Source organism: Streptomyces chartreusis (assembly GCF_008704715.1).
In the GTDB taxonomy this organism is placed as follows: domain Bacteria; phylum Actinomycetota; class Actinomycetes; order Streptomycetales; family Streptomycetaceae; genus Streptomyces; species Streptomyces chartreusis.
Window position 1 is genome coordinate 3,493,832 of the sequence record NZ_CP023689.1, and the last position, 457,526, is coordinate 3,951,357.

Below are 457,526 nucleotides of genomic sequence, written 5' to 3' on the forward strand. Positions count from 1 at the left end.
GCATGGGCCTGTCGGACTTCGCGGACGCCTACCCGGCGGCCCTCTCCGGCGGGATGCGCCAGCGCGTGGCGATCGCCCGAGCTCTCGCCGTGGAGCCCGAGATCCTGCTGATGGACGAGCCCTTCGCCGCGCTCGACGCCCAGCTGCGGACGATCCTCCAGGACGAACTCCTGGACATCACCCAGTCCTTGAGGACGACCACCCTCTTCATCACGCACAGCCTGGAGGAGGCCATCGTCCTCGGCGACCGTGTCCTGGTCATGTCGGCCCGGCCGGGCCGGATCATCGCCGAGCACCGCCCGCCCTTCCCGCGCCCGCGCACCGGCGAGATCCGCGCGACGCCCGAGTTCACCGCCCTGAAGAGCGAACTGTGGGACCTGCTGCGGAAGGAGGCCGTGCCGGCATGACGACGCTCACGAAGCCGCCCGCCGAGTCGGTCCTGATCCGCCGCCCGGGCCCGCGCGAACTCCACCCCACCCGCACCCACCGCCGCAGGCGCGCACTGGAGCTGTCGCTGGCGCTCGCCGTGCCCGTCGCGCTGCTCCTGCTGTGGCAACTGGCCGCCACCCGGGCCTGGATCGACGACCGTGTCTACCCGGCCCCGTCCACGATCCTCGCCGACGGCTGGGACCGGGCCGCGGCCGGCGAGCTGTGGCCGGACGTGTGGGCCACCCTGAAGCGGGTCCTCGCCGGATACGCGGTCGGCACGGCGGCGGGCTACGCCCTGGGCCTGCTCATGGGCTCCCTGTCCCTGGTACGCGCAGCGCTGGAGCCGCTGCTGGACGCCCTGTACGTCGTACCGAAGCTGGCCCTGCTGCCGGTCTTCCTGAACATGTTCGGCCTCGGCGAGGGCCCGCAGGTGGCCCTGGTGGCGGCGACGGTGTTCTTCTTCGTGTGGATCTCGACCATGTCGGCGGTGATGTCCATCCCGCCCGGCCACCGTGACGCCGGCCAGGTCTTCGGCGCCTCGCGATGGCAGATGTTCCGCCATGTCCTGCTGCCCGCCTCGCTCCCCTCCGTCCTGGTGGGCGCGCGCATCGCGGCAGGTGTGGCGGTGCTGGTCATCGTCGCGTCGGAGCAGATCGCCGCGACGAACGGCCTGGGCCATCTGATCTTCGACTCGCGCGCGCTGTTCCAGAACGACGTCATGTTCGTCGGCATCGTCTGCGTCGCGATCCTCGGAGTCCTGTTCTCCGAACTGATCCGCTTCGCCGGCCGCCTGCTCACCCCCTGGGCACCGAGGGACCGAGGAAGGGGCCAGTCATGAGAAGAAGGCCACATGTGTACGGCGTCCTCCTCGCCGCGGGGGCCCTGCTGGCGTCGGGGGCGTGCTCGTCGCCGTACGAGTCGGACTCCTCGTCGAAGGCGGCCGCCGGCGACCGCACGATCCGCCCGGTCGAGGGCTGCGGCACGAAGGCGTGGACGGACCCCGAGGACCTCTCCCCCACCCGCACACCGGCCCGCTGTCTGCCCGGCGCGCCTTCCCCGCAGCCGCTGTCCGAGCCCCGCAAGCTGACGATCGCGACGGGGACGCTGAGCGCGGAGTACGTGGCTCCGCTCCAAGTGGCGCTCGACAAGGGAGAGTTCAAGAAAGAGGGCCTCGACGTCACGCTGAAGGTCCTGCCGACCCCGGACGCGCTGCCCCTCCTGGCGAAGGGCGACATCGACGCGCTGTGGGCGGCCCCGGAGGCGGCCGTCATGAACGGCGTCAAGGGCGGCTTCGACATCAAGTGGGTCGCCGGGAACTTCTCACCGGCGCCGAAGTCGAAGAGCGGTCTGTGGGTGCGCCTGAAGGAGGGCGAGAGCGCAAGCCAGGTGGCGATGGCCGGCCGCAGGATGGGCACGATGATCGGCAAGGGCTCGGTCATCGCGTACCCGATGGAGAAGGCGCTGGAGAAGCACGGCGGCGGCCTCGCCGACATCCAGTACCAGCAACTCGGCTCGGCCGACGTCCTCACGGCCCTCCAGAACGGCGGCGTCGACTCCGCGTGGCTCCTGGACCCGGTCTGGCGCAAGGTCGACGGCGAGCAGGGGTACGCCTTCCTCGGCGGCCAGCCGCGGGGCGAGCCACTGGGAGGCATGCTCTACGGCCCCGCCCTCCTCCAGGACGACGTGGACGCCGGGGTGGCCCTCCTCAGGGCCTACATCCGCACGCTGAACTCGTACTTCGCCTCGGACTACAAACAGGATGCGAGCTTCGTCACATACCTGGCGAAACTCCTCAAGGCGGACGAGTCCGTGCTCGAATCCACCCCGTCCCTGCTCATGGACTGGGAGATTCGCTCCGCCACGACGACCCGCCTCCAGTCGGCGTACAAGGCCCAGGGCGTAGCAGAGGGCTCTCCCCTGCCGGAGTCCCGAACGGTGAACCGAGCCCTGTACGAGGAGGCGGTAGGCCACCTCCCCTGACACACCTGGCCTGCAAAACCACCTAGGGCCGGGATCCATATGGATCCCGGCCCTAGGCCTTCAGTAGCGGGGACAGGATTTGAACCTGCGACCTCTGGGTTATGAGCCCAGCGAGCTACCGAGCTGCTCCACCCCGCGTCGGTGAACGCAACATTACGTCAACACCGCGAGCAGAGGCAAATCGCTTGGCGGCCGACGGTGACGAGGGGCTGACCAGCACCTTTCAGTACCGAGCCAGGTCCCCCTCCCAGCGCCTCCGGCGTTTGAGTCGGCACCGGCCGGCTCCCCTCTCAGCCCGTCCGGCGTTTGAGGACGAGGCCGTTCAGGCCGAAGCGGGGGCCTGGGGGCGGCAGCCCCCAGAGACGCCGGCCAGCCGTCAGCCCCCGCTCACGCAGACAGCTCCTCCCGCAGAGCGTCCCGCAACCGCGCCGCCCGCTCGGCAACCTCCGCCGGCCCCAGGCTCACCGCCCGATCGGCCCACCGCTGCCCCTCCGCGAGCTCACCGCGACGCGCGTAGACCAGGGCGAGCCGCAAAGCCGACCGCCCGTGCCCGGCGTCAGCCGCCCGCGTCCACCACACCGCAGCCTCGGGCTCACTGCCCTCCCTGGCCAGCAGCAGCCCCAGATTGAACGCACCGTTGCGCGACCCGGCCTCCGCGGCCGCCCGGTACCACCGGGCCGCCTCCACCACGTCCCCCCGAGCCGCGGCCAGCATCCCGACCCGCACCTGCGCCCGCCGATGCCCCTGCGATGCGGCCCGCTCGTACCACTCCTCGCACTCGGCCTTCTCACGCACCGGCTCGCCCAGCTCATGCGCCGGCTCCGGCGGCCGCCGGGCATCCAGCACGGTCGCCAGCCGATAGGCACCCTCCGCACTGCCACCCCCGGCCGCGCACCGCAGATGCCGCTCCGCGCCCGGCTCGTCGCCGTCCCGCAGCCGCGCGATCCCGACCTGGAGCGCCGCCTCGGTGTGCCCGGCGGCAGCCGCCCGCTCGTACCACCGCAGCGCGGCCCGCTCCTCACCCCGACCGGCGTACAGGATTCCCAGGTTGAACGCGGCGTCCACGCTCCCCGCCTCCGCGGCCTTGGAGAACCACGGCTCGGCACCCGTCGTGTCGCCGACCTGGAGCAGCAGGATCGCCAGCGCGTTCGCCGCCTCGCGATGCCCTGCGTAAGCCGCCCGCCGGTACCACTGCTCGGCCTGCGCGGTACGCGTCTGCTCGGCGCAGAGCAGCCCGAGGTTGTACGCGCCGTTGACGTCACCGGCGTCCATCGCGGCCCGGTACCACCGCTCGGCGGTCTGCGTCTCGCCGCGCTCGGCGTGCAGCGCGCCCAGTGCGTTCGCGGCGTTGCCGTCGCCGTCCTGCGCGGCCCGCAGCCACCACACGGCGGCGCTCTCGGTGTCCCCGGCGTCCCTCAGCAGGAACCCGAGCGCGCAGGCGGCCCGCGCCTCACCGTCCTTGGCGGACGTCAGGTACCAGCGCCCGGCCTCCTTGAGCTCCCCGCGCTTCTCCAGGATCGCCCCGAGGTGCAGCGCGGCCCTGCGGTGCCCGCGCGCGGCGGCCTGCCGGTACCACTGCTCGACCTCGTCCAGCACGGCCTCGTCCGGCTCGACACCGTTGTCGCCGCCGTCCTCGCCCGTCCGCGTCACCTGCCGGTCGAGCGCGCGCGCCAGCCGGTACGCCGCCTCCCGGTGCCCGCGCTCCGCGGCGACCCGCATCCACTGCTCGGCCCGCGCGTCGCTGCGGTGCTCCAGCAGATCGGCGAGCGCGTACGCGCCCAGCGTGTGTCCCTGCTCGGCGGACTGCCGCAGCCAGTACTCGGCGGCGGGCTCGTCGCCCCGCTCACGGTGGTGGCGCCCCAGCGCGTGCGCGGCCGCGGCCGACCCGGCGACGGCGGCGATCCGCCACCACCCGGCGGCCTCGTCGGCGTAGCCGCGCTGGTGCAGCAGCACTCCCAGATTGTTCGCGGCCGCCCGGTCCCCCGCCGCGGTCGCGGCCCGCAGATGCGGCTCGGCTCCGTCGAGGTCACCGCGACGCAGCAGCATGGCCCCGAGTACGCTCATCGCCTCGACGTCACCGGTCTCCGCGGCGAGCAGCTGCCGAGCCTCCTCGGCGGCCTCCCCCGTCTCGTCCTGGTCCGCCGGCCGGTCGACGGCGAAGTCGGCCTCCGGTCGCACGAGTTCGGCCACCGGCTGCGAGACACCGTCCGTCGGACGCGAGGCATCGTGCTCCGGCTGCACCAATTCGCCCGCCGACTGCACAAAGTCGGCAGGCTGCACAAACCGCCCTGTCTCCAACAGAGTTGCCTTGTCCCCCATAACGTCCATCGTCGCACCACCTGCAACCCGGGTACACCTGGTATACCGCAGCCCGTGAGGTCACTTCAGCGTTTTGTCGACATGCCCACAGAGAGACAAGTCAAACACAGTTCGGCCAACTCCCCACGGCGGCACGAGCGTCCCGGCCCCCGGCACATGCGTTCGCACACCACGAAGGCCCGGATCCTTGGAGGATCCGGGCCTTCGCTGTCGTACGAAATGTTCGCCGACTTCAGTAGCGGGGACAGGATTTGAACCTGCGACCTCTGGGTTATGAGCCCAGCGAGCTACCGAGCTGCTCCACCCCGCGCCGTTGTGAAGCAACCGTATCACGGCGCGGGGTGGGCTATTCGATCAACCTGGCGTCCCTAGGTGCCGGTGGGACTGCCGCTCGGTTTGGGACTCGAACTCGGGCTCGCGCTCTCGCCGCCGCTGCCCGCACCGCCGCCGGTCTTGTCCGGCTGCGACTGCGCGTCCTCGGCCCGCCTGAGCGCGTCCTCCAGGTCCTTCTGCGCCTTGCCGTACGCCTCCCAGTCACCCTTCTTCAGGGCGTCCTGGCCGGACTCGAAGGCCTTCTGGGCGTCGTCGAGCGCTTCCTGGACCGTCGGGTTGCTGGACGTCGGCGGAGGTGTCGTACCGCCGCCGTCCTCGTCACCCTCGTCCGGTGGCTGGGTGGTCGCGCCCTCCGCTCCGAAGACCTTGCTCAGGGCCTCGTCGAGCGTGTCCTCGAAGGCGGTGTTGCCGCCGTAGGACACCAGCACCTTCCGCAGCAGCGGGTACTTGAGCCCGCCACCGCGTACGTAGACCGGCTCCACGTACAGCAGTCCGCCGTCCAGTGGCACCGCGAGCAGGTTGCCGTACTCGACCTCGGAGTCGCCGCCTCTGAGCAGCCTGATGGTCTCGGCGATGTCCTGTTCGGAGTTGAACTGGCTCTGGACCTGACTTGGGCCGTTGACCGTGGTGTTGGTCGGCAGTTTCAGAATTCTGATCTTGCCGTAGTCACTGGTGCCCGCTTCGGCGTCGACCGCCATGAAGCCACTGAGGTTGTCCCGGCCGTTCGGTGTGAACGTCGTCGTCAGCGAGAACGCCTGCGCCGCCTGGTCGGGCATCTTCATGCTCAGGTAGTACGGCGGCGTGGCACTGCCCGACTTGTTGGTCGGGTCGTCGGGCACCTGCCAGACCTCGCTGCCGCTGAGGAACGTCGTGGCGTCCTTCACGTGGTAGCGGGTGAGCAGCTCGCGCTGGACCTTGAACAGGTCCTGCGGGTAGCGCAGATGATCCATCAGCGACTTGGAGATCTCGCTCTTGGGCTCCACCGTGTTCGGGAAGGCCTTCATCCAGGTCTTCAGGACCGGGTCCTTGGTGTCCCACTGGAAGAGCTTGACCTCACCGGTGTAGGCGTCGACGGTCGCCTTCACCGAGTTGCGGATGTAGTTGACCTGGTTCTGCTGGGCCACCACCGCGCGGTTGTCGTTGGTCGCGGTCAGCGAGTCGGCCGTGGTGTCACCGAGGGTCGTACGGGACGAGTACGGGTAGCCGTTCGTCGTCGTGTACGCGTCGACGATCCACTGGATACGGCCGTCCACGACCGCCGGGTAGGCGTCGCCGTCGATGGTCAGCCACGGGGCGACCGCCTCGACGCGCTCCTTGGGGGTGCGGTTGTACAGGATGCGCGAACCGTCGCCGATCGCGCCCGAGTACAGGATCTGCGGCTCGCCGAACGCCACCGCGTACGCGGCCCGGTTGACCGGGTTGGAGAGGCTCACGCCGCTGTCGGCCTTGTAGCTGTAGGTCTTCTCGCCGCTGTCGTCGGAGTAGTCGATCTCCTTCTGGGGACCGCCGACGATCGAGTACATCGTGGTCTTCTCGCCGTAGTAGACCCGCTGCTCGTACGTCCCGAGGTCGCCCTTGGACGGCAGGTCGGACTCGGTGAAGTCCGGTCGGCCCTGGGAGTCGGCGCTGGTGCCCTCGGCGGCGACCACGCCGTAGCCGTGGGTGTAACGGAAGTGGTCGTTGATCCAGTTCCGCTTCGGGATGCCGTTGAGGTTGATCTCACGCAGGCCGATGACGGTGTCCTGGTCCTTGCCGTCCTTGGCGTACCGGTCGACGTCCAGGTTGGTCGGGAACGCGTAGTAGTTCCTGATCTGCTGGAGCTGCTGGAACGTGGGCGAGACGATGTTCGGGTCCAGGATGCGGATGCTCGCCGTGGCGTCGACCTCGTCGCGCAGCTTGGTCTTGTCCTCGGTCTTGCTCGTGCCGGGGTACTCGGTGACCTGGGTGCCGTCGATGCCGTACGCGTCGCGCGTCGCCTTGAGGTTCTTCTCGACGTACGGCGCTTCCTTGGCCTGCTCGTTGGGCTGGACCTGGAACTTCTGCACGATCGCCGGGTACAGGCCGCCGATGAGGATCGCGGAGAGCACCATCAGGCCGAAGCCGATCACGGGCAGCTGCCAGGTGCGCCGCCACAGAGTGGCGAAGAACAGCAGCGCGCAGATCACGGCGATGCAGAACAGGATCGTCTTGGCCGGCAGATAGGCGTTGGCGTCGACGTACCTGAGGCCGGTCCAGTTGTCGGTCGCCTTGAAGTCGCTGGACTTCACGGCGAGTCCGTACCGGTCGAGCCAGTACGCGACGGCCTTCAGGGCGACGAAGATGCCGATGAGGACCGACAGATGACCGGTCGCGGCGGCCGTGGCGCGCGCGCCGGGGCTGGTGATCCGCAGCCCGCCGTACAGGTAGTGGGTGAGCGCGGCGGCGATCACGGAGAGAATCGCGGCGGCGAAGCCGAAGCCGAGCAGGAACCGGTACCAGGGCAGGTCGAAGGCATAGAAGCCGACGTCCAGGTGGAACTGGGGGTCCTTCTCACCGAAGGGGACGCCGTTGACCCACATCAGCCAGGTCCGCCACTGGCTGGAGGCGGAGGCGCCGGCGATCAGGCCGACCAGGGCGGTGATCGCGAGCAGCAGCCACTTCTTGTACGGCGCGATGCCCATGCGGTAGCGGTCGAGGCTCTGCTGCTCCATCGACATGGCGCTCAGCGGCGGGCGCAGCCGGTGCGCGAGCCAGATGTTGAAGCCGACCGCGAGGGCCATCAGCAGACCGAAGACGAAGAAGAGTCCGATCTTCGTCCACAGCGTGGTGGTGAACACCGAGGAGTAGTTCACCGACCGGTACCAGAGCCAGTCAGTCCAGAAGCCCGCGAACATGGTGAAGGCCATGCCGAGGACGGCGAGCACGCCCAGTGTCATGAGCAGGGTCCGGACACGCCGGGACGGTCGGCCCACTCTGATCCGTGGCCCGGTCGGGCCTCCGCCGCGGTCCGGCATCTGGAAAGCCAAGGTTCGCACCCCGAAGTTCGCTGTAGGTCTGGGTCAGGCCCGCGTCTTCGTGGACCCTCCGTGGCCCCCCGTGATCGTGGGCCCACATCTATGCAACTTACTCACCGTTTACTCGGTTCCCGATTCCGGCCAGGAACGAGAGAGGATTGTGACCATGTCCAACACTCCCATGGCTGCGAACCCGCTCACCCGGGCCGTTCTCGAGATCGACGAGTACGCCTCCGGCCTCGGCTGGGACCAGCCCGCCCGCCTTTTCGCCCTCGTCGACACCGCACGGCTGCGAGTCCAGGAACCCGGCCTCGCCGCCCAGCTCGGCCTGGGGGACGAGCAGGAGTCCTCCGGCCTGACCCCGATCGAGCAGGACGAAATGCCAACGGGCAAGCAGCTCGACGAGTTCCTCGGCACGATCGCCTGGCCCGACGCGGTGGCCGGCTGCGCGCTCACCGTTGAGCGGCTGATGCTGCCGCCGTCCGCCGAGGCGCAGGTTCCGCAGGGCCTGAGCGACGCCAAGCTCGCGAAGTGGGTGGCGGACCACCCGGACCGTCAGGAGGTCCGTATGACGGTCGCGGTCCTGCGTGACGGCACCCGCGAGGCGGCCCTGCGTCTGCGCGAGAAGGACACCCCGACCGAGGTGCTCACCGGCCCGGACCTGGTGCCGGGCCTCGCGGACGCGTTGAGGTCGACCTTCGAGGACTGAGGTCCTCCGGTACGACGAAGGGGGCGCCCCTCGGTGTGAGGGGCGCCCCCTTCGTCGTACGGATGCCTGACGCTCAGCTCTTCGTCGTGCACTTCGGCAGGTCGGCGGTGTCTCCGGAGCGGATGTCCTTCATGGCGCCGAGGGCGTCGTCGATGGTGTCGACCTTGACCAGGGTGAGCCCGCCGGGGACGTCCCTGGAGGCGGTCGCACAATTGTCGGCGGGCGTCAGGAAGTACTGGGCGCCCTTCTCGCGCGCGGCGATGGTCTTCATCTCGATGCCGCCGATGGGGCCGACCTTCCCGGCGTCGTCGATGGTGCCGGTGCCGGCGACGAACTTGCCGCCGGTGAGGCTGCCCGGGGTCAGCTTGTCGTAGAGGCCGAGCGAGAACATCAGGCCCGCGCTGGGGCCGCCGACGTCGGCGAGCTTGATGTCGATGCTGAACGGGAAGGTGTGGTCGGTCCCGGCGGAGATCCCGACGATGGCGCGCTTGTCGCCGGTGTCGGTGGACTCGGCGGTCCTGATGGTGATCTTCTCGGTCTTCGTCGGCGTCCGGCGCTCCTTCTCCGCGGCGGCCTGCTCCTTGGCCGGCACGATCGTGAAGACAACGTCCTGTCCGGGCTTGTGCTTGGTCACCAGCTCGGCGACGTCCCCGGGCTCCTTGACGGTCGTACCGTCGACGGCCTTGATCACGTCACCGGCGTGCAGCTTGCCCTCGGCCGGGGTGCCCTTGACGACGGTCGAGACGATCACCCAGCTCTGCACCGGGATGTCCAGCGCCTTCAGGGCGGCGACCTTGGCGCTCTCCTGGGACTGGCTGAACTCCTCGGCGTTCTCCTGGGTGGACTGCTCCTCGGTCTTGCCGTCCGGGTAGAGCGTGTCGTGCGGGACGACCTTGTTGTCGTGCGCAAGCCAGCCGTAGACCGCCTCGACCAGGTTCATCTTGTAGTCGGCGCTGGTGACGCGGACGGTGGTCATGTTGAGGTGACCGCTCGTCGGGTAGGTCTTACGCCCGGAGATCTGAAGCACCGGCTCACCGTCGTGATCGCCGAGGGTGTTGACGGTCGGCCCCGGGGACATCTCCGCGTACGGCACGGGAATGAACACTCCCGCGCACAGGAGCGCGATCAGCATCAGAGTGGAGGCGAGCATCGTCGCGGTGCGGCGTGGCATGCCAAGACAGTACGTGACAGTCCTGTCAGAGCCCCGTCAGGGCCGCGAACCCGACTCCGTGATCATGCGCCGGCGATCATGCGCGGGGCGAGGACTTCTCCATGGCCGCGCGGAAGCGGGCGTAACCGTCCAGCTCGGGGCCGTCGCCCCGCGCCTTGCGGGTCCGATTGGCCCAACTGCCCCACAGGCCGGCGATGACCGCAGCCACGAGCGGAATCAGCAACCAGGCGAGTGCCGCCATGCCGTCCTCCCATCCCCAATGAGTGACCGCAACTGACTGATCAGCAGATTAACCACTGGCACTGACAACGCTCACGCCAGGGGTGCGGTTACGCAAGCCGAGTGGGGTGGACGGGGCCGGCGGGTGCTCGGGAGGGGTCCCTCAGCAGGCGCCGACCCACTCCTCCGTACCGTCCGAGAACTTCTGGTGCTTCCAGATCGGCACCTCGTGCTTGAGGTCGTCGATCAGCTTGCGGCACGCCTCGAAGGCCTCGCCGCGATGGGGGCAGGAGACGGCGACGACGACCGCAAGATCGCCGACCCCGAGGTCGCCGACCCGGTGGACCGCGGCGAGCGCCCGCACCGGGTACTCGGCGACGACCTTCTCGGCGATCCGTCGCATCTCGGCCTCGGCGCTGGGGTGGCACGAGTACCCGAGCTCGTCGACGTCGGCACCGCTGTCGTGGTTGCGCACGGTGCCCACGAAGAGCGCGGTCCCACCGGCGGCGTCGTCCCCGACGGCACGGAAGACCTCGTCCAGGGAGAGGGCCGTCTCGCGAATGGCGATGAGCTTGACGGGATCCTGAGCGCCCTGCTCACCGGGGTGATCGTTGGTAGGTGCCATGGCCCCATCGTGCCCCACGCGCGTGAGGACGGGGAATAGCGTTATCGCCCGGCACCCGCGCGTGCGGCTTTGGAGCCTCCTACAGCCCGGCCCGCTCCATGCCGTGGTGCCGGCCCGCGATCAGATCCGCCGCCTGGCCTTCCGCGCCCGCCGTACGACCGCCGCCGCGCCCAGCAGGGCCACCGTCGCGCCCGCCGCGCCCGCCGCCGTGGCGTCCTTGCGGCCGAGCCGCCGCCCGGCGACCGTGTGCCTGCCGGAGACCTCTTCCAGCAGCTCGGCGAGGACTTCCTCGTTGGTCCACTGCGGCCGCCACCCGGCGTCGTGCAGCCGGCTGCCGCTGACCACCCACGGATACATCGTGTAGGCCAGGTCCCCGGCCGGGGACGGAGTCAGCCCGATGCGGTGCAGGCGGGCCGCCGCTCCGAGCGCGACCGCGGAGGGCAGCTCCATACGGCGGATCCCGCTGAGCTCCTCGACCTCCTCCTGCTCCAGCCAGCCGTCGCATCCGACGGCGAGTTCCCCCTCGACCTTCTCCAGGACGGCGTACTCGAGCGCGCTGCACAGGTCCTCGACGTGGCAGAACTGCCAGGCGGGCCGGGATCCGGCGACGACGAGCAGCCGGGGCGACTCGAAGTACCTGGTCAGCGCGGTGTCGGTGCCGCCGACCAGCACGGCGGGGCGTACGACTGTGACATTGAGTCCCGGGTGGGCCCTGGGGGCCCGGCGCGCGAGCCGCTCGATCTCCAGGAGGTCCCCGACGCCGGTGGCCTCGGCCGTTGCCCGCAGCTCGGCGTCCTCGGACAGCGGCAGCTCGTTGTCGTCGAGCGCTCCGTAGACCATCGCCGAGGTGCACAGCACCACCCGGTGGACGCCGGCCGCCGCGGCGGCCGTCAGGACGGTCTGCGTCCCCCGAACGTTGTATGCCGTCCGCGCGGCCGAATCCGTCTCCAGATCCAGGTCGAGCGCCAGGTGCACGACCACGTCGGCGCCGCGCAGCTTCTCGGCGATGGCGGGGTCCCGTACGTCCAGGATGTGCCACTGCGCCGCGGCGCAGTCGCCGCGCCGCTCGTCGATGGCGATGACCTGCTTGACCTCGTCGGACGCGACCAGCCGCTCGGTGAGCAGCGCGCCGATCCCGGACGCGGCACCGGTCACCGCGACGACGGGTCCGCGCACGCCGCGCGCGGCGTGCGGGGTTGACTCGTTTCGCGCTGCGCGAACCTGCGGATCAGGGGAACTCACCGGGCGTCTCCAGCGGTTGTCTTTAGTACGAACGCGAGTGACGCGTACGTACCAGGTGGCATCCATCCTGCCGCAGGCCGAGAGTCGGCGAAGCACCGAGGCCCGATCGGCTCGCGGTGTCTACGCTGGGTGGTGTTATCAGGCAGTCGTGCCGCCGGCGCCAGCCGGTGGCCTTACAAGCCGAGGAATCCCGTGAGTGACACCCCATTCGGATTCGGCCTTCCGCCGGAGGAGCCGGAAGACGGCGACGAGGGCAAGAAGAAGGACCAGCAGAGCGGTGGTGGTCAGGGACCGGCCAACCCGTTCGGTTTCGGCGGGCTGCCGGGTGCCGGGGGCTTTGGCAGCCCTGGCGCGGACAATCCGTTCGCTGCCATGTTCGGCTCGCTGAACCCCACCGACCTCGGGGCCGCGTTCCAGCAGCTCGGGCAGATGCTCTCGTACGAGGGCGGCCCGGTGAACTGGGACATGGCCAAGCAGATCGCCCGCCAGACGGTCTCCCAGGGCACCGCGGACGGCACCAAGGACGCGAGCGTGGGCGCCTCCGAGCGCACCGCCGTCCAGGAGGCCGTGCGCCTGGCGGACCTGTGGCTGGACGACGCGACGTCCCTGCCGTCCGGCGCGAACACCGCCGTCGCGTGGAGCCGCGCGGAGTGGGTCGAGGCGACCCTGCCCGCGTGGCAGGAGCTCGTCGACCCGGTCGCGGAGCGCGTCGGCACCGCGATGGGCGACGTCCTGCCGGAGGAGATGCAGGCCATGGCGGGCCCGCTGATCGGCATGATGCGTTCGATGGGCGGCGCCATGTTCGGCACGCAGATCGGGCAGGCCGTCGGCGTGCTCGCGGGCGAGGTCGTCGGGTCAACCGACATCGGCCTGCCGCTCGGCCCGGCAGGCAAGGCCGCGCTGCTGCCGGTGAACATCGAGACGTTCGGCAAGGACCTGGGCGTGCCGAAGGAGGAGGTGCGGCTGTATCTCGCCCTGCGCGAGGCCGCCCACCAGCGCCTCTTCGCGCACGTGCCGTGGCTGCGCTCGCACCTGTTCGGCGCTGTCGACGGCTACGCGCGCGGGATCAAGGTCGACACCGCCAAGCTCGAGGACGTGGTCGGCCAGTTCGACCCGCAGAACCCCGAACAGCTTCAGGACGCTCTCCAGCAGGGCATGTTCCAGCCGGAGGACACCCCGGAGCAGAAGGCGGCTCTGGCCCGTCTGGAGACGGCTCTGGCGCTCGTCGAGGGCTGGGTCGACGCGGTGGTCCACGCCGCCGCCAAGCCCCGTCTGTCGTCCGCCGACGCGCTGCGTGAGACGCTGCGCCGCCGGCGTGCCTCGGGCGGCCCGGCCGAGCAGACGTTCGCCACGCTGATCGGTCTGGAGCTGCGTCCGCGGCGCCTGCGTGACGCCTCCCGCCTGTGGGCCTCGCTCACGGACGCGCGCGGTGTCGACGGCCGTGACGCCCTGTGGGCGCACCCGGACATGCTGCCGACGGCCGGTGACCTGGACGACCCGGACGGGTTCGTGCACCGCGAGCACCTCGACTTCTCCGAGCTGGACAAGATGCTCGGCGAGGCCGCGAGCGGCGGCGGCGAGAAGCCGAACCTGAAGAAGGAAGACGACTCCGAGGGCGGCGACGCAAAGGGCGACGGCACCGAGTGAGCCTGTACGACGACGCGGTCCTCGTGCTGAAGGAGTACGAGGACCAGGAAGAGCTGCGCCGGACGTATCTGGAGCATCTGGAGACGCACCCGGACGGCATGTGGAAGGCCTGCGGCGACGGGCACATCACGGCGAGCGCACTGGTGATCGACCCCTCACGCGGGCGGGTGCTGCTCACCCTCCACAAGAAGCTGCGCATGTGGCTGCAGATGGGCGGCCACTGCGAACCGGCCGACGAGACGCTGGCGGCGGCCGCCCTGCGCGAGGCCGCCGAGGAGTCCGGCGTCGCGGGGCTGTCCCTGCTGCCGGGCGGCCCGGTCCGCCTGGACCGGCATCACACGCCGTGCGCCTGGCACCTCGACGTCCAGTACGCGGCGCTCGCCCCGGCCGGCGCCGTGGAGGCGATCAGCGACGAGTCGCTGGACCTGCGCTGGTTCGCCTACGACGAGGTGGCGGACGTCGCGGACGAGTCGGTCCTGCGACTGCTGGAAGCGACCCGCGCGCGCCTGTGAAAGCGCAGGGGCGACCGATCCAGGCGGTCGCCCCTCAACACAGGCCGCCGGTCGCGCCCCGCAAGGGGCGCGGGGAACTGCGCGACCAGCCACACACGACGCGCGCCCAAAAGACGCGCAGCCCCCGAACCTCTCGGCCCGACCCCGCGGAGCGATCAGCTCCAGACGTTGCCCTGGTTCTGACCCCGCGCTCCCTGCTGTCCCATGCCGTACTGGGCGGCGAGGCCCGAGCCGATCTGGGCGTTCTGCGGAGGCAGCAGTTCGCTCGGCTGGACCAGCGCGAAGCCGGCGCCCATGAAGCTGAGCTCCCAGCCCTCGCCGGTGCTGCCGCGGCGCCGCCACACCCCGGAGGAGTGCGTCTGGGCCTGCATCTGCACCCGCAGCGCGGTGGACCAGGCGACGATCGCGTCGGCGTCGCAGTTGACGTACTTGTCGGGCGTCACCTGCATCAGCAGCGGCATGCCGGAGGTCATGAGGGCGACCTTGCCGCGGCCGGTGATGTTGAGCTGGTACTTACCCGAGCCGGAGATGCCGTAGAGGCTGTCCACGGCGATGACCTCGTGGTGCAGCGAGGACTCCATCGCCAGCACATAGCTGCTGTCGACGGTCAGCCCGTCCTGGTCGACATCCATGACATGGATGTGCTGCTTGAGATTGGCGAGGTAGACCGTGCCCTGTCCGTGACAGCGCATGAGGTCGAGGCCCTCACCGGTGTGCGCACGCGAGCGTGACTGCTGGTTGCTCTGGTACTCGGCGTCGAACTCGACGAGTCCCTGGTAGGCGACCATCGTGCCCTTGCGGGCGAGGATGTCGTCGTGACCCTCCAGGTTGACGCGGAGCATCTGCTTGTTCTGGAGGCTCCAGCGGTCCTGGGTCTGCTGGTCGTTGAAGGCGAAAATCGGGCTCTGCATGGCGTTCTCTCGCTCCCCCTCAGCCCCGGACCCGGAGACGGTCGGTGCTGTCCTCACTGGGCTGTACGACGACGATGCCCTGGCCTGAGAAGGCCATCTGGTAGGCCTCGCCGCTGCCCCGGCCGATGAGCGACTGCGCCTTGAAGCTGCGCTTGCCCTTCACCTTGAGGTTCGGGGACCAGGCGACGAGCGCGTCCGGGTCGACGTACGTCTCGTCCTCGCCACCGCCGCAGTCGACGACGATCGGCTTGCCCCGGGAGGTCAGCGCGACCCAGCCCTGCCCGGAGATCTTGGTGTTCCACAGGCCCTGCCCGGCGAACTTCGCCAGGCCCTTGACCCGCTCGACGCCCCACGTCAGATGCGCGTCGAAGGCGAGCAGGTTGGTGGCGTTGACGGAGATGCCGTCGCCGTTGAGGTTGATCACGACGACGTTGGCGCCGTAGTCGGCGAGGTAGAGCAGTCCGTCGCCGGAGCACTTCATCAGGGGCGCGCCCTCGCCGGTCATCCAGTCCTTGGCGATCTGGCGCACGGCCGGCGGGTTGGGCTCGTACTGGACGAACCCTTCGTAGGCGACCATCGAGCCCACGCGCGCGAGGAGGTCGTTCCCGGTCTGCATGGCGACCTTCAGCATGTGGTTGCCGTGGTTCTCCATGCGGGCGGTGACAGGTGCGGGGGCGTAGCCCGCGAGTGGCTGGTTCATGACGGGCTCCCTCAGATCTCGTACGGCTGGACGACGATGAAGTTGCCGGGAGCGGCCCGGAACTGGAGGTTGACGCTCTCTCCGGTGTCGCCGGGGTAGGCGTTGCGGCGCATGCGGACCTGGCTGGAGACGACCACCTGGGCGGCGGACGACCAGGCGACGACGGCGTTGCAGTCGGCGAACGTCGTGGGCGTCACCGGGAGCACCACGGGCGTGCCGTGCGTCTTGACGACGATGGTGCCGGTGCCCGTGAACTGCATCGTGAACAGCGCGCCACCGGGGATGCCGTGCCCTTCGATGCGGCGGACCTCGTACTGGAGGCTCTCGTCGAAGGCGAGGACGTTCTCGGCGGAGACGCAGATGCCGTCGCCCTGGAGCTCGATGGGGTGCACCATCGAGTTGTTCTCGGCGAGGAAGACCTGGCCCTGACCGGTGCAGCGCATCAGCTGCATCTCCTGGCCGGTGGCGTTGCCCACGATCCGGCCGGCGAATCCGGCGCCCTTGTAGCTGAAGTCGACCTTGCCCTGGTAGAGCACCATGCTGCCCTGGCGGGCGAGCACCGGCTGGCCGCCCATGCCGAGGTCGACGCGGACCATCTTCTTGTTCTGCTGCGTCCAGCGCTGACCGGTCGGCGTCTCCTTGAACTGCTGGAGAGCGGCGGCCACACCGGGACCCTGGGGCGCGCCTTGCGGGGCACCCTGGGGGGCTCCGTACGGCGCCGGCTGGCCCGGGACCTGCCCGTAGGGGGGCTGCTGGCCGTAGCCGGGAGGCGGGGCCGGCTGGCCGTAACCGGGCGGCGGGGCCGGGGCCTGCGGCGCCTGAGGTGCCGCGGGTGCCTGGGGGTAGCCGTAGCCGGGAGGCGGCGGCGCCGAGGGCTGGCCGTACGGCTGCTGTCCCGGCTGGCCGTAGGGCGCGGGCGCCGGGGCGGGCGGCGGCGGGGTGCCTCCGGGCGGCGTCATGGGCGCGATGATCGTCGGCTGCGCGTGCACCGAGGGCGCCGGGCTCGGCGGCGGCGGGGTGGATCCCGGCGGGGGTGCGAAACCCTGTGCGGCCGGGGCCGGCGCGGGCGCCGGAGGGGCCGGCTGCGGGGCCGGCGCGGGAACTCCGGCCGGGGCTCCGAACGCGGGCGGTGCCGCGGCCTGGGCGGGCGGCGCGAAGCTGGGAGTCGCACCGGCCTGGGGCTGCTGCGGGGCGGCGGGCGGTTCCTCCTCGGCGACCTCGCCGCCGAAGTTCTTCAGCAGCGCATCGAGACCGCCGTCGAAGCCCTGGCCGACGGCGGCGAACCGCCAGACGTCCTTCAGGTAGAAGTCGCCCAGCATCACGGCGCGTTCGGTGGTGAACTCCGAGCCGTTGAAGGCGTACCGGGCCACCTCCTCGCCACCTGCGACGATGCGGATGTATCCGGGGCTGATCTGCGACATCTGTCCGGCGCCGTCGATCGTCGCCGTGAAGGACAGCTTCTGGATCTGCGGGGGGATCCTGTCGAGCGTGACCCGGAAGGACTCCGTGTCACCGGCCTGGGTGCCAAGGAGCTGGATGGACTCCTCGGGGGACTTCGGCTGGTTGAAGAAGACGAAATAGCGGTCGTCCGAGAGCCGTTCGTCGGCGTCGAGACCGAAGCAGCTGATGTCGAAGCTCAGCCCTGGGGCGGCGATCTGTACCCCTACGTACAGATCCGTGCCCGCGGTGAGGTCACTGATCTTGGCCTTGTGGCCGCGTTGGAATTCCCTGGCCATGCGTAACGACCGTCCCCCATCCCGAATGTAAGTGCGTCGCGCCAGGCTAACGGCAAACTCGGACATCGGACGAAGCCGGTACAGACCCGGTACACAACCCGCGCCCGGCCGAACCGGAAGCACCACGCGCGGGCCGCCTCACGGCCTGCCCCATGGGCCGCCTCACGGGCTCCTTCGGAGAACGGAGCGGCGCCGCAGCGGGACCCGGATCCTATTCGCCGCGCGCGCCGGGCAGATGGGGCAACCGCTCGGCGGCGACGACGCCTTCGAGGTAGCCCTTCGCCCGCTCGGTGCGGGGATACGCCTCCAGCAGCTGCCAGAAGCGGGGACCGTGGCCGGGCACCAGGAGGTGCGCGAGCTCGTGCAGGAGGACGTAGTCGACGACGTATTCGGGCATTCCCTGCAACCGGTGCGAAAGCCGGATGCTGCCCTCGGCCGGGGTGCACGAGCCCCAGCGGGTGTTCTGGTTGGTGACCCAGCGCACCGAGTTGGGCCGCGCACGGCCTTCCAGGTACTGGCCCGACAATCGCTCGGCACGCTCCGCCAGCTCCGCGTCGCCGATGACCCGTTTGCTCTCCTGGGCGGCCAGCTTGTCCAGCATGACGTTCACCCAGCGCTGTTCCTCGGCCTCGGACATCCGGGCAGGGATGAGCACGACGGTGCGATCGCCCTCGCGGTACGCCGAGACCGTCCGGCGACGCCGGGCGCTCCTGCGGACCTCGATCGCGTTCGCCCCCGAGCCGCTCGGCGGCGGGCTCGTCGTACTGCGCTGTGGTGTTCCGGCGCGGTGCAGTGGGTCGGCGGACACGCCCCGACGTTACCCGTTGCGCATAGGGGAAGTCCCGACTCCGGGACGGTTCGATCCCGATCCCCCACCATGCGTTTGATTTGTACGACGAATATCCACTGCCTGTGGACAACTTTCGGCGCCGGTCGCCGTATCGGGGCATGCTGACAGGCGTCGGGGAAGCTGTGACCGAGCTTCTTCGGCGCGCACGGGGATGTTCCACGATGGCTACGGGGGCCAGTTCATGCATGCAACGAATTCCATCAATTCAGGCATTTCGGCTGAGCAGTCGAGGCCGGCGGTGGCTCCGTTGGTGAAGCCGTCCCTCAGGCGGGGCTGGCGCGATCTCAACACCGTGCAATTTGGGATGACTCCGGCACATGCGCTGACCCTGGGTCCGATGGACACCGCGACGGGCAGCTTCCTCGATCTGCTCAACGGCACGCGCGGGCTGGAGCTGTTGCGCGAGGAAGGCCGCCGCATGGACCTGCCGGACGGCCATGTCGACGCTCTGGTGCGACGCCTGGCAGGAGCGGGACTGCTCGACGACGCGAAGGGCGGCGGCCCGGCCGGCGACACCCTTCGCCGCAAGAAAGAGGTACTGGACCGCCTGCGGCCCGATCTGGCCTCAATGTCCCTGACCACATCCGAGCCGGGTGAGGCGATGAGCCGCCTGACCGCGCGCCGCTCACTGCGCGTGCAGGTACGGGGCGCCGGCCGGGTGGGCTCGATGATCGCCTCGCTGCTGTCGGCAGCCGGGGTGGGCGACGTCGACGTACGCGACGTCGGCCGCGTCGAGCCCTGGGACGTGGCGCCGGGCGGACTCCCCGCGGAGACGGTCGGCGACCGCAGGGACGAGGCCGCGCGACGCTCCGCCCGCCGCTGCGCACCGGACCGCCCACCACGCCGCGGTCCCCACTCGCCCCCGGGAGAGGAGACCACCGGCCACTCCCTGGTGATCATCGCGCCCCGGGACGACGTCGCCGTGCACGCCCCCTCCCCTTCCGCCGCCGAACCCCTCGTCGCCTCCGGTACGCCCCATCTGTACGCCGGTGTCGTGGAGGGAACCGGTGTGGTCGGCCCACTCGTGCTGCCCGGCGAGACCGGCTGCGCCGGCTGTCTCAACGAAGGGCGCACGGATCGGGACCCTGCGTGGCCCCGGCTGGTCGCACAGTGGCGCTCGGGTTCGAGAAGGGCGCGTGAGGTGCGACCCTGCGACCTCACTTTGGCCACTACGGTCGCCGGTCTGGCCGCCGCGCACGCCCTAACGTTTCTGGACGGCCGGGTTCCGTCCAGCGCGGGTGCACGCTGGGAAGTGTCACTACCCGGTCTGACCTGGCACGCCCGTCCGGTGTGGGCGCATCCGGCATGCTCGTGCGGCGCCACGGAGAAAGGTGAGGGAGAACACCCCTCCGAGGAGGGGGAGCGGCACGAGACAATGGCGGAGCAGCGGCCGTCGAAGGAGTTACGCCGTAGGGCAGACGCGGAGCGGCTGGCTGGGACCTGGAGGGCGCATGTCTGATCTTCCCCGCAAGGCGGTCACCCGCACCGCCAAGCTCGCCGCGCTCCCGCTCGGCTTCGCCGGACGGGCCACCTGGGGACTCGGCAAGCGGATCGTCGGCGAATCCGCAGAGCTCGTCGGCCGCGAGCTGCAGCAGCGCACCGCGGAGCAGATGTTCAAGGTGCTCGGCGAGCTCAAGGGCGGCGCCATGAAGTTCGGGCAGGCCCTGTCCGTCTTCGAGTCGGCGCTGCCCGAGGAGATCGCCGGCCCATATCGCGCGGCGCTCACCAAGCTCCAGGAGGCAGCGCCTCCGATGCCGACGCGAACCGTGCACTCGGTGCTGGCGGAGCGGCTCGGCGAGGACTGGCAGGACCTGTTCGAGGAATTCGAGGACAAGCCGGCCGCGGCCGCCTCGATCGGCCAGGTGCATCGCGGGGTGTGGCACGACGGCCGCGAGGTGGCGGTCAAGGTGCAGTACCCGGGAGCCGGCGAGGCCCTGCTCTCCGACCTGAACCAGTTGAGCCGCTTCGCCCGGCTCCTGGGCCCGCTGATCCCCGGCATGGACATCAAGCCACTGATCGCCGAGCTGAAGGACCGGGTCTCGGAAGAACTGGACTACGCCTTGGAGGCACAGGCCCAGCAGGCCCACGCGGACGAGTTCGCCGACGATCCGGACGTCGTCGTCCCCGCGGTGGTCCATCAGTGCGAGCAGGTACTGATCACCGAGTGGATCGACGGCATCCCGCTCTCGGAGGTGATCTCCGACGGCACAGAGGAGCAGCGCAACCGCGCCGGCCAGCTCCTGGCCCGCTTCCTCTTCTCCGGCCCGGCCCGCACCGGCCTGCTGCACGCCGACCCGCACCCCGGGAACTTCCGCCTCCTGCCGGGCGCCCCGGACGGCGAGGGCGAGTGGCGGCTGGGTGTCCTGGACTTCGGCACGGTCGACCGTCTCCCGGGCGGCCTGCCGACACCCATCGGTGACTCCCTGCGTATGACGCTGGACGGCGACGCGGACGCGGTCTACGAGCTTCTCTGCGAGGAGGGCTTCGTCAAGGAGTCCATCGACCTGGAACCGGACGCCGTCCTGGACTACCTGCTGCCGATCATCGAACCGGCCCAGGTCGACGAGTTCACGTTCACCCGCGGCTGGATGCGCAGCCAGGCCGGACGCGTGGCCGACCCCCGCTCCCCCGCCTACCAACTGGGCAAACAGCTCAACCTCCCGCCGGCGTACCTCCTCATCCACCGGGTGACCCTGAGCACGATCGGCGTCCTGTGCCAGCTGGGCGCGACGGTACGACTCCGCGAGGAACTGGAGGAATGGCTACCGGGCTTCGTCCTGGAGGAGCCGATCACCGAGGAGGGTTCGGCGGCGGAGGCGTGAGCTGACGCTGCCTGCTTGAAGAGACTGAGGGCCGGGGGGAGGGAGGGGGGCGGGGGGGGAAGCCCCCAGGGGTGAGACAGCCGCTGCCGCCCTACCACCAAGCCGAATCCAGCCGCCCCTCGATCGCCCTCAGGTTCTCCCGTGAGCACTTGTCGCAGAAGTAGCGTCGGGTGCCGTTCTCCACGGAGCAGGTCCAGGTGGGCTGGGGGGACCGGGCCTCGGTGCCGCATCGGGCGCACACGAGGGTCTGGGGCTCGGGGGCGGAGCCGCCGTTGTCACTGCCTCCGGAAAGACTCGTCACTCGGCGACGATAACTCCGCCTGATCCGATCGCCGGAACAACGCACCGCGGGGGCCGGTCCGTTCGTACGGACCGGCCCCCGCGGGGTGTAGTCACCGCCTCCCCCGATCGGGAGGCAACCGCTCGGCGGTGGGGTCGATTACTGCATGACCGCCATGGCGAGCGCGCGACGGGCACGCATCGAGGCGCGCTCGGCACGGCGCTGCATCCGCCGCGCGGACGCCAGGCGCACGGCCTGGCGTTCCCGCGCGGCCTCGTGCTGTCGCTCGTGCATATGCGCACGAGCCAGGGCTTCTTGGATGAGTTGCATCTCTCGGTTCCTGTTCTGACGCGAGTCGTTCGCGCCACTGGTGGTGAAGTCTTCAGGCGCGGAGCCTGCGAGTTCGCTGGTGGACGGCTTCATCGGGGCCTGCTTCTGGGGGTCGTGCGTGAGGGGACGGTCGATCGTGCCTGCGGTGTTCATGCCGTGACCGGGTTCTTGCGCGGGCGACCACGCGGCCGCTTCCGGGCGACGACAACACCCTGGACGAACAGCTCGCCACCCCAGACGCCCCAGGGCTCACGCCGCTCCTTGGCGCCGGCGAGGCAGGCCTCGATCAGCGGGCAGGTGCGGCAGAGGGACTTGGCGTACTCGACGTCCGCCGGCGACTCGGCGAAGAAGACCTCCGGGTCGTAGGAACGGCAGGGGACGGGTACGCCGAGGTTCTCGATGGCGTCGTCGAGCGCGGTGAGCGCAGTGAGCGGGGTCAAGGTCGTGTCCTCCGTGGGGCCGGGCTTGGGGATCGCTTCTGAGGGCGGTACTGACGGGGCGTGCGCTTCGAGTTGCACGGTTGGTCTTCCTCGTCTTTTCGTTCCGGCCCTGTTGGGCCGGGTGGCGGCTGGTACCGGGTTTTCCTTTGTCCCGAGGCCCCTTCGCCCTGTCATCCCCGTTCGAGGACAAACAGAAGGGCCGCGGATCCCGGATGGGGTTCCGCGGCCCTGAAGGCGCCGGCCTGATCGACTGTCAGGCTGGATCACTCCAGGGTTCTGGCCCACGGAAGGCCCACATCTGGTGGTGCTGCGTCGTCTGCTTCCGGAATCCGGCACCGGTCGCTGCAAAGGCATAGGCATGCGCCCTTGCCTCTACTGCCGCTTCCAGTGCCTTGGTCGGTCGCTCATTGCGCTCACGGATGGGAAGACCCGCGAGAGACACGGAGGACGCCAGCCGGACGGCACGGATGCCGGACAGACCGGTGCCCTGGTTCGAGGCGCCGAGCATGCACAGGGAAGCGACGACCGAGCGATCGGTCATTTTGACGTTGCTGATGGAGCTGGCGTTGATGCTGATCACTGGACTCGCCTCCTCTCGGCGTCTAGGGGGACTGGGGTCAACCAGTCCGACGGGTATGCAAGTACAACACGGAATTGGGGCCTCCGAGAAGGCCTCCGTTCCCGTGGCTAAGAACCTATGGGGATTGCTGGGGCATGCGCAAACTATTTTTTCGACGAGTTCGCATCATTCCCCGTCCGGACCCTGCTCAAGCTCCTGGCCTGCGCAGATGGTCAGCACATCGTCTCCGTAGCGGTCGAGCTTGCGCTTGAGGACGCCTGGGATGCGGGACAGCTCATCCGGAGTCGTCGGCTCCGTCTCGGCGATGGCCATCAGGGTCTTGTCCGTGAAGACGCAGAAGTCGGGCTGTCCGCTGAGCCGTGCCTGGACGCCCCGCCATTCGCGGAGGCGTTCGTAGAGGCCCTCGTCCATGTCGGACGGGCAGTCCTCGCAGCGCATCAGCTTCATCTCGCCGGCGTCGGTGAGCGTGCGCCCGCAGACGCGGCAGCGGGCGGGGCTGCGCTGTGTCCTTCTGGGGGCGGCGTCCGGTCTGCTGGTGAATCCGCGCTCGACGCCGCCGGAGCCGCGGGCGGCAGCGCGTCCCACGGTGGCGGTCGAGCCGGGCCGCAGTCCGTCGAGGAAGCGGCTGGGCCGGCGATTGGGGCGGCCGCCGGGTGCGCGGGTGAGTGACCAAGACACGTGGAGGTGACGGCGGGCGCGGGTGACGCCGACGTAGAGGAGGCGGCGTTCCTCCTCGACCTGCTCGTCGGTCTTTGCGTAGGTGATCGGCATCATGCCCTCGGCGACGCCGACCAGGAAGACGACGTCCCACTCCAGACCCTTGGCCGAGTGCAGGGAGGCGAGGGTGACGCCCTGGACGGTCGGGGCGTGCTGGGCGTTGGCGCGTTCGTCGAGTTCCGCGACGAGGTCGGCGAGGGTGGCGCCGGTTTTGGCGGCGGCGAAGTCCTGGGCGAGGTTCACCAGGGCCGCCAGTGACTCCCAGCGCTCCCTGACGGCGCCGGAGCCGGCCGGCGGCTGGGTCGTCCAGCCCTCCCCCGAGAGGACGGCACGCACCTGGGAGGGCAGGTCGACGGCGTCGTCGAGGAGGGTGTCGTTGCCGCCGAAGCGGGCCGCGCCGCGCAGGGCGATGCCGGCCTTGCGCACTTCGGGGCGGTCGAAGAAGCGCTCGGCGCCGCGCAGCTGGTAGGGGACGCCCGCGTCGGCGAGGGCCTGCTCGTAGGACTCGGACTGGGAGTTCGTGCGGAACAGGATGGCGATCTCGCTGGCCGGGACCCCGGAGGCCATGAGTTCCCGGATGCGGCGGGCGGCGCCTTCGGCCTCGGCGGGTTCGTCCGTGTACTCGGTGTAGACGGGTTCGGGGCCGGCGTCGCGCTGGGAGATCAGTTCCAGGCGGTGGTCGGCGGCGCGTCCGCTGGCCTGGGCGAGCAGGCCGTTGGCGAGGTGGACGACCTGGGGGGTGGAGCGGTAGTCGCGGACGAGTTTGACGACGGTGGCGCCGGGGTGGCGGGTGCGGAAGTCGAGCAGGTGGTCAGGGGTTGCGCCTGTGAACGAGTAGATCGTCTGGCTGGCGTCGCCGACCACGCAGAGGTTGTCCCGCTCGCCCAGCCACAGCTCCAGCAGGCGTTGCTGGAGGGGGCTGACGTCCTGGTACTCGTCGACGACGAAGTGCTGGTACTGGGAGCGGACCTGGTCGGCGATGTCGTGCCGGTCCTGGAGGATGGCGACGGTGAGGAGGAGGACGTCCTCGAAGTCCATGACGGAGCGGTCGCGCTTGAGGTCCTCGTAGACGTTGTAGATCTGGGCGATCTCGGCCGGGTCGCGGGGGGCTTCGCGGCCCGCTTTGGCGGCGGCGGGGGCGTAGTCGGCGGGGACGGTCTGGGTGACCTTGGACCACTCGATCTCAGCGGTGACGTCGCGCAGCTCGTTCCGGTCGAGGCGGATGCGGCAGGCGGCGGCCGCGTCGGCGACGAGCTGGATCTTGCGGTCGACGAGTCGGGGCATGGAGCCACCGATCGCTTTCGGCCAGAAGTACTGGAGCTGGCGCAGGGCGGCCGAGTGGAACGTACGGGCCTGGACCCCGGCGGCGCCGAGCTGGCGGAGCCGGCCGCGCATCTCTCCGGCGGCGCGGTTGGTGAAGGTGACGGCGAGCACGCTGGAGGGCTGGAGGATGCCGGCGCGGACCCCGTAGGCGATGCGGTGGGTGATCGCCCTTGTCTTGCCGGTTCCGGCGCCCGCGAGTACGCACACCGGTCCGTGCAGGGCGGTGGCGACCTCGCGCTGCTCGGGGTCGAGCCCGTCGAGCACCGCGTCGGCCGTGTCCGGTGCCTGCGGGAAGAGGGTGGAGTGCGTTGCTGCTGTCACATGGCCATGCTGCCAGGTCGCCGGAGACGGCTGTGCCGGTTGTCCACAGGCAGGCATTGATAGTCGTACTAATGCGGCAGGCGTCACGTGGCGGGCATACCCCGGGTGGGAATGGTGGCCCGGTCGCGTACGTTCCCCCTCTGGACGACCTGTTCCCCCGAGCTATCAGAGGAGCGCGCGAGACATGCAGGGCACTGTGACGATGTACAGCACCACCTGGTGCGGCTACTGCCAGCGGCTGAAGAAGCAGCTGGACCGCGAGGGCATCGCGTACACGGAGATCAACATCGAGCAGGACCCCGAGTCCGCGTCTTTCGTCGAGAAGGCGAATGGCGGAAACCAGACGGTCCCGACCGTGCTTTTCGCGGACGGTTCGACGATGACGAACCCGTCGCTGGCTCAGGTCAAGCAGAAGATCAGCGCCTGACCGCACCCTCGGTGCGGTCCTCGGAAGGCGGTCCCTGAGGCGCTTCAGGGGCCGCCTTCGTGCTGTCCGCGTGGCGCTGACGAGGGTCGTCTCAGACGAAGCTCCTCGTCGGCAGTGGCTTGCCGTACCAGAGCTCGATCAGTCGGGCCGCGATGGAGATGCCGTAGGGCGGCAGGACCTCGCCGGCCTCGAAGGCGACGCGCAGTTCCTCGCGGGAGAACCAGCGGGCCTCGTGGATCTCCTCGCCGTCGACCTCGACGTCGGTGGAGGTGGCGCGGGCCATGAAGCCGAGCATGAGGCTGGACGGGAAGGGCCAGGGCTGGCTGGCGACGTACTCGACCTGGCCGACGGTGATGCCGGCCTCTTCGAAGACCTCGCGCCGCACGGTCTGCTCGATGGACTCGCCCGGTTCGACGAAGCCGGCGAGCGTGGAGAAGCGGCCCTCGGGCCAGTGAACCTGGCGGCCGAGGAGGATGCGGTCGTCCTCGTCGGTGACGGCCATGATCACGGCGGGGTCGGTGCGGGGGTAGTGCTCGGCGCCGCAGGCGGGGCAGCGGCGGATGTGGCCGGCCGCGGCGATCACGGTGCGCTCTCCGCAGCGGGAGCAGAAGCGGTGGGTGCGTTGCCAGTTCTCCAGGCCGACGGCGTGCACCATCAGGCCCGTGTCGCGCGGTGACAGCAGCAGGCCCGCCTCGCGCAGGCCGGCCGCGCGCGCCGACTGGTCGATGCGGCCGGGCAGGGCGTCCTTCTGGAGGGCGAAATAGCTGACGCCGTCCTCGTCGATGCCGAGGAAGTAGCGGTGCGCCTCGGTGAGGGGGGCCTCGAAGGAGGGGGTCATGACGAGTTCGGTGCGCCCGTCCGGCGTCTCGTCGATGAGGACCTGGCCGCCGGAGACCACGAAGCAGCGGGTTGTGGGGTGGCTCCACGCTGCCGCGAGCCAGGCCTCGTCGAGCCGGTGGTGGGCGGCTCGGTCGACGCCGCTCGGGGCGGTGAGCGAGATGGGTCGATCGGCGGTGTGGTCGGTCCAGGTGGTCACGGGTGCTTCCAACTCCCCCAGTGGAACGGTGTGCTTCGGTGGGCGGATCGGCGGGACGTGGGACAGGAGGTGACCGGTCGCGGCAGGGCGGGGCGGTGCGGGGCGGCGTCTCCAGTGTGCCCCGCGCCCGATGCCTCTCCGGACGGGCCCGGTGGCTCAGGGCTCATGGCGCCAGTTGGCCGCGAGGTCGCCCCACAGGTAGGCGGTGGTCTCGACGCCCTTGAGGAGCAGGTCCAGCTCGACCTTCTCGTTCGGGGCGTGCCAGCCGTCGGAGGGGACGGAGATGCCGAGGAAGAGCACGGGTGCCGCGAGGACGTCCTGGAGGTCGGCGGCCGGTCCCGAGCCGCCTTCGCGGGTGAAGCGGACGGGGCCTTCGAAGGCGCGCCCCATGGCGCGTACGACGGACTGCAGGGCCGGGTGGTCCAGCGGCGTCAGGCACGGGCGGGTGGCGCCGGTGAACGTGATCTCGCTGCGGACGCCGGCGGGCACCTGGTCGGTGGCCCAGGCTCGGACGGCCTTCTCGATGTGCTCGGGGTCCTGTCCGGCGACCAGCCGGAAGGAGATCTTCACCATCGCGGAGGACGGGATGATCGTCTTGCTGCCGGGGCCCTGGTAGCCGCCGCCGATGCCGTTGACCTCGGCGGTCGGGCGGGCCCAGATGCGCTCCAGGGTCGTGAGGCCCGCTTCGCCGTGGGTGGCGTGGGACTTGGCCGTGCGCAGCCAGCGCGCCTCGTCGAAGGGCAGCTCGGCGAAGAGTTCGCGCTCGCGGTCGGTCAGCTCGACGACGCCGTCGTAGAAGCCGGGGACCGCCACGCGTGCGTGCTCGTCGTGCAGGGCGGCGACCAGGCGGGCGGCGGCGGTCGCCGGGTTGGGGACGGCGCCGCCGAAGGAGCCCGAGTGGATGTCCTGGTCGGGGCCGTAGAGTCGGATCTCGCACTCGGCGAGGCCGCGCATGCCGGTGCACACCGTGGGGGTGTCCTCGGCCCACATGCCGGTGTCGGACACGATCACGGCGTCGGCCGCGAGCCGCTCGGCGTGCTCTTCGACGAGGGCGCGGAAGTGCGGGGAGCCGGACTCCTCCTCACCCTCGATGAGCAGCTTGAGGTTGACGGCGGGGGTGCTGCGGCCGGTGGTGGCGAGGTGGGTGCGGACGCCGAGTGTGTGGAAGAACACCTGGCCCTTGTCGTCGGCTGCCCCGCGCGCGTAGAGGCGTCCTTCGCGGACGACGGGCTCGAAGGGCTCGCTGTCCCAGCCGTCCTCGCGGGCGGCGGGCTGCACGTCGTGGTGGCCGTAGACCAGGACCGTGGGCGCTTCGGGGTCGTGGGAGGGCCACTCGGCGAAGACGGCGGGGGCTCCCGGTGTGGGCCAGACCTCGGTGGTCGGGAAGCCGGTCTCCTTGAGCTTGGCGGCGAGCCAGTCGGCGCTGCGGCGTACGTCGGGCGCGTGGTCGGGCTGGGCCGACACGGAGGGGATGCGCAGCCATTCGGCGAGGTCGTCGAGGAAGGCGGCACGGTGCTGCTCGATGTACGTGCGGACGGCGCTGTCCGGGGTCTGGCTCATGGTCACGAGCCTATCGGCCCGCACCGACATCCTGGTTGGGCGGTTCCTCACACTTCACCTCGGCGACGGGCTCTTCGCCGAGCAGTCGCTCCAGGGCCTCACGGCCCGGGAGGTCGTCCGGGCGTACGACCTCGCCGGTGCGGACGTACAGGAACGCGGCGTCGACGGACTCCAGGGGTACGCCCTGCTGCTCGGCCCAGGCGAGCCGGTACAGGGCGAGCTGGAGCGGGTCGGCGGTGCGGGTGCGGTTGGTCTTCCAGTCGACGATCTCGTACGTCGCCTCCTCGCCCTCGCCGGTCCGGTAGACGGCGTCGATGCGGCCCCGTACGACGCGGCCGGCGATCGCGAGCTGGAAGGGGGCCTCGACGCGGTAGGGCGTGCGGTGGGCGTACTCGGTGCGTTCGAAGGCGTCCTTGAGGGCTTCCAGGTCACGCTCGTCGGCGATCTCGGCCTCGGTGCCGGGGAGGTCGTCGGGCTCCAGCATGGGCAGCGTCAGTTCCTCGAAGCGGGCTTCGACCCAGGCGTGGAATCGGGTGCCCCGACGTGCGGCGGGTTGTGGGGGGCGCGGCATGGGGCGCGCGAGTTCCTGCGCGAACCCGTCCGGGTCGGCGGCCAGGCGCAGCAGCTGGGACGCGGTCAGTGACGCGGGCACGGGTACGTCCGTGACGCTCGTGCGGGCGCGCAGGAGCTCGCCGGTGAGGGCGTCGAGGTCGCGGTCCCAGGAGGCGAGGGTGCGGGCCTCCTCAGGGGTGAGGGGGGCCGGCTGTGCGGGCTGGGGGCGGCCGGCGGCGGGCTCCGGGGGTTGCGCCTGGTGCGGGATGGCCGGGGTGGGGCGGTCCGTGGTCCAGGAGTCCCAGTCCTCGGGGTCCTCGTCCTGCGGATCGTCGGCGAACTGCGGATCGTCGGCGAACGCCTCGTCGTCGTCCGGCGGCGGGGGCCAGTCCGGGTCGTCGTAGGCGTCGGGGTCGTGGGTCGCGGCGGGGTGGTCGTCCTCGTGGGACGCCAGGTTCTCCAGGTGGGCCAGGACCGTCTCGGCGGCCGCGCGGCGGCGGGTCAGGGCGGCCGTGTCGAGGGGCAGGGGCCACAGCTGGTCGGCGCTCTCCCGGTGCAGGGCCGGGTTCTCCTCGTCCTCGGCAGGTTCGTCCGCCCACGCCTCGATCTCGCCGTGGCCCGCGACGCAGTGGTCGTACAGGGCTTGCAGGAAGTCGGAGGGGCCGCGGGGCTTCTTCTGGGTGGGGCCCCACCAGTGGCCGGAGCCGAGGAGCAGCGAGCGGGGGCGGGTGAAGGTGACGTAGCCGAGGCGGAGTTCCTCGGTGTGCTGGTGGTCCTTCATGGCCTCCTGGAAGGCCTTCAGGCCGCGGGAGTCCCAGGAGGCGACATCGGGGAGGGTGTCGGTGTCGCCGCGCAGTTCGTGCGGGAGCACCTTGGCCTGTGCGGTCCACTTCTCGCGGCCCTGGGTGCTGGGGAAGGTGCCGGTGACCAGGCCCGGGACGGCGACGACGTCCCATTCCAGGCCCTTGGACTTGTGCGCGGTGAGCACCTTGACGGTGTTCTCGCCGCCGGGGAGGGCGTTGTCGAGGCCCTTCTCGTACTGGGCGGCGGTGCGCAGGAAGCCGAGGAAGGCGAGCAGGCTCGCCTCGTTGTCGCCGGCCGCGAAGGAGGCGGCGATGTCGAGGAAGTTGGACAGGGTCTCGCGGCGGCGGGCGGCCAGCGCGTGCGGGGAGGCCGACAGCTCGACCTCCAGGCCGGTGACGGCGAGGACGCGGTGCAGGACGTCCATGAGCGGGTCGGACAGGGAGCGGCGCAGGTCGCGCAGTTCGGTGGCGAGGCGGGCGAACCGCACGCGCGCGTCCGGTGAGAAGGGCAGCCCGTCGTCGTCCCCGTCGCCGTCGAGCGGCGTCTCCAGGAACGTGTCGAGGGCGTCCGCGAGCGAGATGACCTCGGCGGGGTCGACCCCCTCGACGGCCTCGGCGAGCCGGCGGTCGGGGTCGTCGCCGTCCACGCGCGCGTGCGACACCAGCGTGCGCGCCCGGCGCCCCAGCAGCGCGAGGTCGCGGGGGCCGATGCGCCAGCGGGGGCCGCTGAGCAGGCGGACCAGGGAGGCGTTGGCGCCCGGGTCCTGGAGGACCTCGCAGACGGCGACCAGGTCGGCGATCTCGGGCAGGTGGAGCAGCCCGGACAGGCCGACCACCTCGACGGGGACGTCGCGGGCGACGAGCGCGCCCTGGATCTCGGCGAAGTCGGTCGCCGTACGGCACAGGACGGCGATCTCGCCGGGTGCCTTGCCGGTGTTCACGAGGTGGGCGACGGAGTCGGCGATCCAGTCGATCTCCTCGGCGTGGGTGGGCAGGAGGGCGCAGCGGACGATGCCGTCGCGTTCGGCGCCGGGTGCCGGGCGCAGGGCCTCCACGCCCGCGTGCATGGCGCGCAGGGGCTCCGCGAGGCCGTTGGCGAGGTCGAGGAGGCGGCCGCCGCTGCGGCGGTTCTCGCTGAGGGCCTGGCGGGCGGCGAGGTGGCCGTCGGCGTGGGCGAAGTGCTCGGGGAAGTCGTCGAGGTTGGCGACGGAGGCGCCGCGCCAGCCGTAGATCGCCTGGCAGGGGTCGCCGACGGCCGTCACGGGGTGGCCGGTGCCGTCGCCGAACAGGCCCGCCAGGAGGACGCGTTGGGCGACGGAGGTGTCCTGGTACTCGTCCAGGAGGACCACGCGGAACTCGTCGCGCAGGACGCGGCCCACTTCGGGGGTGGCGGAGAGCTGTGCCGACAGGGCGATCTGGTCGCCGAAGTCGAGCAGGTCGCGTTCGCGTTTGGCGGCGCGGTAGCGGACCACGAGGTCGGCGAGTTCGCGGCGTGCCGCGGCGACTTCGGGGACCTTGCGCAGGTCGGCGTTGGTGAGCTTGGCGGACTGGAGGGTGAGCAGCAGTCCGGCGTCGTGCGCGCGCAGCTTCTCGGGGCGTACGAGGTGCTCGGCGAGTTCGGCGTCGAGGTTGAGGAGGTCGCTGACGAGGTCGGCGAAGGAGCGGGTGAGGGCCGGGTAGGGGCCCGGGGCTTCGCGCAGCACGCGCGCGGCGAGCTGGTAGCGGGTGGCGTCGGCGAGCAGCCGGGAGGTCGGTTCGAGGCCGATGCGCAGGCCGTGGTCGGTCAGCAGGCGGCCGGCGAAGGCGTGGTAGGTGGAGATCACCGGCTCGCCGGGCGGATTGTCGGGGTCGATGACGTCCGGGTCGGTGACGCCTGCCTTGACGAGTGCCTTGCGGACGCGCTCGGCGAGTTCACCGGCGGCCTTGTTGGTGAAGGTCAGGCCGAGGACCTGCTCGGGGGCGACCTGGCCGGTGCCGACCAGCCACACCACGCGGGCCGCCATCACCGTCGTCTTGCCCGACCCGGCTCCGGCCACGATCACCTGCGGGGCGGGCGGCGCGGTGATGCAGGCCGTCTGCTCCGGGGTGAACGGGATGCCGAGGAGCTCTTTGAGCTGATCGGGATCGGTGATACGGGCGGACACTCCAGGAAGGCTAGCGGCGAGCACTGACACTCGATGCCGGACCGGCCTCCGGGCCGAAAGAAGCCCAGGTCAGCACAGGTGGTGTCATCGATCACTCCGGGTGCTGACGATGCGTCACTCCACCACGTGCCGCCCTTCGGGCCGCGCGCTGCACGACGCCCGGAACGCGCAGTGTGTGCAGTGTTGCCCCGTGTTGGGTGCGAACCGTTCGTCGAGGACCTTGCCCGCCGCGGTGGCGAGCAGGTCGCCGACCCACTCCCCCTCCGGGCCGTCCAGGGGCTGTTGTCCCTGCACCTTGGGCAGGGTCTCGCCGCCGTCGCGCTTGGCGGCGCCCTGACGCAGCTGGACGAGTTCGGCGCCGCCCGGCTCGGGGCGCTCGCCGTCGAAGGCGTCGTCGACGGCGCCCTCGCGGACGGCGAGCTGGTAGACGGCGAGCTGCGGGTGCCGGGCCACCTCGGCCGCGCTGGGGGCCTGCTTGCCGGTCTTGAAGTCGACCACGTAGGCGCGTCCGTCGCCGTCGGCCTCGACGCGGTCCATCTGGCCGCGGATACGCACCTCGAAATCCCCGGCCTCCAGGGTCACGTCGAAGTCGTGCTCGCTCGCCACCGGGGTGCGGCCCGCGCGGTCCATCACGTGCCACTGCAGGAAGCGTTCGAGCGCCACGCGCGCGTTGCCCTTCTCCTGGGCCGACTTCCACGGCGCGTCGAAGGCCAGCGCGTTCCACACGGAGTCGAGGCGCTCCATGAGGACGTCGAGGTCGGCCGGCGTGTGGCCGGAGGCGACCTCGTCGGCGAGGACGTGCACGACGTTGCCGAAGCCCTGGGCGACGGTGGCGGGCGCGTCGGCCTTCACCTCGCGGCCCAGGAACCACTGGAGGGCGCAGGTGTTGGCGAGCTGGTCGAGGGCGCTGCCCGAGAGCACGACGGGCTGGTCCCGGTTGCGCAGCGGCACCTTGGACTCGGTCGGCTCGAACATGCCCCACCAGCGGTACGGGTGGGCGGCGGGGACCAGTGGGCGGCCGTCCTCGTCGGCGAGCGCCGCCAGCCTGGCCAGTCGGTGCGCGGCGGCCTCCCTGAGGGCGTCGGAGGCGCGCGGGTCGACCGTCGTCGCCCTCAGTTCGGCGACGAGCGCAGCGACGGACAGCGGGCGGCGGGGGCGGCCCGTGACGTCCCTCGGTTCCACGCCGAGTTCGGTCAGGAAGCGGGAGGGCTGGTCGCCGTCGTCGGCCGCGCCCTTCACCGCCGTGACGACCAGGCGCTCACGCGCGCGTGTGGCGGCGACGTAGAACAAGCGGCGTTCCTCCGCGAGCAGCGCTCCCGGGGTGAGCGGCTCGGCGAGTCCGTCGCGGCCGATGCGGTCGGCCTCCAGGAGGGAGCCGCGGCGGCGCAGGTCCGGCCACAGACCCTCCTGGACGCCCGCGACGACGACCAGGCGCCATTCGAGGCCCTTGGAGCGGTGCGCGGTCATCAGGCGTACGGCGTCGGGGCGTACGGCACGCCGCGTGAGGGTGTCGGCGGCGATGTCCTCGGCGTCGATCTCCTCCAGGAAGTTCAGGGCACCGCGGCCGCCGGTGCGCTCCTCCGCGCGGGCGGCTGTCGCGAACAGTGCACACATGGCGTCCAGGTCACGGTCGGCGTTGCGACCGGCGGCGCCGCCGCGGCGGGCGGTGCGCTCCAGTCGCGCGGGCCACGGCGTGCCCTCCCACAGGTCCCACAGCGCCTCCTCGGCCGTACCGCCGCCCGCGAGCCGTTCACGGGCCTTGCGCAGCAGCGCGCCGAGCCGCTGGGCGCCACGCGCGTACGTGGGGTCGTGCACCGCCAGCCGCTCCGGCTCGGCCAGCGCCCGGGCGAGCAGGTCGTCCGAGGGCGGCGGCAGGGCGTTGCCCGCGGCCCGCTCCTCCTCACGCAGGGCACGGCCGAGCCGCCGGAGGTCGGCGGCGTCCATGCCGGCGAGCGGGGAGGCGAGCAGGCTGAGGGCGGTCTCGGTGTCGAGCCAGCAGGTGTCCCGGGCAGGCTCTTCGGGAGCCTGTGCCGAGGAACCATCCCTGTCCGCCACCCCTCCGGGGGAGTGTGTCGCAGAGCTGTCCGTGGCCGCCGTCTCACCGGCCGGCGCTACAGATCCGCCCGCGTCCCCCTCCCCGTCGGAGCCCGCGGCTTCGGCGCCGGTCTCCCCCGTCGCGCCCCCCGACGCCTCCGCCCTTGCCACCGCCCGCAACGCCGTCAACAGCGGCGCCACCGCGGGCTCGTGCCGCAACGGCAGGTCGTCGCCGTCGATGTCCAGGGGCACCCCGGCGGCCGTGAGCGCCCGGCGCACCGTCGGGATGGTGCGCGACCCCGCGCGCACCAGTACGGCCATCTCGCCCCAGGGCACGCCGTCCTCAAGGTGGGCGCGGCGCAGGATGTCGGCGATGTTGTCGAGCTCGGTGCCGGGCGTCGGGTAGGTGAAGACCTCGACGCGGCCGCCCTCGCGGACCGGGGTGAGTTCGCGGTGGGCGCGTACCTTCTCCGCCGGGAGGCGGGTCAGCGGCATGCGCTGGGTCAGCAGCCGGGTCGCGGCCAGCAGGTCGGCGCCGGAGCGGCGGGAGGTGCGTAGGACCTCGACGGGCGCGGGGCGGCCGTCCGCGCGCGGGAAGGCGTGCGGGAAGTCCAGGATGCCGTTCACGTCGGCGCCGCGGAACGTGTAGATCGACTGGTCGGGGTCGCCGAACGCGACCAGGTTGCGGCCGTCGCCAGCGAGCGCGTGCAGCAGCCGTACCTGCGCCGGATCGGTGTCCTGGTACTCGTCGACGTACACGGCGTCGTACTGCGCGGACAGTCGTGCCGCGGTCTCGGGCCGGCGGGCGAGGAGCACCGCGCGGTGGACCAGTTCGGCGTAGTCGAGCACGCCCTGCATGTCGAGCACGTCGAGGTACTCGGCGAGGAAGGCGGCCGCGGCGCGCCAGTCGGGGCGGCCGATGCGGCGGGCGAAGGCGTCCAGGGCGTCGGGTGCGAGGCCCAGCTCGCGGCTGCGGGCGAGGACCGCGCGGACCTCGTCGGCGAAGCCACGGGTGGTCAGGCAGGCGCGCAGGTCGTCCGGCCAGCGCACATGGGCGAGTCCGAGCCGCTCCAGGTCGGGCTGGCCCGCGAGCAGCCCTCGTACGGTCACGTCCTGCTCGGGGCCGGACAGCAGCCGCAGCGGTTCCGTGAACAGGTCGCTGTCCTGGTGGGCGCGGACGAGGGCGTAGCAGAACGAGTGGAAGGTGGTCGCCTGCGGTGCGCGGGCCGCCCCTATGCGCAGTGCCATGCGGTCGCGCAGTTCGACCGCGGCCTTGCGGCTGAACGTCAACACCAGGATGCGCTCGGGGTCCCCGCCGCGGGCGATGCGTGCCGCCACCGACTCGACGAGCGTGGTGGTCTTGCCGGTGCCCGGACCTGCGAGGACGAGCATCGGGCCGGTGCCGTGGTCAACCACGGCGCGCTGTGCGGCGTCAAGACGAGGGGGAGCCACGCGGACCGCAGGGGTACGTACCAGCCGGTAAGCGCCACGGGTCCCCTGTCGCACCTGGGGGTGCGACAGGCGCCTGGTGGAGAAAGAGGAGCTCACGTGGTTCGCCGGTCCTGGTGGGAGTGCAGGTTGTCACCGCCGGCGCGGAGCGCCGTCGTCGGGGGCTGGTGGTCGGGTGCCGGGTGGGCCGCCCCGCGCGTGTGCAGGGCGGTGGCTGCGGGGTGAGGGGGACACGCGCAGCCGACGCTACGCCGCGGGATGGTGCGGAAGCAGGGCTTCCGATTCATCCCTCAGGCCACTCGTGTCACGTGTGTCCCTCGCCTCACGAACGTACGTCATGTCACGGGCGTGCCCTGTTTCCCCCTTACGGATCACGGGTCACACGGCGGGCGCCGCGATGTCGGAAGCTGTCAGGTGTGACCCTGTGCGCGTTCGCCGCCGTCCCACCGCGCCCGCTTCATGTCCAGGCGCGGCAGGTGGCCCTCGGCGGCTCTGCTCGCCTCCTTGAGGGGAGTGCCCTCCGCGCGGTACTGCTCCAGGGCTCTGAGCTCGTGGCCGGGCAGCAGGGCGCCGTCCGAGCGGACCACGCGCCACCACGGCACGGCTCCGCCGTAGAGGGCCATCACCCGGCCGACCTGCCGGGGACCGCCCTCTTCCAGCCATTCGGCGACGTCTCCGTACGTCATGACGCGCCCCGGCGGGATCAGCTCGCTGACCTCGAGGACCCGCTCGGCGTACTCCGGCAGCTCAGCGGCGTGCTCCGGGCCGGCATCGGTGTACTCCGGACGGGCGTCATCTTGGGCCGGGCGGGCGTCGTCCGGAAGGCTCTCCTCGCTCATCCGCCCCATCCTGCCCCACGGCACCGACAATGTGACTCGCTCGCCACTGTGCGTATCCCTCGCCCTGCGGCGGCGCTTCGGGCAGACTGTGCGCCCCCGCATTTGCACCCTGATGCCCCCGTGTGTCGGTGGAGCATGCCACCATCGTGCGGGCGGTGACTGGTGATACGAGATCAAGAAGAGACGATGAAGCAGCAGGGTGTGCACCCGGAGGGCGCGGAGAGCACCTCTGACGCTTCGTCGCGCCCGGACACCGTGAACGCCGACGAGAAGGACGCCGACGGCGGCACGAAGCACGAGGCGGGCAAGGGCACCGACCCGACCGAGGCCGGCCGCAAGGCCGTCGAGGGCAAGGCCGCCTACGACGTGGAACTCGACGAGGTGCACGCAGACGAGGTCGAGGGCGACGAACCGCTGCTCCCCGCGCGCGTGCACCGCCCGTCGGACCTGATGCGGCTCCTGGTGGGCGTGCTCGGCATCGCGTTGCTCCTCGCGATCGCGGCGTTCGCACATGGCACGACCTCGGGACTCGAGCAGGACATCAACAAGGGCACCGGACAGGCGCCCGACGTCTTCAGCAAGATGGCCGGGCTGGTCTCCAGCATCGCGATCCTGCTGGTGCCGGTCGCCTTCGCGATCGAGCGGCTGATCAAGCGGGACGGGCTGCGCATCGCAGACGGCGTCCTCGCCGCGGTCCTCGCCCACGGAGTGACACTCGCCACGGACCTGTGGGTCGCGCGGGCCGCCCCTGACTCCATCCGGGACGCCCTCACCCAGCCCTCGCCCGGCGACGTCGGCTCCCTCACCGACCCGGTGCACGGCTATCTCGCCCCGGTCATCGCGTACATGACGGCCGTGGGCATGTCCCGCAGACCCCGCTGGCGTGCGGTCCTGTGGGCGGTCCTGGTCCTGTACGCCTTCTCCATGCTGGTCACCGGCTACACCACGCCGTTCTCGATCCTCCTGACGCTGCTGATCGGCTGGACCGTCGCCTACGGCACGCTGTACGCCGTCGGCTCGCCCAACGTCCGCCCCACCGGCCGGACGCTGATGGCGGGCCTCAGGCACGTCGGCTTCCGGCCCGTGAGCGCGGCCCGCGAGGAGATCTCCGAGACCCAGGAGACCACCGACCGCGGCCGGCGCTACTTCGTCACGCTCGAGGACGGCCCGCCGCTCGACGTGACGGTCGTCGACCGGGAGCAGCAGGCCCAGGGCTTCTTCTATCGCGCGTGGCGCAATCTGACGCTGCGCGGCTTCGCCACCCGCAGCAGCCTCCAGTCGCTGCGCCAGGCGCTGGAGCAGGAGGCCCTGCTCGCCTACGCGGCCATCGCGGCCGGCGCGAACGCGCCCAAGCTGATCGCCACCTCCGAGCTCGGCCCGGACGCCGTGATGCTGGTCTACGAGCACACCGGCGGACACACACTGGACTCACTGTCGGACGAGGAGATCACCGACGATCTGCTGCAGGGCACCTGGCGCCAGGTCAAGGCGTTGCAGTCGCGGCGGATCGCGCATCGCAGGCTCGTCGGCGACGCGATTCTGGTGGATCGTTCCGGCAAAGTGATCATCACAGATCTGCGGATCGGTGAGATCGCGACGAACACTCTGCTGCTGCGCATGGACATCTCCCAGCTGCTGGTCACGCTCGGCCTGCGCGTCGGCGCCGAGCGCGCGGTGTCCTCGGCGGTGAGCGTGCTCGGCCCCGACGCCGTCGCCGACTGTCTGCCGATGCTCCAGCCCATCGCGCTGAGCCGCTCCACGCGCGCGACGCTGCGCCGGCTCGCCCGTGAGCGGGCACAGCGCGAGCGCGAGGCGGTGCTGGAGGCGTCCCGGCAGGCCAAGCACGCCCGTAGCGAGGAGGCGGCGGGCGGCAGCGAGGTCGTACTCGACAAGGCGGACGCGAAGCTCGACAAGCCGGACAAGAAGGCCGTGCGGGCGGAGGCGCGGGCCGAGAAGCGGGCCATCGACGATGCCGTGGAGGAGGCGCGCGAGGAGGATCTCCTCACGCAGATCCGGCACGAGGTGCTGCGCATCAGGCCGCAGGCGCCGGTAGAGCCGGCCCGCCTGGAGCGGGTGCGCCCGCGCACGCTGATCAGCGTCATCGCCGGTGCCATCGGCGCGTACTTCCTGCTGACGCAGCTCACGCACATCGAGTTCGGCCCGCTCGTCGCCAACGCCCAGTGGGGCTGGGTGGCCGCGGCGGTGCTGTTCTCGGCGGCCAGCTACTTCGCGGCGGCCATGGCGCTGCTGGGGTTCGTGCCCGAGCGGGTGCCGTTCCGGCAGACCGTGGCGGCGCAGGTCGCCGGGTCGTTCGTGAAGATCGTCGCGCCGGCCGCGGTCGGTGGCGTCGCCCTGAACACGCGCTTCCTCCAGCGCTCGGGAGTGCGGCCGGGGCTCGCGGTGGCGAGTGTCGGCGCCTCGCAGCTGTTCGGGCTCGGCTGCCACATCCTGATGCTGCTGTCCTTCGGCTATCTGACCGGTACCGAGAAGACGCCGTCGCTGTCGCCGTCCCGGACCGTCATCGCGGGTCTGCTGACGGTCGCGGTGCTGGTGCTCGTGGTGACCTCGGTGCCGTTCCTGCGGAAGTTCGTCGTCACGCGCGTGAGGTCGCTCTTCGCGGGTGTCGTACCGCGCATGCTCGACGTGCTCCAGCGGCCGCAGAAGCTGGTCACCGGCATCGGCGGCATGCTGCTGCTGACGGCCTGCTTCGTGATGTGCCTGGATGCTTCGATCCGGGCGTTCGGCAGCGAGGGGACCTCGCTCAGCATCGCCAGCGTCGCGGTCGTCTTCCTCGCGGGCAACGCGCTCGGCTCCGCCGCCCCGACCCCGGGCGGTGTGGGCGCGGTGGAGGCGACCCTGACCGTCGGTCTGATCGCCGTGGGCCTGCCCAGCGAGGTCGCCGCGCCCGCGGTGCTGCTGTTCCGTCTGCTGACCCTGTGGCTGCCGGTCCTGCCGGGCTGGCTGGCCTTCAACCACCTGAGCCGTAAGGGCGCGCTGTAGCGCGAGTGGGGCGCGGACGAGTCCGCGCAGGCCGGGCACGGCGACGGGAGACGCCCTGGGGCCTTGCCGTACGAGGACCCGGTCGCCGTACGTTGTAAGGGCCCGGAAGGTGAGGCGCCGCCGTACCTCGTACGGCCCGTGCCCCGAGCGCCCCACCACGTACGACCTCAGGATGGGAGCATGCCGAAGCCTCCCCGGATGCGCGCCGCTGCCCTGACCGCCACCGCTCTGCTGCTCTCCTCCCTGCTGGCCGGTTGCAGCGGCGACGACTCCGGGAACGACGAGGACCTGACGGCTCAGGACCTGGACTGGAAGGCCTGCCCGGCCCCCTCCCAGGCGCAGGGCGGCGGAGGCAGTCCGTCTCCGCTGCCGGCCGACGGCACCTGGGAGTGCGCCACGATGAAGGCACCCCGGGACTGGGACGACCCCGAGGGCGACACGATCGGCATCGATCTGATCCGGGTGAAGTCCAGCGGCGCCGAGAACCGGCGCATCGGCTCGCTGATCTTCAACTTCGGCGGCCCCGGCGGCTCCGGAGTCACCACGCTGCCCGCCTTCGGCGACCTGTACGAGAAGCTGCGCACCCGCTACGACCTGGTGAGCTTCGACCCGCGCGGGGTCGGCCGCAGCGCTCCGGTGCTGTGCGAGGACGACCAGCAACTCGACGCCTACTTCCAGCAGGACACCACACCGGACGACACAGCCGAGAAGACCGAACTCGTGGACAGCACCAAGAGGTTCAACGCGGCCTGCGAGAAGAACTCCGGGGAGATGCTGCCGCACGTGGCCACCACCGAGGCGGCGCGCGACATGGACCTGATGCGCCAGGTGCTCGGCGACGACAAACTGCACTACTTCGGCATCTCCTACGGCACCGAACTCGGCGGTGTCTACGCCCATCTGTTCCCCAAGAAGGTGGGCCGCGCGGTCTTCGACGCGGTGGTCGACCCGACGCAGAACGCCGAGCAGGGGACGCTCGGGCAGGCCGAGGGCTTCCAGCTCGCGCTCGACAACTTCGCCGCGGACTGCACCTCCCAGGTCGAGGACTGCCCGATCGGGGACACCGCCCAGGACGTGAAGGACCGCATCGCGAAGCTGCTGAAGGACCTCGACAGGAAGCCGATCGAGGGGATCTTCCCACGCCAGCTGACCGAGTCCGCCGCGACCAACGGCATCCTCCAGGCGCTGTACTCGAAGGACTTCTGGCCCTATCTCACCCAGGGTCTCGAGGAGGCGTACGACGGCAACGGCATGACCCTGATGCTGCTGTCGGACTCGCTGAACGGGCGCAGCGACAACGGCGAGTACAGCAACATCACCGCCGCCAACATCTCGATCAACTGCGCCGACGACAAACCGCGGTACACGCCCCAGTACGTGGAGGGGAAGCTGCCCGAATTCCGGTCCGCCTCGCCCCTGTTCGGCGAGCCCCTCGCCTGGTCCATGCTCAGCTGCACCGACTGGGCGGTGGAAGGGGCCGCCGAGCATCCCGACGTCAGCGCGCCCGGTTCGGCGCCGATCCTCGTCGTCGGCAACACGGGCGACCCGGCCACGCCGTACGAGGGCGCGCAGAAGATGGCGCAGGCACTCGGGAAGGGCGTCGGTGTCGAGCTGACGTACAAGGGACAGGGGCACGGCGCCTACGACAGCAAGAACAAGTGCGTGCAGGACGCGGTGAACGGCTATCTGCTGGACGGGAGGGTCCCGAAGGCCGGCACGGTGTGCTCCTGAGACTGCCCCAGCGAGCCCGAATGCGTGGGAATCCGAGCCGCAACCCTCACGAATGCGCAGGTCAGAGAGTTATCCACAGGCTGCGACGGCCAGTTCGTGATCCGCCTACTATGGCCTGACCGCCATCCGCGGCACAGCGCGGACGGCCTGCGAGGGGGGAAGCGACATGACGCGTTTCGTACGGTGGGCGGCCGTGGCAGCCGCCTCCGCGCTCTTGGCGACGGGGTGCAGCGGCAGCTCGTCCGACGGCGCGCAGACCGGTGACAGAACGAGCGACGCGGATTCTTCGGCGCCCTCCACCGGCTCGTCCGCAACCGCGTTGCCGTCCTCCCTGACCGCGCAGAAGCTCGACTGGGGCGACTGCAAGGCGACCGGGGACTCCCCCGCGCCCGGCGACGAGTGGCGGTGCGCGACGCTGAAGACACCATTGGACTGGGCGAAGCCGGAAGGCAGGACGATCGACGTCGCCCTGATCCGCACCAAGGCCACGGGCGAGGACCGCATCGGCTCGCTCCTGTTCAACTTCGGCGGCCCCGGCAGCTCGGGGGTTTCCACGATGCCGTGGTACGCCGACAGCGCCTCCGAACTGGGCAAGCGGTACGACCTGGTGAGCTTCGACCCGCGCGGGGTCGGCGCCAGCGAGGGCGTGCGCTGCCGCAGCGACAAGGAGATCCAGGCCTCCGAGTCGGTGGACATCACACCGGACACCCCGGCCGAGGAGACCGCGTACTTCCAGGACGCCATCGCGTTCGGCAAGGGCTGCCAGAAGGCCGAGGGGCAGCTGATGGCACATGTGTCGACCACCGACACCGCTCGCGACATGGACCTGATCCGCCAGGTCCTCGGCGACAGGAAGATGCACTACTTCGGCATCTCCTACGGCACCGAACTGGGCGGCGTGTACGCCCACTTGTTCCCCGGCACCGTCGGACGGATGATCCTGGACGCGGTCGTCGACCCGAGCGCCGACTCGGAGGGGCACACCGAGAACCAGGCCAGGGGCTTCCAGCGCGCGTTGAACAACTACCTGAAGTCCACCGGCCAGGGCGCGGAAGCCGGCACCCAGAAGATCGTGGACCTGCTGAAGCGGATCGACGCGAACCCGATGCCGACGTCCTCCGACCGCAAGCTCACGGAGTCGCTCGCGCTCACCGGCATCATCAGGCCGCTGTACAGCGAGGCGAGCTGGCCGACACTGACGAGCGCCCTGGAGGCGGCCGAGCGGGGCGACGGCTCGGAACTGCTGGCGCTCGGCGACGACTACAACGACCGTGACGCGTCGGGCCGCTACGGCACGGGGACGCACTCGCAACGGGTCATATCGTGCCTGGACGACAAGCAGCGGCCGACGGTCGAGGAGACGAAGAAGCTGCTGCCGCGGTTCGAGAAGGTCTCACCGGTGTTCGGTCCCATGCTCGGCTGGGACACGGGCGGCTGGTGCCACGACTGGCCGGTGGCCGGGCAGTACGACACTCCGGAGGTCAGCGCGCCGGGTGCGGCGCCGATCCTGCTGGTCGGCAACACGGGCGACCCGGCGACGCCCTACGAGGGCACCCGCAGGATGGCCGACGAACTCGGCAAGGGCGTCGGTGTGATGCTCACCTGGCAGGGCGAGGGCCACTCCGCGTACGGCAAGGGCAGCGGCTGCGTCGACTCCACGGTGAACGCGTATCTGCTCAAGGGGACGGTGCCGAAGGACGGCAAGGTCTGCTCATGACGACGGCGGGGGCTCCGGGCACCCATGGTGCGCGAAGCCCCCGCCGCTGGAGCAGTGCTCGCCCTGCGGGCGAGGCAGTCCGCTCAGTAGACCGGCTTGTCCGGCTCGATCTGGTTGACCCAGCCGATCACGCCGCCGCCCACATGGACGGCGTCGGCGAAGCCCGCGGACTTCAGGACCGCGAGAACTTCCGCACTGCGGACACCCGTCTTGCAGTGCAGGACGATCTTCTTGTCCTGCGGGAGGCTCTCCAGGGCGGTGCCCATGAGGAACTCGTTCTTCGGGATCAGTCGGGCGCCGGGGATCGAGACGATCTCGTACTCGTTGATCTCGCGGACGTCGATGATGTCGATGTTCTCGCCGTCGTCGATCCACTCCTTGAGCTGCTTCGGAGTGATCGTCGAGCCGGCGGCGGCCTCCTGGGCCTCCTCGGAGACGACGCCGCAGAAGGCCTCGTAGTCGATGAGCTCGGTGACGGTGGGGTTCTCGCCGCAGACGGCGCAGTTCGGGTCCTTGCGGACCTTGACCTGGCGGTACTGCATCTCCAGGGCGTCGTAGATCATCAGGCGGCCGACCAGCGGCTCGCCGATGCCCGCGAGCAGCTTGATGGCCTCGTTGACCTGGATGGAGCCGATGGACGCGCACAGCACGCCCAGCACGCCGCCCTCGGCGCAGGAGGGGACCATGCCCGGCGGCGGGGGCTCCGGGTAGAGGCAGCGGTAGCAGGGGCCGTGCTCGGACCAGAAGACGGAGGCCTGGCCGTCGAAGCGGTAGATCGAGCCCCACACGTACGGCTTGTTCAGCAGCACGCAGGCGTCGTTGACCAGGTAGCGGGTCGCGAAGTTGTCCGTGCCGTCGACGATCAGGTCGTACTGGCTGAAGATGTCCATCACGTTGTCGGCCTCGAGCCGCTCTTCGTGGAGGATCACGTTCACGTACGGGTTGATGCCCTTGACGCTGTCACGGGCGGACTCGGCCTTGGAGCGGCCGATGTCGGACTGGCTGTGGATGATCTGGCGCTGGAGGTTCGACTCGTCGACCTCGTCGAACTCCACGATGCCGAGCGTGCCGACGCCCGCGGCGGCCAGGTACATCAGCGCCGGCGAGCCCAGGCCGCCGGCGCCCACACAGAGCACCTTGGCGTTCTTCAGCCGCTTCTGCCCGTCCATCCCGACATCGGGGATGATCAGGTGGCGGGAGTACCTGCGAACCTCGTCTACGGTGAGCTCGGGGGCCGGCTCGACCAGGGGTGGCAGCGACACGGGGACTCCGTTGGTCGGTCGATCACTACGATTGTTCTCCTGGTAACAGTGCCATGGCCTTTTTCATTCCGAGACACCTGTTCCGATCCGCGAGACGATTTCGTCCCAGTAGCCGGGCATGGTCTCCCATGGATCGGTGCGCCCGCCCCGGTCCGTGTGGTCGGTGAACCAGATCGTCGCGGCGCCCTGCCAGCGCGCGATGCGCAGTGCCTCGTCGAGGTGGCCGAGGGGCACTCCATGGACGAAATGGCAGAAACGGTCAGGGGGATAGTCCGCCGTCCACTCCGCGACCTGCGACCAGCGGTAGTCGCGCCACGGGCCGGAGAAGGTGACGAGCTGGTCGGCGCACTCGGCGTAGCCGGGGTGGGGGTGGGTCCCGTGACCCAGGACTATGTGGGCCTTGTCACGCAGCCCTCGCAGGGCGGTGATGGTGCGCAGGACCTCGGGCAGTGCGGTGCCGTCGGTCGGGCAGCGGTCCAGGAGGAAGCCGTCGACTCGGTACCAGTCCAGGTAGCGGTGCGCCTTGGAGATCACTTCGCCGAAGACGCGGGCGCCGTGGGTGGTGCCGAGGTGGATCCGGTCGAGGTGGGCGGTGTCGAGATTGCCCAGGACACGGATCCCCGCGTTGCGGAGCCGGCCGGCGGCTTCGAGGCAGTGCGGGTCGGGGCGGGCGCCGGGGCCGTCGGCGACGTTGAGGACGACCCAGTCCAAGGGGGTGCCGGGGCGGGCGAGTTCGGCCCATTCGGTGGGGGCGAGGAGGGGGTGGGCATAGCCCGGCACGCCGAGACCGGTGCGCAGACCGGTGCTCGGCGTGGTCCGTTTCATGCCGGTCAGATACGGCATGCCGCCTCCATCCAGATGTCGCCCAGGGATTCCTCGAGGTTGATCCGGGGGCGCCAGCCGAGCCGGTCGCGTGCGGTGCGTACGTCGGCCTGCTGCCAGCTGCCGCAGCCGTCGGGGTAGGCGACGGGGGCGGCGTGAGCCGCGTGCGTCGAGTGGACCGCGTGTGCGGTGTGCGCGGACGCGTGGGCCGCATGGGTCGCGTGGTCCGGGTCGGACCGTGGGTGGCCGATGGTCGGACGCAGCGGGCCGGGCGGGCCGTCGAGTTCGTGGAGGGCGCCGCCGTAGCCGGCCACGCGGGCGAGGATGGCGGCGGCGTCGCGGAGCCGGACGGCGCGGCCGGAGCCGATGTTGATGACGCCCTGGGCGGCGGAGAGCGAGGCGGCGTGCACGGCGCGGGCCACGTCGCGGACGTCGACGAAGTCGCGTTGGGCGCCGAGGCCGGTCAGTTTGAGCTCGCCGTCGCCGGACTGCATCGCGCGGCGCATGGCCTCGGCGAGTCGGCCGAGAGGAGAGCCGGCGGGGGTGCCGGGGCCCGCGGGTGAGAAGACGCGCAGGACGACGGCGTCCAGGCCGGAGCCCAGGACCAGTTCGGTGGCGGCGAGTTTGCTGACGCCGTACGGGCCGCCGGGGCGGGGGACGGCGTCCTCGGCCGTGGAGGAGCCGGGCTGGCTCGGGCCGTATTCGGCGCCGCAGCCGATCTGGACGAGGCGGGCGCCGCAGCCGCTGCGCCGCAGGGCCTCGCAGACGGTGGCCACGGCGACGGTGTTGTGGCGGGTGAGATCGCGGGCACCGCCCCTCGTGGCGCCGGCGCAGTTGATGACGACGCCGGGGTGTACCGCGTCGAGGAAGCGGGTGAGGGCGCCGGGGCTGCCGGACGCGAGGTCGAAACGGACGTCGGCGTCGTCGCCGCGGCCCAGCGCGGTGAGTTGGACCGCGGGGTCGGCGAGGAGGCGGTCGGCCACGAAGCGGCCCAGATAGCCGTTGGCTCCGATCAGCAGAACTCTCATCGCGCGGCTCCCGGGGCCGAGGGGAGGTCGGATCGGGAGGTGATCATTTGGGGGTCTCCTTCGAGTACTTCGGGCAGGAGGGTTACGGCGGTTCTGTGGGGGGCGTTGCCGGCGGTGACGCGCGCGGCTCGGTGGGGGTGCGCTTGTCGTGGCCTGCGGGGGTGCCGGGCGGATGGGGCCGCGCCGGGGGTGTGCGTGCTCGGTGCGGTGGCGGTTCGGGGCCACCGGACGGGCCGAGCGGGTCGGGCTGCACCGGGGCCTCCGTGCCGGGTCCGGTGCTGTCGGACAGGCCGGGCGGATGGGGCCGCGCCGGGGGTGTGCGTGCTCGGTGCGGTGGCGGTTCGGGGCCACCGGACGTGCCGAGCGGGTCGGGCTGCACCGGGGCCTCCGTGCCGGGTCCGGTGCTGTCGGACGGGCCGGGCGAGTGGGGCCGCGCCGGGAGTGTCCGAGTTCGGGTCGGTGACGGTTCGGGGCCACCGGACGTACCGGGTGGATCGGGCCGCGCCGGGGGTGTCCGTGCCGGGTCCGGTGGTGGCTGGGGACCGTCGGACATGCGGCGGTGTGGGGGCGGGCCGCCGTGGGTGGACACGCCCCGGCGCTTCCGCTTCCCGCCGTACACGGGTGCGGCGGGTCGTCATGGGGTGGTGGTGCGTCAGCATGCGTCGTCCGCCCTCGTGTGCGCGGACGCCCTGGTCAGGGTGCGCATCGCGTGCAGCAGCAGCGTCAGGGCTCCTGCCCCGCAGGCCATCGTGGGGATGGCGGCCGGGCCCCATACGTCGAGGAGCGTCTGTACGGGGGTCCCCAGCCAGTCGCAGCCGGGGAGGCGGGCGGCGAAGACGGTCGCCAGGGCGGTCACCTCGGCCGAGGCCGCCGCGGTGAGTACCAGGGCGGGAGCGTGGGTGAAGCCGTGGGTGGTGAGGAGACGGGACAGGAACAGGAGGGCGCCCAGCGTGAGGGTCTGGGCGTAGGCGGCGGGCTCGTCGAGGGCGGTGGCGGTCACCGCGAGCAGGGCCGTCAGGGCGCCGAGGTAGAGGGCGAGGGTGGCCAGGAGCAGGGGCTTCGCCGAGGTGGCGAAGTCCTTCAGGGCGCGGCTGGCCGAGAGTTTGTGGCGGGCCCGTACGGCGAGGAGGTGGGCGCACCAGGCGGCGGGCGCGCAGGAGAGGGCGAGGGCCAGGACGGGGGCGACCGTGAGGGGCCAGGGGCCGTCGGGCGTACCGGCGGGGAGGTGATCGGGGCCGCCGGCGACGGCTGCCTGGAGGAGGCCGTCGCCCAGGAGGGCGTAGCCGAGGAGCCAGCAGATCCGGGTGGCCGTGGGGCGGGCGGCGTGCTCGCCGGCCAGGGGGCCACGGGCGACGGCCGCGCGCAGGGCGAGGATCACGGCGAGGACTCCCACGGCGGCCGCGATCAGGCGGTTCTGGCCATCGGTGAGGTGCATGCCGGTCACGGCCGCCGCGCAGAGGGCGCCGGGGAGGAGGGTGAGGACCATCCAGTCGGCTCGTGCGCGGGGGGTGGTGAGGGGCTGGGCATCCTGGGGAGTTTCCGCGTCCCGGGACGTCCGGGCGTACATCTCCTCCGCCAGGGAGAAGACGTCCCGGTGCAGGAAGCGGGCGGCCGTGCGGTCGGTGACGCCGTGGGCTTCGAGGCCGGCGGCGATCTCCAGGGGGTCCACCGCGCGTTCGCACAGCTCGCGGTGGCGGTGCATCAGGGCCTTGACCGGATCGGCGCCGCCTCGACGGTTGGGGCGCGGGGCAGAGGCCGATCCCTCGGCGGGGGCTACGGAGGAAGCGCCGGTCGCCTGGTCATCCCGTACGCTCTCGCCCGCCCCGAGCCACTCCTCCGACCGCTCGTCCCACGCCCCGGGACTGCTCGGAGCGGCGGGCCGATCGAGACCACCCGGGCCGCTCAGGAGACGGTCGCCGCCATCCAATCCACTCATCACACCCCCGGCCCCGTCCACCGAGCGCCACCCCTCCCCCCGCCCGCTCATCGCGCCCCCTCCGGCGTAGGCATGGCCGTGGCGCGTACGGGGGTGCCCGGAGGGCGGGGTGGGCCGTTGCGGGGGGTCGGGCGTGCGGGGCGTTCGGTCCAGCGGCCGGGGACGTGGGCCTCGGCCGGGACGGCGAACGGGAGGGGTTCACCGGTGTCGTCGAGGACCACGCGGCGGACCGGGGTGCGCGAGACGATCTCCAGGTAAATGCCGTGAAATGCCGCGACGTTCTGCTCGACGGTGAACAGTTCGAGCGCACGCGCGCGTGCGGCCGCGCCCAGGCGTTCACGGCGCTCGGGGTCCCGCAACAACGCCACGCACGCCTCCGCGAGCGCCCGCGGATTGCGCGGCGGTACGACGAGCCCGGTGCCGCCGATGACCTCCACCACCGCGCCGACGTCCGTGGACACCGTCGCGCGACCGCAGAACATGGCCTCGACCAGGCCGATGGGGAAGCCCTCGACGACGCTGGACAGGACGGTCACCGCGCCGGAGGCGTACGCGGCGGCCAGGTTCGGGATGTCCGGGGCGCCGATCTCCTCGAAGGAGACGGGGTTGTCGCCGACCCGGTGCGGCCCCTCCGCCTCGTCGGGGAAGAGCTGCGCGGCAAGCGCCCGGCAGTGGCCGAGATAGGCGGCCCCCTCGGGGCCGGCCGGCGTGCCGACGATCCGCAGCCGGGTCTTCGGCTCCTCCTTGCGCACCTCGGCGAAGGCGTGCAGCAACGACACCAGGTCCTTGGCGGGTTCGACGCGGCCGACCCACACCAGCGAGTCCGGGTCGGCGCACGCCGCGCTCTCGCCGACCTCCGCGAAGCGGCCGGCGTCCATGCCGGGGTACACCGTGCGGAGCTTGGCGCGGTCGGCGCCGCACCGCTCCTGCCAGCGGCGGGCGTGACCGTTGCCCGGCGTGACGAGGGCGGCCCGCGCGTAGGTCTCGGCGGCGAGCGCGCCGTGGAAGGCGGCGAGCAGGGAGCGCACGGCCGGCGAGGAGTCGGGGGCGGCCAGATAGTGCGTACGGAGCCGGACGCCGTACTCGGTCAGAAGCAGCGGTACGCCGCAGAAGTGGTGCGCGAGCAGGCCGGGCAGGGCCGCGGAGCCGCCGGAGGTGGCGTGGCACAGGTCGACGGCGCCCAGGCCGTCGTCCTCGTACCAGTCGAGGGAGAGCGGGCGCAGGGCGCGCTCCAGGTGCGCGGCGACGGCCAGCAGATCGGGCACACGCGCCTCGCGCGCCGTCCGCAGGGCGCCCCGGGACCGGCAGGCGTGCTCCAGAGCGCGTACGGCGGCCTCGGAGCGGAGCGCTCCCACGAGACCGCCCTCGTCGCGGGCGAGTTCGGCGAGGCCGTACAGCGCACTGCCGAAACGGTCCGCCTCAGTGGCCGACGCCTCCCCGGAGGCATCATCCGCGCCGCCCCCCGCGCAGAGTACGGCCGCCAACTCGGCGTAGTGCTCGGCGAACCGGCGGCGCGCCCGACGGCCGTACACCACTCCGTCCTCGTCGGCGGACCACATCGGCGCGGTGCGGACCCGGCTGACCTGGGCCGGCAGCGGGACCCAGCCCTCGTCCTCCTGGCGCTCGCTGCGGCTGAGCGCGTAGATGTCGAACTCGTGCCGGTCGAGCCCGCGCACGAGCCGGTCGCACCAGAGCCTGGCGTCACCGCTCACATACGGATAGCCGCCCTCCGCAATCAGTCCGATGCGCACGAGTACACCCCCGATCTCCCGTAAGGGGAGCCGCCGTTCCCGTGACGGCTCGCAGCGGGACGAACGTATGCGGACAAGGCGGTGGCGCGACGGACGGTTGTCCATCGCGCCACCAAAAGGGGTGAACGGTCGTAACTTTCCCGTGCGGGTCGCGTTCCGTCGCGCTAGGAGATCAAATGCGCACGGATCGTCACACCCGAACTGCCCGGCCGCACGGGGCCATCGGAGCCGTCGGAGCCGTCGGAGCCGTCGGGACGATCACACCGCGGCCAACTCCCTTCGCGCGGCTCGCCGCTGGGCCGCGATCCGCGGATCGAGTGCCGGTACGGCGGCCAGGAGCTGCTTGGTGTACGGGTCCTGCGGATTGTCGTAGACCTCGTCGGCGGGGCCCTCTTCGACGATTCGCCCGCGCCGCATCACCGCCACCCGGTCGCTGACCTGGCGTACGACGGCGAGGTCGTGGGCGACGAAGACGAGCGCCAGGCCGAGTTCGCGCTGCAACTCGCCCAGCAGCGCGACGACCTGGGCCTGCGTGGTGACGTCCAGAGCGGAGACGGGCTCGTCGCAGACGATGACACGCGGGTCGGCCGCGAGCGCCCGGGCGATGCCGACGCGCTGGCGCTGGCCGCCGCTGAACTCGTGCGGGTAGCGGTCGTAGTGCGCCCCTTCGAGCCCCACGCGCTCCAGCAGTTCGCGCACCCGCCCCCGGACGCGCCCCTCGTCCCGCTCACCCCGTGCGCGAAGCGGGTCGGCGATCGACTCGCCCACCGTTCGGCGGGGGTTGAGGGAGGACACGGGGTCCTGGAACACCATCTGTACGGCCGGATCCACGCCCACGCGCGCGTGCCCTTCATGGCGCACCTCCCCCGCCGTCGGCTCCAGAAGCCCGACCAGCATCCGCCCGAGCGTCGTCTTGCCGCTGCCGCTCTCCCCGACGATGCCGAGGGTCTCGCCGCGGCGGACGGTCAGCGACACGTCGTTGACCGCCGTGAACGCCCGCTTCCCGCGCCCGAATTCACGCCGCAGCCCGGTCGCCGCAAGCACGACCTCGGAGCCCGCGCCGCCGGGGCCCACGCTGCCGGGGCCCGCGCCGCCAGAGCCCGCGCCGCCAGAGCCCGTGCCGCCAGGGGCTGCCTGCCCTTCCGAGGCGACCCCCACGTCCAGACCGGCCTTCGCTCCGCCGACCTCACGCGGCACGTCCACCCGCGGCACGTCCACCCGCGGCACCGCGCCCAGCAGTTCACGCGTGTACGACCGCGCGGGCGCTCCCAGCACCTCCGCGACCGGCCCGTGTTCGACCGCTCGCCCGTGCCGCATGACCAGCACCTCGTCGACACTCTCGGCGGCGACTCCGACGTCATGGGTGACCAGGAGCAGCCCCATGCCGGTCTCCTCGCGGAGCGTGTGCAGGAGGTCGAGGATCTGGGCCTGGACGGTCACGTCGAGGGCCGTCGTCGGCTCGTCGGCGATCAGCAGGTCGGGCTCGCAGGCCAGCGCCATGGCGATGAGCGCGCGCTGGCGCATGCCGCCGCTGAACTCGTGCGGGCGGGACCGGGATCGCCGAGCCGCGTCCGGGATGCCGACCCGGTCCAGCACATCGACGGCACGCGCGCGTGCCGCTCGTCGCGAGGCACGCGTGTGCACGCGGTACACCTCGGCGATCTGGTCGCCGATCGCGTAGTACGGGTCCAGGGAGGACAGCGGGTCCTGGAACACCATCGCGGCCTTGGCGCCCCGCAGCCGTCGGAGTTCGTCGTCGGACGCCCGCTGTACGTCGACCCCGGCGACGTCGATCGAGCCGCCGACCCGCGCGCCCGTGCCGCGGTGCAGCCCGAGCAGGGCCGAGGCGACCGTGGACTTGCCGGAGCCGGACTCACCGACCAGGGCGAGAGCGGCGCCGCGCGCCAGCCGGAAGCCGAGGCCGTCGACGGCACGCAGGTCACCGAAGTCGACCGTCAGGCCGCTCACTTCGACGAGCCCGCCCACCGAAGTCTTGTCGATGTCGCTCATGCCAGCACCACCCGTCGGTCGGCCACCGCGTACAGCACGTCCGCGACGGCGTTGGCGACGACCACGAAGAACCCGATGACCAGGACCATGCCGACGACGACCGGAAGGTCGACCACCTTGACGGCGTGGACCAGTTCCTGTCCGATGCCCGGCAGGCCGAAGAGCGTCTCGGTGAGCACCGCGCCGCCGACCGCGCCGCCGAAGTTGTTGGCGTTCAGGGCGATGACCGGCGCGAGGGCCCCGCGCAGCGCGTGCCGCCCGATGACCGACCGCTCGCCGACGCCGTACGCCCGGAAGGTGCGGATGTGGTCCTCGGCCAGCGTCTCCAGCATCGCCGCCCGGGTCAGCCGGGCGAACGCGGCGGCCTCGATCAGGGCGAGCGAGAGCCAGGGCAGCAGCAGGTTCCACGCCCACTGTTCGGGGTCGTCGGTGAAGGCGACGTACTGCGGGAACGGCAGCAGTTGGAGCTGCCCGCACACGACGATCATCAGGACCAGGCCGATGACGAAGACCGGCGTGGCCACGCCCGCGAGCGTGACGCCGGTCAGCAGCCGCTCGGTGAGACGGCCGCGTCGCCATGCGGACAGGACGCCGGTGCCGACGCCGAGGATCAGCCACAGCACCATGGCGCCGAACACCAGCGACAGGCTGACCGGCAGCTTCGCCAGGATCAGCGCGGTGACCTGCTGGTCGCTCTGGTACGACAGCCCGAGGCAGGGCGCCGAGCAGTGCTGCACGGACGTGCCCGTCGAGTAGTCCTGGCCGGCGACCAGGCCCTGGAGGAAGTCCCAGTAGCGCGCGTACAGCGGGTCGTTCAGGTGCAGTTGCTCGGCGACCTGCTGCACCTGGGCGGGCGAGCAGCGCGGGCCGCAGGTGATCTGGGCGACGTTGCCGGGGGTGACGTAGAAGACGACGTAGACGATCACCGAGATGGCGAACAGGGTGACGACGGCGCCCAGGACCCGGCGCAGGAGGAAGCCGCTCATGCCTTGGCCTCCCTCTTGCGGCCGGTGCCGATGCGCAGCCGGGACGCGGCGCGGGGGTCGAGCGCCGTGCGCACGCCGTCGCCGAGGACGGTCAGGGCGAGGACGGTCACGAAGAGCGCGCCGGCGGGCAGCAGCAGATACTGCGGGGCGGCCTGGTACCAGACGTCGGCCGCGGTGAGCATCTGCCCCCAGGACGGCGTCGGGGGCTTCACGCCGACGCCCAGGAAGGACAGGGCGGCCTCGACGGTGATGTTGGAGGGGACGAGCAGCGCCGCGTAGGTGATGACCGGCGCGGCGATGCCGGGCAGCAGCTCACGCCGGGCGATCCGCCAGGTGCCCCAGCCGCTGAGCCGGGCTGCGGCGACGTAGTCGAGCCCCTTGAGGGTGAGCGTCTGGGCGCGCACGATCTTCGCGATGTTGCCCCATGCGATCAGGCCGATGACCAGGGCGACCAGCACGGGCCGCGGGAAGCTCGACGGCACGATCGCGAGCAGCGCGAGCGCCATGATCATCAGCGGCATCGCGACGATGACGTCGGTGAACCGGCTCAGCACCTGATCGACCCAGCGGCTGCCGAGCGCGGCGGCGACACCCACCACGACACCGATGGCGACCTGGACGACGGTCGCGGCCAGCGCGACACCGAGGGAGACCCGGGCGCCGTACACCAGCCGCGCGAACAGGTCCCGCCCGGTCTGCGGTTCGACGCCGAGCCAGTGCTCGGCGCTCGCTCCCCCGAACGACCCGATGGGCACACCGCCGCGCGCGGAGTCCACCAGGGAGGGGTGATACGTGGTCGGGTCCTGGCCCTCGATGGCGGTGAGCAGGGGTGCGGCGAGCGCGACCAGGACGAGCAGCGCGACGACGACCGCCGCGACGAGGGCGGCGCGCTGCGTCCGCAGCCGCCGCCAGAACTGACGGGCCCCCGAGGCCCCCGGGGCGGACACCCCGGGAGCCTCGACGGCGAGAACTGCCTCGCTCACGGCGCTACTTCACCGCGACCTGGGAGATGTCCAGGACACCGGTCCAGTCGCTGATCACGACGTTCTTGATGTCCTTGCCGTACAGCCGCTTGTAGACGGGGTGGAACAGCGGCACGGTCAGCGCCTGTTCGCCGATCTTCGCGTCCAGCGCGCCCCACCGCTTGGCGGCGGCGTCGAGGTCGGTCAGCTTGTTGATCGCGTCGATCTCGGTGTTGACCGACTTGTCGTCGAGCAGGCCCGTGTTGAAGTTCGCGCCGTCCTTGACGATCTGCCGGCCGTCGAAGATCGGGGCGAGGAAGGGACCACCGGAGGGCCAGTCGGCACCCCAGTGCGCCAGGAAGAACCCGGGCTCGGTCTGCACGCTGTGGATCTTGTCGGAGTAGTCGTTCTCCTCCAGGCCCTGGAGCTTGACCGTGATGCCGGCCTTCTTGAGCGCGTCCTGGATCGCGGTCGCGATCTCGGGGCTGGTCTCGAAGTCCTTGGCGTTGGAGTGCGTCAGGGTGACGGTCAGGCCCTTCGCGTACCCGGCCTCCTTCAGCAGCTCCTTGGCCTTGGCCGCGTCACCGGCGTCGCCCGCCGGGAAGTGGTCGTACTCGGTGTAGCCGAAGGACTTCTGGTCCGGCAGGAAGGTGGTGGCGGGCTCGGCCAGCGCCGAGCCGCCGGCGGCGTTGACGACCGAGGAGCGGTCGATGGCGTGCGAGATCGCCTGGCGCACCTTGGCGTTGTCGAACGGCTTGATCTTCGGGTTGAAGGCGATGTAGTTCGTGTAACCGAAGTGACCGGTACCGACCCGGGCGGCCAGTTCCTTGTCGCCGCTCACCTTGGCGAGCTCGGCCGGGCCGAGGTTGGTGTCCGTGGTCACCGCGGCGGCGTCCGTCCCCTGCGACGCGGACAGCCGCTGGTTGATCACGGAGGAGTCGAGCCCGGACCGTACGTCGATCTTGTCGGGGTAGCCCTTGCGCTCGGCGTCCGTCGAGGCGGACCAGTGCGTGTTGCGCTCCAGGACGAGCCGCTCACCGTCGTTCTCGTTGGTCACGACCTTGTACGGCCCCGACGAGACAGGGTGCTCCTCGTACTTCGTGCCGGTGTCCTTGGCCTTGGGGACCGGCGTGAACTGGGTCTGCGTGGCGAGGTAGGGGAACTCGCCCTCGGGCTTGTTCAGATGGAAGACGATCGTCCGCGCGTCCGGCGTCTCGATCGCCGCGAGGCCCTTCTTGTCCTTGTACGGCCCCTGGTAGTCGGCGGCGTCGACCAGCCAGTCCCGCAGGTAGGGGGCACCGCCGGACAGCTCGGGCGCGAAGGAGCGCTCGATGCCGTACTTGATGTCGGCCGTGGTGATCGGGCTGCCGTCCTCGTACTTCAGGCCCTCCTTGAGGGTGTACGTCCACACGGTGGCGTCCTTGTTGGGGCGCCCGGTGTCGGTGGCGAGGTCGGGGACGACCTTCGCGCCGGCCTCGCCGTTCTCACGGTTGCGGGTGGTGAGGGTGCGGAAGACCAGGGAGGGGACGTTGCCGCCGCCGGAGGTGTACAGGCGGGCGGGGTCGAAGTCCTGCTGGGGGTTCGAGTTCAGGACCGTGAGCGTGCCGCCCTTGTGGGGCGTGGAGTCGCCGCCGGCGCTCTTGGCATCGTTGTCCTCAGGGCCGCAGGCGGCGGCGCCCGCTGCCACGACCAGGCTGACGGATGCCGCGGCCACGCGGCGCGCTATGACGGACGGTTGACGCATCGGAGACGACCTCTCGGATTGACGGATCCCGCGATCCCGCCCTTCGTATCGAATGGCGAGACACGGTGACGCGGAGTGAGACAGAAGTGAGCAGACGTCTGCCCCGGCGTCGGACCATCGGGTCGTCAGGCACCCGCGAGCACATCACGGGACAAAAGAGTCACGTGATCACGGGAGGGAAAGAGATCGCGACGCGAACGCCAAGGGCGAGCGTCAGCGACAGTGGATGTCGGCCACGCACAGAGCGGTCACGCCGATGAGCGCCAGCTCGATGGCTGCGCGAGTGGAGGCGTGACGGGACGACATGTGCAGAAATATGGATGATCTCGCTGCACATGTCAATGTGACGTCCGAGTCACCTGTCAACTCCCGGGGTATGCCCAGGCGTTGGCCCGGCAGTGGATCCCGTCGTGGTCGAGGAACTTGGTCTGCTGCTGCATGACCGGGGCGAGCTCGCCGTCCTTGTCGCAGGTCACATGGCCGAAGCCGAGCCGGTGGCCGACCTCGTGATTGATCAGCATCTGCCGGTATTCGAGGATGCGGTCGTCGCCGTACGTCTTCGAGCCCTGGGCCCACCGGTAGGCGTTGATCATGACGCGCTCGGTGGAGGCCGAGTCGCACGAGACGTTGTCCTCGGTGGTGTCGAGTCCGGACTTGGCGCACCAGTCGGCGGTGGTGCCGGGGCTGGCCAGTGTGATCACGAAGTCCGGCTTGCCGGTGTAGATGCGCTCGAAGGTGCGGGCGCCGCCGTGGGCCCAGCTCCGCTCGTCGTTGAGCGTCTTCTGCACGGCCTCGGCGAACAGCTCGCCGTCCAGCCCGAGCCCCTTCTCGACGTCCACGCGATAGGTGAACTTCTGCCCCTTGCCCGGCGCCTTGGCGACTCCCGGTATCGCGTCGAACTTGCCCGGACCCCTGAGGGTCGCGCCGAGCGGGTAGGTCACGGCCATCTTCTGGCCGTACGTCAGCGGCGCCACGGCCTCGGAGCCGGACTGCGTCGGCCGCCCGTCGCCGCGCGAGGCGGAGTCCCGGGCGTCGCGCGCCTGGTCGGTGGCGGACTGCGACTGCGTCTCGCCGTCGTCCCGCCCCTTGGCGACCTGGCCGGCGACGACGACCGCCAGCACGGTGACGACGGCGGCCGCGGCTATCCCGGTGAAGGTCCGCCCCTTGCCGCCCTCCGCGGAGGCGGGCTCGCCGGTCGGCGGAGCGTCGTCGTCGACGTCGGCACCGCTCCTGGTGTCCCAGTCGGTGACGGAGGCGTACGGGTCGGAGGCGTGCGCGGTCTCGGCCGTCCGGGGCGCGAAGACGTCGACGTCCTCGCCGAAGGCGTCGACGTAGTCCTGCCGGGGCCCTTCGGAGCGCGGCGCCCGCCGGGGGCGCGGGAGGGGGACGCCGGGCGCGGGCGGCGCACCGGCCGCCCCCGGAGCGCCATACGTTACTCCGGTACGGCCCCTCAACTCACCCCAGCCACCACCGGGTTCACGCTGCTCGGGGTGACTGCCGCGGGCCTGGGGGACGCCGTGCGCGGGGGTCCCGTCCGCGAACCGGGGCACGCCCTGGGCGGGGGTCCCGTCGGGGAACCGGGGCACACCACGGGCAGGGGTGCCGTCGGAGAACCGGGGCACACCACCGGCAGGGGTCCCGTCGGGGAACCGGGGCACACCCCGCGCGGGCGTGCCGTCGGGCAGCCTCGGGAAACCGTGGGCCGGGGTGCCGTCCGGCAGCCTCGGGACGCCGTGCGCGGGCGTGCCGTCCGGGAACCCCGGGAAACCGTGGGCGGGTGTGCCGCCGGGGAAGCCCTGCGCGCCGTACGGCGGCGTCGGCGTCCCCTGTCGTCCGGGAGCCGGTCCGGGGCGAGGCCCGGGAACCCGCGCGGGCCCGGCTGCCGGCCCCGCGCCGGGTGCGGACGGGCCCCGCTGGGCCGCGCCCGGGTCCGGCTGTGCCCCCCGGGAGCCCTGTCGTGCGGTTGTGTCCGCGGTGTCGCGTTTCGCGCCCGACCCACGGCGGCTGTGGCGTCCCACGTCGCGCCTCAGCCCCCAGCCTTCTCGGTCGCCCCGTCACCGTCACCGGCGACGGCGGCCCGCTCCCGCGGGTCCACGGCCTGCGCCTGTCCCGTCTCCTCCAGGAGTCCGCGGAACGCCCGGGCGACGACCTCCGGGTACTCCATCATCGCCACGTGGCCGGCGTCCGGCAGGCTCAGCAGCCGGGAGTCACGGAAGCTCCGCGCGGCCTTGCGGCTCATGCGGTGGCCGACGAGCTGGTCCCGGGCGCCGTAGATCAGCAGCGTCGGCGCCAGCACCCGCTCGGCCTGGCGCCACAGCGCGTGCTGGCCGCCCAGTGTGTAGGCGTTGACCAGCCCGCGCGCGGAACGCGTCATCGCGTCCCAGAAGTACGGCAGCTGGAGCCGGCGCTCCATCTCCTCGACCGCGTTGCGGAATCCTTCCGGCGTGGCCCGCCCGGGGTCGCCGTAGCAGAGGTGCATCACGCCGCGGACCCGCTGCTCCGCCGTCCATCCCCGGGTCAGGCGGGTGAAGAGCGCGGTCACCCCGGGCACCGAGAGCAGGGCGGTCGGCACGGCGGTGCGCTGGACCCGGAGCTCCGGCAGCGCGGGCGACACGAGGGTCAGGGTGCGGACCAGATCGGGACGCACCGCGGCCACCCGGGTGGTCACGGCGCCGCCGAGCGAGTTGCCGAAGAGGTGCACGGGGCCGCGGTCGGAGGCGTCCAGATAGCGGATCACCGCGCGTGCGTGCGCGGTGATCGAGTAGTCGCCGTCGTCCGGTGGTGGCGAGTCGCCGAAGCCCGGCAGGTCGACGGCCTCGCAGTCGACCTCGCCCTCGAGCTGCTCCATCAGCGCCGACCAGTTCTGTGAGGAACCGCCGAGTCCATGGACGTAGAGCGCGGGCGCCAGCCCTTCGCGCGCGGGCGGTCTCGACCGCACCGTCAGCGTGATCCCCGGCAGTCCGACCGAACGCAGCCGCTCGCCCTCCGCGACCCGGACGGTCGCGACCTTGGGGAGCACGCTGGCGGCCGGCGCGGACGGGAGCTCGGTCGAAGACATGCGGCAATGTTACGAGACGATCACGCAGTGGTTCATGTGTTCGCCGTCACAAGTCGTCACGTACATGGCATCCGCAGGTGCGAGACGCCGGCGCAGATCCCCGCGCGGATCGCATAGCGTCCGAAACCGGTGTCTCCTAGGCTCGTACGCAGGGCACCCGGATGTGGACCCCTGCTTCGCCCAGGGACGCTGTCCCCCCGGGGACGTTCTAGGAAGGGAGCCCGCCATGGCCGTCGATCCGACCGACCCCGACACGTTCGTGGACGAGGACACCGACGAGTCCGAGGAGTTCGACGTCGAGGCCCCCGCGGCCGACGCGGCCGAGCAGCAGGCCGATGTCCGGCGCGACCGCGACGACACGCTGACCGGCGCGGACCGGGACCGGGCGAACGAGGCCGATCTGATCGAGCAGGCACGCGTCGTCTCGATCGACGAGGACGACTACCGGTGACAGGGAACCGACCACCGGTGACAGAGAACGACCGCGGGTGACACCGGACGACCACCCGTGAGAGTGCCGCTGAGCAGGAGAGAGGCCGTTTGCTGCCCGCTCTGCCCAGGTTTCAAACTTTGTGCGCGACTTTCGCCACCGTCCGGTCCGTGAAATTCTGCGCTCGCACCGCGCACACCAGGGTTACCGAAAAGTACGATGGCGGCGCGGCGCACACCGCATGTGGACGACATTGGGAGGCGGCGTGACAGCCATCGAGCAGACAGAGGCGGCACGCCCGCGAGGCACGCGCCTGCCGCGCCGTGCCCGACGGAACCAGCTGCTGGGCGCCGCCCAGGAGGTCTTCGTCGCGCAGGGCTACCACGCCGCCGCGATGGACGACATCGCCGAGCGCGCCGGCGTCAGCAAGCCGGTGCTCTACCAGCACTTCCCGGGCAAGCTCGACCTCTATCTCGCGCTGCTGGACCAGCACTGCGAGTCCCTGATCCAGGCCGTACGCAACGCGCTCGCGTCGACGACCGACAACAAGCAGCGCGTACGGGCGACCATGGACGCGTACTTCGCGTACGTCGAGGACGACGGCGGTGCCTTCCGCCTGGTCTTCGAGTCGGACCTGACCAACGAGCCCGCCGTGCGCGAGCGCGTCGACAAGGTCACGAACGAGTGCGCCGAGGCGATCTGCGAGGTCATCGCCGAGGACACCGGTCTCTCGCGCGCCGAGTCGATGCTGCTGGCCTCCGGCCTCGGCGGCCTCGCGCAGGTCGTCGCCCGCTCCTGGCTGCACAGCGACCGCAGCGTCCCGCGCGACCAGGCGGTGCAGCTGCTGACGTCCCTCGCGTGGCGCGGCATCGCCGGCTTCCCGCTGCACGGCATCGAGCACCACTGACGCCCGCTCGCCCCCGGGCACGTTTGTTCCCGCCTCCTGTTCGCTGTTGGCGTTCTTGGTCGGAGCGTGTACGTCCCCTCACCGGGCTAATGTGTGCTGGGTACGGCGCGGAAGGTCGCGCACTTCACTGACCGTCGGAGGGACATAGCCGTGGAGGTCAAGATCGGCGTGCAGCACGCGCCCCGCGAGATCGTTCTGGAGAGCGGTCAGAGTGCCGATGAGGTCGAGCGGGCGGTGTCCGAGGCGCTGGCCGGGAAGACGCAGCTGCTCAGCCTCGTGGATGAGCACGGCCGCAAGGTCCTCGTCCCGGCCGACCGCCTCGCCTACGTGGAGCTCGGCGAGCCGGCTCCGCGCAAGGTGGGCTTCGGCGCCCTGTAACAAGGCGCCCACGCGGCAGACATCACGGGAGGGCCCGGCGACACAGGTCGCCGGGCCCTCCTGTTTTCCCGTCCGTCGTGTCTCCACGAATGGCGCACAGCCCTCTCACAGAGGAGGATTGCATTCCGCAGGTCAGGGGTATGACGGGCTACGACCGTTTCGAGCCGGCCGGCCATGTGGGAGGGACCCCAACATGCTCTTGGAAGCGATCAGCTCCGCGATCCTCGGCCTTGCCCTGGCGTGGGCTGCCGCGCGCCGTCTGCCGCACCGGCTGCCCGCCCGCTCGCTGGTCCTCCCGACGGGTGTCGCAGGCGGCCTCTTCGGCGCCTTCATCACGCACACCGCGCTCGACTTCGGCAACCTCTTCGTGATCCTGATCGGCGCGGCGGTCGTCTCCGCCGCCTCGCTCTCCCTGCTGGTCCGCCCCGCGGGAAGACTGCGCCGCCACTCGGCGACCGCGTAGACCCCGAGGACCGGCCGCCCGACCGCTGACGCCACCGACCGGCGACCACCGGGGCCGATCACCGGCCCCGGGGCCCGTGGGAGCTACGCCGCGAGGCCCAGCGCGGCCATCCGCTTCGTGTGGGCCTCGGTGATCCGCGAGAACATCTTCCCGACCTCGGCGAGATCGAAGCCGTCCGCGACCCCGCCCACCAGCATCGTGGAGAGCGCGTCGCGGTCGGCGACCACCCGCTGGGACTGCGACAGGGCCTCGCCCATCAGCCGCCGCGCCCACAGGGCGAGCCGCCCGCCGACGCGCGGATCGGCGTCGATCGCGGCCCGCACCTTCTCGACGGCGAACGACGCGTGCCCGGTGTCGTCGAGCACGGAGAGCACCAGCCCGCGGGTGTCGGAGTCCAGGCGTGCCGCGACCTCCCGGTAGAAGTCACTGGCGATCGAGTCGCCTACGTACGCCTTGACGAGCCCCTCCAGCCAGTCCGAGGGCGCCGTCTGCTTGTGGAACCCGTCCAGCGCGGCGACGAACGGCTCCATCGCCTGCGTCGGCTCGGCACCGATCTCGGTCAGCCGGTCCCGCAGCTTCTCGTAGTGGTGGAACTCGGCCGACGCCATCTTCGCCAGCTCCGCCTTGTCCGCCAGCGTCGGCGCCAGCTTGGCGTCCTCGGCGAGACGCTCGAACGCCGCCAGCTCCCCGTAGGCCAGCGCGCCGAGCAGGTCCACGACAGCGGCCCGGTACTGCGGATCGGCGGAGGCCCGCGCCCAGTCCTGGGCGGCGACCCCGGTGTGTTCGACGGCGGTCTCGGAGGCGTCAGAGGTGTTGTCAGGCGTCGTCATGAAGCGCACAATAGCCCGCTCATCGCGTCACGGAAGTCCCTGGTCAATCACTGTGACGCCGACTACGTGACCAATTCGGCCATCGCATGTGCGCGTTTCCGGGGTATGGTGGTAATGCGCCCGCTGAGTACTTAGACGTATCTCGACGGGCCGCACGTTATGAGGATGCCCGGTCGGTGGCCCGATCGGCTCCGACCCGACAGCCCTCCCCGGCCGTACGGCACTGTGCGTACGGCGACCGGAGGGACACCCTCAGCGGTACGAGCGCTAGAGCGTCGGCAGTGGTCCCGTGCCCTACGGCCAGCCCGTAAGGCAGCCGACGTCCCCGGCACGGTCCGTCAAAGACCCCCCGCGCTCGCCTCGCACCGCGCACACAGAAGAGGCAGCACCCTGACTACGACTTTCCGAGAGCTCGGAATCCTTCCCGAGACCGCTGAGGCCCTTGAGGCCGTCGGCATCATCAACCCCTTCCCCATCCAGGAGATGACCCTCCCCGTCGCCCTCTCCGGCACGGACGTCATCGGCCAGGCCAAGACCGGTACCGGCAAGACGCTGGGCTTTGGTCTCCCGCTCCTGGAGCGCGTCACCGTCCCCGCCGACGTCGAGGCCGGCCGCGCCGAGCCCGAGGCGCTCACCGACGCCCCGCAGGCGCTCGTCGTCGTCCCCACGCGCGAGCTGTGCACGCAGGTCACCAACGACCTGCTGACCGCCGGCAAGGTGCGTAACGTCCGCGTCCTCGCGATCTACGGCGGCCGCGCCTACGAGCCGCAGGTCGAGGCCCTGAAGAAGGGCGTCGACGTCATCGTCGGCACCCCGGGCCGGCTGCTGGACCTCGCGGGCCAGAAGAAGCTCAACCTCAAGCACATCAAGGCGCTCGTCCTCGACGAGGCCGACGAGATGCTCGACCTGGGCTTCCTGCCCGACGTCGAGAAGATCATCAACATGCTGCCGGCCCGCCGCCAGACCATGCTGTTCTCGGCGACCATGCCGGGCGCGGTCATCGGCCTCGCGCGCCGCTACATGTCGCAGCCCACCCACATCCGCGCCACCGCGCCGGACGACGAGGGCGTGACGGTCGCGAACATCGCGCAGCACGTCTACCGCGCGCACAACATGGACAAGCCGGAGATGGTCGCGCGCATACTGCAGGCCGACGGCCGGGGACTGGCCATGGTCTTCTGCCGTACGAAGCGCACGGCGGCCGACCTCGCCGACCAGCTCCAGCAGCGCGGCTTCGCCTCCGGCGCGGTCCACGGTGACCTCGGCCAGGGCGCCCGCGAGCAGGCGCTGCGCGCCTTCCGCAACGGCAAGGTGGACGTCCTCGTCTGCACCGACGTCGCCGCGCGCGGCATCGACGTCGAGGGTGTCACGCACGTCATCAACTACCAGTCGCCGGAAGAGGAGAAGACGTACCTGCACCGCATCGGCCGTACCGGCCGCGCGGGCAACACGGGTACGGCGATCACGCTGGTCGACTGGGACGACATCCCGCGCTGGCAGCTCATCAACAAGGCGCTGGAGCTCAACTTCAACGACCCGCCGGAGACTTACTCCACGTCCCCGCACCTCTTCGAGGAACTGAAGATCCCCGCGGGCACGAAGGGCGTTCTGCCCCGCTCGGAGCGCACCCGCGCCGGGCTGGCGGCGGAGGAGGTCGAGGACCTCGGCGAGACCGGCGGACGCGGTGCGCGCGGTCGCGGTGGCCGGGGCGGCCGGGACGAGTCCCGTTCGTCCTCGCCGGACCGTGAGCGCTCGGCACGTACGCCGCGTCGCCGTCGCCGTACGCGCAGCGGTTCCCCGCTTGACGCGACGTCCGCGCCGGCCAACGGCTCCGCGACCGTCGAGGAGAGCACCGAGGCCGGCCCGGCCGAGTCGCGCACCCCGCGCCGCCGTCGCCGCACCCGTGGCGGAGCGGTGTCGGAGGCTGCCCCGGCGACGACCGCCGCCGAGGCCGCGGTCGAGACGGCCGAGGGCCCGTCGCTGGACACCGCCGACGAGACCCCGGCCAAGCCGCGCCGCCGCCGCACCCGCAAGTCGGCGGAGCCGCAGGCGACTTCGGCCCAGGTCGTGGCTCCCGAGGCGGAGGCCGTGCAGGTTTCCGAGCCCGCCGTGGCGCAGGTCGCGGAGGCCGAGGAGGCGCCCGCCACCAAGCCGCGCCGCCGCACCCGCAAGGCGACGGCTGCGGCCGAGGCCGCCGTCGACACCGTCGAGGCCGTGCAGGAGGCCCCGGAGGCTGCGGAGACCAAGCCGCGCCGCCGGACCCGTAAGGCGACGGCCGAGGCCGCCGTCGACACGGCCGAGGCCGTCGAGGCCAAGCCGAAGGCACGCCGCACCCGCAAGACCGCGGCCGCTGTCGAGGCCCCCGAGTCCGCCGACATCCCGGCCCAGACGGCCCAGGAGCCGGAGGCCGCCGAGGCCAAGCCGCGCCGCACGCGCAAGGCGACGGCCGCCGCGGAGACCGCGGTCGACACCGCCGAGGCCGTCGAGGCCAAGCCCAAGGCACGCCGTACGCGGAAGGCCGCGGCCACCGCCGAGGCCGCCGTGGACACGGCCGAGGGCACGGAGGCCAAGCCGCGCCGCACCCGCAAGGCCGCCGCCACGACCGTGGCCGAGCCGGAGGCCGCCGAGGCCAAGCCGCGCCGGACCCGCAAGGCGACGGCCGCCGCGGAGACCGCCGCCGACACGGCCGAGGCCGCGGAGGCCAAGCCCAAGGCACGCCGCACCCGCAAGACCGCGGCGTCCACCGCGGCCGGCGAGGTCGCCGACATCCCGGCCCAGGCCACGCAGGAGCCGACGGCCACGGACGCGCCGGCCCCGCGCCGCCGCACCCGCAAGGCCGCCGCCACCGCGGAGTCCGCGACCGGCACGGCCGAGGCCACGGAGGCCAAGCCCAAGGCACGCCGCACCCGCAAGGCGACGGCTGCCGCGGAGCCGACGGAGAGCTGATCTCCCGTACGACGGCCCGGTCCCACCTCGTGTGGGGCCGGGCCGTCGGCGTCTCATCGGTCGGTTGGGGCAGGGCGAGCGTCGGTCGGCCGGTGCAGGTCGCCCCTGCCGACAGCCTCGGTCGGCCGAGGCAGGGCGCTCCTGTCGGCACGGCTCGGCAAGTTCGAGCCACCCGCCACCCCGGCCCCCGCACGCGGCGCTCAGGCAGTTCAAGGACACCCGCTACCCTCCCCCTCGTGACCTCCCAACCCGCCTTCACCCCGCCGCCGAACGCCCGCGCCTACTTCCTCGACACCTCCCGCGGCGCCTTCGCCGTCGTCGACCACCCCGTCGCGCCCGGTGTCGAATCCCGCGGTACCGCCCTCCTGCTCCCCGGATTCACCGGCAGCAAGGAGGACTTCACGCTGATGCAGGAGCCGTTGGCGGCACGCGGTTACCGCACGATCGCCGTGGACGGACGCGGGCAGCACGAGTCGGACGGCCCGGAGGACGACGAATCCGCCTACGCGCGGGGTGAGTTGGCGAAGGACGTGCTGGCGCAGGCGGAGGCACTCGGCGCCCGCGACACCCCGCTCCACCTCTTCGGCCACTCCCTGGGCGGCCAGATCGCCCGCGCGGCCGTCCTCATCGACCACACTCCGTTCCGGTCACTCACCCTCATGGCATCGGGCCCCGCGCAGATCTCCGACTCCCAGCAGCAGCGCGTGAAGCTCCTGCGGGACGCGCTCGCGGTGATGACGATGGCCGAGACCTGGGAGGCGATCCGCGCCATGGGCCCGCCCGAGGAGGTCGGAGGCCCGGCCAAGGGCATCGGCGGCCAGGACCTGCTGCGGCGCCGCTGGCTGGGCACGAAGCCCGCCCAACTCCTCGCCACCGGAGGTCAGTTGACCACGGAACCGGATCGCGTCGACGAACTCGCCGCCCTCCCGCTGCCGTTCCACGTCCTGTCGGGCGCCAGCGACGACACCTGGCCGGTCCCGGTGCTCGACGACATGGCCGCCCGCCTGAAGGCCCGCCGCACGATCATCCCCGGCGCCGAGCACTCCCCCAACGCCGACCAGCCCCTGCCCACGGCCGAAGCGGTCGCCGACTTCTGGGACAGCGTGCGGGAGACCGGGAGCGACGAAGGGTCCGACGCCTAGTACTGCGCCTGAAGGTGCTCCCAGAACCCGTCCCGCAGTGCCCTGCGCAGGTCCGCCTGCCCGCGCAGCGAGTACTGGAGCAGGCCCTCCGCCTCCACCAGCAGGTCCTGGTCCACCGATCCGGGCAGGTAGGGGTGCCCGGGGAGCAGTTCCACGAGTGACTCCCGGCCGCGTGCGGCGAGCCACTTCGCCGCGATCTGCGCGCCGACGAACCGCACGTCCTCCCGCGTGGGCCGGGTCCCCACGGCCTCGTAGGCGGCCGTGCGCCGGGAGACGTACGGCTTGAAGAAGTCGAGGTCGAAGGTGCGCTGGCTGTCGACCTCCCAGAGCAGCGGCTCGGCCTGGTTGCGGCCCTCCGGCGCCTCGATCCCCCACAGGTGCACCCGCGCCCCGTACCCCTGCGCCGCCTCGACCGCCGACACCAGGTCCTCGTCACCGCCGAGCAGGGCCGCGTCGCTGATGGCGCGGTGCCTGGCGAGGGACTCCAGGTCGGTCCGGATCAGGGAATCGACGCCTTTCTGCTGGTTGTTGGCGTTGAGGTTGCCCAGCCGCACCTTCACGTCGGGGAGTTCGGCGATCGACTGCTGCTCGGCGGTGTGGATGCGGCGCCGGGCGCCGTCGTACCAGTAGACGCGCAGCAGCCGGCTGTCCGCGAAGATCGTGCGGGCCCGGTCGATGAGCGCCTCGATCAGCCCCTCGGCGTCCAGGTCGAAGGCGCGGCGGTCCTCGGTCCCGGCGACCAGCCGTCCCGCGGCCGCGTAGAGGTAGCCCGCGTCGACGAAGATCGCATGGGTGGAGGGCGTCTTCGCCACCTCGGCGAGCATGCGTTGCAGCAGCTCGTTGGTGCGGTCGATGCGGGCGGAGAGTGCGCCGGGGTCGTCGTTCATCGCCTCCATTGTCCCGGCGGTCACGCTGCGAACACAACCGGTCCCGGTCAGTCTCCTCTTGATCGTCGGGCAACCCCTTACCGGTCAGTAGTTAGTCGTTCGAAAAATTTCTTTAGCGTAGGGAATGTTTGTAACGTGAAGCACGTTGTCTAGGTCTGTAACCGAGTAGTTCTCCGCAGGAGGATGACCAGACGAAGGGAGAAGCCATGCGCTTCGAAATCATGCGACTCGACGAGTTCGACGGGACCCCCGTGGACAGCACCGTCGTGGACGCCGCCTCCGTCAACCGGATCGTTCAGCAGGCCGCCGCGACGGGGCAGCGGCTGTGGATCCGACCCGCCGAGACCACGGCCTCGTAACAGCCGCGGATCACTTCAGAAGCTTCGAAGCCCCCGTACGCCACTGACGGCGTACGGGGGCTTCGCGCATGCGGGCCCGCACACGGACCCGAGCGCCACGCGTCCGCGGCTCAGGCGCCCTGGATCACCTGGGTCACGCCGTTGATGATCTGCTGCACGGCGATCGCCGACAGCATCATGCCCGCGAGCCGGGTCACGAGGACCACGCCGCCGTCCTTGATGACACGGATGATCAGCAGCGAGTACCGCATCACGAGCCACAGCACGACATGGATGGCGACGATCGCCGCCCACACCGACACCTGCGTGGCGGCGCTGTCGGCCTTCTGCACGGCGAGGATGACCGACACGATCGCACCGGGCCCGGCCAGCAGCGGCATGCCCAGCGGGACGAGGGCGACGTTGACGTCCTTGGTCTGCTTCGGCTCGTCCGTCTTGCCGGTGAGCAGGTCGAGCGCGATCAGCAGGAGCAGCAGCCCGCCCGCGATCATCAGCGCGGGGACGGAGACATGCAGGTAGTTGAGGATCTGGTGGCCGAGGAGCCCGAACACCGCGATCACCCCGCCGGCGACACAGACGGCCTGGAAGGCCATCCGCTTCTGCACCTTGGCCGGCCGGCCGGCGGTGAGCGCGAGGAAGATCGGGGTGATCCCGGGGGGATCCATGATGACGAACAGGGTCAGGAACAGGGAGCCGAAGACGGCGACGTCGAACATGCGTGTGGGGCCTTGCGAGGTGAGTGTGAACGCGCGGCGGGCAGCGCGGAGCATGCCGCTACCGCTGTGGGCAGTTGTTCCGCGGATGGGAACGGACGGGCACGACCGGCGGCGCCGGGTGCCCCGAAACGAACGTGAAGGTGATCGACCTGGGCGTCAGGACCTAGATCCCGCCGGCTCCCGGCACGGGGAACGCCCCGGTCGCCCGTCGCGTGATCTCGCCGTACACCTCGGGATCCGTCGTGTACTCACCGAGCACGCAGGTCTTGCGGCTGCCGTGGTAGTCGCTGGATCCGGTCGGCAGCAGGCCGAGCTCCTTGGCGAGCCCGCGCAGCCGGGCGCGGGTGTCGGGTTCGTGGTCCATGTGGTCGACCTCGATGCCGTCGAGGCCGGCCGCGGCCAGCTCGGCGATCGCGGACTCCGGAACCGTACGGCCGCGCTTGCTCGCGGCGGGATGCGCGAACACGGTCACCCCGCCCGCGGCCTTGACCAGCCGGATCGCCTCGAACGGGTCGGTCTCGTGCTTCGCCACGTAGGCCCGCCCGCCGTCGGCGAGCCAGTCCTCGGTGAAGGCGTCGCTCACGCTCGGGACGACCCCGAGCTCGACCAGCGCGGAGGCGACGTGCGGCCGCCCGACCGAGCCGTCACCGGCGATCCGCAGCACCTGCTCCCAGGTGACGGGCACGCCCAGTGCGTTGAGCTTGGCGACCATGCCCTGGGCCCGGGGCACCCGGTCGTCCCGCACGAGCTCCCGCTCGGCGAGCAGCGCGGGCTCCTCGGGGTCGAAGAGGTAGGCCAGCATGTGCATGCTGATGCCGTCGATACGACAGGACAGCTCGGCGCCGGTGACGAGCGTGAGCCCGTCCGGTAGCGCGGCGATCGCCTCGGCGTACCCACGGGTGGTGTCGTGATCGGTGAGCGCCACGACGTCCAGCCCGGCCGCGGCGGCATTGCGTACCAGCTCACCGGGCGTGTCCGTGCCGTCGGAAGCGGTGGAGTGGGTGTGCAGATCGATACGCACGCGAACTCCAGACGGGGACGGCAGGAAGTGGACGCTCAAGGATAACCAGATTTTCAACGACTACTGTCACACCCGTACGGGCGAGCACCCCTTACAACGACCTACCCAGGGGCGCGGGGAACTGCGCGACCAGCCACACACAACCCGCAGCCGCCCGACAAGCGGCACCCCCCACCCCCGTGGGCCCTACGGCTCCAGCAAGCGCGGCGACAACGCCCCGCAGGGCACCAGCTCCAGCTCGGCCCCCGCGTCCCGCAGGTCCGTCAGCACGAGCTCGTCGTACATCAACAGCCCCGACTGCTCCGGCCACATGACCGCCCACAGCCACATCCCCAGCGCCTCACCGGCGAACACGGCACGGTCGTCGGGCGTACCCGACACATGCCACAGCGGCGTGGGGCGCCCGGCGGCGAGGACCTTGGCCTGGGGCGGCTTCTCGACGTTCATGTAGGACCCCGGGTCCGGGCCGTCGATGCCCGCGTAGCGCGCACCGAGACCGACGCCCAGCTCCTCCGCGACCAGGATCATCTCGCCCATGCCACCGAGCGGTCCGGGCCCGGAGCAGGCCACGACGCTTCCTCTGCCCCCGCTGCGGTCGTCACCCGCGCTGGCGACTCCGGTGAACAGCCAGCCGATCGGGAGCGGCCACGGCATCCACACCGGCACCTGCGTGCGATGCACCACCACACCGAGGGCCTCGACGCTGGGCGGGATCACGGGCTGCACCGGATGCACGGTGCCGTGCACATCGCATTGCCAGGTGTCGGCGAAGAGTCCGGGAGCCCTGACCCGGCCACCACACTTCGGGCAACTGGGTTCGCCCCTCATAGGCCCCCACGGTCCTACCCCTTGTGCGCCACGTCAAGGACGATCACCCATCCGGACCGAACGGCACAGGAAACCCGGATCCCGCCAAGATAGATGTAGCTTGCATTAATTAGCATGGCTAACTTATTCTGTGTATCGACCAACCACCTCAGTCCGGATTGGAGAACGGTATGGATCCCTTCGACGCGGGAGCGGGCGGCCTACTGCGACAGCCGCGGGCCGTGTGGGCGACCGCCGGCGCGTCCGTCGTCGCCTTCATGGGCATCGGACTCGTCGACCCGATCCTGCCGTCCATCGCGGGCGGCCTGAACGCCACGCCCGGCCAGGTCTCCCTGCTCTTCACCTCGTACTTCCTCATCACCGCCGTCGCGATGCTGCTCACCGGCTTCGTCTCCAGCCGGATCGGCGGCCGCAGGACACTGCTGCTCGGCCTCGCGTTCGTCGTGGTCTTCGCCGGGCTCGCGGGCACGTCCGGATCGGTCGGCGAACTGGTCGGGTTCCGGGCCGGCTGGGGGCTCGGCAACGCGCTCTTCGTCTCCACCGCCCTCGCGGTCATCGTCGGCGCGGCGGCCGGCGGCAGCTCGGCGGCGATCCTGCTCTACGAGTCCGCCCTCGGCCTCGGCATGGCGTGCGGGCCGCTCCTGGGCGCCCTGCTCGGCGACGCCAGCTGGCGCTACCCGTTCTTCGGCACGGCCTTCCTGATGGCCGTCGGCTTCCTGTGCATCGCGGCGTTCCTCAAGGAGCAGCCGAAGCCGGCCCGCAAGACCTCGCTGCTGGACCCGCTCAAGGCGCTCGGCCACGGCGGTCTGGCGTCCGCGGCGGTCTCGGCGTTCTTCTACAACTACACGTTCTTCACCGTGCTGGCCTTCACGCCGTTCGTGCTGAACATGAGCCCGTACCGGTCGGGCGCGGTGTTCTTCGCCTGGGGTGTGCTGCTGGCGGTGTTCTCGGTCGTCGTGGCGCCGCGCATGCAGAGGCGGTTCGGTTCACTGAAGGTGCTCGGCGGGTCGCTGGTGCTGCTCGCGGCGGACGTGCTGGTCCTCGGCTACGGCGACCACGCCACCGCCGTCGTCTGCACGATCCTGTCCGGCGCGTTCATCGGCGTGAACAACACCGTCTACACGGAGCTGGCGCTCGGCGTCTCGGACGCGCCGCGCCCGGTGGCGAGCGCCGGCTACAACTTCGTGCGGTGGTTCGCCGCGGCGGCGGCGCCCTACTTCGCGCCCCGGATCGAGGAGTGGACCGGCAGCCCGCGCGTCCCGTTCGTCGTGGCCGCGGTCACCGCCGTGGCGGGCGCGCTCGTGGTCGTCGTACGGCGCAGGGCACTCACCGGCGAGGCCGAGGAACTGGAGACGAAGCACGCGACGGAGGACAGCGTCACCGTCTTCGCCAACTGACGCTTTTCAGCCACCGGTTGGTGAGGTTCCTCACTCCAGCGGTACGGACCTGCGGGCGGGATCCCTCAGGTCCGTGCCGTTCGTGAGCCAGCGCTCCTGGAGGGCCTGGGCGCCGTGCACCCGCTTCCAGGCCGCCTCGTTCGGCGTCATGGGGAGCAGCGGCAGAAAGCGCACGGGGTCGAGGGGCTCGTCGAGCTCCAGGTCCTCGACCAGGCCGCCCGGCTCGGCGACCAGGACCGAGGTGAACGGGGCGCCGGGCCACAGCGGTTCACCGACGTCCAGCGAGGCGCCCGGGGCCACGATCAGGCCCTCCACCTGCGGGGAAGCGGCGAGCACGGCGAGCGGGCGGAGCACCTTGTCGGTGTCGGCGATTCCGGCGCGCACCGAGAGGACCAGCTCGGCGCGGGCGCCCTTGACGGGGTCGGCGACCACCGCGGTGGGGTCGTTCATGGGCTGCGCGGACATGCCGAGCGTGGCGTAGCGGACGATGTCGCCCGCCTGGAAACGGAGCACCTCGACGCGGTCCGTACCGAGGAAGGTGACCGCCGCACGGGCGCCCGGTTCGCCCAGCGCGGTGCGCAACCGGGCCTCGACCAGAGGAAGAACATCAGCCATGCCGCGAGCATAGAACTCGTCAGTACCCGGCAAAGCAGCGCCTTGACACTTCAGTCGGCTGATACTCTTGCCCGGTGTTCGGGACAGCACGCAGAAGCGTCGCGATCGAGTCCCGACGCCGCTGAAAACTCCCCTACGGGGAACCCCGAAAGGGGTATGGAACGTCCCTCACGAGGGACCGGCCGGAGGAGGTGGGGCTGTCATGGATCGAAGTCGACCGTGCAGTACCACTCGCTCTTCCCGCCGCTGATGTAGCTGATCCGGCTGTTCCGCTCCGGCTGACCGCCGTCCTTTCACGCTCGCGTCCTCCCACGGAAGAGCACTTCGTTTCGCTTTGCCTGATCGGTCTGATCTGAATCAGCAACGAAGCCCACCACCGCAACGGTGCGGTGCTCCCCGCTTTGTGGACGTGCCAAACATCCTGAGGTCAGGACGTCCCCATTCCGGGCAGTTCCAGCCGTGCTGCGGCCCTCCGAGCTTCGTTGCCCGTTGCGAAGGAGCCTGCTCATGTCGATGATTCGAGACCTGCGCGCCGTGGTCCGTCCGGCCCGTACGTCGCTGCGCAAGGACAGCGGGGCCTACGACACCACCCGCGACCCCGCGACCCCCTCGGCCGTCGTCGACTGCGCCGTCTACCGTGACGGCCGCCGTCTGGAGACCGACAAGCCGCTCACCCCGCACGAGGCGATGCGCCGGGTGCGGCGCGACGGCGGCTTCGTCTGGATCGGGCTGCACGAGCCCACCGAGGCCGAATTCTCCGGTATCGCGGGCGAGTTCGGGCTGCACCCGCTGGCCGTCGAGGACGCGGTGCAGGCGCACCAGCGGCCCAAGCTGGAGCGCTACGACGACTCCCTGTTCACCGTCTTCAAGACCATCCACTACGTCGAGCACGACGAGCTCACCGCCAACAGCGAGGTCGTCGAGACCGGCGAGGTCATGTGCTTCACCGGCCGGGACTTCTTCATCACCGTCCGGCACGGCGGACAGGGCTCGCTGCGGGCGCTCAGGCACCGCCTCCAGGACGACCCCGAGCTGCTCGCCAAGGGCCCGTCGGCCGTGCTGCACGCCATCGCCGACCATGTCGTCGACGGGTACATCGCCGTCGCCGACGCGGTGCAGGACGACATCGACGAGGTGGAGACCGAGGTGTTCTCGCCGGGGCGCAAGGGCAGCCCGCGCGGCACGGACGCCGGCCGGATCTACCAACTCAAGCGTGAGGTGCTGGAGTTCAAGCGGGCCGTGTCGCCGCTGCTGCGGCCCATGCAGCTGCTGAGCGAGCGTCCGATGCGGCTGATCGACCCCGACATCCAGAAGTACTTCCGGGACGTCGCCGACCATGTCGCCCGTGTGCACGAGCAGGTCATCGGCTTCGACGAGCTCCTCAACTCGATCCTCCAGGCCAACCTCGCCCAGGCGTCCGTCGCGCAGAACGAGGACATGCGGAAGATCACGTCGTGGGCCGCGATCATCGCCGTACCGACGATGGTGTGCGGTGTGTACGGCATGAACTTCGACTACATGCCGGAGACGCACTGGAAGTACGGCTACCCGGTGATCCTCAGCGTCACGGTGGCGATCTGTCTCGGCATCCACCGCACGCTGAAGCGCAACGGCTGGCTCTGAGCGGTCCCGGCCGGTCCGGCGGCGCTGGATAGTCTTGGGGGCATGACAAGCGAGCTGCTCGACCAGGCCCTCGTCGAGGAGGCCACCAAGAAGTCCGGCCTCATCTGGGTCAGGGGACCCGGTTCCCCGGCGCGGGCGCTGTGGCACGCGTGGCACGAGGGTGCGGCGTGTGTCGTCGGCGACGGTCCCGGTGAGCAGCCGCTGCCGGGGCTGGCCGACGGGGCCGTGGCCGAGGTGACGGTCCGCAGCAAGGACAAGGGCGGCCGGCTGGTCTCCTGGACGGCGAAGGTCGTCGAGCTCGGGGCGGGCTCCGAGCAGTGGGAGGCGACCGTCGCCGAGCTCAAGGGCAAGCGCCTGAACGCGCCCGACGGCGAGGCGATGCCCGGGCGCTGGGCGCGCGAGTGCCGGGTGCTGCGGCTGGAGCCGACGGGGGCCCTCGGAGCGCTGCCGGACGGCTCCCTGGCCGAGGCACCGCTGCCGTCGGCGGCGACGACGCGCAGGCCGATCCCGGCGGGGCTGCCGCGGCTGCTGCTGAAGAGGAAACGGAGCTCTTCGCGATAGGCCGTCGATCGTCTGCCGCGCCATCGTGGCTGGTCGCGCGCACGCGGCGGAGCCGCATATCGATACAGCCCCGCGCCCCTATGGGGCGCGACTACGACGTCGGCAGTTGCCTGCCGTAGTCCACCGTGTCGCCCTTCTTCGGCTTCTCCAGGGCGAAGTCCTTGCCCCAGTCGGAGAAGGTCAGGGTGCCTCCGTCGCCCGCCCGGGTCAGCAGCAGGGGGTACGGGTCGCCCTCCAGGGAGACGTCGAGGGTGCCGCCCGAGCCCTTGTCGCCGGCGATGCGGATGGTGCGGACGCCCGCCTGCTCGTGCCGGCCGTCGGCGGCCACCTTGCCGTGCAGCGTCAGCAGGCCCTCGAGGAGCACGTCCTTGTCCGTGAAGCCGCTGAACTTCTTGTACGCCGGGTCGCCCTGCGGCACCCGCACGTACTTGCCGTTCAGCTTGTCCACGGCCCCGGCGTCCGCCTTGCCGTCGTTGCCCGCGTCGCTCCAGAAGCCGGAGTCGGCCTTCAGATACAGCTGCTCGCCGATCCGCAGCAGCTGGAAGGTGGACCCCTGCGCGGTGAGCGACCCCGTCGCCCCGTCGGACTTCAGCTGCATGTCGAGCTTGTAGGTGCGCCCGCTGGTGACCAGGTTCCCCGACAGGTGCACCGCTTCGGCGGTGTCCGCCGCCGTACGGGCCTTGCGCTGGATCTCGGCGACCGGCAGCTTGCCGACCCCGTTGGTGCCCTCGTCCGGGTCCTCACTGCATCCCGTCAGTCCCGTTCCCGACACGACCAGGGCGCAGATGGCGGTCACCAGCGCGGCCCGGCGAGTACGACCCTGGGGAATCGCAGTCACAGGTGGGGCTGCCTTTCTGTCGTGGGACCTGAGCGGCGTACGGCAGCGTACCCGCACGTCACCCCCCGGGCGGAGCCGGTCCGTCCGGACCTCTCACCAGGGCGTATCGGATCCGGACGGGCTAGCCTGAAGCCCACCCGAGCGGGCAATTCGACAAAAGGCGGCACGGCAGCGCAGCCTCGACAGCAACACGCACACCCGGCACGAAAAGGAGCCTCAGCCATGGCAGCCGGCGCTCCCCGGATCTTCGTCTCGCATCTCGCCGGTATCGCCGTCTTCGACCCGAACGGTGACCAGGTGGGCCGCGTCCGCGATCTGGTCGTCATGCTCCGGGTCGGCCGGCGTCCCCCGCGGCTGCTCGGCCTCGTCGTCGAACTCTCCACCCGGCGCCGAATCTTCCTGCCCATGACCCGCGTGACCGGCATCGAGTCCGGCCAGGTCATCACCACCGGCGTGCTCAACGTCCGGCGCTTCGAGCAGCGCCCCACCGAGCGCCTCGTCTTCGGCGAGCTCCTCGACCGGCGCGTCACCCTCGTCGAGACCGGCGAGGAGGTCACCGTCCTCGATCTGTCGGTCGGACAGCTCCCGGCCCGCCGGGACTGGGAGATCGACAAGGTCTTCGTGCGCAAGGGCGGCCGGAGCGGTCCGCTGCGGCGCGCGAAGGGCGAGTCGCTGACCGTGGAGTGGTCCGCCGTCACCGGCTTCTCCCTGGAGGAGCAGGGCCAGGGCGCGGAGAGCCTCCTGGCCACCTTCGAGCAGCTGCGGCCCGCCGACCTCGCCAACGTCCTGCACCACCTCTCCCCCAAGCGCCGCGCCGAGGTCGCCGCCGCCCTCGACGACGACCGACTGGCCGACGTCCTGGAGGAGCTCCCCGAGGACGACCAGATCGAGATCCTCGGCAAGCTGAAGCAGGAACGCGCCGCCGACGTCCTGGAGGCCATGGACCCGGACGACGCGGCCGACCTGCTCGGCGAGCTCCCGACGGACGAGCAGGAGCGGCTGCTGAGCCTGATGCAGCCCGCCGACGCGGCCGACATGCGCCGGCTGATGGCGTACGAGGAGCACACGGCCGGCGGTCTGATGACGACCGAGCCGATCATCCTGCGCCCGGACGCCACCGTCGCCGACGCCCTCGCCCGGGTCCGCAACCCCGACCTGTCCCCGGCCCTCGCCGCCCAGGTCTACGTCTGCCGCCCGCCCGACGAGACGCCCACCGGCAAGTACCTCGGCACGGTCCACTTCCAGCGCCTGCTGCGCGACCCGCCGTACACGCTGGTCAGCGCGCTGCTCGACGAGGCGCTCGAAGCGCTGGAGCCGGATGCCGCGCTGCCTGTCGTCGCCGGGTTCTTCGCGACGTACGACATGGTCGCGGCCCCGGTCGTGGACGACTCGGGGTCGCTGCTGGGGGCGGTGACCGTCGACGACGTGCTGGACCATCTGCTGCCCGAGGACTGGCGGGAGACGGAGTTCCATCTGGACGAGGACGCGGGCCAGGGGGTGTCGGGGCATGGCGCATGAGCGCGAGGGCACACGCGAGCGCACGGCCTCGGGCGCCACCGCGGCCTCCCGTGCGCCCCGCACGCGCCTCGACCAACCCCGTCCGCCGCGCCGCCGGCTCCTGCCCGAATGGGACCCGGAGGCCTTCGGACGGCTCTCGGAGCGCATCGCGCGCTTCCTGGGCACCGGGCGGTTCATCGTCTGGATGACGATCGTCATCATCATGTGGGTGCTGTGGAACATCTTCGCGCCCGGCGAGCTGAAGTTCGACGAGTACCCGTTCATCTTCCTGACCCTGATGCTCTCGCTCCAGGCCTCCTACGCCGCCCCGCTGATCCTGCTCGCGCAGAACCGGCAGGACGACCGCGACCGGGTCAACCTCGAACAGGACCGCAAGCAGAACGAGCGGTCCATCGCCGACACCGAGTACCTGACCCGCGAGATCGCCTCCCTGCGCATCGGCCTGGGCGAGGTCGCCACCCGCGACTGGATGCGCTCCGAGCTCCAGGATCTGATGAAGGAGCTGGAGGAGCGGGGCAACGGTCACCGCGAGGGCGGGGTATTCCCGGCGGATCGGTCGCGCGGACGTGACGTAGACGACCGCTGACAGCCTTTCCGGGGCATGGCTACCGGGCCGTACCATCGTCCTATGGCTACGGAAGACGCGGTGCGCGAGGCACTGGCGACGGTGAACGACCCCGAGATCAACCGCCCCATCACGGAACTCGGGATGGTCAAGTCGGTGGAGATCGGTGCGGACGGTACGGTCGCGGTCACCGTGTACCTGACGGTCTCCGGCTGCCCGATGCGCGAGACGATCACGCAGCGCGTGACGGACGCCGTCTCCGCGGTCGAGGGCGTCACCGGCGTCGACGTCACGCTGGACGTGATGAGCGACGAGCAGCGCAAGGAGCTGGCGAACGCCCTGCGCGGCGGCCAGGCCGAGCGCGAGGTCCCCTTCGCCAAGCCCGGCTCGCTGACCCGCGTGTACGCGGTCGCCTCCGGCAAGGGCGGCGTCGGCAAGTCCTCCGTCACGGTCAACCTGGCGGCGGCGATGGCGGCCGACGGCCTCAAGGTGGGCGTCGTCGACGCCGACATCTACGGCCACAGCGTGCCGCGCATGCTGGGTGCCGACGGGCGTCCGACCCAGGTCGAGAACATGATCATGCCGCCGTCCGCGAACGGCGTGAAGGTCATCTCCATCGGCATGTTCACCCCGGGCAACGCACCGGTCGTCTGGCGCGGCCCGATGCTCCACCGCGCCCTCCAGCAGTTCCTGGCGGACGTGTACTGGGGCGACCTGGACGTCCTGCTCCTGGACCTGCCGCCCGGCACCGGTGACATCGCGATCTCCGTCGCCCAGCTGGTCCCGAACGCCGAGATCCTGGTCGTGACGACCCCGCAGCAGGCCGCCGCCGAGGTCGCCGAGCGGGCCGGCTCGATCGCCGTCCAGACCCACCAGAAGATCGTCGGCGTGGTCGAGAACATGTCCGGCCTGCCCTGCCCGCACTGCGGCGAGATGGTCGACGTCTTCGGCACCGGCGGCGGCCAGACGGTCGCCGACGGCCTCACCCGCACGACCGGCGCGAACGTCCCGGTCCTCGGCAGCATCCCGATCGACGTCCGCCTGCGCGAGGGCGGCGACGACGGCAAGCCGGTCGTCCTGACGGACCCGGACAGCCCGGCGGGCTCGGCCCTGCGCTCGATCGCGGGCAAGCTCGGCGGCCGTCAGAGGGGCCTGTCGGGCATGTCCCTGGGCATCACGCCGCGCAACAAGTTCTAGGACCTCCACACGGCGAAGGGGCGCCGAATCCACCGGCGCCCCTCACATCGGCCCAGCCCCGCCGGCTAGGCGTACGCGCTGATGTCCTTGACCACGGCGAACCCGAGCCCGTACGCGCTCATTCCCCGCCCGTACGCACCCACGTGCACCCCGGCCTGAGTGGACCCGGCCAGCACCCAGCCGAACTCGGACTCGCGGTAGTGGAAGGGCGTCGGCACCCCGTCGACCGGCAGGGACAGCGTCGACCACGCCGACCCGGCGAGATCGTCGGCCAGCGCCCACGCCGTCTCCGTCTGCTGCTCCAGCCAGTCGTCCCGCAGCGTGTGGTCCATCTGACCCGGCCACGTGAACGTCAGCAGCCCGACGCCCGCGAGCCACGCCGCCGAGGACACCGAGGTGGCCTCCAGCAGCCCCGTGCCGTCGGCGCTGCGCCGGGACGGATTCGCGGCGACGGTCACCACGACCGCGAACTTCTCCCGGTCCTCGGTCGCCTCGTTGCGCACGGAGGGCTCGTCCCCGTGCCCGATCGATCCGTGTTCCACGGCCCCGTCGGCCGCCGTTCCGACCTGCATCAGCCAGCGCGGCCCCGTGAAGGCCTCATCGAGGCCGTACCACGGGAAGGGCGCCAGCAGATAGCCGTCGACCGTGCGCCGGGCAGAAGGGACGTGCTGTCCGCTCTCCGCGGCCGGTTCCTGCGCGACTGCGCGACTAGTCGTCTGACTCGTCGTCTCCATGTGCCCGGACGCCTCCTCGTTCTGGCCGGACCAGCCCGGCCCGCCCCCCTTCGGGCGTACTCGTCCGGTCCGCACAACAACTCGGCAGCATAGCCACACCGCTTCGAGCAGCATGGAAAGCGCCCGGCGCGTAGGGCGCACGGAGGGCGGGATCAGGCCGTGTGCGACCCGGGCGGAGTATGAGAAGCGTCACGTACGGGTGCCGACCGCTCCCGTGTTCGTACGGCTCAGGTGGCGTCCGCGTCGTAGGGCGGGCGCTCCTCGCGAGGGCTCTCGGGCTTCTTCGTCATGTCGATGCTGCCGCCGGAGGACCCGGACGACGAGGAGGACGACGAATCCGATTCACGGCTGTGCACGGCGTCGGTGACCTCGGCCATCTCCTTCTTGAGGTCGAAGCCGTTGCGGATCTCCTTGAGCCCCAGTTCGTCGTTGTCCAGCTGCTTGCGGATGAACGTCTTGGGGTTGAGGTCCTCGAACTCGAAGTCCTTGAACTCCGGTCCGAGTTCCTGCCGGATGTCCTCTTTCGCGCTCTCCGAGAACTCGCGGATCTTACGGATCGTCCGCGTGACGTCCTGGATCAGTTTCGGGAGCTTGTCCGGACCGAAGACGAGCACGGCGAGGACGATGAGCGTCACCAGCTCGAGCGGTCCTATGTCATTGAACACCTGAAGCTCCTTGCGATGTCCTCGGTCGGCTCCACGGTACCCGGCGATCCGCTACGACCGGTACTGTCCCGAGCCCTCCGAATGCGTGTGGGCGTGCGGTTTTCCGGGTTGTTTGCCTTGTCAGGGCCTCAATACGGCGGTGACACGGCTCACGCTGAGAGGTTTCTGTGACTTCGGTCCCCGCTCAGCCTCCGCTCGACGAGCCCAGCGTCAGGGAGATCGTGACCTCCTTGCCGCCGCGCTTCAGCGTCAGCTTCAGCCGGTCGCCGGGGCGGTGGGCACGGGTCTTGACGATGAGTTCCTCACCGGAGTGCACGCGCTGCCCGTCGACCTCGGTGATGACGTCGCCGGGTTTGATGCCGGCCTTGTCGCCGGGACCGCCGCCGGTGACCGCGGAGCCGCCGTCGCTGCCCTTGGTGCCCACGCGGGCCCCGTCGCCCGCGTAGTCCATGTCGAGGGTGACGCCGATGACCGGGTGCGTCGCGTGGCCGGTGTTGATCAGCTCCTCGGCAACGCGCCTGGCCTGGTTCACCGGGATGGCGAAGCCGAGGCCGATGGAGCCGGCCTGGGCGCCTTCGAGGTCGGATCCGGTGTCGGCGGAACGGATCGCGGAGTTGATGCCGACGACCCGGGCCCGGGCGTCGAGGAGGGGGCCGCCGGAGTTGCCGGGGTTGATGGGCGCGTCGGTCTGCAACGCGTCCACGTACGACACGTCGCTTCCGTCGCCGCCCTCGCCGCCGGCCGTGATGGGCCGCTCCTTGGCGCTGATGATGCCGGAGGTGACGGTGCCCTCCAGGTCGAACGGGGCGCCGATGGCGACGACCGGGTCGCCGACCTGGACGTTGTCGGAGTTGCCGAGCGGCAGGGGCTTCAGGCCGCTGACGCCGCTGACCTTGACGACGGCGAGGTCGTAGCCGCTGTCGCGGCCGACGACGGTGGCCTTGGCGGTGTCGCCGCTGTGGAAGGTCACGGATATCTCGCCGTCGTCGCCCGCGGGTTCGACGACGTGGTTGTTGGTGAGGATGTGCCCCCGGTCGTCGAGCACGAAGCCGGTGCCGGTGCCCTGCGCCTCGCGTCCGCTCACATGGAGGGTCACGACACTGGGCAGTGCGCGGGCCGCGATCCCGGCGACGCTGTCCGGTGCCCGTCCGACGGGCTCGGTCCCGGCCTGCGGCAGCTCGATGCCACCCATGCCGCCGTTGCGCTCCAGATACGCCCCCACGGCCCCGCCGATGCCACCGGACACGAGCGCCAGCACCAACGCCCCGACGAACAACACCTTCTTCGCCCGCTTACGCCGCTGCTCCTTGCTGGCGACGGCGGCCCCGTTCTGCTGGAGGGGCGAGACCGGGAGTGCCGCGAGGGCCCAGGGGTCGTAGTTTTGCCAGGGGTTGGCGGGGGGCGGGGTGTCGGTGGAGGTCGGTGTCCGGGTGGGAGTGGAGGTGGCCGTGGGGCCGGGTTGATCAAGAGTGGCTGGAATTGGGGGGTGGGGCGAGGGCTGGGTGGGGATGGCGGGGGGCGCAGGTGCCGTGTGAGCCGTCTCCCGAGGCGCAGCCTGGGCCGGAATGACAGGGGCCGCGGCGGGGGCCTCCTGGGCGGGGACGACGGGAGCCGGGACGGAAGCGCCGGCCGTCGTCGGCTGCTGCGCTGCCGCGGGCGGCATCGGTCCGGCCGACGTCCCGTGGGCGGGCGTCGACGGCTGTACGGCCGTCCCGTGGGCCGGTGTCGTCACCGGGTGCTGGACCGGCGGTGCGGGCGCCCAGGGGCCGGGCTCGCCGTAGGGCGGGGTGCTGTAGGGGTCGGGATCGTGGAGGGGCTTGGGGTGTTCCGCCACGGCCGGCCTGGCCAGCTCGAAGTCGCCCTCGTTGGGGGCCGTGTCGCCCACGGCGTCCGCAGCGGGCCGAAGCTCGAAGTCACCGTCGGCAGAGGCGCTGCTCTCCCCGGCCCCGCTCGCCGCCGGCCGCGCCAGCTCGAAGTCACCGTCGGCGGAGACGGCGTCACCTGCACGCGCGGCAGCGGGCCGCAGTTCGAAGTCGCCGTCCCGGTCCCGCGTGCCCTCAGGTGCCGTCACCGGCATCGGCTCGTCCGGCGTGGGTGTCGTCCCGTCCGCCCGGCCCGAGGCCTCCTGCGGTCGAGGTCGGTTCCACCACTTCGCCTTCGCGGGCTTCCCCTCGTTCATGTTCTGCTTCCTGCTCGCTGCCGACCGATGCTCGAGTAGGAAGCGGGCCCTGCGAAGAACCCCGCCCTGTCGCGATCCCTGGTTCCCCCGCAGGCCGCCACCGGGAGATGTCCCGGCGCTCTGATTGCCTACTCGACACTGCGCTGTCGCGCTCGGCCTCCCTCGGGAAACCGGCGACTTCGTGCTACCTCCCCCACCCCGCACGCGGCGACAACGGCGACCGCGGTGCCTCTACTCCGCGCCCGGCCCGCAGGGCGCGGCGCGCGGCCCACCCCGGATTCAATCAGGTTCGTGGGCCGCTGCGCAGAGGCCGGTCAGCGGTTGGTGGCCGAGGAGGCGGAGGGGGACGACGACGCGTCGGGGACGGGTGCGGCGAGCAGACCCGGGGTCGCGGTGATCCCGGTGTCCGAGGACCAGGCGGTCAGGGTGAGCGGCGGGGTCTCACCGAGCGGACGTATCAGCGGGGACATGGCGGCCGCGCCGGCCATCACGGGTGCCGTCAGGGTGTGCACGTCCTGGTCGGCGCCCCGGTCCGGCATCCCGGGCAGGAGCGGGGCCGACACCTCGGTCGAGGCGGCCGGGCTGTCGAGGTTGCGCTGGCCCTGTCCCTGCGCGAGCAGGGGGCCCGCCCCGCGGCGGCGCTGGTTCTCGGGCGCGGTCGCGGCACCGGTGCCCTGCGTCCGCGCCGGTGTCACATTGCTGCCGCCGGAGCCGCCGCGGGCCTCCGTGTCGGTGGGCGCGCTGGTCGTGACGCCGCCCAGCGCGATCGCGGCCAGCGACACCGCGCCCGCCGCGACGAACGCGAACCGCATGCGCGAGGACGCGGAGCGATCGGTGTCGGGACGGCCCACGGGGTGGGTGCGGAAGCCGCGGTCGGAGGCGGGGAACGCCGGGGGGTGCGAGCCCGCGGGGACATATCCGAACTCGAAGCCCTCGCCGCGCTTCACACCGAAGGCCCCGGCGGTGCCGGGCCGGCCGGACAGTCCGCCGAATCCACCCCCGCCCAGCGGCGAGCCGCCGCCGTCCAGGTCGCCTCCCCCTGGGAGGCCCTGAAGGCGGGCGAGGAAGCTCTCGGAGGGAGGCGGCGGGGCCGCCTCCGCGAAGACGTTCTTCAGCCGGCGCTGCGCGTCGACCTCGGACTTGCACTTGGCGCAGGTCGCCACATGGGCGAGAACCCGCTCGCGCGTCTCATGACCGAGCTCTCCGTCGACGAGGGCGGAGAGTCGGTCGCCTAGGTGCTGCTCGGCCAGGAGTCGTTCGGCCGGATTGGGTCGGGAGCCACTCACGCGGGCGCGCCCCCTCCCCCCAGTGCGGCCACACGCGGCACGAAGGAGCGGCGCTCGGCGCGCGCCTCCGGCGACCGGTGGGCGAGGGCCTTGCGCAGCTGCGAGCGGCCCCGGTGGATACGGGAGCGGACGGTGCCGAGCTTGACGCCGAGGGTCGCGGCGATCTCCTCGTACGAAAGTCCTTCGATGTCGCACAGGACGACGGCGGCCCGGAACTCGGGCGCGAGGGTGTCGAGGGCCTGCTGGACGTCCGCGTCGAAGTGGGCGTCGTTGAAGACCTGCTGCGGCGTGGGCTCCTTGCTGGGCAGTCGCTCGGCCGCGTCCTCCCCGAGCGCGTCGAAGCGGATGCGCTGCTTACGGCGGACCATGTCCAGGAAGAGGTTGGTGGTGATGCGGTGCAGCCAGCCCTCGAAGGTGCCCGGCGTGTACGTCGACAGGGACCGGAAGACACGGACGAAGACCTCCTGGGTGAGGTCCTCGGCGTCGTGCTGGTTGCCGGTCAGGCGGTACGCCAGTCGGTAGACGCGGCCGCTGTGCGTGCTGACGATCTCCTCCCAGGTGGGCGGAGTCCACGCCTGCCCGTCCGCGTCGGTGGAGAAGGTCGCGGTCTGGGCGAAGTCGCCGGCGTGACTGTGGTCAGCGGTGTCGTTCACGGATTTCGGCCTGCCCGCCGATCCGAGGAAGCGCCGTAGCACTCCTCCCCGATCCACAGGCGCAGCCGCACCTCCCCTGTCGGCTCTGGTGGTGTCCAGTGGAGCCCCTACCATAGCCACCTCGCCCGTTAGCTCCGGATAAGCGGTTTTACGAGAATTTGATCTGGGCCGGGACGGCTGGTGCGCCCGCGTCGGCGCCTGCTCACGGCCCTGCTCGTCGTCGTGATCCAACTGTGTCCCCCCGCTCGTCTTCCCACCCCTCTAAACGCGCGGTCCCATCTGCGGGTTCCCGGCCGCAACGGATACAGTCACGCCCAGGCAACCACGGGGACAGGAGAGGGCCATTACCGGCAACCGGCAGACGAGCTGGGCGTTCGCCGACGCCTACGTCGCCGAGGACGACGTCCTGCGCTGGGCCCGGGACCGGGCCCGTGAGGCGGGGCTGCGCTCGGTGTCGCCCGGCACGGGCGCCGCGCTGCGGATGCTCGCCGCCACCGTGGACGCCAAGGCGGTCGCGGAGATCGGCACCGGTACCGGCGTCTCCGGGATCCACCTCCTGCACGGCATGCGCCCGGACGGTGTCCTGACCACCGTCGACCCCGAGCCGGAGCACCAGCAGTTCGCCCGCCAGGCCTTCCGCGCCTCCGGCTTCGCCAGCAACCGCGCCCGTTTCATCCCGGGCCGCGCGCTGGACGTCCTGCCGCGCCTCGCGGACGCCGGGTACGACCTCGTCTTCTGCGACGGCGACCGGCTGGAGTTCCTCGACTATCTCGCTGAATCGTTGCGCCTGCTGCGTCCGGGTGGCCTGGTCGTCTTCGAGGGCGTCTTCACCAACGGCCGCACCGTCGACTCGGGCCCGCAGCCCACCGAGGTCATACGCATCCGGGAGCTGCTGCGGGCCGTGCGCGAGAGCCAGGACCTGGTGCCCTCTTTGCTGCCGGTGGGTGACGGGCTGCTGTGCGCGGTCAAGCGCTGAGCACCCGGCTCCGCGGACCGGCCGGCTCCGTGGACGCAGCAACCCCGGCACCATGTGCGATGCCGGGGCCGCCGAAAGGGTAGGGTCGCTGCCGCGTCAGCCGACGACCTTCTTGAGGGCGTCGCCGAGCGCGTCGGCCTCGTCAGGGGTCAGCTCGACGACGAGCCGACCGCCGCCTTCGAGCGGAACGCGCATGACGATGCCCCGCCCCTCCTTGGTCACCTCGAGCGGGCCATCGCCCGTCCGCGGCTTCATGGCCGCCATGCTCGTTCCCCTTCCTGAAACCAGCTCATCGTCAAAGCCGACGGCCCCATGGAGGGCACGCGCGTCTGGCAAGACTCGCGACACCGGCATCGAACACATTGCTTCCAAGCCATTATCCCGCATCTCAGGACCCGATGACCAACATCAGTCGGCATCGCTTGGGCAACGCACGCGAGCAAAACCACTCAATTCGGCGATGTGACTGCGATACTGCGCCACCGCACGCACTTCGGCCGCACAGAACCAGACACAATTTCTTTGACGCAGGTCACACGTCCGGTCAGAGCCGTCGTCCGTGATCTCCGCCATGCTGTCCTCAGACATTCGCGTACCGACTGGTACGACCGAACCGCACACCGGAGGGGATACGCCATGGCCGACACCGTGCTCTACGAGGTGAGCGACGGACTCGCGACGATCACGCTGAACCGCCCCGAGGCGATGAACGCGCTGAACGTCGCGGCCAAGGTCGCCCTGCGGGAGGCGGTCCAGGCCGCGGCGGGCGACGACGCCGTACGGGCCGTGCTGCTGACCGCCGCCGGGGAGCGGGCGTTCTGCGTGGGTCAGGACCTGAAGGAGCACATCGGGCTGCTGATCTCCGACCGGGAGACCGGGTCGGGGCACACCATGAGCACCGTCCGGGAGCACTACAACCCGATCGTGCGGGCGCTTGCCGGCATGCCGAAGCCGGTGGTGGCCGGGGTGAACGGGGTCGCGGCGGGGGCGGGCTTCGGGTTCGCGCTGGCCGCGGACTACCGGGTCGTGGCCGACACGGCCGCGTTCAACACGTCGTTCGCCGGGGTGGCGCTGACCGCGGACTCCGGCATCTCGTGGACGCTGCCGCGGGTGGTCGGCCCGGGCCGCGCCGCCGACCTGCTGCTCTTCCCGCGGAACATCAAGGCGCAGGAGGCGTACGAGCTGGGCATCGCGAACCGGCTGGTGCCCGCGGGTGAGCTGCGCGCGGAAGCCGAGAAGGTGGCGCGGGCCCTGGCCGAGGGGCCGACGGTGGCGTACAGCGCGATCAAGGAGGCCGTGGCCTTCGGGCTGTCGCACTCGCTGGAGGAGACCTTGGAGAAGGAGGACGAGCTGCAGACGCGGGCCGGGTCCTCGGAGGACCACGCGATCGCGGTGCAGGCCTTCGTCAACAAGGAGAAGCCGAAGTATCTGGGCCGATGAGTTCGGGGCGGGCGCCGTCGGGGACTGCGGGTTCGTCGTGGTTGATCGCGCAGTTCCCCGCGCCCCTTACGGGGCGCTCCTGGCCACGCAAGCCTGCAAGTGATCGTCGACCAGACCGCACGCCTGCATCAGGGCGTACGCCGTCGTCGGTCCCACGAAGCGCAGGCCCCGCTTCTTCAACGCCTTCGACAGGGCCGTCGACTCGGGCGTGACCGCCGGGACGTCCGCCAGGGTCTTCGGGGCCGGGCGGGCGGCCGGGTCGGGGGCGTGGGACCAGATCAGGTCGTCCAGGTCGCCGGGGGTCCACTCGGCCAGCGCGCGTGCGTTGGCCATGGTCGCCTCGATCTTCGCCCGGTTGCGGATGATGCCGGCATCCGCGAGGAGGCGATCCTTGTCCGCGTCCGTGAAGGTCGCGACCTTGGCGATCTCGAAGCCCGCGAAAGCGGCGCGGAAGCCCTCACGCCGGCGCAGGATCGTGATCCAGGACAGGCCCGACTGGAAGGCCTCCAGGCTGAGGCGTTCGAAAAGGGCGTCGTCCCCGTGGACCGGGCGGCCCCACTCCTCGTCGTGGTACGTCACGTAGTCCGGGGTGGACAGGGCCCAGGGGCAGCGCAGGGCGCCGTCCGGGCCCGCCACCGCCGTACCGTCGCTCACTGCTGGTCCTCCGGGGCGGGCTTGTCCATGGAGATGTGGCCGGGCGAGGTCCGGGCGCCGGCCAGGGCGGACTCCAGGTCGGCGATGCGGGCGTCGCGCTCGGCGAGCTCGGCGCCGAGGCGGCTGAGGGCGTCGTCGACGTCGGCCATGCGGTAGCCGCGGGCGGAGAGCGGGAAGCGGAGGCTGTCGATGTCGCCGCGGCCGATCGGGCGGTCCGGGGGCAGCGGGTCCTGGAGGCGCTCCGGCGCGGCCTCCGGCAGCGGGCCGCCGCCCTCGCCGCCGCCCACCACGGCGAGGGTCACCGCGGCGACCACGACGGCCAGCGCGACGACCAGGAACAGGAACATAAGCATCGCTGTGGCCCCCACGGTCCGGTGAATGCGTGCGGTCGAGTGTGTCAGGGTCCGATCGTGCCATGCGACTCTGACAGTTAGGGTCTCAGGCGGCCGAAAGGCCAGGACGTACCAGGACACTCAGGGAGAGGTCACAGGGGATGCTCAGGCTGGGCAGGCGTGAGTTCGACGCGCACGAGCCGGTGATCATGGCGATCGTGAACCGGACCCCGGACTCCTTCTACGACCAGGGGGCGACGTTCCGCGACGAGCCGGCCCTCGCGCGCGTGGAGCAGGCGGTCGCCGAGGGGGCCGCGATCATCGACATCGGCGGGGTCAAGGCGGGGCCGGGCGAAGAGGTGACCGCCGAGGAGGAGGCGCGGCGCACGGTCGGGTTCGTGGCCGAGGTGCGGCGGCGCTTCCCGGACGTCGTGATCAGCGTGGACACCTGGCGGGCCGAGGTGGGCGCCGCGGTCTGCGAGGCCGGTGCCGATGTGCTGAACGACGCGTGGGGCGGCGTGGACCCCGGGCTCGCGGAGGTCGCCGCGCGCTACGGCGTGGGGCTGGTCTGCACGCATGCCGGGGGCGCGGAGCCCCGGACGCGGCCGCACCGGGTGACGTACGACGACATCATGGCCGACGTGCTGCGGGTGACCGTGGGACTGGCCGAGCGGGCGCTGGAGCTGGGGGTGCCGCGGGAGTCGATCATGATCGATCCCGGGCACGACTTCGGGAAGAACACCCGGCACAGCCTGGAGGCGACCCGGCGGCTCGGGGAGATGGTGGAGACGGGCTGGCCGGTGCTGGTCTCCCTGTCCAACAAGGACTTCGTGGGCGAGACCCTGGACAAGCCCGTCAAGGAGCGGGTGGTCGGGACGCTGGCGACGACCGCGGTGTCGGCGTGGCTGGGCGCGCAGGTGTACCGGGTCCACGAGGTGGCGGAGACCCGGCAGGTGCTGGACATGGTGGCGTCGATCGCGGGCCACCGTCCGCCCGCGGTGGCCCGGCGGGGGCTGGCGTAACGCCTTTTCGCCCCCGCCGCCCCTACCCGTCCCTGGGGGCTGCGCCCCCGGACCCCCGCTTCGGCCCGAACGGCCTCGTCCTCAAACGCCGGACGGGCTGAAAGAACCCGCCCGGCGGGCTGGGTACCGCTAGCGCGCGGCCTCCTTCGACACCAGTGCGACCGCCTCGTCCACGTCGTCCGTGACGTGGAACAGGAGCAGGTCCTTCTCCGACGCCTTGCCCTGGGCGATCAGTGTGTTCGTGAGCCAGTCGACCAGGCCGCCCCAGTAGGCGCTGCCGAACAGGACGATCGGGAAGCGGGTGACCTTCTGGGTCTGGACGAGGGTGAGTGCCTCGAAGAGTTCGTCGAGGGTGCCGAGGCCGCCGGGCAGGACCACGAAGCCCTGGGCGTACTTGACGAACATCATCTTGCGGACGAAGAAGTACCGGAAGTTCAGGCCGATGTCGACGTACGGGTTGAGCCCCTGCTCGAAGGGGAGCTCGATGCCGAGGCCGACCGAGATGCCCTTCGCCTCCAGCGCACCCTTGTTCGCCGCCTCCATGGCGCCGGGTCCGCCGCCCGTGATCACGGCCCAGCCGGCCTCGACCAGGCCGCGGCCGAGGCGGACGCCGGCGTCGTACTCGGGCGAGTCCACGGGTGTGCGCGCCGAGCCGAAGACGCTGATGGCGGGCGGGAGTTCGGCGAGCGTGCCGAAGCCCTCGATGAACTCCGACTGGATGCGCAGGACGCGCCAGGGGTCGGTGTGGACCCAGTCCGACGGGCCTCCCGCGTCCAGCAGCCGCTGGTCCGTGGTGCTCGCGGTCACCTGGTCTCGCCGCCTCAGGACCGGTCCCAGGCGCTGCTCCTCCGGTGGCTGCTTCTTGCCCTCGGGGTTGCCGGTAGCATTATAGCGCTCCCTCCGCTTGCCAGGTCTTTCCACCTCAGCGTAGATCCACGCGGGTTACGGACGGGGGACGCGAGCGTGTCCGCCATGGAGCGCCGTCCCGGCGATCCCGAGGTCCGCGCCCCGCTCCACGCCCCCGTGTACCCCGACGGCTACGCCGTGAGCCACGCCCTCAGCCGCTCCTCGCCCGCCAGGATCTTCGCGGTTTCCACCCGTTCATCCCGCTTGTGGGCCAAGTGCGGATTGCCGGGGCCGTAGTTCACCGCCGGGATGCCGAGGGACGAGAAGCGGGAGACGTCCGTCCAGCCGTACTTGGGCCGCGCGGTGCCTCCGACCGCCTTCATGAACGCAGCCGCCGCCGGGTGGGACAGCCCCGGCAGCGCGCCGCCGCTGTGGTCGTCCACCACGAACTCCTCGACGCCGCAGTCGGCGAAGACCTCGCGGACATGGGCGACTGCCTCCTCCTCGGTGCGGTCCGGGGCGTAGCGGAAGTTGACGGTCACAATGCACTCGTCGGGAATGACGTTGCCCGCCACGCCGCCCGAGATGCCGACCGCGTTCAGGCCCTCGCGGTACTCCAGGCCGTCGATCACCGGGTACCGGGGCTCGTACGAGGCGAGGCGCGCCAGGATCGGGGACGCGGCGTGGATCGCGTTCGAGCCCATCCAGCCACGCGCGGAGTGGGCGCGCTCGCCCTTGGTCCTGAGCAGGACCCTGAGCGTGCCCTGGCAGCCGCCCTCGACCTCGCCGTCCGACGGCTCCAGCAGCACCGCGAAGTCGCCCTCCAGCCACTGCGGGCGGTTCTCGGCGATGTGCTTGAGGCCGTTGAGTTCGGCGGTCACCTCTTCGTTGTCGTAGAAGACGAAGGTCAGGTCGCGGTTCGGGGCCACGACCGTCTCGGCGATGCGGAGCTGGACCGCGACACCGGACTTCATGTCGCAGGTGCCGCAGCCCCACAGGACGCCGTCCTCGTCCAGCCGAGAGGGGACGTTGTCCGCGATCGGCACGGTGTCGATGTGACCGGCGAGGATCACGCGCTCCGGCCGGCCCAGATGCGTGCGCGCCACGACGTTGTTGCCGTACCGCTCGACCGTCAGGTGCGGCAGGGCGCGCAGGGCGGTCTCGATGGCGTCGGCCAGGGGCTTCTCCGTGCCGCTGACGGAGGGGAAGTCTACGAGCTGCGCGGTGAGCTTCGCGGCGTCCAGCGTGAGGTCAAGGGAGGTGTCGGCCATGGTGCCGACCCTAACGCGCCGTGGCGTCGCCCCACTTTTCCCACAGATTTTCGACTGCGCCGGTACCCCTCAGTAACCTCAGCTACCTTGTACGACGTGCCAGAGCTGTCACCCACTCGCAAACGTCGTGGCCGTCTTCTCCGTCGCGGAGCGGCCTTCATGGTTCTGCTCGCCGTGGCGGGCTACCTCGCGGTGCAGTACGTCACCGGGGGCACGGGGACACCGGGCTGCGACGTCGTGTCGGGCAAGGGGGACGGCGCCGGTTACGAGTTCACGCCCGAGCAGGCGGTGAACGCGGCGACGATCGCCGCCGTCGGCACCGGCCGCGGGCTGCCCGAGCGGGCCGTCACGATCGCGCTGGCCACCGCGCTCCAGGAGTCGGGGCTGCGCAACATCGGCCACGGCGACCGCGACTCGCTCGGCCTGTTCCAGCAGCGGCCGTCGATGGGCTGGGGCACGGAGGAGGAGATCCTCGACCCGGTCTACTCGGCGGGCGAGTTCTACGAGCACCTGGTCAAGGTCCCCGACTACACGCGGCTGCCGCTCACCGTCGCCGCCCAGCGCGTCCAGCGCAGCGGCTTCCCGGAGGCGTACGCCAAGCACGAGCCGGACGCGACGCTGCTCGCCGCCGCCCTCACGGGCCGTTCGGCGGCCACGCTGACCTGCGAGGGCCGTCCGGGAACCGCCCGGGCCGCGGGTGCGGACTCCGTACGGGACGCGCTGCTGCGGGACTTCGGGCGCGACGCGCTCCAGCCGGCCGCGGCCGAGGTGAGCGGCGAGAAGGCGGCGCCCTCGCCGACGCCGTCCGTGATCAAGCAGGACGACCGGACCGTGCTGCTGCCGGTGCCGGCCGACGAGGGCTCCGGCGCCGGGCGCCGTGCACGCGAGCGTGGCTGGCAGCTGGCGCACTGGGCCGTGGCCAACGCCTCGGATCTGCATATCAAGCGGGTGTCGTACGGCGGTCGGCAGTGGACCGCCGGGAACACCGACAGCCAGTGGCGCGCGATCACCGGGGCGGGTGCCGCGGAGGCCGGGAGCGGTGCGGGCCCGGTCCGGATCGTCACTGCTCCGTAGTACGCGCGGAGGTTCGACGACTCACTCCGACGGGTTGGTCGAGGTGTCGGGCGGCGACGGTGTGGGCAGGTTTTCGCGCGGCTCCTTCGGAATCCGTCAAAAGCCTTGAGAACAAAGGGCTGTAAGGATTCCCCGGGCTTTCGGACGGGACGCGCTTTGCCCGTTTTTATCCGCAGGCGATAATGCGACGCATTGCCAACTCTTTACATTGGCGCGCCGCAACCTTCGCGGGCTTCGAGCGGTAGTCACTGCGTCCGAGCCCGGAGATCAACAGCCAGTCGGTCCACCGTCAGTCGCCGCCGCCCAGTCGGCTCAACTGCCGGGCAAGGTCGGACACTTCATCGTTCTCATCCGACAGACCCGTCGAAGGAGCATCATGTCCCTCCCCCTGACCCGCCGGATCGCCCGTGCCGCGCTGCTCGTCGCTGCGGGGGCGGCTGCCGGGGTCGGTGCGGCCGGCTCCGCCAGCGCGGCCCCCGGACTGCCCGAGGCCCCCCAGGTCGGTGGCCTGACCGCCCTGGACGGCACGACTGTCGTCGACGGCGCCACCCAGAACGCCGCCGGGCTCGCGGGCGGGGCCGTCGACACGGCGGTCGACAAGGCGCTCCCGACCGCGGCCAAGACCGGCGACAAGGTGACCAAGAGCGGCGGCAAGGCCGCGAAGAAGGCGGTACCGGCCGCGAAGAAGGCCGGTGGCAAGGTGACGAAGACCGGCGGCAAGGTCGCCAAGGAGCGTGCCGCGGCCGCGCAGCAGACCGCTGGTGGCGTGGCCGGGTCGGTCGGTGCCGTCCTCGGTGACGCGGCGGGTTCGGCCACGCAGGGCGGCCTGCCCGCGACCGGCTCGCTGCCGGTGCAGGGCCTTCCCGTCGGCTGACGATCGGCTGCGCCTGGCTTGAGCCGACGGGGTTCAGGGAGTTCCCTGGCCCCGTCGGCTTTTGCGTTCCTGCATCCGCGGGGTGATCACGCCAGGCGGCGTACCGCCGCCTCCACTCGGGCGTCCGTCGCCGTGAACGCCACTCGTACGTGGCGGGCGCCGGCCTCGCCGTAGAAGTCGCCGGGGGCCACCAGGACGCCGAGTTCGGCCAGGTGGGCGACGGTGGCCCAGCAGGACTCGTCGCGGGTGGCCCAGAGGTAGAGGCTGGCCTCGCTGTGCTCGATGCGGAAGCCGTGGGCCTCGAGCGCCCCGCGCAGGGCCGTGCGGCGGGCGGCGTAGCGGTCGCGCTGGACGCGGACGTGCTCGTCGTCGCCGAGGGCCGCGACGACCGCCGCCTGGGTCGGGGCCGACGTCATCATGCCGCCGTGCTTGCGGATCTCCAGGAGCGGGCCGAGGACCGCCGGGTCGCCGGCCAGGAACGCCGCCCGGTAGCCCGCCAGGTTCGACCGCTTCGACAGGGAGTGCACCGCGACGATGCCGTCGTAGGAGCCGCCGTTGACGTCCGGGTGCAGGACCGAGACCGGGTCCGCCTCCCAGCCCAGCTCCAGGTAGCACTCGTCGGAGAAGATCAGGACGCCGTGCTCACGGGCCCAGGCGACGATCCGGGTCAGCTCCTGCCCGGAGAGGACCTTGCCGGTGGGGTTGGACGGCGAGTTCAGCCAGAGCAGCTTCAGACCGCGCGGGTCCAGCTCGGTCGGGTCGTCGTACACCTCGTACTCGGCGCGGGCGAGCCGGGCGCCCACCTCGTACGTCGGGTAGGCCAGCCGCGGGTACGCCACCCGGTCGCCGGGGCCGAGACCCAGCTGGGTGGGGAGCCAGGCGACCAGTTCCTTGGAGCCGACGATCGGCAGGACGTGCCGATGGGTGACCCCACGGGCGCCCAGGCGGCGCTCAACCCAGCCCGTGATCGCGTCGCGCAGCGCCGGGGTGCCCCAGACCGTCGGATAGCCCGGGGAGTCCGCGGCGTCGATCAGCGCCTTCTGGATCAGCTCGGGGACCGGGTCGACCGGCGTGCCGACGGAGAGGTCGACGATCCCGTCCGGATGCGCGGCGGCCGTCTTCTTGTACGGCTCCAGCTTGTCCCAGGGAAAGGTCGGAAGGCGGTCGGAGACTGCGGACACGGATCTGGCTCACTTTCTGGTACTGCCGGTACTGCCGGTGTCACCGGTACGGCCGGATACGGCAACGCCTCGGTCCCGTACGGTGATCAAGGCGATCAGGCCGTACGGGACCGAGGCGGCACGCTGTGCGGGTCGCCGTGAGGATTACTCGGCCTGCGGCGGCAGCGCGGCGATGAAGGGGTGGTCGCGCTCGATCAGGCCCAGCTTGCTGGCGCCGCCGGGGGAGCCGAGCTCGTCGAAGAACTCGACGTTCGCCTTGTAGTAGTCCTTCCACTCCTCCGGAGTGTCGTCCTCGTAGAAGATCGCCTCGACCGGGCACACCGGCTCACAGGCTCCGCAGTCGACGCATTCGTCCGGGTGGATGTACAAGGACCGGGAGCCCTCGTAGATGCAGTCGACCGGGCACTCCTCGATGCACGCCTTGTCCTTGACGTCGACACAAGGCTGCGCGATGACGTAGGTCACGCTGTCGTTCCTCCTCGATAGGGCGCTGGCGGGCCTCTTCAGGCTCCGCCGCCTGGCGCGCGGGAGCGCGGCGTCGTCGATGCCCGCCCCTAGTATCTCCGTTCTTGGGCATGATCCGAACAGGAGGGGTGAAGTGACCTGTGGAAATATCTGCGACGGGGCGCCTTGAGGTCCGAATCACCGCTGCTGACGTGGGCAAACGGGTCTCCGTACGCCGCCGACACGATCCTGCGACCGAGGGTGAGAAGTTCACCGACACGGTGGGTGTTCTCGCATCATGGGACGACGGTGTGCTGCTGATCACACGGAAGAGTGGCGAGACCGTCCACATTCCGGAAGCGTCACTGGTCGCGGGCAAGGTGGTGCCGCCCGCTCCGGCCCGCCGGCGCGGCCCCGCCGCCTCCTACGAGGAACTCGCCCGCGTCTCCGCACGCGCGTGGCGGCCCGTGGAGAGCGAGCGGCTCGGCGAGTGGGAGCTGCGTGCAGCCGCCGGGTTCACCCGCCGCGCCAACTCGGCACTGCCGCTCGGCGACCCCGGCCTGCCGCTGCCGGCCGCGCTGGACGCCGTACGGCGCTGGTACGGCGAGCGCGGGCTCCCCGCGTACGTCCAGACCGCGACCGGGGCCGAGGGCACGCAGGAGCTGTTGTGCGCGGAGCTGGAGCGGCTGGGGTGGACCCGTGAGGTCACCGCGGAGCTGTGGATCGGGGCGCTGGCGCCGGTCGCGGACCGGGACGAGGGCGCCGGAGTGGTGCTGTCCCGGGAGGCGGACGACGCTTGGCTTACGCGGTATCAGCGCAAGGGGGTGAGCGAGGTGGCCCTGAAGGTGCTGGGCAGCGGACCTTCTGTGTGGTTCGCGACGGTCCCGGGCGAGGGCGGTGGTGCGCCCGCCGCCATCGGGCGGTGTGTCGTGGACGGGCGGTGGGCCGGTTTCGCCGCCGTGGAGGTGGACCCGGCGCTGCGGCGGCGGGGACTGGCCACCCGGGTGATGGCCGCGCTGGCCCGGCGGGCCCTGGAGGAGGGTGCGTCGGCGGCGTGGCTGCAGGTCGAGGCGGACAACGCGGGCGCGCGAGGGCTGTACGCCGGCATGGGATTCGCCGCGCATCACGCGTACCACCACTATCGATCAGTGTGAGCAGCGGTACCGATCGCCGTGAAAGGGCACGAGCCAGCTATGCGTCCCCTGTACCCCCCGACCCCCGAACGTTCCGCCGAGCTGCGGCGGCGGTTCGCCGAAGAGGCCCGGTCCGAGCGGCCTGACCTGTCCACGCTGTGTCTGCTGGTGGGAGCGGAGGCCGACGGCGCGCTGGACGAGGCCGGGATGGACTCCGCGCAGGTCGCGCTGGACGAGCTCGCCGGGCAGCTGCCGTACCGGCCCGGCGGGCCGCGGGCGTGGGCCGTCGCGCTGCGGGAGTTGCTCGGGGAGCGGTACGGGTTCCGCGGCTGCGCGGCGGACTACCAGCGGCTGGAGTCGTCGTTGCTGCACGAGGTGCTGCGGCGGCGGCGCGGGCTGCCGATCCTGCTGTCGGTGGTGTGGCTGGAGGTGGCCCGGCGGGCGGGGGCGCCCGTGTACGGGGTCGCTCTGCCCGGCCATTTCGTGGTGGGGTTCGGGCCCGCCGACGATCAGGTGCTCGCCGATCCCTTCGACGGGGGGCGGGTGCTGACGGGCGGCGACGCGGATCTGCTGGTGGCGGGGGCCACGGGGGCGCCGTTGCAGCCGTCGATGCTGACGCCGGCCGATCCGCTGGAGGTGGTGCAGCGGATCCTGAACAACGTACGGGCGTGGGCGGCGGCCCGGCCCGAGCGCACGGATGTCGCCCTGTGGGCGCTGGAGTTGTCCCTGTCGCTGCCGTCGCATCCGGCACGGTTGCGGTTCGAGCGGGCGCAGTTGCTCGTCCAGCGGGGGGACTTCGTCGCGGGGGCCGTGGAGTTGGAGGAGTACGCGGAGTTGATCTGTGAGGTTGATGAGGGGGCGGCGGAGCGGGTACGGGGGGAGGCACGGGCCGCTCGGGCGATGTTGAACTAGGCCCCGCGCCCGTAAAAGCAGGGCGTTACAGCCAGCCCTTCTCCCTCGCGATCCGGACCGCCTCCGCCCTGTTGCGGACCGCCAGTTTCTGGATCGCTGTGGACAGGTAGTTGCGGACCGTGCCCTGGGAGAGGTGCAGGGTCGCTGCGAGTTCGGCGTTGGTGGAGCCGTCCTCCGCTGCTCGCAGGACCTCTCGTTCGCGGTCCGTCAGGGGGTTGGCGCCCTCCGCGAGGGCCGCTGCCGCCAGGGTGGGGTCGATGACCCGCTCCCCCGCCAGCACCTTGCGTACCGCTTCGGCGAGTTGGGCCGCGGGAGCGTCCTTGACCAGGAAGGCGTCGGCACCCGACTCCATCGCGCTGCGCAGGTAGCCGGGGCGGCCGAAGGTCGTGAGGACGACCAGCTTCACGGACGGCAGCTCCTGGTGCAGGAGCGCCGCCGCCTCTATCCCCGTCGCGCCGGGCATCTCGATGTCCAGGAGCGCCACGTCCACGGCGTGCTCACGGGCCGCCGCCAGGACCTCGTCGCCGCGGGCCACCTGGACGACGACCTCGATGTCGTCCTCCAGGCCGAGCAGGGCGGCCAGGGCCTCGCGGACCATCGACTGGTCCTCGGCGAGGAGGACCTTGATCGTGGGGCTCATGTCGCGGATCCTACGTGCGCCGAAGCCGGCACCGGGACGCGGGCCGTGAGACGGAAGCCGTGCCGGGTGCCGCCCGCCTCCAGGGTGCCGCCTGCCTTGGTGAGGCGTTCCGTGAGGCCCGTCAGTCCGTGGCCGGGGCCGCCGCCCCCGTCGCCGGAGCCGTCGTCCTCGACGGAGAGTTCCAGGACGAGGCCGTCGAGGGTCTGGCGGCGCAGCAGCTCGACCGTGCAGCGCCGGGCGCCGCTGTGCCGTACGACGTTGGTGACCGCCTCGCGCAACGCCCAGGCCAGAGCCGTCTCGCTGTCCTCGGGGACGCCGGTGAGGTCGGGCTCCGCGGGGAGCTCGGCCGTCACCTCCGCGGCCGTCAGGGCGACGCTGGCGCCCGCCAGTTCGGCGGCCAGGCGGGGGCGGCGGTAGCCCGAGACGGCCTCGCGGACGTCGACCAGGGCCTGCCGGCTGACCTGTTCGATGTCGGCGACCTGCTGGGCCGCCTTGTCGGGCTGGCCCGGGAGCATGCGGCCCGCCAGCTCGCTCTTGATGGTGATCAGGGACAGGGAGTGGCCGAGCAGGTCGTGCAGGTCGCGGGCCAGGCGCAGGCGTTCCTCGTTGGCGGCCAGCTGGGCGACCGTGGCACGGGCCTCCCGCAACGCGACCGTGGTGCGGATGAGTTCGCGCACGCCGGTCATGGCGAAGCCGCCCAGCAGGGCCGGGATCAGCAGTCCGGCCAGGAACTCCTTGCCTCCCGGTGTCGCGAACGCGATCAGGGTCATCAGCGCGGACGCGCCCGGGATCGTCCAGCGGGCCATGCGCAGCGGCAGGGCCGCGCCGGACGCGATCGAGACGTACACGAACAGCACCAGCCACTCCCGGCCCAGAGTGAGGGCCAGGAGCGTGGACTGGGCGGCGAGGACGCCGAGCGAGGCGAGGACGACGCTGTTGCGTTCGCCGCGGCCGGTGCGGAACAGCAGCAGCATGTACCAGGTGACGAACGCCGCGAGGCCGATCCAGCCGAGGATCCGCACGCCCGTGCTGTGGCCGCCGTGCAGCAGGTCGGTGGCCGGTGCGCTCAGGTAGACCAGCCAGATGCCGGTCCACAGGAGCTTGACGAACCGTTGCTTGCGATTCTCCGGGCGCTGCCCGATGCCGACTCCCGTGCCGCTCACGCCTTCAACGTGTCCTTCCGGTACAGCCAGGCCGCACCGCCCGTGAACAGGGCGAAGGAGACGACGAGGACGACGAGGTCCTTCGCGTGCGGCGCCCGGCTCTGTTCGATCGCCTGCCCGAGGGCAGCGTACGCGTGTGTGGGCACCCACTCGGCGATGTCCTGGAGCCAGCCCGGGAAGGACGTGGTCGGCATCCACAGGCCGCCGAGGATGGAGAGACCGAAGTAGGTGATCATCGTGATCGGGCGGACCGCGTCCCCGCTCGCGAGGTAACCGAGGGCGACGCCCAGCGCGGCGAAGACGAGGCTGCCGGCCCAGATCGCGCCGGTCAGGGCGAGCCACTGCCAGGCATCCAGGCGTACGTCCTTCACGGCCGCCGCGACGACGAAGACGACCACGATCGACGGCAGGCTGACCACGGCGGAGCCGGCCGTCTTCGCGAGGACGTAACCGTGCCCGGGCAGTGTCGTGAGCCGCAGCTGCCGTACCCAGCCGCCCTCCCGCTCCTTGGCGATGCGCTCGCTGTTGCCCATCAGGACGGCGGTGAGGGCGCCGAAGGACGCCATGGACACCATCATGTAGGTCGGCAGCGTCAGGCCCGTGCCGTCGATCTTCGTGGTGCTGTCGGCACTGCCCGCGATGAGCAGGAACAGCAGCGACGGGTAGAGCACGGAGAAGAACAGGAACTTGCGGTTGCGCAGGGCGCGGGTGAGTTCGAGCTTGATCAGGCCCCGCGAAGCAAAAATACTCAGCATGAGGTGCGGGCCTCCTCGGCCTCCGTGATGGCGACGAACGCCTGCTCCAGGCCGAGCCCGGCGACTTCGAGGTTGCGGGGGTACAGGCCGAGGCCGTAGAGCGCGTGGACGGTGGCGTCGGCGTCGGCGGACTGGATGCGGACGGTGTGGCCTGACACGTCGAGGTACGTCAGGAAGGGCAGGGCCCGCAGCGCGCTCTCGTCGATGTCCGTGTCGTGCAGGTCGAAGGAGACGCGCCGCGCCCCCGCCTTCGCCTTGATCTCGGCCGCCGTGCCGTCCGCCAGCAGCCGTCCCCGGTGCAGGACGAGCACACGGTCGGCTATGGCGTCGGCCTCCTCCAGGTAGTGCGTGGCGAACAGGACGGTCCGGCCCTGGTCGGCCTGCTCGCGCATGGTGGCCCAGAAGGCGTGGCGGGTGGTGACGTCCATGCCGGTCGTCGGCTCGTCCAGGACGATCAGGTCGCTGTCGCCGGCGGTCGCCAGGGCGAAGCGCACGCGCTGGGCCTGGCCGCCGGAGAGCTTGTCGACCTTGCGGTCGGCGATCTTCGAGACACCCGCGCGGGCCAGCACGTCGGAGACCTTGTACGGCCTCGGGTGCAGATCGCAGGCGAGCCGCACCAGTTCGGCGACGGTGACCTCGTCCATCAGCCCGCCGCTCTGGAGCATGGCGCCCACCCGCCCGGCGACGATGGCCTCGCGCGGGCCGGTGCCGAAGATCCGCACCGTGCCGCTGTCGGGCTGCCTGAGGCCGAGCAGCAGGTCGAGCGTGGTCGACTTGCCGGCCCCGTTCGGGCCCAGCAGGGCCACGGTCTCCCCCGGGTGCAGCGCGAGCGTCAGCCCGTCGACGGCCCGGACGCTCCCGTAGCTCTTGCTCACCCGGTCGAATCCGACCACCTCAGTCGTCGTGTTCAACGCTGTCGTTGTCATGTGCCCAAGACTGGCCGCAGGGGCGCCCGGCCCGGCAGTGTCGGCGATCCTGACTGCCGGATGACAGATGTCATACGACGAGGGGGCACCCGGCGTGTGCCGGGTGCCCCCTCGTCCGAACGGCTGCGCTAGCTCGGGTCGGTGTCGATGGTGACGGTGCGCTCCGCGGCCGTCTTGCCGCGCAGCGCCTTGCGCAGGGCGGAGGCGACATCCTGCGGAAGGACGTCGCGCTTGCCGCTCGCGCCGTTGATCTGCACGCCGTCGAAGGTGGCGCCGTAGGCCGCCTGGAGCGCCTTGAGGTCGTAGGTGTCCACGAGCTTGCCGTTGACCGCCTTGACGCCGAGGATCTTCGGCAGCGACAGGGAGCCGAACGGGATGCTGTGTGCGGCGTCCGTCTGGACCGTGACCTTTTCGGCCATCGCCGGCTCGGCGAACTCCTTCATGAACCGGTCGACCTCGGCCTTGGTGACCGTCGGCTGCTTGGCGGTGGTCGCCACCTTCACCGGGGCGGACGCGCCGGTCTCCACCTGGGTGCGGTACGCCTCCTCGACCGCCGTGGTCGACCCGGCGACGTCGATGCCCTGGCCGGCCTTGCCGTACACGGCGACCGCCTTGCCGGTCTTGAAGGAGACCGAGCCCTCGGTCACCGAGCCGGAGCCGCCGGAGGCGTCCTCCAGGGCGGCGTGCAGCTTCTCCTCGTCGGTCGGCATGACCGGGTCGACGACCCGCTGGTTGCCGAAGAGGGAGCCGATCACGGAGATCGGGTTGTAGTCGCTGCTCGCGGCCGTGCTGACCGTCTGCTGCATGTCGAACTGGAGCCCCGCCTGGTCCGGCTGCAGGGCCACGGTCCTGCCGCCCACGGACAGCTTCAGCGGCTTGTTGACCCGCTCGTCGAAGGCGTCGTTGAGCTTGCGGACCGCGTCGTCGCGGGTGCCGCCGCCGATGTCGACACCGAGCACGGTGGTGCCCTTGGGCACGTCGGTGTGGTTCATCAGCAAGCCCGCGCCGTACAGGCCGCCCGCGAGGACGACCACGCCGCCGACGATCAGGGCCCGCTTGTTGCGGCCCTTCTTCTTCGGCGCGCGGGAGGACGAGGAGCTCGACGAGGACGGCTCGGGGAGCTTCGGGGGCGTGTGCGGCCCGGACGACGTGTCCGTGCCGCCCGGCCCGAAGGGGCCGCCGCTCTGGGCGCCGCCGGGCACGATCGGGATGCCGCTGGTGACGGTGTGGCCGGAGACGTTGTCGGCGACGCCGTAGTTCGGGCCGCCGGGCTCGGGGGCCGGCTTCTGCGGCGTGAGGATCGCGGTGTCGTCGCTCATACCGGCGCCGGGGCCGTGGCCCGGGGCGTTGAAGGCGGCGCCGGGACCGTTCGGGCCGGGTCCGTTCGGGCCGGGTCCGTTCGGGCCGGGTCCGTTCGGGCCGGGGGCGCCGGGGCCTGCGGGGCCTGCCGGGCCGACGTTGATGCCGGGGATGCCGGCACCGCCCGGAGCGCCGGGACCGCCCGGTCCCACCGGACCGCGACTGCCCGGGCCGCGGCCGCCGGGTCCGCTGCGGCCGCCCGGTCCGCCGCCCGCGACCGGCGGCACCGCCGGTCCGTCGCCAGTGACGGGGCCGGACGTGGGGCCGGCGGGACCCTGCGGGCCGCCTCGGCCGCCACGGCCGTTCGGGCCGTTGAAGTCGCTGGAGCCACCGAAGTCGCCCGGGGCGTTGAAGTCGGCGGCCGGGTCGAAGCCGGCCGGGCCGCCCTGGGCGGCGTAGCCGCCGGGGCCGTTGGGGCCGCTCTGCGCGCCCTGGCCGCCGAAGCCGTTCTGGCCGTTCTGCCCGTTCTGGGCGTCGGTTCCGTTCTCCGCGAAGTACGGCAGGTCGTCGCGGCGCGCCTCGCCGCCGGGGCGGGCGCCGTTGCCGTTGCCCAGCGGGCCCGCCGCCAGTGCCTCGGTGACGTCGAAGGAGCCGGTGCCGCCGCCGTGGCCGGGAGCCACGGGTCCGCCGGTCGCCCCGGGGAGCCCCGCGCCGCCGGGACGGGAGCCGCCGTCCGGCCGTGCGCCGTTCCCGCTGCCGGGTCGGGGGCCGCCGGGCGCGTTCATCGAGCCGACGACACCGCCGGGCCGCCCGGGACCGGTGGCCGGACCGGCACCGGCGGGACCGCCCGCACCGGGGCCCGAACCGCCGGGCAGACCTGCGCCGTTGGTGGCCGGGCCGCCCTGACCGCCCTTGCCGCCGGAGGACTTGCGCGGTGCGAACCAGTCGCTCGTCTTCTCCCCCGCCGGTGGAGCGGGGTCGGCCGGCGGCTCGACGCCACCCGTGGCGGCCGCCGGCGGCGGCGCCTGGGTCTCGGCGGTTTCGCCCGGATTCCCGGCTTCTGGGACGGGCTTTCGGACGACGACCGGCGGAATGGGCCGCGATCCGGGGATGTTGATCCGGATCCGGGTCGTCAGCGTCGTCTCGGTCTTGCGTTCCTCCGGCTTCGCGGCCGAACGGCCCTCGTCCGCAGCGCTGTCGGAAACCATGGGGATCCCGTACGGCGGCGTGCCCGAGGGGTACGCGGCACCCCCGCGCCCGTTGGGCCCGGAGGACGGACTGTCAGTTTCACGACTCAAGGCAGGTTCTCCCGGTTGGCTCCACCGCCCGTTTCGACCTCATTGCTGCGGTCGGCTCGGCGGCGCGCACCACCATACTGGCCACCCCTGGCGCGTATCCCACGACCGCCTGGGAAACCCACACGGGACTCGCACGAGTACGTCGTGGAGAAGTGGTACGTCAATTGCCAAGTCGGACGCCGTCGCCACCCGGTTGCCGTACGGGAGCGAGGGTGGCGCAGATCACAGCAATGGCCATGCCGCCGAGCAGGAAGAGATAGGAGGAGACTCCTGTTCCGAACAGGAAGTCGCCCTCCGGACGGCTGGCGGTCAGCAGGATGACGGAGATCATCCAGCCGCCGGCCGGCGCGACGGCCCCGGCGCGGCTGCCCATCGCCCGGCCGGCGCCCAGCAGCAGTCCGGCCTCGCCGGCGATGGCGAGCAGCAGACCGCCCGGGAACCACGCGGGCTGCACCAGGGCGCCGGCCACGCCGACCACCCCGCCGAGCACGAAGAGGGCGACATAGGCGAGGACCCGCAGGGCGGAGGGCCGCTTCAGCTTGATCGGCTGGGCGAGCATCGAGCTCATGACGCCTCCGGGGCGGTGAGACCGGCGAACAGGTCGGACTCGGGCCGCGACCCCGGCTCGCCGCGCACCAACTCGTAGTACTCGGTGGTGAACAGCGGCTGCGCGAGTTCGTTGGACAGCACGAAGTACGGCTCGGCCACCTCGATCTGGGTGGCGTGCGCGCGCATCGCGGCGGCCTTGGCCGCGGCGTGGGCGGTGCCGTCGATCACGGTGGTGATCCGGTCGTCGGCGACGACTCCCGGTACGTCGGCGACGGTGGCGGCCTTGCCGAAGGGCAGACCGGGCAGATCCGCCTGAAGCCGGGCGAACGCCTCGTCGGCGGCGGTGCGCGGGACCCGGTTCCAGTAGACCTTGGGGATCTCCCACCCGGTGTCCACGGCCAGCTCGGCCGCGCGCATGGCGATGCGGTGGGTCTGGATGTGGTCGGGGTGTCCGTAGCCGCCGTCGGGGTCGTAGGTGACCAGGACCTGGGGGCGTACCTCCAGGATGACCTCGACCAGCTCGCGGGCGGCCGTGTCGACGTCCGCCTGCCACAGGCTCGCGGGGTCGTCGTTGTCGGCGATGCCCATCATCCCGGAGTCCTCGTAACGGCCCCTGCCGCCGAGGAGACGGAAGTCCTCGACGCCGAGTTCGCGCATCGCCGCGGTGAGCTCGCCGAGGCGGTGTTCGCCCAGCTCGGTACCGGTGAGGTGCCGGAGCTCCGGGGGAATGACCTCGCCGTGCTCACCGAGGGTGCAGGTCACCAGGGTGACCCTGACACCCTCGGCCGCGTACCTGGCCATGGTCGCGCCGTTGTTGATCGACTCGTCGTCCGGGTGCGCGTGCACCAGGAGAAGACGCCGGTCGGGGAGTTCCGTCATGGCCCCCACCCTACGAGGCGGCCGGTTCACTCAGAACTTGATGCTTCCGATCATGCCCGCGATGTTCGTCGTCAGCTCACTGATGGTCGGAGCGACGGTCGAGGACGCCAGGTAGAAGCCCAGCAGCATGCACACCACCGCATGTCCGGCCTTCAGTCCTGATTTCTTGATCAGAAGGAAGACGATGATCGCCAGCAGCACCACCGCCGAAATCGAGAGTGCCACGGCGGCTCACCTCCAAGAATCCCAAGCGGGGGTCGGACTATGGGGGCAGATAAATCCATCAAGCAGCCAGCAGGTTCATACCCACTATGCGGTTGTGATCATAACTATCCGTACGTGCGCATCGATCGGCGCACAGCCGCACAAGGGGGCGCACTGGCCAATATGGTCGGGGCATGACGACCGACCCTGTGTCCTTCCCCCGACGGCACGCCCGCACCCAGAGGTTCACGCTCGGCGCGCCGCGCGCGTTCGCGGTGGCGCCCGACGGTTCCCGTGTCGTGTTCCTGCGCTCCACCTCCGGTACGGACCCGGCGAGTTCGCTGTGGGTGCTCGACACGGCGAGCGGCGAGGAGCGCGTGGCCGCCGACCCGCGCGCCCTGCTGGGCGGGGCCTCGGAGGACCTCTCGCCCGAGGAGCGGGCGCGGCGCGAGCGCAGCCGTGAGGGCGGCGCCGGCATCGTCGGCCACGCCACCGACAACGCCGTCGAGTTGGCGTCTTTCGCCTTGTCAGGGCGGCTTTTCACGGCCGAGCTGCAAGCCGGGACGGCCCGTGAACTCCCGGTCCCCGGGCCGGTGATCGACCCGCGCCCCTCCCCCGACGGACGGCACATCGCGTATGTCGCGCAGGGCGCGCTGCGGGTGGTGGGCGCCGAGGGTGAGGGCGACCGTGCGCTGGCCGAGCCGGAGTCGGACGGGGTCACCTACGGGTTGGCCGAGTTCATCGCGGCCGAGGAGATGGCGCGCTACCGGGGCTTTTGGTGGAGCCCCGAGTCGGACCGGCTCCTGGTGGCGCGCGTGGACGACACGCCGGTGCACCGGTGGTGGATCTCCGATCCGGCGCGTCCGGAGCGGGAACCGCAGCGGGTGGCGTATCCGGCGGCGGGCACACCGAACGCGGAGGTCCGGCTGTTCGCGATCGGGCTGGACGGGGCCCGCACGGAGGTCTCCTGGGACCGGGCGCGCTATCCGTATCTGGCGCGAGTGCACTGGTCAGCGGCGGGGGCGCCGCTGCTGCTCGTACAGGCGCGCGACCAGCTCAGCCAGCTGTTCCTGGCCGTGGACCCGGCGACGGGGGCGACCCGGATGGTGCACGCGGACGAAGATCCACAATGGCTGGAACTTTTCCCCGGCGTGCCCTGCTGGAGTCCTGCCGGGCATCTTGTGCGGATCGCCGACGAGGGCGGGGCGCGGGTGCTCACGGTGGGCGAACGCCCGCTGACGGGACCCCAGTTGCACGTCCGCGCGGTGCTGGACGTCACCTCCGACGACGTACTGATCTCGGCGTCGGCGGGCGAGGCGGCGGCCGAGCCGGAGATCGGCGAAGTGCATGTGTACCGGGTGAACGAGCTCGGCGTGGAGCGTGTCTCGCAGGAGCCCGGCGTGCACGCGGCGGTGCGCGCCGGCGGGGTGACGGTCCTGGTGTCCCATACGCCGGACCGGCCCGGGGCCGAGGTACAGGTGCTGCGGGATACAAAGCGGATTGGCTTGGTCCGCTCCTATGCCGAAGATCCAGGTCTGTCCCCGCGCATCACCCTCACCACAGGGGGCGCACGCCGCATCCCGTGCGCCGTGCTTATGCCTCGGGACTACGCCGGTGACACCCCACTCCCGGTTTTGCTGGATCCCTACGGGGGACCGCACGGCCAGCGGGTGGTGGCCGCCCACAACCCGCATCTGACCTCGCAGTGGTTCGCCGACCAGGGCTTCGCGGTGATCGTCGCCGACGGCCGCGGCACGCCGGGACGCTCTCCCGCCTGGGAGAAGGCCGTCAAGGACGACATCGCGGCGATCGTGGTGCAGGACCAGATCGACGCGTTGCAGGGGCTCGCCGAGCGGTTCCCGCTCGACCTGACCCGGGTGGCGATCCGGGGCTGGTCCTTCGGCGGCTATCTGGCGGGGCTCGCGGTGCTGCGCCGCCCGGACGTCTTCCACGCGGCCGTGGTCGGCGCCCCGGTCAGCGATCTGCGCCTGTACGACACCCACTACCAGGAGCGCTACGTCGGGCACCCCGCGGAACAGCCGGAGGTCTACCGGCGCAACTCGCTGATCGACGACACGGGCCTGGTGGAGCCGGCCGAGCCGCACCGCCCGATGATGATCGTGCACGGGCTGGCGGACGACAACGTGGTCGTCGCCCACTCCCTGCGGCTGTCCTCGGCCCTGCTGGCCGCCGGCCGCCCGCACGAGGTGCTGCCGCTGTCCGGGGTGACCCACATGACCCCGCAGGAGGAGGTCGCGGAGAACCTGCTGCTGCTCCAGCTCGACTTCCTGAGGCGGTCGCTCGGCCTCGCGTGACGGGCAACGGACCGGGGTGACATGGCGCACCCCGGTCCGTTCACGGCACCCGCACGGCCGTACGCTGTACAGCCTGACGCGTCCGTATATCGGAATCGGGTCGGCCAAGTTGCCTGCGTGTTAACGCAGTTGATGCGCTTTTGCACGACTATGACAGCACAGGTCACAGCGTCTTCGCCGCGACCACCTGCTTCTCCTCCGCGAAATGGCACGCCGACTCGTGCCCCGCGGGACCGCCCGGCTCCCGCGGCCGCGCCGGCACCGCGAGCAGCGGCACCTCCTCGGCGCACACGTCCTGCGCCTTCCAGCAGCGGGTGCGGAACCGGCAGCCGGAGGGCACGTTCGTCGGGGAGGGGACGTCGCCGGTGAGGATGATCCGCTCGCGGCGCTCCCTGGCCTCCGGGTCGGGCACGGGCACCGCGGAGAGCAGCGCCTGGGTGTAGGGGTGCGTGGGGCGGTCGTAGATCTCGGTGTCCCGGCCGGTCTCCACGATCCGGCCGAGGTACATCACCCCGACCCGGTCGGAGATGTGCCGGACGATCGACAGGTCGTGGGCGATGAAGACGTAGGAGAGCTTGAACTCGCTCTGGAGGCGGGCCATCAGATTGATGACCTGGGCCTGCACGGAGACGTCCAGCGCGGAGACCGGCTCGTCGGCGACGATGATCTCCGGGCGCAGGGCCAGGCCCCGGGCGATGCCGATGCGCTGGCGCTGGCCGCCGGAGAACTGGTGCGGATAGCGGTTGATGTACTCGGGGTTGAGGCCGACCACGTCCAGCAGTTCCTGGACCTTGCGGCGCCGGTCGCCCCTGGGCGCCGCCTCGGGGTGGATCTCGTACGGCTCCCCGATGATGTCGCCCACCGTCATACGGGGGTTGAGGGAGGTGTACGGGTCCTGGAAGACCATCTGGATGTTGCGCCGTACGGCCTTCAGGGCGCGGCCGGAGAGCCGGGTGATGTCCTCGCCCTTGTACTTGATGGAGCCGGCGGTCGGGCGTTCCAGGTTGACCAGCATCCTGGCGACGGTCGACTTGCCGCAGCCGGACTCGCCGACGACGCCGAGGGTCTCGCCGCGGTGCAGGGTGAGGTCGACGCCGTCGACCGCCTTCACCGAGCCGACCTGTTTCCTGAAGAGCACGCCGCGGGTGAGCGGATAGTGCTTGACGAGCCCGCGGACCTCCAGAATCGCCTCAGCCATTCAGGCACTCCCTCCACAGGTGGCAGGCGCTGCGCCGGTCCTCGGAGACCTCGTACGGGGCGGGCACGTCGGTGCGGCACACGTCCTGGGCCATCGGGCAGCGGGGATGGAAGGCGCAGCCGCGCGGGATGTCCATGAGGTTGGGCGGCAGGCCCTTGATGGCGTAGAGCTCGCGGCCCTTGAGGTCCAGGCGCGGGACGGAGTCCAGCAGGCCGCGGGTGTACGGGTGGGCGGGCGCCTTGTAGATGTCGTGGACCGGCGCCGACTCCACGATCCGGCCCGCGTACATCACCGCGATCCGGTCGGCGACGTCCGCGACCACGCCGAGGTCGTGGGTGATGAGGATCAGGGCCATGGCGTACTCGCGCTGCAGCTCCGCCAGCAGATCCATGACCTGGGCCTGGACGGTGACGTCGAGGGCGGTCGTCGGCTCGTCGGCGATGATGAGCGCCGGTTCGAGGGCGAGAGCCATCGCGATCATGATGCGCTGGCGCATGCCGCCGGAGAACTGGTGCGGGTACTGCTTCACGCGCTCCTTGGCGGCCGGGATGCGCACGCGGTCCATCAGCTCGACGGCCCTGGCCCGCGCGTCCTTGCGTGACATGCCCCGGTGCACGACGAACATCTCGCCGAGCTGCTCCCCCACGGAGAGCACGGGGTTCAGGGAGGACAGCGCGTCCTGGAAGATCATCGCCATCTCGGCGCCGCGGACCTTGCGCCGCTCCTCCTCCTTCAGCCCCAGCAGGTCCCGCCCCTGGAACACGATCTCGCCGCCGGTGATCCGGCCGGGCGGTGTGTCGAGGATCCCCATCACGGCCTGCGCGGTCACCGACTTCCCGGATCCGGACTCGCCGAGCACGGCGAGGGTCTCGCCCGCGTCCACGCCGTAGCTGACGCCGTTGACGGCCTGGGCGACCCCGTCCCTGGTGCGGAACTCCACGTGCAGGTCGCGCACTTCGAGCAGCATCGGCGGCTCACCTCAGCTTCGGGTCGAGGGCGTCGCGCACGGCGTCGCCGAGCATGATGAACGCCAGGACGGTGACCGCGAGCGCCCCGGAGGGCCACAGCAGGGCGTGCGGCGCATTGCGGATGTACGGGGACGCCGCCGAGATGTCGATGCCCCAGGAGACGCTGGGCGGCTTCAGGCCCACGCCCAGGTAGGACAGGGTCGCCTCCAGAGCGATGTACGTGCCGAGCGCGATGGTCGCGACCACGATCACCGGGGCGACCGCGTTCGGGGCGATGTGGCGCAGCAGGATCCGGGAGTTCGAGGCGCCCAGGGCGCGGGCGGCCTGGACGTAGTCGTTCTGCTTGGCGGTGATGACCGCGCCGCGGGCGATGCGGGAGAGCTGCGGCCAGCCGAGCAGCACGATGAAGCCGATGACCGGCCAGACGCTGTTGCTGGTCACGACCGACAGCAGGACCAGGCCGCCGAGGACGACCGGGATGGCGAAGAAGACGTCGGTGATCCGGGACAGGACGGAGTCCCACAGGCCGCCGAAGAAGCCGGCGAGCGCGCCGAGGACCGAGCCGAGGAGGGCGACCCCGAGCGTGGCGCAGACGCCGACCGAGACGGACGTACGGGCCCCGTAGACCGTGCGCGTGTAGACGTCGCAGCCCTGCCCGTCGTAGCCGAAGGGATGGCCCGGCCCGGCGCCCTGCTGGGCCCTGGCGAGGTCGCACTTGAGGGGGTTGCCGGAGGCGATCAGCGAGGGCCACAGGGAGATGACGACGAGGAAGACGATGATCAGGGCCGAGACCAGGAAGACCGGGTTGCGGCGCAGGTCCCGCCAGGCGTCGGACCACAGCGACCGGGGTCTGCCCGCCGCCCCTGGCCCGCCGCCCGCCGGCGCGTCGGCGGTGGGCGGCCGCTGCTCCAGGATCTCCGCCTCGGTCGTGGCGAGGCCCGCCACCGCGGCCATGGCCGCCCCGGTCCCCGCGGCGGCTCCCTCGGACTCCAGCGGCGGCTCAGGCATAGCGGATCCTCGGGTCGAGTACGGCGTACAGGAGGTCGACGACCAGGTTGCACAGGAGGAAGACGAGGACGAGGACCGTCACGAAGCCGACGACGGTCTGGGTGTTCTGGCGCAGGATGCCCTGGTAGAGCTGGTAGCCGACGCCGTGGATGTTGAAGATCCGCTCGGTGACGATCGCCCCGCCCATCAGGAAGCCGATGTCGGCGCCGATGAAGGTGACCACGGGGATGAGCGAGTTGCGCAGCAGGTGCCGGGTGACGACCCGGCGCCGGGGCAGGCCCTTGGCGACCGCGGTACGGACGTAGTCGGAGGTCCGGTTCTCCGCGATGGAGGTGCGGGTCAGCCGGGTGACGTACGCCAGGGAGACCGACGCGAGGACGAGGCCCGGCACGATCAGCTCGCCGAAGGGGGCGTCCGGGGAGACGGACGGGCGGATCCAGCCCCACTCCACGCCGAGCAGCAGCTGGAGCAGCAGGCCGGTGACGAAGGTGGGGACGGAGATGACGACGAGGGTGAGCAGGAGGACGCCGGTGTCGACGGGGCGGCCGCGGCGCAGGCCGGTGACGACGCCCAGGCTGATCCCGATGACCACCTGGAAGACGATCGCCACGACGGTCAGCCGGATGGTGACGGGGAAGGCCGTCGACATCAGCTCGGTGACCTCCTGGCCGTTGAAGGCCGTACCGAAGTCGCCCGTGAAGAGGTTCGCCATGTAGGTCAGGTATTGCTGCCACACGGGCTTGTCGAGGCCGAACTCCTTCCTCAGCTGCGCGGCCGTCGCCGGGTCGCACTGCCGGTCGCCGCACAGGCCCGCGACGGGGTCGCCCATCACGTTGACCATGAGGAAGATGAGCAGGGTGGCCCCGATGAACACCGGGACCATCTGCACCAGGCGCCGGACCACGTAGCCGCCCATGGCGGACTCAGCCGACCTTGATCTCGTTGTAGACGGGGACGCTGAACGGGTTGAGGGCCACGTTCGAGAGCCGGTCCGACCAGCCGGCGCTGCCGTTCTGGTACCAGAGCGGGATGGACGCCATGTTGTCCCGGACGACCTCCTCGGCCTGCTGGAAGGTCTGGACGGCCTTGGCCACGTCGGTCTCGGCGTTCGCCCGGTCGATGAGCTTGTCGAACTCCTCGTTGGACCACTTGCCGTCGTTGGAGGAGGCGTTGGTGTAGTAGAGGGGCTGGAGGAAGTTCTGGGGCAGCGGGTAGTCCATCTGCCAGCCCGCCCGGAAGGGGCCGGAGAGCTTCTGGGTCGTGGACTTGCTGCGGAAGTCGGCGAAGGTGCCGATCGGGTTGCCGACGCAGGCCCGGTCGTTGTCCAGGGCGTTGTTGATGGAGTTGCAGACGGCGTCCACCCACAGCTTGTGGGAGCCGGTGTCCGCGTTGTACGTGATCTTGACCTGGCCGCCGGGCAGCCCGCCGCCCTCGGCGATCAGCTTCTTGGCCGCCGCCGCGTCGTACTCGCACCACTGACCGCACAGACCCGCCTTGTAGCCGCCCTCGGCGCCTAGGACGGGTGAGGTCCAGTCGGTGGCGGGGGTGCGGGTCCCCTGGAAGATCGTCCGGGTGATCTGGTCGCGGTCGATGGCCCGGGAGAGCCCCTGGCGGACCTTGACCGAGCCGGCCTTGGTCCACTCCTTGTCGTAGTGGGGGAAGGACAGGGTCTGGATGATGCCGGCCGGGGTGTTGAGGTAGCGGTCGCCGAGGTCGCCGCGGACGTTCTTCAGCTGCTGGGCCGGTACGTCGTCGACGAGGTCGAGGTTGCCGGCCATGAGGTCGGTGTAGGCCGTGTTGTTGTCCGTGTAGACCTTCAGGGTGACGCCGTCGTTGCGTGCCGCGTCCTCGCCCGGGTAGCCGCCCCACCTCGCCAGCTGCATCTCGGAGCCCTTGGTGTACGACTGAACGGTGTAGGGGCCGTTCCCGACGGGCTTGGACAGCCAGGCGGCGTGGTCGTCGAAGAACGCCCGGGGAAGCGGGACGAAGGCGTTGTAGCCGAGGGTGTCGGGGAAGCTGGAGAACTTCTGGCTGAGCGCGACGGTGAAGGTGCGCTCGTCGACCACCTTCAGCCCGGACATGGTGGCGGCCCGCTGCTCGCCCTGTTCCGGGTGGACCTGGTCGTAGCCCGCGATGTACCCGAAGAAGTAGGCGTTCTTCTGGTTGTTCTTCAGGCTCGCCCCGTAGTTCCAGGCGTCCACGAAGGACCGGGCGGTGACCTTCTCACCGTTGCTGAAGGTCCAGCCGTCCTTGACGGTGATCGTGTAGTTCCGTGAGTTGGTGGTCTCGATCCTCTCGGCGAGCACGTCCTCGGCCTCGCCGGTCCGGGGGTCGTACTGCTTCAGACCCCGGAAGATCATGTTGAGCACCTTGCCGCCCTGCACCTCGTTGGTGTTGGCCGGCTCCAGCGGGTTCTGCGGATCGGTCCACGAAGAGCTCAGCACCGCGCCGCCGGCGCCGGTGGTGTCACCCCCGCCCCCGCAGGCAGTCGTCGCGAGCGCAACCGCCATCGCGCATGCGGCCCATCGGGCGTGCGTCGCTCCACGCATGGAGTGCCTCCTCTGGCGCTGATCCGTTACGGGCCAATATCGAGTCAAAAGCCGCATAGCGCACACGGGCTCAAGCCAATGGAGCGACACACCATCCGGATGCACGCATCGGCGCGTGCGACGAAACGGACTTCTCCCACCCACCCCCTTCACCCGGTCCGCCGATCTTTGGCGGAGCACGCAATGGATCTTCGCCATCCGATGCCGAACCGTTGGATTACGACCCTTGGATGTACACATTTCGGTACTGGACCGTCCGCATAACGAACTCGTTGCCCGAATAGTCCAGTTGGTCCGAGTCAAGGCACGACTCCATCACGTTGCGCTACCCGCGTAGCTACGGAATGGTCAAGGCAGGGTAAAGAACGTAAAGAGACAACCAAGTCGGCCGAGAATTTATTGACCTTGAATGAATTGCGTTGAAAAAGTCCGGCGTAGCCCGTAGGGGAGCGTGCCCTGCGGAGTCATCAGACCCTCCCTTGGGCCAGGAGCACCATGACCCCCCCAACTCCATCCGCGGCTGCCCCGCTTGAGGCGACTGACGAGAGCATCGAGAAGTCGCCTTCGCCCTCCACCCATAAGGGCAGCGAGAGCCGCTCGCCGGGACGGCTGGCGTGGAACCGCTTCAAGCGGGACCGCACGGGCGTCATATCGGCGTACGTCGTGATCTTCTTCTTCGCGATCGCGCTCGGTGCTCCGCTCATAGCGAAGCTGTACGGGAAGGATCCGTACACCACCTACGCGAGCAAGCAGCCCGAGCTGCTCAACGCCTTCGCGTACCCGGCGGGCCCGAACGGCGGCATCAGTTCGGACTTCTGGTTCGGCGTCGAGCCGCAGCTCGGCCGTGACGTCTTCACCTTCCTGCTCTACGCGATCCGCACCTCGCTGGGCATCGCCCTCGCCGCCACCGTGCTCACCGTCGTCGTCGGCGTGGTCATCGGTGTCACCGCGGGCTATCTCGGCGGCAAGACGGACTACCTCGTGGGCCGGATCATCGACATCCTGCTGTCGTTCCCGTCCACCCTCTTCTTCATCGCCTTCATGCCTGTCGTGTACGGGCTCTTCGTGGCTCCGGACGAGAACATCCCGACCTCGCTGCGTGCCGCAGGCCTGATCATCGTGCTCTCCGCCTTCGGCTGGGCTTCCATCGCCCGTCTGCTGCGCGGCCAGGTACTCGGCCTGCGCGAGCGGGAGTTCGTCGAGGCCGCCAAGGTCACGGGCGCATCACCGCGGCGTATCGTCTTCAAGGAACTGCTGCCCAACCTGTGGACGCCGATCATCATCCAGTCCACGCTGATGCTCCCGGCCTTTGTGACCGCGGAGGCGGGTCTCGCCTTCCTCGGCGTCGGCATGATCGACCCGACCCCGGACTGGGGCGTCATGATCCAGCGAGGCGCCCAGTTCTACACCGAGGACCTCACCTTCATGCTCTTCCCGGGCCTGTCCATGGTGATCTTCGTGCTCGCGTTCAACCTCCTCGGTGACTCGGTGCGTGACGCACTCGACCCGAAGTCCAAGCGCTGACTCCGGCTCTTTTCAGGACCACGGCAAAGTCGCCGGGTGCCGGATCTCTCTCATCAACCCAACAAGGCAGGATGCGATGTCCTTCTCGCGTAGAAACTTCCTGATCGCCACCGGCGTGGCCGCGGCGTCCACCTCGGTGCTGAGCGCGTGCAGCAGCGGCAGCGAGGGCGGCTCGCAGGACAAGGCCCCGAAGGTGACGGGCTCCAAGACCACGGAGATCCCCGTCGGCACCAAGGCCGACTCCACCGGCCCGGCCCCCGAGGTCAAGGGCGCGGTCAAGGGCGGGACGATCTACTCGCTCCAGCAGTTCGACATGGACCACATGGACCCGGCGCAGATCTACGTCTCGACCGAGGGCGCCATCACCGTTCCGATCATGCGCGGTCTGACCGGCTACAAGCTGGACGACAAGGGCAACGCGGTCCTGGTCGGCGACGCCGCGACCGACGCCGGCACCATGAAGGACGGCGGCAAGACCTGGACGTACACCATCAAGGACGGCATCAAGTGGGAGGACGGCTCCGACCTCTCCATGGACGACGTCCGTCACACCTTCGAGCGCCTCTTCGCGTCCTTCGTGACCGAGGGTCCGCGTTACGTCCAGGACTTCCTCGAGGGCGGCGACAAGTACAAGGGCCCCTACGACGGCAAGAGCCTCGACTCCATCGAGGTCGACGGCAAGAACATCACCTTCCGTCTCAAGGAAGCCCGCGTCGACTTCAACTACACGCTCGCGATGCGTGGTTACTCCCTGGTGCCCAAGAAGCAGGACACCAAGGAGAAGTACGACAAGAAGCCGTTCTCCTGCGGCCCGTACAAGGTCGACAGCCGTAGCATCGGCAAGTCGATGACCTTCGTGCGCAACGAGCACTGGGACCCGAAGACGGACCCGATCCGCAACGCGTACCCGGACAAGTTCCTCTTCCAGTTCGGCTACGAGCTGGTGGCGTCCACCGACCGCTGGATCGCGGACCAGGGCAACGACCAGTACGCGGTGCCGATCTTCAACGAGGTCGCCCCCGAGCGCCTCGCCCAGGTCCTCACCAACGCCGAGCTCAAGAAGCGCGTCCTCACCGCGGTCGACACGGTCACCTACTACTGGCCGATCAACACGACCCGCATCAAGGACGTCAAGGTCCGCCAGGCCATCAACTACGCCTGGCCGCACCAGCAGCTCCAGACCATCGGCGGCGGTGCCGCGTCCCAGGAGATCGCCACCACGATCTTCGCCCCGGTGACGCCCGGTTACACCAAGTTCGACCTGTACGGCGTGGACAAGAAGCCGGGCGGCAACCCCGAGAAGGCCAAGGCCCTGCTGAAGGAGGCCGGCAAGGTCGGCCAGAAGCTGGTCATCGCCTACCAGCAGTCGGACACCGCGGTGAAGACCGCCGTCGCGATCAAGAACGCGCTGGAAGAGGCCGGCTTCACGGTCGTCAACAAGCAGGTCGACAAGTCGACGTTCTACACCCAGATCGGCAAGATCGACAACGACTTCGACCTGTTCGCCGCGGGCTGGAGCCCGGACTGGCCGGGTGGCTACTCGCAGTTCTACCCCTGCTGGAGCGGCAAGAACATCGGCGACGGCCGCAGCAACTACGCCCAGCTGAACGACCCGGGCGTCAACAAGGCCATCGACGCCGCGGGCAAGATCGCGGACGTGGAGGAGGCCAACAAGGCCTGGGGCAACGTCGACAAGATGATCATGGAGCTCGCCGCGGTCGTCCCGGACTACCACAAGATCCGGAACTACATGTACGGCTCCAAGGTCGGCAACGTGCTGTGGGACGCCGGCAACACCTGCGTCGCGCTCACCAAGCTCTACGCCAAGAAGTAAGCGAGCACGACCCCTTGGGGGCGGCCATCCCGTATGGCCGCCCCTGCGGCCCACCCCCCTCTACTTCCCCCCGGCGACGGCGCCCCGTCCGGAAAGTCACGCCTCATGTTCCGCTTCCTTGTCCGCCGAGTCACCGGCGCGCTGGTCATTCTGTTGATCATCAGCGCCATCACCTTCTGGCTCTTCTACGCCGTGCCGCGTGACCCCGCGATGATGTCCTGCGGCAAGAACTGCACGCCCGAGAACCTGGCGCAGATCCGGCAGAACCTGGGCATCGACAAGCCGATCCCGGTGCAGTACTGGCTGTGGCTCGTCGGCGTCTTCGTCGGACGCGACTACACCACCTGGGGCCACTGCGACGCCCCGTGCCTCGGGTACTCCTTCTCGAACAACGAGCCCGTCTTCGGCACGATCATGGACCGTCTGCCGACGACCCTCTCGCTCGCCTTCGGCGCGGCTGTCGTCTTCCTGATCCTCGGCGTCGGCGCCGGCATGATCGCGGCCCTCAAGCAGGGCAAGTTCCTGGACAAGTTCGCCAGCTCGGCCTCGCTGCTCGGCTCCTCGCTCCAGATCTACTTCGTCGGTTACATCGCGATGTTCTTCTTCGTCGCGCAGCTGCAGTGGCTCGACCAGCCGCAGTGGACCCCGCTCACCGACAACCCGGCCGCCTGGTTCTCCGGACTGCTGTTGCCCTGGCTGGTCCTCGCGATCATCTTCACGGCCAACTACACCCGTATGACGCGCTCCCAGCTCGTGGAGCAGCTCAGCGAGGACTACGTCCGTACGGCACGCGCCAAGGGTCTGTCCCGGTCGAACGTCTTCTTCCGGTTCGCCTGGCGCGGCGCGATGGGCCCCATCGTCACGGTGTTCGGCATCGACCTGGGCACGCTGATCGGTGGTGCCATCATCACCGAGTCGACCTTCAGCCTCCCGGGCATCGGCCGGCTCGCGGTGAAGTCGGTCGACCAGAGCGACCTGCCGATGCTGCTCGGGGTGACCCTTCTGGCGGCCGGCGCGATCGTCTTCGCCAACATCATCGTCGACGCCGTCTACGCACTCATCGACCCGCGGATCCGGCTCGCCTGACCTCCGCCGAGCCGTATCCCTCCCACCGCCCCACCGGGCAATCCCCCTCGCATCACCCCTCCAGGAGCGTCCCCGTGACGAGCACCGATCAGCAGCCCTTCCTCTCCGTCAGGGACCTTCAGGTCCACTTCTCCACCGAGGACGGCATCGTCAAGGCCGTCGACGGGCTCTCCTTCGACCTGGCCAAGGGCAAGACGCTCGGCATCGTGGGTGAGTCGGGATCCGGCAAGTCCGTCACCAACCTGACGATCCTGGGTCTGCACGACCCGTTCCGCACCAAGATCGACGGCGAGATCCTGCTGGACGGCAAGGAGCTGCTGACCGCCTCCGAGCGGGAGATGGAGCGGCTGCGCGGCAACAAGATGTCCATGATCTTCCAGGACGCGCTCGCCTCGCTGTCGCCGTACCACACCATCGGCACGCAGATCGGCGAGACGTACCGCAAGCACACCGGTGCCTCCCGCAAGGAGGCCCGGGCGCGGGCGATCGAGATGCTGCGCCGGGTCGGGATCCCGCAGCCGGACATGCGGGTGGACGACTACCCGCACCAGTTCTCCGGCGGTATGCGCCAGCGCGCGATGATCGCGATGGCGCTGGTCTGCGACCCCGAGCTGCTGATCGCCGACGAGCCGACCACGGCCCTCGACGTGACGGTCCAGGCCCAGATCATGGACCTGCTCAAGGACCTCCAGCAGGAGTTCGGCACGGCGATCGTCTTCATCACGCACGACCTCGGCGTCATCGCCGACATCGCGGACGACGTGCTGGTCATGTACGGCGGACGCTGTGTGGAGCGGGGCACCAAGAAGGAGGTGCTGGCGACGCCGCAGCACCCCTACACCCTGGGCCTGCTCAGCTCCATGCCGAGTCTGGACGGCCCGGTCGACGTGCCGCTGTCGCCGATCCCGGGTTCCCCGCCGTCACTGCTGAACCCGCCCTCGGGCTGCCGTTTCCACCCGCGGTGCACCTTCGCCGAGAAGGTCCCGGGCGGACTGTGCTCCACCGAGCGGCCCGCGCTGGACGTGGTGGAGGGCCGGGGTTCCGCCTGCCACCTGCCGCTGGAGCAGCGCACGGACCTCTTCGCCGACTTCGCCGCATCCCGGCACTGACTGACGTACACGAGACGGGACTTCACCATCATGAGCAACGCGCAACCGCTCCTGGACGTCAGCGGTCTGACCAAGCACTTCCCCATCAAGGGCGGCTTCCCGATCAAGCGCACGATCGGTGCCGTCAAGGCCGTGGACGGCCTCGACTTCCAGGTGGCCGAGGGTGAGGCCCTCGGTCTGGTCGGCGAGTCGGGCTGCGGCAAGTCGACGACGGGCCGGCTGATCACCCGGCTCCTGGAGCCGACGGGCGGCAAGGTCTCCTACCGCGGCCAGGACATCACGCACGCGGGCCGCAAGCAGCTGGCGCCGATCCGGTCCGAGATCCAGATGATCTTCCAGGACCCGTACGCGTCGCTGAACCCGCGGCAGACGGTCGGCAAGATCATCTCCGGTCCGATGGAGATCAACGACATCAACCCGGCCGGCGGGCGCGAGAAGCGCGTCCGTGAGCTGCTGGAGATCGTCGGCCTGAACCCCGAGCACTTCAACCGCTTCCCGCACGAGTTCTCCGGCGGCCAGCGCCAGCGCATCGGCGTCGCCCGCGCGCTCGCCCTGGAGCCGAAGCTGATCGTCGCGGACGAACCGGTCTCCGCCCTGGACGTCTCCATCCAGGCGCAGGTCGTCAACCTGCTCCAGAAGGTCCAGCAGGAACTCGGCATCGCCTTCGTCTTCATCGCCCACGACCTCGCCGTCGTACGGCACTTCTCGCAGCGCGTGGCGGTCATGTACCTCGGCAAGATCGTCGAGATCGCCGACCGCGACGACCTGTACGAGAACCCGCGCCACCCCTACACCCGGGCGCTGCTGTCCGCGGTGCCCGAGGCGACGGTGGAGGAGACCCCCCGGGAGCGCATCCGCCTCCAGGGCGACGTCCCCTCCCCCATCAACCCGCCCTCCGGCTGCCGCTTCCGCACCCGCTGCTGGAAGGCGACGGAGAAGTGCGCGAGCGAGGCGCCGCCGCTGGTCCAGGTCGAGGGCAACAAGCCGGGTCACCTGACCGCCTGCCACTACCCGGAGACGGACGAGACCGTCCCCGCGCCGCGTCTCGCCAAGGACCCCCAGCCGGCGGCCTGACACACCCCTTTTCGTCGGTCGCCGTGCACGGAACGGACTTTCTCCGGCCCATTGACCCGAGCCCTTGAACGTCCGGTTCCAGGGGACCGAGGGCCCGCGCCTCCCCGGCGCGGGCCCTCTCCCTTTTCCCTACGGCAACTCCCTTGCCGTTCGGCTAGGTTGAGGCGGGTGGCCCTTCATCTGCGCGGCACCCTCCTGCCCCACGGCACCGTCCGGGACCTGTGGATCCTCGGCGACCGGATCACCTTCGAGCGCCCTTCCGTCGAGGCGGAGACGGTGGCCGACCGTGGGTTTCTGCTGCCGGGGCTGGTCGATGTGCACACGCATCCGGGGTCGCCGTCCGAGGACGAGCCGCGCTGGGATCCGGAGGCGTTCGGCGAGCAGATCGCCGCGCACCGGGACGCGGGGACGACGGCGCTGCGGTTTCCGGGGCTGCTCGGGGAGATCCCGCCGGGCCTGCGCGACGCTCCGGACGCGCCGCGCATGATCACGGCCGGGCGGTGGCTGGCGTGGGCCGGGCTGTCCAGGAACGCCGACTTCCACCTGGTGACCGGCGACCTCGTCGCCGCCGCGGTCGCCGAGGCGAAGGCACACGACGGCTGGTGCAAGCTCATGGGCGACTGGGACTTCGAGGCGGACCCGGTGCCGTACGACCTCCTGCGGGCGGTCACCGACGCGGTGCACGCGGCGGGAGGACGGGTCGCCGCGCACTGTCAGTCGGCCCGTGGAGTACTCAACGCCGCTCGCGCGGGGGTCGATTCGATCGAACACGGGATGGCGATGCCCGAGGAGTGCGTGGAGCTGATGGCCACACACGGGACGAGCTACGTCCCTACCCTCACCGCCTTCGCCCGCCGGGCGCCCCAGATCATCGACAACCCGCGCGGCCGGCTCTGGCACGAGGGCCACGGCGTCATGATCCGCAGGGTGCGCGAGGCGCACGACGCCGGTGTCACCGTCCTCGCGGGCACCGACTCCGCCCCCTTCGGGAACGTCGCCACCGAGGTCGGGCACCTCATCGCGGCCGGGCTGCCGGCCGACGTGGCGGTCGGTGCGGCGAGCTGGACGGCCCGGGAGTTCCTGGGCCTGCCGGGCCTGACCGAGGGCGGTCTCGCCGACGTCACGGTGTACGACGCGGACCCGCGACGCGAGCCGGCGGTGCTGCGGCACCCGCGCCGGATCGTGCTGCGGGGCCGGGTCCTGCGCCGCTGACCGGAGTCATCCGCCCGGCTCAGGTCCTCTCGGTGCGTGCCGTCCACTCCTCCAGGAGCATCCCGAACAGCACGCCGTCGTACCACTGGTCCCCGACCCGGACGGCGGCCCGTCGTCGCCCCTCCTCGACGAACCCGATCCTGCGGAAGGCCCGCATCGCGCGTTCGTTGCCGCTCCAGGTCTCCAGCTCGATCCTGCGCAGCCGGCAGGCGCCGAACAGGTGGCCCGCAAGGAGCTCCAGCGCCTCGGAGCCGTAGCCGCCGCCCCAGCGGTCGCGCTCGCCGATGGTGATCCCGACGGTCGCCTGTCCCGTGAACGGATCGAGGTCCCGGTAGTCGGCCATCCCGATGGCCCGCCCGTCGGCGACCTCCTCCACCGTGAACGTGGTCTCGCCGCGCGGGTTGTCCCGCAACCGTGCCTCATGGAACCCCGCCACGGCCTCCCGCGTGACCGGCCCGAACAACGGATCCCCGCCGGTGGCCCAGTGCACCACCTCAGGATCGTTCCGCCACCGCACATGATCGTCAAGATCCCCGGACCGCAAAGCCCGAAGCCGAACAAGCCTGCCTTCAATCATCGAACGATGATAAGGAACACCCCGTCAGGCGTTGCCCACCACCAACTCCACCTCGAAACCGTCCGTGTTCTCCAGATACGCCGCGCAGTGCTCCGGTCCGCCCGCGTACGGGTGCCGGTCCGGGACCGACGACGTACGCCGCTCCCGCTCGCCAGCTGCGGCCCGTCGGCCAGTCCTGATACGGCTCATGGCCGAGCCGCTCCAGCAGCCACCCCCACGACTCCACCGCACGCCCCAGATCCGGCACCCACAGCTCGACGTGATGCAGCAACTCCCCCGCCTCTCCCTCGTGTTGTGCTTCGGTGTGGCAGACTTCCGCGCGTGGTCGATCGTTCGTTCGCGGATCTCTCGCTTGCCGCGTTGTACGACATCCTCAACCCGTGGGGGTCGGGTGACGACTTCTACCTCGGGTTCGTGAAGGGTGCCGATGCGGTGCTCGATGTCGGTTGCGGGACGGGGCAGTTGCTTCGGCGGGCCCGGGACGACGGGCATCGTGGGCGGCTCGTCGGGCTGGATCCCGCCGCCGCCATGCTCGTACAGGCCCGGCAGTGTGCCGACGACGTCGAGTGGGTGCTCGGGGATCTGCGGACCCGGGACTGGGCAGGGGAGTTCGATCTCGTCGTGATGACCGGGCACGCCTTTCAGGTGCTGCTCTGCGACGAGGAGCTGCGTGCGGCCCTGGAGGCGGTTCGCGGTGCCCTGCGTCCGGACGGCCGGTTCGTGTTCGAGACCCGGAACCCCAAGGCGCGGGCGTGGGAGGGCTGGACGCCCGAGCGGGTGCGTGAGGTGACGGACCCGGAAGGGTGCGCCGTACGGGTCTGGAACGAGGTGGAGCGACCCGTTCTCGGAGACCGGGTGACGTTCACGGAGACCTTCGACAGCGACACCTGGAAGCGGCCCCGCGTCAGCCGCACCACCCTGCGCTTCCTCGGCCCCGACCACCTGAGCCGCTTCCTCGGCGCGGCCGGGTTCACCGTCGTCGAGCAGTACGGCGACTGGGAGCGAGGCCCGCTCACCCCAGCCGCCTCCGAGATCATCACCGTGGCCGAGGCCACGCCCTAGTCGCCGTCCGACCCCTCCTCCAGCGCCGCCAGCGCCGGGTCCAGCACGATGTCCTCGTCCCGGGCCTCGATCGACGGCTCCTCCGGGAAGTGGCAGGCCGTCAGATGCCCGTCGTGGTTGCCGGAGATCCGGACCAGCGGCGGTTCCTCCGTCGCGCACTTGTCCTGCGCCTTCCAGCACCGCGTCCGGAAGCGGCAGCCGGACGGCGGCGAGATCGGGGACGGCACGTCACCCGCCAGCCGGATCCGCTCCCGCTGCGCGGCCTCCTCACCGGCCACGTTCACCTCGGGCACCGCCGACAGCAGGGCGTGCGTGTAGGGGTGCCGGGGCCGGGTGTAGATGGAGTCACGGTCGCCGACCTCGATGACCTTGCCGAGATACATCACCGCCACGCGCTGCGAGAAGTGCCGTACGACAGCGAGGTCGTGGGCGATGAACAGGAACGCGATGCCGAGTTCCTGCTGCACCTTCTGGAGCAGGTTCACCACCTGCGCCTGGATGGAGACGTCCAGGGCCGAGACCGGTTCGTCCGCGACGATCAGCTTCGGCTCCAGGGCCAGGGCACGGGCCACCCCGATCCGCTGGCGCTGGCCGCCCGAGAACTCGTGCGGGAAGCGGTTGAAGTGCTCGGGGTTCAGACCGACGATCTCCAGCAGCTCACGGACCCGTTTGTCCCGGCCGCCCGAGGGCTCGATCCCGTTGATCTCCATCGGCCCCGAGACGATCTTGCCGACCGTCTGCCGCGGGTTCAGCGAGGAGTACGGGTCCTGGAAGATCATCTGGATCTCGGACCTGATCGGCGCAAGCTGCCTGCGCGTGGCGTGCGTGATGTCCTGGCCGCGGTAGGAGATCCGGCCGCTCGTCGGCTCCACCAGCTTGGTGATCAGCCGGCCCGTCGTCGACTTGCCGCAGCCCGACTCCCCCACCAGACCGAAGCTCTCGCCGACGTGCACGGTCAGGTCGATGCCGTCCACCGCCTGCACCTGGCCGACCGTGCGGCGGATCGGGAAGCCGCCCTTGACCGGGAAGTGCTTGACGAGTTTCTCCACCACCAGCAGCGGTTCGCCGGGTGCGTCGGCGGTGGCCTCGCGGGGAGCCGGGAGGACGAGGTCCTCTGTCATAGCCGTAGTCCTCCTCAGACGTGGCTGATCAGGTGCGCTAGCCGAGTCGGGGCTTGATCTCTTCTACGAAGATGGTCCGCTTCTGGTCCGCCGTGAGATGGCAGGCCGAGTCGCGGTCCGGGCCGAGCAACGGGACCTCGGTGACACAGCGCGTGCCGCCGACCCGCTCCTGGAAGGTGCAGCGGGGATGGAAACGGCAGCCGGAGGGCGGCCGCAGCAGCGACGGCGGGGTGCCCGGGATGGGCGCCAGCGGGATGTTCGGGTCGGAGTCCAGCCGGGGCATGGAGTTCAGCAGGCCCCAGGTGTACGGGTGTTGCGGCGCCCTCAGCACCTCGTCGACGGAGCCCCGCTCCACCGCACGGCCCGCGTACATCACCATGATGTCGTCGGCCATGTCGGCGATCACCCCCAGGTCATGGGTGATGAAGACGATCGCCGAGCCGAACTCCTGCTGGAGGTTCTTCAGCAGGTCCAGGATCTGCGCCTGGACGGTGACGTCCAGCGCGGTGGTCGGCTCGTCGGCGATCAGCAGGTCGGGGTCGCAGACCAGCGCCATCGCGATCATCGCGCGCTGGCGCATACCGCCGGAGAACTGGTGCGGGTAGTCCTTCGCCCGCTGCTTCGGGTTGGGGATGCCGACCTTCCCCAGCATGTCCACGGCCCGCTCCCAGGCGGCCTTCTTCGAGGCGCGCATGTGCTTCATGTACGGCTCGGCGATCTGCCGGCCCACCGTGTAGTACGGCGACAGCGCGGTGAGCGGATCCTGGAAGATCATGGCGACCTTGTTGCCGCGCAGCTTCTCCAGCTCGGACTCCCGGGCGGTCGTCAGCTCCTTGCCGTCCAGCAGGATCTCGCCCTCGACGGAGGTGAACATCGGGTTGTGCAGGCCGAGGATCGTCAGGTTCGTCACCGACTTCCCCGAGCCCGACTCGCCCACGATGCCCAGCGTCCTGCCGCGCTCCAGGTCGAAGGAGAGCCCGTCCACGGCCCGTACGACGCCGTCCTCGGTCCGGAAGCTGACGTGCAGGTCCCGCACCGAGAGGAACGCGCCCTCGCCGGCCGGGACCGGGGCGCCGGCCTCCTTGGTCAGAGTGGTCACGTCAGTGCTCCTCAGCCTGTTCCTCAGCGCGGCCTAGGCCAGCCGCACACGCGGGTCGATGAAGGCGTACGTGGCGTCGACGACGATGTTGCACAGCAGAATCATGGTGGCGGAGAACAGCATCACGCCCAAGAGGAGCGGCAGATCGCTGAAGAACACCGACTCCACCGCCAGCCGCCCGATCCCCGGAAGCCCGAAGGTGTACTCGGTGATGATGGCGCCGCCGAGCAGTGAACCGAGGTCGATGCCGAAGATGGTGACGATGGGGATCAGCGAACCGCGCCAGGCGTAGCGGAAGAAGACGTACCGCCGGGACATGCCCTTGGCGCGGGCGGTGCGTACGTGTTCCTCCTGGAGCTGTTCGATCATCGACGAGCGGGACATACGGGTGTACTGCGAGGCGAAGATCGTGGACAGGACGACCCAGGGGATGATCAGGCCCGTGAACCAGGCGCCGGGGTTCTCGGTGAGCGGGTTGTAGGCCGGTTTGTCGAAGAGCTGGGTCTGGTAGACGAGGATCGCGAGGGCCAGCGGGCCGAGGAAGTAGATCTGCATCGAGCTGATCACCATCGCGCCGGCCGTGAAGCTCTTGTCGACGAGCGTGCCGCGCTTCCAGGCGGCGACCAGGCCGGTGCCGAGGCCGACGATCAGGAAGCAGACGGCCCCGCCGAGAGTGAGCGAGATCGTGGTGGGCAGCCGGTCCATCAGGGTGCCCCAGACCTGCTCGTTGGAGTGGTACGAGTAGCCGAAGCAGGGGGCGGGGCAGGGGCCCTGGGCGAAGTCGTCGCTGCCCGAGACGAGGTTGGTCAGGAAGATCCAGTACTGCTCGGGGATCGGCTTGTCGAGGCCGAGCACCCGGTGCAGGTTCTCGAGGTTGGCCGGGGTGCACGTCTTGCCGCACATCAGCAGCGCCGGGTCGCGCGGCATCCCGAAGAAGAGCAGGAACGCGACGATGCTCAGCAGGAAGAGGATGATCACGGCGCCGAGGGACCGGCGGACCAGGAAGCGCAGCATGGCAGGCAGCTCTCAGACGTCGGCGGGCTCTGGAGCCCCTCCGGCGGCACCCGGCGCGGCCGTCACCGAGGACGGGCGCACCGGGTGCCGGGCGGACGGGGTTACTTGACGTACAGGCGGCGCGGGTCGACGCCGGCGATGATGTCGTCGTAGACGAGTCCGCCGACCTTGGTCCCGGCGATCTGGGTCTGCTTGTAGTACGCGGTCGGGACGACGTTGACGACGTCCTTGACCAGGTACTCGTTGAGCTTGCCCCACTCCGCCGACGCCTTGGCCGGGTCGGTGATCTTGTTGATCCGGTCGATCTCGCTGTTGGCCTTGGAGTCGTTGACCTGCGAGTAGTTCTGCGCGCCCTCGGCGATCGCGCGGCCGTCGTACAGCGGCGGGATCACGGTCGAGGCGGACGGCCAGTCGGCGCCCCACGCGGTGTGGAAGATGTCGTAGTTGTTGTCCAGCTTGCTGACCTGGTCGTAGTAGGTCTCGGCCGGGATCTCCTGGCGCTGGACGTCGAAGCCGGCCTTCTCCAGGCCCGCCGCCATGGCGGTGGAGTACTGCTGGCCCTCGGGGGTGTTGATGTAGCCGAAGGTCAGCTTCAGACCGGTCTTGCCGGCCTCCTCCAGGAGCGCCTTGGCCTTGGCCGGGTCACCGGCGGGCTTCTTCTTCTTGCCCCACGGGTCGAAGGCGGGGTCGTAGCCGGTGACGGTCGGGCTGATGATGCCGCCCGCGACCTCCATCGCGTCGGTGCCGCCGTAGGCACGCACGAACGGCGTGACCGGGAGGGCGTAGGCGATGGCCTGGCGGACCTTGATGTCCTTCATCTCCGGGTGGGCCAGGTTGATGTTCATCTGGCCGACGTAGGGCTGGAAGCCGGAGACCGTGCGGGACTTCATCTTCGGGTCGTTCAGGACCTTGGACAGGTTGCCCGCGTCGACCTGGTTGCTGAAGCTGACGCCGGTCCGGTCGGTGCCGCTGTCGGCGAGGAGCGCCTTGGTGGAGTCCTCGTACTGCTGGTTGAAGGTGATGTTGAACTTGTCGACGTACTGGTGCCGCAGCGGGTCGGTGGCCGGGTCCCAGTTCGTGTTCTTCACGAGCACCATGGACTTGCCGGACTTGAACTCCTGGATCTTGTACGGGCCGGTCACCACCGGCTTCTTGTCGTACTTCTCCTTGGTGTCGCCCTTTTCGGAGACGATGGCGTAGCCCGTCATCGCGAGGGCGTACGGCAGGTCGGCGTGCGGCTGCTTGAACTTGAAGACGACCGTCTTGTCGTCCGGGGTCTCGATGATGCTGTCCGGCAGGTGCTTGCCCTTGAACGGGCCGTCCGGCAGCAGCTTGCGGTAGTCGGCGCCCGGGGTGTCGGCGAGCCACTGCTGGATGTACGGCGGGCCCTGGTTGACGAAGGCGGCGAACTGCCGCTCGAAGGTGTGGCGGACGTCGGCCGAGGTGATGGCGGAGCCGTCCTCGAACTTGATGCCGTCCTTCAGCGTGTACTTCCAGGTCTTGCCACCGTCCGTGGTGGTGCCGGAGTCGGTGGCGAGGTCGCCGACGACCTCGTGCTTGCTGCCGTCGTTGCTGGTGGACTTGTAGCCGGTCAGTCCTCTGTGCAGCAGCTGGGACACGGCCATCTCGTCCTGGACGTAGATCTGTCCGGGGTCGAGGTGGGCGTAACTGTCGCGGGCCAGCACCGAGATGGTGCCGCCGGACTTGGCTCCGGGGACCTCCGCGGCGGGTCCCTTGGAGGCCGCCTCGTCCCCGAACTTGATGGCCGCCTGCTGCCGTTCGGCGTTCTCCTGCTGTTCCTTGTCGTTGCCGCCGCTCTTGCTGCCGCCCTCGCTGCACCCGGTCAGCACCAGTGCGCCGGCCGCGAGCACCGAGATTGCCGCGTATGTGTGGCGTCCGCCCCTACTCATCACTCAGTTTCCACCCATCTGTGTGTCACCAGTGCTAAGAAGTGCCAAGTGCCAAGAAGTGCAAGTGCCAACCAGGCCGTCAGCGCGCCGTCTTGGGGTCGAAGGCGTCCCTGACGGAATCCCCGAGCAGGTTGAAAGCGACGATGAAGATGATCATCGAGATGCCGGGGAAGAACATGTACGTGATGTCGTTCTGCATCACGAGTTCGGTGGACGCCTTGGAGAACATCTGCCCCCAGTCCGGCGTCGGTTCGACGATGCCCACGCCGAGGAAGGACAGACCTGCCTCGGCGGTCACGAAGTTGGGGAGCATGTAGGTGCCCTGCACGAGGATCGGCGTGACCACGTTCGGCAGGATCTCCTTGCGGATGATCCGCCAGGGCGGTGCCCCGCTGACCTTGGCCGCCTCGATGAACTCCCGTTCTCGCAGGGCGAGTGTGGTGCCTCTGAGGATCCGTCCGAGGCTCATCCAGCCCAGGAACCACTGCACCAGGATGAGGGCGACCACCCGCACGTAGACGGGGGTCTCGTCGCGTGGGCTGACGAACAGTGAGACCACGACCGGCATGCTGGCGATGAAGAACAGCTGGGCCGGGAAGGCGAGCAGGAAGTCGATGATCCGGCTGAGCCAGTAGTCCGTCCTGCCGCCGAGATAGCCCGCCGTGACGCCGAGGACGATGCCGGTGAGGACGGTCGCGAGCGTGACGGCCACCGAGATGCCGAGCGAGGTGCGGATGCCGTAGAGCAACTTGGTGAAGACGTCGTATCCGTTGCCCGGTTCGAGGCCGAACCAGAACTCGCCGCTGATGCCGCCGTTGGGCTGCACGGGCACGCCCGCGCTGTCGAAGAGCTCGGGGCGTTCGTCGGCGTACACCGTGTAGGGATTCTTGCCGTACAGCCAGGAGATGACCGGGGCGAGCAGGCCGATCAGAAAGAAGAAGAGGACGACATAGGCCGAGATCACGCCGGTGCGGTCGCGTTTGAAGCGGATCCACATCAGCTGGCCGGGAGACCGGCCGACGAGTTCCTCGTCCTCGGCCTTCACCACGGACGGTGGTTCGCCGTCCGCGATGACCGAGGTCCCGCCACCCTCAATACCGATACGACTTGTCACGTTTCGCCCGTTTCGCTGGTATGGGTATGCCAAAGCGAGGCGTACGGAAGTCCGCAGCCGGACGCGCGTAGGAGGTGCTCGCCCCACCCTCCGACACCCCTGACGGAGGATCAGGCAACCGCCTGTGCTCGTGAGTCGGCACTGTCCCCACAGTGCGAGACCCATTGACCCGAGCGCTGCGGCTAACTATCTGCCATGAGCCAACTACCGACCACCGTCTTTAAATCTCAATTCAGTCACAGCTCGCGCCTAGATCTTCCAAAATCCGGACAAACTGTTTGCGGGGAGAAGGCCGCGAAACGGACGTGTTACATGGGTATCGTGCGAGGATCTCCGCATTTCGGACATGGGGGCGAGTCTCAGCCAGTAAAAAACTGCTTGCAAAAAAGCCCGGGCTCCCCCATTGGGGGAGCCCGGGCTCAAGTGCCGGGGAATCAGCCGTGCTTGGCGCGGCTCGCGGCGCGGGCGCGCTCGCGGGCGTCCAGGTTCACCTTGCGGATACGGACGGCCTCCGGGGTCACCTCGACGCACTCGTCGTCGCGGCAGAACTCCAGGGACTGCTCCAGGGAGAGCTTGCGCGGCGGGACGATCGCCTCGAAGGAGTCGGCCGAGGACGACCGCATGTTCGTGAGCTTCTTCTCCTTGGTGATGTTCACGTCCATGTCGTCGGAGCGCGAGTTCTCGCCGACGATCATGCCCTCGTACACCTCGGTGCCCGGGTCCGTGAACAGCACGCCGCGCTCCTGGAGGTTCGTCATCGCGAACGCGGTGACGGCACCGGAGCGGTCGGCGACCAGCGAGCCGTTGTTGCGGGTCTGGAGCGCGCCGAACCAGGGCTCGTGGCCCTCGTGGATGGAGTGCCCGATGCCCGTGCCACGGGTCTGCGTCAGGAACTCGGTCCGGAAGCCGATGAGGCCGCGGGACGGCACGACGAACTCCATGCGCACCCAGCCGGAGCCGTGGTTCGACATGTTGTCCATGCGGCCCTTGCGGACACCCATGAGCTGCGTGACCGCGCCCATGTGCTCCTCGGGCACGTCGATCGTCATGCGCTCGACGGGCTCGTAGACCTTGCCGTCGACGTCCTTGGTGACGACCTGGGGCTTGCCGATGGTCAGCTCGAAGCCCTCGCGGCGCATCTGCTCGACCAGGATGGCGAGCGCCAGCTCACCACGGCCCTGGACCTCCCAGGCGTCCGGGCGCTCGGTGTCGAGCACGCGGAGGGAGACGTTACCGATCAGCTCGCGGTCCAGGCGGTCCTTGACCTGGCGGGCGGTCACCTTGCGGTCCTTGACCGCGGCCTTGTTGTCGGCACCCTTGCCGGTGCCGCCGCGGCCGACCAGCGGCGAGGTGTTCGTACCGATCGTCATCGAGATCGCCGGCTCGTCGACCGTGATCAGCGGCAGCGGGATCGGGTTCTCGGTGTCGGCGAGGGTCTCGCCGATCATGATGTCCGAGATACCGGCGACGGCACAGATGTCACCGGGGCCGGCCACCTCGGCGGGCTTGCGGGTGAGCGCCTCGGTCATCAGCAGCTCGGTGATGCGCACGTTGGACATGGAGCCGTCGCGCTTGATCCACGTGACGGTCTGGCCCTTGCGCAGCTCGCCCTGCTCGACGCGGAGCAGCGCGATACGGCCGAGGAAGTTGTCGGCGTCCAGGTTGGTGACGTGCGCCTGGAGCGGCGCCGCCTCGTCGTACTCCGGAGCCGGGACGTGGGACAGGATCGTGGAGAAGAACGGCTCCAGGCTGTCGCTGTCCTGCGGGACCGTGCCGTCCTCGGGCTTGGTCAGCGAGGCCACGCCGTCGCGCGCGCAGGCGTAGACGATCGGGAACTCGATCTGGTCCTCGTCGGCGTCGAGGTCGAGGAAGAGGTCGTACGCCTCGTTCACGACCTCGTCGATGCGCGAGTCGGGGCGGTCCGTCTTGTTGATGCACAGGATGACGGGCAGGCGGGCCTGGAGCGCCTTGCGCAGCACGAAGCGGGTCTGCGGCAGCGGGCCCTCGGAGGCGTCGACCAGCAGGACGACCGCGTCCACCATCGACAGACCGCGCTCGACCTCGCCACCGAAGTCGGCGTGGCCCGGGGTGTCGATGATGTTGATGGTGATGACGTCGCCGCCATCCTTGGGGTGGTACTTCACGGCCGTGTTCTTGGCCAGGATCGTGATGCCCTTCTCACGCTCCAGGTCGTTCGAGTCCATCATGCGGTCGTCGAGCGACTCGGCGGCGTGCGCCGCGAAGGCACCGGCCTGCTTCAGCATGGCGTCGACGAGGGTCGTCTTGCCGTGGTCGACGTGGGCGACGATGGCGACGTTGCGGATGTCGTGGCGCGTGGCCATATTGCGGCGTACTCCCGGAGAGATGAGAAGACCCTGCTGCGTACGTCCGTGTGACGCGGGCCTGCCGGGCTTGACACGCCACGGCCTCACCCCATGTTACGTGCCCTCGGCGACCTGGGCTCGCCGGGCCGACCCCCAAGGGGTGCGGGACGGTGCCGGTGCCCGGCTCCGTCCCTGTCCCTACCTGCGACGATCCGTCCGCGCCCGGCCGCGGGGTGTCACGTCTCTCATCTCTGGGACGAAGGCGCCGGGGCGCCCGACCCCTTCTTCAGGAAGCCCATGTCCTCGTAGAGCGGCGTCCCGAAGCCGAAGGCGCCCGCGTTGGCGATGTTCGTCCTGACCGCGGTCAGCTGGGGGCGCTGGTAGAGGGGGATCGAGCCGGCCGCCGCCCAGATGCGGGAGTCGGCCTTGCGGATCAGGGAGCGCGACTCCGACTCGTCCAGCGTGGCGATGGCCTGGTCGAAGAGCTGGTCGACCTGGTCGGTGCCGACGCGGGTGTAGTTCTGCTCGACGTTCAGGGAGCCGTCGGCGGCCGGGACCGGCTTGGCGTAGATCGGGCGGGCGTCGGTCGCGGGGTAGGCGGACGTCGGCCAGGAGTAGAGGGCGAGGTCGTACTGGCCGGAGGCGATGTGGTCCTTGAAGTAGCTCTCGTCCGAGACCTTGGTGATCTCGGTACGGATCCCGACCCGCTCCAGCATGATCCCGATCCGGTCGGCCACCGTGCGCAGGGACTGCGAGCCCTCGCCCTGCGGCACCACGAACCGCAGGGTCAGCGCCTTGCCGTCCTTCGCCAGCGGCCGCACCGCCGCGCCCGCGGGGGCCGCGGTGCCCTGCGGGGCGTAGGCGCCGGGTACGCCGCCCTGCTGGAGCTGCTTGCTGCTGTACTGCTTGCCGTCCTGGGCCAGGTGCTCGCCCTCGTCGTCGTCGGCCTTGTTGTCCTCGCCGACGATGTAGGCACCGTCGTCCCCGCCCTCGGAGTCCTTCGCCGAGTCCTTCTTGCCGGACTCCTTCTCCGAGTCCTTGTCGCCCTTGTTCCCGGACTCCTTCTCCGAGTCCTTCTCGGCCTTCTTCCCCGACTCCTTCTTCGAGTCCTTCTCGGACTTCTCCGAGCCGGAGCCCTTCTTGGACTTGTCCGCCTCGCTCCCGGCCGCCTTCTCCCCCTTCTTCCGCTCCTCGACCGGGCCGCCCGGCACCCAGCCCGCGTCCGCGAGCAGTGCCTGGGCCTCTGCCGTGTCCTGGCCGCCGATCGCGCCGCTGTTGTCGGCGTAGGCGGCCTGGCCGGACAGCGCGAGGTGGCTGCCGACGGGCTCGGCGGGCAGCCCGAGCGGGGAGAGGACCAGCTTCGCCAGCTTCTCGCGGTCGAGCGCGCGGGCCACCCCGCGCCGCACCCGCTCGTCGGCGAGCGGGCCCTCGCCGCCGTTGAGGGCGAGCTGGGTGTACGCCGGCTCCAGCGACTTGCGCACCTCGAAGCCCCGGAACCGCGCCTTGTCACGCTTCTGCGCGGGGGTCAGCCTGCGCCGCTCCGGGCCCATCAGCGGCGTTGCGGACCCGCCGGCCGACGGTGACTGCGGGCGGGGCGGGGCGGCGAGGGCGATGCGCTTGGCCGCGGCCGGGTCGACCTCGGCCAGGTCCAGGTCCCCGGCGGCCAGCGCGGCCGCCCGCTCGTCGCGCGGCACGGCCCGCAGCACGATCTCGTTCAGCTTGGCCCGCTCGCCCCACCAGCGCGGATTGCGGGTCAGGAGGGCCTCGCCGGCCTTGCGGTCGATCGACTTCAGGACGAACGGCCCGGCGCTGACCTTGAGCTTGCGCCGCGCCCCGTCGTTGAAGGCGTCCGGCGTGCCCATGACCTCCTTCGGGTACAGCGGCGAGAACAGCGACCGCCAGTCCGCGTAGGGCTGCCCGAAGGTGACCCGCACCTCCAGGTCGTTGTCGCCGCGCTGGATCTTCTCGATGCGGTCGTAACCGGCGTTGCGGGCGGTCCAGTACGCGCTGTCCTTGCCGGACAGGGCCCGCCACTGGGCGGCGAAGTCGGCGGCGCCGATCTCCCGGCCGTCGCTCCAGACCGCCTGCTGGTCGAGCTTGTACAGGACGACCTGCTTGGGCTCGGTCTCGACGACCTTGGCCGACTCCAGGTAGGCCGGATTGCGCTCCGGGCGCCCGGCGGCGTCGAACCGGAACATCGAGGGCAGCGTGGCCTGCGCGATCCGGGTCGTGGAGGTGTCGGCGTCCGACTGGAAGGTGTTCAGCGTCTCCGGCACGGCGTCCACGGCCCAGTGCAGCGTGCCGCCGTCCGCGATCTCGGCCCGGGCGGCCCGGGCGATGTCCTGGCCGGCGAGCGGCTTCCCGGCCGGGTCGGGGTCGCTGCACCCGGCGAGTACGGACACCGCGAGTGCGCTCGCCCCCAGGAAGGCGACCGAGCGCATGACCGAGCGGGTGGCGATGCCTTCGTGGGACATCTCTGGTACCTCCGTGGAGCAGCTCCCGCCGGTGACAATTAGTGCGTTCTGATCACGTTTGGCGGTATTTTGGAGTTGATCAGATCTATGGCCCCCCACTGAAGAGGAAAGGGTTCGCCCGGCGGAGACGACACGGCGAGGGGGGCGGGCAACCCCACCCGTCCGGAGTAAAGGCACCCCCTCTCGCCCCTTCGGCTCCCCGGCGTACACAGGGCGCTCGCGAGCGCGCGTCGGAGGCGTGCAATCCGCCAATCGCTGCACATGCCTTCACAGCGACACGTGTGACGCGCAACACTCGCAGGCGCATGAACGTTGCCACCCAGGGCCGAAGGGCCCACGGAAGTGAGGTCACGTCATGTCCGTGCAAGACGACCTGACAGCTGTCCAGCGCTGCCTCGACGACCTGGCCCGGTCCGTGGGCCGCCTCGAGCAGCAGCTGGGCACCGGCGGGCTGGAGATGCGCCGTGTGCGCACCGACGCCGACCACCTGCGCGAGAGCGTGGCGCTGCTGCGGGAATCCGCCGCGTCCCCCGGCGCGCAGCGCAGGCCGGAGCTGGTCTCCATCCCCGACACGCCGTACGACGACTCTCTGTGGATCGACACGGATGACGAGGGTCTCGGCGCCCGGGACCGCCGCGCCCCCTGATCCCTCCCCCTGACCCGACCGGAGTCATGCATTGGCCACTGGTACGGAACCCCATCTGAACAGCGGCGGCGTACGAACCGGTACGCGCGCCGCGATCACCGCCCCGCACCTGCGGACCGACCGCTGGTGGCTGGCCCCGGCCGCCACCGCGGCCGGTCTGCTGGCGTTCATCGTGTACTCGACCTGGCGGGCCTTCGCGAACGCGGACTACTACGCGGCGCCGTACGTCTCCCCGTTCTACTCGCCGTGTCTGGCGGAGAACTGCGAGACCATGCGCGGCGGGCCGAACTGGGACCTCTTCGGGAGCTGGTGGGGCATCTCCCCCGCGATCATCATCCTGATCTTCCCGCTCGGCTTCCGCCTGACCTGCTACTACTACCGCAAGGCCTACTACCGCGGCTTCTGGATGTCGCCCCCGGCCTGCGCGGTGGCGGAGCCGCACAAGAAGTACTCCGGTGAGACCCGCTTCCCGCTGATCCTGCAGAACATCCACCGGTACTTCTTCTACGCGGCCCTCCTGGTCGCCGGGATCCTGACGTACGACACCGTGCTCGCCTTCCGCGACGAGCACTACGAGTGGGGCCACATGGGCCTCGGCACCCTCGTGTTCCTCGTCAACATCGTGCTGATCTGGGCGTACACGGCGTCCTGCCACTCCTGCCGGCACATCGTCGGCGGCAAGCTCAAGCACTTCTCCAAACACCCCGTGCGCTACCGCATGTGGCAGTGGATCGGGAAGCTCAACGCCCGCCACATGCAGCTGGCGTGGGCGTCCCTGGTGAGCGTGGCGCTCGCCGACTTCTACGTCTATCTCGTCGCGTCCGGGGTCTTCGACGATCCGCGCTTCTTCTAATCGTGAGTGGGGACTGAACAGATGTCCGTGGTCGAACGGCAGGAGTGGGACGTCGTCGTGATCGGCGCGGGGGGCGCGGGCCTCCGGGCGGCGATCGAGGCACGGGAGCGAGGCGCCCGTACGGCCGTGATCTGCAAATCGCTGTTCGGCAAGGCGCACACCGTGATGGCCGAGGGCGGCATCGCGGCGGCCATGGCCAACGCCAACGAGCACGACAACTGGCAGGTCCACTTCCGCGACACCATGCGCGGCGGCAAGTTCCTCAACCAGTGGCGGATGGCCGAGCTGCACGCGCAGGAGGCACCGGACCGGGTCTGGGAGCTGGAGACCTGGGGCGCGCTCTTCGACCGTACGAAGGACGGCCGGATCTCGCAGCGCAACTTCGGCGGGCACGAGTACCCGCGCCTGGCGCACGTCGGTGACCGCACCGGCCTGGAGCTGATCCGCACGCTCCAGCAGAAGATCGTGGCGTTGCAGCAGGAGGACAAGAAGGAGACCGGGGACTACGAGTCCCGGCTGAAGGTCTACCAGGAGTGCACGGTCACCCGGGTCCTCAAGGACGGCAGCCGGGTCTCCGGGGTCTTCGCCTACGAGCGCGAGACCGGCCGCTTCTTCGTCCTCGAAGCCCCGTCCGTGGTCATCGCGACCGGCGGGATCGGCAAGTCCTTCAAGGTGACGTCGAACTCCTGGGAGTACACGGGCGACGGCCACGCGCTGGCGCTGCTCGCCGGGGCACCCCTGCTGAACATGGAGTTCGTGCAGTTCCACCCGACGGGCATGGTCTGGCCGCCGTCGGTGAAGGGGATCCTGGTCACGGAGTCGGTGCGTGGCGACGGAGGGGTGCTGCGCAACTCCGAGGGCAAGCGGTTCATGTTCGACTACATCCCCGACGTCTTCAAGGAGAAGTACGCCGAGTCGGAGGAGGAGGGCGACCGCTGGTACGAGGACCCGGACAACAACCGCCGGCCCCCCGAACTGCTCCCCCGTGACGAGGTGGCCCGCGCCATCAACTCCGAGGTGAAGGCGGGCCGCGGCTCCCCGCACGGCGGCGTCTTCCTTGACGTGTCGACCCGGATGCCGGCGGACGTCATCCGGCGCCGGCTGCCCTCCATGTACCACCAGTTCAAGGAGCTGGCGGACGTCGACATCACGGCCGAGGCGATGGAGGTCGGGCCGACCTGCCACTACGTCATGGGCGGCATCGCGGTCGAGTCGGAGACGGCGGCGGCGCGCGGGGTGCCGGGGCTGTTCGCGGCCGGCGAGGTGGCCGGCGGCATGCACGGCTCGAACCGGCTGGGCGGCAACTCGCTGTCCGACCTGCTGGTGTTCGGCCGCCGGGCCGGCTGGCACGCCGCCGAGCACGCGGCGGCACGGGCCTTCGAACGCCCCGAGGTCAGCGATCTGGAGATCGACACGGCGGCCGCGGAGGCGCTGCGCCCGTTCTCGGCGGAGGGCCCGCCCGGCGCCGAGGACGAGGGCCGCCCGCCGGAGAACCCCTACACGCTGCACCAGGAGCTCCAGCAGGCGATGAACGACCTCGTCGGCATCATCCGCCGCGAGGCCGAGATGGAACGGGCGCTGGAGAAGCTCGCCGATCTGCGCGTACGGGCCCGGCGGGCCGGGGTCGAGGGGCACCGGCAGTTCAACCCGGGCTGGCACCTCGCGCTCGACCTGCGCAACATGCTGCTGGTCAGCGAGTGCGTGGCGCGGGCCGCGCTGGAGCGCACGGAGTCGCGCGGCGGCCACACCCGCGAGGACCATCCGACGATGGACCGCAGGTGGCGCAACATCAACCTGCTGTGCCGGCTCGCCGACCCTACGGGCGGCCTCGCGGCCACCGACCCCGAGCGCGGCCAGATCGATCTCGCACGTGAGACCACCGATCCCGTCCGCCAGGACCTGCTGGCTCTCTTCGACAAGGAGGAGCTGGTCAAGTACCTCGCCGAGGAGGAGCTCTACCAGTGAGCAGCTACGAGGCCCGCTTCAAGGTGTGGCGGGGCGATGTGCAGGGCGGGGACCTGGAGGACTTCAAGGTCGAGGTGAACGACGGCGAGGTGGTCCTCGACATCATCCACCGCCTCCAGGCCACCCAGGCCCCCGATCTCGCCGTCCGCTGGAACTGCAAGGCGGGCAAGTGCGGTTCGTGCTCGGCCGAGATCAACGGGCGGCCACGGCTGCTGTGCATGACGCGGATGTCGGTGTTCACCCGCGAGGAGACGATCACCGTCACCCCGCTGCGCGCCTTCCCCGTCGTGCGGGACCTGGTCACGAACGTCGGCTTCAACTACGAGAAGGCACGCGAGGTCCCCGCCTTCGTGCCGCCGGAGGACCTGGGTCCGGGCGAGTACCGGATGATGCAGGAGGACGTGGACCGCTCGCAGGAGTTCCGCAAGTGCATCGAGTGCTTCCTGTGCCAGGACACCTGCCATGTGGTGCGTGACCACGAGGAGAACAAACCGGCGTTCGCGGGCCCGCGCTTCCTGATGCGGGTCGCCGAACTGGACATGCACCCGCTGGACGCGGCCGGCGAGAGCGGCCTGGACCGCAAGAAGACCGCCCAGGACGAGCACGGCCTCGGCTACTGCAACATCACCAAGTGCTGCACGGAGGTCTGCCCCGAGGGCATCAAGATCACCGACAACGCGCTGATCCCGCTGAAGGAGCGGGCCGTGGACCGCAAGTACGACCCGCTGGTGTGGCTGGGCTCGAAGATCAGGAGGCGCTCCTCGGCGGAGTGAGCGCCCGCGCTCTCAGCGGACCCAGCCCTCTTCGTACGCCGTCCAGTCGCCCTCTGTCGCCGCGAAGTCGACGTAGAGGGCGACGCCGAAGGCGGCCCGGTCGGCGTCCGTGCGGGACAGGCCGAGGCGGACGCCGCGGACGGCCGCGGGGACGGTCTCGGCGGCCGCCCGGTGACCGACCGTGTTGTCGTGGAAGAACGGCAGGCCCATCAGCAGGTCGGTGCCGGGCGGGGTGACCTCCAGGGCGAGTGAGGTCTGCTGGGCCACGTAGCCGCCGTACAGGCTCTCCAGCGGCGTGGCCGTGTCGTACGACATCACCGCGATCTGGTCGACGCGGCGTGCCACCTCGCCGAAGAAGTCCTGCGACCACCACTTGGGGTGGCCGGTGAGGGCGCCGGCGACGGAGTGGATCGCCGGGAGCGGGTCGATCTGGTGGGCGGCGACCGAGAGCGGGGCGCCGTGGGCGCGGGTGAGTCGGTGCAGGGCGTCGAGGAGCGTGAGGTAGTTCCGGTCGCCCGAGTGGAGGGGTTCGAGGTCGAAGTGGGCCCCGTCGAACCCGGTGGCGAGGATCCGGCGGGTGGACTCGACGACCGCCTCGCGGGTCGCCGCCCGGCTCAGGCGCAGGCCGTCGTCGTCCTCGGTCGCCAGCTTGTCGCCGAGCCAGGCCTGGACCCGGACGGCCGGGATCTCCCGGTGCACGGCCGCTATGAGCCAGCGGGCTCTCGGATAGGCCGAGGCGGGAAGGGTCCCGTCGTGTTCGAGAGGGCCGGCGTGGACGTAGAGGTCACGGATGCCGGTGCCTTGCAGACGGCCAACCAGTGCCTCGACGTCGGCGTCCTTCTTGCGGCCGTCGACCCAGGCGTGGCCGAGCCAGATGGCGTCCCGGTTCCTGGTGTGGGTGCCTTCCGCGAGGTCGCCCGTGTAGTTCAGGCGCAGGGCGAGCGCGGCGCCGAGGACGGGGACGACGAGGAGCAGGACGAGGGCGAGGGCGGTGCGGCGCAGGAGGCGACGGCGGCGGGCACGGCGTTCGGTGTCCGTGCGCGGCCCGGCCTCGACCTCTCCCTCGGCCGGGACGGAGCCCTCCTGCTCGGCGGGCTCGGTCTCGGTGGTCGGGTGCTCGCTCCGCTGTCGGCCCATCGCCGGGTCCCCTCATCCGTCGCCCTGTGTCCCTCCACACCACCCTGGACGCATCCCGGTCGCGCCAGGGCATTGCTGCTCATACGCTCCGAAATGTGACGTCATCCTTGATCCGGGGCCGGCCGCGGCGTGGGCGCTCGCACATATCCGTGCGGGTGGCGCACGCCGTGGTCGGCGGTCTGGTCGGGGTGGTGTGGCTGGTGTTGCCCGGCATGACGATCAGCGGTGGGGGCGCGGTTGCGGGCGGGGCGGAACGGCCCGTCGCCGGGGCGATGGAGCAGGGGGAGAGCGTGGGGAACGCGCAGGACGGGGAGACCTCCGCCACCGATCTCGTGCTGCCCGTGGCGGTCCTCGCCGCGGCGGGCCTCATGGCGAGCTACGGGTTCCTGCGGCGCAGACGGCGGGCGCGGGACCGTACGACTCCCTCAGGGGCGCAGGTCCAGGCCGCGGAGCCGCCCGCCGCCGAGCTCGACGAACGGGCGGGGGCCGCGCTGGTGGAGGCCGACGACTCGGTGCGGGTCAGCGCGGAGGAGCTGGCGTTCGTCGTGGGGCGGTTCGGGGTGGGGGACGCCGAGCACGTGGAGCCGTTCACCCGGGTTCTGCGGGACGCACGGGGCGAGTTGGCGGTCGCGTTCCGGATGCGGTGGCAGTACGAGGGCGGGGTGCCTCAGGAGCCGGCGGCCCGTCGGCATGCGCTGGCGGGGATCGTCGGGCGGTGCGAGGAAGTGGGCCGGTTGCTGGACGGACAGGCCGCCGCGTTCGACCAGTCGCGCGGGCTGGAGGAGGGGCTGGGCGGCGGTCTGGGGCATGCCCTGGTCGTCGCCGAGGGCAGGTTCCGGGAGCTGACCTGGCGGACCGGGGCTGCGGGGACGGCACTGAGCGAGCTCGGCGACCGGTTCGCCGCCTCCGCGACCACCGCCGTCGCGGGCCATGTCGAGCAGGCCAAGGACCGGCTGGTGTTCGCCACGACACAGCTCAACCACGCCCGTCAGGCGGCCGACCTGGGCGACAACGAGCGTGCCGGGGGCCGGCTGCGCGCCGCCGAGGGCGCCATCGCCCAGGCGGCCGTCTTCATCGACGGCGTCGAGCGGCTCGCCGGGGAGCTCTCGACAGCCGCGGCGATGGTCCCGGCCGCGCTGACCGGCAGTGAGGTGGAGATCGCGGGGGCGCGGAAGCCGGCGTCGGCGGATGCCCCGTACGCCGACATCCCGGCCGGTGAACTGCGCTCCCGCATCGCCCACGCCGACGCCACCCTGGCCGGTGTGCGCGAGGAGCTGGCCTCGGGGCGGCGGTACGACCCGCTCGACCTGCTGCGGCGGATCGTACGGGGCGTCGCGCCCGTCGTGGCGGGGCGGGCCGGGGTGCTCCCGGCGGCCGCGGCGGTCTGCGCCCGCAGTGCGGTCGGCGGTGCCAACGACGTCGTCGCGACGCACCGGGCCGCGGTGGGCGGCGAGGCGCGCACCCGGCTGGCCGAGGCACGGCGACTGCTCGCTCCCCCGGTGCCCGCACCGGCCGGGCGGGGGCCGCGTGAGGAACTCGCCGACCTCGTCTCGGCCGACACCCTGGGCCGGCAGGCCCACGAACTGGCCGAACAGGACATCCGCCTGCACGGCCACCCCGTCGACGGCCCGAGCCACGACATCAGCGGCCTGACCGGAGCGGTCCTGGGCGGCATCCTGCTGCCCGCCGACGGCCCGGCCCCCAGCTTCGGCGGCCCGCGCACCCGGGCCCGCCGCCCGGCGGCAGCCGGCTGACGTCCGGGACCGCCCGGGGACGGCTCAGAACAGGCTCAGCAACGCCTCCGCCGGGTCCGTGAGGCCGTGCTCGCCGTCCGGCAGGGGCAGTTCGAACCACACCGTCTTGCCGCGGGGGGTGCGGCGGGAGCCCCAGGCCGCGCTGAGCAGGCCGACCAGTTGGAGGCCACGGCCGCCCTCGTCCGTGTCGCGGGCGCGGCGGCGGCGGGGCTGGACCAGGCCGGAGTCCCAGACCTCGCAGACCAGGGTGCGGTCCAGGAGGAGGCGCAGTCTGATCTCGCCCTCGCCGTAGCGAAGGGCGTTGGTGACCAGTTCGCTGACGAGGAGTTCCGTGGTGTCGACCAGGGCTTCGAGATCCCAGGACAGCAGTCGGCCGCGGGCGTACTCGCGGGCCCGGCCCACGCTGCGGGGCTCGCGCGGCAGGGTCCAGTCGCCGACCGAGTCGGCGGGCAGCCCCTGGACACGTGCCATCAGCAACGCGATGTCGTCCTCGCCGTGGTGGGTGTCGAGCGTGTTGAGGACGTGGTCGCAGACGTCCTCCAGCGGGCTGGAGGGGTCGGTCAGCGCGCCGACGAAGGCCTGGAGGCCCTCGTCCAGGGGATGGTCGCGGGACTCCACGAGTCCATCCGTGTAGAGCGCCAGCAGCGCGCCCTCCGCCAGCTCGACCTCGACCTCCTCGAACGGCTCCCCGCCCACACCGAGCGGCATCCCCGGCGGCACGTCGAGCATCAGGGCCGCCTCGCCGGGCTCGACGAGGACCGGGGGCAGATGACCGGCGTTGGCGAAGGTGCAGCGGCGTGTGACGGAGTCGTAGACCGCGTACACACAGGTCGCGAGGTACACCTCGGACAGGTCCGCCTCGCGGGGCCGGCGGGCGGCGCGGGTGGCCTGCTGGACGCCGCCCGGTGCGCCGAGGCCGCGGGCGATCTCGTCCAGGGCGGAGAGGACCTCGGCGGGTTCGAGGTCCAGCAGGGCCAGCGTGCGCACGGCGGAGCGCAGTTCGCCCATCGCCACGGCGGCACGCAGGCCGCGGCCCATCACGTCGCCCACGACCAACGCCGTGCGGTGGCCGGGCAGTTCGATGACGTCGAACCAGTCGCCACCCACCTCGCTGGGCCGGTCCGACGAGGAGTTGCCGGGCAGATAGCGGCAGGCGATGTCCAGGCCGGAGGCGACGGGATCCCCGGGTGGCAGCAGCGACCGCTGCAGTATCAGCGCCCGCTCGTGCTCGCGCCGGTACAGCCGCGCGTTGTCGATACAGACCGCGGCACGCGCGGCGAGTTCGACCGCCAGGTCCCGGTCCCGGTCCCCGAACGGCTCGCTCCCCTTCGTCCGCGCGAACTGCGCCAGTCCTACGACCGTGTCGTGGGCGACCATCGGCACGGCGAGCGTGGACTGGACGAGCCCGCCCTCCTCGCCGGGCACGTGCTGCGGCCTGGCGGTGCGCAGGGCGTCTGCGCAGGGCGAGTTGAAGGGGTAGTGGTGGACGGCGCCGACCGCGACGGGTGCGCCGTCGCCGACGAAGGGCGCGTCGGAGACCGCGCTGGCGAAGGCGACCCGGCGCAGTTCCGCGCTGCCGTCGGCGAGGCCGGGCGGGGCCTCGTCGCCGGCCAGCAGCCCTTGGTAGAGGTCGACCGTGGCGAGGTCGCAGAAGCCGGGGACGACGACGTCGAGGAGTTCCCGGGCCGTGGTCTCCAGGTCGAGGGAGTTGCCTATGCGGGCGCCGGCCTCGTTCAGCAGGGCGAGGTTGCGCCGGGCGGCGGCGGCCTCGCGGGCGGCGGCGCGGCGCGCGGTGATGTCGATTCCGAGCCAGGCGATGCCGATGGGGCGGCCGCTGCCGCTGTGCACCCGGTAGAGGTTGACGGACCAGTGCCGGCGCTCGTCGGAACCCGGCAGAAAGCCGGTGACATGCATGTCCGTGATGGAGTCGCCGCTCTCCAGGACCCGGCGCAGGGTGGCCGAGACCCGCTCGGCCTCGGGGCGCGACAGATAGTCGTGGACGTCCTTGCCGCGGTGGTCGTCGGGCCGTCCGCCGAACAGTGAGGCGAACCGCTGATTGGCGCGCCGCACCCGCAGATCGGGGTCGATCAGCAGGAACCCGAAGGGAGATTGACCGAAAATCGCCTGAGAGGCGGCGAGGTCGGTCTCCATCCGGCGCAGGGTGCGCACATCGACGACGATGCACACGGCGGCCCGCTCGCCGTCCTCGGTCTGCGTCGGCATGACGTACACCTCGGCGAGGCCGTCCTCACCGGGCCGGCCCTCGGCGTCGTCGGGCACCCGGAAGGGGACCACGCCGGTCCACTCCCGCCCGTCCAGGATCTCCGCCATCTTGCGCTGGCCCTGCTCGCGCAGGTCCGGGTCGACGAACGCCTCGATGGGGTCCATGCCGACGGCACGCCCGGCGGGGATGCCGAAGATCTGCTCGGCGCGCAGGCTCCACTGGTCGACCAGGCCGTCGGGGCCGATGGAGAAGGACGCGACCTTTATGTAGTCGTAGATCGAGCCGGGCGGACTGCTCTGCCAGACGGGGTCGCCGGGCCGGGTCTCGTCGAACGCGAACACCGGGCCGGATTCCCGCCCGTCGCTGGAGCCTTGCGCGGCACGGGAGTTCGATACGTCGCCGGAGTTCTGTGGGTCCTGAGAGGCCCGTGTGTCCTGAGAGGCTTGCGAGGATCGTGTGCCGCCGGACCGCTGTCCCGCGGCCCTCGTCCTCGCGCCGTCCGACGGGTCCTCGGACTCCGTGGCCTTCGCTGGTATCTCGCTCACGCGAACCGTCCCCTCCAGCTCACCGCGTCCGGCACCGGTCACCGGCGGCGGCTGCCCGCAGTATCCAGCACTACGGCCCCGCACAACACGGTGTTCACGATCACAGCACGGTCCCGATGATTTTCGGTCCCGGCCGCAGAAACACTTCCAGACTTCTAACCAGCGGACACGCAGTCGAACCACCCTGATCTGCAACTGCCACTGGCCTGAACCATTCGTTCGACAGGGCAAGAGGGGGCGTACACCGTGATGGACGGCTACTGACGGGTTGTACAGGGCCCGGGAACACCGCGCGAAACCCGCGGGATCAGTCCGGCACCGCGAGCTCGAACCACACCGTCTTGCCCGCGTTCCGCCCGGGTCTGGTGCCCCAGCGGCGCGAGGAGTGCGCCACCAGCTGGAGGCCGCGGCCGCTCTCGTCCTCCAGGTGGGCGACGCGTTCGCGGGGCGGGTCCGGGAGGGGGTCGGAGACCTCGACCAGAAGGACGTCACCGAGGCGGGCGGGGCGCACCAGCCGTACGCCGATGGGGCCGGTGGCGTGCCGCAGGGAGTTGGTCACCAGTTCGCTGACCAGCAGCGCCGCGATGTCGGCGAGGCTGTCGAGCCCCCAGTCGCGCAGCCTGTCCCGAACGGCGACACGGGCCGCGCGCACGGCGCCGGCCTCCGCCGGGAAGCTCCACTCGGCGCAGTCGCCTTCGGTGTCGATCACGCCGATCACTTCCCAGGCCAATGGGGTCACCCATGTCCGGTTTCACAGGGTTAATGACCACATACCCGATATTCATGGGGCGGTACCGCGCGAAACGTAGAGGACACGTCAGGAATCCGGGAAGTTCCTCAGGACCGAAGCCGCGCCGCCACCTCGCGGACGGCAGGCACATCCTGGTCCAGCCAGTCCACGTCCCAGAGTTCCCCGGGACCCAGCCAGCGCAGCTCGTCGTGGTCCTCGAGGGGCTTCGGTTCACCCGTTCCGGGGAGCAGACGGGCCGTCCACACATGCAGGACGTAGGGGGATTTCAGGGGCCATGCCCCCGGCACGCGCTCGATCACCTCGGTGTCCACGCCGAGTTCCTCGCGCAGCTCGCGTACGAGCGCTGCCTCGGGCGTCTCGCCGGGCTCGACCTTGCCTCCGGGCAACTCCCAGCGCCCGGCGAGTTCCTCGGGCGCGCTGCGGCGCGCGGCGAGAAGGCGCTCTCCGTCCAGCAGAGCGGCGCCGACCACGATCCGTTCCGTCATGCGCCGGAGCCTACGGGAGCTCAGGGGGGGTCAGTTGTCCGCGCTGTCGCCGTTCTGCGCGATCCGCTCGACCCAGTACAACTGCTTGTGGCCGCGGCTGTCGAGGCTGTCCGCGATCTTCTGGGCCTCGGCCCGGGTCGCGTATCGGCCCACGCGATAGCGATTGCCGTTGTCGTCCTGCCGGACGACGAGCCAGGGAAGAGTGATCGTGCTGTCGTTCATCGCGCCCCACCGCCCCTTCCCGCCTCCCGCCGCCCGAGAACTGCTCGCGGCGTGTGCCGTGCCCCGCCCGCTAAGGAAACCGCAATCCGCATATGCCCGAGCCTACGCCTAACCTTTACGCAGCGAATACGCCTTTTCACAAAGAGGTACGCAACCAGCCAAGTCGCAGGGGGCGCACGGCATCGAACGCGCCGTGCGGGGACCTCGGTGCTTCCGGTCGCAGGCATGCCGCGCACGCCGGTGGCGACCTGCGAGAACGGCCAGATTCCAACGGCTGCGGAAGCGAGGGGAGTTGAGGTTCGGTCGGCGGCAACTGCGGTGCAGGTGTGCGCTACCTCACCAATGGGCGCACTACTTCACCGGTAGGTGGTACGAGACCCGGTAGCGGTCGGCGGGGACGACCACGTCCGCCGTCTCCACCGGACGGCCCGACGCGTAGTAGGTGCGCTGGATGACGAGGACCACATGGCCCGGGACGCCGCCCAGCGTCAGCAGTTCCTCCGCGAGGCCGGGGCGCGCGCCCACTTCCTCGGTCACGTTGTCCACGACGACGTCGATGGCGGCCATCCGCTCGACGACGCCCATGCCGCCGAGCGGGCCCTCCTCGGGCAGCATCACGGGGGTACGGCCGGTGACGGCCAGGGGCTCCCAGGAAGTCGACAGCATCATCGCCTCGCCGGCGTCCCGGAAGAGATAGCGCGTGCACATCACGCGGTCGCCGGGCCGGATGGCGAGCCGCTCGGCGACGGCGACGCTGGCCTCGGCCTGCTCGCTCCTGGACTCCCAGGTGCCCCGCACCTCGCCGTCGGCCTGCTCCTGACGGAACGGCGTGGCGCCGTTCGGCGGGCGGAAGCCGGAGCGGGCGACCCTGCGGGGCACGGGGCGCTCGCGCACGTAGGTCCCGGAGCCGGAGCGGCCCTCGACCAGCCCCTCGGCCATCAGCACCTTGCGGGCCTCCAGCGCGACGGTGTCCGAGACGCCGTACTCCTCGCGGATCCTGGCCTGGGACGGGAGGCGGGTGTGCGGTGGCAGTGAACCGTCGACGATCTTCTTGCGGAGATCACCCGCGACGCGCAGGTACGCCGGCTGCTCACCGAAAGTCACTGGCCGCTCCCATCAGGTTGTACAGACAGCAACAGCCTGGCAACCATGAGTTGTCCCACGCAAGCAAAGGCCAGAGAATCACTCGATGTGATGACTTGTGCCCCCCGAGGGCTTTACGCAGGCACTTTCTCCCCGTTATAGCCGCGCTCACACCTCGGTTCAGACATCGATGCCGCCGGCACCGGCGCCCTCCTCACCGCCGGAGGAGTCTTCCTCGTACATCGGCACGGTGGTGTCCAGGCCCAGAGCCTCGCGCGCGGTGACCGTCGTGGGGCCGTCGATGTATTCGTACCCGTTGTCGTAGTGCGCGTAGTACGTGTCCGCGTCCTTCGCCGCGGCCGCCTTCGCCCACTCCTTGCGGGCGTCCTCCATCTCGTCGATCAGGTCGGTGACCGGCTGCTCGGTGTCGCCCTCCCAGCGGTGCCCGCGCAGCGCCTCGATCTGTTCGCCGAGGACGGCGTGCACGTCCTTCGCCCAGGCCCGGTTGGCCGCGAGGTCCTCCTCGGGGTACTCCTCGGGCTCCTCGTACAGGGTGACGTCGACGGTGTTGACGGCGGTGAGGAAGGCGACCTGATCGGTGTCGAGCATCGACGCGTCGTTGTGCAGGGAACCGGTCAGCTTGCCGTTGTCCTTGGTGCTGCCGAACATGCAGGTGATCGCGCGGTCGCCGAAGCGCCAGCTCTCCCGTGACGGGATGAAGTAGTACACGGCCGCGTCGTCCGGCAGGGCCCAGGGGTCCATGGCGTAACGGTCCTGGAGCCCGAAGCACTTGTCGTCCGCGAGCCGGGACAACTTGTCGTCACCGGGATAGGACGGGTAGGTGTTGTCGGGCAGTGCGACGATCGCGAAGACCTCGGCCTCGTGCGCGCCGGAGCAGGGCACCTCGTCGATGTCGTAGGTCTCGCCCTCCAGGTCGCCGCCCGGCGCGTCGAAGCAGTCGCCCGTCTCGAGCGAGTAGGCGGTGCCCTCGCCGCCCGCCGCCTCCCGGAAGCCGTCCCAGAAGTCGGAGGCGCCGCCCGTGGACAGGGCCAGCGCCCACAGCACGAGCCCGACGGAGGACAGGACGGAACCGGCGATCGCCATGCCCTTGCCGCGCTCGCCCCGCTTCTTGATCTGCGCCAGCGCTATCAGCCCCAGCACCAGACCCACGGCCGGCACGAAGCAGAGGATGCCGAGGACGAGGGCACCGATGGCGACGCCGTTGACGGGCACGGGGCGGCCGTACGGACCGTAGGCGCCGTAGGGGTGGTACGCGTACGGCCCGGCACCGGGCACGCCATGGCCGTACGGCGGCGGTGCGTACGGCCCCTGCGCGGACGGCCCCTGGGCCGGCTCCGGGGACCCTTGTGGCTGGTGAGGTCCGGGAGGCGGAGGTATGGACACGAGTACCGTGCTCCTGGTTCAGGCGGTGGGAACGGGCGTACGACTGGGCGAATGGTAAGCGGGGAACGAGGGGGATTGTCATGCCGGTTACGAATGCCACGATCCGGGCGGTGAACGAGCTGACCGCCCGCTGGGCGCGGGCGTCGGACCCGGCCGCGGGCGACGGCACCGTCTTCTCGGCGGTGGGCGTGTGGCCGCTGCTCGCTTTCCTGGCGGACGGCGCCGACGGACCGGCGCGGACGGAACTGGCCGATGCGGTCGGCCTCCCGGCGGGCGGGGCGGCGGGCGCGGCACGGGAGTTGCTCGGCGCGATGGGCACGATGCGGGGGCTGGACTCGGCGCTCGGGCTCTGGACGAAGCGGACGCTTCAGCTGAGGGAGCGCTGGGAGGCGGGGCTGCCGGCCGAGGCGCACGGCGTGCTCACGGGGGATCCTGCGGCCGACAAGGGGGCGTTGGACGCGTGGGCGGCGAAGCGGACGGGCGGCCTGATCGGGGAGATGCCCGTCGCGCTGGAGACGGACACCGAGATGGTGCTGGCGAGCGCGCTGGCGATGCGGACGAACTGGCTCCGGCGCTTCTGGGACTTCCCGATGACACCGGAGACCGGACCGTGGAACGACCGGGTGCTGATCGGCCTGCACCGGCAGAGTGAGCTGCTGGACCGGGTCGGGGTGGCGGACACGCCCGAGGGTCATGTCACCGAGCTGCGCGTGCTGGGCGACAACGCGATCGACGTCCATCTGCTGCTGGGCGAGGAGGGGATGACGCGGGGGCAGGTGCTGAGGGCCGGGGTGGACGTCCTGGCGCGCAGGCTTCCCGTGGTGTCGGGGCCGCGGCTGCCCTACGGGGAGGTGGGACCGGGCCTGCGGGTGGTGAAGAAGCGCAGCGCACGGCCCCTGCCGCCGACCCTGGACGTGACCACGGCGGCGTTCGACCTGCGCGCGCACCACGACCTGCTCGCACTGCACCGCGTCTTCGGCCTCACCACGGCGAGGGACGTCGGCCGCGGCCACTTCCCCGGCATCAGCGGCTTCCCGCTGGCCGTCGGGTCGGCCCGGCAGTCCACCACGGCGCAGTTCGGTGAAGTGGGCTTCCGCGCGGCCGCGGTGACGGCGTTCGGCTTCCCGGCGGGCGGGGTACCGCAGCTCCGCTGGGTGACCACGAGCATCCGGGCCGCCTTCGACCGCCCCTTCGGCTTCCTCGCCCTGCACCGCCACACACGCCTGGTCCTCGCGGCGGGCTGGGTGACGGACCCGGAGCCCTACCGCGAGGACGAGGAGCACTACTGATCGCCGGTTCGGCCGCCTCCTTCACAACTGGCGGCCGTGCGCGGCACTACCCGCTCAGAACTGCAGCGCCCAGGCGTCGATCCGCCCGGTGTCCAGGTTCGCGTTGTCGCTGACGCGGAGCTTCCACGTGCCGTTGGCGGTCTCCGAGGAGGCGTTCACCGAGTACGTGGTGTTGATGTTGTCCGAACTGCCGCCGGTGCCGTACGACTTCATCGTGTACGCGGTGCCGTCGGGGGCGATCAGCTGGACCTGGAGGTCGCCGATGTAGGTGTGCACGATGTGGACCTCGACGGCCAGCGCCGAGGGCGCGTTGCCGGAGACGCCGGAGACCGTCACCGGGGACTCGACGGTGGCGTTGTCGGCGATGGCGTAGTCACCGGTGTTCTCGAAGCGCGGGCCCGGCGGGGTGGTCGTGCCGCCGCCGACGTAGAGCAGCCGGTTGGGCGAGCCGGTGCCCGGGCTGGTGACGACGCCGGTGGTGGCGGCGGCCGTCAGGGCCGAGGAGACCTGGGCCGGGGTCGAGGTCGGGTTGTCGGCGAGGTAGAGCGCCGCGGCGCCCGCGACGTGCGGGGTCGCCATCGACGTACCGGAGATGGTGTTGGTCGCCGAGTCGCCGGAGTTCCAGGCCGAGGTGATGGACGAACCCGGCGCGAACAGGTCGAGCACCGAGCCGTAGTTGGAGTAGCCGGCCTTGGCGTCGGTCGAGGTCGTCGCGCCGACCGTGATGGCCTCGGTGACGCGTGCGGGGGACCTGGTGGAGGCATTGGTCGTCTCGTTGCCGGCCGCGACGGCGAAGGTGACGCCGGAGGCGATGGCGTTGCGTACGGCCGTGTCGAGGGCGGTGTCGGCGCCGCCGCCGAGGGACATGTTGGCGACGGCCGGCTTGACGGCGTTCTGCGCGACCCAGTCGATGCCGGCGACGACCTGGGCGGTCGTGCCGGAACCGGAGTTGTTCAGCACGCGCACGCCGACGACCTTGGCCTTCTTGGCGACACCGTAGGCGTTGCCCGCGACCGTGCCGGCGACGTGCGTGCCGTGGCCGTTGCCGTCCTGGGCGGTGTTGTCGTTGTCGATGGCGTCGTAGCCGTAGGAGGCGCGGCCGCCGAAGTCGCTGTGGGTGATGCGGACGCCGGTGTCGATGACGTACGCGGTCACGCCCTGCCCGGCGGAGTCCGGGTAGGTGTAGGAGCTGTTCAGCGGCAGGTTCTTCTGGTCGATGCGGTCCAGACCCCAGGAGGGCGGGTTGGTCTGGGTCGCGTCGATGCTGAACGTGCGGTTCTGCACGACGGAGGCGACCGCCGGGTCGGCGGCGAGCCGCTTCGCCTCGGTCGCGGAGGCCTCGATCGAGTAGCCGTTCAGGGCCTTCCTGTACGTCCGCTCGATGCCGGCGCCGTACCGCTCGACGAGGGCGCGGCCGGCCTGGGAGCCGGAGCGGGCGTGGTCCGCCCTGAGCGTCACGATGTAGCTGTCGGCGACGGCGTTCGCCGCCCCGGCGTACTGGACGCGGCCCTCGGGGGCGGCCGCTGCGGGGAGCGCGGAGACGAGGCCCGCGGCGAGCGCCGCGGTGGCCGTGAGGCTGAGGGCGGCGAGTCTTCGCCTGCTGTCTCTGCGGGAGTTACGCATCACTGCCATCTGAGGGATCCTCCTCAATCGGTGGTGCGTCGGTGGGGGGGGGAGCACGGGCCGAGAAGGAATGTGAAGGTGAATTTGGACAGGAACATGTCAAATTCCTGTGTCGCACCTGTGCACCAGCCGAAAGATTGAGGGCTCCACAGGAATTACACAAGGGCCCTGCACGGCGAACCTGACGCGCCTTCATTTCTGCCACCACCAGATCACCACCGTCACGGCACCGGACCCGGCCGCCGCGGCGGCGCCGCGCAACGCGCTGAGTGCGGTGATGCGGGCCAGGCGCCGCCAGGGATACGGGCGGCGGGTACGCGGGGGCGTCGGCGCGGGGTCCATCTGCTGCTCCTGCTTCGGTCCGTGCGGATGTGTCCCATCCAGTTGACGCACGGTGGAGTGACAACTCCCAGCCAACTCGGAACAGTTCGGAATCCGACTGCGTAACCTGAGGTCAACGTGGCCGCCGGATTTCCGAACCGGAAAAGCGGGGTCGGTGCTCAGGAGGTGGCGTGGCGTCGCTGGTGCTGGAGGAACTCGGCCGGTTACGCAGGTGCGCCGAGGAGCGGCTCGCCGATCGTGAACTGCGGCTGGTGCGCAGCAGACTGGCCGAGGAGTCCGGTGTCTCGGTCAAGACGATCAGCGACTGGTTCAACCACAAGCACGAGCCGCGGAACCTCGACCACCTGCTGGCGGTTGCCCGGATCCTGGCCCGCTGGGCCGAACTGCCGCCTCCGGTACCCCGCCAGTGGTCCGCCCTGATGGCCGCCGACCGGACTCCCGAGGCGCAGTCGGAGATGAGGACGCCGCCCGCGCAGCCGGCGGTTCCCGGCATCGCCGACGACCACGGACCTCCGGTGCCGGGCCCCGACGACCGGGCCGCGCCCGGCCGGCCGGTGACCGAACTCGCCGACCCCTTCTCGCTGGAGGTCCACCGGGCGATCGACGTGCCCCCGGCGACCGCCCCGCCCGGTGCCGGCCGGGGCGAGGCCCTGCCCCTGCTCCCGGCCTACGTCGAGCGCGGGCACGACGCACGGCTGCGGGAGACGGTGCAGCAGGGTGCCGACGGCGTCAGCGGCATCGTCGTGCTGGTCGGCGGGTCCTCCTGCGGCAAGACGCGGGCCTGCTGGGAGGCCGTACAGACGTTGCCGGCGGCGTGGCGGCTGTGGCATCCGATCGCGCCCGACCGTCCGCAGGCCCTCCTGGCAGGGCTGGCCGCGGTCTCGCCGCGGACGGTCGTGTGGCTCAACGAGATGCAGCACTACCTGCTGACGCCGACCGACTCCGTCGGCGAGCGCGTCGCCGCCGGGCTGCGCGACCTGCTCACCGAGCCGGACCGCGCCCCCGTGCTGGTCCTGGGCACCATGTGGCCCGAGTACTGGGCCGCCCTCGCCGACACACCCCAGCCCGGTGTGCCGGACGCCCATCCGCAGGCCCGTGTCCTGCTCAGCGGCGCCGTCGTGCCGGTGCCGGACACCTTCAACGCCCCGGCCCTGAAGGCGCTCAAGGACACCGCCGCCGGTGACCCGAGGCTGGCCCGCGCCGTGGCCGAGGCCGAGCAGGGGCAGATCACCCAGTACCTGGCGGGCGCCCCGTCCCTGCTCGACCGCTACCGGGCCGCGCCCACCGCCGCGCGGGCGCTCATCGAGACGGCGATGGACGCCCGCCGGCTGGGGCACGGCCGGGCGCTGCCGCTCGCCCTGCTGGAGACGGCCGCGCCCGGCTATCTGACCGACGGTCAGTGGGACACGCTCGGCGAGGACTGGCTGGAACAGGCCCTCGCCTACACGGCCGCCCCCTGCCACGGCGCCCGCGGCCCCCTCACCCGGATCCGGCCCCGGCCCGGCGACCCGTACCCGGCCCAGCCGCACTACGTCCTCGCCGACTACCTGGAACAGGAGGGCCGCACCAGCCGCCGTACCACCGGCGTGCCCCCGCAGTTGTGGCACGCGCTCGTCGAGCACGCCGCCGTCGGCAGCCATGTCGACATCGCGCGGGCGGCACAACTGCGCGGCTTCAAACGGCTCGCGGTGCACGCGTACGCGCGGGCCGCCGCGCACGGGGACACCTTCGCGCTGCTGCAGGCCGCGAAGGTGTTGCGCGAGGCCGGCCGTACCGCGGAGGCCATCGACTGGTACCAGCGCGCCGCGGAGGCCGGTGACTCCTTCGCGCTGCACCAGACGACCGCCCTGCTGCGCGAGGCGGGCCGCACCGACGAAGCCATCGGCTGGTTCCGGCGTGCCGCCGAGACCGGGGACACCGAGGCGCTCCAGCAGACCCTGGACCTGCTGGGCGGGGCCGGGCGACGCGAGGACGCCCTCGGCTGGCTGCGGCAGCGGGCCGAGGCCGGGGACATCGAGGCGATGCGCCGGCTGGCGTACGAGTTGCAGACGGCGGGCGACCTCGAGGACGCCCTGTCGTGGTACCGCCGGGCCGCCGAGGCCGGCGACATCGACGCCATGCGCAGGGCGGCCGGACTGCTGCAGGTCATGGGCGCCGAGGGCGAGTCCCTGACCTGGTTCCGGCGGGCCGCCGAGACCGGCGACACCTACGCCTTGCAGCAGACGATCGAGCTGCTGCTGGACGGGGGACGGCGTGAGGAGGCGGTCCGCTGGCTGCGCACCCGGGTCAAGACCGACGACGCCTTCGCCTTCGAGAAGATGGTCGATCTGCTGTGGGCCGCCGGACGCACCGACGACGCGCTGGACGCGCTGCGTGCGCGGGCCCGCTCCGGTCACGAGTCCGCGCTGCTGCGGGCGGTGTCGCTGCTGAGCGGGGCCGGGCGCGTCGACGAGGCCGTTCAGTGGCTGACGGAACAGGCCGCATCAGGCGGCGCCGGCATCCGGCGTCCCCTGGTCGACCTGCTGCTGGAGGCGGGCCGCGGCGAGGAGGCCATAACGTGGTTGCGCGGCTGGGCCGAGACCGGCGACACCGGGGCGCGGCGCCGGGCCGTCGACCTGCTCCTGGAGAGCGGCCGCGCCGAGGAGGCCGTCGCCTGGCTGCGTGAACGCGCCGAGGCCGGCGACATGGACGCCCTGTGGCAGGCGGCCTCTCTGTTCCAGCAGGAGGGCCGCACCGACGAGGCCCTGACGTGGTACGCCCGCGCCGCCGACGCCGGGCACACCTCCGCGATGCTCCAGGCCGGCGACGTACTGCGCCGGACCGGCCGTACCGCCCAGGCGCTCGAGTGGTACCAGCGGGGCGTCGACTCCGGTGAGGCCGACGCCGCCCAGCAGATCGTCGACGTGCTGCTGGAGGGCGGTCGGGCCGAGGAGGCCGTCGCCTGGCTGCGCGAACGCGCCGAGGCCGGCGACATGGACGCCCTGTGGCAGGCGGGTTCCCTGCTCCAGCAGGAGGGCCGCACCGACGAAGCCCTGGAGTGGTACGCCCGCGCCGCCGACGCCGGTGACGCGGACGCGCTGTGGCAGGGCGCCTTCCTGTCGCAGGAGGAGGGCCGCACCGACGAGGCCCTGGAGTGGTACGACCGTGCCGCCCGGGCCGGTGAGACCAGCGCTCTCAGCCAGGCGGCCAGCCTGTTGCAGGGTGCGGGCCGGCTCGACGAGGCGCTGCGGTGGTACGACCGCGCGGCGGACGCCGGGGACGCGGAGGCGCTGTGGCAGGCGGCCTCGCTGCTCCAGGAGGCGGGGCGGCGGGACCAGGCGATCGACTGGTACATGCGGGCCGGGGAGGCCGGCGACGCGGACGCCCTGTGGCAGGCCGCGTTCCTGCTGCGCGAGGCCGGCCGCGTCGACGAGGCGATCGACTGGCTGCGGGCCCGGGCCTCGGACGGCTGCGGCTTCGTCCTGTGGTTCGCCGGCGACCTGCTGCGCGAGGCCGGCCGCTCCGGTGAGGCGCTGGCCCTCTACCGGCACGCGGCGGAGACGGGCGACACGTTCGCGCTGCGCTGGGCCGCCGAGCTCTCCCAGGAGGCGGGCCGCACCGACGAGGCCCTGGAGTGGTACGAGCGCGCCGCGGAGGCCGGCGACATCAGCGCGCTGCGCCAGGCCGCCGAACTGCTCCAGCGGATGGGCCAGGTCGACGAGGCCCTGACGTGGTGCCGCCGGGCCGCCGAGTCGGGCATGGTCTTCGCCCTGCACAGCGCGATCGACCTGCTGCGCAGGGCGGGCCGCGAGGAGGCCGCGGACCGGCTGGGGCGGTACGGGTGGGAGCCGGGTGGGGAGATCGCCGGGGGGTGGGAGGCTGTGCCGCCGGAGGTGTGACGCGGGTGACGGAGCGGGCAGTCGGCGAGGCACGAGGCGGTGCCGCCGGGGCCGCGGCAGTTGTTGGTGTCGGGTCGGTTGCCGGGTCCGGGTCAGTTGTCGGGGCCGGGACTGGGGGAGGGCGCCGGAGCGGGGTTGGCCGTCGGGGCCGGGTCAGTTGTCGAAGGCTGTTGCTCGGGTGCGCTTTTCCCAGGCCGCGACGTCCGTGCGGACCTGGTCGAGGTGGCCGAGGACCGCGTCGACGCCGTCGTCGCCCAGCGGCAGCCGCAGCGGGGTGTCCTCGGCCTCCAGCGCGGCCAGGATGAGCGCCGCCGCCTTCGCCGGGTCGCCGGGCTGGGTGCCGTCGCCGCCGGAGACGAACCCGCGGGTCTGGCTCACCTTGGAGTACAGGCCGCTGTCCGTGCTCGTGCCGGCCCGCCCCGTCTCGAACAGCGAGGTGCGGAAGGAGCCCGGCTCCACGATCAGCACCTTGATGCCGAACTCCGCGACCTCGTCGGCGAGCCCCTCGGACAGCCCCTCCAGCGCGAACTTGGTTCCGCTGTACGCCGAGAAGCCCGCGAAGGACATCTGCCCGCCCATGCTGCTCATCTGCACGACCGCCCCCGACCGCCGCTCCCGCATGTGCGGCAGCACGGCCCGGGTGAGAGCGGCCGGCCCGAAGACATGCACCTCGAACAGCTCGCGCAGCTCCTGCTCGGTGGTCTCCTCGAAGGCACCGACGTGCGTGCGGCCCGCGTTGTTGACCAGGACGTCGATCCTGCCGTGCCGCGCGATCACATCCCGTACGGCGGCCTCCGCGGCCCCCGTGTCGCCGACGTCCAGACGCAGCGCCTCCACCTGATCGGGGTGGGCGGCCACGAGATCGTCCAGGCCCTCGGGACGCCGTACCGCACCCACCACGACATCGCCCTCGGCGAGGGCGGCGTCCGCGACGGCCCGGCCGAAACCGCTGCTCGCGCCCGTGATCAGCCACACCTTGTTCATGACAGCTCCTCGTCACATCTCGTTTGCAAGGGCTCGCACGGACCACCCTGCTTCCGAATGCGGTTGCCCGTCCAAGACCCGCACTGGTAACCGATGGTTATGGCGATGGACGTTCATGTACGGGACCTGCGCTACTTCGTGGCGGTGGCCGAGGAACTGCATTTCACCCGGGCGGCCGAGCGGCTGTACGTCTCGCAGCCCGCGCTCAGCAAGCAGGTGCGCGCGCTGGAGCGGCACCTGGGCGTGGAGCTGTTCCGCCGCGATCCGCAGGGCGTGACGCTCACCGAGGCGGGCGCGGCGCTGCTGCCGCACGCCCGGCGCGTGCTGGACGCCTGGTCGGAGGGGTCGGCGGCGCTGGAGGTCGCCCGGGTCGCGGCGCGGAGCACGCTGGTCGTGGGCATGAGCACCAGCCCCGGCCGGGGCGGCCTGCTGCCCGCGATCCGCTCCCGTTTCACGGCCGCCCACCCGGACACCGTGCTGCGGCTGCGGCAGGTGAGCTGGGAGGACCCCACCGCGGGGCTGGCCGACGGGGACGCCGACATCGCCTTCGTCTGGCTGCCGCTGCCGGACGCCGAGCGCTACGGCTGGACGGTGGTCGCGGAGGAGCCCCGGCTGGTCGCCCTCCCGGACACCCACCGTCTCGCTTCTCGCCCGGAGATCGACTTCGCGGACCTGCTGGACGAGCCCTTCCTCGCCCTGCCGGCCGGCGCCGGGCCGTTGCGCGACTACTGGCTGGCCCTGGAGGAACGGGCCGGGCGGCCACCCCGCATCGGGGCGGAGATCGCCGGCACCGAGGAGACGTACGAGGCGCTGGTCGCGGGCCTCGGGGTGTGCCTGGTGGCCACGGGCAACGCTCCGCTGATCACCCTGGGCGGGGTGGTGACACGTCCGGTACGGGGGCTCGCGCCGAGCCGTTTCGCGCTGGCGTGGCGCCGGGAGGACGCCCGGCGGCCTCTTGTACGGGCCTATGCGGAGGCTTGCAGGCGGGTGGCGGGAGGGTCGTGATCGGTACGGTCGCGGTGATCGGTCGCGGTAATCAGTACGGCCGTATGCGGCGCGGCTTTCTCCGTCACGCCGCCTGTTCTGTCACGCCCGTTCCGTCGCGGGCGTGGCCGGTGTCTTGGTCGGTGTCGTGGTCGCTGCCGTGGCCGGTGTCGTGCCCAGCCGTGCCTGTTCCTCCTCGACGATGCGGCGGGCCAGGTTGATGTCCGAGATGTCGACGGCGTCCGGGGTGGCCTCGGCGACCGCGCTGCGGCGGGCGTAGGCGTCGAACAGGCGGGACTTGTTCTCCAGCATCCGCACCAGGCGTTCGTCCACGCCGCCGGTGCAGAGCAGTCGGTGCACCTGGACCGAGCGGACCTGGCCCATGCGGTGGGCGCGGGCGACCGCCTGGTGTTCGACGGTGGGCTTGAGCTGCGGCTCGCAGAGGATGACGACGGAGGCGGCCTGCATGTTGAGGCCCACGCCACCGGCCTCGATCTGCGCGAGCAGGACGGCGTGGCCGGGCGCAGCGGCGAAGTCGTCGACGAGCTGCTGTCGCCGGGCGGGCGGCACGCTGCCGGAGATGGGCCCGAAGAGCCGGGCCGTCGTCCTGTCGGTGTCCGTCTTGTCGGCGTCCACCGTCTTATCGGCGTCCACCGCCTCCGCTGCCTCCGCCGCCTCCGCTGCCGGAACCGTGCCGTCCGCGAGGGCCTTCTGTGCCGCAGCCAGGACGTCGCGGAAGGCCGAGAACACCACGACCTTGAGGCCGTTCTCGGCGGCCTCGGCGGCGATCTCGCGCAGCCGGTCCAGCTTCGCCGACCGCTCCGGACGCGCGTACGCAGCCCTGCGCATGGCCATGAAGTTCCCGGCGCGCACGGCCTCGCGGTACGCCTCCTCGTCCTGCGCGCTGGGCTCCTCCCACTCGTCCGTGTGCTGGAGCGCGGGGAGTTCGGTGAGCACGTCCTGCTGGTTGCGGCGCAGATAGACCGGGGCGACCGCCTTCCGGAACGCCTTGGAGCCCGCCACGCCGTCGTGCTCGTCGATGCTCTCGGCCAGTTCGGGCTGGAGTATCCGCACCAGGCAGCGGAACTCCTCGACGCGGTTCTCCATGGGCGTACCGGTCAGGAACAGCACCCGGTCGCAGTGCCCCGCCCACTCGGAGACGGCCATCGAGCGGCGGGTCTGCGGGTTCTTCACGAAGTGCGCCTCGTCGACGACGAGCATGCCCAGTTCGCCGCGGCCTGGCACCGGGAACCCGCGCAGGGCGTCGAAGGTGGTGACCGCGACGCCGCCCCGCCCTTTCCAGTCGGCGAACGCCTCCTGCCGGTCCGGGCCGTGCAACGGCGTCACCCGCAGTGCGCTGCGCTTCTCGATCTCCCGGGTCCAGTTGATGAGCACACTGGCCGGGCAGACGACCAGGAAGTGGCTCTGTCCCTCACCGGCGAGGTGCGCGAGCGCGGCGATGGCCTGGATCGTCTTGCCGAGTCCCATCTCGTCGCCGAGGATCACGCGGCGCTGGGCGAGCGCGAAGCGGGTGCCGAAGGCCTGGTAGCCGCGCAGGGAGACCCGGCGGTGGGTGTCGTCGAGCGTCTGGGTCCTGACCCGCTCGGCCACCTCGTCCGGCAGGAACCCCTCGGCCGCCGCCGGGTCGGGAGCGCGGCCCGAGAGCTCGGCGAGCAGCCCGTAGTACTCGGCGGAACGGAGCTCGAAGTCGACCAGCGCGGCCACCTCGGACTCCGGGCGGCGCAGCAGGTCGACCGAGGCCTGGGCGAGCAGTTGCGGCACCTCGTCCCGGTCGGCCTGTTCGGTGACGGCGCGGACCTCGGCCAGAGCCGTCAGCGCGCGTTCCCGTCCGGCCCGGCCCGCGAGCAGCATGCGCAGTCGCCCGGACGTCGGTGCCGCGTCGGCCAGCGGCGGTCCGAGCCGCTTGGTGAACGTGCCGGCCGTGTCGACGGCCCGGCGCGCCTCGGGGCCCGCCTCCACCAGGACGTTGAGCGCGACGACCAGTGCGGTGGTGCGGGGCTCCGGCCGGTCCACGTCGATGTGCACGGCGATGGTCTCGCGCACGGCGTCGGCGATCCGGCGGGCGGCGGCCACCGTCTGGTCGGCCGTCTGCTGTCCGACGCCGGGCAGTTGCCGCAGCCGGTAGGAACCGGCGTCCAGGACCTGCCCGACCGTGCGGAACCCGCCCTTCTCCACCTCGCCCAGCCGCAGCCTGCCCTCGGTGAGGTCCTTCAGCCGGGCGACCGGGATGGCGTCCAGTTCGGTGCGGGCCAGGTCGTCGTGGATCGGTTCCAGGGCGGCGCGTACGGCCTCGACGGCCCGCGCGTGATCGTCGACGACGGCCTGCGCCGCCTCGAACAGCCGCCGGCCCCGGGCCACCGCCTCCCGCTCGCTCCGCCCCATGACGCCCCGCCCCTCTCGCCCCTCCCACCGCGTCCCCGCATCCTGCCACCCCTGGGACGACGGTGCCCCGGCCTGCCGGCGTAAGGCGTCCGACCTCCCCCTGTCGCCCCCGCGCCCTCAGATCCCCCTTCGGATCTGCGCGAGTATCGACTCGTCGGTGAGCGCCCAGTCCAACGCCGCCCGTTCGGCGTCCCAGACCAGCGTGCCGTCGATCCAGCCGATCAGCAGGATGTCCACCGACCGGTGGGTGAGCCACGAGCCGACCTCCTACCTCACCCACGGAGACGCTGCCGCCGAACGCCACGCCATCACCACGAGCCACCGGGACCGGATGGTCCACGGCCCCCTGTCGTACGCTCTGGGGCCCGGCGCCGGGCCGTGCTCCTACGGCACGACGACGAATCGGCCACCGCGCGCGGCAGTTCGGAACCCGGGGGTACCCCTGGAAGGGACCGCGTGCGAGAACGGAGGGACGAAGATGCCTGATGCCCCGTCAATACCTGGTGTTCCCTCGGCCGATGTCCCGCCGACCGGTGCCTTGGAGGGCCTCCGGATCGGCATCTCGGTCGGCGCGAGTGCGGACCTGGACCGACTCGGCCTGGAGGAGACCCGTTTCCGCACGCTCCTCGGTGAACTCGCGCGCCTCGTCGTCTCAGCGGGCGGCGGTCTGGCCTACGGCGGAAATCTGGGCCAGGGCGGCTACACCCGGTTCCTGGTCGAGCAGCTGCGGGAGCACGCTCCGTCCTCCCGCCCCCTGCTCAACACCCTCGCCTGGACCGAGCATCGCAAGCTGCCGTTGTCGGAACTCGTCGACCAGCGCGAGCGGTTCGGCCGGTACGCCGAGATCGTGTGCCTGAGCATCGACGGCGACCCCGTGGATCCCGCCGAGGGCCGGGGCGAGGACCCCGTACTCGAATCCGACCCCGAGACGGCTCGTCGCTCGCTGACCGGCATGCGCCGCCACCTCATGCGCCAGGTGGACGCGCACCTGATCCTCGGCGGCAGGCGCGGCGGCTTCCTGGGAACTCTGCCGGGGCTCGTGGAGGAGACACTGCTGGCTCTCAAGGCGGACCTGCCCGTCTACCCGGCGGCCGGCTACGGCGGAGTCACCGCCGACATCTCAGGGGCACTGGGCGTCGACGGCGCGCCGGACATCCAAGGACCGTCGGACGCCACACCCCCGGACCCTCGTCTCCTCGACGGTCTCGACCGGCTACGGCAGTTCACCGCCTCGCCCGACTGGACGGGCCTGCGCAACGGCCTCACCGCCGACGAGAACGAACGGCTCGCCGGCACCCGGTCCCCCGGCGAGATCGCCGAGCTGGCGAGCCTCGGTCTGGGGCGACTGCGCCGCGGCACCTGACCAGGTAGGTTCCCCACCGGCAGGGATGAACTGTCAGTGGCGCGCTACGAGTTGGGGAAGGGGCGCGAAAGGTGACGGTACGAGGGAGGTGGACCGTCGCTGCGGCGGTACGCACGGCCGGGCGGGCGGTGCTGGCCGCGGCCGTGGGCGGCGTCGTCGGTGTCGCCGCGTACTCCATCAGCCAGACCGGGGGCCAGCTGCTCTCCGTCGTGGTCGGCGGCGTGGTCGGCATCGCCCTGGTGCTGGGCGCCGACGTCTATCGCAAGTCGGTCCAGTTGACCGAGGTGCGGCTCGTCCTCCCGGGCAGCGAGATGACGTTCAGGACCAACACGGACATGCGGCAGGCGGCCCTGCGCATGTTCTTCCAGGCCGCGACACGCGTGGCGACCCGTCCGTTGGACGACGGAAGCGGCAATCTGCGCGAGACACTGACCTCGCTCAAGACGCTGTTCGACATGTACCGCGAGCCCTTGGAGTCCGAAGGTTCCCCGCCTCCGCCAACCGAGGGCGACTCCGTCCATGAACTCGTCCTGGACATCCTCAACTTCGAGCTCGCGCCGTTCCTGGCCGTCTGGCACCCCCGGCTGCGTGCCTTCGAGGAGGCCCACCCCGAAATGGACGAGACGGCCTGGCCCGACAACGCGGAGTTCCGCCGGTCCCTGCGCGAACTCCAGCAGAACCTGCGCCCGTACATCATCGGTCTCGGCGAGATCGCGGGCATCCGCGACCCCGAGCGTCACCTGCGCAGGTCCGCCTGGCACACCACCCAGCACGCCGACGGCGTCCCCGAACAGAACACACCGCGGCGCTCCACACCGACCTGACGCCCGCACGCAGGTGCTCCGCCGCTCACAGCGGCCAGGCAGCCAGCAGATCACCAGGCCCGTACGCCGCATCCAACCCCCCGCAGTCCACCCCGCGCCGCGACACCGCAACGACCGGCACGGGTTCGTCGGTGAGGACGGCTCGGTGGCGGTGGAGGGCTGCCAGGTCGTGTCGGTCGAAGGGGGATCGCTCCAGCCACTTGATGGAGCCGACGAAGAGCAACTCCTTGGCGACGGGGGCGCGGTCGGCGCCGACGATGTCGATCTCGACGTCGTTGGTGCGGGTCCAGTAGCCGCCCACCGTGGGGGCCGCCGGGAGCCGGTCGTCGGGCAGGATCCGGGCCAGCGCCTCGCGGACGAGCGGTTCGACCGCCCGGCCGCGCCAGGTGGTCCAGTTCTCCCGGATCCGCGCCAGGGTCAGATCGCCCCGCCCCCGCTCGATCTCCTGCATGGACGGCCCGAGCTGGTGCAGCCAGAACCGCAGGTAGGGATCCGTCACCCGGTAGCGGCGGTCCTTCGACGCCCGCAGCGACACGGGCAGTTCCGCGGCGACGATCCGCTTCTCCGTGAGCAGTTCCAGCGCCCGTTGCAGTGGCGTCGCCCCGATCCCGCCGGCCGCGCGGGCGATGTTGGTGAAGGTCCGCTCGCCGCTGCCGATCGCCGCCAGCACCGTACGTGCCTGCGCCTGCGGGGGGAACTCGGCGGCCAGCGAGCGCTCGGCCGACACGAGCAGGGCCGAGACCGGGTCGCTCAGCGCCTCGCCGAGGAAGTCCCACAGTCCCGCCCCTTGCGGCCACTCCGCGCAGATCAGCGGCAGCCCACCCGTGACGAGCGCGGCGTCGAAGGCGTCCGCCGGCTCGAGTCCCAGCATCCGCCCCACCTCGGCGGGGTTCAGCGGCCCGAGCACCATCTCCCGACCGCGCTGGTGGAAGGGGCGTCCATAGCTGTTCAGCGCCTCCATCATCGACAGATCCGAGCCGATGAGGACGAGCAGTACGGGCTTGGTCTCCAGCACCCGGTCCCAGGCCCGCTGAAGCATCCCCTCGAAGGCCCCGCCGGCGTCCATCAGATATGGCACCTCGTCGATGACCAGCACACTCGCCCGGTCGGAGGGCAGCGCCGCGGCCAGCACATCGAATGCGGCGTCCCAGCTCTCCGGGCGCGCGGCCGCCACCAGCTGCGCCAGCGGCAGCGTCGACGCCTGGGCGTCCCGGGCCAGCCGGGCCAGATCGTCCCCGGGTGACGCACCCGTGGCCGCGTAGAACAAGAACGGCGCTCCGGAGCGCTCCACGAACCGCTCGACCAGCCGCGACTTCCCCACCCGGCGCCGCCCGCGCAGCATCACGCACCGCCCGGGCCGCTCCCCACCGAGCCCCGCCGCGACCTTCTGGAGCTCCCGCTCCAGCGTCGCCAGCTCGTGCCGACGCCCCACGAAGTCCACCACGCCCACCGACCTCCAGCCCGACCAAACTAACAACGACGTTAGTAACATTCATGTTAGCAACATGCACGGACGGAGGCAGGAGGGTAGAGATAGAGGGCCGGAGAACGACCAGGGGCCCGACCGCGAAACGGCCGGACCCCTCTGATCTGCGTATTTGCCGGATCAGTGACTAGACGTTGAAGCGGAACTCCACCACGTCCCCGTCCTGCATCACATACTCCTTGCCCTCCATCCGCGCCTTCCCCTTCGCGCGGGCCTCGGCCACCGAGCCGGTTTCCACCAGGTCGGCGAAGGAGATGACCTCGGCCTTGATGAAGCCCTTCTGGAAGTCGGTGTGGATGACGCCGGCCGCCTCCGGGGCGGTGGCACCCTTCTTGATCGTCCAGGCGCGGGATTCCTTGGGGCCGGCCGTGAGGTACGTCTGGAGGCCGAGGGTGTTGAAGCCGACGCGGGCGAGGGTGGCGAGGCCGGGCTCCTCCGCGCCGACCGACTCCAGCAGCTCCATCGCGTCCGCCTCGTCGAGCTCCGCGAGGTCCGCCTCCAGCTTGGCGTTCAGGAAGATCGCCTCGGCGGGGGCCACCAGCGCGCGCTGCTCGTTCTTGAAGTCGTCGTCGACCAGCTCGTCCTCGTCAACGTTGAAGACGTAGAGGAACGGCTTCGTCGTCAGCAGGTGCAGGTCGTGCAGGAGCTCCTCGTTGCCGGAGCCCTGGACGATGCCCGCCGAGAACAGCGTGTCGCCCTTCTCCAGGATCTCCTTGGCCTCCTCGACGGCCTTCACCTTCGGGGCGATGTCCTTCTTGATCCGCGACTCCTTCTGGAGGCGCGGCAGGACCTTCTCGATGGTCTGGAGGTCGGCGAGGATCAGCTCGGTGTTGATCGTCTCGATGTCATCCTTGGGCGAGACCTTGCCGTCGACGTGCACGACGTTCTCGTCCTTGAAGGCACGGATGACCTGGCAGATCGCGTCGGACTCACGGATGTTCGCGAGGAACTTGTTGCCCAGGCCCTCGCCCTCGGAGGCGCCGCGCACGATGCCGGCGATGTCCACGAAGTCCACGGTCGCCGGGAGGACGCGCTGCGAGGAGAAGATCTCGGCCAGTTTCGCGAGGCGCTCGTCGGGGACGCCGACCACGCCGACGTTGGGCTCGATCGTGGCGAACGGGTAGTTGGCCGCCAGCACGTCGTTCTTGGTCAGGGCGTTGAACAGGGTCGACTTGCCGACATTCGGCAGACCGACGATTCCGATCGTGAGCGACACGTTGCGACTTCCCGTACGTGAGAGGACTTCTGGGGCTGGGCTGGGGCCCGGTCCTTCTTCGATCTTCGATGCAGATGACGCGGATGCACGGGCCGATCCACCAGTCTACGGCGTACCGGGCCCGGCCCCGGCGCCCCGTCGAACAGGTGGCCAAGGTCCGCCCCCGGGCGTGTCTGAGGGCCGATCGGCCACATGATCCGACCTAGGTTGGTGCAGAAGAGCAGCAGGACAGGACGCGACCTGCCGGCCGTGGAACGGGCACGGGGTCGCGTGGGGTGAGGGCCGGGTCGCGCCAGAGCGGTGCCGGTTCGCGCCGGGCGATGGCGGTCTTCCGCCGGACGGGGACAGTGTGGAGCGGGGCGAGAGTCGTACGAGGCGCGGCGAGGGCCGATTCCTGAGGGAGGGCGACAGCGGCGGAAGCGGGCGGGGCGGCTCGGGGCCGTCCGGTGAGTGGCCGGCCCGGGCGTCCCGGGCCGGTGCCGCCGACGACGACGCCAAGGCCGCCGCCCGTGCCGCCAGAGCCGCTCGGCTCGCGAAAGCCCGGGCCTCCCGCGACGCCGCGTCCCCCAGGCCAGCCCGCTCCACCCGCCCCGGCCCGCAGCGCCGGCCACGTTCGGAACAAGCCGCGGCGGTACGGCGGCCGGCCCCGGAGCCTGCGCCCGCACGCCGGTTTCCCGACCCCCGGCTCACCGGACTCGGCAGCGGTCTGTTCTGCGGGGCCGTGATGCTGGTGCTCGGCTATTTCGACTCGCTGCTGTTCGGGTCGCTGACGCTGTACAGCGTGCTGTTCCTGCCGGTGTGCGCGCTGACCGCGCTCTGGGTGCGCGAGGGCGATCTGCTGACCGCGCCGGTGGTCGTACCGATCGCGTTCGCGGTGGGGCTGCTTCCGGTGGCCGACAGCGGCGGCGGATTCAGCGGCCGGCTGATGGGGATCGTCAGCGCCCTCGCCACAGAGGCCGGATGGCTGTACGGCGGGACGCTGATCGCCGGTGTCGTGGTGCTCGTGCGCCGAGTGCGCCTGATCGCCCGGCGGGTGGCAGCACGCCGCCGGACGAGCGTGAGCGGCGGCTAGCCGTCCCGCTCCGCCGCGTGCATCGCGGCGCCGACGATCCCGGCGTTGTTCTGGAGCTGGGCGGGCACGATCTCCGCCTTGATGTCCTCGATGTAGTGCAGGAACTTCTGGGCCTTGCGGCTCACCCCGCCGCCGATGATGAACAGCTCGGGCGAGAACAGCATCTCGACGTGCGCGAGGTACTTCCGCACCCGGTGCGCCCAGTGCTCCCAGGACAGGTCCTCGTCCTCCTTGGCCTTGCTGGACGCACGCTTCTCGGCGTCGTGGCCGTGGAGTTCGAGGTGGCCCAGCTCGGTGTTGGGGACCAGGCGGCCGTCGACGAACAGGGCGCTGCCGATGCCCGTGCCGAAGGTGAGCAGGATCACGGTGCCCTTGCGGCCGCGGCCCGCGCCGAAGTGCATCTCGGCGACGCCGGCCGCGTCCGCGTCGTTGACCACCGTCACCGGGTGACCGCCCAGCCTGTCGCTGAACAGCGCCCGCGCGTCCGTGTCGATCCAGCTCTTGTCGACGTTGGCCGCCGTACGGATCGTGGAGCCGTCGGTGACCACACCGGGGAAGGTGAGCCCGACCGGGCCCGTCCAGCCGTAGTGCTCGACGACCTCCTTCACGCCGTCGGCGACCCCGTCGGGTGTGGCCGGTTGCGGAGTGAGCACCTTGAAGCGCTCCTGGGCCAGGTCGCCCCTGTCCAGATCCACCGGGGCGCCCTTGATCCCGGATCCACCGATGTCCAAGCCGAAGATCTGCATGGCCCTACGTTACGACGGACGACTGACGGTCACTCCCCGGAGTCGCTCGCCCCGGTGCGCTCGGCGATCAGCGCCGCCGCCTCTTCACGCAGGTCACGCCGCAGTTCCTTGGGCAGCGAGAAGGTGATCGACTCCTCGGCGGCCTTCACGAGCTCCACATCTCCGTAGCCGCGCTGGGACAGCCACTCCAGGACCTCCTCGACGAGGACCTCGGGGACGGATGCGCCGGAGGTGACGCCGACCGTGGTCACGCCCTCCAGCCAGGCCTCCTCGATCTCGCTCGCGAAGTCCACGAGGTAGGCCTCGCGGGAGCCGGCGAGCTTGGCGACCTCGACCAGCCGCTTGGAGTTGGAGGAGTTGCGCGAGCCGACCACGATGACCAGCTCGGCCTCGGCGCCCATCTGCTTCACCGCGAGCTGACGGTTCTGCGTGGCGTAGCAGATGTCGTCGCTGGGCGGGGAGATGAGCTGCGGGAACTTCTCCTTCAGCGCGTCGACGGTCTCCATGGTCTCGTCGACGGAGAGGGTGGTCTGGGAGAGCCAGACGACCTTCGACTCGTCGCGGACCTCGACCTTGGCGACGTCGCCCGGGCCGTCGACGAGCTGGATGTGGTCGGGGGCCTCACCGGACGTACCGATGACCTCCTCGTGGCCCTCGTGACCGATCAGGAGGATGTCGTAGTCGTCGTCGGCGAAGCGGACGGCTTCCTTGTGGACCTTGGTGACCAGGGGGCAGGTCGCGTCGATGGTGGCGAGCTGTCCGCGCGCGGCCTCCTCGTGGACGACGGGGGCCACGCCGTGCGCCGAGAACATCACGATGTTGCCCGGCGGCACCTCCTCCGTGCGCTCGACGAAGATGGCGCCCTTCTTCTCCAGGGTCTGCACGACGTACTTGTTGTGGACGATCTCGTGCCGGACGTACACCGGAGCGCCGTACTGCTCCAGGGCTTTCTCGACGGCGATCACGGCGCGGTCCACACCCGCGCAGTAGCCACGGGGGGCGGCGAGCAGGACACGGCGGCCAGACGAAGCAGTCATGCGTCCCATCGTAAGGGTGCGTTCGGGGGCGCGGAGATCGCGAGGGTGACGGCTTGACGAGGAGACCGGCACCGCGATGTGAAGGGTGGGGAGCGGGTCGCCGCGCGGGGCGGGCGGATGCGGGAGGTCACGGAGCGGGACCACGGGAGGTACGCCGGACGGCGGAGGGCGCGCGGCCGGGACCGTCCGCGCCCCGCCCCGTTCGACTGGTCGGCGTTGTCGGTGGCGGCCGTTACGCTCGCCGCATGGCTGTGAACACGACCCCGGAGTCCGCCCTGCCCGTCGGTGAGGTGTCGCGGCTCATCGGGGGGTGGATCGACCGGCTCGGGGCGGTGTGGGTCGAGGGGCAGATCACGCAGTTGTCGCGGCGGCCGGGCGCCGGCGTGGTGTTCCTGACGCTGCGCGACCCGTCGTACGACATCTCCGTGAGCGTGACCTGTTACCGGCAGGTCTTCGACGCCGTCGCCGACGTGGTGACCGAGGGCGCCCGGGTCGTCGTGCTCGCCAAGCCCGAGTGGTACGCCCCGCGCGGCCAGCTCTCCCTGCGTGCCACCGAGATAAAGCCGGTCGGCGTCGGCGAGTTGCTCGCCCGGCTGGAGATGCTGAAGAAGTCCCTGGCCGCCGAGGGGCTCTTCGCGCCGGAGCGGAAGAAGCCGCTCCCCTTCCTTCCCCAGCTCATCGGCCTGGTCTGCGGACGCGCCTCCGCGGCCGAGCGGGACGTCCTGGAGAACGCCCGCCACCGCTGGCCCGCCGTCCGCTTCGAGGTGCGCAACGTCGCCGTGCAGGGCGTGCACGCCGTGCCGCAGGTCGTGCAGGCGGTCAAGGAGCTCGACGACATCGACGACGTGGACGTGATCATCGTCGCCCGCGGCGGTGGCAGCGTGGAGGACCTGCTGCCCTTCTCCGACGAGCAGCTCGTGCGGGCCGTCGCCTCGTGCCGTACGCCGGTGGTGTCCGCCATCGGGCACGAGCCCGACAACCCGCTCCTCGATCATGTCGCCGACCTGCGCGCCTCCACCCCGACCGACGCCGCCAAGAAGGTCGTGCCGGACGTGGGCGAGGAGTACGAGCGGGTGCGGATGCTGCGCGACCGGGCCCGGCGGTGCGTCGAGGCGTTCGTCGACCGCGAGGAGCGCGGGCTCGCGCACGCCCTGGCGCGGCCGTCGATAGAGGATCCGCACCGGATGATCGACGAGCGGGCCGACCATGTGGCGTCCCTGCTCGACCGCGGCCGCCGCTGCCTCGGCCATCACCTCGACCGCGCCGAGTCCGAACTGACGCACACGCACGCGCGCGTGGTGGCCCTCTCCCCCGCCGCGACCCTGAAGCGGGGGTACGCCGTGCTGCAGCGGGCCGACGGGCATGTGGTCCGCGACCCCGGCGAGGTGACCGCGGACGAGGCGCTGCGGGCACGGGTCGCCGAGGGCGAGTTCTCCGTACGGGTCGACGCCTCTGTCGACGCACAGGCCGATGCATAGGGTGGGCGAATGACCAGCAAGGTGGAAGAAGCGCTCGGGTACGAGCAGGCCCGGGACGAGCTGATCGAGGTCGTCCGGCGGCTGGAGGCGGGCGGTACGACGCTGGAGGAGTCCCTCGCGCTCTGGGAGCGCGGCGAGGAGCTGGCCAAGGTCTGCCGGCGCTGGCTGGACGGGGCTCGGGCGCGGCTGGACGCGGCCCTGGCCGAGGAGGCCGAGGCGGAGGCCGCGCAGGAGAGCGGCGGGGACGAGTCCTAGGCCGGCCGGCGAGCCGGGCAGCGGGGCGACTGGGGGCCGTCACACCTGATCAGGCTGTGAAGCGGATCACCACGCCCCGCTTTTTGTTGAACCTTGAACATGTCTGGCGTACTGTCGTCATCGTAAACGGTCCACGGTCCGCTTACGCACAGCCCACGACGCACACGCACAACCGAGAAGGTTCACGCATGTCTCTCGTTCTTGACCCCGCCGCCCAGGACCTGCTGTTCCGCGAGGCCCGCACCGCGAACACGTTCACCGACGAGCCGGTGACCGAGGAGCAGGTCCAGGCGATCTACGACCTGGTCAAGTACGGCCCCACCGCCTTCAACCAGACCCCGCTGCGCATCACCCTGGTCCGCTCGGCCGAGGCCCGTGAGCGTCTGGTGCAGCACATGTCCGAGGGCAACCAGGCCAAGACCGCGAGCGCCCCGCTGGTCGCGATCCTCTCCGCGGACAACGAGTTCCACGAGGAGCTGCCGACCCTGTTCCCGGCCTTCCCGCAGGCCAAGGACGTCTTCTTCAGCGAGCGCCCGGCCCGCGAGAACGCCGCCGGGATGAACGCCGCCCTCCAGGCCGCGTACTTCATCGTCGGCGTCCGCGCCGCGGGGCTCGCCGCCGGCCCGATGACCGGCTTCGACTTCGAGGGCGTCCGCAAGGAGTTCCTGGACGACGACCACACCCCGCTGATGGTCGTCAACATCGGCAGGCCCGGCGCCGACGCCTGGTACCCGCGCTCCCCGCGCCTGGACTTCGATCAGGTCGTCACCACGGTCTGACCCGACCGCGAACGACGAAGGGCCCCCGGCTGCCGGCCGGGGGCCCTTCGTCATGCGTGGTGCGTGAGCGCGCCTTGCGCGGGCGGCGTCACTGCGACTTGAGCGCCTTCGCCATCTGCGACAGCTGCTCGAAGGAACCGGTGCCCGCGACCACGGTCGTCGCGCCCTTCTCCTCGTGCACGAGCGCGTCGTAACGGCCGCCCGTGTACCGCGTCCAGGTCCGGTCGCCGATCTTCTCGGTGACCTCGCTGGCCCGTCCGCCCTGGGTTGCCTTCTCCAGGAACGTCGCCGGCTTCTCGGCCGACTGCTCGACCTGGAGGTACTCCCCGCCGGCGGTGTGGAAGCCGAGGTGCCAGGCGTCGAAGTCGTCGCCCTTGAAGCGCACGGAGGTCGGCTTGAAGCTCTCCGGCAGGCCCACGGGCGCGGCCACCGGGTAGGACGCCGCGCGCCGGGCCGTCAGCAGCTCGACGCGGTAGTCGATCCGCGGGAGGTCGGGAGCGCTGTCGTCACGGGGGACGAAGAGATAGATGACTCCTGCCGCGAGCACGGTCACTCCGAGCGAGAGCACCATGTTGCGGACCGACTTCTGCTTACCGTTCGAACCTGCCACGCCCCCTATCGTCGCAGGTGCCCCGGCCGCTCATCCGTGGGGCCCCCTGCTCATCCTGCGCGCCCGAGGATAGAGTCAGGACCGCAACCCTCATCCGGCCGTCGTCGTATCAGAAAGGTGCGCTCCGATGACCGAGAATCATCATCATCTGCCGTCCGAACTCGAAGTACCCAGCGAAGCTCCCGACCGCAACCTCGCCCTGGAGCTGGTCCGTGTGACCGAGGCGGCGGCGATGGCCGCCGGCCGCTGGGTGGGGCGCGGCGACAAGAACGGCGCCGACGGTGCCGCGGTACGCGCCATGCGGACCCTCGTCCACACCGTGTCGATGAACGGCGTCGTCGTCATCGGTGAGGGCGAGAAGGACGAGGCGCCGATGCTCTTCAACGGGGAGCGGGTCGGCGACGGTACCGGCGCCGAGGTCGACATCGCCGTCGACCCGATCGATGGCACCACGCTGACCGCGAAGGGCATGCCCAACGCGATCTCCGTGCTCGCCGCGGCCGACCGGGGCTCCATGTTCGACCCGTCCGCCGTGTTCTACATGGACAAGCTGGTCACCGGGCCCGAGGCGGCCGACTTCGTCGACATCGACGCGCCCGTGGCCGTGAACATCCGCCGGGTCGCGAAGGCGAAGCGCTCCACGCCCGAGGACGTCACCGTCGTCATCCTGGACCGGCCCCGGCACGAGGGCATCATCAAGGAGATCCGGGACGCCGGCGCGCGCATCAAGCTGATCTCCGACGGCGATGTCGCGGGTTCGATCTACGCGCTGCGCGAGGGCACCGGCGTCGACATGCTGCTCGGCATCGGCGGTACGCCGGAGGGCATCATCTCGGCCTGTGCCGTGAAGTGCCTCGGCGGCACCATCCAGGGCAAGCTCTGGCCGAAGGACGACGAGGAGCGGCAGCGGGCGCTCGACGCCGGGCACGACCTGGACCGGGTCCTGATGACCGACGACCTGGTCTCCGGCGACAACGTGTTCTTCGTCGCGACCGGCATCACCGACGGCGAGCTGCTGCGCGGCGTGCGCTACCGGTCGGAGAACGCGACGACCGACTCGATCGTGATGCGGTCGAAGTCGGGGACGGTGCGGCGGATCGACTCCGAGCACCGGCTGAGCAAGCTGCGGGCCTACAGCGCGATCGACTTCGACAGGGCGAAGTGAGCGCGGGGCGGTCACCCGCCCCCAGCTGATCCGCGCAGCCGACTGGGCGCCCCCGGTGCGGAGGGGGCGCCCTGTTTCTCGTTTGTCAGCCCGCCTGCGCTATCCGGTTCGTCGCCCGCGCGGCCTTCTTCAGCTCCATGTCGCGGCGGCGGCGCCTGGCCAGGACCACGCGGCGCTCGGCCGCGGTGAGGCCGCCCCAGACCCCGTAGGGCTCGGGCTGTAGCAGGGCGTGTTCACGGCACTCCACCATGACCGGACAGCGGGCACAGACCCGCTTGGCCGCTTCCTCACGGGAGAGTCGGGCCGCGGTGGGCTCCTTGGAGGGGGCGAAGAACAGGCCGGCCTCGTCACGGCGGCACACGGCCTCCGTATGCCACGGGGCGTCTTGGTCCCTGTCTCGCGCTGGCACCCGCTGGGCCGGAACGGCAGCTACCTGCATGGACGAATGCGGCGGTTGCAGCACGGTCTACTCCTGACGACGGCTTCGCGAGCGAGAGACGATGCAGCAAGGTCTACCCGCTGTGCGCGCGCCTATGCAGTGAGTTCCGAACCGCTGGATTTCGGGTGGTCCCGCACACCGCGGCACGGCACTTCAGCGGCCCGACAGCCGGAGTCGTGCGGTCCGATTCACAACCGTCAACGATCCAGATGCTTGCGCAAACTCTTGTCGACCTTGCGCTGAACGCGATCGAGTATGTCCGCCACGAGCTTGCCCCGTTTCGGCCTGCCTTCGATGTTGCCCAGCACGGCCCAGCCGTCGACATGGACGACCGGCGCCTCGGGGTCCTCCGCGTCGAGGTGGTCCACCTCGAAGTTGCCGAGCACACCGCCGCCGGCGCCGCGCAGCGAGACGTTCTCCGGGACGCGGACCTCGACGTTGCCGAAGACCGAGATCGCCCGGATCATCACGTGCTGGTACTGGAAGAGCGCCTCGCTGAGGTCTATCTCGACGCTGCCGAAGATCGCGTACGCGTGGATCCGGCGGCCCGCGCGCCAGCGGCCCTTGCGGACGGCGCTGCTGAACACCGCGACCACGTTGTCGTCGGGCTCGACCGGGATGGCGCCCGGGGCCGGGCGGCTGGGGGCGGCGACGTACGGGTCGCGGCGCCGCTGTGCGGCGGGCAGATCCCGGATGAACACCTCCAGTTCACCGACCGTCTTGGCGGCCAGGACACCCTCGACCCGCTCGGCGTGCTCATCGGCGGTCAGACGCCCTTCGCCCAGGGCGTCGCGCAGGATGTCGGCGATCCGGTCGCGGTCGGCGTCGGACGCCCGGAGCTCGGTGGCGGGAGCGGGAGCGGTGCGCTTCTGAAGGTCCACGGCAGCAGCGTACCCAAACACGATAGATCGCGATAGCCCCTCGCGGGATCCTACGACGTCCGTCGAACTGAGCCTTACCTCACAAGCTCGGCGCCGACGGCAGGTCCTACGCTGGTGGACGCTGCCAATGGAGGTCAGCCGCGCTGTCTGTCGAGTGAGGAATGGGCGACATGCCTGAGTTCGCGTACACCGATCTGCTCCCCATGGGAGAGGACACCACCCCCTACCGGCTGGTGACCGCCGAGGGTGTCTCCACCTTCGAGGCCGACGGGCGGACGTTCCTCAAGGTGGAGCCGGAGGCGCTGCGCAAGCTGGCCGAGGAGGCCATCCACGACATCCAGCACTACCTGCGCCCGGCCCACCTCGCCCAGCTTCGCCGGATCATCGACGACCCCGAGGCGTCGAGCAACGACAAGTTCGTGGCGCTGGACCTGCTGAAGAACGCGAACATCGCGGCGGCGGGTGTCCTGCCCATGTGCCAGGACACCGGTACGGCGATCGTGATGGGCAAGCGCGGCCAGAACGTGCTGACCGAGGGCGGCGACGAGGCCGCCCTCAGCCGCGGCATCTACGACGCCTACCTGAACCTCAACCTGCGGTACTCGCAGATGGCTCCGCTCACCATGTGGGAGGAGAAGAACACCGGCTCCAACCTGCCGGCGCAGATCGAGCTGTACGCCACCGACGGCGGCGCCTACAAGTTCCTGTTCATGGCGAAGGGCGGCGGCTCCGCCAACAAGTCCTTCCTGTACCAGGAGACCAAGGCCGTCCTGAACGAGTCCTCCATGATGAAGTTCCTGGAGGAGAAGATCCGCTCGCTCGGTACGGCCGCGTGCCCGCCGTACCACCTGGCGATCGTCGTCGGCGGCACCTCCGCCGAGTACGCGCTGAAGACCGCCAAGTACGCCTCCGCGCACTACCTGGACGAGATCCCGGCCGAGGGCTCGCCGCTCGGGCACGGCTTCCGGGACAAGGAGCTGGAGGAGAAGGTCTTCGAGCTGACGCAGCAGATCGGCATCGGGGCGCAGTTCGGCGGCAAGTACTTCTGCCACGACGTGCGCGTGGTGCGCCTGCCCCGGCACGGCGCCTCCTGCCCGGTCGCCATCGCCGTCTCCTGCTCCGCCGACCGCCAGGCCGTCGCGAAGATCACCGCCGAGGGCGTCTTCCTGGAGCAGCTGGAGACGGACCCGGCGCGCTTCCTGCCGGAGACGACCGACGAGCACCTCGACGAGTCCTCGGACGTCGTCCGCATCGACCTCAACCAGCCGATGGACGACATCCTCGCCGAGCTGACCAAGTACCCGGTCAAGACCCGGCTCTCGCTCACCGGCCCGCTGGTCGTGGCCCGTGACATCGCGCACGCCAAGATCAAGGAGCGGCTGGACGCGGGCGAGGACATGCCGCAGTACCTCAAGGACCACCCGGTGTACTACGCCGGGCCCGCGAAGACCCCCGAGGGCTACGCGTCCGGTTCCTTCGGTCCGACGACGGCCGGCCGCATGGACTCCTACGTCGAGCAGTTCCAGGCCGCCGGCGGCTCCAAGGTGATGCTCGCCAAGGGCAACCGCAGCAAGCAGGTCACCGACGCGTGCGACGCGCACGGCGGCTTCTACCTCGGCTCCATCGGCGGCCCCGCCGCCCGGCTCGCCCAGGACTGCATCAAGAAGGTCGAGGTCGTCGAGTACGAGGAGCTCGGCATGGAGGCCGTCTGGAAGATCGAGGTCGAGGACTTCCCGGCGTTCATCGTGGTCGACGACAAGGGCAACGACTTCTTCCAGGACCCGGCGCCCGCCCCGACGTTCACCAGCATCCCGGTGCGCGGCCCCGGTCTGGCGTAGGCATCGCGGACCTTGCGCCGATCGCGCGATCGGCGCAAGGTCCGGAACATCCGGGCCCCCTCGGTCGCTGTACCGGGCATGAGCGAATACCGCATCGAGCACGACTCCATGGGCGAGGTCCGCGTCCCGGCGGACGCCAAGTGGCGGGCCCAGACCCAGCGTGCCGTCGAGAACTTCCCGATCTCCGGCCAGCACATCGAGCGTGCCCACATCGAGGCGCTCGCGCGCATCAAGGGCGCCGCGGCCAAGGTGAACGCGCGGCTGGGCGTGCTCGATGAGGACATCGCCGAGGCGATCCAGGAGGCGGCCGGGGAGGTCGCCCGCGGCGACTGGGACGCGCATTTCCCGATCGACGTCTTCCAGACCGGTTCCGGCACCTCGTCGAACATGAACACCAACGAGGTCGTCGCCACGCTCGCGACCGAGCGGCTCGGCCGGGACGTCCACCCGAACGACCACGTCAACGCCTCGCAGTCGTCCAACGACGTCTTCCCGTCCTCGATCCACATCGCCGCCACCGCCGCCGTCACCCGCGACCTCGTCCCGGCCCTGGAGCACCTCGCCGCCTCCCTGGAGCGCAAGGCCGAGGAGTTCGCCGACGTGGTGAAGTCGGGGCGCACCCACCTCATGGACGCCACGCCCGTGACGCTGGGCCAGGAGTTCGGCGGGTACGCCGCCCAGATCCGCTACGGCGTCGAGCGGCTCTACGCCTCCCTCCCCCGCCTCGCCGAGCTGCCCCTGGGCGGCACCGCCGTCGGCACCGGCATCAACACCCCGCCCGGCTTCTCCGCCGCGGTCATCGAGGAGGTCGCCCGCGTCACGGGCCTGCCGCTGACCGAGGCCCGCGACCACTTCGAGGCGCAGGGCGCGCGGGACGGCATCGTCGAGACCAGCGGGCAGCTGCGGACCATCGCCGTGGGCCTGACGAAGATCGCCAACGATCTGCGGTGGGCGGCCTCGGGACCACGCACCGGGCTCGCCGAGATCAACCTGCCCGATCTCCAGCCCGGTTCGTCGATCATGCCCGGCAAGGTCAACCCGGTCATCCCCGAGGCCGTGCTCATGGTCGCCGCCCAGGTCACGGGCAACGACGCCACGGTCGCCGCCGCCGGAGCGGCCGGCAACTTCGAGCTCAACGTGATGCTTCCGGTCATCGCCAAGAACGTCCTGGAGTCGATCCGGCTGCTCGCGAACGTCTCCCGGCTGCTCGCCGACAAGACCGTGGACGGCATCACCGCGAACCGGGAACGGGCCCGCGAGTACGCCGAATCGTCACCCTCCGTGGTGACGCCGCTCAACAAGTACATCGGGTACGAGGAGGCCGCCAAGGTCGCCAAGAAGGCCCTCGCGGAGCGCAGGACGATCCGCCAAGTCGTCCTGGACGGCGGATACGTGGAGCGCGGCGACCTCACGACGGAGCAGCTGGACGAGGCCCTCGACGTGCTGAGGATGACACGGCCGTAACCGGTGATCACGGTGGTGTGAACCGTGACGGGCGCCGCAGCGTCGTATGCCTGTGGCACCTAATATCTGTTCATGGCGGACGGTGGAGCGATGACGACGGAAGTGGCAGCGGGCGGATCGCCGGTCCGCTGGGCGCCCGGGACGCGGATCCTGTGGCGGTACCGGGAGAACGCCGGCCGTCGCTTCCACATCGTGCGCCCCGTCACCGTAGTCCGCGACGACGAGGACATCCTCGCCGTGTGGCTCGCGCCGGGCACGGAGTGCGTCAAGCCGGTGCTCGCCGATGGCACATCAGTGCATCAGGAACCCCTTGCGACCCGCTACACCAAGCCGCGTTCCGTACAGCGCGACCGGTGGTTCGGGACCGGCGTGCTCAAGCTCGCACGGCCCGGTGAGCCGTGGTCGGTATGGCTGTTCTGGGAGCCGGGGTGGCAGTTCAAGAACTGGTACGTGAACCTCGAGGAGCCGCTGGCCCGTTGGTCGGGCGGGGTGGACTCCGAGGACCACTTCCTCGACATCTCCGTGCATCCGGACCGCAGTTGGCACTGGCGGGACGAGGACGAGTTCGCGCAGGCCCAGCGGGACGGACTGATGGACGATCAGCTGGCCGCGCGGGTGCGCCGGGCGGGCCGTGACGCGGTGGAGGTGATCCGCGCCTGGGGGCCTCCGTTCGCCGACGGATGGCAGCACTGGCGCCCCGATCCCGCCTGGGCTGTACCTTCTTTGCCTGAGGACTGGGATCGCACGCCCGCGCACATGTCCTCATGAGACCCTTGATGCGCCCCCGGGCTACAAACGTAGGATCGTCCTCCGCAAGGGCGCGCAAGGGCAACTACCGGAGTGCGCGCCGGGCTTGACCGATCGTCACCGAGGGGCGGCAGGACGTGAGCGAGGGTTACCAGGGCAATGCCGGGTCGGACCGGAGGCGGTCCTGCACCGGTGGCACAGGAACTGCCTCTGGCCACGCGGGGATTCCGTTCCTGGGGCACGTATTCCGGGTATCGGAGTTTCGGCGGGACGAACTGCACGCGCGGCGCGCAGCCCCGGACGGATGGATTCGAAAGGCGTGACGGAGCAGCCGACCTCCTTCGAACGCCCCGAGACGGGCGTCGACCCCGCGGAGTCCCGCGGGGCGCTCGTGCGTGCCTCGACACCGTCGACCACGCACTCCACGCCGCCCCACACCCCTGGCGGTGGCACCGCCTTACCCGCGCAGGCGCGCACCGGTGACACCCCCTCCACGCCGGGCACCACCGCCCCGTCCGGCCCGAGCAAGGAGCACCCAGACATCGCCGGCAACGGCCCCGAGCACTCGCAGCCCTCCGTCGCCGCCGAGCCCATGGGGGCACCTCCCAGTTCGAGCGAAGCCGAGAACCTGGGGGAACACCGGCCGCGACCCGTCACGGAGTCCATCCCGCCCCAGCCCGGCACCGAGCAGCCGTCGGCCTCCGCCGAGCGGCGCACCGGAGGGGCCGTGCAGCCCGGCCGGCCGACGCCCATGCGGCGTGACGGCGACCGGCTGCGCTTCGTGGGCGCCGCCACCCGGCGCATCGCCCGCGGCATCGACCTGGACGAGATCGTGATGGGGCTGTGCCGGGCGACCGTGCCGACCTTCTCCGACGCGATCCTCGTCTATCTGCGCGACCCGCTGCCGGTCGGCGACGAGCGGCCCACCGGGCCCGTCGTGCTGCGGCTGCGCCGCACCGACCGCATCCCGGAGGAACGGGACAGCGAGAACGGCTTCCTGCCCGCACAGCAGCAGCCGGAGCCGACCGAGCTCTCCGAACTGTCCTCGCTGACCGCCGAACTGTGCGAGGTACGGCCCGGCGGCGCGCTCGCCGAGGTGCTGCGCGGGGTGCGTCCGGTCTTCGCCGACGCGCCCGCCGCCCGCGCCGCCCTGCCGGAACTGCTCGGCGACGACGGCCAGCTGATCATCCCCGACGGGCAGCGCGCGATCCTCGCCCCGCTGCGCGGCCGCCGCCGGGTCATCGGCGCCGCGGTCTTCCTGCGCCGCCCGGAGCGCCTCGCCTTCGAGCCGGACGACCTCCTGGTCGCCGCCCAGCTCGCCACGCACAGCGCGCTCGGCATCGACAAGGCCGTGCTGTACGGCCGTGAGGCGTACATCGCCGACGAGCTCCAGCGCACCATGCTCCCCGAGACGCTCCCCCGCCCGACCGGCGTACGGCTGGCCTCCCGCTACCTCCCGGCGGCCGAGACGGCCCGGGTCGGCGGCGACTGGTACGACGCGATCCCGCTGCCGGGCAGCCGGGTGGCGCTGGTCGTCGGTGACGTGATGGGCCACTCCATGACGTCGGCCGCGATCATGGGCCAGCTGCGGACCACGGCCCAGACCCTCGCCGGCCTGGACCTGCCGCCCCAGGAGGTCCTGCACCATCTCGACGAGCAGGCCCAGCGCCTGGGCACCGACCGCATGGCGACCTGCCTGTACGCGGTCTACGACCCGGTCTCGCACCGCATCACCATCGCCAACGCCGGTCATCCGCCGCCCGTCCTGCTGCACCTGGGCGGCCGGGCCGAGGTGCTCCGGGTGCCCGCGGGCGCGCCGATCGGCGTCGGCGGCGTCGACTTCGAGGCCGTGGAGCTGGACGCACCGGCCGGGGCGACCCTGCTGCTCTACACCGACGGCCTGGTCGAGTCGCGGCTGCGCGACGTCTGGACCGGCATAGAACAGCTGCGTGAGAAGCTCGCCGCGACCGCCCAGCTGACCGGGCCCGACCATCCGCCGCCGCTCGAGGCCCTGTGCGACGAGGTGCTCGACATGCTGGGGCCGGGCGACCGGGACGACGACATCGCGCCGAGCGATGTGGCGTACTGGTTCCTGGAGCCCGAGGACGCGGCGCCGGGCCGTGCCCGGCGGCTGGCGCGGCGTGCGCTGGCCCGCTGGGGCCTGGAGGAACTGACCGACTCGGTCGAGCTGTTGGTCAGCGAGGTCGTCACGAACGCCGTGCGGTACGCCTCGCGGCCGGTGACGCTGCGGCTGCTGCGGACCGATGTGCTGCGGTGCGAGGTCGGTGACGACGTGCCGCAGTTGCCGCGGCTGCGGCAGGCTCGCGCCACGGATGAGGGTGGGCGGGGGCTGTATCTCGTCAACCGGCTTGCCCGGCGGTGGGGGGCGACTCGGTTGAGCACCGGCAAGGTTGTCTGGTTCGAGTTGAATCGAGGCTAGTCGCCGTTGGGGAACTGCGCGTCGCCTACAGCGGCTGCGTCGTGGTTGATCGCGCAGTTCCCCGCGCCCCTGAAGGGGCGCTGTCCTACTGTTCGTTGCCCGGGCGGACCGGGTCCAGTGTGATGTCGCCCGTCGGTTCGTCCGTCGGCTCGTCCGTGGGTTCCTCCGTCGTCGGCTCCTCCGTGGGCTCCTCCGTCGTCGGCTCCTCGGTCGGCTCCTTCGTCGTCGGCTCCTCCGTGGGCTCCTTCGTCGTCGGCTCGTCCGTCGGTTCCTCGGTCGTCGGCTCCTCGGACGGGGTCGGGGTCCACGTCGGCCGGACGGCCGCGCCCTGGTCGGTGTCGAGGTCGAACCGGGCGTCGGGGTCGGTCACCCCGAACATGTACGACGCCCAGATCTGCGCCGGGAAGCCACCGCCGTTGACGCGGTCGAAGCCGCCGGCTCCGTACATCTTGGTCTGCGCGTGGGTCTTGGCGTCCTCGCCGAACAGGCCCACCGAGGTGACCAGGTCGGGCGTGTAGCCGGTGAACCAGGCCGATTTGTTGTCGTCGGAGGTACCCGTCTTGCCGGCGACCTTCTGGCCGCTGCGCTTGGGGTTGTTCGCCACGGACTGACGGGCCGTGCCGTCGTCGACCACGCCCGTCAGCACCGAGGTCACCGTGTCCGCGGCCTCGGCGCTGATGACCTGCTCACCGATCGGGTCCGGGATGTCGACCTTACGGCTGTTGTGCTCGGCCTTCTTGAGGATGCCGGGCGTGACCTTCTTGCCGTGGTTGTCGAGGGTGGCGTACACCCCGGCCATCTGGAGCGGGCTCGCGCCCATGGTGCCCAGGGTCTGCGCCGGGACGGCCTGCTCGTCCTCGGTGTTCATGCCGAGCTTGCCGGCCACGTCCATGACGCTCTTCATGCCGACGTCGACGCCCATCTGCGCGAAGACGGAGTTGATGGACTTGTTCATCGCCGTCTGGACGGTGACGTCGCCGTAGTTCTGGTCGTCCTCGTTCTCCGGCGCGAACCCGACCTTGTCGCCGCTCGCGTCCACGACCTGACGCTTGCTGGTGCCGTCGTAGACGGTGTTCGCGCCGATCGGCTTGCCGGACTGCGTCTCGGCGCTCTCCTCCAGGGCGGCGGCCAGGATGACCGGCTTGAACGTGGAGGCGGGCTGGTAGTCGGGGCGGGTCGCGTTGCTCGTGTAGTGCTTGAAGTAGTCCACACCGCCGTACAGGGCGAGGATCTTCCCCGTCTCGGGATCGACGGAGACCGCGCCGGCCTGGACGTTCGCGTCGACCTTGCGCTTCTTCTTGTCGAGCTTGCTGGTCAGTTCGGCCTTGACGGCCTTCTCCAGCGCGGCCTGCTTCTTCTTGTCGACGTTCAGGGTGATGGTCCAGCCCTGGTCGACGACGGCGGCCTCGGCCTGGGAGCGGGTGATGCCCTGCTGCTCCATCAGCCGGTCCTCCAGCTGACGGTTGGCGAGCTCGATCAGATAGCCCTTCTGGCCCTCCCGGCCCGCGGTGGGCCTGGGCTCCTCGGGCTCCGGGAGCTTCGTCAGCTTCTGGCGCTCGGACTGCTCCAGCCAGCCCTCCTCGACCATGTTGTCCAGGACGTAGTTCCAGCGGTTGGTGACCAGCCGCTTGCCGGTGTCCGAGGCGGCATGCCAGTCGTACTGGCTCGGCGCCTGGAGCAGGGCCGCGAGGTACGCGCCCTGCGCGACGGAGAGCTTCTCGGCGTCCTTGCGGTAGTAGGCCTGGGAGGCGGCCTGGATGCCGTAGGCGCCGCGGCCGTAGTAGCTGGTGTTGATGTAGCCGGCGAGGATGTCGTCCTTGGACATCTGGCGGTCGACCTTCAGGGAGATGACCATCTCCTTGAGCTTGCGGCTGACCGTCTGTTCCTGGCTGAGGTAATAGTTCTTGACGTACTGCTGGGTGATCGTCGAACCGCCCTGCGCGCCCTTGCCCATCAGGGTGTTGAGCACACCGCGGGCGGTGCCCTTCAGGTCGATGCCGTGGTCGTCGTAGAACGTCTTGTTCTCGGCGGCGACGAAGGTCCTCTGGACCTTCTTGGGGACCTTGGACAGGTCCACGATCTCGCGGTTCACCTCGCCGTCGCGGGCCAGGGTGGAGCCGTCGCTGTACTTGTAGACGTTGCTCTGCCGCTGGGCCGCCTGGGCCGCGGCGTTGTCCTCGGGGACGTCGACCGCGAGGTAGAGCGCGATGAAGGCGCCGATGCCGAGCAGGCAGAAGCCGAGGAACGTGCCGACGATCTTCTTCCAGGTGAACAGCCGACGTATTCGGCCCTTGCCGTCACCGCCCTTTGCGGCGCGCCGGGCAGCGGCCCGGCCGCCGGCGGCCGACGGGTTCCCTATGACGGTGGTCGATTCGCCGGCCCCCGTGTTCGACGGCGTCCCGGACGAACGCCGGGGCGCCGCGCGGCGGCCGCCGCGCTGCCGTGCTCGTCTCTCTTCCGCTCGTCCCATGGGTCCGTTCCGCTCCGCTTCGTTCTTGTGTGCGCTGCTGTCACACAGGTTCGCCGCTCAGGTCAGCTCAGAAAGCTAACACCGGAAGATGTGACAAAGCCCGGCCGATCCGGTCTTTTACGGACGTGACAATCAGCACCTGTCCCACCGGAACCGACGGCTGAGGGGTGCATAGGGTTGCTCGGGCGGGGTAAAGTGATATCACTTAGCTAGACTGAAGCTAGTGGAGACCCACTGCGGCTTCCGAAGGAAACGGGGGATATCACCCATGTCGAACATGCCGAACACACCCGAAGACAGGGCCGACACCACGTCAGCCACCGCGGACGTGCCCGAGATGCCCGCGCCCCGCGTGCGGGAGTTCACGGCGCACAGCATCGGCGGCGGCCTCGCCCTGCTGCTGGGCCTGGTCGGACTGCTCGTCGGTGCGGGGCTGATCGCCGCCGGCGGCACGGTCTCCGACGGCGGCGCCAAGGCGGCCCTGATCATCGTCGGCATCCTGGTCGCCATCGCGGCGATATTGGCCATGTGCGGACTGAACATGGTCGCGCCGGGCGAGGCGCGGGTCGTCCAGCTCTTCGGGCGCTACCGGGGCACCATCCGCGAGGACGGACTGCGCTGGGTGAACCCCTTCACCTCCCGCACGAAGATCTCGACCCGGGTCCGCAACCACGAGACGGCCGTACTGAAGGTCAACGACGCCTACGGCAACCCGATCGAGCTCGCCGCGGTCGTCGTATGGAAGGTGGAGGACACCGCGCAGGCCACGTTCGAGGTGGACGACTTCCTGGAGTTCGTCTCCACCCAGACCGAGGCGGCCGTGCGGCACATCGCCATCGAGTACCCCTACGACGCCCATGACGAGGGCGGCCTCTCACTGCGCGGCAACGCCGAGGAGATCACCGAGAAGCTCGCCGTCGAACTGCACGCGCGCGTGGAGGCGGCCGGGGTGCAGATCATCGAGTCGCGCTTCACGCATCTCGCGTACGCTCCCGAGATCGCCTCCGCGATGCTCCAGCGCCAGCAGGCCGGAGCGGTCGTCGCGGCCCGGCGGCAGATCGTCGACGGTGCGGTGGGCATGGTCGAGGCGGCGCTCGCCCGGATCTCCGAGCGGGACATCGTGGAGCTGGACGAGGAGCGCAAGGCGGCGATGGTGTCCAACCTGATGGTGGTGCTCTGCGGCGACAGGGCCCCGCAGCCGGTCCTCAACACCGGGACGCTCTACCAGTGACGGATTCTTCCGGGGGCCCGGCCCCGCAGGGTCGGCCGCAGCGCAAGCAGGTGCTGCTGCGGCTCGACCCGGCCGTGTACGAGGCGCTCGCGCGATGGGCGGGCGACGAACTGCGGTCCGCCAACGCGCAGATCGAGTTCCTGCTGCGGCGCGCCCTCGCGGAGGCGGGCCGGCTGCCGGGCGACACCAAGCCGATCCCCCGCAGGGGTCGTCCGCCGGTGAAGCCGCCCGAGTCCCAGTAGCAGAACCGTGACAATCGGGCCCCACCTGGGCCTTCACACCCACTGCCATGATCTACACACTCCGCGTATACATAGGGCGTATACACCCCGTGTAGAGTCCTGGACATGTCCATCGGTCACACCCTCCTAGGGCTCCTGGAATCGGGCCCCCGCCACGGCTACGACCTGAAGCGGGCCTTCGACGAGAAGTTCGGTCACGACCGGCCGCTGCACTACGGCCAGGTCTATTCGACGATGTCCCGGCTGCTGAAGAACGGTCTCGTCGAGGTCGACGGCATCGAGCCCGGCGGCGGGCCCGAGCGGAAGCGGTACGCGATCACCGACGCCGGTATCACCGACGTCCAGCGGTGGCTCGCGACGCCCGAGAAGCCGGAGCCGTACCTCCAGTCGACCCTGTACACCAAGGTCGTCCTGGCTCTGCTCACCCGGCGCGACGCCGCCGACATCCTCGACACCCAGCGGGCCGAGCACCTGCGCATGATGCGCATCCTCACCGACCGCAAGCGGAAGGGGGACCTGGCCGACCAGCTGATCTGCGACCACGCCCTGTTCCACCTCGAGGCCGACCTGCGCTGGCTGGAGCTGACCGCCGCGCGTCTCGACAAGCTCGCCGAGGTGGTGACCAAGTGACTCCGCCTCCCGGTTCCCTGCTCGCGGCCGAGGACCTGCGCAAGGCCTACGGCCCGACCCTCGCCCTCGACGGCGCCGAGTTCTCCATCCACCCCGGCGAGGTCGTCGCCGTCATGGGGCCCTCCGGCTCCGGCAAGTCCACGCTGCTGCACTGCCTCGCCGGCATCGTGCCGCCCGACTCCGGGTCCATCACCTACAACGGGCGTGAGCTGGCCACCATGGGCGACGCCCAGCGCAGTGCCCTCAGGCGCTCGGAGTTCGGGTTCGTCTTCCAGTTCGGTCAGCTCGTGCCCGAGCTGACCTGCGTGGAGAACGTCGCCCTGCCGCTGCGGCTCAACGGCACCTCCCGCAAGGAGGCCGAGCGCACCGCCCTCACCTGGATGGAGCGGCTGGAGGTCGACGACCTGCGCAAGAAGCGGCCCGGCGAGGTCTCCGGCGGTCAGGGGCAGCGTGTCGCCGTCGCCCGTGCGCTGGTCACCAACCCGCGCGTGCTGTTCGCCGACGAGCCGACCGGCGCGCTGGACTCCCTCAACGGCGAGCGCGTGATGGAGCTGCTGACGGACGCCGCCCGCTCCACCAACGCCGCCGTCGTCCTCGTCACGCACGAGGCCCGGGTCGCCGCCTACTCCGACCGCGAGATCGTCGTACGCGACGGCAAGTCCCGGGACATGGAGCGGGTCGTATGAACGTAGGTCAGTGGGCCAGGGACCTCGGAATGGGGGTCCGGTTCGCCTTCGTGGGCGGACGTGAGGGGTGGGTCCGTGCCCTGCTGACGGCCGTCGGCGTGGGGCTCGGGGTGGCGCTGCTGCTGCTCACCACCGCGGTCCCCAACATGCAGTCGGTCCGGCACGAACGCGAGAGCGCCCGCGCCGACGTCGACTACAGCCACCTGGACCTCAAGCGCTCCGACCGCAGCCTGCTCATCGCGGACGTCGACACGGACTGGCGCGAGAAGGACATCCGCGGCCGGGCACTGGAGCCCGAGGGCGCGAAGGCGCCGCTGCCGCCGGGGCTGGAGAAGTTCCCCGCGACGGGCGAGATGGTGGTCTCCCCCGCCCTGAAGCGGCTTCTGGAGTCGGACGACGCCAAGCTTCTGCGCGAGCGGCTGCCCGAGCGGATCGTCGGCACCATCGGCGAGAGCGGCCTGATCGGCTCGCACGAACTCGCCTTCTTCCGGGGCGGCGAGGGCCTCGCCGAGCACATCGACGGCGCCCGGGTCGCCCGTATCGACCGGTTCGGGGACACCAGCCCCACCGAGACGGAGACCGACCCCGTACTGCTCCTGCTGGTCATCGTGATCTTCGTGGTGCTGCTGATGCCGGTCGCCGTCTTCATCGCCGCGGCCGTGCGCTTCGGCGGCGAGCGGCGCGACCGGCGGCTCGCGGCACTGCGGCTCGTCGGTTCCGACGGGCGCATGGTGCGCCGCGTCGCGGCCGGCGAGGCACTGGCGGGCGCCGTGCTGGGCCTGGGCTTCGGCACCGCCTTCTTCATGATCGGGCGCCAGATCGCGGGCTCGGTCGAGGTGTTCGAGGTCAGTGTGTTCCCGAGCTACCTCGACCCCTCCCCCGCGCTGGCCCTGCTGGTCGGCCTGGCCGTCCCGGCGGCGGCCGTACTGGTGACGCTGTTCGCGATGCGCGGTGTGGTGATCGAACCGCTCGGCGTGGTGCGTACGGCGAAGCCCGCGCGGCGCCGGCTGTGGTGGCGGCTGCTGCTGCCGATCGGTGGCCTCGCGATGCTGTGGCCGATGATCGGCCAGGGCCGTGAGAACGGCACCTTCAACGAGTACCTCGTCATCGGCGGTGTGCTCCTGCTGCTCATCGGCGTGACCACGCTCCTGCCGTGGATCGTCGAGGCGGTCGTCGCCCGGCTCGGCTCTGGCGGCGTGGCCTGGCAGCTCGCGGTCCGCAGGCTCCAGTTGAGCAGCGGCACGGCGGCCCGCATGGTGAACGGCGTCGCGGTGGCGGTGGCCGGTGCCATCGCACTCCAGATGCTGTTCGCCGGGGTGGAGAGCGACTACACGAAGTCCTCCGGCAAGGACGTCGAGCGTGCGCAGATGCAGGTGTCGCTGTCCCGTAATGCCCAGCTCGACCCGGCGGTGGAGAAGTTCCGGGACACCAAGGGAGTCGAGGGGGTCTACGCGTACGCCGAGGGCTACCTGGGCGAGCGGCGGAAGGACCCCGAGACGGGCGTCGAGATGACCGTCGGCGACTGCGCGTCCCTGCGCGAGGCGGCCGAGCTGCCCTCGTGCCGCGACGGCGACATCTTCTACGTGTCGAACGCCGAGTGGGACGAGGACACCCCGAAGCTGGCGAAGGAGGCGGGCCGGACGGTGTACCTCGACCCGTCGTACGAGGGCAGCCCGAAGCGGCAGGAGATCGCCTGGAAGATCCCGCGGGGCATCAAGGAGGCCCGCTCTCGCGAGGACCTGACGGGCCGGGAGCGCGGCGGCTTCCTCGTCACGCCGAAGGCGCTGCCCGCGTCGGCCGAGCCGGCGCTGCGGGGGCAGCTGTACCTGCAGCTCGACAGCTCCGTGCCGGACGTCCACGACCTCGTGCGGAACACCGCTGCGGCCGCCGACCCGCTGTCGTACCCCATGAACTGGTACTCCACGCAGACCTCCGAACGCTACGGCACCATCCGCACCGGCCTGTTCGTCGGCGCCGTCTGTGTCATGGCGCTGATCGGCGCGAGCCTGCTGGTCTCGCAGCTGGAGCAGTTGCGCGACCGCAAGAAGCTGCTGTCGTCGCTGGTCGCCTTCGGCACCCGGCGCCGCACGCTGAGCCTGTCGGTGCTGTGGCAGACGGCGATCCCGATCGCGCTGGGGCTGCTGCTGGCCTCGGTGGTGGGGATGACGCTGGGCACGGTCCTGCTGAAGATGACCAACACTCCGGTCGTCGTGGACTGGACGAGTGTGCTGTCGATGACGGGCGTCGGCGCCGGCATCGTCCTGGCGGTGACGGTCCTCAGCCTGCCGCCGCTGCTGCGGCTGATGCGGCCGGACGGGCTGCGCACCGAGTAGGACGGACGGCGCACGGCTGACGGCGGTGGGGCTCCCCTCGGGGAACCCCACCGCCGTCGCGTTCAGAGGCTGTACTCCCGTACGACCCGCCGGACCTGGGCGAACAGCATGCCCACGTTGACCGACTTGCGGCAGACGACGACGGCCACCACGTCCTGCTGCTCGGTCAGCCGCACGAACAGGTGCGTGAGGTTCTCACTGTTGACCAGGATCTCCTGGAAGAAGTGGTTGTCGCTGCTGATGCCGCGGCGCTCCTTGAAGACGTCCTCGATCATCACGACCGTGCGCCCCTGGAACAGGTCGAGCGTCGCGCCCGCCAGCAGGTCCAGGACCTCCGGCGGATGGTTCTCGACGGTCTCGTACGACAGCAGCATCCCGGTGGACATGTCGACCACCCCGGAGGCCACGCAGTCCGGGGCGTCGGTGCGAAGGTGCTTGACCAGGCTCATCACCTGGTCGGAGAAACTTGAGGTCATGCGCTTCGTCGCCATCCCTTCAAACTCCCTCTGGTGCCTTGTCGGTGAGGATCAGATCGATGCGTCGCAGGGCGGACTGCGTAGCCCGGTTCAGGTGGTCCACGTCCATGCCCTCGTCGCCGAGCACGACCATCAGGGCGGTGTCGCCGACGGCGAAGAAGGCGGCACAGCCATGGCTGCCGTAGGTGACCGTCCGGCGCAGGGTGCCGCGGGCGGTGGCGTCGGCGGTGCGCCTGGCGAGACCGAGACCGGCCGCGGCGAGGGCGGCGAGGCCCTCCGGGTCGATGGTGTCGGCGGTGTCCGCGGCGATGAGGAGGCCGTCGGCGGCGGCGACCGCGGTGTCGGTGATCCCGGTGACCTGTTCGCGCAGGCCACGCATTTCCAGTGCCAGGGCCTTGTGATCCATGTACGCGACTCTCCTATTTCTTTTCACATCTGATCGGCTGCTTCATTTCGGACTCATCTCGTAATTCCGTTCCGCAGGCGGAAGAAGCTGCCGGGTTTTCGGCGGGGCAGAGCGGTCGGGGTCGAGGGCGGGTGCGGCGGCGGCTCGACGGGCGCCGGTTCCCGCGGGCGCAGCGCGTGGCCGTCCGGAAAGGGGCGGACGGGGATCGGCGCGGGCGCCTCGGCGCAGACCAGCAGTCCGTCGCCGAGCATCCGCGCGACCTCGACCGTCACGGCGTACACGCCCCGCCCGATCCGGAAGGCGAGGTCCCGGGCGGTACGGCGGCCGTCGGCGTGGGCGAGCAGCTCACGCCGCAGGACGGTGAGCGGGGTGTCCGTGTCGGCGGGCGCCGGTGCGGGCACGGGCCGCTCGCGGTCGGGGTGGACGGGGTGCGGCAGCTCGGTGAGCGCGGTGAGTCTGCGGGCCGCCCCCTGGAGCAGGCCGAGCGGCGGTTCCCCCACGGGGACCTGCGCGAACGGCTCGAAGGTGGGGACGCGTTCGCAGTCGTCGACCCGGCCGGCGGCGATGGCGAACACGGCGTCGTGCAGCGCCATCGCGCACACGACCCGCAGCTGCGCCGCCCCCGCGTACCCGCGTGCGATGAGGGCGGTCGCCGGCCAGCGCGAGCCCCCGGACTCCCGCATCAGTTCGGCCCACTGCTCGCCGCTGACCCGGCCGGAGCGCAGCAGCAGCGCCTCGGGGCCCGGTGCGCCGGGGGACTCGGCGGCGACCACCCGGCCGTCGCCGAGGTGGAAGGTGCCGCCCGGCGTTCCGCTGACCCTGAGCTCTCCGGTGAAGCCGTCACGCGCACAGACGGCCAGGGCCCGTGCCAGGTGTTCGTAGCCCGACATCACACCCCTCGTCGTTTCGCACACACGCCTGACGCATAGCGCTGAGGGGGGAATGTGTATCAGTCCGCGCGCATATTCCGGAGAGGGATATCCGACCTGTCGCTAGTTGACGGAAGTTGAGTTTGAGGATGACTCAAAGAACTGTGTTCGGCGCTCATTTGACCGATTGGCACACCGATACCGGCAACGGCCGAAGCGCCTCTCGCAGGGCCGCCGCCAGCTCCTCGTACTCCGCTCCGCGCGCCGCTCCGGCCCGCATCGCGAGGGCGATCCGGCGGGTGGGGGCGGGCTCGGCGAAGTAGCCGGTGAGGAGTTGGCTGCTGCGGGTCGTCTCCACCTTGAGGGCGGTCCGCGGGAGCAGTGTGCAGCCGAGGCCGCCCGCGACGAGCTGCACGAGCGTCGACAGACCGGCGGCCGTAGTGGTCACCGGGGCATCCTCGCGGCCGGCCTCCCGGCAGATGTCGAGCGCCTGGTCGCGCAGGCAGTGCCCCTCGTCCAGGAGCAGCAGGTTGAGCGCCCTGAGCTCCTCGCGCGGGATGCCCTCGCGGCCGCCGAGCCAGTGGCCGAGCGGGGTGACGAGCAAGAAGTCCTCGTCGAAGAGCGGGAGTTCGGCGATCGAGGGCATCCCGAGGGGGACGGCGAGCAGCAGCAGGTCGAGGCGGCCGGTGGTGAGCCCGTCGACCAGGCTCGCGGTCTGCTCCTCGTGCACCTGGAGGTCGAGTTGCGGATAGCGGTCGTGCACGAGCCTCAGCACGGTGGGCAGGAGATACGGCGCGACGGTGGGGATGACACCGAGCCGCAGCACGCCGGTGAACGGGGCCCGTACCGCCTCGGCCTCCTCCATCAGCGCCCCGACCTCCGCCAGCACGGCCTTCGCGCGTACGGCGAGGCGCTCGCCGGCGGCCGACAGCAGCACCTTGCGGGTGGTGCGCTCCAGCAGCGTCACTCCGAGTGACTCCTCCAGGGCGGAGACGGCACCTGACAGGGCGGGCTGGCTCATGCCGATCGCGGCGGCCGCGTCCCGGAAATGGAGGTGCTCGGCGACGGCCGCGAAGGCCCGCAGCTGGGCGAGACTCGGCTGTCTCCTCTTACTCACGGTCACTGATAGCACGCTCCGATCAACCTGACCGAGTGTAGCTATTTCCCGTATCAATGCAGCCTGTGCCAGGATCGGTAAGGTCCAACCCAAGGGAGACGCCTGTACCGAATCGGTGTCTCCTCGCTGCAAGGAGAGTTGTGCTCACTGTCGGTGACAAGTTCCCCGCGTTCGAACTGACCGCCTGCGTCTCGCTGGAGAAGGGCAAGGAGTTCGGGACGATCGACCACAAGACCTACGAGGGCAAGTGGAAGATCGTCTTCGCCTGGCCGAAGGACTTCACCTTCGTCTGCCCGACCGAGATCGCGGCCTTCGGCAAGCTGAACGAGGAGTTCGCCGACCGTGACGCCCAGGTCCTCGGCTTCTCCGGTGACTCGGAGTTCGTCCACCACGCCTGGCGCAAGGACCACGACGACCTGCGCGACCTGCCGTTCCCGATGATGGCCGACTCCAAGCACGAGCTGATGCGCGACCTCGGCATCGAGGGCGAGGACGGCTTCGCCAAGCGCGCCGTCTTCATCGTCGACCAGAACAACGAGATCCAGTTCTCCATGGTGACCGCCGGCTCCGTCGGCCGTAACCCCAAGGAGGTCCTGCGGGTCCTGGACGCCCTCCAGACGGACGAGCTCTGCCCGTGCAACTGGAGCAAGGGCGAGGACACCCTGGACCCGGTCAAGCTGCTCGCGGGAGAGTGACCCACATGTCGCTCGACTCCCTGAAGTCCCGCATACCGGACTACGCCAAGGACCTGAAGCTCAACCTGGGCTCGGTCATCGGCAACTCGGACCTCCCGGCGCAGCAGCTGTGGGGCACGGTGCTCGCCACGGCGATCGCCGCGCGCTCCCCGATCGTGCTGCGCGAGCTGGCGCCGGAGGCCGAGGCGAACCTCTCGCCCGAGGCGTACACCGCGGCGAAGTCCGCGGCCGCCGTGATGGCGATGAACAACGTCTTCTACCGGACCCGGCACCTGCTGTCCGACCACGAGTACGGCAACCTGCGTGCCGGTCTGCGGATGAACGTCATCGGCAACCCCGGCGTCGACAAGGTCGACTTCGAGCTGTGGTCGTTCGCGGTGTCCGCCATCAACGGCTGCGGTCTGTGCCTGGACTCGCACGAGCAGGTGCTGCGCAAGGCCGGCGTGGACCGGGAGACGGTCCAGGAGGCGTTCAAGATCGCGTCGGTGATCCAGGCGATCGCCGTCACCCTGGACGCCGAGGCGGTTCTGGCGGAGTAGCGCTTCCCCGCACGACGAAGGGCCCGTTCACCTCGAAGGTGAACGGGCCCTTTGTCATCACTCCGAAGGCGCCGGCTCCCTGGCGGCGGGCGGTGGTTGCACGGGAGCCACCTCCACCGCGGTCGCGCCCCTTGGTTCGGGCGCCTGGCGCAGCGCCGCCTCCTGCGAGTACGCCCGCAGATACCCGACGATCGTGTTCGACACCGCCACCAGCGGCACCGCCACCACCGCGCCGCCGATCCCGGCCACCATGCCGCCGGCCGCCACCGACAGCACGACCGCCAGCGGATGCACGCGGACCGCGCGCCCGAGGATGAACGGCTGGAGGATGTGGCCCTCGATCTGCTGCACGGCGAGGACGACGACGAGCGTCATGACGGCGGTGAAGACGCCCTGTGTCACCAGGGCCACCACGACCGCCAGCGCGCCGGAGGCCACCGCGCCGACGAGCGGGATGAAGGAGAACAGGAAGATGAAGACGGCCAGCGGGACGGCCATGGGGACGTCGAGGAAGTAGATGCCGATGCCGATGAACACGGCGTCGATCAGGGCGACCACCACCGTGCCGCGCACATACGCCGTCAGCGTCGCCCAGGCCCGCGGCCCGGCGCCGGCGACTCCCGGACGGGCGGCGGCCGGGACCAGTTTGAGGGTCCACTGCCAGATCCGCTTGCCGTCGTAGAGCAGGAACAGCGTCGAGAAGGCCGCCAGCAGGATGCCGGTCAGCGCCTCGACGATGACGGTGACGCCTTCGAGGCCGGCCGAGGTGATCTCGTCGGTGTTGGCGCCGATCGCCTCCCGGAGGTTCTCGGCGATCTCGTTGATCTGCTTGTCGGTGACGTGGAAGGGGCTGTTGAGCAGCCAGTTGCGCAGCTCGTCGATGCCGTCCTGGACCTGGTCGGAGAGATTGTCGATGTTCTCCATGACCTGCCAGGTCACGAACCAGCCCATCAGCCCGATGACGACGAACCCGAGGATCGCGGTCAGCGCGGTCGCCGGCCCGCGCGGCACGCCCCGCCGGGTCAGCCAGGCCACCGAGGGCTGCATCAGCGCGGTGAGTAGCAGGGCGATGACGAAGGCCAGCACGACGAGTTGGACGGCACTGATGACCCGCATCAGCACCCAGACGGTGCCGGCGAGCACCAGCAGCCGCCAGCCGGCCTCCGCGGCGACCCGTACGCCCCACGGCACGACCTGTGCGGGGTCGGGGCGCGGTGCCGGAGCCGCGGGCGCGTAGTCGGGGGGCCTTGGCACGTGGTCCACGGGTGGCGGGTCGGCGGCAGGGGGCGGTTCGGTGGCGACGGCGGTCCGCCCCACCGGCTCTGGTTGGGTGCTCTCCCGCTCCACCGCGGCCCGGCGCTCGTCCAACCGCTCACTCATCTCGGTCAGACCGGCACCGACCCGGCCGAGCCACCCTGGCACTCGCGACATGATCCGTCCTCTTCCCCCGTCTTTCCCCACCACTCCCCCCTGGAGTCGTCGAATCCGACCGTACATGGCACCGCACGGGGAAACGCGAAAGCCCCTCACCCAAAGACGGTGAGGGGCAATGCAGGGTTGAGAGCCGCCGGTTCCCGGCCGAGTCTCTAGTACCAGCTGTTGGCCTGCCAGAAGTCCCAGGCGCCGCAGGGGCTGCCGTAGCGGTCGTTCATGTAGTTCAGGCCCCACTTGATCTGCGTGGCGGGGTTCGTCTGCCAGTCGGCGCCGACCGACGACATCTTGGATCCGGGCAGGGCCTGGAAGAGGCCGTAGGCACCGGAGGAGGGGTTCACGGCCTGGTAGTTCCAGTCGGACTCGTGGTCCACGATGTTGCTGAAGCACTGGAACTGGTCGCTCGGCACCATCGAACGCGCCATCGACTGGATCTGCGAGATGCTGTACGAGCTCTGGACCGGGAAGTCGGCCGAGGAGGACCGGGAGGCCTTGGCCTCGGCCTCTTCGCGCTCCTTGGCTTCCTGCGCCGCCTTCTCAGCCTTCTCGGCGGCTTCCTTCTTCTCGATGGCGCTCTGGGCGGCAGCCTTGCGGGCGGCCTCCTCGGCGTCCTTCTTTGCGCTCACGTCCGCGGCGATGGCCTGGACATCCGCCTGCGCCGACAGGGACTCGGTCTGCACCTGGGCCTGCTGGCCCGCGGGTATGTCCGCGAGGAGCGTCGAATCGGCAGCCGTCGCCTCGGCGTCGTTGTTCTGCGCGGTGCTGCCCGAGGCAACGCCGACGACGCTTCCGACAGCGGTGACCGCGGTGGCAGAGGCCACTGCGAATCCCCTGACCGAAATCGGACTCACACGGTTTCCTTCCAGCATCGCCCGCTTCGGTGACCCTGGCGGACGCAATCGTGCCCCTGGCTCTGGCCTCCCAACTGCGCGGTCACGGGAGGCGCGGACCCGGTGGGCAACTCCCGCGAGGGGAGCGCCGCGTGGTGACTCGGGCGGCATACGACGTCGCTATGCAGTTGATGGTGTTGCTGCTGTGGTTCCGTACCGCTGGGGGTACAGGGGTGTCGTATGCGGGGCCTGACAGGAGTGAGACTCTGCCGCACCCGGACGTCGCAAGGCAATTCTGTGTTGCGTGTGAAAGCTCACACCTTGTTTGTCCCTAGGGTTTTTCGGAAAGCCGCACACGCCGAGGCGCCGCCCGGATAGGCTCTCTGCCTTTCCGGACGACGCCAACTGTCGCGTAACCGCTATGAAGTTGGGCAGTCCTCCGCAGGACCTAACAGACCCGTCAGATCTGGCCGTCCTCCAGCATTTCGGTCACAAGGGCGGCGATCTGGGACCTCTCGGACCTTGTCAGCGTGACATGGGCAAAGAGGGGATGTCCCTTCAGTTTCTCCACGACGGCGACGACACCGTCGTAGCGACCGACCCGCAAATTGTCCCGCTGGGCCACGTCATGGGTCAGAACCACCCGCGAGTTAGCACCAATTCGGGACAGAACGGTCAGCAGGACATTCCTCTCCAGGGACTGCGCCTCGTCCACGATGACGAACGCGTCGTGCAGCGAGCGTCCGCGGATATGGGTGAGGGGCAGTACCTCCAGCATGCCGCGCGCGGTGACCTCTTCGATGACCTCGCGGCTGGTGACCGCGGACAGCGTGTCGAAGACGGCCTGCGCCCAGGGGCTCATCTTCTCGGCCTCGCTGCCGGGGAGATAGCCGAGTTCCTGTCCGCCCACCGCGTACAGCGGCCGGAAGACCATCACCTTCTGGTGCTGACGGCGCTCGAGCACCGCCTCCAGACCCGCGCACAGCGCCAGTGCCGACTTGCCGGTGCCGGCCCGGCCGCCCATCGACACGATCCCGACGTCCGGGTCGAGCAGCAGGTCGAGCGCGATCCGCTGCTCGGCGCTGCGGCCCTTGATGCCGAACGCCTCCCGATCGCCGCGCACCACCCGGACGTTGCCCTCGGGCGTGACCCGGCCCAGCGCCTTGCCGCGCTCGGAGTGGATCGTCAGTCCGGTGTGCACGGGCAGGTCGGCGACCTCGGGGACGTAGACATGCCCTTCCTCGAAGAGAATGTCCACCTGTTCGCCCGACAGGGTCAGTTCGGACATTCCGGTCCAGCCGGAGGAGTCCGTGATGGCGAGCTCGGCGCGGTACTCCTCGGCGAGGAGACCGACCGACGATGCCTTGATCCTGAGCGGCAGGTCCTTCGACACGACGGTGACGTCGTAGCCCTCGGCCTGCAGATTGCGGGCGACCGCGAGGATGCGGGAGTCGTTGTCCCCCAGGCGGTAGCCGCTGGGCAGCACGCTGGGGTCCGAGTGGTTGAGCTCGACACGGACGGTCCCGCCGAGTTCCCCGATCGGAATGGGGGCGTCGAGTCGGCCGTTCTTCACCCGGAACTCATCCAGCAGACGGAGCGCCTGCCGGGCGAAGTAGCCGAGTTCGGGATGGTGCCGCTTGGCCTCCAGTTCCGTCACCACGACGATGGGGAGCACGACCTCGTGCTCGTCGAAGCGGTTCAGGGCGTTCGGGTCGGCCAGCAGGACGCTGGTGTCGAGAACGTAGGTGCGCCGGTCTGGCTTGTGGCGCTTTGTGCTGGTCACCACGGAAGGACGTACCCCCTCGGATGAGGTCGGGGAGCGACGGAGTGGGGCTGGACCGGTCGTCGGCCGCTGTGCACGGGCCGAAAACCGGCCCCCCGCGTCTTCTTCCGTGCCGTGACCGCACGGTGGGGCTGGTGCAAAGGGCCTCCCGGGCGGACGGCTCCGGCGCCGCCCGCTGAGATACGACACCCGTGGTTCGGGTGTCGACCTGCTTGGCTTATGCCCTCGAACAAGCGGTGCCATGCCAGCGCATATGACGGCGCGCTGGTGAACTCCTTGTTACTTCTGTCCCGGAGAAGGTTGGTTTTGTCGCGCCGGTATACGGCCGCGACCGCGCCGGAAGGGGCTCAGCCGCCGTAGCGCCGGTGCCGTGCCGCGTAGTCGCGCAGGGCACGCAGGAAGTCCACCTTGCGGAAGGCCGGCCAGAAGACCTCGCAGAAGTAGTACTCCGAATGGGCCGTCTGCCACAGCATGAATCCGGACAGCCGCTGCTCGCCGCTGGTGCGGATCACGAGGTCGGGGTCGGGCTGGTCGCCGGTGTAGAGATGGCGTCCGATCAGCTCGACGCTGACGGAGTCGGCGAGGTCCTCCATCGACGTGCCCTTCTCATGGGCGTCGACGATCATGGAGCGCACGGCGTCGGCGATCTCCTGGCGGCCGCCGTAGCCGATGGCGACGTTGACCAGTATCCCGTCGATGTGCGCCGTGGACTCCTCGGCCTCCTTCAGCGCCATCTGCATCGGGGAGGGCAGCAGGTCGGGAGTGCCGACGTGGTGCACCCGCCAGCGGCCGTCGGCGGCGAGGGAGCGCACGACGTCCTCGATGATCTGCAGGAGCGGGCCGAGCTCGTCCCGGGGACGGTCGAAGTTGTCGGTCGACAGCAGCCACAGGGTGACGACCTCGACGTCGGTCTCGGTGCACCAGCCGAGGAACTCCTCGATGTTCTCGGCACCCGCCCGGTGACCGTGCATGGTGGTGGAGCCCGCGGCCTTCGCCCAGCGCCGGTTGCCGTCCATGATGACGCCGATGTGCTTGGGCACCTGAGCGTGGTCCAGGTGACCTTCCACCCGGCGTGCGTACAGCCTGACCAGCAGGCCGCGCAGCTTGTCGCGCAGGTTCACGTGTTCGTCAGCCCCTCCGTACGGATCGGACAGGCGCGTGGCGCTGCGCGCGGCGCAGTCGGGTGCGGTTCCTGTCCGTATGGCGGTCCCCGGGGGCGAAGCCTACCCCTGCGGGGCTTGGGCCGTGGTTGCGGGGTGCGGTGGGTGGGGGCGCCGCGGGTGGGTGGGATGTGAGGCGCGTTGGCGAGTGCGGGCCCGGTGCGGGCTGGTCGCGCAGTTCCCCGCGCCCCTTTGGGGGTTGCGGTCCGGGGCAAATAAAACGGGCCGGTCCGTGGGGGGGAGACGGACCGGCCCGAGGGGGGGTTTCCACCATAACCCTTCGTAAGTGATGCTGCGTGCATCGGCGTGCCACAACTACTCTCCGAAGTCGCTCGGCGACGGCCCGGTGGCCGTCAGAGGGCTCTTTCGTGGCGGATTCATGGCGAGATCGGGCCTGATTTCCAGGGGAAACGCGGGGGATGCGGAGGGATCCGGCGGGTTTGCCGCTCCTTGGGGCCGGAACTGGCGACTTGTCCGGCCTTCCCCCGCGCGGGTGACCCCGACCGCGAACGCCCTATTGACGACCCTCGGCAGGTGGTGACGGGGAAGCGGTTTCGGTGCGACGCGCGTCCATCAGGAGGGGCACCTCGGGGCATGGCACCGCGCAGCCCCCTCCTCTGCGCGGTGCCGCCGCGCAGCTTTGCGTACGCGAATTACCTTGGTCTGAACTTACGCGAGGGCTGGAAGCAAATCGAGTCGGCCGCCATAACAATGTGGAAAAGGTGAGCCTTCCTTGGATGCGCAGGGACTCAGGGGCGTTCGCTCACGGATGCACGATTTGCACCTTGCGGGCAGGCGGCCCGGGTCGGCGGACAGTTTCTGACCTATATCCGGCCTACGGTCGGTCCATGACAGCGAAGTCGGGCAGTGGGACGGGCAACGCGGGCAGGGCGGTCACCTGGGACGAGGTGAGTGCGCGACGGCTGGAGCGGCAGTTCCTGACCCGTCCCGCCGCACCGGGCACTCCGGTCGCCGAGGTCGTCGGGGCGATGCTGGGCGCGCACGCCCAGGTGCTGTCGGCGGCCGAGGTGTCGGTGGGAGTGCGGGCCGCCGGGGTGACGCGGGCGGACGTACGGGCCGCGTTGTGGGAGGACCGGTCGCTGGTGAAGACGTTCGGGCCGCGCGGGACCGTGCATCTGCTCCCGGCCGCCGAACTGCCCCGGTGGTGCGGGGCGTTGACGGCGATCCCGACGGGCCCTAGCCCGTTTCCGCCGGGCATCCGGGTCACGGAGGAGCAGGCGGAGCAGATCGTGGCGGCGATCGGGGACGCCCTCGACGGTGTGTGCCTGACCGTGGAGGAGCTGGGCGAGGAGGTCGTGGCGCGCACCGGCGCGTGGGCCGGCGACCTGGTGATGCCCGCCTTCCAGGGCCTGTGGCCGCGCTGGCGGCAGGTCATGCACCGGGCAGGCCAGTCGGGCGCGCTGTGCTTCGGCCCGAACCGGGGCCGGAAGGTGACGTACACCCGCCCGCCGTCCGCCGCGCCGGCTCCGGGCGGGACCGCGCTGCGCGAGCTCGCCGGACGCTATCTGCGCGCGTACGGCCCTGCCACGCCCCAGCACTTCGCCAAGTGGTTGGCGGCACCGCCCGGTTGGGCGAACTCCCTGTTCACGGAACTGGCAGGGGCCGGGGAGATCGAGGAGGTCGCCTTCGAGGGTGCGGCGGCCTGGGTGGCGGCGGGCGACACGGAGTTCCCTGGCGGGCCGGTGCGCGGGGTGCGGTTGCTGCCGTACTTCGACGCGTACGCCATCGCCGCGCAGCCGCGTCGGACGCTGTTCCCCGGGGAGGCGTACGAGCGGGCGCTGGCGGGCGGGCAGGCGGGGAACTTTCCGGTGCTGCTGGTCGACGGCGTGGTGGCCGGGGTCTGGCACCAGCGGCGCCAGGGGCGCCGTACGACCGTCACGGTGGAGACGGTCGGGCGGGGGCTGACGGCCCGGCAGGAGCGGGAGCTGGGCGAGCAGGTGGAGCGGGTGGGGGACGTGCTGGAGGCGAAGGCGGAGCTGGTGATCGGGAAGGTGACCGTCGGCGCGCACGCGTAGCCGGAAGCCCCGCCGGGCTCACGCGTCCGGTTTGCGGGCCTCGAAGAGGTGGCGGGTGCTGTGGGCGACGAAGGGGCCGTCGGACTCGATCTGCTCGTGCAGGTCCTTCAGCCGTGGCCGGTGGGCCTCGACGGTGAAGCCGGGGACCATCCAGACGACCTTGCGCAGGAAGTGCACGACCGCGGCGATGTCGTGGAACTCCATCCGGAGTTCCTCGGCGCGCAGGTCGACGACCTCCAGGCCGGCTGCCTCGGCGTCGGCCCGTTCCCGCTCGGGGTCACGGCCGCTGCGGACCTCCTCGGGCTGGGGGCCGAGGAAGTACTCGACGAGTTCGAAGACGCTGTGCGGCCCGACGTGCTGGGCGAAGTAGGTGCCGCCGGGCCGGAGCACCCGGGCGATCTCCGGCCAGTGGGCCCGGACCGGGTGGCGGCTGGTGACGAGGTCGAACGCCGCGTCGGCGAAGGGCAGCGGCGCCTCCTCGGGCGCAGCGACGACCGCGACTCCGCGCGCGGCGAGCAGGGCGGTGGCCTTGGCGACGTTCGGGGGCCAGCCCTCGGTGGCGACGGTGAGCACGGGGGCCTTCGGGGCCCGGCCGAGGGCGAAGTCCAGGACCTCCCCTCCCCCGGTCTGCAGGTCGAGCGCGGCGCTCGCGCCGGCCAGCCGGTCGGCCAGCGAGACGGCGTATCCCCAGCTGGGCCGCGCCTCGGTGGCCCGTCCCCGGAACCAGGAGAAGTCCCAGCCCTCGGTGGGCACGGCGGCGCCCTCGGCGAGAAGCTCCTCGAACGGCCTGCTGTCCTGTCCCATGCGGCTGATGATCGCAGGGCGTTGTCGGTGGCCGCTGCTAGTTTTCGGCGCCATGACGGACGCGACGTACGCGGCGGGTGAGAAGGAAACGCTCCGGGCGAGCCTGGACCGGCACCGGGACGCGGTGCTGTGGAAGCTGCAGGGCCTGGACGACGAGGGGCTGCGCCGGCCGATGACGCCGACCGGCACGAATCTGCTGGGCCTGGTCAAGCACCTCGGGTCGGTGGAGTACGGCTGGTTCGTGTCGAGCTTCGGCGGCGAGGTGGAGCCGCTGTGGTTCGACCCGTACACCGACCAGGACATGCGGGCCGACCAGGGCGAGACGACCCGACAGATCGTCGAGTTCTACGGCCGTGCGCGGGCCGCCGCCGACCGTGTGATCGCCGAGCGGGCGCTGACGGACCTGGGGCGGCCGGACTGGCGCGACGGTGAGGTGTCGCTGCGCTGGGTGCTGGTCCACATGATCGAGGAGACGGCACGGCACGCGGGCCACATGGACATCCTGCGGGAGCTGATCGACGGGGTGACGGGGGATCAGCCGCGGGACTGAGCGTCCAGCACGAGCAGCACGTGCTCGTCGTCGCCGTGGTGGACGACGCCGGCGCGCCGGAAGCCGTGGTGTTCGAGGAGGCGTACGGAGGCCGTGTTGGCGTGGAAGGGGTCGGCGTACAGGGGGCGGGTCCGCTCGGCGTCGAGGAAGAGGGCCAGCGCCTTGGTGCCGACGCCCCGTCCCCAGTACGACCGCCCCAGCCAGTAGCCGAGGAAGCGGCGGTCGCCGTCCCACCAGGAGACGACGCTGCCGGCCACCTCGTCCCCGGCCAGGACGGTCCGCACGAGGCAGGTCTCGTCCCCGAGCACGCTCGTGCGCCAGTGCTTCATGAAGGCGTCCCGCGGCCGGGGCGTGAACCTCGACCGCCGCAGGGCCTCCGGGTCGTGCTCGTGGGCGAGGAACGCCTCCAGGTCGGAGTCCAGCACGGCTCGGATGCGTACGTCGGCGGTGTCGTCGCTCATCCTGTGGAGTCTGGCAGGCACCACTGACAACGCCCCCGAAGCGGCCCGCGCCCCGGCGGGCCCGCGGCTACGGCACCAGCGGCCGTACTTCCTCCGCGACGAACCGCACGAATCCCTCCGGGTCGGGCTCGTCGCCCGTCGGCTGGAGCACGACGGTGTCCGCGCCGGCGTCCGCGAGCCGCTGCACGGCCTTCGCCACGGCTCCCGCGTCCCCGGCGACACCGAGGTCGGGCACGGACGCGTCGCCCTCCGCGGTGAGTTCGGCCTTCAGCCGGGCGGACGCGTCGGGCCCGGTGGCGGTGAGCAGATACACGACGATCTCGTGCGGCTCGGCGCTGTCGCGTCCGGCCGCCGCACGGCCCTCGTCGACGAGCTGCCGCGCCTTGCGCACGCCGTCCGGCGGTGTCGACGCGGTGAGCAGCGTCCCGTCGGCCGCCTCACCGGCCAGCCGCAGCGAGCGGGGCCCGGTGACGCCGGCGATGATCGGCACCGCCTCGGCGGGCGGCCAGTCGAGGGCGACGTCGTCGAGCCTGACGTACCGGCCCTCGACGGTCACCCGCTCGCCGCGCAACAGGGCCCGCAGCACGTCGAGATGCTCGCGCAGCAGCGTCACCGGCGATTCGACCCGCGCACCGACCTGGCCCATCCAGTCCTGCACGCCGTGCCCCACGGCGAGGATCGGCCGCCCCGGGAACATCCGGTGGAGACCGGCCGCCTCCATGGCGGTGATCGCGACGTTCCGCAGCGGCACCGGCAGCAGTCCGACGCCGACCCTGATCCGCTCGGTCCAGGCGAGGGCGGCGGCCGCGGTGGAGATCCCTCCTTCCCGGAAGCAGTCCTCCCAGAGCCAGAGCTCTTCGAGTCCCGCCTCGTCGGCGAGCCGGGCGACGGATCGGAGTCGTTCGGGGGCCAGCTGGGGACGGAATACTGCGCCGAGTCCGGTCATGGGGCCTTCCTACCCGGGTAGCACTCGGCGGACAACAGAAAATCCTGGAGGTGGCTGAGGATGGGGCGACGCCTGCGAGACGGGCGGGGGGTGCTGGTCGTCCACGGGGAGCACGGTGAGGTGCGGGTCCCGCTGGAGATCGCCGCGTCGTACCGGGCCCGGACGAAGGGGCTGCTCGGGCGGGACGGCGTCGACGGCGCGATGCTGCTCACGCCGGCCGGCTCGGTGCACACGTTCCGGATGCGCATGCCCATCGACGTGGCCTACCTCGACCGCGGGCTGCGAGTCATCGCCGTACGCACCATGGCGCCGGGACGGCTGGGCCTGCCCCGGCTGCGCTCACGACATGTACTGGAGGCGGAGGCCGGGGTTATGGCGGGGTGGGGGGTGGGGGCGGGTGTCCGGGTGAGCGTGACGGAGGAGTGAGGCGCCGGATCGCCGGTCACCCGTCCGAGCGCGGGAAGGACACCTCCACCCTTCGGTTCTTCTTGCGGCCCTCTTCCGTCGAGTTCGGGGAGATCGGGTACTGCTCGCCGTAGCCCCGCACCTCGTACGTCACCGAGGAGTCGTTGAGCTCCGCGTCCAGGACTCCCTGTACGGCGTTGGCGCGCTTCCGGGACAGGACGTCGCCGTGGGCCGAGGAGCCCAGATTGTCTGTGAAGCCGAAGACGCGGATCCTCGTGGCGTTCTGCTTCCCGATCTCCTCCGCGATGGAGGCGATACGGGCCTTCGCCTCGCCGGTCAGCTTCGCGCTGTCCTTGGGGAACAGGACCTCGGCCTGGAGCGCGAACTTCACGTCCGCGTTGGTGTCCTCGCGGCGCTCCTCGCCGCCCTGCTCCTCCACGACCTGCTTGATGTCCAGGACCTTCGGCTCGGCGAGGGTGGCGCCCTCGGGCAGCTTCAGGTCGGGATCGTTGGCGTCCACCTCCACGGGCGCGGTGGCGCTGGCCTCGGTCCCGGGTGGCACACCGGGGTCGTCGTCCGCGTCGGCCGTGGTGGCGACGAGGACGTTGGCGGCGACCATGATCATGGCCGCGGTGAGGGTCAGGGTGAGGCGGGGGGCGGCGGTCATGGGGGGCCTCACCCGGAGATCGTGATGTCGGCCGGGGCGAACATGGGCAGCTGGAACGACACGTCGGGAGTGTCGTTGGGCGGCGCCGGGAACTGCATGAACACGGGGATGGTCTCGCCCGACTTGATGGAAGAGATGCCCGTCGTGGTGAGCGGGCGGCCGTCGGTGTCCCGCAGGACGTAGTAGCGCTTCTTGCCCTTGGAGTCGACCAGCGTGGCTCCGCCCAGCGACCGGCCGTTCCTGATGATCTCGGTCTCGTTGCCGCTCAACTGCGCGGGGATGGTGACCGTCTTGTCGCCGTCGTTCTTCAGTTCGCCGTTGACCGTGATGAATCCACCCGCGTCCCGGGCGGCGGAGTTGATCTGGAGCAGCAGTCCGTTGGGACCCTTCAACTCGGCCAGGGGATCGCCCGACTGCCCCTCCTGGGCACTCGGCCCCGACCCGCCACTCTTGGTGGCGGACGGCGAGGACTCCGGCTTCTTGTCGTCGCCTCCACTGCCGCAGCCGGCCGCACCGAGGGCCAGTCCGGCCGCGACGGTCATCGCGACCATCCCCCTGCGGGCCTTCGTGGTGAACCGAATGCTCATGCCCCTGCTTCCTTCGTCACTCGTCGTTCGCTTGTCAGTCGGCCAGGTGGACGTCGAAGAGGTCCTCGGGGTCCGGAAGAGTCGCCGGATCGTCCGGGTCGAGGTCCCAGTTCGTGTCGTCGCAGGTGAGTTGTGGCAGTGGCAGCGTGTCGTTCCCATCGCCCTCGCCCTCCCCTTCGTCGGCGTCCTCGCCGGGGAGATCGAACGTGCACAAAGGCTCGATCACGGCGATGGCCGACGCCTTCGAGTGCTTGTCCTCGGTTCCGGGGACGATGGAGTCGCCGACGGACTTGTCGGTCGTGACGTCGACCTTGTAACCCAACAGCCCGTCCCGCCCGCAGTAACGGACACCGGCGTCGTTCTGGGCCGCGAGGTCGTCCGCCCGCCAGCAATCGTCGAACAGTGCGGTGTCGCCGTCGAGGATGTCCTGCCACTTCGTCGGGTCGCTCACGACTTCCAGCCAGTCGCCGGCGAGTTGGCTCCTGGTCTCCTGTGCCGCCGCGAGCGCGGCCGCGTCGGCGGCCGTCTGGGCTCCGTTCCTGTTTGCCGCGGCCTGGCCGACCGCAAGGTACGCGAACGCGAGAAAAAGCAGACCCGCCACCACCGTGATGTAGATGGGGAAGGCCTGCCCTGCGTCGTCGTGCCGTCGGGGTCTCGTCAACCGCCGGTGACCTCGGTGATCTTGTCCGTGATCGCGTTGTAGATCGTCTGCCCGATATCGGTGCCCGTGATCGCCAACACGATCGCCACCACCACCGCGATGATGCCCAGATACTCCACCGCCGTCTGCCCCTTGTCGTCGCGCGTGGTGCGCGAGCGCAGGTAGGTGACGGTGGTGTTGATCCAGTTGCTCATGGTGTTCCCCTCTGGGCTCCACAGTGCTGTGAGAAGTCTCTGGAGAAAAGTAAGCGGGAATTCCCCGAACACCAGAGGGTCCCTGGGCCCAATTCCGGGCCTCGGCCGAAAACCGTCGCTCCGTCATCGCCGGTCAGCTCCGTCCCTGGTGTGAACCAGGAGCCGTGCCGAGCCACTTGGCGGCGGCTTCCGCTCGGCTCGTGCTGTGGAGTTTGGCGAAGATCCGGTTGATGTGGTTCTTGACCGTCTTCTCGCTGATGAAGCAGGTGGCGGCGATCTGCTGGTTGTTCATGCCCGCCGCGATGAGGTCCATGATCTCCGCCTCCCTCCTGCTCAGCCGGAACCGTGACCGATACGGGGACGACTGTCCCACATTTGATTGCACTTGCGAAAGCGATTCGAGGGAATTCCCTGTAACAGTTGGGAGTTCATCGTTTGCTTGCGCGAGCGAAGCCGTTGCCGCAGCTGCCGCCGTGGGTGTGAGCCGGCTCCCGCCCGCCCTGATCTCCCGTACGGCCTCGATCAGTTCGTCCGCCGTGAACTCGCCGTGGACCAGATAACCGGAGGCGCCGAGCCGCAGTGCCTCGCGGACCGTCTCCGACTCTCCGCTGTACGTCAGCATCATCACCGGCGCGATCCGCACCAGATGCGGAAGGGCGGAGATGCCGTCGGTGCCCGGCATCCGTACGTCCAGGAGGATCAGGTCGGGGCGGTGGCGGCGGGCCGCCTCGTGGGCCTCGTGGCCGTTCGTCGCCTCGGCCACGACCCTTATGTCGGCGTGCGCGCAGAGCAGGGCTCTCAGGCCCGCCCGGACCACGGGGTTGTCGTCGGCCACCACCAGGCGCAGGGGCGTGGCGGGCGGGGGTGACTGGGCCGTCTTCATGGGTTGGTCGCCTTCGTCGTCGTGAGGGCCGCCAGTGGCAGTTCCAGGCGGACCTCCGTGCCGCGGGCGTGGATGCCCTTGCCGAAGTGGATGCGGGCGCCTATCGAGGAGGCTCGTTCGGCCATGCCGAGGAGGCCGAAGTGGCCGGTCCGGCGGAGGTGTTCGAGGGTGGTGCCGGGCGGCAGGCCCCGGCCGTCGTCCCGGACGGTGAGGCGGAGCACCTCGTCCTGGACGCCGGCCCGCACCTCCACCTTCGTGGCGTCGGCGTGGCGGTGGGCGTTCTCCATGGCCTCCGCCGTGATGGTGAGGAGCTGGCGGGCCACGGCGGGCGGAACGGGAGGCGCGGGGGCGTCGCCCATCGGGCCGTACGTCGCCGGTACGCCCGTGCGGGCCGTGAAGTCGTCGCTCTGTCGAGCCAGTTCGGGGGCGACGTCCGTCATCCGGTCGGGGTCGGACTCGCGGCGCAGGTCCGCGAGGAGTTCCCGGGACTCCGCGGCCGCTCTGCGGGCCGAGCGGGCGACCAGTTCCGCCTGCTCAATGATGCGGGCCGGGTCCATCGGGGCCGTCGCCGCGGAGGCCGCCAGGCCGTCGGCGGCCAGTGCCACGCCGTGCAGGGTCTTCGCCACCGAGTCGTGCATCTCGCGGGCCAGCCGGGCCCGTTCCGCGCCCACCGCCTCGGTGACCGCGAGGCGGGCCTGGACCGTCGTCAGGGCCTGGGTGGCCGTGCCGAAGCGGAGCATCAGGTTGCGCAGGGTCGAACCCAGCGCGCCGGTGATGACGCACAGGCCCGGCAGGAGCAGCTTGTCCGCGAGGCTCGCCGACCTCGCGTCGGTGTTGATCGCGTAGGCCAGGAGCAGGATCAGGGACTGCACGCTCGCGAAGAGGGCGGCGCCCCGGTAGCCGTAGACGATGCCGGCCAGGAGCGGGGTGCAGACGCTGACGTAGGCCAGGGTCGTGTCCGGGCCGGCGGAGATGAGCAGCAGGGAGGTGAAGAGGGTGTCGGCGGCCAGGAGGGTGGGGTGGCGCAGGAGGAGCGGGCCGAAGCGTTCCCAGTCGCGGAACAGGGCGTAGGAGCCCATGAACGTGACCACGACCGCCGCGCCCATCAGCCGGGTGCCGAGCCCCGGCGCCGCGTTGAGCAGGGCCGCCGGCGCCGAGAGGGCGATCATGGCGAGCCGGAAGCCGAAGACCTGACGGCACATCGCCTGAAGGGCGTTGACCTGGAGCGGTATCGTCACGGCCGGCTCGGTCCGCCGCCCGATGAGCTCGCTGCGCGCGGCCCGTCCGGAGCGCCGGGACAGCCGGCCCGCGCGCAGGAACCCGAGGCCGAACCGCGACGTCCGCGCCTCCGGCCCCGCTCCCGTCCCGGTCCTCATCCTCAACGGCATGCCCGCCACGGCCCCTCCCCCTACTCCCCCGTCAGCGACCCGAAGTCCGTTCCCGACCCCAGCAGCAGACCCGCCCCCAGCAGGATCATCGTCGCCGGGACCATGAACGTCGTGATCATCAGCGTGGCCCTGGGGACCGCGCGGGCCGCCTTGCGGCGGGCGTTCTGGGCGTCGGTGCGGCGCATGTCCTTGGCCAGGGCGACCAGGGTGTCCACGATCGGCGCGCCGAGCTCCTCGCCCTGCTGGAGCGCGGTCACGAACATCGCCACCTGTTCGGAGTCGTTCCTGCGGCGCAGTTCCGCGAAGGCCTGGCGGCGGCTCATGCCGAGGTCCATCTGGCGCAGGGTGATGCGCAGTTCGTCGGCCCAGGGGCCCTCGTACCTGGAGGCGACCCGGTCGAGCGCCTGGCGGAAACCGAGGCCCGCGCTGACGACGACCGCGAGGACGTCCAGGAAGTCCGGCAGGGTGCGCTCGATCTCGTCCTTCCTGATCCGGATCGCCGACCAGATGCCGACCTCCGTCCAGAAGGCGCCGAACGCCAGCAGCAGCAGTGCGACCAGGATCTGGCCGCGCAGCAGGAACACCAGGAAGCCGACCGCGCCGAGGAAGCCGTACACCGCGCGCCGGGCCGCGTAGCGGTCGATGGTCAGGCCGCCGGGGTTGCCCGCGAGGTCTATCTTGCGGCGGTACCTGGCGACCAGTTTCGGGCCCATCAGACGCAGTACGGCGGGCGCGTAGCGCATGCCCATGCGGTCGACGAGCGAGTCGACGGCGCCGGTGCGGGTCGCGCCGACCTCCAGGGCCAGCGCGAGGTCGCTGGGCAGCCTGGTCTCCGCCCGGTACAGGCGGATCGCGGCGAAGACGCCCCAGACGCCCAGGGCCATGACCGTCGCGAGGAGGATTCCGATTCCCATCAGTCGTCCCCGCCCCTCAGACGTCGATCCGCGACATGCGGCGGATCAGGATGAAGCCCACCGCGTACAGCCCGAACGCGATCAGCACCGCCGCCTGGCCCAGCGACGAGCCGGTCATCCGGTCGAGGGCGCCGTCCTTCACCCCGTTCATCAGGAACAACGACCCGATGCCGAGGACCGGGACGGCGTACGACGTCATGCTGACCTGGGAGAGCTGGGTGCGGACCTCGCGCCGGGTCTCCTTGCGTTCCTCCAGGGTCTCGGTGAGGTTCCGCAGGGCGCTGACCACCTGCCCGCCGGCCCTGTTGGACAGCACCAGCGTGGTCACCAGGACGACCAGTTCGCGGGAGGGGAGGCGTTCGGCGAGCTCGCCGAGGGCGTCGTCCATCGAGGCGCCCAGCGCCAGCTGGTTGGAGACCTTGGCCAGTTCCTCGCCGGCCGGCGCCTCCAGCTCCTCCGCCGCGAGTCCGATCGCGGTGCGCAGGGCGAGTCCGGCGTGGGCGGCGTTGGCCAGGATGCGGGCGAGTTCGGGGAGTTGGTTGATGAACCGCTCGATGCGCTTCTGCCGCTGCCAGTTGAGGAACTGGACCGCGGCCCACACCCCCAGCAGGCCGGCGATCGGGCCGAAGAAGGGGGCCAGCGCGGCCTGTCCGATCAGCCACAGGCCGGCCACCGTCGCCAGCATGTAGACGAAGAACTCGCCTGGGGTGACGTCCAGGCCCGTCGCCGTCAGCCGCAGCTCCAGCTGCTTGCCCAGCCGCGTCCGGCGCAGCCGCCGGTCCAGATCGGCGAAGCGGCGCCGCCGGCCGCCGGCCCCGGTGAGCTGGCCGGTGGCGGAGAGCCGGTCGACCAGGGCCTGGCGCTGGGACCGGCCGGCGGCGTAGGCGTGTACGCCCACCACGGCGAGCGCGCAGGTCATGAGCGCGACGCCGGTGGTGAGCGTGATGCGGGTCTGGAGGTCCATGGGGGGTCCTACCTGGCTTCTCGGGTGGCGAGCTCGAGCGGTGACTGGGCGACGCCGAAGGCCTGCGGGATCGGCTGGCTCGCCATGTAGAGGCGGTCCGCGGTGCGGCGGGGCAGCGGGAAGTACGCGAAGGCGCCGTGCACGCGGCCGTCCGGCGTCATGGGCTGGGCGTGGAAGCGGGCGACCGTCGCCAGCCGGTACGGCTCCGCCCCGTGGCTGTCCAGGATCGCGATCTCGGTGATCCGGCGGGCGCCGTCCGGGAACCGGGTCAGCTGGATGAGCACGTCGACGGCACTGTTGATCTGGTCGTGCAGCGCCTCGAAGGGGACGGAGACGTCGGACATGGACGCGAGGGTCTTCAGCCGCATCAGGGCGTCCTCGGCGCTGTTGGCGTGGACGGTGGCCAGCGAGCCGTCGTGGCCGGTCGACATCGCCTGGAGCATGTCGAGGGACTCGCCACCGCGGACCTCGCCGACGACGATCCGGTCGGGCCGCATGCGCAGGGAGTTGCGGACCAGGTCGCGGATGGTGATCTGGCCCTTGCCCTCGACGTTGGGCGGGCGGGACTCCAGCCGGATCACATGGGACTGCTGGAGCTGGAGTTCGGCGGAGTCCTCGATGGTGATGATGCGCTCGGACTCGGGGATCAGCCCGGACAGGGCGTTCAGCAGGGTCGTCTTCCCGGTGCCCGTCGCGCCCGAGACGATGACGTTGAACTTCGCCTGCACGAGCCCGGCCAGCAGATACACCATGGGCTCGTCGAGGGAGCCGAGGCCGGTCATCTCGTGCAGGGTGAAGGAGCGCGGGAAGCGGCGGATGGTGAGGGTCGCGCCGGTCAGGGACAGCGGCGGGATGATGACGTTCACGCGCTCGCCGGACGGCAGGCGGGCGTCCACCATGGGGTTGGACTCGTCGACCCGCCGGTTGACCGTGGAGACGATCCGCTCGATGGTCTGCATCAGCTGGTCGTGGGAGGGGAAGCGCAGTGGCAACTGCTCCACGCGGCCCGCGCGTTCGACGAAGATCGCGTCCGGGCCGTTCACCATGATCTCGGTGATCGACGCGTCCTCCAGGAGGGGTTCCAGGATGCCGAGGCCGAGTGCCTCGTCGACGACTCTGCGAATGAGCTGCGAGCGCTCGACGGTCGACAGGACCGGTCCCTCGCGGCTGATGATGTGCCCGAGCACCCGCTCGAGGCGGGCCCGGCGCTCGGCCGCGGCCAGCGAGCTCATCTCCGCGAGGTCGATCTCCTCCAGGAGCTTGGCCCGGTAGGAGGAGACCAGGTGGCCGTCCTCGCCCCGGCCGGTGTTCTCCTCCGGGGTGTTGATGCGGGACCGCAGACTCATGGGGGTACCTCGTTCAGTGGTCGAGCGGCATGGTGGCGGTCTTCTGCGCGGGGTCGAAGTCCCAGCCGGGGACGATCGAGGGGATGTCGACCGTGGCGGTGACCGTGACCTGGTCGCCCCCCTGCGCCTCGGAGCAGGCGACGGTCAGCCAGTCGCTGATCGCGTTGACGCACCCGTCCTGCGCGCTGTCGTCGAGGGAGGCGGCCCGCGCCCCCGCCCTGGCCGCCGTCCCCGCCTGCTGGGCGGTGTAGGCGATCAGCCCGACCTGCACGCCGGCCATCGCGACGAGGATCAGGACCGGGATGAACCCGAGGTACTCCAGGGCGACCTGACCGCGGTCCCGGCCCGCACGGCGGGGGAAGAGTCGGTACGGCATCTCAGTCCTTCTCCTCCTGTACGGCCCCGGCGTGGCCCTCGACCGTGAACGGGAAGCCGATCGCGCCGGGGAAGAGGACGGGCACCCGGAGCGTCACATCGGCCGTGACATAACCGCCGCCCGCCCCGCACTGCACCGAGGCGTCCCCCTGCCACGCCTGGGGAAGGTGCTTCAGCCCCGCCTCCTCGCAGCCCGCCTGCCCCTCCGCCGCCGTCCCCGCCCTGACCGCCTCGTCCGCAGCATTCCCCGCGAGCGTGAACGTGTACCCCACGAGCACGAACTGCCACATCAGCACCAGGGTGACGACGATCGTCGGCAGCATCCCGAGGAACTCGACCGCCACCTGCCCCTTGTCGCCCCGGCTGCGCCGCCTCACCGCCCTATTTCCTTCCGCCTGCGGAAGGTGAGCGCCGCCCGGTCGCCGCCGCTCCCGCGCGCCCGGCCGTTGCGGCGCGGCTGGACCGCCGCCTCGGTGCCCTTGACCAGCCCCAGCTCCCCCGCGAGCGCCCAGAGCGCCTGCTTGACCGTGCTCCTGGGGTCGAGTTCGTGCACCCGGCCGGCGTCGACGGGGCCCTGGAGCTCCTTGAAGTTGGCGGGGACGGCGGTGGCGGCGATGGCCGTGCCGGTGATGCGCTGGATCAGGGCGGGCTGGATCTCGGCGCTGCGCGTGTGGCGGTTGACGACGATCATGGTCTCCTCCGCCTTGCGGATCTGCAGGCGGTCCCACATCCGCACGGTGCGCTTGGCGCCGCGCACCGCGACCACGTCGGGGGTGGTGACGAGGAGGGCGGTGTCGGCCATCTCGACGGCGGCCGCGCTCGCGCCCGAGAGCTGGGAGCCGCAGTCGATGACGACGACCTCGTAGCGCGAGCGCAGGGCGCTGACGATGTGGCGGGCGGCCCGGTCGGTGACCTCCTCGCCGCGTTCGCCGTCGCCGGGGGCGAGCAGCAGCGCCACGCCCGTGTCGTGCCGGAACACTGCGTCAGCCAGGACCCGCGGCGTGATGTCGTTGATGGCGGCGAGGTCGACGACCGAGCGGCGGAACTGGATGTCCAGGTAGGAGGCGATGTCGCCGGTCTGCAGGTCCATGTCGAGCAGCGCGGTGCTGCGGCCCGACGCCTGGGCGGCCAGGGCCAGCTGGATGGCCGCGAGGGTGGCCCCGACGCCGCCCTTCGCGCCGCTCACCGTGACCACGGTGCCGCCGACACCGCTGAACACATCGCCGCCGGCGCCCAGATGACGCCGTACGCCGATGGACCACTGGGCCACCGCGTTGACCCGGCTGGCCAGTTCCTCGTAGCTCAGGGGCAGGGCGACCAGGCCCCGCGCGCCGTAGTCCATGGCGGCCTGGAAGAGGCCGGGGCTCGCGTCGGAGGTGACGAGGATGACGCCGACCGCCGGGAAGCGCAGGGCCACGTCGCGGATGAGCTCCAGGGCCGGGACGGGGCCGATGCGTTCGTGGACGACGACGACCTCGGGGAGTTCGTCGATGGACTCGGCGGCCAGGCGGGCCAGGGTGTCGACGAGCTGGGTGGAGTCGGTGACCGGGGCGACCGGCTCGGCGTCGGGGAGCTGGCTGAGCAGCGTCGTGAGGGACCGGACCGCGTCCGCGTCGCCGACGGCCGGGAGGATCCTCGTGGGCATGGGGGCCTCTCACTTGTCCTTGGCGAGTTCGTACGTGCGGTTCGTCGCGGGGATGTCGGAGTCGGAGCCGGGCGCCACCAGGGCGAGCCGGACCTCGTCGGCGAACGACTCGGCGTACGTCAGGCGCTGGGCGTCGATCGGCTCCAGCGCGAAGGTGATCGGGACGGCCTCGGTGGGCTCCCGGCGCCCGCCGTCCTCGTCGGGCTTGAGCGAGGTCAGCTCGCCCACGTCGATGACGCGGGCGTTCTCCACGATCAGCCGCGACTGGTCGGGGTCCGAGTCGCGGGCGCCCTCGAAGGTGGCGTAGACGTTGACCTTGGAGCCCGGGGTGATCTTGCCCGCCACGCCGGTCGCCGCGTCGATCATGATGGCGAGCTCCTGCTCGCCGGTCTGCAGGGCCGGCTGGTCGACGATCATGTCGCTCTGGAGCAGGGAGCCCGACTTGAGGGTCGTCACGGCGATCTTGCCCTGGATCTCGCGGAGACTGGTGACCGCGTTCTTCGACAGCCACCGCTCGGGCATCTCGATCTTCTCGAACTGGCCCGCGCTGAGCGGCGTGTAGGGAGCCACGTCTCTCTTGAGCCGGTACGCGTCGACCTCCGGGCCGACCTTGGACTTCACGTCGTTGATGACGGACAGGACACCGGCGAAGGCGCCGAGGGCGCAGACGATCGACAGGAGCAGGAGTATCACGCCGCGGCGCTGACGGGAGTTCATGAACCGTGCAACCTCATTGGGGGAATCGGTCGGGGGCGGTCGGATCGGGCTCGGGTCCGGTCAGCCTGCGCGGGCCGGTTGCTCATGGACGGGCGGGGTGGCGGAGCAGAAGACGCAGCGGTCGCCGATGACGTCGATGCCGCACCAGTGACAGGAGTTCTGCCGTACCGAGGTGACGAGCTGGTAAAGCACCGACAGGTCGGGCAGGTAGGCGCAGAACTCGATGAGCTTGCCCGTCCCCCACCAGGTGCCCGACTCGGCGGGCAGGACGACCTCGCGCAGCCCTTGCGCGTTCCAGGACTTGGCCAGGGTCGCGGTGACCCAGTCGGACTGCAGCTGTCCCTGCGCGACCAGCATCGACGTGCCGAACTCCGGGCCGGGGAGGGTGACTCCGGGGGCGATGCGCACGAGTTGCGGGGCGGGGTGGGCGAGGACGCCGAACTGGCTGCCGGGCATCCAGGACTTGGCGTGCGACTTGAGGTCGACGGGGACGCGGTCGAGCCGGGTGACGGAGCCGAGGAGTGCCCCGGCGTGTATGTAGTGGGTGAGCAGCCGGCCCGCCGAGGCGAGGACGCCGGGGCTGAGGTCGCAGGAGGCGAGCTGGCGCAGCTGGCGGGCGAGGACGGCCAGTCCGAGCGGGGGCAGTTCGGGGCGGAAGACGGCGATCCGGTCGCTCTCCAGCAGGGACCGTACGGTGTGCAGCCGCTGCCGCACGCCCCGGGAGACGGCGGTCGAGCAGAGGACGATCACATGGCCGTGCTGCTCGACGAGCGTCTGCATGCCCGCCAACGACCGCTCCAGCGGCTCGCGGTCGAGGTCCTGGAGCACGACGGCGGGCACGGTTCGCTCGTCCTGCGCCGGCAGCGCCATGTCGGCGCTGGTCACGGCGATGGCAGTTGGCACGCGTCGCTCCCCGTTCCCGCCCGGTCCGGTGCACCGGTGTTACTGCGGTGCACCGGAATGACTTCATTGCGTGACTATCTCAGCACTGTATCCACGGGTTGATGACCGGAGAACAGCGTTTGTGCAGCCGGGAAGGAACTCTGCGCGCACAACTCACGCCAAAACGGGGCAGGTTGCGCACACCAATTCTCCACGACCGGAATCTCTTGACACCCGGATTGGTCTGGACCAACTTGGTTGACATGTTCATACTTAGACGACGACAGGGGCGCCGTGGCCGACCGGCACGCCTCTGGGCGGCGGCCGTCACCTCCGCCCTCTCCCTGACCTTCCTCGGCGCGGGCCACGCGTCCGCCGCGGACGTCAACAACGCCAAGAACGCCGGCTTCGAGTCCGGCCTGAGCAACTGGACGTGTTCCGCGAACAGCGGCACGACCGTCTCCTCCCCGGTGCACAGCGGCGCCACCGCGCTGAAGGCGACCCCGGCCGGGCAGGACAACGCCCGCTGCACCCAGGCCGTGGCCGTCAAGCCCAACTCGACGTACACGCTGAGCGCCTGGGTCCAGGGCGGCTACACCTACCTGGGCGTCACGGGCACCGGCACCACCGACGTGTCGACCTGGACGCCGGACTCCTCGTCCTGGAAGCAGCTGTCGACCACCTTCACCACCGGCGCCTCGACGACCTCGGTGTCGGTGTACACGCACGGCTGGTACGGGCAGGCGGCCTACTACGCGGACGACCTGTCGGTGTTCGGCCCGGACGGCGGCGGGGGCACCGACCCCACCCCGACGATCCCCGGCGCGCCGGGCGGGCTCGCGGTGTCGGGCACGTCCTCCTCGTCGGTGTCCCTGGCCTGGAACACCGTCTCCGGCGCGACCGGCTACAACGTCTACCGCGGCGGCACCAAGGTGACAGCGGTCACCGGCACCTCCGCGACCGTGACCGGGCTCGCCGCCTCGACGTCGTACTCGTTCCAGGTCACGGCGACCAACTCGGCCGGTGAGTCGCCGAAGTCGGCGGCCGTGACGGGGACGACCACGGCCGGGCCGGTGGGTCCCGCGCTGCCCAAGCACGCGGTGACCGGCTACTGGCAGAACTTCAACAACGGCGCCACGGTCCAGAAGCTCGCCGACGTGCAGTCGCAGTACGACATCATCGCGGTCGCCTTCGCGGACGCGACCTCGACACCGGGCGCGGTGACCTTCAACCTGGACTCGGCCGGGCTGGGCGGCTACACCGTCGACCAGTTCAAGGCGGACATCAGGGCGAAGCAGGCCGCCGGGAAGAAGGTCATCGTCTCGGTGGGCGGCGAGCGCGGCACGGTGGCCGTGAACGACTCCGCCTCGGCGGCGAACTTCGCGAACTCGGTGTACTCGCTGATGCAGACGTACGGCTTCGACGGCGTCGACATCGACCTGGAGAACGGACTGAACGCGACGTACATGTCGCAGGCCCTGCGCTCGCTCTCCTCCAAGGCGGGCTCGTCGCTGATCATCACGATGGCGCCGCAGACCATCGACATGCAGTCGACGTCGAACTCCTACTTCCAGACGGCCCTGAACATCAAGGACATCCTCACGGTCGTCAACATGCAGTACTACAACAGCGGTTCCATGCTGGGCTGTGACGGCAAGGTCTACAGCCAGGGCTCGGTGGACTTCCTGACCGCGCTGGCCTGCATCCAGCTGGAGGGCGGCCTGGCCCCGTCCCAGGTCGGCCTCGGTCTGCCGGCCTCGACCCGGGGCGCGGGCAGCGGGTACGTGGCGCCGTCGGTCGTGAACAACGCCCTGGACTGCCTGGCGAAGGGCACCAACTGCGGCTCGTTCAAGCCGTCCAGGACCTACCCCGACCTCCGGGGCGCGATGACCTGGTCCACGAACTGGGACGCGACGGCGGGCAACGCCTGGTCCAACGCGGTGGGGCCGCACGTGCACGCGCTGCCGTAGCCACCGCGCTCAACCCCGGTGGGGTGAGGCGCGGCGGCCCCTCACCCCATCGGCCGGTAGTGGCCGAGCACCCAGGCCAGCTGCGGGAACCACTCCTGGAGCCGCGCCCGCGGCCTGGCTTCGACCACGCACTCGTGGAATCGGCCGTCCAGGTGCACCACGGCCACCATCAGGGCCTTGCCGTCCGGGCTCGCCTTGTAGTGGACGCCCTGGATCTCGGGCCAGCGGAACTCCATGGTGAAGCCGGACATCTCGAAGACGACACCGGAGGCGTCGACGACGACCGCGTTGCGCTTGTCGACGGCCAGGAACTCCGGGCCCGCGGGCACCGGCTGGGGCGGGACCGGGGCATACGCGGGCGGCCCGGGGGCGTACGGGGGCTGTGCGGGCGCGTTCTGCGGCGCGTACTGCGGTGGGGGTGGGCCGAAGCCCGGGCCGGGTGGGGGTGGCTGCTGGGTCATCCGTCGGGTCCTGAGTCCTGGTCTCTCGTGCTCGCGGTGAACTTCTCGGTGCTGCGGTGAAACATTCTCCCCGTCCCGCCGCATCAGTGAAGTGGGGACCTCACCAACAGCCGGCGCACAGCAGCAGGGGGACGCATGAGCCAGGCCCGCGCGGACGACTACGCGCAGTTCGCGGTGGCCAGGGCCGGGCACCTGTACCGCTCGGCCTGTCTGCTGACCGCCGGGGACACCCATCTCGCCGAGGACCTGGTGCAGGAGACCCTGGGGCGGCTGTACGTCCGCTGGGCGCGGGTCTCCCGGGCGGACAACCCCGCCGGCTACGCGCAGACCGTCCTCACCCGGACCTTCCTCGCCCATCAGCGGCGGCGCAGCAGCACCGAACGGGCCACCGACGTGCTGCCGGAGCACGCGGCCGAGGGCGGGCCCGGTGACGTACCGCTGCGGCTGACGCTGCTCCAGGCGCTCGCCGGGCTGCCCGCGAAGGACCGGGCCGTGGTCGTCCTGCGCTACTGGGAGGACCGCTCGGTCGAGGAGACGGCGGACGCGCTGAACTCCAGTTCCGCGGCGGTGCGCACGCGATGCACCCGGGCGCTGGGGCGGCTGCGTGCGCTGCTCGGCGAGGACCTCGGCGAGTACGCGACCTCCTGACCCACGCCCTGCCGGCCCCACGGCCCCCTCCCGACGACCCGACCCCGACGAACGGTGGTTTGCCATGCCTGTGGAACACGACGAGGAACACTTCGAAGGGCGGCTCGGTCACGCCCTGCACGACCTCGGCGGCCGCTTCGAGGCCGACCGCGCCGCGCTCGCCGACGCCGGCCGGGCCCGGGGACGCCGGCTGCGGCTCAGGCGCCGGGCCGCGGTGGCCGGCGGCGCCGCCGGTATCGCCCTGGTCGGGGTGGGCGGCGCGCTGCTGGTGCCCTGGAACGGTACGCCGGCCCCGCGGCCGTCGAGCTCCGACGTGGCGCGGCAGTCCTCGGCCACCCCGACCCCGACCCCCGTGCAGGGCAGCCGGCTGGTCGAGGCGCTCGAAGGGCTGCTCCCCGAGGGCGAGTTCAGCGCGCAGGAGGCCCGCGGCACCGACGAGGGCCCGCTGATGCTGCCGTACGTGCGTCTCGTGTTCGACGACGGGAAGGGTCCCGCGGCCGTGGGCGTGAGCCTCGACCGGATCGAGCCCGGCAGCGACCGGGCCCGTGAGACGACGGACTGCCCGGACAAGGCGCTCGTGCCGCACGACAGCTGCGTCACCGACCGGCTGCCCGACGGATCCCTGCTCAAGCTGTTCCAGGGCTACGAGTATCCCGACCGGCGCGCGGACACCAAGCTGTGGTCCGCCGACCTTCTCACCCCGACCGGCCGGCACATCTCCGTCAGCGAGTGGAACGCCGCCGCCGAGAAGGGCGCCCCGGTCAGCCGCAGCGCACCCCCGCTGTCCACGGCCCAGTTGAAGGAGCTGGTGACGGCACAGGTGTGGCGCACGATCGCCGACTCCATCCCCGAGGACCCGAAGAAGCCCTCGGCGTCGGCCACGCCGGGCGACGCTCCCGAGGAGCCGAGCACCGAGGCGGTCCTGGGCACCCTGCAACCGCTCCTGCCCAAGGGCGTCGAGGTCGTCGACAAGGGCAGCGACTACACCTACCTCGTCCTCGACGACGGCAAGGGCCGCAGCTACGTCCAGATCGACGTCCAGCACGGCATGGGCGACGTGGCGGACGAGCTGTTCGGCGGCGACTCCGAGACCCTGCCCGACGGCACGAGGACCGCCTTCCGTGAGAGCGGCGGCGACAAGGGCGTCGCGGGCGCCGTGATGTGGACCGTCGACACCCTGCGCACCGACGGCTTCCGGGTCGTCGTCAGCGCCCTCAACGCCGGGACCCAGCACGACGCCCCGACCCGCAAGACGCCCGCCCTCAGCAAGGAACAGCTCCGGGAGATCGCCCTGAGCCCCGAGTGGGACCGGTACCGCTAGAAGAACTCCGACCACGGCTGGTCCCAGACCTGCTTCACGCACAGCACCAGGAACAGCAGCCCGGCGATCGCCAGCATCACGTTGCTCAGCCGGCCGTTGCGCCATTGCACGGGCGTGCGCGAGGAGTTGAGGAGCCAGATCAGGGTGCCGGCGAGGAACGGCAGGAAGGCCGCGCCCAGCACGCCGTAGATGATGATCAGGCGGAAGGGTTCGCCCTGGAAGAGCAGGACGATGGGCGGGAAGGTCAGCCACAGCAGGTACGCGCGGAACGGCCAGGACCGTTCGCGTGCGCCGGAGGCGACCTCCTCGCCCTTCAGCTCGCCCGCGCCGCGGAAGCGGGCCACGAAGTCCGCGAACATCAGGCTCACGCCGTGCCAGACGCCGATCAGGGAGGTGTAGGAGGTGGCGAAGAAGCCGATCAGGAAGAACTTGGCGGTCGCCGTGCCGTACTCCTCCTCCAGGATGTCGCTGAGCTGGAGCAGCCCCTTGTCGCCGCTCGCGATGGCCACGTTCGCGGAGTGCAGCAGCTCCGCGCCGACGAAGAGCATCGCGACCACGAAGATGCCGGTCGTGATGTACGCGACGCGGTTGTCGAGCCGCATCACCTTCATCCAGCCGGTGTTGGTCCAGCCCTTGGCGTTGACCCAGTAGCCGTACGCGGCAAGGGTGATGGTGCCGCCGACGCCGCCGATCAGGCCGAGGGTGTTGAGGACGGAGTCCTTCTCGTCGGGCAGGACGGGCAGCAGTCCGGCGAAGGCGTCCCCGAGGTTCGGCGTGACGCGGATCGCGAGATACACGGTGACCACGAACATGACGCCCACCAGGACCGTCATGACCTTCTCGAAGACCGCGTACTTGTTGAACCAGACGAAGACCAGGCCGACCAGACCGCAGGCGATGGCCCACCACTCAAGGTCCATCACGTCCGGGAACAGGGCCTGCAGCGGCAGCGCGCTGGAGGACATGGCGGCCGCGCCGTAGACGAAGCCCCAGATCACGGCGTAGACGCCGAAGAACCAGATGGTCCAGCGGCCGAGGCTCGCCCAGCCGTCGAACAGGGTGCGGCCGGTGGACAGATGCCAGCGTCCGGCCGCCTCGGCGAGGGAGATCTTGACCAGGCAGCCGATGACGGCGGCCCACAGCAGGGTGTAGCCGAAGTTACTGCCCGCGATGAGGGTGGCGACCAGGTCGCCGGCGCCGACGCCGGTCGCGGCGACGACGATGCCGGGCCCGATGTAGCGCCAATGGGACTTACGGGGTGGGGGGTTGTAGTCGGAGGATGCCTCAGTGTCCGTGGGGTTTCCTGTGGTGTCCGCCATGCAGATCAAGAAAGCGTAAAGAGGCGGACCCGGCAAGGGGGCGGGAGCGGATCAGTCCGCGCCGCGGAACGACCCGCCGACGACCAGCCCGGGCGCGCACCGGCACGTGCCGAGCTCGAACCACACCGTCTTGCCCACCCCGTCGCGCACCTCGCAGCGCAGGATCCCGTGCGCCGCGGACAGGGTGAGCCGGAAGCGGGTCGCCGCCTGCCGCAGGGCGTTCGCGGCGAGGTCGCTCACCAGGCGCTCCGCCATGTCCACCAAGTCGTCGAGGTCCGCCAGCCCCCATCCCTCAAGCTGCCGGCGGACCGCCGCGCGGGCCTCGCCGACCGCGGCGGGGCGGGGTTCGTACTCGACGCTCAGATGACCTGCGCCCAGGGGCGGCTGGGGATAGGAGCCGTACAGCATGGGTCCAGGGTGACGGGTCCGAGGGCGCGGCCGCAGGGGGAGAAATACCCGATTCCATACCTGCGTGCGGACTCCGCTACCCGTACTGGAGCCGTACGCTCGCACCCTCCCGGTCGTCGCGGACGTCGACATATGCGCACACCTGTCGGGCGAACCACAGTCCCTGCCCGGGTTCCGGTTCCACGCGTTGCGGCGGTACGAACCCGGCCAGCGGGTCGTCGACGCGGCGCTCGGCACGCAGTTCGCAGACGCACGCCGGGGCCTCGCCCCACAGCAGGGCGCCCTCCAGCGGGCCGAGCGTGGCGGCCGCCTCGGTGACGGCCGTGGCGAACAGCTCTCCGTCCGCCGGGGACAGTCCCTGGACGGTGGCCCAGGTGCGCACGGCGTCCGCGGCGGGGACCGGACCGGACAGGTACTCGGCGTCGACGGGCGGCGAGGGCAGCGGCACGGCGTCGAGCTCGGCGGCGAGCCGGACCGGGTCCACGTACACGCCGGTGTCGGGGTGGGCCCGGCGGGCGGCGGCGACGATGGCGTGGCCTGCGACCCGGGTGTCGTAGGCGCACAGGGCGGTCGTGGCGAGCGGGGCGAACAGGAGGTTGGCGAGCGCCTCGTAGCGGATCCACTCGGCGGTCTCGCGGGGCGAGCGGCCGGCCCGCCCGCCCCACACGGGTTCCATGAGCAGATGGATACGGCCGCCGGGGCCGGCGTTGGCGGCGAGGTGGCCGGCGCCACGGGCGATGGCGTTGGCGGCGGAGCCCGTGTACCACTCGGTGTGCGGGACGAGGACGACGTCCTTCACGCCGTCGCCGAGGGCGTCGCGCAGGAGGTCCAGGTTGCCGGGTGCGGCGATGGCCACCGGCGGCGGCTCGTCGGGCGCCGCGAGAGCCTCGGTGAGGAAGGGCAGGGCGGCGGCGAGGAATTCGTCGTCGCTGCGGAAGACCGCCATGCGGTGGTCGAAGCAGTCCTGCGGCGGGGTGGACGGGTCGGGTCGGGTGGTCATCGGTACGGACTCCCCTCGGGTTGCGAGTCGATGCGTCGGGACGGCTCTGTGGGCCGTGGGTGTCAGCGCTGCGCCGCCACCCAGGCGGCGATCTGGCTGCGCTTGTTGAAGCCGAGCTTGCGCAGGACGCGTTCGACGTGGCCCTCCGCTGTGCGCCGGGCGATGACCAGGCGGTCGGCGATCTGCTGGTTGGCGAGGCCCTGGGCGACGAGTTCGGCGACCTCGCTCTCGCGGCGGGTGAGGCGGACGCCGGGCGTCGACGGGGTGGATCTGTGGCGGCCGTTCGTCCGTCGGCCGGCCGTGGGCCGGCGGGGCCGGGTGGTGTCGCCGACGGCGTACTCGACGGTCCGGGCGAGGTCGAGCGCGGCGCCGCGCTCGTAGGCCCGCCGGTACTCGGACGGGCCCAGTCCCGCACGTGACCGGGCCTCGCTGTCACGGCGGGCGGAGGTGAGGGTCGCCGAGCCCCAGCGGTCGCGGTCGATGGCGGTCCAGGTGCGGTCGGCGGCACCGAGCAGGGTGGCCGAGCGTTCGTGGGTGCCCTGCTCGACGGCGGTGCGGGCGAGGAGGTCGAGGGTGAGGGCGATACCGATGACGTCGTGCACGGCGATCTTCAGGCGCAGGGCCTGCCGGGCGTGGTGCTCGGCGCGGGGCCAGTCGCGGCACACGGTGTGGGCGAGGGCGAGCATCCGCAGGACGTAGGAGTGCACCCACTCCTCACCGTGCCGCTCGCACATCCGGCGTGCGGCCTCGCAGACCTCGACGGCACGGTCGGCCTCGCCCAGGAAGCCGAGGGCGCAGGCGAGTTCGACCTGGTTGAGGCCGTGCAGGCTGAGGTGCTGGCCGGGGACGGGGCCGCGCGCGACGCTCGCCTCGAAGTGCCTGAGCGCGGTCGGCAGGTCGTCCATGAACAGGGTGATGACGCCGATGACGTACTCGGCGTGCGCCGTCTCCGCCGCGTCGTCGAGGTCCTGGGCCAGGAGGTGGGCGTCGCGGGCGAGGGCGAGGCCCGCGGTGAGGGCGTGGGTGGCGGCGGCGAGGAGGCCCGCGATCCACAGGCCGCGGGCGCGCTCGGGGGTGGGTTCCGGGTTGGCGGCGAGGGCGCGGTCGAGCCAGTGGCGGCCCTCGCGCGGGGCACCGCAGGCGTGCCAGTAGAACCAGAGGGTGCCGGCCAGACGCAGGCCCGCCAGACGCTCGCCCCGGGTGGTGAGGCTGAAGTCGAGGGCGGTACGGATGTTGTCCTGGTCGGCCCGGAGCCGGGCGACCATGTCGCGCTGGCCCGGTCCGAACCAGGCCCGCTCGCAGGCGGCGGCGCGGTGCAGCATCCAGTCGCGCTGGCGCCGGCGTGCGGCGGACTCCTCGCCGGGCAGGGCGCGCAGGCGGTCCAGGCCGTAGTGGCGGAGGGTGTCGAGGAGGCGGTAGCGGATGCCGTCGGGGCCGGACTCCCGGGACAGTACGGACTTGTCGACGAGGCCGGTGACGGCGTCGAGGACGTCGTGGGGCCGGACGTCCGCCCCCTCCTCCTCACCCCCGTCGGCTCCGCCCGTCGCCGCGCACACCGCCTCCGCCGTCTCCAGGTCGAAGCTCCCCGCCAGCACCGACAGCCGTGCCCACACCGACTGCTCGCGTGCGGTGCACAGTTCGTGGCTCCAGTCGACGGCGGCGCGCAGGGTCTGGTGGCGGGGCAGGGACGCGGGGCTGCCGCCGGTGAGGAGGCGGTAGCGGTCGTCGAGGCGGTCGAGGAGCTGGTCGACGTCGAGGACCCGCATCCGCACGGCGGCGAGTTCGATGGCGAGGGGAAGCCCGTCGAGGCGGTGGCACAGGCGCGCCACGGCGGCCCGGTTGGCGGCGGTGAGGCGGAAGCCGGGGACCACCGCGGCGGCCCGGTCGGCGAACAGGGCGAGTGCCGGGGAGCCTTCGGGCGCGGACAGGTCGCCGTCCGGGTCGGGGACCGGCAGGGGCCGCACCTCCAGGAGGTGTTCCTCGGTGAGGCCGAGGCGGTGGCGGCTGGTGGCGAGGATCCGTACGCCGGTCGTGCCGTGCAGCAGGGCCGCGGCGAGTTCGGCGCAGGCGGTCGGCAGGTGCTCGCAGTTGTCGACGAGCAGGAGCAGCCGGCGGTCCTTCAGCTGCTCCACCAGCGCGTCGAGCGGCGGCCGCGCGGAGCGGTCCGGCAGGTCGAGCGCGTCGGCCGCGGCGAGCGGCACGAGCGCCGGGTCGTCCAGGCCGGAGAGCGGCACGAAGCGTACGCCGTCCGGGAAGGTGCGTCGCAGACCGGCCGCCAGACGTGCGGCGAGGCGGGTCTTGCCGACGCCGCCGGGCCCGGTCAGGGTGACGAGCCGGGCCCTGGCCAACAGCTCGCGTCCGGCGGCGAGTTCACCGCGCCGGTCGACGAAGCTGGTCGTCTCGACCGGCAGCTGCCGATCCGGTCCAGGCGACGATCCGCCCATGATCAGCCGTTCCTCCGGGTGATGTCGAAGGGAGCCGGGAAGTCCGCGGCCCGGGAGGCGGCGGGTGCGCCGGTCCCCGCCAAGCCGCCGCTCCCGCCGTTCCCCCCTTGCACGGATCACCACACTCCCCCCACCCGGCACGGTCCCGCACGCCCGGCTCACACCCCCGGGTGGACTTCCCCGGGGACCGCTCGGCACCGGGGCCGCGCGCGTACACTGCGCGGCCGATTTTCGGATGGTTCACGCCCCCGAACCCCTTCGCGCCCTTGACCTGTCCATGCCACCGCCGCACCATGAGCGCCACACCCGCACCAAGTACGTACGTCGCACTGAACCCCACCCCCCACTCCCACAAGGAGAATTCATGCGACTTCGCATACGCGGCTCAGGCGGCCGGAGCGGCAGACGGACCGCCGCCCTCGCCGGACTGCTCGCCCTGGCCCTCGCGGCGCCGATCTCGGCGAACGTGTCCGCGAACGCCGACAGCGCCCCCAAGACGGCCTCCTCGGCCGACGACGTCCGCCAGTACGAGGTCCGGCTGCACGGCGGTGCCGAGGCCCGCACGGCACTTCAGCGCACCGGCGTGACCGTGGACGCCACCGACGACCACGGCGTCGTCGTCTCCGGCCGGGCCGACCAGATCAAGAAGCTCAGGTCGCTCGGCTACGACGTCACCCCGCTCGGCGCGGTCCCCGACCGGTCCGCCGGCGAGGACGACGTACGACTCTACGACTTCCCGTCCGGCGACTCGCGCTATCACAACTACGCGGAGATGACGAGCGAGATCAACTCGATCGTCTCGGCCAACCCCTCCATCGCGAGCCAGCGCGTCATCGGCACGTCGTACCAGGGCCGCAACATCGTCGCCATCAAGATCAGCGACAACGTCGGCACCGACGAGGCCGAGCCGGAGGTGCTGTTCACCCATCACCAGCACGCCCGCGAGCACCTCACCGTCGAGATGGCGCTGTATCTGCTGCGCGAGCTGACCTCCGACTACGGCAGCGACTCCCGGGTCACCGGGCTGGTCAACAACCGGGAGATCTGGATCGTGCCCGACCTCAACCCGGACGGCGGCGAGTACGACATCGCCACCGGCTCCTACCGGTCGTGGCGCAAGAACCGCCAGCCCAACTCCGGCTCGTCGGCCGTCGGTACCGACCTCAACCGCAACTGGGCCTACCGCTGGGGCTGCTGCGGCGGTTCGTCGGGCTCGACGTCCTCGGAGACGTACCGCGGCGCGTCCGCCGAGTCGGCGCCCGAGGTCAAGGTGGTCGCCAACTTCGTGCGCAGCCGCGTCGTCGGCGGCAAGCAGCAAATCACGGCCGGGATCGACTTCCACACCTACAGCGAGCTGGTGCTGTGGCCGTTCGGGTACACGTACTCGGACACCACGACCGGGATGACGGCCGACGACCGCAACGCGTTCGCCGCGGTCGGGCAGAAGATGGCCGCGAGCAACGGCTATACGCCGGAGCAGGCCAGCGATCTGTACATCACCGACGGGTCGATCGACGACTGGCTGTGGGGCAACCAGAAGATCTTCTCGTACACCTTCGAGATGTACCCGAGGTCCGGGGGCGGCGGGTTCTACCCGCCCGACGAGGTCATCGAGCGGGAGACGTCCCGCAACCGCGATGCCGTTCTGCAGTTGCTGGAGAACGCGGACTGCATGTACCGGTCCATCGGCAAGGAGGGCCAGTACTGCTCGTAGCTAGTCGGCGTCGGGCTCCTCGGCGGCTGCTTCGGCACCCTCTTCGAAGTAGGCGTCGAGGACCGCGTCGAGCTGCTCGTCCCACTCCTTGAAGCTGCTCCTGGCCGTCGCCTCGATCTCGATCGGGTACCAGCGGCGGTCAGGAGTGTGCACCGTGATGGTGTAGCGCTTGCCGAAGCGCGGGGACTCGGTCTCGATCGCGCCGATCTCGTCCCAGCGGAACTCGCACTCCTGGTCGTCGAGGGTGAGCCGAACGCCCTTGTGGTCGACGGCGATCCGGGCCCGGCGGTCGGCGGCCTCGAAGACGGGGCCGTCCACGGGGGCGTCCTCCGCCCCGTCGTCCTCGTCGTCGTCCGCCTCATCGGCCTCGTCGACGGCGTCCTCCGTGTCGTCATCGGCATCGTCGACGGCGTCGGCGACCTCCGTCCCGGGCTCGTCGGCGTCGTCGAGGGCGGTCTCCTCCGCGTCGGCCTCCTCGGCCGCGTCCTCCTTCTTCGCACCCTTGGGCGCGACGGACGCGGGCGAGGTGAGACCGGGGATGAAGGCCGGGTCGAACCCGGCGCCCTCCAGGGGCTGGCTGCCTGAACCTATGCGCTGCTCCACAGCCGAGCAGTATGGTCGACAACCCTGTGTCCCGCGCAACCAGCCCCCGCATCGTTACACGAACAGGCTCAGCACCGCCGCCACGACGAACCCGGCCACCGACAGGACACTTTCCAGCACGGTCCACGTCTTCAACGTGTCACGCTCGCTGATGCCGAAGTACTTGGCGACTATCCAGAAGCCGCCGTCGTTGACGTGCGAGGCGAAGATCGAGCCGGCCGAGATGGCCATGATCACCAGCGCCACGAAGGCCTGCGAGTGGTCGCCCCCGGTGAGCAGGGGGGCCACGATGCCGGCCGTGGTGACGATGGCGACCGTCGCCGAGCCCTGGGCGACCCGCAGGACCACCGAGATCAGGTACGACAGCACCAGGACGGGCAGGCCCACGTCGTTGAAGGTGTCCGACAGGGCCTGGGCGACCCCGCTGGCCTTGAGGACGGCGCCGAAGACGCCGCCCGCGCCGACCACCAGGAGGATGTTGCCGACCGGCTTCAGGGAGGAAGTCGACACCGTCTCCAGGGACTTGCGGGACCAGCCGCGGCGGATGCCCAGCAGGTAGTAGGCGAGCAGCAGGGCGATCGTCAGGGCCACGAACGGGTTGCCGAAGAACTCGATCACCGAGCGGGGGGTGGAGGGGTCCAGGGCGATCGAGGAGAACGTGGCGGCCAGGATCAGCACCAGCGGCGTACCGATGATGCCGAGGACGGTGCCGAGCGGGACCGGCTTCTCCTGGAGCTCGACCCCGGCCTCCCGCTGCTCGTTGATGACCGCGAGCCTCGCCTCGGCGGCGGCCTCGACCATGTCCTGCGGCACGGCGACGAAGATGCGCTTGCCGATCCAGGCCGAGAACGCCCACGCGGCCAGCACCGCCGGGATGCCGCAGACGATGCCCATGAGGATGACCCAGCCCAGCTCGACGTGGAGCAGGCCGGCCGCCGCGACCGGGCCGGGGTGCGGGGGCAGGAAGGCGTGGGTCATCGACAGGCCCGCCAGCAGCGGCAGGCAGTACAGCAGGACGGACTTGCCGGAGCGCTTGGCGGCGGCGTAGACGAGCGGCGCGAGGACGAAGATGCCGACGTCGAAGAAGACCGGGATGCCGAAGATGAGGCCGGTGAGGCCCATCGCGAGCGGCGCGCGCTTCTCGCCGAAGAGGTTGAGCAGGCGGGACGCCAACGCCTCGGCGCCGCCGCTGACTTCGAGGATCGCGCCGAGCATGGTGCCCAGGCCGATGATGATCGCGACATGGCCGAGGATGCCGCCCATGCCCGACTCGATGGTGGACACGGCGTCCGAGCGCTGGACGGTGCCGAAGAGTTCGGTGACGGAGAGACCGGCCATCAGGCCGACGACTATGGAGACCGCGAGGAGCGCCACGAACGGCTGGAGGCGCGTCTTGATGATCAGGAAGAGCAGCAGGGCGATGCCGATGGCGGCGACGGTGAGGAGACCGGCCGTGCCGTCGATCAGGAGGAGCAGGCCGCCGGTGTGGGGTGGGGTCTCGGGGGTGGCGGCCGCGGCGAGCGGATGGGGCATTTGGGGGGTCCTCTGCGTAAGTACATGGAGCTTTCGGGCAGGGGGGATCGCGGCATGGCGCCCAGGGGGTGCGGGCCGCCATGCCGTTCACGGGTGCGGGGGGTTGAGGAGGCGTCAGCCCAGTACGGCCAGCGCGTCGATCTCGATGAGCAGGCCCGCGGGCAGACCGACGTAGACGGTCGTGCGGGCGGCGGGCGGCTGGGTGAGCCCCTGCTCCTCGAAGTAGGTGTTGTAGATGTCGTTCATCTCGGCGAAGTGGGCGACGTCCGTCAGATAGACGCGGATCATCATCACGTCGTCCCAGGAGGAACCGCCCTCCTCAAGGATCGCCTTGACGTTGGCGAGAGTCTGGAGGGTCTGCTCGCGCAGGGTGGGACCGGCCGGCGTCGGGGGCTGCCCCTCGACCGCGGGGAGGAAGCCGACCTGGCCCGCGACCTGGAGGATGTTCCCCTTCCTCACGCCGTGCGAGAACTTCGCCGGGGGCGTGGTGTGGGTCTTCGGGGTGAGTGCGGTCTTCTCGGTCATGCCGTGCCCTTCGCTGAGTTTCTGCCGGAGTACTCGCCGCTGATGTCGTCCGCCGTACGGCGCACCAGCGGGAGCAGGGTGAGGAGTTCGTCGGCGGTGACGACGACGTTCGGGGCGGAGACCGACATCGCGGCGACGACACGGCCGTCGGCGCCGCGGATCGGCGCGGCGACGCAGTTGATGGACTCCTCGTGGCCACCGAGGTCGGTGGCCCAGCCCTGTTCGCGCACCTTGGCCAGTTCCCTGAGGAAGGCCTCCGGGTTCGGTGTCGAACGGGCCGTGTACATGGGGTAGTCGAGCTTCTCGGCCAGCGGGCGGCGCTCGTGCTCGGGCAGGTCGGCGAGCAGCAGCTTCGCCACGGCGGCCACGGTGATGGCGACGGGCTTGCCGATCCGCGAGTACATCCGCACCGGGTAGCGGCTCTCGACCTTGTCGATGTAGAGCACCTCGTCCTCCTCGTACACGGCGAGGTGGACGGTGTGCCCGCAGCTCTCGTTGAGCCGTACGAGATGGGGGTGGGCGATCTCGCGGATGTCGAGGTTCTCCATCGCCTCCTGGGCGAGGGCGATGAGGCGGGCGCCGAGGCGGTAGCGCTGGTCGGACTGGCGGTAGACCATGCCGTGCTCGTGCAGGGTGCGCAGCAGGCGCAGCGCGGTGGACTTGTGGACGCCGAGGCGGTCGGCGACCTGGCCCAGGTCCGCGGGGCCCTCGGCGAGCAGCGGCAGGATGCTGAGCGCCCGGTCGACGGTCTGGCTCATGGCGTACGTACCTCCTCGTCGGCCCGCTCGATGGCTTGCGTCCAGCCGGGGCCGAGTCGAAGTTTCTCCCACCCGGCGTCGTCCAGGGCGGCCAGGCGGTCGGCGGTGTCGCGCGCCGGGGGTGCGGCGAGGTCGCCGGGGACGGTGAGGGTGGCGGCGGCCCACAGGTGGCCGTGCCGGAGACGGTCCCGAACGGGCAGGCCGCGGAGGGTGGCGGAGAGGAACCCGGCGGCGAAGGCGTCGCCCGCACCGGTGCTCGCCAGGACGTCAACAGCGAGGGCGGGTTCGAAAGTGCCGCGGGCGGGGGCCGCTCCCAGGGGCGCGGGGAACTGCGCGACCAGCCACGACGAACCCGCAGCCGACACGAATGCGGTAGCCCCCACTCCCCCTTGCTTGACCACCAGCACATGCGGCTCGGGCAACGCCGCACGCACCGCGTCCGGTCCCCCCGTGATCCCCCAGGCCTCCTCCGCCTCGTCCTCCCCCACGAACACGACGTCGGCGCCGCGCGCCAGTTCCAGCAGCACCCGCGGACCGTCGGCGTCACGCCACAGCCCCGATCGGTGGTTCACGTCGAAGGACACGAGCGGGCGCCCCGCACGCGGTGCCATGAGCTCCCGCATCAGGCCGAGACAGTCCTGGGACAACGCCGCCGTGATTCCCGACAGATGCAGCACCCGCCCCGAACGCACCGCGGCCAGGTCCACGTTCTCGACGGACATCGCCGACGCCGCCGAACCCGCCCGGTAGTACGCCACCTCGTGCGTGTCCGTCGCCCGGTCGCCCGCCGTGCGGAAGTACACGCCGGTCGGCCGCGCGGCATCCCTCCCCACGGCCGAGACATCGACGCCGTGGGCCCCGACCGCCTCGACCAGATGGTCCCCGAACCCGTCGGACCCGACCCGGCTCACCCACCGCACGGAGTGCCCCGCGGCGGCGAGCCCGCAGGCGACGTTGGACTCCGCGCCCCCGATCGCGCGCTCGAACGACGGTACGTCGGCGAGGCGTCCGGGCCGTGAGGGAAGGAACGTGACCATGGACTCGCCGAGCGCGACGACATCCACGCCGTCGGGGGCATTGCAGGGTCCGGTGATGGTCACGATCGTCGTAGCTCCAGGGCTTGTGCGGGTGGATCGGCGGCTCCGTTGACCCGCGGTTGGCCGAGATGTTAGACAGCGGTAAGCGATATACGCAATGGGCGTTGCAGTGAATGCAACACCACAGATCAGGGAGGTTCCATGAGCAACGAGGCGCTCGCCGGTCTGGCCGAGGAACGCGTCGACCACCGCTTCAAGGGCCTCCCCCCGGACGCCGACTGCCTGACCGTCGCAGAACTCACGGCCCAGCGCCGCAACCTCTTCACCGGCGGCTTCGCCACGCCCGTGCTCGCGCTCTCCGCCGAGCGCCTGGAGCACAACCTCGACCTGATGGAGACGTACGCCGCCCGGCACGGCCTCGCCTTCGCCCCGCACGGCAAGACCTCCATGGCGCCGCAGCTCTTCCAGCGGCAGATCGAGCACGGCGCCTGGGGCATCACGCTCGCCGTGCCGCACCAGGTGCGGGTGGCAAGGGCGTACGGCACCGAGCGGATCTTCCTGGCGAACGAACTGGTCGACGCCGCGGCCCTGCGCTGGATCGCGGCCGAGCTCACCGCCGACCCGGCCTTCCGTCTCGTCTGCTACGTCGACTCCGTGCGCGGCGTGGAGCTGATGGACGCGGCGCTGCGCGACGCCGGCGCGACGCGGCCGGTGGACGTCGTGGTGGAGCTGGCGGCCGGCGAGGGCGCCCGGACGGGCGTCCGCACGGAGGCGGAGTGCGCCGCCGTCGCCGACGCGGTGGCGGGTGTGTCCACGCTGCGGCTGGTCGGTGTCGCCGGGTACGAGGGCGAGGTCCCGCAGGCGGACCCCGAGCGGGTGCACGCATGGCTGCGCCGGCTGGTCTCGCTGGCCGTCGAGTTCGACAAGGCGGGCCGGTTCGCGGGCCTGGAGGAGATCGTCGTCAGCGCGGGCGGCAGCGCCTGGTTCGATGCGGTGGCCGACGTGTTCGCCGAGATCCCCGAACTCTCCGTACCCGTGCTGAAGTTGCTGCGCTCGGGCGCGTACGTCTCGCACGACGACGGCCACTACCGCAAGCTGACCCCGTTCAACCGGGTCCCGCAGGAGGGCGCCCTCGAACCCGCCTTCCGGCTGTGGACCCAGGTCGTCTCCCGCCCCTCCCCCGAGCAGGCCTTCGTCAACGCGGGCAAGCGGGACGCGGCCTACGACCTCGACCTGCCGTTCGCGCAGGTGGTCCGGCGCGACGGCGCCGAGCGCCCGGCCACCGGCATCTCGGTGACCGCCCTGTCCGACCAGCACGCGTGGCTGGCGACGACCGCGGAGGCGGACCTGGAGGTCGGGGACTGGCTCGGGTTGGGGCTGTCGCACCCGTGCACGTCGTTCGACAAGTGGCAGCTGATCCCCCTCGCCGAGGCGGACGGGACGGTCGTCGACTACATCCGTACGTTCTTCTAGGAGGGGGCGGTCGTGGAAGAGCTCGTCATCCGGGACGCGGAGGTCGTGGACGGCAGCGGAGGTGCGTCCTACCGCGCCGATGTCGTCGTGGACGGCGGCAGGGTCGTCTCGATCGTGCAGGAGGCCGCCGCGGCCGGCTGCCAGCGGCCGAAGGCGCGCCGGGAGCTGGACGCCGAGGGACTGGTCCTCGCCCCCGGCTTCATCGACATGCACGCCCACAGCGATCTGGCGCTGCTGCGCGACCCCGACCACAGCGCGAAGGCCGCGCAGGGCGTCACCCTGGAGGTCATCGGCCAGGACGGCCTGTCGTACGCCCCGGTCGACGACCGCACCCTCGCCGAGGTCCGTCGCGCGATCACCGGCTGGAACGGCTTCGGCGACGACATCGACTTCGACTGGCGGACGGTCGGCGAGTACCTGGACCGGCTCGACCGCGGCATCGCGGTCAACGCCGCGTATCTGATCCCGCAGGGCACGGTCCGTGCGCTCGCCGTCGGCTGGGAGGACCGGGAGGCCACGCCGGACGAGCTCGACCGGATGCGCCGGCTGGTCGCGGAGGGCATGGAGCAGGGCGCGGTCGGCCTGTCTTCGGGGCTGACGTACACGCCGGGCATGTACGCCAAGGACGCGGAACTGACCGAGCTGTGCCGGGTGGTGGCGTCCTACGGCGGCTACTACTGCCCGCACCACCGCTCCTACGGGGCCGGGGCCCTGGAGGCGTACGAGGAGATGGTGGCCCTGACCCGGGAGGCGGGCTGCTCCCTGCACCTGGCGCACGCCACCATGAACTTCGGCGTGAACGAGGGCCGGGCGCCGGAGCTGCTGTCCCTGCTGGACAAGGCGCTCGCCGAGGGCGCCGACATCAGCCTGGACACCTATCCCTACACGCCCGGCTGCACGACGCTGGTCGCCATGCTGCCGAGCTGGGCGAGCGAGGGCGGCCCGGAGGCGATCCTGGCCCGGCTGGCGGACGACGGGACCGCCGAGCGGATCCGCCACCACATGGAGGTCATCGGAGCCGACGGCTGCCACGGCGTGCCCATCGAGTGGGACACGATCGAGATCTCGGGGGTCAGCGACCCGGACCTCGTGGACCACGTGGGCCGGACCGTGCGGCAGTCGGCGGACGCGCGCGGCGAGGCGCCCTGGGTGACCGCCCGCCGGCTGCTCCTTCAGGACCGCCTCGGCTCGACGATCCTCCAGCACGTCGGCCACGAGGAGAACGTGCGCACGATCATGCGGCACCGCGTCCACACCGGCGGCTCGGACGGCATCCTCCAGGGCACCAAGCCCCATCCGCGGGCGTACGGCACGTTCCCGCACTATCTCGGGCACTACGTGCGCGAGTTGGGGGTGCTGTCGCTGGAGGAGTGCGTGGCCCATCTGACCTCGCGCCCGGCGGCGCGGCTGCGGCTGCCGGACCGGGGCCTGGTCCGCGAGGGCTACCGGGCGGACCTGGTGCTGTTCGACCCGCGGACGGTCGCGGCGGGCTCGACGTTCGAGGAACCGCGGCGACTGCCGACGGGTATCCCGTACGTCCTCGTCGACGGCCGTTTCGTGATGGAGGACGGCCGCAGGACGGATGTGCTGGCGGGGCGGGCGGTCCGCAGGACGACTCGGTGACGTGCGGACCGCCCGCCGCCAGGTGTTACGGCTTGGGCAGCACGCACCCACTGGCGTTCAGGTCGAGCTTGTTGTCGACGCCGAAGCAGGCGGGGATCTGGTAGGTCTCCTGGGCGTAGTTGATGCCCTGTCGAACGGTGACGTTGCCGCTCTCGTCGACCTCGCACGGGTTGTTGACCGTGCAGCGCTGGCCGTCCTCGTTGCCGGTGTTGTTGACGGCGACGACCTTGTTGGTGGCCTGGTCGATGACGGGGGAGCCGGAGGTGCCGCCGATGGTGTTGCAGGCGGAGGTGTAGCGGACCGAGTCCTTGAAGGTCCAGTCGCCTTCCTTGAGGCGGTAGGCGAACCCGTCGATGTTGCAGCTGTACAGCCGCTTCCAGTAGCCGGAGGCGACCGTGATGGCCGTGCCGGCGGTCGGGTGGCTGTCGGCCATGGTCAGCGCGTTGATCCCGTACGAGCTCTTGATCTGCGCGTACGTGGTGGTGAGCTGATAGATCGACACGTCCGTGTCGGTCATCGTGCCGTAGGCGATCTTGCTGGCGCGCAGCGTGCCGACCCGGCTGCCGTTTGCGTTGAGCAGACCGAACGTCCGGCTGGAGGCCCGGTCGACGACGACCTCGCCGGGGCCCGGCATGCCGGTCTCCAGACAGTGGCCGTTGGACATCACCAGCGCGGGGTCGTTGTCCTCCGAGGCGGGGAACCGGACGACCGAGCCGGAGCAGTTGCTGAGCGAGACGGTACCCGCGAAGTTGACGGCCTTGGCCTTGGCGTTGGGGTTCAGGACCTGGCCGAGGCTCTCCGTGGCGGAGTTGACGGTGTCCTGGACCACGGAGGTGACCGAGTTCGTGTCGACACCCTTGCCGAAGGACTGGGCCGTGTCCACGTCAGCCGCGGCCGCGGGTGCGGCGCCGGCCCCGGCTATGGCCAGGGCGAGGAGGGCGGCGCCGAGCGGTTTTCTCATGTGGGGGTCCCCTCATACGAGGAGGGTGACCGAAGAATCTCCGGCCACCCGCACTTTTGTCATGCGCATTGTCACGCAAGAGGGGGGTGCGGACAAGGAGTTGATTACCGGCGAGTTCAGGCCGTAGGGGTTTCCCTATCACGGTGCGTGAGGGTCCGAAGCCCGGCGGCGCAGGACGTTCACGAGAGGGTGCCGAGATCACCACAGCCGCCGTACGGCGCGTCACGCCCCGAGCGCTACTCTCCCCTGCCCGGCCTTCAACCGGGCTTCTTCGTGTTGCCCTGCCCCCGCCCCGGCTTGTTGCCCGAGTTGCCCGGGCCGTTCGCGGTGAGGGTGGCCGTCGGCGCGGACGGGCCGGTGCCCGTGGCGGTCGGATCGGCCGAGGGCTGTGCGGTGCCGCCGTCGGAGCCGGCGCCGTCCGACGCGGACGGGCTCGCCGAGTCGCTCGGAGAAGGGCTTCGGGAAGGATCGGCACTCTCGGATGCTCGGGCGCCTGCCGAGGCGCCCCCGGAGACCCCTCCCGGCACCGGCAGGTCGTCGGGCGTCGTGCTCGTCCGGTCGCCCTTGGTCCGCGTGCCGCCCTCCGAGGAGGACCCGGACAGGGCGAACCCGGCTATCAGCGCCGCCGCCGACACCGCCCCCACCGCACCGGCCGCCACCACGAAGCGGGGCGAACGCCAGACACCGGGCTTGCGCCGGGCCCGGCGGCGGCCGCGTCCCTTGTTCGAGTCGTCGGCGTAGTCGTAGCCGTGCTCGTAGACGTAGTCGTAGCCGTCGCCCTCACGGGCGTCGGCCGCCCCTTCGGCCACCGCGGGCAGCTCGGTCGTCTCGTCGTAGGCGTTCTGCCAGCCGTGGGCGGCCGCGGGGTCGACGTACTCCTCGTACACGGCATCCGGCTCGGCATACGGGTGATACACGTTCGGAGGAGCCTGGAACCCCTCGCCCTCCCGGCCCACCCCCTGAACGGGGGGAGTGGCGGCGGAGTGATTCACGCCGTTCGCTCCGTACATCCCGTTTTCACGCTCAGAAGGGCTGGACATGAGCGCGCATTCTAGGGACGGGAGAGGCCCCTGGGACAGTTACCGCCGATAACAGCTCAAACCCCCGCGTCTCACGTGTCGGAAAACACGACCCAGGGTCCGTTACCGGGCCGTAAGCTCCTTGACATGCAGGTGATCCAGTCGACGAAGCTCGCCAACGTCTGTTACGAGATCCGGGGCCCGGTGCTCGAGGAGGCGATGCGGCTCGAGTCGGCGGGGCATCGGATCCTCAAGCTGAACACCGGCAACCCGGCCGCGTTCGGCTTCGAGTGCCCGCCCGAGATCCTGGAGGACATCCTCCGCAACGTGTCGTCGGCCCATGGCTACGGCGACGCGAAGGGCCTGCTCGCGGCGCGCCGGGCCGTGGTCATGCACAACCAGACCCTGGGCGTCGAGACCGACGTCGAGCACGTCTTCATCGGCAACGGCGTCTCCGAGCTGATCGTCATGGCCATGCAGGGCCTGCTCGACGACGGGGACGAGGTGCTGGTCCCCGCCCCCGACTACCCGCTGTGGACCGCCGCCGTGTCGCTGTCCGGCGGCACCGCCGTCCACTACCGCTGCGACGAGCAGTCCGACTGGACGCCCGACCTCGCGGACATCGAGCGCAAGGTCACCGACCGCACCAAGGCCCTCGTCATCATCAACCCGAACAACCCGACGGGTGCGGTGTACGACGAGGCCGTGCTCCGGGGGCTCACGGACATCGCCCGGCGGCACAACCTCCTCGTCTGCTCCGACGAGATCTACGACAAGATCCTCTACGACGGCGCCACGCACACCCCGACCGCCGCCGTCGCTCCCGACCTGCTCACGCTCACCTTCAACGGCATGTCGAAGGCGTACCGCGTCGCCGGGTACCGGGTGGGCTGGATGTCGATCTCGGGCCCGCGTGCCCACGCCGACTCCTACATCGAGGGCCTCACCATCCTCGCGAACATGCGGCTGTGCGCGAACATGCCCGGCCAGCACGGGGTCGTGGCGGCGCTCAGCGGCCGGCAGACCATCAACGACCTGGTACTTCCGGGCGGGCGGCTGAAGGAGCAGATGGATGTCGCCTACGAGCTGCTGACACAGATCCCCGGCGTGACCTGCGTACGGCCGAGGGGCGCGCTGTATCTCTTCCCGCGCCTCGACCCCAAGGTGTTCAAGATCAAGGACGACCGGCAGATGGTCCTCGACCTGCTGCGGCGCGAGAAGATCATGGTCGTCCAGGGCTCGGGCTTCAACTGGCCGGAGCCGGATCACTTCCGGGTGGTCACGCTGCCGACGGTCACGGACCTGCGGGACGCGGTGGGCCGGATCGGGCGGTTCCTCGACGGCTACGGCCAGCCGTGACCCTGCGTGTACAAGCGGTCCGCTTTTGTGAACCGCTCAACTTTAGACAGAATCTAAGCTAGGATGGTTTCCTGTCAGCGCACAGGAGGCCATCCCCATGTACGAACCGATCCGAACCAAGTCGGTCCACAGCACGATGGCCGGCAGCACCACCGACTTCCCCCACCGCTCGCGCGAGGAGGAGCTGGACATCCAGCTCGCCGCCCATCTCGCCGCGCTGCTCGCCGTCACGGACGAGCTGCGTGCGACGGCGCCCTCGGAGGACCTGGACGCCGCGTCCGACCGGCTCGCGGACCAGGTGGCCCGGCTGCGGGAAGGCCGTAAGCCGGCCCGTTCGGTGGCTTCCGGCGGTCAGGCGAAGCTCACGGCACTGCACCGGCGTGCGCATGCCCTCGCCGGGCGGGCGCTGGTGGTTGCCGCGTCCCGTGCCGACACGGCGGCCGCGATCCTCGCCGCCGAGCGGATGGACGCTCATGCCGCCGCGCAGGCCGAGCCGCAGGAACTCAGCGGCGTCGGCTGAAACGCCCTTCGAACGGCCCCGGTCCGCGTGCACCCGCAGCGACGCGCGGACCGGGTGCCACAGCACTGCGTTGGCCCTGGCCGACTTTCGCCCTCGCCGTAAGGGTTCGTGTCGTTCGCGCGGCTGCCCGTTCGTTGTGGCTGATCGCGCAGTTCCCCGCGCCCCTGAGGGGCGCCACCGCACCCCGTGCTGTAACGGGACCGGTATGACACCTGCCGTTCATCCCCTCTGACGGGGAACGTTGGATTCCGCGAGCACTCTCCACCGCGTGAGACGTATCGCTGGAATCATCCTCGCGGTGCTGCTGATCGGTGGCGTGGTGGTCGCCGTCGTCGCGGGCCGCAGCAATGGGGACAAGGGCACGGCAACGAAGACCGTGCAGGCAGTGATCGGATCGGAGAAGGCAGAGTTCTTCGCCGATCCCGACGTGGTGAAGGCCCTCGCCGCCAAGGGCTACACCGTGAAGGCCGAGACCTCCGGGTCCTGGGCCATGGAAGGGCTGGACCTCAAGGGGTACGACCTCGCGCTCCCGTCGAGCCAGGCACCCGCCCGTGAACTCGCCGCGAAGTACGAGGTGACGGGGACACTCCCCCGCCCCTTCTACTCGCCCCTCGTCGTAGTGGCGCACAAGAACGCCGCCGAGGTGCTCGCGGGCAACGGGCTGGCCACGCTGGACGAGGCCCACCGCGGCACCCTGAAGATGGCCGCCTATCTCGACGCGGCCCGCGCCGACCGTACCTGGCAGCAGCTCAAGGGCGCCAATAAGTACGGGGAGTTGACGGGCACGCTCTACCTGTCCAGCACCGACCCCGAGACCTCCAACTCCGGCGCGCTGTACCTGGCCGCCGCCTCCTACGTGGAGAACGGCGGCAAGGTCGTCGCCGGTGCCGCCGAGGTCGACCGCGCCGCGCCGCTGCTGCACAAGCTGGTGAGCGTGCAGGGCGCCCAGCAGTCCGGCAGCGACGCCGTGTTCCGGGACTTCGTCAGCGGCGCCGGCAATCCGCTGGTCGTGGTCTACGAGTCCCAGGTCGCCTCCCTGCTGGCCCGGGGAGAGCAGCCCGAGGACCTGGTCGTCCTCTACCCGGACACCACGGTCAACAGCGACCACACCGCCGTACCGCTGACCGAGGACGGCAAGGCCGTCGCCGAACTCCTGTCCTCGGACCCGGCGTTGCGGAAGCTGGAGGTCCGGCACGGGTTCCGTCCGCAGGGCGAGGCCGCCGGGTTCGCCTCGGACACCACTTACCTGAAGCAGGAACTGACCGGCGTCCACCAGGCCGCCGTGCCCACCTCCAAGGTGCTGCACGAACTGGCCCGACGGGCGCGCGGATAAGGGGGGCAACAGCACATGAGCACCAACGACGACACCTTCGTCCTGACCCCGCCGGAACCGGTGGCCGCCGTGCCGCGCGAGAAGGCCGGCGGACTCGTACCGGTCGACGACGGCGTCCGCAGCGACATGGCCGGCAAGGCGACCGCCTATGTGGAAGGGCTCGCCGGACTCGACGCCCGCTCCCCCGAGTTCGCCGGCAAGGTCGGTGAGATCACCGGGCTCGGCGCCGGGGAGATGCGGACGGCGGCCGCGCAGTCCAACCGCATGCTGGAGCGGACGATCCGGAGCCTGCCGGACAAGGGCGGCGACGCCCAGTCGCAGGTCGCGGGCTCGCTGGTCGAGCTGCGCCGCGTGGTGGAGGACCTCGACCCGCGGGACCTGCCCGCCTCCAAGGGACGCAAGTTCCTCTCCAGGCTGCCCGGTGGCAACAAGCTGCGCGACCACGTCGCCAAGTACGCCTCCGCGCAAGGCACCTTGAACAAGATCGTGGGGTCGCTGCGCGGCGGGCAGGACGAGCTGCGGCGCGACAACGCCGCGCTCCAGACCGAGCGGGTGCGGCTGTGGGAGACCATGGGCAAGCTCCAGGAGTACGTCGTGCTGACGGAGGCCCTGGACACCGCGGTCGAGCAGCACATCGGCCAGGTCGCCGACCCGCAGCAGGCCGACGGACTGCGCGCCGACATCCTCTTCCCGGTCCGGCAGAAGCACCAGGACCTGCTCACCCAGCTCGCGGTGTCCGCGCAGGGCTACCTCGCCATGGACGTCGTACGCCGCAACAACGAGGAGCTCATCAAGGGCGTCGACCGGGCGGCCACGACCACCGTCTCGGCGCTGCGGATCTCCGTGATGCTGGCCTCCGCGCTCGACAACCAGAAGAAGGTCATCGAGCAGGTCAACGCCCTGCGCGGGACCACCGAGGACCTCATCCGCGGCAACGCCGAGATGCTCGCCACGCAGAGCGGCGAGATCCAGCGCATCGCCGCCGACCCGGCGGTGGGAGCGGAGACGCTCCGTAACGCCTTCCAGCAGATCTACCGCACCCTCGACACCATCGACAGCTACAAGGTCCAGGCGACCGAGGCGATGGCGGCGACGGTGGAGAGCCTGACCGCCGAACTGCAGCAGGCGAGCGGTTACCTGGAGCGCAGCCGCTCGCAGGGCGCGCTGGAAGGCGGCCTCGGATGAGAACACGCATCCTCGCGCCGGCGCTCGCCGCCCTGGCGCTCCTGACCGCCTGCACCTCGCAGAAGGCGGCCGACGAGCCCGACGACGCCCCGAGACCGGGGTCCCTGCGCATCCTCGCCTCCAGCGAGCTCAGCGACATGGCCCCGGTCCTGGACCGGATCGCCGACGACACCGGCATCGAGGTCCGGCCCACCTACATGGGCACCCTCGACGCCGTGGAACTGCTGGCGAAGGGCAAGGCGGACGGTCGGTACGACGCACTGTGGCTGTCCTCGAACGACTATCTGCGGCTGCGGCCCGAGGCGGCGAAGAAGGTCGTCTCGGAGACGCCCGTCATGTCGAGCCCGGTCGCCGTCGGCATCAGGTCGACGCAGCTCGGGAAGCTGGGCTTCGAGCCCGACGACGTCACCTGGTCGCAGATCGAGAGGGCCGTCCAGGACGGCCGGCTCACCTACGGCATGACGGACCCGGCCCGCTCCAACTCCGGTTTCGCGACCCTGGTCTCCGTCGCCTCGGCCCTGTCCGGCGCGCAGTCCGCCCTGACGGACGCGGACGTCGCTAAGGCCACGCCCCGGCTGAAGGAGTTCTTCAAGGGGCAGAAGCTGACGTCCGGTTCATCGGGCTGGCTGGCGACGGCGTACAAGCGGCGCGGGAACGTCGACGCGCTGCTCAACTACGAGTCCGTCCTCAAGGGCATCCCGGGCCTGACCGTGATCCGCCCCAAGGACGGTGTCATCACCGCCGACTACCCGCTCTCCTCCCTCGCGTCGACGAACACCGCGACCCGTGAGGACGTCCGCCGCCTCACCGAGGCGCTGCGCGGCGACGGCATCCAGCGGCTGATCACCGAGCGCACCCATCGCCGCCCGGTCGTCAGCTCCGTCGACCCCGCACCCGGCCTCGACACCGGCCGGCGGCGCGAACTGCCCTTCCCGGGCACCCGTTCCGTCGCCGACGGCCTGCTGGAGTCGTACGAGAACGAGCTGCGCCGCCCGTCCAGGACGGTCTACGTCCTCGACACCTCCGGCTCGATGGAGGGCGACCGCCTGGAGCAGCTGAAGCAGGCGCTCACCGACCTCACCGGTGACTTCCGCGAACGCGAGGAGGTCACGCTGATGCCGTTCGGGTCGGGGGTGAAGAGCGTGGCCACGCATGTCGTGGATCCGGCCGACCCCAAGGCGGGGCTCGCCGGCATCCGCGAGGAGACCGACGCGCTCACCGCCGAGGGCGACACCGCGATCTACACCTCGCTGGAGGCGGCGTACCGGCATCTGGGCTCCGGCAGGGACACGTTCACGTCGATCGTGCTGATGACGGACGGCGAGAACACCGCGGGCGCCGACTCGGCCGGCTTCCACGCCTTCTACATCGGCCTGGACCGCGAGCGGCGCGCGACGCCCGTCTTCCCCATCCTCTTCGGCGACTCCAGCAGGTCGGAGCTGGAGTACATCGCCGAGCTGACCGGCGGCCGGCTCTTCGACGCCCAAAAGGGTTCGCTGGACGGCGCCTTCGAGGAGATCCGTGGCTACCAGTAGGGCAGTGGCGTACCTGGAGTCCCGCAAGAACATCGCCGGGAGCGCGTGCGGGCTGGCCGGCCTGGTGCTGACCTTCACGGGGGTGGCGGGACCGTACTGGCCGGTCGTGGTCGTGGGGCTGTACGGCGCGGGCGCGCTGATCGCCCCGCCGGAGCGGCCCGCGCCGCCCGACTTCCCCGACCCCTCGGCCCAGCTGGACGAGCTGCGGGGCGACTTCGAGCGGGTGCGCGGCTATCTGACGGACGTCGAGCTGTCCGTGACGGCCGCGGCCCGGCTGCGTGAACTCACGGAGCTGCTGACGGCGTTGCTCGACAGGGGCTGGGTCGCCGAGCTGCTCGCGCACGATCCGGAGGGCGTGCACGTGCTCTCCCGGATCGTGCGGCGCGATCTGCCCGAGGCCGTCGACAGCTTCGTACGGACGCGTTGGTGGACGCGGATGTCGCCGGGGAGCGAGTCGCCGGAGCTGCATCTGGAGCGGCAGCTGGGCCTGTTGAAGAAGGACGCCGAGAAGCTGGCGGCGGGCCTGCGCGAGGTGGAGGCCCGCCGCCAGGAGACCCACACCCGGTACCTGGAGGACCGGGGCGGGAGCGGGGGCGGACTTACCGCCTGACGTACACCGTCGCCGTGGCGGACGACGCGTTGTGCAGGTCGTCGCCCGGCCAGCTGACCGTGTAGTCCGCGTCGCCGCGGGTGCGGGGCAGGTCGTTGATCGTGAAGGTGCCGTCGGCCGCGACCGTCACCGACGACAGCGTGCCGGTGCCGAGCCGGTCGGTCCGGGTGACCTTGAGGACCGCCCGCTCGGGCAGCGCCTTGCCCTGTGCGGTGAACGTGCCGGTGATCTCGACGCCCGTCTTCAGCGAGCCCTCCTCGGGCGCGGTGAGCGCGATCGAGGTGGGTGCCTTGCCGACGGACACCGTGGTGGTGATGTCGTCGGCGGGGCGGTGGGTCAGGTCGCCGAGGTAGGAGACCTTGTAGGTGGCCTCACCCACGAGGCCGGGCTCGTCGAGGACGGTGAAGGTGCCGTCGTCCTTGACGGTGAACGTGCCCAGATCGTGGGTGCCGCTCGCGTCGGTGCGGGTCGCCCTGACCTTCAGGGGCTCGGCGGGCGCGGGCCCGTCCTGCTCCAGCTTGCCGCGCACGGCGAGCGGTTCGCCCGCGGCGGCCCGGGCGGGGCTGTGGGTGAGGCCGCCGGTGAAGCGGGTGTCGTACTGGACGGCCGGGGGCTGGATGATGTGCAGCCAGTACTGGTTGCCGGCCGCGTTGGTGGTGACCGCGAACAGCCGGGAGCCGTCCGCCGCCCACTCCAGGCCGCGCGGCGCGACCCGGTCGCCGTCGAGGCTGCCCTCGAAGGCGAACTCCAGCGGGGCGGTGGCGTCGGCCGGGTCGGCGGGCTGCACCAGCAGGTCGGGCGTGGAGCCGGTGGCCGAGGCGCCGCGCGCGATGTACTTGCCGTCGCCGCCGAAGGCGACCGCGCTGGCGACGGCCCCGGCGGGCAGTGCCCGATAGCCCTCGGCCGCGTCGGACAGGTCGCCGGTGTTCAGCAGCCGTGTCCCGGCACTCGCGTCGGCGACGGCGACCCTGCTGCCGTCGGCGGAGAACGCCATGTCCTTCAGGTTCAGGGCGCCCGTGCCGTCGGCGTCGGCGAAGCGCCGGGCCGCGCCACGCACGAGCGAGCCGCCGCCGGCGTCGTACACCGTCAGGAACGGATTGGCGGCGGAGGAGTTGAGCGGCTGGCCCATCAGCATCCGGTCGCCGGGACCGGCCTCCAGCTGGAGCTTGCCGAAGTCCTGCCAGTCGGTGCGCGCGACGGTGTTGGTGGCGGGCGCGTAGGCGTCCAGGTAGGTCAGCGTGGTGTCGCACTGCGAGGTGTAGTACGAGTACGGCGTCGTGTAGTACACCTGGCCGCCCGAGAAGGCGAGGCTGCGGCCGCAGGTGTCGGTGGAGACGTACAGGCCGTTCGAGGTGTAGGTGCTGGTGTCGTAGCGCCAGATGACCTCGCGGCCGCCGACGTAGAGCGTGGAGCCGTCGGCGTTCAGCGCGAGGCCGGAGATGTGCTGGGTGGTGCTGATCGTGGTGATCCGCTCGCCCTGGAAGTTGTAGACGGCGATCTGACCGGGGTTGCTGTAGCTGCCCATGTTGCTGTCGGCGATGTAGACCCGCTGGTGCGCGGAGTCCACCGCGAGCGCGGAGTACGAGGTGATCGGCAGCTTGGCCACCGCCTCGGAGGCCGCCGCGTGGGCCGCGGGCGCGGCGGCGACGGTCAGGCCGGTCCCGGCGAGTGTGGCGGCGAGCAGCGTGGCCGCGAGACGTCTGGAGCGGTGTGCAGTATTCAACTGTGCCCCCCACAGGCTGAATTGAGCGTCCACTGCGATCAGTGACGCTCCTGTGGAGACCATGTAACTGTGGTGCGTATGCCGCGATCAAGGCGGCGCGACCGTACATGCGAGCGAATACAGGCGAGGGCCTGCCGCGGCCTTCCCATCGGGGCGGACGGGACGACCACGACAGGCCCAGAGCCCCGTACGCCGTTGTACGGAACCTCGCCGGTCCTGTGTGCTGTCACCGCGGCCGGCCGTGACGATACTGCTGGTCAGGGCACGATCGGAGCCGGCCGCGGCGTCATCGGGGGCTGTTCTCAGCCCAGGCGCTGCACCAGCGCGTGGTACTCGTCCCACAGCTCCTTCGGCGTGTGGTCGCCGAAGGTGTTGAGGTGGTCGGGGACGAGCGCGGCCTCCTCGCGCCAGATCTCCTTGTCGACGGTGAGCAGGAAGTCCAGGTCGGTCTCGGCCAGTTCGAGGCCCTTGGTGTCCAGCGCACCCTTCGCCGGGAGGACGCCGATGGGGGTCTCGACGCCTTCGGCCTTGCCGTCGAGGCGCTCGACGATCCACTTCAGCACGCGGCTGTTCTCGCCGAAGCCGGGCCAGACGAACTTGCCCTCGTCGTTCTTGCGGAACCAGTTGACGTAGTAGATCTTCGGCAGCTTGGACTGGTCCTTGTCCTTGGCCACGTCGACCCAGTGGGCCATGTAGTCGCCCATGTTGTAGCCGCAGAAGGGCAGCATCGCGAACGGGTCGCGGCGCAGCTCGCCGACCTTGCCCTCGGCGGCGGCGGTCTTCTCGGAGGCCACGTTGGCGCCGAGGAACACGCCGTGGTTCCAGTCGAAGGACTCCGTCACCAGCGGTACGGCGGTGGCGCGGCGCCCGCCGAACAGGATCGCCGAGATCGGCACGCCCTTGGGGTCCTCCCACTCGGGCGCGATGATCGGGCACTGCGCGGCGGGGACGGTGAAGCGGGCGTTGGGGTGGGCGGCCGGGACGCCGGAGGCGGGCGTCCAGTCGTTGCCTTTCCAGTCCGTGAGGTGGGCCGGGGTCTCCTCCGTCATGCCCTCCCACCAGATGTCGTTGTCGTCGGTGAGGGCGACGTTGGTGAAGACGGAGTTGCCCCACAGGGTCTTCATCGCGTTGGCGTTGGTGTGCTCACCGGTGCCGGGCGCGACGCCGAAGAAGCCGGCCTCGGGGTTGATCGCGTAGAGGCGGCCGTCCTCGCCGAAGCGCATCCAGGCGATGTCGTCGCCGATCGTCTCGACGGTCCAGCCGGAGATCGTGGGCTCCAGCATGGCGAGGTTGGTCTTGCCGCAGGCGCTCGGGAAGGCGGCGGCGACGTACTTCGACTCGCCCTGCGGCGGCGTCAGCTTGAGGATCAGCATGTGCTCGGCGAGCCAGCCCTCGTCGCGGGCCATGACGGAGGCGATGCGCAGGGCGTAGCACTTCTTGCCGAGCAGGGCGTTGCCGCCGTAGCCGGAGCCGAAGGACCAGATCTCGCGGCTCTCCGGGAAGTGGGAGATGTACTTGGTCTGGTTGCACGGCCAGGGGACGTCCTCCTGGCCCTCGGCCAGCGGGGCGCCGACGGAGTGCACGGCCTTCACGAAGAAGCCGTCTTCGCCGAGTTCGTCGAGGACCGCCTGGCCCATGCGGGTCATGGTGCGCATGGAGACGGCGACGTAGGCGGAGTCGGTGATCTCCACGCCGATCGCGGAGAGCTTCGAGCCGAGCGGGCCCATGCAGAACGGGACGACGTACATGGTCCGGCCGCGCATCGAGCCGCGGAAGACGCCCTTCTCACCGGCGAAGACCTCACGCATCTCGGCGGGGTCCATCCAGTGGTTCGTCGGGCCGGCGTCCTCCTCCTTCTCGGAGCAGATGAAGGTCCGGTCCTCGACGCGCGCGACGTCGGTCGGGTCGGAGGCCGCGTAGTAGGAGTTGGGGCGCTTGATCGGGTCGAGCTTCTTGAAGGTGCCCTTGGCGACCAGTTCCTCGCTCAGGCGCTCGTACTCGGCCTCGGATCCGTCGCACCAGACCACGCTGTCCGGCTGCGTCAGTTCTGCGATCTCGTTCACCCACGAGACCAGCTCGCGGTGGTTGGTGGGGACGACGGGGGGAGCCGCGATGTCGCGCGCCACGGTTGCTCCTAAAAGAGGGATTTTGTCCTGAATATGCCCTTGTGTGCCCCGTGGGGGCCACGACCCGGATGCTTCGCGGATCGGATCGGCGTTCCGATCTTCCGCGCTCATCCGGTGCCGACCGCACTCATTTGATCATCCGACGCGTCCGCCCATATGTCCAGAGGGCGTCACAGGTGAGCGGCGTGAGCATCGCCACTCATCCAGATGTTTTCGATGGGTCACCACCGCTTCACCCCGGGTGGGTCCATTGCGGGTAGCCCGTGAGACGATGGCCACTTAAGGGCGCCCATCTGGCCGCTCTGACGCGTAACTTACGGTTCCGTAGGTACGATGCCCCGCATGACTGCGCCCGTCCCCGACGCGCCAACGGACACGCCGGCCGCCGGCCGCGGTTCCGCCGCGCCCTCGCTGCCGCACCAGATCGCGCACCACGCCCAGCAGCTCTCGGAGGAGATCAAGCCCAGACTCCGGGGCTGGCTGCATCTGGGCATGTTCCCGGCCGCACTCGTCTCGGGCCTGGTGCTCACCGCCCTCGCGGACTCGGCGCGCGGTCGTGTCGCCTGCGGGATCTTCGCCCTCACCGCCTGCCTGCTGTTCGGCGTGAGCGCGCTGTACCACCGGGGCAACTGGAGCCCGCGCATGGACGGAGTCCTGCGCCGACTGGATCACGCCAACATCTTCCTGATCATCGCGGGCACCTACACGCCGCTGACGATGCTGCTGCTGCCGGGGGCCAAGGGGCAGTGGCTGCTGTGGGGCATCTGGGCGGCCGCCGCGGCCGGCATCGTCTTCCGGGTCTTCTGGGTCGGCGCCCCGCGCTGGCTGTACACCCCCTGCTACATCGCGATGGGCTGGGCGGCGGTCTTCTTCCTGCCGGACTTCATGCGCTCCGGCGGCATCGCGGTGCTGGTCCTGGTGATCGTCGGCGGCCTGCTCTACAGCGCGGGCGGCGTGATCTACGGCATCAAGCGCCCGAACCCGTCACCGCGCTGGTTCGGCTTCCACGAGGTCTTCCACTCCTTCACGCTGGCCGCGTTCGTCGTGCACTACGTGGGGATCTCCCTGGTGGCCTACCAGCACGCGTAGCCCACCGCACAGCGCCTTCGAGGGCCACGGCTTCCGAGCCGTGGCCCTTTTTCGCGCCCTCCACATGTTGACAGCAGCTCCTTTTTGAGAGCTACTCTCATTTCATGGTTACTGCCACTACAGATTCCCGCCGCTGGTGGGCGCTCGGCGCCCTGGTCGCGAGCATGCTCACGCTCGGCTTCGACATGACGATCCTCAATGTGGCGCTGCCGACGATGGCCGCCGACCTCGGCGCCACCACCGGCCAGCAGCAGTGGATGGCGGACGCGTACGTCGTCGTCTTCGCCGCGCTGATGCTCCCCGCGGGCCTGCTGGGCGACCGGTTCGGGCGGCGGCGGATGCTGATCACCGGGCTCGGCGTCTTCCTCGCCGGTTCGCTCGTCGGCGCGCTGGCCGGCGACGTCAACGCGGTCATCGCCGCACGCGCGGTGATGGGCGTCGGCGCGGCCCTGGTCACCCCGCTCTCGCTGTCCGTGCTGCCCACGCTCTTCGGCCCCGAGGAACGCACCAAGGCCGTCGGCATCGCCTCCGCCGCCTCCGCGCTCGGCCTGCCGCTCGGCCCGATCATCGGCGGCTGGCTGCTGAACCACTTCTGGTGGGGCTCGGTCTTCCTGATCAACGTCCCGATGGCCGCGATCGGCATCGCCGCCTGCCTCTTCCTGCTCCCCGAGACCAAGGACCCCGCCTCCCCCAAGGTCGACACCGTCTCCACGGCACTCGCCGCGACCGGGCTCGGCGCCCTCGTCTACGGCATCATCGAGGCGCCCGCCCGGGGCTGGGGCGACCCGCTGGTCCTGGGCACGCTCGGGGCGGCCGTGCTCCTGATCGCCGCACTGGTGGTGCGCGAGCGCCGGGTCGAGCGCCCCATGCTCGACATGACGCTGCTCGCCCACCGCGGCTTCCTGTTCAACACCGTCGCCGCCACCCTGGTGACGTTCATCCTGACCGGCCTGCTGTTCGTTCTGCCGCCCTACCTCCAGGCCGTCCTCGGCCACGACGCCCTGGGCACCGGCGTGCGGCTGCTGCCGATGATGGGCGGACTGCTGGTGGCCTCCCGTCTCGCCCCGCAGGTCGTCGCCCGCTTCGGTGCGCGGGCCGCGGTGAGCGCGGGCCTGGTTGTGCTGGCCTTCGCCGGGTTCCTCGGCAGCCGTACGACGGTGGACTCCGGCTACGGATTCGTCGCGCTGTGGCTCACCATCACCGGCCTCGGCTTCGGCCTCTCGCTCATCCCCGCCATGAACGGCGGTCTGAGCGCCCTGCCCCGGGACCGGGCCGGCAGCGGCTCCGGGCTGCTGATGACCCTGCGTCAGGTGGGCGGCGCGATCGGTATCGCCCTGCTCGGCAGCCTGCTCGCCGGCGCCTTCCGGGACCGGCTCGACGTCACCGGGCTGCCCGCGGGCGCCGCCGACACCGCCGGGGAGTCCGTGGTCGCGGCACACCTGGTCGCCGAGCGGGCGGGCTCGGCGCAGCTCGCGGCCTCCGCGAACAGCGCGTACGTCCACGGCATGGGCATCGTGCTGCTGGTGTGCGGGATCGCGGCCCTGGTCTCCGCCCTGCTGGCGGCCGCGTTCCTGCCGGGAACACCGGATGCGGAGGAGCCCGGGGCCCCGGACATGGCTGCCGAGCGGGCCGATGCCCGACAATGACACCCATGACCCCCGCACAGTCCTCTCCCCCGACCGACCCTCCCCAGCTGGGGCTTCGTGAGCGGAAGAAGATCAAGACCCGGACGGCGATCCGCGACGCGACGTACGCGCTGATCAAGGAACAGGGCTACGACGCCACCACGATCGAGCAGATCGCCGAGCGCGCCGAGGTGTCGCCGTCCACCGTCTTCCGCTACTTCCCGACCAAGGAGGACATCGTCCTCACGGACGAGTACGACCCTCTGATGCTGGAGGAGTTGCGTGCCCGGCCCGCGTCGGAGTCCTGGCTGGACTCGGTGCGGTACGTGCTCCACAGGTCCATGGACGAGCTGCTCGCCGTGGATCCCGAGGCCGTCCGGATCCGGGCGCACCTGGCGGTCCAGATCCCCGCCGTCCGCGCCCGGATGATCGAGAGCATGTCGGCCACCGGACGCATGCTGCGGGGTGCCATCGCCGAGCGCCACGGTCTGGACGCGGACTCCCTGGAAGTGCGGGTCTACGCGATGTCCCTGGTCGGCGGCCTGATGGAGGCCAACATCACCTGGGCGGAGAACGACTGCCGGGACGAACTCCGCGATCTGGTGGACCGGGCCCTGGACGTCATCGAGCACGGCCTCCCCGCGAAAAAGAGCTGAGGCCCGCACCCCCCGCCGTGTCATCCTGACCGGGTGAACGGTCCCGAGATCCATGTCGAGTTCGCCCCCGAGCTGCGGGTGTTCCTGCCCAACGGCCGGCGCCAGGACGGTGCCGCCCGGATCACCACCGACGGCGTCTCGACCCTCGGCCATGTCGTGGAGTCCCTCGGCGTCCCGCTCACCGAGGTCGGTGCCGTCGTCGTGGACGGCCGCGAGATGCCGGTGTCGTACGTCCCCGCGGCGGGCGGATCCGTGTCGGTACGGCCCGTGGCACGCCCCCAGCGGGTGCCCGGCGCTCCCCTGCGCTTCCTGCTCGACGTCCACCTCGGCACCCTCGCCCGGCGGATGCGTCTGCTCGGCGTGGACACCGCGTACGAGTCGACCGACATCGGCGACCCCGCGCTCGCCGCGCTGTCGGCCGCCGAGAAGCGGGTCATGCTGAGCCGTGACCGGGGGCTGCTGCGGCGCCGTGAGCTGTGGGCCGGCGCGTATGTGTACAGCACGCGGCCCGAGGACCAACTGCACGACATCCTCGACCGGTTCCGCCCCGAGCTGCGCCCCTGGACCCGCTGCACCGCATGCAACGGGCTGCTCAAGGAGGCGACCAAGGAGGAGGTCGCGGACCAGTTGCAGGGCGGGACGCAGCGGTCGTACGACGTGTTCGCGCAGTGCACACAGTGCAAGCGGGCGTACTGGAAGGGCGCGCACCACGAGCAGCTGGTGGCCATCGTGGAGCGCGCCCTCGCCGACTACGCGAACTAGCGCCGGGTCACATCACCCTTCCCGCAGGCGATTTGGTCCCTGTTCGGGTCGAGGCGGAGCGGGTCGTCCCTGCCGTTGACCTTCAGACGGCCGTAGTCGTTCTTCTTCAGCCAGTCGCAGCGGGACTTCGTCGTCGCCTTCACGGCCGGCGGGAAGTCCGTCGGGACACAGACGTTGACGGAGCCGTAGTGGCGGTCGCAGCCGGAGACGGTCGGGCCGACCTTCTGCGAGGTGCGCTTCTTGCCGGGGCCCGTGACCTTGCCCTTGAGGTTGCCGGCGAAGTCGTGGACATGCGCCGAGGAGTCCGTGGCGCTCAGTGCCGAAGGACCCTGCAGATGGACCCACTTGGCCACCGACGGCACGCCGCCCGCGTCAACCGCGAAGAGCATGTACCAGCCGGGCGGGGCCAGGTTGGGGTTGCTCGTCACGTTCAGGTCGACGTTGGCGCCGTCGACGGACAGGGGCAGATCCACGAACCGCTGGTTGGGGTCCGAGGAGTGGGTCACGGCCGCCGGGCGGATCAGCTCGGCCTTGGCGATGGGGCGGTCGACGGTGATGCGCTGGGTGTCGCCGTAGGTCCACTCGGTGTCGATCACCGAAGTGATCTTCGGGCGCTCGCCCTTGAGGAGATAGGGCGGGGTGTAGACCGACACGTCGTGGTTCCAGCTGCCGTTGCCCGGGTTGTCGCCCGTCGCCATCACCCGGCCGTCGGGCAGCAGGAACGCCGAGGAGTGGTAGCCGCGCTCCTCCGGGTCCGCGGCCACCGGGTCGAAGGTGCCCGTCGCCGGGTCGTAGATCGACGACTCGTACACCGGATCGGCCCGGTTGTGCAGCGCGCCGCCCGTCTCCAGGACCTTGCCGTCGGGCAGGAGCACGGCGGAGACGTACATCTTGCCCTGGTTGCCGGTCTGCGGGATCTTGCCGTTGCCGAGGTCGACGGTGCCCTGCGGCAGCGGCGGTCCGGCGACGTAGGACGGGTTGGGCTGCTTGAGGTCGATGACGTCGGTGAGACGGTTCGCGTCCGGGTTGGAGTCGATGTTGCCGCCGCCGATGGTGAGAACCTTCTGGTCCTGGGCCGGCGGCAACAGCACGCTCGCGGACTGGTCGCGCTCGTCCTTCTTCTGCAGGCCGGGGATCTGGGTGACGGTGTTGGCGCCGTAGTCGTAGATCGCCGAACCCGTGCCGGGGATGTTGTTGCCGAAGACATGGCTGCCGGAGTAGAAGAGGCGGCCGTCCTGCATGAGGATCATCGACGGGTACAGACCCCAGTACGACCAGGTCTGGTTGACCTTCCAGAGCTCCAGCCACTTCTGCTCGGCGTCCGACCACAGCTCGGCGGTCACCGAACCCGTCGAGTCCTCCTTCAGACCGCCGAAGGAGATCACGTCACCGTTGCCGAGGACGGTCGCCGACGGATACCAGTGGCCGTCGTTCATGTCGTTGGTCTTGCCGTAGGTCTCGGTGACCGGGTCGAAGATGTACGAGTCCTTGTAGCCCTGGTAGCCGATCGTGCCGTCGGCCGACGGATAGCCCTTGTTGCCGCTCATCACGAGCACCCGGCCGTCCTGCAACTGCACATGCCCGGCGCAGAACATGTCCTTCGGCGTCGGGATCTGCTTGTACGTGCCGTTCTCGGGGTCGTAGACCGCGCTGGTGAACGTGCCCGCCTCGAACATCTGCTCGCTGTTGCCGGAGCCCGCGATCAGCAGCACCTTGCCGTTGTTGAGGACGACGGAGTGCATGGAGCGGACCGGGTTCTGCGTGGGCAGCACGTCCCAGCGGCCGTTCGCGCACTCCTCGGCCGTGCCCGTGCACACCGGGTCCGGGACGGGGTCGGCGACCTGGTCCATCGTGTAGTCGTCGGTGGTGACCGAGCCGGTGCCGTAGACCGAGACGCCCCAGGCGATCCGGTCGGTGCCGGCGGGCACCTCGGGGGTGCGTACCGTCGCCTCGGTCCAGCCGGCCGCCATCTCCAGCGTCTTGAGGTCGGTCCAGTACTGCCAGCCCGCCGTCGCGTCGTGCCGGAACAGGGTGACCGAGGTGTCGGGGGTGGTCGACTTGTACCAGAGCCCCAGGTCGTACTGCTTGCCCGGCGTGACGACCGGCGCGCACTCGGCGGACTCGGTGATGAGCGCCTTGCGGTCGCCCTCGACGCGGCGGGTGAGCGTGACCTTCATGGCCTTGGACCCCGAGTGGGCGTCGGCCACGGTCTCGAAGGTGAAGTCGTTGTCGCCCCAGCCGGACTTCTTCCAGCAGTAGGGCATGTCGTCGCTGCCGGCGGTCTCGAAGCCGGGGTTCTTGATGAGGTTGGCGGCGGAGGCGGACTGGGGCGAGGTGAGGAGCAGACCGGCGGTCAGGGCGCCCACCCCGACCAGTGCGGTCCTTCTTCGGTGTGTGGCGACGAGGCGCTTTTTCATGCGGCTCTCCTTGCGGTGCGGCTCCCGGGCCGCCGACCTGAACGACGGCTCGGCAGATAGACCAGCGCTTCGGTACCGACGAAGCGCAGGACGAACGTGATGACCAGGGCCAGCGCGGTCGCGGGCAGCACGGCCAGCCCGAACTGGCCCACCAGCAGCGCGATCAGCGGGATGCGCAGCACCAGGTCGGCGTTGGCGAGCAGCGCGAACCTGGCGGTGCGGTCGGCCCAGTGCCGGTGCTGCCGCCGGTCGCGGAACAGCAGCTTCTCGATGAGCAGGAAGTTCCAGGCCACGCCGAACTGGTTGGCGACGATCTCCGCGGGCAGGTAGTGCAGCCCCATGTGCGTCATCGCCCACAGCGCGGCCAGGTTCGGCACGAACCCGGTGAGCCCGATGAGCCCGAACACCACCATCCGGGACAGCGGGTCGGCCGTGCGCAGCCCGGCGAGGTGGCGCAGGAAGCGCCGGCCCTCCGCCGCCGTGGACTTCGACTCGCCCGCGAACCGCTCCTGGAAGACGAACGGCACCTCGGTGACCGCGCGCGGGCGGCTGCGGACCGCCAGCTCCAGCAGGATCTTGTAGCCGAGCGGCTTGAGCGCCTCCGCGGCGATGTCGCTGCGGCGGATCGCGAAGAAGCCGCTCATCGGGTCGCTGATGCCGTGCAGCCGGCGCGGGAAGAGGGACTTCGTCATCCAGGTCGCCAGCCGCGACACGGCCACGCGGTAGCTGCCCGCGAGTCCGGCCCGGCTGCCGCCCTTGATGTACCGGGAGGCGACGACGAGTCCGGCGTTCGCGCGCTCGCCGGTGGCGACCAGCTCCGGGACGAGGGACGGCGGGTGCTGGCAGTCGCCGTCCATGACGACGATCCAGTCCGAGCCGGCCGCCTTCATCCCCTCGACGACCGCGCCGCCGAGGCCGCCGACGGGTTCGTCGCGGTGGATGACGGTGACCGGGAACGGGCAGTCCTGCGCGGCCTCCTCGATGACCTGCGGGGTGTCGTCGGTGGAGTCGTCGACGAAGACGACCTCGCAGGGCAGCCGGGACGGCACCGACTCGGTGATCTGATGCAGCAACTGCCGTACGTTCGCCGACTCGTTGAAGGTCGGCACGACGATGGTGACGGCACCCGGCTCGGGCACCTCGACGGCATCGACGGACGGCTCGCCGAGCTGTCCGGGGGCGGTGGATTCCTGGGTCATCGGACGCCTCCGGAGGCGGTCTGGATCTGGCGGATCTCGATGCGGTCCTCGCCGCGGCCGAACACGGCGACCGGCTTCGAGTGCTCGATGGCCGCCTTGACGTTGGGCAGGTCGACCGCGTCGCGCCGGACCGTCGGGGAGGCGACGACGTAGTCGAGGTCCTTCCAGCCGCGCGGCATCGTCTTCGTGACGGCCGGGTCGAGGTCGGCCTTGTAGAACCAGATGACGCCCAGCCCGGGCTCGTACCCGGCGTGCACCAGGTCCAGCCAGAGCGCGTCGTCGACGAGGACGCGGGTGTCCCCGGGGTCCGGCACCTCGGTGGACAGCCACTTCGAGGCGGCCCGGTAGGGCGCGTTGGCGTCGGCGGTGACCGCGGTGCGGTCGCCGTCGTACCAGCGCGGGACGACATAGGCGCCGGCGGAGATCGCGAGTACGGCCGCGAGGGCGTACCGTCCGCCGGTCAGGTACCGGTGCTCGGCCTCGGAGCGCCATCGCCGCAGCACGGCGTGGGCGACGGACGCGGTGCCTCCGGCGAGGACCAGGGCGAGGAACGGCAGCGCCTGGATGACGTACATCGCGGGCAGATAGCCGCTGGGGCGCATGGCGACCAGGGCGAGGATGACCACCGTGAACGACGGGCCGGCCAGGGCACGGGCGGTCACCGACCAGCGCCAGGTGACCAGGAGCAGCAGTCCGCCCGCGAGTCCGCCGACGATGAGGACGCGGTCGTAGTAGAGCCATGACTGCAGGACGCCCCAGGAGCCGGAGCCCTGGTCGAGGATGAAGCCCGAACCGGGTCTGGTCATCTGGTACTTGATGCCGTCCCACAGCGAGACGTGCCCGCTGCCCGGCAGCAGCTCGCCCTTCAGCAGGGCGAACAGCGGGTAGGACAGGCCGATCAGCGCGCAGGCGGTGACCGCGCCGGTGACGGCGAACTTGCGGGTGTCGCGGTGGCTGTGCCGCCACATGGTGATGAGGACCGCGGGGAGGACGAAGAGCATCGTCTCCTTGGTCAGCACGGCGGTCGCGGCGGCGATCCCGGCGCCGAAGTGGTGCCACAGATGACGGCTCGGGGAGGCGGCGAGCGCGAAGGCCAGCAGCGTCCACATCACCGCGAGGTTGTCGAGGAAGATCTCCCGCTGGAGGACGACCGACAGCGGCGAGAGCCCGAACAGGACCATGCCGAGCCCGGCGGCCCAGCGCGGCAGCGACAGCCGCCGCCCGATCACATAGACGAGGACCGCGCTTGCGGCGCTGATCACGAGCATCGCGGCGCGCATGGTGCCGACGGTCATCGACTCGGGGCTGAGCGCGGCCGGTATCCAGGTCAGCAGGGCGAGCTGGATCCAGCCGAGCGGCGGGTGGTCGTACCAGTAGGTGTAGTGGGCCAGGCCCCGGCCCTCCTGGACGGCCCAGGCCTGGGCGAGATAGGTGCCCTCGTCGTCGCTGAGGGTCGGGTAGTCGGAGATGTTCCAGCCCTGCACGACGAGGATCGCGACGAGGAGTACGCCGCACAGGATCAGGTCGGGCCGGGACGAACGCAGCCGGAGCGGTGGGGTCGTTCGACCGGTCGGACGCGCCACAGGCGCAGGCTGCCGCTGCGCGGGGACCTTGGCAGGGGTCACCGCGGGAAGGGTGGAGGTCACGCGGGGACGTCCTCTCGGAGGTCTCGGGCCACTTCGGCATCGGCGAGATGCGCACCTACGTGGCTGGTCAGCTCCCAGTCGTTCCGGCCGCGCTGCTCACGCCATACGGCGCGGACGGCGGCCCCGGCGAGGAGGACCTGGTAGAAGGGGCCGCCCACGACGAGCTTCACGTAGTGCGCGAAGCGGACGCGCAGTCCGTACTGCTTGCCGAAGTCGTGCAGTCCGACGATCTCGAAGACGAACGTGACGAGCGCGGTGACGGCCGGCAGGAAGGTGATGAAGGCGACGCTCACGGGCACGTCGACGAAGACCGCGATCGCGATGTTGAGCGGGATGATGAGCCCGGTGAAGGCCTGCATGAACGGCGTCATGAGGGTGTACCGGGCGAGCAACCGCTGCCCGAAGGTGGGCAGTTGCCGCCAGTCCTTCTTCCGGTAGACCTGGAGGAAGCCCTGGTTCCAGCGGGTGCGCTGCTTCAGCAGCGACATCAGGCTGCCGGGCGTCTCCTCCTTGGTCACCATGTCGGAGTCGTAGGCGACGACGACCTTCTTGCCGACGCTGGAGAGACGGACACCCAGGTCGCAGTCCTCGGCGAGGCAGTCGGGGTCCCAGCCGTCGGCCTCCCTGAGCACGGCCGTCCGTACGAAGACGGTGTTGCCGCCGAGCGGGATGAACCCTTTTTGCGCGTGCAGGTGCAGCCGGGAGCGGAACCAGAAGAAGTACTCCAGGCAGTTGCGCAGGCTGTACCAGCTGGAGTGGAAGTTGATCAGCTGGACCCCGCCCTGCACTACGTCGGCGCCGGTGGTGCGGAAGGCGTGGTCGACGTGCGCGAGGAGCTCCGGGTGGACCTGGTCCTCGGCGTCGAAGACCCCGACGACGTCGCCGCGGCAGTGCGGCAGCGCCGTGTTCATGGCCTTCGGCTTGTTCTTCTTCTCGTGCGTGTCGACGACCACGCGGACGCGCGGATCACGCGAGGCGGCCTTCTCGGCCACCTCGGTGGTCTCCGGGTCGTCGTGCCCGACGATGACGATGATCTCGAAGTCGGTGTGTGTGGACTCCAGCAGTCGCTGGATCGTGTGGTCGAGCACGGCTTGTTCGTGCCGTGCCGGTAGCAGCAGCGAGAATGACAGGTGTTCGTCCCCGTCCGGTCTGCTGAACCGGGTGGAGGCGAGCACCTCGGGCGTACGCCACGCGTGCATCTGCCACCACAGGGTGAAAGCCGCCATCCAGAACAAGGCCAGCGAGACGACGGCTATGAAGACAGACGTCAGCAACAGATCCCCCCAGATCCCAATGCCCCCTGCCGCGACAGCGAGTCACATCTGTCGCGGAACTGTGTAGACATTAAGGGGGATCTGTGAAGCCCGCAGGCCGTTTTGATGAAGAGCGCGTTTCATCACAACGAGCCCCGAGAGTGAACAATTCGAACACAGGCTGCGTAACTGCCCTTTGCTCACTTCCGTTTTACCTGGTCAGAGCGGTTCGCAGCTGTTCGGGGTCGGTGGTCGGGGCGTCGCAGGTGAAGTTACGGCAGACGTAAGCCGCAGGTTGACCCTGCTGCAGCGGGCGGTCGGCGAGGAGCGGGAATTCGCCACTCTCCGGAGTCCCCACGGCGACGACCGCGCCCGGCGCGGTACCGAGAAGTGCCGTGCGGTGGAGGGCCTTCGTGGCGGCGTCCTCCGTCGCCGGGCCCACGACCGCGACCTCCCTCGGCCCGTCGAGGTTGGCCTCGGCGACCGCGAGTCCCCAGCCGATGAACCGGGGCACGCGCGGACCTAGCGCCTTCACCACGCCCAACGCCCGTTCGGCGGCGGTGCGGTGCGGCTCGGCACCGGTCTGCGCGGCATAGCTCAGCAGCGCGCCCGCCGCCGCGCACCAGCCGGAGGGGGCGGCGTTGTCGGTGGGGTCCTGCGGGCGGCGGATCAGCCGCTCGGCGTCGGCGGCCGTGTCGTAGAGGCCGCCGGACTCCTCGTCGACGAAGCGGGCCAGCACATGGTCGAGCAGGAACCCGGCGAACTCCAGCCAGACGCCCTCCCCGGTGACGGACGCGAGCGCGAGGAAGCCCTCGGCTACGTCGGCGTAGTCCTCCAGCACGCCCGCGTTCGCGCCGACCTGGCCGTCCTTGCTGGTCCGGGCGATACGGGCCTGCTCGTCGAGGTGCAGCCTGACCAGCAGGTCGGCGGCGCCGAGGGCCGCCTCCACGAGGTCGGGGCGGTCGAAGTAGGCGCCTGTCTCGGCGAGGGCGGCGATCGCGAGGCCGTTCCAGGCGGCGACGATCTTGTCGTCCCGGCCGGGCCCGGGGCGTGACGCGCGCCGCCGCAGCAGACGCTCACGGATCGAGGCGATCCTCCCGGCGTCGAACAGCTCGTCCTGCTGCGGGAGCTGGAGGACGGAGGAACCCTCCTCGAAGGTGCCCTCCTCCGTCACCCCGAAGTACCGCACGGCGAGGTCGGCGTCCTCGTCCCCGAGGACCTCGCGCAGCTGCTCCGGCGTCCACACGTAGTACGCGCCCTCGACGTGCCTGCCGGTCCCGTCGTCGCTGTCGGCGTCGAGCGCGGAGGCGAACCCGCCCTCGTTCGTGCGCAGTTCGCGCACCATGAAGTCCGCGGTCTCCAGGGCGACGCGGCGGGCCAGCTCGGAGCCCGTGGCACGCCAGAGGTGGGCGTAGACACGGCACAGCAGGGCGTTGTCGTACAGCATCTTCTCGAAGTGCGGCACCACCCAGTCCCGGTCGACGGAGTAGCGCGCGAACCCGCCGCCGAGCTGGTCGTAGATGCCGCCCCTGGCCATCCGCTCGCAGGTGTCCTGGGCCATCTGCAACGCGCCCTCGGCGCCGGTGCGCGCGTGGTGGCGCAGCAGGAACTCGATCGCCATGGACGGCGGGAACTTCGGCGCGCCCCCGAATCCGCCGCGCTGCGGGTCGTACTCGCGGGTGAGCCCGAGCAGCGCCGCCGCGAGCTCCTGCTCGCCGGGGGCCTCGGGGCCGCCGTAGGAGATCTCGCGCCCGGCGAGGTCGCGCACGATCTTCCCGGCGACGTCGGAGACCTCGTCGCGCCGGTCGGTCCAGGCGCCGCGCACACCCTCCAGGACCTGACGGAAGGACGGCATGCCCTGGCGGGGTGAGGGCGGGAAGTAGGTGCCGAAGTAGAAGGGCTCGGCGTCCGGGGTGAGGAACACCGTCATGGGCCAGCCGCCCTGCCCGGTGGCCGCCTGCACGGCCTCCATGTAGACGGCGTCCACGTCGGGCCGCTCCTCGCGGTCGACCTTGACGCTGACGAAGTGGGCGTTGAGGTAGTCGGCGGTCTCCTGGTCCTCGAAGGACTCGTGCGCCATGACATGGCACCAGTGGCAGCTGCTGTAACCGACGCTGAGCAGGACCGGTTTGTCGCTCTTGCGAGCCTCCTCGAAGGCCTCGGCCGACCACGGCCACCAGTCGACCGGGTTGTCCGCGTGCTGGAGCAGATAGGGGGACGTTTCGTGAGCCAGTCGGTTCGGCATGGGGTCCATCCTGCCGCAGTACCCCCGCCGGCATGCGTCAGGCGTCCACCGGACGGCGACGTCACGTCCCCCGATCCCCCGGCCACGGCCCCCTGACCGCGGCCGCCGTCGCCCCATCCTTCACCGCGGCATCCGGCACCCGTCACCCGGCCCTCTCCCCACAACGCCCCGTCCGCAGCACACTTGACCAAGAACGCCATCGCTGCCGGAGGGGGACGTGACATGCGGGACAGCCATCGGACTGAGGCCGAGAGGCTGTTGGCTCGGGCCGTCGAGGAGGAGGTGCGGCGCTCGGGCGGCCGCATCGAGGGGCAGGTGCTGCTGTCGCGGGCCCGCGGCGCGCTCGACGCCATGGCCGGGGCGGCCACCGAGGAGTACGAGGCGTACACCCGGGCGCTGGACGAGGCGGACGCCGGCCGGCTCACCTTCGGGCAGCGCTTCGCACGCGAGGGCGGTGCCACCCCCCTGATGGTGGCCGGCGTCGCCGCGGTCGCGGCCGCCGTGTCCGACCTGGCGCTCGGCACCGGCGCGAGCACCGCGGTGGGCGCGGGCGTCACCGTGGGCGTCGTCGGCGCCGCGGCCACCGTCGCGAAGGTCGCCGGCACACATCTGCCCGCCGCACACCAGCGCGCGGGCGCCGTCGGCCAGCCCGGCGGCCCGGAACAGCTGCGCCTGCAATGGCTGACGGCGCTGGAGGTCCGCGGCATCCGCCCCTTCCTCGACCAGCAGCGAGTGCTCAGCGCGTCCACCGGCCCGAAGAAGACGGGCCCGCGGCTGAGGGGCGCCGACAAGAGCGCCGCCGCGCGCGGCCGCAACGTACTGGAGCAGTCGTTCGCCCAACTCCCCGAGCCGACGGGTCCGTTCGCCGGCCGTCGGCAGGAGCTGTCCCGCATCGGGCAGTGGGTGCAGGCGGCACGCGCGAGTACGGAGACCAGGCCGACGGTCGTCGTCCTGCACGGCCCGCCCGGCAGCGGCCGCAGCGCACTGGCGGTCCGCGCGGCCCACGAGCTGAAGGACCAGTTCCGCGGCGCGTGCGTGGTGGACCTGCGCGGCGACACCACGGAGGAGCCGCCGCTGTCGACACGAGACGCGCTGCTGCACCTGCTGAACCGGCTGGGCGCCCCCCGCGAGCAACTCCTCTTCCGTGAGCGCTCGTCGGCGGAGCAGCAGGTCAAGCGGCTCGGCGAGCTCTACCACCAGCACCTCACCGGCCTCCCCGTCACGGTCGTCCTGGACGACGCCCCGGACGCAACTCAGGTCCGCACCCTCGTCCCCGAACGCTCCGACAGCCTGGTCCTTGTCACCTCCCGCGAACCCCTCGACCTGCCCGACCTCGCCGCCTGGGTGCACCACCTCCCGGTCGAGGCACTGGACGCGGCCGGCGCGGAAGAGCTGCTGACCGCCGCCGCACAGGACTCCTCGGGCCCCTACGACGCCGAATCGGCCGACCGGATCCGGCAGTTGTGCGGCGGCCTGCCGCTGGCGCTGCGCGTCGCCGGCTCGTCGCTCGGCCCGCGCTCACCGCGCACACTGGCGACGGACCTCGGCGCGTACGGCCCGGTGGAGCCGATCGAGCGGGTGCTGTGGCTGCGCTACACCGACCAGTCGGAGGCGGCCCGGCGGCTGCTGCGCCGGCTCGCGCTGGCGGGCCGGGCCTCGCTGGGCGCGGCAGCGGCGGCGGCCCTGCTCGCCACGGACGAGGCGGAGGCGACCCGTCATCTGGAGGAGCTGGCCAGGTCGGGCCTCATCGACCACGTCCGCGGCAACCGCTACCGGCTCCACGACCTGGTCCGCGCCTTCGCCCAGGCCCGCCTCCTCGACGAGGAGGAACCCGCGGAGCGCACGGCGGCGCAGGAGCGGCTGATCGTGAACTACGCCGACCTCGCCGACTCGGTGCTGCGACTGGTCGACGGCAACATGTCGACCCGCTCCGACCGCTTCAGCCCGCACGGCTTCACCTCGCTGGACGACGCGCTGCGCTGGCTGGACGACGAGTCGAGCTTCATCACCGCGGCCCTGCGGCACGCGGAGGACGCCAACCAGGCGGCGGTGCTGAACCTGCTGGGCGCCCTGTGCGACTACTGCCTGCTGCGCGGCGACCTCTACCGGCTCGGTGAGATCAGCGAGCTCGCGCAGGCCGTGGACAAGGGCCTGCTGGTCCGCTCGGTGCAGTGGCGCACCGGCATCGCGGCCCGGCAGCTCGGCGAACTCGACAAGGCCCGCGCGACCCTGACCTCGGTGGTCGAGCTCTACATGGAGGCCCAGCACGACGCGGGCGCGGCCCGTGCCCTGTGCTCGCTCGGCATCACCCTGCACCACCAGGGCAACCTCACCGAGGCGGCCGCCAAGCTCCGCGAGGCCCTGGACCTCCAGTCGGCGCCCGAGCTGTCGACGGACCGCGCCTGGACGATGCACGCGCTGGCGGCGGTGGAACGCGACCGGGGCCATGTCGCCGAGTCCCTGGACCTGCTGACCGAGTCCCTTTCCCTGCACCGGGCCGGCGAGTCCCTGCACGGCGAGGCGTGGGCCCACTTCCAGCTGGGCCAGCTGGGCCTGCGGATGGGCGACGTACCGAGGGCGGACGAGGACCTGCGGGCGGCCCTGGACCTGTACGGCCGCACCCGCGACGCCCGCGGCGAGGCCTGGGCGCTGACCCAGCTGTCCCGGGCCCGGCTGGTCGCCGGCGACCCGTCCCCGGCGGTGGACGGCCTGCGCCAGGCGGCCGCCCGCCACCGCGACAACGAGGACGCCCGCGGCGAGGCGTGGTCCCTCTACTACCTGGGCCAGGCCCTGGAGGAGACGGGCAACCTCGACCTCGCGGTACGGGAGCTGGAGCGGTCGCGGACGATGTTCTCGCGGATGCGCGACGTGTACGGGCTCGCGTGCGCCCGGCACCACTCGGCACGGGTGACCCGCGACCAGCGGGCGGCCCAGACGGGCTCCCTGCGCAATTCCGGATTCGCCCGTCAGCTCCTGGTGGACGCCCGCGCCGACTTCCAGCGCATCGGCGTCGCGCACGGCGAGGCGTGGACCTGCCTGGAGCTGGCGGTCGTGGACGCCGGGAACACCCGCACCCAGCAGGCGCTGACTCTGTGCGACGACGCGATCGGCCTGTTCGCGTCGTACGGCGACCGGCGCGGCGAGGACTGGGCCCGCTTCCTGCGCTCCACCCTGCTGCCGTACGCCGCCCCCGGCGGGGTGGAGGTCGGCACGGCGGTGGCCCAGGAGGAACTGGCCCAGCTGTCCCGCACCGGCCACCCCCTGCGCGACGCGAAGCTGGACGGCTATGTCGAGGCGTACCAGCTGCTGCTGGAACGCGGCGTGAACCTGGAGGAGGGCTGGCAGGCCTGGCGGCTCGGCATGGTGCCGAACCGCCACGCACGCGAGGTCATGGGAGTGGCGGCAGCCGCCCGGCACTGAGAGGTACCGGGCCCCCGGGGATCTTCGCCGTCAGGCCTGCTGCGGCCCGGCCGGCCGTCAGCCCTGCGGCTTCGCCGTGCCGGCCGCCTCGGCGGAGTCCTCGGAATCCGCCTTCGGATCCGGGACCTCCGTGAACTCGACCCTGTTCATGTGGCGGTTCATGGACTTCATCAGGCCCCAGACCGCCAGTGCCATCACCGCGAAGACGATGAAACCGAGGACGCCGGGGGTGACCTTGTCCTCGTCCACCTCCTTGGCGAAGGTGACGAGCTGTGTCATTGCCAGGCTTGCGCTTGCGCTCATGTCAGGCATTGTCGCGGATGCCCGCAAACAGGTCGTCCTCGGGGAGGGAGGTATCGACGAGGGACTTCGCGAGCTCGTACTCCTCGGTCGGCCAGACCTCCTTCTGGATCTCCATCGGGACCTTGAACCAGCCGCCGTCGGGGTCGATCTGCGTGGCGTGCGCGATCAGCGCCTTGTCGCGGATCTCATAGAAGTCCGCGCAAGGGACATGCGTGGTGAGCGTGCGCTCGGCGCGCTGGAACTCGTCCCACCGCTTGAGCCAGTCCCCGTACGGCGACTCCAGACCGCGGTCCAGCATCGCGTTGTGCAGCGCCTCGGTGCGGGGCCGGTTGAAGCCCTGGTTGTAGTAGAGCTTCCGCGGCTGGTACGCCGGGCCGAACTCCGCCTCCGGGTACTTCTCGGCGTCCGCGGCGCCCTCGAAGGCCACCATCGAGATCTTGTGGGTCATGATGTGGTCGGGGTGCGGGTAGCCGCCGTTCTCGTCGTAGGTGGTGATCACCTGCGGACGGAACGAGCGGATCTGCTTCACCAGCTCACCGGCCGCCTTGTCGACGTCCTCCAGGGCGAAGCAGCCCTCCGGCAGCGGCGGCAGCGGGTCGCCCTCGGGCAGGCCGGAGTCGACGAAGCCGAGCCATTCCTGCTTCACCCCGAGGATCTCGCGGGCCTCGTCCATCTCCTTCTTGCGTACCTCGTGGATGTGCTCCTCGATGTACTTGTCGCCCTGAAGCTTCGGATTGAGGATGGAGCCGCGCTCCCCGCCCGTGCAGGTCACGACCAGCACGTCCACCCCCTCGGACACGTACTTCGCCATGGTGGCCGCGCCCTTGCTCGACTCGTCGTCGGGGTGGGCGTGCACGGCCATCAGTCGCAGCTGGTCAGTCAAGACTCAATCCTCGTAGTCGGCGCCCCGGTGTGCCCCGGTGCGATCGGCGGCTTCTATAGTGACCGAATCGGGGGGCGGATAATTCCGGGGTACGGTCCGCAGGTCCCTCTTTCTGGAACATCGGTCCCGCCCCGGCGGAGAGGACGATCATGAGTACGGCGAGCACCCGAGTGCCGGAGGGCCGTTACGGCCGCTCCTCGGACGCGCGCGCCGACCGCACACTCAAGGTCGTCGGCGGCGTCCTCGGGGCATTGCTCCTGGCGCTGATCGGCTATTTCGCCTATTACTACGTCGGCCAGAACAAGATCAGCGCCGAGGTGATCGAGTTCGACGCCCAGACGGACGCGGTGAAGGTGCATCTGGAGGTCCGCAAGGACGCCGGCGCCTCGGGCTACTGCACCCTGCGCTCCCAGGCGGAGAACGGTGCCGAGGTGGGCCGGGCCGACTTCCGCTTCGACGGCGACGCCACCCGGATCGACAAGGTCGTCACGCTCCGTACGACGTCCCAGGGAACGACGGCCGAACTGCTCGGCTGCCACTCCGACTGATCCAACCGCCCGAATCCGACCGACCTTGGTCGACATCGACCGGATCGGTCCGGAATACGTAGGCGCTGACCTGCGTTGATGCGAATCTGATGGCTTATGTCCTCCCCCTTCGGCCTTTGAATTGTTAGGCTCGTGGTTTCGCCCTTCCGTGAAGGAACATCCTTCTGGGTAGGGCGATGCTTTGTATTCCCAGTACCGACGAGGAGCACCTGTGACCCAGACCAGCGAGAACGTCACCTGGCTGACCCAGGAGGCGTACAACCAGCTCAAGGCCGAGCTGGAGTACCTGTCTGGTCCTGCGCGCACGGAGATCGCCGCCAAGATCGCGGCCGCGCGCGAGGAGGGCGACCTGCGCGAGAACGGCGGGTACCACGCGGCCAAGGAGGAGCAGGGCAAGCAGGAGCTCCGTGTGCGCCAGCTGACCCAGCTCCTGGAGAACGCCCAGGTCGGCGAGGCGCCGGCGTCGGCGGACGGTGCGGTGGCGCCCGGCATGGTCGTGACGATCGCCTTCGACGGTGACGAGGACGACACGACGACCTTCCTGCTCGCCTCGCGCGAGTACGCGAGCTCCGACATCGAGACGTACTCGCCGCAGTCCCCGCTGGGCTCCGGCGTGATCGGCCACAAGGTCGGCGAGGACGCCCAGTACGAGCTGCCGAACGGCAAGATCGCCTCGGTGAAGATCCTCAAGGCCGAGCCCTACAACGGCTGATCCGCCCTCGGGGCACTCAGCACCGGTCTTCCACGAGCCCCCGCCGCCTCCCGGCGCCGGGGGCTTCGCCATGCGCCCGGGCCGAAAGTCATATCCACCGACAACTCGGCTCATTGCATTGGCTGTTGTGAGCCAACCGGGCGAGGCCTCAGTGACGCCTCCGCGACCCATATCCGATCAAAAGCCATGATGACGACGTAATGCTCAGTGAGATCATGTGGAATGAGTGAAACATGCTGCTCAAGCGCCTCACGCTGACCATGGCCACGTCGCTTCTGGCTCTCGCCGGCACTGTCGGTACGGCCACCGCCGCCCCCGCCCCCGCCGCGAACCCGGGTGACCAGTCCGGCCCGTGCTACATCAACATCCAGGGAAGCAACAACACCAACACGTACGCCTCGTGCGGCCAGATCCTCACCGGCACCGGGCACGTCACGGGAAGCAATCACACCGTTGGCCGCGGGGGCCTCACGGGAGCCGACACCCTCCCCCAGGTCGGTGTCGAGACGTCCAACCTTCTCGCCGCCCCGCAGAACAACGCCGATGTCATCACTCCGCTGATCGGCGGCACCAACGTCTCTGCCGCGTGCACCGTGCAGAGCCCCGTCGGCGACGGCATCTTCTATCTCGTCGTCACGGCGGTCAACGGCTATCCCACGGCCGGCTGGCTGCAGGCCGAGGTGATTTCGTCCACTGCGGACGTCCCGGCCTGTCTGCCGGCCTGAGCCGACCTCCGCCGTAGGCCGGCGAACAAGAAGGCCCCGCCCAGGGATTGTGCGACGGGGCCTTCTTCGTTGTGCCGGACGATGGGCGATCAACCGTCCGCCCGGCGGTATTTGCGCACCGCGAGCGTGCGGAAGATGACGACGATCAGGATCGAGTAGATCACCGACGCCCAGATCGGATGCTGCATCGGCCAGGCATCGGATTGAGAGAGCCCCGGATCACCGAACAACTGACGGCACGCCTGCACGGTCGCGCTGAACGGATTCCACTCGGCGATGTGTCTCAGCCAGGGAGTCATCTGGCTCGAGTCCACGAACGCGTTCGAGATGAAGGTCACCGGGAAGAGCCAGATGAGCCCTCCCGACGTCGCCGCCTCCGGCGTACGGACGGACAGACCGATCAGGGCGCCGATCCAGGTGAAGGCGTATCCCAGCAGAAGCAGCAGGCCGAAGCCGGCCATGACCTTCCCGAAGTTCGTCGGTTCCGCGTATCCGGGGCGCCAGCCGACGAGCAGAGCAACGATCGCGAGGACCAGCAAGGTCAGAGCCGTCTGTACAAGATCCGCGACGGTGCGGCCGGTCAGCACCGCGCCCCGCGCCATCGGCAGCGAGCGGAACCGGTCGATGAGCCCCTTGTGCATGTCATCGGCGATACCGGCACCCGCACCGGCGGTGGCGAACGTGACGGTCTGCGCGAAGATGCCGGCCATCAGGAAGTTCTTGTAGACGTCCGGGTCGGTGCTGCCGCCGATCGACATCGAGCCGCCGAAGACGTACGTGAACAGGATCACGAACATCACCGGCTGGATCAGCCCGAAAAGGATCATCTCGGGAATCCGGGTCATGCGGATCAGATTCCGTCTGGCGATGACCAGGGAGTCGTTCATGGTGCTCACTTGACCAGCCCCTTCCGGGCCCCGAGTCCGCCCACGGCGGCGCTGACGGCACTCACTTCGCGGCCTCCTTCTTGTCCTGCTTGGCCTCGTCCTGCTTGACCTTGTCCTGCTTGCCGTTCTCCTCGTTCTTGACCTCGGCGACGTGGCCCGTGAGGGACAGGAACACGTCGTCGAGGGTGGGACGGCGCAGCCCGATGTCGTCGATCTCGATGCCGCGGGTGTCGAGCTCGCGGATGACCTCGGCGAGGAGCTTGGCGCCACCGGTCACGGGGACGGTGAGCTTGCGCATGTGGTCCTCGACCGTGGTGTCGCCCTTGCCGAAGCCGCGCAGCACCTCCGAGGCGGTCTGTATGTCGTCGCGCTCGTGCACCACGACCTCGACGCGCTCGCCGCCGGTGCGGGCCTTGAGCTGGTCGGAGGTGCCCGTGGCGATGACATGGCCGTGGTCGACGACGGCGATGTCGTGCGCGAGGTGATCGGCCTCTTCGAGGTACTGGGTGGTCAGCAGCAATGTCGTGCCGCCGGAGACCAGTCGCTTGATGACCTCCCACAGCAGCTGGCGGTTGCGGGGGTCGAGGCCGGTGGTGGGCTCGTCCATGAACATCACTGGAGGTGAGACCACCAGGGCCGCCGCGAGGTCGAGCCGGCGGCGCATGCCTCCGGAGTAGGTCTTCGTGGGCCGGTCGGCGGCGTCGGCGAGGTCGAACTGCTCGAGCAGCTCGTCCGCGCGGGCCTTCGCCGCCTTGGCCTTCATCTGATAGAGCTGGCCGACCATCTGGAGGTTCTCGCGGCCGGTGAGGTATTCGTCGACCGCGGCGAACTGGCCGGACAGACCGATGGAGCGGCGGACGGCGTCGGGATTCTTCAGGACGTCGATGCCCGCGACGACCGCGGAGCCGCTGTCGGGCCGCAGCAGTGTCGTCAGACAGCGGACGGCCGTCGTCTTGCCCGCGCCATTCGGCCCGAGCAGACCCAGGACGGTGCCCTCGGGGACATCGAAGTCCACGCCGTCCAGAGCCTTTACGTCGCCGAAGGTCTTCACCAGACCTTCGGCATAGATGGCGCCTGGCATATGAGTCTCCACGTCATCGGGGAAGCTTCGGAAAGGCTAGGTTTGCACTTTTCATTCGTCTCAGCGGTGGATTATCGAGACACACCATAACGCGATGTATCGCGTCTCTCAATGGGCTTACCCGAATGAGTGACAAAGAGCCTCCGACCTGGACTTTCGTCCTCCGCATCGCCCCTCGGCGCGACCGCTCGCGCCTCAGTCGATGACGGTGTAGCCCGCCTCGCGCAGGGCCTGGCCGACCTCGACGCAGTGCACGGGACCCTTCGTCTCCAGGTGCAGCTCGACCTCCGCCTCCGTGAGCCCGAGCCGCGGGTCGGTCCGTACGTGACTCACATCGAGGACGTTAGCGTCCACCACTGACAACACCCCGAGAAGTGTCGCGAGCGCACCCGGCCGGTCCGTCAGCCGCAGACGTACGGCCAGGTAGCGGCCCTGCGCGGCCATGCCGTGCCGCAGGACGCGCTCCAGCAGCACCGGATCGACGTTCCCGCCGGACAGCACCGCGACGACCGGGCCCTCGAAGGCGCCGGGGTCGCTCAGCAGCGCCGCGACCGGACTCGCCCCGGCCGGCTCGACCACCAGCTTGGCCCGCTCAAGGCACAGCAGCAGGGCCGTGGCCAGCTCGTCCTCCGAGACCGTGCGGACCTCGTCCACCAGATCGCCGATGATCCGGAACGGCACATCACCGGGCCGGCCGACCTTGATGCCGTCGGCCATCGTCGCCGGGTTGTCGACGGCGACCGGGTGCCCGGCCGCGAGCGAGGGCGGGTACGCCGCGGCGCCCGCCGCCTGCACACCCACGATCCGCACATCGGGCCGCAGCGACTTCACGGCCATCGCGATGCCCGCCGCGAGCCCTCCCCCGCCGATACCGACGACGATCGTGCGAGCCTCCGGGCACTGTTCGAGGATCTCCAGGCCGACCGTGCCCTGACCTGCGATGACGTCAGGGTGGTCGAAGGGGTGGATGAACACCGCGCCGGTCTCGGCCGCGTACTCCTGCGCCGCCGCCAGCGTCTCGTCGACCACCTGCCCGTGCAGGCGCACCTCGGCGCCGTAGTCCTGTGTCGCGCTGATCTTCGGCAGCGGCGCGCCCTTCGGCATGAACACGGTCGAACGCACGCCGAGCAGCGACGACGCCAGGGCGACACCCTGCGCGTGGTTGCCGGCGCTCGCCGCCACGACCCCCGCCGCGCGCTCCTCCGGCAGCAGCCCGGCAATCCGGACATAAGCGCCGCGCAGCTTGAACGATCCGGTCCGCTGAAGGTTCTCGCACTTCAGATGCACCGGCGCACCCACCAGCTGGGACAGGTGCCTGCTGCCCTCCATCGCCGTCACCCGCGCCACACCCGAGAGCATCTTCTGGGCGCCCCGTACGTCGTCGAGCGTGACGGGAGGCAAGGAGTCAGCCGTGCGGTAGCTCATGACACAAGTCTCGCAGTTCACAGGCGCGGAGCCCGGTTGTGACCAAGCACCGAGATGGGTTTACGCAGCGCCGGTACACCCCGCCTCCGGGCCGCGTACCCTGTCCCCCAACCCAGCACCCCCTTCATGAAGTGAGCCCCCGGCCATGCCCACAACACCTGAAATGTCGATGGACATGACGACCGTCGCTGACAGCGGTCTCCTCGACACGCTGCAGCACGAGGTGGCGGTGTTCGCCCGCCGTGCCGAACAGACCCGGCTCGGTGGTGTCGGGCAGGTGCGCAACTCCATGGACCGCGCCGCATACCTGCTGCTCAACCGTCTGGACAAGGAAGGCCCCATGGGGGTCAAGGCGCTCGCGGCGAGCATGGGGATCGACTCGTCGACGGTCACCCGGCAGGTGGCACCGCTCGTGGACACGGGGCTCGTCAAGCGGACCTCGCACCCCGAGGACGGCCGTGCGGTGGTGCTGCAGCTCTCCCCGCGCGGGCAGTCGCGACTGGAGGAAGTGCGCTCGTCGCGACGCCAGTTGATGGCCGAGCTGACGCAGGACTGGGCACCCGAGGAGCGCGAGGCGTTCTGCACGCTCCTGACCCGCTTCAACGTCGCGCTCTCCACCCGGATGGCGGCCCAGGGAATCGCGGGCACGGAGCCGAACGCGGCGACCTGACCCGACCGGCACCGCGACGGAGCCGAACGACCCGACCGGCACGCACCGGGACCGGCCGAAGTGGGCCCGCACTCCACCTCATCCCCGTCCGGCACGCACGCGTGCACGGATGATCCGCTCCCGGCTCTTGACCCCGGGCCGTCGCTGGCCTCATATGAAACCGGGTCCTCCTCGTGCGCGACCGGCGTGTCACGCGCGGGACCGGGGCCGGTTCCTCAGAGCGCGGTCAGGCGGGAGGGGCGGTGGGACGACGCAAGGCGGTCCAGGACGCCCGCCGGGACCGGGAATTCGAGGCCTTCGTCGCGGGTGCGGCAGGGCGGCTGCTGCATGCCGCCACGCTGCTCACCGCGGAGCCGAGGGACGACAACCCACGCGCGCGGCACCTGCTGACGCTGTCCCTCGCGCACACGTACGCGTGCTGGGACCGGCTGCGTGGCGAGGACCCGTACGACCGCACCCGCCAGTACCTGGCCACCCGCTTCTCGCGCGCCGCCTGGCACCAGTACGGCAGCCTGGGCGCCCTCGGCCGCTCCCGCACGCACGCCGCCGGCCCGCTCGCAAGCCTCACCCCGCAGGAACGCCTGATCCTGGTCCTGCGGCTGTACGAGGGTGTGGCCGAGGAGCAGACGGCAGCGCTGCTGGGCCTGCCCAGGGAGCGCGTCCACACGATCTGCGACCGGGCGACGGCGACGCTGCTGCATCCACCGCGCGGCCCCGCCCCGGCCGTACTGGGCGCGAAGGCGGTGTCACCGTGAACCGCACCCAACGGGAAGCGGCCGCCAGACAGATCATGGAGCGCACGCCGCCACCGGTGCCGCCCGAGCTGTACACGGAGGTCGTCCGACGCGGCGGCCACCTGCTGCGCCGCAGGAGAATCACGCTACGGCTGACGTACCTGCTGCTGTTCGCGGCGACGGTGGCGTTCGTGGTGTGGGCACTGATGGCCCACCCCTGGGTGGAGCCGCCGTCGGAGACGACTCCACCCCTGACGGGCTGGTGAGAGCCTCTTCAGCAGAACCTCTAACCGAGGGCCTGCTGAAGGTCCTCCAGCAGATCATCGACGTTCTCGATGCCCACGGAGATGCGGACCAGGTCGGCGGGCACCTCCAGGGCCGAGCCGGTCACCGAGGCGTGGGTCATACGGCCCGGGTGCTCGATGAGGGACTCGACGCCGCCCAGGGACTCGCCGAGCGTGAACACCTTGGCGCGGTTGCAGACCTCGACAGCGGCTTCCTCCCCACCCGTGACCTGGAAGGACACCATGCCGCCGAACGCCTTCATCTGCTTGGCGGCGACCTCGTGACCGGGGTGCTCGGGCAGGCCCGGGTACAGGACACGCGTCACGCGCGCGTGCCGGGTCAGCATGTCGGCGATCTTCGTGGCGTTCTCGCTGTGCCGGTCCATGCGCACCGACAGCGTCTTGGTGCCGCGCAGCACCAGCCAGGAGTCGAAGGGCCCGGCGACCGCGCCCATGGCGTTCTGGTGGAAGGCCAGTTCGTCGCCCAGATCCGAGTCACCGACGATCAGCGCACCGCCGACGACGTCCGAGTGACCGCCCATGTACTTGGTCAGGGAGTGCACGACCACGTCCGCGCCGAGGGACAGCGGCTGCTGGAGGTACGGCGTGGCGAAGGTGTTGTCGACGACCAGCTTCGCGCCCGCGTCCCGCGCGATCTGCGCGACGGCGGCGATGTCCGTGATGCCGAGCAGCGGGTTGGAGGGGGTCTCCACCCAGACGACCTTGGTCTTCGGAGTGAGGGCGGCCCGCACGGCGGCCGGGTCGCTGGTGTCGGCGACCGACCACTCCACCCCCCACCGGGCGACGACCTTCGCGAACAGCCGGAACGTGCCGCCGTACGCGTCATTGGGGATCACCACGTGATCGCCCGGGCTGAGCAGCGTACGCAACAGGCAGTCCTCGGCCGCCAGTCCGGACGCGAACGCAAGCCCGCGACGACCGCCCTCCAGGGCGGCGAGGTTCTCCTCCAGGGCGGTCCTGGTCGGATTGGCGCTACGGCTGTACTCGTAGCCCCCACGCAGGCCGCCGACGCCGTCCTGCTTATAGGTCGAAACCTGATAGATCGGCGGGACGACCGCGCCGGTGAGGGGATCGGCGGTGTTGCCCGCGTGGATCGCGAGGGTCTCGAAGTGCTGACTGATGTGCCTGTCGCTCATGAGCAACGAGCGTAGTCCGCGAACGCTCCTGATGCCGGACGGCATCAGTACCCGCCGATGGCGCACCCCACAGCCCCCGCACCCGCGTACGGCGGGAAGGGGACGTGCCGGGGGGTGTCCGCCCGCAGCGGCGGGCGTCAACGCAGGGCGCCTTCCTGAGTACACAGCAACCGCCCGACCGAGGACGGACACCCCCCGGCACGGCCCCGACCCACCCACCGGCGGCAGGCGCTGCACGAGCCCCCACCGAGGCCGCACAGGCCGCCGCAGGCATACGCACCCGCACTCCCGCCGAGGCCGCACCGACCGCCGGAGGCCCAGACCCGCACCCCCGCAGAACCCTTTCTCCACAGGCACCCCGACCTCGTTGGCCATTTGTCGGCGGCGTCTGGAACGCTGGAGGCATGGAGATTCTCTGGGTCCTGGTCGCGCTACTCATGATCGGCTTCGTGCTGGTGCCGTTCATGCGCCGCAGGCGAGGCATGATCGAGCAGGTCCCGCCGGGCCACCCCGACGCCGCGGACCCGGCGAACTACGGCTTCGTACGCCAGGAGGAGCTGGACATCCGCATGCCCGGCCCCGACCAGGACCTGCTGGACGTCCTCGACCTGGTGCAGCGCACCCAGGACTACCGCGCCGCCGCACAGCTCCTGGCCGGCACGGAGGCGGAGGGCGAGAAGCGCTGGCAGCGCGTCCAGGCCTTCGCCGGCGCCGCCGCGCTGGAGCTGCAGCAGCGCCCGGGCGGCGTCAGCGAGGCACCCGGCGGCCAGTGGCTGCGGGTGTGGCGTACCGAGCAGCCCAAGGACGCGGGCGGCGCGGCCGTACACGCGGAGTTCCTGGTGCAGCAGGCGTGGCGCACGGCGACCCCGGGCACGGACGAGTTCCGGATCATCATGGAGGAGGCGAGATCGGCGTGCAGCGAGGCGGCCCTGCTGGCCCCCGGTGACCCGATCCCGTACATCGTCGAGCTGTCGGTGGCCCGCGGACTGGCCTACCCCCGCCCGGAGTTCGAGCAGCTCTGGCTGAAGATCCTGGACCGCGCCCCGTCCCACATGGGCGCCCACCTGGCCGCCCTGCACTACTGGTGCGAGAAGTGGCACGGCTCCCGCCAGCTCGCCAACGAGTTCGCGGAAGCGGCGGCGGCCCGCGCCCCCCAGGGCTCCTTGCTCGCCGCGATGCCGCTCTTCGCGGTCTTCGAGCACCTGCCCGAGGTGAACCTGGTCAGCGGCTTCTACCAGAGCGAGGTCGTGACGAAGGCGATGCACGGCGCCCTGTTCGCGGTGCACGCGGCCCGCTCGGACGACCCGATGCTGGCGCACGTACGCCACCTGCTGGTCTTCTTCCTGGTCCGCGGCGAACGCTGGGCGGAGGCCATGGACCAGCTGCTCCATGTGGACGGCCATGTCGGCGCCCTCCCGTGGACCCTGTCGTCCGACCCCGCCGCGGAGTTCGCGGTCTACCGGGCCCTGGCAGTGGCGGGCTACGAGGCGAACGGCGGAAGCCCGGCGACGCTGCCGCACTGAACGAGGCACGGGGCGGAATCCGAACCCTCAGCCGCACGTTGAAGAAATGCCGCTGCAGGGGGACCACGACGCACCGCACCCACCTCGGTCCCCCGCCCACAGAACACGCGAGGTCCGCACCGGAAGGAACCGCCATGCTCTTCGGCCGTACGCCGGTCCTGCCCACCCCCGAGCAGGCGCTCCAGGGCCGCCCGGAACCGATCTTCACGGTCCCCGACCGCCACACGGTCCTCGGCAACCCGCTCCTCGGCCCCTACCCCGAGGGCCTGGAGACGGCCGACTTCGCGCTGGGCTGCTTCTGGGGCGCGGAGCGCAAGTTCTGGCAGCTCCCGGCGGGCGTATGGACAACGCTGGTCGGCTACCAGGGCGGCTACACAGAGAACCCCACCTACGAGGAGGTCTGCTCGGGCCTCACCGGCCACACGGAGGTCGTCCGCGTGGTCCACGACCCGAGCGTCATCTCCTACGACCGCCTCCTGAAGACCTTCTGGGAGTCCCACAACCCCACGCAGGGCTTCCGCCAGGGCAACGACGTAGGCACCCAGTACCGCTCGGCGATCTACCCGAACACCCCCGCCCAGACCAGGACCGCCGAGTCCTCCCGCGACGCCTACCAAAAGGTCCTGACAGCCTCGGGCTACGGCAAGATCACCACAGAAATCCTCCCGTCAGAGGGCCGCCCGTTCTACCCGGCAGAGGCATACCACCAGCAGTACCTCGACAAAAACCCGGGCGGGTACTGCGGCCTCGGCGGAACCGGGGTGTCCTGCCCGATCGGTGTGGCGACGGCTGAGGGATGAGCAGCGAGTTGGACAGAGACCGTCTGTCCGCACTGTGGCAGCGCCAGTTCCCGAAGGGGCCTCCGATCGCCCATGAACTGCGCACTGCCTACAGCGACCGTTGGGTGCGCTTCCACAGCCTGCCGCACTCGAAGCGCTACCCGGAGACCGAGGACGAGTACGCCATCGCCCTTCACCGGTACAACACGATCCTGGACGAACTCTTCGAGGGCACCGACGTCTACGTGATCACCGTGGCCTGGTCCTGGGAACCGGGCGGACCGGAGCTCCCGCCAGTGCTGCGCGAGGTGCACCCCCAAGGCGCCCGATGGACGACGCTGGCTTACGACGACGATCCCGACCCCGAGCTCCACAGCTACACGCACCTCTACGCGGACCGCCGCCCCTGGTGGCGAGGCACGGTGGACGACATCCTCCGCGAAGTGGCAGACGACGTACTCAGTGGAGTGATCATCACCGACAGCGGCCTCACCCGCATCCACCACCCATACGACGGCGGCGCAGACGTCATCCTCACCACACCCCCGGAACGAGACGCACTGCGCGAACGACACACCGACTGGCTCTCCTCCCACCCGTCGGGCCTCTGAAGCGCACTAGGTCCTGTCCGATGGGTCGTGGAATCGGGTGGGTTCAACGAAGCGGTGCGGCGATGATGTGCGGGTGTTCTACGAAGATCTCAGCGAGTACGACTACCAGGACGAGGATGCGTTCACGGACAGGGAGTCGGGCTTCTACGCGCTCTGGTACCGCCCGGCGTACACCCGCCTGAACATCGGGTGGCTGGAAGCCGGCAAGCCGTACTCGACAGGGACGGTCTCCATGGTGTTCGTGGAGAAGCTGAAGGCTGTTCAGGCGGTCCAGTGGATGAACGTCTGCCTCGGGGTGCACGAGTGCGACCTATGTCCTGAGGATGAGGCTCCGGAAGGGAACGGGGAGGTGCGGATTCCGGGTGGGCCCGGCACCGCATTTGCCGCGCCGTTTCTGATCACGCATTACGTCACCGTCCACGGCTACCGACCGCCGCAGGTCTTCATTGATGCCGTTCTCGCTGTCGATCTCGACGCGTGGGCATCGGCACGGTGGCCCGACGTCCCCTTTCCCTGGGTTCCGAATGACGCGGAACGCATGCTGGAGTAGAGGGGGCGAGGCTTACGTTCGCAGCCAGAGCCGGATCGAGGCGACGGTTACCGTCCCGTGAAGGAGGTAGGCCCGCTTGTCGTAACGGGTCGCGACCGCGCGGAAGATCTTTAGCCGGTTGATCGTCCGCTCCACTTCGTTCCGCCGGTAGATCTCTCTGTCGAACCCGGTCGGACGGCCGCCCATACTGCCGCGCCGCTGGCTGTTGGCCCGCTGATCCCTGGGCTCCAGGATCGTGTGCTTGATCTGGCGCCGCCGCAGATGGCGACGGTTGCGGCGCGACGAATAGGCTTTGTCGCCCCCAAGATGGTCGGGACGAGTGCGCGGGTGTCCGCCAGCTGGCCGCGGAACCCGGATCTGATCCAGCACGGGAATCAACTGGGGAGGGCATCGCCCCACTGACAGGGAGTGGTGACGAAGGCGAGTGGGCGACGTCCGCCCTCACCCGCCAAATGAATCTTGCAGGTCAGCCCGCCTCTGGAACGGCCCAGGGAACCGTCGCCGGTGGCAGCTGCGTGGCCTCATGACACGAAGCCACCATCCGCACTCGGAACTGACAGGTAGGGCACATTTCCCTACAGATCCTCTGGGCGGATGCCGCCTTGGGCTCGCCGGCCGATCGCCGTTCGGTGGCGGCTCGCAGTCGTCACGGACTTCCCGCCCCCGGCATGGTCGGGTCCCCGGCGGTCTCGGTGCGAGTGCGCTCGTATTCCGCCGGGTCGAGAATCTCCCATACCGCCTGGCCGACGGCCAGAACGCCGCGGGCCGGCAGGGGCACGTCACCGATGCGCGGGTTCTCCCTCAGCCGGGTCGGGTGCCCGAGGTCGACGCCATCGAATGTGCCGTGCGAGTCGTCGACGTAGTACATGCGCTGCGGCATGAGCGTTCCGGTGTGACCGCTCGGCATCGTGCCGGACAGCTGGAGGTCCCCCAATCCCAGCGCACGGGCCAGACGCTCGCGAGCCCGCACCAGGAGTCGAGGGCGCCAGGAGGCGAGCGGCAGCGCCCCACCGATGCCGTTGAGGAGACCGAGTAGTCGGGTCTCGGAGGCGGTGAGGGTCCAGTCCAGGGATGGGGAATCCATCGTCACCCGCAACGTGGCAGGACCCGCCCACCTGAGCCCGATCCGGGCATGGCCTGTGCGGTCGCAGGCAGCGCCGTAGTACCTGGGGCAAGCGGTGTCCAGGCGTGGCCCGTCGACGTGAATCGACCAGCTGCCGTTCGGGTCGCGATGCCACAGCGTGCGGTAGGGACCGAAGCAGTTCTCCGGAAAGACGCGCAGGGCGAGCACGTGACCGGAATCGAAGGGGAGTCCGAAGACACCCCAGCCCTTGACGTATTCGTGCTGGGGCCATGGCGCCCGGCCCCGTACAGGCGGAACATCGGACAGCGCGGAGGAAAGATCGAGCATCTCCATCACCCCGGCGAGGTTGGCCTGTGCCGCAGGTCAAGGGTACGGGGGTCACGCGGGGTACTGCAGGTGGATGGCACGGACCTGTCCGTGTAAACCGCTCTCTTCGAAGAGGCCCGCCGTGGCTCCGGCTAACGCACCATGGGCCGACGCGCCCTCCTCACAAGGCACGGCGATCGAAAATCAGTGTCCGCCTGCTCCGGCAGGCGCCACGCTGTAGGCCATGGAAGAACCGCAACGCGTGATCCGTGCGGCTTATGCCGAGTCCACGATCACCGTCTACCAGGCGTACTCCCCGGAGATAGGCCTGCCCGCCGTCCGCGAGGGCCGTTTCCCCTCAGTGTGGAAGCGGGACCGGATGACGTGGATCAAACCGTCGTTCCTGTGGATGATGTACCGCTGCGGCTGGGGCACCAAGCCAGGTCAGGAGACCATCCTGGCGGTGGAGATCAGCCGCGAGGGCTTCGAGTGGGCGCTGCGCCACGCCTGCCTGTCACATTACGCGCGCGGGGTACACCCCGACCGCGCCGCCTGGCAGCGCCAGTTGAAGCGCGCGCCCACCCGTGTGCAGTGGGACCCGGAGCGGGACCTGCGCCTACAACCCATGCCGTACCGGTCCCTGCAACTCGGCCTCTCCGGCGAGGCCGCACGACGCTACGCGGACGAGTGGACGGTCTCCATCCGCGACGTGACCCCAATCGCCCGCGAGATCCATGCCCTCGTCAACAGCGGAGACCTCAACTCCGCCGCCCGGCTACTGCCCCAGGAGCACCCCTACCCCGTTGAAGACGATCTCCTTGCCCCGCTGGACGGATGACGGACTGACCCAGCCGACGTCCGGCTCACGGGCCTCATGGCAGCACAGGCTCCTAGGGACAGGCGTGACCTGTCCGATCGGTGTCGTGCAAGCCGAAGGGTGATCTTTGCGAGTGAGTCGTCGGGGTCGGGCGCCATGGGTGGGGGCGATCGTGCGTACCGCCCTGGCGCATGCTGCCCACCGGGCTCCGTCTCGGGTGCGTACGACCTTGAGCGGTGGCTCCGTGCATGTCTTGCCGTGCCATGTGCAGCGGGCCTCTCGGAAGGACACGCTGCGGGGGTCCAGCCCCTCGGGGAGGTCCGTTTTCGGGTGTCTATGTCTGTCCGGGTGCGGCCGGGTCGTCTTGGGCCGGGCTGACGTGTACGGCGATGTAGCGGAACTCGCCGCCTGATCCCGCCAGTTCGGAGTACGGCTTCCAGTCGAGGCCGTATGTGCCTCGTAGTGTGCAGGTGTTGGGCTCGTAGGTGCCTCCGGCCCAGCGCAGCGTGCCGGTGAGTTCTCTTCCTTCGTGGATCCGGAACTCCCGGTCTCGCGTCTGGCCTCGCCCGGGGGCGGGGGCGCTCCACAGGGCCGGGGCGTTGGTCAGCATGATGGCCAGACCGTTCTGGTCCGGCCGGCGGCAGAAGCGCTCCAGCCTGGCTATGTCCCGGACGAAGTGCAGGCGTGCGAGGTCCGTCGCCGCGTGTCCCTTGAGGGCGTAGTCCTCCGACGGCGTGCCTGCGGTGCCCGTCCAGCGCCGGGTGAAGTACTTGAACTCGATCGCGGTGCGGGCCGTATCGCTGAAGCACAGCAGGTCCAGGTACTCGGTCCGGTCCTGGTGCCGCTGCGGTACTTCGAGCCTGGAGTGCACGTCCCGGTCCAGTTCCCACAGCAGCCTGGCGAAACTGTGCTGGAAGTCGGCTTCGGAGTGGAAAACCGGTCTGCGTCGGCCGAGTTCCTTGATGACGTCGTCGAGTGGGACGCGCCCGGCCACGGTGCTGTCGTCGGCCGTCGGTGTGGTGGTCACACTGCCATTGAAGTGGTTCGAGGAAGTGGCTCACAGCGATTGCGCAAATTGGATCGACCTCCAAGCCCGGAAGGCTTTGACCTTGACACGGTGGTAAGGCGTTCACTGCCTGTCGAGGAGGTGGTTGCTGTGGCCACTGGGCAGGATGCGGGTGCGGTGGAGGCGCTGCGGGGGCTGGAGGACGAGCGGTCGTCCGTGCGGTTGCGGGCGGCGTTGGTGGTGGGCTCGGCGCCGGAGACGGGGTTTGTCGGGAAGCTCGTCGAGCGGTGCGCGGTCGAGTCGGATTTCTTCGTTCGCGACATGCTGACCTGGGCGCTCACCCGCCATCCGGTGTCCGTGACGCTCCCCGAGCTGCTCCGCGAGGTCGGTTCGGAGCGGGCGCAGGCTCGTAGTCAGGCGTTGCACACTTTGTCCAAGATCGGGGACCGGCGGGGGTGGCCGGCGATCACTCGGGCGCTTCTGTCCGACGCCGATGACGAGGTGGCGCGGAGCGCATGGCGGGCCGCGGTCGTGCTCGTGCCGGACGGGGAGGAGTCCGAGTTGGCCTCGGTGCTGGCGACGCAGCTCGGGCGCGGTGAGCGGGAGACTCAGTTGAGTCTCAGCCGGGCGCTGGTCGCGCTCGGCGAGGTCGTGGAGCCGGCGCTGCGCGTTGCGGCAGCGGTCCCCGACCCGCAGGTGCGCACGCACGCGCTCGCCACCGAGCGGCTGCTGCGCGACCCTGATGCCGGTTTCGAGTCCGCGATCGAGGAGGCGAAGCGCGTCGTGGCTCTTGGCGGGTCCGGCCGGGCTGAGCAGTAAGGCATGGGAGTAGGTCGTGTTGGTCGTGAGTCCGGCCCGGAGGGACAGTAGGACGTGTTGATCGGTGAGGTGGCTCGACGGTCCGGGGTCAGTGCTCGCATGCTCCGGCACTACGAGTCGCTCGGGCTGTTGCGGCCGTCGGGGCGTACCGGCTCCGGCTATCGGGAGTACTCCGGTGAGGACATTCGGCGGATCTTCCACATCGAGAGCCTCAGGTCGCTGGGTCTGTCGTTGCGCGAGATCGGACGCGCGCTCGACGACCCCGGCTTCACGCCTTCGGCACTCGTCGACGACCTCATCCGTCAGACGCGTGAACGCATCGCGGCCGAGACCGATCTGCTCACGCGACTGCGCCGCATCGACGCCGCGGAACCGGCCGGCTGGGAGGACGTACTCCAGGTCGTCGCGGTCCTTCAGGCCCTCGGGTCGAAGAGCCCTGCCGCTCGTCAGCGCGCGGCCCTGTCCGCCGGTGACGAGGTGCCGGTGGATGCCCTGGTCGAGGCGGTGCTCCGGGAGACGGAGCCGAATGTCGCCGGAGCCCTTCGGTGGGCGCTGGCTCGGTCCGGCGCCGACGGCACGGCGCTGCTGGCGAAGGGTCTCGACTCGCCCGTGGCCGCGGTGCGGGAACGTGCCGTCCGATCTCTCGCCGAGCTGGCCGGTGACGAACCCACCGCCCACCTGCGGGACGCCCTCGCGCACCCCGATGTCGTGGTGCGGGGCCATGCGGCCCTTGCCCTCGGCACTCGCGGCGTGGCCGACGCGATCCCGGTGCTCATCGACATGATCGTGGACGGCCGGAACGACACCGACGCCGCCGATGCCCTCAGCGTGCTGGCGAGCGATACGGCGACGGCCGACCGCATCGCCGGCGGCCTCATCAGCCGCCTCGGCACCGGGACCGCCGAAGCCCCGGCACGCGTACGGCTCACCCAGTCGCTCGCCGACATCCCGGGGGACACGGCCGCACGTGCCCTCATCGAGCTCTCCCAGGACGCGGACCGCGCTGTCGCGGTCACCGCGACCTATCTGCTTCGCCTACGCGACGCACATTGACGTAGCAGTACTCGCGCGCCGCACATGCGGGCGCGGCCCGGCCGCGGAGTCTCCTCCGATCGACCGGGCCGCTCCGCGCTCGCTCAGCCCTCCGCGCGGGCGGGCAGCTTCCAGCCCGGGCGCGGGAAGTGGCAGGTGTAGCCGTCCGGGTATCGCTGGAGGTAGTCCTGGTGCTCGGGCTCGGCCTCCCAGAAGGGGCCGACCGGCTCCACCTCGGTGACGACCTTGCCGGGCCACAGGCCGGAGGCGTCAACGTCCGCGATCGTGTCCTCGGCGACCCGCTTCTGCTCGTCGTCCACGTAGTAGATCGCCGAGCGGTAGCTGAGGCCGATGTCGTTGCCCTGGCGGTTCTTCGTGCTCGGGTCGTGGATCTGGAAGAAGAACTCCAGGAGCGCGCGGTAGTCGGTCTTCGACGGGTCGTAGAGGATCTCGATGGCCTCCGCGTGCGTGCCGTGGTTACGGTACGTCGCGTTCGGCACGTCACCCCCGGTGTAACCCACCCGGGTCGCCGTCACGCCCGGAAGCCGGCGGATCAGCTCCTCCATCCCCCAGAAACATCCGCCCGCCAGCACGGCCCTCTGCGTCTGCGCAGCCATCACGGCCCTCCAATACCTGTCAGCTCGGTCACTCGGGCTACTCCGCACGCACACCACCGGCGTCCGAGCCCACCCTCCTCAACGCTCGAAGGTGCCGGCCGATTCCAACCCCGCACCGCCCTCCGTACGGTCACCGGTCTCCGCGCTCAGTGGCAGTCGAAGCGCCAGTCCCACGGAAGGCCGGGGCACCGGCGGCAGTGGAAGAAGTAGACGCCGCCGCAGTCACCGAGCTGGATGTCGCCGGTGGCGGTCAGCAGGTGCTCCATGCGGTGTCCGCCGGCGCAGTCCGGCCAGTCGGCAGGTTGTATGCAGGCGGGCCAGCCGCCCGCTTTCGTCGCGATGACGTTGGAGTCGGACGGCCACATGACGACTCCCGTGGGCAACCGGAAGCGGGGTTCCCAGGTGTCCCGGACGGCCTCGGGCAGATCGTGCCGGCTCGGGTAGTCGTCCGCGGGGGTCGGCGACAGCGTGGACGGCTGCGGCACGTGGTCCTCGTCGTACTCCCCCTCGCCCGCCACCGGGATCTCGGACAGCAGCCCTCCGGCCGCCACCTCCGCCTCGTTGCGCCAGTACAGCCGCGGCATCACCGGTCCGGGGTCCTGCTCATGGTTCAGCGCGCACCACACCACCTGGAGCAGGTCCTTCCCCTCGGGGAAGTCCAGACCCGGCAGGTCCCGGGCGAACAGCTGGAGGATCGGCACCATCGGCACCGTCCCCGCGACGATCTCGGTGGTGTTGCGCGAGTCGGACCCGAACGTCCAGTGGTCCTCCTGCGCGCAGTACGGCCACGGCTCGTCCGCGGGCCACAGCAACGCGCCCCCGAGCGAGCTCTCCCGGACGCCGGGGTCGCCGGGCTCGGGGTTGAGGAGGGTGGTCGCCAGGGCAAGACCCTCGTACTCCGGTATCAGCGTGCGCAGGTCCTTCACGGACGGCTCCGGAGTGCCGTCGGGCATCGTGACTCCTCAGACGTGCAGACGTACGAATGATCGACAGGGCGTCGCGGGCACGTTAGTACCCGCCACCGACAACGCCCGTTCAGTGGCGCCCTGCCATGTCGTCGCCGTCGTACGGGTTGAGGACGAGGTAGCCGTCGACGCGGGTGAGTCGGTCCGCGGCGGGGTCGGGTGGGAGCGGGTGGCCGAGGGCGTCGGCGCGGACCTCGCTGATCCACTGGTCGTGCTGGTACTCGTGGTTGATCAACGCGAGCAGCAAGTGGGAGCCGACGACGGTCAGTTGGCCGGGGGCGCCGACCCTTCCGGCGGCGATGTCGCCGATACGGGCGTGGACGCGTTCGGCGACGGTGTCGCGGAACGCGGTGAGCCGTTCGACCGTGGGCAGCGCGCCACGGAACTTCTCCGGGTTCGCGGAGTCCATGAGCCCGTCCAGTTCCGGGTCGGGGCTGGGCTCGGCCGCGGTGAGGTTGCGGATCATGAAGTGGGCGACGTGGGCCTGGTGGCCGAGGTGCCAGCCGATGGCGCTGGAGTCCTCGTGCGGACGCCAGGTCACCTCGTCCGGGGTGAGATCTCTCCAGAGGTCGTCCGTGTAGGCGCGGGCGCGGTCGTACTCGCGCAGCAGCGCGTTGAGTTCGTACATGGGTCGTCCTGTCACGTCGGCGGCGAGGGGCGGGCGGGCACGTGGGCCCGTACCTCCGGCGCTGTCCTCGGCAGCGGGGACAGGCCTGTGACCACATCGTCGGTGAAGAGGGGGATCACCACGAACGGGACCAGCAACCGGACAGCCGCTGTGCGTCTGCTCAGGATTTCTTAGTGGCTGACCGCTTCGCGGCCGTACTCCTGGTCCTGCCGGTGCCCGTGCCCGTGCCGCTGCTACGGCGCGCACCGGTGGACGCGCTCTTCCGCGGCGCGGCCTTCGCCGTTGCGGGAGCCTTTGCGGGAGCCTTTGCGGGAGCCTCCGTCCCCGACGACGCCGCCCGCTTCGACGCGGTGGGCCACTTGAACTCGATCTCCAGCTCGATCTCCCCGCCGCCGATCTCGACCTCCACCTCGCTGCGAAGGTCGTCGGGGATCCGCAGGCTCAGCGTTGCGGCGCCGAGTTCCAGTTCGGCCTCCCCGCCTTCCCTCAGCGCGTCCGCGAGGGCCGTGAGCTGGTCAGCGGCCTCCTGGCGGGACAGTGAGCGCTTCTGCTCGAACTTGAGGTCTTTCATGAGTGCCCTCCGATGCGGCACGAAACTGGTTGAGCCTCATTCCGGCGCGCTGTACGGACATGGGCGGACCGCGCCGCGCTCAGCCCTGCTCATCCCGGACAGCGAGCAGCACCTCCACACCCTCGTCCGTCGAGCTCCATGACGCGCCGCCCGCCACGCTCGCGCGCCCTTCCTCCAGCATCCGGGCACGCACCCGGATCGCCGCGTCCATGAGCCGCCGCCAGCGCCATTCGGCCTCGAAAGCGCGCCTTGAACGCTCGACCGAGCCGACCAGCCACCGAGCAGCCTCGTCCACGTTCTCCACGGCCTGCGAGGCGGCGCCGACCCCTTCGAGTTCCCAAGTCATCCACAAGGCCACGGCTCCAATGTCTCGTTCCCCCGCGTGGAGCGCACGCCGAAACGTCGACCACGGCCCGGTGCCCGGTGCCCGGGGTCCTTGACGGGTCAGCCACCCGCCTCCGGGCCCCAGCTCTCCGGCCCTACGCCGCGCCAGTCGATCCAGGGCACACCCGCGACGTCCGCCGGATCGATCTCCAGCCCGGCGCGGCGGAGGAACTCCGCGACATCGCCCACGTTGTGCGCCAGCCCGAGGATCTCGCCGTCCACGCGCACACGTCGGCCGCCCGAGGGCGACGGCGGATGCACGGTCACGCGTATCGGTCCGGCCATGCCTTCAGGATCATCCGGGTCGTACGCCCCCGCATGCCAGCGCGTCATCGAGGGCGCCGACACGGCTCGGCGAGGTCGTCGGGGAACATTTGCATGACCCGAATTCAAGCACGTGTTCGATTTTCAGGGCCAGCGCCCGGCCTCGACCCCGGCCCCCGCCGAAGCCCCCTCGGCGGCCCTAGCATCGGGACCCATGATCGTATGGCTGAACGGCACCCACGGTGCGGGCAAGACGACGACCAGCGCACTCGTGCAGCAACTGATCCCGGATTCACGGGTGTTCGACGCCGAGAAGGTAGGCGAGACACTCATGGACATCACCCCCGGGCTGCCCGAGACGGACAACTTCCAGCACTGGCCGCCGTGGCGGCCCCTCGTCGTCGAGACCGCCCGCCGCGTCCTCGACTACGCCGGCGGCACCCTGGTGATGCCCATGACCGTCCTGGTCGAGACGTACTGGCGCGAGATCAGCGCGGGCCTCGCCCAACACGAGATCCCGGTACGTCACTTCGTCCTCCACGCCGATCAGGACACCCTCCGCGGCCGCATCGAGGGGGACACGGTCATGGGCCCCTCCGCGTTCCGTCTCGCCTACCTCGAGCCCTACGCCGAGGCGGCCCGCACCTGGCTCCACAAGGAGGCCGAGGTCATCGACACCACCCATCTGACCCCGACCCAGGCCGCCCGGCAGGTCGCGGAGTCCTTGCGGAGTTGAGGTCTCCCCCGCTCAGGACCTCGTTGTCAGCGGCGGCTGCTAGCTTCCGGCGTCCAAGGGAACGTGGACGGGGAAGGGGATGAGGGCCGGTGGGGGCTTCGGGGTGGGACTACTACGTGCCGTACCAGGAGGATCTCGACGCCGCGCTTCAGCAGTTGCGGCGTGAGGTGTTCGAGGCCGGGGACTACTACTGGGTCAACGGCGGCGACTGGCGGCCGGAGGAGGAGCGGGAGCCCCGGCCGGGGTCGCTGGAGGAGCTGTGGGCGGACGAGTTGGTGCAGGAGGCGGGCACGCACTCGATCCTGGACATCTTCCGTGTCGTAGGGCCTGACGACATCCCGGACTACAACACCGTCGAGCCCGTCACGGCCGAGGAGGCGCGGGAGCTGCTCGGTACGGACAAGCTGACGCGCGCGCACGTCAAGGACTTCGACGTCTTTCCGCGGTCGCGGTGGATCGGACGGTGCGCGGTGCTGCACGACGATCAGGGCAATCCCCGGGAGATCCACTTCTGGGGGCACTCGGGCGACTGAAGGCCCGGGTACGGCGGCCTTCAGAAACCTTGTCGATGCGCCACGTCAGGGGCGTTCGAGGTGCTGAAGGACGCCGCCCACGGAGAAGCATGCGGCGCCCAGGAAGGTCGTCCAGTTGGCGATGTCCGCGTTGATCAGGCTGCCGGTCGTGGGGCGGGTGAAGGCCGCGATCGCCGAGACCATGAAGAGGACCGAGCCCAGCTGGTTCACGGCGACGATCCACCAGCCGAGGCTGCGGCGGCGGAAGCAGAACCGGCCGTGGCAGATCTCGACGAACGCCAGGTGTCCGGAGATCAGGAAGAGCACGCAGCCGATCACGTCGGGGGTCCAGATCAGGCGGTTGATCTGCTGGACGCTCAGCCCCTGGAGGAAGGAGTCCAGCAGGTTGACGCCGAACACCAGGGTGCCGGCGAAGAGGACGACCGCGCTCAGCCAGTCCACCCGCGTCGGCTCGTAACTCCACCAGCGCCAGGACCGGGTGACGAGCCGGCCTTCGCCGCCGGGCACGTGGCGCGGGGCGTTGATGACCTGGAGCAGTGAGACGTAGCCGCCGGTGTTGAAGAACAGGCCGCCGGCGAAGTAGATCGAGGCGCAGGTCGTGGCGTCGCCGGAGCCGATCTGGGCGACGGCGGCACCTGCCGCGAACAGGGCACCGCCGATGATGAAGGCCGTCGCGGCCGTGGCGTTGAGCCGACGCAGGCGGCCGAGCCCGACCTCGTCGGCCCTGGTGTGCCGACTGGTGGGGGCACCGGCCGGACGTACGGCGATGACTCCCCGCCGGCGGGCGAGCCTCGACTCCCACACGGCGGTGCCGCCGCCCGGAACGTGCCAGGTCAGCCGAGTGGTGAACGGTCCCGCGCCCTCGGCGCGTTGCTCAGGTTGTCCCACGGACCGAGACTAGATCGCCCACCACGCGGTCCCGCGAGCGAAACGCCGCCGGTGGTGGCCAGGGGCGGTGCCTTGTCCGGTGAGGTGGCGACGCCGGTGAGTACGACTGCGGAGTGGGGCCCTAGTTCTGCTCTGCGCGTGATGGGGTGATCTCGACCTGGTCGGTGCGGGTGCCGCATCCGCAGGCGGGGCCGTTGCCGGGCTTTGCGGTGCAGCGGCAGGTGCGGCGGCGCCGGGTCAGCCACCAGGTCGTGCCGGCCAGGGCTGCCAGGGCCGCGGCGAGGGCGGGCAGCAGGCCCGCGGCGAGGGATACGCCCGTGCCGCCCACTGCGCCGGCCGTGAGCAGGACCGGCAGCAGGCAGCATGCGGCGCAGGCCAGGCCTGCCAGGCCGAGCAGGCCGGTCGGACCGGTCACTTTCCCGGTGGCGCGGCGAGGGCGGCGGTCAGCAGCAGGGGCCGGCATGGCGGTTCTCCTCGGCGAGGTCGGTGAAGGGGATGGGGCAGCAGGAGCTCGTGGCGCACTCCGTCAGGTCGTCGCACCCGGCCGCCACGGCCGTGACCAGTGCGGTGCGGATCGTCGTGAGGTCCGCGATCCTGGCGTCGACCTCGGCGAGCTTCGCCGCCGCACGCTCCTGGAGACCCGGGACGGGACGGCCGTGCCGGTGGCGGCCCGCCTCCAGCAGTTCGGCCACCTCGTCCAGCGTGAAGCCCAGGCGCTGAGCGGCCTTGATGATCCGCAGCGTGGTCACGGCCTCACCCCCGTACAGGCGGTGACCACCCGGGCTGCGATCCGGTTCGGGCAGCAGGCCGCGACGCTCGTAGTAGCGCAGGGTCTGGATGTTCACCCCGGCCTCATGGGCCACCTGACCACTGCGCAGGGCCCCGCCACTCGACGCAACCACGTCGTTCATCGGGCCCCTCCCGGCGCCGCCGCTCGGTCCGCCCGTGCGGCGAGGGCACGCAGCACCGCCTCGTGCTCCTCGCCCACCGCGATGTCCAGCACGACCCCCTCCGAGGTCCTGGACACCGTGAAGTCGAAGAAGGAGCAGCAGCCGTTCTCGCGTTCCGCCAGGTCACGGGCCCGCTGCTCACTGCCCGGCCCCGACGGGAGCTCCAGGCGGACCCGCAGCGCGTCCGGTCGGTACGGCGCCGCCGTCTGCGTGGCGAACAGGGCGTCCCACTCGGCCAGCCGCAACGGCTGCTCCTCGGTCGGCAAGGTGCACGCCCGCGGTACCCACTCCGGTCCGGTCATCGCAGCCACTCCCGTCATCCCGCGCCGTCGTCCGTTCCCTTTCCGGGAATGCTTCTTCCCGGGAACACTTCCGACGGTAAACCTGTACCCGGGTACCGGTTGCAAGTGGCCGGAGTCGCCCAACCCCAGTGGTCGCCAGTGGCGCCTAGTCCAAGATCCCCAGCTCGCTGTCCGGGCGGCAGAAGGCGCACGGTTCGATGTTGGGGTCGGTGAGGGCCGCGCGGGCGTCGTGGTCGCCGATCCGGTGCGGCGTGCCCTCGATCATCGTGCAGTCGCCGGTGTGGATCACGGCGGGCTCGGGACCGTTCGGCGTGCGCTTCTGCTGGACGACGAAGCCCGTCGACTGCCGCATCTCCCGGGAGGGCGCGAACGGCGAGAGGGCAGCGGGCGCCTGCCGCGGCCGCTGCTGTGGCCGAGGAGACCGCGAAGGCCGGGTGGACCTCGCCGGCCGGGACGACTCGGGAGGCTCCGGGGGCTCGGAGGACTTCGGCGGCTCAGGGCCCTGACGGCTCTCCACGCGCGTCAGCTCCGCCCGTACGGCTTCACGCTGAAGGCGCAGGTAGATGCCCACGGTCTCGTGACCGGCGATCTGTTCGTCGAGGTACGCGAGGATCGCCCGCAGCCGTCGTGCGTCAGGCGGTAGCTCGGCCATGGCCCGCAGCGTCCTCGTGCGGGTTGCGGCAGGTCACCGCCGGCTCCTTCCTCCCCGCCCCAGGTTCCGCAGTTCCGCCCATCCCGCCGGTGTACGGCCGCCCTGCCGCCAGTAGGGGTGGAAGAGCACCTCGGTCGAGAGCCGGTACAGGCGGCGGCGCAGCTCGGTTGTTCGGCCCGGCCCGTCGGCGAGCCGGTGGTACGTGGCGCTCCACTCCTGCTGTGCCTGGACGAGGTCGTCGGGGAACGATCGCATACCCCGATTCAATCATGTGTTCGATTTTTTGCGCCATCATGGACCCTCAGGACCGCCGGGCGCCACCCCTACCCGCCACTCCCACCCAGGCGCGTGTTGAGCCGAGCCGCCTGCCGCGTCAGATAGTCGCGTTCGGCCAGGTTGGCGGCCTTCCGCGCGGCATCGGCGTAGAGGCGGGCCGCGGTCGGCAGGTCACCGTCGCGTTCGTGGAGGTAGGCCTCGGCCGCGGTGTGCCGGGGCAGCGCCGCGTCCAGTGGCGCCAGTGCGGCGAGCCCGGCGCGCGGGCCGTCCGCCTCGCCCACGGCGACCGCCCGGTTGAGGCGGACCACGGGACTGTCGGTCAGGCGCAGCAGCTCGTCGTACCACTCCACGATCTGCACCCAGTCGGTCTCCGCGGCGGTCTGCGCGTCCGCGTGCAGCGCCGCGACGGCGGCCTGGGCCTGGAACTCGCCCAGCCGGTCGCGGGCGAGAGCGGCCTGGAGGATGTCGATGCCCTCGGCGATCAGGGTGCGGTCCCATCGGCCGCGGTCCTGTTCGGCGAGCGGTACGAGGCTGCCGTCGGGCGCGGTCCGCGAGGCACGGCGGGCGTGGTGGAGCAGCATGAGGGCGAGCAGGCCCGCCACCTCGGGGTGGTCGAATGCTGCCGCGAGCTGCCGGGTGAGGCGGATGGCCTCGGCGGCGAGGTCGACGTCGCCGGAGTAGCCCTCGTTGAAGACCAGGTAGAGCACGCGCAGCACGGTGGCGACGTCGCCGGGCCGGTCGAACCGTACGTCGGAGACGGTGCGCTTGGCCCGGCTGATGCGCTGCGCCATGGTCGCCTCGGGCACCAGGTAGGCCTGGGCGATCTGGCGGGTGGTCAGCCCGCCGACCGCGCGCAGCGTGAGCGCGACCGCGGACGACGGGGTCAGCGACGGGTGGGCGCACAGGAAGTAGATCCGCAGTGTGTCGTCCACCCCGGTCACGGGCCCGGGTGCCGGTTCCTCGTCGACGAGGTCCTCGCGCCGGCGCCGGGCGGTGTCCGCCCGGCTCGCGTCGAGGAACTTGCGCCAGGCCACGGTGACCAGCCAGCCCTTCGCATCCCGCATGGGGTATCCCCTGCTCGAAGAGCTTGGGGAGGGCTCGGCCGGCCACACACGGACCGCCTCGACGAGCGCGTCCTGCACGGCGTCCTCGGCCGCCGCGAAGTCGGCTCCGCGGCGGACGAGGATGCCGAGCACGCTCGGCGTGAGGCTCCTGAGCAGGGCCTCGTCCAGCTGTGTCACTTGAAGGTGCACTCCGTGGTGCCGGCGTGGGCGCCCAGGAACGGGCGTACCTCCAGCCATTCGTGGATCGGCCTGCCGCCCGCGCCGGGGGCCGCCGACAGTTCCCCGGCGAGTTCGACGGCGCGCTCGTGGCTGTCGACGTCGATCACCATCCAGCCGGCGATGAGGTCCTTGGTCTCGGCGAACGGGCCGTCCGTGACCGGCGGACGCCCCTCGCCGTCGTAGCGGACCCACGACCCCTCGGGGGCGAGTGCCTGACTGTCGACGAACTCGCCGGTCTTCTCCAGCCGGGCGGCGAAGTCGTTCATGTACTGCACGTGGGCCGAGATCTCCTCCGGCGTCCACTGGTCCATGGGCGCGTCGTTGACCGATGCCGGAGCTCCGCGGTAGTGCTTCAGCAGCAGGTACTTGGCCATCGTCCTTCTCCTCGGTGCGGGTGCGACCCATTGTGGTCGCGTTCACCTCTGGGACGGAGCCGGGCGCGGGTTCTCGACATCACCGCCGAAAAGAATTCCCAAGGACCCGGTCGCGCAGTACCGGGAGTTCCGTGCGGATGCGGGCGACCTCGGTCATGTCGAGGTCCGCCGTCACCGTCTCCTCCTGTTCCGCGGTGCGCGCCTCGGCCAGGACGGTGCCCCAGGGGTCGACGATCGCGCTGTGCCCGCCCTGCTGCATGCCGCCGTGCTTGCCCGTCGCGCAGCAGGCGAGGAGGAACACCTGCTCCTCCAGAGCCCTCGTGCGGGTGAGGAGCCGCCAGTGTTCGAGGCGGGCCGCGGGCCATGCGGCGGGCACCACGATCAGCTCCGCGCCGGCGTCGAGCAGGGCCCTGAAGAGTTCGGGGAAGCGGAGGTCGTAGCAGATGGCGAGGCCGATCACACCGAAGTCGGTGGGCACGGTGACGACGTCCTCGCCGCCGCCCATCAGGGTCGCCTCGCCGGTGTCGAAGCCGTAGCGGTGGATCTTGCGGTAGTGGCCGCGCGGCTCGCCCTCCGGGTCGAAGAGGAGGGCGGTGTTGTAGAGCGTCCCGTCCCGGTCCCGCTCGACGATCGAGCCGGCGTGCAGCCATGCGCCGGCCTCGCGGGCGGCGGCGGACATGGCCTCGGCGGTGGGGCCGTCGAGCGCCTCGCAGTCCGCTCCCCAGCGGTCGTAGGCCCATGCTCCGGCCGTCCACAGCTCGGGAAGGACGACCAGGTCGTCGCCCTTGCGGCCACGGACCAGCGAGGCCGCCCTGCGGCGCCGCTCGTCGGCGGATTCGGACGCGTCCACGGACAGCTGTATCAGCGAGGCACGCACCGCCGTCACCTCCGAGACCGTTCAGGCACGGTTCGAGGAAACCCTCTCCCACGAGCGTACGGAGCCTCACGCACATCTCGCGCCCCGGACGCCCCCTCCGCCCCGCCCGGTGCCGTCCGTGCCGAGCCCGCGCGGTTGTCGGACCCTGCTGCTTTCATGGGGACATGGCCAGAACCAGCGTCGTCGTGGAGCGTCGTATCGCCGCAGGTCAGGGAAGTGTGTGGGAGTCCCTGACCGATCTGAGGGGCATGGTGCACGTGCTCAGTGGTGTGTCGGGCGTCGAGGTCCTCACGGAGGGCGCGTTCGGCGTGGGCACGCGGTGGCGGGAGACGCGGCGGATGTTCGGCAAGGAGGCCACCGAGGAGATGTGGGTGACCCTCTGCGCTCCGCCGGAGCGGTATGTGGTGGAGGCCGAGTCGCACGGCACCCACTACGTCTCGGAATGGGCCCTGCGGGCGGAGGGGCCGTCGGCGACGACGGTCCGGATGACGTTCACCGGCGTGACCTCCGGCGGCGTCGCGGGAGTACTCGCGAAGCTCCTCGGCGGCCTCGGCTCCCGGGCCGTGGCCAAGGCCATCGCGAAGGACCTGGACGACATCGCCGCGGCGGTCGAGGGCCGCGCCGGCTGACTCGCGCGGTCAGGCCGACGCGCTCGTCCCCGCCTTCGTGGCGTCGGCCCCCCAGCTCGCCAGGAGCCGCAGTGCCTCGGCCGACGGCGAGCCCGGTTCCGGGTGGTAGGTGATCAGGTTCTGTTCCGTGCCGTCGGTCAGGCGGAACGACTCGAAGTTCAGGGTGAGCTCCCCCACCAGCGGATGCCGCAGGCGCTTGACGCCGTAGCTCTTCTCCTTGACGTCGTGGATCGCCCACAGCCGCCGGAACTCCTCGCTCTTGACGGAGAGTTCGCCGACCAGGGCCGACAGGCGCGGGTCGTCCGGGTGGCAGCCCGCGTCCATGCGCAGGAAGGCGACGATGTCGTACGCCTTCTGGTCCCACTCCACGAACAGCTCGCGGTAGTCCGGCCGCAGGAACACCAGCCGCGCCCAGTTCCGCTCCTGCGCCGGCAGCTCCGACCAGTCGCCGAAGACGGCCGCCGCCATCCCGTTCCAGGCGACGATGTCGGAGCGGCGGCCGGTGATGTACGCCGGGACGCCGTCGATCGTGTCCAGCAGCTGCAGCATCGCCGGCCGCACCTGCTCGGTGCGGGACACCGGCTTCTTCTTGTGCCGCTTCGGCTTCGCCAGGTGCGTGAGGTGCGCATGCTCGGCGTCGCTCAGGCGCAGCGCCCGCGCGATGGCGTCGAGGACCTCCGCCGAGACGTTGCGCCCGTTGCCCTGCTCCAGGCGCGTGTAGTACGCCACGGACACCCCGGCCAGCTGCGCCAGCTCCTCGCGCCGCAGGCCCGGCACCCTGCGGTGCCGGCCGTAGTCGGGCAGGCCGACGTCCTCCGGCTTCAGCCGGGCGCGCCGGGTGCGCAGGAACTCGCTCAGCTCCGCGCGCGGGTCAAGGCCGGCCCGGGGGTCGGCGGCGGTGTCCGCTGCGGGTCCCGTCGAGGAACCGGGCCGTTCGTCCATGCTTCGAGTATTGCTCGTCGTACGCACACCAGCCTGTCCCCGTCAGTGGTAGGACCCGCCGACGTACGTACGACTGAGGTCTGGGTGGCCGCGGCGCCCTTCGGCAGGGTGAAAAACGTGCCCGGACAGACAAGCAGGACCAGAAGGCAGCCGGGCGCGAAACCCCCGCTAGGAGAACCCCGGCATGACCACCGTTGCCGCATTCGCAGCTCCCGCCGCCAAGGCGCCGCTGGAGCGCACCACCATCGAACGCCGTGAGGTCGGCGAGTTCGACGTCCTGATCGACATCAAGTTCGCCGGTATCTGCCACTCCGACATCCACCAGGCCCGGGAGGGCTGGGGCGAGGCGATCTTCCCGATGGTCCCCGGCCACGAGATCGCGGGCATCGTCTCCGAGGTCGGCCCGGGTGTGACCAAGTACCGGGTCGGCGACCGCGTGGGCGTCGGCTGCATGGTCGACTCCTGCCGTGAGTGCGAGAACTGCCTGGCCGGCCTGGAGCAGTACTGCCTCAAGGGCAACATCCAGACGTACAACGGCGTCGGCAAGGACGGCGAGCCGACCTACGGCGGCTACTCGCAGAAGATCGTCGTCGCGGAGAGCTTCGTCCTCCGCATCCCCGACGGCCTGTCCCTGGACGTCGCCGCGCCGCTGCTCTGCGCCGGCGTCACCACGTACTCCCCGCTCCGCCACTGGAACACCGGCCCCGGCAAGAAGGTCGCGATCCTCGGCATGGGCGGCCTCGGCCACATGGGCGTGAAGCTCGCGCACGCGCTCGGCGCCGAGGTGACGGTGCTGTCGCAGTCCCTGCGCAAGAAGGACGACGGCCTGAAGCTGGGCGCCGACCACTACTACGCCACCAGCGACGAGCAGACGTTCCGGGAGCTGCGCGGCAGCTTCGACCTGATCCTGTCCACGGTGTCGGCGCCGCTGAACCTGGACCAGTACCTGTCCCTGCTCAAGACGGACGGCGCCTTCGTGAACGTCGGCGCCCCCGAGGAGCCCGTCGCGCTCAACCTGTTCTCGGTGATCATGGGCCGCAAGACCCTCGCCGGGTCCGGCATCGGCGGCATCCGCGAGACCCAGGAGATGCTGGACTTCTGCGCCGAGCACGGCATCGGCGCCGAGATCGAGCTGATCGGCGCGGACGAGATCAACGACGCCTACGAGCGGGTGCTCGGCAGCGATGTGCGGTACCGGTTCGTGATCGACACCGCGACGATCTGAGCGTCCCTGACCGAGGGCCCCGGAGCCGCACTGCTCCGGGGCCCTCTCGGCGGTCGGAGTACGCCACGGACCTGCGGCCGAGTACCTCAGGAGTAGCGCATCTCCCTCCCAGCGACCGATGTGCGGTGCGGCGGCGCTGCCTAGCGTGAAGGGCGTAGGAGCCAGTCCGATCCGTGCACCACGAGGAGGCAGCCCCGATGACCGTCCAGCTCAACCACACCATCGTCGCCGCGCGCGACAAGAAGGAGTCGGCCACGTTCCTGGCCGGCATCCTGGGCCTGGAGGTGAGCCCGCAGTACGGCCCCTTCGTCCCGGTCGAGATCCCGAACGGTGTGACCCTGGACTACCTCGACTCACCCGGCGCGATCACGCCGCAGCACTACGCGTTCCTGGTGTCGGAGGACGAGTTCGACACCATCTTCGGCCGGATACGGGAGGCCGGCCTGACCTACTGGGCGGATCCGTACCACCGCCGGCCCGGCGAGATCAACCACAACGACGGCGGCCGCGGCACCTACTTCGAGGACCCGAACGGCCACAACCTGGAGATCCTGACGAGGCCGTACGGCAGCGGCGGCTGACGCACTCGGCGCCGCCCGCCGCCCGCCGGACCGTCAGCCCTGATACGGCGGAGCCGCCCCCCAGTTCCACCGCGGCACCGGCTGCTCCGCCGGCGGCACCGCGTCCGGGCCCGAGAAGTAGACCGCGAGGCGGGTCCCCCACTCCACGTACGCCAGGAACGCCGAGCGGAACTCCGCGTCCGTCGGGAGGCCCGCCTCGTCGGCGGCGTCCTGGATGAGGTTGACCCAGCGGCGGCGCTGGGGCTCGGTGATGCCGCGGCCCATGTGCTTGGCGACCATGTGGCCGTGGCCGCCCTGGGTCTCGGAGTAGGCCGGCGGGCCGCCGAAGACCTCACCGAGCCACATCGCCACATGTTCCGCGTGGTGCGGGTCCAGGCCCTCGAACAGCGGGGCCAGGAGGTCGTCCTTGAGCACCTTGTCGTAGAAGGCCGACGTCAGCCGGGAGAACGCCTCCGCGCCGCCCGCCCAGGCGTACAGCGTGGGCACCGAGGCGCCCGCGCCACGGATCGCCGTCGGTTTGTAGTGGCGCATCTCCTCTATGTGCGTGATGTACGGGCGGATCTCGGCGAGGAAGTCGGGGAACAGCTCCGACTTGCGGAAGCCTTCGAGGTGGTCCTCCGTCGACGTCCAGGTGATGCGCAGGACGAAGTGCTCGAAGTCCTCCTCGCAGCGGGCGAGTTCGTAGTCCATGCAGTGCGGCGAGGCGGCCAGCTGGGCCGCGGCGCGGGTGTAGGCGGCGAGGAACTCCGCCGACTTCTGCTCGGGGATGCGGTACCTGATGTATTCGACCGTGTGAGCCGTCATGGCCTCACCGAAACACGAAATCCGACCGGACGCTCGTCCTCCGCCCCCTGTGCCGCCACCGGATTCTCAGGACCGGCGCACGCGAAAGCCCCGCCGGGAGCAGTGCCTCCGGCGGGGCCTTCTGCGATCGGGAGTACGAGCTACTTGCCGTAGTAGGCGTTGTAGATCGAGACCGTCGCCTTGTTGCCCTTCTTGTCGGCGACCTTGGCGTGGAAGGAGATCGCCTTGCCCTTGGCCGGGTTCTTCACGGTGATCTTGCCGTTCTTGACCTCGAGCTTCTTCCAGGTCTGCCCGTAGTCGTACGACACGTACACGTGCAGCGACTTCAGGTTGGCGCCCGCGGCCGAGCCCACGACGGTGACCGGGAACGTCACCTTCTTGTCGGCCTCGACCCGGCTGTCCAGGCCGGTCCTTGCGTCGAAGCGGACCGTGGAGGCCGGGAGCCTGACCTGCTCGGCGGCCGACCTCTTGGAGCGGAAGGTCCAGCTCGCGTCGATCCGCGTGGAGGCGGCCGCGACCTTGACGCTGCGCTTGACCGAGGTCGTCAGCTTGTACTCGGCGTCCCCGGCGGGCACGCGGAACATCTGCTCACCGAACAGCGGGTCGTCGTTGGTGGCGAGCCTGGTGCCGTTGCGGTACAGGCTTGTGCTGACCGCGCTGAACTCGGACGAGCCCGCGTGCTTGCTGCCGTCGGCGAACAGCGGCAGGAAGCCGTAGATGTCGTTGCCCTCGCGGAAGAGCCCGAAGTCCTTGTTGATGTGCGGGCCGAACACGGCCGTGTTGAAGGTCTTCGTGTAGCTCTGGCCCGCCTTGAAGGTCTGCGGGTTCCCCAGCGTGTAGTACGCGTCGATGATCGGGAAGCCCTCTGCGTCCACTCCGGCGTGCTGCTCGAAGTCGAACGTCCACTGGATCTTCTCGGACGTCGACAGGTACAGCGTCCGCGCCCCGGTCAGCTTCTGCTCGATCGGCGAGCTGAACACGACGTCGTCGGGGAACACGCCGAGCGGGAGCAGCGCGCCGGTCTTGTTCGACGACGAGGCACCCAGGTTGTTGGTCACCTTGGCGAGTTCGGCCGCCTTGAAGTGGCGGACCTTGTCGCCCTGGATCTTCTTGACCTTGGCGGTGGTGGCGACGTCGTACTCGGCGCCGGCGCCCTTGGTCCACTGGCCGTTCCAGGTCTGGGTCAGACCGGTCGGGACCTCCGGGCCGAGGTGGGCCATGCGCAGGTTGGCGTAGGAGTCGAGGCCGACGCCGATGCCGATGCCCGCGGGGTCGTAGAAGTAGTTGCTACTGGCGATGACCTGCTTCGCCTGCGCGTCCGGGACGGTGATGTCGGCCGACTTCGTGGTGCGGGCGTCGATCGTCACGGAGGTGTTCCTGGTGACGTTCAGCTTCGGCTGGACCAGCCAGTCGAGGCCGCCCTCCAGGTTCACCCAGTCCTTGGCGATCCACGCGTCCAGCAGGTACGAGCCCTTGGGCAGCCGCATCTTGGTGACGCCGGACTCGGCGAGCGGAACCTGGTAGCCCCGGTTCGCGGCCAGGCCCGAGAAGCCGAGCAGGGCGGTGTTGTACTCGGGGGCCGGCTTGCCGTCCCGGCCGATGTGCTTGACCGTGACGTCGTACGACTCCAGCTCACGCTGCACCGCGGCGCCGGTGCGGACGCTCTGGCCGCCGCCCGTCGCCGTGACGTACGCGGAGTAGGCGCCGTCGACGGTGCCGCCCAGCTTGGTGTCGACGGTGAAGCCGACGGAGGCCTTCCCGCCCGCCGGGACCGTCACCTTCGTCGCCGCGAGCTTGAAGAAGCCCGCGGGCGCCGCCTGGCCGCCCGGGTTGGTGGCGGTCGCGGAGAGCTGGAGGGTGACGTCCTTCGTGCCGAGGTTGCGGTACGTCAGCTGCTTGGTGACGGGCTTGTCGTCGGTGTGCGGCCACTGCTGGGTGCCGAAGCTCACCGACCCCGGCTCGGCGACCACGGACTGCTTGATGGCCTTGTCGACCTGGATGCGGCCCGAACCCTGCTGGAACGGCGTGTACTTGCCGCCCTTGGCGGAACCGGTCAGCGCGCCCTTCAGCTCGGCATACGTCCAGTCCGGGTGCTGCTGCTTGAGGATCGCCGCGGCGCCCGCGACATGCGGGGTCGCCATGGACGTGCCCTCGATGGTCAGGTAGCCGGGCGGGTTCTCGCCGACCTCCTGCGCGATGAGGCTGCCCTTGGCGGACGCGGCCGTGATGGCCACGCCCGGCGCGGTCACGTCCGGCTTGATCGCGCCGTCGCCGACCCGCGGACCGGTGCTGGACCAGGGGGCGAGCGCGTCCTTGTCGTCGACGGCGCCGACGGTGAGCGCGGCCTCGGCGCTGCCGGGCGAACCGACCGTCTCCGGGCCGGAGTTGCCGGCCGCGATGGCGAACAGGATCCCCTTGTCGGCGGACAGCTTGTTGACCGCCGCCTCCAGCGGGTCGATCTCCGGCGTGTCCATGCCGCCGAGGCTGAGGTTGACGACCTGGGCGCCCTGCTCGGCGGCCCACTCCATGCCGGCGAGGATGCCGGAGTCGTCACCGGAGCCGGTGTCGTCGAGGACCTTGCCGTTCAGGATGTCGGCGCCGGGCGCGACGCCCTTGTACTTGCCGCCGGACTTGGCTCCGGTGCCGGCCGCGATGGACGCGACGTGCGTGCCGTGCCCGACCTTGTCCTCGGCGGTGGCGGCCGGCGTGAAGTTCTTCGCCGCGATCACCTGGTCCTTGAGGTCCGGGTGGGTCGCGTCGACGCCGGTGTCCAGGACGGCGATCTTGACGCCCTTGCCGTCGTAGCCGGCCGCCCATGCCTTGGGGGCGCCGATCTGCGGCACGGACTTGTCGAGGCTGGCCTTGCGGACGCCGTCCAGCCAGACGTGCGCGATGCCGGACGCCGTCCGGTCGCCGTTGGTGAGCGCGTCCCACAGCTCGGGCGTGTCCTGGTGCGGGGTCTGCACGGCGTCCGCGTTGAGGGACTTCAGGGTCCGGCGCAGCTTGCCCGCGTCACGGACGTCGGCCTTGGCGCCGGCCGCGGCGCCCTGGTAGCCGACGATGACCTTCAGGCCCTTGGCCTGGGAGGTGCGGGTCGCGGACCTGCTCAGCTCGGTGATGTCGAAGAGGCGCTGGTCGAGCTTGCCGCCGGCGAGCAGCCGGGCGGCGTCGGCCGGGATCACGAGGGTGTGTCCGTAGGCCTGGCGTATCTGTACGGGTATGTGCTCGCGCCCCTTCGCCCGCTCCAGGCCGACCACCCGGCCCTTGGAGTCGACGGAGACCCGGTCACCCGTGATCAGGGTGATGCGGTGGGGGGACGTGAGGGAGGCGGCGGCGCCCGTGGGGCGCTGCTCCGGTTCGGCCGACGCCGGGCTGGTCATTCCCGCGGCGAGGGCGACGGCGGCGGCTGTGGCGACCGTGGCCGCGCCGACTCTATTGACTTTTCTGCGCAAGTTTCCCCCTTGCAGAAGGTCCGGGCGAAGTTCCCCGTTCACCCGGCCGGGGGTGGTCCCGTACGCATGCGCGTCACCCCCCGGAATACGCAGTATGCCGAGGGGTGATCAGGCTCCTCAATAGATGAGAGGAGAATGAGAAGCGCGCCTGCCGTCTGTTACGCGACGGCGCGAACTCCGTTACGCAGTCGCCGTGTTACGCCCCCGCGTTCTCCTTGACACTGATGCGGCCCTTGCGGATGGTGGCCAGCCGCGGGGCCTTCTTCGCGATCGCGGAGTCGTGGGTGACCATGATGAAGGTCAACCCCAGTTCCTTCCACATGCGTTCGAGTACGTCCATGATCTCGTCGCGCATCGACTCGTCGAGGTTTCCGGTGGGTTCGTCGGCCAGCAGCACCTTCGGTTCCTTGACGAGGGCGCGGGCGATGGCGACGCGCTGCTGCTGGCCGCCGGACATCTCGGACGGCAGATGTGTGAGGCGTTCGCCGAGGCCGACCGACTTCAGTGCCTCGGCGGCCTTTTCGCGTCGGTCCTTCGCCTTGATGCCGAGGGGGACGAGGGCCGTCTCGACGTTCTCCTGGGCGGTGAGGGTGGGGATGAGGTTGAAGGACTGGAAGACGAAGCCGATGCTTTCGCTGCGGACCCTGGTGAGCCGTGCTTCGGGGAGCTTGGCCAGGTCGGTGCCGTCGAGGACGACTTCGCCGGAGGTGGGCCGGTCGAGGCCGCCGAGCATCTGGAGCAGGGTGGACTTGCCGCCGCCGGTCGGGCCCTGGATGACCAGCCGGTCGCCGTCGGCGATGGTGAGGTCGACACCGTCGAGGGCGTTGATGGTCTCCTTGCCCCGGGTGTATCGCTTGGTGACGTTTCTGAGTTCGTACATGGTGGGTGGCTCCTGAGTGGGGTTCGGGGTGGTGGGAGTTGCTGTCCGGCCGCGGGTGAGTGGGGGCTGGTCGCGCAGTTCCCCGCGCCCCTTGGGGCGTTTCAGCAACGCGTCCGCTACTCGACGCGCCTCAGGGCGTCCGCCGGGCGCAGTCGTGAGGCGCGCCAGCCGCCGAACGCTCCGGCGATCAGGCCGCCGGCCACCGCCAGGCCGACCGCCAGGGCGACCGTCGTAAGGCTCACCGGTGCGGTCAGGGCGACGTCGAGTGTCGAGGACGCCGTCTGGCGCATGGGGCCGCCCCCGAAGCCGCCGCCACCGGGACCGCCGCCCGTGCCACCGCCACCGCCGCCGCCCAGCTGTGCCTCCAGGGTCGGGCTGATCGCCGTGACCGCGTAGGCGCCGGCCAGTCCGACGGCGATGCCGAGCGCGCCGCCCAGCAGCCCGTTCACGATCGCCTCGCCGACCACCTGCCGGGTCACCCGGCCCGACTTCCAGCCCAGCGCCTTGAGCGTGCCGAACTCCCTCACCCGGCGGGAGACCGCCGAGGAGGTGAGCAGGCCGGCGACCAGGAACGCGGCCACGAGCACCGCGATCGACAGCCACTTGCCGACGCTCGTCGCGAGGGAGGAGGCCGTGGACAGGGAGCCGGACACCGTGTCCGCGAGGTCGGCGGAGGTCGTCACCGTCGTACCGGAGATGTTCTTCTGGATCGCCGACTTGACGGAGTCGATCCGCTGGGAGTCGGTCGCCTTGACGTAGATCGTGGTGACCTTGTTCTTGGCGTCGGCGAGCGTCTGCGCCTGCTTCAGCGGGATGTACAGGTTGGCGGCCGCGTCCCCGCTGTCCGGCGTGGCGATGCCGATGACCTTGAACTTGGTGCCCTTGACCGTGACGGTCGAGCCGACCTTGAGCTTCTTCTCCTTGGCGTACGAGGTGTCGGCGACGACGACCTTCGCGTTCGTCTCCGTCGACTTGAACGTACGACCGCTGGTGATCTTCGACGAGGTCAGCGGGCCGAGCGCCGGCTTGGTGACGTCGGCGCCGTAGACGGAGTAGTTGTTGACGTCGAAGTCGGCGCCGCCGCCGCGCACTTCGCCCTGCGGCTGCCCGGTGCCGCCGCCCCCGGGGCCGCCCTGCTGGCCGCCGCCGCTCTGGTCCTGCTGGAACTGGCCGCGGGTGAACTGCCCGCTGACCTTGATGACCTGGAGGCTCAGCCCGCCGACGGCGTCGGAGACCCCGCTCTGCGAGCCGACCTCGGTGACGGTCGAGCTCGACAGCGTCTGGAAGCCCTGGACCATGACGCGGTCCGTGGACTGCTCCTCGTCCTCGCCGTCGGCCTGCGCGTCGAACTGGAAGCGCGGGCGCTCCGAGGAGCTCGCCGCCGGTTCGGCGGCCTTGGTGACGGTCATGTCCGTGCCGAGGCCGTACAGCGACTCGAGGACCTTGTCCTGGGCCTTGCTCATGCCGGAGGACACGGAGTTGACCACGATGACCAGCGCGATGCCCAGCGCGAGTCCGGAGGCGACGACGAGGGCCGCCTTTCTGCGGCGGCGCAGCTCGCGCCTCAGGTAGGTGAAGAACATGGGCCGCAAGCTAAGGACGGCTCGTGATGAAGGGATAAGGCCGAAATAAGAGATGGATGAGAAGGCTGGGACCGGCCCCGGAAACACCGATGCCGCCCCTGGGGGCGGCATCGGTCAGCTGTGCACGAGCTGTGGGGCGGCGGTGCGCCCGGGTCCGGGTCCGGTCAGACGGCCGAACCGGCCTTCCACTGCGCCCAGTCCATGTTCCAGCCGTTGAGGCCGTTGTCCGGCGCGATCGTCTTGTCGCCGGTGTTCTTGACGACCACGACGTCACCGACGATGGAGTTGTTGAAGAACCAGTAGCCCGCGGTGCCCTTGTCGTTGGCGCCCTTGGTGTCGGACAGGCCCACGCAGCCGTGGCTGGTGTTCACGCTGCCGAAGATGGACTTGGCACCCCAGTAGTTGCCGTGGATGAAGGTGCCGGAGCTGGACAGGCGGATGGCGTGCGGCACGTCCTTGATGTCGTACTCGCCCTTGCCGTCGTCGTCCGTGAAGCCCACGGTCGCGCCGTTCATGCGCGTCTCCTTGAACTTCTCGGACATCACCATGACGCCCTGGTAGGTCTTGTTCTCCGGGGACCCGGCGGAGATCGGGATGGTCTTGACGGTCTTGCCGTCCTGCGTGACCTTCATCTGCTTGGTCTTCGCGTCGACGTAGGAGACCTGGTTGCGGCCGATCTTGAAGGTGACCGTCTTCTCCTGGACGCCGTAGACGCCCTTGGCGCCCTCGACGCCGTCCAGGGCCAGCTTCAGGGTGACGGTCGAGCCCTCCTGCCAGTACTCGTCGGGCCGGCAGTCCATGCGGGTGTCGTTGAACCAGTGGCAGGCGACTTCCTGGCCGCTGGTCGAGGTGACGGTGACGCCCTTCTGGACGGCCGCCTTGTTGCTGATCGACTTGTCGAAGTTGATCGAGACGGGCATGCCCACGCCGACCGTGGAGCCGTCCTCCGGCGTGAAGTAGCCGAGGAAGCTGTTGCTCGGGGAGACCGTGGTGAAGGAGGCGTTCTCGTGGGCCTCCAGGCCCTTGGAGTCCTTCGCCGTGACCGCGACCTTGTAGGTCGTGGAGCGGTCCAGCTGAGCGCTGGGCTTCCAGCTGGTCTTGTCGGCGGATATCTGACCCTCGACGGCGGCGCCGTCGGCGGTCGTCATCTTCACCTCGGTGAGCGAGCCCTTGCTCACGGTGACGGCGGAGCTGTTGATGGAGGCGTTGTCGCTGCCGTCCTCTGGCGTGATCTTGATCTGCGCCTCGGAGGTCTTCTTGGCTGCCGCCTCGTCGACCTTGGACTGCGAGGTGTCGTCGTCGCTCGCGGAGGCGTCACCGCCGCTGGAGCAGGCCGAGAGGGCCAGGACACCGCCGAGCAGTGCGGACGCGACCGTCAGGCCCTTGCGCCGCCTACTGTTCGTCATCACACGCTTCTCCATACTTTCCCGAATCCCCAAAAAGCCCGAGAGTCCCCGTAAGAATCTTCAACGCTACGACCGGTTCGTCCCGTTCCCCATGCCTCGCATGTGTGGGGCACACCACGTTCGCTGTGACAGGTGGTGCGGATGTCGGTCTGTGCGCCCCATGAGACGACGAAACCCCGGGCGGCGGTTGCCGTCCGGGGTCACGAATTCCCCAAGACGTCTCAGCCGACCCGCGCGGCCCCTTCGCCGTCGAAGTCCTCTTCGCCATCATCCTCGTCGAGGTCCCAGTCCGGCGAATCCGGGTCGTACTCGATGCGCTCGCTGGACCAGGAGGCCTGGACGAGCTCGACACCGGGCACCTCGCTGACCAGGTCGAACGGATCGACCAGATACGCGACGGCCTCCGCAGTGTCTTCCGTCACAGCGCTCTCGGCATGGACCCGTTCGTCGACCGGCACGGTGCTGTCGTCGGCGATCCGCCGCAGCGCGGCCGTGGTGACGGCATCGGCGTCGTCCACTTCGAGGACGAGTTCCACGCGAAGCCGCACAAAACGTGATGTTTCTGGAGTACTCATGCGGGGAGAGTACGGCTCATTTCTCCCGTGACTTTCCCGTGACCCGCGACTTTCACTAACATCGCCCCACACGGCCAATTCGCCAGCACCACAAGGGGATCGATATTCCGTGCCCGCCGCTCACCGATCGTCGTCCACCGCACGCCGATCGCTGCTGACCGCCACCGCCGCGGGTGCCCTGCTGGGCGCCCTGTGGTTCGTCCCCTCGGCCAACGCGACCGGCGACGAGCCGGCGGGCGCCGATCCCTCGGCGACGCCCACGACGCAGGTCACCCAGCAGGCACGGGCCGCCTCGGAGAGTACCGACGGCAGCACCGCGGACGACACCCGGCTCGCCGACACCGGAAGCTTCGACACCACGCCTTACGTCATCGGCGGCACGCTCTTCCTGTCCCTCGGCGCGGGCTTCATCGCCTACTCGGTCCGCCGCGAACGCCTCGGTTTTTAAATTCGTTTGACGCCCCGTTGACCTGGGCTTCATAGTCCGCCCATGAAGAGATCATCGGGCGTGCGTGTAGCCGCCACGGTTGCCGTGAGCGCGCTGTCGCTCGCCCTTGTCACGGGCTGCGGGGGTGACTCCGGCGGTTCCGACGCGAAGGCGCTCAGCGCCGCGGAGTTGAAGAAGTCGGTCATCGCCCAGGGCGATGTCGAGGGTTACAAGGTGGACGCGTCCGGCAAGCAGCTGCCGAAGTCCAAGGACCAGGTCAAGAGCGGCGAGGAGAAGTGCGCGCCGCTGGCCTACGCCATGGGCGGCCGGGCGCCGGGCGAGGCCGCCTCGGAGACGTCCGTCATGGTCACGCAGGAGAAGAAGAAGCCCACCGACGGCGCCTCCAAGCTCGAGGACCTCACGGAGAGCGAGATCGAGGACTCCATCACCAGTGCGATGGACATGACCCTGACGGTCGTCGGGCTCTCCTCGTACGACGGTGACGGCGCCGAGGAGACCTTCAAGTCCGTGTCGGACGCGGTGGAGAGCTGCTCCGGCGGCTTCCCGGTCACCATGCAGGGCACGGATCAGAAGGTGACGGGGATCGCCGCCGAGAAGGGGTCCGGCAGCGGTGACGAGTCCGTCGGGTTCACCGCGAAGAGCGACGCGGAGGACGGCGACGTGGCCACCACGCACGTCGAGGTGGTGCGGCACGGCAGCACGATCGCCACGTACTACACGATGAACCTCGGCCTGATGATCACGGACAAGCCGTACGACGTACCGGCCGCCGTCATCGACGCGCAGTCCGCCAAGCTGAAGTAACCCGCACCTGCCGGATCGGGGCCCTGTCGGTCGTACGACAGGGCCCCTTCCGTGTCAGCGGAGCGGTCCGGTGACCTTCTCGGCGGAGGTGACGAGCTCCCCGGCCCGCACGAACGCGTCGGCGGCGGCGAGGTCGGGCGCCAGGAACCGGTCCGGGCCCGCGCCCCGGACGCCGGCGGCGCGCGCGGCGTCGATGACGGACTGCGAGGCCGGGGCCGGGGCGAGGCCCTCGCGCAGTTCTATGGCGCGGGTGGCGGCGTACAGCTCGATCGCGAGGACGCGCGTGAGGTTGTCCACGACCGTGCGCAGCTTGCGGGCGGCGGACCAGCCCATGGAGACGTGGTCCTCCTGCATCGCCGACGACGGGATGGAGTCGGCGGAGGCGGGCACGGCCAGCCTCTTCAGCTCGCTGACCAGCGCGGCCTGCGTGTACTGGGCGATCATCAGCCCGGAGTCGACACCCGCGTCGTCGGCCAGGAACGGCGGCAGGCCGTGGCTGCGGTTCTTGTCAAGCAGCCGGTCGGTGCGGCGCTCGGCGATGGAGGCGAGGTCGGCGGCGGCGATCGCGAGGAAGTCGAGGACGTAGGCGACGGGCGCCCCGTGGAAGTTGCCGTTGGACTCCACTCGCCCGTCGGGCAGCACGACCGGGTTGTCGACGGCGGAGGCGAGTTCGCGCTCGGCGACGAGCCGGGCGTGCGCCATGGTGTCCCGCCCGGCACCGGCGACCTGCGGCGCGCAGCGCACGGAGTACGCGTCCTGCACGCGGGGCGCGTCGTCCTGGTGGTGCCCGGTCAGCTCCGAACCCTCCAGCACCGCCAGCATGTTGGCGGCGGAGGCGCCCTGCCCGGGGTGCGGCCGGATGGCGTGCAGCTCGGGCGCGAGCACCTTGTCGGTGCCGAGCAGCGCCTCGAGGCTGAGGGCGGCGGTGATGTCGGCGGACTTGTAGAGGGTGTCGAGGTCGGCGAGGGCCATGACCAGCATGCCGAGCATGCCGTCGGTGCCGTTGAGGAGGGCGAGCCCCTCCTTCTCGCGCAGCTCTACGGGCGCGATGCCGTGCGCGGCGAGCAGCTCGCCGGCGGGCCGCACGACCCCGTCCGGGCCTTCGGCGTCCCCTTCGCCCATCAGTGTGAGCGCGCAGTGCGAGAGGGGGGCGAGGTCGCCGGAGCAGCCGAGGGAGCCGTACTCGTGGACGACGGGCGTGATGCCGGCGTTGAGCACGTCGGCCATGGTCTGCGCGACCTCGGGCCGCACGCCTGTGTGTCCCGAGCAGACGGTCTTGAGCCGGAGGAACATCAGGGCCCGTACGACCTCGCGCTCCACGCGCGGCCCCATGCCGGCGGCGTGCGAGCGGACGATGTTGCGCTGCAGCTGGGCCCGCAGCTCCTGGCTGATGTGCCGGGTCGCCAGGGCGCCGAAGCCGGTGGAGACGCCGTAGACGGGATCGGGCTTGGCCGCCAGCGCGTCCACGATCTCGCGGGCCGCGGTGAGCGCCGCGACCGCCTCGGCCGACAGCTCGACGCGGGCCCCGCCCCGCGCCACGGCAAGAACGTCGGACGCGGTGACCCCGGACGTCCCCACCACCACAGTGTGCATATCCATATTCAGGAGCGTACGCAGTGAAGACGAAGATGTCACTAGTGGGTGAGCGGTACACCCCTTACAGCGCCGGACACACGCGGCCTACGGGAGGCGGCCCCGGAAGCGCCGCCGCTCCACGGCGTCCTCACCCGACGGCTCCGCGTCGGCGAGCCGGACCACCGGGTCGTCCTCGCCCTCCCGCCCCGCCACCACGGGCCGGTCGGCGCGCACCGCCTTGGCCTGGTACTGGGCCGCGTCGGCCAGCCGGAACAGCCGCCGGGCGGAACGCACGGGCCCGATGGGGTCCTCCGTCGACGCGACCCCGCAGGCCACTCCCTCGCCCAACTCCAACTCCGAGGCGCGACGGCACAGTTCGTCCGCGGCCTTCACCACGTCATCGGCCGGCGACCCGACGACCAGCAGACAGAACTCGTCGCCGCCGAGCCGCGCGGCCAGGGCCCCCGGCAGCATCGCCCCGCACAGCGAGAGCACCGACCCGAACCGCTCCAGCAGCCGGTCCCCGACGGCGTGCCCGCGGGTGTCGTTGACGTTCTTGAGCCCGTTGAGGTCGCAGACCACGAGGCTGACGACGACACCCTGGTCGCGATGCCGCTCGATCGCCTCCTCCAGCCGCACGTCGACGGCACGCCGGTTCGCGAGCCCGGTCAGCGCGTCGGTGAACGCCAGCCGCCGGGCCTCCTCCAGCCGCTCGCTCTGCGCCAGCCCGGCGGCCACGACGGAGGCGAGCACGGTCGCGAAGTCGGCGTCCCCGCGGTCGAAGACCGGCACCCCGGCGGACCGGGCGACGTACAGCTCGCCCCAGGCCCGACCGTTCAGCACGATCGGCGCGACGACACAGCACCCCCGGCCGCGGCGCCGCAGGGCGGCGACCCGCTGATGGCAGTACCCGGGCTGGCCGGCGGCGGGCCCCTCGGCCGTCTCGACCCAGGCGTTGGGCTCGCCGCCGGCCACCCAGCGTTCGTGCAGGAACTCGGTGATCTCAGGGAACTGGTGCACGGGATAGGTCTCGTCGCCCGGGAACTCCTCCTCGCCCCGGGCGCGGTCCCCCACGTTCACCAGCACCCGCAGCCGCCCGAGTTCCCGCTCCCACACCGACAGCGCGGCGAAACTCCCGCCCAACGCCCGGCACGCCCCGAGCGCCGCCGCCCGCCAGGACTCGCGCGGGGTGTGTGCCGCCGCCATCCCCTGCGCCAACGCCACCACGGCCGTGAGCCGTCCGTCCTCACCCATCACTCCAGGCTAGGGAGTTTTGCCCGAATTTGGGACGTTGGCGTGGCGAACGGGGAGGTCACGAGGCATTCAGCCCGATCCAGCGGGACTCGTCACTCCCCGGGCCACTCGGCCTTCCGCTTCTCGTTGAAGGCGGCCACACCCTCCGCCCGGTCGCCCGAGAAGGCCGTCGCGCGCCACGCCGCGTCCTCGACCTCCAGGCCGGCCCGCAGATCCAGCCCGTGCCCGAGGCGCAGGGCGCGCTTGGCGGCACGCAGGCCCACCGGCGAGTTCGCCGCCATCCGGGACCCCATGGCCAGGGCCTCCTCCCGGTCGCGCCCGTCCTCCACGAGTACGTCCACCAGCCCCAGCTCACGGGCCTCGGCGGCCTCCACCCGGCGCGCGGTGAAGATCAGCTCCGCGGCGCGGGCGGCGCCGACCCGGCGGGGCAGCAGCTGCGTACCGCCGCCGCCCGGGATGACGCCGACGGACACCTCGGGCAGCCCCACCACGGCCGTGCCGTCGGCGACGATCACATCGCACGACAGCGCCAGTTCGAAGCCGCCGCCCAGCGCGAAGCCGTGCACGGCCGCGATCGTGGGTACCGGCAGCTCCAGCACACCGGTGTAGGCACCGCGCGCCACCGGCCGCTGGCGCACCAGATCGGCGTCACTGAACGAATTCCGCTCCTTCAGATCCGCCCCGACGCAGAACGCCCGCTCGTGCGTCGAGGTCAGCACCACCACGCGTACGTCACGGTCGGCGCCGAGCGCGGTGCAGGCGGCCGCGATCGAGCGGGCCATGTCCGTGGAGACGGCGTTCATGGCCTTGGGCCGGTCGAGGGCGAGCTCCGCGACATGCCCGGCACCTCCGGCACCCCCCGTACCGTGTCGCCGCACCAGCACGAACTCCCCGAACCGCTCCTCAGTCATGACGCCCTCCGGTTAACGCGGGTTAACAACACTCGCCCCGATCATCGCAGCCGGGCCCCTCCGGGGAAAGAGCCACCACGACCGCCACTTCTGTCCAGGCCCGACACCCCGTTCGAGTGACATCCCACCCAACCCTCGCCCGCCCACCCATGCCACCGCATAACGTGCGCGACGCCACGGCGCATTGGGGGCGCGAGCGCAAGGGGAGGGTCGAGATGAGCGGTACAGCGCAAGGTCCGGGAACACGGGAGAAGGCAGGGATCGCGGAGACCACAGCGACTGCGGAGACCCGGCGCGCCGGGACCGGGTCCGCAGCGGAGCCCCGGCGGCAGGCGCAGGGGGCCGCTGCAGAGGCTCGACGGAAGGAAGCCTCGGCTGCCGCGGGGGCTCGCCGGAAGGAAGCCGGGGCTGCCGCGGAAACTCGGCGCCAGGCGCTGGGGGCCGCGGCTGAGACTCGACGGAAAGAGGCCGCGGCTGCTTCGGAAGCTCGGCGGCAGACGCAGGGGGCCGTCAGGGACACGCGACGACAGCCCGCCGGGGCTGCCGCAGAGGTGCGACCGAAAGCGGCCGGGACCACTGCGCAGGCTCGGCGGGAAGTGCGGGAGTCCGCTGCGGAGGCCCAACCGAACGCCCCCGCCGCCACGCGTCTCTTCGCCCCCCGCGGCCGGCACCGGCGTCCGCGCCCCCGCAAGGTTCTCCTCGCGGCGGGTGGGCTCGCGCTGGCCGCCGGTGCTCTGAGCCTCGTACGGATGTCACCCGACTCCGGTGTCGGCGGCCTCGGCGCGGCGGAGTCGGGCCCCGCCCCGGCTCCCGGCACGGACGCCGAAACTGACCGCTCGACGAACGCCGCGGCCACCCTCACGCCGAACGCCCCGAAGGCGACCCCGTCGGCGACCTCGGCGATGGGCGGCCTGGGCACGGCACCGACGACGGACTCGATCGTCGTACCGACCCCGGCTCGGACCGCCACGACCGCACCGCACGGCCCGGGTGGCGCCCCGGCCCCCGCGCCACCGGCAGCCCGGCCGGGCACGCAGACCCCCGAACCGTCGACCACGACACCGCGAGCGACCGCACCCGCACCCGAGACACCGGGCCGGCCACCGACGACCCCGCCCCCCACTCAGCAGCCCCAGCCGGACGACAACTCCGTCTGCATCCCGATCATCGGCCTGTGCGTGGACCCACTGCCCCTTGACGACTGAACCGCCCGGACCGCGCGACCAGCCACGACGAGCCCGCAGGCAAAGAACAACCCCGCCCCCGCGACGCTCACTCCCCGTCCGAGGAAGCCCTCCGAGTCAGCAGCCACGGCTCCACCACACCAAGACCTCGCACCGGCCGCTGCCACATCGGCTGAAGCGCGAAGCGGTACAGCGGAGGCTCCTCGCCCTCCTTCTCGGCAGTCGCCGCGGCCTCGGCCGCCTCCGCCTCGGACGCCGGCGCCTCACCCGTTCGAATGAGCTCCTCCGCGAACGCCGTGTCGACGAGGACCGCGTCACGAGGAGCTATCGACGTCAGCCGGGAGGCGAGATTCACGGTCGTACCGAACACATCGCCCATCCGGGTGGTCACCGTGCCGAACGCGATGCCGACACGCAGCTCCGGCATCGTCTCGTCGTTGGCCATCGTCTCGATCAGGCGCAGCGCGATCTCCGCGGCGACCCCGGCGTCGTCGGCCGCGTACAGCACCTCGTCGCCGAGCGTCTTGATCAGCCGTCCGCCGCGCGCGGCCACGAGGTCGGCCGCCGTGGTCTCGAAGGCCTCGACGAGCTCGCCGAGTTCCTCCTCCTCCATGCGCCGGGTCAGCCGGGTGAAGCCGACCAGGTCGGCGAAGCCCACGGCGAGACGCCGGTCGACCATCTCCTCGTCGTCGGCGGCCTGGATGACCCGGCCCGCGGAGGCGGCGAGCTGGCGCCGCCAGACGTAGACGAGGAACTCCTCCAGCTCGGGCAGGAGCAGCTCGATGATCGGGTACGTCACCTCGGTGCGCGTCATCCCGGGTTCCGGCGGCTCGGTCAGGCCCTCCAGGAACGAGTCGATCTGCCACTCCGCCAGCCGGGCGGTGGTCTGCCCGGTGGACCGCGCCACCTGCACGGCCATGGCCTCGCTGAGCAGCCCCGCCTCGACGAGACCGGCCAGGCGCCGCAGCGCCAGCACGTCGGCCTCGGTCAGCGCCTTGGCCTGCCCGATGTCGGCGAAGCCCATCGCCCGCCAGAAGCGGGACGCCAGCTCCATGGAGACGCCGGCGCTGCGGGCCGCCTGAAACGGGGTGTAGCGCCGCTCCGCGCCGAGGATGAGCTGCTCCAGACGCAGGGCGAGCGGGTCACCGCCCGGGTCGGCGGCGTTGGGGTCCACCCTGCCGTCCGCGCCCGTGCCGGAGCCCGAATCGTCGACGGTCACGCCTAGCTGCCCTTCCGATCTGCCGCGGTCGGTCATCGACCGGCCCTTCACTTTACGGCAGGTGTGCGCCAGCTCACTCCGTAAGAGAAAGCCCACCATGCCGTACTACCGCTGGTGAGGTGCCCGGCGCGGGGTGCGGGGCCGCGTCCCCGGTCACCGGACGGGCCACGGCCGCCGGCCGCACGCCGGCCGCTCCTCACGCCGGCCGCAGGTGCACGATGCCTCCCGCCCCCACCGGCTCCTGCACGCCCTCCTCCGTCGCCAGCACGAGCCGTCCGTCGCCGTCGATGGCGACCGCCTCCCCGGTGATCGCCCGATCGCCCGGCAGCTCGGCCCGCACCGTCTTCCCCAGCGTCGCGCACCCTGCCGCATACGTCTCCTGGAGCCCGCTGACCAACGGGTCCCCCACGGCTGCCCGCCAACGCCCGTACCAGTCCTCCAGGGACCGCAGCATGCCCCGCAGCAGCGGATCCCGGTCCGTGCTGGCCGCGCCGGCCAGCACGAGGGAGGCCGCCTGGGGCACCGGGAGCTCGTCCGCGCGCAGGGTGACGTTGATGCCGACGCCGATCACCACGCCGGCCTCCCCGGCCCGCTCGGCCAGGATCCCGCCGGTCTTGCGTTCCTCGCCGCCGACGGTCACCAGCACGTCGTTCGGCCACTTGAGTGCCGTGTCGACGCCGGCCGCCCGGGACAGCCCGGTCGCGACGGCGACCCCGGTGAGCAGGGGCAGCCATCCCCAGCGGGTCACCGGCACCTCGGAGGGGTTCAGCAGCACGGAGAAGAACAGCCCGGAGCGGGGCGGTGCCGTCCAGTTGCGGTCCAGGCGGCCCCGGCCCGCGGTCTGCTCCTCGGCGACCAGGACGGTGCCCTCCTCCGCCTTGCCCGCGGTCGCCAGGTCCACCAGGTCGGTGTTGGTGGAGCCGGTGCGCTCCACCACCTCCACCCGGCGCCACAGGCCGCCCTCCCGCACGAGCCCCCGCCGCAGGGCGGCGATGTTGAGCGGTGGCCGTTCCAGATCCGACCAACGGCTGTCGTCTGATGCATCTCGCGGCGTCATGCAACCCACCCTAGGTGTGGTAAACGCCGCACTGCCGATTGGTAGGCACCCCACTACTCTACGGATGAGTAACCGTCCCCCCTTTTGAGCAGGCAGGGAGCCACATCCCGATGTCCGAGCCGGAAGAGCGTCACGAGATCCAAGGGACCCCTGGGATCGACATCCACACCACCGCGGGCAAGCTCGCGGATCTCCAGCGCCGTATCGAGGAAGCGACGCACGCCGGCTCCGCACGCGCCGTCGAAAAGCAGCACGCCAAAGGCAAGTTGACGGCCCGTGAGCGAGTCGAGCTCCTCCTCGACGAGGGCTCCTTCGTCGAGCTCGACGAGTTCGCGCGGCACCGCTCCACCAACTTCGGCCTGGAGAAGAACCGTCCCTACGGCGACGGTGTCGTCACCGGGTACGGCACCGTCGACGGCCGTCCGGTGGCCGTCTTCTCCCAGGACTTCACCGTCTTCGGCGGTGCGCTGGGCGAGGTCTACGGCCAGAAGATCGTCAAGGTGATGGACTTCGCGCTGAAGACCGGCTGCCCGGTCATCGGCATCAACGACTCCGGCGGCGCCCGCATCCAGGAAGGCGTGGCCTCCCTCGGCGCCTACGGCGAGATCTTCCGCCGCAACACCCACGCCTCCGGCGTCATCCCGCAGATCAGCCTGGTCGTCGGCCCCTGCGCGGGCGGCGCGGTCTACTCCCCCGCCATCACCGACTTCACGGTCATGGTCGACCAGACCTCGCACATGTTCATCACCGGCCCGGACGTCATCAAGACGGTCACCGGCGAGGACGTCGGCTTCGAGGAGCTGGGCGGCGCCCGCACCCACAACTCGACGTCCGGTGTGGCACATCACATGGCCGGGGACGAGAAGGACGCCATCGAGTACGTCAAGCAGCTGCTGTCGTACCTGCCGTCCAACAACCTCTCCGAGCCCCCGGTGTTCGAGGAGGAGGCGGACCTCGCCCTCACCGACGAGGACCGCGAGCTGGACACGATCGTGCCGGACAGCGCGAACCAGCCGTACGACATGCACGCGGTGATCGAACACATCCTGGACGACGCCGAGTTCTTCGAGACGCAGCCGCTGTTCGCGCCGAACATCATCACCGGCTTCGGCCGGGTCGAGGGGCGCCCCGTCGGCATCGTCGCCAACCAGCCGATGCAGTTCGCCGGCTGCCTGGACATCGACGCCTCCGAGAAGGCCGCGCGCTTCGTGCGCACCTGCGACGCCTTCAACGTCCCGGTCCTCACCTTCGTCGACGTCCCCGGCTTCCTGCCGGGTGTCGACCAGGAGCACACCGGCATCATCCGCCGCGGCGCCAAGCTGATCTACGCCTACGCCGAGGCCACGGTCCCGCTGATCACGATCATCACGCGCAAGGCCTTCGGCGGTGCCTACGACGTCATGGGCTCCAAGCACCTGGGCGCCGACATCAACCTCGCCTGGCCCACCGCCCAGATCGCCGTCATGGGCGCCCAGGGCGCGGTCAACATCCTGCACCGGCGCACCCTTGCGGAGGCCGAGGCGAGCGGTGAGAACCCCGAAAACGCCGAGGCGGTGCGCGCGCGGCTGATCCAGGAGTACGAGGACGCCCTCCTCAACCCCTACGTCGCGGCCGAGCGGGGCTACATCGACGCGGTGATCATGCCGTCCGAGACCCGCCGCCATGTCGTGCGCGGCCTGCGTCAGCTGCGCACCAAGCGGGCATCCCTGCCTCCGAAGAAGCACGGCAACATCCCCCTCTAGGCCTGCTGGGAGCCGCCATGAACATCAAGGTCCTACGGGGCAACCCGACGCCGGAGGAGCTGGCCGCCGCACTGGCGGTGGTCCGCGCCCGCGCCGCGGCGGAAGCAGCGATCCCGCCCGGCGCACCCAAGCCGCGGGACGGGTGGTCGGACCCGTCCCGCATCGCCCGCCGGCGACTGCCGCAGCCGGGCCCGGCGACGTGGGCACGTACGTACTGGCCCGGTTAGAGAGCGATCGCCAGAACTTCGGCCATCACCTCGTACCCCGCGTCGTTGGGGTGCAGATGATCGCCGAAGTCGTAAGCCGGGCGCAGCCGGTCCGGGTCCTCCGGATCGGCCAGCGCCCGGTTCAGGTCCACCACCGCGTCGTACTCCCCCGCGCACCGGATCCACTCGTTGAGCTCGTGGCTCACCTTGGCCGCGTGCTCGCCCCAGTGGTCCGAGCCCCCGAAGGGCAGCAGCGTGCCGCCGATCACCCGCAGCCCGGCCGCCCTGCCCTGCCGCAGCAGCTCCCGGTGCCCGGCGATCAGCTCCGCCGCCTCCACCACCGGCGCCGGTTTGTACGTCGGCTGCTCGTCCGTCTCGCTGAAGCCGATGTCGTTCAGCCCGAGCAGCACGACCAGCGTGTCCACCCCGGGCAGTCCGAGGACGTCCCGGCGCAGCCGCCGGACGCCTCCGTCGCCGTACCAGGCCGAGTCGTTGAGCAGCAGGTTCCCGCCGATGCCGGCGTTGAGGACGGGCCGCCCCGTGCGCTTCGCGAGCGCGTCGGACCAGCGCCGGTCCGCGCCGACCGTGGAGCCGAACCCGTCCGTGATCGAGTCGCCGAGGAGCGCGACGCCGTCCGTGCGGCCGGCGTCGGTCTCCACCGCCGACAGGAAGTACCAGGACTCGCTCACGGCGTCGAAGCCCTCGCCGCCGGACGCCTGCGACAGGTCGCCCTCGCCCCGGTGACCGGACGCGAATGCCTGTGCGTGGAAGGTCGCGGGCCCGGTGGCGGCGTCGAAGTACAGCGTGACGGCCACCGACTCCCCGGCGGCGACGGCGAGTCGTACGGCGTCGCTGACGACCTCGCCCCGCGCCGGTATCGCGACCCCCGCGGCGCCCCCGAAGGTGAGCGGTGTCAGCGACCCCGGCCGCACCGCCGCCCCTTCGCCCGCGCGCCCCACGCTCGCGCCCGCGACGCGGACCGGCGATTCGCCGTACGCGTTGGACAGCCGTACCCGCAGCAGGCCGCCGCCCGCCGACAGCCGGACGACCTGCCGCAGCGACTGGCGCCAGAAGCCCTCGCGCGACCAGTTGGGCGTGAAGCCCTCGCTGGGGCGCTGAGGTGACGCGGTCCAGGAAGCGGTGAACATGACACATCCTCCAAACGGAACTGAAGTCCCTTTAGCTAATGGAACCGTAGCACCGTTTATGGAGAAGTTGAGTATGCGTACTCAGGCGCCGCCCCGGATCCCCGACCGACGATGGAAGGCATGCTGTGGTCCGACCCCGAGAACGAGCCGCCCAAAGAACTGCGCGACATGCAGGAGATGTTGCGGCGGCTGGGCGTTCTCATGGCGCTGGCCATGGTCCTCACGATGATCGTGCTCGGACTGAGGTGAGACCGGCCGGGCCCGCCGATACGCTGACGGCATGACTGATCAGCCCCGCCGCCGGCTCGTCCTCGCCTCCCAGTCCCCCGCCCGCCTCAATCTGCTCCGGCAGGCGGGGCTCGCCCCCGAGGTCATCGTGAGCGGCGTCGACGAGGACGCCGTGAGCGCACCCACCCCCGCCGAGCTGGCGCTGGCCCTGGCCGAGGCGAAGGCCTCCGTCGTCGCCGCGCGGCCCGAGGTCAAGGGCGCCATCGTGATCGGCTGCGACTCGGTCCTCGACCTGGACGGCGAGGCCCTGGGCAAGCCGGCCGACGCCGAGGAGGCCACGGCCCGCTGGAAGTCGATGCGCGGGCGGGCCGGCACGCTCCAGACCGGCCACTGCGTCTACGACACGCTCAGCGGCCGGTACACCTCCGCGACGGCCTCCACGGTCGTCCGCTTCGGCGAGCCGACGGACGAGGAGATCGCCGCGTACGTCGCCTCCGGCGAACCCCTCTACGTCGCCGGGGCGTTCACCCTGGACGGCCGTTCGGCCCCGTTCATCGACGGCATCGACGGCGACCACGGCAATGTGATCGGCATCAGCCTGCCGCTGGTGCGGCGGCTGCTGGCCCAACTGGGCATCGGCATCACGGAGTTGTGGGAGCCGGCGGAGGGGTGACGGGCGAGCCGCCGGCCGGGGAGCTCCCCGCCGGGGAACCGTCGACCGGGGAGCCGTCGCCGCCCTTGCCTCCGTCGGGCGCGGCGTCGGCGGGGCGTCCGGGCGCGCTCTGGCCGTCGTAGGTCATCAGCAGCAGCACGATGAGGCCGAGCACGACGATCATGAACACGAACGCCGTCCAGCCCACCAGCCCCCAGGCGAACGCGCCCAACAGGCCGTGCACCACGGCCGCGCTGATCAGCAGGATCCGCCCGAGGCCGGCCGGCGCGCGGTCGCGCAGGGCGACCAGCAGCGCGACCAGACCGCACAGCGCGAAGTAGCCGCCGAAGACCAGGCCGCCGACCTTCGAGGACACCGACATCACGTCAGGATCCAGACCCGCCAGGGACATGTCCTGCCGGTCCACGACGACGCCGAGGAACCAGTTCAGCGCGGCGATGCCGAACGCCTCCACGAAGAGCACGACTGCCACCAGCCACGCCACCGGCCTGCGCACCACCGGTCCCCACCCACTTCCGAGCCGTTCGGTTACCCCAAGTACGTTCGAGACATCGCGAACGCTACTAACGGGTAAACCCCGGGACAAGGGTTCGGGAGATGGCAAAGATGCATTGGGCCATTCGTAGGGATTCCACAAAGAAACCGAGTGGCCCGCAGCACGTGATGACAGAGACCTTGACCACAGAGGAGAGCTAGGGTTTTCCGGGAGAGACCTGCGTACCGTGGCGCGACAAGGGATTTCGCAGGTCGGGCGAGCCTGGAATCACGCTCCGTGTGGGCAAGCTCACCACTGGGGACGGGTCGAAGTGTCGTGTCGGCAGTCCCTAAACTCGGCTTGTTTCAAGGAGGGAGCCTCAATCGTGCGCAAGGTGCTCATCGCCAACCGTGGCGAAATCGCTGTCCGCGTGGCCCGGGCCTGTCGGGATGCCGGGATCGCGAGCGTGGCCGTCTACGCGGACCCGGACCGTGACGCTCTGCATGTCCGGGCCGCGGATGAGGCGTTCGCCCTGGGCGGTGACACCCCGGCCACCAGCTATCTGGACATCGGCAAGGTCCTGACCGCGGCCCGCGAGTCGGGTGCGGACGCGATCCATCCCGGCTACGGGTTCCTGTCGGAGAACGCCGACTTCGCCCAGGCCGTCCTGGACGCGGATCTGATCTGGATCGGCCCGCCGCCGCAGGCGATCCGTGACCTCGGTGACAAGGTCGCCGCCCGTCACATCGCCCAGCGTGCCGGCGCCCCGCTGGTCGCCGGCACCCCCGACCCGGTTGCGGGCGCCGACGAGGTCGTCGCGTTCGCCGAGACCCATGGTCTGCCGATCGCGATCAAGGCGGCCTTCGGTGGCGGCGGACGCGGTCTGAAGGTCGCCCGCACCCTGGACGAGGTGCCGGAGCTGTATGAGTCGGCGGTGCGGGAGGCGGTCGCCGCGTTCGGGCGCGGGGAATGCTTCGTCGAGCGCTACCTCGACAAGCCCCGGCATGTGGAGACGCAGTGCCTGGCCGACACCCACGGCAATGTCGTCGTGGTCTCCACGCGTGACTGCTCGCTGCAGCGCCGCCATCAGAAGCTCGTCGAGGAGGCGCCCGCGCCGTTCCTGTCCGAGGCGCAGGTCGCGGAGCTGTACTCGTCGTCGAAGGCGATCCTGAAGGAAGCCGGCTACGTCGGTGCCGGCACGGTGGAGTTCCTCGTCGGCGCGGACGGCACGATCTCCTTCCTGGAGGTCAACACCCGTCTCCAGGTCGAGCACCCGGTCACCGAGGAAGTCGCCGGGATCGATCTGGTGCGGGAGATGTTCCGCATCGCCGACGGCGAGGCCCTGGGCTACGACGACCCGCCGCTGCGCGGGCACTCCTTCGAGTTCCGCATCAACGGCGAGGACCCCGGCCGCGGCTTCCTGCCCGCCCCCGGCACCGTCACCGCCTTCGCCCCGCCGTCCGGCCCGGGCGTCCGCCTGGACGCGGGCGTGGAGTCCGGCTCCGTCATCGGCCCCGCCTGGGACTCGCTCCTGGCGAAGCTGATCGTCACCGGCGCCACCCGCGAACAGGCCCTGCAGCGCGCTTCGCGGGCACTGGAGGAGTTCCAGGTCGAGGGCATGGCCACCGCCATCCCCTTCCACCGCGCGGTCGTCAAGGACCCGGCCTTCGCACCGGAACTGACCGGCTCCACCGACCCGTTCACGGTCCACACCCGGTGGATCGAGACCGAGTTCGTCAACGACATCAAGCCCTTCGCCGCCCCCGCCGACACCGACGCGGACGAGGACACCGGCCGCGAGACCGTCGTCGTCGAGGTCGGCGGCAAGCGCCTGGAAGTCTCCCTCCCGGCCTCGCTCGGCATGACCCTGGCCCGCACCGGCCTCGCCGCCGGCGCCAAGCCCAAGCGCCGCGCCGCCAAGAAGTCCGGCCCCGTCGCCTCCGGCGACACCCTCGCCTCCCCCATGCAGGGCACCATCGTCAAGGTCGCCGTCGAGGAAGGCCAGGAGGTCAAGGAAGGCGACCTGGTCGTCGTCCTGGAGGCCATGAAGATGGAACAGCCGCTCAACGCACACAGGTCCGGCACCATCAAGGGCCTGTCCGCCGAGGTCGGCGCGTCCCTCACTTCCGGTGCCGCGATCTGCGAAATCAAGGACTGACGCATACGGCAGTCGAGGCGCCCGGCGGACTGGAACGGACAGTCCGCCGGGCGCCTCGTTTTATGCTCGGTGGCATCGTGGAAGCACACCGGCGGGCGAGAGGGCAGGTGAGAGCGATGGTGGGCGCGACTGCCGGCGAGACCGCGGGAAGCGGCAGCACGGCGGCACCGCCGACTCCGGCAAGCGCCATGCGGACCGACGCGGCACCGTCGGCCCCGGCAAGCTCCACGCGGGCACCGTCCGCCCCGGCAAGCTCCACGCGCACCGACGCGGCACCGCCGACCCCGGCACGCGCCATGCGCGCCGACGCCCGCCGCAACCACGAGCGTCTGCTGACCGAGGCCCGCTCCGCCTTCGCCGAGCACGGCACGGACGCGTCCCTGGAGGACGTGGCCCGGCGAGCGGGCGTGGGGATCGGCACCCTCTACCGTCACTTCCCCAACCGCGACGCCCTGTTGAGCGCGGTCTTCGAGGAGGCGGCCGGCGACCTGCTGGCCCGCTCCCGGGAACTCCTGCGCTCACCGGAGCCGTGCGCGGCTCTGGTGACCTGGCTGCGCGAGATGGTCACCCACGCGGGTGAATACCGCGGCCTGGCCCGCTCCCTGATGTCCGTCTCCGACGACGACACCTCGGCCCTGGCCCGGTGCAGCGGCCCCATCAGACAGGCGGGCGGCGCACTGCTGTCACGGGCCCAGGAGGCCGGCACCGTCCGCCCGGACGTGGCCGTCACCGACCTGCTCCAGCTCACCCATGCGATCGCACTGGCGGCAGAGCAGACACCTGACGACCCGGACCTGGCGGACAGGTTGCTGCACCTGACGCTGCGGGGCCTGAAAGCCCCTTAGGGCAACGCCCCGGGGGCGCGGGGAACGGCGCGACCAGCCACACCCGACCCGCACCCGCACCCGCACCCGCACCCGCACCCGCACGTCAACGCGAAGCCCTACGGCGACCGGGCGAACCGGACCTACCGTCGCCGCAGATCCGCGACGCGAGCCCGCTCCCGCTCGGCTCCCTGCTCCCCGAGCACCGCCGCCCCGGCCGGCCGCAACCCCGGCCCACCCCCGGAGGGCCCCCGTCGCGGTCCCGGCAGCGCACGCTGCTGACGCCGCGCCGGGACCTCGTCACCCCCCGACGCCCCGCTCGCCCCGGCCACGGCGATCTGCACCCCCTGATCGGCAAGGGCCTGCAACTCGGTGTGCGCACGGTCGTCGTGGGCGGGCGGTTCGTCGGTGACGAGCCGGGTGATGACGTCCGTCGGCACGGTCTGGAACATCGTGTCCGTGCCGAGCTTGGTGTGATCGGCGAGGACGACGACCTCCGCGGCCGCCTGGACGAGTGCCCGGTCGACGGACGCCGAGAGCATGTTGGACGTGGACAGCCCGCGCTCGGCGGTCAGGCCACTGCCGGAGAGGAAGGCACGCGACACGCGCAGCCCTTGCAGGGACTGCTCGGCTCCGCTGCCGACGAGGGCGTAGTTGGAGCCGCGGAGCGTGCCGCCGGTCATGACGACCTCGACCCGGTTGGCATGGGCCAACGCCTGCGCGACCAGGAGGGAGTTGGTGACGACGGTCAGTCCGGGCACGCGTGCGAGCCGGCGGGCCAGCTCCTGCGTGGTGGTTCCCGCCCCGACGACGATCGCCTCGCCCTCCTCCACGAAGTTCGCGGCGAGGTCGGCGATGGCCGTCTTCTCGGCGGTCGCGAGATGTGACTTCTGCGGAAAGCCGGACTCCCGCGTGAACCCGCCCGGCAATACCGCACCGCCGTGCCGGCGGTCGAGGAGTCCTTCTGCCTCCAGTGCGCGCACGTCCCGCCGTACGGTCACTTCGGAGGTCTGGACGACGCGGGCGAGCTCACGGAGCGACACGGCTCCGTTCGCTCGCACCATTTCGAGGATCAATTGGCGACGTTCTGCAGCGAACACGAAACTGACAGTAACCCCAACGACCGTCTGGTTTCAGCAGTTTGCGCCGAATAACAGAAGTTGTTCGCACGCTAGGGCGAGAAGTGGTATAGAGCCTAGTCCCGCCGCCTATGCCGCACGCATGCTCGACAACTCCCCGTGACCAGCGGGGAATCGGATCCGGCCGCCTGGGCGGACCCTAGAGTTCACCACCGGACTTGCGAGTGTGCAACTGCCGTGCCACCTCGGCGATCGAGCCCGAAAGAGAGGGGTACACGGTGAAGGCGTTCGCGATCTGTTCGACCGTCAGATTGTTGTCGACCGCGATCGAGATCGGGTGGATGAGTTCCGAGGCGCGCGGGGAGACGACCACGCCGCCGACCACGATGCCCGTGCCGGGGCGGCAGAAGATCTTGACGAAGCCGTCCCGGATGCCCTGCATCTTCGCGCGCGGGTTGCGCAGCAGGGGCAGCTTGACGACCCGGGCGTCGATCTTGCCCGCGTCCACGTCGGCCTGCGAGTAGCCGACGGTGGCGATCTCGGGGTCGGTGAAGACGTTCGAGGACACGGTCTTCAGGTTCAGCGGGGCCACCGCGTCGCCCAGGAAGTGGTACATGGCGATACGTCCCTGCATCGCCGCGACCGAGGCGAGGGCGAAGACTCCGGTGACGTCACCGGCGGCGTACACGCCCGGCGCGGTCGTCCGCGAGACCTTGTCGGTCCAGATGTGCCCGGAGTCGCGCAGCTTGACGCCGGCCTCCTCCAGGCCCATGCCCTCGCTGTTGGGGATGGCGCCGACGGCCATGAGGCAGTGGGTGCCGCTGATGACACGCCCGTCGGCGAGGGTGACCTCGACCCGGTCGCCGACCCGCTTGGCGGCGGCGGCACGCGAGCGCGCCATGACGTTCATGCCACGACGCCGGAAGACGTCCTCCAGGACGGCCGCGGCGTCCGGGTCCTCGCCCGGCAGCACACGGTCCCGCGACGACACGAGGGTGACCCTCGACCCGAGCGCCTGGTAGGCGCCGGCGAACTCGGCGCCGGTGACACCCGAGCCGACCACGATGAGCTCCTCGGGCAGCTCGTTGAGGTCGTAGACCTGGGTCCAGTTCAGGATGCGCTCGCCGTCGGGCTGGGCGTCGGGCAGCTCACGCGGATGACCACCGGTGGCGATCAGGACCGCGTCAGCGACGAGCGTCTCCTCGGTCCCGTCGGCGGCGCGCACGACGACCTTCCGCGACCCGTCGAGGCCCTGCATGCCCTCCAGCCGGCCGCGGCCGCGCATGACCCGGGCGCCGGCCCGGGTGACGGAGGCGGTGATGTCGTGCGACTGGGCGAGCGCGAGCCGCTTCACACGCCGGTTGACCTTGCCCAGATCGACGCCCACCACACGGGCGGGCGTGTCGATGTGCGGCGTGTCGTCGGCGACGATGATCCCCAGCTCCTCGTAGGAGGAGTCGAAGGTGGTCATCACCTCGGCCGTGGCGATCAGGGTCTTGGACGGCACGCAGTCGGTGAGCACCGACGCCCCGCCCAGACCGTCGCAGTCGACGACGGTCACCTCCGCGCCGAGTTGAGCGGCGACCAGCGCCGCTTCGTATCCGCCGGGTCCGCCACCGATGATCACGATCCGAGTCACGTACTCCATTGTCCCGCACGCATCACCGTGGTACCGCCTGGGGGCCCGCCCGAGACACCACCGTTACGGGAGGGGCACACGATGCACCTGCCGTACCCTCTCTCCATGTCGCTCTACGCCGCGTACGCCGGCAATCTCGACGCGCGGCTGATGACCCGCCGCGCCCCGCACTCGCCGCTGCGCGCCACCGGCTGGCTGAACGGGTGGCGGCTGACGTTCGGCGGCGAGCAGCTGGGCTGGGAGGGCGCGCTGGCGACCCTCGTCGAGGACCCCATGGAGCAGGTCTTCGTCGCGCTGTACGACATCGCGCCCATGGACGAGGACTCCCTGGACCGCTGGGAGGGCGTCGGCCTCGGCATCTACCGCCGTCTGCGGGTCCGCGTGCACACGCTGGAGGGCGAGGAGCCGGCCTGGACGTACGTGCTGAACGCCTACGAGGGCGGGCTGCCGTCGGCGCGCTACCTGGGCGAGGTCGCGGACGCCGCGGAGTCGGCCGGGGCGCCCCACGACTACGTGATGGAGCTGCGCAAGCGCCCCTGCTGAGGCTCACCGGTCTCACACATCCCTCCAGTCCCCGCGTTCACAGGTTTCGTTGGAAACGACAAGACAACGATCGCCATCCCGTGAGCTCTGTCATCTACGCGCGTAGGCCCAAACCGGCTACCCTCAGTCGCGTGAACGCATCTCTTCTTCCGGACGACATCCAGGGCGACCCCCACGCCGCCGCCGACGCCGCCGCCGCGCGCCTGCGCGAACTCACCGGCGCCGAGACCCACGACGTCGCCCTCGTGATGGGCTCCGGCTGGGCTCCGGCCGTGGACGCCCTCGGCGCACCCGAGGCCGAGTTCCAGGTCACCGAGCTGCCCGGGTTCCCCCCGCCGGCGGTCGAAGGGCACGGCGGCAAGGTCCGGTCGTACCGGATCGGCAACAAGCGCGCCCTGGTCTTCCTCGGCCGCACCCACTACTACGAGGGCCGCGGCGTGGCCGCCGTGTCCCATGGCGTCCGCACCGCGGTGGCGGCCGGCTGCAAGACGATCGTCCTGACCAACGGCTGCGGCGGCCTGCGCGAGGGCATGCGCCCCGGCCAGCCGGTCCTGATCAGCGACCACATCAACCTGACGGCCACGTCGCCCATCATCGGCGCCAACTTCGTCGACCTCACCGACCTCTACTCCCCCCGCCTGCGCGCCCTGTGCAAGGAGATCGACCCCACCCTCGAGGAGGGCGTCTACGCCCAGTTCCCCGGCCCGCACTACGAGACGCCGGCCGAGATCCGCATGGCCCGCGTCATCGGCGCGGACCTGGTGGGCATGTCGACGGTCCTCGAAGCGATCGCCGCGCGCGAGGCGGGCGCGGAGGTGCTGGGTATCTCCCTGGTGACGAACCTCGCCGCGGGCATGACGGGCGAGCCCCTCAACCACGAGGAGGTCCTCCAGGCGGGCCGCGACAGCGCGACGCAGATGGGCTCCCTGCTGGCCCAGGTCCTCGGCCGCCTGTAGGAAGACGCCGCGCCTCGGTAGCGCCACGGTTCGCAGTCCGGCGGCTGCGGGCCCGCGGGGGCTGGTCGCGCAGTTCCCCGCGCCCCTAAAGGCAGGGGGTTGCAGTGGCCCTGCGCCAAGCCGTGACCGCAACCGTCACAACCGTCGCGCAGTTCCCCGCGCCCCTTGGGGCGTTCCAGCCGCGTACGGCGCGAAGGGGACGTGCCGGGGGGTGTCCGCCCGCAGCGGCGGGCGTCAACGCAGGGCACCCTGCTGAGACACAGCAACCGCCCGACCGAGGACGGACACCCCCCGGCACGGCCCCGACCCGCCCACCGGACCGAAGGCGCTACGCGAACCCCCACCGAGGCCGCACAGGCCGCCGCAGGCACCACGACCGACAACGAGAGGCTGACCCCGACGTGCACGACGACCTCATCACCCGGGCCAAGGCATGGCTCGAGGAGGACCCGGACCCGGAGACCCGCGCCGAACTCGCGAAGCTCATCGACGCCGCGGACGTCACCGAACTCGCCCCCCGCTTCAGCGGCACCCTCCAGTTCGGCACCGCGGGCCTGCGAGGCGAACTCGGCGCCGGCCCCATGCGCATGAACCGCACCGTCGTCATCCGCGCCGCAGCCGGCCTCGCCGCCTACCTCAAGTCCCAGGGTCACACCGACGGCCTCGTGGTCATCGGCTACGACGCCCGCCACAAGTCGGAGGACTTCGCCCGCGACACGGCCGCCGTCATGACCGGCGCGGGCCTGCGCGCAGCCGTACTCCCCCGCCCCCTCCCCACCCCGGTCCTCGCGTACGCGATAAGGCACCTCGGCGCCGCAGCCGGCGTAGAGGTCACGGCCAGCCACAACCCGCCCCGCGACAACGGCTACAAGGTCTACCTCGGCGACGGCTCCCAGATCGTCCCGCCCGCCGACGCGGACATCGCCGCCGAGATCGACGCAGTACGGTCCCTCAACGACGTCCCCCGCCCGGACTCCGGCTGGGAGACCCTCGACGACAGCGTCCTCGACGCCTACCTCGCCCGCACGGACGAGGTCCTCGCGGCCGGCTCCCCCCGCACCGCCCGCACCGTCTACACGGCCATGCACGGCGTGGGCAAGGACGTCCTCCTCGCCGCCTTCGAGCGCGCCGGCTTCCCCGCCCCCGCCCTCGTCGCCGAGCAGGCCGACCCCGACCCGGACTTCCCCACCGTCGCGTTCCCCAACCCGGAGGAGCCCGGCGCGATGGACCTCGCCTTCGCGAAGGCCCGCGAGACGGACCCGGACCTCGTCATCGCCAACGACCCCGACGCCGACCGCTGCGCCGTGGCCGTAAAGGAAGACGCCGAATGGCGCATGCTGCGCGGCGATGAAGTCGGTTCCCTCCTCGCCGCACACCTGGTCGGCCGAGGCGCGCGCGGCACGTTCGCCGAGTCGATCGTCTCCTCCTCCCTCCTCGGCCGGATCGCCGAGAAGGCGGGGCTCCCGTACGAGGAGACCCTCACCGGCTTCAAGTGGATCGCCCGCGTCGACGGCCTGCGCTACGGCTACGAGGAGGCCCTCGGCTACTGCGTGGACCCCGAGGGCGTGCGCGACAAGGACGGCATCACCGCCGCCCTGCTGATCACCGAGCTCGCCTCCGCACTCAAGGAAGAGGGCCGCACGCTCCTCGACCTCCTCGACGACCTCGCCGTGGAGCACGGTCTGCACGCCACGGACCAGCTCTCGGTGCGCGTCGAGGACCTGTCGGTCATCGCGGACGCCATGCGCCGACTGCGCGAGCAGCCGCCGACGGAGCTGGCCGGCCTGGCCATCACCCGCGCCGAGGACCTCACCCGGGGCACCGAGACGCTGCCGCCCACCGACGGTCTGCGTTACACCCTCGAAGGCGCCCGCGTCATCGTCCGCCCCAGCGGCACCGAGCCCAAGCTGAAGTGCTACCTGGAGGTCGTCGTCCCGGTGGCGAAGCACGCCGACCTCCCGGCGGCCCGCGCCGAGGCGGCCGCCCTACTGGCGACGATCAAGCGGGACCTGTCGACGGCGGCGGGCATCTGAGCCGTACACCGCATTACTGATCGTTCCCGAAAGGGTGCCCCCATGCGGAGGCACCCTTTCGGGCGTTCCCTCCACGGCGGTCGACCCGCGCGTACGGCAGGCCGCCCGCGGGCGCGCAGGACCGCGGCCCGCGGTCCGCTCAGCCGATCGCCAGCAGGATCACCAGCAGCACGGCGCCCGCGACGACCGGTCCCGCCACCTCGTAGGCCCAGCGCACGGTCACCTCGCCCTGCGCGGACTCCGAGTTCTCCCCTTGCTCCAGCAGTTCCCGCAGGTCGTCCATGACCTTGTCGGTCTCGGCCCGCATCGGACCGTCCGAGTCGACGTCCCCGCGCGGCGCGCCGAAGCCGAGCCCGCCGAATCCCGCGCCGCCGCCCGTACGGCCGCCGCGGTCGCCGCGCCCCGAAGCCGCGCGGGCCGAACGCCGGGCGGCCTTCTTGCGGGCCCGCAGGGAGACCGGGACCGCCCACAGCTGGAACTTGGTGCCGGACTTGGCGACGACCTCGTTCGAGTAGCTGGAGCGCAGCGCGGCGACCTGGCCCCAGGGCAGCACGATCACGCGGAGCGGGTTGCGGATGCGCAGCCGGTCCTCGTTGGCGTGGACGGCGGGACGCAGGGTGAACGCGATCACCAGCGGCACGAGGAGGATGATCGCCGCGAGGGCCAGCCACTGGGTGCGTCCCTCGCCGCGCAGCAGGGCGTCGAAGCCGAGCCAGAGCACGATGACCAGCAGGGCGACTCCGCCGACGATGCCCATGGGTGAGCGGTACACCCGGTCCTTCGAGGTGGGGTCTGGGGAGGGGGACGGGTGTTCGGGGGTCGTCATGAGGCCGATTGTGCCGTACGGCTGCGCCGCCCTGCCGATCACCCACTCGCCGTGAGGGAACATGTCCGGTGCGCGAGCGCGGGCCGACCATGGCCGCTCGCGCAGTTCCCCGCGCCCCTGAGGGCATGACCGGCCCCGGACTTTCCAGTCATCCGCCCCCTCGGGGTGTACAGCCGCTACGCGCGTAGATATGCTCGTCTGGTGACCATGCCCACCAATGCATCTGCCGCAGCTCACGCACTCACGGACGTCACCGCGTCCGACAGCACGCTGCGCCGCTTCCTCCACGGGCTGCCGGGTGTCGACGCGGTCGGCCTGGAGGGGCGGGCCGCGTCCCTCGGTACCCGTTCCATCAAGACGACCGCCAAGGCGTACGCCATCGACCTCGCCATCTCGATGGTCGACCTGACGACGCTGGAAGGCGCGGACACCCCGGGCAAGGTCCGGGCGCTCGGCGCCAAGGCGGTCCACCCCGACCCGACGGACCGGACGACGCCCTCGACGGCCGCCGTCTGCGTCTATCCCGACATGGTGGCCACCGCCAAGGCGGCCGTCGCCGGGTCGACCGTGAAGGTCGCCTCCGTCGCCACGGCCTTCCCCGCGGGCCGCGCGCCCCTGGGGGTGAAGCTGGCGGACGTCCGTGAGGCCGTCGCCGCCGGTGCCGACGAGATCGACATGGTCATCGACCGGGGCGCTTTCCTCGCCGGGAACTACATGAAGGTGTACGACGAGATCGTCGCCGTGAAGGAGGCCTCCGGGGCGGCCCGCCTCAAGGTCATCTTCGAGACCGGCGAGCTGTCGACGTACGACAACATCCGGCGGGCCAGCTGGCTCGGCATGCTGGGCGGCGCCGACTTCATCAAGACGTCCACCGGCAAGGTCGCCGTGAACGCCACGCCCGCGAACACCCTCCTTATGCTGGAAGCGGTGCGGGACTTCCGCGCCCAGACCGGCATCCAGGTCGGTGTGAAGCCGGCCGGCGGGATCCGTACCTCCAAGGACGCGATCAAGTTTCTCGTTCTGGTCAACGAGACCGCCGGCGAGGACTGGCTGGACAACCACTGGTTCCGCTTCGGCGCCTCCTCGCTTCTGAACGACCTGCTGATGCAGCGGCAGAAGCTGGCCACCGGCCGCTACTCCGGCCCCGACTACGTGACGGTGGACTGATCACCATGGCATCGGTATTCGAATACGCACCGGCCCCCGAGTCCCGCTCGATCGTCGACATCGCGCCGTCGTACGGCCTGTTCATCGACGGCGAGTTCGTGGAGGCGGCCGACGGCAAGGTCTTCAAGACCGTCTCGCCGTCCACCGAGGAGGTCCTCGCCGAGATCGCCCAGGCGGGCGAGGCGGACGTGGACCGTGCCGTGCAGGCCGCCCGCAAGGCGTTCGAGAAGTGGTCGGCGCTGCCGGGCTCCGAGCGCGCGAAGTACCTCTTCCGCATCGCCCGGATCATCCAGGAGCGCAGCCGTGAGCTGGCCGTCCTGGAGACCCTGGACAACGGCAAGCCGATCAAGGAGACCCGCGACGCGGACCTCCCGCTGGTCGCCGCGCACTTCTTCTACTACGCGGGCTGGGCCGACAAGCTCGACCACGCCGGCTTCGGCGCGAACCCGCAGCCGCTGGGCGTGGCCGGCCAGGTCATCCCCTGGAACTTCCCCCTCCTCATGCTGGCGTGGAAGATCGCCCCCGCGCTCGCCACCGGCAACACGGTGGTACTGAAGCCCGCCGAGACGACCCCCCTGTCGGCCCTGTTCTTCGCGGACATCTGCCGCCAGGCGGGCCTGCCCAAGGGCGTCGTCAACATCCTTCCCGGATACGGCGACGCGGGCGCCGCGGTCGTCGCGCACCCGGACGTCAACAAGGTCGCCTTCACCGGCTCCACGGCCGTCGGCAAGGAGATCGCCCGCACGATCGCCGGCACCCGCAAGAAGGTCACCCTGGAGCTCGGCGGCAAGGGCGCCAACATCGTCTTCGACGACGCCCCCATCGACCAGGCCGTCGAGGGCATCGTCAACGGCATCTTCTTCAACCAGGGCCAGGTCTGCTGCGCCGGCAGCCGGCTGCTGGTCCAGGAGTCGGTCGAGGAGGAACTGCTGGAGTCCCTCAAGCGCAGGCTCTCCACGCTCCGCCTGGGCGACCCGCTGGACAAGAACACCGACATCGGCGCGATCAACTCCGAGGAGCAGCTGACCCGCATCACCTCGCTCGTCGAGGCGGGCGAGGCGGAGGGCGCCGAGCGCTGGTCGCCGGCCTGTGACATCCCGGAGAGCGGCTACTGGTTCGCCCCGACGCTCTTCACGAACGTCACCCAGGCGCACCGCATCGCCCGCGACGAGATCTTCGGCCCGGTCCTGTCGGTCCTCACCTTCCGCACCCCGGACGAGGCCGTCGCCAAGGCCAACAACACCCCGTACGGCCTGTCGGCGGGCATCTGGACCGAGAAGGGCTCGCGGATCCTCGCCGTGGCGAACAAGCTCCGGGCCGGTGTCGTCTGGTCCAACACGTTCAACAAGTTCGACCCGACCTCGCCGTTCGGCGGATACAAGGAGTCGGGCTTCGGCCGCGAGGGCGGCCGCCACGGCCTGGAGGCGTACCTCGATGTCTGACAAGTCCGAGCAGCAGCGTCTGAGCGTCTTCAAGACCTACAAGCTGTACGTCGGCGGGAAGTTCCCGCGTTCCGAGAGCGGCCGGGTGTACGAGGTGACGGACTCCAAGGGCAACTGGCTGGCGAACGTCCCCCTGTCGTCCCGCAAGGACGCCCGTGACGCCGTGGTCGCCGCCCGCAAGGCGTTCGGCGGCTGGTCCGGGGCGACGGCGTACAACCGCGGTCAGATCCTCTACCGCATCGCCGAGATGCTGGAGGGCCGGCGCGAGCAGTACGTCCGCGAAGTCGCCGACGCCGAGGGCCTGTCGAAGTCGAAGGCGGCGGCGCAGGTCGACGCGGCGATCGACCGCTGGGTCTGGTACGCGGGCTGGACGGACAAGATCGCCCAGGTCGTGGGCGGCGGCAACCCGGTCGCGGGCCCGTTCTTCAACCTGTCCTCGCCCGAGCCGACCGGTGTGGTCGCGATCGTGGCGCCGCAGGAGTCGTCGTTCCTGGGTCTGGTGTCCGTGCTCGCCCCGGTGATCGCGACCGGCAACACGGCGATCGTGGTGGCGTCGGAGAAGTCCCCGCTGCCCGCCCTGTCCCTGGGCGAGGTCCTGGCCACCTCCGACCTGCCCGGCGGTGTCGTCAACGTCCTGTCCGGCCGTACGGCGGAGATCGCCACGCCGCTCGCCGCCCACCAGGACGTCAACGCGATCGACCTGGCCGGCGCCGGCGAGGACCTGGCGAAGGAGCTGGAGATCGCGGCGGCGGACAACCTCAAGCGCGTCCTGCGTCCACAGTCTGTGGACCACACCGCCACGCCCGGCATCGACCGTATGACGGCGTTCCTGGAGACGAAGACGGTCTGGCACCCGACGGGTTCGCTGGGCGCGTCCGGCTCGTCGTACTGAGGACCGGCCGGCACCGAGACCGGAGAGCCGCGCTTCCCCGCCGTCCCGGGGAGACGCGGCTCTCTGCCGCGCGCGGGCGCGGGGTGGCCGGGTGAACGCCACATGCAGTGCAGGTGTGATCCGCGCATCAAACGTGGTCCGCCGGGTCGTTCACCGGCCCGTCGATGCCTCACACTGGTGTCCCGTGAGTTCCCCTTCGCCCATACCGACGCGAGTCGTGCTGCTCTGCGGCCCCTCCGGCTCCGGCAAGTCCCTTCTCGCCGCCCGCTCCGGCCTTCCGGTCCTGCGGCTCGACGACTTCTACAAAGAGGGCGACGACCCGACCCTGCCCCTGGTCCCGGGGAGCTCCGACATCGACTGGGACCACCCCGACTCCTGGGACGCCGACACGGCCGTCGCGGCGATCACCGAGCTGTGCCGCACGGGCCGCACCGACGTGCCGCTGTACGACATCTCGCTGAGCGCCCGCACCGGCGCGGAGTCCGTCGACATCGGCCGCACCCCGCTGTTCATCGCGGAGGGCATCTTCGCGGCCGAGATCGTCAACCGCTGCCGTGAACTCGGTGTCCTGGCCGACGCGCTGTGCCTGAGCCGGGGCCCGATGCGCACCTTCCGCCGCCGCTTCCTGCGCGACCTGAAGGAGGGCCGCAAGTCGGTGCCCTTCCTGCTGCGCCGCGGCTGGCGCCTGATGCGCCTGGAGCGCTCCATCGTCGCCCACCAGACGTCCCTGGGCGCATACGCCTGCGACCGTGACGAGGCCCTCGGCCGGCTCACGGCGGCCGCCGCGGGCCGCTGCCCGGCCACCGCCCCGGCAGCCTGAACGAAGTCGGCACCCACGCCGTCGTAGGACCGTGAAGAACGCTCCTGTTTCTGCGTGGGGAAGGAAGCCGATGACCGGTGCACCCCTGACCGTCCGCCGGGTGCTCCCGGCTGTTCTGCTGGCCCTGGCGGCCACCGGTTGCGGTGAGGGAGACGCCACGGAGCCGGACGGCACCGCCGCGGCCTCCTGCGCGTACATGGTGACGTACGCCGACCGCACCTATCTCGGCACCGCGGGCACCGACTTCACCGTCGGGAAGAAGCTGGGCACCGCCACGGTCCCGGAGTGCGACGACACCCCGAACGACCCCGAAGGCGCAGTCCCCGAGGGCAAGGTCACCGCGTACGCGGTCGAGGGGGAGGACCCGGCCGTCGCCATCGCCGTGGGCGACACGCCCGCCGAGGCGACCCTGATGAAGGTCCGCTGAGCACACAGCGAAGCGGGACTGGACGGACCCCCCGGCCCTCCAGCCCCGCTGTCGTTGTGCTCCGCCCACGTCCCCCGTGGCGGAGCACCCCCCGTTCCCCCGTGGGTTCCCCGTTGGCCCCCCAGCCCCCGTGGATCCCCCACTTGTCACCGCTCCCCCGCGGTGCCCCCCGAACCTTCAGGCGACAAGCTCCCCGAAGGCGTCCTCCTCGTCACGGCCGAAGCTGAGGACCTCGTCCTCGCGCAGCCGGCGGAGCGACCGCCAGATGCTGGACTTCACCGTGCCGACACTGATGTCGAGGATGTCCGCGATCTCCGGGTCGGTGCGGCCCTCGTAGTAACGAAGGACCAGCATCGTCCGCTGGAGTTCGGGCAGCCGGGCCAGCGCCTGCCACAGGACCGCGCGCAGTTCGGTGCCGCGCATCGCGTCCGTGTCGCCGGGCGTCTCCGGCAGCTCCTCGGTCGGGTACTCGTTCAGCTTGCGGCGGCGCCACGCGCTGATGTGCAGGTTCGTCATCGTCCGCCGCAGGTAACCACCGACGGCGGCCTTGTCACTGATCCGGTCCCAGGCCTTGTACGTCGAGAACAGCGCGCTCTGGAGCAGGTCCTCGGCCTCGAAGCGGTCACCGGTCAGGTGGTAGGCGGTTGCGTACAGGGAGGCGCGGCGCTCCTGGACGTAGGCGGTGAACTCCGCCTCCGACAGCGAGCGACGACGCTCCCCCGAGTCCTCCCTGTACGCGCTTCCCCCGTGCGGTTCCCCCGTGAAACCGTCAACCACCGTCATGTACGCGGTGTGCTGACGCCCGGTGCCGCGAGCGCACCCCCGCCCGCTCACGGCACCGGACTTCTCCGAACCCCGGCCCCCGTTCACGTCGTGCAGACGCGTGATCACTGCGCTGGTGCTGGTGCCGTGCAGCGTGTTCATCTCGCGCCCCCCGTCGTGGACTTCCGGTGTTCTGCTCGTGCGTCCTGCTGTGTTGCGTCCTGCTGTCTTGCCTTGTGCCGAAAAGCTTGCCCGGGCACTTTCATCGCCGTGTCCGCCGACTGTCACAGAGCTGTCACAGGGGCCTGTGTCAGAGCCCGCCCCCAGCGCCACCACAGCGCGGACACAGCCGGCAGCGCTACGCACACGTATCCCTACTGCTCGTACAGGAGTCGAAAGACCACCCCCGCATGGGCCAGAATGACCCCCGTGCCTTCCCTGTTGCTGATCGAGGACGACGACGCCATCCGCACGGCCCTGGAGCTCTCACTGACCCGCCAGGGACACCGTGTGGCCACCGCTGCCACCGGCGAGGACGGTCTGAAACTGCTGCGTGAGCAGCGGCCGGACCTGATCGTGCTGGACGTGATGCTGCCCGGCATCGACGGCTTCGAGGTGTGCCGTCGTATCCGGCGCACCGACCAGCTGCCGATCATCCTGCTGACCGCGCGCAACGACGACATCGACATCGTCGTCGGGCTGGAGTCCGGCGCCGACGACTACATCGTCAAACCCGTGCAGGGGCGCGTCCTCGACGCCCGCATCCGGGCCGTGCTGCGGCGCGGGGAGCGGGAGTCGAACGACGCGGCGGCCTTCGGCAGCCTGGTCATCGACCGCGCGGCCATGACCGTCACCAAGAACGGCGAGGACCTCCAGCTCACCCCGACCGAGCTGCGTCTGCTGCTCGAACTGAGCCGCCGCCCGGGCCAGGCCCTGTCCCGCCAGCAGCTCCTGCGCCTGGTCTGGGAGCACGACTACCTGGGCGACTCCCGCCTCGTGGACGCCTGCGTCCAGCGCCTGCGCGCGAAGGTGGAGGACGTCCCGTCCTCCCCGACCCTGATCCGTACCGTCCGTGGTGTCGGCTACCGCCTGGACGCGCCTCAGTGACAGAAGCGCAGGGGGGATTCCGCGGCTGGTTCGCGGCTCGCAAGGGGGTGTGGTCGAGGCTGCGTTTCACGAGCCTGCGGCTGCGCCTGGTCGTCGTCTTCGGCCTCGTGGCCCTCACGGCCGCCGTGTCCGCGTCCGGCATCGCCTACTGGCTCAACCGCGAGGCGGTGCTGACCCGCACGCAGGACGCGGTACTGCGCGACTTCGAGCAGGAGATGCAGAACCGCGCAGGCCTGTTGCCCGAGGAGCCCACGCAGGACGAACTCCAGCACACCGCCGGTCAGATGGCCAACAGCAGCCAGCGCTTCAGCGTGCTCCTGGTGGCCCAGGACGCCGCCGGCGCTCCCGCCTACGGCAGCTCCGGCGGCCTGGACGGCTTCACCCTCGCGGACGTACCGAAGTCCCTGCGCACGGCCGTGAACGAGAAGCAGGAGGTCGACTCCTCCAACAAGGCCGAGTACCACCTGTACTGGCAGCGGATAGTGGAGGACGACACCCCGTATCTGATCGCCGGCACCAAGGTCAACGGCGGCGGTCCGACGGGCTACATGCTCAAGTCGCTGGAGCAGGAGGCGAAGGACCTCAACTCCCTCGCCTGGTCCCTCGGCATCGCCACCGGCCTCGCCCTGATCGGCTCGGCGCTGCTCGCGCAGGCCGCCGCCACGACCGTATTGAAGCCGGTGCAGCGCCTCGGCGTCGCGGCCCGCCGCCTCGGCGAGGGCAAGCTCGACACCCGCCTGCGCGTCTCGGGCACGGACGAACTCGCCGATCTCTCCCGGACGTTCAACAACGCGGCGGCCGCGCTGGAGAAGCGGGTCGCCGACATGGCCTCCCGCGACGAGTCGTCCCGCCGTTTCGTGGCGGACATGTCCCACGAACTACGCACCCCCCTCACCGCGATCACGGCCGTGACCGAGGTCCTGGAGGAGGAGCTCGAGATGGAATCCGGCTCCATGGATCCCATGATCGAGCCGGCCGTACGCCTGGTGGTCAGCGAGACCCGCCGCCTGAACGACCTGGTCGAGAACCTCATGGAGGTCACCCGCTTCGACGCGGGCACGGCCCGCCTGGTCCTCGACCACGTCGACATCGCCGACCAGATCACGGCCTGTATCGACGCCCGCGCCTGGCTGGACGCGGTCGACCTGGACGCCGAGCGCGGCATCATGGTCCGCCTCGACCCCCGCCGCCTGGACGTCATCCTGGCCAACCTCATCGGCAACGCCCTCAAGCACGGCGGCTCGCCGGTGCGCGTGGCGGTCCGGGTGACGGACGACGAGATCGTCATCGCCGTGCGCGACCACGGCCCCGGCATCCCCGAGGACGTCCTGCCCCACGTCTTCGACCGCTTCTACAAGGCCAGCGCGTCCCGCCCCCGTTCCGAGGGCAGCGGCCTGGGCCTCTCCATCGCCCTGGAGAACGCCCACATCCACGGCGGCGAGATCACGGCCGCCAACTCCCCCGAGGGCGGCGCGATCTTCACCCTGCGCCTCCCCAGGGAAACCTCGGACGCAGTGGCGTCAGGGGACGAGAACCCCCAGCACAACCCGCCAAAGGGAGACGCGTAATGACGAAGCGCCGCCTCCTCACCCTCACGACCCTCTCCGCGGCCCTCCTCACGGGCTGCGGCATACGCTCCACGGAGGTCCCGACCGACTTCGGTCCGGCCCCGTCGCGCGTGCACTGCTCCCTCTCGGAACCGAACATCTCGACACAGGCCGAGCGGGGCCTGCCGGTCCAGGTGTTCCTGCTGTGCGGCTCCCAACTGGTGGCGGTGGACCGGACGGTACGCGTACCCGACGGCACCGCGGACTCCGCCCGCCGCGTCCTGGTGGCCCAGGGCCTCCTGGACGAACTGGAGGCGACCCCGTCGGCCACCGAGAAGGAGGCCGGCTACACCACGGACGTCCGAGGCGCCATGGGAGTAACCGGCCCCCGCCCCGCCGACCCCGACGAGACCCTCCGCCTGAGCACACCCCCCGACGACCTCACGTCGTACGCCCTGGCCCAGATCGTCTGCACCTTCTCCGACTCCTCGGCCGCCGAGGGCGACGGCTCGGTGATCCTGGGCGGCCCGACCCGGGAAACCCCCCGCCGCTACGAATGCACGAACGAGGTCCGAACCCGCCCCGGCAGCAACGAGCCCCCGTCGACCGAGGTCACGGACGGCTGACGCCCGTACGAGGTCTGCGGGCCCGCAGCGGCTGGTCGCGCAGTTCCTCGCGCCCCTAAAAGAAGGGCGTTGCAGTGGGCCTGCGCCGAGACGTGACCGTGGGCCTAACAACCGTCGCGCAGTTCCCCGCGCCCCTAGGGGGTCGCAGTCGCCCACGGCGGTGAGGGGACGTGCCGGGGGGTGTCCGCCCGCAGCGGCGGGCGTCAACGCCGAGCACCCTTCTAAGAGAGCCCAACCGCCCGACCGAGGACGGACACCCCCGGCACGGCCCCGACCCACCTCCCACCCCCAGGCGCTACACGCACCCCCACCGAGGCCGCACAGGCCGCCGCAGGCACCCCGATGTGGCAGACACCTCACCCCACAAACCCACACCCCGGAACCGATCCCGCCGGACAGCGCGTCTACGGGGGCGTGCAGCGTCAAGGCTCCATCGGCGGCAGCGCCGCGATCCGCATCCGTGTGACGGGAGGCATCCTCCTGCTCGCACACCTCGCGTTCGTCGCCTGGCTCACCCTGCGCCCCCTGGACGTCCCCTGGGTCACCCCCGCCAACCTGCAACCCTTCGCAGGCATCAGAGCCGACCTCGCCCTCGGCTGGCAGGAAGCCGCCCGCCGCATCATCGAGGGCCTCGCCCTCCTCGCCCCCCTCGGCGTCCTCATCCCGACCGCACACGGCAGCCTCACCGCCTCCCCCCTCGGCTCCCTCGTCCGCACGGTGGCCGCGGGCGCCCTCATCTCCCTCGGCATAGAGCTCCTGCAAACAGGCGTCCCCGGCCAGGTCGTGGACGTCGACTCGCTGCTCCTCAACACCCTCGGCGTGGCCCTCGCCCACGCGGCGATCGTCCCGGCGGCCCGCATCCACCTCCGCCGCAGGTCCGAGCGAGCCGACCGCCCCGCCACCCCCCAGGATGAGCCGACTCAGGGTCGTACCCCGACGATTCCCAGGGTCGGCATAGCTCCGTAGAGTGACGCTTTGCCCGGTTCGTCTGCGTAGCGTGGATGTCAGATGAGGCACCCACTCGAAGGCCCCACAAGGAAGGCCCTCGACCGACGCTCGCGAAGGAGCCGCACCATGACCGCGCTCGCCCGACCCACCAACGGCCGCATGATCGGCGGAGTGTGCGCCGCGCTGGCACGACGCTTCGGCACCTCCGCGACGACCATGCGCGTCATCTTCCTGCTCTCCTGCCTGCTCCCGGGCCCGCAGTTCCTGCTCTACATAGCGATGTGGATCCTGCTCCCCTCGGAGAACAAGACCCGCACAGCCTGGTAACCACCATCTCCCCCTCTCGGCCCCCCATCTCCCCCCTCTCAGCCCCCTCCGAACGCACAAAGCCGCCGGGGCGCACCCCATGTCCAAAGAGTGCGCCCCAGCGGTGCGTTCCGACCGAGCAAGCACCCGGCCGCCCTGAAATCAGCCGAGCGGAAGCCCGTTCACCGGCAGCCCCTGAGTGGGCAGCCCCTGAACCGGCAGCCCCTGCACCGGCAGCCCCTCGGCCGCGGCCCCCTGCACCGGCAGCCCGCCGAGCAGCCCGGCGACCACGCCGGTCGGCCCACCGGCGACGGCCTGCTCGGCGGCCGGCTGCGCGGCGGACAGACCGGCGGCGAGCGCCTCCTGCCCCTGAGCCAGCCCGGCACCCCCCTGAGCCAGCCCCGCACCGGCGCCGGGCGCCGACTGGGCGAGGTTCTCGGCGGGGAGCGTCCGGGTGACGTTGTCCAGCGCCGAACCGGCGGCGTCGGGCGCGACCGGCGCGGCGTTCGCGGCACCCGCGCCCGCGGCGGCGAAGGCGGCACCGAGAGCGGCGACACCGAGGGTCTTGGCAGCAGACTGCTTCATGAAATGAGTCCTCGAAAATTGGTTACGGGGATGTAAGCGGTCCTCGACCGTAAACACGCCCCGCACCCGGCCGCAAACATCGAAATGCGGACGGATTGTGAATGCCGCCCGCATTACGTGTGACCGGAGGATCCCAGGTCAGCCCTGCTCCTCGGCAGAGTCGCTGGTAGAAGAGGTCTGCCGGAACAGCCACTCGGACTTCAGTTCGGCATATCCGGGCTTGATGACGTCATTGATCATCGCGAGCCGTTCATCGAAAGGAATGAACGATGATTTCATCGCATTGACGGAGAACCACTGCATGTCATCGAGCGTGTAGCCGAATGCCTCGACAAGATGCTCGAATTCCCGGCTCATACTGGTGTGGGACATGAGCCGGTTGTCGGTGTTCACCGTCGCGCGGAAGTGCAGCCGGCGCAGCAGCCCGATGGGGTGCTCGGCGTACGAATCGGCGGCCCCCGTCTGGAGGTTGGAGCTCGGGCACAGCTCCAGCGGGATCCGCTTGTCGCGGACGTAGGAGGCGAGCCGGCCGAGCTTCACGGAGCCGTCGGCGTGCACCTGGATGTCGTCGATGATGCGCACCCCGTGCCCGAGCCGGTCGGCGCCGCACCACTGGAGGGCCTGCCAGATGGACGGCAGCCCGAACGCCTCGCCGGCGTGGATGGTGAAGTGGTTGTTCTCGCGCTTGAGGTACTCGAAGGCGTCGAGGTGCCGGGTCGGCGGATGCCCCGCCTCGGCGCCCGCGATGTCGAAGCCGACGACGCCCAGGTCCCGGTAGCGGTTGGCGAGTTCGGCGATCTCCAGCGCGCGGGCTGCGTGCCGCATGGCGGTGAGCAGGGCGCCCACGCGGATGCGGTGACCGTTCTCCCGCGCGATCAGCTCGCCCTCGCGGAAGCCCTCGTTGACGGCCTCGACGACCTCTTCGAGGCTTAGCCCGCCTTCGAGGTGCTGCTCGGGTGCGTAGCGCACCTCGGCGTAGACGACGCCGTCCTCGGCGAGGTCCTCGGCGCACTCGCGCGCGACCCGCACGAGGGCGTCGCGGGTCTGCATCACGCCGACGGTGTGGGAGAAGGTCTCCAGATACCGCTCCAGGGATCCGGAGTCGGCGGCGTCCCGGAACCAGACGCCGAGTTTGTCGGGGTCGGTCTCGGGGAGGTGGGTGATGGGGGCACCTCCCGCGCCATTAAGGCTGTGGGGGACCGTGTCGCGGGCCAGCTCGACGATCGTGCCGGGGCGGAGCCCGCCGTCGAGGTGATCGTGCAGCAGAACCTTCGGCGCCCGGCGGATCTGGTCCGAGCTCGGGGTGTTCGCCTTCTGGGCAGTCTCGCTCGTCATTTCCGCACCATAACGCCTACGCGCGTAGATCACCCGCTGAACACCCCATTTTCCCGCTTGTACGAATCCGTCGATACGTAACGGTGACCCCGAGGACGGGTGGCGTACACCCGTGCTTCTGACACTGTTCTGTCATGGCACAGCAAGCGACGCCGGTGCGCAGGGTCCGGCTGGGCAAGGCGATCGGGCCGGAACCGACGGCGGTGAGCGGGGTCGTACTCCTGCTTCCCGGGGGTGACGAGACCTCACATCGCAAGCCGGCGCCGTTGTTGGCGACGAACTATGTGCGGACGCTGGGGCGCCGGCTGACACGGGCGGGGCGGGACGACGGCCTGGCCACGCATGTCGTGCGCTACCGCTACCGCGGCTGGAACGGCAGCGCCGCGAACCTCGCGAGCGACGCGCTGTGGGCGGCCGACGAGGCCGTACGGCGCTACGGCGACGTCCCCGTGTGCCTGGTCGGGGTCGACATGGGCGCCCGGGCCGCGCTGCACGCGGGTGGCCACGAGGCCGTCAACTCGGTGCTGGCGATCGCCCCTTGGCTGCCGGAGGAGGACATGGCGGCGGCACCCGAACCGGTGAAACAGCTCGCGGGGCGGCGGGTGCTGTTCGTGCACGGCACGAACGACGAGCGGACCGACCCCGAGCTGTCGTTCCGGCTGGCGGAGCGGGCGAAGAAGGCGAACCGGGACGTGTGCCGGTTCGAAGTGCACTCCGACCGGCACGCGTTGCATCAGCACCGGGACGAAGTCCTGGCGCTGGCACAGGACTTCGTGATGGGCGTGCTGTTCGGCAGGGCGTTCTCACGGCCCGTGGCCGACGCGTTCGCGGCTCCGCCGCCGCTGGGGCTGCGGATGCCGTTGGCTTCCGGGTTCGGGAAGTCGTTGCGGCGGTAGCGGCGCCGAGCCGAGGGCCGTGGACCTCACGTGGGCAGCAAGTTGCCCCTCCTGGACAGCAGGAACTTCTTGAACGCCGCCACCGGCGGGGTGTCGGGCCGGTCGGCCAGCCAGGCGACGCCGATCTCGCGGGCCGCCCTCGGGGCCGTGACCGTCAGTTCCACCACGCCGGGGCGGGGTACGGCCGGCGGGGGCAGGAGCGCGACCCCCAGGCCCGCCGCGACCAGGCCCCGCAGGGTCTCCGCCTCCTCCCCCTCGAAGGCGATGCGCGGCTTGAAGCCCGCCTCCTGACAGAGGTCGTCGGTGATGCGGCGCATGCCGTAGCCGGGTTCCAGCGTCACGAACGTCTCGTCGGCGGCCTCCGCCAGCCGGACGCGCTTGCGCGAGGCGAGGCGGTGGTCGGCGGGCACGACGAGGCGCAGCTTCTGTTCGTCCAGGCGGCGGGCCACCAGGTCGGGGGCGTCCGGCACCGGGGACGTCAGGCACAGGTCCAGCTCGCCGGACCGCAGCCGCTCGATCATCGCCTCGCCGTAGTTCTGCACGAGGCTGAAGCGGATGCGGGGGTGGTCGGCGCGGAAGGCGTGGATCAGCCCGGGTACGGTCTCGGCGCCCATGGTGTGCAGGAACCCGAAGGCGACCTTGCCGGTGGCCGGGTCGGCGTCGGCGCGGACCTCCTCGGCGGCGCGCCCGATCTCGGCGAGGGCGCGTTCCACGGAGGCGAGGAAGGTGCGGCCGGCCGGGGTCAGCGAGACCGTGCGGCCGTGGCGGGCGAACAGGTCGACGCCCAGGTCCTGTTCGAGGCGGACCATGGCGCGCGAGAGCGTGGACTGCGGGACCCGCATCTCCTGCGCGGCGCGGGTGACGTGCTCGGTGCGGGCGACGCCGGCGAAGTGGGCCAGGCGTGGCGCCAGCAACATCGTCATGTCTTCTGTGTCACTGGATGGTGACAGGCGAGCTCGTGACCTCTGCTGATGCTCCATGGGAACGATTATGGCGAATCCATGCATTGGACGGATGAGCGGCGCCGTACGTAACTTCGAGGCATGTCTCCCGCCAGTACCGGGGCGTCCATCACCGTGGACGCCACACCCGCAGTCCCTGTCGTCGACTCCCGAATGGCCCCGGGCGGCCCCGGCTACCGCCGGATGAGCTTCGCCCTCTTCCTCGCCGGTGTCGCGACCTTCGCCCTGCTGTACTCCACCCAGGCCCTGCTCCCGCTGATCTCGGGCGAGTTCGGGGTGGCGGCGAGCGAGGCGAGCTGGACGGTGGCGGCCGCGACCGGCGGTCTGGCGCTCTTCGTCCTTCCCATGAGCGCGCTGTCGGAGCGGTTCGGACGCCGTACGGTCATGACGGGGTCGCTGGCGGTCGCGGTGACCGTCGGGCTCGTGGTGCCCTTCGCGCCGAACCTGACGGCCCTGGTCGTGCTGCGGGCGGTCCAGGGTGCCGCGCTGGCGGGTCTGCCGGCGTCGGCGACGGCGTATCTGGCCGAGGAGGTCCGGCCGCGGGCGCTGATCACGGCGATCGGCCTGTTCGTCGCGGGCAACAGCGTCGGCGGGATGAGCGGCCGGGTGATCACGGGCTGGGTCGCCCAGGAGTGGGGCTGGCGGGTCGCCGTGGGGGTGATCGGCGTGATCGCGGTGGCCTGCGCGGTGGCGTTCCGTCTGCTGCTTCCGGCCCCGCGCCACTTCAAGGCGGGCTCGCTGCGCCCGCGCGTCCTGGCCCGCACGGTCCGCGACCACCTCGCGAACCCGCTGCTGCGGCGCCTGTACGCGATCGGCGCGCTGTTCATGACGGTGTTCGGCGGCGTGTACACGGTGATCGGCTACCGGCTGACGGAGGCGCCGTTCTCGCTGCCCCAGGGCATCATCGGCTCGATCTTCCTGGTGTACCTGGTCGGCACGGTGTCGGCGTCGACGGCGGGCCGGCTGGTGGGCCGCCTCGGCCGCCGGGGCGCGCTGTACGCGGCCGGCGGCACCACGGCGGCGGGTCTGTTCCTCTCCCTGGCCGACTCCCTCCCCCTGGTCCTGCTCGGCCTGGTCCTGATCACCGGCGGCTTCTTCGCGGGCCACGCGGTGGCGTCCTCGGCCGTCAGCAAGACGGCCACGGCGGGCCGCGCCCAGGCCGCCGCGCTGTACCAGTCGGCCTACTACGTCGGCTCCAGCGCGGGCAGCACCATCGGCGCGATCGCCTTCCACGCGGGCGGCTGGACCGGCACGGTCGGGGTCGGCCTGCTGGCGGTGCTCGGCGTCGTGACGATCACCGTCCTCGGAACGCGTGCGGCTCGGGCCCAGCAGCGGCTCGCGACGGCCTGAGTCGCACGTCCTCTTTCCCCCCGACCGGGGTCGGCCGGTCGGGGGGAACGGCTTTTGTACGCCTCTCACCTGGGTGTTCGTCCGCTCCGGGGGCCGTTGTCAGTGGGCTGCGGTAGCTTCCAAGTACTGGGCGCAAAGGCGCGACACAGCACGGCCACAGGGGTGGGTGGACGATGAGCGACGGCACGGCGACAAAGACGACGGACCTCGATGTCAGGCTGGAGAAACACCGCGTCGAACTGACCGGGTACTGCTACCGCATGCTCGGCTCGTCCTTCGAGGCCGAGGACGCGGTGCAGGACACGATGGTCCGGGCCTGGCGGAGCTACGACAAGTTCGAGGGGCGTTCCAGTCTCCGCTCGTGGCTGTACCGCATCGCGACGAACGTCTGCCTGGACATGCTGACGGCCGGCAACAAGCGGGCCCGCCCGATGGACCTGACGGAGTCGACGCCGCTGGCCCAGGCGGCGCTCTCGCCCCGCCCCGACAACACCTGGCTGGAGCCGATGCCGGACAGCCGTGTGCTGCCGTCGACCGAGGACCCCGCGGAGGCGGCGGTCGCCAAGGAGTCGGTGCGGCTCGCCTTCATGGCCGCCCTCCAGCAGCTGCCGCCCAAGCAGCGTGCCGTGCTCATCCTGCGCGAGGTGCTGGCCTGGCGGGCCACCGAGGTCGCCGAGCTGCTCGGCACCACGGTCGCGTCGGTCAACAGCGCACTGCAGCGGGCCCGCGCGACCCTCGCCGAGCAGCAGCAGCCGGGCGCCCAGGCCACCGTCTCCGACCCGCTGGACGACGAGCAGCAAAAGCTCCTGGACCGCTATGTGGCGGCCTTCGAGGGCTATGACATGACGGCGCTGACGGCCCTGCTGCACGAGGACGCCATCATGACGATGCCGCCGTTCGACCTCTGGCTGACGGGCCACGACGACATCGCCGGCTTCATGACGACACTGGGCTCCGCCTGCGAGGGCTCACGACTGGTACCGGTCGAGGTGAACGGTCTGCCGGGCTTCGCCCAGTACAAGCCGGACCCCGAGGCGGGCGGCTACACACCGTGGGCGGTGCAGGTCCTGGAGATCTCAGACGGCCGGCTCACCGGGTTCCACTTCTTCCTCGACACCAAGCGCTGGTTCCCGCTCTTCGGTCTGCCCCTCCACCTCGAAGCGGAGACCAACCAGGTCGAGGAGGGCGTGTAGGGCGGGATCGGGGTCGCGCAGCCTGATCCGCCCCCCGGCCCGTCGCGCGGCGAGCTGGAGCCGCGCCAGCAGATCCACGACGCCCAGGCCCGGCGGCCCCAGCCCGCCCACGTCGCACACCACGACTCTCGCCCCGCCGGCCTCCAGCCGGGCCCGTACGTCGTCGCACAGCCCCGCCACCTCGTCCCGGGTGACGGGGCCGGCCAGCACGAGTACCGCGGGTGTCATGGCGTCCACGTGCGGTAGACCGGGCGGGAGGCGATAACTCATCGGGCCCGAGTGCCCTCGCCGCCCGCGTCCGATGCCCGCTGCCCGGGTTCCGTGCGCCCGCGGGGGTGTCCGCCGACCGAGATCACATTGACCCCGTCCCCTCCTTACCTGGAGGGTTTGCTGTATGCCCCACCTATCGTCGCGCCCCCGAATACCCTGCGGCCCGCATCGCGCCAAGGAGGTTCCGTGCAGGGGGTGTTGACGGGGTTCGCGGTGATCGCGGTCGTCATCGCGGTGGGCTATGCGATCGGCCGGCGCGGTTACCTCGGCGACCAGGGCCGCGACGTCCTCACCAAGCTGGCCTTCCATGTGGCGTCCCCGGCCCTGCTGTTCACGACGCTCGCGCAGACCGACCTCTCGGTGATCTTCTCCAGCCGCCTGCTGGTGACGGCACTGAGCACGGCCGCGGCGGCCGGGGTCTTCGTCGCGGTCGGTGTCGTACGGCACTGGGGAGTGGGCCGTACGACGATCGGCGCGCTGTGCTCCAGCTACGTCAACTCCGGCAACCTCGGCATCCCGATCGCCGTGTACGTCCTCGGCGACGCCTCGCTCGTGGCGCCGGTGCTGCTGTTCCAGCTCGTCGGCGTCACCCCCGTCGCCCTGACGATCCTGGATCTGTCCGGCAAGGGCGAGAAGGGCCCGCTGTGGCGCCGTATGCTGACGCCGCTGCGCAACCCGATCGCGGTCGGCTCACTGGCCGGCGTCGCGGTGTCGGCGACGGGGCTGCGGATCCCGGCGCCCGTCCTGGACCCCCTGACCCTGATCGGCGGCATGTCGGTCCCGGCGGTCCTGCTGGCGTTCGGCATCTCCCTGTGCGGCAGCACGATGCCCGGCCGGGGTCCCGACCGCCATCCGGTGTTCCTCTCGGTCGCCCTCAAGTCGGTCGGCCAGCCCGCGGCGGCCTGGGCACTGGCGGCAGGCGTCTTCGGCCTGCGCGGCGCACCCCTGCTGGACGTGGTGGTCACCTCGGCCCTCCCCGCGGCCCAGAACCTCTACACCTACGCCTCCAGCTACCGCGTCGCCGAACGCCTGGCCCGCGACTCGATCCTGCTGTCGACGGTGATCTCGGTACCGGTGCTGGTGATGGTCGCAGCGATGCTCGGCTGAAACGAAACGGGCCGGGACCCCGAGGTCCCGGCCCGTCGCACGTTCAGGCGTGTCAGGCGATGCGTTCCAGCACCACCGGCGACGCCGTGAAGTCCGTGCCCGGGGCCGCGATGTCGTACGACTGCGTCAGCGACTGGAGGGCGTAGTCGAAGCGTTCCGGGGTGTCGGTGTGGAGGGTCAGGAGGGGCTGGCCCTCGGTGACCGTGTCGCCGGGCTTGGCGTGCATCTCGATGCCGGCGCCCGCCTGCACCGGGTCCTCCTTGCGGGCACGCCCCGCGCCGAGGCGCCAGGCGGCGACGCCGATGTCGTAGGCGTCGAGGCGGGTCAGGACACCGGAGGACGGGGCCTTGACGACGTGCTGCTCGCGCGCGACGGGCAGTTCCGCGTCCGGGTCGCCGCCCTGCGCGGCGATCATGCGCCGCCAGACGTCCATCGCCGAGCCGTCGGCGAGGGCCTTCGCCGGGTCGGCGTCCTTCACTCCGGCCGCGTCCAGCATTTCGCGGGCCAGGGCGATCGTCAGCTCGACCACATCGGCCGGGCCACCGCCCGCCAGGACCTCGACGGACTCGCTGACCTCCAGCGCGTTGCCGGCCGTGAGGCCGAGCGGGGTCGCCATGTCGGTCAGCAGCGCGACCGTCTTCACACCGTGGTCGGTGCCCAGGCCCACCATCGTGGACGCCAGCTCGCGCGCGTCCTCGATGGTCTTCATGAAGGCGCCCGTGCCGACCTTCACGTCCAGGACCAGCGAGCCGGTGCCCTCGGCGATCTTCTTCGACATGATCGAGGAGGCGATCAGCGGGATCGCCTCGACCGTGCCGGTGACGTCACGCAGGGCGTACAGCTTCTTGTCGGCGGGGGCCAGGCCGTCGCCCGCCGCGCAGATCACCGCGCCGGTCGTGTCGAGGACGTGCAGCATCTCCTCGTTCGACAGGAGCGCCCGCCAGCCGGGGATCGACTCCAGCTTGTCCAGGGTGCCGCCGGTGTGGCCGAGGCCCCGGCCCGACAGCTGCGGCACGGCCGCGCCGCAGGCGGCGACGAGCGGGGCCAGCGGCAGGGTGATCTTGTCGCCGACGCCGCCCGTGGAGTGCTTGTCGGCCGTCGGGCGGGACAGGGACGAGAAGTCCATGCGCTCGCCGGAGGCGATCATCGCGGCCGTCCAGCGGGCGATCTCACGGCGGTTCATGCCGTTGAGGAGGATCGCCATGTTGAGGGCGGCCATCTGGTAGTCGGCGACCTCCCCGCGGGTGTACGCGTCGATGACCCAGTCGATCTGCTCGTCGCTGAGCTCACCGCGGTCCCGCTTGCTGCGGATGACGGAGATGGCGTCCATGGCCATGGCTTTGCTTCCTTCCGAGGGTTCCAGAAGCCGTACGGCCCCTCCGAACCGGTCGCATGGGCGACTCGGAGGGGCCGTACGGGAATTACTTGCGCAGGTGGCCCGGGCCGAAGGCCTGGGGCAGCATCTCCGACAGCGGCAGGATGCCCGCCGGGGTCTCCAGCAGGAGCTCCGGGCCGCCGAACTCGAAGAGCAGCTGACGGCAGCGGCCGCACGGCACGAGGACGTCGCCCTTGCCGTCCACGCACGTGAAGTGCGTCAGCCTGCCGCCCCCCGTGTTCTGCAGTTCCGAGACCAGTCCGCACTCGGCGCACAGCGCGAGCCCGTACGAGGCGTTCTCGACGTTGCAGCCGGTGATCGTGCGGCCGTCGTCGACCAGGGCCGCCACGCCGACCGGGAAGCCGGAGTACGGGGCGTACGCACGGGACATGGCGTCCAGCGCCGCCGCGCGCAGCTTGTCCCAGTCGACGTCGTGGGAGGCGGCCGGCGTCACTTGCCCTGGCCCTTCTTGTAGGGCAGGCCGTCCGCCTTCGGCATCCGCAGGCGTTGCGCGGACAAGGTGAGGACGATGAGCGTGACGACGTACGGCGTGGCGGAGACGACCTGGTTGGGCACCTCGTTGGTGGTGACGTACCAGGTGTACACCAGGGCACCGATGACCGCGGTGATCGTCGACGAGGCGTAGTTCTTGCGGATCACCAGCCAGATGGCGCCGATGATCAGCAGGAGGGCGCCGAGCAGCAGCAGGGCGTGGACGTTCTGGGAGCCGCCGCGCAGGTTGAGGCTGTCGGTGTAGCCGAACAGGCCGGCGCCCAGGGCGAGGCCGCCCGGCATCCAGTTGCCGAAGATCATCGCGGCGAGGCCGATGTAGCCGCGGCCGCTGACCTGGCCCTCCAGGTAGAAGGGGTTGGCCACGATGGAGAGGAAGACACCACCGAGACCGGCGAGGCCGCCGGAGATGATCACGGCGATGTACTTGTACTTGTAGACGTTGACACCGAGGGACTCGGCCGCGATCGGGTTCTCGCCGCAGGAGCGCAGGCGCAGGCCGAAGGCGGTGCGCCACAGGATCCACCAGGTGCCGGGGATCAGCGCCACGGCGATCAGGGTCAGCCAGGAGACGTTGGTGACCAGGCCGCCGAGCAGGCCGGCGATGTCCGAGATGAAGAACCAGCCGTTGTTGTTCAGGTCCCGCAGGCCGTCGGACAGGCCCGGCACGGTGAAGTGGCCGAGGGTGTCGACCGCCGGGGACTGCTTGGCGGAGCCGCCCGCGTGGCCCTCGAAGGCGAGGGGCGCGAGATAGCGGGTGATGCCGAGCGCGAGGATGTTGATCGCCACACCGGAGACGATGTGGTTGACGCGGAAGGTGACGGTGGCGATGGCGTGCAGGATGCCGCCGATGCAGCCACCGAGGATGCCGACGACGACACCGGTCCACGGGCCCCACTGGAAGCCGGCCCAGGCGCCGAACCAGGTGCCGAGGATCATCATGCCCTCGAGGCCGATGTTGACGACGCCGGCCCGCTCCGCCCACAGACCGCCGAGACCGGCGAGGCCGATCGGCACGGCGAGCTGGAGCGCGGTGGACATCTGGCTGACGTTGGTGATGCCGTCGGCGCCGGTGATGATGCGGACGATCGAGGTCAGCGCCAGGGCTCCGGCGATGACCAGCAGCAGGACCTGCCACGACAGGCGGCGGCCGGTCGGCGCCGCGGGCTGCAGCGTGGGCTGGTTGACGTCGACCGCTGAGGTCTGCGGGGTGGTCATCGGCCGGCCACCTCCTTCTTGTTGTTGTCGGCGCCGAGGACGTGACCGGCTGCCAGTTCCGCGCCGACGCGGCGCTGCTGGCGGCGCAGGCCCCATTCGCGTACGGCCTCGTAGGAGACGACGACCGAGAGCACGATCAGGCCCTGCATGATGACCGCGATCTCCTTGTCGTAGCCGTGGAAGTCCAGCTCGGGCGATGCCTTGTCGAGCCAGGCCCACAGCAGGGCGGCGAACGCGATGCCAACGGGGCTGTTACGGCCGAGCAGGGCGATGCCGATGCCGAGGAAGCCGATGCCGGTGGGGAAGTTGAGGCTGTAGGTGTGGGTGTCGCCGAGCAGGATCGGCAGACCGGCCATGCCCGCGATGCCGCCGGAGAGCAGCATGGCGGTGAGCACCATCCGCTTGGGGTCGACGCCGCTGGCCGCGGCGGCGGTCTCGGAGGCGCCGGAGGCACGCAGGTCGAAGCCGAAGCGGGTGCGGTTGAGGACGACCCAGTAGGCGATGCCGAGCAGCACGGCGAGGAAGACCAGGCCGTAGATCTCGCCGGCGTCGCCCATGCTGATGCCGGAGACCCAGCCGGACTCGTGCATCTCGCCGGTGGTGTTGTTGTTGCCGACCTTGACGCCGAAGACGTTCGGCAGCCACAGGTAGGCGATGACGGAGGTGGCGATCGCGTTCAGCATGATCGTCGCGACGACCTCGCTGACGCCGCGGGTGACCTTGAGGATGCCGGCGATGCCGGACCAGAAGGCGCCGGTGCAGACGGCGGTGAGGATCAGCAGCGGGACCTGGAGGACGGCCGGCAGGTTCGCGTGGGCGCCGACGACGGCGGCCATCATGGCGGCGAGCTGGTACTGGCCGTCGACGCCGATGTTGAACAGGTTCATCCGGAAGCCGATGGCCACCGCGAGGGCCGCGATGTAGTACAGCGAGGCCTGATTGATGATCAGCACCTGGATGTCGGAGAAGCCGAGCTGCTCGAACATCAGGGCGTACGGCTCGACCGGGCTCTTGCCCGAGGCGAGCAGCACGATCGCGGTGAGCACGAAGGCCACGGCGAGCGCGATGACCGGGCCGGCCACCGCGAGGAGCACGCGCTCCTTGTCGAACTTCTTCATCAGCGGGCCTCGTCTTCGCCGGACTCGGGGGACTTGTTCAGGTCGGGAGTCTCGGGGGTCGTGTCGTCGTGCTCGAGGTGCCCTGTCGCGGCACCGGTCATCGCCGAGCCCAGTTCCTCCGGCGTGACGGTGGCCGGGTCGGCGTCCGCGACCAGCTTGCCGTTGTAGATCACGCGAAGGGTGTCGGACAGGCCGATCAGCTCGTCCAGGTCGGCGGAGATCAGCAGCACGGCCAGGCCCTCGCGGCGGGCCTCGCGGATGTGGTCCCAGATCGCGGCCTGCGCGCCGACGTCCACACCGCGGGTGGGGTGCGCGGCGATCAGGAAGCGCGGGGTGTGGCTCATCTCGCGGCCGACGATCAGCTTCTGCTGGTTGCCGCCGGACAGGGAGGCGGCGGTGACGTCGATGCCGGGCGTGCGGACGTCGTACGCCTCGACGATGCGGCGGGTGTCCTCCTGCGCGGCCTTCGGGTCCAGCCATACGCCCTTGGCGAGCGGCTTCTCGGTGACGTGGCCGAGGATGCGGTTCTCCCAGAGGGGGGCCTCCAGGAGCAGACCGTGCCGGTGGCGGTCCTCGGGGATGTAGCCGATGCCCTGCTGCCGGCGCTTGCGGGTGGTCCAGCCGGTGATCTCCTCTTCGACGAGGGTGATCGTGCCGGAGTCGGCGCCCTTGAGGCCGATGAGGGCGTCGACCAGTTCGGTCTGGCCGTTGCCCTCGACGCCGGCGATGCCCAGGACCTCGCCCGCGTGGATGGTGAAGGTGATGTCGTCCAGCAGGGCCTTGCCGCCGGCTGCCTCCAGGCGCAGCTTGTCGACGGTGATGACCGGGCGGTCGGTGACCGTGGACTCGGCGGTCTCCGGCGTCGGCAGCTCGCTGCCGACCATCATCTCGGCGAGCTGACGGGGCGTCGTCTCGGCGGGGACGGCGGTGCCGACCGTGGTGCCGCGGCGGATGACGGTGATCTCGTCGGCGACGGAGAGCACCTCGCCCAGCTTGTGGGAGATGAAGATGACCGACAGGCCCTCGGCCTTGAGCTCGCGCAGGTTGTCGAAGAGCGCGTCGACCTCCTGCGGCACCAGGACGGCCGTCGGCTCGTCGAGGATGAGCGTGGTGGCGCCGCGGTAGAGGACCTTGAGGATCTCCACGCGCTGGCGGGCGGCGACGCCGAGCTCCTCGACCAGGCGGTCGGGCTCCACGCCGAGGCCGTAGCGCTCGGAGATCTCCTTGATCTTGCGGCGGGCCTTGGCGCCGATGCCGTAGAGCTTCTCGCTGCCGAGGACGACGTTCTCGAGGACGGTGAGGTTGTCCGCGAGCATGAAGTGCTGGTGGACCATGCCGATGCCGCGGACGATGGCGTCGGCCGGCGACGAGAAGGTGACCTGCCGGCCGTCGATCGCGATGGTGCCCTCGTCCGGCTTCTGCATGCCGTAGAGGATCTTCATCAGAGTCGACTTGCCGGCGCCGTTCTCGCCGACGAGGGCATGGACGGTGCCCTTGCGGACGGTGAGGTGGATGTCGTGGTTGGCCACGACGCCGGGGAAACGCTTGGTGATCCCGGCGAGTTCGACGGCGGTCACCGATTCGTTGACCGCCGCGCCGGCCGGAGGGCTGCTGGACGCGTTGATGGCGCACTCTCCTGGAGACGGGGGTCGTCTACGCGCGTAGCGCCCCTATGGCCTGAAAGGGGTCGACGCACCGCGAACAACGGGGTACGGAGAAAACCTCGGAAGGCCTCCCCGTACCCCGTCGAGCGGACGTAACCCCGGGGTTACCGCTGCTCAGGGTGTTACTGCAATCAGCTGGTCTTGACCTTGATCTCGCCGCTGATGATCTTCTCCTTGGCCGTCTTGATGGCTTCCTGGACCTCGGCGTCGTCCGCGAACTTCGGGTTGGAGTTCGACAGGCTCACCTCGCCGGACTTCAGATCGCCACGAACGATACCGGTCTCGGGCTTACCGTCCTCGACCGACTTCGCCAGGTTGTAGACCGCCTTGGCGACGTCCTTCATCGCCGAGGTCAGGATGGAGTCCTTGTACTTGGCAAGGGCTTCCTGCGTGTACTGGTCGGAGTCGACACCGATGGCCCACACCTTGTTGGCGGCGGCGGCCTCGATGACGCCCTGACCGGACAGACCGGCGGCGGCGTAGACGACGTCGGCCTTCTTCTCGATCTGGCCCTCGGCGGCGGACTTGCCCTTGTCGGGGCTGGAGAAGCCGCCCTCCTCCGCGGTCTGCGTGAGGTACTGGGACAGGACCTTGGCCTGCGGGTTGGTGTCCTTGACGCCCTGCTCGAAGCCGGCCTGGAACTTGTGGATCAGCGGGATGTCCACGCCGCCCACGAAGCCGACCGTGTTCGTCTTGGTGCTCTTGGCGGCGGCGACGCCGGCCAGGTACGAGGCCTGCTCCTCGGAGAAGACCAGGTCGGCGACGTTCTTCGACTCGACGGTGGAGTCGTCCACGATGCCGAAGGTGGTGTCCGGGAACTTCTCCGCGGCACCCTTGACGGCGGCGGCGTACGCGTAGCCGATGCCGATGACCGGGTTGTAGCCCTGCTTGGCCAGCGACACCAGTCGCTGCTCCTTGTCGGCGTCCGTCTCGCCCTCGGTGGGCTCGACGTCCTGCGTCGCGTACCCGAACTCCTTCTTCGCCTGCTCCAGGCCCGCGAACGCGGCGTCGTTGAAGGACTGGTCGCCCTTGCCGCCGACGTCGTAGGCGATGGCGAGGCCCTTGTCGCCGCCCTTCGAGTCCGAGGAGGACGCCTCGGTCGAGGTGCCGCCGCAGGCGGAGAGCGCGAGGGCCAGAGAGGCGGTCGCTGCGCCTGCGACCGTGATCCGGGAAATCCGGCGCATGTGTGGTGACTCCTGTCGGTACAAGCGCCGGACGGTACAGCTCGGGACGGCTTCACAGCTACGGCGCTGGCTTTCGCCGCAGAGTAACGCGCGTAGACCTCCCAGGAAACCCCTTCTGTACACCTTGTTATCCCCCCGTGGCCAACTCCACTCACGGCCTTGACCAAGGGCTTGCCGGCAGCAAAGCGCACAGGGCTGCGGGTGATCCACGCCGACCTGGGAAAAGCCGAGCGGGCGGGCATCCGCTCGGATGCCCGCCCGCCCTTCTGCGCTGTGACCGCGACTACTCGGTCTTGACCTTGATGGAGCCGTCGATGATGCCTTCCTTGGCCTTCGCCACGGCGTCGGTCAGGCCCGGGATCTTCGCGAACTCCGGGTTCGACTCGGACAGGCCCACACCGTTGACCTTCAGGTCGAAGGTCTGGACGCCGGTCAGCGGCTTGCCGTCCTCGACGGACTTGGCCAGCGTGAAGACCGCACCGCCGACGTCCTTGAGGGCGGAGGTCAGGATGGAGTTCTTGTAGTTGGCGAGCGCCGCCTGCTTGAACTGGTCGGAGTCGACACCGATCGCCCAGACCTTGGCCTTCGAGGCGGCCTCGATCACGCCCTGGCCGGAGAGACCGGCGGCGGCGTACTCGACGTCGGAGCCCTTCTCGATCTGGCCCTCGGCGGCGGCCTTGCCCTTGTCCGGGCTGGAGAAGCCACCCTCTTCCGCGGTCTGCGTCAGGTACTGCGACAGGACCTTGACCTTGGGGTTGGTGTCCTGGACGCCCTGCTTGTAGCCGGCCTCGAACTTGTGGATCAGCGGCACGTCCACGCCGCCGACGAAGCCGACGATGTTGCTCTTGGTGGCCTTGGCGGCCGCGACACCGGCGAGGTAGGAGGCCTCCTGCTCGGCGAAGACGAGGGAGGCGACGTTCTCGCCCTCGACGACGGAGTCGACGATGCCGAAGGTGGTCTTCGGGTACTTCTTCGCCACGGCCTCCATGGCGGGGCCGTAGGCGAAGCCGACGCCGATCACCGGGTTGTAGCCCTGCTTGGCGAGGGAGGACAGCCGCTGCTCCTTGTCGGCGTCCGTCTCGCCCTCGGTGGGCTCGATGTCGGCCGTCTTGTAGCCGAACTCCTTCTGGGCCTTCTGCAGGCCGGCGTAGGCGGCGTCGTTGAAGGACTGGTCGCCCTTGCCGCCGATGTCGTACGCGATGGCGAGACCCTTGGTGTCGCCGCTGCCGTCGCTGCCGCTGTCACTGTCGCTGCTGGTACCACCGCACGCCGTGGCGGCGAGCGCGATCGACGCGACCCCCACCGCGACACGGGTCAGTTTGGATGTCCGACGCATCGTGAAGTCCCCATTCTCCAAGCCCCGCAGTGGGTGCTGAGTTCGGCGCACATTAACGCGCGTAGACACTCCTGGGAACGGGGTTTCGTCCTGCCGTTATCCATTCGTGCCGATGGCCGGTTACGGCCTTGTGAACCACCGGATCGAAAGGCACGCATGGGGCGAACGCACCGAAGGAACCTCCGCCCGGATGACACACAGGACCGCCGGCCATGCGGCCAGACTCCCCCCGGCGTGCGCCGCCCGCAACCGGAACTGCTCCAGGGGTGCGACGCCGTGCCGGGCGGGTGGCCGGCGGCTGCCGCACCCCTGGGCGGGGCCCTGGGGTGCGCCGGCTAGCCGACGGCGTCGAGGAGCGCCGCCGCGGTGAAGAGCTCCACCCCGGCCGTGATGGCCGACTCGTCGACGTCGAAGTCGCCCTGGTGCAGATCACGGCCGACCCGGTCGCCCGGCACGCGGACGCCGAGGCGGGCCATGGCGCCAGGGACGTGCTCCAGGTACCAGGAGAAGTCCTCGCCGCCCAGGCTCTGCTCGGTGCTCTCGACGGAGTCGGCGCCCCGGCGGGCCGTCATGGCCTCGTGCAGCAGCTCGGTCGCGGCCGGGTCGTTGACCACGGGCGGGACACCGCGGATGTAGTTGATCTCGGACTTGGCACGGTGCAGATTGGCGACCTCGTCGATCGCGGCGACCACGAGGTCCGGCGCCTGCCGCCAGGTGTCGAGGTCCAGGCAGCGCACGGTCCCGGAGAGCTCGGCGTGCTGCGGGATGACGTTGGGCGCGTGGCCGGAGTCGATCCGTCCCCAGGTCACGGCGAGACCGCTGCGGGCGTCGGTGCGCCGGGCGACCAGCGCGGGCACGTCGGTGACGACCCGGGCGGCGGCGGTGACGAGGTCGGTCGTCAGATGGGGTCGGGCGGTGTGCCCGCCGGGACCGTCGAGGGAGATTTCCAGCCGGTCGCAGGCCGAGGTGATCGCGCCCTGCCGCAGGCCGATCTTCCCGGCGTCCACCTTGGGGTCGCAGTGCACGGCGAGGATCCGGCCCACTCCGTCGAGCACCCCGCACTCGACGACGTCGGCGGCGCCGCCGGGGAGCACCTCCTCGGCGGGCTGGAAGATCAGCCGGACGGGGCGGGGCAGCTCGCCGCGGCTCAGCAGGTCGGCCAGGACCAGGCCGGCGCCGAGGACCACGGCCGTGTGGACGTCGTGGCCGCAGGCGTGAGCCCGGTCCGGGACCGTCGAGCGGTACGAGCACTCACTCTTCGTGTCCGGGATGGGCAGGGCGTCGATGTCGGCGCGCAGGGCGAGCATGGGCCGTCCGCCGTCGAACTCGCCGATGTCACAGATGAGCCCGGTTCCGATGGCGAGCACACGCGGCTTCAGACCGGCCTTCTCCAGGCGGGCCTTGATCGCGGCGGTCGTACGGAACTCCTGGTTGCCGAGCTCGGGGTGCATGTGCAAGTCGCGCCGGAACTCGATGAGTTCGGCACGGAGCGCCTCCGGCAGGGCGCCGGGGAGGAACGCTTCCCCTGGTTGATCGGCCTCGGACTCTGGAGACATCAGTTGGTTCACCCTCTGAAGGGTAGGACGCCGAGGTGGCCAACTGACCCTCGATCAACAAAAGTTCAACCCGTTTGGGGAAGAAAATCTGGCCGCCCGACGCATAGGTATCGGTTTGGGTGGGTAAACTCGCCCGGCTTTCCGTCGAGTCGATCATGAAATCGACGGAGAGTGACGATGCCGACCCTCCACACTCCACGGATACCACGCCACGGACAGAACCGTCGGTTGTGTTCACCTGTCGGGATCGCACACCCCCGGTGAACTCCCGGACGCCCGTCCGTCGGCCGCACTAGGGTGCGGCCCGTGACCGCCGAGTACCCCACGCACTCCGAGTACGCCGACTTCCTCGAGGCCACCCGTGTCTCGTACGACGCCATCGCCTCCGCCTACGCGGACCGTTTCTCCGACTGGCGGGCCGACAGCAGCCCGCTGGACAGGTCCCTCGTCAGCGCCTTTGCCGAGCTGGCCCGCGAGCACGCGCCGGCGCCCGTCGCCGATCTGGGCAGCGGGCCCGGCTCGGTGACCGCGCATCTGCATGCGCTGGGCACGCCGGTCTTCGGTGTGGATCTGTCGCCCCGGATGGTGGCGCTGGCCCGGCGCGCCCACCCCGAACTCCGGTTCCACGTGGGTTCGATGACCGCGCTGGACCTTCCGGACGAGACGCTGGGCGGGATCCTCGCGCTGTACTCGCTCATCCATGTCCCCGACGACCACCTGCCGGGGACGTTCGCCGAGTTCCACCGGGTCCTGCGGCCCGGTGCCCCGGTGCTGCTGGCGTTCCAGTCCGGCGCCTCCGAGGACCGGCTGCACCTGAGCGAGCGCTTCGGGCAGGAGATCGCGCTGGACTACCACTGGCGCACCCCGGACCACGTCATCGCACACCTGCTCGACGCGGGGCTGCGGCTGTACGCGCGTACCGTGCGGGAGCCGGACGGCGAGGAGAAGCGCCCGCGCGCCTTCCTCCTCGCCGAGAAGCCTCTTGCCGGAGGGCGCTGAGGCGCCCTCCGGCACGGTCTCAGACCGCGCTGACCGCCGACAGCCGGTGCACGTCCCGGGCCGTTCCCGTCACCCCGGACAGGAAGCCCTGGGCGCGGGGTGAGGCGTTCTCCGTCAGCCAGGCGGGGTCGATGTCGCAGACCGCGACGCGTACGTCCGTGCCGGACAGGGCCAGCGGCAGGGTGTGCACCACGGTCGACGGGAAGCTCAGGATCGTGCGGCCTATGGGGCCGCGCCGGGCGATCAGCTCCAGCGGGAGGTCCGGGCGCACGATCTCCAGGCCGGTCTCCACCGCCAGCCGGTGCAGCTTCTCCGCGCTCTCGCGGCGGTGGGCGAAGTAGCGGGTGGCACCGTGCGCCTTGGCCAGGGAGCGGACCGCCTCCAGGTAGCGGTCGCCGTCGACCACGCCGGTCTCGACGAGGGAGGTGCCGACCATGTCCGCGCCCTTGGTGATGCGGGGCGGCCCGAAGCGGTCGCGGGTCCAGGCGAAGGTGTTGGCGGTGACCGTCACGCCCTCGGGCGTCGCGTCCATCGGCATCGAGGAGAAGATCTCGACATGGCGGCGCTCGCTCGGGGTGAGGCGCTTGCGGGCGGCGGAGGAGACGGGCGCGAAGACCAGGTCGCGGGGGCCGGGCCGGCCGCCCTTGCGGTGCCAGCGCACCAGCCGCTCACCGCGGGCGAGCTGGGTGACGAACTCCATGGTCGCGGTGCCGTCGTCGACGACGACGAGGTCGCGGGCCTTGGTGATCGTCAGCAGGAGCTGTACGTAGCGGGAGAACGGGTCGCCGAGAACCACCCGGTCGGCCCTGCGGAGCAGGCCCGTGAGGCCGCCGATGGTGTGGAACGGCGCTGTCGCACCGCCCCGCGCCTCCTCCCAGCGCACCTCGTGCCCGTCCTCGCGCGCCAGTTCGGCCATCCGGCGCAGCTGGCCGCGGGTCATGGGGTCGATCGGGGAGAGGACGACGAGGGTGAGTCCCGCGCCGAGGGCGTGCTCGCGGGCGTGCGCCCACTCCAGCACGTTGAGGAGCTGTACCGGGCTCTCGACGAAGGCGAGAGTGTGGGGGCCGGTGTTCCCGGCTCGGGGGCTCATCGACGTACGACCTACCCGTCGTAAGGCGCTCATGCGGCGCTCGTATTCACTCGTGTGGACGGAGCACTGAGGGGCGCCGAGTCCGAGCGCCCGCTTCGGGGCACTCGGACTCGGTGCACTATTGGATCTCGGTGCGTTCGGGTCAGACCTGAACCGGCTCGCCTGCGGCCGCGGCGATCTCGGCCTCGGCGACCACACCGGCGACGCGGCGCAGCTTCTTCATCGGGCCGAGCTCGGAGTCGTAGACCTTCTTGACGCCGTCGCCGAGGGACTCCTCGATGGTGCGGATGTCGCGGACGAGGCGGGTCAGGCCCTGCGGCTCGACGGAGGCGGCCTGGTCCGAACCCCACATGGCGCGGTCCAGGGTGATGTGGCGCTCGACGAAGGTCGCCCCGAGCGCGACCGCGGCGAGGGTGGTCTGCAGACCCGTCTCGTGGCCGGAGTAGCCGATCGGGACGTTCGGGAACTCCTTCTCCAGCGTGTTGATGGCGCGGAGGTTCAGCTCCTCGGCCTTCGCCGGGTAGGTGGAGGTGGCGTGGCACATGAGGATGTTGTCCGAGCCGAGGACCTCGACCGCGTGGCGGATCTGCTTCGGCGTCGACATGCCGGTGGAGAGGATGACGGCGCGGCCGGTGGCGCGCAGGGCGCGCAGCAGCTCGTCGTCGGTGAGGGACGCGGAGGCGACCTTGTGGGCGGGGACGTCGAACTTCTCCAGGAAGGCGACGGCCTCGGTGTCCCACGGGGAGGCGAACCAGTCGATGCCCCGCTTCTTGCAGTGCTCGTCGATCTGGCGGTACTCGTCCTCACCGAACTCCACCCGGTGGCGGTAGTCGATGTAGGTCATCCGGCCCCAGGGGGTGTCGCGCTCGATGTCCCACTGGTCGCGCGGGGTGCAGATCTCCGGGGTGCGCTTCTGGAACTTGACGGCGTCACAGCCGGCCTCGGCGGCCACGTCGATGAGCTTGAAGGCGTTCTCCAGCTCACCGTTGTGGTTGATGCCGATCTCGCCGCAGATGTAGACCGGCTTGCCCGGGCCGACCTCACGGGAACCGAAGTTGCGCAGACGGGAGTAGGTGCTCATGGCAGAAGATGTCCTTACTTGGTGAGGGAATCGAGAGAGGGGCCGAGGATCCAGCTGGCGATCTCTCGGATTGCGCCGTCACCGCCGGGTGTGGCCGTGACCGCGCGTGCGGCGCCGCGCACGACGTCGTGGGCGCTCGCGACCGCCACGGGCCAGCCCACGAGGGCGAAGCACGGGAGGTCGTTGACGTCGTTGCCGACGTAGAGCACGCGCTCAGGCGCGATGCCCTGCTCCTCGCACCACTGCTTGAGGGCGAGGTCCTTCCGGTCGATGCCGTGCAGCACGGGAATCTGCAGCTTCCGTGCGCGGGCGGCGACGACCGGGTTCTGCTCCGTGGACAGGATCAGCATCTTCAGGCCGCTCTTGCGCAGGGCGGCGATGCCGAGGCCGTCTCCGCGGTGCACGGAGACGAACTCCTTTCCATCGGCATCGATCAGCACCCTGTCGTCCGTCTGGGTGCCGTCGAAGTCCAGTACGACCGCGTCGATGTCGTCCGTGGTCGGGAGGGCGCCGGGACGGTCCGCGTCGAACAGCGGCGCCAGCGCGCGGGCGCGGGCCAGGTCGTGCGGATCGTCGATCTCCAGCACCCGGGCGGGGTCGGTGCGCACGAGTTCGGTGCGGCCGAAGAAGCGGTGCTTGTGCTCGCGGAAGCCGCCGGCATTCATCGCGTAGGCGGCGCCGGTCTCCAGGAAGTCCTGGGGGCGGTCCTGGCGGCGGGGGCGGAAGGACTTGTCGTGGTTGACGCCGAAGCCGCCGCCGGCGGCCGCGCGTTCGGTCTCCGCGGGCTCGTCGTCGCCGTGGCGCCACACGAAGCCGTGGAAGGGCGCGACGGTCAGGGAGGTGTCGGCGCCGTTGGCGACGATGGCCTTGACCACGGCGTCGATGTCCTCGCGGACGATGAACGGGCTGGTGCACTGCACGAGGAGCACGACGTCCACGGGGGCGCCGTGCAGCGTCTCGTGGGCGTCCATGGCGTGCAGGACGGCGGCCTCGGAGGTGGCGGTGTCGCCGGCGATGGCGGCGGGGCGCAGCACGACCTCGGCGCCGGCCTGCCGGGCGGCGGCGGCGATGCCCTGGTCGTCGGTGGAGACGATGACGTCCGTCACGAGCCGCGAGGCCCGGCACTCGCGCACCGCACGCGCCACCAGCGGCACGCCGCCGACGGGCATCAGGTTCTTCGCGGGCACGCCCTTGGAGCCGCCGCGTGCGGGGATGACGGCGAGCACGCGGGGCACCGAAGTGCCTTGACCTGCTTCCGGGTTGGACATGGGCTCCACTCCTTGGGCTCTTTGCAAAGGCTTCGGGGCGCGTCCCGGCGCCCCGGTCGGATCGCTCACAGCTCCCCCATCCGCCGGATGACGGGCGCCACGCGCTGCACGCCGTGCCGGTAGGCGCCGCGTGCCGCCCGGCGCACTATCTGGCGGACGGGGCCGGGCTCCCGGTCGTGGGCGGGGGCGCCGGGCAGCGGGCTGCCGTCCGGGCCGAGGTGGTGGCGGGCGAGGATGCCGGGCAGATAGCCGGGCGCGGTGGCCGGCGTGTAGTACGGCGTGAGGGCGGGCAGTCCGCCGGGCCGCCCGAGCAGCTTGGCGATGCGCTCGCGGGCCGGGTCGAAGGCGGCGCCATAGGTACCGTCGGCGCAGACGCCCTGCCGGGACACCCATTCCTCGTCGGGCGTCGGCCGGTGTCCCTCGTCCAGCTGGTCCCAGGAGGCGAGGCAGCCGGATCCCACGAAGTGGTGGTTTCCGAGCACCTCGCGCACGCCGAGGTCGGTCAGGACGACGGTGGGGATACGGCGGTGCAGCGACTCCAGCGCGGCCGTGGAGCTGATGGTGACCATCAGGTCGGTGCGGTCGAGGACCTCGCCCATGTTGCCGTACACCAGTTTGAAGTTGGCCGGCGGTTCGAGCCGCTGGACGAGCTTCTGGTACGGCAGTTCCTCGATGTGCGTGGTGTGCTCGCCCGGCTTGGAGCGCAGCTTGAGCAGCACCTCGCGCTCGGGGTGCTTGCGGGCGTGCTGGATCAGGCGGTTCAGCAGGTACGTGCGGTCCTTGCGGTTGTCCGGCACGGAGGGCTGGGCCGCGAAGACGACCGTGTACGGGTCGTGCTCGCCGGTGTAGGGCTCCCCGCCGAGGAACGGCAGGGCGACCTCGGTCACCGAGGAGGCGTCGGCGCCGACTCCCTCGTACACCGCGCGGAAGCGCTCGGCGTCCTGGCGGGAGTTGGCGAGGACGAGGTCCGCGCCGTGCCGCAGCAGCAGGCCGTCGGCGAGCTTCTCGTAGACGACGCCGACGTAGCCGGTGACGACGACGGGTCGGTCGGAGCGGCCCTCCCACACCCGCTTCAGGCCGTGCAGCATGGCCTGTACGCCACCGCCGACGAGGGCGAGCACGAGGACGTCGTACTGCTCCTTCGCCATGGTGCGCAGGAACTCGACGGCGGTGACCTCGTTCAGGGAGTCGGCGTGCACGCCCACTTCCTGGAGTTGGCGGGCGGTGGGGGTGGCCCGGCCACGCAGGAGGTAGCCGTCCAGACGGATGTCCGAATCCTCCGGAGCGATACGGTTCGCGGTGAGCGCGCCCCATTTCCACCGGGTGTCGGAATCCGCGAGTACGGCCACTCGCCGGGTCTTCTTCGCACTTGCTGGCACGTCGTTGACGCTAGGAAGCGATTTCAAGGTTCTCACCAACCAGAATGCAACAAACGGTTAACAGCACATCGACTAACGACGAAGCGAGGCCTGAAGTCGTTGAAAAAAAGCCTGGTTCACTGCATCGCCACGTGTCGTTCACCTGACATCAAGCTGCGAGTAAAGACGGATGCCGGACCGACCCCTAACGTCCCTCACGTGGTCAAGCTCTCCGTCATCGTGCCGTTCTACAACGTGCAGCAATACGCGCCAGACACCCTGAAGAGCCTGCGTGCGAACACACGTGAGGACTTCGAGTTCATCCTCGTCGACGACTGCTCGACGGACGGGACACCCGACATCCTCGCGCGCGCCGAGCGCGAGCTGCCGGGCGCCGTGCTCGTCAGACACGAGCAGAACGGAGGGCTGGCCACCGCGCGGAACACCGGAATCGAAAAGGCGCGCGGCGAGTACCTGACGTTCCTGGACGGCGACGACTGGCTCGCTCCCGGCTACTTCCCGCAGCTGCTGTCCGCCATCCAGGAGTTGGGGTGCGACTTCGTACGCACCGACCATGTGCAGTCCACCGGGCGGGCGCGCAGCATCCACCGGGTGCCGCACGGCCGGCGCTGGACGGTGATGGACCCGCGCGAGGCGATCCTCCCCGCCGACCGCTCGACGTCCGTGGACTACGCGTACGCGTGGGCCGGGATCTACCACCGCCGGCTGGCCGACCGCGGAATCCTGCAGTTCACCCATGGGCTGCGCACCGCCGAGGACCGGCCGTGGATCTGGAAACTGCACCGGGAGGCGGAATCCTTCGCCGCGGTGGGACTGCTCGGTGTCTACTACCGGCGCGGAGTGGCGTCGTCTCTCACCCAGATCGGTGATGTTCGGCAGCTCGATTTCATTCGTGCGTTCGACCAGGTAATCGAGGAAACGGCGCGTGACCCGCAGGCAGATAAACTGCTTCCGAAAGCCGTGCGCACCTATTGCGCGATCATGGCTCATCATCTCGGACAAATCGAGAGGTTCGAACCCGCCGTGGCTCGAAAACTGCGCTCGATGAGCGCCGCCGCCCTGAAAAGAATGCCGCAGGACGTGCTCGCGGAGGTAATGGACTCGATGGACGCGCAGCGTGCGGCCCGGCTGCGGCGGGTGCGCCGCAGGGCGGTCGGGGCCCGGACGGTGGCCGCCTGATGCCTCGCACCACCCAGATCTTCTGCGCCTCGACCCTGTACGGCGCCGCCACGCTCGCCGCCGCCCTGGACGCCGGGCTCTTCGAACCGGCCGACCGCAGGCTGCTGCTGGTCACCAACAACGCGGTCAACCCCGAGATCACCCCGTCCGTCGACACGATGCCGGGCTTCGACCGGCTGCGCGGCCGCTTCGACGAGGTGCTGTCCTGGAACGAGACCATCTCCCCGTTCCACCCGAGCGGTTGGTCCCCCCGCGCGGACGACATCCCCATGTGGGAGCGATACGTACGGCTGCTGTGGAACCTCGGTGACGACGAGATCCAGCTGGCCGTGGAGTCCGTCCAGGTCAATCCGGCGCTCGCGCTGTGCCAGCTGTTCACCGGCGCTCCCGTCGATGTCTACGCGGACGGCCTCATAAGCTATGGCCCCACGCGCGACAAGATCGACCCGCTGGTCGGCACCCGGATCGGCCGGCTGCTGCACCTCGATCTCGTCCCGGGCCTCACCCCGCTGCTGCTCACCGAGTTCGGCGTCCCGTCCGAACTGGTGCCGTCCGAGGTGTTCCTGAAGGTGCTCGGCGAGCTCTCCGAGGCGGAGACCGCGCTGCCCTCGCCGTCCGGGGGCGAACAGCCGGCGCTGCTGCTCGGCCAGTACCTCTCCGCGCTCGGCATCCTCACCGACGCCGAGGAGGAGGACCTGCATCTGAAGATGGTGCGCGGCGCCGTCGCGCTCGGGCACCGCAGGCTGGTGTTCAAGCCGCACCCGGTCGCCCCGGCCCGCTGGTCGAAGCTCCTGGAGGACGAGGCGGAGAAACTGGGCGCCGAACTCACCCTGCTGGACCGTCCCGTGCTCGCCGAGGTCGCCTTCCAGCGGCTGCGGCCCGCGCTCGTCGTCGGCTGCTTCTCCACCGCGCTGTTCACCGCCGCCGGTCTGTACAACCTGCCGGTCGCGCGGGTCGGCACCGATGCCGTGCTGGCCCGGCTCACGCCGTACCAGAACAGCAACCGCGTGCCGCTGACCATCGTCGACGCGGTGCTGCCCGACATCGCGGACGCCTCCGCGGTGAGCGGCTGGACGATGCCCTCGCGGGAGCGGGTGGACGAACTGGCCGCGCTGCTGGGGGCGGTCGGCTTCGCGATGCAGCCGAAGATCTACCCGGGGCTGCGCGGCGCGGCGGAGGCCTATCTCTCCAAGCATCTGAACCCGCACACCTGGCGCTACTTCAAGCGCAAGCGCCTGACCGCGCTGGCCCTGCCCGGGGCCGTGCCGGCCCAGCTCTCCTTCATCCCGCGCAACGCCACCGTGCGCCGACTGGCGCGGCGGGCCCGTGCGCTGAAGCAGGTGGCCGGCCGGAAGTAACCCACCCGGGGTGGTCGTTCATCCGTGTGACACCTTTGCGCTCCCTGAGCGTCAGCCGTCACTCACCTTTCACCCGTCCGAGGGACATAGCGTTCGGTCGTCGTATGAAATGGCACCGTCCATCACGTACGACTGAACGCACCTCGAGACTCCCAGGAGAAGGGCCCCAGGATGAGCGCGGCTGACCAGGCCACGGCACCGCCGGTGCCGGCGGCACCCCGGCTGAACGAGGTCCTGGCCGAGCGGCCTCCCGTCCGGCCCAAGCGCGAGAACCGGCTGCGTGCCCTGGACGGTCTGCGGCTGATGGCCGCGCTGATGGTGTGCATGTATCACTTCACCGGCAAGAACGGCGAGGTCGCCAACTCCTGGCACCAGTCCCCCGGGGAGATGTTCCCGACGCTGTCGCACCTGTCCACGTACGGCAGCCTGGGCGTGCAGTTCTTCTTCGTCATCAGCGGGTTCGTGATCTGCATGAGCAGCTGGGGCCGCACCCTCGGCGACTTCTTCCGCTCCCGGATCTCCCGCCTCTACCCGGCGTACTGGGTAGCCATCGTCATGGTGACCGGCGCCGCGGTGCTGCTGCCGGTCGTCGTCCACCCGGTCAGGCCGGACGAGTTCCTGGTCAACCTCACGATGATGCAGCAGCCGCTGGGCGTGCCGCGGGTCCTGGGCGTGTGCTGGACGCTGTGGGTGGAGCTGAAGTTCTACGTGCTCTTCGCCGTGTTCGTGATCTGGAAGGGCGTCACCTACAAGCGGGTCGTCACCTTCTGCATCCTGTGGACGCTGGCCGGCGCGTTCGCCCGGGTCGCCGACAACCCACTCACCGACGAGCTGGTGATGCGCGACCACGCGCCGTTCTTCATCGGCGGGCTCGCGCTGTACCTGATCCACCGGTTCGGCAGCGACCTGCTGCTGTGGGGGATCGTCGGCATGTCATTCCTGCTGGGCCAGCGCTACTCCGTCATGGCGCTGTGGCACCCGGGCGCGCAGGGCGAGTTCCACCGCGATCCGCTGGTCATCCAGGCGATCGTGTTCTGTGCGTTCGCCGCGGTCGCGGTGGTGGCGATGGGCTGGACGCGCTGGGCCAACTGGAACTGGCTGACGCTGGCGGGGGCGCTGACGTACCCCTTCTATCTGATCCACGAGCACCTGGGCTGGTTCTTCATCCGGGTGCTGCACCGGGGGCTCGGCCTCGGCTCGTACACGACGCTCGCGCTGTCCGTGCTGAGTCTGCTGACGCTGGCCTATCTGATGCACCGGTTCGTGGAGAAGCCGTTCGGGCCCCGGCTGAAGCGGGCGCTGCCCGCGGTTCGGCTGCGTTAGGCCGAGTTCCGCCGCGGGTCGGTGGGGGCTGGTCGCGCAGTTCCCCGCGCCCCTGGTGGTGGGGGCGCTCCGCGCCTCCCACCACCCACACATACGCCCTCTGCTACTTCCGCGTCGTCTGTCGCAGCTGGCGTACCGCTCTGCGGACCGCCGGGTGTCTGCGCAGGGCCTCCGCGCGGACCGGGCTGCCGCCGGGCAGGCGCAGGCTGGTGAGGCGGCGGCGCTTGAAGTAGTGCTGGTAGCGCGCCAGGTTGACGCCGAGCCAGGCGGTGACCTCGTCGCGTACGGCGTGGTGCTTGCGGGACTGCATGCAGTAGCCGACGCTGCGCACCAGCGGGGCCAGGTCCTCGGCCATGCCGGCGAGTTCGAGCGGCGAGCCGATTTCGGCGTTCTCCGCGTCGGGCAGGGCCGCGTCGATGATGGTCAGCGGTATGCGGTTGCTGTTCTCGTACGGCGTGATGCGTTCGAGGAGCATGTCCGTGCCGACCCGGGCGACCGGGATGCCGTAGAAGGCGGCCGCGGTCATCAGCGCGGTCGAGAAGCAGCCGATGACGAGCTTCGGCTTCAGGAAGGCGAAGACGGTCTCGGCGAGGACGGGCTCGTTGAGCACCGTGAGGTTGACGCCGAGTTCCGCGGCGACCGCCTCCAGGGACTCGTTGAAGACGGCCGGCGCGCTCGGGTGCGGCTTGAACAGCACGTCCTGGTGACCGGCCCGGGCGGCGGCGCGCAGCATGCGGATGTGCAGCTGCTCCTCCTCGTCCTGGCTGATCAGCTCGATGGCCGAAAGGTACTGACCGAGCAGGACCGCGGTGGGCGGGTTGTCGGCCGGGAGGCGCTCGGCGAGGATGCCGGCGCCGGACTCGCCGATCTGCGCGAGGACGTCGACGATGGCCTCGTTCGGGACGGCCTCGGGGTCGACGCCGTACTCGGACAGCAGCATGGGCGTCAGACCGGGCACCAGGTCCAGGTGCAGGACGCGCTTGATGCGGCTGCTCATGCCGTGCGGGATGCGGTTGCGGGTGGGGCCGTAGCTCATCAGGCCGTCCGCGTACACATGGATGGGGCTGTCCGCGAAGATGTCCGCGACCGCTCGGGAGGGGTTGGCCTGGATCGACTCACAGGCGATCTCGACGGGTTCGTCGCCCAGGTTCCAGGCGAGGCGTACGGCCTTCTCCCACAGCAGGGTGTCCTGGCCGCGGGGCGACCAGCCGGCCGGGTGGTGCGGGGAGATGAACTCGTTCCAGGAGCGCACCTCGTCGAACTCGGGGCGCAGCTTCTCGAAGCCGGCCATCCGGTCCAGCGGGGTGCCGACCTCGGGGATCGCGGCGGTGTTGCTGACGACGAGGATGCGGCGGACGCCCTCGCGCGGGCCGAACTGACCGGCCCGTATGGCGGCGGTCACGGTCGCGGCCGCGTACTGCGTGGCCGAGAAGAAGATCTGGATCATGCCGCCACTCCCTTCATGCCGCCCCGTATCCGGCGCAACATGTACACGCGCTCCTCGCCCATCCCGACGAGCGCTTCCTCCAGCTCGTCCTCCGACATCCTGCCCAGCGCCTCGGCGGCCATCTGCTTCAGCCTGGCGGCGATGCTGCGTTCGAATCGGCCGCGGCTGAGCAGCTGGTGGGCGATGACGACGCAGTAGTTGCGCAGCGCCTTCTTGCGCAGCCTGCTCACCTCGGGGTCGTCGGCGAGTTCGGCGAGGACCAGGTCGAAGGAGCGGAAGAAGTCCAGCTGGCGGACGTCACCGATCTGGGTGAGCGAACTGGCCACGCCCCGGCGGTAGAAGACGCCGCGCAGGCTGGCGACGGCGTAGGAGTCGGCCCTGCGGTGCAGGTCCCAGATCCAGGGGCGGTCCTCGGCGGTCTTCAGTCCGTCGTGGAAGCGCAGCATGCCCTTGTCGAGGAGGCGGCGGTGGTAGACGCCGGCCCACGCGTAGGGGTAGTCGACCATGGTGGTGTCGTCGACGGGGAGGATCGAGGTGCGCGGGTCGAGCGCGACGTGCCGGCGGCCCTCGGGGGCCCGGTGCACGGTCCGTTCGATTCCGGTGACCTGAACGTGGTCGGTGCGTACGAAATCGACGTCGAGGCGCTCGATGGCGTCCGTCAGATCCGCGAGGTAGCCCGGGGCCAGCCAGTCGTCGCCGTCGAGGAAGGTGATGTAGCGGGCTTCCGAGGCGTCGATGCCGGTGTTGCGCGCGGTGGCCAGTCCGCCGTTCTTCTCGTGCCGTATCACCCTGCTGTTCTTCAGTCTCTTCGTCAGCGTCAGCAGCGCTTCGTACGTCTTGTCCTTGGTGGACCGGTCCTCGACGAAGATGAACTCGAAGTCGTCCCGTTCGTTGTTGACCAGGCTGGTCACCGTCTCGGGTACGTACGACTCGATGTTGTAGCAGGGGACGATCACGGACAGTGTAGGGGGGTTGGTCACGCGTACACCTGGGCTCTCTCCGGGACGGATCCCTGCGACCGTAGGAGACGTTCGACGCCGGACATTGTCCCCTCGGCGGCCATCAGGTGAACGAAAAGTAACGGCCCGCCCTCCTTTTTCGAGAATCAACCACGCGGCGCCGTACACACGTCCCCATACGCACGCTCACCCGACCCCGTACCGCACCTCGATCCCGGCGATCACCAGGGCCAGACCCTCCTCGAAGTGCCGTTCGTAGTCGGCGAAGATCTCCGCCCCCGCCTGGGCCGACAACGGGAAGTCGGCCATCAGGCGGGCGCGTTCGTCTATGTCGTAGCCCTCCCGGCGCTCCCCCGGCAGCGGCTCGACGCCCTGTTCCTCGGTGACGAACCCGAGGGTGTAGACGTACGTCGTCGAGGTCGCCCGGACCGCGTGGGGCAGCGGGAAGCCCGCGGCCGTGAAGACGCGCAGGGTGTCCTCCATCTGCTCGGCGTGCACCATGCCCGTGAAGCGTGAGCCGCTGAAGACCTTGGCCCCGTCGCGGTAGCCGAGCAGCGCCGCGCGCAGCCCGCGGTTGGACTTGAGCAGCCGCTCCTGCCAGGTGTCGCCGGGATCGAGGGGCGTGCCGGCGACCATCCGGCGGTACATCTCGGTGGCCATCTCGTCGAGCAGCGCCTGTTTGTCCTTGAAGTGCCAGTACAGGGCCGGCGCCTTGACGTCCAGCTCCTTGGCGATGGCGCGCAGGGTCAGACCGTCCAGGCCGACCTCGTTCAGCAGCGCGAGGGCGGTGTCCGCGACGCGTCTGCGGTCGAGGGGCGCTCGTCGTTCCGTAGTCACGCTTGACAGCTTAACGCCGTTAAGGGCACTCTCGAGGTCGACGGCACTTAACAATGTTAAGGGGGAATGGCATGAACATCGACGTTATGTCCACGGACGTACTGATCGTGGGCGCGGGCCCGACCGGGCTCGCCCTGGGCATCGACCTCGCCCGGCGCGGCGTGGACGCGCTGGTCGTGGAGCGGGCCGGGGAACTGTTCCCGGGCTCGCGCGGCAAGGGGATCCAGCCCCGCACGATGGAGGTCTTCGACGACCTGGGCGTGCTCGACGCGATCCACGCGGCGGGCGGCGGCTACCCGGTCGGGATGATCTGGCAGGACGGACAGCGGGTGGGCGAGCACCGGATGTTCGACCCCGTCGAGGCCACCGAGGACTCCCCGTACGACGAGCCGTGGATGGTTCCCCAGTGGCGGACGCAGCGGATCCTCTTCGACCGGCTGGAAGAGCTGGGCGGCAGGGTCGCCTTCGGACTGGAGGCGACGGGGATCGAGCAGGACGCGAACGGGGTGACGGTCCGCCTGAGCGCCCATGGCGAATCGAGCGACGGTTCGGCATCGCTCCGAAGGGGCGCGGGGAACTGCGCGACAAGCCACGACGGACCCGCAGCCGGCAACCGGCCTCTCGCGGCACTACCGGCGGTGCTCCGCGCCCGCTATGTCGTCGCCGCCGACGGCGGCCGGTCGGCCGTGCGGCGGGCCCTGGGCATCGGCATGACCGGCGAGACGGTCGATCCGAACCCGACGCTGGTGGCGGACGCCAGGATCTCCGGCCTCGACCGCGACAACTGGCACATCTTCCCGCCCCGCGGCGAGGGCGACGGCTTCCTGGCCATCTGCCCGCTCGCGGGCACCGAGGACTTCCAGGTCACGGCACAGTTCCCGGAGGGCTCGTCGGTCGACCTCTCCCTGGAGGGCGTGCGCAAGGTCGTCGCCGCGCGCTCGCATCTGGCGCCAAAGGACGTGACCGAGGTGCGCTGGGCCTCGGACTTCCGGCCGCGGGCGGCGCTCGCGGACCGGTTCCGCGACGGGCGCGTGTTCCTCGCAGGCGACGCCGCGCACATCCACTCACCGGCCGGCGGGCAGGGGCTCAACACCAGCGTGCAGGACGCCTACAACCTGGGGTGGAAACTGGGCGCGGTCCTGCGGGACGGGGTGGACGAGGCCCTGCTGGAGACGTACGAGGAGGAGCGGCGCCCCGTCGCGGCGGACATGCTCGGGCTGTCGACGAGCGTGCACCGGGGCGAGGTCCGGCGCGGGGTGGCCACGCGCCAGCTGGGCCTCGGGTACCGGGAGTCGAGCCTGACGGCGGAGACCCGGCAGGCCCCGGCGGCACTGCGGGCGGGCGACCGCGCGCCCGACGGCACGCTGGGCGGCGTACGGCTCTTCGACGCCTTCCGGGGTCCGCACTGGACGCTGCTGGCGGTCGGAGTGGAGGCGCCGGAGCTGCCCGGCCCGGTCGGTGTGGTCCGCGGCCCGGCGCAGGAGTCGTACGGGACGGGCCTGTTCCTGGTGCGGCCGGACGGCTATGTGGGCTGGGCCGGCGACACGGCCGACGGACTGCCCCGGTACCTGGCGCGCGCCGGCCTGTAGTCAGGAACTGGCGAGGGACAGCTTCACCGCGAACCCGAGGAACAGGGCGCCCGCCGCCGAGGTCGCCCCCGCCGACAGCCGCTTGCGCCGCCGGAACGCACTGGCCAGCCTGGTGCCGCTGAATATCAGCGCGGTGAGATACAGGAAGCTCGCGGCCTGGGCGAAGGCCCCGAGGACGACGAAGGACAGCGCCGGGTAGGCGTATCCGGGGTCGACGAACTGCACGAAGAAGGCGACGAAGAACAGGATCGCCTTGGGGTTGAGGAGACTGACCACGAAGGCGCGGCGGAAGGGCCGCTCGTGGGTGGCGGTGTCGGTGGTCTCCTCGACGGCCTTCTCCCGCCGGGTCCGCCACATCGCCCAGGCGGCCCGCATCATCCCGATCGCCAGCCAGGTCAGATAGCCGGCCCCGGCGTACTTCACGATCCCGAACAGCACGGCGTTCGCCTGGAGCAGCGAGGCGACTCCGGCGGCGGACAGGGTCATCAGCACGGTGTCCCCGCACCACACTCCGGCGGCGGCGGTGTACCCGGACCGGACGCCGCGGCGGGCGGCGACGGACAGCACGTAGAGCGAGTTGGGGCCGGGCAGCAGGACGATCAGGACAAGACCGGCCAGATAGGTGGGGAGATCGATGACACCGAACATGGGATGGAGTGTCGCACGAGGCTCCGACATTCCGTCCCGGCGTCTCACGTCAGAAGACGTCCGAGGGGACGTACGTCCCCCACACCTCCCGCAGCGCGTTGCACACCTCGCCCACGGTGGCCCTGGCCCGTAGCGCCTCCTTCATCGGGTACAGGACGTTGTCCTCGCCCTCGGCGGCCTTCTTCAGGGCGGTCAGGGCCGCGTCCACCGCCTGCTTCTCGCGCCCGGCGCGGAGGTTCGCCAGGCGCTCGGCCTGCCGGGCCTCGATCGCGGGGTCGACGCGGAGGGGCTCGTAGGGCTCCTCCGCGTCGATCTGGAAGCGGTTGACGCCGACGACGACCCGTTCACCGGAGTCCGTCTCCTGGGCGATCCGGTAGGCGCTGCGCTCGATCTCGTTCTTCTGGAAGCCCTGCTCGATGGCCGCGACCGCGCCGCCCAGGTCCTCGACCCGCCGCATCAGATCGACGGCCGCCCCCTCCACGTCGTCCGTCATCCGCTCGATCACGTAGGAGCCGGCGAACGGGTCGACGGTCGCCGTCACGTCCGTCTCGTGGGCCAGCACCTGCTGGGTGCGCAGGGCGAGGCGGGCCGACTTGTCCGTGGGCAGCGCGATGGCCTCGTCGAACGAGTTCGTGTGCAGGGACTGGGTGCCGCCGAGGACCGCCGCGAGGCCCTGCACCGCGACCCGCACGAGGTTCACCTCCGGCTGCTGTGCCGTCAGCTGCACGCCGGCCGTCTGCGTGTGGAAGCGCAGCATCAGCGACTTCGGGTCCCGCGCGCCGAACTCGTCGCGCATCACCCGCGCCCAGATACGGCGGGCCGCCCGGAACTTGGCGACCTCCTCCAGGATCGTCGTACGGGCCACGAAGAAGAACGACAGCCGCGGCGCGAAGTCGTCGACGTCCATGCCGGCCGCGACCGCCGTGCGGACGTACTCGATGCCGTCGGCGAGCGTGAAGGCGATCTCCTGCGCCGGGCTCGCCCCGGCCTCGGCCATGTGGTAGCCGGAGATCGAGATCGTGTTCCACTTCGGGATCTCGGCCCGGCAGTACTTGAAGATGTCGGCGATCAGCCTGAGGGACGGCTTCGGCGGGAAGATGTACGTGCCGCGGGCGATGTACTCCTTCAGCACGTCGTTCTGGATCGTGCCCGTGAGCCGGTCCGCCGTGACGCCCTGCTCCTCGGCGACCAGTTGGTACAGCAGGAGCAGCAGCGCGGCCGGCGCGTTGATCGTCATCGACGTCGACACCTTGTCCAGCGGGATCCCGCCGAACAGCACCCGCATGTCGTCGACCGAGTCGATGGCCACGCCCACCTTGCCGACCTCGCCGTGCGCGATCGGGGCGTCGGAGTCGTGGCCCATCTGGGTGGGCAGGTCGAAGGCGACCGACAGGCCCATCGTGCCGTGCGCGATCAGGTCGCGGTAGCGGGCGTTGGACTCCGTCGCCGTGCCGAAGCCGGCGTACTGGCGCATCGTCCAGGGGCGGCCGGTGTACATCGTGGGGTACACGCCTCGGGTGTAGGGGTACCCGCCCGGCTCGCCCAGCTTCTCGGCCGGGTCCCAGCCGGTCAGCGCGTCCGGCCCGTAGACCGGCTCGATGGGCAGTCCCGACTCCGACTCGCGCGCCATGGTGTGCCTCCGCGTTGCAGTGCCTGTTGCCGGCCAGTACACCCCGACAGGACCGGTCACCTCGGTGTCCCACTCCGTCTCCCACCATGCCGCGTAGTTCGCGACGGGTCACGCGAGGGGAACATCTCAGGGGACGTCGAGCGGCCGGTCGGGGGGTCGCGTTGAGACACAGGGGGGCGGGATGCGTATCAGGGGCATGGCGAGGATGCGTATCGGGGATACGGGGAAGGTGCGTACCAGAGGTAAGGGCAGATCCACCGCGGTGCTCGCCGCGGGCGCCACGCTCACCGTGCTCTGCGGCTGCACCGTGCAGGCCTCCGACGGTGAACGGCACTCGCCTGTCCACATAGAGGTCCCGAGCGGTGCGCCGTCGGCGAAGTCGGCGCCGCCCGACGACAAGCCGCCGTCGGCGCCGGCCGCTGCTGCGCCCGTCGTGCTGTGGCAGTCGGGCGACACCGGCCGCGACGTACGTGAACTCCAGGCGCGGCTGCGGCAGGTGGCCTGGCTCTTCGACGGGCCGACCGGGATCTACGACGACCTCACCGAGCGGGCGGTCAAGGGCTTCCAGGGCAAGCGCGGGCTGCCCGAGACGGGCAGGACCGACCAGGCCACCTGGGACCGGCTGCTGAAGATGACGCGCGAACCCGGCACGTGGGACCTGTATCTGATGGGCGGTCAGCCGGCCGACGCGCCGGACGCGCGGTGTCTGACCGGCCGGGTGCTGTGCATCAGCAAGACGAGCCGGACCCTGCGCTGGATGGTCGACGGGCGCACGGTCGTGGAGGTGCCGGTGCGGTTCGGCTCGCAGTACACGCCGACGCGGGAGGGCGAGTTCACCGTCTACTGGAAGTCACGCAACCATGTGTCGACGCTCTACGACTCCTCCATGCCGTACGCGATGTTCTTCAGCGGCGGCCAGGCGGTGCACTACTCGTCCGACTTCGCGGCCCGGGGTTACGCCGGGGCGTCGCACGGCTGTGTCAACGTGAGTGACGAGCGGGCCATCGCGCAGATGTTCGCCGAGGTGCGGAACGGCGACAAGGTCGTCGTCCACTGGTGAGGCGCTGGGCGCGGGAGTGGATGTGGGGCGCGGGCGGGACCGGGGGAACGTGTCCCGCCCGCGCCGATGCACGAGCCGCAGGTACGGGGGGAACCCCGGCTCTGTGCTAGGCCGATGACCAGTCGGCTCACTCAGTTCAGCGCCGTGGCGGCCGAAAACGTCACTCCTGCGCCGAAGAATTTTCCGGGAATCACAAAACCGCAGGTCAGAGGCTTGCGGCAGGAAGGGCCGCGGCGTACGCCCTGGTCACGGTCGAGGCGGCACGTGAAGCGCTGTCCGTCAGGCGGTCGTCGCGGTGGCCGAGGGAGCGGTCCTCGTCGTCACCCCGGTCCCTGCCATGACCGTTGCCTTTGCCGTTGCCCCTGCCCTTCCCGTGGCCCTTGCCTCTGTCCTTGTCCTGGTCGTCGTCGCCCTTGCCGTGGCCCTTGTCGTCGCCCTCGTCCTCGTCGCCGTCGCGCTGGGAGCGGGTGCTCTCGCCGGCGCCGGCGAGGACGCTCTTGCAGTACTTCCAGACATGGGCGGAACTGCCCGCCGCGCCCTCCAGGGTGCGGCGGCGGTCCACGGGCAGCGGCCGGCCGTCGCGTACGTCACGGCAGTAGGAAGTGACGGCCTTCCACCAGCCGCCGTGCCTGTTCTTCCCGTCCTGCGAGGCGGAGTCGTGATCCCCGGCGGGCGGGCCGCCGGGTTCGACCGTGTCCTCGGGAGAGCCGGAGGAAGAGGGAGGCGCGGAGCCGCCGTCGGGCGTGGGCTCCTCCTCGTTCCCGGTCGGCGGGGAGGGCGAGATGAGCGGGTTCTCCGTGGGTACGGGCGCGGAGACCGTGGCGGCCGGGCGGGCCGGTTCGTTCCGGTCGAACGGCGTCGGCAGGACTCCGGTTCCGGCCGCGACCCCGATTCCGCCGACCATGCCGACGGCCAGCGCGGCGGCGAGACCGAGCCGCACGGGACGCGCCCAGCGGGGGCGGCGGGCCGCGCGGGCAGGCCTGCCGAGCCGGACGAGCCCGACGTCAGCGGCCTCGGGCGCGGTTCTTCCGGGGCCGTCGCCGACGGTGGCGGAGGTGTTGTCGCGGCCCTCGCGCGCGGCGCGGAACGCGGCCAACGCGGCGGCCTCTCCGGGGAGTTCGGCGCTGGTCAGCGGGGGTTCGGCGGTCAGGGCCTCAAGCGTCTTGGCGAGGCGTTCTGCCTGGTCGCGATCGGCCGCGTCGACAGCTTCGAGTGACTCTCCGCGCAGCAATCGCTCCGCAGTTTCGCGGTCCAGCCACCTGTACTGCTCGTCGGCCATCACACATCCTTCTGCGTCCGCGAGCGCATATGCGTCACACTCGCGGACGTCACCGCACGGCCGCGCGGTTCTCGCTGGGGAGGCAGGGCGTCGAGCACCCCGGCTGATTCCGGATCGTCGCCGAGCAGCTCCGCGAGCCGCTTCAGGCCACGGTGCGCGGCGGTCCGTACGGCACCCGGGCGCTTGCCGAGCGTCTCCGCGGCCGTCTTGGCGTCGAGCCCCACGACCACGCGCAGGACGACCGCCTCGGCCTGGTCCTGCGGCAGCCGCGAGATGAGGGAGAGGGTGCCGTCGGTGGCCAGGGCCTCCATGGCCTCGCCCGCGGTGTCGGACTCGGCGGCCTTCCCGGTCAGTTCCGTCTCGTCGCCGCCTATCGCGGGGCGGCGGCCGCGCATGCGTATGTGGTCGAGCGCGCGGTTGCGGGCTATCCGGGCCGCCCAGCCGCGGAAGCGGTCCGCGTCCCCGCTGAACCGCTCCAGGTCACGCGCTATCTGCAACCACGCCTCCGAGGCGACGTCCTCGGCGTCCGGGTCACCGACCAGCGTTCGGACGTATCCGAGCAGCCGCGGGTGCACCGAGCGGTACACAGTCCGGAACGCGGTCTCGTCCCCGTCCTGTGCCGCAAGCACCGCGGCGGTCAGCTCCGCGTCGTCCCCCAGCACTGGCTGCACCTCTTCGCGCCTAAACCGATGCCGCTCTCGCGGACCGGGTCCCCGCCGTCGTGGTCTCTCGATCGTGGTCGCGGCATCAAGGGCCGCTGGTCGTTGCGGTGGTCTGTTCTCGTCCGCCGTCGGCGCGAAAGGCACGTTACGGCCTGAAACCGCTGCCCGTCCATGTCCGTACAACATGCAACTACCCGGGAATCCGTGTTCCGCCGGTCCGGGTGTGACAGAAAACGCAGTCATGGCGCTGTAGAAGGTACGGGCCGCCGCGCGGCCCGTGCCGCGCGACGGCCGGGGCCTCTCCTGTGGGGGGTGGCGGCCCCGGCCGTTGCCTCGGTACGTATCCGGGGTCGTCTCAGGGGTCGTCGAATCGGCTCATGCGGCCGTCCGCATTCACATCGGACCGGAGCCCGGCCGCGGCCAGGAGCCCGGAATCCAGAATCCAGAGCCCCGGGCCGGCAGTGGCTCGCGGAGTCAGTCCTTCTTCTCGGCGGTCCTGCCGGAGTTGCCGTTCCCGCTCTCGCCACGACTCTGTCCGTTGCCGGTGGCGGGGCCCGTCCCGGTATTGCCGGCCGGATCGGTCGCCTTCCCCGCCGGCTCGGTGGACTTCTCCGCCGGCTCGGTGGACTTCTCCGCCGGCCCGGTGGACTTCCCGTTCGGCCCGTTCTTCGCCGCCGCCAGTTGCTCGGCGCAGTAGGCGGCCACCTTGTCCGCGCCGCCCGCCGCGGTGACGAGCCGCTGCCAGGCCGTGGAGTCCAGGGCCTTGCCGTTGTCCTTGCCCTGGTCGTAGGCGCGGCACTTGGCCTCGGTGTCCTGGGCTGTGACCGGGTGGTCGGGCTTCGCGGAGCCGGCGCCGGACGCCGCGGACGGCTGGGCACCCGGCCGGTCGGAGGCACTGCTGGACCGGGTGGGGGCGCCGTGGTCGTCGGCGGCGTCGTCCGAGAACCCGGCCGTGCCGATCGCGGCGAACGCCGCCCCGCCGAGGGTGAGGCTCGCCACGAACACGGAAAGCGTGGTCTTCACCGAGAACGCCGGCCACCGCTGCTCGCGCGGCCGCCAGTCGTCGCGGCGCCGGGTGCGGGCCCGGTGCACGCCCGCGTCCCGGGCCGCCCGGAAAGCGGCAACGGCCCGCTGCTCACCGTCGGCGTCCAGTCGGTGCCCGCGCAGCACGGCGGCGGACAGGAGTGCTTCGAGGGCCGTGTCGTCGAACGCCAGGTCCGTGGCGGAGGCGGGTCCTGAGCCATGACGGGGGCCGTGGCCGGGGCCATGACCCGAGCCGTGTCCGGGAGCGATGGCACCAGGGTGCGCACGCCGACGGCCGGGAGCCCCACCGCCGTTCTGCTGTTCACCCATGTCCGTTTTCCGTCCCTGTCCGACTCAACTCGATCGGCCCGCGGGAGTGCGCGTCGCACACGTCCCGTCCGGCCCATATGGCTCTTCGGCCCATGCAGTCGCGATGACCCATGTGGCCTACGTAATCAATGTGACAGCTGTGACTTACGAGTCCGTAGAGCCTGTACGTACGTCAGGCCCCGTACGACTCACGCGCCCGTTCGTCGACCGGTCAGCGACGGTTGTCCGGCAGGACAGTGACCCTGCCGCCGTCGTCGCCCTCACTGTTCATTTCGATTCCCCCAGCGTCCGGGGGCCGTCATCCGTCACACCTTGGACGCCCAGCTGCTTGGCCAGACGCTTCAATCCCCGGTACGCCGCCGTGCGGACCGCCCCCGGGCGCTTGCCCAGAACGCGTGCCGCGGACGGTGCGTCGAGGCCGACGACCACCCGCAGCAGCACCGCCTCGGCCTGGTCCCGCGGCAGCCCGCCGACCAGTTCCAGGGCGGCTTCCGTGGACATCGACTCCAGTGCCTGGTCGTGCGTGCTGTGCGGACCGGGCAGCTCCAGTACGTCCTGCTCCAGAGCCGACGACCGGGGTCGTACCTTCTGCCGGCGCAGATGGTCCAGCGCCCGGTGCCGGGCGATGGTCGCGGTCCAGCCACGGAACCCGGCCCCGTCGCCCTTGAACCGCCCGAGGTCCCGGGCGATCTCCAGCCAGGCGTCGGACGCCACGTCCTCCGCGTCGTCCCCGACCAGCCCGCGCAGGTACCCGAGCAGAGCGGGCTGCACGTATCGGTACGCGACCGCGAACGCGGCCTCGTCGCCTTCCTGGGCCCGCGCGACGGCCGCGCCCAATTCCCCGTCGTGCGCGCGCACGCGGCGGGGTTCCCCTCCCTGGCCCAAGAACTGTCCTCGTCCGTACCGGTTCGTGGCGGATCCACACCTCGCGGCGTGGCCACCCTTGCCCACGTCCCTCCACGCACAACAGCGCCTGATCTCACAGAAGTGTCACAGGGGCCGTCCGGGAGCGGCCGGTCTACAACCCTTGCGAGCCGTCGCGAGTCAGAGACGCCGTGATGAGGCAAGGGCCTTCGCACAGCCGTGCCACAGAAATGGCATACGATGCGGCGCGCCCCCCCATAAAGATCACTTAAGAGGATGTACACGTCATGGCAATCGCTGCCCCTTATCGTTCTCTTCGCGGCATATCTGCCGTGGTTGCCTTGCTCGCGATCGGTGCCGTGGGGTGCTCGGACGTCTCCGACGCCGTGGACAGCGCCACGGACGGCGCCAAGAAGGTGGCCCGCCAGCGCTCGGTGTACTCGCTGGACGTCGGGGACTGCTACAACCCGAACAGCAAGGGCGAGGGCACCGCCTACACCGTCGAGATCGTGCCGTGCGCCGAGGCCCACGAGGGCCAGGTCGCCGGTGAGTTCTCGATCACCGAGGAGAAGGCGTACCCCGGCGACGAGGCGATCTCGGCGATCGCCGACAAGCGGTGCCCGGTCGAGGCGGGCAAGTTCGCCCCGGACACCTGGGCGCTCCCCAAGGGCGTCGCGATCTTCTACTACACCCCGACCAAGGAGAGCTGGGCGACGGGCGACCGCGCCGTCAGCTGCACCTACACCAAGGAGTCGGGCAGCTACACGGGCGAGCTGAACCCCGACGTCAAGTCGCTGAAGCCGGAGCAGACGACGTACCTGACGGGTTCGAACGGCGTCTACGACGCGCTGTGGGCGACCCAGCCCGAGAAGGACACCGTCGAGGACGACCTGCCCGGTTACAAGGCGCAGGCCAAGGCCGTCGCCGAGGCCCTGGACACGCACCTCAAGGGCCTGAAGGACATCGACGGCGCCGAGGTCGGCAAGCTGCGCGACCAGCTGACGAAGACGGCCGCCTCCTGGCGGAAGGCCGCGAACGCGGGCGACGCCGACGCGTTCTACATCGCCTACGACTCCGCCTTCACCGGCATCGACCCGGGCAAGACGGTCGCCGCCCGCAAGGAGCTGGGTCTGGCCACCACCGTGCCGGCCGACGACGCCGAGGTCTGGGCGGGCTGACACGCCTGACGCAGCGGGGCCGGGTCCGTCAAGGGCCCGGCCCCGCTTGCCTGTTGGCGACGAATGACGTCCCAGGTACGGAACTCGCCCGCGAGTGACAGATCTTGACCCCTGTGCGCTGGCTGTATGTGCCATCTGTGTGACAGGTGATGCAGCCGTGACCATTTACTAGGGGTGGGACAGTTGAGTCCTCGCAGGACCCATGCGTACAAACCGCTCAGTCTCAAGAGACGTGCGTGGCTGACGGTGGGAGCCGTCGCGCTGAGCGGTGCCGGCATCGTGACGTACGCCATCGCGGACCCGTCAGCGCCGGCCGACGCCAAGCCGAAGCACCGCGCACCGGCCGTCCACACGCTCAAGCTCAAGGACCGCGGCTCGGGCCGCAAGGGTCTGGCCGAGCAGGACACCGACCGCTTCAGCGCGGTCGTGCTGACCTGGACCGACCCCGGGGCCAGGGCCAATGGCACGCCCGAGGTGCGCACCCGGGACATCGAGACCGGCAAGTGGTCCCGCTGGCAGAAGATCGCCGCCGAGCCGGGCCAGGCGGACGGCGAGGAGGGCGCGCGGGCCGCCCTGCGCGGCGGCACCGAGTCGGTGTGGACCGGCGACTCCGACGGCGTCGAGGTACGGCTCGTGAGCGCGGACGGCACCGAGGCGGCGGGCCAGCCCGCCGGGATGGACGTCAAGCTGCTCGACCCGGGCTCCGACCCCGAGGGCGGGATCCGGCCGGCCGCCTTCGCCGCGGAGGAGACCACCGCGCCGGCGACGGACGCCCCCGTCCCGACGGACCCCGCCACCCCCACCGAGACCGCGGCACCGACCGGAACGGCGCCGTCCACGGACTCCCCGACGCCCACGGAGGAGCCGACGGCGACCGGGACGCCCACCGACTCCGCGTCCCCGACGGCCTCCCCCTCCCCCACGGTCCCGGCGCCCCGGCCCTCGACGGTCGTCAAGCCGCCGGTCATCACCCAGGCCGAGTGGGGCGCGTCCACGGACTACGACGGCACCCCGGAGTACGGCACGGAGATCAAGGCCGCCGTCGTCCACCACACCGGCGTCAACAGCGACAACACCCTGTCCTGCGGCGAGTCCAGGGCCCGGATGCGCACGATCCAGCAGGAGCACTTCGCCCGCGGGTACTTCGACATCGGCTACAACTTCGTCGTCGACAAGTGCGGCCAGATCTTCGAAGGCCGCAGCGGCGGCATGGACCTGCCGGTGCGCGGCGCGCATGACGTCGGGTTCAACACCGACACGGTCGGCATCTCCTACATCGGCAACTTCGAGTCGGCCAGGCCCAGCCGCGCCGGGCTGGACGCCATCGCGCGGATCGTGGCCTGGAAGTTCGGCATGTACGGCATCGACCCGACCGGCAAGGTCACCCTGACGTCCGGCATGGACCAGGGCGTCGACGGCAACAAGATCCCGATGGGACAGTCGGTCACCCTGCCCCGCGTCTTCGGCCACCGGGACACCAACGCCACGGCCTGCCCCGGCGCGAACCTCTACCCCAAGCTCACCCGGATCGCCCAGACCGCGAAGACGCCGGGCATCTCGCACGCCCTCGCCACCTCGGACTTCAACCGTGACGGCATCGACGACCTGGTCGCCGGCACGCCCCGCGCGCTGAGCAACGGCGGCACCCTCACCGTCGTCCCGGGCGGCCTCGACGGCCCGGTCGCCGCCGCCAGGCGGACCCTCACCCAGAACAGCACCGGTGTCCCCGGCTCCCACGAGTCCGGCGACAGCTTCGGCGCCGCGACCGCGTGGGGCGACGTCAACGGCGACGGCTACGCCGACCTCGCGATCGGCGCGCCCGGCGAGGACGACACCAGCGGCCACGCGGACCGGGGCCAGGTCGTCGTCATGTACGGCCCGGCGCTGAACACCGGCTTCTCGTACACCACGTCCGGCAGTGTCACCGCGACCGGCGCCAAGCTCGGCTCGACGGTCGCCGTCGGCGACTTCAACGGCGACGGCAAGGCGGACGTGTTCGCGGCCGGCACCGGCAGGGGCGGCAACTGGAACGCTCGGCTGACCGGCGGCGCGACCGCCTCGGGCACGCTCACCACGGCCACCGGCGCGGTCGCCTACCTGGACGCGGCGACCGGCGACTTCAACCGGGACGGCTACGCCGATGTCGCCCTCAACTACCGCGACACGGGCGGCATCGGCCGCGTGGTCCGCTTCGCAGGCTCGGCGACCGGTCTGACCAAGGCCGGCGTGCTCTCCGTCAAGGGCGGCCGCGCCATCGCCGCGGGCGACGTCAACGACAACGGCTACGACGACATCGTCATCGGCCAGCCCGTCGCGTCGGAGTCCGGCGGCCTCTCGGGCGGCCAGATCACCATGGTCCCGGGCTCGTCGACGGGCTTCACCACGACCGGAATGACGACGATCCACCAGGACACCGCGAACGTCGCGGGCGGCAACGAGTCCGGCGACCTGCTCGGCGCCTCCGTCTCGGTCGGCGACTACAACGCCGACGGATTCGCCGACGCCCTGGCCGGCGTCCCCGGCGAGGACTTCCCGCGGGGCGGCGTGAACCAGTCGAACGCCGGTGACGTGCTGCTGGCCAAGGGCACCGCGACCGGCCTGACCGGCACCGGCTCGATCCGCGTCTCGCAGGACACCACCGGCGTCCCCGGATCGGCGGAGACCGGCGACCTGCTCGGCTCGGCCGTCTCACTGGCGGACCTGTCGGGCTACGGCCGCGCGGACCTGACGCTCGGCGCCGAGGGCGAGGACGGCACGGACGGCATCGTGATGTACCTCCCGAGCAACAGCACGGGCCTCGGCTACACCCAGGCGGTCATCCACAGCAAGACCGCCCTGGGCACCCCGACGGACGCCCACCTGGGCCAGACGCTGACGCCGTAGCGGCACCGGAGACAGCCGACCCGGCCGGGACCCCGCCCATCCACGGGGTCCCGGCCGGGTCGAGTCCGGGTGCGGACGCCTACGACAGCGTGGCGTCCCGGCACAGCAGCCGCAGCGACCCGTCGCCGGCGAAACACCGCCGCGCCTCCTCGATCGGGTCCCACATCCGCCCGTCGGCCGTACGGATCCAGTGGTCGCCGCCACTCACCCACCACTCGGCGCCGGCCTGACGGGCGATCACCTCACCGGCGTACGCGCCGAATCCGCGCAGCGTGTTCTCCACGGCGCCGTACGGCGTGCCCTCGCGGCGCAGGCTCTCGATCATCCGGTCGACCCGCCACAGGCTCTGCTCCGAGTAGTCGAGCCGCAGCCGTGCTCCCTCGCGCATCGTCGCCACCGCGTCCGCCGCCCACCGCACCGGCTTGGTCGCGGCTGCGGGCCTGGTCTCCGCTTGAGTCGTCACATCCTGGAGAGCGTGTGCGACCTGCGATTCGTCACCCGGATCCGCGGAGTTCCCCGGACCGGCGCAGGACCGCCCCACCGCGCCCCGAAGACAGTCACAGGACTCCCCCAGGGATTCAGGTTTGGACGGGAGTGACGCTTCGCCGCTCCCGTGCGCTCCAGTCACTGATGAGCATGTACTTCCATCTGCGCGCGGTACCGCCCCCGGCACTGCGCAACAGCGCCCCCTGGTTCCAGCGTCTGTTCGAGGACGACTGGGACACCGTGCGGGAGCGGATCGGCCGCCATCGCGAGGAGGTGCTCGACAAGCTGTACGGCGACGTCGAACTCCTCTACTGCGGCCTCCCCCCGAACCATGCGCCGGACGGCCCCCGCACCAACGTGGTGCTCGGCGGCCGCCCGGTCTTCCACGACGACCCGGCCGTGCCGCCGTTCCTGCTCCTCACCGCGTCACAGGTGGGGAGGGTCGCCGGATACCTCAGGAGCACCGACTTCGACGGCCTGTGGCGCGACGCGAGACCGCAGCTGCTGCGGCCGTACGACATGCCGGAGACGGAGCCCGCGGTACGCGGCATGTTCGCGGCGACGCACCGCGACCTGACGGCCTTCTACGAGCGGACCGCCCAGTACGGGGACGCGGTGGTGAAGTGGCTGGTGGCCTGAGAGAACCGGGCCGGCCATCGGGTCAGCCGCGTGTCCGGGCCCTCCGGGACACCACGGCACGCAGCACCCGCCGCCCCTCGGTCGACACCTCGAGCGCCCGGCGCAGACCGCCGGCGCCGTGTCCGGCCAGGAGTTCCAGGACGCTGACCTGGCGGCGCAGTTCGGCGGCGACGAGCGGCGACATGCCCACGGGACGGCTCGCGCCGGGCGCCCCGCTCTCCCGGACCGAGTCCAGCGCCTCGGTCGGTGCCTCGGCGGAGGCGGTGTCGTCCTCGGCGGGGTCGAGCAGCCGGTGTATCTGGAGGGAGGCGACGGAGCAGGCGTCGGCCCAGATCCGCGCCTCGGCGGCGGACCGTACGGCGGGGGCGGCGGCCAGCATCCGGCGGGCGAGCAGCGCGGCCTCGTCCTCGATGTCCGTGTCGTCGACGACCTCGGCGACGCCCAGCTTCCCGCGCACCTGCTCCAGCAGCTCACCCCACTCGGCGGGGTCCCCGCCGCTCGCGAGGTTCGCCCAGAGCGGGCGCAGCGCCTCGTCGTCGCCGCCCAGCAACGGCACGCATCGATCCAAACAAGCCAACCCGCTGGCGGCCAGTCCGCGTTCGTCGGCCTGAGCGATCAGTTCCACCAGGCTCATCCACGCCTCCCATAGCGGGTCGGTCATCAGGGTCGGGGCCCCCGCACAGGCCCCAGGCAGGCACATCCCTAACGGAGCCCGCACCTCCCCTTACTGCGTGCGACGACCCGGGAGTGTCACAGCGGCACGACACCGAGCCGGTCCAGCAGCCGAAAGAACAGGTTTTCGGCCAAGGAATCCGCTTCGGCGGTGAGTACGTCGACCACCGACTCGGCGTTCACGTCGTGCCCGGCCTCGGCGGCCCAGGCGACGGCCCGTCGGGCGGCGTCACCGGGTTCGAGAAAGTAGTCCTCCAGCGTCAGCCCCTCGTCCGAGGCGCCGATGTACCCGGCCATGGCGGCCCGCGCGAGACAGGTCGTCCACGCCCCGCTCTCCGGCGCCGCCGCCTCCACGACCACCGAGGCGCTGTCCATGACGTATCCGAAGAGCGCGGGAGCCCCGGTCTCGCGGGCGAGGTCGTTCATGTTGCCGACCTCGCCGTCCCCGCTCGGGTACTCCCACACCTGCCAGCCGTCCGGCGCCTCGGCGTGTAACGCCATTCCCTCGGCGCCGGCCAGCGCGTCCAGCTCCGCCAGCGGCCGCGCCCCGCGGCCCACGACGAAGTACCCCCAGTAGCCCATCCCGGTTCCCCCTGCTGATCGGTTCGGCTCGGGCCGAATACACCACAGTCGTACAGGGGTTCGCAGGCATATGGGTCAATCCACAGCTCAGTCCAGCCGGTCCGCGAGCGCCCTGAACTCGGCCCAGGTCAATTGGGGCTTACCCGGGTCCCACAGCTTCTGCACCGTCGCCCGCAGCGGCATCCGGATCCCGGCCGCCACCTGGGCCTGCGTCTGCGAGTTCGCCAGGTCGCACCACACCGCGAAGGACCCGCCGAGGATCTGGGGGTCGTACTTGGCGGGCACCGCCGTCGTCCCCCGCAGGACCCGCGGCGTCCACTGCTGGTAGATCCGCTCGCCGGTCGGGTAGACGAAGGTCTGCGGCTCCCCGAGCACGTAGTACAGGAACTCGTCGTTGTAGTTGATGACCTTCCGCCCGGCGGCCAGGTACACGAGCGGCTCCCGGGCCCCGATCTCCTTGCCGGTCCAGTACGCCACCTGGATCTGCTTGTCCGGCTGGACGGAGGTGTCCCGGAAGAACCCGTCGTTCCACGCCCGCGGTGTGCGGCCATGGACGCGGACGGTGTCGGAGCGGCCGTTGAGCCATCCGGTGGTGAGGTCGGCGACGGTGGCGCCCGAGCCGTAGGCCTTCCGGGCGGCACTGGCGAGCTGCGGATAGGACGCCTGGGGGTCGGAGACGACCAGCGCCTGGTACTCGTCGCCGCCGAGGTGCCACTGGTTGCCGGGGAAGAGACCGGCGTACTCGTTCAGCAGGTCGTCGACGATCTTTGCGGACTCGGGCTTGGAGATGTCGATGGCGCCCCGGGTCGCGACCCCGTTGACATTGCGCAGCTGAAGATCGGGGTGCGCGGCGATGACGGCTCCCAGATGCCCCGGCGAGTCGATCTCGGGCACGATCTGGATGTGCCGGCTCTGCGCCAGCTTGACGATCTTCTGGACCTGCGCCTTGGTCAGATGCTGCTGGGACACGATCTCGGGGTGCGACTTGGACTCGATGCGGAAGCCCTGGTCGTCGGAGAAGTGCAGCCCCAGCTGGTTGTACTTCAGGTCGCCGAGTTCGCGCACCCGGTCCTCGATCCAGCCCGCGGTGAAGTACTTGCGGGCGATGTCGAGCATGAACCCGCGCACCGGCTTGGCGGGCGTGTCGCGCACGACGCCCTCCGGCGCCGTACCGCCGTCGTGCACCTCCTGCTTGAGCGTCCGGGTCCCGTAGAAGACCCCGGCCTCGCCGGGCCCGCTGATCGCGACGCGCCCGCCGCGCACGGTCATCGTGTACGACTCCGGGTTCGCCCCCTCGTCGTCACCGAGCGCGAGCCGTACGTCCCCGGCACGCACGTCGCTCTTCTGCCCGGCGTACGTCAGCCCCAGCTCACCGGCGATGAGCCGCCCCTCGTCGGCGAGTTCCTTGTCGCTCACGACGACCCGCTTGTTCTCGGCGGGGCGCCAGCCGGGCCCGCGGGCCGCGGTGTGGGAGCGCACGGCCGGGATCGTCTGTGGCGCTTTCGAGAGCGGATACGACCGGGTGGGCGACGGTGTCGGCGCGACCGCGGCGCCGGAGTCGGCGGCCTCGCCCGGCGCGGACCGCCCCTGTTCGGATCCGCCCGATCCTCCGTCCCCGCTCGATGCCAGAAGACCGAGGCTCACCCCGGCCGCGACCGTCACGACGACCACCGCGACGATCAGGACCCACGTCTGCTTCAGCGCCTTCTTGGGCCGTGCCCGGCGCCTGTGCTTGTGCTGACTCACGGCGCCAACCTAGGGCCTGTGAAGATCCACAACCGTCCACCACACGTTCCGAAACTCTCCCGTTCGGCTGAAATTCGGGCATCCGTCGGACACCTCATGCCCACACTCGGTAACGTGGCGCCACTCCTCCCCCCAATTCCCCTGCCGAAACCCACGTGACGCCCACACACCTCCCCGGCCGAGTGGCCATACCGTCGCTGCCCGAGCAGACCCGCACTCCACCGTCGCAGAACGCGCTGGAGAGCTTCAACGCCACACCCGTCGACGAGGTCCGGCAGACCCTTCTGGCCTGCCTGCACAGTGCTCGCTGGGCCGACCGCATCGCGGACCACCGCCCGTACCCCGACGCCGAGTCCCTGCTGGCCGCGTCCGACGAGGCGGCGTACGACCTGACGCCGGCGGATCTGGTGCAGGCACTGGCGTGGGAAACGTTGCCCGCCCTGCCGGAGGGCGCCTACTCGGCGGCACACACGGCACTGAGCGCCGCATACGCCGCATACGAGGCCAAATTCGGGCATGCATTCATTATCTGCCTGGACGGCCTGTCGCACACGGAAGCCCTGGACCATGTCCTGGCGGGCATCCGGTCACGTTTGGCAAACGATCCGGAGGAAGAACGGGTGGCCGCGGCAGAGGAACTTCGGCGCCTGGCAAGGGGGCGATTGGTCAACGCCCTAAGGGGCGCGGGGAACGGCGCGACCAGCCACCACGGCGCCGCACCCGGGATCGACCCGCACATCCCACCCCATTAGCCGCCAATACCCCATCCGCGTGCCACTTTGATCACATACACCGGCCCGACGTAAGCGCCGCAGGCAACCGTCGCTACGATGCTGGGGGCCGGTGGACCGTACCCGGCCGGGCCCGACCGACAGCACAAGCCGGCGCGGCCCCAATCCCCGCTCCCGGAGGAACTTCCGTGCCGGCTGGAACGCTGTACCGCGGCCGGGAAGGAATGTGGTCCTGGGTGGCTCACCGAGTCACCGGCGTCCTCATTTTCTTCTTCCTGTTCGTTCACGTGCTGGACACCGCTCTCGTGCGTGTCTCCCCCGAGGACTACGACAAGGTCGTAGCCACGTACAAGACGCCGATCGTCGCGCTGCTGGAGTACGGCCTCGTCGCCGCCATCCTGTTCCACGCGCTCAACGGCCTGCGTGTCATCGCCGTCGACTTCTGGTCGAAGGGCCCGCGCTACCAGAAGCAGATGCTCTGGTCCGTCGTCGGCCTGTGGCTGGTGCTCATGCTCGGGGCGATCTACCCCGTTCTCGGCCACGCCGCTCGTGAACTGTTCGGGAGCTGACGCGCATGTCCACCACTGAGAAGACCACCACCGGTATCGGCCCGGTCGAGGGCGAGTCCCTCTACAACGTCGACAATCCGGCCCCGTTCATCGAGGCCCCGCGCAAGCGCACGAAGAAGACCCCGAAGTCCACCCGGGGCAACTTCGAGATGGCCGCGTGGCTGTTCATGCGCCTGTCCGGCGTCGTCCTCGTCGTCCTGGTCATCGGCCACCTGCTGATCCAGCTCGTGCTGGACGGCGGCGTCTCCAAGATCGGCTTCGCCTTCGTGGCCGGCCGCTGGGCGTCCCCGTTCTGGCAGGTCTGGGACCTGCTGATGCTGTGGCTGGCCATGCTGCACGGCGCCAACGGCCTGCGCACGGTCATCAACGACTACGCGGAGCGCGCGAACACCCGGCTGTGGCTGAAGGGCCTGCTCTACACCGCCACGGTGTTCACCATCCTGCTGGGCACGCTGGTGATCTTCACCTTCGACCCGAACATCCGCTAGGCACGGGGCTGAGGCAACCACCATGAAGATCCACAAGTACGACACCGTCATCGTCGGCGCCGGTGGCGCGGGCATGCGCGCGGCCATCGAGTCCACGAAGCGCAGCCGCACCGCCGTGCTGACCAAGCTGTACCCCACCCGCTCCCACACGGGCGCCGCGCAGGGCGGCATGGCCGCCGCGCTCGCCAACGTGGAGGAGGACAACTGGGAGTGGCACACCTTCGACACGGTCAAGGGCGGTGACTACCTGGTCGACCAGGACGCCGCCGAGATCCTGGCGAAGGAGGCCATCGACTCCGTCCTCGACCTGGAGAAGATGGGCCTGCCGTTCAACCGCACCCCGAACGGCACCATCGACCAGCGCCGCTTCGGCGGTCACAGCCGTAACCACGGCGAGGCCCCGGTGCGCCGGTCCTGCTACGCGGCGGACCGCACCGGCCACATGATCCTCCAGACGCTGTACCAGAACTGCGTGAAGGAGGGCGTGGAGTTCTTCAACGAGTTCTACGTCCTGGACCAGCTGATCACCGAGGTCGACGGCGTCAAGAAGTCGGCCGGTGTCGTGGCGTACGAGCTGGCGACCGGCGAGATCCACGTCTTCCAGGCGAAGGCGGTCATCTACGCCTCCGGCGGCACCGGCAAGTTCTTCAAGGTGACGTCGAACGCGCACACGCTGACCGGTGACGGCCAGGCGGCCGTGTACCGCCGGGGTCTGCCGCTGGAGGACATGGAGTTCTTCCAGTTCCACCCGACCGGCATCTGGCGCATGGGCATCCTGCTGACGGAGGGCGCCCGTGGTGAGGGCGGCATCCTCCGCAACAAGGACGGCGAGCGCTTCATGGAGAAGTACGCGCCGGTCATGAAGGACCTCGCGTCCCGTGACGTCGTCTCGCGCTCCATCTACACGGAGATCCGTGAGGGCCGCGGCTGCGGTCCCGAGGGCGACCACGTCTACCTCGACCTCACCCACCTCCCGCCGGAGCAGCTGGACGCGAAGCTGCCCGACATCACGGAGTTCGCGCGGACGTACCTCGGCATCGAGCCGTACACGGACCCGATCCCGATCCAGCCCACCGCGCACTACGCCATGGGCGGCATCCCGACGAACGTCGAGGGTGAGGTCCTCTCGGACAACACCACGGTGGTCCCGGGCCTGTACGCGGCCGGCGAGGTCGCCTGTGTGTCCGTGCACGGCGCCAACCGGCTCGGCACGAACTCCCTGCTGGACATCAACGTGTTCGGCCGCCGTGCGGGTATCGCCGCCGCCGAGTACAGCCAGAAGGCGGAGTTCGTCGAGCTGCCGGAGAACCCGGCGGAGCTCGTGGTCGACCAGGTGGAGCGGCTGCGCTCGTCCACCGGCACCGAGCGGGTGGCCGCCATCCGCAAGGAGCTCCAGGAGACCATGGACGCCAACGTCATGGTGTTCCGTACGGAGCAGACGATCAAGACGGCGGTCGAGAAGATCGCGGAGCTGCGCGAGCGCTACAAGAACGTCGCGATCCAGGACAAGGGCAAGCGGTTCAACACGGACCTGCTGGAGGCCGTCGAGCTGGGCAACCTGCTCGACCTGGCCGAGGTCATGGCCGTGTCCGCCCTGGCCCGCAAGGAGTCCCGCGGCGGTCACTACCGCGAGGACTACCCGAACCGCGACGACGTCAACTTCATGCGCCACACCATGGCGTACCGCGAGGTGGGCGACGACGGCACGGAGTCGATTCGTCTCGACTACAAGCCGGTCGTCCAGACCCGCTACCAGCCGATGGAGCGTAAGTACTGATGGCAACCCCCGTCATGGACAAGGTCGAGGCGGAGTCCGCGGCCTCCCCGTACATTACGGTCACCTTCCGGGTCCGCCGCTTCAACCCGGAGGTCTCCGCCGAGGCCGTGTGGGAAGACTTCGAGCTGGAGATCGACCCCAAGGAGCGCGTCCTCGACGGCCTCCACAAGATCAAGTGGGACGTCGACGGCACGCTGACCTTCCGCCGCTCCTGCGCGCACGGCATCTGCGGCTCGGACGCGATGCGGATCAACGGCAAGAACCGTCTTGCCTGCAAGACCCTCATCAAGGACATCAACCCCGAGAAGCCGATCACGGTCGAGCCCATCAAGGGCCTGACGGTCCTGAAGGACCTCGTGGTCGACATGGAGCCGTTCTTCCAGGCGTACCGCGACGTGATGCCCTTCCTGATCACGAAGGACACCAACGAGCCGACGCGCGAGCGTTTCCAGACGGCCGAGGACCGTGAGCGCTTCGACGACACGACGAAGTGCATCCTCTGCGCCGCCTGCACCTCCTCGTGCCCGGTCTTCTGGAACGACGGCCAGTACTTCGGTCCGGCCGCCATCGTCAACGCGCACCGCTTCATCTTCGACTCGCGTGACGAGGCCGGGGAGCAGCGCCTGGAGATCCTCAACGACAAGGACGGCGTCTGGCGCTGCCGCACGACCTTCAACTGCACGGACGCCTGCCCGCGCGGCATCGAGGTCACCAAGGCGATCGCCGAGGTCAAGAAGGCCCTGATCACTCGGCGGTTCTGAGGTCGTTTCCGTACGGCTGCGACGGCCCCGTTCCCGTTGGGAGCGGGGCCTTCTCGCATATGGGTTGGCCAGGCCTGCCCGGCCGTGATCAACTGCCCCCGCCATGTAGGGAGCAGCTTCTGGGGAGGAGCTGCCGGGAGGGGGAGGGTGCGCCGATGCGTGCCGTCGAGGAGCTGGTCGTCCAGCCGTGTCCGCAGTGCGGGGTGGAGGTCCGTGGGGACCGTCGGTTCACCGTGTGGTGCACGGCCTGCGACTGGAACGTGGATCCGCAGGGGGCGGACGAGGAGAAGCAGAGCAGGCTGGAGCGGCGGCGACGCCGGATGGCCCAGGAATACGGCGAACGGCTGCTGGGGCAGCTGGCCGGCGAGGCCGGGCGCCCCGAGGGCGAGCGGCCGGGACGGTCGGCGGCCGGGGTACTGGCGTACACCATCGCGCTCCTGGTGCACGGGGTGACCCTGGCCCTGCTCGCCGGTGGGCTGTGGCTCGTGATCGGCGACTGGGGCGGCTTCGGCATGGTCCCCGGGCTGTTCCTGCTGGCGCTGGCGGCGACCCTCCGCCCGCGGCTGAACCGGCTGCCCGCGGGCGCCCATGTCGTGCCCCGGGACGAGGCGCCCGAGCTGTACGCCCTGGTCGACGAGGTCGCGGCGGCTCTGGGCACCCGGAGCGTGGATGTGATCGTCCTCGACGGGCAGGCCAACGCGAGCGTCACGCACCTCGGTGTCCGCCACCGGGTTCTCACACTGGGGCTGCCTCTGTGGGAGGTGCTGTCCCCGCAGGAACGGATCGCTCTGCTGGGCCACGAGTTCGGCCACTTCACCCACGGGGACACCCGGCACGGCATGGTCGTGGGCACCGCCTACGGCTCGCTGACCACCTGGTACTACTACCTGTCCCCGATCGAGAACCCGACCGCGCTCGAATACCTCGTCAGCCTCCTCTACCTCCCGCCCCGTTGGTCGATCACGGGTGTTCTGATGCTGCTCGACCTCCTGACGACGCGCGCCTCGCAGCGCAGCGAGTACCTCGCCGACGCGGCGGCGGCCCGTATCGGATCCACCGACGCCGCGGCCGGGCTGATGGACCACCTGCTGGTCGCGGAATCGATCGACATGACGCTCTACCGAGAGGTCAACGCCCGGCAGATGCGCAGCTCGGGACGGGTGACCGCGAAGGACGCGGAGGGGCTGTGGGAGGCGCTCGCCGCCCATCTGCGCTCGGTCCCGGAGTCCGAGCACGAACGCCGTCGCCGCGTCAGCGCCCGCCGCGGCCACAGCGTCGACGCGACACACCCGCCCACACATCTGCGCCGCGCCCTGCTGCTCCGCCTCCCGTCGGCGCCCGCCTCGGTGACGGCCGACGCCGAACGCACCCGAGGTCTCGCCGCCGAACTCGCCGACCGGCGCGCCGCCGTGGCGCTGGAACTCGTCCGGGACGGGCTCGACCAGTACTGACTACAGCTGGCTCAGGATCGTCGGGTCCGTGATTTTTGTGTCGGCCGCCAGCATCATCGCCTTGCTCAGGATCACCGCCAGGAGCCGGTCGCCCTCGTAGGGGAGGTAGCCGGGTTGCGGGGTGGACGGGGTTGATCTGGGGACTATGCAGAGGTACTGGTCGTTCGGGGTTCTGAGGATGTTGCCCGAGCCGAGGTGGATCTTGTACGTGTGGCGGTCGCCCTTCACATGCAGAAAGCGGCCCTCGATCGTGCAGCGGTCGGCGATGGCCAGTCTCGGGACCAGGCGTTCCAGCAGGGCCCGGCGGGTCTCGGCGCTCGCGCCCAGCTCGCCGAAGCCGTACGACGTCCAGTACTCGCGGAAGCGGCCGTCGGGGCCGCCGTCCTGCCAGGTCGGGTCGTTGCCGACGCTGGCCACGCCGACGAACAGGTCGACGTCGCGCAGGACTTCGGAGAGGACCAGGGGCGGGACGTCGGCAAGGGGCACCGGGTCGATCGGGTCCGTGCCGTCGCGCAGCCACATGCGGTACTCGCCGCCGCAGCAGTGCGCCGAGTTCTGCGGGGCGTCGATCGGGTAGAAGCGGACCTGGTCGGTGCGCAGCCGCAGGAAGCTGCCGGAGTCGGTGATGTACTCGTAGTCCGCGCCGTCGTCCCCCGTGATCCAGTACTCGGCGCGCAGCCCCCACTGGGGCAGCTCCCGGACGGCCGGCGGCGCCTCGTCGTCGACGGCCAGGCGCAGCTTGTCGTGCCAGCCCCGGATCGCCGCGAGCGAGTGGAACTGGTGCTGGCGAAGGAAGTGCGCGGCGAAGCGGTTGGAGTACGTCCCCGTCGCGCGCTCGGCGTCGGTCAGGAGGTACACCTCGCGGTGGGCCTGCTTGAAGGGCTGGGTGATGCCGTGCCGCTCCAGCCAGTCCCGCCAGGCGACGATCTCGGCGGGCTCGTGGCCGACCGGGTGCCAGAGTTCGACGCGGCCGCCCTCGGTCACCGGGGCGTCGGCCAGGGTCCGCAGCTCGCCGTCGGCGTACCCGACGGTCCCGCCGTCGACCGTCCACAGCAGGCGGCGGGCGAGTGTGCCGACCAGCGGGTGGTCGAGGTAGCGCTCGCGCCAGGCGGCGTACGGCCAGGTGCGGCGCGAGAGGAACTGGCGGTCCAGGCGCTCGCTCTGGGCCGAGAGCATCCTGTCGATGTCCTTGACCGCGGCCTTGAGCTCCTTGAGTTCGTCGGCATGGTCGCGGCGAACGGCGGCGGGCACGCTCCTGACGGCCTTGCCGCTCGCGTTGTGCCAGCTCAGCACCGCCTTGGCGCCGCGGACTTCGAGCAGTGCCGTGACCTCGCCGAGCCGGTGCTCCGCGCGGCCCACCTCCGTCAGGCCGTACCCCGGTACGGCCAGTTCCTCGATCTCCTCGCGGCTCAGGCCCATCGCCTCCGCGCGGGCGTCCAGAGCCGTGTCGAGGACCTTGAGCGTGCCCTTGAAGGTGACGCGGGTGGCCAGGCGGGCGAGTTCGGCGAGGGCCGGCTCGTCGTCGATGCGGCCGAGCGCGATGACGGCGGCGTTGGCGACCTTGGGGTTCACCGGTCCGAGGCCCGCGACCTTGCGCAGGGCGGTCCCTACGAGGGCGCCCAGGGTGCGGGCGGTCTCGGGATGTGCGGGCAGAAGGGAGAGCAGCCAGGCCAGGCCGCGCAGGGCGTCGGCGTTGTACGGGTCGAAGGTGGCGTTGGGGCTCGGGCCGTAGCGCGGTTCGAGCAGGAGAGCGGTACGCGGCCCGCCCGCGAGCCGCAGCCAGGACAGCAGCCGCTCGCGCACCTCGTCGGCGTCGAGTGCCGTGAGCAGGGCCCGGCCGGTGCGGTCCCATTTCGCGGACGGGCGGGCGCTGGTCGCCGTGGCCGCGTGGGCGAGCAGCCGCAGCCAGTCGTCGCCGAGTTCGGCGGCCTCGGAGAGAGCCGTGTCGGACCATGCCTCGCCCGGATTCACCGGTGGGCCGTCGAGCCGCGCGACCAGGTCCCCCAGGCGCTTCCTGCCGTTCCACACGGTCAGATACGAGCGCCGGATCACGGCGACGAACCCGTCGGGCAGTGCCCGTCCGTCGGCGAACTCCTGATCGGCGAGCCGGACCAGCCCGCTCGGGTCGTGGTGCACGTCCTGGTCGGCGATCAGGCCGATGAGCGCGGCGCGTGTGGCGGGTGGCTGCCCCTCGGTGGCGGCCCGCAGCATCCGGAAGCTGTTGAGCAGGTCCACGATGTGGCGGCGTCCGACCGCACCGGGCTCCAGCTCGTGGTACCGGGCGGCCAGTCCGTGCAGGAGCCGCGCCTGGAAGGCGGTGTCGGCGGCATCGACCGCTTGTGCGACGTCGTGGCCCTCCCGGCGCCACTTGCCGTCGGTCAGCTCGAAGAGCGCGAGCAGTTCGGGGACGAGCCGCTCGGCGTCCTCGGCGTCGATCAGGGCGAGGGCCGCGCCGACCGTCTGTGTGTGTTCCGGCGTCGAAGCGACCATCAGCCACCCACCAGCGCCACGAGCTTGAGGAACGTGATCTCGGTGCCGAGTCCGAGTTCGATCTCCTCGTCGAGGTCGGTGATCTGACGGTCCCCCACGAGGACGAGGAAGCCGTTGCCCGCGAAGGCCTTCAGCGCCAGCTCGGTCTGCGCCTCGGGGTCTATGCGGCGGGCCGTACGCATCGCGTAGCCGTTCAGCACGCGCTCGGCGTCGCGCGGCTGCACCAGGCCCTGGAAGACCTCCGGCGTACGCGCGTTGTACTCGGCGACCTCCTGGAACACCCGGCGCCGGATCAGCTCACCCGCGGTGAGCCGCTCCTCGGCGATCTCCAGTCCCCAGCCGTCGCCGCGGCTCCCGCTTGTCGTCTCGTCGACGAACGTCACCATTCCCATGCCGCCGACAGTACGAGCCGGCACTGACAATCACGGGTTCCGGCCGATCATCGCCTTACCCTGACGGTATGTCAGATGACGAGTCGTACGAACTGCTCGGGTTCGACAACGTGCTGCTGCCGGTCGGCGACCTCGGCGAGGCCGTCGGGTTCTACGAGCGGGCCGGGTTCACGGTCGGGTTCCGGCTCGACGAGGCCGGCATCGCGCAGCTGAAGGTCGGCGGCGAGACACCGGGTCTGCTGCTGCGTCAGGAGGAGGCGCTGGGGCACCGTCCACCGCCGTGGCCGTCCCCCCGTGTGTGGCTGGAGGTTCCGGACGCACGCGCGGCGGCGCGGACGCTGCGCGAGGCCGGTGTCGAAACGATCGACGCGCCCTTCTCCGTGGCGACCGGCTGGACCGTCGAGATCGCCGACCCCTGGGGGAACGTCGTCGGACTCACGGACTACTGCAAACGGCCGGAGCTCGGGCGCAGACCCTGACGACGCCCCCGGCGGGGACGTGACGGAGGCCTCACCTCCATTGAGTTGAACATGTTCAAAGACAGGGCCTACAGTCATCCCTGTCAGCGTTTTGAACGCGTTCAAGAAGGGGGAGGCCATGGACCGCACGGTCATCGCCTACATCATCTACCTGGTCGTCAGCATCGCCCTGACCATCTGGGTGGCCCGCACTCTCAGCCGCAACGGGCGGATCTTCCTCGCCGACGTGCTGCGCGGGAACGAGAAGCTCGCCGACGCCGTGAACCACCTGCTGGTGGTCGGCTTCTATCTCGTCAACCTCGGTTTCGTCGCGCTGTATCTGAGCGACGACGACACCGTCCTCGACACGCGCGGCATCTTCGAGGCCCTGTCGACCAAGCTCGGCGTGGTGCTTCTGGTGCTCGGCGTGATGCACCTGGGCAACGTCTACGTGCTCAACAAGATCCGGCGGCGCGGGGTGATGGAGCGCGAGCAGGTGCCCCCGGTCGCACCGCAGGACTGGGTCGCCCCGTCGGCCGGGGCCTGAGCGGGGCCCGGCATGACGGCCCACACGACGGGCGGCAGGACGGCGGGGGTCGCGGTCCGCGGCCTCACCGTCCTCTACGACGCCCAGTGCTCACTGTGCACCTTCGTGCGCGACTGGCTGGTGCGGCAGCCGCAGTTGGTGCCGCTGGAGATGGTGCCGGCCGGGTCCGACGAGGCCCGGCGGCGCTTCCCCGGCCTCGACCACGCGGCGACGCTCGACGAGATCACCGTCGTCGGCGACGCCGGGCAGGTCTACCGCGGCGGCGCCGCCTGGATCGTCACGCTGTGGGCGCTGCGCGAGCACAGGGGACTCGCGCATCGCCTCAGCACGCCGTCCGGGGCGCGGCTCGCCAAGGGGGCCGTGCTGGCCGCCGCGAAGTGGCGGGGATCGACGTGGGGCGGCACGAACCAGGGCGGCGGCACGTGGGGCGGCGCCAAGCAGGCCGACGGCACGTGGGGCGGTCGGGCCTACGGACGCGGGGACGGCTGGTCGTACGACCCGAGTTGGGGATGGACGTACAACCCGCCGGGGTGCGCCGACGGCAGCTGCGCCACCTCACCGTAGGGGCGGCGAGCAGGGCGGACCCGGCCTGAAGGGCGCTCCCCAGGACTCCTTTTCTGGCATGCACCCTTCCAAAACCGCGCTCGGGTTGGCACGCTGCCTCCGGTTCTCCACTCCGCACTCGCACCGACTGTCGGTTGCCGGGCGGCCACCTGGTCGCCCGGTCCCCCCATCGCAGAAGGAGTACGCGTGAGAGGCATACCCCGCGTCATCCGCATACCCCGCCCCGCCCTCGGCGCCCTGGTCGGCGTCACCGCGCTGCTCACCGCGGGCGCCCTCGCCACACCGGCGGGCGCCGCGCCGAGGCCCGACACCCCCACCGCCATCAGCCAGGTCTCCGCCGGAGCGCAGCAGCAGGCCCGCGACTTCTGGACACCGGAGCGGATGCGGGCGGCGACCCCGCTCGATCTGGTGGGCGTCGACGGCCACATCGACGGCGGCGCGGCGCCCCGCAAGGGCCCGGCGACCACCGTCGCGCCCACCTCCCCCGCCGCGGCGGTCGGCAGGGCCGTCACCGACATCGGCCTGATGGCCTTCCCGAACGCCGGCGGCCAGTGGTCCGGCGGCGGCGCGGTCGTCAACACGGCGGGCCGCGTGTTCTTCAGCTACCAGGGCCGTACCGCGTCCTGCTCCGGCAACGCCGTCACCAGCAACAACAAGAGCACCGTCATCACGGCCGGCCACTGCGTGAAGCTTGAGGGTGCCTGGCACACCAACTGGGTCTTCGTGCCCGGCTACCACGACGGACAGTCCCCGTACGGTCGCTGGAGCGCCTCGAAGACCCTGTCCACACCCCAGTGGACGGCGAGCGAGGACATTAACTACGACGTCGGCGCCGCCGTCGTCGCCCCGCTGGACGGCAAGCTCCTCACGGACGTCGTCGGCGGGCAGGGGCTGGCCTTCAACACCGGCTACAACCTGCGCATGTACTCGTTCGGCTTCCCGGCCGCGGCCCCGTACGACGGCGAGAAGTTCATCTACTGCAGTGGCAACACCAACCGGGACTTCCTGCTGTCGAACGACCACGGCATGAACTGCAACATGACCGGCGGCGCCAGCGGCGGCCCCTGGTTCACGCAGTTCAACGAGTCCACGGGCACCGGCCTGCTGTCGTCGGTGAACAGCTTCAAGTACAACTTCCTGCCGAACCGGATGTACGGCCCGTACTTCGGCGCCGACGCCCAGAACCTGTACCAGACGGCACAGGCCTCCTGACGATCGGCACAAACGCCACTCGTTAGGCTCTCTTTCCGTGCCCTCGAAGAACGACAGCCCTGAACAGGGCGACACGCCCAGCAAGTCCGAGCAGACCCGTGCCCTGATCCTGGAGACGGCCATGCGGCTGTTCCAGGAACGCGGCTACGACAAGACGACGATGCGGGCCATCGCCCAGGAGGCCGGAGTCTCCGTAGGCAACGCGTACTACTACTTCGAGGGCAAGGAACACCTGATCCAGGGCTTCTACGACCGGATCGCCGCCGAGCACCGGGCGGCGGTCCGGGAGGTCCTGGCCCGCGAGACGGAGCTGGAGGCGCGGCTCGCGGGCGTGCTGAAGGTGTGGCTGGACATCGCCACGCCGTACCACGAGTTCGCGGTGCAGTTCTTCAAGAACGCCGCCGACCCCGACAGCCCGCTCAGCCCCTTCTCCCCCGAGTCGGAGCACGCGCGCCTGGAGGCCATCGCCGTCCATCGGGAGGTGCTGGCCGGCGCCACGAAGACCAAGGTGCCCGACGAGCTCAGGGACATCCTTCCGGAGCTGATGTGGCTCTCCCAGATGGGGCTCGTCCTGTACTGGATCTTCGACCGGACCGAGGGTCGCGAGCGCAGCTACGGGCTCGCCGAGCGCGGTGCCAAGCTGACCGCGCGGGGCGTCTCGCTGGCCCGGTTCCGGGTGCTGCGCCCGCTGGTGCGCGAGGTGCACGAGCTGTTCACCGACTTCCTGCCGGGGATGACGAACGCCATCCCTGACCCGGCCCGGAGGAAGGCCGACAAGGCCGAACGGAAGGACACCGGCAAGGGGGCGCCCGCCGAGGACGAGCGCCCCTGAAACCGCCTCCGGCGAGCCTCAGTTGACGGCGTCCACGCCGCCCTCGGCGAGCTCGACGTCGTACACGAGCGGCCCTTCCGTCACCACGACCTGCCCGGCCCGGGACCCGTACGACTCGGCGGCCGTCGCCAGCAGATATGTGCCCGGCGCCGGCACCGACACGATGTACGAGCCGTCGGCCAGCGACATCACCCGGTCCAGCTGACGTCCGCCCTTGGTCAGCAGCGTCACCGCGGCGCCGTCGACGGGTGCGCCGTCGGTGGTGCGGACGAAGCCGTGCACGACCGACGTCCGGCCCGCGACGACCGGCTCGGGCTCCTCGGCCGGCGGCTCCTCCCTGGGCTCGACCGCCAGATGCGGCAGCCGCTTCTCCAGCCAGTCCGGCAGCCACCAGTTCGCCTTGCCGAGCATGTGCATCGCGGCCGGCACCAGGGCCGTACGCAGGATGAAGGCGTCCAGGGCGACGGCCGCCGCCAGGCCGATGCCGGCCATCGCGCCCTCCATGTCGCCGCTCAGCACGAACGCGCTGAACACACAGATCATGATCAGGGCGGCGGAGTTGATGACCCGGCTGGTCTCCGCGAGGCCGACGCGGACCGCACGCGCGTTGTCCTTGGTGTGCACCCACTCCTCGTGCATCCGGCTCACCAGGAACACCTGGTAGTCCATGGAGAGGCCGAACAGCAGGGACAGCATGATGACCGGCAGGAAGGACGTGATCGGGCCCTCCTTGCCGACGCCGATGAGTTCGGTGCCCCAGCCCCACTGGAAGATCGCCACGAGCACGCCGAAGGACGCGGCCGCCGCGATGAGGTTCATCAGCGCGGCCGTCAGCGGCACCACAAGGGAGCGGAACGCCACCATCAGCAGCAGGAAGCCGAGCGCGATGATCGTCGCGACGAAGTAGGGCAGCCGGTCCGCCGTGACCGACGCGAAGTCCTTGAAGACAGCCGTCACACCGCCGACATGGGCCTCGGCCCCGGACTGCGGGATCACGTCGTCGCGCAGCCGGTCGATCAGCCGGTCCGTCTGCTCGGACTGCGGTGAGGTGGTCGGCACGACCTGGATCACCGTGACACCGCCCGCGGGCGGCACGGCGGCCACCTGGGCGACGCCCTCGGTGGACCTGATGCCGTCGACGAGGCCGGTCGGGGCGTCGCCCTCGACGACCACCTGGAGCGGGCCGTTGAAGCCGGGGCCGAAGCCCTCGGCGAGCAGGTCGTAGGCCTGCCGGGTGGTGGTCGACTCCTGGTGGTTGCCCTGGTCGGTGGCGCCCAGGCGCAGCGAAAGCACGGGGATCGCGAGGACCGCCATCACGACGACGGCCATCACCGCGACCGGCAGCGGACGCCGTTGGACGTACGACGACCAGCGCGCCGCGAGCCCGCTCGCCTCGGCCGGCTCCGGTCCCGTCGCGGCGAGCCGGCGCCGCTGCCGGCGGCTGAGCACCCGCATGCCGAGCAGCCCGAGCAGGGCCGGCAGCAGGGTGATCGCGGCCAGCACGCTGAGGACGACGGTCAGCGAGGTCGCGACGACCACGCCGTCCAGGAACCGCATGTTCATCACCAGCATGCCGGCGAGCGCGATGCACACGGTGCCGCCCGCGAACAGCACCGCCCGCCCGGAGGTGTTGAGGGCGGTCACGGCCGCCTCCTCGGGCTTCATCCCGCGCAGGATGCCGCGCCGGTGCCGGGTGACGATGAACAGGGCGTAGTCGATGCCGACGCCGAGGCCGATCAGCGAGCCGAGCAGCGGGGCCACTTCTGGCACGTCCGTGACGTGGCTCATCAGCATCGTCGCGATCATGCCGGTGCCGACGCCCGCGACCGCCACGACGATCGGCAGCAGCATCGCGAACAGCGAGCCGAACGCGAGGAACAGCACGACGGCCGCGGCGAGGATGCCGACCGCCTCCGCGGTGCCCTGCGGGGGCTCCTGGGTGCGGGCGATGGCCTGGCCGCCCAGCTCGACCTGGAGCCCGTCGGCCTCGGCTGCCTGCGCCTTGTCGACGACGTCCTCGATCAGCTCCTTGGGGACGGCGTTCGCCTGCTCCGTGAAGGTGACCTGGGCGTAGGCGATCCGCCCGTCCTCGCTGATCTGCGCGGCCCCTTGCGCCGCGTAGGGGTCGGTGACCTCACCGACCCCCTTCATCCGCCCGATCTCCTCAAGGGCGGGCTCGATCCGGGAGCGTACGGACTCGTCCCGTACGGATCCCTCGTCCACCTTCCACACCACCGTGTCGGTGTCGCCGGCACGCTCCGGGAAGGCCTTCTCCATCAGGTCGTACGCGGTCGCCGAGTCCGTGTCCGGGAGGGAGAAGACGTTCGCGTAGTTCGTCCCGGCGCCGGCACTCGCCGCGCCCAGTCCGAACAGTGCCCCCAACCACAGCAACAGGACCACCAGCCGATGCCGATAGCACCACCGTGCCAATGCCGCCACGCTCAACGCTCCTTATTCGGTTCGGTCGGTCCCCCAGGTCCTGGGCAACAGCATTGGCGGCGGCACACACGCGTGGGCATGCGTCGGCCATGACTCTCAAGGAACTCCAAAGCAGAACCGGCCCGGTTGTCAGTGGGCCCGCCGATACTGGGGGCATGACGACGGGATCAGGCACGGTGCTGGTGGTGGAGGACGAGGAGTCCATCGCGGACGTCCTCGCCATCGCCCTGCGCTACCACCGGTTCGAGGTCATGACGGCGGGCACCGTCCGTGACGCGCTCAGCCTCGCCGAGCGCACCCGCCCCGACGCGGCACTGCTCGACGTCATGCTCCCCGACGGCGACGGCCGTGCCCTCGGGCGCGAACTGCGCGTGCGCCGGCCCGACCTGGCGCTGGTGTTCCTCACCGCACGCGACGCGCCCGCCGAGATCGTCGGCGCCCTCGGCTTCGGCGACGACTACATCACCAAGCCGTTCGACGTCGACGTGGTCGTCGCCCGGCTGACGGCCGTACTGCGCCGCACCCGCCCCGCCGACGTCCTGCCGCAGCGTCCGCCGCTGAGATACGGCGATCTGGAGCTGGACGAGACGACGTACTCGGTGCGCCGCGCGGGCCGCACCGTCGAGCTCACCCCGACCGAGTACGCCCTGCTGCGCTTCCTGGTCCGCAACGGCGGCCGGATCGTGCCCAAGGACCAGCTCCTGCGCCATGTCTGGCAGTACGAACACACCCCGCCGGAGTCGACCGTCGTGGAGACCTACATCAGCTATCTGCGGCGCAAGCTGGACGCCCTGGGACCACCGGTGATCACCACGCGGCGCGGTGTCGGATACGGGCTGGCATGAGGATCCCCTGGATCTCCCGCGTCGGCCGCCCGCGCGGGATCCACTCCCTGCGCGGCAAGCTGACCCTGGCGAACGTGGCGCTGCTGGCCATCGGCATCGTCGTCGCGACCGCGGTCAGCCTGGTGACCGCGCGGTTCTACCTGCTCGACAAGGTCGACAGCGAGCTGAAGAGCGCGCGCACCACCCTGGGGCACGCCGGGTTCACACTGCGCCAGATCGAGTCGCTGAGCGAACTGGGCGTCGCGCTGGACAAGTTCACCGACGGCGGCGCCCGCGACACCGACCCGCTGCCGAGCCCGAGCATGGTCTACGTCGCCGTCGACACCGCCGGACGGCCGGTCGCCCTCGGCCCGCTGACGCCGACACCCCGCCAGCACGCCCTGGCCGCCGCCGCGAAGGACCCGGTGGCCCTCGCGGCGGACGAGGATCCACGGGACGTACGGGTCGACGGCGACCGCTACCGCATGGTCGGCGCGCAGCTGGCGGACGGCACCATCGTGCTGATCGCCGTCCCGACCGAGGGCCTGCACGAAGGCATGGGCAAGGCCCTCAGGATGGACCTGGCCGTCGGCACGCTGCTGCTGGCGCTGCTCGGCTGTCTGACCATGTTCAGCGTGCGCCGCCGGATGCGGCCGCTGGAGGACATGGTGGAGACCTCGTCGGCGATAGCAGAAGGCGATCTGACCCGGCGCATCCCGTCCAACAGCGATCCGACGCTGGAGGTCGAGCAGCTGCGGGTGGCCCTGAACTCGATGCTCCACCAGGTGGAGTCGGCGTACCGCACGCGCGAGCGCAGCGCGGCCCAGCTGCGCCGGTTCGTCGGCGACGCCTCGCACGAACTGCGCACCCCGCTGGCCGCGATACGCGGCTATCTCCAGCTGTACGACCGGGGGATGCTGCCGGAGCCCGCCGAGCGCAAGCGGGTCTGGGACCGGATGAACGGCGAGGTCGACCGCATGGGCCGGCTCGTCGACGAGCTGCTCACCCTCGCCCGGCTCGACCAGCGGCCCGAACTGCGCTTCCGCAACGTCGACCTGAGCCGGCTGGTGCGCGAGTCCGCCGAGGACCTGCGGGTGCAGCAGCCCGAGCGGCCGATCACGGTCGACGCCGACGGCACCCTGCTGGTGCACGCCGACGAGTCGGGGCTGCGCCAGGTGCTGGGCAATCTGCTGAGCAACGTCCGCACGCACACGCCCGCCGACGTGCCGGTGCGGCTGGGTCTCGAGCGGACGGACGGCGTCGTGCGGCTGTGTGTCGAGGACAAGGGGGCCGGGCTGTGCGAGGAGGACGCGGCACGGATCTTCGACCGGTTCTTCCGGGCCGGCGGAGGTGCGGGCAGCGGGCTCGGGATGGCGATCGTGCAGGGCGTGGTGGAGGCCCACGGCGGCGAGGTCGCGGTGCGGACGGCGCCGGGCGAGGGGCTGGCCGTCACGGTGATCCTCGCGACCGGTGCGGCTTCACGGTCGTAACCGTCACGCGGCCTCTCAGGGGCCCAGGTTGGTGATTATCAGCGCCCACACCGTCTTGCCGTGCCGTCCCCGGCTCCACACTCCCCACGCCGCGGCCAGGTTCTCCACCAGGTGCAGGCCGCGGCCGGCCTCCTCCCACTCCCCCACCGCCCGCAGCCGCGGCTCCTGTTGGCTCTCGTCCGACACCTCGATCAGACAGGAGCCGTCGGCGAGCGCGGTGACCGCGACCTCGAACTCACGCTCCGGCTGCGGGTGCTCCCCGCTCCCGAAGCGCGGGGACGGGCCGTGCCGGACGACGTTGGTGGCCAGCTCGGAGACGAGCAGCACCGCGTCCTGAAGCGCCGGATCGCGCGGTCCGTGCCCCCAGTCGGCCAGGTGATCCCGGACCCGGCGCCGCGCGAGACCGACGGACGCCGGATGCCGGGGCAGCCTGAAGGCGTTGCGTCTCAACACGTTTGCTCCTCACCCCACGCACACCTCCCTCACATGGTGCAGCGCCGGGTGCCCCTTCTGCACCATCGCCTGGAGGGTCGGGGCGACGAGATCGCGTCAGATCCGGGTGAGACGTCAGATCCAGGTGAGACGCCAGAGCCGGAAGACGCCGGTGCCGTCGGAGAGGTACTGGCCGCCGCCGACCTCCTCGCTGGAGACGACGTACTCCTTGGCCTGCCACAGCGGGATCACGGGGACGTCGCGGGCGACGGCCTCCTGGAGCGAGCGGAAGTCCTTCGTCGCCTCGCCGCGGTCGGCGTACTGCTGGCTGGCCGTGATCAGCTGGTCCACGGACTTGTCGCTGTATCCGGTGCTCATGGTGCCGTTCGTGCCGACGAGCGGGCCCCCGTAGGTGTCCGGGTCGGGGAAGTCGGCGACCCAGCCGACGGCGTACGCGTCGAGCTTGCCGCTCGCCCAGCGCTTCTGGAAGTCGGTCCACTCGTAGCCCTTGAGCGTCACCTTGAACAGGCCGGTCGCCTCCAGCTGCCGCTTGATCTCCGAGGCCTCCTCGGCCCCGGAACCGCGGCCGGTGGCGTAGCCGTAGGTGAAGCGCACGGGCAGGGCGGCGCCGGCGTCGGTGAGCAGGGCGCGCGCCTTGGCCTTGTTCAGCCGGGGGTAGGCGTCGAAGTACGACGTGGTGTGGCCGGTGATGCCGGTCGGGATCAGCGAGTACAGCGGGTCGACGGTGCCCTTGTACACGGTCGCGGCGAGCTTCTCGCGGTCGATCAGCCAGGCCATGGCCTGCCGGACCCTGACGTCGTGCAGGGGCGAGGCCTTGCGGGTGTTGAAGTAGAGGTTGCGGATCTCGGAGCTGTCGGCCTCGGAGACACGCTGACCCGGGTCGGAGGCGTTCAGGCCGGCGAGGACCTCGGGCGGCAGCGTGCGTGTGGCGACGTCGACCTGCTTGCCCTTCCACGCCTTCTCCAGGGCGTTCCCGTCGCCGTAGTACCGCAGTTCCACCGGGCGGCCGGTACCGCTGATCGCTCCCCTGTAGTGCGTGTTGGGGGCGAGGGTGGCCTGCTTGTCCTTGGTGTACCCGGTGAGGTTGTACGGGCCGGTGCCGTCGACACCGTTGTCGGTGCGCAGCGCCTTGGCCGGATACTTCTCGCGGTCCACGATCGCGCCGGCGCCGGTGGCCACCTTCAGCGGGAACGTGGCGTCGGGCGACGAGAGATGGAACGTGACGTCACGGCCGCTCGCGCTCACCGACGCGAGGGTGTCCAGCAGCGAGGACGGGCCGACGTCCGACTTGATCCGCTTGACCCGGTCGAAGGAGAACTTCACGTCCTCGCCCGTCATCGCGCGCCCGCTCGGGAAGGTGAGCCCCTCCCGCAACTCGCACCGGTAGGTACGCAGACCGGTGCCGTCGAAGCTGCAACTCCGGGCCGCGTCGGGCACGGGTGTCACGCCGCCCGGCTCGAATGTCAGCAGCGACTGGAAGACGTTGCTGAACAGTGCCCAGGAACCGGCGTCATAGGCGCCGGCCGGGTCCAGCGACGTGACACCGTCCGTCGTGCCGACCGTGATGGTCCTGCTGTCGTCCTGCTGCGACGGCAACAACTGCCAGCCGCCCACTCCCACGGCCGCCAGCACGAGCAGCGTCGCGAGAATCCGCATGCGAATGGAACGCATGGGTGTGCCCTCTCCCCAGGCCCTCGACGGGCCCCCGCATGAGCTATTGGAATGAGCCACTCCCCTAAGTGGCGCGCACACCTAATCACACGGATTTCGTCAGGGGGAAGAGGATTCTGGCGACATGAGAAAGAACTTACCTACGGGCGTTTCCAGTAGGTTTCACAGGCTGTTCACAGATTCGGGGTGGCCGCGGGCGGTCAGGCCTGACGGGACGCCAGCTCGATCACCGTGATGTCCGACTCGGCGCCCACGCGCGTGGGCGGGCCCCAGGCACCGGCGCCGCGGCTGACGTACAGCTGTGTGTCGCCGTACCGCTCCAGACCCGCGAGGGTCGGATTCGCCAGGCCCGCGACGAGGTTGCCTGGCCACAGCTGGCCGCCGTGGGTGTGGCCGGAGAGCTGGAGGTCGACGCCGTGGTCGACGGCGTCGTGGATCTGGACCGGCTGATGGGCGAGCAGCACGCACGCGCGTGCCCTGTCCCGGTCGCCGAGCGCCTTGGCGAAGTCGGGGCCCTGGCCCTCACTCTCGCCCGCGACGTCGTTGACGCCGGCCAGGTCGAAGTGGGGCAGTTCGGTGCGGGCGTTCTCCAGCGGGCGCAGGCCCAGGCGGCGAACCTCCTCGATCCACTGCTCGGCACCCGAGAAGTACTCGTGGTTGCCGGTGACGAAGTACGCGCCGTGCCGTGCCCGGAGCCCGGCGAGCGGGGCGGCCGCCGGGCCGAGGTCCTTCACGCTGCCGTCGACCAGGTCGCCCACGACGGCGATGAGGTCGGGCTGGGTGCCGTTGATGGTGTCGACGACCTTCTGCGCGAAGCCCCGGCCTAGGACGGGGCCCAGATGGACGTCGCTGACGACCGCGATCCGGTAACCGTGCGCCGCGCGCGGCAGCTTGGCCAGCGGGACAGTGACCCGCTTGACCTTCGGGCCCCGCAGAACGCCGTAGGTGCCGTAGCCGACGGTCCCGACGGCGGCTGCGGCGGCGGTTCCGGCGATGACCCGGGAGACGAAGAGACGCCGGGTGGGGGCGGCCAGGGGGCCGCCGGGCGGTGCCGTGGAGTCCGCGGGCGAGTCGGTCGCCGAAGGCGGGGGCGGGTCGGCCGGACCCGCGGCGGCCACCGGGACGGGCTCGGGCTCCGGTGCCGGTACGGCCTCGGCCTCCCCCACGCGCGCCCGTCTCTCGAGCCAGCGGCGCAGCAGGGGCCGTACGAGCTCACCGGCCAGGACGCCCAGCATCAGGTACATCGCCAGGGCCAGCCACAGGAAGCCCGGCCAGGCCAGGACCTGCTGGAGCCAGAAGGGCGCGCCCGTGCGCTCGGCGACCAGGCCGCCGATCGTCAGCGCCCAGCCGCCGACGATCACCACCACGCCCACCCGGCGCACGAGGCCGGGAGCGCGGGTCGTGTCACGGAACAGACGACGCCACATCCACCAGTTGCCCACCACCACGACGGACAGCACGAGCAGCGCGGCGAGCGCGAAGACGATGACCACGCGGACGTTCCCTTTCCCTTGCGTGACGAGTGAACGTCCCGGGCCCTGGCCGAGTTCCTATGACATCCGGCGCAGTGCCCGCACTCCACGCAACCCAATGACTCCGACGACCGTCCCCAATACGAAGGAGACGACGGCGAGCAGCAAGTGCACCCAGAAGTACGCCGTGGGGTGACCGTCGTCGAACGCCAGCCCGCTGCTGTCCTTGATCAAATTTTTGACGAAAGTGACCCAGATGACCCAGCTCCACACCCCGAAGGCGAGCAGGAACCAGGAGACCGGGCGGCTGAGCTTCATGAGTTCAGTATCAACGCCCCGTGTCGGGTCCTCCGAGCGGGGTGGGGACAGAAGCGGGACTTCCATGGCAACGGCATGTACGTTCTCCGTCGTGCCCGCACCCATGAAGACCGCCAGGCGTGCCCTGCTGGTCGCTTCCGCCGTCGTGTCGTCCCTCGCGCTGACCGCGCCCGTCTCCCACGCGGCCCCCAAGCCGTCCCCGAGTACGAGCCCGTCGGCCACTCCCCCGGCGGGCATGTCGACCGTGGGCGGCGAGCGGCTCGGGCAGGCCGGCACCCAGGTCAACCTGGCGAGCGGCGTCCCGGTGCTGCCCAAGGACCTCACCGCGCGGTCCTGGGTCATCGCCGACGCCGAGTCCGGCGATGTGCTCGCCGCGCACAACGCGCACTGGCGGCTTCCTCCCGCGAGCACCATGAAGATGCTGTTCGCCGACACGGTGCTGCCGAAGTTCCCCAAGAGCGTCGAGCACAAGGTCGTGCCGTCCGACCTCGTGGACGTCGGCGCGGGCTCCAGCATGGTCGGGATAAAGGAGGGCGAGACCTACAGCGTCCACGACCTGTGGCTCGGGGTCTTCCTGCGTTCCGGCAACGACGCCGTGCACGTGCTGTCGAAGATGAACGGCGGAATCGACAACACCGTCAAGGAGATGAACGAGCACGCCGAGGAGCTCCAGGCCCTCGACACCAACGCGGTGTCCCCCGACGGCTACGACGCTCCCCACCAGGTCTCCTCCGCGTACGACCTGACCCTGATCGCCCGCTCCGGGCTCCAGAAGAAGGACTTCCGCGAGTACTGCTCGACGGTCACCGCGAAGTTCCCGGGCTCGACGTCGAAGAAGAAGGGCAAGTCGGTCCGCGAGACCTTCGAGATCCAGAACACCAACCGGCTGCTGGCCGGCGACAGCGACATCCCCGTGTACCAGGGCATCGCGGGCGTCAAGAACGGCAACACCACGAACGCCGGAGCCACCTTCACGGGCGTGGCCGAGCGCAACGGCAAGGTGCTGCTCGTCACGGTCATGAACCCGGAGAAGAGCGAGCACAACGAGGTCTACAAGGAGACCGCGCGGCTCTTCGACTGGGGCTTCAAGGCCGCCGGGAAGGTGCAGCCGGTGGGTGAGCTGGTGCCGCCGAAGAGCGCGGCGCAGGCCAGCGCGCAGCCGGGCTCGAACAACTCCGGGGAGGCCGGTGGCACCGGGGACGCGGAGAAGTCGTCGAAGTCGGCGGTCGGCGCCTCGGCCGCGAGCGGTTCGACCGGCATCGGGGTGGCGCTCGGGATCACCGGCGGGGCGCTGGTGCTGCTCGCCGCGGGCGTGTTCCTGATCAACCGCCGCTGGCCGCTGCCCGACCTGGTGCGCCGTCGGGGTCGTTCCTGACGCCGGACTTCGCGGATTCGGCGGCCGGGCCCTCGGTTCCGGCCGCCGAGTCCTCGGTGGCCGCCGTCTCGTCCTCTGTTTCGGCCCTCTCGCCCTCGACCTCGGTCTCCTTGTTCCCCGTCGCCGTCCAGGCGGCGCAGAACACCACCAGCTTCGCGGTGAAGTTGATCCACAGCAGCAGGGCGACCGGTACGCCGAACGCCCCGTACATGCTCTTCGTGGCCACGCCCTGCATATAGCCGCTGAGCAGCAGCTTCAGCAGTTCGAACCCGATCGCGCCGATCAGTGCGGCCACGAACAGCCGGCGGCGTGGCGGCTCGACACCGGGCAGCAGGGTCAGGACGTAGAGCAGCAGCAGGAAGTTCGCGAGCACGGCGACGAGGAACGCTGCGATCTGCAGCAGGACCCCGCCCCAGCCGCCCTCGTCGATGCCCAGCTGCCGGGTGATCCAGCCGACCAGGGCGGAGGCGACGGTGGACGCCGCGATGGTCACGAGCACGGCGCCGCCGAAGCCGACCAGGACGCCCGCGTCCTTGACCTTGTGCAGGACGGGGTTCTCCTCGGGGTCTGGCAGCTCCCACACCGCGCGCAGGCACTCGCGCATGGAGGTGACCCAGCCGATGCCGGTGACCAGCAGCAGGGCGCCCGCGATGAGTCCGACCGTGCCGGCGTTCTCGACGAGGCCGCTGATGTTGAGCTGGTCGGCGATGCCGGGCACCTGGTCGGCGAGCTTGTCCTCGAGTTTGTCCTGCTGGTCCTGGCTGAGCGTCGCGGCGGCGATCGCCGCGGCCAGCGTGAGCAGCGGGAACAGCGCGATGAAGCTGGTGAAGGTCATCGCGGCGGCCAGCCGTGTCCACTTCACCCGATCCATGCGCTCGTACGACCGCCACGCGTGCGTGGCCATCAGCCGGGTCACCGCGGACCCGACGACGGGAAGTCTCTTCAGCCAGTCCATGATCCGACTCTGCCCTCCGCAGGGAAGACCAATGTCCGTGTGCCCCAAAACCGCAGGACTGTAGCCGGCGCCATGCCGATTCCCGCTCCCGAGACCGTGTCCGCGAGCTGGGAGGTGAGGCCGAGGCCTATGGGGGTCCCCCCGCTCGAGCGAAACCGAGAGTGGGGGAGGCTCAGGGTGAGGCACAGCAGCTGTACGACTGCTCCGGCTGCGTTCACCGCGAAGAAGGCGGCGTAGGGGCGCCCAGGCCCCGGCCGCGGGCGTGGCGGTAGGTGCCGCGCGCGTTCCCGGCGTAGGCGACGGTGCAGCCGGCCACGAAGGAGACGGCCTTCGCCGTGAGGGGGTCGAGGGCCAGCGGTTTTCGGGCCAGCGGTTTCCGGGCTGGCGGTTTCCTGGCCGCCCTGTCGTGTCGGGCACGCGCGCGTGCCTACCAATTGGCCACCGCCATGCCGTACATCGCCAGCCACACCACCCCGATGACGGCGAGCGCACGGTCGCGCAGGACGACCTCCTCGGGCTCGCCCGCGGTGCCGCGGTCGGCGAACACGGCGTAGCGCAGGATCGCGAGGACGAAGGCGACCATGGACAGCTGGCGCCAGGGCAGCAGCCCGGTGTGCGGGACGCCGCCCTCCTCCACGGCCCACAGGCAGTAGCCGAGGACGGCGACGCCGGCCGCCAACTGCCAGACGAAGCGCAGGTATCCGGCGGTGTACTCGGTGAGCAGCGCGCGCGTGGCGCCCGCTCTGCCCTCCATCTGCACGGCCTCGGAGTAGCGCTTGGCCGACACCATGAACAGCGCCCCGAACCCGGTCGTGATGAGGAACCACCGCGACAGCGGAATGCCGAGCGCGAGCCCGCCGACGGCGGCCCGCATCAGGAACCCAGTGGTGACGACGGCGAGGTCGATGACCAGGACGTGCTTGAGGCTGACGCAGTACGCCAGTTGCATGCCGAGGTAGGCGGCGAGCAGGGCCGCGACGAGGGGCGAGGTGAGCCAGGCCGCGGCGGCCGGGGCGAGGACGCCGAGGACGCCTCCGACGGCGTAGGCGACCGGTACGGGGACCTGTCCGGCGGCGACGGGGCGGTGCCGCTTGGTCGGGTGGGCGCGGTCCGCGTCGGCGTCACGGGCGTCGTTGATCAGGTAGACGGCGGCGGCGCAGGCGGTGAAGAGCGTGAAGACGAGGGCGAGTTGGATCGCCGCGTGGGCGGAGAAGAGCCGGCCCGCGGCGGCCGGGGCCGCGATGACCAGGATGTTCTTGATCCACTGCTTGGGGCGCGCGGTCTTGAGGAGGCCACGCAGCAGGGGGCCCGGGCCGCGCTTGCGGGGTGGCGGTGCGGCGCGGCGCGGGGGTGTGCGCTGCTGGTGGAGTGCCGCTTCCCGGATGCGCGCGGCACTCGTCAGGTGCGCGGTCTCAGGCATGGCCGTGCCCGCCCGCTCTCCGCATCCAACTCGCCCCCACGCGCGCGGTGAGTGCTCCCAGCGCCGCGCCGGCCGCCACGTCCGAGGGGTAGTGCACGCCGACGACCAGGCGTGACAGACACATCGCGGTGGCCAGCGGCACGATCGCGTACGCGCCGGGCGCGCCGAAGGCGACGGCCGCGGCGGTGGCGGAGGCCGCGTGGGAGCTGGGGAAGGAGTGCCGGCCGAGGGTGCGGACCCGGGGTTCGACAAGCGCCGGGCGCGGGCGGCGCACCACCCTTTTCACCCCCATGCTGACGAGGTGCGCTCCTGCCGTGAGCGCCGTGCCGCGCATCCAGGCGCCGCGTCGGCGCCCGTCCACCACGGCCCCGGCGAGGCCCGCCGCCAGCCACAGCGCACCGTGCTCGCCCGCCCTGGAAAGGGCACGCGCGGCACCCGCGACACGTGGGTCACGGCCGTGGGCGTGGACCGCCGAAAGGATTCGCCGGTCCACTCCCGCGAGGCTTCGGTGGTCCATGTCGTCGAGGTGGCCCATGTGGACTCACTGTTCACGCCGACCGAGCCGGAACTACGACAATATTGGGCGACATCCCATTAATCACCCATTTTGGGGAGACGAGGAATGTTTCAGAACTGATCGCCCGCATACGGACGCTACGGTCGCCGACATGCCTGCCGACACCGTCTCCGTCTCGGGATGGGGCCGCACCGCCCCCACCAACGCCCGCCTGATCCGTCCCAGGACGTACCAGGAGGCCGCGACGGCCGTCCGGGGCTGCGGGGCACGCGGAGGCATCCCGAGGGGCCTGGGACGGGCGTACGGGGACGCGGCGCAGAACGCCGGCGGCATGGTCCTGGACATGACCGGCCTGGACCGGGTGCACGCGATCGACGCCGACAACGGCATCGTGCTGTGCGACGCGGGGGTCTCCCTGCACCGATTGATGGAGGTGCTGCTCCCGCTCGGCTGGTTCGTACCGGTGACGCCCGGCACCCGGTATGTGACGGTCGGCGGCGCGATCGGAGCCGACATCCACGGCAAGAACCACCACGTCTCGGGCTCCTTCTCGCGCCATGTGCTGTCGATGGAACTCCTCACCGCCGACGGCGAGGTCCGCGCCGTCGGCCGCGACACGCCCCTGTTCGACGCGACCACCGGCGGCATGGGCCTGACCGGCGTGATCCTCACCGCGACGATCCAGCTCCAGCCGGTGACGACCTCGCTGATGTCGGTCGACACCGAGCGCGCGCGGGACCTCGACGACCTGCTGGCCCGCCTGACCACCGGCGACGACCACTACCGCTACTCGGTCGCCTGGATCGACCTGCTGGCCCGCGGCCCGGCGATGGGCCGCGCGGTGCTCACCCGCGGCGACCACGCCCCCCTGGAGGCGCTGCGTGAGGGCACACGCGCGCGTAGGGAGCCGCTCGCCTTCCGCACGGCCCGGTTGCCCGCCCCGCCCGCGGTCCTCCCGGAGGGCCTGCTGAGCCGCCGTACCGTGGGCTGGTTCAACGAGCTCTGGTACCGCCGGGCGCCACACGCGCGTACCGGCGAACTCCAGTCGCTCGCCCGGTTCTTCCACCCGCTGGACGGCGTGCCCCACTGGAACCGGATCTACGGCCGGGGCGGCTTCGTGCAGTACCAGTTCGTCGTCGGGCACGGCCGGGAAGAGACCTTGCGCGACATCGTGCGGCGCGTCTGCGAGCACCGCTGCCCGTCCTTCCTGGCGGTCCTCAAGCGCTTCGGGGACGCCGACCCCGGCTGGCTCTCCTTCCCGGTGCCCGGCTGGACGCTGGCCCTGGACATCCCGGCCGGGCTGCCCGGGCTCGGCGCCCTTCTGGACACGCTGGACGAGGACGTGGCCGCGGCCGGCGGGCGCGTCTACCTCGCCAAGGACTCCCGGCTGCGGCCCGACGTGCTGGCCACGATGTACCCGCGCCTGGACGAGTTCCGCGCCCTGCGCGCGGAGATCGACCCGCGCGGGGTGTTCGTCTCGGACCTGGCCCGCCGCCTCGGCCTGTAGGGCCCGGCACCGGATCCCCTGCCCTCCCCCGGACTCCCGATCTCCAGGAGCTCCGGACTCCCGATCTCTAGGAGCTGTCGTGAAGGACGCCTTCGGCATCCCCCAGTCCCTGCTCGTCCTCGGCGGTACGTCCGAGATCGCGCTGGCCACCGCGCGCCGCCTGATCGCACGCAGTACCCGCACGGTGTGGCTGGCGGGCCGCCCGTCGCCCGCCCTCGATCAGTCCGCGGCCGATCTGCGCGCCCTGGGCGCCGAGGTTCGCACCGTCACCTTCGACGCGCTCGACCCCGAGTCCCACGAGACGGTCCTCGGCAAGGTCTTCGCTGAGGGCGACATCGACATGGTGCTGCTCGCCTTCGGGATCCTCGGCGACCAGGCACGCGACGAGAGGGAGCCCCTGAACGCGGTGCGGGTCGCGCAGACCAACTACACCGGCGCCGTGTCCGCGGCCCTGGTCAGCGCCGGCGCGCTCCAGTCCCAGGGCCACGGCTCGCTGGTCGTCCTGTCGTCCGTCGCCGGCGAGCGGGCCCGCCGCGCCAACTTCATCTACGGCTCCAGCAAGGCCGGCCTCGACACCTTCACCCAGGGCCTGGGCGACGCGCTGCACGGCACCGGCGTGCACGTCATGGTCGTGCGCCCCGGATTCGTGCGCTCGAAGATGACCGCCGACCTTGAGGAATCGCCCCTCGCGACCACCCCCGAAGCGGTCGCGACGGCGATCGAACTGGGCCTGCGCCGCCGCTCGGAGACGGTGTGGGTACCGGGCACACTCAGGGTGGTGATGTCGGCGCTCCGGCATGCGCCGCGAGGGCTGTTCCGTCGGCTGCCGATCTGACCGTACCGACACCCCCGGCAGAACTAACTCGCCGAGATCGACCCGCGCTCCACATGCCCCGCCTGCGGCGGCACCACCGCGCCGGCGCCGAAGGCGTAGTCCCGCAGCCTGCGCCAGACGCCGTCGGCGCCCTGCTCGTAGAGGGCGAAGCCGGTGCAGGGCCAGTGGGCCTCGTAGTCGGAGAGTTCCTCGAAGGCGCGGTCCATCGACTCTTCGTCGATGCCGTGGGCGACCGTGACATGCGGGTGGTACGGGAACAGCAGTTCGCGTGAGACCGGTCCGGAGGCGTCGCGGACCTGCTTCTGCAACCAGGTGCAGGCCTCGGCGCCCTCGACGACCTGGACGAAGACGACCGGCGACAACGGCCGGAAGGTCCCGGTGCCGGACAGCTTCATCGGGAACGGCCGCCCGGATGCCGCGACCTCGACGAGGTGGGCCTCGATCGCGGGCAGCAGCGAGGCGTCGACCTCTGTCGGCGGCAGCAGCGTGACGTGCGTGGGGATGCCGTGAGCCGCGGCGTCGCCGAAGCCCGCGCGCCGCTCCTGGAGCAGGCTGCCGTGAGGCTCCGGGACCGCGATCGACACGCCGATCGTTACGGTCCCCACGTCGTCTCCTGTCGTCTCTCTCATGAGCTCGTCCATCGCGAGAAGCTCGTCCCGGATGAGTGAACCCGTGCCCTGTTGGTGAGCGTGAACGGCCGCGTGCGCGACCGCCCGGCTATCGACTGTACGGCCACGACTGTGCTGCGGGCAGGCGCAACCGTAGTGATGTGCAGCGCTGTGCGGTGGTACGGCCGCATTCCGGCCGCCTGCCGTGGTGCGGGCTCAGTGCTTGGCGGGCAGGAAGCCCACCTTGTCGTACGCCTGGGAGAGGGTCTCCGCGGCGACGGCGCGCGCCTTCTCCGCGCCCTTGGCCAGGATCGAGTCCAGCGTCTCCGGGTCGTCCAGATACTGCTGGGTGCGCTCCCGGAAGGGCGTCACGAACTCGACCATGACCTCGGCGAGGTCCGTCTTGAGCGCACCGTAGCCCTTGCCGTCGTACTTCTGCTCAAGTTCCGCGATTCCCGTCCCCGTGAGGGTCGAGTAGATGGTGAGCAGGTTGCTGACACCGGGCTTGTTCCCGGCGTCGTAGCGGATGACGGTGTCGGTGTCGGTGACCGCGCTCTTGACCTTCTTGGCGGTGGCCTTGGGCTCGTCGAGCAGGTTGATGAGGCCCTTCGGCGTGGACGCCGACTTGCTCATCTTGATCGCCGGGTCCTGAAGGTCGTAGATCTTCGCCGTCTCCTTGAGGATGTACGGCTTCGGGACGGTGAAGGTCGCGCCGAAGCGGCCGTTGAAGCGCTCGGCGAGGTCACGGGTGAGCTCGATGTGCTGGCGCTGGTCCTCGCCGACCGGGACCTCGTTGGCCTGGTACAGCAGGATGTCCGCGACCTGGAGGATCGGGTACGTGAACAGGCCGACCGACGCCCGGTCCGCGCCCTGCTTGGCGGACTTGTCCTTGAACTGGGTCATGCGGGAGGCCTCGCCGAAGCCGGTGAGGCAGTTCATGATCCAGGCGAGCTGGGCGTGCTCGGGGACGTGGCTCTGGACGAAGAGCGTGCAGCGCTCCGGGTCGAGACCGGCCGCGAGGAGCTGGGCGGCTGCGAGCCGGGTGTTGGCGCGCAGCTCGGCCGGGTCCTGCGGGATCGTGATCGCGTGCAGGTCGACGACCATGTAGAACGCGTCGTGGGTCTCCTGGAGCGCCACCCACTGGCGGACGGCGCCGAGGTAGTTGCCGAGGTGGAACGAGCCTGCGGTGGGCTGGATTCCGGAGAGCACACGGGGTCGATCAGAGGCCATGCTCATCATTCTCTCAGGTCTCGGGGGCCGGTTCGGAACTGGTCGGAAACAGATGGGAACCGATCCGTCCCCGGCGGTGTAACAAAGGTGTGAGGACGCGGGAGGGGGGCCGCATCGTCGATGAGGCCGCGGTGATCGCACGCGTACGCGCCGGGGAGCCGGAGGCGTACGCGCAGCTGGTGCGGGCCCATACGGGCATCGCGCTCAGGGCGGCCGCCGCGCTCGGGGCGGGTGCGGACGCGGAGGACGTGGTGCAGCAGGCCTTCGTCAAGGCGTACTGCTCGCTGGGCCGGTTCAAGGACGGCTCGGCGTTCAAGCCGTGGCTGCTGGCGATCGTGGCCAATGAGACGAGGAACACAGTGCGTACGGCGGCCCGCCAGCGCACGCTCGCCGGGCGCGAGGCGGCGTTGGTGGAGGCGGAACCCCTGATACCGGAATCGGCGGACCCGGCGGTCGCCGCGCTGGAGATAGAGCGCCGTGCCGCCCTCCAGGCAGCCCTGGAGAAGCTGAGCGAGGAACACCGCCTGGTCGTCACCTACCGCTATCTCCTGGAGATGGACGAGTCCGAGACGGCCCAGGCCCTCGGCTGGCCCAGGGGCACGGTGAAATCCCGGCTGAACCGCGCGTTGCGGAAGCTGGGGCGGTTGCTGCCGGACTTCCAGCCTCGGGAAGGGGGTGATGAGCATGAGGCCGGGTGATCGCGGTCGCGGTTCCGAGGGACGAGGTCCCGGTGATCGTGGTCGGCGTGTCGATCCGACCCGTCTGCCGGAGGAGCTGCGGGCGCTCGGGCGTTCGCTGGACCCGCCGGGTGCGGCGGACGGGGCCGAGACGATGGTCGAGCGGGTGCTGGGGCAGCTCCTCGCCGAGCAGGTGCCCGTGCCGGTGGCCGAGCCGACGGGGGCGGCCGAGCGGCTGCGGGCGGTGCGGCGCTGGACGCGGATGCGGTGGCGTTCGCTGACCGCGACGCTGTGCGGCCTGCTGACGGTCCTGGTGCTCACGCCCCCCGTGCGGGCGGCGGTCCTCGACTGGTTCGACTTCGCGGGCGTCGGGGTGCGGTACGACCCGTCGGCGACCCCCGCCCCCGGCGCCGAGGTCCCCGGCTGCGACGACCCGGTGTCGCTGGCCGAGGCCGAGCGGCGGGCCGGCTTCGCACCGGTGGTGCCGAAGGAGCTCGGCGCTCCGGACGCGGTCGCGGTGACCGGTGAGCCACGGGGACGGTTCCTGGTGAGCCTGTGCTGGCGCGAGGACGGCCGCACGATACGGCTGGACGAGCGCCGGGCGAGCCTGGACATCGGCTTCGCCAAGACGGTCCGCGAACCTCCGGAGTGGATCTCGCTGGGCTCCGACGCCTCGGGCGGCACGAACGGGACGGCGGCCGACCAGGCCCTGTGGTTCGCCCGCCCACATCTGCTGACCTTCTGGCTGGTGGACCCGAGCGGGGAGCGCTTCACCCGCGAGGAGCGGACGGCCGGTCCGACCCTGCTGTGGAGCCATGGCGCGGAGGGCGAGAGCGTGGCGCTGCGGCTGGAAGGGGTGGGGTCCAAGGCGCGGGCCCTGGCGGTGGCGCGGTCGGTGGAGTAGCCGACGGGCAGCGCGGCTGGGGTGTCGGGGCGGGCGATGGCCGTCGCCGGCTGGTGGCGGGCTGCTCGGCCGGGGGGCGGGCGCGCGGCGGGTCCCCCGTAGGGGCTTCGGGACGGGTTTGGGGCGGGCCTGGCGGTCCTGTGGGGGTCCGGATCGGTTGGGCGGCCCGGGCCGGTTGGGCGGCTCAGACGGCCCTGGCGGCTTCGGCGGCTCCAGCGGCTCCGGCGGCTCCGGCGGCTCCGGCGGCTCCGGCGGCTTCTGGGAGGGCCCTTCCGAAGGGCCCTCCAAACAACCGGTCCCAGGATTTCGGTCCGGATCGTGGCCCGAAATGCATGGGCCGGAAATAGTGGGGGCGGGGTGGGAACCCAGGCGGGTCGGGCGGTGTACCAGAAGTGACACGCGGCTCGGGGACGGGTCGCACGGGGATCGCTTGGGTTGGGGGTTCGGATGTGCGGACATGGGGTCGGCCGCTGGGGACACCGGTTGCGGGGGCGTGGGATGGGTTGCTCGGGACGGTGCTCGCGCGGCGGCGCAGGCGGAGGCAAGGGCGGGGGCGGACGTGAGGGCGGGGTCGGCTGGAGGGGTCGGTGTCGTGAACTCACGGCGTTGACCGGTGCGTTGGCGGCCGCGCTCGCTCTGCTGGTGTGGGGCGCCGCCGCCCCGGCATCGGCCGGCGGCCCGACGAGCGTGCTCCTGGTCTCGCCGGAAAGCACCGAGACGGCCTCGCTGTACTACTCCGACAAGGAGTACGGACAGCTGGAGCGGCTGCTCGGCTCAGCCGCCCTGGGCACGCGGAACAAGCCGCCGGAGGCCGCTCTGGAGGCGGCCCGCCAGATCAACGTCACGTGGATGGTCCATGACGTGTCGCCCTGGCGCCTCGACCGGGTCTATCCGGTCGACGACGGGAAGGACGTCTGGATCCACACCGCGTCGGACCTGGGCAGCACGACGAACGGCACCTGGCACCGGGCCCATCAACCGTCCAAGCTGCGCGCTCTGCTCTCGAAGCTGGGCCTGATGGGCAAGGCCTCCTCCGAGGGCGGCGCGGCGATCTTCCCGCCGGACGAGGAGGCGTCCGGCACGGACAACGGCGCGCAGGACTCACCCTCCGCTGCGGACGAGACGACCTCGGCCGCGTCCGGGTCAGGGTCGGGGCCAGGGACGGAGTCCGGCTCAGGGGCGGGGTCGGCGTCGGCGTCGGCCTCCAGCGACGGCACCGACTGGTGGTGGGCCCTGCCGGGCGCGGCGGCCGGAGCGGTGCTCGCGCTCGCTCTGCGCCCCCTCGCCCTGCGGCTCCCCCTGGACCGCCTGCGCGGTGAGCCGGGGCCGAGGCAGGAGTTGCGGGACGTATGAGGGCCGACCTGGGCGGAAAGCTACGGCTCGCGCTGCTCGTGACGGCGTCGGCGGCACTCGCCCTGTGGGGAGCTGCGGCGACCGCCCGGGCCGCCCCGGCACAGCCGCGGGACGTCCCCGATGTGGCGATGGTCGTCGCGGGCGGATCGGGCCGCACGGTGGCCCTGCACTCCGGCCAGCCGGGTTTCGCCCGTCTCTGGCAGCTGTTGCAGCCGACGTACGTCGGGACGGAGCGGGTGCCGGAGAGCTGGGCGGAGGGGCGTCATCCACCGATAAGGATCACGGTGCTCTGGGGACTGACGGGCGTCGGTGGCTGGCCGCAGACGAATCGGGCGCCGGGCGGTGACGTGGCCATGGAGAGGCAGGACCAGCTGTTCGTAGCGGGGGACGGCACACCTTGGGTGCGGTCGGATCTCGCGCCGGACGTGGAGGACGACGACATCCGCTGGCATCGGGCACCTCGCTCCGTCTTCGAGCGGCTGGACCTGGCGGCGCTGCTCGGCGAAACGGAGGACGAGCTCACCGCGGCTGCCGTGGGTGCGGCGGCCTGGGATCGGCCCGGTGCGGATTTGGGTGACACCGGGTGGGCGCTCGCGGGGCTGGCCGTCGGGTTCGCGGCGGGGGTCGGCGGCACGCTGCTGATACGCCGCGCGGCGGCCCGGCCGGAAGCCGGACCGCCGCGTCAGGAGCCACGCCAGGAGTTGATCGACCTGGATCTCTAGGCCGTCGGTCCTGGTGGTGGGCGTCAGCCCAGGTCGATCTCCGGGTACAGCGGGAAGCCGGTGACGAGGTCGGTGGCGCGGCGGGAGATCTCGTCGGCGACCTTGGGGTCGAGGACGTGCTGCGCCTTGGACGGAGCGCCCTTGCTGGTGGTGCCGGCCTCGGTGGTGGCGAGGACACGGTCGATGAGGGCGGCGACCTCGTCCATCTCGGCGGTGCCCAGGCCACGGGTGGTGAGGGCGGGAGTGCCGATGCGGATGCCGGAGGTGTACCAGGCGCCGTTGGGGTCGGCCGGGATGGCGTTGCGGTTGGTGACGATGCCGGATTCAAGGAGCGCGGCCTCGGCCTGGCGGCCGGTGAGGCCGTAGGAGGAGGTGACGTCGATCAGGTTCAGGTGGTTGTCGGTGCCGCCGGTCACCAGGGTCGCGCCGCGGCGCATCAGGCCCTCGGCCAGCGCGCGGGAGTTGTCGACGATGCGCCGGGCGTAGTCCTGGAACGAGGGACGGCGGGCCTCCGCGAGGGCGACGGCCTTGGCGGCCATGACGTGCGGGAGCGGGCCGCCGAGGACCATCGGGCAGCCGCGGTCGACCTGGTCCTTGAGGGAGTCGTCGCACAGGACCATGCCGCCGCGCGGGCCGCGCAGCGACTTGTGGGTGGTGGTGGTGACGATCTGGGCGTGCGGGACCGGGTCGAAGTCGCCGGTGAGGACCTTGCCGGCGACGAGACCCGCGAAGTGGGCCATGTCGACCATGAGCGTGGCGCCGACCTCGTCGGCGATCTCGCGCATGATCCGGAAGTTCACGAGACGGGGGTAGGCGGAGTAGCCGGCGACGATGATCAGCGGCTTGAAGTCGCGGGCCGAGGCACGCAGCGCCTCGTAGTCGATCAGGCCCGTGGCGGGGTCGGTGCCGTAGGAGCGCTGGTCGAACATCTTGCCGGAGATGTTGGGGCGGAAGCCGTGGGTGAGGTGGCCGCCGGCGTCCAGGGACATGCCGAGCATGCGCTGGTTGCCGAAGGCGCTGCGCAGCTCGGCCCAGTCGGCCTCGGAGAGGTCGTTGACCTGGCGGACGCCGGCCTTCTCCAGGGCGGGGGCCTCGACGCGCTGGGCGAGGACGGCCCAGAAGGCGACGAGGTTGGCGTCGATGCCGGAGTGGGGCTGGACGTAGGCGTGGCGGGCACCGAAGAGCTCGCGGGCGTGCTCGGCGGCGAGGGACTCGACGGTGTCGACGTTGCGGCAGCCGGCGTAGAAGCGGCGGCCGACGGTGCCCTCGGCGTACTTGTCGCTGAACCAGTTGCCCATCGCCAGGAGGGTGGCCGGGGAGGCGTAGTTCTCGGAGGCGATCAGCTTGAGCATCTCGCGCTGGTCGGCGACCTCCTGGCCGATGGCATCGGCCACGCGCGGCTCGACGGCGCGGATCACGTCGAGGGCGGAACGGAAGGCGGTGGACTCGGTGGAGAAGGGCTCGGCTGACATGGGGACCTCCGGACGTCGTGTGCAGCGATCACGGTACGGCCCAGGCGCACGGCACTCGGTCTGGACTTCGGTCCAGGGGCCGCTCCCCGATGGTTGGTCCATCCCAGCGCGCCAGTCACGGCCCGACGATCAGCCTACCGGGCGGGCCGGCGCGCCATGGCCGTGCGTCCACCATGCGAGCCACGATAGAAGGGGGCGGCACAGCACGCGGAGGCAGGAAATGGACAGTGGCCGTGAGCCTCGTGACTGCCGGGACACGAGCCCTCGCGGCGGCGGAAACGGAGAGCCCCGTGACTACGTCGAGCAGCACCGAATCGCAGATCGCCGCGATCGACGCGCACAGTGCGCACAACTACCACCCGTTGCCGCTCGTGGTGACGACGGCGGACGGGGCGTGGATGACGGATGTGGAGGGACGGCGGTATCTGGATCTGCTGGCCGGGTATTCGGCGCTCAATTTCGGGCACGGCAACCGGCGGATCCTGGCGGCGGCGAAGGCGCAGCTGGAGCGGGTGACGCTGACGTCGCGGGCGTTTCACCACGACCGGTTCGCCGCGTTCTGCGAGGAGCTCGCGCAGCTGTGCGGGATGGAGATGGTGCTGCCGATGAACACCGGCGCGGAGGCGGTGGAGACGGCCGTGAAGACCGCCCGGAAGTGGGGTTACCGGGTCAAGGGCGTGCCGGCGGAGATGGCGAAGATCGTGGTCGCGGGCAACAACTTCCACGGCCGGACGACGACGATCATCAGTTTCTCCACCGATCCGGAGGCGCGGGCGGACTTCGGGCCGTACACGCCGGGCTTCGAGATCGTGCCGTACGGGGATCTGACGGCGATGCGGGAGGCGTTGACGGAGAACACGGTGGCCGTGCTGCTGGAGCCGATCCAGGGCGAGGCGGGGGTGCTCATGCCTCCGGCGGGTTACCTGTCGGCGGTGCGGGAGCTGGCGCGGGAGCGGGACGTGCTGTTCGTGGCGGACGAGATCCAGTCGGGGCTGGGCCGTACGGGGCGCACGTTCGCGTGCGAGCACGAGGGGGTCGTGCCGGACATGTATGTGCTGGGCAAGGCGCTCGGGGGCGGGGTCGTGCCGGTGTCGGCGGTGGTGTCGTCGGCCGATGTGCTCGGGGTGTTCCGGCCCGGGGAGCACGGGTCGACGTTCGGCGGGAATCCGCTGGCGTGTGCGGTGGCGCTGGAGGTGATCGCGATGCTGCGGACGGGCGAGTTCCAGGCGCGGGCGGCCGAGCTGGGCGCTCATCTGCACCGGGAGCTGGGCCTGTTGACGGGGACGGGCCGGGTGACGGAGGTGCGGGGGCGCGGCCTGTGGGCGGGTGTCGACATCGCGCGGGCGTACGGCACGGGGCGGGAGGTGTCCGAGAAGCTGATGGACCGGGGTGTGCTCGTGAAGGACACCCATGGGGCGACGATCCGGATCGCGCCGCCCCTGGTGATCGGGAAGGAGGATCTGGACTGGGGGCTCGCCCAGTTGCGGGATGTGCTCGGGGTGTGAGTGCGCCGCCGGGTGGGGGCGGGCGCCGACGGAGTTGGTCGCCGGGCAGTAGGCGCCCGTGCTCGTTGCGCCGGTTCGGGTCGGCCTGTTGTCCCTGGTCCGTCCACGGCCGGGACCGGTGCCACCGGGATTCCGGGGCGGTGGGTGGCCGGGGGCGGTACGTTCCGCGCAGGACGCGTCACGGAGAGGCATGGGCGTCATGGGCGGAGCGGTGTCGGGGGCCGGGTCCGGGGGTGCGGGGCGGGGGCTGCTGTTCCGGGGCGGTGATGTCGAGGAGTTGCATGCGCTGGTCAGTGCGCGGTTCGCACCGCATCGGCTGACGGTGCTGGACGAGCATCCGGTCGACGGGCGGTTCCGCTGTGTGCACGAGGGCGGCGTGGCGCTGTACGAGCTGGGGTACGGGGCGGAGGTCGATGTCACGCCGGGTGAGCTGCCGGAGTTCTACAACATCCATGTGCCGCTGTCGGGAGACGGTGTCGTCACGGCGGACGGGGTGGCGCTCGGGTCCTCGCTCAGTGTCGTCAATCCGGGGCAGCGGCTGTCGATGCGGTGGAGCGGGGAGACGCTGAACCGGGTGCTGATCATCCCGCGGGCCACGCTCGACCTGGCGCTCGCGGTGCGGCTCGGGGAGCTGCCGTCCGTGCCGCTGCGGTTCGCGCCGGTGCTGGATCCTCGGGTGGGGCCGGTCGGGGCGTGGTTGCGGGTGGTGCGGGCGTTCGCCGAGTTCGCCGACTCGGAGTTGGCGGCGCGCTCGCCGCTGGGCGTGGGGCACTTCGAGCAGTTGCTGGTGAACGGGCTGCTGGACGCTCAGCCGCATGTGCTCAGCGACTCGGTGGCGGGGCGGGGTCCTGCGGTGCTGCCCAGTGCCGTGCGGCGGGCCGCGGACTTCTGTGCCGAGCATGCCCATGAGCCGATATCCGTGGCCGACATGGCGGTGGCGGCGCGGGTGAGTGTGCGCAGTCTGCGGGAGGGGTTCCGGGTGCATCTGGCCACGACTCCGCTGGCGTATCTGCGGCGGGTCCGGCTGGACCTGGCGCGCCGCGATCTGCTGGCCATCGCGGACGGGCACGGGTTCGGGACGGTGACGGAGGTGGCGTTGCGGTGGGGGTTCGCGCATCTGGGGCGGTTCACGGGGCACTATCGGCGGGTGTACGGGGAGACGCCGTCACAGACGTTGCGGCGGAGTCCGGGCTATCCACAAAAGGGTGCGGTTCCCGTCGTAAGCGGATAGCCGGGTGATGGGTGCCGGCGGGATGCTGGAGGCCTGCCGCCCGGGTCGTGGACGGTGGTTCGGGGGAACCGAGCCGGGCGGCAGCACCGGCGGCATCTGCCGCATCCGCGCGGATCCGCCCGGCTCACGGCAGCGTTGCTCGGCCGTCAGAGGATCACGTGCGGCAGGAAGCGGGCGTACTCGTCGGTGATCAGGCCGAAGGACTCCCGGATGCCGAGGCCTGCCGACTCGTCCTCGACGACCCACGCGCCGAGGACGACGTGGTTGCCGTCGAAGGCGGGCAGCGGGGCCAACTGCTGGTAGCAGCAGGGTTCGTCGCGGACGGCGGCCTCGGTGCCGGGTTCGTGGATGGTGACGCCCGCGCCCTCGCGGCCCAGCAGGGGTTTGGCGACATGGCCGGTGGTGTGCGCCAGCTCCCGCGGGCCGTCGAGGTAGGCGGGGAGCAGGTTCGGGTGGCCCGGGTAGAGCTCCCAGAGGATGGCGAGGAGGGCCTTGTTGCTGAGGAGCATCTTCCAGGCCGGTTCGATCCACAGGGTCGTCCCGGTGCCGCCGCCGTTGTCGAGGGTGTCCAGGACGTGGTCGGCGAAGCGGTCGGTGGTCAGCCACTCCCAGGGGTAGAGCTTGAAGCAGCTGCGGATGAAGCGGAGTTGCCTGTCCACGAAGCGGCCGGAGAGGCGGTCCCAGCCGATCTCCTCCATGGAGATCCAGCCGGTGTCCAGGCCCGCCTGTTCCGCGGTCTCCTTCAGATAGGCGACCGTCATCATGTCCTCGCCGAGCTCGTCGGCCGAGGAGTACGCGAAGTGCAGCGGGGCGCCCGGCGGGAGCAGGGCCGCCTGCTTCTGCCAGGCGGCGACGAGGCGTTCGTGCAGGGAGTTCCACTGGTCGGCGCCGGGGAAGCGGTCCTCCATCCAGAACCACTGGGGCGAGGCGGCCTCGACCAGGGAGGTGGGGGTGTCGGCGTTGTACTCCAGGAGCCTGGCCGGGCCGGTGCCGTCGTAGTGGAGGTCGAAGCGGCCGTAGACGGAGGGCAGTTCGGCGCGGCGGTGCCAGGCCTCGGCAACCGCGTTCGCGATGCGCGGGTCGGTGATGCCGAGGTCGGCGAAGCGGCCGGCGGAGACGATGTGGTCGGCCGCGGCGAGGCACATGCGGTGCAGTTCCTCGACGGTCTCCTCCAGCGCCTCGACCTCCGCGAGGGAGAACACGTAGTAGGCGCTCTCGTCCCAGTAGGGGCGCAGGGAGTCGTCCGGGTGGCGGGTGAGGGGGTAGATGAGCCCCTGCTCCTCGACGGTCTGCTGCCAGTCGGGGCGGGGCTCGATCGTGCGGCGCTCCATGTCGTGGGGGTCCCGCTCAGCCGCCGCCGCTGCCCGAGCAGCCGAAGCCGCCTCGGTCGACGGCCTCGCTGCGGCTGAAGGTGCCGTAGTCGGCGCGGCCGGCGTCGAACTCGGAGTCGTAGTACCAGGCGGCGTCGGAGCCGCGGGTCTTCTTCTTGCCGCCCTTGCCGTAGGAGGAGCCGGAGCCGCTGCCGGACTTGCAGTTCTTGTCCGCGACGATCTTGTAGCCCTCGTAGGTGTAGCTGTCGCGGTCGACGCAGCGGCGGTCGGGGTCGGAGCCGCACGAGGTGAGGGCCGCCGCGATGACTCCCATGCCGCCGAGTACGACCGTGCCGGAGCGCAGCCTGCGTCGTGTTTCCGCCATGCCTGTGTCTCCCCCGATGTTCTCGATGAACCGGTTGATGAGCCGGTCGCCTGACGGATTGTCAGTCTGATTGTCCGTGGTTCGTCAGGCGGACAGCCTAGAGATCGGTGCGAGTGCGGCTGTCGGCGGGGCTGTGGTTCTTCCGCTCGCCTACAGTCGCTCTGTGCTGTTTGGGATGTTGTGTGCGCTGGCTGCGGCTGTCTGTTTCGGTACGGCGACCGTGTTGCAGGCGATGGCCGCGCGGGCGGCGAGTGCGCAGGGAGGTCGCGGCGGCGAGGCGGGGGTGCTGCTGCGGGCGCTGCGCCAGTGGCGATATCTGGCCGGGCTCGGGCTGGACGGGCTGGGGTTCGTGTTCCAGGTCCTCGCGCTGCGGTCGATTCCGATCTACGCCGTCGGGGCGGCGCTGGCGTCCAGTCTCGCGGTGACGGCGGTGGTCGCGGCGCGCTTGCTGCGGGTGCGGCTGGGGCGGGCCGAGTGGGGTGCCGTGGCGGTGGTCTGTGCCGGCTTGGCGATGCTCGGGCTCTCGGCCGGGACGGAGGGGGACACCGGCGGGTCGGACGCGCTGAAGTTCTCGATGCTCGGGGTGGCGCTGGCCGTGCTCGGGGTGGGCCTGGCGGGCGGGCGGTTGCCGGAGCGGGGGCGGGGGCTGGTGCTCGGGCTGGCGGCCGGGTTCGGGTTCGGGGTGGTCGAGGTGGCGGTGCGGCTGATCGATTCGATGGCGGTGCCGGAGTTGTTGGGCAATCCGGCGACGTACGCGTTGCTGGTGGGGGGCGGGGCGGCGTTTCTGGCGCTGACTTCTGCGTTGCAGCGGGGGTCCGTGACGGTGGCCACGGCGGCGCTGGTGATCGGGGAGACGGTGGGGCCGGCGCTGGTGGGGGTGGTGTGGCTGGGGGACCGGACGCGCGAGGGACTGGCCTGGCTGGCCGTGCTGGGGTTCGTGGTGTCGGTGGCGGGGGCGCTCGCGTTGGCTCGGTTCGGTGAGGCGCCGGGCGAGGACGAGTGAGCGTGATTCAGGGCAGCACTCGGCACAGCGCCTCCAGCGCGCCCGCCCACGCATGGTCCGGCGGTGTTCCGTAGCCCACGACCAGGGCGTCCAAGGGGTCCGTGGGCGATTTCTCGTGGCGGTAGGACGTCAGTCCGTGCAGGGCCAGGCCCTGCCAGGTCGCGGCCCGGAGTACGGAGCGTTCCGTGCCGGGCGGGAGGCGCAGGACGGCGTGCAGGCCGGCCGCGATGCCGGTGACACCGAGGTGGGGGGCTTGGGCGGACAGGGCCCGGACCAGGGCGTCGCGGCGGCGCCGGTAGCGCAGGCGGGCGGCGCGGACGTGGCGGTCGTAGGCGCCGGACGTGAGGAACTCGGCCAGGGTCAGCTGGTCCAGGACGCCGCAGGTGTCGGAGCCGCCCTTCGCCGCGGTCACCTCGTCCACCAGCGCGGGGGGCAACACCATCCAGGCCAGGCGCAGGCCGGGGGCGAGGGACTTGCTGGCGGTGCCGAGGTAGACGACGTTGTCGGGGTCCAGGCCCTGGAGCGCGCCGACCGGCTGGCGGTCGTAGCGGAACTCGCCGTCGTAGTCGTCCTCCAGAACCAGTCCGCCGGTGCGGCGCGCCCAGTCCACCACCGTCGCGCGGCGGTCGCGGTGCAGTGGCACACCCATCGGGAACTGGTGGGCGGGGGTGAGGAGTACGGCTCCCTGGGAGGTCAGCTCCGCCGGGTTCGTGCCCAGTTCGTCGAAGGGCAGGGGCTCGGTGGTCAGGCCGGCGGTCGTGAGCTGGTTCCAGTGCGGCGGGAGGCCGTACGACTCCACGGCCACCGTTCGCAGGCCGCGTGCCCGCAGCACCCTGCCGAGCAGCTGGAGGCCGTGCACGAAACCCGAGCACACCACGACGCGGCCGGGGTCCGCGCGCACGCCCCGCGCCCGGGCGAGGTAGCCGGCGAGGGCGGTGCGCAGTTCGGCGTGGCCGCGCGGGTCGCCGTAGCCGAGGGACCCGTTCGGGGCGGCGAGGAAGGCGCGGCGGGCGGCCCTGAGCCACTCCGCGCGGGGGAAGGCCGCCAGATCGGGGGTGCCGGGGACCAGGTCGTAGGCGGGGCGGGCGCGCTCGGGGCGGGGCGCGGCGGCCGGGCCCGTCGGCGGAGTCACGGTGCGGTCGGCGACCCGGGTGCCCGAGCCCTGGCGGGCGGTGAGCCAGCCCTCGGCGACGAGTTCGGCGTACGCCTCGGCGACCGTGTTGCGGGCGATGCCGAGGTCGGCGGCGAGGGAGCGGGAGGACGGCAGGCGGGTGCCGGGGGCGAGGCGTGCGGTGCGCACCGCCTCGCGCAGGGCGTCGGTCAGGCCCCGGCGCAGGCCCGGTCCCGCCGGTTCCAGATGGAGGTCGACACCAAAAGCGGCCCAAGGTTTCGCCATGGAAGTGGACCATACTCCTGGGCTGCTTCGCTCCTAGGGTCGAGATCATGACGACGACCGAAGAGAGCACGGCGACGACCGTGGCGTACGCGACCGAACCGACCCCGCGCCTCGACTGGGCCGCGCTCGCCCCCGACGTGTTCAAGGCCATGGTCCGGCTCGACGCGGCGGCCGGACGGGGACTGGAGCCGGCCCTGCGCGAGCTGGTGAAGATCCGGGCCTCGCAGATCAACCACTGCGCGTTCTGCCTCGACATGCACACCAAGGACGCGCTCGCGGCCGGTGAGAGCGTCGAGCGGATCGTGCAGCTGAGCGCGTGGGAGGAGTCGCGGCACTTCTACACCGAACGCGAGCTCGCGGCCCTTGAGCTGACGGACGCCGTGACCGTGCTGACTGGGGGCACCTCCCAGGCTTTCGGCACTGGGGGAGGCTTCGTGCCGGACGAGGTCTACGAGCGCGCCGCCCGGCAGTTCGAGGAGGCCGAGCTGGCGCAGCTGATCGCGGCGATCAGCGTGATCAACGCGTGGAACCGGTTCGGCGTGACGTGCCGGCGCACTCCGGGGCACTACCAGCCGGGCCAGTTCCGGTGACGGTCCGCACCAAGCGGCTCGACGCGGGCGTGGCGCAGGCGATGTCGGCGGTCAGCGCCGCCGCGAAGAAGGGGCTCGGCGACCCGGCCCTCGCCGAGCTCGTCGTCCTCCGCGCCTCGCAGCTCAACCGGTGCGCGTTCTGTCTCGACATGCATCTCGCCGTCGCCCGGGAACTCGGAGTGGGTGAGCGGCAGTTGGACATGCTGGCGGCCTGGGAGGAGGCCGGGGACGTCTTCGACGGGCGGGAGCGGGCCGCGCTCGCGCTGACCGAGGCGATCACCGTACTCACGGACCGCTTCGTGCCCGATGATGTGTACGACCGGGCCGCGGCGCACTTCGACGGGCCGCGACTCGCCCATCTCGTCGGGCTGATCGTCGCCATCAACAACTGGAACCGGGTGATGGTCGCCCGCCGCATTCCACCAGGGGGATACACACCGTGACCGACAGCGTGGGCCGCACCGAGAGCAAGGTCGAGACCTTCCGCGCCCTGCACCGCCGCAAGGCACCCGGCGACCCGCTGGTCCTGCCCGGGCCCTGGGACGCCGCCTCCGCCCGGGTCTGCGTCGAGGCGGGATTCCCCGCCCTCGCGACGCCGAGCGCGGCCGTCGCCGCCGGCCTCGGGTACGAGGACGGGGACACCCCGGCCGACGAGATGTTCGCGGCGGTCGCACGGGTCGTCCGGGCGGTCGACGTGCCGGTGTCGGCGGACATCGAGGGCGGCTACGGGATCGCGCCCGGGGAACTCGTGGAGCGGCTGCTGGAGACCGGCGCCGTGGGGTGCAACCTGGAGGACTCCGAGGGCGGTGTCCTCAAGGACCCGGGCGCGCACGCCGACTGGCTCGCCGAGGTGCGGCGCGCCGCCGCCGACCGGCTCTTCGTCAACGCCCGGATCGACACCTTCATCCGGGCCCCCGGCGACACCGACCCCAAGCAGGCGGCCGAGCAGGCCATCGAGCGGGCGGCGGCGTACGTCGCCGCGGGCGCCGACTGCGTGTATCCGATCGGCGCACCCGTCGACGTACTGCCGCTGCTGCGGTCCGGCATCCAGGGGCCGATCAATGTGCACGGCACCGTGACCGGGGACCCCTCGTCCACCGCGCTCGGTGAACTCGGGGCCACCCGGATCACGTTCGGACCGGGACTCCAGCGCGAGAGTGCGCGGGCGCTGCGCGGGATCGCGGCCGGCCTGCGCTAGCGGCTCAGGACAGCCACGACTTCCACGTGGACTCGTGGCTGTCCGCCCACTTCTTCGCCGCCGCCTCGGGTGACAGCTTCTGCTCGGCGATCATCAGGGAGACCTCGTTCTGGTCCTCGGTCGTCCACTTGAACTTCTTCAGCAGGGCCGCCGCCTCCCCGCCGCTCCTGGCGAAGTCGGCGTTGAGGTACTTCTGCAGCGGGGTGTGCGGATAGGCGCAGGCGACCTTCTCCGGGTCCGCGTCGCAGCCCTCCTTGTACGCCGGCAGCTTCACCTCGGTCATCGGGACCTTCTTGAACAGCCACTGGGGTTCGTACCAGTACGTCAGGAAGGACTTCTCGGCCTTGGCGAACTGCTTGATCTGCGTGATCTGCGCGGCCTCGGAGCCGGCGAACACCACCTGGTAGTCCAGGTCCAGGTTCTTCACCAGCGCCTTGTCGTTGGTGACGTAGGACGGCGAGCCGTCCATCAGCTGGCCCTTGCCGCCGCTCTCCGCGGTGCGCATCTGATCGGCGTACTTGTCGAGGTTCTTCCAGTCGGTGACGTCCGGGTGCTTCTTCGCGAAGTACGTCGGGACGTACCAGCCGATGTGCCCGGTGACCCCGAGGTCGCCGCCGGGCACGATCGTCCTCTTGTCCTTGATGTACCGCTCTTCCTGGTCCGGGTGGCCCCAGTCCTCCATGATCGCGTCGACCCGGCCCTGGCTGAGCGCGTCCCAGGCGGGGATCTCGTCGACCTGGACGGTGTCGACGCGGTAGCCGAGCTCGTGCTCCAGGAGGTACTGGGCGACGGCCACATTGGCCTGCGCGCCCACCCAGGACTGCACGGACAGCGTCACGGTCTTCGCGCCCTGCGCATTGGCGAAGGGCGAGGCCTGCTTGGTCATGTCGGCGGCGCCGCAGCCGGTCAGCAGGGCCAGCGAGGACACGCCGGCCACTACGGCGGTGGTGGTACGGATGCGCATGTCACGCTCCCTTCTTCGCGCGGCGAACGGTGGGCTGGGTCACCCGGTCGAGCATCAGGCCGAGGCAGACGATCGCGGCACCGGCGACCAGGCCGGTCGCCAGGTCGCCCCGGGCGAGGCCGGCGACGACCTCGTAGCCGAGCGCGCCACCGCCGACCAGGCCGCCGATGATGACCACGGCGAGGACCAGGACCACGCCCTGGTTCACGGCGAGCAGCAATGCCGGGCGGGCCAGCGGGAGCTGGACCTGCCGCAGCTGCTGGGCGGGGGTCGCGCCGAGCGAGCGGGACGACTCCAGGGCGGCCGGGTCGACCTGGCGCAGGCCCTGGGTGGTGATGCGCACGACTGCGGGCAGCGCGTAGACGACGGCCGCCGCGACGGCCGGGGCACGGCCCACGCCGAACAGGGCCACCACCGGGATCAGGTACACGAACTGCGGCATCGTCTGGAAGACGTCCAGGACGGGGCGCAGCAGTCGCTCGACGCGGTCGCTGCGTGCCGCCGCGATGCCGGTCGCGAAGCCCAGCACCAGGGTGACGGCGACGGCCGCCAGGACCTGGGAGAGCGTGTCGAGGGACGGCTTCCACACACCGAGGACGCCGATCGCGGCCATGGCGAGCACGGCGGTCAGCGCGGTGCGCCAGGTGCCGATCAGCCAGGCCAGGGCGGCGACGATCAGCAGGACCGACCACCACGGCAGCCACAGCAGTCCGTCGCGCACGGGGTCCAGGACCCAGGTGGTGAAGTGGGCCGCCCAGTCGGCGGTGCCGCCGACCACGGGGACGCCGGAGTAGAGGTGGTCCGTCATCCAGTCGACGGCACGGTTGACGGGCTCGGCGATGTTCAGGGCCCAGGCGTCGGGCCAGTCGAGGCGGCCGGCGAGACGTCCGGCGACGGCGACGGCCGCGGTGCCGACGAGGGCGTACAGCCACAGCCTCCGGCCGTTCGGGTGCGGTTCCTCGCCGAGCTGCTCCCCCGCGGCGCCCGTCACCCGGTCCAGGACCACGGCGAGCAGCACGATCGGGATGCCGGCCGCGAGCGCGGCGCCGACGTCGACCGAGGCGAGTGCCTGGTAGACGCGGTCACCGAGGCCGCCGGCGCCGATGACGGAGGCGATGACGGCCATCGACAGCGCCATCATGATCGTCTGGTTGAGGCCGAGGAGGAGTTCCTTGCGGGCCAGCGGGATGCGGGCGGTCAGCAGGCGCTGGCGGGCGGTGGTGCCGAGCGACTCGACGGCCTCCAGCACCTCCTTGTCGGCGCCGCGCAGCCCGAGGGCGGTGAGGCGGGCCATCGGCGGGGCGGCGTAGACGACGGTGGCCAGGACGGCGGCGGGGACGCCGATGCCGAAGACCAGGACGACGGGCAGCAGGTAGGCGAAGGCCGGGAGCACCTGCATGGTGTCCAGGACGGGGCGCAGCATCCGGTCGAGGCGGTCGGACAGGCCGGCGGCGAGGCCCAGCAGCACGCCCACGGCGACCGAGGTGAGGACCGCCACGACCATCAGCGCGAGGGTCTGCATGGTGGGCACCCACATGCCGAGGAACCCGCAGGCCAGGAACGCGACACCGGTGCCGGCGGCGAGCCGTGGTCCTGCGACGCGCCAGGCGACGAGGGACGCGGCGGCGGTGACGCCCGCCCAGCCGGCCGCGAGCAGCACCAGGTACACGGCGCGTACGCAGATCACGACCGCGTTGCTGATGTGCCCGAGGAAGTAGATGAACAGCGGGTGGCTGTCACGGTTGTCGATGATCCAGTCGCTGACCCTGGTCAGCGGTTCGGAGACGTCGACGGTCAGCGCGCCCGGCCAGCTGCCGCTCGCCCAGCGGGCATCGGCCAGCGGCACGAGGACCGCGGCGGCGAGCGCGAGCAGCAGCAGCTTGCGGACGACGGACTGCTTGAGGAAGCCGGGCAGGGCCGTGCGGGGGGCGTCGGCGGTGACGGTGGCCATCAAGCCGCCTCCTCACGCTGCTCCGTCCCCGCAACGACAGCGAGAAGCCGTTCGTGGTCGACCACCCCCAGACAGCGTCCCCCCTCCATGACCCGGGCCGGGGCGCCGCTTCGCGCCACGGCCTCGATGGCCTCGGACACGGTCGCGTCCGGCGCGAGGGCGGGGCCGTTGCCGGCCTCGTCGGCCGACGCGGCGCGCATGGCCGTACGGACCGTCAGGACCTGTTCGCGCGGGACGTCGCGGACGAACTCGCGGACGTAGTCGTCGGCCGGGGAGCCCACGATCTCCTCCGGCGTGCCCAGTTGGACGACGCGGCCGTCGCGCATCAGGGCGATGCGGTCGCCGAGCTTGAGGGCCTCGCTGAGGTCATGGGTGATGAAGACCATCGTGCGGCCCTCCTCGCGGTGCAGCCGGACGACCTCCTCCTGCATGTCCCGCCGGATCAGCGGGTCGAGCGCGCTGAACGGCTCGTCGAAGAGCAGGACCTCGGGGTCCACGGCGAGCGCCCGCGCGAGGCCGACGCGCTGACGCTGACCGCCGGAGAGCTGGCCGGGCCTGCGGTGCTCCATGCCCTCCAGGCCGACCTTGGCCACGACCGCGGCGGCCCGCTCGCGGCGCTCCGCCTTGCCGATGCCCTGGATCTCCAGGCCGTAGGCCACGTTGTCCAGGACGGTGCGGTGCGGGAGCAGGCCGAAGTGCTGGAAGACCATCGCGGCACGGTGGCGGCGCAGTTCACGCAGACGGGTCTTGTCCATGGCGCGGACGTCCTCGCCGTCGATGGCTATGGTGCCGGCCGTCGGTTCTATGAGGCGGGTCAGACAGCGGACCAGGGTGGACTTGCCCGAGCCGGACAGGCCCATCACCACGAAGACCTCGCCCTTGCGGACGTCGAAGGACACGTCACGGACGGCCGCCGTGCAGCCGGTGCGTTCGCGCAGTCCGGCGGGGTCGAGCGCGGTCAGGTCCGGGTCGGCGGGGACCCGGTGGGCCTTGGGGCCGAACACCTTCCATAGGCCCTCGACGGAGAAGACCGGCTTCTCGGTCGGGGGCTTGCGGGTCTCGGGCGTCGTGCCGGGGGTCGTGCTGGGGGTCGTCGTACTCATCACGCCTCACCTCCGATCAGGTCGACGGCCTTCTCACCGACCATGAGCACCCCGATCATCGGGTTCACTGCGGTCATCGTCGGAAAGACAGAGGCGTCGGCGATACGAATTCCTTGCAGGCCGCGGATCCGCAACTGCGGGTCGACCACGGCTAGTTCGTCGTCGGCGGCGCCCATGCGACAGGTGCCGGCCGGGTGGTACACGGTGTGCGCGACCTTGCGCGCGTACTCGCTGAGCTCCTCGTCTGCGGTGACCTCCGGGCCGGGGCACACCTCGCGCTTGAGCCAGTTCGCCAACGGTTCGGTCTTAGCGATCTCGCGGGCGATGCGGATGCCGTCGACGAGGGTGCGGCCGTCGTAGTCGTCCTCGTCGGTGAAGTAGCGGAAGTCGAGGGCGGGCTTCACGGACGGATCGGCGCTGGTCAGGTACAGCCGGCCGCGGCTCTTGGGCTTGGGGATGTTCGGGGTCATCGAGACGCCGAACTCCGGGCGCTCGTAGCCCAGGCGCTCCGGGTTGTCCGTGAACGGGATCTGGTAGAAGTGGAACATCAGGTCGGGGCCCTGGTGTTCGGGGTCGCGGCGCACGAACAGGCCCGCGTCCGAGTCCATCGCGGAGTTCTCCGGGATCGGCCCGTCGGTCTCCCACACGATCACCGACTCGGGGTGGTCGAGCAGGTTCTCGCCGACGCCCGGCAGGTCGTGGACGACCGGGATGCCGAGCGCGGCCAGGTCCTTCCCGGGGCCGATGCCGGAGTGCATCAGGAGCCGGGGCGAGTCGACGGCGCCCGCGCACAGGACGACCTCGCGCCGGGCGCGGATCAGCTGCTCCTCGCCGTCCTTGGTGCGCACGTGCACGCCCTCGGCGCGGGTGCCGTTCAGCTCCAGCCGGTACGCCCACGTCTCCAGCAGGATCGTGAGGTTGTCCCGCTCGTCCATCACCGGGTGCAGATACGCCACCGACGCCGAGGAGCGCTTGTTGTCCTCGGGGTGGTAGGCGAGGTCGAAGAAGCCGGCGCCCTCGGTGAAGGGCTGCTTGTTGAAGCCCTCGACGCGCGGCACGTCGAGCGCGCTGCGGGCGGCGTCGACGAAGTCGCGGGCGATGGCGTTCCGGTCCTTCTCGTCGACCGGGACGATGTTGTTCTTCAGCCGGGCGTAGTACGCCTCCATCGGGACCGCGCCCCAGCCCTTGGCGCCGGCCTGTTCCCACTCGTCCCAGTCGGACGGCAGCGGCTTGAAGGCGATCAGCGTGTTGTGCGACGAGCAGCCGCCGAGCACGCGGGCGCGGCTGTGCCGGATGTGCGAGTTGCCGCGGGGCTGCTCGGTGGTCGGGTAGTCGTAGTCCAGCTCGCCGCCGAGCAGACCCATCCAGCGGCGCAGGGTGAGGACGTCGTCCCGGCCGACGTCGCTGGGGCCGCCCTCGATCACGGCGACGGTGGTGTCGGGGTTCTCGGTCAGCCGGGAGGCGATGACGGAACCGGCGGTGCCGCCGCCGATGACGACGTAGTCGTAGACGGGGGTGTTCTGGGACATGGGGGGTACTCCGGGTTCAGACTTGAGGGACGTGACGGGCGCGCCCCTCAAGGGGCGCGGGGAACTGCGCGACCAGCCACGACGGCGCCGCAGACGCTGGACGGCACATCGCGGCACGGTCGGCGGCGCAGTGTCAGCCCCGGAACCACCGCACGGGCGTCGGCGCGAGGTTCTGGTAGACGTGCTTGCTCTCGCGGTACTCGGCGAGTCCGGCGGGGCCGAGTTCGCGGCCCACCCCGCTCTTGCCGAAGCCGCCCCACTCCGCCTGCGGGAGGTAGGGGTGGAAGTCGTTGATCCAGACCGTGCCGTGGCGCAGCCGGCCTGCGACCCGGCGGGCCCGTCCGGCGTCGGCGGTCCACACGGCGCCGGCGAGGCCGTACTCGGTGTCGTTGGCGAGGGCGACGGCCTCGTCCTCGGTGCGGAAGGTCTCCACGGTGAGGACCGGGCCGAAGACCTCCTCGCGTACGACGCGCATGTCGCGGTGGCAGTGGTCGAGGAGGGTCGGCTCGTAGAAGTAGCCGCTCTCCGGGCGTTCCTCGGAGGGCGCGGGGCGCTTGCCGCCGGACCGCAGTACGGCGCCCTCCTTGAGCGCGGACTCGACGTACGCCTCGACCTTGGCGCGCTGCTGCTCGGAGACGAGCGGGCCGCACTCGACGCCGTCGGCGGTGCCGCGGCCGAGGCGGATCCGCTGGGCGCGGCGGGCGAGCTCGGCGACGAAGCGGTCGCGGAGGGACTCCTCGACGATCAGGCGGGCGCCCGCCGAGCAGACCTGGCCGCTGTGGATGAAGGCGGCGTTGAGGGCCTGGTCGACGGCGGTGTCGAAGCCCTCGTCGGTGGCGCAGGCGTCGGCGAAGACGACGTTGGGGTTCTTGCCGCCGAGTTCGAGGGCGACCTTCTTGACGGTGGGCGCGGCGGCCTGGGCCACCTTGGTGCCGCTGATCAGGCCGCCGGTGAAGGAGACGAGGTCGACGTCGGGGTGCTCGGAGAGCCGGGCGCCGACGGAGTGGCCCGGGCCGGTGACGATATTGGCGACGCCGGCCGGCAGGCCCGCCTCGACGAGCAGCTCGATCAGGGCGATCGTCGTCAGCGGGGTGATCTCGCTGGGCTTGACGACGAAGGTGTTGCCGGCGGCGAGCGCGGGCGCGATCTTCCAGCTGGCCTGGAGGAGCGGGTAGTTCCAGGGCGTGATCAGCGCGCACACGCCGACCGGTTCGTGGACGACGACGCTGTGGATGTCGGGCGAGCCCGCGTCGACGACCCGGCCGGGGGCCTCGGCGGCGACGAGGTCGGCGAAGTAGCGGAAGGCGTCGGCGACGCAGTCGATGTCGACCCGGCCCTCTTCGAGGGTCTTGCCGGCGTCACGGCTCTCCAGCAGGCCGAGCTCCTCGCGGTCGCGCACGAGCAGGTCGGCGACCCGGCGCAGCAGGGCGGCACGCTCGGCGACGGGCGTGAGCGGCCATTCCCCCTGACCGCCGTCGAAGGCACGGCGAGCGGCCTCCACGGCCAGGTCGGTGTCCTTCTCGTCACCCTCCGCGACCACGACGAAGGGCGTCGCGTCCGCGGGGTCGAGGATCTCGCGCGTCACGCCGGAGACGGCCGACCGCCATTCCCCTCCGACGTGGATGGTGCCGCGCGCCTGGAGTTCCGTACTGTCCGCCATGATCGGTGTTGCCTTCCGTTCCTGTTCAGAGCCCCTGTGTCACACGTGTGTCACTCAGGGGGACCGAGTGCGCCTGCCCCCGGCATACGGATGCATGCGCGATCCGCGGACGAAAGTGCGCTGTGTCACTGAACATGCGGGCAAACCGGAATGAATCAGACCCGGGCGGGCGACGGGAACGGGTCACTGAACCATTGACGCCGGTCAGGGAACCGGGAAGTCGGCCGGCGGGTCCTCCCCCACCCGGCCGTCGATCGACTCGCGGATCATGTCGGCCTGTCCGACGTGGCGGGCGTACTCCTCGACGAGGTCGATCAGGATGCGCCGCACGCTCGGCGCCCGGCCGTCGGGCCAGGTGAGGCGGGCGGGCTGATCCACGCCTCCCGCGGACAGCGCCTTCCGCAGGTTCGCGCGGGAACGGGCGACGGCCCCCTGCCACAGGGCGTACAGGCGCTCCGGCTCGTCCGCTGCCGCCGAGCGCCACTCCCAGTCCGGGTCGGCATCCCAGTCCACCGTGTCCCAAGGCGGCGGCAGGTCGACGCCGAGCAGGCGCCGGGTGAAGTACTCGTCCTCGACGAGCGCCAAGTGCTTCAGCAGCCCGCCCAGGGTGAGCACGGAGGGCGCGAGCCGTGCGCCGAGCCCGCCCGCATCCAGGCCCTCGCACTTCCAGGCGAACGTCCGCCGCTGCCGCTCCAGGGAGCCGATCAGGGTGTCGACCTCGGTGCCGGAAACCGGCGGCTCCAGGAGAACGGACGGGACCTGCTGTTCGGTGTCGTGGGTCATGAGGCGCAGGCTAGGGTCCATTCCGGTCGTTCTGCTTCCGGAATCCCGAACCTTTGGTCGCCCGATGAGCCACGACGAAAGTCCCACCGCACGCGCCTTGCTGCTGCTCGAAATGCTCCAGGGGAACCCCGGCATCACCGCTGCCCGGCTGGCCGCCCGCCTCGGCGTCTCCGAGCGCGCCGCCCGCCGCTACGTCGGCATCCTGCGCGAGGCCGGCATCCCGGTCGAGTCCACGCGGGGCCCGCACGGCGGCTACCGCATCGGCCGGGGCCTGCGGCTCCCGCCCCTGATGTTCACGCCGACCGAGGCGCTCGGGCTGGTCATGGCGGTACTGGAGGGACGGCCCGACGCGGCCGATCCGGCCGGCCCGGTGGGCGCCGCGCTCGGCAAACTGCTGCGCGCCCTGCCCGAACCGGTCGCACACCCTGCCGAGGCGGTCCGCAGGGCCGGTACCCGGGGTGCCTTCGACGCCGTCGTGCGTCCGGACCCCGACACCACCTCTTCCCTGGTGCAGGCTGCCGCCGCAAACCGCCGTGTGCGCCTCGGCTACCGGCTCGACCCTCGCGACGAGCGCACCATGGAGGTGGACCCCTGGGCGATCGTGGTGCACCACGGGCGCTGGTACGTGCTCTGCTGGTCACACACCCGCGGGGCGCGCCGGGTGCTGCGCGTGGACCGGGTCACGACGGTGACCATGCTCCCCGACGCCTTCGAGCCACCGACCGGCCTGCGTCCCGTCGAGACTCTCGAGGAACACCTCTCCCAAGGCTGGACGCATCGGGTGGAGATCGTGATCGAGGCGCCGGTCGCGCGCGTGGCCGAGTGGCTCCCCCGCAGCCTCGGTCGCCCCGAGCTGGTCGACGAGCACACCACCCGTCTCCTGGCCACCACCGACGAGCCGGACTGGTACGCCGAGCAGCTCACAGCGATCCGTGCGCCGTTCCGGATCGTCGGGCCGCCCGAGCTGCGGGAGGCGGCGCTGGCACTCGGGCGCCGGCTCGCGGAAGCCGCGGGGGGCGTGGACTCCAGCGCAACCTTTGACTAAAGTCAAAGAAATATGGAGCCAGTGTCGACGGACCATGTGACGGCGTTCCGCCGCTTCAACCGGTACTTCACGCGCCGCATCGGCGTGCTGGACGACCACTACCTCGGCCAGGACCGCCCGCTCGGTGAGGCCCGGCTGCTGTTCGAGATCGGGGACGGGATGTCCCTGCGCGAGCTCCGGAGCCGGCTGGGTCTGGACGCCGGTTATCTGAGCCGGATGGCCAAGGCGCTCCGGGCACAGGGCATGGTCACGCTGAGCGCACACCCCGAGGACAGCCGGCTGCGCATGATCGAACCGACGGCGGCCGGGCGGGTGGAGGTCAAGGAGCAGAACCGGCGGGCGAACCTGGTCGCCGCCGGGCTGCTCGACGGCCTCAGCGAACCGCAGCGCGCCGAGCTGGCCGGCGCGCTGGCCACCGCACAGCGCCTGCTGCGCCTCGCGAGCATCACCGTCGCACTCGTCGACGGCGCCGCCCCGGACGCCCGGGCCTGCCTGGAGGGCTACGCCGCCGACATCGACGAGCGGTTCCCCGAGGGGTTCGACAAGGACGACCTCGTGGCGCCGCGGGAGGTGTCAGGCGACGCCGGCGCGTTCTTCGTCGCGTACGAGGAGGACCGGCCGGTGGGCTGCGGTGCGCTGCGGCGCCTCGAACCCGGCGTCGGCGAGATCCGGCACGTCTGGGTGCACCCCGCCGCCCGCCGCCTCGGCCTCGCCCGCCGGCTGCTCGACGCGCTCGAACAGGAGGCCGTGGCGCGCCACTTGAGCGTCGTACGCCTCGACACCCACGCCGCGCTCACCGAGGCGCAGGCGATGTACCGGGCGTGCGGCTACACGGCCATCCCGGCGTACGACGACAACGTCTACGCCAGCCACTGGTTCGAGAAGCGGCTGGCGCCCTGAGCGGATCCGTCAGCTGAGGAACCAGACGATCACGATGATGATGGCGATCGCGCAGAAGGAGAGGCCGCCCGCGAGCAGACAGCCCGCCGTGCCGAACCCTCCGGTGATCCTGGCCATGAACGACTGCTTCCCGAAGGGCGGCGGCTGCGGCGGCGGTGTCGTCGGCGCCGGAGCCGTGTGGGGCGACGGCAGCGACTGGGCCGGCGGCGGCGCGGAGTGCGGCGGTTTGTCCATCCGTGTCAGCGCGTTCGACAGCAGCCGGCTCCACACCACGGGCGGCAGATCGGGAACCCGGCCGCCCGGCGGGTCGATGATGCTCTGCCGCAGCCAGTTGCCCGTGGTGGGATGCGGATCGCGGCTCAACCGGTAGAGCAGTTCCTGCAGTTGGCGCAGATGCCGCTCGTCCCTGGCCAGCGGCGCGACGGCCCAGGTGAACAGGTGAGCCGCCCGGGACGCCCGGTCCGCTCCCGATCTGCCGTCCGCGCCCGCCACGTGCGGCGTGAAGTACAGCCCGTTCTCCAGCGCTTCGGCGCACAGCGCGTGCCGCAGCTCCAGCGAGCGCCGGTCCGCCCGGAGCGGCTCCCCCAGCACGTCCAGCAGCAACTCCACCGACTGCGGCGGGATCTCACGCGTGCGCAGCTCGTGCACCAGCACCTCGTCGGGCTGCCTGCGCAGCTCCGCCAGCAGCACGCTCTGCCCCATGCCGTCGCCGCGCCGGTAACCGCACAGCTCCCGGTGCAGCTCGGGCTGGGGGAGGAAGTGCGGAGGGGTGGTGGGGGGAGGCGGTGGCGGTGGCGGTGGCGGTGACACGGGAGCGGAGTTCGCATGCGGGTGCGCGTACGGAGGCAGGTGCGGCTGCGGAGGCGGAGGTGTGTGCGGCTGCGGAGGCGGAGGTGTGTGCGGGCGGGCGTACGGGTCCGCGCGGGACTCCGAAGGCGGCGGCTCCTGACGCGGCTCGACGTAGGACTCCGTGTACGGCTCGACGTAGGACTCCGTGTACGCGGTCGCGTACGGCTCCGAGGCGACGGCGGCCGGTGCCGGCGCCGGGTCGCGGTCCCGCTCGGCGAGCCCTGGCGTCTCCACCGGCGCCTGGGTTTCCCTCGTCCGGGGCGCGGGCGCCGACGCCGGGATCCGGGTGCCGTTCGGCGGTGTGCGGTCGGTGCCGAGGATCTCCTTGAGGCGGGCCCGGCGGCGTTCCCAGTCCAGCGCCGCGCCGCCGCGCAGTCCGTCGGTCAGCTGCGGCACGCCCGCGTCCGCCTCCGGGTGCGCGAGCACGTGCCGTACGAGTTCGGAGCCCGCCCAGAGCTCGAACCTGGAGTTGGCCGGCCTGCCTCCCCTGACCCGGGCCAGCGGGCCGGAGCCGCCGGTGTCCGGCTCCCAGCGCGGGACGGACGTGAGCCGCAGGGGGTGACTGTCCGCCGTGTCATAGGTGGCGAAGGTCCACTGCTGCTCCAGCCACGGGCCGAAGAGCAGGAACAGCCCGAGGTAGACCAGCGGCACCTCCTCCTGGTCCGGCCAGCCCGGGTGCCCCTTCTCCTCCATCAGCAGCGACAGCCGCTGGGTGGGGTCGCGCAGCCACTCCGCCGCGGTCAGGGTCAGCGCGTGCTTGACCGACGGCAGCCGGTCCAGCATCTGCGGCAACCGCTTGAGCGCCAGCGCGTCGAGCTTCGCGCTCTCCACCGGGTCCTGCTTCCCGGAGGCCGACTCGGCCTTCTCCCGGCTGCCCCAGCCGCCGTACGCGAGCCCGAGGCACTGACGCACCTTCAGGGTGCCGCGATCACCGACCAGGACATGGCTGACGGTGCTCGGCCGCCCGCCCCGGTCGGTGGTGGGCCAGCGCCGGACGAGCAGTACGGCGCCGTCGCCGGACAGCGTGCGCACGACGCTCGGCCGGGCTGCCGCCGCTCCGGACACCCACAGCAACGGGCCCAGTTCCCGGCCGAGTTCCTCGGCGCGCTCGGCGTCGCAGGAGTGGGCGACGGCGTTCATGCCGGTGCCCTGGCGGCCGTGGTTGCCGTCCCAGCGGTAGACGACCTGCTGTACCGGACCCCGGTCCTGGAAGTCGTTCACTGATGTTCCCCTCCCTCGGACCCCTCGGGCTCCTCGGTCCCTTCCGGCGTCTCGAATCCCTCGGCCTGCCCGGCCCGCCCGGCTTCCTCCCACGGCACCGCCTCCAGAGCCGGCGCCTCCCCCACCGCCAGCGCGTCGGCGCCGCCCGGCACCTGGATCAGTCCGTGCAGGGCGAACAGCGACAGCAGCGGCTCCAGCACCCGCCGGGGTCCGGCCCCCGCGGGATAGCGGCCCTGGTCCTCCTGGCCACCGGTGGCCGACGCGGCGTGCAGGGTGCACCGGCGGATCGCGTCGAACGGGCGCAGCCACGCCTGGCCCGCGTGCCGGCGCAGCAGCCCGTACAGGTCCCGGCTCTCCTCGCGGATCAGCGCCGGGTCCAGCGCGGCGGCCGGCGGCCGGGTCAGCCACCGGTCGACGGGCGGCTGGAACCTGAGCAGGTCGGCCTTGCCGAGCACCATCGCGGCCGGCACGTCCAGATACCCGCCGCTCTTCGGCAGCCGGTCCAGGACCGTGCCGAAGGCGAGGTCGCCGTCCCGGTTCACCTCCACCCCCAGGCGCTCCCTGGCGTGGTCGAGCTGCGGCAGCGGCAGGGCCAGCGCCGGGTCGACGACGAAGACCAGGGCGTCGACGCCGAGCAGGAAGCGCAGCGCCGCGTCGGTGCGGACGAGGTCCTCACCGCCGAGGTCGAAGAAGGCGACCGGGCGCACCTGCCCGCGCGCGTCGGTGATCAGCAGCGACTCCACGAAGCGGGCGAAGTCGTCCATGCCGAGGGCCGGGGTGTGGTCCAGGACCTTGCCGCTGCGCAGCGGCTGCACCCGGTCGCGCACGAACCGGGCGTGCTGCTCGGGATTGACGGACTGCCACTTCAGGCCGAACGGCTCCAGACCGCCGTCGGTGATCGCCGCGATCATCTGGGTCAGCAGATGGCTCTTGCCGGTGGAGGACTGGCCGACCATCGCGACGGTCAGCGGCCGGCCGTACGTCAGATAGGGCACCGGGATGTAGTGCGCGGGGAACTCCGGGTCGGCCGTGCACTTCTGGACCGCGCCGCGCATGATGTCGGTCCGCCGCACGGGGTTGTTGATGCCCTTGAGATCCAGCGGCTTGTACTGCATCCGGCTGTCGGTGACGAACAGCTTGCCGAGGTCGAGCCGGATCGACTCCAGGCAGTACGGGCAGAGCACCTCGGCGCCGGTCTGCTCGGAGCCCGATCCCGCGCGCGAACGGGCGGCGGGTGCCTGCCGTTTGAGCCGCAGCGCCTCCTCGAAGGCGTCGTGGTGCGGGCGGGTCTCGTCCGGGGGCACCGCGAGCCGGACCCGGCGGGCGGCACCGGGCGCCACCAGGTCCAGGACCTGTGCGGGCGTCGGCCGGCCGGCCGCCAGCGGCGCGAAGGCGTCCCGCAGCGTCTGGTCGAGCTTGCGGTGATCGCCCAGGTCGGCGGGCGGCCGGTCGGCGGGGCCGGGCCGCCCGGTCGCCAGCCGGTACAGCACCTGGGCCGCGCTCCACACCGCGTCGCGGGGGTCGGCGAGCCCCTCGCCGCCGCGCTGTTCGGGCGGGCAGAAGGGCGACCGGCCCCACGGGCGGCGCGGCCGTCCGATCCGGGTCACCGACTCCAGCCCCCACAGCTGGACCTTCGCGCCGTCCCAGAGGACGGACGCGGGCGAGATGCCGCGCGGCACCAGACCCTGGCCCTCCAGCAGGCACAGGGCCAGCATCAGGTCGCGGGTGAAGACCTCCTGGTCGGCCGCGCCCATCACATGGATCCGCGAGACGGCGGTGCCGCGCGGCGGTTCGTACAGCAGGAACGGCTCGGCCGTGTCCAGCTCGTGGCCGATGAGCCGCGGGAAGAGCGCCGCGTACTCCGTGTCGCCGAGCACCTGGAGGAGCTGTACGGCGGCGGACGCCTCGGTGTCCAGCAGGGCGCGCGCCGCCGGGTTCGCCGCGTCCTTGGCGCTCAGCCGTACCTGCACGCACTGCTGGCCCTCGTCGTCGAGCACGGCCTTGCGCAGCAGTTGGGGCAGCAGCCGGTCGCGGCGGAACTCCCGGCCGACCCGCACCGGGGTGACGCGCCGGCGCCCCGAGGGCACGGTGAAGCCGAGCTTGTCCGGAGGCGGCCCGCCCGGCCCCGACGGACGGGAATGCGTGGTGCTGGTCACCGGCGGTCCTTTCGTTCGTGCAGGTGCTTCGGGCCGCAGGGGTCCGTGCGCGGCGGTACGGGACGCGGGGTGCCGCTCACCAGCGATCGCCGTCCCCTCGGTCGCCGCCCTCACGGCCGCCGTCCGCGCGCTCGCCGGAGCCGGCCCAGTCGTCCGAGGCCAGCCAGTCGTCGGAGTCCGCGCGATCGCCGTCGTAGGAGGACGTGCGGTCGTCGGCGTAGGAGGCCGCGCGGTCGTACGGGTTCGTCGCCTCGGTCCGGTCGTAGGTCTCGGCCCGGTCGTCGGAGCCGGACCTGTCGTACGAGTCGTACGAGTCGGCCCGGGCATAGGCGTCGGCCCGGTCATAGCTCTCGTCGTAGGAGCCGGTCCGCTCGTACGGGTTGCCCGTGCCGTGCTGCTCCGTCCTCGCCGTGTCCGGGTCCGTGCCGTCGGGGCCGGAGCCGTGCCGGGCGCGGACGGTGTGCACGACGCCCACCCGCAGCGGGGTGAGCCGCACCAGTCCGGCGTAGCGGCCCGACGACGTCCACAGGACCTGCTCCGGGTGCACCGAACCGCTCGCCCGCCAGGACTTCTCGACCTCGTCGCGTACGGCGCCCGGGGCGAACCGGAGCCAGGTCGCGGACGCCGGGTCGCGGCTGAGCAGCGTGCCCTGCTCGGGGGTGGACAGCTGCACCACCGCCTGCCGGTCGGCGTCCGCGCCGACCAGTTCGGCCAGTCCGTGCGGGTCGGTGCCGAGCAGGTTCGCCGAGGTGGCACGGACGCGGCGCGGGGCGGCGAACGGCGGCGGCGCCAGCACCCCGTTGTGCTGGAGGTGGTGGCGGGCCGTGGACAGCAGTTCGCGGACCCGCTCCTCGGTGCGCCGCACGGCACGCGCGCCGGCCTGCCCGCGCTCGACGGCGCCCCAGTAGTGCTTCATGGCCTCCAGGGCGGCGTCCGTCAGATCGGCGGACAGGGTGGCGACCAGCTCCGGTCCGCCCTCACCGCTCTCCCGCTCCAGCCAGCGCGGCACCTCCTTGGGGCGGTCCCCCCAGCCGGTCCCGGCGCCCTTCGCCCGCTCCCGGTCCCCGTCGCGGCCCTTGTCGTCGCCGGAGTCGTCCCACTGCTCGCCGTCCTCCCAGGCGTACATGCTCGCCCAGTCGCCGTCCCCGTCGTCGGCCCCGGCGTAGGCGTCGTCCGGTTCGAGGTCGGGGTCGCTGGAGAGCCAGTCGTCGTCGCCGTGCGCGCCGGCACCGGAGGCACCGGACGCCGCGCCGGCCGCGAGCCGCGCCGGCTCGGGCACGGCCTCCGCCTCCGCCGCGGCAGCCGTCGCCCGCAGCATCCCGGCGACGGAGCGGGCGGCGTCGGCGCAGTACAGGCGCTCCTCGACGGCCCAGTGCTCGCGGACCGCCTCGGCCAGCAGACCGTCCAGACCGTCGAGCGCCCGGCGCAGTACGGCGGTCGTGTGCCCCGGGGCCCAGGCCGCGGCCGCCGCCCGCCACAGCCGGCGTGCGGTCTCCACCGCGATCCCGAGTCCGGTCAGCAGCCCGATCGTGCCCATCCAGACCGGCGAGTCGGTCGCGTACCCCACTCCCGCGCCGACCGCGGCGCCGCAGAACGCCGCGACCCTCGGCGCGACGGCCCAGCGGCCGGGACGCCCCGCGCCCCGCAGCCGGACCGCCCCGAGCATCGCCATGCCGACGAACAGCAGCGGCACGAGGACCGCGAGGGCGAGGAACGGCCCCGACCACAGCGCGCCGAGCAGGCCCGCGCCGGCCGCCGCCAGCGGTCCGGCCACCGGCACCCCGGGCACCTCGGGGCCGGCCGCTCCCGCCGTCTGCCGGGCCACCGACTCGGCGGAGTGCGGGGCGAGTTTCGGCAGCAGTGCCGAGCCCGGCACGGGCTCCACGCGGCCGGCGAGTCCGGTGAAACGCTGCGCGACCGAGCGCAGGGCGAGGCCCTGACCCAGCAGCTTCAGGGCGAACTCCCGCAGCCCCTCCCCGATCCGTTCGCCCATGCCCTCGGCGGAGGGCACCCGCAGCCCGAGGGCCGCCAGCCGGGTCGCCGACTCGGCCGCGGACGGGGCCGTGCCGCCGCCGCTGCGCAGGGCCGTGGCGACGAGGTCCCGGTAGTTGTCGAGCGCCTTGCGCGCCTGGTCGACCTCCGTCTCGAACGTCTCCCGGCGGGAGGCCCGCAGCAGGCCGGGCAGGGTGCGCAGCCCGGCCATCGCGTCGTCGGCGTAGTCGAGGGCGTCCGCGCAGGCCCGGTAGGCGTCGTCGGCGATGCCGCCGGGCTCCCGGTGACCCAGGTCCCGGTCCCGGCGGCCGGCCACCAACCCCCGCAGCGGCTCCGGGAGATCGGCTCCGGAGGAGGCGGTCAGCACCACGTCGGGCGCCAGGTCGTCGTCCGCCCCGGCGAACCGGGTGAGCGCGTCGCGCCAGGCCCGGTCGCGCACCTCCGGCGGCAGGTCCTGCTCCAGCAGCCGTACGCCGGGCGCGGCGACGGCCCCGGGCAGCGCCTGGATGCCGTCGAGCACTCCGAGGTAGACGTCCGGGACGGACAGGGCGTCCACCAGGACCGACAGTGCGTCCGGGTCGTCGGGTGCGGGCTGCTCCAGCGCGGTGCGGGCGGAGCGCAGGTCGCCGGCCCACAGCAGCCCGCTGCCCGAGGCCCGCAGCACCGAGGGACGCAGCAGCCGGCGGTCTGGCTGGAAGCCGCCTTCCTCACCGGCGAACGAGCCCGGCGCGCTGCCCACCAGCAGGACGAGCAGCCGGACCTCGCCCACCGCCCGGTAGCCGGTGAGCAGTTCGTACTGCGTCTGGTGGTCGTTGAGCCCGGCCGGGGTGTCGACCACCAGGAACAGCGGGTCGTCCGGTTCGGGCAGCCCGGCCCGGCCCAGCTCCTGGGCGACCCTGGCCCGCAGCGCCGAAGGGCTGTGCAGTGCGGCGGCCCCGGCACGCAGGTCCAGGTGGATGACGGTGCGGAAGGCCTGAGGCGTGCTCACTGCGCGTCACCGTCCCAGGGGTTGCTGCGGCCGGAGTCGCCGGAGCCGTCCTCGGCGCCCCAGGTGCCGCCCCGGCGCGGGTCGGTGGGCTCCGCCTCGTCCCAGGGCGCCCGCCGCCGGCCGCCCTGCCCGTCCGCGCCCCGGCGGTCGTCGAGGTCGGGATCGACGTGGTCGTCACGCCGACGGCCGCCGCCGAACCTGCCGTGGCCGTCACTGTCGTCGGCCGCGCGGCCGTAATCCTCCCGGTCACCGCCGGAACGGCCGTAGTCGTCCCGGTCACCGCCCGAACGGCCGTAGTCGTCCCGGTCACCGCTCGGCCTGCCGCGGTCGTCACCGGCCTCGTGACGGCTGCCGCCCGGGCGGGGGCCCGTCGGGCCGTCGCGGCGCTCGCTCCAGCTGTCGCGGCTCTCCCGTTCCGGCTCGCCGCGTTCGTCGCCGTACGAGCGCCCGGAGTCGTACGACCTGCCCGAACCGGACGGCTGGTCGTGGTCGTCGTCCCGACCGCGGCCGCCCGGCGGGACCGGTGCCGTGCCCCAGTCGTCCTCGTCGGTCGACGGGCGGCGGGGCGGCGCGTAGTCCTCGCGGGAGCGGGGGTCGGCAGGGGTGCCGCCGCGGACGTGTTCCAGCAGGGTGCGCAGGGTCGGCTGGACCGCGCGCTGGTCGCCGAACTCGGTGTCCAGCGCGGCGGGCAGGGTCTCCGCCCAGAACTCCCACAGCGGGCGCACCCAGCCCTCGATCCGCTCGCCGCCCTGCTCCCGGCGCTCCGCCAGCAGCTCCAGCTGGCGCGGGGCGACCTTCTCGACCAGGTCGACGAAGAGCGGATGCGGCTCGCTGCCGGCCCGGGCCAGGCCGACCGGCTGGGCCCCCATCAACTCACGGCAGTAGTCCTCGACGATCCGTTCGTCGTCCAGGACCGTCCAGCGCTCGTACGCCCGCATCAGCTCGGCCCAGCTGGACACCCCGCCGGGGAAGTCCCCGAGCCGCAGCCGTACGCCGGGGACGTGCGCGCCCTTCTCGGGGTGCAGCCGCAGCCGGATCCGGTCCGGCGAGGACGGGTCGCCGTCGACGACGTCCACCTGGCCGTTCCACATGCAGCACAGCAGGCGGTGCAGGATGACGCGGCGGTCCTCCTCGCTGCTGACCATCCAGCTGTCCCGGTAGCCGAGCCGCTGCCGCCACCGCAGGACGTCCTGGGCCTGCTCGGAGTCCTTGGCCCTGGCCCACTGGCGCAGCACCTTGCGGGCCTCGGGCACCTGGGTGAGGCTCATCTCGCTGCGGAACAGGACGACGGTGATGGAGTCGCTGTCCACGCCCCGGTACTCCACGGAGTTCTTCGCGTCCGAGGGCAGCCGCAGCGTCTTGCCGAGGAACTCCTGCACCTCCTCCACGGCCTGAACCCGTGGATAGGTGACCAGGACGCGGAGAAGTCCGGTGCCCTCGGGGGTGAATCCGACCGGCAGCAGCCCGGTCAGCTTCCGGCCGAACAGGTCGAGGGCCTCCTTGCTGACCTGGTCCTTGGCGTCCGCGTCCCCGGCCGCCGCGGCCAGCAGCGTGCCCATGGACGGCAGCAGCGGCCGCTCCTCCAGATGTGCCCCGCTCTCGGCGAACAGCCGGGTGATCCGGGCCTCCAGCTGGCCCTTGACCCGGGCCACCGAGCCCTCCGGGTCGCGCCGGCTGAGCCCGTGGACCTGCCGCCAGGTGTCGCCGTCGACCAGCTTGAGCAGCAGCGCCGACTCGTCGTCGTTCTCACGCAGGCCCTCCCGGCGGATCAGCCGGGTGACGACGTCCTCGTAGAAGTGGTTGAGGGTGCGCTGCGGCGGCAGCAGATACGAGATGCCGGTGCGGTCCTCGTACAGTTCGAGGCCCTTCTGCTGGGCGCTCTTGCGTTCCTGGTCGCTGTGCCGACGGAAGGCGCCGACCAGCCGGCCGAGGTCGGTGCCGGCCGCGTCGGCCTGCGGCTGCCAGTGCATCTGCTGCTCGCGCCAGGCCTCGTGCCAGACCAGCCGGCAGCGCCACTGGTACCAGGCGTTCTGCTCCTCGATGGCGGCCTGGACGTCGTCGTCGCCCCAGCGGGCGGGCGCCAGGCCTCCCAACTGGCCCTTGATCCGCGGGATCTTGGGCGGCTGCTCGGTCACCCCGGGCGGCCGCTGCGGGGTGCGGGCGCGGTGGTCCAGCATGCCGAGGAAGCCGAGCCGGGCGATGGGTTCCTCACTGTCGGGGACGCCCCTGACGATGCGTTCGGCGAGGAAGGGGTCCACGGTCTGGAGCAGCTTGTCGATGGCCGGGCGGGGGGCGAACCGGTCGGCCATCGCGATGGCCGCGCGCTCCGCCTCGGACCGCAGGTCGGACAGCAGCCGCTGCATGTCCGCGATGCGTTCGCCGAGCGCCTGCTCGATGCTGCGGCCCCCGCGCGGCAGCGGATCGGGCTCGGGCACCGGCAACTGCCTGCGTTCCCACAGCTCTTCGAGGTGGGAGTCGGCGAACAGCTGCCGGATCATCGGCACCGCCTCGTCCCGCAGCGCCGCGCGCGGCGCCTCCACGAGGTCGGTGACCGCGAGCCGCAGCAGCCGTCCGGCCACCAGGTCGGCGAGCTGGTCCATGGGCGCGGTCATGGAGGCGACCAGGCTGGTCGACACGCCTTGGCGGCCGATGCCGGTCGGGGAGACGGCGCTGCGCTGCACGCCGCGGTTGATGAAGCTGGCCGCGAAGGTCTGGAAGTCGTCGTCGGCGGCCATCTTCCGGCCCCGGGCGCGGCCGTCGCCCAGTTCGGTGCCGATCAGCGACATCACCAGGGACACGATGGAGCGGCGCAGGTCGTCGGCTCGGATGCCGGCGGTGGGGCTGAACAGGAACGCGGTGGGCAGGATGCCGGTGCGCAGCCGGATCGGGGTGGCTCCGGGATAGCGGACGCCGAGCCCGAGTTCCTGGTCGAGGTCGCCGATCTCGTGGCCCTCGGAGGGCGCGTTCTGCGTGTCCACCAGCCGGAACAGGTCGACCAGGGAGCGGGCCGCGTTCAGCTCGGCCTCGCGTCCGCCGCCGGTCGCCGCGGAGAACGACGACGGCATGACGACCAGCGGGTAGATCTTCACGCCGTCGAAGCGGCGCAGCTGGAAGGCGTGGTTGATGAGGTGCAGATAGTCGAGGAAGATCCCGGCGCCGGTGCCGCCGGCCACCGAGAAGGCGACGAACACGTCGCAGCCGTTGACCTTGCCGCCGCCGAGTTCGCTCAGTTCGCCCGCCGACTTGGCGATCGCGTCGATGGCCTGGAGCAGCGGTTCGAGGACCGGGCCGAGGCCGTGCCGCAGCGTGGCGAACAGGGCCGCCCGACCGACGGTGGGCAGTTGGCCGGCGCCGGCGTGCAGCGGGGTGACCTTGGGCTCGTCCATGCGCGGCGGCAGCCAGTCGGCGACCTCGTCGCGCAGCACCGCCCGGAGCATCTTGGTCACTTCCGGGGAGGCGTCGAAGTTCGGCAGCAGGTTGTGGGTGGCCCGGGAGGTCCGGGCGTACGCGGCCCGCAGCGACGGGTCCACGTTGAACTGCGGCAGCCGCTGGAGGTCGCTCTCGCTGTAGTCGGCGTACACGAACTGGAGGCAGTCGGGCAGCTGGAACGGGGCGTGGCCGCTCTGCCGGTGCAGTGCCATGCCGTCGGGTCCGCACAGCTCGGCGCGCAGTCTGCGTTCCAGTTCGGCACCGACCAGTCCCCCGGTGCCGCCCAGGCCGACGAACATCATCGGCTGGAAGATCTTCATGGTTTCCTCCCCGCTGTACGGCCGACGGGGGCCGCAGGTCTGTGCTGGGTACGTCCGTGACGCCGCGCGGCGGGCCGGCCGCGCGGCGGTGATGCGGTGAGGGCGGGCCGGGGGTGCCGGTTCCGGTCCGCCCCTTCGGTCACAGGAAGTCGTCGTAGGCGCCGCCGCCCGGGGCCGACGGCCTCGGGTCCGGGCCGCCGGCGAAGGCGCCCTGCGTCGGGCGGGGCCCCTGGCCGGGGGTCCCGCCGAGCGTGAGGCTCAGCGTGTCGGTCAGCTGGACCTGGCCGTTGGTGGGCAGCGGGATGCGGCTGCTGCCCTTGCGGACCACGGCGCCGCCCTCCCGCCTGCGCCGGACGGCGTACGGGCCGTGCGCGCGCCGTTCGATGCGCGGGCTGCGGTGGGCCTCGGCGACGGCGAACTCGTACCACTGCTTGTTGTTGCCGTGGCCGGCCCGGTGCTCGTTGACGACGGTGCCGTCCGCGGAGACCAGTTGCAGGATCAGCCCGGACGGGTCCCGCCGGCGCCTGCGCAGTCCCAGCCAGGCGACGGCGCCGACGACGGCCAGCGCGCCGGCTACGGCGCCGGCCACGAACGCCCACCAGTACTTGTCCCAGATCCCGGGCTCGGGCGTGACCCGTACCGAGACGGGGGCGCGTTCGAGGGTGCGGTCGTCGTCGGTGGTGTCGACGACGGTGAAGGTGCCGGAGAGGTCCAGGCCGTCGCCGAGGCGGTCGCCGAAGGCGCTCTTCGGGGAGACCCGGACCGTGACCTCGCGGGTGCCCTGCTCGCCGGGCTTGAGGGTGATCTGCTTCGGCTCGACGGAGAGCAGCCCGTCCTTCACGTCGGCGACGGACAGCCGCAGGGTGTGCGGGGCGTCGGTGGTGTTGCTGACGTCGAGCGTGCCGGTGACGGTGCCGCCGGGGTGGGTGCTGCCCGCGGGCAGTTCGAGCGGTGCCTTGACGGGCAGTTCGCCGGGCGCGACCTCGCCGGTCTCGCTGCGCGTGTCGGCGCTCAGCCCGGAGGCGGTCAGCGTGGCGCTCACCGTGAGCGCCCCGTCGGCGTCCTCGGGGATGGTCACCGTGCCGGTGAAGGAGCCGTCGCTGGCGTCGGGGTCGGGTCCCTTGCCGTTGTCGGCGAGGTCGAGCGCCTGCGCGGAGAACCCGTCGCCGGTCAGCTCGCTGCGCACACGCAGTCCCTCGTAGTCGCGCGGGTCCTTGATCTCGTAGCCCTCACGCGTCTGCAGCCGCATGGTCACCGTGACCTTCTCGCCGGCCTGCGGCGAGGGCGGGTCCATGGTGATGGCGCCGCGCAGCTCGCCCTGCCACAGCACGCTGACGGCGACCGGCAGCGAGCGGTGGCCCTCCGGGGCCTCGGCCTTCACCTTCCAGGTGCCGGGCAGCGGGTCGACGATCTTCAGTGCCTCGACGGTGCCGGTGCCGCCCGCCAGCTCGAAGCGGGATCCCTTGTAACGCCCGGAGGTGGTGGAGACCTTGTCGCCGGCCGGGTCGATGTAGGTGATCTTCACCTCGGGGTCGCCCTTGTCGACGACGATGCTGCCGACGGTCGCCAGCGGGGAGATGCCGATCTCCAGCGTGGCCGGCGGCCGCTTGCTGGGGCCCTCCTCGTGGCGCAGGCAGTGCGCGGCGGCGAAGATCCGCTCCAGCGTGCCGCCGACGTCCTTCGCCCCGTCGACCTTGTGGGCCCTGGGCGAGGCGGAGGGCAGTTCGACGCAGCCCTTCTGGTAGCCGCCGGCGGCGATCTGGTCGAGCTGCTTCTTGTCCGGGTCGGAACCGAAGCCCAGCGGCCAGATCTGGACGTTCTGCGCGGCGGCCTCCTTCAGCGCCGCCTTCAACTGGCGTTCGCCCTCGGCCGCGCGGTGCGCGGGGTCGCCGTACTTGAAGCTGTCCTCGACGTCCATCTTCCCGTCGGTCAGCAGGAACAGCACCCGGGGCACCGAGGCGTCGGAGCCGTCGGTGAGGTCGTCCACGCCCTGCCGGATGGCGGTCGGCAGGTCGGTTCCGGTGCCCTCGCTCTTCTTGCGGCCGCGCAGTTCGTCGACGCAGCGGCCGACCTCCTCGCGGCCGGCCGCGTCGAGCGTGGTGCGCGGGCACACCGGGTCCACCACGCGCTGGCCGGCCTTCTCCGCGGCGGCGAAGCCGAACACGGTGACCTGCGAGGACGAGGAGACGTCGCCGAGCGCGATCCGCTTGGCGGCGGCCTTCTCGGCCCTCATGTCCTCGGGTGCGAGGCTGGCCGACTCGTCCACGGCCACCGCGTAGTTGACGGCCGGGAACGCGGGGGTGGAGTCCGCCGCCGGCACCGGATCCTGACCGGCCGGTGCCAACAGGGACACGAACACCGCGGTGCCGCCGAGCACCGAGGCCGCGGCCCGGCGCACCCGTGGCCTTCCTGTCTGCCGTCTTCCCGTGACTCTTCCCACGGCCGTCCCCTTGGTCTTCGACATACGTGCGTGAGGTTCGTTCTTGCGCTGCGTTCTTGCAGTTCGTGCTTGCGGTTGGTGCCTCAAGTTCGATCCGGAGGTTCTTGATTCACTTGTGGCGTGCAGGTGATGACGCGTGTGCGTCGCCTTCGGTGCGCGTTCGTGCCGTGTACGGCGATGCGTTGGCGCGGGCGCGGTGGTACATCCGTTGTGCGCGCGCCCCCGTGATCAGCCCGAGGTCAGCCCCCAGAGCACGGCCAGCGCCGCCGACGGGGCGAGCGCGCCCACCCCCCAGCGGATGGCCCGGTACTTGGCCGACAGGATCGAGCTGACGTCGACGGCCTGGACGAGGAGCCACTTGGCCGGGTCGCGCCCGGCCTCGCCGACCCGGACGGACAGCCCCGCGAGGTCGCGGGTGTCCACCAGGTCGCCGAAGTACGTCACCCCGGCGCCGCCCCGGACCGTGCCGGTGCGCGGCATCAGCGCCGCGACCAGCGCGGCCACCGCGACGGCCCAGAGCACGCCCGACGCGACCAGCGTCAGGTCGGCGAGCCCGTCCCAGCCGGGGGCACCGCGCCACCCGGCCAGGAAGGCGGGCAGCGCCAGCGTGCCCGAGAGGAGCACGGCCGCCTTGGAGTCGGCGCGGCCGAGATCCTCCCGCACCGTCGCCAGCAGCCGCTCGGCGACGATGCGCTCCCCCGCCCGGTCGTTGCAGTGCCGACCCCCGTCCGGCACAGGCACGACCGGGTCGGGGGAGGTCCGTGCGCCGTCACCGGCGCTCATCGGTCCTCCTCCGCCCAGGACCAGCCGTCGTCCTCGGCGCGTCTGCGCCGACGCGACCGCTCCCACTCCCGCTCGTCGTCCGGGTAGTACGGCTCCGGCCGGTAGGTGCGGGGCCGTTCGCCGGAGCGCGGCCCGTCCTCCGGCCCGTCACCGGGTACCGGTCCCCCGGAACCGAGCTCCGGCCGCCGCGGCAGCCGCCGCACCTCGACCTCGTCGTCGGGGTGGTAGGGCTCGGGCCGGTGGTCCGGACGACGGTCCCGGGAACGGGGCTCGTCGTCGTGGTCCGCGTACGCCCCCGGCCGGTGGTTCCGGGGCCGGTCGCGGATGCGCGGGTCGTCGTCGTGGTCCGCGGGCGGAGCGGGCCGGCGGCCCTGGCGTCCGTCCCGGGAGCGCGGCTCGTCGTCGTGGTTGCCGTAGGGGGCGTACGGCTCCGCGCGGTACGGCCGCCCGCGGGCCCCGGCGCGGGGCTCGTCGAACTCGGCGTCGTCACGCGGGTCGTACGGCTCGCCCCGGTCGGGACCGCCCCGTCCGGACCCGCGCCGGTCGGATCCGTACCGGTCGCCGCCGCGCCGGTCGGATCCGTACCGGTCGCCGCCGTACCGGTCGGAGCCGTACCCGTCGCCTCCGTACCCGTCGGAGCCGTATCCGTCGGGCCCGCCCCGGCGCGGTGCCGGCCGGTTGGGCCGTCGCCTGGGCGGCTCGTCCGAGGCCCAGTCCGGGTTGAACGGCCGGTCTCCGGCGGACGCCTCCAGCTCCCGGGGCCGGCGTGCGGGCACGGTACCGATGGGCCCCACCACGGGCCGCCCGTCGCCCTGGTTGAGCAGGTTGAGGACCTGCGTCTCCACGTCCACGGTGGCGAGTTCGCCCCGCTGGGCCATGGCGAAGAGCCGGGCGACCCGGTCCTTCTCGTCCTGCCTGCCCTCCTGGCGGATCTTCTCCAGGAAGTCCTTCGCACCCTCGGGATCGGCCGCCAGCATGAAGCTGAGCTGCTCCAGCTCGCCGCCCTGCAACATGCGCCGGTACGACTCCTGCCGCAGCCGGATCACCTTGGCCTGGGCGTGCGCGTCGCGCTCCTCGTCGGCGTGCTCGATGGTCCGGTCGTCCACCCGCAGCCGGACGTACAGCCGCACCCGCAGGCCGAGTTCGGAGCCGAGGTCGGCCCAGCGCCCGCCCGCGCACTCACGGGTGATCGCACGGTTGGCCTGCTCGGCCTCGGTCACCCGGTAGGTCGTGGTGACCTCCCGCAGCCGTTCCAGGACCGGCGAGGTGAGCCGGTTGGCGACGTCGGTGACGACCGCCAGGGCCGCCAGATGCGGATCGGTCACCGCCCACTCGATGTCCACCTCGGCCTTGAAGAAGGTGGTGCCGCCGGCGGCCGGCAACTCCATCTGCAGCGGTGTCACATAGGTGCCGAGCGCGATCTCGCAGATGCTGTGCGGCCGGGCCAGCACCGGCTTGTCCACGTGCTGGACCCCGGCGGCCCGCTTCACCGTGTAGCCGCCGTTCCGGTAGAACTGCACCACCGCCGAGCGCGGACTCACCCGTGGGTAGCCGTCCGTCAGCGGGTTGAAGTCCCGCAGGAACGGACCCGCGGGCGCCGTCGACTCGGGACCCTCCGTCTCCTCGGACCCGGGTGCCTCGTCCTCGTTCTCAGCCATACCTCTCCTCCTCCCGCGTCCTGTCCCGACGCGGCCTTGCCTGGCGCGGCCTGTCCTCCGGCTCCACGGCGAGCCACCACAGGTCGCGCGCCTTCGGCTCGGGGAGCGGCTTCTCCGGGTCGTTCATCATTCGGCGCAGCAGCCAGTCAAGGCGTCGCCGGTCGTGCTCCTCGGTCGACAGCGCGGGCAGCAGCGCCGCCAGCCCCTGCCGGGTCCACTCGGCGCCGCTCTTGCGCTCGGCCGAGCGCAGCAGCTCCTCCAGCGAGTCCATCGCCACGTCCTTCGACCGCGCCGTGTTGAGAGCGGTCCACATCAAGTCGGCCATCGCCGGCACCAGTTCGGGCCGGATGGCGGCGAGCGCGAGCAGCACCGGCCAGTCCCCGCGGTCCCCCCACGGGGAGTCGCTGCCCTCGGCCGGCGAGTCGGGGTCCATCAGCAGTTCGTCGACCGTGGTCAGGGCTAGCCGCACGGTCGCCGCGAGCCCCAGGTCCTGGTACGGCTCGCGCTTGTGGTGGGTCCACTCGGCCATCCGCTCCAGCACCTCGGCCGCGTCCGGCAGCACCAGCAGCCGTACGACGTTGTGGGAGGCGACGCTGACCAGTTCCCCGTCGTCGCGGACCCCGATCTTCGCGAGGGCGTCGAGGGTGTCGTCGGTCGTGGCGGCGGCGTTGCCGTAGCCCAGTGCCCAGGCCGCGGTCCAGCGCTGGGAGGCGGTGCCCTTCCTGCTCCAGTCGCCGACCAGCCTGTGCACGGCCTTGCGGTGCGAGTCGTGCCCGGCGGCCTGGTCCAGGGTGGTGGCCGCGAAGATCAGCCGGCGGTTCGTGGTGGCGTCGGCGAGCGGGCGGACCAGCTCGGTGTAACCGTGGTCGAAGTCCCGTACGCACAGCTCTCCGGCGGCGACCGCGGCGCGCATCCACACCTGGGAGCGCGGGTCGTCCGCGAGCAGCCGCAGCCAGCGCACCACCGGCGCCCGGACCGGGAAGTGCCGGTCCCACAGCTCGGTCAGCACGGCGGACGGCAGGGCGGAACCCCGGTAGAAGATCAGCCGCGCGGGCACGTCATGGCCGTCCACCTCGACCTTGCCGTCGGTCAGTTCGGCCCGCGAGAGCGCCACGTCGGCTTCCGGGTCGTCGCAGAACAGCGGGCGGGCCGGGGTGTTGTCCGGGTCGGACTGCACCGACAGTTCCCAGGTCAGCAGGTGGGCGGCGGCGGCCACGGCGCTGTGCGAGGCGCCGCCCAGCACGGCCAGCGCGATCCGGAAGGCCACCGGGTGGAACAGGGTCGCCGTGCCCGAGCGCGCCCGGGACCGGTCCGGCCGCTCCGGCTCGGCCGCCGGCACGGTCAGCGCGCGGTCCACGCCGGCGAACCACTCCTGGGCCTGCTCGGCGGCGATGCTGCGGCAGCCGGACAGCAGATCGTCGTAGGAGACGTCCCCCAGCACATGACCGGCCAGCAGCGACGCCAGCAACTCGGCCTCGGCGGGCCGCAGATCGGTCAGCCCGACCGCGTCGGTGACCTCGTCGCGGCCCGCGAGGTCCGCCGCGCGCGTCAGCAGGGCGTCCAGGGACGCGGCGTCCTCGCGTGCCTCGGAGGTACGTTCCTCCAGGCGTTCGCGCAGCCGCGTGGTGAGCAGTTCGCCGGTGGGCGCGGGCGGGCACAGCATGCCGTACCGCCCGGCGAGCAGTGGGTTCGCGGCCGAGCCGACGGTGACGACGATCACCGCGAAGGCTTCCCGGCGGGCCAGGGCCGCGGCGAGCTCGTCGAGGTCCATCTCGTCCGGGGGCAGCGCGTCGGGCCGGTTCAGGGACAGCTCCAGCAGATGGCCGGTGCCGTGCCACGCCTCACCGCCCTCGCCGTCGAGCGTCTCGGCCAACTGCCGGATGCCGCCGCCGGAATCGACCCGGCGCAGGCGGGCGGCGGACTCCTCGTCGGTGCCGTTCGCCGTGGAGGCGGTGACCTCGTCGAGCAGGGAGAGCGCCGTGCTCGTACGTCCCGTGCCGGGCGCGGCGCCCAGTACCAGCAGACGCCGGGCGCGCAGGGTGTTGCGCAGCCGTACGTACCCCTCCGGCGGCACGTGCGCCCTGCGCAGCCTGCGCAGTTCGTCCTCGGGGACGGGGCCGCTGCGCATGCCGGCGCCGGGGCGGCGGGCGCCCAGCATGAGGTTGATGTTGTCGCCGATGTGGGCGCTCTGGAGCCGTGAGTGGGCGAAGCTGATCAGGTCGCGGCGGACGTCGAACAGCTGCCGGGTGGCCCGGCGGGTGCGGGCGGCGGCGGCGAGGTCGGTGGGCCCCTCCTCGCCCTGGTCGTCGGCGAGGGGGTCGCGGGTGCGCTCCTTGAACCGGCCCGCGGCGCGCTCGCGTTCCGCCTCCCGCTCCTTCTCCTTCTCCGCCTCCTCGTCCTCGGCGGACTTCTCCTCGTCGGAGTCGTCCGCGTCGTCCCGGTCCCGGTCGTCGCGGTCCTTGCGGTCGTCGCCGCCCTTCCTGCCGTCCCGGTCCTTCTTGCCGTCCCGGTCCTTCCTGCGGTCGTCCCGATCGCGCTTGCGGTCGTCGCCCTTCTTGTCGTCGCCGCCCTTGCGGCCGTCGTCGGACGAACGGCCCCCGCCGGGCTGCTCCGGGGCGTCGTCCGCCGCGCCGCCCTGCTCGTCGTCGCTCACTCGGCTCAGCCCCTTCCCTTCTCGGTGGCCTGGTTGCCGGACCCGCCCATCTGCACGGTGCCGTGGTAGACGTTGTGCTCGTTATGGAAGGCGTCGCGCCTGACGTTTTGATGAATGCCGACGTGACCGGGCCGATGGCCCTCCATGTCCACGGCCTCGAACTCGTCCTCGCCGCCTTCGTCGACGTCGTCGTCGAGGCGCTCCTCGGCCGCTGCGGCCGAGTCGGGCCCGGAGGCCGCGGGCGCCGCCTCGGGGATCGCCGGGGCGGGCCGTCCGGGCAGCTGGAACCAGGCGGTGACCTCGCCCTCCTTGAGCGCCAGCCGGGCCGGTGCGTAGTGCGCGGGCTCGATGAACTTGCCGCCGGCGCTGACCACGTCCTCGTACAGGGACTGGGACGTCACCAGCACGAGGTCCGCCTTCTCGGCGTCCAGCAGCTCCCGGGCGACGGAGGAGTCGGCCAGCCGGCAGGCGAGGTCGACGGCACGGCCGCTGATGCCCCGCGCGTCGTGCCGGACCGGGCCGACGTGCATGCCGATGCGCAGCCCGAGCGGTACGGCCAGGTCGCGGTTCTCGTCCCGCAGCTTCTCGTGCACCTCGACCAGCCACAGTCCGAGCAGCCGGCTCGCCGCGATCCGCCCGGCGACCGACACCAGCACGCCGTCACCGCGGTCCTCCAGGTGCACGGCGTCGCGGGCGACCTTGGCGTGGGTGAACGCCGTCTCCAGCACCCGGTAGATCCGGGCGCGCATCCGCGGCTTGTCGACGTCGTCGTACTCGCCGGAACGTCTGGCGTCGACGCTGATCACCAACTCGTAGTGCGCCTCGGTGAGTTCCGGTGCGTCGTGGTTCACCCGTGCCCCCTGCATGATCTGTTCGCTTGCCGAAGAGGTGGTTCGTGCTGATGAGTGCCGGCCGATGAGCCTCGGCGACGACCGTCCGGACGGCCCGTGACGGGTCGTCGGCCGAAGGGTCCGTCCCCTCAGGGTCGGTGCCGGAAGGAGATGCGTCTGTAGCCGTTTACACACGGCGGGGCGTGGGTCTACTCCTGATGACCGTCCGCGAGAAGGGCGAGCAGCGCGGGGTCGAGGATCTCCACCATCCGGTTGCCGGTGCGCACGATGTTCTGGGTGCGCAGCAGCCGCAGCGCCTTGGCGACGGCTTCGCGGGTGGCCCCGATGGTGGCGGCCAGTTCGTCCTGGGCCAGCTGGACGACGGGGCCGGAGACGGCGGTGCCGCTCGACGGGGCCGCCGCGGACGGGGCGTAGGGGCCGGAGGTGTCGGCTCCGGACAGTTCGATGAGCCGGCCGGCCAGGCGTTGGAGCACGGTGAGCGAGGCGAGCGCGGACCGTTCCTGGTCGGCGCTGCGGAGCCGGAAGGTGAGCTGGCGTATCACCAGACCGCTCACCCGGGGGTGCAGGGCGAGGAAGCGGCGGAACGCGTCCCCGGATATGACCTGGGCCTCTATGGGACCCAGCGCGCGCACGGTGGCGCTGCGGGGATGCTGGTCCAGCGCGGCCATCTCGCCCAGCAGTTCACCCGGGCCGCGCAGGCCGAGTATCAGCCGGGTGGCCCCACGGTCCGTCGCCACGGACACGGTCACCCACCCCCGAATGATGATCACGACGTGACTGGACCGGTCGCCCTCGGTGAGGAGATGGGCATCGGCCGGATAGCGCTTGTGATGACCGAGGGCCATGACGCCCTCGTGCTCCTGGGGAGTCAGCGTCTGTGCGAACGCCAGCTCATTTCCGAGCAGCCCCATGGCCAGTCCCCCGCCGCAGTCCTGACGCCTGGATTTTCGATGGGTGTCGATGGTGGCAGGGCGAAGGTTCACGCCGAGCGGATTGCGCCATACCGGGGGTACTGGCCGGTAGTTACGGAATGCCAGGTTGGTCGCCCCGTCACCACACCCCTCCGTTACGTCCCGCCCCTCGCCGACCACGACGCATCGCACCCGGCACGCCCGCACCCGGGGGAACGACCGTGAGGTCAGACCCGACGCTCGGGCACGGAGCCGCCTCGACGCCGTGATTCGGTCAGCGGACGGAGAGTTGGCGAAAACTCGGGTTTGGGCTGTTACTGCGGTGATGACGTGGTGGTCGCCAGGTGAGGGGACGGTGAGTCGATCAGGGGTCGTGGGACGGGAAGGGTTCACGGCTGGCTCCGGTTCACGGCTGGGCTCGGGTGTGCTCCGGCGACGGCGTGCCTGATGCGTGGCCGCAGCGCCCTGTGTGCCGCCGTCAGCTTTCCGGGGTGGAGAGGAGGGAATGTTGAGGAAACCTGTACGGGCAGGTCGCGCGCGCTGGACCATGGCCGGTCGGACTGCAGGGCGGTGACGGAGGGACGGGCCGGTGGAGATCCGGTTGCTGGGGCCGGTGCGGGCATGGGCGGACGGCGCGGAGGTCGACCTCGGCCGGCCCCGTCAGCGGTGTGTGCTGGCGGTGCTCCTGATGGAGGCCAACCGCGTCGTACCGATCGAGACGCTCATCGACCGGGTGTGGGGCGAGGAGCCGCCGGCCTCGGTGCGCAACGTGCTCTACGGCTATGTCGGCCGCCTCAAGTCGGCGCTGCGCGAGGCGACGGACCCGGCCGCGAGCGGCGTACGGCTGGAGCGCACCTCGGGTGGCTACACGCTGCGGACGCCGCCCGGGCGGGTGGACCTGTACCGGTTCCGCGATCTGGTCGGCCGGGCCCGCGCCGAGGAGGCCGAGCGGGCGGCCGACGGCGACGAACGGGTCGCCGAACTCCTGGAGCGCGCGCTGGAGATGTGGCACGGCGAACCACTGACCGGGCTGACCGGGGCCTGGGCGCGGGCGACCCGGGACACGCTGGCGAGCGAACACGCCGGCGCCCTGCTGCACAGCCACGAGGTGCAGCTGCGCCGGGGACGCCATGCGGAGATCCTGCCCCGGCTGCGCGAACTGGCCGCCGACCGTCCGCTGAACGAACGGATGGCCGGGCAGCTGCTGACCGCGCTGTACCGGTCCGGGCTCCAGGCCGAGGCGCTCCTCCACTACGACGGCATCCGCAAACGTCTCGCCGAGGACCTGGGCGTCGACCCGGGGCCGGAGCTGCGGGCGCTCCACCGGCTCATCGTCACCAACGACCCGACGGTCGCCGCACCTTCACCGAAACGGCCCGCGGCACCGGCCGAACTGCCGCACGACGCCGCCGGTTTCGCGGGCCGCGCCGATGAACTCGCGAGGTTGCACGCCCTGCTGCCGCCCGGGCCGGACCCGGTGCAGGGGGCGGAGCAAAGCCCGGAGCCTGCCAGCACCGTGGTCATCTCCGCGATCGGCGGCGCCGCCGGCATCGGCAAGACCGCGCTGGCGGTGCACTGGGCCCACCAGGTGCGGGCCCGCTTCCCGGACGGCCAGCTGTACGTCAACCTGCACGGCTTCGACCACGACCGTCCGCCCCTCGCGCCGGGCGAGGCCCTGGAACTGCTGTTGCGGAGCCTGGGCCTTGAGGTGTCGGAGATCCCCCTGACCGAGGAGGCACAGTCCCGCGCCTACCGGAGCCTGCTGGCCGGCCGGCGCCTGCTCGTCCTGCTCGACAACGCGGCCTCCGCGGAGCAGGTACGTCCGCTGCTGCCCGGCAGCTCGTCCTGCTGTGTCGTCGTGACCAGCCGCAACCGGCTCGGCGACCTCGTCGCCCGCGACGGAGCACACGCCCTGGCGCTGGACCTGCTGCTGCCGGCCGAGGCCCGCGCGCTGCTGAGCGAGGCGCTCGGCCCGGACCGGCTCGCCGCGGAACCGCCCGCGGTGGTCACCGAGTTGATCCGGCTGTGCGGCAGCCTGCCGCTGGCCCTGCGGGTGGCCGCCGCACGGCTGGCCGGCGATCCGGGGCTGCGCGTGGCCGACCTGGTCGCCGAACTGTCGGAGGGCAGCCGGCTCCAGGCTCTGGCCCCGGACGACGAGGGCAGCTCACCCTTGCGCACGGCATTCGCGGCGTCGTACCGGAGGCTGTCGGACCGGGCACGGCTACTGTTCCGGCTGCTCGGGCACTTTCCCCGGGGGGAGTTCACCGCCGAGGCCGGCGCGGCCCTCCTGGACGACTCGCCGACGCAGGCCCGGCGGCTGCTCGGCAGTCTGGCGGCGGCGCATCTGATCGAACCCGCGACGGCGGGCCGGTACCGGTTCCACGACCTGCTGCGTGAGTACGCGCAGGAGATCGCGCAGGCGGAGGACTCGGCGGCGGACCGGGCGGCGGCGTGGGAACGCCTGCTGCTCTGGTACCTGCACGCCGCTCGATCCGCGGCGGGGACCGGCCTCTTCCCGGAGCTGCCCGGCGAGCTCGACCGCGGTGACCGCCGGGGCATGCCCTCCGCCGCCGAGGCCGCGCAGTGGCTCCAGGCCGAGCAGGCGAACCTGCTGGCGGTCATCCACCGTGCGGCCCGCCACGGTCCGCGGCCCGTCGCCTGGTACCTGACGGCGGCACTGTTCGGCTACTTCTGGCTCCATCTGCCGCGAACGCCCTGGCAGTCCACGGCCCGGACGGTACTGGAGGCGGCCGTCGCCGAGGACGACCTGCCCGGGCAGGCGGCCATGCACCACCACCTGGGAGTGATCTGGTGGGACAGGGGCCACGTCAAACAGGCCATGGCGCATCACACGCGTGTCCTGGAGATCAGCCGGTCCATCGGCTGGGCGGCGGGCGAGGTGGCGGGGCTCGGCGGCACCGGCGCCGTGGAATGGAGCATGGCCCAGCTCGACAGCGCCTACGAGCACGCCACGGCCGGCCTGCGCATCAACCGTGAGGCCGGGTACGACTACGCCGAGACGTTCGGGTTGATCATCCTGGGCGCGACCTGCCGGGATCTGGGCCGGCTGCACGAGGCCGCCGGCCACCTCGAACTGGCGATCCGCCGGAACGTGGGGGCTTCCTGGTGGGACGAGAGCCTGGCGCTCCAGATCCTGGGCTCGGTGTACTGGGAGCTCGGCCGCCTGACCGACGGCCTCGACGTCCTCGGTCCCCAGGTGGCCGCCGAGGAGAGGCGCGGCTACAGCAATGAGCGGGCCATGATGCTGGACGCCCTGGCGAGGATCAACATCGAGTTCGGCAACCACGACGAGGCACTGCTCCAGGCCGAGCGCGCCTTCGTCCTGGTCAAGCCCTCGGGACGGCACTGGGTCCGGGCGAACATCCTCAACACGGTCGCCGCCGCCCACGGAAGACTCGCGGACGTCGACCGATCGCTCCGGACGCACGGGCAGGCACTCGCCCTGGCCCGGGAGGCGAAACACCGCCGCACCGAGGCCCACGCCCTGCTGGGCCTGTCCCACACCCACCAGCAGCTGGGCCGCTACGAGGAGTCCCGCGCCCTCGCCCACCAGGCACTGGCCGTGGCCCGCGACCACTCCTTCGGCGTGCTGGAGGGCCTTGCCCTGACCGCCCTGTCGGCGACCGCCCGGTCGGAAGGGGCGGATGCCATGGCCGTCGAGGTCGGCACCGAGGCGCTCGCCGTCCACCGCCGCACCGGCCACCGGCTCGGCGAGGCCCGCACGCTGCTGGTCCTCGGCATGCGGCAGCAGGCCCTGGAGATCTTCGCGGACGTCGGCGTGCCCGCACAGGAGTAGAAAGCCCGCGGGCCCCGCACCGGTTGCTTCCGGTGCGGGGCCCGCGGCCGATGTACCGCTGGGGGTCGGCTCAGATGAGGCCGAGCGAGCGGACCGCCTCGCGCTCCTCCGCCAGCTCGGCGACGGAGGCGTCGATGCGGGTGCGGGAGAACTCGTTGATCTCCAGGCCCTGGACGATCTCGTACCGGCCGTCCTTGGTGGTGACGGGGAAGGAGGAGATGAGGCCCTCCGGCACGCCGTAGGAACCGTCGGACGGGATACCCATCGACACCCAGTCGCCGTCGGCGGTGCCGTTGACCCAGGTGTGGACGTGGTCGATGGCGGCGTTGGCGGCGGAGGCCGCGGAGGAGGCGCCGCGGGCCTCGATGATCGCCGCACCGCGCTTGGCGACGGTCGGGATGAAGTCCTCGGCGAGCCACTTCTCGTCGTTCACGACCTCGGCGGCGTTCTTGCCGGCGATGGAAGCGTGGAAGATGTCCGGGTACTGCGTGGCGGAGTGGTTGCCCCAGATCGTCAGGCGCTTGATGTCGGCGACCGTCGAGCCCGTCTTCTTCGCGAGCTGGGTCAGCGCGCGGTTGTGGTCGAGGCGGGTCATCGCGGTGAAGCGCTCGGCCGGTACGTCCGGCGCGGCGGCCTGCGCGATGAGCGCGTTGGTGTTGGCCGGGTTGCCGACGACGAGGACCTTGATGTCGTCCGCGGCGTGGTCGTTGATGGCCTTGCCCTGGGGCTTGAAGATGCCGCCGTTGGCCTCCAGCAGGTCACCGCGCTCCATGCCCTTGGTGCGGGGGCGGGCGCCGACGAGGAGGGCGACGTTGGCGCCGTCGAAGGCGACGTTCGGGTCGTCGCTGATGTCGATGCCCTCAAGAAGCGGGAACGCGCAGTCGTCGAGCTCCATGGCCGTGCCCTCGGCCGCCTTGAGCGCCGGCGTGATCTCGAGAAGTCGCAGCCTGACCGGCACGTCCGCGCCGAGCAGCTGGCCGGAGGCGATGCGGAAGAGCAGGGCGTAACCGATCTGGCCGGCCGCGCCGGTGACGGTGACGTTCACGGGAGTGCGGGTCATGGCGTTCTCCGTATGACAGCTGGCGGTGGGGCGTCTCTGCCCCCGGGGTGCGGGACCTAGGCCCTGTCGACCTAGAGATGATCGATCTCTTGGCGTCGAGAGATCCACCGGTCAGGCTATCGCGCATCCGGGATCCCGCACGGCCGGGTCCGTGTGGCCCACCCCACAGGACGACCGCGGGCGCACAAAAGGGGGCGGCCGCCCGGTTCGGGAGAGGTAAACCCGGGCGGCCGCCTGTGGGGGTACCGATGCCGGACTCCCGTGGGGGTACGGTGCGCGTGCCCACTTTGCGCGGTGGCATTCCTGCCCCACCGGAATTCTTTTCGCCCGCGCGGGCGAGCCGCGGCGACTGGACGGCGAGGGCTCGCACACGGCGTGGACGACCCCTGGAACGCGAACGGTGACCGAAGGGGCCGCGCCCCCTCGGTCACCTCACCATCGGCCTCGGCGGCGCCCCGCTACTGCGTGCAGCCCTCCGGACCCGCAGCCAGCGTCGCGCAGGCGATCGCCTCGCCCGCGTCCTTCACGGCCACCATCGGCGTGTACGCGATCGTGTCGCCGGCGACCGTGATCGAACCGGTCTCCTTCGCCTTGCCCGCCGTCACGGCCACCTCGTCGCCCTGCGCGGCCTGCGTGACACGTCCCCACGCCGCACCGCACGTCTTGCTGTAGCGCACCTCGACCACGGCCGTGCCGACGGTCGCGGTCGCGGCGGTCGTCACGAGGTCACCGCTGCACCCCATGGCCTCCGCGTCCTTGCCGGTGCAGGAGGCGCCGCTGCACTTCACGCCGGGCGGCAGGTCGGTGTCGGCCGAGGCGGTCGGCGAGGGCGACTTGGCCGCCTCGTCGTCCTTCTTGCCGCTGCCGCCGTCGGTGAAGTAGAACACCGCGG

The 457,526-nt window shown here is 71.1% G+C and carries 407 protein-coding genes, 2 tRNA genes, 3 pseudogenes and 1 riboswitch (2 of these 413 running past the window's edge); of the genes and pseudogenes, 168 read left to right on the forward strand and 244 right to left on the reverse strand.

Features of this window, described 5'->3' with window-relative positions; all coding sequences use genetic code 11:
* The 3 genes in view from CP983_RS14665 to CP983_RS14675 are tightly spaced (each overlapping or abutting the next) and all read left to right on the forward strand, a layout consistent with a single transcriptional unit that may run on beyond the window.
* A protein-coding gene (locus CP983_RS14665; RefSeq protein WP_125529842.1) for an ABC transporter ATP-binding protein crosses the window boundary here: on the forward strand, positions 1-407 show its 3' portion. Its footprint begins 361 nt before the window's first position; the window shows 407 of its 768 coding nt (coding positions 362-768); the start codon falls outside the window, past its left edge; it ends in the stop codon at positions 405-407.
* Positions 404-1,267 carry an ABC transporter permease gene (locus CP983_RS14670; protein WP_150499838.1) on the forward strand — a complete coding sequence of 288 codons (864 nt, stop codon included), beginning with the start codon at positions 404-406 and terminating at the stop codon, positions 1,265-1,267. The genes CP983_RS14665 and CP983_RS14670 overlap by 4 nt, the downstream gene beginning before the upstream one ends.
* Positions 1,264-2,409, forward strand: coding sequence for an ABC transporter substrate-binding protein (locus CP983_RS14675; protein WP_150499839.1), 1,146 nt, complete (start codon positions 1,264-1,266; stop codon positions 2,407-2,409). Before CP983_RS14670 ends, CP983_RS14675 begins: the two co-directional genes overlap by 4 nt.
* A 64-nt stretch (positions 2,410-2,473) precedes the next feature.
* Here the strand turns inward: CP983_RS14675 and CP983_RS14680 are convergent.
* From CP983_RS14680 to CP983_RS14695, 4 genes are all read right to left on the reverse strand, one after another.
* Positions 2,474-2,547, reverse strand: a tRNA-Met gene (locus CP983_RS14680).
* A 249-nt stretch (positions 2,548-2,796) separates the two neighbouring features.
* Entirely contained in the window at positions 2,797-4,737 is a 1,941-nt protein-coding gene (locus tag CP983_RS14685; RefSeq protein WP_229914877.1) for a tetratricopeptide repeat protein, read from the reverse strand.
* 227 nt (positions 4,738-4,964) lie between these two features.
* A tRNA-Met gene (locus CP983_RS14690) sits at positions 4,965-5,038 on the reverse strand.
* A 58-nt stretch (positions 5,039-5,096) separates the two neighbouring features.
* On the reverse strand, positions 5,097-8,054 hold the full coding sequence (locus CP983_RS14695; RefSeq protein ID WP_125528430.1) for a UPF0182 family membrane protein: 2,958 nt from the start codon (positions 8,052-8,054) through the stop codon (positions 5,097-5,099).
* A gap of 166 nt (positions 8,055-8,220) precedes the next feature.
* Between CP983_RS14695 and CP983_RS14700 the strand changes: the two genes are divergently transcribed.
* Positions 8,221-8,763 carry a PPA1309 family protein gene (locus CP983_RS14700; RefSeq protein WP_167537707.1) on the forward strand — a complete coding sequence of 181 codons (543 nt, stop codon included), beginning with the start codon at positions 8,221-8,223 and terminating at the stop codon, positions 8,761-8,763.
* A gap of 73 nt (positions 8,764-8,836) precedes the next feature.
* Here the strand turns inward: CP983_RS14700 and CP983_RS14705 are convergent, their stop codons facing one another.
* The 4 genes from CP983_RS14705 to CP983_RS14715 all read right to left on the reverse strand — a co-directional run bounded on the left by CP983_RS14705 (position 8,837) and on the right by CP983_RS14715 (position 12,020).
* Entirely contained in the window at positions 8,837-9,934 is a 1,098-nt protein-coding gene (locus CP983_RS14705; protein ID WP_150499840.1) for a YlbL family protein, read from the reverse strand.
* 76 nt (positions 9,935-10,010) lie between these two features.
* Positions 10,011-10,175 (reverse strand): hypothetical protein, encoded by a 165-nt coding sequence (locus CP983_RS43965; RefSeq protein WP_163016829.1) that lies wholly within the window; start codon positions 10,173-10,175, stop codon positions 10,011-10,013.
* 141 nt (positions 10,176-10,316) lie between these two features.
* Positions 10,317-10,778 (reverse strand): molybdenum cofactor biosynthesis protein MoaE, encoded by a 462-nt coding sequence (locus CP983_RS14710; protein WP_125528428.1) that lies wholly within the window; start codon positions 10,776-10,778, stop codon positions 10,317-10,319.
* Between the two features lie 120 nt (positions 10,779-10,898).
* A complete protein-coding gene (locus CP983_RS14715) occupies positions 10,899-12,020 on the reverse strand; it encodes an SDR family oxidoreductase (protein ID WP_093747226.1) in 1,122 nt (373 codons plus the stop codon).
* A 192-nt stretch (positions 12,021-12,212) separates the two neighbouring features.
* On the opposite strand from CP983_RS14715, the gene CP983_RS14720 reads away from it, so the two are divergent.
* Both CP983_RS14720 and CP983_RS14725 read left to right on the forward strand, forming a co-directional pair.
* A complete protein-coding gene (locus CP983_RS14720; protein WP_107903044.1) occupies positions 12,213-13,667 on the forward strand; it encodes a zinc-dependent metalloprotease in 1,455 nt (484 codons plus the stop codon).
* Complete coding sequence (locus tag CP983_RS14725) at positions 13,664-14,179, forward strand: NUDIX hydrolase (protein WP_150499841.1); 516 nt, start codon at positions 13,664-13,666, stop codon at positions 14,177-14,179. The genes CP983_RS14720 and CP983_RS14725 overlap by 4 nt, the downstream gene beginning before the upstream one ends.
* A gap of 155 nt (positions 14,180-14,334) precedes the next feature.
* Here CP983_RS14725 and CP983_RS14730 read toward each other — a convergent pair whose 3' ends face one another.
* From CP983_RS14730 to CP983_RS14745, 4 genes are all read right to left on the reverse strand, one after another.
* Positions 14,335-15,090 carry an AIM24 family protein gene (locus tag CP983_RS14730; RefSeq protein ID WP_107903048.1) on the reverse strand — a complete coding sequence of 252 codons (756 nt, stop codon included), beginning with the start codon at positions 15,088-15,090 and terminating at the stop codon, positions 14,335-14,337.
* Between the two features lie 19 nt (positions 15,091-15,109).
* Positions 15,110-15,790, reverse strand: a complete 681-nt coding sequence (locus tag CP983_RS14735) for an AIM24 family protein (protein WP_030974882.1) — start codon at positions 15,788-15,790, stop codon at positions 15,110-15,112.
* An 11-nt stretch (positions 15,791-15,801) separates the two neighbouring features.
* Positions 15,802-17,526 (reverse strand): TerD family protein, encoded by a 1,725-nt coding sequence (locus tag CP983_RS14740; protein ID WP_150499842.1) that lies wholly within the window; start codon positions 17,524-17,526, stop codon positions 15,802-15,804.
* 211 nt (positions 17,527-17,737) lie between these two features.
* Positions 17,738-18,334, reverse strand: coding sequence for a M48 metallopeptidase family protein (locus CP983_RS14745; protein WP_107903052.1), 597 nt, complete (start codon positions 18,332-18,334; stop codon positions 17,738-17,740).
* A 280-nt stretch (positions 18,335-18,614) separates the two neighbouring features.
* Here CP983_RS14745 and CP983_RS14750 point away from each other — a divergent pair, with 280 nt between their 5' ends.
* Together CP983_RS14750 and CP983_RS14755 are read left to right on the forward strand one after the other, a co-directional pair.
* A complete protein-coding gene (locus CP983_RS14750) occupies positions 18,615-19,835 on the forward strand; it encodes a TOMM precursor leader peptide-binding protein (RefSeq protein WP_150506595.1) in 1,221 nt (406 codons plus the stop codon).
* Positions 19,828-21,198: an ABC1 kinase family protein gene (locus CP983_RS14755; protein WP_150499843.1), complete on the forward strand. Its 1,371-nt coding sequence runs from the start codon at positions 19,828-19,830 to the stop codon at positions 21,196-21,198. Before CP983_RS14750 ends, CP983_RS14755 begins: the two co-directional genes overlap by 8 nt.
* Before the next feature lie 91 nt (positions 21,199-21,289).
* Here CP983_RS14755 and CP983_RS14760 read toward each other — a convergent pair whose 3' ends face one another.
* The 5 genes from CP983_RS14760 to CP983_RS14780 all read right to left on the reverse strand — a co-directional run bounded on the left by CP983_RS14760 (position 21,290) and on the right by CP983_RS14780 (position 25,246).
* A complete protein-coding gene (locus CP983_RS14760) occupies positions 21,290-21,499 on the reverse strand; it encodes a hypothetical protein (protein WP_107903059.1) in 210 nt (69 codons plus the stop codon).
* Positions 21,500-21,637: 138 nt separating this feature from the next.
* A complete protein-coding gene (locus CP983_RS14765) occupies positions 21,638-21,961 on the reverse strand; it encodes a hypothetical protein (protein WP_150499844.1) in 324 nt (107 codons plus the stop codon).
* A complete protein-coding gene (locus CP983_RS14770) occupies positions 21,958-22,326 on the reverse strand; it encodes a WhiB family transcriptional regulator (protein WP_030947035.1) in 369 nt (122 codons plus the stop codon). The genes CP983_RS14765 and CP983_RS14770 overlap by 4 nt, the downstream gene beginning before the upstream one ends.
* Positions 22,327-22,501: 175 nt before the next feature.
* Positions 22,502-22,828, reverse strand: coding sequence for a hypothetical protein (locus tag CP983_RS14775; RefSeq protein ID WP_150499845.1), 327 nt, complete (start codon positions 22,826-22,828; stop codon positions 22,502-22,504).
* Positions 22,829-22,993: 165 nt separating this feature from the next.
* Positions 22,994-25,246: an ATP-dependent DNA helicase UvrD2 gene (locus CP983_RS14780; RefSeq protein WP_229914878.1), complete on the reverse strand. Its 2,253-nt coding sequence runs from the start codon at positions 25,244-25,246 to the stop codon at positions 22,994-22,996.
* 127 nt (positions 25,247-25,373) lie between these two features.
* Here CP983_RS14780 and CP983_RS14785 point away from each other — a divergent pair, with 127 nt between their 5' ends.
* A complete protein-coding gene (locus CP983_RS14785) occupies positions 25,374-25,616 on the forward strand; it encodes a mycoredoxin (protein WP_030947039.1) in 243 nt (80 codons plus the stop codon).
* Positions 25,617-25,707: 91 nt separating this feature from the next.
* Here CP983_RS14785 and nudC read toward each other — a convergent pair whose 3' ends face one another.
* The 5 genes from nudC to CP983_RS44435 all read right to left on the reverse strand — a co-directional run bounded on the left by nudC (position 25,708) and on the right by CP983_RS44435 (position 36,033).
* Complete coding sequence (gene nudC, locus CP983_RS14790; protein WP_107903063.1) at positions 25,708-26,652, reverse strand: NAD(+) diphosphatase; 945 nt, start codon at positions 26,650-26,652, stop codon at positions 25,708-25,710.
* Positions 26,653-26,808: 156 nt separating this feature from the next.
* Positions 26,809-28,212, reverse strand: coding sequence for a dipeptidase (locus CP983_RS14795; RefSeq protein ID WP_150499847.1), 1,404 nt, complete (start codon positions 28,210-28,212; stop codon positions 26,809-26,811).
* 10 nt (positions 28,213-28,222) lie between these two features.
* A complete protein-coding gene (locus CP983_RS14800) occupies positions 28,223-31,711 on the reverse strand; it encodes an ATP-dependent helicase (RefSeq protein ID WP_150499848.1) in 3,489 nt (1,162 codons plus the stop codon).
* Positions 31,712-31,825: 114 nt separating this feature from the next.
* On the reverse strand, positions 31,826-35,293 hold the full coding sequence (locus tag CP983_RS14805; protein ID WP_150499849.1) for an ATP-dependent helicase: 3,468 nt from the start codon (positions 35,291-35,293) through the stop codon (positions 31,826-31,828).
* 311 nt (positions 35,294-35,604) lie between these two features.
* A complete protein-coding gene (locus CP983_RS44435) occupies positions 35,605-36,033 on the reverse strand; it encodes an MGMT family protein (protein ID WP_229914879.1) in 429 nt (142 codons plus the stop codon).
* Between the two features lie 186 nt (positions 36,034-36,219).
* Here CP983_RS44435 and CP983_RS14815 point away from each other — a divergent pair, with 186 nt between their 5' ends.
* The 3 genes from CP983_RS14815 (at position 36,220) to CP983_RS14825 (ending at position 42,481) form a co-directional block, all read left to right on the forward strand.
* Positions 36,220-39,033: a lysylphosphatidylglycerol synthase transmembrane domain-containing protein gene (locus CP983_RS14815; protein WP_150499851.1), complete on the forward strand. Its 2,814-nt coding sequence runs from the start codon at positions 36,220-36,222 to the stop codon at positions 39,031-39,033.
* Between the two features lie 180 nt (positions 39,034-39,213).
* Positions 39,214-40,764, forward strand: a complete 1,551-nt coding sequence (locus CP983_RS14820) for an alpha/beta hydrolase (protein WP_150499852.1) — start codon at positions 39,214-39,216, stop codon at positions 40,762-40,764.
* 166 nt (positions 40,765-40,930) lie between these two features.
* Positions 40,931-42,481, forward strand: a complete 1,551-nt coding sequence (locus CP983_RS14825; protein WP_150499853.1) for an alpha/beta hydrolase — start codon at positions 40,931-40,933, stop codon at positions 42,479-42,481.
* Positions 42,482-42,564: 83 nt separating this feature from the next.
* On the opposite strand, the gene moeZ is transcribed toward CP983_RS14825, so the two are convergent.
* From moeZ to CP983_RS14880, 12 genes are all read right to left on the reverse strand, one after another.
* Positions 42,565-43,743 carry an adenylyltransferase/sulfurtransferase MoeZ gene (gene moeZ, locus CP983_RS14830; RefSeq protein ID WP_107903077.1) on the reverse strand — a complete coding sequence of 393 codons (1,179 nt, stop codon included), beginning with the start codon at positions 43,741-43,743 and terminating at the stop codon, positions 42,565-42,567.
* Between the two features lie 63 nt (positions 43,744-43,806).
* Positions 43,807-44,586, reverse strand: coding sequence for a spherulation-specific family 4 protein (locus CP983_RS14835; RefSeq protein WP_107903079.1), 780 nt, complete (start codon positions 44,584-44,586; stop codon positions 43,807-43,809).
* A complete protein-coding gene (locus tag CP983_RS14840) occupies positions 44,574-45,593 on the reverse strand; it encodes an SDR family oxidoreductase (protein ID WP_150499854.1) in 1,020 nt (339 codons plus the stop codon). Before CP983_RS14840 ends, CP983_RS14835 begins: the two co-directional genes overlap by 13 nt.
* Before the next feature lie 652 nt (positions 45,594-46,245).
* A complete protein-coding gene (locus CP983_RS14845) occupies positions 46,246-47,529 on the reverse strand; it encodes a hypothetical protein (protein ID WP_229914880.1) in 1,284 nt (427 codons plus the stop codon).
* 47 nt (positions 47,530-47,576) lie between these two features.
* Positions 47,577-49,280 (reverse strand): DUF3492 domain-containing protein, encoded by a 1,704-nt coding sequence (locus tag CP983_RS14850; protein WP_229914881.1) that lies wholly within the window; start codon positions 49,278-49,280, stop codon positions 47,577-47,579.
* A gap of 258 nt (positions 49,281-49,538) precedes the next feature.
* Complete coding sequence (locus CP983_RS14855; protein ID WP_150499856.1) at positions 49,539-51,290, reverse strand: dipeptide ABC transporter ATP-binding protein; 1,752 nt, start codon at positions 51,288-51,290, stop codon at positions 49,539-49,541.
* Positions 51,287-52,276 (reverse strand): ABC transporter permease, encoded by a 990-nt coding sequence (locus CP983_RS14860; protein ID WP_107903083.1) that lies wholly within the window; start codon positions 52,274-52,276, stop codon positions 51,287-51,289. Before CP983_RS14860 ends, CP983_RS14855 begins: the two co-directional genes overlap by 4 nt.
* Positions 52,273-53,259 (reverse strand): ABC transporter permease, encoded by a 987-nt coding sequence (locus CP983_RS14865; RefSeq protein WP_150499857.1) that lies wholly within the window; start codon positions 53,257-53,259, stop codon positions 52,273-52,275. Before CP983_RS14865 ends, CP983_RS14860 begins: the two co-directional genes overlap by 4 nt.
* A 4-nt stretch (positions 53,260-53,263) precedes the next feature.
* Positions 53,264-54,982 carry an ABC transporter substrate-binding protein gene (locus CP983_RS14870; RefSeq protein ID WP_150499858.1) on the reverse strand — a complete coding sequence of 573 codons (1,719 nt, stop codon included), beginning with the start codon at positions 54,980-54,982 and terminating at the stop codon, positions 53,264-53,266.
* 213 nt (positions 54,983-55,195) lie between these two features.
* Positions 55,196-55,288, reverse strand: coding sequence for an Ms4533A family Cys-rich leader peptide (locus tag CP983_RS45075; protein ID WP_312025441.1), 93 nt, complete (start codon positions 55,286-55,288; stop codon positions 55,196-55,198).
* Positions 55,289-55,344: 56 nt separating this feature from the next.
* Entirely contained in the window at positions 55,345-57,000 is a 1,656-nt protein-coding gene (locus CP983_RS14875) for a DUF3152 domain-containing protein (RefSeq protein ID WP_150499859.1), read from the reverse strand.
* Between the two features lie 8 nt (positions 57,001-57,008).
* A complete protein-coding gene (locus CP983_RS14880; RefSeq protein ID WP_150499860.1) occupies positions 57,009-58,040 on the reverse strand; it encodes an alpha/beta fold hydrolase in 1,032 nt (343 codons plus the stop codon).
* A gap of 226 nt (positions 58,041-58,266) precedes the next feature.
* On the opposite strand from CP983_RS14880, the gene CP983_RS14885 reads away from it, so the two are divergent.
* From CP983_RS14885 to CP983_RS14900, 4 genes are all read left to right on the forward strand, one after another.
* Complete coding sequence (locus CP983_RS14885) at positions 58,267-58,491, forward strand: hypothetical protein (protein WP_107903095.1); 225 nt, start codon at positions 58,267-58,269, stop codon at positions 58,489-58,491.
* Positions 58,492-58,735: 244 nt separating this feature from the next.
* A complete protein-coding gene (locus tag CP983_RS14890; RefSeq protein ID WP_125527064.1) occupies positions 58,736-59,377 on the forward strand; it encodes a TetR/AcrR family transcriptional regulator in 642 nt (213 codons plus the stop codon).
* Positions 59,378-59,527: 150 nt separating this feature from the next.
* The gene (locus tag CP983_RS14895) at positions 59,528-59,755 is read left to right on the forward strand and encodes a DUF3107 domain-containing protein (protein WP_030954031.1); all 228 of its coding nucleotides are present in this window, start codon (positions 59,528-59,530) and stop codon (positions 59,753-59,755) included.
* A 193-nt stretch (positions 59,756-59,948) separates the two neighbouring features.
* The gene (locus CP983_RS14900) at positions 59,949-60,218 is read left to right on the forward strand and encodes a hypothetical protein (protein ID WP_030954030.1); all 270 of its coding nucleotides are present in this window, start codon (positions 59,949-59,951) and stop codon (positions 60,216-60,218) included.
* An 83-nt stretch (positions 60,219-60,301) separates the two neighbouring features.
* On the opposite strand, the gene CP983_RS14905 is transcribed toward CP983_RS14900, so the two are convergent.
* Complete coding sequence (locus CP983_RS14905; RefSeq protein ID WP_107903099.1) at positions 60,302-61,057, reverse strand: ferritin-like fold-containing protein; 756 nt, start codon at positions 61,055-61,057, stop codon at positions 60,302-60,304.
* Positions 61,058-61,531: 474 nt separating this feature from the next.
* On the opposite strand from CP983_RS14905, the gene CP983_RS14915 reads away from it, so the two are divergent.
* Both CP983_RS14915 and CP983_RS14920 read left to right on the forward strand, forming a co-directional pair.
* Complete coding sequence (locus CP983_RS14915; RefSeq protein ID WP_150499861.1) at positions 61,532-63,994, forward strand: DEAD/DEAH box helicase; 2,463 nt, start codon at positions 61,532-61,534, stop codon at positions 63,992-63,994.
* 236 nt (positions 63,995-64,230) lie between these two features.
* Positions 64,231-65,136, forward strand: a complete 906-nt coding sequence (locus tag CP983_RS14920) for an alpha/beta fold hydrolase (protein WP_150499862.1) — start codon at positions 64,231-64,233, stop codon at positions 65,134-65,136.
* Here the strand turns inward: CP983_RS14920 and CP983_RS14925 are convergent.
* Complete coding sequence (locus CP983_RS14925) at positions 65,133-66,023, reverse strand: NYN domain-containing protein (RefSeq protein WP_163016830.1); 891 nt, start codon at positions 66,021-66,023, stop codon at positions 65,133-65,135. The two genes, CP983_RS14920 and CP983_RS14925, sit on opposite strands and share 4 nt — an antisense overlap.
* Positions 66,024-66,229: 206 nt before the next feature.
* Here CP983_RS14925 and CP983_RS14930 point away from each other — a divergent pair, with 206 nt between their 5' ends.
* Positions 66,230-66,382 (forward strand): hypothetical protein, encoded by a 153-nt coding sequence (locus CP983_RS14930; RefSeq protein WP_093747204.1) that lies wholly within the window; start codon positions 66,230-66,232, stop codon positions 66,380-66,382.
* Positions 66,383-66,492: 110 nt separating this feature from the next.
* Here the strand turns inward: CP983_RS14930 and CP983_RS14935 are convergent, their stop codons facing one another.
* The 3 genes from CP983_RS14935 to CP983_RS14945 form a co-directional block, all read right to left on the reverse strand.
* On the reverse strand, positions 66,493-67,098 hold the full coding sequence (locus CP983_RS14935) for a MarC family protein (protein WP_150499863.1): 606 nt from the start codon (positions 67,096-67,098) through the stop codon (positions 66,493-66,495).
* Between the two features lie 163 nt (positions 67,099-67,261).
* Positions 67,262-68,119 (reverse strand): PHP domain-containing protein, encoded by an 858-nt coding sequence (locus tag CP983_RS14940; RefSeq protein WP_150499864.1) that lies wholly within the window; start codon positions 68,117-68,119, stop codon positions 67,262-67,264.
* A 186-nt stretch (positions 68,120-68,305) separates the two neighbouring features.
* Complete coding sequence (locus tag CP983_RS14945; RefSeq protein ID WP_030946705.1) at positions 68,306-68,947, reverse strand: DUF6758 family protein; 642 nt, start codon at positions 68,945-68,947, stop codon at positions 68,306-68,308.
* Between the two features lie 170 nt (positions 68,948-69,117).
* On the opposite strand from CP983_RS14945, the gene CP983_RS14950 reads away from it, so the two are divergent.
* Positions 69,118-70,344, forward strand: a complete 1,227-nt coding sequence (locus CP983_RS14950; RefSeq protein WP_150499865.1) for an MFS transporter — start codon at positions 69,118-69,120, stop codon at positions 70,342-70,344.
* A gap of 30 nt (positions 70,345-70,374) precedes the next feature.
* On the opposite strand, the gene CP983_RS14955 is transcribed toward CP983_RS14950, so the two are convergent.
* The gene (locus tag CP983_RS14955; protein WP_150499866.1) at positions 70,375-70,959 is read right to left on the reverse strand and encodes a suppressor of fused domain protein; all 585 of its coding nucleotides are present in this window, start codon (positions 70,957-70,959) and stop codon (positions 70,375-70,377) included.
* A 507-nt stretch (positions 70,960-71,466) separates the two neighbouring features.
* Here CP983_RS14955 and CP983_RS14960 point away from each other — a divergent pair.
* A complete protein-coding gene (locus CP983_RS14960) occupies positions 71,467-72,582 on the forward strand; it encodes a magnesium and cobalt transport protein CorA (protein WP_107903117.1) in 1,116 nt (371 codons plus the stop codon).
* A gap of 42 nt (positions 72,583-72,624) precedes the next feature.
* On the forward strand, positions 72,625-73,143 hold the full coding sequence (locus CP983_RS14965) for a hypothetical protein (protein ID WP_150499867.1): 519 nt from the start codon (positions 72,625-72,627) through the stop codon (positions 73,141-73,143).
* Positions 73,144-73,234: 91 nt separating this feature from the next.
* On the opposite strand, the gene CP983_RS14970 is transcribed toward CP983_RS14965, so the two are convergent.
* Positions 73,235-73,981 (reverse strand): hypothetical protein, encoded by a 747-nt coding sequence (locus CP983_RS14970; RefSeq protein WP_150499868.1) that lies wholly within the window; start codon positions 73,979-73,981, stop codon positions 73,235-73,237.
* 222 nt (positions 73,982-74,203) lie between these two features.
* Here CP983_RS14970 and CP983_RS14975 point away from each other — a divergent pair, with 222 nt between their 5' ends.
* Genes CP983_RS14975 through CP983_RS14985 form a run of 3 tightly spaced genes read left to right on the forward strand, consistent with a single transcriptional unit; the run spans position 74,204 to position 77,261 of the window.
* The gene (locus tag CP983_RS14975; RefSeq protein WP_150499869.1) at positions 74,204-75,499 is read left to right on the forward strand and encodes a magnesium transporter MgtE N-terminal domain-containing protein; all 1,296 of its coding nucleotides are present in this window, start codon (positions 74,204-74,206) and stop codon (positions 75,497-75,499) included.
* Positions 75,489-76,085 carry a DUF1003 domain-containing protein gene (locus tag CP983_RS14980; RefSeq protein WP_125527057.1) on the forward strand — a complete coding sequence of 199 codons (597 nt, stop codon included), beginning with the start codon at positions 75,489-75,491 and terminating at the stop codon, positions 76,083-76,085. The genes CP983_RS14975 and CP983_RS14980 overlap by 11 nt, the downstream gene beginning before the upstream one ends.
* Positions 76,086-76,127: 42 nt before the next feature.
* Positions 76,128-77,261: an Mrp/NBP35 family ATP-binding protein gene (locus tag CP983_RS14985; protein ID WP_107903127.1), complete on the forward strand. Its 1,134-nt coding sequence runs from the start codon at positions 76,128-76,130 to the stop codon at positions 77,259-77,261.
* A 65-nt stretch (positions 77,262-77,326) separates the two neighbouring features.
* Here the strand turns inward: CP983_RS14985 and CP983_RS14990 are convergent, their stop codons facing one another.
* From CP983_RS14990 to sigE, 5 genes are all read right to left on the reverse strand, one after another.
* Positions 77,327-77,995 (reverse strand): hypothetical protein, encoded by a 669-nt coding sequence (locus CP983_RS14990; RefSeq protein WP_229914882.1) that lies wholly within the window; start codon positions 77,993-77,995, stop codon positions 77,327-77,329.
* 227 nt (positions 77,996-78,222) lie between these two features.
* Positions 78,223-78,660: a sec-independent translocase gene (locus CP983_RS14995; RefSeq protein WP_125527056.1), complete on the reverse strand. Its 438-nt coding sequence runs from the start codon at positions 78,658-78,660 to the stop codon at positions 78,223-78,225.
* Between the two features lie 184 nt (positions 78,661-78,844).
* Positions 78,845-80,839: a S1C family serine protease gene (locus CP983_RS15000; protein ID WP_150499871.1), complete on the reverse strand. Its 1,995-nt coding sequence runs from the start codon at positions 80,837-80,839 to the stop codon at positions 78,845-78,847.
* 314 nt (positions 80,840-81,153) lie between these two features.
* A complete protein-coding gene (locus CP983_RS15005; protein ID WP_150499872.1) occupies positions 81,154-82,125 on the reverse strand; it encodes an anti-sigma factor family protein in 972 nt (323 codons plus the stop codon).
* Positions 82,122-82,820: an RNA polymerase sigma factor SigE gene (gene sigE / locus CP983_RS15010; RefSeq protein WP_125529651.1), complete on the reverse strand. Its 699-nt coding sequence runs from the start codon at positions 82,818-82,820 to the stop codon at positions 82,122-82,124. Before sigE ends, CP983_RS15005 begins: the two co-directional genes overlap by 4 nt.
* A gap of 301 nt (positions 82,821-83,121) precedes the next feature.
* Here sigE and CP983_RS15015 point away from each other — a divergent pair, with 301 nt between their 5' ends.
* On the forward strand, positions 83,122-83,754 hold the full coding sequence (locus CP983_RS15015) for an O-methyltransferase (protein ID WP_093747197.1): 633 nt from the start codon (positions 83,122-83,124) through the stop codon (positions 83,752-83,754).
* Positions 83,755-83,850: 96 nt separating this feature from the next.
* Here CP983_RS15015 and CP983_RS15020 read toward each other — a convergent pair whose 3' ends face one another.
* Positions 83,851-84,018 (reverse strand): DUF3117 domain-containing protein, encoded by a 168-nt coding sequence (locus tag CP983_RS15020; RefSeq protein WP_003966491.1) that lies wholly within the window; start codon positions 84,016-84,018, stop codon positions 83,851-83,853.
* Positions 84,019-84,390: 372 nt separating this feature from the next.
* Between CP983_RS15020 and chcB the strand changes: the two genes are divergently transcribed.
* Positions 84,391-85,194, forward strand: coding sequence for a 2-cyclohexenylcarbonyl CoA isomerase (gene chcB / locus CP983_RS15025; protein WP_125529652.1), 804 nt, complete (start codon positions 84,391-84,393; stop codon positions 85,192-85,194).
* 66 nt (positions 85,195-85,260) lie between these two features.
* On the opposite strand, the gene CP983_RS15030 is transcribed toward chcB, so the two are convergent.
* Positions 85,261-85,848 (reverse strand): DNA-3-methyladenine glycosylase I, encoded by a 588-nt coding sequence (locus tag CP983_RS15030; RefSeq protein ID WP_107903143.1) that lies wholly within the window; start codon positions 85,846-85,848, stop codon positions 85,261-85,263.
* Positions 85,845-86,201, reverse strand: coding sequence for a DivIVA domain-containing protein (locus tag CP983_RS15035; protein ID WP_229914883.1), 357 nt, complete (start codon positions 86,199-86,201; stop codon positions 85,845-85,847). The genes CP983_RS15030 and CP983_RS15035 overlap by 4 nt, the downstream gene beginning before the upstream one ends.
* A gap of 140 nt (positions 86,202-86,341) precedes the next feature.
* Here CP983_RS15035 and folP point away from each other — a divergent pair, with 140 nt between their 5' ends.
* Positions 86,342-87,202, forward strand: coding sequence for a dihydropteroate synthase (gene folP, locus CP983_RS15040; protein WP_107903148.1), 861 nt, complete (start codon positions 86,342-86,344; stop codon positions 87,200-87,202).
* A gap of 129 nt (positions 87,203-87,331) precedes the next feature.
* Here folP and CP983_RS15045 read toward each other — a convergent pair whose 3' ends face one another.
* Positions 87,332-88,123, reverse strand: coding sequence for an LOG family protein (locus CP983_RS15045; protein ID WP_150499873.1), 792 nt, complete (start codon positions 88,121-88,123; stop codon positions 87,332-87,334).
* A gap of 116 nt (positions 88,124-88,239) precedes the next feature.
* Positions 88,240-89,319 carry a succinyl-diaminopimelate desuccinylase gene (gene dapE, locus CP983_RS15050; RefSeq protein ID WP_150499874.1) on the reverse strand — a complete coding sequence of 360 codons (1,080 nt, stop codon included), beginning with the start codon at positions 89,317-89,319 and terminating at the stop codon, positions 88,240-88,242.
* Positions 89,320-89,415: 96 nt separating this feature from the next.
* On the opposite strand from dapE, the gene CP983_RS15055 reads away from it, so the two are divergent.
* Positions 89,416-90,393, forward strand: coding sequence for a VldE C-terminal domain-containing protein (locus tag CP983_RS15055; RefSeq protein ID WP_125529310.1), 978 nt, complete (start codon positions 89,416-89,418; stop codon positions 90,391-90,393).
* 376 nt (positions 90,394-90,769) lie between these two features.
* Positions 90,770-91,267 carry an ATP-binding protein gene (locus CP983_RS15060; RefSeq protein ID WP_150499875.1) on the forward strand — a complete coding sequence of 166 codons (498 nt, stop codon included), beginning with the start codon at positions 90,770-90,772 and terminating at the stop codon, positions 91,265-91,267.
* Between the two features lie 86 nt (positions 91,268-91,353).
* Here the strand turns inward: CP983_RS15060 and CP983_RS15065 are convergent, their stop codons facing one another.
* Together CP983_RS15065 and fdxA are read right to left on the reverse strand one after the other, a co-directional pair.
* Positions 91,354-92,448: a bifunctional succinyldiaminopimelate transaminase/glutamate-prephenate aminotransferase gene (locus CP983_RS15065; protein WP_150499876.1), complete on the reverse strand. Its 1,095-nt coding sequence runs from the start codon at positions 92,446-92,448 to the stop codon at positions 91,354-91,356.
* 144 nt (positions 92,449-92,592) lie between these two features.
* Positions 92,593-92,913 carry a ferredoxin gene (gene fdxA, locus CP983_RS15070; protein WP_030961637.1) on the reverse strand — a complete coding sequence of 107 codons (321 nt, stop codon included), beginning with the start codon at positions 92,911-92,913 and terminating at the stop codon, positions 92,593-92,595.
* Positions 92,914-93,053: 140 nt separating this feature from the next.
* On the opposite strand from fdxA, the gene CP983_RS15075 reads away from it, so the two are divergent.
* Both CP983_RS15075 and CP983_RS15080 read left to right on the forward strand, forming a co-directional pair.
* Positions 93,054-94,046 (forward strand): GNAT family N-acetyltransferase, encoded by a 993-nt coding sequence (locus CP983_RS15075; protein ID WP_107903160.1) that lies wholly within the window; start codon positions 93,054-93,056, stop codon positions 94,044-94,046.
* A 39-nt stretch (positions 94,047-94,085) separates the two neighbouring features.
* Positions 94,086-94,937: a transglutaminase family protein gene (locus CP983_RS15080; protein ID WP_107903162.1), complete on the forward strand. Its 852-nt coding sequence runs from the start codon at positions 94,086-94,088 to the stop codon at positions 94,935-94,937.
* A gap of 25 nt (positions 94,938-94,962) precedes the next feature.
* Here CP983_RS15080 and CP983_RS15085 read toward each other — a convergent pair whose 3' ends face one another.
* The 8 genes from CP983_RS15085 to CP983_RS15120 all read right to left on the reverse strand — a co-directional run bounded on the left by CP983_RS15085 (position 94,963) and on the right by CP983_RS15120 (position 102,671).
* Positions 94,963-95,577 (reverse strand): response regulator transcription factor, encoded by a 615-nt coding sequence (locus tag CP983_RS15085; protein ID WP_107903164.1) that lies wholly within the window; start codon positions 95,575-95,577, stop codon positions 94,963-94,965.
* Positions 95,574-96,740: a sensor histidine kinase gene (locus CP983_RS15090; RefSeq protein ID WP_150499877.1), complete on the reverse strand. Its 1,167-nt coding sequence runs from the start codon at positions 96,738-96,740 to the stop codon at positions 95,574-95,576. The genes CP983_RS15085 and CP983_RS15090 overlap by 4 nt, the downstream gene beginning before the upstream one ends.
* Entirely contained in the window at positions 96,737-97,495 is a 759-nt protein-coding gene (locus tag CP983_RS15095) for an ABC transporter permease (RefSeq protein ID WP_107903166.1), read from the reverse strand. Before CP983_RS15095 ends, CP983_RS15090 begins: the two co-directional genes overlap by 4 nt.
* Complete coding sequence (locus CP983_RS15100; protein WP_150499878.1) at positions 97,489-98,421, reverse strand: ABC transporter ATP-binding protein; 933 nt, start codon at positions 98,419-98,421, stop codon at positions 97,489-97,491. The genes CP983_RS15095 and CP983_RS15100 overlap by 7 nt, the downstream gene beginning before the upstream one ends.
* Positions 98,422-98,549: 128 nt before the next feature.
* Positions 98,550-101,018: a hypothetical protein gene (locus tag CP983_RS43975; protein ID WP_189748870.1), complete on the reverse strand. Its 2,469-nt coding sequence runs from the start codon at positions 101,016-101,018 to the stop codon at positions 98,550-98,552.
* A gap of 160 nt (positions 101,019-101,178) precedes the next feature.
* Positions 101,179-101,586, reverse strand: a complete 408-nt coding sequence (locus CP983_RS15110; protein ID WP_150499879.1) for a DUF6113 family protein — start codon at positions 101,584-101,586, stop codon at positions 101,179-101,181.
* Positions 101,583-102,446 carry an N-acetyl-1-D-myo-inositol-2-amino-2-deoxy-alpha-D-glucopyranoside deacetylase gene (gene mshB, locus CP983_RS15115; RefSeq protein WP_150499880.1) on the reverse strand — a complete coding sequence of 288 codons (864 nt, stop codon included), beginning with the start codon at positions 102,444-102,446 and terminating at the stop codon, positions 101,583-101,585. The genes CP983_RS15110 and mshB overlap by 4 nt, the downstream gene beginning before the upstream one ends.
* A gap of 30 nt (positions 102,447-102,476) precedes the next feature.
* A complete protein-coding gene (locus CP983_RS15120; RefSeq protein ID WP_019755516.1) occupies positions 102,477-102,671 on the reverse strand; it encodes a hypothetical protein in 195 nt (64 codons plus the stop codon).
* A gap of 173 nt (positions 102,672-102,844) precedes the next feature.
* Here CP983_RS15120 and CP983_RS15125 point away from each other — a divergent pair, with 173 nt between their 5' ends.
* Positions 102,845-104,965 carry a prolyl oligopeptidase family serine peptidase gene (locus tag CP983_RS15125; RefSeq protein ID WP_150499881.1) on the forward strand — a complete coding sequence of 707 codons (2,121 nt, stop codon included), beginning with the start codon at positions 102,845-102,847 and terminating at the stop codon, positions 104,963-104,965.
* Positions 104,966-105,128: 163 nt separating this feature from the next.
* Here CP983_RS15125 and CP983_RS15130 read toward each other — a convergent pair whose 3' ends face one another.
* The 5 genes from CP983_RS15130 to CP983_RS15150 are packed head-to-tail and all read right to left on the reverse strand — an operon-like array spanning position 105,129 to position 110,688.
* Complete coding sequence (locus CP983_RS15130) at positions 105,129-106,163, reverse strand: ABC transporter ATP-binding protein (RefSeq protein ID WP_107903179.1); 1,035 nt, start codon at positions 106,161-106,163, stop codon at positions 105,129-105,131.
* Entirely contained in the window at positions 106,156-107,130 is a 975-nt protein-coding gene (locus tag CP983_RS15135) for an ABC transporter ATP-binding protein (protein WP_150499882.1), read from the reverse strand. Before CP983_RS15135 ends, CP983_RS15130 begins: the two co-directional genes overlap by 8 nt.
* Positions 107,131-107,137: 7 nt before the next feature.
* On the reverse strand, positions 107,138-108,139 hold the full coding sequence (locus CP983_RS15140; RefSeq protein WP_107903181.1) for an ABC transporter permease: 1,002 nt from the start codon (positions 108,137-108,139) through the stop codon (positions 107,138-107,140).
* On the reverse strand, positions 108,132-109,055 hold the full coding sequence (locus tag CP983_RS15145; RefSeq protein ID WP_150499883.1) for an ABC transporter permease: 924 nt from the start codon (positions 109,053-109,055) through the stop codon (positions 108,132-108,134). The genes CP983_RS15140 and CP983_RS15145 overlap by 8 nt, the downstream gene beginning before the upstream one ends.
* Before the next feature lie 7 nt (positions 109,056-109,062).
* Positions 109,063-110,688, reverse strand: a complete 1,626-nt coding sequence (locus CP983_RS15150; protein ID WP_150499884.1) for a peptide ABC transporter substrate-binding protein — start codon at positions 110,686-110,688, stop codon at positions 109,063-109,065.
* Between the two features lie 495 nt (positions 110,689-111,183).
* Here CP983_RS15150 and CP983_RS15155 point away from each other — a divergent pair, with 495 nt between their 5' ends.
* From CP983_RS15155 to CP983_RS15180, 6 genes are all read left to right on the forward strand, one after another.
* On the forward strand, positions 111,184-112,212 hold the full coding sequence (locus tag CP983_RS15155) for an ABC transporter permease (protein ID WP_125527098.1): 1,029 nt from the start codon (positions 111,184-111,186) through the stop codon (positions 112,210-112,212).
* A gap of 76 nt (positions 112,213-112,288) precedes the next feature.
* Positions 112,289-114,046 (forward strand): ABC transporter substrate-binding protein, encoded by a 1,758-nt coding sequence (locus tag CP983_RS15160; protein WP_125527097.1) that lies wholly within the window; start codon positions 112,289-112,291, stop codon positions 114,044-114,046.
* A gap of 105 nt (positions 114,047-114,151) precedes the next feature.
* Positions 114,152-115,132: an ABC transporter permease gene (locus tag CP983_RS15165; RefSeq protein WP_107903188.1), complete on the forward strand. Its 981-nt coding sequence runs from the start codon at positions 114,152-114,154 to the stop codon at positions 115,130-115,132.
* Between the two features lie 74 nt (positions 115,133-115,206).
* The gene (locus tag CP983_RS15170; RefSeq protein ID WP_093747183.1) at positions 115,207-116,241 is read left to right on the forward strand and encodes an ABC transporter ATP-binding protein; all 1,035 of its coding nucleotides are present in this window, start codon (positions 115,207-115,209) and stop codon (positions 116,239-116,241) included.
* Between the two features lie 30 nt (positions 116,242-116,271).
* Positions 116,272-117,315 carry an ABC transporter ATP-binding protein gene (locus CP983_RS15175; protein WP_093866039.1) on the forward strand — a complete coding sequence of 348 codons (1,044 nt, stop codon included), beginning with the start codon at positions 116,272-116,274 and terminating at the stop codon, positions 117,313-117,315.
* A gap of 168 nt (positions 117,316-117,483) precedes the next feature.
* Positions 117,484-118,527 (forward strand): amidohydrolase family protein, encoded by a 1,044-nt coding sequence (locus CP983_RS15180; protein ID WP_150499885.1) that lies wholly within the window; start codon positions 117,484-117,486, stop codon positions 118,525-118,527.
* 19 nt (positions 118,528-118,546) lie between these two features.
* On the opposite strand, the gene CP983_RS15185 is transcribed toward CP983_RS15180, so the two are convergent.
* Positions 118,547-119,104: a GNAT family N-acetyltransferase gene (locus tag CP983_RS15185; RefSeq protein ID WP_107903194.1), complete on the reverse strand. Its 558-nt coding sequence runs from the start codon at positions 119,102-119,104 to the stop codon at positions 118,547-118,549.
* A gap of 24 nt (positions 119,105-119,128) precedes the next feature.
* A pseudogene (locus CP983_RS15190) lies at positions 119,129-119,375 on the reverse strand (VOC family protein).
* Between the two features lie 50 nt (positions 119,376-119,425).
* Between CP983_RS15190 and CP983_RS15195 the strand changes: the two are divergent.
* Positions 119,426-120,166, forward strand: coding sequence for a class I SAM-dependent methyltransferase (locus tag CP983_RS15195; protein ID WP_150499886.1), 741 nt, complete (start codon positions 119,426-119,428; stop codon positions 120,164-120,166).
* Here the strand turns inward: CP983_RS15195 and CP983_RS15200 are convergent.
* The 7 genes from CP983_RS15200 to CP983_RS15230 form a co-directional block, all read right to left on the reverse strand.
* Entirely contained in the window at positions 120,163-121,287 is a 1,125-nt protein-coding gene (locus CP983_RS15200) for an ABC transporter ATP-binding protein (RefSeq protein WP_150499887.1), read from the reverse strand. The genes CP983_RS15195 and CP983_RS15200 overlap by 4 nt on opposite strands.
* Positions 121,288-121,324: 37 nt before the next feature.
* Positions 121,325-122,386, reverse strand: a complete 1,062-nt coding sequence (locus CP983_RS15205) for an ABC transporter ATP-binding protein (protein WP_125525374.1) — start codon at positions 122,384-122,386, stop codon at positions 121,325-121,327.
* A 33-nt stretch (positions 122,387-122,419) separates the two neighbouring features.
* Positions 122,420-123,400 (reverse strand): ABC transporter permease, encoded by a 981-nt coding sequence (locus CP983_RS15210; protein WP_030967465.1) that lies wholly within the window; start codon positions 123,398-123,400, stop codon positions 122,420-122,422.
* Positions 123,401-123,501: 101 nt separating this feature from the next.
* Positions 123,502-125,310 (reverse strand): ABC transporter substrate-binding protein, encoded by a 1,809-nt coding sequence (locus CP983_RS15215; RefSeq protein WP_125525375.1) that lies wholly within the window; start codon positions 125,308-125,310, stop codon positions 123,502-123,504.
* A 79-nt stretch (positions 125,311-125,389) separates the two neighbouring features.
* Positions 125,390-126,424: an ABC transporter permease gene (locus tag CP983_RS15220; protein ID WP_107903207.1), complete on the reverse strand. Its 1,035-nt coding sequence runs from the start codon at positions 126,422-126,424 to the stop codon at positions 125,390-125,392.
* A 434-nt stretch (positions 126,425-126,858) separates the two neighbouring features.
* Positions 126,859-128,766 carry a translational GTPase TypA gene (typA, locus tag CP983_RS15225; RefSeq protein ID WP_125525376.1) on the reverse strand — a complete coding sequence of 636 codons (1,908 nt, stop codon included), beginning with the start codon at positions 128,764-128,766 and terminating at the stop codon, positions 126,859-126,861.
* A gap of 227 nt (positions 128,767-128,993) precedes the next feature.
* Complete coding sequence (locus tag CP983_RS15230; RefSeq protein WP_150499888.1) at positions 128,994-131,222, reverse strand: ABC transporter substrate-binding protein; 2,229 nt, start codon at positions 131,220-131,222, stop codon at positions 128,994-128,996.
* 355 nt (positions 131,223-131,577) lie between these two features.
* Here CP983_RS15230 and CP983_RS15235 point away from each other — a divergent pair, with 355 nt between their 5' ends.
* From CP983_RS15235 to CP983_RS15250, 4 genes are read left to right on the forward strand one after another with little or no spacing between them, the layout of a single operon-like run.
* Positions 131,578-131,868 carry a hypothetical protein gene (locus CP983_RS15235; protein ID WP_093747175.1) on the forward strand — a complete coding sequence of 97 codons (291 nt, stop codon included), beginning with the start codon at positions 131,578-131,580 and terminating at the stop codon, positions 131,866-131,868.
* 31 nt (positions 131,869-131,899) lie between these two features.
* The gene (locus tag CP983_RS15240; protein WP_030953966.1) at positions 131,900-132,721 is read left to right on the forward strand and encodes a hypothetical protein; all 822 of its coding nucleotides are present in this window, start codon (positions 131,900-131,902) and stop codon (positions 132,719-132,721) included.
* A gap of 21 nt (positions 132,722-132,742) precedes the next feature.
* A complete protein-coding gene (locus CP983_RS15245) occupies positions 132,743-134,686 on the forward strand; it encodes a fumarate reductase/succinate dehydrogenase flavoprotein subunit (RefSeq protein ID WP_125525378.1) in 1,944 nt (647 codons plus the stop codon).
* Positions 134,683-135,459 carry a succinate dehydrogenase/fumarate reductase iron-sulfur subunit gene (locus tag CP983_RS15250; RefSeq protein WP_125525379.1) on the forward strand — a complete coding sequence of 259 codons (777 nt, stop codon included), beginning with the start codon at positions 134,683-134,685 and terminating at the stop codon, positions 135,457-135,459. The genes CP983_RS15245 and CP983_RS15250 overlap by 4 nt, the downstream gene beginning before the upstream one ends.
* A gap of 12 nt (positions 135,460-135,471) precedes the next feature.
* Here the strand turns inward: CP983_RS15250 and CP983_RS15255 are convergent, their stop codons facing one another.
* On the reverse strand, positions 135,472-136,596 hold the full coding sequence (locus CP983_RS15255) for a glycoside hydrolase family 18 protein (protein WP_229914885.1): 1,125 nt from the start codon (positions 136,594-136,596) through the stop codon (positions 135,472-135,474).
* Between the two features lie 95 nt (positions 136,597-136,691).
* On the opposite strand from CP983_RS15255, the gene CP983_RS15260 reads away from it, so the two are divergent.
* Positions 136,692-138,350: a hypothetical protein gene (locus tag CP983_RS15260; protein ID WP_150499890.1), complete on the forward strand. Its 1,659-nt coding sequence runs from the start codon at positions 136,692-136,694 to the stop codon at positions 138,348-138,350.
* A gap of 24 nt (positions 138,351-138,374) precedes the next feature.
* On the opposite strand, the gene CP983_RS15265 is transcribed toward CP983_RS15260, so the two are convergent.
* The 6 genes from CP983_RS15265 to CP983_RS15290 all read right to left on the reverse strand — a co-directional run bounded on the left by CP983_RS15265 (position 138,375) and on the right by CP983_RS15290 (position 145,064).
* On the reverse strand, positions 138,375-141,119 hold the full coding sequence (locus tag CP983_RS15265; RefSeq protein ID WP_167537709.1) for a SpoIIE family protein phosphatase: 2,745 nt from the start codon (positions 141,117-141,119) through the stop codon (positions 138,375-138,377).
* Between the two features lie 307 nt (positions 141,120-141,426).
* Complete coding sequence (locus tag CP983_RS15270; protein WP_150499894.1) at positions 141,427-141,858, reverse strand: ATP-binding protein; 432 nt, start codon at positions 141,856-141,858, stop codon at positions 141,427-141,429.
* A gap of 98 nt (positions 141,859-141,956) precedes the next feature.
* On the reverse strand, positions 141,957-142,355 hold the full coding sequence (locus CP983_RS15275) for a (deoxy)nucleoside triphosphate pyrophosphohydrolase (RefSeq protein ID WP_030967772.1): 399 nt from the start codon (positions 142,353-142,355) through the stop codon (positions 141,957-141,959).
* A 30-nt stretch (positions 142,356-142,385) separates the two neighbouring features.
* Complete coding sequence (locus CP983_RS15280) at positions 142,386-142,577, reverse strand: SPOR domain-containing protein (RefSeq protein WP_030967771.1); 192 nt, start codon at positions 142,575-142,577, stop codon at positions 142,386-142,388.
* Positions 142,578-142,928: 351 nt separating this feature from the next.
* Entirely contained in the window at positions 142,929-143,681 is a 753-nt protein-coding gene (locus tag CP983_RS15285; RefSeq protein ID WP_107903224.1) for a GntR family transcriptional regulator, read from the reverse strand.
* A 159-nt stretch (positions 143,682-143,840) separates the two neighbouring features.
* On the reverse strand, positions 143,841-145,064 hold the full coding sequence (locus CP983_RS15290) for a DUF4190 domain-containing protein (RefSeq protein WP_150499896.1): 1,224 nt from the start codon (positions 145,062-145,064) through the stop codon (positions 143,841-143,843).
* An 80-nt stretch (positions 145,065-145,144) separates the two neighbouring features.
* On the opposite strand from CP983_RS15290, the gene CP983_RS15295 reads away from it, so the two are divergent.
* Complete coding sequence (locus tag CP983_RS15295; RefSeq protein WP_150499898.1) at positions 145,145-146,353, forward strand: serpin family protein; 1,209 nt, start codon at positions 145,145-145,147, stop codon at positions 146,351-146,353.
* 54 nt (positions 146,354-146,407) lie between these two features.
* Here CP983_RS15295 and CP983_RS15300 read toward each other — a convergent pair whose 3' ends face one another.
* Positions 146,408-147,985, reverse strand: coding sequence for a S8 family peptidase (locus CP983_RS15300; protein WP_150499900.1), 1,578 nt, complete (start codon positions 147,983-147,985; stop codon positions 146,408-146,410).
* Between the two features lie 183 nt (positions 147,986-148,168).
* Positions 148,169-148,318: a hypothetical protein gene (locus CP983_RS43980; RefSeq protein ID WP_167537710.1), complete on the reverse strand. Its 150-nt coding sequence runs from the start codon at positions 148,316-148,318 to the stop codon at positions 148,169-148,171.
* Between the two features lie 170 nt (positions 148,319-148,488).
* On the opposite strand from CP983_RS43980, the gene CP983_RS15305 reads away from it, so the two are divergent.
* Complete coding sequence (locus tag CP983_RS15305; RefSeq protein WP_150499902.1) at positions 148,489-152,196, forward strand: tetratricopeptide repeat protein; 3,708 nt, start codon at positions 148,489-148,491, stop codon at positions 152,194-152,196.
* 153 nt (positions 152,197-152,349) lie between these two features.
* On the opposite strand, the gene CP983_RS15310 is transcribed toward CP983_RS15305, so the two are convergent.
* Positions 152,350-153,180 (reverse strand): oxidoreductase, encoded by an 831-nt coding sequence (locus tag CP983_RS15310; RefSeq protein ID WP_150499903.1) that lies wholly within the window; start codon positions 153,178-153,180, stop codon positions 152,350-152,352.
* A gap of 99 nt (positions 153,181-153,279) precedes the next feature.
* Between CP983_RS15310 and CP983_RS15315 the strand changes: the two genes are divergently transcribed.
* Positions 153,280-154,185 carry a LysR family transcriptional regulator gene (locus CP983_RS15315; RefSeq protein WP_229914886.1) on the forward strand — a complete coding sequence of 302 codons (906 nt, stop codon included), beginning with the start codon at positions 153,280-153,282 and terminating at the stop codon, positions 154,183-154,185.
* 81 nt (positions 154,186-154,266) lie between these two features.
* On the opposite strand, the gene CP983_RS15320 is transcribed toward CP983_RS15315, so the two are convergent.
* Positions 154,267-156,567, reverse strand: coding sequence for a DEAD/DEAH box helicase (locus CP983_RS15320; RefSeq protein ID WP_150499907.1), 2,301 nt, complete (start codon positions 156,565-156,567; stop codon positions 154,267-154,269).
* A gap of 538 nt (positions 156,568-157,105) precedes the next feature.
* On the opposite strand from CP983_RS15320, the gene CP983_RS15325 reads away from it, so the two are divergent.
* Both CP983_RS15325 and CP983_RS15330 read left to right on the forward strand, forming a co-directional pair.
* Positions 157,106-157,930 (forward strand): hypothetical protein, encoded by an 825-nt coding sequence (locus CP983_RS15325; protein WP_150499909.1) that lies wholly within the window; start codon positions 157,106-157,108, stop codon positions 157,928-157,930.
* A gap of 71 nt (positions 157,931-158,001) precedes the next feature.
* A complete protein-coding gene (locus CP983_RS15330) occupies positions 158,002-158,754 on the forward strand; it encodes a hypothetical protein (RefSeq protein ID WP_150499911.1) in 753 nt (250 codons plus the stop codon).
* 25 nt (positions 158,755-158,779) lie between these two features.
* On the opposite strand, the gene CP983_RS15335 is transcribed toward CP983_RS15330, so the two are convergent.
* Entirely contained in the window at positions 158,780-160,198 is a 1,419-nt protein-coding gene (locus CP983_RS15335; RefSeq protein ID WP_150499913.1) for an ATP-binding protein, read from the reverse strand.
* 169 nt (positions 160,199-160,367) lie between these two features.
* Positions 160,368-161,456, reverse strand: coding sequence for a redox-regulated ATPase YchF (gene ychF / locus CP983_RS15340; protein WP_150499915.1), 1,089 nt, complete (start codon positions 161,454-161,456; stop codon positions 160,368-160,370).
* Between the two features lie 349 nt (positions 161,457-161,805).
* Between ychF and CP983_RS44700 the strand changes: the two genes are divergently transcribed.
* Positions 161,806-162,528 (forward strand): DUF6542 domain-containing protein, encoded by a 723-nt coding sequence (locus tag CP983_RS44700; protein ID WP_229914893.1) that lies wholly within the window; start codon positions 161,806-161,808, stop codon positions 162,526-162,528.
* Here the strand turns inward: CP983_RS44700 and ppgK are convergent.
* Positions 162,525-163,274: a polyphosphate--glucose phosphotransferase gene (ppgK, locus tag CP983_RS15350; RefSeq protein ID WP_150499917.1), complete on the reverse strand. Its 750-nt coding sequence runs from the start codon at positions 163,272-163,274 to the stop codon at positions 162,525-162,527. The genes CP983_RS44700 and ppgK overlap by 4 nt on opposite strands.
* A gap of 29 nt (positions 163,275-163,303) precedes the next feature.
* Positions 163,304-164,311, reverse strand: coding sequence for a 4-hydroxy-3-methylbut-2-enyl diphosphate reductase (locus tag CP983_RS15355; protein ID WP_150499919.1), 1,008 nt, complete (start codon positions 164,309-164,311; stop codon positions 163,304-163,306).
* Positions 164,312-164,556: 245 nt separating this feature from the next.
* Here CP983_RS15355 and xseA point away from each other — a divergent pair, with 245 nt between their 5' ends.
* From xseA to CP983_RS15370, 3 genes are all read left to right on the forward strand, one after another.
* Positions 164,557-165,789 (forward strand): exodeoxyribonuclease VII large subunit, encoded by a 1,233-nt coding sequence (xseA, locus tag CP983_RS15360; protein ID WP_125526081.1) that lies wholly within the window; start codon positions 164,557-164,559, stop codon positions 165,787-165,789.
* A 9-nt stretch (positions 165,790-165,798) separates the two neighbouring features.
* On the forward strand, positions 165,799-166,044 hold the full coding sequence (locus tag CP983_RS15365) for an exodeoxyribonuclease VII small subunit (RefSeq protein WP_150499921.1): 246 nt from the start codon (positions 165,799-165,801) through the stop codon (positions 166,042-166,044).
* A gap of 188 nt (positions 166,045-166,232) precedes the next feature.
* Positions 166,233-166,823 carry a malonic semialdehyde reductase gene (locus tag CP983_RS15370; protein ID WP_107903247.1) on the forward strand — a complete coding sequence of 197 codons (591 nt, stop codon included), beginning with the start codon at positions 166,233-166,235 and terminating at the stop codon, positions 166,821-166,823.
* Between the two features lie 88 nt (positions 166,824-166,911).
* On the opposite strand, the gene CP983_RS15375 is transcribed toward CP983_RS15370, so the two are convergent.
* Positions 166,912-167,433, reverse strand: a complete 522-nt coding sequence (locus CP983_RS15375) for a DUF4245 domain-containing protein (RefSeq protein WP_107903490.1) — start codon at positions 167,431-167,433, stop codon at positions 166,912-166,914.
* A 127-nt stretch (positions 167,434-167,560) separates the two neighbouring features.
* On the opposite strand from CP983_RS15375, the gene glpX reads away from it, so the two are divergent.
* Entirely contained in the window at positions 167,561-168,598 is a 1,038-nt protein-coding gene (gene glpX / locus CP983_RS15380; RefSeq protein WP_030948897.1) for a class II fructose-bisphosphatase, read from the forward strand.
* An 85-nt stretch (positions 168,599-168,683) separates the two neighbouring features.
* Here glpX and CP983_RS15385 read toward each other — a convergent pair whose 3' ends face one another.
* Both CP983_RS15385 and CP983_RS15390 read right to left on the reverse strand, forming a co-directional pair.
* The gene (locus tag CP983_RS15385) at positions 168,684-169,061 is read right to left on the reverse strand and encodes a WhiB family transcriptional regulator (protein ID WP_107903492.1); all 378 of its coding nucleotides are present in this window, start codon (positions 169,059-169,061) and stop codon (positions 168,684-168,686) included.
* Between the two features lie 173 nt (positions 169,062-169,234).
* Entirely contained in the window at positions 169,235-169,918 is a 684-nt protein-coding gene (locus CP983_RS15390; protein ID WP_107903494.1) for a DUF1707 SHOCT-like domain-containing protein, read from the reverse strand.
* Positions 169,919-170,088: 170 nt separating this feature from the next.
* Between CP983_RS15390 and CP983_RS15395 the strand changes: the two genes are divergently transcribed.
* The 4 genes from CP983_RS15395 (at position 170,089) to CP983_RS15410 (ending at position 176,407) form a co-directional block, all read left to right on the forward strand.
* Complete coding sequence (locus tag CP983_RS15395) at positions 170,089-171,756, forward strand: fumarate hydratase (protein WP_163016832.1); 1,668 nt, start codon at positions 170,089-170,091, stop codon at positions 171,754-171,756.
* A 78-nt stretch (positions 171,757-171,834) separates the two neighbouring features.
* Positions 171,835-173,220 carry a class II fumarate hydratase gene (locus CP983_RS15400; RefSeq protein ID WP_150499923.1) on the forward strand — a complete coding sequence of 462 codons (1,386 nt, stop codon included), beginning with the start codon at positions 171,835-171,837 and terminating at the stop codon, positions 173,218-173,220.
* Between the two features lie 72 nt (positions 173,221-173,292).
* Positions 173,293-173,988 (forward strand): cytidylyl-2-hydroxypropylphosphonate hydrolase, encoded by a 696-nt coding sequence (gene fomD, locus CP983_RS15405; protein WP_125526086.1) that lies wholly within the window; start codon positions 173,293-173,295, stop codon positions 173,986-173,988.
* Positions 173,989-174,271: 283 nt separating this feature from the next.
* Positions 174,272-176,407: an ATP-binding SpoIIE family protein phosphatase gene (locus CP983_RS15410; protein WP_208852836.1), complete on the forward strand. Its 2,136-nt coding sequence runs from the start codon at positions 174,272-174,274 to the stop codon at positions 176,405-176,407.
* Between the two features lie 85 nt (positions 176,408-176,492).
* On the opposite strand, the gene CP983_RS15415 is transcribed toward CP983_RS15410, so the two are convergent.
* Positions 176,493-178,877, reverse strand: a complete 2,385-nt coding sequence (locus CP983_RS15415) for a transglycosylase domain-containing protein (RefSeq protein WP_150499927.1) — start codon at positions 178,875-178,877, stop codon at positions 176,493-176,495.
* 277 nt (positions 178,878-179,154) lie between these two features.
* Here CP983_RS15415 and CP983_RS15420 point away from each other — a divergent pair, with 277 nt between their 5' ends.
* The 5 genes from CP983_RS15420 to CP983_RS15440 all read left to right on the forward strand — a co-directional run bounded on the left by CP983_RS15420 (position 179,155) and on the right by CP983_RS15440 (position 183,999).
* Positions 179,155-180,108 (forward strand): SPFH domain-containing protein, encoded by a 954-nt coding sequence (locus CP983_RS15420; RefSeq protein WP_150506605.1) that lies wholly within the window; start codon positions 179,155-179,157, stop codon positions 180,106-180,108.
* Complete coding sequence (locus CP983_RS15425) at positions 180,105-180,350, forward strand: type II toxin-antitoxin system antitoxin (RefSeq protein ID WP_150499929.1); 246 nt, start codon at positions 180,105-180,107, stop codon at positions 180,348-180,350. Before CP983_RS15420 ends, CP983_RS15425 begins: the two co-directional genes overlap by 4 nt.
* A gap of 105 nt (positions 180,351-180,455) precedes the next feature.
* Positions 180,456-180,980 (forward strand): PadR family transcriptional regulator, encoded by a 525-nt coding sequence (locus CP983_RS15430; RefSeq protein WP_030952544.1) that lies wholly within the window; start codon positions 180,456-180,458, stop codon positions 180,978-180,980.
* Entirely contained in the window at positions 180,977-181,666 is a 690-nt protein-coding gene (locus CP983_RS15435; protein ID WP_107903508.1) for an ABC transporter ATP-binding protein, read from the forward strand. The genes CP983_RS15430 and CP983_RS15435 overlap by 4 nt, the downstream gene beginning before the upstream one ends.
* Positions 181,663-183,999, forward strand: coding sequence for an ABC transporter permease (locus CP983_RS15440; protein ID WP_150499931.1), 2,337 nt, complete (start codon positions 181,663-181,665; stop codon positions 183,997-183,999). Before CP983_RS15435 ends, CP983_RS15440 begins: the two co-directional genes overlap by 4 nt.
* 62 nt (positions 184,000-184,061) lie before the next feature.
* Here the strand turns inward: CP983_RS15440 and CP983_RS15445 are convergent, their stop codons facing one another.
* From CP983_RS15445 to CP983_RS15460, 4 genes are all read right to left on the reverse strand, one after another.
* Positions 184,062-184,490 carry a hypothetical protein gene (locus CP983_RS15445; RefSeq protein WP_107903512.1) on the reverse strand — a complete coding sequence of 143 codons (429 nt, stop codon included), beginning with the start codon at positions 184,488-184,490 and terminating at the stop codon, positions 184,062-184,064.
* A 4-nt stretch (positions 184,491-184,494) separates the two neighbouring features.
* Positions 184,495-184,881 (reverse strand): roadblock/LC7 domain-containing protein, encoded by a 387-nt coding sequence (locus CP983_RS15450; RefSeq protein ID WP_030959166.1) that lies wholly within the window; start codon positions 184,879-184,881, stop codon positions 184,495-184,497.
* A 53-nt stretch (positions 184,882-184,934) separates the two neighbouring features.
* Positions 184,935-185,771: a MarR family transcriptional regulator gene (locus tag CP983_RS15455; protein ID WP_150499933.1), complete on the reverse strand. Its 837-nt coding sequence runs from the start codon at positions 185,769-185,771 to the stop codon at positions 184,935-184,937.
* 154 nt (positions 185,772-185,925) lie between these two features.
* On the reverse strand, positions 185,926-186,873 hold the full coding sequence (locus CP983_RS15460; protein WP_150499935.1) for a LysR substrate-binding domain-containing protein: 948 nt from the start codon (positions 186,871-186,873) through the stop codon (positions 185,926-185,928).
* Between the two features lie 134 nt (positions 186,874-187,007).
* Here CP983_RS15460 and CP983_RS15465 point away from each other — a divergent pair, with 134 nt between their 5' ends.
* Both CP983_RS15465 and CP983_RS15470 read left to right on the forward strand, forming a co-directional pair.
* Positions 187,008-187,562 carry a peroxiredoxin gene (locus CP983_RS15465; RefSeq protein ID WP_107903518.1) on the forward strand — a complete coding sequence of 185 codons (555 nt, stop codon included), beginning with the start codon at positions 187,008-187,010 and terminating at the stop codon, positions 187,560-187,562.
* Positions 187,563-187,567: 5 nt separating this feature from the next.
* Entirely contained in the window at positions 187,568-188,101 is a 534-nt protein-coding gene (locus CP983_RS15470) for an alkyl hydroperoxide reductase (protein ID WP_107905220.1), read from the forward strand.
* A 57-nt stretch (positions 188,102-188,158) separates the two neighbouring features.
* On the opposite strand, the gene CP983_RS15475 is transcribed toward CP983_RS15470, so the two are convergent.
* From CP983_RS15475 to CP983_RS15490, 4 genes are all read right to left on the reverse strand, one after another.
* Positions 188,159-189,532 (reverse strand): AI-2E family transporter, encoded by a 1,374-nt coding sequence (locus CP983_RS15475; RefSeq protein ID WP_150499937.1) that lies wholly within the window; start codon positions 189,530-189,532, stop codon positions 188,159-188,161.
* Between the two features lie 155 nt (positions 189,533-189,687).
* A complete protein-coding gene (locus CP983_RS15480; protein ID WP_449336635.1) occupies positions 189,688-190,383 on the reverse strand; it encodes an aggregation-promoting factor C-terminal-like domain-containing protein in 696 nt (231 codons plus the stop codon).
* A 439-nt stretch (positions 190,384-190,822) separates the two neighbouring features.
* Positions 190,823-192,148: an RNA 5'-3' helicase PhoH2 gene (phoH2, locus tag CP983_RS15485; RefSeq protein ID WP_107903524.1), complete on the reverse strand. Its 1,326-nt coding sequence runs from the start codon at positions 192,146-192,148 to the stop codon at positions 190,823-190,825.
* Between the two features lie 344 nt (positions 192,149-192,492).
* The gene (locus CP983_RS15490; RefSeq protein WP_150499939.1) at positions 192,493-193,266 is read right to left on the reverse strand and encodes an isoprenyl transferase; all 774 of its coding nucleotides are present in this window, start codon (positions 193,264-193,266) and stop codon (positions 192,493-192,495) included.
* Positions 193,267-194,153: 887 nt separating this feature from the next.
* Between CP983_RS15490 and CP983_RS15495 the strand changes: the two genes are divergently transcribed.
* Complete coding sequence (locus tag CP983_RS15495; RefSeq protein WP_150499941.1) at positions 194,154-195,341, forward strand: winged helix DNA-binding domain-containing protein; 1,188 nt, start codon at positions 194,154-194,156, stop codon at positions 195,339-195,341.
* An 18-nt stretch (positions 195,342-195,359) separates the two neighbouring features.
* Here CP983_RS15495 and CP983_RS15500 read toward each other — a convergent pair whose 3' ends face one another.
* Positions 195,360-196,145, reverse strand: a complete 786-nt coding sequence (locus tag CP983_RS15500) for a methyltransferase domain-containing protein (protein WP_150499943.1) — start codon at positions 196,143-196,145, stop codon at positions 195,360-195,362.
* A gap of 52 nt (positions 196,146-196,197) precedes the next feature.
* Between CP983_RS15500 and CP983_RS15505 the strand changes: the two genes are divergently transcribed.
* Positions 196,198-196,695 carry a DinB family protein gene (locus tag CP983_RS15505; protein WP_150499945.1) on the forward strand — a complete coding sequence of 166 codons (498 nt, stop codon included), beginning with the start codon at positions 196,198-196,200 and terminating at the stop codon, positions 196,693-196,695.
* Here the strand turns inward: CP983_RS15505 and CP983_RS15510 are convergent.
* Both CP983_RS15510 and CP983_RS15515 read right to left on the reverse strand, forming a co-directional pair.
* Positions 196,680-197,156 (reverse strand): GNAT family N-acetyltransferase, encoded by a 477-nt coding sequence (locus tag CP983_RS15510; RefSeq protein WP_150499947.1) that lies wholly within the window; start codon positions 197,154-197,156, stop codon positions 196,680-196,682. The two genes, CP983_RS15505 and CP983_RS15510, sit on opposite strands and share 16 nt — an antisense overlap.
* Positions 197,157-197,223: 67 nt before the next feature.
* A complete protein-coding gene (locus CP983_RS15515; RefSeq protein WP_150499949.1) occupies positions 197,224-198,102 on the reverse strand; it encodes an LLM class flavin-dependent oxidoreductase in 879 nt (292 codons plus the stop codon).
* 60 nt (positions 198,103-198,162) lie between these two features.
* On the opposite strand from CP983_RS15515, the gene CP983_RS15520 reads away from it, so the two are divergent.
* Complete coding sequence (locus CP983_RS15520) at positions 198,163-198,528, forward strand: DUF192 domain-containing protein (RefSeq protein WP_150499951.1); 366 nt, start codon at positions 198,163-198,165, stop codon at positions 198,526-198,528.
* A 16-nt stretch (positions 198,529-198,544) separates the two neighbouring features.
* On the opposite strand, the gene CP983_RS15525 is transcribed toward CP983_RS15520, so the two are convergent.
* The 14 genes from CP983_RS15525 to CP983_RS15590 form a co-directional block, all read right to left on the reverse strand.
* Positions 198,545-199,174 (reverse strand): OmpA family protein, encoded by a 630-nt coding sequence (locus CP983_RS15525; RefSeq protein ID WP_150499953.1) that lies wholly within the window; start codon positions 199,172-199,174, stop codon positions 198,545-198,547.
* 8 nt (positions 199,175-199,182) lie between these two features.
* The gene (locus CP983_RS15530; RefSeq protein WP_150499955.1) at positions 199,183-199,761 is read right to left on the reverse strand and encodes a hypothetical protein; all 579 of its coding nucleotides are present in this window, start codon (positions 199,759-199,761) and stop codon (positions 199,183-199,185) included.
* 34 nt (positions 199,762-199,795) lie between these two features.
* Positions 199,796-200,422: a pilus assembly protein TadG-related protein gene (locus tag CP983_RS15535; protein ID WP_150499957.1), complete on the reverse strand. Its 627-nt coding sequence runs from the start codon at positions 200,420-200,422 to the stop codon at positions 199,796-199,798.
* On the reverse strand, positions 200,419-200,616 hold the full coding sequence (locus CP983_RS15540; RefSeq protein WP_150499959.1) for a Flp family type IVb pilin: 198 nt from the start codon (positions 200,614-200,616) through the stop codon (positions 200,419-200,421). The genes CP983_RS15535 and CP983_RS15540 overlap by 4 nt, the downstream gene beginning before the upstream one ends.
* A gap of 133 nt (positions 200,617-200,749) precedes the next feature.
* Entirely contained in the window at positions 200,750-201,499 is a 750-nt protein-coding gene (locus tag CP983_RS15545) for a response regulator (RefSeq protein WP_150499961.1), read from the reverse strand.
* A complete protein-coding gene (locus CP983_RS15550) occupies positions 201,496-202,875 on the reverse strand; it encodes a sensor histidine kinase (protein WP_308436548.1) in 1,380 nt (459 codons plus the stop codon). Before CP983_RS15550 ends, CP983_RS15545 begins: the two co-directional genes overlap by 4 nt.
* Positions 202,876-202,907: 32 nt before the next feature.
* Positions 202,908-203,801, reverse strand: a complete 894-nt coding sequence (locus CP983_RS15555; RefSeq protein WP_107903548.1) for a DUF5936 domain-containing protein — start codon at positions 203,799-203,801, stop codon at positions 202,908-202,910.
* Positions 203,802-203,817: 16 nt separating this feature from the next.
* Positions 203,818-204,765, reverse strand: a complete 948-nt coding sequence (locus CP983_RS15560; RefSeq protein ID WP_125529582.1) for a type II secretion system F family protein — start codon at positions 204,763-204,765, stop codon at positions 203,818-203,820.
* A gap of 8 nt (positions 204,766-204,773) precedes the next feature.
* Positions 204,774-206,111 carry a TadA family conjugal transfer-associated ATPase gene (locus tag CP983_RS15565; RefSeq protein ID WP_107903552.1) on the reverse strand — a complete coding sequence of 446 codons (1,338 nt, stop codon included), beginning with the start codon at positions 206,109-206,111 and terminating at the stop codon, positions 204,774-204,776.
* A gap of 13 nt (positions 206,112-206,124) precedes the next feature.
* Complete coding sequence (locus CP983_RS15570; RefSeq protein WP_107903555.1) at positions 206,125-206,487, reverse strand: TadE/TadG family type IV pilus assembly protein; 363 nt, start codon at positions 206,485-206,487, stop codon at positions 206,125-206,127.
* Between the two features lies 1 nt (position 206,488).
* The gene (locus CP983_RS15575) at positions 206,489-206,809 is read right to left on the reverse strand and encodes a pilus assembly protein (RefSeq protein WP_167537887.1); all 321 of its coding nucleotides are present in this window, start codon (positions 206,807-206,809) and stop codon (positions 206,489-206,491) included.
* 50 nt (positions 206,810-206,859) lie between these two features.
* Positions 206,860-208,131 carry a CpaE/TadZ family protein gene (locus CP983_RS15580; protein WP_150499965.1) on the reverse strand — a complete coding sequence of 424 codons (1,272 nt, stop codon included), beginning with the start codon at positions 208,129-208,131 and terminating at the stop codon, positions 206,860-206,862.
* A gap of 9 nt (positions 208,132-208,140) precedes the next feature.
* Positions 208,141-208,848: a Flp pilus assembly protein CpaB gene (gene cpaB, locus CP983_RS15585; RefSeq protein ID WP_125529583.1), complete on the reverse strand. Its 708-nt coding sequence runs from the start codon at positions 208,846-208,848 to the stop codon at positions 208,141-208,143.
* A gap of 60 nt (positions 208,849-208,908) precedes the next feature.
* On the reverse strand, positions 208,909-209,718 hold the full coding sequence (locus tag CP983_RS15590) for a hypothetical protein (protein WP_150506609.1): 810 nt from the start codon (positions 209,716-209,718) through the stop codon (positions 208,909-208,911).
* 275 nt (positions 209,719-209,993) lie between these two features.
* Here CP983_RS15590 and CP983_RS15600 point away from each other — a divergent pair, with 275 nt between their 5' ends.
* Complete coding sequence (locus CP983_RS15600; RefSeq protein ID WP_150499966.1) at positions 209,994-211,700, forward strand: chitinase; 1,707 nt, start codon at positions 209,994-209,996, stop codon at positions 211,698-211,700.
* A gap of 41 nt (positions 211,701-211,741) precedes the next feature.
* Here the strand turns inward: CP983_RS15600 and CP983_RS15605 are convergent, their stop codons facing one another.
* Positions 211,742-212,161, reverse strand: a complete 420-nt coding sequence (locus CP983_RS15605) for a hypothetical protein (RefSeq protein ID WP_150499968.1) — start codon at positions 212,159-212,161, stop codon at positions 211,742-211,744.
* 135 nt (positions 212,162-212,296) lie between these two features.
* On the opposite strand from CP983_RS15605, the gene CP983_RS15610 reads away from it, so the two are divergent.
* Together CP983_RS15610 and CP983_RS15615 are read left to right on the forward strand one after the other, a co-directional pair.
* Positions 212,297-212,809 carry a SigE family RNA polymerase sigma factor gene (locus CP983_RS15610; protein ID WP_150499970.1) on the forward strand — a complete coding sequence of 171 codons (513 nt, stop codon included), beginning with the start codon at positions 212,297-212,299 and terminating at the stop codon, positions 212,807-212,809.
* Positions 212,810-212,873: 64 nt separating this feature from the next.
* Positions 212,874-214,130, forward strand: a complete 1,257-nt coding sequence (locus CP983_RS15615) for a hypothetical protein (protein WP_167537711.1) — start codon at positions 212,874-212,876, stop codon at positions 214,128-214,130.
* On the opposite strand, the gene CP983_RS15620 is transcribed toward CP983_RS15615, so the two are convergent.
* The 4 genes from CP983_RS15620 to CP983_RS15635 form a co-directional block, all read right to left on the reverse strand.
* Positions 214,127-215,449, reverse strand: a complete 1,323-nt coding sequence (locus CP983_RS15620; RefSeq protein ID WP_150499972.1) for an Nramp family divalent metal transporter — start codon at positions 215,447-215,449, stop codon at positions 214,127-214,129. The genes CP983_RS15615 and CP983_RS15620 overlap by 4 nt on opposite strands.
* A gap of 51 nt (positions 215,450-215,500) precedes the next feature.
* Entirely contained in the window at positions 215,501-215,857 is a 357-nt protein-coding gene (locus CP983_RS15625; protein WP_107903569.1) for a hypothetical protein, read from the reverse strand.
* Between the two features lie 76 nt (positions 215,858-215,933).
* Positions 215,934-216,857 (reverse strand): anti-sigma factor RsbA family regulatory protein, encoded by a 924-nt coding sequence (locus tag CP983_RS15630; RefSeq protein ID WP_150499974.1) that lies wholly within the window; start codon positions 216,855-216,857, stop codon positions 215,934-215,936.
* 62 nt (positions 216,858-216,919) lie between these two features.
* Complete coding sequence (locus CP983_RS15635) at positions 216,920-219,301, reverse strand: ATP-binding protein (RefSeq protein ID WP_150499976.1); 2,382 nt, start codon at positions 219,299-219,301, stop codon at positions 216,920-216,922.
* A 364-nt stretch (positions 219,302-219,665) separates the two neighbouring features.
* Between CP983_RS15635 and CP983_RS15640 the strand changes: the two genes are divergently transcribed.
* Positions 219,666-221,015: a M14 family metallopeptidase gene (locus CP983_RS15640; RefSeq protein WP_150499977.1), complete on the forward strand. Its 1,350-nt coding sequence runs from the start codon at positions 219,666-219,668 to the stop codon at positions 221,013-221,015.
* Here the strand turns inward: CP983_RS15640 and CP983_RS15645 are convergent, their stop codons facing one another.
* The 5 genes from CP983_RS15645 to CP983_RS15665 all read right to left on the reverse strand — a co-directional run bounded on the left by CP983_RS15645 (position 221,016) and on the right by CP983_RS15665 (position 225,471).
* Complete coding sequence (locus CP983_RS15645; RefSeq protein ID WP_150499978.1) at positions 221,016-221,618, reverse strand: hypothetical protein; 603 nt, start codon at positions 221,616-221,618, stop codon at positions 221,016-221,018.
* A 54-nt stretch (positions 221,619-221,672) separates the two neighbouring features.
* On the reverse strand, positions 221,673-223,151 hold the full coding sequence (locus tag CP983_RS15650) for a GntP family permease (RefSeq protein ID WP_150499979.1): 1,479 nt from the start codon (positions 223,149-223,151) through the stop codon (positions 221,673-221,675).
* A gap of 114 nt (positions 223,152-223,265) precedes the next feature.
* Positions 223,266-223,676 (reverse strand): RidA family protein, encoded by a 411-nt coding sequence (locus CP983_RS15655; RefSeq protein ID WP_150499980.1) that lies wholly within the window; start codon positions 223,674-223,676, stop codon positions 223,266-223,268.
* Positions 223,673-224,434 carry an IclR family transcriptional regulator gene (locus CP983_RS15660; RefSeq protein ID WP_030952011.1) on the reverse strand — a complete coding sequence of 254 codons (762 nt, stop codon included), beginning with the start codon at positions 224,432-224,434 and terminating at the stop codon, positions 223,673-223,675. Before CP983_RS15660 ends, CP983_RS15655 begins: the two co-directional genes overlap by 4 nt.
* Positions 224,431-225,471: a sugar kinase gene (locus CP983_RS15665; RefSeq protein ID WP_373309845.1), complete on the reverse strand. Its 1,041-nt coding sequence runs from the start codon at positions 225,469-225,471 to the stop codon at positions 224,431-224,433. The genes CP983_RS15660 and CP983_RS15665 overlap by 4 nt, the downstream gene beginning before the upstream one ends.
* A gap of 201 nt (positions 225,472-225,672) precedes the next feature.
* Here CP983_RS15665 and CP983_RS15670 point away from each other — a divergent pair, with 201 nt between their 5' ends.
* Together CP983_RS15670 and CP983_RS15675 are read left to right on the forward strand one after the other, a co-directional pair.
* Entirely contained in the window at positions 225,673-226,944 is a 1,272-nt protein-coding gene (locus CP983_RS15670) for an amino acid deaminase (RefSeq protein ID WP_150499982.1), read from the forward strand.
* Positions 226,945-226,956: 12 nt separating this feature from the next.
* Positions 226,957-228,567 (forward strand): N-acyl-D-amino-acid deacylase family protein, encoded by a 1,611-nt coding sequence (locus CP983_RS15675; protein WP_150499983.1) that lies wholly within the window; start codon positions 226,957-226,959, stop codon positions 228,565-228,567.
* Positions 228,568-228,592: 25 nt separating this feature from the next.
* Here the strand turns inward: CP983_RS15675 and CP983_RS15680 are convergent, their stop codons facing one another.
* Positions 228,593-229,528: a trypsin-like peptidase domain-containing protein gene (locus CP983_RS15680; RefSeq protein ID WP_150499984.1), complete on the reverse strand. Its 936-nt coding sequence runs from the start codon at positions 229,526-229,528 to the stop codon at positions 228,593-228,595.
* 257 nt (positions 229,529-229,785) lie between these two features.
* On the reverse strand, positions 229,786-230,445 hold the full coding sequence (locus tag CP983_RS15685; RefSeq protein ID WP_150499985.1) for a hypothetical protein: 660 nt from the start codon (positions 230,443-230,445) through the stop codon (positions 229,786-229,788).
* A gap of 249 nt (positions 230,446-230,694) precedes the next feature.
* Between CP983_RS15685 and CP983_RS15690 the strand changes: the two genes are divergently transcribed.
* From CP983_RS15690 to CP983_RS15715, 6 genes are all read left to right on the forward strand, one after another.
* Positions 230,695-231,906 (forward strand): pyridoxal phosphate-dependent aminotransferase, encoded by a 1,212-nt coding sequence (locus CP983_RS15690; RefSeq protein ID WP_150499986.1) that lies wholly within the window; start codon positions 230,695-230,697, stop codon positions 231,904-231,906.
* Positions 231,907-232,003: 97 nt separating this feature from the next.
* Positions 232,004-232,426 (forward strand): SCO4983 family protein, encoded by a 423-nt coding sequence (locus tag CP983_RS15695; protein ID WP_107903591.1) that lies wholly within the window; start codon positions 232,004-232,006, stop codon positions 232,424-232,426.
* A 268-nt stretch (positions 232,427-232,694) separates the two neighbouring features.
* A complete protein-coding gene (locus tag CP983_RS15700; RefSeq protein ID WP_150499987.1) occupies positions 232,695-233,759 on the forward strand; it encodes a substrate-binding domain-containing protein in 1,065 nt (354 codons plus the stop codon).
* 15 nt (positions 233,760-233,774) lie between these two features.
* Positions 233,775-234,944, forward strand: a complete 1,170-nt coding sequence (locus CP983_RS15705; RefSeq protein ID WP_150499988.1) for a toxic anion resistance protein — start codon at positions 233,775-233,777, stop codon at positions 234,942-234,944.
* Complete coding sequence (locus tag CP983_RS15710) at positions 234,941-236,479, forward strand: vWA domain-containing protein (RefSeq protein WP_150499989.1); 1,539 nt, start codon at positions 234,941-234,943, stop codon at positions 236,477-236,479. Before CP983_RS15705 ends, CP983_RS15710 begins: the two co-directional genes overlap by 4 nt.
* Positions 236,466-237,089 (forward strand): hypothetical protein, encoded by a 624-nt coding sequence (locus CP983_RS15715; RefSeq protein ID WP_189748872.1) that lies wholly within the window; start codon positions 236,466-236,468, stop codon positions 237,087-237,089. Before CP983_RS15710 ends, CP983_RS15715 begins: the two co-directional genes overlap by 14 nt.
* Here the strand turns inward: CP983_RS15715 and CP983_RS15720 are convergent.
* A complete protein-coding gene (locus CP983_RS15720) occupies positions 237,079-238,812 on the reverse strand; it encodes an SMP-30/gluconolactonase/LRE family protein (protein WP_189748874.1) in 1,734 nt (577 codons plus the stop codon). The genes CP983_RS15715 and CP983_RS15720 overlap by 11 nt on opposite strands.
* A gap of 302 nt (positions 238,813-239,114) precedes the next feature.
* Positions 239,115-240,938 (reverse strand): phosphoenolpyruvate carboxykinase (GTP), encoded by a 1,824-nt coding sequence (locus CP983_RS15725; RefSeq protein ID WP_107903602.1) that lies wholly within the window; start codon positions 240,936-240,938, stop codon positions 239,115-239,117.
* A gap of 342 nt (positions 240,939-241,280) precedes the next feature.
* On the opposite strand from CP983_RS15725, the gene trhA reads away from it, so the two are divergent.
* From trhA to CP983_RS15745, 4 genes are all read left to right on the forward strand, one after another.
* Positions 241,281-242,027, forward strand: coding sequence for a PAQR family membrane homeostasis protein TrhA (gene trhA / locus CP983_RS15730; RefSeq protein WP_107903604.1), 747 nt, complete (start codon positions 241,281-241,283; stop codon positions 242,025-242,027).
* 104 nt (positions 242,028-242,131) lie between these two features.
* On the forward strand, positions 242,132-243,673 hold the full coding sequence (locus CP983_RS15735; protein ID WP_150499990.1) for a DHA2 family efflux MFS transporter permease subunit: 1,542 nt from the start codon (positions 242,132-242,134) through the stop codon (positions 243,671-243,673).
* Between the two features lie 5 nt (positions 243,674-243,678).
* Positions 243,679-244,308 (forward strand): TetR/AcrR family transcriptional regulator, encoded by a 630-nt coding sequence (locus tag CP983_RS15740; protein ID WP_150499992.1) that lies wholly within the window; start codon positions 243,679-243,681, stop codon positions 244,306-244,308.
* Between the two features lie 33 nt (positions 244,309-244,341).
* A complete protein-coding gene (locus CP983_RS15745; protein WP_150499994.1) occupies positions 244,342-245,070 on the forward strand; it encodes a Mut7-C RNAse domain-containing protein in 729 nt (242 codons plus the stop codon).
* On the opposite strand, the gene CP983_RS15750 is transcribed toward CP983_RS15745, so the two are convergent.
* The 5 genes from CP983_RS15750 to CP983_RS15770 form a co-directional block, all read right to left on the reverse strand.
* A complete protein-coding gene (locus CP983_RS15750; RefSeq protein WP_150499996.1) occupies positions 245,067-247,487 on the reverse strand; it encodes a galactose oxidase early set domain-containing protein in 2,421 nt (806 codons plus the stop codon). The genes CP983_RS15745 and CP983_RS15750 overlap by 4 nt on opposite strands.
* The gene (locus CP983_RS15755; protein ID WP_150499997.1) at positions 247,484-248,686 is read right to left on the reverse strand and encodes a glycosyltransferase; all 1,203 of its coding nucleotides are present in this window, start codon (positions 248,684-248,686) and stop codon (positions 247,484-247,486) included. Before CP983_RS15755 ends, CP983_RS15750 begins: the two co-directional genes overlap by 4 nt.
* The gene (locus CP983_RS15760) at positions 248,683-250,332 is read right to left on the reverse strand and encodes an ArnT family glycosyltransferase (RefSeq protein WP_150499999.1); all 1,650 of its coding nucleotides are present in this window, start codon (positions 250,330-250,332) and stop codon (positions 248,683-248,685) included. Before CP983_RS15760 ends, CP983_RS15755 begins: the two co-directional genes overlap by 4 nt.
* Positions 250,329-251,606 (reverse strand): glycosyltransferase, encoded by a 1,278-nt coding sequence (locus tag CP983_RS15765; protein ID WP_150500001.1) that lies wholly within the window; start codon positions 251,604-251,606, stop codon positions 250,329-250,331. Before CP983_RS15765 ends, CP983_RS15760 begins: the two co-directional genes overlap by 4 nt.
* Before the next feature lie 190 nt (positions 251,607-251,796).
* The gene (locus CP983_RS15770; RefSeq protein WP_150500002.1) at positions 251,797-253,830 is read right to left on the reverse strand and encodes a thioredoxin domain-containing protein; all 2,034 of its coding nucleotides are present in this window, start codon (positions 253,828-253,830) and stop codon (positions 251,797-251,799) included.
* 222 nt (positions 253,831-254,052) lie between these two features.
* On the opposite strand from CP983_RS15770, the gene CP983_RS15775 reads away from it, so the two are divergent.
* Entirely contained in the window at positions 254,053-257,250 is a 3,198-nt protein-coding gene (locus CP983_RS15775) for a tetratricopeptide repeat protein (RefSeq protein WP_150500004.1), read from the forward strand.
* Positions 257,251-257,307: 57 nt separating this feature from the next.
* On the opposite strand, the gene CP983_RS15780 is transcribed toward CP983_RS15775, so the two are convergent.
* Entirely contained in the window at positions 257,308-257,562 is a 255-nt protein-coding gene (locus tag CP983_RS15780; protein WP_167537712.1) for a hypothetical protein, read from the reverse strand.
* Positions 257,555-258,436 (reverse strand): mycothiol conjugate amidase Mca, encoded by an 882-nt coding sequence (gene mca / locus CP983_RS15785; RefSeq protein ID WP_107903628.1) that lies wholly within the window; start codon positions 258,434-258,436, stop codon positions 257,555-257,557. Before mca ends, CP983_RS15780 begins: the two co-directional genes overlap by 8 nt.
* 149 nt (positions 258,437-258,585) lie before the next feature.
* Here mca and CP983_RS15790 point away from each other — a divergent pair, with 149 nt between their 5' ends.
* From CP983_RS15790 to CP983_RS15800, 3 genes are all read left to right on the forward strand, one after another.
* A complete protein-coding gene (locus CP983_RS15790) occupies positions 258,586-258,984 on the forward strand; it encodes a DUF4307 domain-containing protein (RefSeq protein ID WP_125528530.1) in 399 nt (132 codons plus the stop codon).
* Positions 258,985-259,195: 211 nt separating this feature from the next.
* On the forward strand, positions 259,196-259,696 hold the full coding sequence (gene greA / locus CP983_RS15795) for a transcription elongation factor GreA (protein ID WP_030951085.1): 501 nt from the start codon (positions 259,196-259,198) through the stop codon (positions 259,694-259,696).
* A 233-nt stretch (positions 259,697-259,929) separates the two neighbouring features.
* Positions 259,930-260,421: a hypothetical protein gene (locus CP983_RS15800; RefSeq protein ID WP_150500008.1), complete on the forward strand. Its 492-nt coding sequence runs from the start codon at positions 259,930-259,932 to the stop codon at positions 260,419-260,421.
* Between the two features lie 89 nt (positions 260,422-260,510).
* Here CP983_RS15800 and CP983_RS15805 read toward each other — a convergent pair whose 3' ends face one another.
* From CP983_RS15805 to ilvA, 3 genes are all read right to left on the reverse strand, one after another.
* The gene (locus CP983_RS15805) at positions 260,511-261,308 is read right to left on the reverse strand and encodes an ABC transporter permease (RefSeq protein ID WP_107903638.1); all 798 of its coding nucleotides are present in this window, start codon (positions 261,306-261,308) and stop codon (positions 260,511-260,513) included.
* A gap of 61 nt (positions 261,309-261,369) precedes the next feature.
* Positions 261,370-262,389, reverse strand: a complete 1,020-nt coding sequence (locus tag CP983_RS15810; protein WP_107903640.1) for an ATP-binding cassette domain-containing protein — start codon at positions 262,387-262,389, stop codon at positions 261,370-261,372.
* Between the two features lie 195 nt (positions 262,390-262,584).
* Positions 262,585-263,814: a threonine ammonia-lyase gene (gene ilvA, locus CP983_RS15815; RefSeq protein ID WP_107903643.1), complete on the reverse strand. Its 1,230-nt coding sequence runs from the start codon at positions 263,812-263,814 to the stop codon at positions 262,585-262,587.
* A gap of 163 nt (positions 263,815-263,977) precedes the next feature.
* Here ilvA and CP983_RS15820 point away from each other — a divergent pair, with 163 nt between their 5' ends.
* The 3 genes from CP983_RS15820 (at position 263,978) to CP983_RS44705 (ending at position 265,484) form a co-directional block, all read left to right on the forward strand.
* Positions 263,978-264,484 carry a MarR family winged helix-turn-helix transcriptional regulator gene (locus CP983_RS15820; protein ID WP_126897875.1) on the forward strand — a complete coding sequence of 169 codons (507 nt, stop codon included), beginning with the start codon at positions 263,978-263,980 and terminating at the stop codon, positions 264,482-264,484.
* A 242-nt stretch (positions 264,485-264,726) separates the two neighbouring features.
* The gene (locus CP983_RS44440) at positions 264,727-265,239 is read left to right on the forward strand and encodes a sigma factor-like helix-turn-helix DNA-binding protein (RefSeq protein WP_176575747.1); all 513 of its coding nucleotides are present in this window, start codon (positions 264,727-264,729) and stop codon (positions 265,237-265,239) included.
* Positions 265,236-265,484: a hypothetical protein gene (locus CP983_RS44705; protein WP_030956602.1), complete on the forward strand. Its 249-nt coding sequence runs from the start codon at positions 265,236-265,238 to the stop codon at positions 265,482-265,484. The genes CP983_RS44440 and CP983_RS44705 overlap by 4 nt, the downstream gene beginning before the upstream one ends.
* Before the next feature lie 20 nt (positions 265,485-265,504).
* On the opposite strand, the gene CP983_RS15835 is transcribed toward CP983_RS44705, so the two are convergent.
* Positions 265,505-266,659, reverse strand: a complete 1,155-nt coding sequence (locus CP983_RS15835) for a cystathionine gamma-synthase (RefSeq protein ID WP_148108390.1) — start codon at positions 266,657-266,659, stop codon at positions 265,505-265,507.
* A gap of 404 nt (positions 266,660-267,063) precedes the next feature.
* Between CP983_RS15835 and CP983_RS15840 the strand changes: the two genes are divergently transcribed.
* From CP983_RS15840 to CP983_RS15855, 4 genes are all read left to right on the forward strand, one after another.
* Positions 267,064-268,182 (forward strand): hypothetical protein, encoded by a 1,119-nt coding sequence (locus tag CP983_RS15840; RefSeq protein WP_150500010.1) that lies wholly within the window; start codon positions 267,064-267,066, stop codon positions 268,180-268,182.
* 134 nt (positions 268,183-268,316) lie between these two features.
* A complete protein-coding gene (msrA, locus tag CP983_RS15845) occupies positions 268,317-268,982 on the forward strand; it encodes a peptide-methionine (S)-S-oxide reductase MsrA (RefSeq protein WP_150500012.1) in 666 nt (221 codons plus the stop codon).
* The gene (locus tag CP983_RS15850) at positions 268,979-269,572 is read left to right on the forward strand and encodes a DUF3885 domain-containing protein (protein WP_229914887.1); all 594 of its coding nucleotides are present in this window, start codon (positions 268,979-268,981) and stop codon (positions 269,570-269,572) included. Before msrA (CP983_RS15845) ends, CP983_RS15850 begins: the two co-directional genes overlap by 4 nt.
* 73 nt (positions 269,573-269,645) lie before the next feature.
* On the forward strand, positions 269,646-270,122 hold the full coding sequence (locus tag CP983_RS15855; RefSeq protein WP_150500014.1) for a DUF7919 family protein: 477 nt from the start codon (positions 269,646-269,648) through the stop codon (positions 270,120-270,122).
* 12 nt (positions 270,123-270,134) lie between these two features.
* On the opposite strand, the pseudogene CP983_RS15860 reads toward CP983_RS15855, so the two are convergent.
* Together CP983_RS15860 and CP983_RS15865 are read right to left on the reverse strand one after the other, a co-directional pair.
* Positions 270,135-270,622 (reverse strand): annotated as a pseudogene (locus tag CP983_RS15860) (IS5 family transposase); the annotation flags it as partial.
* 146 nt (positions 270,623-270,768) lie between these two features.
* Positions 270,769-271,206: a hypothetical protein gene (locus CP983_RS15865; protein ID WP_208852837.1), complete on the reverse strand. Its 438-nt coding sequence runs from the start codon at positions 271,204-271,206 to the stop codon at positions 270,769-270,771.
* Between the two features lie 550 nt (positions 271,207-271,756).
* On the opposite strand from CP983_RS15865, the gene CP983_RS15870 reads away from it, so the two are divergent.
* A complete protein-coding gene (locus tag CP983_RS15870; protein WP_150500016.1) occupies positions 271,757-272,350 on the forward strand; it encodes a DUF4291 domain-containing protein in 594 nt (197 codons plus the stop codon).
* A 313-nt stretch (positions 272,351-272,663) separates the two neighbouring features.
* On the opposite strand, the gene CP983_RS15875 is transcribed toward CP983_RS15870, so the two are convergent.
* A complete protein-coding gene (locus tag CP983_RS15875; protein ID WP_229914888.1) occupies positions 272,664-273,356 on the reverse strand; it encodes a hypothetical protein in 693 nt (230 codons plus the stop codon).
* Positions 273,357-273,476: 120 nt separating this feature from the next.
* Between CP983_RS15875 and CP983_RS15880 the strand changes: the two genes are divergently transcribed.
* A complete protein-coding gene (locus tag CP983_RS15880) occupies positions 273,477-274,154 on the forward strand; it encodes a HEAT repeat domain-containing protein (RefSeq protein ID WP_373309843.1) in 678 nt (225 codons plus the stop codon).
* A gap of 54 nt (positions 274,155-274,208) precedes the next feature.
* Entirely contained in the window at positions 274,209-275,207 is a 999-nt protein-coding gene (locus CP983_RS15885) for a MerR family transcriptional regulator (protein WP_150500020.1), read from the forward strand.
* An 83-nt stretch (positions 275,208-275,290) separates the two neighbouring features.
* Here CP983_RS15885 and msrA (CP983_RS15890) read toward each other — a convergent pair whose 3' ends face one another.
* From msrA (CP983_RS15890) to CP983_RS15915, 6 genes are all read right to left on the reverse strand, one after another.
* A complete protein-coding gene (msrA, locus tag CP983_RS15890) occupies positions 275,291-275,803 on the reverse strand; it encodes a peptide-methionine (S)-S-oxide reductase MsrA (RefSeq protein ID WP_107903671.1) in 513 nt (170 codons plus the stop codon).
* A 146-nt stretch (positions 275,804-275,949) separates the two neighbouring features.
* Positions 275,950-276,756 (reverse strand): DUF1963 domain-containing protein, encoded by an 807-nt coding sequence (locus CP983_RS15895; RefSeq protein WP_150500022.1) that lies wholly within the window; start codon positions 276,754-276,756, stop codon positions 275,950-275,952.
* A gap of 82 nt (positions 276,757-276,838) precedes the next feature.
* Complete coding sequence (locus CP983_RS15900; RefSeq protein WP_150500024.1) at positions 276,839-277,396, reverse strand: DinB family protein; 558 nt, start codon at positions 277,394-277,396, stop codon at positions 276,839-276,841.
* 160 nt (positions 277,397-277,556) lie between these two features.
* A complete protein-coding gene (locus CP983_RS15905) occupies positions 277,557-277,967 on the reverse strand; it encodes an amphi-Trp domain-containing protein (protein ID WP_150500026.1) in 411 nt (136 codons plus the stop codon).
* 79 nt (positions 277,968-278,046) lie between these two features.
* Positions 278,047-278,325: a hypothetical protein gene (locus CP983_RS15910; protein ID WP_150500028.1), complete on the reverse strand. Its 279-nt coding sequence runs from the start codon at positions 278,323-278,325 to the stop codon at positions 278,047-278,049.
* An 86-nt stretch (positions 278,326-278,411) separates the two neighbouring features.
* Entirely contained in the window at positions 278,412-278,636 is a 225-nt protein-coding gene (locus CP983_RS15915) for a hypothetical protein (RefSeq protein ID WP_107903675.1), read from the reverse strand.
* Positions 278,637-278,829: 193 nt separating this feature from the next.
* On the opposite strand from CP983_RS15915, the gene CP983_RS15920 reads away from it, so the two are divergent.
* Positions 278,830-279,351: an AAA family ATPase gene (locus CP983_RS15920; RefSeq protein ID WP_150500029.1), complete on the forward strand. Its 522-nt coding sequence runs from the start codon at positions 278,830-278,832 to the stop codon at positions 279,349-279,351.
* Between the two features lie 89 nt (positions 279,352-279,440).
* A complete protein-coding gene (locus CP983_RS15925; protein ID WP_150500031.1) occupies positions 279,441-279,884 on the forward strand; it encodes a hypothetical protein in 444 nt (147 codons plus the stop codon).
* A 45-nt stretch (positions 279,885-279,929) separates the two neighbouring features.
* On the opposite strand, the gene CP983_RS15930 is transcribed toward CP983_RS15925, so the two are convergent.
* The 9 genes from CP983_RS15930 to CP983_RS15970 all read right to left on the reverse strand — a co-directional run bounded on the left by CP983_RS15930 (position 279,930) and on the right by CP983_RS15970 (position 285,486).
* Entirely contained in the window at positions 279,930-280,772 is an 843-nt protein-coding gene (locus CP983_RS15930; protein WP_125529483.1) for a hypothetical protein, read from the reverse strand.
* 121 nt (positions 280,773-280,893) lie between these two features.
* Positions 280,894-281,187, reverse strand: coding sequence for a hypothetical protein (locus CP983_RS15935; protein ID WP_150500033.1), 294 nt, complete (start codon positions 281,185-281,187; stop codon positions 280,894-280,896).
* Positions 281,188-281,215: 28 nt separating this feature from the next.
* The gene (locus tag CP983_RS15940; protein ID WP_150500034.1) at positions 281,216-281,683 is read right to left on the reverse strand and encodes a MerR family transcriptional regulator; all 468 of its coding nucleotides are present in this window, start codon (positions 281,681-281,683) and stop codon (positions 281,216-281,218) included.
* Positions 281,680-282,024, reverse strand: a complete 345-nt coding sequence (locus tag CP983_RS15945; RefSeq protein ID WP_150500036.1) for a hypothetical protein — start codon at positions 282,022-282,024, stop codon at positions 281,680-281,682. The genes CP983_RS15940 and CP983_RS15945 overlap by 4 nt, the downstream gene beginning before the upstream one ends.
* 145 nt (positions 282,025-282,169) lie before the next feature.
* The gene (locus CP983_RS15950; RefSeq protein WP_150500038.1) at positions 282,170-282,676 is read right to left on the reverse strand and encodes a DUF6233 domain-containing protein; all 507 of its coding nucleotides are present in this window, start codon (positions 282,674-282,676) and stop codon (positions 282,170-282,172) included.
* Between the two features lie 33 nt (positions 282,677-282,709).
* Entirely contained in the window at positions 282,710-282,931 is a 222-nt protein-coding gene (locus CP983_RS15955; RefSeq protein ID WP_150500040.1) for a hypothetical protein, read from the reverse strand.
* A gap of 68 nt (positions 282,932-282,999) precedes the next feature.
* Positions 283,000-284,184, reverse strand: coding sequence for an RNA polymerase sigma factor (locus CP983_RS15960; RefSeq protein ID WP_150506623.1), 1,185 nt, complete (start codon positions 284,182-284,184; stop codon positions 283,000-283,002).
* A gap of 5 nt (positions 284,185-284,189) precedes the next feature.
* Positions 284,190-284,609, reverse strand: coding sequence for a YciI family protein (locus CP983_RS15965; RefSeq protein WP_150500042.1), 420 nt, complete (start codon positions 284,607-284,609; stop codon positions 284,190-284,192).
* A gap of 79 nt (positions 284,610-284,688) precedes the next feature.
* Positions 284,689-285,486, reverse strand: coding sequence for a carbon-nitrogen family hydrolase (locus CP983_RS15970; protein ID WP_150506625.1), 798 nt, complete (start codon positions 285,484-285,486; stop codon positions 284,689-284,691).
* Between the two features lie 164 nt (positions 285,487-285,650).
* Between CP983_RS15970 and CP983_RS15975 the strand changes: the two genes are divergently transcribed.
* The gene (locus CP983_RS15975) at positions 285,651-286,115 is read left to right on the forward strand and encodes an SRPBCC family protein (RefSeq protein WP_150500044.1); all 465 of its coding nucleotides are present in this window, start codon (positions 285,651-285,653) and stop codon (positions 286,113-286,115) included.
* 9 nt (positions 286,116-286,124) lie between these two features.
* Here CP983_RS15975 and CP983_RS15980 read toward each other — a convergent pair whose 3' ends face one another.
* Positions 286,125-287,057: a helix-turn-helix domain-containing protein gene (locus tag CP983_RS15980; protein WP_107903683.1), complete on the reverse strand. Its 933-nt coding sequence runs from the start codon at positions 287,055-287,057 to the stop codon at positions 286,125-286,127.
* A 184-nt stretch (positions 287,058-287,241) separates the two neighbouring features.
* Between CP983_RS15980 and CP983_RS15985 the strand changes: the two genes are divergently transcribed.
* Entirely contained in the window at positions 287,242-288,282 is a 1,041-nt protein-coding gene (locus CP983_RS15985; RefSeq protein ID WP_150500046.1) for an NAD(P)-dependent alcohol dehydrogenase, read from the forward strand.
* Positions 288,283-288,479: 197 nt separating this feature from the next.
* Positions 288,480-288,863 carry a VOC family protein gene (locus CP983_RS15990; protein WP_150500048.1) on the forward strand — a complete coding sequence of 128 codons (384 nt, stop codon included), beginning with the start codon at positions 288,480-288,482 and terminating at the stop codon, positions 288,861-288,863.
* A gap of 33 nt (positions 288,864-288,896) precedes the next feature.
* On the opposite strand, the gene CP983_RS15995 is transcribed toward CP983_RS15990, so the two are convergent.
* The 6 genes from CP983_RS15995 to CP983_RS16020 form a co-directional block, all read right to left on the reverse strand.
* The gene (locus tag CP983_RS15995) at positions 288,897-289,667 is read right to left on the reverse strand and encodes a group II truncated hemoglobin (protein WP_150500050.1); all 771 of its coding nucleotides are present in this window, start codon (positions 289,665-289,667) and stop codon (positions 288,897-288,899) included.
* 140 nt (positions 289,668-289,807) lie between these two features.
* Positions 289,808-293,047, reverse strand: coding sequence for a S8 family peptidase (locus CP983_RS16000; protein ID WP_150506627.1), 3,240 nt, complete (start codon positions 293,045-293,047; stop codon positions 289,808-289,810).
* Between the two features lie 268 nt (positions 293,048-293,315).
* Positions 293,316-293,999 (reverse strand): ABC transporter ATP-binding protein, encoded by a 684-nt coding sequence (locus tag CP983_RS16005; protein ID WP_150500052.1) that lies wholly within the window; start codon positions 293,997-293,999, stop codon positions 293,316-293,318.
* Between the two features lie 116 nt (positions 294,000-294,115).
* On the reverse strand, positions 294,116-295,582 hold the full coding sequence (locus tag CP983_RS16010) for an ABC transporter permease (protein WP_150500054.1): 1,467 nt from the start codon (positions 295,580-295,582) through the stop codon (positions 294,116-294,118).
* A 164-nt stretch (positions 295,583-295,746) separates the two neighbouring features.
* On the reverse strand, positions 295,747-296,988 hold the full coding sequence (locus CP983_RS16015; protein WP_125529153.1) for a L,D-transpeptidase: 1,242 nt from the start codon (positions 296,986-296,988) through the stop codon (positions 295,747-295,749).
* A 221-nt stretch (positions 296,989-297,209) separates the two neighbouring features.
* Positions 297,210-297,563 carry a hypothetical protein gene (locus CP983_RS16020; RefSeq protein WP_107903725.1) on the reverse strand — a complete coding sequence of 118 codons (354 nt, stop codon included), beginning with the start codon at positions 297,561-297,563 and terminating at the stop codon, positions 297,210-297,212.
* A gap of 109 nt (positions 297,564-297,672) precedes the next feature.
* Between CP983_RS16020 and CP983_RS16025 the strand changes: the two genes are divergently transcribed.
* A complete protein-coding gene (locus CP983_RS16025; RefSeq protein WP_229914890.1) occupies positions 297,673-298,011 on the forward strand; it encodes an LPXTG cell wall anchor domain-containing protein in 339 nt (112 codons plus the stop codon).
* Positions 298,012-298,053: 42 nt separating this feature from the next.
* Positions 298,054-298,815, forward strand: coding sequence for a hypothetical protein (locus tag CP983_RS16030; RefSeq protein WP_176575777.1), 762 nt, complete (start codon positions 298,054-298,056; stop codon positions 298,813-298,815).
* 54 nt (positions 298,816-298,869) lie between these two features.
* Here the strand turns inward: CP983_RS16030 and hutH are convergent, their stop codons facing one another.
* The 3 genes from hutH to CP983_RS16045 form a co-directional block, all read right to left on the reverse strand.
* Complete coding sequence (gene hutH / locus CP983_RS16035) at positions 298,870-300,408, reverse strand: histidine ammonia-lyase (RefSeq protein ID WP_150506629.1); 1,539 nt, start codon at positions 300,406-300,408, stop codon at positions 298,870-298,872.
* 87 nt (positions 300,409-300,495) lie between these two features.
* Positions 300,496-301,644 carry a GGDEF domain-containing protein gene (locus CP983_RS16040; RefSeq protein ID WP_150500056.1) on the reverse strand — a complete coding sequence of 383 codons (1,149 nt, stop codon included), beginning with the start codon at positions 301,642-301,644 and terminating at the stop codon, positions 300,496-300,498.
* Positions 301,645-301,736: 92 nt separating this feature from the next.
* Positions 301,737-302,555: an enoyl-CoA hydratase/isomerase family protein gene (locus CP983_RS16045; RefSeq protein ID WP_125529151.1), complete on the reverse strand. Its 819-nt coding sequence runs from the start codon at positions 302,553-302,555 to the stop codon at positions 301,737-301,739.
* A 596-nt stretch (positions 302,556-303,151) separates the two neighbouring features.
* On the opposite strand from CP983_RS16045, the gene CP983_RS16050 reads away from it, so the two are divergent.
* Positions 303,152-303,760, forward strand: coding sequence for a hypothetical protein (locus CP983_RS16050; RefSeq protein ID WP_244364950.1), 609 nt, complete (start codon positions 303,152-303,154; stop codon positions 303,758-303,760).
* A gap of 67 nt (positions 303,761-303,827) precedes the next feature.
* Here CP983_RS16050 and CP983_RS16055 read toward each other — a convergent pair whose 3' ends face one another.
* Entirely contained in the window at positions 303,828-304,958 is a 1,131-nt protein-coding gene (locus tag CP983_RS16055) for an adenylate/guanylate cyclase domain-containing protein (protein WP_150500058.1), read from the reverse strand.
* A gap of 196 nt (positions 304,959-305,154) precedes the next feature.
* The gene (locus CP983_RS16060) at positions 305,155-306,015 is read right to left on the reverse strand and encodes a biotin--[acetyl-CoA-carboxylase] ligase (RefSeq protein ID WP_150500060.1); all 861 of its coding nucleotides are present in this window, start codon (positions 306,013-306,015) and stop codon (positions 305,155-305,157) included.
* Positions 306,016-306,125: 110 nt separating this feature from the next.
* On the opposite strand from CP983_RS16060, the gene CP983_RS16065 reads away from it, so the two are divergent.
* Complete coding sequence (locus tag CP983_RS16065; protein WP_150500062.1) at positions 306,126-307,757, forward strand: acyl-CoA carboxylase subunit beta; 1,632 nt, start codon at positions 306,126-306,128, stop codon at positions 307,755-307,757.
* A gap of 17 nt (positions 307,758-307,774) precedes the next feature.
* Positions 307,775-307,984: an acyl-CoA carboxylase epsilon subunit gene (locus CP983_RS16070; RefSeq protein ID WP_107903743.1), complete on the forward strand. Its 210-nt coding sequence runs from the start codon at positions 307,775-307,777 to the stop codon at positions 307,982-307,984.
* Here the strand turns inward: CP983_RS16070 and CP983_RS16075 are convergent.
* On the reverse strand, positions 307,981-309,111 hold the full coding sequence (locus CP983_RS16075; RefSeq protein ID WP_150500064.1) for an SGNH/GDSL hydrolase family protein: 1,131 nt from the start codon (positions 309,109-309,111) through the stop codon (positions 307,981-307,983). The genes CP983_RS16070 and CP983_RS16075 overlap by 4 nt on opposite strands.
* Before the next feature lie 120 nt (positions 309,112-309,231).
* On the opposite strand from CP983_RS16075, the gene mmpB reads away from it, so the two are divergent.
* Complete coding sequence (gene mmpB / locus CP983_RS44945) at positions 309,232-309,360, forward strand: morphogenic membrane protein MmpB (RefSeq protein WP_093747104.1); 129 nt, start codon at positions 309,232-309,234, stop codon at positions 309,358-309,360.
* Positions 309,361-309,391: 31 nt separating this feature from the next.
* A complete protein-coding gene (locus CP983_RS16080) occupies positions 309,392-310,012 on the forward strand; it encodes a Maf family protein (RefSeq protein ID WP_107903748.1) in 621 nt (206 codons plus the stop codon).
* On the opposite strand, the gene CP983_RS16085 is transcribed toward CP983_RS16080, so the two are convergent.
* Positions 309,981-310,511: a hypothetical protein gene (locus CP983_RS16085; protein WP_107903750.1), complete on the reverse strand. Its 531-nt coding sequence runs from the start codon at positions 310,509-310,511 to the stop codon at positions 309,981-309,983. The two genes, CP983_RS16080 and CP983_RS16085, sit on opposite strands and share 32 nt — an antisense overlap.
* A gap of 361 nt (positions 310,512-310,872) precedes the next feature.
* On the opposite strand from CP983_RS16085, the gene CP983_RS16090 reads away from it, so the two are divergent.
* Together CP983_RS16090 and CP983_RS16095 are read left to right on the forward strand one after the other, a co-directional pair.
* Positions 310,873-312,645, forward strand: coding sequence for an acetyl/propionyl/methylcrotonyl-CoA carboxylase subunit alpha (locus CP983_RS16090; protein WP_150500066.1), 1,773 nt, complete (start codon positions 310,873-310,875; stop codon positions 312,643-312,645).
* A gap of 296 nt (positions 312,646-312,941) precedes the next feature.
* Positions 312,942-313,490 (forward strand): TetR/AcrR family transcriptional regulator, encoded by a 549-nt coding sequence (locus CP983_RS16095; RefSeq protein WP_125530042.1) that lies wholly within the window; start codon positions 312,942-312,944, stop codon positions 313,488-313,490.
* A 122-nt stretch (positions 313,491-313,612) separates the two neighbouring features.
* On the opposite strand, the gene CP983_RS16100 is transcribed toward CP983_RS16095, so the two are convergent.
* Positions 313,613-314,569: a DeoR/GlpR family DNA-binding transcription regulator gene (locus CP983_RS16100; RefSeq protein WP_093747101.1), complete on the reverse strand. Its 957-nt coding sequence runs from the start codon at positions 314,567-314,569 to the stop codon at positions 313,613-313,615.
* A 178-nt stretch (positions 314,570-314,747) separates the two neighbouring features.
* Positions 314,748-316,196 (reverse strand): NAD(P)H-quinone dehydrogenase, encoded by a 1,449-nt coding sequence (locus tag CP983_RS16105; RefSeq protein ID WP_125529642.1) that lies wholly within the window; start codon positions 316,194-316,196, stop codon positions 314,748-314,750.
* A 96-nt stretch (positions 316,197-316,292) separates the two neighbouring features.
* Between CP983_RS16105 and CP983_RS16110 the strand changes: the two genes are divergently transcribed.
* The 3 genes from CP983_RS16110 (at position 316,293) to CP983_RS16125 (ending at position 319,719) form a co-directional block, all read left to right on the forward strand.
* A complete protein-coding gene (locus CP983_RS16110) occupies positions 316,293-316,730 on the forward strand; it encodes a gamma-glutamylcyclotransferase family protein (protein WP_107905243.1) in 438 nt (145 codons plus the stop codon).
* A gap of 131 nt (positions 316,731-316,861) precedes the next feature.
* Positions 316,862-317,686, forward strand: coding sequence for a purine-nucleoside phosphorylase (locus CP983_RS16115; protein WP_030956459.1), 825 nt, complete (start codon positions 316,862-316,864; stop codon positions 317,684-317,686).
* A 401-nt stretch (positions 317,687-318,087) separates the two neighbouring features.
* Positions 318,088-319,719, forward strand: coding sequence for a phospho-sugar mutase (locus CP983_RS16125; RefSeq protein WP_150500068.1), 1,632 nt, complete (start codon positions 318,088-318,090; stop codon positions 319,717-319,719).
* A 139-nt stretch (positions 319,720-319,858) separates the two neighbouring features.
* On the opposite strand, the gene CP983_RS16130 is transcribed toward CP983_RS16125, so the two are convergent.
* Positions 319,859-320,545, reverse strand: coding sequence for a PH domain-containing protein (locus CP983_RS16130; RefSeq protein WP_150500070.1), 687 nt, complete (start codon positions 320,543-320,545; stop codon positions 319,859-319,861).
* 201 nt (positions 320,546-320,746) lie between these two features.
* On the opposite strand from CP983_RS16130, the gene deoC reads away from it, so the two are divergent.
* The 5 genes from deoC to CP983_RS16155 all read left to right on the forward strand — a co-directional run bounded on the left by deoC (position 320,747) and on the right by CP983_RS16155 (position 325,293).
* Positions 320,747-321,712: a deoxyribose-phosphate aldolase gene (gene deoC / locus CP983_RS16135; RefSeq protein WP_150500072.1), complete on the forward strand. Its 966-nt coding sequence runs from the start codon at positions 320,747-320,749 to the stop codon at positions 321,710-321,712.
* 5 nt (positions 321,713-321,717) lie between these two features.
* On the forward strand, positions 321,718-323,154 hold the full coding sequence (locus CP983_RS16140; protein WP_150500074.1) for an aldehyde dehydrogenase family protein: 1,437 nt from the start codon (positions 321,718-321,720) through the stop codon (positions 323,152-323,154).
* Entirely contained in the window at positions 323,147-324,046 is a 900-nt protein-coding gene (locus CP983_RS16145) for an aldehyde dehydrogenase family protein (protein WP_150500076.1), read from the forward strand. Before CP983_RS16140 ends, CP983_RS16145 begins: the two co-directional genes overlap by 8 nt.
* A 184-nt stretch (positions 324,047-324,230) precedes the next feature.
* The gene (locus tag CP983_RS16150; protein WP_229914922.1) at positions 324,231-324,866 is read left to right on the forward strand and encodes a uridine kinase family protein; all 636 of its coding nucleotides are present in this window, start codon (positions 324,231-324,233) and stop codon (positions 324,864-324,866) included.
* Positions 324,867-324,936: 70 nt separating this feature from the next.
* Complete coding sequence (locus CP983_RS16155) at positions 324,937-325,293, forward strand: DUF6281 family protein (RefSeq protein WP_150500078.1); 357 nt, start codon at positions 324,937-324,939, stop codon at positions 325,291-325,293.
* A 177-nt stretch (positions 325,294-325,470) separates the two neighbouring features.
* On the opposite strand, the gene CP983_RS16160 is transcribed toward CP983_RS16155, so the two are convergent.
* A complete protein-coding gene (locus tag CP983_RS16160; RefSeq protein ID WP_093747095.1) occupies positions 325,471-326,217 on the reverse strand; it encodes a SigE family RNA polymerase sigma factor in 747 nt (248 codons plus the stop codon).
* A gap of 267 nt (positions 326,218-326,484) precedes the next feature.
* Here CP983_RS16160 and afsQ1 point away from each other — a divergent pair, with 267 nt between their 5' ends.
* The 5 genes from afsQ1 (at position 326,485) to CP983_RS16185 (ending at position 330,610) form a co-directional block, all read left to right on the forward strand.
* Entirely contained in the window at positions 326,485-327,162 is a 678-nt protein-coding gene (gene afsQ1, locus CP983_RS16165; RefSeq protein ID WP_037867721.1) for a two-component system response regulator AfsQ1, read from the forward strand.
* Entirely contained in the window at positions 327,159-328,730 is a 1,572-nt protein-coding gene (locus tag CP983_RS16170; RefSeq protein WP_150500080.1) for a sensor histidine kinase, read from the forward strand. Before afsQ1 ends, CP983_RS16170 begins: the two co-directional genes overlap by 4 nt.
* Entirely contained in the window at positions 328,730-329,335 is a 606-nt protein-coding gene (locus CP983_RS16175; RefSeq protein WP_150500082.1) for a hypothetical protein, read from the forward strand. Before CP983_RS16170 ends, CP983_RS16175 begins: the two co-directional genes overlap by 1 nt.
* A 414-nt stretch (positions 329,336-329,749) precedes the next feature.
* Positions 329,750-330,301, forward strand: coding sequence for a VanZ family protein (locus CP983_RS16180; RefSeq protein ID WP_150500084.1), 552 nt, complete (start codon positions 329,750-329,752; stop codon positions 330,299-330,301).
* 108 nt (positions 330,302-330,409) lie between these two features.
* The gene (locus CP983_RS16185) at positions 330,410-330,610 is read left to right on the forward strand and encodes a PspC domain-containing protein (RefSeq protein WP_093747093.1); all 201 of its coding nucleotides are present in this window, start codon (positions 330,410-330,412) and stop codon (positions 330,608-330,610) included.
* Positions 330,611-330,751: 141 nt separating this feature from the next.
* On the opposite strand, the gene CP983_RS16190 is transcribed toward CP983_RS16185, so the two are convergent.
* Complete coding sequence (locus tag CP983_RS16190) at positions 330,752-331,174, reverse strand: ATP-binding protein (protein WP_107903770.1); 423 nt, start codon at positions 331,172-331,174, stop codon at positions 330,752-330,754.
* Between the two features lie 138 nt (positions 331,175-331,312).
* Positions 331,313-332,509 (reverse strand): adenosine deaminase, encoded by a 1,197-nt coding sequence (locus tag CP983_RS16195; protein ID WP_150500086.1) that lies wholly within the window; start codon positions 332,507-332,509, stop codon positions 331,313-331,315.
* A gap of 134 nt (positions 332,510-332,643) precedes the next feature.
* On the opposite strand from CP983_RS16195, the gene CP983_RS16200 reads away from it, so the two are divergent.
* Positions 332,644-333,405, forward strand: coding sequence for an alpha/beta hydrolase (locus CP983_RS16200; protein WP_107903774.1), 762 nt, complete (start codon positions 332,644-332,646; stop codon positions 333,403-333,405).
* 26 nt (positions 333,406-333,431) lie between these two features.
* Here CP983_RS16200 and CP983_RS16205 read toward each other — a convergent pair whose 3' ends face one another.
* Entirely contained in the window at positions 333,432-334,385 is a 954-nt protein-coding gene (locus CP983_RS16205) for a LysR family transcriptional regulator (RefSeq protein WP_126899733.1), read from the reverse strand.
* A 63-nt stretch (positions 334,386-334,448) separates the two neighbouring features.
* Here CP983_RS16205 and CP983_RS16210 point away from each other — a divergent pair, with 63 nt between their 5' ends.
* Both CP983_RS16210 and CP983_RS16215 read left to right on the forward strand, forming a co-directional pair.
* Complete coding sequence (locus CP983_RS16210) at positions 334,449-335,717, forward strand: MFS transporter (RefSeq protein ID WP_150500088.1); 1,269 nt, start codon at positions 334,449-334,451, stop codon at positions 335,715-335,717.
* Between the two features lie 173 nt (positions 335,718-335,890).
* Positions 335,891-336,910 carry a sigma-70 family RNA polymerase sigma factor gene (locus CP983_RS16215; RefSeq protein WP_150500090.1) on the forward strand — a complete coding sequence of 340 codons (1,020 nt, stop codon included), beginning with the start codon at positions 335,891-335,893 and terminating at the stop codon, positions 336,908-336,910.
* Here the strand turns inward: CP983_RS16215 and CP983_RS16220 are convergent.
* Positions 336,794-337,180: an STAS domain-containing protein gene (locus CP983_RS16220; protein WP_150500092.1), complete on the reverse strand. Its 387-nt coding sequence runs from the start codon at positions 337,178-337,180 to the stop codon at positions 336,794-336,796. The two genes, CP983_RS16215 and CP983_RS16220, sit on opposite strands and share 117 nt — an antisense overlap.
* A gap of 186 nt (positions 337,181-337,366) precedes the next feature.
* Between CP983_RS16220 and CP983_RS16225 the strand changes: the two genes are divergently transcribed.
* Complete coding sequence (locus CP983_RS16225) at positions 337,367-338,287, forward strand: AEC family transporter (RefSeq protein ID WP_150500094.1); 921 nt, start codon at positions 337,367-337,369, stop codon at positions 338,285-338,287.
* Positions 338,288-338,339: 52 nt separating this feature from the next.
* Here CP983_RS16225 and CP983_RS16230 read toward each other — a convergent pair whose 3' ends face one another.
* The 8 genes from CP983_RS16230 to CP983_RS16265 all read right to left on the reverse strand — a co-directional run bounded on the left by CP983_RS16230 (position 338,340) and on the right by CP983_RS16265 (position 348,248).
* The gene (locus CP983_RS16230; protein ID WP_150500110.1) at positions 338,340-339,623 is read right to left on the reverse strand and encodes a thymidine phosphorylase; all 1,284 of its coding nucleotides are present in this window, start codon (positions 339,621-339,623) and stop codon (positions 338,340-338,342) included.
* Positions 339,624-339,708: 85 nt separating this feature from the next.
* Complete coding sequence (locus CP983_RS16235) at positions 339,709-340,116, reverse strand: cytidine deaminase (protein ID WP_030967094.1); 408 nt, start codon at positions 340,114-340,116, stop codon at positions 339,709-339,711.
* Positions 340,113-341,390 carry an ABC transporter permease gene (locus CP983_RS16240; protein WP_125525040.1) on the reverse strand — a complete coding sequence of 426 codons (1,278 nt, stop codon included), beginning with the start codon at positions 341,388-341,390 and terminating at the stop codon, positions 340,113-340,115. Before CP983_RS16240 ends, CP983_RS16235 begins: the two co-directional genes overlap by 4 nt.
* The gene (locus CP983_RS16245; protein WP_125525039.1) at positions 341,387-342,508 is read right to left on the reverse strand and encodes an ABC transporter permease; all 1,122 of its coding nucleotides are present in this window, start codon (positions 342,506-342,508) and stop codon (positions 341,387-341,389) included. Before CP983_RS16245 ends, CP983_RS16240 begins: the two co-directional genes overlap by 4 nt.
* Positions 342,508-344,085 carry an ABC transporter ATP-binding protein gene (locus tag CP983_RS16250; protein ID WP_125525038.1) on the reverse strand — a complete coding sequence of 526 codons (1,578 nt, stop codon included), beginning with the start codon at positions 344,083-344,085 and terminating at the stop codon, positions 342,508-342,510. Before CP983_RS16250 ends, CP983_RS16245 begins: the two co-directional genes overlap by 1 nt.
* Before the next feature lie 218 nt (positions 344,086-344,303).
* Entirely contained in the window at positions 344,304-345,356 is a 1,053-nt protein-coding gene (locus tag CP983_RS16255) for a BMP family lipoprotein (protein ID WP_107903785.1), read from the reverse strand.
* Between the two features lie 283 nt (positions 345,357-345,639).
* Positions 345,640-346,692: a BMP family lipoprotein gene (locus tag CP983_RS16260; protein ID WP_125525037.1), complete on the reverse strand. Its 1,053-nt coding sequence runs from the start codon at positions 346,690-346,692 to the stop codon at positions 345,640-345,642.
* A 335-nt stretch (positions 346,693-347,027) separates the two neighbouring features.
* Positions 347,028-348,248 carry a M20 family metallopeptidase gene (locus tag CP983_RS16265; RefSeq protein ID WP_150500112.1) on the reverse strand — a complete coding sequence of 407 codons (1,221 nt, stop codon included), beginning with the start codon at positions 348,246-348,248 and terminating at the stop codon, positions 347,028-347,030.
* 306 nt (positions 348,249-348,554) lie between these two features.
* Between CP983_RS16265 and CP983_RS16270 the strand changes: the two genes are divergently transcribed.
* A complete protein-coding gene (locus CP983_RS16270) occupies positions 348,555-349,247 on the forward strand; it encodes a class I SAM-dependent methyltransferase (RefSeq protein ID WP_150500114.1) in 693 nt (230 codons plus the stop codon).
* Between the two features lie 19 nt (positions 349,248-349,266).
* Here the strand turns inward: CP983_RS16270 and CP983_RS16275 are convergent, their stop codons facing one another.
* From CP983_RS16275 to CP983_RS16290, 4 genes are all read right to left on the reverse strand, one after another.
* Complete coding sequence (locus CP983_RS16275) at positions 349,267-350,337, reverse strand: hypothetical protein (RefSeq protein ID WP_107903791.1); 1,071 nt, start codon at positions 350,335-350,337, stop codon at positions 349,267-349,269.
* 142 nt (positions 350,338-350,479) lie between these two features.
* Positions 350,480-351,418, reverse strand: a complete 939-nt coding sequence (locus CP983_RS16280; RefSeq protein ID WP_030967084.1) for an N-acetylneuraminate synthase family protein — start codon at positions 351,416-351,418, stop codon at positions 350,480-350,482.
* A 14-nt stretch (positions 351,419-351,432) separates the two neighbouring features.
* Positions 351,433-352,686 carry an N-acylneuraminate cytidylyltransferase gene (locus CP983_RS16285; protein WP_150500115.1) on the reverse strand — a complete coding sequence of 418 codons (1,254 nt, stop codon included), beginning with the start codon at positions 352,684-352,686 and terminating at the stop codon, positions 351,433-351,435.
* Between the two features lie 65 nt (positions 352,687-352,751).
* On the reverse strand, positions 352,752-354,065 hold the full coding sequence (locus CP983_RS16290; protein WP_150500117.1) for a DUF6716 putative glycosyltransferase: 1,314 nt from the start codon (positions 354,063-354,065) through the stop codon (positions 352,752-352,754).
* A gap of 198 nt (positions 354,066-354,263) precedes the next feature.
* Here CP983_RS16290 and CP983_RS16295 point away from each other — a divergent pair, with 198 nt between their 5' ends.
* The 3 genes from CP983_RS16295 to CP983_RS16305 all read left to right on the forward strand — a co-directional run bounded on the left by CP983_RS16295 (position 354,264) and on the right by CP983_RS16305 (position 357,925).
* Positions 354,264-355,244, forward strand: coding sequence for a glycosyltransferase family 2 protein (locus CP983_RS16295; RefSeq protein WP_107903797.1), 981 nt, complete (start codon positions 354,264-354,266; stop codon positions 355,242-355,244).
* A complete protein-coding gene (locus CP983_RS16300) occupies positions 355,244-356,602 on the forward strand; it encodes an alpha-2,8-polysialyltransferase family protein (protein WP_125525033.1) in 1,359 nt (452 codons plus the stop codon). Before CP983_RS16295 ends, CP983_RS16300 begins: the two co-directional genes overlap by 1 nt.
* Before the next feature lie 171 nt (positions 356,603-356,773).
* Positions 356,774-357,925 (forward strand): acyltransferase family protein, encoded by a 1,152-nt coding sequence (locus CP983_RS16305; protein WP_189748948.1) that lies wholly within the window; start codon positions 356,774-356,776, stop codon positions 357,923-357,925.
* A gap of 103 nt (positions 357,926-358,028) precedes the next feature.
* On the opposite strand, the gene CP983_RS16310 is transcribed toward CP983_RS16305, so the two are convergent.
* From CP983_RS16310 to CP983_RS16320, 3 genes are all read right to left on the reverse strand, one after another.
* The gene (locus CP983_RS16310; protein ID WP_150500119.1) at positions 358,029-359,372 is read right to left on the reverse strand and encodes an alpha-2,8-polysialyltransferase family protein; all 1,344 of its coding nucleotides are present in this window, start codon (positions 359,370-359,372) and stop codon (positions 358,029-358,031) included.
* Entirely contained in the window at positions 359,369-360,352 is a 984-nt protein-coding gene (locus CP983_RS16315; RefSeq protein WP_107903802.1) for a glycosyltransferase family 2 protein, read from the reverse strand. The genes CP983_RS16310 and CP983_RS16315 overlap by 4 nt, the downstream gene beginning before the upstream one ends.
* A 165-nt stretch (positions 360,353-360,517) precedes the next feature.
* Positions 360,518-361,168, reverse strand: a complete 651-nt coding sequence (locus CP983_RS16320) for a TetR/AcrR family transcriptional regulator (RefSeq protein ID WP_107903804.1) — start codon at positions 361,166-361,168, stop codon at positions 360,518-360,520.
* Positions 361,169-361,254: 86 nt separating this feature from the next.
* Between CP983_RS16320 and CP983_RS16325 the strand changes: the two genes are divergently transcribed.
* Positions 361,255-362,757 carry an FAD-dependent oxidoreductase gene (locus CP983_RS16325; protein ID WP_150506635.1) on the forward strand — a complete coding sequence of 501 codons (1,503 nt, stop codon included), beginning with the start codon at positions 361,255-361,257 and terminating at the stop codon, positions 362,755-362,757.
* On the opposite strand, the gene leuE is transcribed toward CP983_RS16325, so the two are convergent.
* On the reverse strand, positions 362,758-363,405 hold the full coding sequence (gene leuE, locus CP983_RS16330) for a leucine efflux protein LeuE (RefSeq protein WP_125525030.1): 648 nt from the start codon (positions 363,403-363,405) through the stop codon (positions 362,758-362,760). It lies immediately after the preceding gene.
* A gap of 49 nt (positions 363,406-363,454) precedes the next feature.
* Complete coding sequence (locus tag CP983_RS16335; protein ID WP_150500121.1) at positions 363,455-365,035, reverse strand: acyl-CoA mutase large subunit family protein; 1,581 nt, start codon at positions 365,033-365,035, stop codon at positions 363,455-363,457.
* Between the two features lie 205 nt (positions 365,036-365,240).
* Here CP983_RS16335 and CP983_RS16340 point away from each other — a divergent pair, with 205 nt between their 5' ends.
* Positions 365,241-366,095, forward strand: coding sequence for a L,D-transpeptidase family protein (locus CP983_RS16340; RefSeq protein ID WP_107905247.1), 855 nt, complete (start codon positions 365,241-365,243; stop codon positions 366,093-366,095).
* 205 nt (positions 366,096-366,300) lie between these two features.
* Here CP983_RS16340 and CP983_RS16345 read toward each other — a convergent pair whose 3' ends face one another.
* The 4 genes from CP983_RS16345 to CP983_RS16360 form a co-directional block, all read right to left on the reverse strand.
* Complete coding sequence (locus CP983_RS16345) at positions 366,301-367,374, reverse strand: hypothetical protein (RefSeq protein ID WP_189748950.1); 1,074 nt, start codon at positions 367,372-367,374, stop codon at positions 366,301-366,303.
* Positions 367,374-368,036: an RNA polymerase sigma factor gene (locus CP983_RS16350; RefSeq protein ID WP_030961517.1), complete on the reverse strand. Its 663-nt coding sequence runs from the start codon at positions 368,034-368,036 to the stop codon at positions 367,374-367,376. Before CP983_RS16350 ends, CP983_RS16345 begins: the two co-directional genes overlap by 1 nt.
* A gap of 474 nt (positions 368,037-368,510) precedes the next feature.
* Positions 368,511-369,389 carry a hypothetical protein gene (locus CP983_RS16355; protein ID WP_150500123.1) on the reverse strand — a complete coding sequence of 293 codons (879 nt, stop codon included), beginning with the start codon at positions 369,387-369,389 and terminating at the stop codon, positions 368,511-368,513.
* A 267-nt stretch (positions 369,390-369,656) separates the two neighbouring features.
* Positions 369,657-370,274 (reverse strand): RNA polymerase sigma factor, encoded by a 618-nt coding sequence (locus CP983_RS16360; protein ID WP_150500125.1) that lies wholly within the window; start codon positions 370,272-370,274, stop codon positions 369,657-369,659.
* Positions 370,275-370,540: 266 nt separating this feature from the next.
* Between CP983_RS16360 and CP983_RS16365 the strand changes: the two genes are divergently transcribed.
* Positions 370,541-371,431, forward strand: a complete 891-nt coding sequence (locus tag CP983_RS16365) for a septum formation family protein (protein WP_125525026.1) — start codon at positions 370,541-370,543, stop codon at positions 371,429-371,431.
* A gap of 279 nt (positions 371,432-371,710) precedes the next feature.
* Positions 371,711-374,314, forward strand: coding sequence for an N-acetylmuramoyl-L-alanine amidase (locus tag CP983_RS16370; RefSeq protein WP_229914923.1), 2,604 nt, complete (start codon positions 371,711-371,713; stop codon positions 374,312-374,314).
* A 79-nt stretch (positions 374,315-374,393) separates the two neighbouring features.
* On the opposite strand, the gene CP983_RS16375 is transcribed toward CP983_RS16370, so the two are convergent.
* The gene (locus CP983_RS16375) at positions 374,394-374,777 is read right to left on the reverse strand and encodes a hypothetical protein (protein ID WP_150500129.1); all 384 of its coding nucleotides are present in this window, start codon (positions 374,775-374,777) and stop codon (positions 374,394-374,396) included.
* Between the two features lie 167 nt (positions 374,778-374,944).
* Here CP983_RS16375 and CP983_RS16380 point away from each other — a divergent pair, with 167 nt between their 5' ends.
* Positions 374,945-375,439: a DUF1877 family protein gene (locus CP983_RS16380; RefSeq protein ID WP_150506637.1), complete on the forward strand. Its 495-nt coding sequence runs from the start codon at positions 374,945-374,947 to the stop codon at positions 375,437-375,439.
* A 22-nt stretch (positions 375,440-375,461) separates the two neighbouring features.
* On the opposite strand, the gene CP983_RS16385 is transcribed toward CP983_RS16380, so the two are convergent.
* From CP983_RS16385 to CP983_RS16395, 3 genes are all read right to left on the reverse strand, one after another.
* Entirely contained in the window at positions 375,462-376,073 is a 612-nt protein-coding gene (locus tag CP983_RS16385; RefSeq protein WP_107903828.1) for a hypothetical protein, read from the reverse strand.
* Positions 376,074-376,189: 116 nt separating this feature from the next.
* Positions 376,190-376,693: a hypothetical protein gene (locus CP983_RS16390; RefSeq protein WP_150500131.1), complete on the reverse strand. Its 504-nt coding sequence runs from the start codon at positions 376,691-376,693 to the stop codon at positions 376,190-376,192.
* An 87-nt stretch (positions 376,694-376,780) separates the two neighbouring features.
* Positions 376,781-378,394, reverse strand: coding sequence for a beta-N-acetylhexosaminidase (locus CP983_RS16395; RefSeq protein WP_150506639.1), 1,614 nt, complete (start codon positions 378,392-378,394; stop codon positions 376,781-376,783).
* A 200-nt stretch (positions 378,395-378,594) separates the two neighbouring features.
* On the opposite strand from CP983_RS16395, the gene CP983_RS16400 reads away from it, so the two are divergent.
* The 6 genes from CP983_RS16400 (at position 378,595) to CP983_RS16425 (ending at position 384,216) form a co-directional block, all read left to right on the forward strand.
* The gene (locus CP983_RS16400; protein ID WP_150500133.1) at positions 378,595-379,191 is read left to right on the forward strand and encodes a 2-oxo-4-hydroxy-4-carboxy-5-ureidoimidazoline decarboxylase; all 597 of its coding nucleotides are present in this window, start codon (positions 378,595-378,597) and stop codon (positions 379,189-379,191) included.
* Between the two features lie 167 nt (positions 379,192-379,358).
* Complete coding sequence (gene sdhC / locus CP983_RS16405; RefSeq protein ID WP_078504082.1) at positions 379,359-379,739, forward strand: succinate dehydrogenase, cytochrome b556 subunit; 381 nt, start codon at positions 379,359-379,361, stop codon at positions 379,737-379,739.
* A 5-nt stretch (positions 379,740-379,744) separates the two neighbouring features.
* The gene (locus tag CP983_RS16410; RefSeq protein ID WP_150500135.1) at positions 379,745-380,227 is read left to right on the forward strand and encodes a succinate dehydrogenase hydrophobic membrane anchor subunit; all 483 of its coding nucleotides are present in this window, start codon (positions 379,745-379,747) and stop codon (positions 380,225-380,227) included.
* A 22-nt stretch (positions 380,228-380,249) separates the two neighbouring features.
* A complete protein-coding gene (sdhA, locus tag CP983_RS16415; protein ID WP_107903834.1) occupies positions 380,250-382,004 on the forward strand; it encodes a succinate dehydrogenase flavoprotein subunit in 1,755 nt (584 codons plus the stop codon).
* Positions 382,004-382,765 carry a succinate dehydrogenase iron-sulfur subunit gene (locus CP983_RS16420; protein ID WP_107903836.1) on the forward strand — a complete coding sequence of 254 codons (762 nt, stop codon included), beginning with the start codon at positions 382,004-382,006 and terminating at the stop codon, positions 382,763-382,765. The genes sdhA and CP983_RS16420 overlap by 1 nt, the downstream gene beginning before the upstream one ends.
* Positions 382,766-382,920: 155 nt before the next feature.
* Positions 382,921-384,216 carry a M48 family metallopeptidase gene (locus CP983_RS16425; RefSeq protein ID WP_150500137.1) on the forward strand — a complete coding sequence of 432 codons (1,296 nt, stop codon included), beginning with the start codon at positions 382,921-382,923 and terminating at the stop codon, positions 384,214-384,216.
* Here the strand turns inward: CP983_RS16425 and CP983_RS16430 are convergent, their stop codons facing one another.
* Together CP983_RS16430 and CP983_RS16435 are read right to left on the reverse strand one after the other, a co-directional pair.
* Positions 384,217-386,706: a DUF4132 domain-containing protein gene (locus tag CP983_RS16430; protein WP_150500139.1), complete on the reverse strand. Its 2,490-nt coding sequence runs from the start codon at positions 386,704-386,706 to the stop codon at positions 384,217-384,219. It abuts the gene before it with no gap.
* Complete coding sequence (locus CP983_RS16435; RefSeq protein WP_107903840.1) at positions 386,706-387,098, reverse strand: hypothetical protein; 393 nt, start codon at positions 387,096-387,098, stop codon at positions 386,706-386,708. Before CP983_RS16435 ends, CP983_RS16430 begins: the two co-directional genes overlap by 1 nt.
* Positions 387,099-387,166: 68 nt before the next feature.
* Between CP983_RS16435 and CP983_RS16440 the strand changes: the two genes are divergently transcribed.
* From CP983_RS16440 to CP983_RS16460, 5 genes are all read left to right on the forward strand, one after another.
* Positions 387,167-387,577, forward strand: coding sequence for a VOC family protein (locus CP983_RS16440; protein WP_107903843.1), 411 nt, complete (start codon positions 387,167-387,169; stop codon positions 387,575-387,577).
* A 118-nt stretch (positions 387,578-387,695) separates the two neighbouring features.
* Positions 387,696-388,103 (forward strand): hypothetical protein, encoded by a 408-nt coding sequence (locus CP983_RS16445; protein WP_030957280.1) that lies wholly within the window; start codon positions 387,696-387,698, stop codon positions 388,101-388,103.
* Positions 388,104-388,115: 12 nt separating this feature from the next.
* Entirely contained in the window at positions 388,116-388,667 is a 552-nt protein-coding gene (locus CP983_RS16450; RefSeq protein WP_150500141.1) for a thiol-disulfide oxidoreductase DCC family protein, read from the forward strand.
* 186 nt (positions 388,668-388,853) lie between these two features.
* Positions 388,854-389,879 (forward strand): trypsin-like serine peptidase, encoded by a 1,026-nt coding sequence (locus CP983_RS16455; protein ID WP_373309856.1) that lies wholly within the window; start codon positions 388,854-388,856, stop codon positions 389,877-389,879.
* A gap of 37 nt (positions 389,880-389,916) precedes the next feature.
* Positions 389,917-390,711, forward strand: a complete 795-nt coding sequence (locus CP983_RS16460; protein WP_150500143.1) for a TetR/AcrR family transcriptional regulator — start codon at positions 389,917-389,919, stop codon at positions 390,709-390,711.
* 18 nt (positions 390,712-390,729) lie between these two features.
* Here CP983_RS16460 and CP983_RS16465 read toward each other — a convergent pair whose 3' ends face one another.
* Positions 390,730-393,141, reverse strand: coding sequence for an MMPL family transporter (locus CP983_RS16465; protein WP_150506643.1), 2,412 nt, complete (start codon positions 393,139-393,141; stop codon positions 390,730-390,732).
* Between the two features lie 164 nt (positions 393,142-393,305).
* On the opposite strand from CP983_RS16465, the gene CP983_RS16470 reads away from it, so the two are divergent.
* Positions 393,306-393,995, forward strand: coding sequence for a response regulator transcription factor (locus CP983_RS16470; RefSeq protein ID WP_030953486.1), 690 nt, complete (start codon positions 393,306-393,308; stop codon positions 393,993-393,995).
* Positions 393,992-395,464 carry a sensor histidine kinase gene (locus CP983_RS16475; RefSeq protein WP_107903854.1) on the forward strand — a complete coding sequence of 491 codons (1,473 nt, stop codon included), beginning with the start codon at positions 393,992-393,994 and terminating at the stop codon, positions 395,462-395,464. The genes CP983_RS16470 and CP983_RS16475 overlap by 4 nt, the downstream gene beginning before the upstream one ends.
* A 15-nt stretch (positions 395,465-395,479) precedes the next feature.
* On the opposite strand, the gene CP983_RS16480 is transcribed toward CP983_RS16475, so the two are convergent.
* The 4 genes from CP983_RS16480 to CP983_RS16495 all read right to left on the reverse strand — a co-directional run bounded on the left by CP983_RS16480 (position 395,480) and on the right by CP983_RS16495 (position 399,378).
* Positions 395,480-395,917: an ATP-binding protein gene (locus tag CP983_RS16480; protein ID WP_150500145.1), complete on the reverse strand. Its 438-nt coding sequence runs from the start codon at positions 395,915-395,917 to the stop codon at positions 395,480-395,482.
* A gap of 114 nt (positions 395,918-396,031) precedes the next feature.
* Positions 396,032-397,588 (reverse strand): ABC transporter substrate-binding protein, encoded by a 1,557-nt coding sequence (locus tag CP983_RS16485; RefSeq protein WP_150500147.1) that lies wholly within the window; start codon positions 397,586-397,588, stop codon positions 396,032-396,034.
* Positions 397,589-397,788: 200 nt separating this feature from the next.
* Positions 397,789-399,081 (reverse strand): metallophosphoesterase, encoded by a 1,293-nt coding sequence (locus tag CP983_RS16490; RefSeq protein ID WP_150500149.1) that lies wholly within the window; start codon positions 399,079-399,081, stop codon positions 397,789-397,791.
* A 57-nt stretch (positions 399,082-399,138) separates the two neighbouring features.
* Positions 399,139-399,378, reverse strand: a complete 240-nt coding sequence (locus CP983_RS16495) for an SCO4848 family membrane protein (RefSeq protein ID WP_030954132.1) — start codon at positions 399,376-399,378, stop codon at positions 399,139-399,141.
* Positions 399,379-399,469: 91 nt separating this feature from the next.
* On the opposite strand from CP983_RS16495, the gene CP983_RS16500 reads away from it, so the two are divergent.
* Positions 399,470-400,753: a D-alanyl-D-alanine carboxypeptidase family protein gene (locus CP983_RS16500; protein ID WP_341874892.1), complete on the forward strand. Its 1,284-nt coding sequence runs from the start codon at positions 399,470-399,472 to the stop codon at positions 400,751-400,753.
* Here CP983_RS16500 and CP983_RS16505 read toward each other — a convergent pair.
* The 4 genes and pseudogenes from CP983_RS16505 to CP983_RS16520 all read right to left on the reverse strand — a co-directional run bounded on the left by CP983_RS16505 (position 400,701) and on the right by CP983_RS16520 (position 403,663).
* Positions 400,701-401,708 (reverse strand): YihY/virulence factor BrkB family protein, encoded by a 1,008-nt coding sequence (locus tag CP983_RS16505; RefSeq protein WP_150500151.1) that lies wholly within the window; start codon positions 401,706-401,708, stop codon positions 400,701-400,703. The genes CP983_RS16500 and CP983_RS16505 overlap by 53 nt on opposite strands.
* Positions 401,696-402,072 (reverse strand): annotated as a pseudogene (locus CP983_RS44710) (GtrA family protein); the annotation flags it as partial. The gene CP983_RS16505 and the pseudogene CP983_RS44710, both read right to left, overlap by 13 nt.
* 63 nt (positions 402,073-402,135) lie before the next feature.
* A complete protein-coding gene (locus CP983_RS16515; protein WP_150500153.1) occupies positions 402,136-403,128 on the reverse strand; it encodes a decaprenyl-phosphate phosphoribosyltransferase in 993 nt (330 codons plus the stop codon).
* A complete protein-coding gene (locus CP983_RS16520; RefSeq protein WP_150500155.1) occupies positions 403,121-403,663 on the reverse strand; it encodes a phosphatase PAP2 family protein in 543 nt (180 codons plus the stop codon). Before CP983_RS16520 ends, CP983_RS16515 begins: the two co-directional genes overlap by 8 nt.
* A 133-nt stretch (positions 403,664-403,796) precedes the next feature.
* Between CP983_RS16520 and dprE1 the strand changes: the two genes are divergently transcribed.
* The gene (dprE1, locus tag CP983_RS16525) at positions 403,797-405,152 is read left to right on the forward strand and encodes a decaprenylphosphoryl-beta-D-ribose oxidase (RefSeq protein ID WP_150500157.1); all 1,356 of its coding nucleotides are present in this window, start codon (positions 403,797-403,799) and stop codon (positions 405,150-405,152) included.
* 79 nt (positions 405,153-405,231) lie between these two features.
* Entirely contained in the window at positions 405,232-405,987 is a 756-nt protein-coding gene (gene dprE2, locus CP983_RS16530) for a decaprenylphospho-beta-D-erythro-pentofuranosid-2-ulose 2-reductase (protein ID WP_150500159.1), read from the forward strand.
* 23 nt (positions 405,988-406,010) lie between these two features.
* Here dprE2 and CP983_RS16535 read toward each other — a convergent pair whose 3' ends face one another.
* Both CP983_RS16535 and trpS read right to left on the reverse strand, forming a co-directional pair.
* Complete coding sequence (locus CP983_RS16535; RefSeq protein WP_150500161.1) at positions 406,011-406,592, reverse strand: 2'-5' RNA ligase family protein; 582 nt, start codon at positions 406,590-406,592, stop codon at positions 406,011-406,013.
* A gap of 219 nt (positions 406,593-406,811) precedes the next feature.
* Positions 406,812-407,825, reverse strand: coding sequence for a tryptophan--tRNA ligase (gene trpS, locus CP983_RS16540; RefSeq protein WP_107903877.1), 1,014 nt, complete (start codon positions 407,823-407,825; stop codon positions 406,812-406,814).
* A gap of 89 nt (positions 407,826-407,914) precedes the next feature.
* Here trpS and CP983_RS16545 point away from each other — a divergent pair, with 89 nt between their 5' ends.
* The 4 genes from CP983_RS16545 (at position 407,915) to CP983_RS16560 (ending at position 411,481) form a co-directional block, all read left to right on the forward strand.
* Positions 407,915-408,523 (forward strand): RNA polymerase sigma factor, encoded by a 609-nt coding sequence (locus tag CP983_RS16545; protein ID WP_185844069.1) that lies wholly within the window; start codon positions 407,915-407,917, stop codon positions 408,521-408,523.
* On the forward strand, positions 408,510-409,406 hold the full coding sequence (locus CP983_RS16550) for a hypothetical protein (RefSeq protein WP_373309867.1): 897 nt from the start codon (positions 408,510-408,512) through the stop codon (positions 409,404-409,406). Before CP983_RS16545 ends, CP983_RS16550 begins: the two co-directional genes overlap by 14 nt.
* A 606-nt stretch (positions 409,407-410,012) precedes the next feature.
* Positions 410,013-410,759, forward strand: a complete 747-nt coding sequence (locus CP983_RS16555; protein ID WP_150500163.1) for a hypothetical protein — start codon at positions 410,013-410,015, stop codon at positions 410,757-410,759.
* Positions 410,756-411,481 (forward strand): hypothetical protein, encoded by a 726-nt coding sequence (locus CP983_RS16560; protein WP_373309857.1) that lies wholly within the window; start codon positions 410,756-410,758, stop codon positions 411,479-411,481. The genes CP983_RS16555 and CP983_RS16560 overlap by 4 nt, the downstream gene beginning before the upstream one ends.
* Before the next feature lie 23 nt (positions 411,482-411,504).
* Here the strand turns inward: CP983_RS16560 and CP983_RS16565 are convergent, their stop codons facing one another.
* Entirely contained in the window at positions 411,505-412,953 is a 1,449-nt protein-coding gene (locus CP983_RS16565) for a glycine hydroxymethyltransferase (protein WP_150500165.1), read from the reverse strand.
* Between the two features lie 31 nt (positions 412,954-412,984).
* A riboswitch (ZMP/ZTP riboswitch) is annotated at positions 412,985-413,082 on the reverse strand.
* A 161-nt stretch (positions 413,083-413,243) separates the two neighbouring features.
* On the opposite strand from CP983_RS16565, the gene rocD reads away from it, so the two are divergent.
* Together rocD and CP983_RS16575 are read left to right on the forward strand one after the other, a co-directional pair.
* Positions 413,244-414,458 (forward strand): ornithine--oxo-acid transaminase, encoded by a 1,215-nt coding sequence (rocD, locus tag CP983_RS16570; protein WP_150500167.1) that lies wholly within the window; start codon positions 413,244-413,246, stop codon positions 414,456-414,458.
* Positions 414,459-414,648: 190 nt separating this feature from the next.
* Positions 414,649-415,689, forward strand: coding sequence for an AraC family transcriptional regulator (locus CP983_RS16575; RefSeq protein ID WP_229914924.1), 1,041 nt, complete (start codon positions 414,649-414,651; stop codon positions 415,687-415,689).
* Positions 415,690-415,835: 146 nt separating this feature from the next.
* On the opposite strand, the gene CP983_RS16580 is transcribed toward CP983_RS16575, so the two are convergent.
* Both CP983_RS16580 and CP983_RS16585 read right to left on the reverse strand, forming a co-directional pair.
* Positions 415,836-417,020, reverse strand: coding sequence for a glutathionylspermidine synthase family protein (locus CP983_RS16580; protein WP_150500169.1), 1,185 nt, complete (start codon positions 417,018-417,020; stop codon positions 415,836-415,838).
* Positions 417,021-417,036: 16 nt separating this feature from the next.
* The gene (locus CP983_RS16585) at positions 417,037-417,384 is read right to left on the reverse strand and encodes a hypothetical protein (RefSeq protein ID WP_150500171.1); all 348 of its coding nucleotides are present in this window, start codon (positions 417,382-417,384) and stop codon (positions 417,037-417,039) included.
* 175 nt (positions 417,385-417,559) lie between these two features.
* On the opposite strand from CP983_RS16585, the gene CP983_RS16590 reads away from it, so the two are divergent.
* Positions 417,560-418,387 (forward strand): DMT family protein, encoded by an 828-nt coding sequence (locus CP983_RS16590; protein WP_107905254.1) that lies wholly within the window; start codon positions 417,560-417,562, stop codon positions 418,385-418,387.
* Between the two features lie 7 nt (positions 418,388-418,394).
* Here the strand turns inward: CP983_RS16590 and pdxR are convergent, their stop codons facing one another.
* The gene (gene pdxR, locus CP983_RS16595; protein WP_150500173.1) at positions 418,395-419,783 is read right to left on the reverse strand and encodes a MocR-like pyridoxine biosynthesis transcription factor PdxR; all 1,389 of its coding nucleotides are present in this window, start codon (positions 419,781-419,783) and stop codon (positions 418,395-418,397) included.
* Between the two features lie 47 nt (positions 419,784-419,830).
* Between pdxR and CP983_RS16600 the strand changes: the two genes are divergently transcribed.
* The 3 genes from CP983_RS16600 to CP983_RS16610 are packed head-to-tail and all read left to right on the forward strand — an operon-like array spanning position 419,831 to position 421,571.
* The gene (locus CP983_RS16600) at positions 419,831-420,373 is read left to right on the forward strand and encodes a carboxymuconolactone decarboxylase family protein (RefSeq protein ID WP_150500175.1); all 543 of its coding nucleotides are present in this window, start codon (positions 419,831-419,833) and stop codon (positions 420,371-420,373) included.
* A complete protein-coding gene (locus CP983_RS16605) occupies positions 420,370-420,816 on the forward strand; it encodes a carboxymuconolactone decarboxylase family protein (RefSeq protein ID WP_107903892.1) in 447 nt (148 codons plus the stop codon). The genes CP983_RS16600 and CP983_RS16605 overlap by 4 nt, the downstream gene beginning before the upstream one ends.
* Complete coding sequence (locus CP983_RS16610) at positions 420,813-421,571, forward strand: isocitrate lyase/PEP mutase family protein (RefSeq protein ID WP_229914925.1); 759 nt, start codon at positions 420,813-420,815, stop codon at positions 421,569-421,571. Before CP983_RS16605 ends, CP983_RS16610 begins: the two co-directional genes overlap by 4 nt.
* 4 nt (positions 421,572-421,575) lie before the next feature.
* On the opposite strand, the gene CP983_RS16615 is transcribed toward CP983_RS16610, so the two are convergent.
* The 6 genes from CP983_RS16615 to CP983_RS16640 all read right to left on the reverse strand — a co-directional run bounded on the left by CP983_RS16615 (position 421,576) and on the right by CP983_RS16640 (position 429,561).
* Entirely contained in the window at positions 421,576-422,535 is a 960-nt protein-coding gene (locus CP983_RS16615) for an ABC transporter substrate-binding protein (RefSeq protein ID WP_150500177.1), read from the reverse strand.
* Between the two features lies 1 nt (position 422,536).
* Positions 422,537-424,486 carry an ABC transporter permease gene (locus CP983_RS16620; protein WP_150500179.1) on the reverse strand — a complete coding sequence of 650 codons (1,950 nt, stop codon included), beginning with the start codon at positions 424,484-424,486 and terminating at the stop codon, positions 422,537-422,539.
* Positions 424,486-425,589, reverse strand: coding sequence for a quaternary amine ABC transporter ATP-binding protein (locus CP983_RS16625; RefSeq protein WP_125528804.1), 1,104 nt, complete (start codon positions 425,587-425,589; stop codon positions 424,486-424,488). Before CP983_RS16625 ends, CP983_RS16620 begins: the two co-directional genes overlap by 1 nt.
* Positions 425,589-427,118, reverse strand: a complete 1,530-nt coding sequence (locus CP983_RS16630) for a GMC family oxidoreductase (RefSeq protein ID WP_150500181.1) — start codon at positions 427,116-427,118, stop codon at positions 425,589-425,591. Before CP983_RS16630 ends, CP983_RS16625 begins: the two co-directional genes overlap by 1 nt.
* A 133-nt stretch (positions 427,119-427,251) precedes the next feature.
* Positions 427,252-428,778, reverse strand: a complete 1,527-nt coding sequence (locus CP983_RS16635) for an aldehyde dehydrogenase family protein (protein WP_150500183.1) — start codon at positions 428,776-428,778, stop codon at positions 427,252-427,254.
* Positions 428,779-428,982: 204 nt separating this feature from the next.
* On the reverse strand, positions 428,983-429,561 hold the full coding sequence (locus CP983_RS16640; protein WP_150500185.1) for a DinB family protein: 579 nt from the start codon (positions 429,559-429,561) through the stop codon (positions 428,983-428,985).
* Positions 429,562-429,625: 64 nt separating this feature from the next.
* Here CP983_RS16640 and CP983_RS16645 point away from each other — a divergent pair, with 64 nt between their 5' ends.
* Together CP983_RS16645 and CP983_RS16650 are read left to right on the forward strand one after the other, a co-directional pair.
* Positions 429,626-430,606 carry a helix-turn-helix transcriptional regulator gene (locus CP983_RS16645; protein ID WP_150500198.1) on the forward strand — a complete coding sequence of 327 codons (981 nt, stop codon included), beginning with the start codon at positions 429,626-429,628 and terminating at the stop codon, positions 430,604-430,606.
* A 12-nt stretch (positions 430,607-430,618) separates the two neighbouring features.
* A complete protein-coding gene (locus CP983_RS16650; protein ID WP_150500200.1) occupies positions 430,619-431,506 on the forward strand; it encodes a helix-turn-helix domain-containing GNAT family N-acetyltransferase in 888 nt (295 codons plus the stop codon).
* A gap of 9 nt (positions 431,507-431,515) precedes the next feature.
* Here CP983_RS16650 and CP983_RS44950 read toward each other — a convergent pair whose 3' ends face one another.
* The 10 genes from CP983_RS44950 to CP983_RS16700 form a co-directional block, all read right to left on the reverse strand.
* The gene (locus CP983_RS44950) at positions 431,516-433,576 is read right to left on the reverse strand and encodes a hypothetical protein (RefSeq protein WP_150500202.1); all 2,061 of its coding nucleotides are present in this window, start codon (positions 433,574-433,576) and stop codon (positions 431,516-431,518) included.
* Positions 433,573-435,732 carry a hypothetical protein gene (locus CP983_RS16660; RefSeq protein WP_229914926.1) on the reverse strand — a complete coding sequence of 720 codons (2,160 nt, stop codon included), beginning with the start codon at positions 435,730-435,732 and terminating at the stop codon, positions 433,573-433,575. The genes CP983_RS44950 and CP983_RS16660 overlap by 4 nt, the downstream gene beginning before the upstream one ends.
* A 76-nt stretch (positions 435,733-435,808) precedes the next feature.
* Positions 435,809-438,712: a hypothetical protein gene (locus CP983_RS16665; protein ID WP_150500204.1), complete on the reverse strand. Its 2,904-nt coding sequence runs from the start codon at positions 438,710-438,712 to the stop codon at positions 435,809-435,811.
* The gene (locus CP983_RS16670; RefSeq protein WP_150500206.1) at positions 438,709-442,461 is read right to left on the reverse strand and encodes a tubulin-like doman-containing protein; all 3,753 of its coding nucleotides are present in this window, start codon (positions 442,459-442,461) and stop codon (positions 438,709-438,711) included. The genes CP983_RS16665 and CP983_RS16670 overlap by 4 nt, the downstream gene beginning before the upstream one ends.
* Before the next feature lie 139 nt (positions 442,462-442,600).
* Positions 442,601-444,859 carry a VWA domain-containing protein gene (locus CP983_RS16675; protein ID WP_229914927.1) on the reverse strand — a complete coding sequence of 753 codons (2,259 nt, stop codon included), beginning with the start codon at positions 444,857-444,859 and terminating at the stop codon, positions 442,601-442,603.
* A 270-nt stretch (positions 444,860-445,129) separates the two neighbouring features.
* A complete protein-coding gene (locus tag CP983_RS16680; protein WP_150500210.1) occupies positions 445,130-445,684 on the reverse strand; it encodes a Pycsar system effector family protein in 555 nt (184 codons plus the stop codon).
* The gene (locus CP983_RS43990) at positions 445,681-447,342 is read right to left on the reverse strand and encodes a hypothetical protein (protein ID WP_167537714.1); all 1,662 of its coding nucleotides are present in this window, start codon (positions 447,340-447,342) and stop codon (positions 445,681-445,683) included. Before CP983_RS43990 ends, CP983_RS16680 begins: the two co-directional genes overlap by 4 nt.
* On the reverse strand, positions 447,335-449,995 hold the full coding sequence (locus CP983_RS16690; protein WP_150500212.1) for a hypothetical protein: 2,661 nt from the start codon (positions 449,993-449,995) through the stop codon (positions 447,335-447,337). Before CP983_RS16690 ends, CP983_RS43990 begins: the two co-directional genes overlap by 8 nt.
* A 5-nt stretch (positions 449,996-450,000) precedes the next feature.
* Positions 450,001-450,846: a nucleotidyl cyclase domain-containing protein gene (locus CP983_RS16695; protein ID WP_229914928.1), complete on the reverse strand. Its 846-nt coding sequence runs from the start codon at positions 450,844-450,846 to the stop codon at positions 450,001-450,003.
* A gap of 188 nt (positions 450,847-451,034) precedes the next feature.
* A complete protein-coding gene (locus CP983_RS16700) occupies positions 451,035-451,757 on the reverse strand; it encodes a Crp/Fnr family transcriptional regulator (protein ID WP_093747046.1) in 723 nt (240 codons plus the stop codon).
* Between the two features lie 589 nt (positions 451,758-452,346).
* Between CP983_RS16700 and CP983_RS16705 the strand changes: the two genes are divergently transcribed.
* Positions 452,347-455,574: an AfsR/SARP family transcriptional regulator gene (locus CP983_RS16705; protein WP_150500214.1), complete on the forward strand. Its 3,228-nt coding sequence runs from the start codon at positions 452,347-452,349 to the stop codon at positions 455,572-455,574.
* A gap of 70 nt (positions 455,575-455,644) precedes the next feature.
* On the opposite strand, the gene CP983_RS16710 is transcribed toward CP983_RS16705, so the two are convergent.
* The gene (locus CP983_RS16710) at positions 455,645-456,634 is read right to left on the reverse strand and encodes a malate dehydrogenase (protein WP_107903919.1); all 990 of its coding nucleotides are present in this window, start codon (positions 456,632-456,634) and stop codon (positions 455,645-455,647) included.
* Between the two features lie 458 nt (positions 456,635-457,092).
* Positions 457,093-457,526, reverse strand: the end of a protein-coding gene (locus CP983_RS16715; protein WP_150500216.1) for a helix-turn-helix domain-containing protein. Its footprint extends 847 nt past the window's final position; 434 of the gene's 1,281 nt are visible here — the last part of the coding sequence; its start codon lies off the right edge, out of view; the stop codon is at positions 457,093-457,095.

What these genes read in the sequence shown, in the direction of transcription:
- CP983_RS14670 (WP_150499838.1), top strand. Translation starts at nt 404, where the DNA reads ATGACGACGCTCACGAAGCCGCCCGCCGAGTCGGTCCTGATCCGCCGC.
- CP983_RS14675 (WP_150499839.1), top strand. Translation starts at nt 1,264, where the DNA reads ATGAGAAGAAGGCCACATGTGTACGGCGTCCTCCTCGCCGCGGGGGCC.
- CP983_RS14685 (WP_229914877.1), bottom strand. Translation starts at nt 4,737, where the DNA reads ATGGACGTTATGGGGGACAAGGCAACTCTGTTGGAGACAGGGCGGTTT.
- CP983_RS14695 (WP_125528430.1), bottom strand. Translation starts at nt 8,054, where the DNA reads ATGCCGGACCGCGGCGGAGGCCCGACCGGGCCACGGATCAGAGTGGGC.
- CP983_RS14700 (WP_167537707.1), top strand. Translation starts at nt 8,221, where the DNA reads ATGTCCAACACTCCCATGGCTGCGAACCCGCTCACCCGGGCCGTTCTC.
- CP983_RS14705 (WP_150499840.1), bottom strand. Translation starts at nt 9,934, where the DNA reads ATGCCACGCCGCACCGCGACGATGCTCGCCTCCACTCTGATGCTGATC.
- CP983_RS43965 (WP_163016829.1), bottom strand. Translation starts at nt 10,175, where the DNA reads ATGGCGGCACTCGCCTGGTTGCTGATTCCGCTCGTGGCTGCGGTCATC.
- CP983_RS14710 (WP_125528428.1), bottom strand. Translation starts at nt 10,778, where the DNA reads ATGGCACCTACCAACGATCACCCCGGTGAGCAGGGCGCTCAGGATCCC.
- CP983_RS14730 (WP_107903048.1), bottom strand. Translation starts at nt 15,090, where the DNA reads ATGCAGAGCCCGATTTTCGCCTTCAACGACCAGCAGACCCAGGACCGC.
- CP983_RS14735 (WP_030974882.1), bottom strand. Translation starts at nt 15,790, where the DNA reads ATGAACCAGCCACTCGCGGGCTACGCCCCCGCACCTGTCACCGCCCGC.
- CP983_RS14740 (WP_150499842.1), bottom strand. Translation starts at nt 17,526, where the DNA reads ATGGCCAGGGAATTCCAACGCGGCCACAAGGCCAAGATCAGTGACCTC.
- CP983_RS14755 (WP_150499843.1), top strand. Translation starts at nt 19,828, where the DNA reads ATGTCTGATCTTCCCCGCAAGGCGGTCACCCGCACCGCCAAGCTCGCC.
- CP983_RS14765 (WP_150499844.1), bottom strand. Translation starts at nt 21,961, where the DNA reads ATGAACACCGCAGGCACGATCGACCGTCCCCTCACGCACGACCCCCAG.
- CP983_RS14780 (WP_229914878.1), bottom strand. Translation starts at nt 25,246, where the DNA reads ATGCCTGCCTGTGGACAACCGGCACAGCCGTCTCCGGCGACCTGGCAG.
- CP983_RS14785 (WP_030947039.1), top strand. Translation starts at nt 25,374, where the DNA reads ATGCAGGGCACTGTGACGATGTACAGCACCACCTGGTGCGGCTACTGC.
- CP983_RS14795 (WP_150499847.1), bottom strand. Translation starts at nt 28,212, where the DNA reads ATGAGCCAGACCCCGGACAGCGCCGTCCGCACGTACATCGAGCAGCAC.
- CP983_RS44435 (WP_229914879.1), bottom strand. Translation starts at nt 36,033, where the DNA reads ATGAGCGAGGAGAGCCTTCCGGACGACGCCCGCCCGGCCCAAGATGAC.
- CP983_RS14815 (WP_150499851.1), top strand. Translation starts at nt 36,220, where the DNA reads ATGAAGCAGCAGGGTGTGCACCCGGAGGGCGCGGAGAGCACCTCTGAC.
- CP983_RS14820 (WP_150499852.1), top strand. Translation starts at nt 39,214, where the DNA reads ATGCCGAAGCCTCCCCGGATGCGCGCCGCTGCCCTGACCGCCACCGCT.
- CP983_RS14825 (WP_150499853.1), top strand. Translation starts at nt 40,931, where the DNA reads ATGACGCGTTTCGTACGGTGGGCGGCCGTGGCAGCCGCCTCCGCGCTC.
- CP983_RS14835 (WP_107903079.1), bottom strand. Translation starts at nt 44,586, where the DNA reads ATGCCGTATCTGACCGGCATGAAACGGACCACGCCGAGCACCGGTCTG.
- CP983_RS14840 (WP_150499854.1), bottom strand. Translation starts at nt 45,593, where the DNA reads ATGAGAGTTCTGCTGATCGGAGCCAACGGCTATCTGGGCCGCTTCGTG.
- CP983_RS14845 (WP_229914880.1), bottom strand. Translation starts at nt 47,529, where the DNA reads ATGAGTGGATTGGATGGCGGCGACCGTCTCCTGAGCGGCCCGGGTGGT.
- CP983_RS14855 (WP_150499856.1), bottom strand. Translation starts at nt 51,290, where the DNA reads ATGAGCGACATCGACAAGACTTCGGTGGGCGGGCTCGTCGAAGTGAGC.
- CP983_RS14860 (WP_107903083.1), bottom strand. Translation starts at nt 52,276, where the DNA reads ATGAGCGGCTTCCTCCTGCGCCGGGTCCTGGGCGCCGTCGTCACCCTG.
- CP983_RS14870 (WP_150499858.1), bottom strand. Translation starts at nt 54,982, where the DNA reads ATGCGTCAACCGTCCGTCATAGCGCGCCGCGTGGCCGCGGCATCCGTC.
- CP983_RS45075 (WP_312025441.1), bottom strand. Translation starts at nt 55,288, where the DNA reads ATGTCGTCCCGTCACGCCTCCACTCGCGCAGCCATCGAGCTGGCGCTC.
- CP983_RS14880 (WP_150499860.1), bottom strand. Translation starts at nt 58,040, where the DNA reads ATGTCTTCGACCGAGCTCCCGTCCGCGCCGGCCGCCAGCGTGCTCCCC.
- CP983_RS14885 (WP_107903095.1), top strand. Translation starts at nt 58,267, where the DNA reads ATGGCCGTCGATCCGACCGACCCCGACACGTTCGTGGACGAGGACACC.
- CP983_RS14900 (WP_030954030.1), top strand. Translation starts at nt 59,949, where the DNA reads ATGCTCTTGGAAGCGATCAGCTCCGCGATCCTCGGCCTTGCCCTGGCG.
- CP983_RS14915 (WP_150499861.1), top strand. Translation starts at nt 61,532, where the DNA reads ATGACCCTCCCCGTCGCCCTCTCCGGCACGGACGTCATCGGCCAGGCC.
- CP983_RS14925 (WP_163016830.1), bottom strand. Translation starts at nt 66,023, where the DNA reads ATGAACGACGACCCCGGCGCACTCTCCGCCCGCATCGACCGCACCAAC.
- CP983_RS14930 (WP_093747204.1), top strand. Translation starts at nt 66,230, where the DNA reads ATGCGCTTCGAAATCATGCGACTCGACGAGTTCGACGGGACCCCCGTG.
- CP983_RS14935 (WP_150499863.1), bottom strand. Translation starts at nt 67,098, where the DNA reads ATGTTCGACGTCGCCGTCTTCGGCTCCCTGTTCCTGACCCTGTTCGTC.
- CP983_RS14945 (WP_030946705.1), bottom strand. Translation starts at nt 68,947, where the DNA reads ATGAGGGGCGAACCCAGTTGCCCGAAGTGTGGTGGCCGGGTCAGGGCT.
- CP983_RS14950 (WP_150499865.1), top strand. Translation starts at nt 69,118, where the DNA reads ATGGATCCCTTCGACGCGGGAGCGGGCGGCCTACTGCGACAGCCGCGG.
- CP983_RS14955 (WP_150499866.1), bottom strand. Translation starts at nt 70,959, where the DNA reads ATGGCTGATGTTCTTCCTCTGGTCGAGGCCCGGTTGCGCACCGCGCTG.
- CP983_RS14960 (WP_107903117.1), top strand. Translation starts at nt 71,467, where the DNA reads ATGTCGATGATTCGAGACCTGCGCGCCGTGGTCCGTCCGGCCCGTACG.
- CP983_RS14965 (WP_150499867.1), top strand. Translation starts at nt 72,625, where the DNA reads ATGACAAGCGAGCTGCTCGACCAGGCCCTCGTCGAGGAGGCCACCAAG.
- CP983_RS14975 (WP_150499869.1), top strand. Translation starts at nt 74,204, where the DNA reads ATGGCAGCCGGCGCTCCCCGGATCTTCGTCTCGCATCTCGCCGGTATC.
- CP983_RS14980 (WP_125527057.1), top strand. Translation starts at nt 75,489, where the DNA reads ATGGCGCATGAGCGCGAGGGCACACGCGAGCGCACGGCCTCGGGCGCC.
- CP983_RS14985 (WP_107903127.1), top strand. Translation starts at nt 76,128, where the DNA reads ATGGCTACGGAAGACGCGGTGCGCGAGGCACTGGCGACGGTGAACGAC.
- CP983_RS14990 (WP_229914882.1), bottom strand. Translation starts at nt 77,995, where the DNA reads ATGGAGACGACGAGTCAGACGACTAGTCGCGCAGTCGCGCAGGAACCG.
- CP983_RS15000 (WP_150499871.1), bottom strand. Translation starts at nt 80,839, where the DNA reads ATGAACGAGGGGAAGCCCGCGAAGGCGAAGTGGTGGAACCGACCTCGA.
- CP983_RS15020 (WP_003966491.1), bottom strand. Translation starts at nt 84,018, where the DNA reads ATGGCGGCCATGAAGCCGCGGACGGGCGATGGCCCGCTCGAGGTGACC.
- chcB (WP_125529652.1), top strand. Translation starts at nt 84,391, where the DNA reads ATGGCCGACACCGTGCTCTACGAGGTGAGCGACGGACTCGCGACGATC.
- CP983_RS15035 (WP_229914883.1), bottom strand. Translation starts at nt 86,201, where the DNA reads ATGCTTATGTTCCTGTTCCTGGTCGTCGCGCTGGCCGTCGTGGTCGCC.
- folP (WP_107903148.1), top strand. Translation starts at nt 86,342, where the DNA reads ATGCTCAGGCTGGGCAGGCGTGAGTTCGACGCGCACGAGCCGGTGATC.
- dapE (WP_150499874.1), bottom strand. Translation starts at nt 89,319, where the DNA reads ATGGCCGACACCTCCCTTGACCTCACGCTGGACGCCGCGAAGCTCACC.
- CP983_RS15060 (WP_150499875.1), top strand. Translation starts at nt 90,770, where the DNA reads ATGTCCCTCCCCCTGACCCGCCGGATCGCCCGTGCCGCGCTGCTCGTC.
- CP983_RS15080 (WP_107903162.1), top strand. Translation starts at nt 94,086, where the DNA reads ATGCGTCCCCTGTACCCCCCGACCCCCGAACGTTCCGCCGAGCTGCGG.
- CP983_RS15085 (WP_107903164.1), bottom strand. Translation starts at nt 95,577, where the DNA reads ATGAGCCCCACGATCAAGGTCCTCCTCGCCGAGGACCAGTCGATGGTC.
- CP983_RS15095 (WP_107903166.1), bottom strand. Translation starts at nt 97,495, where the DNA reads ATGCTGAGTATTTTTGCTTCGCGGGGCCTGATCAAGCTCGAACTCACC.
- CP983_RS15100 (WP_150499878.1), bottom strand. Translation starts at nt 98,421, where the DNA reads ATGACAACGACAGCGTTGAACACGACGACTGAGGTGGTCGGATTCGAC.
- CP983_RS15110 (WP_150499879.1), bottom strand. Translation starts at nt 101,586, where the DNA reads ATGAGCTCGATGCTCGCCCAGCCGATCAAGCTGAAGCGGCCCTCCGCC.
- mshB (WP_150499880.1), bottom strand. Translation starts at nt 102,446, where the DNA reads ATGACGGAACTCCCCGACCGGCGTCTTCTCCTGGTGCACGCGCACCCG.
- CP983_RS15125 (WP_150499881.1), top strand. Translation starts at nt 102,845, where the DNA reads ATGACGACCGACCCTGTGTCCTTCCCCCGACGGCACGCCCGCACCCAG.
- CP983_RS15130 (WP_107903179.1), bottom strand. Translation starts at nt 106,163, where the DNA reads ATGGCTGAGGCGATTCTGGAGGTCCGCGGGCTCGTCAAGCACTATCCG.
- CP983_RS15135 (WP_150499882.1), bottom strand. Translation starts at nt 107,130, where the DNA reads ATGCTGCTCGAAGTGCGCGACCTGCACGTGGAGTTCCGCACCAGGGAC.
- CP983_RS15140 (WP_107903181.1), bottom strand. Translation starts at nt 108,139, where the DNA reads ATGCCTGAGCCGCCGCTGGAGTCCGAGGGAGCCGCCGCGGGGACCGGG.
- CP983_RS15145 (WP_150499883.1), bottom strand. Translation starts at nt 109,055, where the DNA reads ATGGGCGGCTACGTGGTCCGGCGCCTGGTGCAGATGGTCCCGGTGTTC.
- CP983_RS15150 (WP_150499884.1), bottom strand. Translation starts at nt 110,688, where the DNA reads ATGCGTGGAGCGACGCACGCCCGATGGGCCGCATGCGCGATGGCGGTT.
- CP983_RS15155 (WP_125527098.1), top strand. Translation starts at nt 111,184, where the DNA reads ATGACCCCCCCAACTCCATCCGCGGCTGCCCCGCTTGAGGCGACTGAC.
- CP983_RS15160 (WP_125527097.1), top strand. Translation starts at nt 112,289, where the DNA reads ATGTCCTTCTCGCGTAGAAACTTCCTGATCGCCACCGGCGTGGCCGCG.
- CP983_RS15165 (WP_107903188.1), top strand. Translation starts at nt 114,152, where the DNA reads ATGTTCCGCTTCCTTGTCCGCCGAGTCACCGGCGCGCTGGTCATTCTG.
- CP983_RS15175 (WP_093866039.1), top strand. Translation starts at nt 116,272, where the DNA reads ATGAGCAACGCGCAACCGCTCCTGGACGTCAGCGGTCTGACCAAGCAC.
- CP983_RS15185 (WP_107903194.1), bottom strand. Translation starts at nt 119,104, where the DNA reads ATGATTGAAGGCAGGCTTGTTCGGCTTCGGGCTTTGCGGTCCGGGGAT.
- CP983_RS15200 (WP_150499887.1), bottom strand. Translation starts at nt 121,287, where the DNA reads ATGACAGAGGACCTCGTCCTCCCGGCTCCCCGCGAGGCCACCGCCGAC.
- CP983_RS15210 (WP_030967465.1), bottom strand. Translation starts at nt 123,400, where the DNA reads ATGCTGCGCTTCCTGGTCCGCCGGTCCCTCGGCGCCGTGATCATCCTC.
- CP983_RS15215 (WP_125525375.1), bottom strand. Translation starts at nt 125,310, where the DNA reads ATGAGTAGGGGCGGACGCCACACATACGCGGCAATCTCGGTGCTCGCG.
- typA (WP_125525376.1), bottom strand. Translation starts at nt 128,766, where the DNA reads ATGGCCACGCGCCACGACATCCGCAACGTCGCCATCGTCGCCCACGTC.
- CP983_RS15230 (WP_150499888.1), bottom strand. Translation starts at nt 131,222, where the DNA reads ATGTCCCACGAAGGCATCGCCACCCGCTCGGTCATGCGCTCGGTCGCC.
- CP983_RS15235 (WP_093747175.1), top strand. Translation starts at nt 131,578, where the DNA reads ATGTCCGTGCAAGACGACCTGACAGCTGTCCAGCGCTGCCTCGACGAC.
- CP983_RS15245 (WP_125525378.1), top strand. Translation starts at nt 132,743, where the DNA reads ATGTCCGTGGTCGAACGGCAGGAGTGGGACGTCGTCGTGATCGGCGCG.
- CP983_RS15255 (WP_229914885.1), bottom strand. Translation starts at nt 136,596, where the DNA reads ATGGGCCGACAGCGGAGCGAGCACCCGACCACCGAGACCGAGCCCGCC.
- CP983_RS15275 (WP_030967772.1), bottom strand. Translation starts at nt 142,355, where the DNA reads ATGACGGAACGGATCGTGGTCGGCGCCGCTCTGCTGGACGGAGAGCGC.
- CP983_RS15280 (WP_030967771.1), bottom strand. Translation starts at nt 142,577, where the DNA reads ATGAACGACAGCACGATCACTCTTCCCTGGCTCGTCGTCCGGCAGGAC.
- CP983_RS15295 (WP_150499898.1), top strand. Translation starts at nt 145,145, where the DNA reads ATGCCGGTTACGAATGCCACGATCCGGGCGGTGAACGAGCTGACCGCC.
- CP983_RS15300 (WP_150499900.1), bottom strand. Translation starts at nt 147,985, where the DNA reads ATGGCAGTGATGCGTAACTCCCGCAGAGACAGCAGGCGAAGACTCGCC.
- CP983_RS43980 (WP_167537710.1), bottom strand. Translation starts at nt 148,318, where the DNA reads ATGGACCCCGCGCCGACGCCCCCGCGTACCCGCCGCCCGTATCCCTGG.
- CP983_RS15310 (WP_150499903.1), bottom strand. Translation starts at nt 153,180, where the DNA reads ATGAACAAGGTGTGGCTGATCACGGGCGCGAGCAGCGGTTTCGGCCGG.
- CP983_RS15315 (WP_229914886.1), top strand. Translation starts at nt 153,280, where the DNA reads ATGGCGATGGACGTTCATGTACGGGACCTGCGCTACTTCGTGGCGGTG.
- CP983_RS15320 (WP_150499907.1), bottom strand. Translation starts at nt 156,567, where the DNA reads ATGGGGCGGAGCGAGCGGGAGGCGGTGGCCCGGGGCCGGCGGCTGTTC.
- ppgK (WP_150499917.1), bottom strand. Translation starts at nt 163,274, where the DNA reads ATGCAGATCTTCGGCTTGGACATCGGTGGATCCGGGATCAAGGGCGCC.
- CP983_RS15355 (WP_150499919.1), bottom strand. Translation starts at nt 164,311, where the DNA reads ATGACTGCTTCGTCTGGCCGCCGTGTCCTGCTCGCCGCCCCCCGTGGC.
- xseA (WP_125526081.1), top strand. Translation starts at nt 164,557, where the DNA reads ATGGCTGTGAACACGACCCCGGAGTCCGCCCTGCCCGTCGGTGAGGTG.
- CP983_RS15365 (WP_150499921.1), top strand. Translation starts at nt 165,799, where the DNA reads ATGACCAGCAAGGTGGAAGAAGCGCTCGGGTACGAGCAGGCCCGGGAC.
- CP983_RS15370 (WP_107903247.1), top strand. Translation starts at nt 166,233, where the DNA reads ATGTCTCTCGTTCTTGACCCCGCCGCCCAGGACCTGCTGTTCCGCGAG.
- glpX (WP_030948897.1), top strand. Translation starts at nt 167,561, where the DNA reads ATGACCGAGAATCATCATCATCTGCCGTCCGAACTCGAAGTACCCAGC.
- CP983_RS15395 (WP_163016832.1), top strand. Translation starts at nt 170,089, where the DNA reads ATGCCTGAGTTCGCGTACACCGATCTGCTCCCCATGGGAGAGGACACC.
- CP983_RS15400 (WP_150499923.1), top strand. Translation starts at nt 171,835, where the DNA reads ATGAGCGAATACCGCATCGAGCACGACTCCATGGGCGAGGTCCGCGTC.
- fomD (WP_125526086.1), top strand. Translation starts at nt 173,293, where the DNA reads ATGGCGGACGGTGGAGCGATGACGACGGAAGTGGCAGCGGGCGGATCG.
- CP983_RS15410 (WP_208852836.1), top strand. Translation starts at nt 174,272, where the DNA reads ATGGATTCGAAAGGCGTGACGGAGCAGCCGACCTCCTTCGAACGCCCC.
- CP983_RS15415 (WP_150499927.1), bottom strand. Translation starts at nt 178,877, where the DNA reads ATGGGACGAGCGGAAGAGAGACGAGCACGGCAGCGCGGCGGCCGCCGC.
- CP983_RS15420 (WP_150506605.1), top strand. Translation starts at nt 179,155, where the DNA reads ATGCCGAACACACCCGAAGACAGGGCCGACACCACGTCAGCCACCGCG.
- CP983_RS15430 (WP_030952544.1), top strand. Translation starts at nt 180,456, where the DNA reads ATGTCCATCGGTCACACCCTCCTAGGGCTCCTGGAATCGGGCCCCCGC.
- CP983_RS15440 (WP_150499931.1), top strand. Translation starts at nt 181,663, where the DNA reads ATGAACGTAGGTCAGTGGGCCAGGGACCTCGGAATGGGGGTCCGGTTC.
- CP983_RS15445 (WP_107903512.1), bottom strand. Translation starts at nt 184,490, where the DNA reads ATGGCGACGAAGCGCATGACCTCAAGTTTCTCCGACCAGGTGATGAGC.
- CP983_RS15450 (WP_030959166.1), bottom strand. Translation starts at nt 184,881, where the DNA reads ATGGATCACAAGGCCCTGGCACTGGAAATGCGTGGCCTGCGCGAACAG.
- CP983_RS15455 (WP_150499933.1), bottom strand. Translation starts at nt 185,771, where the DNA reads ATGTCGGGCTACGAACACCTGGCACGGGCCCTGGCCGTCTGTGCGCGT.
- CP983_RS15470 (WP_107905220.1), top strand. Translation starts at nt 187,568, where the DNA reads ATGTCGCTCGACTCCCTGAAGTCCCGCATACCGGACTACGCCAAGGAC.
- CP983_RS15475 (WP_150499937.1), bottom strand. Translation starts at nt 189,532, where the DNA reads ATGTCGCGAGTGCCAGGGTGGCTCGGCCGGGTCGGTGCCGGTCTGACC.
- CP983_RS15495 (WP_150499941.1), top strand. Translation starts at nt 194,154, where the DNA reads ATGACAGCGAAGTCGGGCAGTGGGACGGGCAACGCGGGCAGGGCGGTC.
- CP983_RS15500 (WP_150499943.1), bottom strand. Translation starts at nt 196,145, where the DNA reads ATGGGACAGGACAGCAGGCCGTTCGAGGAGCTTCTCGCCGAGGGCGCC.
- CP983_RS15505 (WP_150499945.1), top strand. Translation starts at nt 196,198, where the DNA reads ATGACGGACGCGACGTACGCGGCGGGTGAGAAGGAAACGCTCCGGGCG.
- CP983_RS15510 (WP_150499947.1), bottom strand. Translation starts at nt 197,156, where the DNA reads ATGAGCGACGACACCGCCGACGTACGCATCCGAGCCGTGCTGGACTCC.
- CP983_RS15515 (WP_150499949.1), bottom strand. Translation starts at nt 198,102, where the DNA reads ATGACCGGACTCGGCGCAGTATTCCGTCCCCAGCTGGCCCCCGAACGA.
- CP983_RS15520 (WP_150499951.1), top strand. Translation starts at nt 198,163, where the DNA reads ATGGGGCGACGCCTGCGAGACGGGCGGGGGGTGCTGGTCGTCCACGGG.
- CP983_RS15525 (WP_150499953.1), bottom strand. Translation starts at nt 199,174, where the DNA reads ATGACCGCCGCCCCCCGCCTCACCCTGACCCTCACCGCGGCCATGATC.
- CP983_RS15530 (WP_150499955.1), bottom strand. Translation starts at nt 199,761, where the DNA reads ATGAGCATTCGGTTCACCACGAAGGCCCGCAGGGGGATGGTCGCGATG.
- CP983_RS15540 (WP_150499959.1), bottom strand. Translation starts at nt 200,616, where the DNA reads ATGAGCAACTGGATCAACACCACCGTCACCTACCTGCGCTCGCGCACC.
- CP983_RS15545 (WP_150499961.1), bottom strand. Translation starts at nt 201,499, where the DNA reads ATGAAGACGGCCCAGTCACCCCCGCCCGCCACGCCCCTGCGCCTGGTG.
- CP983_RS15550 (WP_308436548.1), bottom strand. Translation starts at nt 202,875, where the DNA reads ATGAGGACCGGGACGGGAGCGGGGCCGGAGGCGCGGACGTCGCGGTTC.
- CP983_RS15555 (WP_107903548.1), bottom strand. Translation starts at nt 203,801, where the DNA reads ATGGGAATCGGAATCCTCCTCGCGACGGTCATGGCCCTGGGCGTCTGG.
- CP983_RS15560 (WP_125529582.1), bottom strand. Translation starts at nt 204,765, where the DNA reads ATGGACCTCCAGACCCGCATCACGCTCACCACCGGCGTCGCGCTCATG.
- CP983_RS15565 (WP_107903552.1), bottom strand. Translation starts at nt 206,111, where the DNA reads ATGAGTCTGCGGTCCCGCATCAACACCCCGGAGGAGAACACCGGCCGG.
- CP983_RS15570 (WP_107903555.1), bottom strand. Translation starts at nt 206,487, where the DNA reads ATGCCGTACCGACTCTTCCCCCGCCGTGCGGGCCGGGACCGCGGTCAG.
- CP983_RS15575 (WP_167537887.1), bottom strand. Translation starts at nt 206,809, where the DNA reads ATGCTGCCGACGATCGTCGTCACCCTGGTGCTGATGTGGCAGTTCGTG.
- CP983_RS15580 (WP_150499965.1), bottom strand. Translation starts at nt 208,131, where the DNA reads ATGCCCACGAGGATCCTCCCGGCCGTCGGCGACGCGGACGCGGTCCGG.
- cpaB (WP_125529583.1), bottom strand. Translation starts at nt 208,848, where the DNA reads ATGAACTCCCGTCAGCGCCGCGGCGTGATACTCCTGCTCCTGTCGATC.
- CP983_RS15590 (WP_150506609.1), bottom strand. Translation starts at nt 209,718, where the DNA reads ATGGCGCTGCCGGCGCAGGACGAGCGAACCGTGCCCGCCGTCGTGCTC.
- CP983_RS15600 (WP_150499966.1), top strand. Translation starts at nt 209,994, where the DNA reads ATGTTCATACTTAGACGACGACAGGGGCGCCGTGGCCGACCGGCACGC.
- CP983_RS15605 (WP_150499968.1), bottom strand. Translation starts at nt 212,161, where the DNA reads ATGACCCAGCAGCCACCCCCACCCGGCCCGGGCTTCGGCCCACCCCCA.
- CP983_RS15610 (WP_150499970.1), top strand. Translation starts at nt 212,297, where the DNA reads ATGAGCCAGGCCCGCGCGGACGACTACGCGCAGTTCGCGGTGGCCAGG.
- CP983_RS15615 (WP_167537711.1), top strand. Translation starts at nt 212,874, where the DNA reads ATGCCTGTGGAACACGACGAGGAACACTTCGAAGGGCGGCTCGGTCAC.
- CP983_RS15620 (WP_150499972.1), bottom strand. Translation starts at nt 215,449, where the DNA reads ATGGCGGACACCACAGGAAACCCCACGGACACTGAGGCATCCTCCGAC.
- CP983_RS15625 (WP_107903569.1), bottom strand. Translation starts at nt 215,857, where the DNA reads ATGCTGTACGGCTCCTATCCCCAGCCGCCCCTGGGCGCAGGTCATCTG.
- CP983_RS15630 (WP_150499974.1), bottom strand. Translation starts at nt 216,857, where the DNA reads ATGACCACCCGACCCGACCCGTCCACCCCGCCGCAGGACTGCTTCGAC.
- CP983_RS15635 (WP_150499976.1), bottom strand. Translation starts at nt 219,301, where the DNA reads ATGGGCGGATCGTCGCCTGGACCGGATCGGCAGCTGCCGGTCGAGACG.
- CP983_RS15640 (WP_150499977.1), top strand. Translation starts at nt 219,666, where the DNA reads ATGCGACTTCGCATACGCGGCTCAGGCGGCCGGAGCGGCAGACGGACC.
- CP983_RS15650 (WP_150499979.1), bottom strand. Translation starts at nt 223,151, where the DNA reads ATGCCCCATCCGCTCGCCGCGGCCGCCACCCCCGAGACCCCACCCCAC.
- CP983_RS15655 (WP_150499980.1), bottom strand. Translation starts at nt 223,676, where the DNA reads ATGACCGAGAAGACCGCACTCACCCCGAAGACCCACACCACGCCCCCG.
- CP983_RS15660 (WP_030952011.1), bottom strand. Translation starts at nt 224,434, where the DNA reads ATGAGCCAGACCGTCGACCGGGCGCTCAGCATCCTGCCGCTGCTCGCC.
- CP983_RS15665 (WP_373309845.1), bottom strand. Translation starts at nt 225,471, where the DNA reads ATGGTCACGTTCCTTCCCTCACGGCCCGGACGCCTCGCCGACGTACCG.
- CP983_RS15670 (WP_150499982.1), top strand. Translation starts at nt 225,673, where the DNA reads ATGAGCAACGAGGCGCTCGCCGGTCTGGCCGAGGAACGCGTCGACCAC.
- CP983_RS15680 (WP_150499984.1), bottom strand. Translation starts at nt 229,528, where the DNA reads ATGAGAAAACCGCTCGGCGCCGCCCTCCTCGCCCTGGCCATAGCCGGG.
- CP983_RS15690 (WP_150499986.1), top strand. Translation starts at nt 230,695, where the DNA reads ATGCAGGTGATCCAGTCGACGAAGCTCGCCAACGTCTGTTACGAGATC.
- CP983_RS15695 (WP_107903591.1), top strand. Translation starts at nt 232,004, where the DNA reads ATGTACGAACCGATCCGAACCAAGTCGGTCCACAGCACGATGGCCGGC.
- CP983_RS15705 (WP_150499988.1), top strand. Translation starts at nt 233,775, where the DNA reads ATGAGCACCAACGACGACACCTTCGTCCTGACCCCGCCGGAACCGGTG.
- CP983_RS15710 (WP_150499989.1), top strand. Translation starts at nt 234,941, where the DNA reads ATGAGAACACGCATCCTCGCGCCGGCGCTCGCCGCCCTGGCGCTCCTG.
- trhA (WP_107903604.1), top strand. Translation starts at nt 241,281, where the DNA reads ATGACTGCGCCCGTCCCCGACGCGCCAACGGACACGCCGGCCGCCGGC.
- CP983_RS15735 (WP_150499990.1), top strand. Translation starts at nt 242,132, where the DNA reads ATGGTTACTGCCACTACAGATTCCCGCCGCTGGTGGGCGCTCGGCGCC.
- CP983_RS15740 (WP_150499992.1), top strand. Translation starts at nt 243,679, where the DNA reads ATGACCCCCGCACAGTCCTCTCCCCCGACCGACCCTCCCCAGCTGGGG.
- CP983_RS15750 (WP_150499996.1), bottom strand. Translation starts at nt 247,487, where the DNA reads ATGAAAAAGCGCCTCGTCGCCACACACCGAAGAAGGACCGCACTGGTC.
- CP983_RS15755 (WP_150499997.1), bottom strand. Translation starts at nt 248,686, where the DNA reads ATGACCCAGGAATCCACCGCCCCCGGACAGCTCGGCGAGCCGTCCGTC.
- CP983_RS15770 (WP_150500002.1), bottom strand. Translation starts at nt 253,830, where the DNA reads ATGCCGAACCGACTGGCTCACGAAACGTCCCCCTATCTGCTCCAGCAC.
- CP983_RS15775 (WP_150500004.1), top strand. Translation starts at nt 254,053, where the DNA reads ATGCGGGACAGCCATCGGACTGAGGCCGAGAGGCTGTTGGCTCGGGCC.
- CP983_RS15780 (WP_167537712.1), bottom strand. Translation starts at nt 257,562, where the DNA reads ATGCCTGACATGAGCGCAAGCGCAAGCCTGGCAATGACACAGCTCGTC.
- CP983_RS15790 (WP_125528530.1), top strand. Translation starts at nt 258,586, where the DNA reads ATGAGTACGGCGAGCACCCGAGTGCCGGAGGGCCGTTACGGCCGCTCC.
- CP983_RS15800 (WP_150500008.1), top strand. Translation starts at nt 259,930, where the DNA reads ATGCTGCTCAAGCGCCTCACGCTGACCATGGCCACGTCGCTTCTGGCT.
- CP983_RS15805 (WP_107903638.1), bottom strand. Translation starts at nt 261,308, where the DNA reads ATGAACGACTCCCTGGTCATCGCCAGACGGAATCTGATCCGCATGACC.
- CP983_RS15810 (WP_107903640.1), bottom strand. Translation starts at nt 262,389, where the DNA reads ATGCCAGGCGCCATCTATGCCGAAGGTCTGGTGAAGACCTTCGGCGAC.
- ilvA (WP_107903643.1), bottom strand. Translation starts at nt 263,814, where the DNA reads ATGAGCTACCGCACGGCTGACTCCTTGCCTCCCGTCACGCTCGACGAC.
- CP983_RS15820 (WP_126897875.1), top strand. Translation starts at nt 263,978, where the DNA reads ATGTCGATGGACATGACGACCGTCGCTGACAGCGGTCTCCTCGACACG.
- CP983_RS15835 (WP_148108390.1), bottom strand. Translation starts at nt 266,659, where the DNA reads ATGAGCGACAGGCACATCAGTCAGCACTTCGAGACCCTCGCGATCCAC.
- CP983_RS15840 (WP_150500010.1), top strand. Translation starts at nt 267,064, where the DNA reads ATGGAGATTCTCTGGGTCCTGGTCGCGCTACTCATGATCGGCTTCGTG.
- msrA (WP_150500012.1), top strand. Translation starts at nt 268,317, where the DNA reads ATGCTCTTCGGCCGTACGCCGGTCCTGCCCACCCCCGAGCAGGCGCTC.
- CP983_RS15850 (WP_229914887.1), top strand. Translation starts at nt 268,979, where the DNA reads ATGAGCAGCGAGTTGGACAGAGACCGTCTGTCCGCACTGTGGCAGCGC.
- CP983_RS15865 (WP_208852837.1), bottom strand. Translation starts at nt 271,206, where the DNA reads ATGGATTCCCCATCCCTGGACTGGACCCTCACCGCCTCCGAGACCCGA.
- CP983_RS15870 (WP_150500016.1), top strand. Translation starts at nt 271,757, where the DNA reads ATGGAAGAACCGCAACGCGTGATCCGTGCGGCTTATGCCGAGTCCACG.
- msrA (WP_107903671.1), bottom strand. Translation starts at nt 275,803, where the DNA reads ATGGCTGCGCAGACGCAGAGGGCCGTGCTGGCGGGCGGATGTTTCTGG.
- CP983_RS15895 (WP_150500022.1), bottom strand. Translation starts at nt 276,756, where the DNA reads ATGCCCGACGGCACTCCGGAGCCGTCCGTGAAGGACCTGCGCACGCTG.
- CP983_RS15900 (WP_150500024.1), bottom strand. Translation starts at nt 277,396, where the DNA reads ATGTACGAACTCAACGCGCTGCTGCGCGAGTACGACCGCGCCCGCGCC.
- CP983_RS15905 (WP_150500026.1), bottom strand. Translation starts at nt 277,967, where the DNA reads ATGAAAGACCTCAAGTTCGAGCAGAAGCGCTCACTGTCCCGCCAGGAG.
- CP983_RS15915 (WP_107903675.1), bottom strand. Translation starts at nt 278,636, where the DNA reads ATGGCCGGACCGATACGCGTGACCGTGCATCCGCCGTCGCCCTCGGGC.
- CP983_RS15920 (WP_150500029.1), top strand. Translation starts at nt 278,830, where the DNA reads ATGATCGTATGGCTGAACGGCACCCACGGTGCGGGCAAGACGACGACC.
- CP983_RS15940 (WP_150500034.1), bottom strand. Translation starts at nt 281,683, where the DNA reads ATGAACGACGTGGTTGCGTCGAGTGGCGGGGCCCTGCGCAGTGGTCAG.
- CP983_RS15945 (WP_150500036.1), bottom strand. Translation starts at nt 282,024, where the DNA reads ATGACCGGACCGGAGTGGGTACCGCGGGCGTGCACCTTGCCGACCGAG.
- CP983_RS15950 (WP_150500038.1), bottom strand. Translation starts at nt 282,676, where the DNA reads ATGGCCGAGCTACCGCCTGACGCACGACGGCTGCGGGCGATCCTCGCG.
- CP983_RS15955 (WP_150500040.1), bottom strand. Translation starts at nt 282,931, where the DNA reads ATGCGATCGTTCCCCGACGACCTCGTCCAGGCACAGCAGGAGTGGAGC.
- CP983_RS15965 (WP_150500042.1), bottom strand. Translation starts at nt 284,609, where the DNA reads ATGGCCAAGTACCTGCTGCTGAAGCACTACCGCGGAGCTCCGGCATCG.
- CP983_RS15975 (WP_150500044.1), top strand. Translation starts at nt 285,651, where the DNA reads ATGGCCAGAACCAGCGTCGTCGTGGAGCGTCGTATCGCCGCAGGTCAG.
- CP983_RS15980 (WP_107903683.1), bottom strand. Translation starts at nt 287,057, where the DNA reads ATGGACGAACGGCCCGGTTCCTCGACGGGACCCGCAGCGGACACCGCC.
- CP983_RS15985 (WP_150500046.1), top strand. Translation starts at nt 287,242, where the DNA reads ATGACCACCGTTGCCGCATTCGCAGCTCCCGCCGCCAAGGCGCCGCTG.
- CP983_RS15990 (WP_150500048.1), top strand. Translation starts at nt 288,480, where the DNA reads ATGACCGTCCAGCTCAACCACACCATCGTCGCCGCGCGCGACAAGAAG.
- CP983_RS15995 (WP_150500050.1), bottom strand. Translation starts at nt 289,667, where the DNA reads ATGACGGCTCACACGGTCGAATACATCAGGTACCGCATCCCCGAGCAG.
- CP983_RS16000 (WP_150506627.1), bottom strand. Translation starts at nt 293,047, where the DNA reads ATGACCAGCCCGGCGTCGGCCGAACCGGAGCAGCGCCCCACGGGCGCC.
- CP983_RS16005 (WP_150500052.1), bottom strand. Translation starts at nt 293,999, where the DNA reads ATGTACGAACTCAGAAACGTCACCAAGCGATACACCCGGGGCAAGGAG.
- CP983_RS16010 (WP_150500054.1), bottom strand. Translation starts at nt 295,582, where the DNA reads ATGTTCTTCACCTACCTGAGGCGCGAGCTGCGCCGCCGCAGAAAGGCG.
- CP983_RS16015 (WP_125529153.1), bottom strand. Translation starts at nt 296,988, where the DNA reads ATGACGAACAGTAGGCGGCGCAAGGGCCTGACGGTCGCGTCCGCACTG.
- CP983_RS16020 (WP_107903725.1), bottom strand. Translation starts at nt 297,563, where the DNA reads ATGAGTACTCCAGAAACATCACGTTTTGTGCGGCTTCGCGTGGAACTC.
- CP983_RS16030 (WP_176575777.1), top strand. Translation starts at nt 298,054, where the DNA reads ATGAAGAGATCATCGGGCGTGCGTGTAGCCGCCACGGTTGCCGTGAGC.
- hutH (WP_150506629.1), bottom strand. Translation starts at nt 300,408, where the DNA reads ATGCACACTGTGGTGGTGGGGACGTCCGGGGTCACCGCGTCCGACGTT.
- CP983_RS16040 (WP_150500056.1), bottom strand. Translation starts at nt 301,644, where the DNA reads ATGGGTGAGGACGGACGGCTCACGGCCGTGGTGGCGTTGGCGCAGGGG.
- CP983_RS16045 (WP_125529151.1), bottom strand. Translation starts at nt 302,555, where the DNA reads ATGACTGAGGAGCGGTTCGGGGAGTTCGTGCTGGTGCGGCGACACGGT.
- CP983_RS16060 (WP_150500060.1), bottom strand. Translation starts at nt 306,015, where the DNA reads ATGACGCCGCGAGATGCATCAGACGACAGCCGTTGGTCGGATCTGGAA.
- CP983_RS16065 (WP_150500062.1), top strand. Translation starts at nt 306,126, where the DNA reads ATGTCCGAGCCGGAAGAGCGTCACGAGATCCAAGGGACCCCTGGGATC.
- CP983_RS16070 (WP_107903743.1), top strand. Translation starts at nt 307,775, where the DNA reads ATGAACATCAAGGTCCTACGGGGCAACCCGACGCCGGAGGAGCTGGCC.
- CP983_RS16075 (WP_150500064.1), bottom strand. Translation starts at nt 309,111, where the DNA reads ATGTTCACCGCTTCCTGGACCGCGTCACCTCAGCGCCCCAGCGAGGGC.
- mmpB (WP_093747104.1), top strand. Translation starts at nt 309,232, where the DNA reads ATGCTGTGGTCCGACCCCGAGAACGAGCCGCCCAAAGAACTGCGCGAC.
- CP983_RS16080 (WP_107903748.1), top strand. Translation starts at nt 309,392, where the DNA reads ATGACTGATCAGCCCCGCCGCCGGCTCGTCCTCGCCTCCCAGTCCCCC.
- CP983_RS16095 (WP_125530042.1), top strand. Translation starts at nt 312,942, where the DNA reads ATGCGCGCCGACGCCCGCCGCAACCACGAGCGTCTGCTGACCGAGGCC.
- CP983_RS16105 (WP_125529642.1), bottom strand. Translation starts at nt 316,196, where the DNA reads ATGGAGTACGTGACTCGGATCGTGATCATCGGTGGCGGACCCGGCGGA.
- CP983_RS16110 (WP_107905243.1), top strand. Translation starts at nt 316,293, where the DNA reads ATGTCGCTCTACGCCGCGTACGCCGGCAATCTCGACGCGCGGCTGATG.
- CP983_RS16130 (WP_150500070.1), bottom strand. Translation starts at nt 320,545, where the DNA reads ATGACGACCCCCGAACACCCGTCCCCCTCCCCAGACCCCACCTCGAAG.
- CP983_RS16140 (WP_150500074.1), top strand. Translation starts at nt 321,718, where the DNA reads ATGGCATCGGTATTCGAATACGCACCGGCCCCCGAGTCCCGCTCGATC.
- CP983_RS16145 (WP_150500076.1), top strand. Translation starts at nt 323,147, where the DNA reads ATGTCTGACAAGTCCGAGCAGCAGCGTCTGAGCGTCTTCAAGACCTAC.
- CP983_RS16155 (WP_150500078.1), top strand. Translation starts at nt 324,937, where the DNA reads ATGACCGGTGCACCCCTGACCGTCCGCCGGGTGCTCCCGGCTGTTCTG.
- CP983_RS16160 (WP_093747095.1), bottom strand. Translation starts at nt 326,217, where the DNA reads ATGAACACGCTGCACGGCACCAGCACCAGCGCAGTGATCACGCGTCTG.
- CP983_RS16175 (WP_150500082.1), top strand. Translation starts at nt 328,730, where the DNA reads ATGACGAAGCGCCGCCTCCTCACCCTCACGACCCTCTCCGCGGCCCTC.
- CP983_RS16185 (WP_093747093.1), top strand. Translation starts at nt 330,410, where the DNA reads ATGACCGCGCTCGCCCGACCCACCAACGGCCGCATGATCGGCGGAGTG.
- CP983_RS16190 (WP_107903770.1), bottom strand. Translation starts at nt 331,174, where the DNA reads ATGAAGCAGTCTGCTGCCAAGACCCTCGGTGTCGCCGCTCTCGGTGCC.
- CP983_RS16195 (WP_150500086.1), bottom strand. Translation starts at nt 332,509, where the DNA reads ATGACGAGCGAGACTGCCCAGAAGGCGAACACCCCGAGCTCGGACCAG.
- CP983_RS16200 (WP_107903774.1), top strand. Translation starts at nt 332,644, where the DNA reads ATGGCACAGCAAGCGACGCCGGTGCGCAGGGTCCGGCTGGGCAAGGCG.
- CP983_RS16205 (WP_126899733.1), bottom strand. Translation starts at nt 334,385, where the DNA reads ATGGAGCATCAGCAGAGGTCACGAGCTCGCCTGTCACCATCCAGTGAC.
- CP983_RS16210 (WP_150500088.1), top strand. Translation starts at nt 334,449, where the DNA reads ATGTCTCCCGCCAGTACCGGGGCGTCCATCACCGTGGACGCCACACCC.
- CP983_RS16215 (WP_150500090.1), top strand. Translation starts at nt 335,891, where the DNA reads ATGAGCGACGGCACGGCGACAAAGACGACGGACCTCGATGTCAGGCTG.
- CP983_RS16220 (WP_150500092.1), bottom strand. Translation starts at nt 337,180, where the DNA reads ATGAGTTATCGCCTCCCGCCCGGTCTACCGCACGTGGACGCCATGACA.
- CP983_RS16230 (WP_150500110.1), bottom strand. Translation starts at nt 339,623, where the DNA reads ATGGCCATGGACGCCATCTCCGTCATCCGCAGCAAGCGGGACCGCGGT.
- CP983_RS16240 (WP_125525040.1), bottom strand. Translation starts at nt 341,390, where the DNA reads ATGACCACCCCGCAGACCTCAGCGGTCGACGTCAACCAGCCCACGCTG.
- CP983_RS16245 (WP_125525039.1), bottom strand. Translation starts at nt 342,508, where the DNA reads ATGAAGAAGTTCGACAAGGAGCGCGTGCTCCTCGCGGTGGCCGGCCCG.
- CP983_RS16255 (WP_107903785.1), bottom strand. Translation starts at nt 345,356, where the DNA reads ATGCGCCGGATTTCCCGGATCACGGTCGCAGGCGCAGCGACCGCCTCT.
- CP983_RS16260 (WP_125525037.1), bottom strand. Translation starts at nt 346,692, where the DNA reads ATGCGTCGGACATCCAAACTGACCCGTGTCGCGGTGGGGGTCGCGTCG.
- CP983_RS16265 (WP_150500112.1), bottom strand. Translation starts at nt 348,248, where the DNA reads ATGTCTCCAGAGTCCGAGGCCGATCAACCAGGGGAAGCGTTCCTCCCC.
- CP983_RS16275 (WP_107903791.1), bottom strand. Translation starts at nt 350,337, where the DNA reads ATGAGCCCCCGAGCCGGGAACACCGGCCCCCACACTCTCGCCTTCGTC.
- CP983_RS16280 (WP_030967084.1), bottom strand. Translation starts at nt 351,418, where the DNA reads ATGAGCACCTACTCCCGTCTGCGCAACTTCGGTTCCCGTGAGGTCGGC.
- CP983_RS16285 (WP_150500115.1), bottom strand. Translation starts at nt 352,686, where the DNA reads ATGTCCAACCCGGAAGCAGGTCAAGGCACTTCGGTGCCCCGCGTGCTC.
- CP983_RS16300 (WP_125525033.1), top strand. Translation starts at nt 355,244, where the DNA reads ATGCCTCGCACCACCCAGATCTTCTGCGCCTCGACCCTGTACGGCGCC.
- CP983_RS16305 (WP_189748948.1), top strand. Translation starts at nt 356,774, where the DNA reads ATGAGCGCGGCTGACCAGGCCACGGCACCGCCGGTGCCGGCGGCACCC.
- CP983_RS16310 (WP_150500119.1), bottom strand. Translation starts at nt 359,372, where the DNA reads ATGATCCAGATCTTCTTCTCGGCCACGCAGTACGCGGCCGCGACCGTG.
- CP983_RS16325 (WP_150506635.1), top strand. Translation starts at nt 361,255, where the DNA reads ATGTCCACGGACGTACTGATCGTGGGCGCGGGCCCGACCGGGCTCGCC.
- leuE (WP_125525030.1), bottom strand. Translation starts at nt 363,405, where the DNA reads ATGTTCGGTGTCATCGATCTCCCCACCTATCTGGCCGGTCTTGTCCTG.
- CP983_RS16335 (WP_150500121.1), bottom strand. Translation starts at nt 365,035, where the DNA reads ATGGCGCGCGAGTCGGAGTCGGGACTGCCCATCGAGCCGGTCTACGGG.
- CP983_RS16340 (WP_107905247.1), top strand. Translation starts at nt 365,241, where the DNA reads ATGCGTATCGGGGATACGGGGAAGGTGCGTACCAGAGGTAAGGGCAGA.
- CP983_RS16345 (WP_189748950.1), bottom strand. Translation starts at nt 367,374, where the DNA reads ATGGCCGACGAGCAGTACAGGTGGCTGGACCGCGAAACTGCGGAGCGA.
- CP983_RS16355 (WP_150500123.1), bottom strand. Translation starts at nt 369,389, where the DNA reads ATGGGTGAACAGCAGAACGGCGGTGGGGCTCCCGGCCGTCGGCGTGCG.
- CP983_RS16365 (WP_125525026.1), top strand. Translation starts at nt 370,541, where the DNA reads ATGGCAATCGCTGCCCCTTATCGTTCTCTTCGCGGCATATCTGCCGTG.
- CP983_RS16380 (WP_150506637.1), top strand. Translation starts at nt 374,945, where the DNA reads ATGAGCATGTACTTCCATCTGCGCGCGGTACCGCCCCCGGCACTGCGC.
- CP983_RS16385 (WP_107903828.1), bottom strand. Translation starts at nt 376,073, where the DNA reads ATGAGCCTGGTGGAACTGATCGCTCAGGCCGACGAACGCGGACTGGCC.
- CP983_RS16390 (WP_150500131.1), bottom strand. Translation starts at nt 376,693, where the DNA reads ATGGGCTACTGGGGGTACTTCGTCGTGGGCCGCGGGGCGCGGCCGCTG.
- CP983_RS16410 (WP_150500135.1), top strand. Translation starts at nt 379,745, where the DNA reads ATGTCCACCACTGAGAAGACCACCACCGGTATCGGCCCGGTCGAGGGC.
- sdhA (WP_107903834.1), top strand. Translation starts at nt 380,250, where the DNA reads ATGAAGATCCACAAGTACGACACCGTCATCGTCGGCGCCGGTGGCGCG.
- CP983_RS16420 (WP_107903836.1), top strand. Translation starts at nt 382,004, where the DNA reads ATGGCAACCCCCGTCATGGACAAGGTCGAGGCGGAGTCCGCGGCCTCC.
- CP983_RS16425 (WP_150500137.1), top strand. Translation starts at nt 382,921, where the DNA reads ATGCGTGCCGTCGAGGAGCTGGTCGTCCAGCCGTGTCCGCAGTGCGGG.
- CP983_RS16430 (WP_150500139.1), bottom strand. Translation starts at nt 386,706, where the DNA reads ATGGTCGCTTCGACGCCGGAACACACACAGACGGTCGGCGCGGCCCTC.
- CP983_RS16435 (WP_107903840.1), bottom strand. Translation starts at nt 387,098, where the DNA reads ATGGGAATGGTGACGTTCGTCGACGAGACGACAAGCGGGAGCCGCGGC.
- CP983_RS16440 (WP_107903843.1), top strand. Translation starts at nt 387,167, where the DNA reads ATGTCAGATGACGAGTCGTACGAACTGCTCGGGTTCGACAACGTGCTG.
- CP983_RS16445 (WP_030957280.1), top strand. Translation starts at nt 387,696, where the DNA reads ATGGACCGCACGGTCATCGCCTACATCATCTACCTGGTCGTCAGCATC.
- CP983_RS16450 (WP_150500141.1), top strand. Translation starts at nt 388,116, where the DNA reads ATGACGGCCCACACGACGGGCGGCAGGACGGCGGGGGTCGCGGTCCGC.
- CP983_RS16470 (WP_030953486.1), top strand. Translation starts at nt 393,306, where the DNA reads ATGACGACGGGATCAGGCACGGTGCTGGTGGTGGAGGACGAGGAGTCC.
- CP983_RS16475 (WP_107903854.1), top strand. Translation starts at nt 393,992, where the DNA reads ATGAGGATCCCCTGGATCTCCCGCGTCGGCCGCCCGCGCGGGATCCAC.
- CP983_RS16485 (WP_150500147.1), bottom strand. Translation starts at nt 397,588, where the DNA reads ATGCGTTCCATTCGCATGCGGATTCTCGCGACGCTGCTCGTGCTGGCG.
- CP983_RS16495 (WP_030954132.1), bottom strand. Translation starts at nt 399,378, where the DNA reads ATGAAGCTCAGCCGCCCGGTCTCCTGGTTCCTGCTCGCCTTCGGGGTG.
- CP983_RS16505 (WP_150500151.1), bottom strand. Translation starts at nt 401,708, where the DNA reads ATGGACTGGCTGAAGAGACTTCCCGTCGTCGGGTCCGCGGTGACCCGG.
- CP983_RS16515 (WP_150500153.1), bottom strand. Translation starts at nt 403,128, where the DNA reads ATGCCTGAGACCGCGCACCTGACGAGTGCCGCGCGCATCCGGGAAGCG.
- CP983_RS16520 (WP_150500155.1), bottom strand. Translation starts at nt 403,663, where the DNA reads ATGGGCCACCTCGACGACATGGACCACCGAAGCCTCGCGGGAGTGGAC.
- dprE1 (WP_150500157.1), top strand. Translation starts at nt 403,797, where the DNA reads ATGCCTGCCGACACCGTCTCCGTCTCGGGATGGGGCCGCACCGCCCCC.
- trpS (WP_107903877.1), bottom strand. Translation starts at nt 407,825, where the DNA reads ATGGCCTCTGATCGACCCCGTGTGCTCTCCGGAATCCAGCCCACCGCA.
- CP983_RS16550 (WP_373309867.1), top strand. Translation starts at nt 408,510, where the DNA reads ATGAGGCCGGGTGATCGCGGTCGCGGTTCCGAGGGACGAGGTCCCGGT.
- CP983_RS16560 (WP_373309857.1), top strand. Translation starts at nt 410,756, where the DNA reads ATGAGGGCCGACCTGGGCGGAAAGCTACGGCTCGCGCTGCTCGTGACG.
- CP983_RS16565 (WP_150500165.1), bottom strand. Translation starts at nt 412,953, where the DNA reads ATGTCAGCCGAGCCCTTCTCCACCGAGTCCACCGCCTTCCGTTCCGCC.
- CP983_RS16575 (WP_229914924.1), top strand. Translation starts at nt 414,649, where the DNA reads ATGGGCGTCATGGGCGGAGCGGTGTCGGGGGCCGGGTCCGGGGGTGCG.
- CP983_RS16580 (WP_150500169.1), bottom strand. Translation starts at nt 417,020, where the DNA reads ATGGAGCGCCGCACGATCGAGCCCCGCCCCGACTGGCAGCAGACCGTC.
- CP983_RS16585 (WP_150500171.1), bottom strand. Translation starts at nt 417,384, where the DNA reads ATGGCGGAAACACGACGCAGGCTGCGCTCCGGCACGGTCGTACTCGGC.
- CP983_RS16590 (WP_107905254.1), top strand. Translation starts at nt 417,560, where the DNA reads ATGTTGTGTGCGCTGGCTGCGGCTGTCTGTTTCGGTACGGCGACCGTG.
- pdxR (WP_150500173.1), bottom strand. Translation starts at nt 419,783, where the DNA reads ATGGCGAAACCTTGGGCCGCTTTTGGTGTCGACCTCCATCTGGAACCG.
- CP983_RS16600 (WP_150500175.1), top strand. Translation starts at nt 419,831, where the DNA reads ATGACGACGACCGAAGAGAGCACGGCGACGACCGTGGCGTACGCGACC.
- CP983_RS16615 (WP_150500177.1), bottom strand. Translation starts at nt 422,535, where the DNA reads ATGCGCATCCGTACCACCACCGCCGTAGTGGCCGGCGTGTCCTCGCTG.
- CP983_RS16620 (WP_150500179.1), bottom strand. Translation starts at nt 424,486, where the DNA reads ATGGCCACCGTCACCGCCGACGCCCCCCGCACGGCCCTGCCCGGCTTC.
- CP983_RS16625 (WP_125528804.1), bottom strand. Translation starts at nt 425,589, where the DNA reads ATGAGTACGACGACCCCCAGCACGACCCCCGGCACGACGCCCGAGACC.
- CP983_RS16630 (WP_150500181.1), bottom strand. Translation starts at nt 427,118, where the DNA reads ATGTCCCAGAACACCCCCGTCTACGACTACGTCGTCATCGGCGGCGGC.
- CP983_RS16635 (WP_150500183.1), bottom strand. Translation starts at nt 428,778, where the DNA reads ATGGCGGACAGTACGGAACTCCAGGCGCGCGGCACCATCCACGTCGGA.
- CP983_RS16640 (WP_150500185.1), bottom strand. Translation starts at nt 429,561, where the DNA reads ATGACCCACGACACCGAACAGCAGGTCCCGTCCGTTCTCCTGGAGCCG.
- CP983_RS16645 (WP_150500198.1), top strand. Translation starts at nt 429,626, where the DNA reads ATGAGCCACGACGAAAGTCCCACCGCACGCGCCTTGCTGCTGCTCGAA.
- CP983_RS16650 (WP_150500200.1), top strand. Translation starts at nt 430,619, where the DNA reads ATGGAGCCAGTGTCGACGGACCATGTGACGGCGTTCCGCCGCTTCAAC.
- CP983_RS16670 (WP_150500206.1), bottom strand. Translation starts at nt 442,461, where the DNA reads ATGAAGATCTTCCAGCCGATGATGTTCGTCGGCCTGGGCGGCACCGGG.
- CP983_RS16680 (WP_150500210.1), bottom strand. Translation starts at nt 445,684, where the DNA reads ATGAGCGCCGGTGACGGCGCACGGACCTCCCCCGACCCGGTCGTGCCT.
- CP983_RS43990 (WP_167537714.1), bottom strand. Translation starts at nt 447,342, where the DNA reads ATGGCTGAGAACGAGGACGAGGCACCCGGGTCCGAGGAGACGGAGGGT.
- CP983_RS16700 (WP_093747046.1), bottom strand. Translation starts at nt 451,757, where the DNA reads ATGGGGCTGCTCGGAAATGAGCTGGCGTTCGCACAGACGCTGACTCCC.
- CP983_RS16710 (WP_107903919.1), bottom strand. Translation starts at nt 456,634, where the DNA reads ATGACCCGCACTCCCGTGAACGTCACCGTCACCGGCGCGGCCGGCCAG.